This window comes from Alteromonas mediterranea DE, assembly GCF_000020585.3.
GTDB classification, from domain to species: Bacteria; Pseudomonadota; Gammaproteobacteria; order Enterobacterales; family Alteromonadaceae; genus Alteromonas; species Alteromonas mediterranea.
On record NC_011138.3, the window covers coordinates 2,765,412 to 3,226,784 of the forward strand.

Genomic DNA, 461,373 nt, shown 5'->3' on the forward strand with positions numbered 1-461,373 from the left:
ATAAGACGTGCGCCCGCTAAACTGTCTCGAGTTGACCATAACCATTTAATGTCAATTCGCAGCATCATTTGAAAGGATTACGGTGAGCGCACAAAGCCAAAACCCCGATAGTATTTACACGCAACAAGTAAAACAACTCATCAATATGATATATCCTCAAGAGTCTGGCTATGGCTCTGTGTTCGAGGATGCACGCCATTACTTTTCTCTTACGCCTGCGCTTGAACAACATATCGAAGACTTAAAAGCCCAATTAAAAAAAATTGAGGGGAATAAAAATAGAGAAGTCTTAGCTGAACAGCTTACCAAACAAATAAAAAATAGCTCAGAGAAACTTGAAGAAGAGCGTTTAGCAAGGTTAGAGCGTCTGGGCGCTGTAAGCACTAAAATCATTGAGCTTTGCGAAGGTGATAACTGGCAAGAAACACAGCAGCTAAGTGCGAAACTTCTGGGCACAATTATGTTGCTAACGCGAGGTCCTGAGGGTAATTTTGCTCGTGTTCATATGCGCTTCAAACCTCTCTACAAAGCCGTTTTAACATTGCGATTAGTCGATAGACTCTTAGAGCACGATACTATCGCCCACAAGTACCTCTCAAAATATCGCGAGGCCTCTTCTCGCTTTCGCGGAAACCGTTACTGGCACGACAAATGGAAAGTAGAGCTGGGCCGTCCTCTTATCACTGCCGCGCTATTACAGGATATCGGCTTACAAAGCCCTGCCGCATTAACCATTTTAAAAGGTGAAAATGGCACGCTTGATGAATTCCGCTTACTTGAAGAATCACAGCGAAAGGACCTACTCAAGCTCAACTATCATTTTACGCTCAAATACATCGTTGATGGATTAGGCCTCCCCAGCTACGTAGGAAATAACAAAGAAGAGAGAGATAGGTTTGTTCTCACGCATAAAGAAGCGAATAATTTTCTACAAAGCATAGTTAAAGATGCGTTTGTTTCGAAAACGGGACTAGGCGAAATAGTCAAAATCCCTCAGATTTACGTTTCTATTGTACTGTCTACCAAATCCGATTACTCGCGAATGAGTTTGCCTAAAGGTTATTTGCTTATTGAGCAGTTGGCGAAGAAAGGTGCATTGAACAAACAATTGGCGCAAGACTTTATAGACCTGGTGGGCTATTTTCCTCAAGGCTTTGGCGTTACTTTTATACCAGAAAACGAAAAGGGCCAAGAAAAAGACCAATACGAGTGTGCCATTGTTATTGGCCTAAACCCTAAACATCCGGCGGAGCCACTATGTAAAGTGGTAACAAGAAACCAAAAATATGTCACCAGTGGTGAACAAGAAGTCATCCCGAAAAGCAGAAACCTGTACTTCCCCGCTAATAGAAAGAAGCTGATGCGTATAGGTAAAGACAGGCTCGGCGAAATAATGAGCCAACTTTCAAATAATTTCACGCCAGATGCAGTAGATGATTTAGTGCCAAGCTTCTGGGAACCTTTCGACTTTTTTGGCTATAAAAAACATCAAAATTTATGGGTTAAAAACAAATATCGAGTAGGGTGAGGCTTGCGCCTCATCCCTCTCACAGAACCGTACGTACGGGCCTCGTATACGGCTCCTGCATACTTCATATCACTTGCTAAGTGACACAATGCTAATTTGCAATCTAGTATCGTGCGCCCTATGGACATCGTTCATTTTCTAACATTGTGGTAACTTTCATTGCAGGGTTTGGCGTTCTAGCACTGAGGCAATCTACCAAATTTGACTACAATTACTTCCCATATACGGCCTGTCTCACCAGACATCACTATTCCTAGCGCACCGATTCGACTTGTCCCGCTGATCAGGCGGCTTGTGTATCAATGATAAAAAAACTCACAACTCATCAGAGTCTTAAAGTCTGCTTCCCCCCTTCGCAATCCATTTAAGCTTTTGGCTAAAATGGATCCTATCAAACACAATGCTGATAGTCGGCTTGGTTTTACCCTCCACACCATTACTGGCTTTCATCGGCCTAGCCTTACTCACTACTACGGGTTCATCTGCCACCTCACACTCGCAACATTCTTGGATCACTCCTTGAACGATACGTCCAACCATTTGATTGGATCCAATGCCAGGCTTCCCCAGTTACTGCACTGGCTCCCTGTTAGAAATTCCACCCTCAAACACAAAACAGGTCTGACTGAGTATCGGGCTTCGCGCTATTTTGCACGCTTACCCACCTGCCTTGCCGAATCAGGTTCACTTTCATTGTGTACCTCTAACTTCCTATGGCTTCCTTCGGACCCTGTCGTTGGCCAACAACGCCCTTGCCATTCGGATTATCTTCCCCTCAGTCAGGGTGATTCAGGTTTCTTTCAACCTGACGGGTTTGCCAGCTTCGCTGGGCAAACAAAAAGGCAAGTAGCTTTAATAGCTACCTGCCTGTACCCAACATTTAGTCAGGCTTCGCTCGCGCTATTCACCGTCTTTTTTGACATTGTTCGAGTTCGCAGCGCTCGTACTACTTTTCTCAGTTGAGGTGGTTGACGAGGCGCTAGTGCTTTTAGGGGCAGCCTTAGAACCCGACGTTTTAGGCGCTGTAGTTTTAGCCGTAGTCTTATTCGCTGACGTTTTTGTAGTTGTGCTTTTACTCGTCGTCGAACTTGCTTTACTTGATGCCGTCGACTTTGAAGTAGCTGGCTTCGTTGAGGTTGAGGCTGGTTTTGACGCCGCTTTCGTTGTAGCAGCAGATGTTTTGCGAGCGCGGGGAGTGTTCGCCGCTACGCTTGCTTTCGCTGTCGCAGGCTTAGCAACCGTCTCTTTTGCCTTTACTTGTTTTGCCGCTTCTTTTGCTGCAAGAAGGGCAACTTGCTCTACAAGCAAGTCAACCTTTGCATTTAATGCTTCTAACTGCTGCTCTTTTTGCTGGCGCTTCTGTCCACCGGAGAACATCGAAAAAAGCGGTGTTGAACTTACCAATTTTTGCGCTGAATCCACAATCGCAAAGGGATTAAGCGTTTGTCTTAGCTCGCTTTCAACTTCAAGCCCTTTGGTCTGCATCGCATTAATAGTTTCGTGCGTGTCATCAATTCTTTGACTGACCATTCCTGCGACTTGATCTAACTTGGCCGACAATAAATCAGTACCTGCGTATAGCCAACCGAATAATGGAGAAGACTTGATGGGCGTTGCCGCAATGCCGTTGCGCGCAGTAGAATTACTGTCTAGCGCAGACACTGACTTTGAATTAGGAGTATTTTTGTTGCTCATAACGCCTCCAACGTGGAGATTTACTAAGCATGCCAGCACCACGCTTGTGAACAAAAGCGATACTGTCACTCATATGCAATTAGGCAAATAACGGCCTTTCTTAACCTAGCTAAATGACTAAGTGCGTCATGGGCACCTAACCGGTGCCCATAAGGAACATGGAATTACTTGTTAGCCGCTAATTTTGCTACTGCCTCTGTCAAAGCGTCAATCTTAGCTGAGAGTTCTTCAATGCGCTGATCCGCTGGCTCTGAGTCAAGGCCTAGCTTTTTGCGTACGTCAGCCACGCGATTTTCAACATCGTTAGTGGTCGATTTCACTTTGGTTTTCGCGTCTTCTTCAAGAGACTCGCCCTTGGTTACCAGCTCATCGAACATTTTGTTCGCTTCTTCGCTTAACTTTTCGTAACGACCCTGTGCTTCTTCAACACTTTTACCGTATGCGCCAAGGCCTGCTAGCCAAATTTTACGGGCCATATCTTCGGCTTCGTTAATTTTGCCTTTGATTGTGTCTGTAGTCGTCATGTTCAGCTCCTATGAATGCTAATTGAAAGTGTTTTTCAACACCATGACTAAACTTTACGCCTTACAATTAGAATCCGCATACTAAAAACACACAAAAATAAAAAAGCCCGAATAAGCATTTTGCTTACTCGGGCAATTAGTTAAATATTGCTTAACGCATTTGAACCGTTTTTAGAGCGGTACGCCCGCTAGGTATAGCACAAATGCATATTCAAGGGCCGTGGACTCGAAACGTTTAAATCGTCCGGAAGCCCCGCCGTGTCCTGCTTCCATATCTGTTTTAAAGAGTAAAAGGTTATCGTCTGTTTTGTACTCTCTCAGCTTCGCGACCCATTTCATTGGCTCGAAATATTGCACTTGCGAATCGTGCAACCCTGTAGTTACCAGCATATGTGGATAATCTTTGGCTTCTACTTGGTCGTAAGGCGAGTACGAAAGCATATAGTCAAACTCAGCTTTATTCTCTGGGTTGCCCCATTCGGTATATTCGCCTGTGGTTAAAGGAATAGAAGCATCGCTCATGGTCGTTACCACATCAACGAAAGGAACATGTGCACTTACCCCAAGGTAAAGTTCAGGTGCCATGTTTACCACCGCGCCCATAAGCAAGCCACCGGCGCTTCCCCCCATAGCAAACACGCGAGTCTTATCGGCATATTGCTGTTCCACCAGTCCTTTGGTTACGTCAATATAGTCAGTAAACGTGTTCATTTTTTCAAACATCTTGCCGTCTTCATACCACTGGCGACCTAGCATTTGCCCACCGCGAATATGCGCTATAGCAACCACGAAACCTCTGTCTATCAACGACAGCCAACTACTTCTAAAGGTTGGGTCGATAGTCGCGCCGTAAGATCCGTACGCATACTGATAAAGTGGGTTAGTACCATCTTTTTTAAATTTATCTTTTCGGTAAACCAAAGACACGGGTACTTCTGCGCCATCTCGGGCTTCTATCATTACTCGCTCTGATGCGTAAGCCGATGAGTCGAAGGTGTCAGAAACTCGGGTTTGTTTCATTATCTCACTTTCTAACGTATCTAAATTAACATCGATAATGGAGCCAGGCGTCGTTAGTGAACTGTAGAAAATCCTCAGCTTATTCGTGTCCATCTGCGGGTTCGCGTTAAAATATGCACCGTAAATTGGATCTTGTGTGGGAATGACCTTTTCTTCACCTGACGTAAGGTTGTGTACCACCATACGTAGCATGCCGTTTTCTTTTTCTTTAACCACTAAGTGATTTTTAAACACCTCTATGTTTTGCAGAAAAACATTGGAACGGTGCGCCACCACCTCTTGCCATGTTGATACATCGCTAAAGCCATCGAGCGGCGCTTTCATAATTCTGAAGTTCTTTGCGTCGATATTCGTTAATACGTAGTACCCGTCTTCTGCTTTAGCGACACTGTATTCCTGCCCGTCTTTTAACGGAAAGAAGACTTCTGTCGATGCTGTCGGGTCATTCGCGTCGACTAAAGTTACACCGGTTTTATCGGTGTTATTGTGATGAATGTAAATAACGCGGCTGTCTTTACTTTTACTGATGTAGGTATAAAACGTCGGGTCGCTTTCTTCGTAAATCAAGGTATCGTCGCTTTGCGCAGTACCTAGTTTATGGCGATAAACTTGATACCCTAACAGGGTTTGCGGGTCTTTTTTAACGTAAAAAAGGTGGGTGTTATCGTTAGCCCAAACCACCCTTCCTGACGTACCTTCCAATACATCATTTAATTTGTCACCGCTTTCGAGATCTTTAACGAAAATAGTATAAATACGCCGACTTAATGTATCTTCAGAATATGCGAGCAATTTATTATCGCTGCTTATCGCATAGCTTCCGATGCTAAAATAATCATGCCCTTCAGACATGATATTTGCATCTAATAAGACCGAAGGTTCAGCCTCAAGGGTTGGCTTTCTTAAATAGATAGGGTATTCGTTTTCGCCCGAATAGCGGGTGTAATACCAATAGCCGTTATCGAAAACGGGCACGGTTGAATCGTCTTTCTCTATTCTAGATACCAATTCTTCATATAGCGCCTCGCGATTGCCTTTAAGCGGAGCTAGAACAGTCTCCACATAGCTGTTTTCTTCATCCAAATGCGCCAATATTTCTTTATCAGTGCGAGAGTCATCTCGCATCCAGTAGTAATTGTCATTGCGGGTGACGCTGTGGGCCGTCAATTCATGAAGCACTTTTTTCGCTACAGGAGCGCGAGTTTGAGTATTAAGCATAACGGCTGAAAGGCTACTCTCTTCTACTTGTTGAGAAACTTCTGTTTTATTTTCTACGCTACAGCCTGATATCAATCCGCCTGCAGCAAGTGCTATCCATAGATATTTCATTCTTATTCCTTTGTATGCACTGTTCAATAAAGGTTCGCTTACTGCCTGTGTTTATTCAAAGAACACAAGAGCTTAAAACGGTAATGCGCGATTAAAACAAATGAAAACGGTTCGCGCTAAATTATCGAGTATATATAAACTGGGGGAAGGGTCTAGTGATTCTTAAGCGCTCATTAGCTTAAGAAAAGTAACGTTGCTAGAAAGATAGGTGGTGCTGTATTTTTAAGATGGGGGTATCTCCTAATTACAGAACTACCGCATAAAAGGCATAAAAAAGCGCCGCTTGGCTATACAATTCAAAGCGACGCATTTATTAAAATATCGGGGCAAATAATAAACCGGTGGATTAAAGCTTTATCAGCTAGTTAATTCGCTTTAAACCGGCTTTAGCGCTTTAACCTAGCACGCTAGTCTACCAAGTCTTTTGGCATCTCGTCGCGAATAGAAAGCCATACTTTACCACTCTCGATACCGTAGTTTCTTACGACAACCGGCACTTTCTCATACTCGCCTTTCTCTGCCACGTCGAGCAAATCAGCATAGTATTTATTGGCTACATCTCGTGCTTGCTGATGCGAGAAAAAGTACCCGCCTATTCGCGAGTAAAGTCCGCGAAAGCCATTCATCATCAAAACGAAGACGTTGTTGTTAGAAGCAAGCGCCAAATCATGAGACATTTGATAATCGAACTGGGCAAACGCCATTCCTTCTTGCTCAACATTTTTGTATCGAGCAATAATTTCCGCCGACTCTTGAGGGTTATTACGAATAGCACCTCTAATGAACACTGCACTTAAGTTAGTGCGTGCTGCCAACAAATTATCTACGAGTTCAGGGATACCTTCTTGGTCTAGTCTAGCTAGCGTTTCTAAGATGTTTAACCCGCAGGTTTCCCAAAAATTATTTACTTTAGTTGGCTTACCGTGCTGAATGGTTAACCAACCATCCCTAGCTAAACGCTGAAGCACTTCACGTAAAGTGGTTCGCGTTACACCAATTAACTCAGAAAGCTCTCTTTCTGCAGGCAAAATGGTGCCAGGTGGAAATCTTCCACTCCAAATTGACTCAACAATATATTCTTCGGCGAATCCGGCTGGACTCTGTGCCTTATAAATCATAACTAATCGCCTGCACGTTATTGTTATTTTGTAACTGATTGTACCAGATGCTCTTTTATTATCACAATGAATTATATCTAGTCCACTAAAGGTTTTAACAACTCGTTAAAATTAAAGTGTTAATTCGAGAGCCTCCATATAAGGCTTTGTATATTTAATGTTCGAAATTCTAGACATTTTCAAATTCAATGATAAATATCATCAAAAAAGTGATAAATATTCAGTGACTTTCACATGGTGGGGTCTGTGAATTGCTTTCTCAAGACGTTAATATCATGTACGCTTAAATTCCGACTATAATGACAGCAACAAAACCACGGTTAAGCGAATTAAAACGCACTACACCAGCAGTTTATGTATGCAATAACCGGAACTACACAGTGTAAAGATGCGCAAAAATGCGTGCTTTGTTGTAAAAGGAACAGGAACTCATGCAAACCTCAATGATCGCGGCGATCTATAAGAACTTCCTGGGACATGCGCCCGACTGGTATAAAAAAACCATTATTGCCTTTCTCATTGTTAACCCCTTCATCTTTATGGTGGACCCATACATTGCTGGTTGGACTCTGGTTATCCAGTTTATTTTTACCTTGGCGATGGCACTAAAATGTTACCCACTCCAGCCAGGGGGGCTTCTTTTGATAGAAGCCATGTTTATCGGTATGACCTCCCCCGGTCACATGATGCACGAAATTGAAGTTAATCTTGAAGTACTGCTACTGCTAGTGTTTATGGTGGCCGGTATTTACTTCATGAAAGACTTGTTGATGTTTTTATTTACCAAACTGGTGATAAAAGTGCGCAACAAGTTAATTCTGTCTCTTTCTTTTATTTTTGCTTCTGCATTTTTATCAGCCTTCTTAGACGCGCTAACCGTGGTGGCAGTGATTATCAGTGTAGGCTTGGGTTTCTATTCGATTTATCACAAAGTCGCTTCAGGAAAAGAGTTTCATTCTGACCACGACCATACCAGCGATGACGAGTTGGGAAGTCACGACTTAGAAGACTTCAGGGCTTTCTTAAGAAACCTGATGATGCACTCTGCAGTGGGTACTGCATTAGGCGGCGTAATGACCATGGTGGGCGAACCACAAAACCTCATCATTGCCGATAAAGCTGGCTGGGACTTCGTTGAATTCTTTATTCGAATGGCTCCGGTAACATTGCCTGTATTTGTCTTTGGTTTGCTAACCACCGTTGTACTGGAAAAAACAGGCACCTTCTCTTACGGCGCTAAGTTGCCATCTGCAGTAAGGCAAATATTGGTTGATTACAACGACCACATGGATAAAGGTCGCAGTAAGCGCGAAACCGCAAAACTGGTGGTGCAAGCACTTATCGGTATCTGGCTAATTGTAGGCTTGGCGACGCACATGGCGTCTGTGGGCTTAATTGGTTTGTCTGTTATTGTACTTGCTACGTCGATGAGCGGTGTTATAGAAGAACACGCACTAGGCAAAGCTTTCGAAGAAGCCTTGCCCTTCACCGCTCTGCTTTGTGTTTTCTTTGGCGTAGTGGCGGTAATTATCGACCAGGGCCTTTTCCAGCCCGTAATCCATTGGGTACTGTCGTTTGAAGGCGAAACGCAAATGGTTATGTTCTATCTTGCTAACGGAGTGCTTTCGATGGTGAGTGACAACGTGTTTGTGGGCTCTGTTTATATCACTGAAGTGACCGCAGCGCTTGAAGCTGGCCAAATTACCCGTGACCAATACGACATGCTAGCCGTAGCGATTAACACAGGCACCAACTTGCCAAGTGTTGCAACACCTAACGGTCAAGCGGCGTTCTTATTCCTGCTGACGTCTGCAATTGCACCGCTACTGCGTTTATCCTACGGGCGCATGGTAATGATGGCATTGCCTTATACCATTGTGCTTACAATTGTAGGTTTAGTCGCAACATATATTGGCCTTGCTGATGCCACACAGGTTTTATATGACATGCATCTTATTGAGCACCACACTGCTGTCGAAGCCGGTGCTCAAGCAGTAGGTCACTAGTCTATGCGCGCTCTTGTTCACACTATTAGCCAATGGGCAGAGCACAAGTCTTCGTGGCTTGTGCTTTTTGCCACATCCTTGGCACTTGAAATTGCTGCTTTGTACTTTCAATATGGTATGGGGCTAAAGCCCTGTATCATGTGTATCTATCAGCGCACTGCTATGTATGGCATTGTGCTTTCTGCACTTTTAGTCGTAATAAAAAACAACGGCTTTACTCGAATGCTCGGGTTTGCTGGATGGGCTGTATCGGCGGGCTGGGGCTTTTTAATTGCTAAAGAGCACGTAGGCATTCTTAATGCCGCAAATCCGTTCTTTGCTAGCTGCGAAATAGTCCCTAATTTCCCGTCATGGCTTCAGCTACACGAATGGCTACCGGCCGTGTTTGCCGCTGAAGGCGACTGTCTAGCAGATTCATGGCAGTTTTTGTCTATGGGAATGGCAGAGTGGATGCAAATTATCTTTGCGGCTTACTTTGCTGTATTTGCCATTGTATTTGCATGCCGATTGTTGGATAAGAAACCCTTTTGATCGACTTATCCATTCTGCCCTCTCGCCTTCCTCCCATACATACTGAGCAAGGCCCTATTAGCATTCAGCGCATCGCAGAGAAACACTGCTATGCGCTTTGTGAGGCTGGGCAACAGTCCATTCACCACGTAAAGCCATGGTTTGGCTCATCAGTGTGCCCTGTTACCCCGGCTTTATCGAAGCAATGTATTGCCGACATGGAAAAAGCACGGGAAACTGGTTACGGCCTAACCTACCTGCTTATTCACGATGAAAAGTGCCTGGGTATGGGTATCATCAACCATATCCATCATACCCATCTAACGGCTAATTTAGGCTACTGGTTGCGCCCCGATGCTTGCGGTAAAGGCTTAGCCAGCGCTATCTGTGAAGCATTAAAAAAACTCGCGTTTACACAGATGAACCTAAACCGACTAGAGTGTTTTGTTGAGCCAAATAACAAAGCAAGTTTACGTGTAGTTGAGCGTATTGGTGGCATAAAAGAAGGGCTCTGCCGTAAGCGAGTATTCGGCAGAGACGCACTGTTGTACGCCATTACTAACGAGAGTTAAGTTAACATACTACTCGTGTAGTGCTCACCTACTATTTAAACGTATACATAAGCCCTGTAAAAGCATAGGCCGAATTGTCGGGATAGGCCCCCGTCTCTAGCGCGTTGCCTTTAGCGAGGTACGCACCACCTAGGCTGAACTGAAGCTGTGAAGAAACCTGATATTGCCAACGAAACTCTACTTGGTGTCCTAAGAAGTCTTCTTCACCTTCTGGCACTTGATGAAGCCACAGCGCTTTGTAACCCACCATAATGTTATGGATATCACTTATTTTAGTGACACTTCTTAGCCCTGGTGCCAAGATATTGCTTCTTGGGAACGTCTGATAAACGTCCGTAGGACCAAAGTCAAACCGACGTAAACCGTAGAGCGAGTCAAACGCATTTATGGTCCCATCATCACTGTTACTATCACCACTTGCCGCTTCAACTTCAGCTCTTAAGAAAGTACTTTTATTCAGCTGTTTGCCTACATGGCTATGTATCATCCACGCCTTCACGTTTCTGTCTGTGACATCAGAGGCTGACGCAGTCTGCCTGGCGTGACCTGTTTGCACCATAGCTTCGATGTTGTATTTCCAACTATTGAAGAAACGTTGGGTGCGGTCGACAGATAAAGTAATAATATCTCGGTTTTTCGTGGCGAGTTCGGCTGAATCCGACTCTTTTAACCAGTAGCTATGTACTGTCCAGGCTTTATCTTCAGACACCGCATAGAGACCAAAAAGCTTTCGATTGCTAAAACTCTTATCTAACGCCCGTTTATTGTCATCAATAGATGCTGAATCTGAAGGAAAACGAGCGACTGGAAACAGGTAAAAGCCACGAAGTTGCCAACCTGTTAAACGCGCGTCAACTAGCGCACCTTCAAAGCTACTGGTTGCGTTTCTAAAGCGCGTATGTCCTATCAGACGGCGACTACCGTGATCCAGCGTCACACGCCCTACCGTAACGCTATCTATGTATTCACTAACATCATGATAAGAGATATATAGTTGAACGGGTTCGAGGGTATTAACCTGTGAAGATTTGAGTGTAGGGTCGTTGTCATCGAGGTAGGCTCGGGAGTCTTCGATTTCTGCTACCGCCCGCCAGTTTCCATAAGCGGCGTCGCCTTTCAACCTTATACGGGTTGAAATACGTTCATTGGTTTGCGTGCGAACATTGTCGCTTGTCGGAAAAATAGGGTTATTTAATGTTTCGTAGCGTACTCTTAGCGAGCCACTGTAATTGAACGCTAAACTCTCTGCGTACACAGGTGCAGCTACGCTTGTAATAGCTATTAACGCGCCCAATGCGCTAATGCTTAACTTCCCCATCAAGAACCCTTATCTACATTGATTCAAAAAACAAAGCGGAAGTATAGACTAAGCGCATGAGCAGCACTCATGCTCTTTAGTCTAAGATAAACAACAATCTATACTGGTGTGTTTAAAGCAGTAGAAAAGGGCTAGCGACTTTCAATCGAGGTCTTCGAGCGGCCAAATCGCGATATAGTCTTCAAAGTGGTTAAGATCCACATCCGACTCAAACACGGTTTTATTGCGCACTGACATGCCCTTTGCGTGCATCACGTGCTTTTTCCCCTTGTTAAGCAAAGGGTGCCAAGACGGAAGTCCCCGCCCCTCGTAAAGTCGTCGATAAGCACAGCTATTTGGCATAAAGAAGATATCTTTAAGGTTGTCTTTGGTTAGCTTTACACAGTCAGGCACAAGCTCTGTACGCCTTGCATATTGGGTACATTCACATTTTTTGGTATTTAAATACGTGCACACAATATTGGTGTAGTGAATTTTTTCATTGTCATTAATGTGATCAGTAACTTCGTATTCTTCTACTGCGTCATCATCTATAAACTTCTGCAGGCAGCATTTGCCGCAGCCATCACAGAGCAACTCCCATTCCTTTTGCGTCATCTCCTCAAGAGACTTGGTTTCCCAAAATGCCACGGTCATTGTGCCACTACCTCGGTATATACACTTACTTGATTGCCGAGCGAGGCGAAAACCCTATCTGAAGGAGATAATTTGCCTACGCCCTTAGGCGTCCCGGTTAATATTACGTCGCCGCTATCTAAGGTAAATGTAGAAGACATATGCGCAATAAGCGTTACGATTTTGTGTAACATCAATGCTGTATGGCCTTGCTGTCTCACCTCACCATTAATGGTAAGGGTAAAACGTAAATCATCGAGGTTACCTACCGAACTTAAGGGTAAAAAGCCTGACAAAGGCGCACTGTTGTCAAAAGATTTGGCTCGCTCCCACGGCTGCCCTTGCTTTTTGAGTGTTGCCTGTACTTCGCGAAGGGTGAGATCTAGCCCTAGTCCTATTCCCCACATGGCTGACTTTACCTCATCTTCGCTGGCATTTTTTAAACAAGATTTAAGCAGTACCGATACTTCAAGCTCATTATGGCATTCACCTTTATCGGTGGGCACCGCAATGGGCTCATGCATGTGGCACATCGCTGCCTTTGGCTTCATAAAGAGTAAAGGTGCTTCAGATACCGTAGCGTTCATTTCTTGAATGTGATCAAGATAGTTACGACCAATGCAAACCACTTTGTTCACCGGCAACGCAATCTCATTGCCTTGCGTATCAATATGACGGTATGCCATTAGTAACCTCGCTTTATTCGTTCAGAAAGATAGCCAACCGACACCCCAAAATACGACGAGCGGTTCCACTTCATTAACGTATGAAAATTGTTATACACCAAGTAAATACGCCCATTCTCACCGTCGGGCATGATAAGCGACGCCTTAATATCAACATTGGGTAGTTCGCTGCCGTCAAAACGCGTTACACCGTTTGATTTCCAAAAAGAAAGGGGCTTCATATTCGCTTTAGATAAACCAGACACCGGCACATCTTGCGTTAGTTTTACTTGCCTACCCCACGTGCCTTCGCTATTCCACCCTTCAGATGCGAGGTAATTCGCAATTGATGCAAATACGTCAGCCTTGGTTCCCCAGATATCTTTTCTTCCATCACCATCATAGTCCACAGCGTAATTTAGAAACGAAACCGGCATAAATTGGGTTTGGCCCATCGCACCTGCCCACGAACCTTTTAGTTCATTAACGCTGGTATGCCCCTTTGCTAAAATCTGGAGTGCAGCAAAGAAGTTGTCTTTAAACAGCTTTTCCCTTCGCCCTTCATAAGCTAGCGAAGCGAGCGCAGAAAGCACACTATAGTTGCCTTGAATTTTGCCAAAGTTCGACTCATTCCCCCATAGCGCCACAATGAATCTGGATTGCACGCCGTATCGCTGCGCAATTTCTTCAAGCAACGCTTTATGGTCTTTGTACTGTGCTACTGCCTGCTTAACTTTCCAGTCGGGCACTCGTGTAGCGAGGTAGTCATCTAGCGTTATCTTTTTTTCGGGCTGATTTTTATCAGACTTCACAACCGTGGGCCTAAAAGCGATGTCGGCAAACGCGGCGTCGAGAAGTGGTCTATCAATGCCTTTCGATAACGCTTCTTCCTTTAACTGTGCCACATAAGCATTAAAACCACGTTCCGTTAATTCAGAGTTAGTCGCGGCCTCTATTGAAGCGGAAAGCAACAGAGTTAGCGTGATAAAAATCAATGGGACTTTACTTGCTATCAAGCGCTTACTTGAGCACTTTGCTGTAATACAAGCGCGCTTGCATAAACGATTTACAACATTAAACAACATGGTACTTCTTAGAATTTCTTATCAGGCGTTTTAGAAAGGCCAAGCGACTCGCGGTGCGTTTCAAGCAAGTTCTCTTCCTTTGGAGGCATCTGCAAGTAAAATCCTTTCTCGGTAAGTTCATCAATTAACTTTTGCTTATCGACTAAACCTAAACGCTCACGCTTATCGAGTGCAAGAATCGTCACTAGCTCTGGACGACCAAACATTTCCATCAAAGGTTCGGGGACATCTGCAAAATTGTCTTTTTTGGGCAAGTATAAGTACATGCCCTCTTTTTTTCGCGTTTTATAAACAGCGCATAACATAATTTAATTACTCTATTCGTTGTTAGCTAAAAGCAGGTAAATATTTGCCCACCTAGCGTTATTGTGTCGGTTCGTCGCCAAGTAAACGTGCTACATGTGGGCGAAACAAAGGCGCTCTCCACGTGGAGAGTAAATCGGGTTTCAAGCCCTGTACCCGCGTCTCATCTACAGGGAACCAATACCACTTCAACAGCTGATTAAGTTGCTTTTTAGACGCAATAACATCTGTGGTTACGCCGTTATCTTTGGCAATTTGTTCGCTTATGGTTTTAAGTTCAGCAAGGTACTTTTTATATTTCGCTATATCGATAAGCCGCTGTACGATTGGCAGTCTAAGTTTTTCCGGCGTCTGCGCATATCTTGCTCTTGCCTCTTCAATCAGCGTTACGATAGTGTCGCCATAACGCCTAACCGACTGATGATTTACGCCATTTATCCGTGATAAGCCAGACTTGTCGTCTATCAGTCGCTGCGCAGCCTCAAATAAATGTCCTTCTTTGAATACAAAGTTCAGCGCTAGGTCTTTCTTTCTCGCCGTGTTTAATCGCCATGCCGCCAGCGCTTGCAATACGGTGAGCTGTTCACTGTTTAAACGCCAGCTATTCTTAATGCTTAAGTAAGCAAAATCTTCTGGCATTTGCGCACGCTTTTTCTCAACCAAAAGCGCCACTTCTTCATATATCCAGTGCACTTTTCCTAGCGCCTGAACGTTGGACGCCAGCTGCTGATAACAGGGTAAAAGGTAAAGAACGTCGTTCGCCGCATAGCTCAGTTGAGCTTCCCGGAGCGGCCGTGCTAGCCAATCCGTTCGCGACTCGCCTTTGTCTAAGCTGATCTCGCAAAGTAGCTCCACTAACTTGGCATAGCCCAGAGAGGGGCCCATATCCAAGATACTACCGGCAATTTGCGTATCGAACACAGGCGTTGGCACCGTATCAAAGGCGGTAAGAAATGCCTCAAGATCTTCAGAACACGAATGCAGTACTTTAACGACTTCGGTATTTTCCAACAACGCAACAAATGGCTGCATGTTATCGATAGCGAGGGGGTCTATAAGTACTAGCTGGTGTCCATCGTATAGCTGAATAAGGCCAAGATGGGGAGTAAGGGTTTTAGTCCTCACAAATTCAGTATCAAGGGCGACTGCCTCTTGACGTTGTGCGGCTTCGCACACTTTTTCTAGATGTTCAAATGTTGTAATTAATTGATATTGCATATTTTTGCACAGTAATAAAAAAGCCGGCTAACGCCGGCTTTCAAAAACTATTTCAAAGAAACTAGTCTCGAAGCTCCCGACGCAGAATTTTACCTACATTGGTTTTTGGTAAGTCGTCTTTGAAAACAACTTGCTTAGGCACTTTGTAACCCGTTAAGTGGTTACGGCAGTGCGCGATAACGTCTTTCTCAGTCAGCGCGTCGTTGTTTTTAACCACAAACAACTTCACAACCTCGCCGCTAACCTCATGAGGAACCCCAACCGCAGCCGCTTCAACGATGTGATCGTGCATAGCAGCGACTTCTTCGATTTCGTTAGGGAACACGTTAAAGCCTGAGACTAGGATCATATCCTTTTTACGGTCAACAATATAGAAGTAACCTTCATCATCTACGGTAGCAATATCGCCAGTGGCTAGCCAACCCTCTTTTAGAATATCTTCTGTCGCTTCAGGGCGGTTCAAATATCCCTTCATCACCTGCGGGCCTTTAACCCACATTTCGCCTGGCTCACCTTTTTCAACTGGATTGCCATCGTCGTCTAATAACTTAATGTCAGTAGAAGGTACCGGCATACCAATTGCGCCTTTATAGGCTTCAATTTGAGGTGGGTTTACCGCTACCACAGGCGAACATTCAGTAAGGCCATAACCCTCTAACAACACCGTGCCCGTAACCTTTTCCCACTTTTCGGCAACAGGTTGCTGTACCGCCATGCCGCCACCTAGACCAAATTTGAACTTGCTAAAATCAAGCTCGTCAAACCCTGGTGTATTCAAAAGACCATTAAACAAGGTGTTTACGCCAGGCAAAATGGTGAACGGGTATTTGCTTAGTTCGTTTACAAACGCCGGCATGTCTCGCGGGTTAGTAATAAGCAAGTTGCGACAACCGTATTTAACGAACATCAGGCAGTTAGCCAGTAACGCAAAGATGTGGTAAAGCGGTAGTGCTGTTACAACAAAATCTTCACCTTCTTCAATTACGGTTTCTAAAATACCCGAGACCTGCTCTAGGTTTGCCACCATATTGCGGTGTGTTAGCATTGCGCCTTTCGATACGCCCGTTGTCCCACCTGTATATTGCAAGAACGCGATATCGCCGCTATCAATCTCAGGTCGCGTGTATTTAAGCGACTGACCTTTTTTAACTGCCGACATGAAAGAAGTAGTTTCAGGCAAGGTGAAGGAAGGCACCATCTTTTTGACGTATTTAACTACTGCATTAACAATCCAGCGCTTCGGTGCAGGCAACATGTCGCCCAGTGCGGTCAAAAAGACTTCTTGAAGGTTTGTATCTGCAATCACTTCTTCAAGAGTACATGCAAAGTTTTCAACAATTACAATGGCTTTAGCATTGGCGTCGTTAAGTTGATGCTTTAGTTCTCTGGCCGTGTAGAGCGGGTTTACATTCACCACCACCATACCTGCGCGCAAAATACCAAACATGGCGACAGGATATTGGAGAAGGTTAGGCATCATAATTGCCACCGCATCACCGCGCTTAAGCCCGCTTGCTTGTAAGTAAGCAGCAAATTGAGCTGAAAGCGTATCTAGCTCCTCAAACGAAATTGAATGCCCCATGTTAATGAAGGCTTCTTTATTTTTAAACTTCTTTACCGACTGCTCGAAAATGTCTACTACAGATGCGTAACGATCGGCATCAATTTCTGCGGAAACGCGAGGGTCGTAATGCTTAAGCCAGGTTTTTTCCACCAAAACCTCCTCTACTTTATTCTTATACTATTTTATGAGCACATGGAAAGGCGCACTCATACAACTGGTCTGATAACTTGCGAATAGTATAGGATGTGTAAAAAAAAATAAACGGTACAATTTACAATTGCTCAACAAATTGACGTATTAACACCCCTATATCGTCAGTATTTTCCATGTGAATATGGTGACCGCCTACAAATTGCTCATATTGTGCATTTAAAAACCACATCTTTCGTTTAGGGAAAAGGGTTTCGAGGTTTTTAAAACTGTTAGATGCACCAATAAAAAGTATAGGGCATACAATAGCACGCATAAGCGCTTCTGCCTGCTTTTCTGTAAGTCTTAGCATCGATTTTGTGCGAAGTTTTGGGTCGCTAGACCAAAAGCAATGCCCACCCGCATCTTGGGTAAGGTTGCGGGATAAGATTGAGCGCGCGTGCGCTTCGGGAATATCTGAAATTTTACATCGGGCTTTTACGGCGTCTTCAAGTTCAACAACCCGCAACTTATTACGTGATTTTGCATGACGACTGAGTATTGCATCTCGCATTTGAGCCACAGTGGTATCTTCGTCCTCAGTTAGCGGTCCACACGCATCTATACTGATTACGGCACTAACTTTTTCAGGAAATAGAGCAGCAAACAAACTCGCTAAAATGCCGCCAAGAGAATGGCCTAATAAAATTACCTCGTCCCAACCTTGAGATTCAATTAGCGCATAGAGGTCTTGCAAATAGTCAGCTTGATTGTAGTGAGCCCCTGCAGTGCGATGACCAGAGCGACCATGCCCAGCAAGGTCGATAGCAACAAAGCGGTGAGTTTGCAGGTAAGGTGCTAACAACCTTAAGCTTTCAGCGTTATCTAAATAACCGTGCAAACCAATAACAACGCTACCGCTTCCTTGGTTATCTAATGCGGCTAAGTTAAGATTTCCAATGTTAAATTCTGTCTCAATCATAACGTTCCCTTTGGCAACTTATTGCCAGCTTTAGTCCATACCTGCCTTTAAAATAGAAAAAGGCGGCAATAATATGCCGCCTGTAAGCAATATTGTTTACTTCTGTTTGTCTTTTCGAAGCGGCTGACTCGTCGACTTAGTACTGCTTTTACTTGCACCGCTGTTGCGAGTAGGAAGTTTGGCTTTACTAGGTCCATTCTCGTAGCGAATTACCCGTGTACGATTAAAGTGAGGGTACATCCACGGCCCGTTAAACCGATAGAAAGGCGAATACCAGCCCGTATGGTAGTTAAAGAAATAAGTGTTTACATCGTAAACTTGCTGCTTTCTCCACATGTGGTAATCGTCGGCGATAATCGTCGGATAAATATAAGGTTGTTCGCCCACCATACCCGCTGTTGGCGCCGTTATAGTACCGAGGAACGTTGCCGAACGGCCTTCTTCAAAGACAATAGGATCGACAAAGCCGTCAATTTGAACCTTAAAGCGTCCAGAGGTCTCGCCATTTGTTCCCGGCTTACCGTAGTGATTTAGCGGAAAATGAGCAAGTTCGATAAGCGTTTGGTTCGGCTTGTTCTCAACCCCCACAATTAAACCGCCCCAGCGCGCTTTTTGGCCTTGAGCACTGGCGCCTGATGTGACAGCTTTGGAATAGCTCACTAATTGTGTGCCTTCTGGTACATCAATACTATCAGGTACAATGGTACAGCCTGCGAATAAAAAGACTGCTAGTAAAACAAAATAACGAGACATTAAAGCGCTCCTCTGAACCCTAGAAAAATGCTGCATTTATATGGCAATCAGCCAAAACATACCATGGGTATAACGATAAAGACCAACGTAATTTCTTTAATAAACTTACACGCACTTTGTCGTATCTCTTTAAGCTGAAAAGAAAAAACAGACTTTAGTAACCTAAACATTAGCACTTATACGAAACGACAACCACTGTCGTTCAAGTACAATGTGTACATAAATTGGCGTAGTTACCTTTAGAGATATCTTAAGTGAGTTTGTTCAATAAAAGCGCCGGGGTTTAACGGATTGTTAGAATTTTCGAAGAGATTAAGTGTAGTTGCCTAACCAAACGTGAAGATACAGGTTACCGAACGTTCGCCAGACTTTTATTTAGCAATGGCTAAGCGTAGATATCTACCCCGAACATAGACTGAATAGACTCGCGCTGCTGTTGCTTTTCAAAACTGGTGTAAGAAGCTATAGCATTTTGCGAATAGGTATTGCCCTCTTCGCGAATAAATTGTTGGTAAGCCTGAGCGTTATTTGTACCTTTTTCATCAGGCGCGACAACAATCGCCCTAGCAGACGCTTCATTTTGCCCTTTACTTTGTTGTTCAGGGTCTTTGTTAATTTTAGCAACACGGCCTTGCGATGGCTCGGAAGACGGTAACGCGAAATTATTATTAATAATCATACAATTTCAGTGAGGCAAAAATCGTACCACTGGTTTTTTATACGAATCTGGCCATGGGCGGGCTGGAGGCTAGGCTATCGCCCGCCGTTTCCACCACGCCCGCTGTCATTTTACTCTCTGCCCGGCAGCTTTTTCCACGTAACTTTATCACGCAAGTAAACGGGCTCTACATTGACGGCTTCAGATACATTGCCATTCTCACTTGCTGTCACCGCTAACGTAAGCATGTACTGCGCGTTTGGTAGCGTCACTTCTTGCGACATTGCTACAGCGCTATTCGAACGCCATTCGGTAAGCTTATCGTATGCTGCCCACCCGGTACCGGCTGTAATGACGCTAACGCCGTGCCCAAGTGAATTAAGTTGTTCAATAGCCACCGCTGGAGGACACACCTGCTCATCAAGACGCAGAGTTACCCCCTTGTCTGTTTGCGAATAAACGGCGAAATACACTTCGTCCATACGGGCGTCAGAGGCCACAGCGATTAGCGCATCTTTGTCCATGCTTTTCGTCGCAGCTTCACAAGCCATGGCTTCTAGCGTACTAACGCCAGCAACCTTTAGACCTGTACCTAAAGCTAAACCTTGAATCATGCCTGTCGCAATGCGAACACCGGTAAAACTGCCGGGACCTCGTCCAAAAGCCAGCAACTCTATGTCGCTCAGGCCGACATTAGCTTCTTTCAACACGTCATCGACCATAGGAAGTAAACGTTGGCTATGTTGCTGTGGGCATATTTCAAAACGGGTAATTACACGCTCGTTATATTGCAGCGCAACCGAACACGCTTCGGTTGCAGTGTCTATCGCTAAAATATTCATGTATTTCTCTTGTGTTGTATAACCTAAGTTCAAGCATTGTGTTTCAACACACGTAACACTCAAGCCTAGGGCTTTAACTTAGGCTTCATCAATGCCGGCTAAAAATTTTTCTACTTCGTCTAAACTTCTGGTGCGCTTCATGTCAGGCAGACTGCCAACAAAGGTTTTCGCGTAGGGCTTGGTAACCAAACGGTTATCACAAATAACCAGTACGCCCTTATCTGACGGGTCTCGAATTAAGCGCCCTGCTCCCTGCTTTAGCGTAATAACAGCCTGAGGGATCTGTATAACACCAAACGGGTTTGCGCCACGCTTTTTAACGTCTTCCATACGGGCCTGAAGCAGCGGGTCGTCCGGTGATGCAAAGGGCAATTTATCAATCATGACACAAACAAGGTCATTACCGCGTACGTCTACCCCTTCCCAGAATGCCCCCGTGCCCATTAACACCGCTTTTTCATCAGCAAGATAGGCATCCAACAGTGCTTGTTTTGTTGTAGTACCTTGTACTAGCAGCGGGTTGTCTACCTCATCCTCCAGCTTTTGTGCAATTTCTCTAAGCATCGCATGGCTGGTAAACAGTAAGAAGCAGCGACCACGACTTGCTTTAATCAACCGCTTGGCCGTTTCGAGAAGCGTTTCCCGCATGGCATAACTATTGGGCTCTGGTAAATAACGAGGCACACAAAGCATGGCTTGTTCGGGGTAGTTAAATGGGCTGTCTAACCCTAAGGTTTCAGCATCCTCTAACCCCATTCGACGCTGGAAGTGATCAAATCCACCATTGACCATTAGCGTTGCCGAGGTAAAAATCCACCCGCGAGGGGGAGATGACACAAACCGTCTAAATTTGGCCGCTATCGACAATGGCGTGAGGTGCATGATCAAATGACGTTGCGTAGTTTCATACCATAAGCTGACATTTTCTTGCTTATTGTCACTGAGCGCGTCTAGCTGCTCTCTTGCAGCCACAACCCGTTCATACATATTGTCTAAATCTTTATCGCGCCCGATATGCAGCTTACACACCTCGTGCAGCACGCCAAGGGCTTCAGCAAGTTTACCTACCTGCATACGCACATCATCTCGGTCTAATGCCTCTGCCCAGTTGCCGCGCTCTGCGGTATCGGGAAACAGCAACCGTAAGTCAGAAGCAATCATTCTGCACTTGTCGGCGGCTTTATCTAGTTGACCCGCATCTTTCAATACGGTCCTAAACAACAAGGTGATGTCTTTCGCGATATCGTGAATTTGCCGTGTTGAAAGCGATTCACCAAAATAGTCGCTGGCAATATCTGGAATTTGGTGCGCTTCATCAAAGATGATGGCATCGGCCTCGGGAATAAGTTCTCCAAAACCGGTATCTTTTAGCGCCATATCGGCAAAGAAAAGGTGGTGGTTAACCACGATAATGTCGGCATCCAGCGCCTTTCTGCGCGCTTTAACCAAATAGCAGTCTTCGTAGTCAGGGCAGTCCCGGCCTAAACAATTATCCACGGTAGACGTCACTAACGGCAGTACTCGGGCATCTTCTGGCAGCGTTTTTAACTCGCCCATATCCCCGGTCTTCGTGGTGCTCGACCAACGCTTAACTTCTGAAAGCTGCCCCAACACGTCTTTTTCAACCAGCGTAGAATTGCCGCCGTGCTGCGCAAGCCGGTGAAGACAAAGGTAATTGGCGCGGCCTTTTAACAGTGCGGTTTTACGCTTACTGCCAAGCGCTTTTTTAACGAGGGGGAGATCGCGATGAAAGAGCTGTTCTTGAAGGTTTTTCGTGCCGGTCGAGACAATCGCTTTGCCATCGCTCAATAAAGCAGGCGCCAAATACGCAAACGTCTTTCCCGTACCTGTACCTGCTTCAACAATTAAACTGCCCGTGGTTTCAATGGCATGCTTAACGGCTTTAGCCATTTCAGTTTGTGCTTCGCGAGGCACAAAGCCTTTAATAGCACTGGCAAGAAGGCCATCTGAAGAAAATACATTGTTTATTGTGGGCATGGTTTAAGCGCTGTCATTACTTTTCTATTCTAAGCCGCGCATTATGCCAAAAAGCCTATTGAATGCCCATTAAAGGTTTTCACTTTACATTGAGGTGGTCTGCTTAACCGCGCATTTTCTAAAACGCGAAAAAACACACGCGCTTAACAGGTTCGTTGGGCCTCATCAGCAAAAAAGCATTCAGCTTTCGATAAGCGTTAGCGTTTGATTTTTTGTTAACAACTACCGGGTAACTTTTTCACAACATGCTATAGAACTCACAAAGTTGTTTCTTCACACTCCACCACAAAAAACCGCTAAGCAATTGTTATACATTGAATTAGTGCACATGGTACGCGCCGTGAATAGCCTATTATGAACGCTTTCCTCCGTTTTAACGCAGTATGGAGGCCACAAACAAGGAGTAAGATATGAAAAAGTTAACGATTGCTACATTGATAACTACAGCCCTTTCTGCTGGCGCTTTTGCGGGTGAAGAACTTGATAAAATAGACACAACATTTGCAGATTTAGATAATGACGATAATGGGTACATCTCTCGCGAAGAGGCTGACGACGATGAAATATCTGATCATTTCGCAAAAATAGACGCTAACTCAGACATGCAGCTTTCTGTAAAAGAATTCAACACCCATGTTAAGAAGCATCCGCAGCATTTCGACGATGAAGTTGTTGCTTCTGCACAGTCAATGAAAGCGAGTATGAGAAGCCAAGGTACGATGGAAACCGATGTTAACGTTGACACAGATGTAGATGAAGTGGTTGCTGCCACGAAAGACAAGAGACTCACGCATGAGCTTCGCGCTAAGAGTGAATTAAAAGCGAATGGCGAACTGATGGAGAAAAACGTTGACGTTGCCGCTGACAATGCAGTGACTGCCGACAAAACAGTAATTGCCGTAAATCAATTCGAAATGATGGATGCAAACAGTGACGGTGAACTGACGAAAGCGGAAGCATCTCGTAGTGGTGTAACGCGCAACTTCGACAAGATTGATGCGAATGACGATGAGCTCATCACCCGTACTGAATACTCTCAATACCAAGCTGAGACGAAGGATAGTTCAGATGAGTAGTTAAAAAGAGCAATGAGTTGTTGGAATAGGCCGCCACTGCGGCTTATTCCGCATCCATAAACTATTACTTGTCATTTCAATATTCACCGATTCGAACTACAGAAGTTTATAACGACTTCGACACAAAACGTTTAAGGAATATATATGTTAGCGTCCACAGGAATGAAAAGTTGGCTTGCTTATAAGACGTTGAGAAAGCTAAATACACGAAGCGTCTCGTCTCCCTCAAGCCAAGATAGTCTCATTGCTTCAAGCACATTGAGTAAAGTGACAACGCCACCGTCAGTAGCAGCCGCAACAGGCGCGGCTTATACGCTATCAAAACTAACGAACACGCCGAAACTTCAGCGTTTTTTGTTGAAATCCACCCTGTCAGCTTCAGCCGCAGGGCTGTTAAACGCAGGCCTTAAAAGGCTAATTGGCCGAAAGCGCCCACGCGCTGATTCAGGGACGGAATTCAAAGGCCCAGCGCTAAAAGATAAATTTAACGCGATGCCCTCAGGCCATGCCTCTGCCGTAGCGGCGGTAGCAGGCAGTATACCTCGCTCGTCAGGCCCATTGCTATTGGCGTCAGCCGCAGGCTTAGCTGCCACCGCGGTAATAGGAAAGTCGAGGACTAAACGAGACGCGCACCATTTGTCAGATGTTTTAGTCGGGAGCTGCTTGGGCTTTGGTGTAGCCTATGCCGTTTCCAAGTTGGAAAAGCCTGTGGAAAACGAGGTTAAGCGGCTTACTGAAACACATTAACAATGGGTTTCATCGCTAGCGCTGTATTCATGTATTGGTTTATTACTGTGCCCTATCTATTGGTGGGGCAATGCTACGCGAACCAGATTACATGCGCCTTATCGAGCAAAATGCTTAGCGTTCAAAAAACTCATCAACTAAATCCGCCAGTGCTTCTTCTAACGACTCTTCAAAGGTCTCTTTATCAATATCAAACCGTGCAAGGTATTTTTCAGCATTTTCTTGAGACACCATCGTGTTTTTCATCTGGTATTCAAGCTCGGGTAATGACTTATCGTACCGGGGTTTAATAGTCCAGCGTAAACAGTGGCCATGATGGGCTTTGAGTTTTTGCTTAGCAAAGACACAAAACTCTTCTACATAGTCGGCACCTTGTGGGCCAAGACAACCCGGCTCAATACGATACATAACCAGTAATTTTTTATAAAGCGGAAGCCGATTTTCCATTTTATCTCTGCATAAATTAAAGGCTTAAGTATCGGAAATATTTGCTGAATTTGCCACCTTTTAGTATCTGACGTTAACATTTCTTTACCTATCGGCCGAAGGCTTTAGCTTCTTTCTGATACAAAAAAAGAAAGAAGCCCAAGGAAAATGCGCGTGATTGTATAAAGGAAAGCGAGGAAGCGTAGCGCGTAGGTTCCGCGCTAAGACTCAGGGGTTGCTTCGATGACATCGACAATTTCGCTATTTCCGCTTAATCGTGCGAGATCAATTAAATAGCCCTTCTCTAGTTTGTCCAAAGACTTGCCGTTAAGCCTTGCCTTTACTTCAGCCACATCGCCATTGGCTATTGAGGTTTTTAGCGCGGCAAAATTACCTAATGAGCGGTCTGTTTCATGTTCATCCGTTGTGTTAGCTGCCATGGTTTCTCCTTAAATAGAACTTGTTAAATGAAGCAAGATTGTATTGCTTTGTTTTTTGTAGTTCTGTTTGGCGCTTCTCGATCAAACTTCCGTTCGCCCTGTGGTGAAGTCGACTTGCTTAGGCGACCCAAATGTCAAACTGCCAAGGCCCTAATTCAAGTGTTGTTTGCGACGAAAACTTGCACGTAGCGCTGCCTTTCCAATAACAATATTCGCCTTCAAACAATGGCTCTTCGAAGGTGACATTGACCGCCTCTTGTGAAAAATTAATAATAACGAACACTTTTTCATGCTCGTTATGGCGCACGAAGCTGAACACCTTATCCATTTTGGAGTTAGGAACTTGGGTCATTCTTGCACCAAATTCTCCGTTTCCTAATACACTTTTAGATTTTTTGAGCGCGACTAATTCGCGGTACAAGTCGCCAGTTTCATGGTCTTGCCATTCGATGGGGTCGCGCTCAAAAAAGGCGAGCCGTTTGTTTTCTCCCGCTTCTTGGCCATTGTGGATTAGGGGCATGCCCTCTCCTATGACTGAAAGCGCGATACAGGCATCTAATGCTTCACCAAACTGTTCGTGCTGTGTACCGTCCCACGCATTCTTGTCGTGATTACTTACGAAAGTCATTCTGTAGGCTGATTGAGGCCAGCTGCGCTCGTTCCAAGAGTAGTACTTGCGCAACCTGTCTAGAGAGCATCGGCCATGGGCAAGTTCATGCAAGGTTTCATTCCAGCTCCATGCGTAGGTCATATTGAAGGCATGCTCGTGAAGGTCGCGGTTTTCCCATTCTGCAAGCATAAACACCGGTCTAATTGCATTTAAAGTAGATACGGCCTGTTGCCAAAAGTCATTAGGCACATAACCCGCTACATCACATCGAAAGCCATCAATATCAAACTTTTCTACCCAATAACACAAGGCATTGATCATGTATTTGCGCAAACCGATTTGTTCAAAGTCGAACTCGATGATATCACTCCAGTCCCACCAGGGTGACGGGCGAAAGTCGCCCTTATAATCTTTGGCATACCACTCGGGATGCTCTGACGCTAATGGGTTGTCCCACGCACTGTGATTTGGCACCCAATCAATAATCACTTTTAGCGATAAGCGGTGCGCTTCATCCACTAACGCGCGAAAATCCTGTTCACTGCCAAATTCAGGGTTAATACCTAGGTAATCTTTCACCGCATACGGGCTGCCAAGCTCACCTTTTCGATTTTGCTCACCGATTGGATGAATGGGCATTAACCAAACAATATCTGCACCGAGAGACTTAATATGCGCTAACCCTTTCCTCACCCCCTCGAAGTTTCCTTCTTTTGAAAACTGCCGGGTGTTCACTTGATAAATCACGGCGTGGGATGACCACTCAGGCTGCATGACTTTGTAGCGCTGCTGGGGTTGAGGATTGATGTCCATACTATCTTTCCTTCTATATATTAATTAGCTCTTTTTAACGCCTTGCCTACCGAGAAATCATCTTCAGATAAAGGCAACGCTCGCTTAAAAGATAGGTAAACTGGTTATACCTAACATTAGTACCCATATACCGAAAAAAAGTTTTAGGCGCTGTACAGAAAATGCTAACACCACATATTTAGCAATCATGCCGCCAACAATAGCGCCCGCACCGGCAAATAACACCACCTGCCACACAATGGACTCGCCAATGAACGCGTGGTAAGGCAGCGCACTCCATACCGTGAACGCTGACAAGATGACCGCGATAGCAATGGACATAGTTACGTTAAAGCCCCGAATAATGAGGTATACCGCAACTAACTCACCCACGCCAACAGAAAGCCACGCGGTAATAACGCCACCTAAAAACCCAATAAACGGCAACCCTAGCAGGTCTTTACTTTGCAGATCTTTTTCAAAGTGCGTGCGTTTCATTAACGGAACCGAGGCAAATATGGCCAAGGCTAACACAATAGAAAAGCTGCCAAACGCAATGTGAAGGTTATTTGCGCCTCCCCATAAGTGCTCAAGTAGCAGGTTACTTTGGGAGGAATATTGCGCAAACCCTACTCCACATATAGAAGTGGGGATAGTAAGCATAAGTGCGCTTGGTAATGCCTTCCAATAATTGTCATGGCTATGTTGCTTTTTGTAATAGTGGGCCCACGTCAATGCGCCTGCTGTCATGCCGCAGCATTGAATAGCAAAACTGGTGGCAACCACGCTTTGGGGCGAAAAGGACAAATAATTAAAAAAGGGGACAAACACCACGCCGCCGCCCGCTCCTGTGGCGTTGGCAAATATGGCCCCTATCACACCTAACCCGCTAAAAAGTCCAAATTCTTTTATAAGCTGGAACGGCGTGGGCTGAGACAGTAATAAGCCTAACCATACGCACAAAAGTAAAGCCACTATAAACTTAACTGCATTTTGTTTTTTAAAAGAGATCACACTTTTCCTACGAATCATCATCACACATTGACAATTTTTGAATGCTTAACACTCGACAACGTCTAGCATGTGTACAAAATTCGAACTATTGTTAAAAATCTGCGTAAAAGCTTTTGCTTACTCGCTTAACCTACACAACATTTCGAAAAACATGGTTGAAGTATCTACATTTGAGCAACAGGTGCAACTGCATCTTTCGCCGAATCGCTCAGCAACATGGCAACAAACCAAATACCTTATAGCGGTATTTGCACTCTTTATCAGCACTATCGCTATTGCATGGGCAATTGTTGGTGCTTGGGTCATATTGCCTTTTGCAGGTGCAGAGGTCGGTCTTCTGGCTTTCATCATGTACATGGTGTCGAAAGCCACCTACCAATGGCAAACTCTATTAATATCCCAACAAAGTATCACCGTGTACTGCTCAAACGGAGTGCAGTTGTGCTTTCCTCGTTACGATACCTCGCTATATTTTTTTGAAGACCTTAGCAAGAAGCGTTTGCCGCGCTTAGTGCTACAAAGTCATCTTCAGCAGTTTGAAGTGGGCGCATTTTTAAATTCAAGTGACAAGAAGCAGGTGCACGAACGTTTAAAACAAGCGGGCGTGTTAATATGTACAAACAAGTGGTGGTAAACACCGGCTCATTTATTCTCACCTTATGTGTAATTTATTAATTTACGCGCCCATGTATGACACAAAATTAATGATCAATACGTCGGATTTCGACTAATTAGATATAGAGCGCACGCAACGTTAGCAGCGACACTAAGAGGGCAACCCCATGAATTTATACATCGAGTCATTAGAAGGTGGTAATTATCTTGCTTCAACGGGAATGGGCGCTACGCGAACATTAGTCCGAGATAAAAAATCTCAACCCAAAACCTTTCACTGCCTCAACGAAATTAGAGAGCATTTTTATTCGAAGTCGTTTGAACACGTTTGGCTACGTCAAAGTACGCCCTATGAAGAGATGGTTGGACAGACCGATCATCCGGGAGCATTAGAGCTTGAAATTGAGCGGTAACTTTATTTAGTTGTCCGCGGGTAATAATTTAAATACACGACTTAGCATACTTTTTGCGTAATAAGCATGTAATTAAAAAAACATCGGGGTTTTATTGAATTTTAAACGGTGAAAGCGGTCTTTCATCATAGAATAGGAAACACCGGCATGCTTAGGAGAATTGCATGAAAATAAGTAAGTTAGCTATTAAATCAGTATTTTTAGCCGCGGTATTAGCGCTAACCGCATGCGCGTCAATGGGAGATGGTACTGTCGCTGAAAAGCAACAAGCTATTCTCGATATGCAGGAGAATGCCTTAGCTCGCCTTTACACTGAAAAACCTGATACTCGCTCTCAAATAAGAGATGCGGCGGGTTACGCCGTGTTTACCAATGCTAATATTAACGTCTTTTTCGTGGCGGCAGGCACGGGGTACGGCGTAGTAAACAACAATGTAACTGGCGAAAAAACCTATATGAACATGGCTGAAGGTGGTGTTGGACTTGGTTTAGGCGCAAAAGACTACCGTGTTGTCATGGTGTTCCATACGCAAAAAGCAATGAAGTATTTCATTGAAAATGGCTGGACCGTAGGCGGTAATGCAGACGTTGCTGCAAAAGCGGGGAATAAAGGGGCCTCTGCTGAAGGTGAAGGGTATTTAGGAAACGTAACTGTTTATACCATGACCGAAAGCGGCCTAACGCTTCAGGCTACGGTAAAGGGTACCAAGTTTTGGGTTGATAAGACGCTAAATTAGGCTGCAGTGAACGCGCCCGCAACATTTGCGCTTATGATTTTCGCAATGGGCCTGGTCAGCGCAAGTAACTTTATATTCCTTGTGAGTTTCGTGTTATAGCCAATATCGAATACACCTACACCCGGAGAAAGTATAGAGCGTGATGATACAGACGTAAGGGCAGTTTCTTCGCCCCTCACTGTCCAACGCGACCAAATTTCTCCCGTTTCAGAAAGTCGGTAAGTGGTATTAAGGGTAAATAAATGTTTAGGTTGCTGAACTAACGGCAGGCCCTCGTTAGCCCCCGTTTTTTGCTCTGAGCGAGTGTAACTGTAGGCGCCGTTAAACGACCAGTTTCCTATATTGTATCTGGCAGCAAGCTCTGCACCGTAAGACTCAACCTCATCTATGTTAATGTTGTAGCGGTCAGTGTCATCTAAGCAAACGTCCAATTCGCATGTAGCTATCGCAATCTTATCGTCAAAGTCGTTGTGAAACGCGGTGATACTATATTCAAAACCATCGTCACCTGAGAAGTAGAGTGCAATTTCTTTGTTCACCGTGGTTTCCGGCGATAAAGCTGGATTGCCGTAAATGTTCCCGCCCCGGCTTTCTTGTACCCATCCTTCAGCCATTTCACGCAACTCAGGCGTGCGATAGCCCGTTGATACTCCGCCTTTTAACACCCAATTATCGTTAATATTGTAAACCGCATAAGCACGGGGACTTACCTGAGAGCTAAATTGCTCGTTATCATCAAGTCGAAGCCCGAGAGTAAACGCAAGTTTATCCGTAAGTCGCCATTCATCTTCGCCGTACACCGACCACTGGCTGTTTTCAATATTTGTTGCATCGCCACTGTTTGTATCGAAGTCATCGAGCGACTCTTCTAAAAACTCAGCGCCAAGGGTAACCATATGGCTTTCATTGAGTATTAAAGACCATTGGGTGTTCGCAACAAGGTTATCGATAGTGATATTCCGCCCTACATTCTCAACCGATTCTTGCTGCACATAACTTCGAGAGGTCAAGTCTTTATACTTACCTTCGTGGGTCAACGCATAGGAATGACGCTCGCTCTCTGTTTCTGACAACGAGTTGCGCTCTGGTAGCGATTTACCCGGTGTTGAGGTACGCGTCTGGTCTTGAAGAATATATTCAAAAGTCAGGGTGTCTGTGGTGTTTGGGGTTAAGTGAAACGCGGTTCGCATATTGCGCAATTCTTTTTCTGCATAACCGCGCTCAATATCATCTTCTTCACGCTTTTGGTACAAACCACTGGCAGTAATGCTCAATAGGTTTTCAATTAACGGGCCCGAAAACGCAAGTTGAATTTGGCTATCGGCGCCACTATCGGAGTTTTCTTGAATTTTGATTTCAGCGCGTAAATTGCCACTCCATTTCCTGTAGTTTTTACGCGTAATAATATTAATTACGCCGCCCATGGCATCTGAACCATAAAGGGTAGACATAGGGCCACGCACAATTTCAATTCGCTCAATACTATCAAGAGGCGGTAACCAGTCTTGTTCATATCCCCCACTACCATTTGGCTGTGACTCTCGCCCGGTCTGCTTTTTGCCGTCTACCAAAATAGTGGTGTACTGAGCGGGTAGACCGCGAACACTGATGTCTTGTCGGTAGCCACCGCCTGTCACCGTAACGCCCGGTACATCGCGAAGCGCGTCGGTAATATCTTTGTACGCGCGCTGCGCTAGTTGTTTTCTAACAATCACACTCACCGACGCAGGTGCTTGAGACAAGAGTTGCTCGAAGCCCGAAGCAGTGACGGTGATATTTTCAATCTTATCTTGACCCGTAGCTTGCGCTAATGCCTAACTCGCCTTGAGCATCTAACATAATGCTGTATATAAATAGGCAGCGATAAAAAGTCCGCCCGCACCCTTAAGGCCCGTGGTAAGGAAGGAGCAAACTAAACATCTACATCGATGTGTTTAAGAAACCCCTTATCGTTGTCTTGGTCTTTGTTTTTTTCTTTCGTGTTGTTATTCGTGCTTTCTACAATCTCAGTTCGCTTTATATCTGGCAACTGATCATGGTCGTCTTCAGACACATGCTCTGTTTTTTTTGTCTTTTGCACTTTTTTCACGCGCTCATCGACTTCCACCGGTACTTTCGTATTGCGAGGTAAAATAGGAAACAGTAAGTCATTACTCATGCACCCTCCTAAAGATAGTAGTTTGCTCTATTAATTTTATCGGCCTTTTTGTGCCGGTCTTTACAGATCAAAACGAGTTCATAACGAATAGTTTTATTATATATATATTAATTTAGAGTTAATGTACCAAAAGAGTTCATTTTTGCCTTGCAAATCCATGTCCAAACCGCTAATGTTTCAGCCGTTCGAAATTAGGATTTAAATTTTTCAAAATGATTAACTGCGCGGCGAAACACCACCATCACCACAAAGCATAACCTTTCAGGTTCGTGCTGGAAGGTCTATGTATCCTTCCGGTGGCGCAGATAGCAAAATTCTCGACCCTCGGAAGGAAACTTCCGGGGGTTTTTCGTTTTAGGCGCAATCAAAAAGTCAAAACACAACGTGTAAGGAACGTTTCAATGAGTAACAGCAACAGACTTCGAATTGCCGTACAGAAATCAGGCCGCTTAAGCGATGACAGCATCGCGCTATTAAAAGCTATCGGCATCAAACTGAACATTCGCGATCGCCTGCTGATTGCGCATTCGACGAACCAGCCTATCGACTTACTGCGCGTACGTGATGATGACATTCCCGGCCTTGTTATGGACGGCGTGGTAGACTTAGGTTTCATTGGCGAAAATGAGCTTGAAGAAAAAATGCTAGAGCGTAAAGCGGCAGGCAAGCCTTTTGAGTATGAAGTATTGCGCCGCCTAGACTACGGCGGCTGTCGCTTATCAATCGCCGTACCTAACGAGATGGACTACGACGGCATCCAGTCGCTAGAAGGTAAAAAAGTAGCAACTACCTACCCATACCTGCTTGAGCGCTACTTTAAAGAACAGGGCATTAATGCGAAAGCTGTGATGCTGCAAGGTTCTGTAGAAGTCGCCCCCCGCGCTGGCGTGGCTGACGCTATCTGTGATCTTGTATCTACAGGCGCTACCCTTGAAGCAAATGGCCTTGTAGAAAAAGACGTTATTTTCCGCAGTAAAGCAGTGTTAATAAAGCGTGCGGATGGCGAGCTAAGCGATGAAAAAGAAACGCTGGTTAACCGCCTTATGCCGCGTGTTGACGGCGTACTTTTAGCAAAAGAAAGCAAGTACATTATGCTTCACGCCCCTAAAGCTTACTTAGAGCAAGTGAAGAGCCTTCTTCCGGGTGCTGAAAATCCGACGGTGCTTCCTCTTGCTGGTAATGAAGAGCAAGTTGCTATCCACGTTGTTTCTACAGAAACCTTATTCTGGGAAACCATGGAAAAGCTTAAAGCCCTAGGTTGTAGCTCTATTCTTGTAATGCCAATCGAAAAAATGATGGGCTAAAAGGCAGGCAATTATGATTACTTGGTCATCTCTTTCAGTAAATGAGAAAAAACAGGCGTTAGCACGCCCGGCTATGGCCAATAGCCAACAGTTAAAGCAAACGGTGGGCGAGATCATCGCCCGCGTAGAGGCAGAAGGCGATACAGCAGTACTCGACTACACCCGTAGATTCGACTGCCCTGACTTAACTAACCTTGTACTTTCACAAGAGAGCATCGATATTCTGGCAGCGAAAGTCACGCCAGAGGTTGCAAGTGCTATCGATACCGCGTTTGATAACATTAAGACCTTTCACGAAGCGCAAAAGCCCAGTGACATAGCGCTTACCACAACGCCGGGTGTGAAGTGCGAGCTACGCTTTACCGCGCTTGATACGGTAGGCCTTTATATTCCAGGAGGCAGCGCACCGCTTCCATCAACGGTACTAATGTTAGGCGTGCCTGCATTGGTTGCGGGTTGCGAAAACAAACTGCTGTGTACGCCCCCAAATAAAGCGCAGCTAATTGCTCCTGAAATTGCTTATGCAGCAAGAAAGTGCGGTATCGACAAGATATACTTATGCGGTGGTGCGCAGGCAGTAGCCGCTATGGCACTAGGCACTGATACTATCCCGCAGGTGGATAAAATTTTTGGCCCCGGCAACAGCTTTGTGACCGAAGCCAAGCAACAGGTAAGCCAGCGGGCTGATGGCGCGGCCATTGATATGCCAGCAGGCCCATCAGAGGTGTTGGTACTTGCAGATGAATTCGCAAACCCTGAATTCGTGGCAGCAGACCTGCTTTCTCAAGCCGAACACGGCCCAGATTCCCAGGCTATTTTAGTTTCGAACAGTGCGACGCTGATTGAAGAAGCAAAAGCCGCGGTTGAGCGTCAATTAGCCACGCTATCTCGTGCTGAAATTGCTCGCCCTGCTATGGAAAATGCCCGCTATATTTTGGCTGATAGTATCGAGCAAGCCATTGAAGCTAGCAATGCATACGCGGCTGAACACTTGATTGTACAAATTGAAAATGCCCGTGACTATTTGCCGAAAATTAAATACGCAGGCTCTATTTTCTTAGGCCCATGGTCGCCGGAATCTGCCGGTGATTACGCGTCAGGTACTAACCACGTGCTGCCCACTTACGGGTATGCAAAAAATTACTCTAGCCTTGGGCTCTTAGACTTTATGCGTCGCTATACCATTCAAGAGCTAAGTGAAGACGGCATGCGCAATTTAGGCCCAGCTATTATGGCCTTAGCTGCAGCAGAAGGATTAGACGCCCACGAACAGGCTGTTGCCCTTCGTATGCAGGCACTTAAGCAAGGAGACGCCTAATGTCGGCGCTTATCGATAATTTAATAAACGACAACCTAGTACCGCTTAAGCCATATGAATCAGCGCGTCGTTTGTTTTCAGGCGGTCAAGACTGGCTTAATGCTAACGAGTCACCCTATGCGAACGAATACAGCGTGGACAGTAGCAATTTTAATCGCTACCCGTCTTGTCAGCCTGAAGCGGTTGTGAGTGGTTACGCAGATTATGCAGGCCTTGATAAGTCTCAGTTAATTGTGACACGAGGCGCTGATGAAGGTATTGAATTGCTTATCCGTACTTTCTGCACGCCCGGCAAAGACAACATTCTTATTTGCCCCCCTACCTACGGCATGTACGCCATTAGCGCAGAAACCTGCGATGTAGGTATAAAGAAAGTACCGCTTAACGATGATTTCAGCCTAAATGTGAATGCGGTTTGCGCTGAAGATGACGTAAACGTTATTTTCATTTGCGCGCCGAATAACCCAACTGGGACTCCGGTAGCCCGCGAAGACATCAAAACCGTGCTCAGTCATTTTGCTGATAAAGCCCTTGTGGTAGTAGATGAAGCTTACATTGAATTTGATGCTGAAAATACATGGGCAAATGAGATTAACAATTACCCGAATTTAGTGGTGCTTCGTACTTTGTCAAAGGCCTTTGCGCTAGCCGGCCTTCGCTGTGGTTTCACCCTTGCCCAGGCACCAATAATTCAGGCGCTACTAAAAGTCATTGCCCCCTACCCGATTCCAGAGCCAGTTGCACAAATAGCAGCGAAAGCGCTATCGGCTGAATCACTGACGTTATTAGAACTTCAGGTCGCTACGCTTAACCGCGAAAAAGAAACGCTAGCCGAAGCGCTTCAAGCGCTAGACGGTATAGAGCTGGTAGGAGATAGAAAGGCGAATTTTGTTTTATTCCGCTATGAAAAAGCACCGGCTTTAATGCAGTATTTAGTAAGTCAGGGCATGCTTATTCGCGATCAGTCTAAACAGCTTAATTTACACAACTGTTTACGGGTTAGCATTGGTACTGAAGAGCAGAATCAACGCTTAATACAGTTAATTAACGAATTTAAAAATAATGAGGACGCGGCATGAGTCAGCAAGCCATTTTATTTATCGACCGCGACGGAACACTTGTTGAAGAGCCGCCAATTGATAAGCAGTTAGACAGCTTAGAAAAACTGGTTTTTGAGCCTAACGTTATTCCCGTGTTGCTAAAGCTTAAAGCCAGCGACTTCAAGCTGGTAATGGTGAGTAACCAAGACGGCTTAGGCACAGACAGCTTTCCGCAGGAAGACTTCGATAAGCCACACAATGCCATGATGGCTATCTTTGAAAGCCAAGGTGTAACCTTTGACGACGTACTTATTTGCCCACACTTTGATGAAGACAACTGTACGTGTCGCAAGCCAAAGCTGGGCTTGGTGCAAGAGTACTTGCAGAAAGGTAAAGTCGACTTTACCCGTTCATTTGTAATTGGCGACAGAATTACCGACGTTCAGCTTGCTGAAAACATGGGCATTCGCAGCTTTCAATACAATCGCGAAAGTTTAAACTGGAATGATATTCAGAAAAGCCTGTTAGCATCGTCACGCATTGCCGAGGTCGTGCGCACGACCTCTGAGACCGACATTAAAGTGCGTGTTGATTTAGACTCGCAAGCCAAGTCGACCATTCAAACTGGCATGGGCTTTTTTGATCACATGCTAGATCAGATTGCTACCCACGGCGGGTTTGAACTTAACCTAACCACAAACGGCGATTTACACATTGACGACCACCACAGTGTGGAAGACACCGCCCTAGCATTAGGTGAAGCGCTTAAAAAAGCACTAGGCGACAAGCGCGGTATTGGCCGCTTTGGTTTTGCCCTGCCGATGGATGAGTGCCGTGCTGAATGTATCATGGATATTTCAAACCGCCCTCACCTTAAATTCGACGCTGAATTCAGTCGTGATCAAGTGGGTGAAATGGCTACTGAAATGGTGCCACACTTTTTCTATTCACTGGCGCAAAGTATGGGGCTATCGCTTCACCTTTCCACTAGCGAAGGGAACGCTCACCACCAAGTAGAAAGCTTGTTTAAAGTATTTGGGCGCGCGCTTCGTCAGGCGATTACTCGCCAAGGTGATGCGCTACCAAGCAGTAAAGGAGCCCTGTAATGTCAGTGGTAAACACCAGCCAGCGACAAAAAATAGTAATTGTAAATACTGGCTGCGCGAACATCTCATCGGTACGCTTTGCCCTTGAACGTTTAGGCGTTGAAGTTGATGTATCAGATGATGTGAAGGTCATTAAAAGCGCAGACAAAGTGTTCTTACCTGGCGTAGGCACTGCGGCTGCGGCTATGGCTAGCATTAAGCAAAAAGCCTTGGCTGATACACTACAGACGCTAACTCAGCCCGTGCTAGGTGTATGCTTAGGCATGCAGCTAATGGTAGAAACCAGTGCTGAAGGTGGTTTTCAAGGAACAGGCAACATCGACTGTTTGAACCTTATGCCAGGTCATGTGGCGCGCATGGAGTCAAAAGGTGTTCGCTTGCCTCATATGGGTTGGAACACAGTCGCTCATAAAGAAGAAAGTTTATTTAAGGGCATCCCACAAGATACCTACTTTTATTTTGTACATAGCTTTGCTGTGCCGGAGTACGAGCATACGCTAGCTAGCTGCACCTATGGCAAAACGTTTTCTGCGGCGATTAATAAAAACAACTTTTACGGGGTGCAATTCCACCCAGAACGCTCTGGCGAAGCCGGAGCCCAACTACTGACTAATTTTGTGAATCTATAATGATTATTCCAGCGATAGATCTTATTGACGGACACGTAGTACGCTTATATCAAGGTGACTACGAGCAAAAAACCCAATACGAACTGGACCCTGTAGAAGTGGTTCACGACTATGCCGACCAAGGCGCAACCTGGCTACACATTGTTGACCTTACTGGCGCTAAAGACACCAGCAAACGTCAGCTAGAGTTGATTAAATCCATGGTGGATACCAAGCGCATGCAGTTTCAAGCCGGCGGCGGTATTCGCAGTGAAGAAGAAGTTGCGCAGCTGCTTGAAACCGGTGTGAGCCGCGTAGTAATTGGCTCGCTAGCGGTAAAACAGCCAGAACTTGTAAAGTCTTGGGTAGAGAAATATGGCCCTGAGCGCATTGTGCTGGCCCTTGATATCAATATTAACGAAAGCGGTGAAAAGCTTATTGCGACGCACGGCTGGCAGGAAAACTCAGGCGTAGCCCTTGAAGGCTTGCTTGAAGACTTCGCTACAGTGGGCGCAAAGCATGTGCTATGTACTGACATTAGCCGCGACGGTACGCTACAAGGCGCGAACACAGAGTTATACCAAGAGATGGCGGCACGTTTTCCTAATGTAAGCTGGCAAGCTTCTGGTGGTATTGGCAGCATTAACGACATCGAAGCACTTAAGCCCACTAACGTTGGTGGCGTAATTTTAGGTCGCGCCTTACTTGAAGGTAAGTTTACCGTGAAGGAGGCTATCGCATGCTGGCAAAGCGCATAATTCCCTGTTTAGATGTACGCGACGGTAAAGTCGTTAAAGGCGTTCAATTTAGAAACCATGAAATTATTGGTGACATCGTGCCTCTTGCCGAGCAATACGCGAAAGCGGGGGCCGACGAGTTGGTATTTTACGATATCACTGCAAGCTCTGACGCCCGCGTGGTAGACAAAAGCTGGGTGAGCCGTATTGCACAGGTCATTGATATACCGTTTTGCGTAGCGGGCGGTATTAAGAGCATTGAAGACGCTGGGCGCATTTTGGAAATGGGCGCAGATAAAATCTCGATTAACTCCCCTGCCCTTAATAACCCCGAGCTTATTAATCAGCTTCATGATGTGTACGGTCAGCAGTGCGTAGTAATTGGTATCGATAGCTTCTACAACGAAGCGACTGATCAATACGAAGTGTACAAATTTACCGGTGATGAGGCCCGCACACAGAAAAGCCAGTGGCAAACCATCGACTGGATAAAAGAAGTGCAGTCACGGGGCGCAGGTGAAATTGTGCTTAACTGCATGAATCAAGATGGCGTGCGCAAAGGCTATGACGTAAAGCAGCTGAAAGCCGTGCGTGACGTATGTGAAGTACCGCTAATCGCCTCGGGCGGCGCTGGCGAAATCGCCCATTTTACTGATGTGTTTCAGCAAGCCGATGTAGATGGGGCGCTAGCCGCTTCAGTATTTCACAAAGGCATCATCAACATTGATGAGCTAAAAGCAGAATTAACCAGCAATGGCGTTGCCATGCGTAAGCGTCACGGTTTAACGGCGCAAGCGGAAGGAGTAAACCCGTGATCATTACTAATGAGAACAGCAATAAATTAGCGTGGGACAAAATGGATAACCTGCTACCTGCTATTGTGCAAGATGCACTATCTGGCAAGGTATTGATGCAAGGTTACATGGACCAAGACGCGCTGACCAAAACCTTTGAAACTGGCAAAGTGACGTTTTTCAGCCGCTCGAAGCAGCGCCTTTGGACCAAGGGTGAAACATCAGGTAACACGCTAGATTTAGTAAGCGTAGCCTGCGATTGTGACCAAGACTCACTATTAGTCCTTGCCACCCCCAACGGCCCTACTTGCCACACCGGTGCAGAAAGCTGTTGGTTTGACGGTAATACACCTGCATTTACTTTCCTTGCAGACCTAGAACGTGTATTGGCGGCTCGTAAAGATGCTGACCCGAAAAGCAGCTACACCGCTAGCCTTTACAATAAGGGCATTAAGCGCATAGCGCAAAAAGTGGGTGAAGAAGGCGTAGAAACCGCACTTGCGGCTACAGTTCACGACAAAGAAGAGCTTAAAAACGAAGTCGCTGACTTGTTGTACCACTTAACCGTATTGCTTCAAGCCAGCGATATGTCGCTAAACGATGCACTTAATGTGTTGCGCGAGCGTCATAAATAAATCGCTAAATGAGTAAGCCGTGTTAGAAAATGCCCTTATTGCTTCTTTGTGTAAGGGCATTTTTCATTTACTGCTCTGTTTTATCGTTCTACTTACCGCTCTATTTACCGTTCTATCTCTCGCACAACTTGCCCATAGGCTAATAACGCGAATAACCCTGTTCCGCCTACAATATTACCCATCAAGGTTGCACCAATTAAAGCGACAGTTTCAGCAACACTAATATGCCCTTGAAGCACGAGTAAAAAGAGCTCTGTTGAACCGGCAATTACGTGGGTAAAATTACCGATGGCGATAAGGTATGTGAAAATGACAATCATCAACACTTGAGAATGTTTCACCGATGGCTTCATCCACACAATAGCGGCAATAATAAAACCTGAGGTTATGCCATAAGAAAACGCTTCTGAAACGCTGAATTCGGCGTAGTGTTGAGAAATGGCCGTCATTCCTTCCACCAGCTCGGGAGGTACAGCTTGCAAAGTATAACTGAATACCGCAGCCAAAAATGTACCTACCATGTTAGCGGCAAACACAATCAGCCATAATCTTGCTATACAAAACGACATATTCACGGAAGGCTTGCTAAGAAGCGGTAAGATGACCGATAAGGTATTTTCAGTAAATAGCTGAAGCCGCCCCACTATTACTAAAACGAAACCTACGGTATAGCCCAAATTTTCTATTACGAACTGGTATTGGGAGTCTTTAAATAAGTGATGCAAGATCCCTTCAGCTAAAATGGAAAGCGATATGCCGATACCTGCCGCTACGCCTGACCACCATAAAGACATCATGGGTCGCTGAAGCTCTTCTAATCCCTCGCGATGCACAATGGCATAAAGAGAAACTGAATTTAAGCTTTGGTTGTCCCTTACATCTTGTTCTTCGGTATGGCTCAATGCCACGTCCTTTTCTCTTTTTTTTGATTGCTGCGATTTTTCAGCCATCAATGCCTCCAGCATAGTCCAGTAGGCTCACGCCCTACATTAAATCAGTATAAACTGGTACGTGTGGCGCCCTACATTTCGGTCACATTCACCTGCATTGCCTTTGCGTATTAAAATCAATACCAAGGTACAAGACACGAAACCTTAAATTAAAAAACAATGCGTTTTTGCTCGTGTATCATCCGCGGTCGTAATTATCAGGATTTGTTTTTTACTTATCCGATTACAACTTTGGTAAACATCGAACGCTTTACCATTTTAAGTATTAGCGGTAAGCGCACTTTCTTACATCACTTGTCCACTCACAAACCACGTTGTTTCTGTATGAAAAAAAGCCACTCACTATCTTCTAAGCTTATGTCTGTTGTCGGCATGCTTTTTGTTTTAATCGCTCTGGTATTCATTGGTGTCAGCTATGCTTTGCTTGACCGCACAGAAAGCGAAATAGGACAGCATGTTAATACCGAAGTCGTCAGTCAAATACAGAAAACAGTATCTGCAAAAGCGTCTCAATATGCGGCGCAAACGGAAGCCTTAATAAACAGTGCCCATTTTCTACCTTACACGTTGGCGAGCCAGTTAAGCGCGAGTATTGAAGCGAGCGACGATCTATCGCTAAGTCGCGAACAAACGCAACGTCTAGTGAAAAGTGTGTTGAATACCGGCACAACGTCTAGCATGTACGCTCAGTTCGAAACTAACTTATTTGATGGAAACGCTGAAGCCAACAAAACCGGTAAGATACATTCAACGCCCGGGACAGGAAGCTTTGAAGTTTATTTTATTCGCGGTAATAACGGCTTGGCGGAGCAGATCCCGATTACTGACCCAGAGTTAAAACACGACACAAGGTTAGATGAGTTTGGGTTTCGAGCAGCAGAATGGTATTTGTGCAATAAGGAAACCCGTAAGCCGTGCGTATCTAACCCCTATCAATACGAAATTCGCGAGGGCTATACGGAATTAATGACCAGCTTGACCGTACCGGTTATAGCCAATAATCAATTTCGTGGCGTGCTAGGTACTGACCTTAACCTGCCAATTATTCAAAAGCGTGCAGAAAACCTTAAAGCGTCGCTTTACAACGGTAATGCAGAAGTTTATGTAATAAGCCAAAATGGCTTAGTGGTTGCCGCTACTAACGCGACAAGCAAACTCGCTCGTCCTTTTTCCGAGGTATTTGCTGACAAAGCCAAATCTGAAACATTGCTAAGTGCCAATAAACAAGCAGGGCTTCTTGAAAACGACGGGATGCTCTATGTATCAGAAGATATTGATTTAGACTTAGCTGGTGTGAAGTGGAAAATGATTGTCGGTGTCAGTAAAGCCCATGCCATGGCCCCTGTCACATCTCTTGAAACCATGATTTCGACTGCCGTGACTTCGCTATTAACGACTCAATTTATTGTTGCTGTGGTGTGCACGGTAATTGCGCTTGTTTTGGTCTTTTTATTTACGAAAAGTATTATTCAACCTGTGCGACAGGTGGCAGCGCGAATGGAAGAACTCGCTGGCCAAGGTGGTGACCTTACTCAAGATATTCACGTTCATTCTCACGCAGAGCTCATTCAACTAAGCGAAGCGTTTAATCACTTCAAAGAAAGCGTGCGTGAAATGTTAGATCAAGCCAAGCAATCGTGTTCACACGTCATTGAGCAAAGCGGAGAAACACAGGCGCACACGCAGAGCACTAATGAACTAATACAAGTTCAACAAGCGGAAATAGACAGCGTGGTGACCGCCATAACGGAAATGTCGCAAACTGCACAGGAAGTGGCAAGGACGGCTGCAGATGCGGCCAATAATGCAGACAACGCTACCGATTCGGTAAAACAGACAGAAACGGAAATCTCTGAAGCAACACGCTCGGTGGTTGACCTATCGCAAGAAATGCAAAACGCGTCAACAGCAGTGCAAGCCGTTTCTCAGCGTAGTGCAGATATTAAAAAGATACTCGACGTTATTGGTGCTATTGCGGATCAAACCAACCTATTGGCACTCAACGCGGCCATTGAGGCGGCTCGGGCAGGAGACAACGGTCGCGGGTTTAGCGTGGTTGCTGACGAAGTACGCTCTCTCGCCTCTAAAACGGCAGAGTCTGTAGAGGAAATTGGCAATGTAATAACGGCCCTTCAAGGCGAAGTTGACCATACGGTAGAGACTATCTACTCAGGTAGCCAAAAAGCCAATGATGCATCTCATCGCTCGCAGTCTGCACTCGATAAAATGCAAACTACCGTACTTCAAATCGGTGAAATTAGCGAACGCATGACACAAATGGCTGCAGCTGCAGAAGAGCAAAGCCAGGTTAGCGAGGAGTTAAACAGAAACATGGTGGTGATTGGTAACGCCACGTCTGAAGTTGCAACCAACTCAGAAGCATCAGCGGCTAGCTCAAAGGCTATAAACAACGCAGTCAGTAAATTAGCAGCGCTTCTTGCAAAACTCAAAACGCATCAATAGCACACAACATTGCTACTACGGCCCGTATGAACACTTTTCATACGGGCCTTTTTATTAATAGCAGCCTTGTTTTAGTCAGTTCAGTTGGTTTTACGGGTTAAGCAATACTGGCGTGCCAAGGCCCAGCGCTTCTAAGCGTTTAAACTGTGTCGCTTTATCCCCTACAACTAGGTAAATCATTTTACCTGGGTGTACGTAAGCGTTGTACAGGCGCTTTACGTCGTCTACTGTTAGCGCTTTTACTTCTGCCTGCTGCTGTAGTACGTAGTCGTTAGGTAACCCAATATCACTTATTTCATCTACCATATTCAACTTTGCCCCGAGTGTCTCAAAGGCACGCGCACCAGATTTCAATGTGAATCCTTTCGTAACCTCAAGATCTTCACTTGAATACCCGTTGCCGTATGAAAGCAAAATATCTTGTATAGCCTGTGTCGCTTCTAAAGTTACATTCGAACGCACTGCACTTTTTATAATAAATTCACCGGTATACTGGTCGCTTGAAAACGATGAACGAATACCATAGGTGTAGCCCTTGTTCTCACGCAGTTCTTGCATCAGTTGTGAAGCGAAGCCGCCGCCTCCTAAACGGTAATTCATCACGCTGGCCAGATAGGCATCACTGTGCGTCGCTTTAGGGCCTGCATGGCCAAAATACAAAACAGACTGCTTGGCATCCGGTACGTCATAGAAAAATAATTGAGACGTTTCAGGTAAAGATGGCTCTGAAACGATGGGAAGCGATACCTTTTTCGGTACCCAAGCACTATTTAGCGTAACTAATGCCTGTTTAACGTCTGACGGCTCGATATCGCCCACCACATGAAACTTAGCTACAGATGGGGAAATATTGTTCCTGTAAAAAGCCTTAACGTCATCGAGGCTGATGGCCGTGACACTTTCCTTTTCACCCAGCGGGGTCTGCGCGAACGGATGTGCGTTACCGTAAAGCAGCGCTTTAAATTCTGCCGCAGCAATGGCATTTGGGTTGGCCTTAATTTGCTCAATTTGATTAATTACATCGTCTTTGGCAAGTGCAAACTCTGCTTCATCAAAGCGAGGCGAGAGCAATACTTCAGTAACAAGCGCCATTAGCGCATCGTAATGCTTAGACAGTACCGAGCCGCTAATTGTTACTGCCGTTTCCGATGCATTCGTTTGAAGAGTGGCGCCTAAAAGCTGTATTTCCTGTTCTAACTGCTTTGGTGTTTTCGTTGCCGTTCCCTTAAGTAAAAGTTCTGCTAATAAGTTAGCTGTGCCTGCTTTTCCTGCTGGGTCGAGCAGCATTCCACCATCGAGTTTTATTTCAAAAGCCACTAACGGCACTTCGTCATTTGAAATACCGGCTATATCAATGCCAGATGACAAGGTGCTTTGCCATACTTGTGGCGGCGTAACCTCTATACTCGCTCCATAAGCAGGCTCTTTTGCTCTATCAAAGGAGGAAGGCGTACGCTCATAGTCAGCAGCAATTGATGCATCAAACGCCTCTTCTGCACCTTCAACGATTAATTCTTCAACCACGTTAGCTTTTGTTGACCCGGCAAGAACAAGTTCCTTATTGCCTTTAGGTACAAAACTAGAGGCGACATAAGGCTTGTCTTTAAGATAGGTGCGATATACACGCATTACATCGTCTTGTGAAACACCTAGAATTTTTTTGACGTCTTGGCTGATAAAAGCCGCGTTTCCCGCAAAAATTTCGTACTGTGCAAGCTGAAAGCCTTTTCCTAACACACTAGAAAGCCCTTGATAGAATTCGGTTTCCTGCCCCGCTTTAATGCGCGCAAGGTCTTCAGGTGCAATACCCTCTTTCTCAAAACGCGCAAATGCTTCTTCAATGCCTGCATATACTGCATTTAAATCAACGCCATTAAATGCCATGACCTGAAGCTGTAGCTGCCCCGCTAATTCTGCATCGTAACCATAAAGATAAAGGTTACTGGTGAGTTTTTTCTCATCAATAAGTACTTTGTTTAACGGCGCGTTTTTACCTTCGCTTAGATATTGAGAAAGCACCTGAAGCGCGTAGTAGTCGTCGTGGTACTGGGGAACCGTGGGCCAAACCATGGTAAGCATAGGTGCTTGAGCAAAGTTATCGATATGGAAGCGTTTGACTGTTTCATCTAACTTTGCTGGCTGGGTTGCAAGTTTAGGAATTGTTTCTCCCGCCGGTATTTCAGCGAAATACTTTTTAACCCAAGACTTTGTTTGTGCAACATCGATATCCCCCGCGATGGTTAACACCACATTATTTGGTACATACCATGTATTGAAAAACGCTTTAACATCGGCAAGCGTTGCATTTTGAAGGTCGTCTAACGACCCTATTACCTGCCAACTGTATGGATGCCCGGCTGGGTACAAGTTTTTGTCGATGACATACTGGTTGTGTCCGTAGGCGCGATTATCTACGCGTTGACGTTTTTCGTTTTTCACCACCTGCTTTTCTTTCGCTAGCACGGGGTCTGTTACCGTATTAATAAAGAAGCCTAATTTGTCAGCTTCAGCCCAAATCATTTTTTCCAACGCATCGATAGGTACAGTTTGATAATAATTAGTGCTGTCTCGGCTTGTTGAGCCATTCGCCCCTGAACCTCCAATACGGGCACTGAGCTTATCAAGCCCGCCTTTACCTAAGTTTTCAGATTCTAAGAAAAGGAGATGTTCAAACAGATGCGCAAACCCCGTGCGGCCCTCTTTCTCCCTTGCTGAGCCCACGTGTGCAGTCAGTGCCACCGCGGCGACAGGGTCAGACCTATCTACGTGTAGCAACACGGTTAGCCCGTTTTCTAGCGTAAAGCGTTCATACTCTACATTGAACGAGGACGCGCGCTTGTTAACGGTTTGAGACGCTGATAGTGAGGCTGCTTGTGTGTTGAGGGCAGGCTTGCCGCTGTTAGTGCAACCTATGGAGATTGCACTTAACGCCATAACAGCAACGGCATTACACATTCGCGTTCGTTTGAATGTTTTGAGCATGGTTCTTAATCTTCGCTAATTAAAAGACGTAACAAGTACCACAAGCACACAGTGAGCGCTACGGCATTCCCTATCCCTCATCATTTGTTTTGCACTAATAGCATTTGAAGCGTTGGCAGAAACCTCTCAAATTAGCAATTTAAGTACATGATTTTTAATATATTTATAAGTAAGTACAACAAGCGAAAACGAAACTTTTTGTAGTGGACCCGACCACTTTTCGACACAGTTAGTTACATTTTCCCCATCGCAATGTTGAACGAACTGATTAGATTTATATCTGCACCTGTTACAAGAGATTGTCAAAGGGCACTGGCGACCTTTACATGCGTTCATTTTCCCGGCAGTGAAACGCTGGTCAGATCTGTAAAAATAGCCGCTGTTGAGCGGCGGATAAAAATGTAGAGGTACTACACGATAACTTAAATATTACAATTCATACGACTGTACAAGCGTGTATATCCCACACTCCCTTCTATCCATAACCCCCACAAAATACACTAAGCCATTGATTATATGAAATTTTAACTTCTTATTAATTACTCAAACAAAAAGAATATCATACGATTAAGTAAGAGACGGTTTACACACTTTGTAACCAAGTGTCACATATTTCGCATATTCCCCTATTGCAACTTTAGTATGAGGAGTGCTATTGATAAATCTGCAACAAATAGTGTTGCCGAAACACACAACAAGTAAAATGGATAATAAGGAAATAACAATGAAACAAGGTCGTAAAGTAAGTGCTATAGCAGTGGGATTAGCGCTTGCAGGAATTACCTCACTAAGCCCAGTGCATGCACAACAAGCTGACGAAGAAGCAGCGAACCTTGAACGAATTGCAGTAACGGGCTCTCGCATTAAACGCACAGATATGGAAGGTCCCTCTCCTATTCAGTCAATTGACGCCACAATGATTGAAGGCATGGGCTATGAAAACCTTCAGCAACTATTAGAAAGAATGCCCGCTACCGGGGCAGGTACTTTCTCAACACGTAACAATAGCCAAGACTCAACCGCTAACGGCGCAGCAGCTGTATCGCTTCGAGGTATGGGGCCAGATGCAACGCTAGTGCTTATTAACGGTCGCCGAGTAGCAATCAGCGCGTTTGCAGAAAGTATCACTAACTCATTTGTTGATATTAACTCTATCCCGGTATCAGCCATTGAGCGCATTGATATTCTAAAGGACGGCGCCTCGGCTATTTATGGCTCAGATGCGGTTGCGGGTGTAGTAAACGTAGTACTTAAAAAAGATTATGAAGGTCTAGAGATCAATGCAGGCTACGGCGGCACAACAGGCCCTAGTTACGATGAAACCACAGCAAGCATTTTGTGGGGTTCGCAAAGCGAGAAAAGCAGTGCCACTGTTATTATCGACTATTTCAATAACAGCACCCTAGGAGCTGACGAAATGGGTCGCTTCGGTACAGCAAACCAATCGCCTTACGGCGGCATGGATTTTCGCTCATCACGTGGGTACCCGGGTTATTTTTATGTTGATGGCGTAAAAACTATCGACCCAGACTGCCCGGAAGATAGCGCCACTGCGTCTGGTAGTTGTTTATTCGACTACGGCCCGTTTGGTTTAACGATTCCAGCCTCTGAGCGCGTAGGCTTTATCGGTCAATTCGACTATAAAATTGGCGATGAAACTACCGCGTTTATGGAAGTTGCTATGCAGCACAATACGTCTGAAGCAGGCGGTGCAGCAACGCCCCTTGACGAAGACGCAGGCTTGACAGTTCCGGGCACTCACCCTGATAACCCTTTCGGACAAGACATTGAAATAGGTCGCTACCGCCCTGTGGATGCTGGCGCTCGCCGTTGGGATATTGAGTCAGACACCCTTCGATTAGTCGCAGGTTTACGCGGTACGTTTAACGACTACGACTGGGAAGCGTCGGTTCAAAAAGGCCGCAGCCGTTCAGAGCAAAGCGGTGACCAATCGCAAGGTTGGGTTCGCGTTGATTGGCTACAAGAGCAAATTGATCTTGGCAACTACAATCCCTTTGGCGGCGTAACTAATCCTCAAAGCGTAATTGACGAAATTACGACCAGCCTAGTGCGTCGTGGTGAATCGCGCATGACCAGTGTTGATGCGCATATCACGGGCGAAGCGTTTGATTTTGGCGATGATGTCGTCATGATGGCGGCGGGTGTTGAATACCGTGAAGAGCAAGTGTCTGACGTTCCAGACGTTCAGTTCCAACGCGGTCTGATCTTTGGTACTGAGTCAGTATCAGCTTCAGCAGAACGCGATCAGTACGCAGCATATTTAGAGCTTTCAATTCCTTTGGCTGAAGAGCTAGAGCTACAGCTTGCAGGCCGTTACGACCACTACAGCGACTTTGGCAGCACGACTAACCCTAAAATTGCGTTACGTTGGGCACCAAGCGATGAAGTTACGGTTCGCGGTTCATGGGCCCAAGGCTTTAGAGCGCCTTCGCTTGCACAAGTGGGTTTAGGCCCATCACAGAAAAGCGTATTCTTTGTTGATCAATACCGCTGTCAAGCAACAGGTCAAGACTGTGAATCATTGGATTACAACATCGAGTTTGCGGGTAACCCTAATCTAGATGCAGAAGAATCAGAGTCATGGAACGTGGGCGTGATCTATGCGCCTATTCAAGAACTGGGCCTAAGCATCGACGTGTGGAGTATTACTCAAGATAACAAAATTGACGAACAGCAATTTGGTTTGGTTTACGACGCTGAGTGTAATAACCAGGACAGCACAATCTGTGTACGTCTAGACCCACAACAGGGTGAGTCGCTAGGTGTTATCCAGAAGATATTTAACACTTACCAAAACGTATCGTCACAAAAAGCCTCAGGTGTTGATTTCAGCGCTAATTACAGCATGGAACTACAAGAGTACGGCAACGTACGCTTCAACCTAGATTGGTCTTACATGAACGAGTTTGAAAAAGACGGTCTAGAGTATACGGGCGAATACGGTTACCCAGAGCACCGCTGGTTGTTTGGTACAACGTGGTCGAAAGGCGCGTTTGATGCCAATTTAAACATCAGCTTTATTGGGGAGTTTGAAGACACCCCTGATATCGACTTCGACGGTGTATTAGATTTTGAAGAAAATACCTCTAGAACCGTGGATTCTCAAATGCTGGTAGACCTTCAGTTTGGTTACAACTACAGCGATAACCTTCGCCTAGTGATTGGTTCTAACAACTTGCTAGATGAAGAGCCGCCGTTTGCAATCGGTAACGGCGATAGCGACCTTTATGGTTATGTTGGCAGCGTACACAACCCGCGTGGCCGCTTTGTTTACTCTAAACTAACTTACCGCTTCTAAAAGTAGCTAAAACGACAAAGCCCTCAATGCATTTAATATGCATCGAGGGCTTTTTATTTGTGTTGTTGAATGAATGTTTAAAAAAACAGATATTCAAAAAGGTACCTCTTTGCTGACGAAAACACTATATCTATAAAAATTAGAAAAAAGACCTGTTCTCTATACCTGATTATCGAATATTGCTAACTATGCGTTTGTATGAAAAATTACTCGAACCACCGACTATTTAGCGTTAACCATAAAAAATGCCAGCTAAGCCGGCATTATCTCTTTATAAGCTTTCACTTCAACGACCTTGAGTTTACATGCCAAAGTGGATAAGTATTAAATTACCGACCGCAGCACAAAGCATTGCCAAAAAGGTAAGAATCATGCCCGTAAAGCGCTGCCAGCTAACGCCAGAGTGGCGACCTAGCCCGTAAGCATGCAAAGCACGTCCAAACAGTAACGCGCTGCCTAGGGCATGTACGGCCCAAATTTGGCCGGTGTTTGCTTCGAAACACGCGATCATAATAAGCGTAATAGGTACGTATTCGCTAAAATTGCCATGGGCTCTAGCTAAGCGACTGAGATCTTCATGACCACCATCGCCAATGCCCACTTGGTGTCGACGTCTGGCACCAATGACTAAAAACGATAAATACAGGTAGCAAATACCCAGTAAGCTGGCGTAAAACGCCGTGATTGGCAAAACCATGGTCTACTCCACATGTTATAGTTATATCGCGTTGCGTTAATCTGCGCATGTCTTCTCATAGCATCAAAAGACATTAAACGTTATCCGCTAATAAGTTACAAGCAACAAAAAAGGCCGCACAAGCGACCTTTTATAAACGTTGTTAGTGATTAACCTAAACGCTCTGCAAGTTCAGCACTTACTTCTTCAACTGGGCGAGTACCATCTAGCTTGTGGTATTCACAGTTTCCGGCTTCGGCTTCAGCACTGTAATAATTTACTAACGGCTTTGTTTGCTCGTGATAAATCGCTAAGCGCTTGCGTACCGTTTCTTCTTTGTCGTCATCACGCACGATGAGGTCGTCACCCGTCTCGTTGTCTTTACCTTCCACTTTCGGCGGGTTGTAAACCACATGATATACGCGACCAGAGGCGGGGTGTACGCGACGGCCACCCATACGCTCAACAATAACGTCATCCGGCACATCGAACTCAATACAATGATCAACAGAAACACCTGCTTCTTTCATTGCATCAGCTTGTGGAATAGTACGAGGGAAGCCATCTAGCAAGAAACCGTCTTTACAGTCGTCTTGTGCGATACGCTCTTTTACTAGGCCAATAATGATTTCATCAGACACTAGCTTGCCTTCGTCCATTACACGCTTAGCTTCAAGACCTAACTCTGTGCCTGCTTTAATTGCAGCACGAAGCATATCGCCCGTTGAAATTTGTGGAATGCCATATTTGCCCATTAAGAACTGAGCTTGTGTGCCCTTACCCGCGCCAGGAGCGCCGAGAAGAATGATTCGCATGAGTGCGTTCTCCGCTTATGATTTTTGAACTTTTTACTTCGGGCACTTTACACATTCAGCACTAGAGTGACAAGTGTAAGGCGTACCCAAAAGTTAATCTTAAGACTAATGGCGAATATATGTTCAGCTTATAGGCGCTTTTGCTTTTTTATACCTATAGCTGAAGTTCACCCCTTACTTATTCATCGTCGCTCAGAATAAAAGAACGCGCCTGAATTTGATTAACTCGAATGATTAAACCACTAAAATATAGCATAACGAAAACAGTAAACTTACTTTTGTTAGCCTTATAAATAGAAAAACGGGCATTACGCCCGTTTTTATTGATTAAACTGTGGGTTTAACCGGTTATTTTGCCAACTTCATTAACAATGTGTTCAAGTTCTGAACAAAGGTAGAAGGGTCTTTCAGACTGCCTTGTTCTGACAGTGATGCCTGGTCAAATAACACGCCAACCCACTGATTGAACAACTCTTCATCTTGGGTATCTGCTAGCAATTTAACTAAGCTGTGCTCAGGGTTAAGTTCAAAGTGATACTTCACGTCTGGCACAGTCTGACCCGCAGCTTGCATAAGCTTCATCATCTGCGTTGTCATGCCGTTATCATCGGCAACAATAACCGCAGGAGAATCTGTTAGGCGGTGCGTGAACTTCACGTCAACTACCTTATCACCTAGCGCAGCTTTCGCTCTTTCAAGTACGCCTTCTACTTCTTTTTCTGCTTCTTCTTGCGCTTTCTTAGACTCTTCGTCCTCTAAGTCGCCTAAATCTAGGTTTCCTTTCGCAATTGAAACAAATTGCTTCTCGTTAAATTCAGTCAGGTGAGACATTAACCATTCGTCAATGCGCTCGCCCATTAGCAGTACTTCAATTCCTTTCTTGCGGAAAATTTCAAGGTGCGGGCTAGATTTAGCGGCCTGCAGACTGTCTGCAGTTACATAGTAAATCTTGTCCTGACCCTCTTTCATCCGCTCGATGTAATCGGCGAGTGAAACGGTTTGAGCGTCAGACTCATCGTGGGTCGATGAGAAGCGCAGTAGGCCCGCAATTTTTTCGCGATTACTAAAGTCTTCTGCTGGACCTTCCTTAAGCACGTTACCAAACTCGTTCCAGAACGACTGATACTTGTCGCTGTCGTTCTTCGCCATTTTCTCAAGCATTTGTAGCACACGCTTAGTGCAACCTTGACGCAGCGCTTGCGTGATCTTGTTATCTTGAAGGATTTCACGAGACACGTTAAGCGGAAGGTCGTTGCTGTCTAGTAAACCTTTTACAAAGCGTAGATAGGTTGGCATGAACTGCTCTGCGTCATCCATAATGAAAACGCGCTGAACGTAAAGCTTAAGACCGTGGTTTTGATCGCGGTTCCACATGTCAAATGGCGCTTTAGAAGGGATATACAATAAGCTCGTGTACTCGGTTTTACCTTCTACTTTATTATGTGCCCATGCTAGCGGGTCTGCAAAGTCGTGAGAAATATGCTTGTAAAACTCATTGTACTCTTCATCAGTAATCTCTGACTTCTCACGAGTCCATAGTGCGGTAGCCTTGTTAACCACTTCCCACTCGCCAGGCTGCGCTTCAATTTTCTCGCCATCTGGGCCTTCACTTTCAGGCACCTCATCTTTCCACATTTGTACAGGAATGCTGATGTGGTCTGAGTACTTGCTTACAATAGAGCGCAGACGCCATGTATCGGCAAATTCTTTTTCATCCTCGCGTAGATGAAGCGTAATCTCGGTACCGCGAGTAGGCTTGTTGATTTCAGCAATAGTGAATTCACCTTCACCGTCTGAAATCCATTCTACGCCAGCCGCTGCGTCAGCGCCCGCCGCACGGGTGCGCACGGTCACTTTATCTGCAACGATAAACGCTGAGTAGAAACCTACACCGAACTGACCGATAAGCTGCGAGTCTTTCGCACTATCGCCAGAAAGTTTGCTAAAGAAGTCTTTAGTGCCCGATTTTGCAATGGTACCAAGGTTGGCAATGACTTCATCGCGAGTCATACCAATACCGTTGTCTGTAATGGTCACTGTGTTAGCTTCTTTATCTACGCTTAACTTAACGCATAGGTCGCCATCATTTTCGTACAGGCTATCGTTTTCTAGCGCGCGAAAGCGAAGCTTATCTGCTGCATCTGCCGCATTTGACACGAGTTCACGTAGAAAAATTTCTTTGTTTGAATACAAAGAGTGAATCATCAGATGAAGAAGCTGTTTTACTTCTGTTTGAAAACCGTGAGTTTCTTTGTGGGCTGCTTCAGCCATAATCCAATATCTCCTCGTTGAATGGATCACGTTAACTGATAAACAGGTAAGGACGCTCAGCGCATTTTTCAACGTTTAGAACGAAAATTTATTTTATATGAGAGCGTTTTTTTGAAGGTAACGAGGCGGCGCAGAAATAATACACCGCAATTAAGGGCTTGATACGTTACTGTTACTGAGGTGCTAATTACGCGAAAACCATGCGCAACAAATTATAATTTGCGACGGCCTGAAAATGCATGAGTAAGGGTGTTGCCATCGATATACTCTAACTCCCCCCCAACAGGCACACCGTGGGCTATACGAGAGGCATCCACGTTGTGACTGGCGCACAACTGGGCAATATAATGCGCCGTGGCTTCTCCCTCAACCGTTGGGTTTGTAGCAAGAATGACCTCGTTAATGCCACCCGCGCTAAGGCGCCCTTCAAGTTCAGTTAATCCTATTTCTTCAGGCCCCACGCCATCGATAGGCGATAGATGCCCCATCAGCACGAAATACTGGCCTTTGTAGCTCAACGTTTGCTCGATAGCTAACACATCTTGAGGGCTTTCCACGATACACAATAAGCCACTAGCCTCTCTCTCTGGGTGACGGCATATTTCGCAAAGCTCATCTTCGGTAAACGTTCTACAGCGCTTACAGTGATGTATGTGCTCCATGGCATTGTGCAAAACGTTACTGAGGTCGATAGCACCTGTACGGTTTCGTTCCAAAAGGTGGAACGCCATTCTCTGGGCGCTTTTATTCCCAACGCCAGGGAGGCAGGTTAGTGCCTGGATTAATTCTGATAGTAACGGGCTAAACTTCATATTTTCTACTGCTTAGGTACTTCTTGGACGCTTTGTGGGCTTTCGCGGTATTTAATCACGTTCCGCTTTGCTTGGTCGAGTTTAACTTCGTAAATATTACCACCAAATAGCCCTTTGTACTCTTCATCGGTGAACACCAGAGTATTGTCATCATAGAATGTTACCGCTTCTTTTTGCGTCACCACACCAAGGTCTATGCGTGATACATAGCCACTGAAGAAATTATCACCCTCAAAGTTCTCAAATAACCATAAACTGGTTGAGTCAAGAAGTACCAGCTTAGTTCTATCTGGGCTTATTGCCGCTGAGGTTATCCAACATAACTTTTCTAGCGTGGTACAGGTTTTGAATTCCCCGATGAGCTGGGCATCGAAGTTAGCGGCGTGATCACCAACTTTATAAAGCTTGGTAATGCCGTCAAAGGGCTGTGTTCTGTTTTTCGTGAACAAATAAAGGTTGCGTTTATATTCAACAAACGCCTCTAAATCGTAATTTTTATCTTCAGGTTTAACTTTCCCATCACCCATTTCGGGGTAAGTAAACTTAATAATCTCCGCTTCCGTGGTGTCGGTTTTAATATCGATTGGGTTTTCTATTTTGTAAATAGTAAGCCAGCGGCGCTTGTTGTCGTTATTACCAAAGTCACCGAGAAAAAAGTGGCCAAAACTATTTTGCGTCATGTCCTCCCAATCCACATTTTTAGCATTTGTCACAGTCACTTTTCTTTCAATCGTGCCGTCTTTGTTAAGCATGTATAAGACGGGGCCGTCGCCACTGTCGTTTATTGCCCAAAGTCTTTTGTATTTGTCGAATTCAATACCGGAAATCTCTTTAAGCTTTGGGTCGACCGTCACTGTTTTCATTCTGAACAGTTCGTGAATACTCATGAAAAATAGCACGGCGGCAACGGGAAGTAGTATGACCGTGGTGATAACTAAGCCTTTCCTTAGCACTACAAAAGCCTCTAGATAATAATTGAGTTAACGTTTTCCCTGCGCTCAAAAATAGTGTTAGTTGAAAAGTAAGCTAGGGATAGGAAGTAAATAATATAACGAACCATGTGATAATAAAGACCATTTTCACACGAAGCGCATTTTAGTGCGATAGGTAAGTTTTTGATGACGTAAAATAGTACTTGAAGCAGCCTCTTCATTCCTCCTCGTCGTGTTATCTAACATTAACAAGCGGTGAAGCATGCTCTGCTTGCAGGTATTCCATTAATCCGACCAAGTTCACAGGCCTTGTAAAGTAGTACCCTTGCATAGCTTTGGCACCAATCTTTTTGGCGAACGACACCTGTTCAATGGTCTCTAAGCCTTCTAAAGTGCAAGGCATACCGAGTTTCACACACATTGACACTACATTCTCGATGATAAGCGCTCTGCGTTTTTCTTGTTCACTTTGCAGTGGAAAACCGGGCAGTAGTGAGCGATCAATTTTGATAGCGTCATACGTTTCGTCAGCTAACTCTGATATGCAAGAAAAACCTGTACCAAAGTCATCGATGGAAACGATGACGCCAAGAGCCTTAATCTTTATAAGCACGTCTCTTGCCTTTGCACTTTGAAGCGTGGATTCAGTGATTTCTATGACTATGCGTCCAGGGTCTATATTATGGAAAGCAAAACGTTCAGCAAACAGCTCTACAACACCATCATTCTGTAACTGTACCGCTGACATATTTAGATTGAATTTTACGTTTAAAAAACCCCATCCGCTTAATGCTTTGAGTGCAAAACAGACCTCGTCTAGCATTAGTAACCCAATATCGTGAATATGCTTTGTGCGTTCAGCTATAGGAATAAACTTGTCAGGGCTAATTGGACCATGGCTGGGTATGTGCCAGCGAGCTAACGCCTCCACGGCTAATACTTCACCTTTCGAATCTATTATAGGCTGAAAGTAGGCTGTGATTTGTTTATTTTGAATTGCGCTTTTAAGCCCTTGTTGAATAAATAACCTATACTCGATATTTTTCGAAAGATCATCGCTGAATGTGACAACACCATTTTTACCGCCTTGTTTTGCTGAAAACATAGCAATATCTGCATTTTTTAGTAGTTCTGTTGGCGACATACTTTCTGTAGATGAAGCAAGGCCGATACTTGCAGTAATTTGAAAGTCACCTGATGTTGTCTTAAAGATTTTTTTCAATGATAAAGATAACCGCGATGTCATTTTTTTCAAAAGCTTGTGGCAGGTAGTGCTTGTCACGACTACAAACTCGTCGCCCCCAAACCTTATAACAGTGTCATCACCTCTCAACGCAGCCTTAAATCGACTTGCGCATGCTCTCAATATCTCGTCTCCCACCTCATGTCCATGGGTATCATTTATAAGCTTGAATTCGTCGATATCTATAAAAATAATTGAGCAGGGCTCACATGATTCATTATAAGTCTCGACAATACTGTTCAAAAGGTTCCGGTTCCCAGCACCCGTAAGAGCGTCGGTAAAAGCTAAGTACTTAAGTTGACTTTCCGATGACTTGAGCTCTGAAACGTCAGTGAGAATGGCTACGAAATTTGTTTCACCATCATCAAGCTCGAATGAGGTTACCGACATGGTTAAATGAAACCTTCGTCCTTCGCTTACAATAGTGAGCTCAGTCCTTAAACCGTCTATTAGATAGTCCGGGCGAGGATCGTGTTTTCGCGCTTTAGGAAAAACACTGTTAATGTGAGTAGATATTAGATGTTTAACTTTGGTGCCAAGCATATCGCATAAGGATTGGTTGGCTTTAATTATGAGCCCTACAGCATCACAGACTAAAACACCTTCTTTAATTTCACTGACTATCTTATCTGCAACGCTTAGGTTCGACTGAGTACTTTGTAGTATTGATATATCTTGTATAGCGCCAATTTGTACATAGTCGTCGCCCCACCCTACGTCGGAAAGGACAACCTGAAACCATTTAGTCGGTTGCCCATCAACTTTTAGCTGCAGCGTTGTAAGGTAATTCGACTTCAAATGTATCGCCTGTTTTAATTCAGACTTCTTTTCCTCGGGAAACAGCGCAAGGAATTTGGATACGGGCATTTTACGTGGAAAATCAAAAAGGTTTTCTACACTCTCGATAACGACAGACTGAGCAGAAGTATCGACTTCTAACACGCCTAACTTCGCAATTTTTGAGGCCATTGCGAAACGTCTATTAGAGGAGGCAAGCGCTTTTTCGGTTTTTTTTCTTTCCAGCGCAACTTGAATAGTAGTGGTGAGCGAAAGCATGCCGTACGGTTTTACAAGATATCCATACGGGGAAATTGCGAGCGCATTAGAAATTGTCGTGTCATCACAGTAAGAGGTACTAAATACCACGGGCACTTTATACCTTTCTGTGATGTTTTTTGCTATTTCAATACCAGAATTTGAACCGCCCAAATCGATGTCCATCAAAATGAGATCGGGAACACGTTTCTCGACTAAAGAGTACAATTCACTTTCCGTCTTTGCTATACCTAACACCTCCATATCTGCTTCGGTCAGCGCATTTTTAACGTTCATCGCTTCGATTAAATTGTCTTCAACAACAAGTATTAGGGGGCGAGTGATATCAGTCACGGGTTTACACCTTGAAACCAAAAGCTTCGATAGAGCGCTTTAGCAAAGTTGTGTCGACAGGTTTCGTTAATATATCGACTTCAGATAGCTCGTCTGGCAGCTCTATTGCCGCTCCGTAACCAGTAATGAAAAGAAACGGTATTGATAATTTCTGTATTTCAATACCTAACTGAAAAGTATTTTCATTCCCCAGGTGAACGTCTAAAAACATCATCGAAGGTTTAACTTTCGCCAATGCCGCTCTGGCTGAATTAATGTCGCCAAAGATATCTATCTTATCAATGCCCAATTGTTTGAGGTGTTTTTTAAGGTCTAGCGATATAAGCAGGTTGTCTTCAACTATAAAGGCGCTTGTGAGAATTTTTTCAGTGTTAGCTGTACTGACAGCTTGAGGCTTGTCGCCACGAGTTGCATGCTGAGTGCTTGTTTGGCTAGTACCAAACTCTATGTATTTACGAGGAATGAGAAATTCCGCATTGAGTCCGGCAATTTGAGTACTCAATGACGCCTTTCCTTTTAGTTCATGGGGAATAACTGATTTTATAACCGTCATTCCAAACCCTTCATCGCCTACGCCATGTAAGGGCGGACCACCTAGCTCTTCCCATTTAATAGTGCAGCCTTTTTCATCTAAGCCCCAAGTTATCGCCACTTTGCCATCATTACTTGTGGCGCTCAAGGCTCCATATTTGGCTGCATTCGTGATCATCTCGTGGAAGACTAATACGATGGGGGTAACGGCATAGGGCACTAGGTATATATCAGGCCCTTCTATTTTAAAAGACGACTCTCTGATCATATAAGCCTTAAGCTCGTTATGAAGTAGATCCTTGAATCTTACGCTGTTGTATGAGGCATGCGTTAGCTGGTCATGGCCAAGAGCAAGCGCTGAAATTCTTGACGATAAAGAGGTAATAAATTCGTCAATATCTTTCTTATTTTGCGATGTCTGTCCAATAATCGCGCTTACTAAATTCAAGATATTGCGAACTCGGTGATTCAATTCACCAATGAGTAACTCGAGTCTTTTTTTCGCCTCACGTTGCAATTGCTCTTTTTCGTGCAAATGGCGAATTGTTAATTCCATCACTCCTAGTCTAATAGATTTAGCACGTTCAATATCGAGCGTGGTCCAAGGAGTAGAGGTTGACTCATTGGTCTCTACCCATTTCTCAAAACTCGCCCGTGGAGTAAGTACCTCTTCACCGTCCTTCAATTTAACACGCTTTGACGGATTGCCCGCCCACGACACTTGGTTGACCACTGAGTTTCTAAAAAGAAAAATATAGTCCATTGGCTGACTAGAGATTTTAAGTGCTAAAACCCCTGCCACATGTGTATCTGCTAACGAGTCATCAATGTCTGCCAAATTGTCAAATTGGTGGATTTCCTCATCTGGAAGGTCGGCTAGTATTGCTGTGAGCCGTTTGATTTTCTGAGAGCTAAATGCGGCACCCGACTTAGTATATTCACTGCTAAAAATACAGCCGATACCGTCGATATCTATAAGCGTCTTAAGCAATGAAAGTTGCTCTACAATGGCATTATTTAACGACCTGCCCAAAGAAAGGTTGCTAAGTACGCGGGTAAAAGTAGCATTCGCTTTTTCACTAACCCTTATGTGTTCATTAACAAGCCTTCTCGATAATTCTAGTGAAAACATTTCTCCGAAAAGCTCTAACTGTGCGACTAACCGGCCAGGGATGACTTTTTTACAGTTGTGATGGCAAGCAATTAGCCCCCACAATTCGCCTTCAACAATAAGCGATATCGACATAGAAGCGCCAACTTTCATATTCTTAAGATATTGAATATGCACTTCGGACACTGCCCTTAGACGTGAAAGAGAAAGGTCGATAGTATCTGTATCTTCTTTACCTTTCCCTATGATGCTGTAGGTTTCACCATTGACATCAGATATCGTTCTAATAAGATTTTTCTTATAGAGTTGTCTTGCTTGGCGAGGGATATCAGAGGCCGGATAACGCAACCCCAGAAAAGGTGTCATATCGCTAGAAGTTGACTCAGCAATAACCTCGCCTGAACCGTCTGCTAAAAATTGATAGAGCATTACCCTGTCATGGCCCGTCGCTGTTCTTACACTTTCAACCAAACCTTGATAAAGGTCATCAAGCTCAGAAAACATTGACATTTGAGCCATAAGTGCAGTGATAACGCCCTCGTATTTGCCAGCACTTTCTAGCTTTTCGAATTCAAGAATTAAATGCTCGGCACTTTGATGAATACACAAGTCGAACTTGTCTTCGCAGTGGGGTATTGAAATTGAATGAAGGTAGGTTGCTTTACTAAGGATCACCGCCTGACTCTGCGCGCCTCGTATAGCATGCACAAGCTTACGGTCAAGTAATTCCCATAGACTTTGGCCGATTAGGTTATCACGAGTCACATTGGCAAAATGCTCTAGGTTTTCCGATAAATGAGTAACCACACCCGCTTTATCAACAATAACCATGAAACCCTGATTTTGTATCTTACCTAAAAGATGAATCGGTTCTTTATCGCATTGGTTCACTAATGATGAGAGTTCGCTAGCTTTGTAGTGCATTATATTTGTTCCAACCACTTTATTTAGACGACTCTATCAAGAGTCTAAAGGCTATCAAGTTTCAGAAAACACCCTACAGAAAACCTTAAAGATAAAAGCAATATAAATATAGACTAGGAATTGGTTAACCTAAACCGTTCATGCGTATTTATTAATATTAGTGTAAATATAAGCAAACGCGTGTATTTAAACTGAAAAGCCTGAATAACGAGATGTAAAAGCCGTTGCTCGAGTCTGTGCTGGCGAAGCGGATTTAGCGTCGAGTGAAGAAATATGGTCGATTAGGTGAATTAGATATGATGAGCAAATGTTAAAAAGCTCCGGTATAGAACCAGAGCTTTATAAGAACTTACCACTTGCTGATGCTTTGAAGCCCAGCGCGTGTGAATATTTAATGTCTAAAAACCCGGCATTTTGAAGCCAGGGGGAAGTGGCATTCCGCCAGTGACATCACCCATCTTCTCTTTGCTGGTCTCTTGAACACGACGAACAGCATCGTTGAACGCTGCCGCAACCAAGTCTTCAACCATATCTTTATCGTCGTCCATCAACGACTCGTCGATATTAACGCGACGAACATTGTGGTTACACGTCATCGTTACTTTAACCATGCCCGCGCCAGCTTCACCAGTAACTTCTAGATTCGCTAAGTCGTCTTGTACTTTCTGCATGCGCTCTTGCATTTGCTGCGCCTGCTTCATGATATTGCCCATTCCACCTTTAAACATAATGTTTGTCTCGCTTCGTTTTGGTGTTAATAATTATGCTATCGCGCTTTAACCGTATCGGTTAGCACTGACCCATCGAAAGTCGATAGCAATGCTTGAATCGTCTCATCGGTTTTAATAACCGAGTGCGCATGCGCGTGTCGCATGGCATGAATTTCTTGCTGTAATGCAAACGGCGTGGATGACGGTTCACCCAACGTAATACTAACTTCTACGTTTTCACCCAGGCCGTGATGAATTGCATCAACTAACTGCTTTTTAGCACTGTCTTTTAATAAATGCGTCTGACTATGGTGAATTTCAAGGGACACGTGATTGCCATTTCGCGAAAATGCTGCATGTAATACCAACTGCTTAAGCAAGCCTGCTACCGGCATTTGCTCAACCAAGTTGCTCCAGTCATCAATTTGACTGGCGTGAGTCAGCTTACTTCCATCGGAAAGATAAGCTTGTAAACTACCCTCATAAGTTGTACTTAAGGGCGTATCAAAATCTAATGCGTCCCTAGTAAATGAACGTTCACCGGCATTTTCACCACGCTCATAAAAGCCGTGTTCCTTGCTCTCGAGTTCATTGGCGCGAGGAACAGGCGTAAGTGACGGCTCAACTGAATGTCCGTCTTGAACTGACTTCCCTGTATCCCAAGGCGGAGCATCTTCTACGTGCGGGTTAGGGTTATAATTTGCGTCACTCTCATCATTTGAAAAAGGCATATCCTCTTCAAAATCATCTAGGGCAAAGGCATCATGACCGGAATCATTGTTATCTGCAAAGTCAGCATTTGTGCTTGCCTGTTCACTACCACCAAGTAATTGTGTATCGCTACCGTCGTTAAGCGTATTGGCACTCTGATGGTCAGTTATACTGTCTTGGCTTTGTTCGGACTCTGGAGCGGCTTCAAGCGTAGGACTGTTAATGGGTTCAGGACTGTTACTTAGCTCAGGGCTGTTACTTAGCTCAGGGCTGTTAATCGGCTCAGGGCTGTTAATCGGCTCAGGGCTGTTCTTTTCATCAGCCACTGTGCTAGCAGAGTCCGTTTTACTTCTAGTAAACCGCGCTTGTATTTCACTAGCGCTTTGCGTTTTAGCATTAGCCGCACTATTACTTTTTGCGTCAGCATCTTGCGCTTTTTTTTGTTTGAGTTTTTGGCGCAATGCCAGCATATCGGCGGTAGAGGTTAACTGTTCTTCTGCTGACGGCGATGGCTCAACTATACGCTCGCTTTCGGGCGTGTCCAATTCGTAATGGCCACTCTCATCCTGTAGAGGTGGCATGTCATCCATATAAGCGTCTAGCGGTGGTTCATCAAAATATTGAGCAACAGGGCTTGCTTCTTCGTCTTCAACTGATGCATTGCTCTGAGGCTCTTGTGCCTCAGATGCACTGGCGCTGGAAAGATTCGCTTCAAACGCTATATCAGTTTCAGCGGCCGTATTTGTTTGCGTATTAGAAACCGCGGTGGGCTCTTCTTCGTTCGCTACGGTTTCAGCGGGAGCTGATGACGGAAGATCCGTCGACGCATCAGCTATAGGACTCTGTGGCGGTGTCTTAGGTGAAGTAGGTTCATGCTCTGGCTGCGCTTCAATTGGCGCTTCGCCTTGGTCTATCGTTGCAGAAGTTTCGCTTAAAGGCGGTTCCTCCTGCTTACTAACGTTTCCCGGGCCACCACTGGGAGAAGCATGGTTTACAGGTAAATTATGCTCACTCCTCCCGTTTTCTATCTCGTCTACGGTTTCAGCTATTGGCGCGTTTGGTGCAAAGGCCATCATACGCATTAGCGTCATTTCAAACGCGCTTTTACCATCGGCAGCAAAAGGTAAATCTTTTCTGCCTTGCAATGCAATTTGATAAAGTAGCTGTACTTGTTCTGCAGAAATAGTTTTGGCTAATTGAAATATCGCTTTTGCCGACGTGGTTTCAAGCTTGCAGGCTTCTGGCACCCATTGCGTCAACGCAATTTGGTGAAGCAAGCTCGCCAACTCACTATGCACATTGTCATAATCAGGTGCTTGTTCAGCAATGTCGTTAACCAACTGCAAAACCTCGGCAGGGCTTTTATTCACCACCGCATGAATTACTTTCAAAAGCTGGTTTTTGTCCATCAGGCCAAGCATGTCGGTAACAACCGACGCCATTACTTGATTCCCACCCTGAGCAATTGCTTGGTCGGTTAAACTCAGCGCATCACGCATACTGCCCTGTGCCGCCCTAGCCAGCAAAGCCAAAGCAGGCGCCTCAAAAGCAAGCTGCTCTTGCTGAAGTATATGAGTAAGCTGACCGACTATTTGCTCTCGCGACATCGCTTTCAGGTTAAACTGCAAGCATCGCGATAAAATGGTGATGGGGAGTTTTTGTGGATCTGTTGTCGCCAACAAGAACTTTACATGCGGAGGCGGCTCTTCTAGCGTTTTTAACAGCGCATTAAAGCTATGTTTAGAAAGCATGTGTACCTCATCGATAAGGTACACTTTGTAGCGCCCGCGGGTTGGCTTGTATTGTACGTTATCAAGAAGCTCTCGAGTGTCTTCCACTTTGGTTCTTGATGCCGCGTCAATTTCAAGCAAGTCAACGTAATTACCCTGCTCTATTTCTTTACAGGTATTGCATTGACCGCAAGGGTTTGCCCCTTGCCCTTCCTCACAGTTAAGGCTTTTTGAAAAAATACGAGCAATGGTCGTTTTACCAACACCACGCGTACCTGTAAAAAGATAAGCATGGTGTAAACGGTCGTTATCGAGCGCATTTGAAATAGCAGACACTACGTGCTCTTGACCTACAAGTTCACTGAACTTGCCTGGTCGCCACTTCCTTGCCAGTACCTGATAACTCATTATTACGTATTTCGCCCTTGTTGCTGTTTTTGCTTATTGACGTTTATTCGCCTTCAAACTCGCAAATAGAATAACTTTCTATATCAAGCGCTGAAAGCTTTTGTTTACCGCCTAAATCAGGAAGGTTAATAACAAAACCTGCATGATTGATCTCGCCACCTAACGAGCGAATTAACTTGGCAGAGGCAGCGATAGTTCCGCCCGTTGCAAGCAAGTCGTCGATAAGAAGTACTTTATCACCCAGTTCTATGGCGTCTTTATGGATTTCCAATGTATCCATACCATATTCCAGTTCGTAGCTTTCGCTTACTACTTCACGGGGAAGTTTATTGGGTTTTCTTACTGGTACAAAACCAATGCCCATTTCGATGGCCAATGGCGCACCAAAAAGGAACCCGCGTGCTTCGGTACCTGCGATCTTGGTAAAACCCATGCCCTGATACTTTTCTACAAGTAAGGAGATACAGCTACTGAATGCTTTGTGATCTTCTAAAACGCTGGTCACATCTCTAAATAAAATACCTGGCTTTGGATAGTCAGGTACGGTTTTCACTACTGATTTAATATATTCTGCAGTCACAATTATGCCTTGAATGTCTGCGTTATAACCAGAAGGTGAACCAGCCGGCGATGATATGCATCAACGGGAACGCGATTAGAGTTACTAGCGATGCTAGAAAGTACCACTTGTTATAGACTTCTTTGAAATCTGAATTGTTAGCCATTTGCACTACCTAAACAATTTTTGTGAACAAAAAAATGGTGCTAAATGTTAATCGAAAGCAAGCGTGATTGACAGCGCTAATATGATCGATCGCTCACTTTCACACCAGATCCTAGCGAAAGTTTAATGTAAAGCAGGAAAATTTTGCTTATCAGCTAGAAAACGGGAAGTAGTATACCTTTATTTAGCATGTCTGTGAGTGTCTCATTCATACCATTTTCAAGCACGTTTGAAGGTATTTGCGGAAGTTGCTGGGATAACGCGTTAGCTAATTGGTCTGTTTTCATTCCCTGTTCATTTTGTTCCAGTGTATTGACTAAAATAGCGGTGACCGGATTAACATGGGCAAATTGCACGTTACAGTTACGGTCTCTATAAACGACATAAAATTGTTGTTCTTGAGCCGGTTGCTCGGGAATGTAATCTTCACCAATAAGGTGAACCTCAAAATGGTACGCTGCTAGCGAGGCATAAGGCGAAACCCTGACAGCTGTAACAACGTCGTCTTGATTATAAAAATCGGCGTTTTTTTGATTTTTCCTTATGCTGACATCAAGCTCTAACCATTCGTAATGAGCAAGTTCTGCAGCAAAAGTAGGTAAAGCAATATCAAAGCTAGGCTCGGTTGAAAGATACTCAACAAACTCTTTACTGATTTCCGCGAAATACGGCGAACGACACTCGTGCTCAATAAAAAATTGACGCACAATGCCCTCCCATCCTTTCTCGCCATACAGCTTTAATACGATAGATTTTAAAACCGGAAACCCGGTACTAACGAAATTGTCGATATTATTAAAAAATAATGACTGATAGATCTTCATCCGCCGGGTAAGCTCTGCATCGCTGCTGTTAAATGTGCGAGGGTCTTTGATCGCATTTACGAATGTATTTTGCGTTGTCAGAAATGATCGCGTCACGCTACACTCCCTTTCGCATCTGCTATACGTGCGGCTTCACACCTTGATTGAATTTGCTTAATCTTTTTCACTTCTGTCAGCAACGCGCTTAGGGGCGGAATGTTAAAATCACGCTCTAGCAACGTCGGAAATACACCATGGGTAAGGTAAGCATACTCCAATAGTTCCCAAACTGGCTCAATGACATCTGCCCCGTGTGTATCAACCTTTAAATCTTCAGCTTCATCATAATGACCAGCAATATGACCATATACAATCTTGTCTGACGGCAAACCCTTTATAAATGTCTTTGCATCGTATTTGTGGTTAATGCTGTTCACGTAAACATTGTTTACATCGAGAAGCATCTGACACCCAGACTCTTTTAAGATACTCGAAGTAAATTCTAGCTCGTCCATTTCTTGGCCAGGCGCAATGTAATAAGAGACATTTTCTAACACTAACGGTCGTTCAATAATATCTTGAACTTGGATAATACGAGATACAACGTGATTAATAGCGTCCTCAGTAAAGGGAATTGGCATTAAATCGTACATGTGACCGTTACCAGAGCAAAAACTTAAGTGCTCACTGTAAAGGTCGATATTATTCGCATCTAAGAAGCGCTTAACGGTTTTTACAAACTCCACATCTAGTTTGTCGCTACTTCCTATAGATAAAGACAAGCCATGGGTAGTGAAAGGTGCCTGTGACGAAGCTTGTTTAAATTGTTCTTGATACCTGCCGCCAAGCGGGATCCAGTTCTCTGGTGCAACTTCCCAGAAATCAACCTCAGATGGCAACGTAGGTAACAACTCTTTTAGCATTTCTCGACGAAACCCAAGACCTGCGCCATAGATGTTTTTCATATCTTCCCCTTAAACCGCGTGGGATTGCAAAATAGCAACATACGTTATTAGACAAAAATGGCCATCATTCGACAGCCATTTTTTGCTAAGCGTAACTCGTACAGCGTTACATCATTCTATTTCGCGCTGCACGATGTTATTTGAGTGGCAATTACATGCTACCGCATTTACCTTCGCCACACTTACCTTCTTTGCCAGCTTTCTTATCGCCGCCACATTTGCCTTCGCCACACTTACCTTCTTTATCGGCTTTTTTGTCGCCGCCACATTTACCTTCGCCGCACTTACCTTCTTTATCGGCTTTCTTGTCGCCGCCACATTTGCCTTCGCCGCACTTACCTTCTTTTTCGGCTTTTTTGTCACCGCCGCACTTTCCTTCGCCGCACTTGCCTTCTTTTTCGGCTTTTTTGTCACCGCCGCACTTTCCTTCGCCGCACTTGCCTTCTTTTTCAGCTTTATCGCCGCCACATTTACCTTCTGCTGCGAACTGACTATAGCCCGACTCTAGTGCTTGCATACCAAATGGATTAGCGTCTGCTACTGCAACTGTTGACGCCAAAGATCCAATTACAACTGCACCTAATGCTGTTGCTACTGATGATTTTTTGATTTGTTTCATTGATGTACCCTCAATAATTTTAGTCATGTTTGACGTACGGTAAGCACGTGTACTTAAAGAGACCCTGCTGGATTAAAGGATATTTCATAAAATATTAATTTTTTTACAGCTATATTTTATCACATTGATATAAATGGGTTTTACATTAGCAATAATGCATTTCCGTATGTTAATTTACATTTTATTAAAAAAGTAAAGTACAGTGGTAGCGAAAAGTACAGGGTCGTAATAGTGAAGCAGCAATTTTATTTAGGCCAATGGCGTGTTGATGTTTCAAGCAACACGTTATCTCAAGGCAAAACGAAAAAGAGCATTGAGCCTAAAGCAATGGATGTTTTATTGTTACTGTGCCAACAAAAGGGACTTGTTGTCTCCGCCGATGAAATAGTCGCCCAATGTTGGCCGAACGCGCCTATCGGCGACAACCCGGTACATAAAGCAATTACTAACCTTCGCCGTGCGTTAGGCGATAAAGCGGCAGCCCCCTCCTACATTGAAACAATCAGAAAACGTGGTTACCGCGTTGTTGCAGAAGTACAGTTTATTGATGATGAGCAATCAAAAGCCGTCGAAGGCAAATGGGTAGATACCTCCCCCTTTGTTGGGTTGAGCGCGTTTTCTTCTAATGAAAGTCAGGTATTCTTTGGAAGAGACGCCCTGGTCCGCGATTTAATTTCTAAAGCCGCTGAGCTTTTCAATCGCCAGCGGCCATTTATGCTAGTGCTGGGGCCAAGCGGCTCTGGGAAAAGTTCGCTTATTCACGCAGGTTTCTTGCCCAAACTGTTGAGTAAAAAAGGCATAAACGGTATTTATGCCTCTGATCATCTTAGTTTTGATTTAGCTGATATTAATATCGATACCAGTGCATTTACTATCGTTGAAGAAATAGCCATTCGTATGCTTGATTGGGGCAACAACGAAACGGGGCTATTTGATGGGTTCAGTGCTTCAATACTTGCGGAAAAGCTGCTTTCCTCCCCCCAGCAAATAATCGACAGAGTCAAAAGCTGGCTTGACGTGTATGAACCTAATACCACCAACTCTTACTCTTGTTTCGTTATCGTAATTGACAGGTTAGAAGTATTTCTCGCTGATACAACGATAGATGAAAAAGATAAACGCACTATTTTTAATCTTCTCGAAGCGCTTAGCGAGAGCAACCTATTTTTGGTTGTACTGATAAGTAGAAACGATTTCTACCCCCAGATATCAACGTTTGATATTTTAATGAAAAACAAAGGGCGCGGCGCTCACATAGATGTTTCCCCTCCTTCTGTAAGCGAACTTGGTCAAGTCATAAAACTGCCCGCTATCGCCGCCGACCTATCGTGGGAGAAAGATGAAGCAACAAACGCTACATTAGACGATATCATTTTAGGCGATGCTGCATTAGCGCCAAACTGCCTGCCATTGCTACAGTACACACTACAAGAACTCTATTGGCAGCGCGAAGGTAAAGTACTAAAGAACAAGACATACCAAGCATTGGGTAAAATTGATGGCGCCATCGGATTCAAGGCAGAATCAACATTTATAAAAATGCCCCACGCCGTTCAAAACGCATTGAGCTCAATACTCCCGCTTATCATCAATTTGTCTGGTAGCAACACCATTACCAGTAAAACAGCCCCGTGGGAAAGTTTAGACAACGAAAATGAACGCTGCTTTGTTGAGCTTATGGTGGAACAGAGATTGTTCGTATCTTTCTTAAATCAAGGACGCGCCTGCTTCAAAGTGGCTCACGAAGCAGTATTGAGTAAGTGGGAGCGGGTACAGCAATGGATAATGGAGCATCAAAGCGCGCTATCAGCTAAAGCGGCACTTAATCAACAGACCCAACTATGGATAGAAAATAGTTTTGCAGAGGCTTACCTCATTCCAGCAGGAAAACCGCTTCTAGACGCTAGTGCACTTTTAACTGCAAACTATATTCGCTTAACCAACGAAGAAAAAAAGCTTATAAAACACAGCCAGCGAAAGGTAAGAACGCGAAACCTATTTAAAGGGTTAACCGCCGCGCTATTAGCTACATTAGCGGTGTTATCGTTTGCCGCAATGCTGCACAGTCAACAGTCTCAAGCGTTAGCTGAACGAAAGCGGTTAGAAGCCGAAAATCTAATGGGATTCATGATCGGCGACTTCGCGGATACCTTACGACGGGTTAAGCGAATGGATTTACTCGAGGGCGTCAGTCAGCATGCTTTAAAATATGTAGCTGAAGCACAGGAAAATAGCGCTGGCTGGCTTAATAGCACGTCTCCAAAACCGAGTTTTGAGCTTCGATTTCAACACGCGCTTTCGCTGCAGGCTATGGCAGAAGTACGTTTTTACCGTGACGATACTGAACAAGCCTTAATGCTATATGAAGAGGCCGATACACGTTTATTAGAACTTCTCGAAGAAGCGGAACAGCACTTCGAATTGTTAAAAGCGGCAGGCGCAAACGCATTTTGGATTGGCCATATACACAATACGCATAACAACGATGTTGACTCTGCGCAGTCTTATTTTGAGCGATACCTCAAACATAGCGAAACCATGCTTTTTGTTAAACCAAGTGACAGTACAGCAAAACTTGAAGTTGCTTATGCTAAAAGCTCATTGGGGAGTTTAGCCTACGACAGGTATCAATTTGAGCAGGCATCCTCGCTTTTTAAAGCATCTCTGGCACTTAAAAAAGAGGTATCTGAAGGCACTGAAAATAGTGAAGACGCTAAGCTGTACGCGACCAATTCTCTGTCATGGATAGCGTCTGCTAACATACACTTAGGCAAATACAAAGATGCCTACACCATCTTTAGCCAAGCAGAGACAGTGTTAGATGAGATAGGACAATCTGATTCTGCCAATGGCTCAATTATCGAAAATCACGTTGCGATTTTAATTCAAAAGGCCAACTTAGAGAAGTTCTTAGGCCTTAAACAAGCCTATGAGCAAAGCATATTTCAAGCGTACGCCTCGATTTTACGCGCCCTTGCACAAGACCCTGAAAATAGCGCTTGGCAGAAAGACAAAGCGACCGTTGAGTCTTATTTGATACAGAGTGAATTACCTTTGAAAGCGTCAGTTGACATTGATGCGCTACTTAGCCAATCGATATCACTGGACATCCCATGGGTAACTAATAGAGTAGCGGAAACCTTACAAATGGATGGTCACTGGCAAAAGGCCAAACCGTCAATCGACTATTTTATTACTTCATTTTCTGACGACGGAATAAGCAACGACATAACTAATTTAGAAAATGCGATAGTAACGCTAAAAAGCTTACTTCTTATTCATAGGCAAAAAAACGAATCTAACGATAAGCAACTCGCTTTAACCTACTGCCAAAAAGCCGCTCAGCGAGCAAACGAACTTATTCGGATGTCAAAACATCCAGATATCATATTAGCGTTTAATTATACAAAACGCTGTCGTCAGATAGATGAGAACCCAAAGATGTCTGTAGATAAATATATCTCACAGCTAACACCAATAAAATACTCTCAATTACAAAAAGGAAATTAAAAATGGCGGGACAAGTTCCGGTTTACGAATTTAACGTATCTGTCGAGAATGAAAAAAGCTCTCCAACTTATGTAATTACAACCAAAGATGGTAAGCCATCATCAGGTAGCGTAAGCGTCAACGAACCCAATACAACCATTATCTACACACTAAATGAGGACTCTGCTCACTTACAGTTTGTAGGGCCGGATATTAGTGGTGATGTTGGCAATAACATCAGTTTTAGTATCGCTAACAATGGTAGTAGCTTGATCCTCGTGGATTCAGACGCAACGATTGGTAATATTTGCATTAAGCTTGTTACGGCACCTCGCGGAATGGTCTACACTAGTTCAGACCCTGAAGTCATTAACAAAAATAAAACTTGAACACCCCTTGTTTCTCTAGGCCTTCAGTAAGCATACGTGTTAGGACCTAGAGGTAACAAATTTGATCTCTCCCCTGCGCTTTTGCTTGATAAAGAAGGGTATCCGCTGCGTTTAACAGTGACTCTTTACTTTCATAGCGGTGATTTTCATTAGTCGCTACGCCCATACTAACAGTAAGCCTACTATTCGATGAGAAAACAAAGTGCCTTGAACTTAATTGCGCCAAATGCCTTTTAATCCTTATTGCTAAAAGTTGCGCCGTTTGGGCAGAACAATTCGGCAGTACTATTGCAAACTCTTCACCACCATAACGAGCCGCAAGCGTATCTCGATTTGGCATGCTTAAGTCAAGTAGATCACCTATTCGTTTTAGACAACGGTCTCCAGCAATATGCCCATACTCATCGTTGAACAACTTAAAGTGATCTATATCAATAAGAATAAGACTTATCGGTAAATTATTACTATTGCATAGAATCCACTGACGAGTTAGGTAATCTGAAAACTTATGGCGATTTGCTAGGCCAGTCAAAAAGTCAGTTTCCGCTTTTTTCTTTAACGTTGCATACTCGGCTTTATGTAGCGTCAAGTCTCGTAAGATACAAATGAATAAAGAGTTGTTGGCAGAAAGCTCTTCCGGAAGAGAGGAAATTGAAATCTCAACACTGACATTATGGTACGGTTTATTTTGTTGTTTGATAACAACTTCAAATGGCGGTGACTCTATAGTTTCGCTCTCAGAACTATCTAAACACTGAATCACGTGGCTTTGCACTTTGCCTGTGTCATCAGAAAAAAAGCTCAGCAAGTTTTCACTTAGTAATACTTCACGTGTCTGACCTATTAGCGCGGACGCATTTGCGTTCACCATCTCAATTGTGCCATTGGCGTTTACTACTATAACCGCTTCGTTTATAAAATTAATCATCCTGCCCAATGAGCTGTCTTTGTAGAAATTGAATAATTTAAGGGGAGAATTTACGGTTTTATTTTTGCTTAACATAGATGACTGCATTCCAAGCTGCCTCCAATAGGCGTTGATTTGCATATAAGACTAACGGCATCTACACATTTATACCTTCCGAACACCTTCTATTGTAAGCTTATGTTTATAATGTGTTTTTTTGCTTTAGGAAGTCTATCGAAAGCTCTGCCCACGGCAATTTTTTAACACTACAGTATCCTCACGATTATGGGATCAGAGTACATTAAGCAAAAAAACACGCCGTTAGTCGGGTTTAGTGGTGCAAAATCGTGACGCTCTTTGTCGCGCTGCTTTTACTATAGTAGCGCGCAAGGAGGACACACAGTAAGTAGCGGGGTCAGAGTACATTTCTCTGATTTAACGGCACTGGGGATAAGGGTATAACTATGTTCTGATATTTAAAGCAATAAAGTACTCTGGCCCCAATTTATTCTTTCTGCCAAACGCAAAAAACCCGCCGTTAGGCGGGTTCTTCTTAATGGTGGCAGCCATAGCGATACGGTACCACCTGACTCCATTCCGAACTCAGAAGTGAAACGTATTAGCGCCGATGGTAGTGTGGGGTTTCCCCATGTGAGAGTAGGACACTGCCAGGTCGGAAAAACTTTTAGTGCAGAATCACGATGCTTTTTGTCGTGACTTCTGCGCAAGGAGGACTAACAGTACTCTTTAGAGTCTATTTAATCATCGTTGCTTAATAACTAACAAATCGGAAAGTTTAATATTAATTCAATCAGTGAGTAACTTACTTTTTACTCTATCTTGCTTTTAGCTTGTCTTTGCTTACAACGCCAACTTCTCTTCGAAGCCTTTTAGGCGTTTTTTAAGTGACGAAGCGTATACGGTGGATGCCTTGGCAGTTAGAGGCGATGAAGGACGTGTAAGTCTGCGAAAAGCTGTGGTGAGCCGACAAAATGCATTTGAGCCACAGATGTCCGAATGGGGAAACCCACCTGTTTACAGGTATCGTTACGTGAATACATAGCGTAACGAGGCGAACGAGGGGAACTGAAACATCTAAGTACCCTTAGGAAAAGAAATCAAACGAGATTCCCCTAGTAGCGGCGAGCGAACGGGGAACAGCCCTTAAGCTGTTTAGTGTGTAGTGGAATCCTTTGGGAAGAGGAGCGATACAGGGTGATAGCCCCGTACACAAAGCGTGCTTTACAGTGAAATCGAGTAGGTCGGGACACGTGTTATCTTGACTGAATATGGGGGGACCATCCTCCAAGGCTAAATACTCCTAACTGACCGATAGTGAACCAGTACCGTGAGGGAAAGGCGAAAAGAACCCCTGTGAGGGGAGTGAAATAGAACCTGAAACCGTATACGTACAAGCAGTGGGAGCCACTTCGTGTGGTGACTGCGTACCTTTTGTATAATGGGTCAGCGACTTATATTTAGTAGCAAGGTTAAGCGAATAGCGGAGCCGTAGCGAAAGCGAGTGTTAACTGCGCGTTTAGTTGCTAGGTATAGACCCGAAACCCGGTGATCTAGCCATGAGCAGGTTGAAGGTTGAGTAACATCAACTGGAGGACCGAACCCACTAACGTTGAAAAGTTAGGGGATGACTTGTGGCTGGGGGTGAAAGGCCAATCAAACCGGGAGATAGCTGGTTCTCCCCGAAATCTATTTAGGTAGAGCCTCGGACGAATTCCATTGGGGGTAGAGCACTGTTAAGGCTAGGGGGTCATCCCGACTTACCAACCCTTTGCAAACTCCGAATACCAATGAGAACTATCCGGGAGACACACGGCGGGTGCTAACGTCCGTCGTGGAGAGGGAAACAACCCAGACCGCCAGCTAAGGTCCCAAAATATTGCTAAGTGGGAAACGATGTGGGAAGGCACAGACAGCTAGGAGGTTGGCTTAGAAGCAGCCACCCTTTAAAGAAAGCGTAATAGCTCACTAGTCGAGTCGGCCTGCGCGGAAGATGTAACGGGGCTAAGCATATACCGAAGCTGCGGCAGCATGTTTTACATGCTGGGTAGGGGAGCGTTGTGTAAGTGGATGAAGGTGAGTTGTAAAGCTTGCTGGACATATCACAAGTGCGAATGCTGACATGAGTAACGATAATGGGAGTGAAAAACTCCCACGCCGGAAGACCAAGGTTTCCTGTCCCATGCTAATCAGGGCAGGGTAAGTCGGCCCCTAAGGCGAGGCAGAAATGCGTAGTCGATGGGAAACGGATTAATATTTCCGTACTTATATAATCAGTGATGGAGGGACGGAGAAGGCTAGGCAAGCTTGGCGTTGGTTGTCCAAGTGAAAGTGTGTAGGCTAGTGACTTAGGTAAATCCGGGTCGCTCTTTAAAAGAGAATGCCGAGACACGAGACGAGCTCCCAAGGGAGTGAAGTTGTTGATGCCCTGCTTCCAGGAAAAGCTTCTAAACTTATGATTATATGAACCGTACCCCAAACCGACACAGGTGGTCAGGTAGAGAATACTAAGGCGCTTGAGAGAACTCGGGTGAAGGAACTCGGCAAAATTGTACCGTAACTTCGGGAGAAGGTACGCCTCTGTTTGTGAACACTTTACGTGGTAAGCAAATGGAGGCCGCAGTGACCAGGTGGCTGGGACTGTTTATTAAAAACACAGCACTCTGCAAACTCGTAAGAGGACGTATAGGGTGTGACACCTGCCCGGTGCCGGAAGGTTAATTGATGGGGTTAGTCCTCGGACGAAGCTCTTGATCGAAGCCCCGGTAAACGGCGGCCGTAACTATAACGGTCCTAAGGTAGCGAAATTCCTTGTCGGGTAAGTTCCGACCTGCACGAATGGTGTAACCATGGCCACGCTGTCTCCACCCGAGACTCAGTGAAATTGAAATCGCAGTGAAGATGCTGTGTACCCGCACCTAGACGGAAAGACCCCGTGAACCTTTACTACAGCTTGGCACTGAACATTGAACCTACATGTGTAGGATAGGTGGGAGGCTTTGAAGCACAGTCGCTAGATTGTGTGGAGCCGTCCTTGAAATACCACCCTTGTATGTTTGATGTTCTAACATTGGCCCCTTATCGGGGTTGTGGACAGTGTCTGGTGGGTAGTTTGACTGGGGCGGTCTCCTCCCAAATAGTAACGGAGGAGCACGAAGGTTAGCTAATCACGGTCGGACATCGTGAGGTTAGTGCAATGGCATAAGCTAGCTTAACTGCGAGACAGACACGTCGAGCAGGTACGAAAGTAGGTCATAGTGATCCGGTGGTTCTGTATGGAAGGGCCATCGCTCAACGGATAAAAGGTACTCCGGGGATAACAGGCTGATACCGCCCAAGAGTTCATATCGACGGCGGTGTTTGGCACCTCGATGTCGGCTCATCACATCCTGGGGCTGAAGTCGGTCCCAAGGGTATGGCTGTTCGCCATTTAAAGTGGTACGCGAGCTGGGTTTAGAACGTCGTGAGACAGTTCGGTCCCTATCTGGTGTGGGCGTTGGATGATTGATGGGAGCTGCTCCTAGTACGAGAGGACCGGAGTGGACGAACCGCTGGTGTTCGGGTTGTCATGCCAATGGCATTGCCCGGTAGCTATGTTCGGAACGGATAACCGCTGAAAGCATCTAAGCGGGAAGCCGGCCCAAAGATGAGATGGTTAAGCCTCTCGGGCAATTAGTACAGGTTAGCTTAACGCCTTACAACGCTTCCACACCCTGCCTATCAACGTCATCGTCTATAACAACCCTTCCAGACCTTAAAGGTCAGGGATGACCATACAACCCTAAAAAGCCTTGAGTATCGGCCTCATGTCCGCCTTTTGAATTCGGACAAGGGTAATGTTGCATGCATGACAAGCTAATCGGAAGAATTGCCTTGCTATCAATCAATGTTGATAACAAGCAATTCAAGTCAAGTAGAGTAAAAAGTACGTCTTTCGACTTCTCAGTTACTCAATTTTGATTGATTACTATTAATATCAGCTTTCCAAATTGTTAAAGAACTATCGTGCAAAATCATGACGCTTTTTGTCATGACTTTTGCGCAAGGAGGACCTACATTACTCTTTAAAGTATCGTAAATGCTCCCTCAGGGTAAAAAACCCTAATCAATGCTTACTGAAACAGTAAATATTCATTAGGATTTCGGGTCCAACGTGACACAAAAATCAGCTTTCTACCATAGCTTTCGATTACCGCTAACTTTAGCGAGTAGAAAAACCGTCAGTAAGCTCTGCTTCCGGTTAAGCAGCTTTTCACGACCACTTGCAATGCAAGTAAGAAGGAAAATGGTAGGCTTGGGCAGACTTGAACTGCCGACCTCACCCTTATCAGGGGTGCGCTCTAACCAGCTGAGCTACAAGCCTAGGGTATCAAGCAAATGGTGGAGCTAAGCAGGATCGAACTGCTGACCTCCTGAATGCAAATCAGGCGCTCTCCCAGCTGAGCTATAGCCCCATAAACTTGTGTCGTTCTTCATTTTTAAACAAGACTATCTGTGTAGGCACTGCATCAAGTGCGTCTTTCGACGTAATGGTAAGGAGAGTTTGATCATGGCTCAGATTGAACGCTGGCGGCAGGCCTAACACATGCAAGTCGAACGGTAACAGGATTAGCTTGCTAATCGCTGACGAGTGGCGGACGGGTGAGTAATGCTTGGGAACTTGCCTTTGCGAGGGGGATAACAGTTGGAAACGACTGCTAATACCGCATAACGTCTACGGACCAAACGGGGCTTAGGCTCCGGCGCAAAGAGAGGCCCAAGTGAGATTAGCTAGTTGGTAAGGTAAAGGCTTACCAAGGCAACGATCTCTAGCTGTTCTGAGAGGAAGATCAGCCACACTGGAACTGAGACACGGTCCAGACTCCTACGGGAGGCAGCAGTGGGGAATATTGCACAATGGGGGAAACCCTGATGCAGCCATGCCGCGTGTGTGAAGAAGGCCTTCGGGTTGTAAAGCACTTTCAGTTGTGAGGAAAAGTTAGTAGTTAATACCTGCTAGCCATGACGTTAACAACAGAAGAAGCACCGGCTAACTCCGTGCCAGCAGCCGCGGTAATACGGAGGGTGCGAGCGTTAATCGGAATTACTGGGCGTAAAGCGCACGCAGGCGGTTTGTTAAGCTAGATGTGAAAGCCCCGGGCTCAACCTGGGATGGTCATTTAGAACTGGCAGACTAGAGTCTTGGAGAGGGGAGTGGAATTCCAGGTGTAGCGGTGAAATGCGTAGATATCTGGAGGAACATCAGTGGCGAAGGCGACTCCCTGGCCAAAGACTGACGCTCATGTGCGAAAGTGTGGGTAGCGAACAGGATTAGATACCCTGGTAGTCCACACCGTAAACGCTGTCTACTAGCTGTTTGTGACTTTAAGTCGTGAGTAGCGAAGCTAACGCGATAAGTAGACCGCCTGGGGAGTACGGCCGCAAGGTTAAAACTCAAATGAATTGACGGGGGCCCGCACAAGCGGTGGAGCATGTGGTTTAATTCGATGCAACGCGAAGAACCTTACCTACACTTGACATGCAGAGAACTTTCCAGAGATGGATTGGTGCCTTCGGGAACTCTGACACAGGTGCTGCATGGCTGTCGTCAGCTCGTGTCGTGAGATGTTGGGTTAAGTCCCGCAACGAGCGCAACCCTTGTCCTTAGTTGCCAGCATTCAGTTGGGCACTCTAAGGAGACTGCCGGTGACAAACCGGAGGAAGGTGGGGACGACGTCAAGTCATCATGGCCCTTACGTGTAGGGCTACACACGTGCTACAATGGCATTTACAGAGGGAAGCGAGACAGTGATGTGGAGCGGACCCCTTAAAGAATGTCGTAGTCCGGATTGGAGTCTGCAACTCGACTCCATGAAGTCGGAATCGCTAGTAATCGCAGGTCAGAATACTGCGGTGAATACGTTCCCGGGCCTTGTACACACCGCCCGTCACACCATGGGAGTGGGATGCAAAAGAAGTAGTTAGTCTAACCTTCGGGAGGACGATTACCACTTTGTGTTTCATGACTGGGGTGAAGTCGTAACAAGGTAACCCTAGGGGAACCTGGGGTTGGATCACCTTCAATTGTGAAATATGAATCGTCGTTGTGACACTCTTAACGAGTGCCCACACAGATTGTCTTGTCTAAATTGTTAAAGAACATCGTGCAGAATCATGACGCTTTTTGTCGTGACTTCTGCGCAAGGAGGACCAACATTACTCTCAGTTGATTCGTTTTCCTTGCTCACCGCGAAGCGCTTTGCTTCTTAGTGGCTCACCCTGTTCGAGTGAGGTGCGCATTATACGCTGGAAGTTTTCGTTGTCAACACTTTTTGAAAATTTATTTTCTGAAGCGCTTCTTCTAAACTCCCGTCTTTACTGGCCTATAAAGGTAGTAGAGACTTACCTCAGGAGGGTTGCTGTTTTGCTTTTCCCCCGAAGCGGATGCGCATTTTAGGGAAATGAGCGCTCACGTCAACTACTTTTTTAAATAAACATAAAAAAAGCGACCTTTCGGTCGCTTTTTAATCTAAACGTGTATTTAACCAGCGCTTTTATCAAAACTGCTACAATTTCGCTGAGTAAATCTAGAGTCACACTAACTATTGCTGCCTACCTTTTACAAGGTTATCTTCAGATAGAGTGCAAAGACTACTTATTTTCTTGATGCTCATCTTCCCGCTTAGCATCACCTTTAAAATCCGCGTCTTCTTCGTGATCGCCTACTACATCATCTAACGTTACTTTATCAACGGTTCTAAATGTATTAATTGGACCTGCCAGCGCATAAAGTGCAAATACTAAGAAAAGTACCAGTGCTGGCTCGGTTGCAACAACGACAAATATGAGAAGCACCAGCAATAGACCTACAAAAGGAACTTTGCCATGCCAGTTAACTTCTTTAAAGGAGTTATATTTGAAGTTACTCACCATAAGGAGGCCAGCTAGGCCTGTAACTGCTGCAACTAATAAGCCGTAGTCAGTACCAACCGCATCGTATTCTACGCCAACCCATACAAGCCCGGAAACAACTGCCGCAGCAGCTGGGCTAGCAAGACCTTGGAAGAAACGTTTGTCAGCTATTCCCACCTGCGTATTAAAGCGTGCAAGACGAAGTGCTGCGCCCGCCACATAGACGAAAGCGGCTAACCAGCCCAATTTACCAAGCTCTGTTAACCCCCAGTTATAAGCCACGAGTGCTGGCGCCATACCAAATGAAACCATGTCGGCCATAGAGTCATATTCAGCACCAAAGTCACTTTGCGTATTTGTCATTCGTGCTACACGACCATCGAGGCCATCAAAAATCATAGCTACAAATATAGCAACAGCGGCAGCTTCGAAGCGGCCGTTCATAGACGACACAACAGCGAAGAAACCTGAAAACAAACCTGCTGTTGTTAATAAATTGGGAAGTAAGTATATCCCTTTACGTTTTTGTTCAGACATATGTCCTCGTACTTCTACATATAATAAGGCTAATTATTTCACAGATATCCAGTAACGCATAGCAAAGTAAAAAGGCAGCGTGCTTCCTTACTAAAAATCCTTGAATAAGCTCAATTAGAAAAATCATTGAATATATTCAATATGCGCGCCTTCCCCAACTAAGCTTGCCTCCAGGCATTTCTATCTGCGGTGTGTTTTAGATATCGATTTCACAAACACTAATAACTAGGTATACGGCAACATACCTTAAATAGGTCACCGTTCATATATCATACAAGTCCATGTTGAAATTAGGTACTCACTAAGTGTGCGCCAATAGAAAGGTGCAACGCTATCTTAGTATGTACTAGAAGCGAAAAGCGCTTCTTTTATAGGAAAGCAATTATGCTATTACTTCCAAAACACTTTTCTTTGCAAACTGTGCTTTTACTTTCCACGGCATTGCTATCTTCGATTATCGTTAATCCAGCATCTGCTACATACTACAATAACCACAACTATTCTTACTGCGGCTCATCAAGTAACAATAGCGACCAAAGCAAAGTATGTAACTCCCCCCTTGGCGAGCATACTTATGACCTAGTAAGTGATGGTGTGTATAACAGTATTGAAACCACTAAATCATCGGTGAGTGTTAATGGCGTTAATATATCAATGTCTGCGTTCTCGGATACAAATAATGTCACTGGCGAGACCGTCGTTGGTGCCGAGTTGGAAAAAATATCTGATAAATGGGCTTATGGCGTTACCAACAATGATGAAGCTTGGTATAACGGTAGCTCTGACCATGCTATTGATAACCTCAACTACTATTACGAGGGTAGTAAAAATGCCTATTATAGTGGAATGACCAATGTCGAACGAGACTATGATTTTGTATTGCTATCGTTTGACTCTGCGGTAACACTGACTGGCGCCAGCTTTTCTTGGCTTTACAGCAGTAACGATAGCCAAGTATCTGTAGCGGCATTAAGCGATACTTCGAAATTGACCTCGGGTATTAATACTTGGGGTGATATCGTAGCCGATGCATTAACGTCAGCGTCGTTTGATATAGAAAACTGCGAATATTTAGACCACCGCGCAGACTTTACGTTCACTGAGTCGGCCCAGTATTGGTTGGTGGGTGCATACAACACTGTATTTGGTAAAACAACTGACGGAAGAATAGGTAACGACGCGTTTAAACTTGCGAATATCGGTTTCTCTATCTCAGAAACAGCGGGTACACCAGATACCACCGAAGTGTCTGAACCTGGAACTATCGGCCTACTCATGGCCTGCTCACTCTTCGTCATATGGCGCCGCAAAAAACTTGTTTAATGAAATTAGACTTTAGATCACTGACAGGTGGTACGACCTGTCAGTTTTTTTTACTACCTAGCAAGACCAGCGAAAAAAAACACCAAATAACAACAACTTAATTCTGGCACAAATTATGCCCAAGAAAGATTATCTGTAGTAGTAGTTGTTGTATGTAAAAATGAAAAAATTAATTCCTCTGTTTGTTTTATTTGCGCTACATGTTAGTTCCCTGAAAGCCGAAGATACGCTTGTTAAAGAGTATTCATATGACCTTATGTCACATAGCTCTTCAGACGTATTAAACCCTTTAGGGATTGATATAGACGGTGTGAATGTAACGCTATCCGCATGGGCGGATACTGCAACTTCATCACAGACTGATGTTCAATGGCAATGTCGGCGATGGGCATGTTATCCAAGGCAAGTCACAGTCACTCATGATCTTGACACTGTAGAATCTGCAACAGCACAACTTGTCAACGGCTGGGGATATGGAATAAGAAATGACCTGGAGTCTAGAGGCAGTCATCAAACCATCGATAACTATGGTGAAAGTATAAACGGAACGTTTGTAGATTCCTTCGAATATCTGCTATTTTCTTTTGACTCAGAAGTAAACATCTCTCAAATCGATTTCGGATGGCACGCAGGTTATGATCAACAAGTGTCTGTTGTATCAATCGCTAATTCGGCTGAGATAGAATCTGCCTCGTGGAGTTCTATTGTTTCAAACCAAACAACGCTTAACGCTATCTCTGCTTCTTTCAACATCGTTGGAAGCCAAAATAATGGGTCTGCAAATCTACAATCGTTAAGTAATACATATTCTAATTATTGGCTAGTGGGCGCTTACAATAAGACCTTCGGAGACATTGGTGGGCACGACTATAATGATGCTTTCAAAATATCATCAATTCAATTTGAAAGTAAGCTAACCCCACCACCTAGACAAGTAAGTGAACCTGGTGCTTTAGCTTTAATGAGCTTAGGTTTAGGTCTTGTTCTTTATAGACGTAAGCGTCGCGTTTAATTGTTTAAAAACGCTTAGAAAACACGTATCTTTAGAAGGTGGCTTAGGCCACCTTTTTTTATGCTATTTTAAAGCCAGTGGCTAGGCTAAATATCGAAGGTTTATATGGATTTTTTTAATAATAAAAAGCGTGTTGTGCATCGCGCTATTATCTCTGCAGTTGCCTCATCGTTAATCGTATTCAACAGTTTTGCTACTACATCAGAAGACTATGAGAAGGCCCTCACCGCATTTAATCAAAACGAGTACGATGAAGCCTATATTCACCTTAAAAATAGCTTACAAAAAGACCCAGAAAACTTGGCTGCAAAGATATTAATGGGCGAAATATTGCTTATTAATGGCTACTTAACTGCAGCCGAAATGGAGTTTGTAGAAGCGCTGGAAATGGGTGCTGATATCAATCTCCTTGCAGAACCCCTAGGCAACACCTGGCTGTTTCTTAACAGGTACCAAGAAATTGTAGATTTCTCTGATTTAAACAAGCTCTCTGGTGAAGCAGAGCGCGAGTGGCTGATGATTCGTGCAACAGCGTGCATCAGACTAGAAGACGAACAATGTGCATTGCGCGACTACAACACTATTGTGTCACGTACGCCTAACTTTGTGCCAGCCATAAATGGGTTAGCTTCCATTGCCCTTCAAAATGAAGATTTACCGAAAGCGACCTCCCTTGTCGACAAGGCTATGTCACTAGAGCCTGAGAACGCCATAACATGGCGCTTGAAAGGGCAACTTTCGTACCGACAGGGTGATACTGACGCAGCAACGGCACACTTACAAAAAGCGCTGACATTTAACCGCGACGACCCTATAGCGCTGCGAAATCTAGTGGACTTGTATTTAGAAGCGAAAGACTATGATACGGCCAAGCTATTCGTTGATGAAATTATTGAAGACACGCCAAACGATCCTTTGGCCATTTTACTTAATAGCTGGTTGCAAAGCAGAGACAACCAACAAGCTATCGACAACGAAAAGCTTAAAGAGCTTAACGACTTTATGGCGCAGCTCGACCCTGAGCTTATAACCTCGCAGCCTATGCTGCTTTATATAAGCGGTCTAACCAACTTCTTCAACAACAACATGGAGACTGCAGCAAAAGATTTTAGCGCTTATCTGCAACAAGAGCCGGAAGATTTGCAGGCGGTATTAATGCTGAGCCAAGTTTATATGGCTACACAGCAGGATAAGCAAGCGCTTGCGCTGCTTGAGCGTCATCAAGATGCACTAATGGAAGACCCTGACTCAGCATTGCTATTAGGTGATTTGTTTATTCGTCAAAACAAAGCATTTAAAGCTGAGCGCCTTTTGCAAAACCTTGAATACAAGTACCCGAATGAAAACAAGCTTCAGCTATTTAAAATCAAATTAATGGCTGCAAGGGGTAAGCAAGCCGAAGCCTTGAGTATTCTTGAGAAGAACCTACCTGCTTACAAAGATAACGCAGGCTTTCTTTTCACTTATTCATTGATGAATTTACAAGCACAGCAGTTTGAAAACGCACTAAAAGGTGCCAACCTGCTTAGCGAACTGTTTCCCGACGAAGCTGAAGTGTACAACCTAAAAGCGGGCATTTTGATTAGACAGGGTCAATTGGCGGAAGCTAAAGCCAATATCGAAAAAGCGCTCGCGCAGAACCCTACCCTCTTTCCGGCTAAATTCAATTTGGCCGCGACAGAAAGTCGCTTAGGAAACGTGGATACGTCTAATCAGTTAATAGAAGAACTTCTTGAGCTGTCACCGCAGCATAATGAAACCTTAATGCTGAAAGCGTTCAACTTGACCAAAGCGGGTAATGTAGATGAAGCGAAGCAAATTTACCTTGATATATTAACGCTTAATCCTTCGAATATCGGAGCGAGAGAGCGCGTTTCATCTTTATATCAGCAACAAGGCGATACAAAGAATGCACTGTATCATTTAGACCTGCTTATTAAAGATGACTTTGACAATGCTGACTACCTTCTTCGTAAAGCAGCGCTTCAGTTAGGGAATAACCAGCGTGCTGATGCCGAGAAAACACTGAGCATTGCAAGAAATTTCATAAACGACGATGCAGGTAAGTTAATTGCCTATGCCGACCAAGCTCGTAGCATTGGCAACGATGAAGACGCTTTAGATGCTATGGCACGTGCTTATGAAATAGCGAATTCAAGTACTTTTGTTACGTTGCGCTACACTAGTCTGCTATTAGACCTACAAAACAACGACAAAGCACAGTCTTTACTAACGAGCATTCCTAAAGACCAGCAGCAAAACCCGGTCTATCATTTCTTGAAAGGTCGTTTAGAAGCAAATAAGGGCAAAAATGATCGTGCAATCGCGGCTTTCGAAAAAGCACTGGACGTAGACTCTACGTTTGCTCAAGCGTTTATTGCTATATACAACTATGCACTGAACGAACAGTTCGTCGATGTATTTTTGAATACTGCTCGCAAACTCATTGCTGAAAATGAGAATAACCTGCTAGCAAAAAATCTGTTGGCTCAGTACTTATTCTTTATTCAAGAATTTGACGAATCGATAGCGCTTTATAAAGCGCTTATTGAGGAGCCGAACCTTCTCAACCCCGCCGAAGCCTATAACCGTTTGGCTATCATGCATATTGAAACGTCGCTGGTTACGGCAAAAAACTATGCCCGACAAGCTTACGAATTGCAGCCTAATTCAGCCAAAATACTGGATACTTACGGGCATATTAAAGCGCTGCAAGGAGATTACGAAGGCAGTCTTAAAATGCTTCGAGATGCCTTTGCCAGGGATGCTAACGACCCAAATATTCGCTACCACCTAGGCTATACCCTCGCTAAACTAAATAGAATTGAGGAAGCGAAGAAAGAGCTAGAGTATGCAGTAAATGTAGAGCGCCCTTTCTTTAGGCGTCCACAAGCTAGAGCATTATTAGAGAGCCTATAGGGCTCTCTTTATCTCTTGCTAAACACAGCATGAACAATTGCGTTTATGCTTCTCCATCTTACCAATGCCTGGGTTAAAGGTATTGGTAGGATCTAGCTCTCTGTAAAACTGCTGCAGAGTGTCCTCCGCTTCATATAGATGCCCAACATTATGCTCTGCGGGGTACTTAGCGCCTCTGCTATCTAGTAACGCCAACATGTCCGCTTTTACTTTTTTAGCGTCGCTGCCCTTTTTAAGTATGTAATCTTGATGGAAAACATGACAAAAGAAATGGCCGTAATAAAGGGGCTTTTCTACATGCATAGCGATATGCGCTGGCAGCTTTTCTACCCAGAACTCATCGTTACGCCTTAAAGCAATATCTAAGGCTAATATGTCCCCCACCTGCTTATGGTGTAAAGTTTGATAACGCACCGCTGCGCCCGCGGCGGCAAATCGTAGTAAAAACGCCTTGGCGGCCTCTTCGTCGCTACACTCAATATACCCACCGTCTAATTGCTCTTGCGTAAACAGCTTTGATAGCAGTGCTTTTGCCTCTTCAATACCACCATCGCTCATTTTAAGGATTAAGTGATGCTCGTACTTGTTGCGGAAAGTTCTCAAACTTTGCGGTATCTGGTCAGGAAAGAACTTACTGCCAAACTGCATTACCCTGTCACTAAAATAAGGTGGTAGTAGTGGTAGCTTATTCAGCACGCCATCCACCCGCCCTTTTAACGCGAACATTTTGGGTAACGAATCTGTGCCTAAACGCTGAACGCTCAAAATAGTATCTTTACCGTAGATATCAGCAATATCGAACATTTCTCTATGAAGATATTCTCCGACTTCTGGCACGTTGTCGAACTGCGACAGAATTTCTCGTCGAATGCGCGTAAGTACGGCAGCATCGTTTGTTCCAATATAAAACGTCTGCTCTTTTGTAGGTACTTCAAAGGTATCAAGGCGTACCGCAAACACGGCAATTTTCCCGGCACAGCCACTTGCTTCATAAAGACGTGTGGGGTCAGCATTAAAACGGCTTGGAGTATCGGCGTTTACGTCGCGAACTATGTGCACATAATCACTCGCTGACGCTTTTTTTTCCGTAGTAGGTAGCGTTGTAGGAAAATTGCCCGACGACAAATTTCCAATGATTTCTTCAGGCGTTTCGCCTAAGTCTATGCCTAGATGATTAACAAGCGTGAGTTCGCCGTTCTGGTCTACGTGGGCAAACAACGATAACTCTGTATACGCGGGCCCCCTCTTTACTAGTGCTCCCCCTGAGTTATTGGCAACACCACCAACGATAGATGCCCCTAAACACGAAGAGCCAATTACGGAATGCGGCGCACGCCCCAGTGGTTTTAATACCTTTTCAAGCTTAAATAACGTTGCTCCAGGAAAACTTAAAACCTGCTTTCCTTTGTTTAGCAACACGATGTCATCCATGGCTAAAGTATTAATAACCACTACTGGCCTGTCGTAATCCTCACCGCTTGGCGTAGAGCCTTCTGTTAACCCCGTTTTCGCGGCCTGCATGATGATAATACAATTATACTCAACGCAAACTTTAAGTGCTTCCCAATACTGCATTAGCGTATGCGGAAAAAGGACGGCTAATGCCTCACCTTCACCAGAGCGCCACCCTTTGCGATAGTGTTCTGTTTGGCGCTGCCCCACAGCAATATTACTTTCCCCGAGCACGCGTTTAAATGCGTTAATAATTGGGGCTGATTGCATGCTTAACTCCTAAAACTCATCACAAGATTTTTTCTCCCTGTAAACTAAAGGAAAAGGTTATACCAAAACAATAAAAAAGGCACTGGAGTGAAGTGCCTTTGTAATGATTAATACGTCTTCTTTTAGTTGCTAACTATAAAGAGCCCGCTCTCGTCTGCATCTATTCGAACGGTCGATTCGGGTATCAGCTCACCAGCAAGCAGCTGATGGGCGAGCGGATTTTCCACCTGCACTTGAATAGCGCGCTTAAGCGGTCGAGCGCCAAATACAGGGTCAAAGCCCGCGTCCGCCAATTTATCCATAGCCGCGGCAGACAGAGTAAGCTTATATCCTTTTTCTGCGAGCCTAGCGCGAAGCGAGGCAAGCTGAATTTTAGCAATAGATTTTATTTGCTCCTTCCCTAATGGATGGAATACCACAATATCATCGACGCGGTTGATGAACTCCGGTCTGAAGTGTTGCCCTACAACACTCATTACCGACGCTTTCATATCGTCATACTGACTTTCGTTGTGCTTATCTTGAATGATATCTGAACCTAAGTTGGACGTCATGATCACAACGGTATTTTTAAAATCTACAGTACGTCCTTGTCCGTCAGTCAACCGGCCGTCATCTAGTACTTGAAGCAGAATATTGAATACATCTGGATGTGCCTTTTCAACCTCATCCAACAAAATGACCGAGTATGGTTTGCGACGCACCGCTTCGGTTAAGTAGCCACCTTCCTCGTAGCCAACATAGCCAGGAGGTGCACCCACTAAGCGTGCTACCGAGTGTTTTTCCATAAATTCTGACATATCGATACGCACCATGGCATCTTCAGTATCGAACATAAAGCCTGCCAAGGCTTTGCAGAGCTCAGTTTTGCCCACGCCAGTTGGCCCTAAAAATAAGAATGAGCCAATAGGTCGATTTGGATCCGCAAGCCCAGCACGTGAACGGCGAATTGCGTTTGAAACCGCTTCAACCGCTTCTTCTTGTCCAACAACCCGTTTGTGAAGTACGTCTTCCATACGCAACAGCTTCTCACGCTCACCCTCAAGCATTCGCGCTACAGGTATACCCGTCCATCGCGAAAGCACATCTGCAATTTCAACGTCCGTCACTTTATTTTTGAGTAACGTCGTCTCGCGAGTTTCGTTTTCAGCCGCTTGCTCTAACTTTGCTTCAAGCTCTGGAATACGGCCGTACTGAAGTTCCGACATGCGATTCAAATCAGATGCACGTCGCGCTATTTCCAAGTCAAGTTTAGCCTGCTCAAGCTCCCCTTTAATGGTTTGAGTGCCCTGCATGGCGTCTTTTTCATCCAGCCACACTTTCTCAAGCTCTGCGTACTTGGTTTCCGCTTGCTCACGCTCTAACTCAATCATCTCAAGTCGCTTATGACTCGCATCATCTGTTTCTTTGGCCAGAGCTTGCTCTTCCAATTTTAGCTGGATGATACGACGCCCAAGACGATCCATCTCTTCGGGCTTGGAGTCTATTTGCAATCGAATGCTAGACGCAGCCTCGTCTATAAGATCAATGGCTTTGTCTGGCAATTGGCGGTCGCTAATATAACGATGCGACAAACTTGCCGCTGCAACGATAGCGGGATCAGTAATATCTACCGAGTGATGGAGCTCATAGCGCTCTTTTAAGCCACGCAGAATAGCAATAGTGTCTTCAACGCTTGGTTCTTCAACTAATACCTTTTGGAAACGACGTTCAAGTGCTGCGTCTTTTTCAATGTACTGACGATATTCATCCAGTGTTGTAGCACCAACGCAGTGAAGTTCACCACGGGCTAACGCAGGTTTAAGCATATTACCTGCATCCATCGCTCCATCGCCCTTCCCTGCACCTACCATGGTGTGCAGTTCGTCAACGAATAAGATCACGCGGCCTTCTTCTTTAGCCAGCTCATTAAGCACTGCTTTAAGGCGTTCTTCAAACTCACCGCGATATTTAGCTCCCGCCACTAACGCGCCCATATCAAGGGCAAGAACACGCTTGTTCTTTAAGCCCTCAGGCACTTCGCCATTAATGATGCGCTGAGCCAACCCTTCAACAATAGCCGTTTTACCCACACCCGGCTCACCAATGAGTACTGGGTTGTTTTTGGTTCGACGCTGCAGTACTTGAACAGTTCGGCGAATCTCATCGTCTCGACCAATGACCGGGTCGAGCTTGCCTTGTTCTGCTCGCTCGGTTAAATCTGTCGTGTATTTTTCAAGCGCTTGACGTACATCTTCAGCATTAGGATCCGTGACCTTCTGGCCACCACGCATGTCGTCTATTGCGCTTTCAATAGCTTCTTTAGTGATATTCAGGCTTTTGAGGATTTCCCCCAAGCGCCCTTTATCTTGTAGCGCCGCTAGAACAAAGATTTCTGAAGTGATGTATTCGTCTTTTCGCTGCTGCGCTATCTTGTCACAAAGATTTAGCAAAATGCCGCTGTCTTTACTTAATTGAACATCTCCCCCAATGCCTTCAATACGAGGTAGGCGCTCAATAGCTTGGCTCAGTGCTGAGCGTAGCGCATTTACATTGATGTTTGCTTGGTCAAGCAAAGGGCGTACTGACCCGCCTTGCTGATTTAGCATGGCAGTCATTAAATGGACAGGTTCAATGTATTGATGATCTCGCCCCAATGCGAGTGATTGAGCATCGGATATTGCGAGCTGAAATTTACTGGTAAATCTATCTAGTCTCATAATTTCAACCTAATTAATGAACAACTATACCTGCGGTAACACGCCGCAATTACGAACATTTTAACTCTCGCTGAGTGGGTAATGATCTATGCGGAATGGTATTCTTTATGTTCTAGTTATGTAGGCTGCTCAATTGCGATTCAAGTATGAGATTAAAAAGTTAGCCAAAAAGATAACAAATAATGTATGAAGTTTGATCTAGCGCAACTGTGTGATCAGACTAAAACTGCCGCCTTTTTTCGAAACAATTTAAAGCAGGCCTATTACGCTAACTATACGCCCAGTCGTGCGCTTGTTTTGATGCGTAGCTCTTCGATGGGAGTAAAAACGCTGTTCGTCAGTGTAAGTACACAAGTTACTTTGTGTAATACTCTCAACGCCAGCTTGCTGCAATTGCACCTGTGCCACTAGAGGTAGATCTAATAAGTACTTCCCTCTATTAGAGCTATTGGCAATGGCACCGTCTATATGGCGAAACTTACTCGCCAACTGTACATCAACTTCGTAGCAGGGCCCGCTGATTGCAGGACCAACCCAAGCGATGAGTTTTTTTGCATCGCTGCCAAAGTGTGAAACTGCACTTCCGATAATGTTAGTATCGAGACCTTTCCAACCAGCATGTACTGCCGCCACTTCTTGACCGCTTTCATCACACAATAAAATGGGCACGCAGTCTGCGGTCATCACCGCACAAAAATGCGATGTTGAAGAAGAATACGACGCATCAGCGGTGGTATCTGCGCTCGGCAATGACACCACGCGGTTGCTGTGCACTTGCTCCAACCATGTGATCTTTTCACTATGTGGAATTAGGCTTCTATTGGCTTTCACTAGTAGGAGGTCGTCCCCCACGTGGGCGCCAACGTTCAAACCTGCAAAATCACCTATGCTTGTACCTCCCATTCTTGTCGTTGTGTATGCAACAACATTTGCGGGACATGACCACGCTGGCGTAATCAAATCCAGCGTGGATGAAATAGGTGAATTCGCAGCTGACAATGTCATAAGTTCGCCTTACTCATTAAAGCATATCTTGTGGATTGTCCGCGGTGTCCTTTTTCACGGCTTTAAGCAAGTCCTGCATATCTTGAGGTAGGGGAGCTTTCCACGTCATCCACTCTTCAGTTTCAGGGTGAAACAGCGAGAGCTGTGCGGCGTGCAACGCCTGACGTTGGAATCCGCGAAGCGCAGCGATAAATTCTTCTGACGCCCCTTTAGGAAGACGAGGACGCCCGCCATAAACTTGGTCGCCAAGCAAAGGATGCTTAATGTGGGCCATGTGTACGCGGATTTGGTGCGTACGGCCAGTTTCAAGCTTCAAACGCAGGTGCGTGTATGCGCGAAATTTTTCGATAACACGAAAATGAGTGACCGCTGGTTTGCCCATTTCACGTACTGCCATATGCGTACGTTTTGTTGCGTGTCTACCAATAGGCGCATCTACAATACCACCAGCGACCATCGTACCTAAGGCAACGGCTTCGTATTCACGACTCATTTCCCGACGTTGAAGTTGGTCAACAAGATGCGTTTGAGCAGGAATTGTTTTTGCTACTACCATTAACCCCGTCGTGTCTTTGTCAAGGCGATGGACAATGCCCGCACGTGGAACTTTGTCTATCTCTGGACAATGATTTAACAAGGCATTTAGCACGGTACCGCTTGGGTTTCCTGCACCTGGATGCACAACCAAATCTGCAGGTTTGTTTATGACTAGGATGTGTTCATCTTCATAAACAATGTTTAACGCGATGTCTTGCGCTTCGCTCGTTACTTGTACATCCATTTCGGCCTGTACAGTAACAAGTTCATCCATTTGCATTTTGTGGCGAGGCACGGTGATTACTTCACCGTTTACAGCAACATTCCCATCTTGGATCCAAGTTTTTAACTTAGAACGAGAATATTCAGGGAACAAATCAGCCAAAACCTGATCTAACCGTAAACCAAAATGCGCAGCTTCCGTTGAAGCTTCTAATTGTATTGTGTTCGGCGACTGTGTCATAACACCATTGATTACGTCTAAAAAAGGGTATTATAACAAGTATTCACGCTGTACACTGCCTTGTTTACGTTTTTGTATGGTTTTTCTCATCGTTAGTACGTTAGAATGCAATTAAAGTGTTGTTGTTTAACACATGGGCTTAGACAGCGAAGTATTAAAACTGTTTAGCAGGAAAATAGAATTATTATGAAATCATTTCGTCTACTGGCACCCGTTTTACTTGGTGCTATGGTATCTGTCGCAGGATGTAGCTCTTCGGATAAAGAAGAGAAAGCCGTTTTAGCTAACATGGGTGCACAGCAACTGTATGACAGAGCGAAGCAAAGCATGGAAGTCGGGAACTTTAGTGCTGCCGCGCAAACCCTCAGCGCATTAGACTCGCGCTACCCGTTTGGTCCTCTATCGCACCAAGTACAGCTAGACCTTATCTATAGCTACTATAAATCGGGTAAGAACGAAGAAACTCTCGCCACTATCGATAGATTTATTCGCTTGAATCCAAACCATTCAGATGTTGACTACGCTTACTATATGCGTGGCTTAACTAACATGGAATCTGATAGCAATCTTTTCCAAGAGCTAATGAATATCGATCGTACGGACAGAGATCCATCGAAGTCTCGCCAAGCGTTTGAAGATTTTCGCAGATTGATTCAGCAGTACCCAGATAGCAAGTACGCCGCTGACGCTAAACAGCGTATGGTACACATTAAAGATCGTTTGGCTCGATATGAAATAGCAATTGCTCGCTTCTATATGAGACGCCAAGCGTACGTTGCCGCCGCTAATCGCGGCCGTTACGTGATTGAACATTTCCCCAATACTACACAGGTTCAACAGGCGCTTGAAATCATGGTTTCAAGTTACGAACAATTGGGGCTTAAAGAGTTGCGTGATAATGCGATGAAGACGTTAAAGCTTAACTACCCTGATAGCGAATTTATTAGTTAAGCAGAGTTGCTAACACCAGAAACTAAAAAACGCACCTAGGTGCGTTTTTTGTTGTTTGGTATTAACTATTCATTTTACCTTATCGAGGCTACGTTTATGTAAGCCCGCACGGATAACCTACTCTATCTGAAAAACAGGTGGCTAAAGGGGTTTAACAATCTCGCCAAACCAGACGTAAAATGGAGTGGCTGGTCGACGATACTAAAAACAAGACACCCGTCTTTGTCTTCAGACTTTGGCGTGTGAGTTTTCTCTCCATCCATGAAAATAAAATCCCCAGTATCGTAGCGATTTAAGCCGTCACTGAATTCTCCGTCGATAACTAGCGTGTATTCGGTGCCGCGGTGGGTATGTTCTGGTACGCTTCCGCCCCGCCCCATAAAAATGAAGTTCGCAACGCCTTGGTTACCTAAATCTACGGGCGCTTGCCATAGCTTTCCAACTAGACTCGACCAATTTCCCGTCTTATCGATATAGCGATGTAACGTTCTGGGTAGCGTAAAGACTCTTCCGTCTAGCTCTATCGCATTCGTAGCCTTGCGCTGACTGATGTTCGCTTCTTGATTGCGTGGTGAAGCAACAGCGTTGTTAGCTTTGATTGCTTTTGATTCGATTTGCGGTGCTGTAGGAAGTTGAGTAATCTGAGAGAGCATCTCATCTAATTGAAACGATACCTCTAACTTGTCACCTACACCTGCGCCAGATACGAGATCCTTAGCAAGACGTTCTGTTTCGACCTCAACAAAACGCTGACACTTCTCGCACATATCGCAATGTGCTGAGACCATCAATGATATTGCGGGTGACAATGTGCCCTCAACAAAGTCTGACAGCTGTCGGGCACTTGGGTGAAACCTAATCATTATCGTTTAACATGACCTTTAATCGTTGAAGCGCTAAGCGAGTTCTTGACTTTACTGTACCTAAGGGAATAGAAAGTTCGTCAGCGACTTCTTGCTGAGATTTGCCATCAATATAGATAGCTTCTACCACCGCCTTTTGTTTAACCGGAAGTGATTCAAACATATAGCCAATTTGCTCTAGAGTTACTTGCTCGTCAAGTGGCGCCTCATTCACATCTGCCGTCTGCTCACATAACACAGGCCACAGGTCGTCAGAGCACACGTCCTCTTTTCTATTTTGAAGCTTGCGTAACATGTCAAACCGTATGTTACGTGCAATAGTGAAAATCCACGTAGAAGGCGAGCCTTTCTCAGCATTAAACAAATGCGCTTTTTGCCAAACGTTTGACATGGTGTCTTGTACAAGCTCCATTGCTAGTGCTTCGTTCCCCATCTGCTTAAGGGCATAAGAGCGCAAACGTGGGGCAAAATAGTTGAACACTCGAGCAAATGAACGCTTGCATCGAGCATCTGCAACCGCGACTAGGTAATCAGACATTTCAGTAGCACACTCTTTAGGTTTGATTGTGCTGTTACTTTGTTCCAAAGGAATTCCAACTAACATAAGATTCGTCCGCTTTTCCGTTTTGGTTGTGACATTCTACGGCTTAATGACTTAAAACGTTCGCGAAATTCGCAAATATTGGATTACGATTTTGTAATGAAACTCTTCATTCATTTTGAGCTATGCAATCAAGGCAGAGAGATAGTTAAGTAAACTTGTACACTCTCGCTGTTCAAGAAAATGCTGCTTTTGCGAGCCATCAACAGGAAGCAACTCTAACCAGCGGTTTAACACCCAATTAGGGCAATCAAACTTCGGTGTTTCATAGAGCGCTGCTAGCTCTTCGTAATTTCCAAATATTTCTTTAAGTCGCTCATCCATAGGCGCTATTTGTTGAGGGGCTAAGTCACACTGCCAAGGCGGTAATGCTTCGCAGTTTCCTGTGCGAAGACCGTCTTTTTCAACTTCGATGCTATTTACCTCAACTAAGTGAGAACCAGCAACCTTTATGCCAAGCAACCCATCATCGAGCATATCGAAGTCTACAACCTGCGCGTACGTCCCTATTTTATGGATATGCTGATTCTTATCCTTGTCGCCATTTGCATTTAGCATACACATCACAAAGCCTTTATTTTCGGCACATGCCTGCTTAACCATGCGTACATATCGCGGCTCAAAAATTCGCAGCGCCATTCTGCCTTCGGGTAGAAGGTGGGCGGACAAAGGAAACAATGGAAAACGTTCTACACTCATATTTATCACATCCGAAAACACGAAATTCATTACGCAAGTGAGTACAAATAGGATCGAATGGGAAATATTTTCACAGGCAGGTTGTAAAACATGATCTTATCAACGGAAACTACTGTAAGTTAATTCCTTACTAGCAATATTATTAAACATTAGATCAGCCACTTGCGATTAGATTAAAAGTTAATCTCATTTAAGACCTAAACACTGTTAACGAATTTGCCTGTGGTCATTCATCAGTAATTTAGCGAGAGGAAGGGGTATGGACGTTATTTCCCGCTTTTGTAAGATTTACACGGATATATGTCAGATATCGCCAGACGACTTAGAAAGCGTCTATGGAAAAGATATCGTTTTCATCGATCCTATCACTACGCACCAAGGTATCGGCGAAGTCAAAAGTTACTTTTCTAATTTGTTGACGCAAGCGCAAAGCTGTAAGTTTGATATCGCTGACGTTTTTGTCTGTTCAAAAGAAAAAGACAGCAGGTCCAAAGTAACCCACGTTGTGAACTGGACGATGAGGCTGACGCTTAAAAATAACAGTAAGCATATAACCCTAGACGGCACGACCCAACTCGGCGTGGTTAACGACACCATCATTTATCACAAAGATTATTACGACTTGGGCGAAATGGTTTATGAGCACGTACCCATCTTAGGTTTTGTAATTAAAAAGATTAAAGGGAAGCTGGCATCGTGAAATCAATTCTTATTACTGGAGCAACCTCAGGTATTGGCAAAGCATTAGCCACCCACGCCGCTAATCAAGGTTACCGCGTTATTGCGTGCGGTCGCAATGAAGAGACGTTAAATGAGCTGAGTCGCTACAGCAACATCGAGGCTTGTCAATTTGATGTAACCGACCTAGAGGATGCTCGCCGCGCATTAGCAACGGTAAAGTTTGATATTGCCGTGCTGAACGCAGGTACGTGTGAGTATGTTGATATCGATAGCTTCGAGCCCGACATGTTCCGCCGCGTTTTCGAGCCAAACTTTTTCGGCGTGGTTCATTGTGTAGATGCTCTGTTACCCCGGTTTAAGAAAGGCGATAAGCTGGTCATAGTGGATAGCATGGCAAGACTACTTCCATTTACTAAAACGCAAGCATACGGTTCAAGTAAAGCGGCGCTGCATTACTTTACCAAGTCACTTGAAGTCGACCTTCATGAGAAAGGCGTTAAAGTGCAGGCCGTGTCTCCTGGATTCGTTGAAACCCCATTAACTGACAAAAATGACTTTGAAATGCCAATGAAAATTAGTGCAGAAGAAGCCGCAGAAGCTATGCTTAAAGGAATAGAAAGCAATAAGCAGTCGGTATTCTTCCCTCGGGCGTTTGGCTTTATTCTTCGTCTAATGCACGTACTGCCTACCCCGCTACAAAAGCGCTTATCGCTGGCGATGAGAGAAAAACAATAAGAGACAATAGAATGACAAATAGAGTTGCCGTTATAGGTACAGGAATTTCAGGGCTTACCTGCGCTCACCTTTTAAATAAACAGCATAACATCACCGTTTACGAAGCCAATGACTATATTGGAGGCCATACAGCTACGAAAACAATTATTGATGAGGGTGAAGAACACAATATCGATACGGGTTTTATCGTTTTTAACGACTGGACCTACCCTAATTTCATAAAGCTGATGACACAGCTTAATGTACCGTACCAGCCCACAGAAATGAGTTTCTCTGTGATGAGCAAAAAGGCCAACCTTGAGTACAACGGCAATAATTTAAACAGCTTGTTTGCGCAACGGCGCAACATTTTGAGGCCGAAGTTTTGGCGCATTGTTAAAGACATCCTTACATTTAATAAAGCGTGTAAGGCCATGGTTGCAGAAAAGCGCGACACTTCATCCCTTACCCTTGAAGACATTATCAAAGAATTAGGCCTTAGCGATGACTTTGCACGCTATTACATTTTACCTATGTGCGCGGCTATTTGGTCTAGCAGCTTGGAGCAAACCCGTAAGTTTCCGCTGACTTTTTTCTTACAGTTTTTCAATAACCACGGCTTGCTCAATATTACCGACCGCCCGCAGTGGTACACAATAAAAGGTGGGTCTAGCCAGTACATCCCTCCTTTGATAGCGCCCTTCAAATCGAAAATAAAATTATCATCGGCCGTGGTATCTGTTGCAAAGATGACAGATTCATGGGAAGTCACCGACGCTAACGGTGAACGTTTAAGCTATGACCACGTTGTCTTCGCGTGCCACAGTGATCAGGCATTAAAGATGCTTGAGGCCCCTTCAGCACTTCATAAAGAGATACTCGGCAGTATTCCTTACGCGGATAACGATGTCGTTATGCACAAAGACGTTTCTCAGCTTCCTAAAAGAAAGCTTGCATGGGCTAGCTGGAATTACCGGCTAAAAGAAGATGCAACAGAAGAGCAACGCCCGGCATCTGTGACCTACGACATGAACATTCTTCAGCGGTTAGAAGCTAAAAACACCTACTGTGTAACACTGAATAATACGCCAGAAATTGACCGCGCCAGTATATTGGGGAGCTATCAATACGCCCACCCGCAGTTCAGCGCCAGCATGGTTAAGGCTCAGCAAAGAAGAAACGAAATTTGCGGTGTCGATAACCTTCATTTTTGCGGGGCTTATTGGTACAACGGCTTTCATGAAGACGGTGTAAAAAGCGCGCTTGATGTTTGCGAACGCTTTGGTGAAACCTTGTGATTGAAAGCGCAATTTATAAGGGTAAAGTTTACCATCAGCGTTTTATGCCCACTCAGCACAAGTTCGACTACGATATCTATTTGTTTTGGCTAAAGCTAGAGCGCGGCGAACTCGAAACCTTATCAAGTACGCTTAAGCACTTTTCAGCAAAAAAGAAAGCCAGAGTTCGTTTTAAGCGTGAGGACTATTTAGGCGACCCATCAATACCCCTGAACCAAGCAGTGCTTGACAGGATGAGTAAGCTAAATGGCGGGACGCGCCTTGAAGGCGACGTATTCATGCTTGGACAGCTTCGCATGTGGGGGCTATATTTCAGCCCCGTCAATTTCTATTACTTGCGCAATAAAGAAGGTACGTTCACTCATTTATTAGCCGAGGTAAGCAACACGCCATGGAACGAGCGACACCATTATCTGGTAAATCTTGCAACACAGGACGATACCCCTAAAGCTTTCCACGTTTCCCCGTTTAACCCAATGGACATGACTTACCAATGGTCAATCTCCCAACCCTCAACGAGACTTTCTCTTGCGATGGACTGCGTAAGAGAGGACAAAGAATTTAGCGCTGGCATTAACTTAACAAAATTTACTTTAGATAATGCGAATCTATCTACAGCACTTAAACGTATACCCAGTATGACACTAAAAACTATGGCCGGAATTTATTGGCATGCGCTTAAATTGCTGCTTAAACGAACGCCGCTGTATACACACCCAAAAAAAAGTCAGGAACAATAACAATGTCTTTCGGTGAATCTGTACTCATGACCACTTCAGAGGTCTCTTTTGTAGATAAAGCATGTAGAAGCTTATTCTTACAATGCTTAAAGCAACTGCCTTTTGGTAGCTTAACTATTCAAGAAAATGGCGACGATATCGCCAAGTTTGGCACAGAAAATGACGATTTACGGGCAACGGTAAATATTAAAGATGTTAAGGCCTACCGTCGTCTTCTGCTTGGAGGCAGTGTTGGCGCAGGCGAAGCCTACATGGATGACTTATGGGACAGCGATGACGTAACGGCAGTAGTGAGAATTTTTGCCAGAAACTTGCCTACTCTTGATGAGTGGGAGAATAAATTTAAGTGGCTCACCATGCCTGTTAATAAGCTTCAACATTTTGCTCGTCGAAACACCACGGACCAAGCTAAAAGAAATATTGAAGCCCACTACGATTTAGGCAATAAGCTATATACCCGTTTTTTAGACCCTACCATGATGTATTCGTCGGCGATTTACCCCGACCCAAATGCATCATTAAATGAAGCGCAAAATTATAAGCTAAAAGCCATTTGCGATAAATTGCAGTTAAATGAGAGCGACCATCTTGTCGAAATCGGCACTGGGTGGGGCGGCCTTGCCGTTTATGCTGCTAAGCATTATGGATGTAAGGTTACCACCACTACCATATCAGAAGAGCAGCATGCCTGGGCAAAGAACTGGATTGCGAAAGAGGGGCTGGAAGACAAGGTTACTCTGCTCAAAAAAGATTACCGTTTGTTGGAAGGAAAATACGACAAACTTGTGTCTATCGAAATGATAGAGGCCGTGGGTAAACAATACTTAGGTAACTTCTTTGAAAAGTGTTCATCGCTTTTAAAAGACGATGGTCTGATGCTCCTTCAGTCCATCACTATTGATGACAGACGCTACGATAGCTACGCAGACAGCGTAGATTTCATTCAAAAATACATATTCCCCGGCGGTTTTTTACCATCTCAGCATCAATTAAATGCGCATCTTAAAAAGTATACCAATATGATGATTCGCGACCTTCACGACATTGGCGTTGACTACGCGAAAACGCTAAATCATTGGTATGAGGCGTTTATATCAGCCAAAGACGAATTATTAAACGACGGCTACGATGAGCGCTTTATGCGTATGTGGACCTACTATCTAAAATACTGTGAAGGCGGTTTTTTAGAAAGAACGATTAGCACGGTTCAGCTTGTCATTTCTAAGCCACACTGTAGAGAAGAACTCGTTCGGGTTTAGTGCAGTTGCTTGTTTAGTACAGCAAAACAATAAAGCGGCGCTGAATTCAGCGCCGCTTTTGTTTATATTTAACCATTATTCATAACGAGTAACGACACCACGCACTAACGCCTACTCATCCACCACTGATATCGGTTTAGATATCATTGGCTTACCCTGATTAATGTTTATTTCAACCCGACGATTTTTCGCCCTGTCGGCGGATGTGGTTGCGTTTTCCACAATAGGCGCAGTATCGGCTTTTCCTACTACCGACATGCGGCTTTCATCAAAGCCGGGGGCTGTACGCATGGCTTCTGCGACAGCAACTGCACGTTGTGAAGATAAGTCCCAGTTTGAGCGATATAGCTCATTGGCAATATGCTGACCATCGCTGTGCCCTGAAATTTCAATTTCTCCCGGCACATCAGCGAGTAGCGTACCGATTTTTCTTAAAACGGGCTGAAACTGCGGCTGTAAGAAAGCTGAGCCCGCTGAAAACGAACCGTTCTCTCGAATTCGAATAGTAAGCTGCTGACCTAGTGACTCCATTTCAACTGAGCCATCTAAAATTTGTTTTTCTAACTGTTGCGCCACTTTCTTCATCAATTCAGCCATTTGCGACTGATCAGTGCTCTGTTCTGCCGAAGAGGACGACTGGGTTGCGGTTTGTTGCGATTGACCGCCCCGCTGTTCGCCGCGCTGCTTCTGACGACCGCCCGCTGAGTCCTCATTTCCGGCCTGGAACTCTAGCATCTGTTGTGTCATTTCATTGGTTTGCTGCTGAATAGATTCAATAGGCGTAGGATCAGGTTTGCCCGGACGGAACTCCATAGCAATAACGCTTGTTCCCTTGGGAATATCCTTTACTTCAATTTTGTTCTGTACGCCGAAAGCGAACTTCATTGAGCCCGCTATCTGTTTAAACTTAAGTACGTCCATTTCAGAAAATGAGAGCAGAAGTACGAAAAAGCACATAAGCAATGACATCAAGTCAGCGAAGGTTCCCATCCAAGCTGGCAGCCCCTCGGGGGGGCATTTTGGGCATTCTTCTTCAGCCATTACTCTTCCTCTGCGCTTCCGCGTTTACTCGCCGCAAGGTAATTCTTTAGTACTCCCTCTATCACCCGAGGGTTCTGACCATCTGCGATACCGACTATTCCGTCAAGAACAAGGCTCTGGTTTAGCTTTTCCTCGCCGGCGCGCACTGACAATTTAAATGCAATTGGCAAACATATAACATTGGCAAAGAAAGCACCGTAAAGCGTGGTAAGTAGTGCAACCGCCATCGCGGGCCCAATTGCTTTTGGGTCATCCATATTAGAGAGCATGGCTACCAAGCCGATCAGTGTACCAATCATTCCCATTGCCGGTGCAATATCACCCATGCCTTTGAAAAATGAAGCACCAAAATCATGGCGTTCGGAAGTCATTGAAATATCTTTAGCGAGAGTCTCTCTGACTACTTCAATATCATGGCCGTCGACCAGCATATCGACGCCTTTTTGCATAAATTCGTTTGAAATTTCCGCCTCTTCTAGCGCAAGGAAGCCACCTTTTCGCGCGGCATCTGCCATTTCAACAATTTTCTCAATAAGCTCTTCAGGCGATTCAATTTTGAACATGAAGGCCTTGCCTGCAATTTTACCTGCGCCAAAAAACTGACCTAACGTAAATTGTGACAAAACAACGAATAAGGTCCCCCCGAATACGATAAGTATTGACTGGACGTCGATGAACATGCCCAAGCTGCCGCCTAAGATCATAGCCATAACTATGAAACCAATGGCGCCCAACATACCTATGACGGTTGCTAAATCCACTCACTCTTCCCCATTTATGCGCAGTCAGTGCTGTTGATGTACAATATTCTATCGGCAATAGATAGAAATACTAAAACGACATTATTGAAAAATATCACATTTATTTGTTTTTTATGAAGTGTAGGTGGCGTTAAATACGCTAGCTACACCTTCTATAACCCTATTTCATTATCGAGTTTATATGCCTAAAGCGTTTATTCTAGCGTTACGTTAGCACGCTAAAGAAAAAAGACACCTAGCAGTAGCATGGAATATAGCACAAAATGGTTAAATACTGCTTTTTGTACTGCATGAAAAAAAAGCGATATACCGGTGATATGGGCGATATAGAGACAAACCATTTGACCCCTGTGCGACCCTCGGTTAATGTGCGCGGTATACGTATTTTGGCCATTAAAATGAGTGTTTTTATGACGACAGAAAAAGTATCCGCGTCTTTCGAAGAAACGTTATCAGAGTTAGAAGCCATCGTTAACGAAATGGAAAACGGTGATCTGCCGCTAAATAAAGCACTAGAAAAGTTCGAACGAGGCATCGCCCTCTCTCGTCAAGGTCAACAATCTCTTGAAAACGCCGAACAAAAAGTAAAGATATTGCTTAGTGAACAAGGCGAAGACACCCTTCACACTCTACCTGAAAGTGAACAACCCTAATTTGTTCATTTTTACATTACAGGCAACCTATGAATTTTTCTGCTTTGCATCAGCAAGTTAAACAGCAAACTGATGCATCTCTTCTTACTCTGATTGATGAACTACCGGATTACGCACCGCGCCTGAAAGACGCTATGCGTCACGCGCTGCTTGCTGGTGGCAAACGCATGCGTCCGCTGCTAGTGCAAGTTGTAGGAAATACGCTAGACGTCCCTAAAACGGACCAAATGGCTATTAGTATGGCCATTGAATGCGTACATGCCTATTCTCTCGTTCATGACGATTTACCGGCCATGGATGATGATGACTTGCGTCGCGGTATGCCTACCTGTCACATCGCCTTCGATGAAGCAACAGCGATATTGGCAGGTGATGCATTACAAGCACTTGCATTTACCGTATTAGCCGATGCACCGTTGAGCACCTACGCTGAAGCCAAACGCCCTCAGCTATTATCTGTGTTAGCTAAAAGTGCCGGCTATGTGGGCATGTGTGGCGGTCAAGCCATCGATTTGGCCAGTACTGGCGAAAGTATTTCTCTTGATGAATTAAAACGGCTGCACAAGTTGAAAACCGGGGCTTTACTGCGCGCCTGTGTTGAAATGGTGGCTATAGTAAGTGAAGATTTATTGCCAGAGGCAAAAGTTGATTTGATGGCTTACGCTGCAGATATCGGGTTGGCGTTTCAAGTTCAAGATGACATCTTGGATGTGGTTGGCAGCAGCGAAAAATTAGGGAAACCCGCAGGGTCTGACGAAGCGTTAGGGAAAAATACATTTCCGGCCAAACTTGGTATGGAAGGCGCCAAGCGTGAATTAGAAATGCTTCATGATAATGCACTTCAAGCATTGGCGCGTTTGCCCTACAATACAGACAGTTTAATTGCGTTTAGCGAGCTTTTGGTAAAACGCGACCATTAGCCACGCGCCATGTTGAAAAAGATAATAAGTACATGAGTTTAGATCTCCAACATTACCCAACGCTTGCGCTTGCGCAAACACCTGATAAGTTGAGGCAGCTGCCTCAAGACAAATTACGCGAGCTCGCCGATGAATTACGTGAGTACTTACTTAATAGCGTAAGTCAAACCAGCGGGCACTTTGCCTCAGGTTTAGGCACAGTAGAGCTTACTGTCGCACTGCACTATGTATACAACACCCCCTTTGACCGTTTGTTGTGGGACGTGGGCCATCAAGCCTATCCACACAAAATTTTGACCGGCCGTGCTGAGCGCATGAGTACCATTCGCCAGAAAAACGGTTTACATCCGTTTCCGTGGCCGCCGGAAAGTGAATACGACACCTTTGCTGTTGGCCACTCGTCTACATCGATTAGCGCTGCGCTCGGCATGGCGGTAGCCGCAGAAAAGGAAGGTAAAGACAGAAAAGTGGTATCGGTCATTGGCGATGGCGCGATGACAGCGGGTATGGCGTTTGAAGCACTTAACCATGCAGGCGATATCAAAAAAGATATGGTGGTGGTGCTCAACGACAACGAAATGTCTATCTCTGAGAACGTAGGTGCACTGAATAGCCACCTAGCGCGTTTGCTGACAGGAAACTTTTTCAACTCCATTCGCGATGGCGGTAAAAAACTGCTTAGTAACGTACCGCCTATTAAAGAGTTTGCCAGCCGTGCAGAAGAGCACCTTAAAGGCATGGTCGTGCCTGGTACTATCTTCGAAGAGCTGGGCTTTAACTATATAGGTCCTATTGACGGTCACGACGTCAATGCTGTTGTAGATACCCTTCGCAACATGCGTAACTTCGATGGCCCGCAGCTGTTACACGTGGTCACCAAAAAAGGTAAAGGCTACGCCGTTGCAGAAGAAGACCCGATAAAATTTCACGCAGTGCCAAAATTCAACCCAGCAGACAATGCACTGCCTAAGTCTAAGCCTTCTGCACCCACCTACTCGGCTATTTTTGGCCAGTGGCTGTGTGATATGGCAGCACAAGACCCTAAGCTTATGGCGGTGACGCCTGCTATGCGTGAAGGCTCAGGCATGGTTGAGTTTTCTCAGCGTTTTCCTGAACAATACTTCGATGTTGCCATTGCCGAACAGCATGCAGTGACCTTTGGCGCCGGTCTTGCCAAAGACGGTATGAATGCGGTTGTTGCGATTTATTCATCGTTCCTTCAGCGCGCTTACGATCAGCTTATCCACGATGTGGCAATTCAAGACTTACCGGTATTATTTGCCATAGACAGAGCCGGCATAGTTGGCGCCGATGGCCCTACTCACCAAGGCGCGTTTGATATTGCTTTCCTTCGCTGTATTCCAAACATGGTCGTGATGGCACCTTCAGACGAAAACGAATGTCGTCAAATGCTCTACACTGGTCACAAGCTTCAAAAGCCAGCGGCGGTACGGTACCCTCGCGGGGCAGGCATGGGGGTTACGCCAGATGAAGCCATGACAGCGCTTGAGATTGGTAAATCACGTACCTGTCGAGAAACCGCGAAAGATAAATCTGAAAGCGTTGCTATTTTGAACTTCGGCTGTTTATTGCCCTATGCACTTGAAGCAGCAGTGGCTATTGACGCTACGGTTATCGACATGCGCTTTATCAAGCCATTGGATGGCGACGCTGTTTTAAAAGCAGCCAACGAACACAGCGCACTTATAACCTTAGAAGACGGCTGTATTATGGGCGGTGCTGGCAGCGCTGTACTAGAGCATTTACAGCAAAACGGTGTATTAAAAGCTGTGAAAATGCTTGGCTTACCGGACAGCTTTATCCTGCAAGGTACACAACAGGAAATGTACAAAGAGCACGGCTTAGATGCTGAAGGTATTATTGCTGCGGCAAAATCGCTAATAGGATAACAGCGTTAGAGCCACATCAATTAAACACGAAAAAGCCCGCAAACATGCGGGCTTTTTGTGAGAAATTCTCGGATATATCTTCTTTGCTTACTACACGTCTTAGGCGCTAAACCTTAAGCTTTATGTTAACACCTTAAAACAAGGCTAAAGCTGCTGGCCAGAACGCCATCAGTAAATGCAAACAGCCGCATGCCATGGCACCAGCCAGTAAATCGTCTAGCATTATGCCTGTACCACCGTGTAAGCGCTTATCAATAATGCCTATCGGCCAAGGCTTTAAAATATCGAAAAGCCTAAATAGAATAAAACCAACCAGCAAGGATGATGCGGTAATTGGTACAAATAGAAACGTGACGAACATGCCCGCTATTTCATCCCACACGATAGAGCCATGGTCGTGGACCTGCATATCGTCAGCCGTCTTACCGCAAAGGTAAATGCCCACAACTGAGAATATTAGCGTAAGCGCGATAAATGAAACAATGGATACTTGGCTACAGGCGATAAGCAAAGGCAATGCAGCTAGAGAGCCAAACGTCCCAGGCATAAAAGGAATTAGCCCGCTACCAAAGCCCAACGCTAGAAAATGGACCGGATTTTTCATACTCACTCTAGCGCGAAATTCAGCCTGCATGTAAATTCCTTTGTCTCACGTCTAATTAATCGGTTGTACTTAAAAGCTATGCTCGTAACCCGCCGCAGCGACAGGCGTATACTTCTCATTACTTTTAAGTAATGAGAGTTTGCCATTGTGACCGGTTAATTGCCCGATACACGTTGCTTTTACGTTTGTACTTGCCAAAGACGTTTCCAGGCTGCCGTGTTGCTCTTCGCTTACCGTAAAAATCAACTCGTAATCATCTCCAGCAGATAGCGCATATTCGATAGCCTGTTCAGGCGACACGGCGCTAGTTAACGCCCGAGAAAGTGGCAAGCGCTCTACATGAACATTTGCGCCACAATTAGACGCTTTTAAAATATGACCTAAATCTGATATCAAGCCATCAGATATATCGATACATGATGTGGCAATGCGACGAATAGCAGTACCCACTGCAACTCGGGGAGTTGGAAAGTAATGACGATTAATTAACACGTCTTTTGCTTCGCCTGAGACACTTAGCTTATTTTGTAGAATATCTAAGCCAGCACCAGCGTCGCCTAACGTACCGGTAACATAAAGCCAGTCACCCGGCTTTGCACCGCTTCGCGTCAGCTCTGAACCCGGTGGTATAAAGCCTTGCGCGGTAATCGTCATTGCCATAGGGCCTTTTACCGTATCACCGCCGATTAACTGCACCGAATAATATTGGGTAAGCTCATAAAGGCCCGCAACAAAATCATCAAGCCAAGCTTCATCTACTTCTGGAAGCGACAGTGACAGGCTTATCCATGCGGGCTCCGCCCCCATTGCAGCCAAATCACTTAAGTTAACCGCTACTGTTTTGTATGCCACAGATTTCGCTGGCGCATCTTTTAAAAAATGCACGCCTGCAACAAGGGTATCAGTAGTAACGGCGAGTTGTTGGTTTTCAGGAACCGTTGTTACTGCACAGTCATCACCAATACCTATAACAACGTCTTTGCGTTTGTGGCCGCAGTTTGAAAAATAGCGGCCGATAAGATCAAATTCTTTCACAGTAATTTTTAAACCCTTTCAGCGGCAATCCATGCCGCCATGGTAAGGTTAGTCGCGCTCATCTTTGCGCAACGTGCGCACTGCTTTATCCAGTGCACCATTAATGAATTTATGGCTCTCTTCGGCACCGAATGCCTTAGCGAGCTCAATCGCTTCATTAATAATTACGCGATAAGGTACATCAATGCGCTCAGTCAGTTCCAGCGTCGCAATGCGCAAGATCGCTTTTTCTATCGCGTCTAGCTCTTCAGGCAGACGGCCAAGATAAGGTTTAATCGTCGCATCAAGCTTACTTGCGTTATGCGCAACTCCGCGCAGCAAGGCTTGAAAATACGCCATGTCTACCTTTTGCATGTCGTTACTGGTGGCTAGCGCCAGTTCAACCTGCTGTATATCGTTGTGACTCATTTGCCATGAATACACGCCTTGCAAGGCGAGTTCACGGGCTTTACGACGAGCTGAAACTTTCACTTAATGTTTACCTTAAAGCTTTTCAACAGCATCGATAACGTTAACCATTTCAAGCGCGCCCAGTGCAGCTTCTGCACCTTTATTGCCCGCTTTAGTACCTGAACGCTCGATTGCTTGTTCAATTGAATCTGTTGTGATTACGCCAAATGAAACCGGAATACCGTATTCAAGTGATACTTGCGCAAGACCTTTATTGCTCTCACCTGCTACAAAATCAAAGTGTGGCGTGCCACCACGAATAACCGCACCTAGTGCGATAATGGCGTCAAATGACTTTTTCTCGGCTAATTTTTTAGCCACTACAGGTAACTCGTAAGCACCAGGAACGCGTACTAACGTGATATCGTCATCACTTACTTCACCGTGACGCTCTAGGGTGTCTAATGCACCTTCTAGTAAGCTTTCTACTACAAAGCTATTAAAGCGTGATACTACGATAGCAAACTTCTTACCGGTTGCTCTGATATTACCTTCAACTACCTGCATGGTTTCATTCCTCGAGAAAAAACGGCGCGAAGTATACCACAACTGCGCCCAAACTAAATCGATTGTTTCTTTAACTTCAACTATTCGTAAACGGCCACTTTATGCTTAGCCAAATGTGGGGAGGGAATGCTGGTCGCAAACCCTCCACCGCATGGATGCGGTGGCGGAGCGTACAGGGATGTATTCACCGCGTGTTTGCGACGAGCATTCCCTCTCCACTTTCGCTGTGCTCTACACCCAAGCACTAGTCGTGCACGTACTCGACCACTTCTAGGCCGTAACCTGAAAGCGCATGATATTTAATTGGCTTGCTAAGAAGACGCATTTTGTGAACGCCCATAGACGCAAGAATTTGGCTACCCACACCAATTGTGCGCGACGATCCCTGCCAATCAGCGCCAGCAGGTTGTTCGCCTCTATCTTCGGCTGCAAAGCGGCGTACCTGGCTTTCGATGTGCTCTTCTTTACCTAATAGCACTAACACTCCACCTTCTTCTGAGATTTTGCGCATGCCGTCTGCTAATGTCATTGAGCGATGAATACCGCGGGTAGAGCCAAGAAGATCACTAAACGTATTGTGAAGGTGTACACGCACAAGCGTCGCTTCATCTTCTTTTATCTCACCTTTCTTAAGGGCAAAGTGAAGCTGGTTATCAATACTGTCTTTAAAGGTATGTAACTCAAAGTCACCATACTCGGTCGGCATGTTGCACTGCGCCACTTTTTGAATCGTCGTTTCGTTTAGGTTACGGTATTCAATTAGATCGGCAATAGTACCAATTTTAAGGTTGTGTTTAGCTGCAAACTTTTCCAACTCTGGGCGACGGGCCATAGTGCCGTCTTCATTAAGAATTTCTACAATAACGCCCGCCGGTTCTAAACCCGCTAAACGGGGTAAATCAACGCCAGCTTCGGTATGACCCGCACGGTTTAATACACCGCCATCTTTAGCAATAAGTGGAAAAATATGACCCGGCTGTACGATGTCTGTGGCTTTCGCCTCTTTCGCTACAGCAGCTTTAATTGTCGTGGCGCGGTCTGCCGCTGAAATGCCCGTGGTTACACCCGTTGCCGCCTCGATAGAAACAGTAAAGTTCGTAGAGAACTGGGCTTCGTTTTTATCTACCATTAACGGAAGATTTAGCGCACGACAACGCTCTTGCGTCATAGGCAAACATACCAAGCCCCGTGCGTGAGTAACCATAAAGTTTATGGCTTCAGGCGTCACATGCTCTGCCGCCATGATGAGGTCACCTTCATTCTCTCGGTCCTCATCATCCATTAAGATAACCATTTTACCTTGGCGGATATCTTCAATTATTTCTTGTGTAGTGTTAAATGCCATGTTGTGTGCTTCTTGTAGGGTTATTTTCTTAAAAATCCGTTCTCGGCAAGAAATGCCATATCGATGCCTTTGCTCTGTGGCTCGGCGGCTTTATCGCCCAGCATTAATCGCTCTAAGTAGCGCGCAATAACATCAACTTCTAAATTAACTGCAGTACCTACTTTATAGCTTCCCATTATCGTTTCTTGTAACGTATGGGGAATGATCCAAAGCATGAACTCAGCGCCATTCACCTCGTTAACGGTAAGACTGATTCCATCAACCGTAATGCTGCCTTTATGAGCAATATATTTGGCAATCGCTTCGGGCGCTTTAACCCAGAATTCTACATAGTCTGAATGTTTAATGATTTGCGTAACTTCACCAACGCCGTCCACGTGACCAGACACAATGTGACCGCCAAAGCGATCGGTTGGGCGCATGGCTTTTTCTAAATTAACCGTTGAGCCAGCGCTGTAATGTGCAAAGCCAGTTAATTTAATCGTCTCTGCCGACACATCTGCACAGTAATAATCAGCCCCCATATCAGTGACTGTTAAACAAACACCGTTGGTAGCGATACTGTCGCCTAGCGCTACATCAGACATATCAAGCGTAGGTGAAGACACCGTTAGACGAATATCATTGCCACGGTTATCGAGCTTTTTAATCGTGCCTAACGCTTGAATAATTCCAGTAAACATAAAGTTCCTCTTTAGTCGCGTTAGCGACAGGTGTTGCTAACGTCGGGCCGGAAGATAAGCTTAATATCGTTACCCACCTGACGATTTTCAATAAGTGAAAGTGAAATAGATTGATTTAAAGCGGTAAACGCTGGCAAATTGACCATACTTACCCCTTTATCACCTAATAGCTTAGGCGCTTGGTAACAAATAAGCTCGTCCACCAGCCCTTCTTGCAAGAGTGCACCTGCAAGGCCTGGCCCCGCTTCTACCCATACTTCGTTAAATTGCTTATCGCCTAATGCCAACATTAGTGCGTGTAAGTCAAGCTTACCGTCTTTTTCATCAAGCTGAAGGTAATGCTGGCTTGCCGTATCTGGGTGAGCCTGAGACGTAGCAGTAAAGGTCATATTGCCGTCATTAAAGAGCGCATAGTCCCGACTAAGCGTGCTTTTACTGTCTACCACAACCCGAGCAGGCTGGCGAACATGTTCAAGGGGATAATCGTCAAACTGCGCCTCTTTCTCGCGTACTAAAAGGCTAGGATNGTCGGCCTTCACTGTACCCGACCCCGTTAACACCACACAGCTTTGTGCGCGATAGTGCTGTACATCTCGTCTGGCTTCTGGAGTGGTAATCCATTGGCTCACACCGTTTTGCAAGGCTATTTTTCCGTCAACACTTATGCCCAACTTTACGCGAACAAAGGGTTTACCGGTTAGCATACGCTTTATAAAACCGGGATTAAGCGCAGCGGCTTCTGCAGCCATTACCTCGCTCACCACTTCAATACCCGCTTCTTGCAACATACTTATACCGTTGCCGCATACGTTCGGGTTAGGGTCAGTCATAGCAATGACAACTCGCGCAACCTGCGCTTCAACAAGGGCTTTAGCGCAAGGCGGCGTACGCCCAAAATGACTGCAGGGCTCTAGGGTAACGTAAGCGGTTGCACCTTTGGCACCTTCAGAACGTGCATGAGCTGCTTGTCTAAGTGCGTGTACTTCGGCATGAGGTGTGCCCGCTTGGATGTGATAACCTTGGCCTAACAACTGACTGTCTTCGTCAACAATCACGCAGCCAACGCGGGGGTTGGGCGAGGTAGTAAAGCGCCCTTTTTTGGCAAGTTGAATGGCCTTTGCCATCCAATAATAATCGTTTTTAACCGTATCGTGGTTCACTTGGATTCCTGTTGTAGCCCTAAGTGTTTAAGGTTTATCGAACCTAATCCCCTAGTCGTGCAATCTCTTCTCCAAATTCACGAATGTCTTCGAAGGAACGATAAACTGAAGCGAACCGAACATAGGCGACTTTGTCGAGTTCTTTGAGGGCTTTCATTATTAGGTTGCCAAGTAGTTCGCTGCTTACTTCTCGTTCACCGGTTGCGCGCAACTGTGATTTAAGCGAAAGGATACATTGTTCTACTTTTTCGGTACTAACAGGGCGCTTTTCAAGCGCGCGCTGTAGCCCAGCACGAAGTTTATCTTCGTTGAATGGTTCACGCGAGCCATCGCGTTTAATAACGCGGGGCATCACAAGCTCTGCACTTTCAAATGTAGTAAAGCGCTCGTGACACACCATACATTCGCGTCGTCTTCGCACCTGTTGCCCTTCTGCAACTAAACGAGAATCAATGACTTTTGTTTCTTGTTCGGAACAAAACGGGCAAAACATGAATAATCCTTACATATTGCGTACTTAGGCCTTTCAAACTCAACCTAGACTAGTTAGTCCAGCATTAGTACCAAAGTACGCAATAAAACACAAACCTATTTAATTACTTATAAACAGGGAATTGTGCGCAAAGGGCAACCACTTCGCTTTGAACGCGCTTAATAACAGACTCATCGCCCATGTTATCAAGGATGTCGCAAATCCACGTAGCAACTTGCTTAGCTTGTTCTTCTTTAAAACCACGACGCGTAATCGCTGGGCTACCAATGCGAAGACCGCTTGTTACAAACGGTGAGCGCGGGTCGTTTGGTACCGAGTTCTTGTTTACCGTGATATTTGCTGCACCTAGTGCGGCGTCAGCATCTTTACCCGTAATATCTTTGTCGATTAGGTCTAAAAGGAACAGGTGGTTGTCAGTACCGCCAGATACGATATTGTAGCCACGTTCTTGCATGACAGACACCATCGCTTTTGCGTTTGCAACCACTTGCTGCTGATACGCTTTAAACTCTGGCTGCAGTGCTTCTTTGAACGCTACCGCTTTAGCCGCGATAACATGACAAAGTGGGCCACCTTGGTTGCCAGGGAATACCGAACTGTTAAGCTTTTTGTAAATCGCTTCGTCGCCACATGAAGAAAGGATTAGACCACTACGAGGGCCCGCAAGCGTTTTGTGTGTGGTGGTCGTTACCACGTGTGCGTGTGGAAGTGGGTTTGGATAAACACCAGCGGCAACAAGACCGGCAACGTGCGCCATATCTACAAGCAAATATGCACCAACGCTATCTGCGATTTCGCGGAATTTCGCCCAATCAACAATGCCTGAATACGCAGAGAAACCACCGATAATCATTTTCGGCTTGTGCTCTTTCGCTAGTGCTTCAACCTGTGCGTAATCAATTTCGCCCGTTTCTTTATCTAAACCGTACTGTACCGCGTTGTACGTTTTACCAGAGAAGTTTACGTGTGAACCGTGAGTAAGGTGTCCACCTTCAGAAAGGCTCATACCTAGTACGGTGTCGCCCGCATCAAGTAGCGCCATAAATACGGCCGAGTTTGCTTGAGAACCCGCGTGCGGCTGAACGTTTGCGTAATCTGCACCAAATAGTTCTTTTGCACGGTCGATAGCAAGTTGCTCAACAACGTCTACGTGCTCACAGCCACCGTAGTAGCGCTTTCCTGGGTAGCCTTCAGCGTATTTATTAGTAAGCTGTGAACCCTGTGCTTCCATAACACGTGGGCTACAGTAGTTCTCAGAGGCAATTAGCTCAATGTGATGTTCTTGACGCTCAACCTCGTTGGCCATTGCATTGGCTAATTCAGGATCGAAGTCAGCTATATTCATTTCGCGAGAAAACATGGGGGCTCCTTAACTGCGGTTTTTATATGGCATTACGCACTGATTGCTCAAATTCGAGCCATATTCTAGTCATTTTCGGGTGCTTGTATACCGCTTTATGACCAAATTAATATAAATGGCGCAGGTTTAACGAAATACCTGCGCCAGCGGGAGATCAGACCTGTTTTTCAAGGGCTTTAACCCGGTCAAATAAACTGCCAATTTTAGCAAGGCGAACCGTATTCTTACGCCAATCACGATTTGTTTGTGCTGGCTGTCCCGAAGAATAAACACCGGGCTCTTTGATATCCTGAACAATCATGGTGTAGCCTGTTACCTGAACATTGTCACAAATACTGATGTGGCCGTTAATTCCTACACCACCACCAATGATGACGTGTTTACCAATATGACAACTCCCGGCAATGCCTGTCGCACCACAAATACACGAATGGTCGCCAATGATACAGTTATGACCAATTTGCACTTGGTTATCAATAATAACGTTGGTGCCTAAGATCGTATCTTCCATTGCGCCGCGGTCAATACTGCTGCTTGCGCCGATTTGGCTGTCGTCGCCAATGCAAACCGATCCGGTTTGAGGAATCGGGATCCACACGCCTTTATCGTTGGCATAACCAAAACCTGCAGCACCAATAACCGTTTGACTGTGAATAGTGACACGCTTTCCAATAACTACATCGTGATAAATAGTCACGTTAGGGTGGATGGTACACCCTTCTCCAATATGCGTTCCCTTCCGGATAACCGTATTCGCACCGACCGTCACTCTGTCGCCTAATACAACGTTTTCTTCAATAATAACGTTATGTCCAAGGGAGACATCACTGCCAATGCGGGCAGAGGGCGCAACCACAGCTGTTTCAGCAATCCCCGACGCCACAGCAGGTGTGGTATCGAATAATTGAGCTATGAGTGCAAAAGCCGCGTGAGGATTAGCCACAATAAGCGCGGCTACGGGGCTATCGCCTTTAAGACTCTCGTGCAAAATTACCGCGCCAGCCTTGGTGTCTTTCAACTGAGGCTTATATTTGGGGTTGGTAAGAAATGAAATTTGATGCGATGCTGCGCCTGATAGCGTACCTACTGCAGATATGATGATACTTCCGTCACCCTGCACTTCCCCACCAACGTGTTTCGCTAACTCGTCCAAACTGTATGTGCGTTTATTCATAGCGGTCATTTTAATTACCTGTTCGGATATATGAATAGTGTTTGAGTGTTAATACTCATTTTTATGGACGCTAAGTTTACATTAAATTGCCCTTTCAACCGACGCATAAATCATTCTTTTTGACATAAGCGCTTAAAATATCGCCAAGCACTAATTCAGCTAGCGTAAGTGACTGGCACAAACTACCCTGTTACGAGTAGAATATGGCCCCAGTTAGGACGTGTTGAACTTTAATGAATGCTTAGATGCGGTAAAGTTCAACACGCCTTAAACACATTTTATTTTTCACCGCTTATTCAGCGAGGATAGAGCATGGCTCAATACGTTTACAGTATGCATCGTGTGGGGAAAATCGTCCCACCTAACAGACACATTCTTAAAGATATTTCACTTAGCTTTTTCCCTGGTGCCAAAATTGGTGTGCTAGGTCTTAACGGCGCGGGTAAATCAACGCTACTTCGCATTATGGCCGGCGTTGACACTGAAATTGAAGGTGAAGCGCGACCTCAGCCTGGGCTAAAAGTGGGCTACCTTCCTCAAGAGCCTCAGCTTGATGAAAGTAAGGATGTGCGCGGCAACATCGAAGAAGCGGTAGCCGATGTGAAACACGCATTGACTCGTCTTGATGAAGTATACGCAGCTTATGCCGAAGCAGACGCCGACTTCGACGCCTTAGCAAAAGAACAAGGCGAGCTGGAAGCCGTTATTCAAGCGAAAGACGGTCACAACCTAGAAAACGCACTAGAGCGTGCCGCTGATGCCCTTCGCCTTCCAGCTTGGGATGCTGATGTAAGCAAATTATCGGGTGGTGAACGCCGCCGTGTCGCGCTTTGTCGATTGCTGCTAGAAAAGCCGGAAATGTTGCTTCTTGACGAACCGACTAACCACTTAGATGCCGAATCAGTAGCGTGGCTAGAGCGCTTCCTTCACGACTATGAAGGTACCGTGGTAGCCATTACCCACGATAGATACTTCCTTGATAATGTGGCAGGTTGGATCTTAGAACTTGACCGTGGCGAAGGCATTCCATGGGAAGGCAACTATTCTTCTTGGTTGGAACAAAAAGAAAACCGACTAGAGCAAGAAGAGCGCACCGAAACCGCCCGCATGAAAAGCATGAAACAGGAACTTGAATGGGTACGCTCGAATCCGAAAGGTCGTCATGCTAAAAGTAAGGCACGTATGGCCCGCTTTGAAGAGCTATCTACCAGCGATTACCAAAAGCGTAACGAAACCAATGAGCTATTCATTCCACCGGGTGAGCGTTTAGGTGACAAGGTTATTGAAGTAAGCAACCTTAAAAAGTCCTATGGCGATCGCGTACTTATCGATGACTTGACGTTCAAAGTACCAAAAGGGGCGATTGTAGGTATCGTTGGTCCTAACGGTGCGGGTAAATCTACCCTATTTAGAATGCTTACCGGCGCCGAGCAACCTGATTCAGGTACTATCGATTTAGGCGATACGGTGCAAATTGCTGCGGTAGAGCAGTTCCGTGACCACATGAATGAAGATAACACCGTATGGAAAGAAATTTCTGACGAGCAAGACATCATTCGCATTGGTAACTTTGAAATAAACAGCCGCGCCTACTGCAGCCGTTTTAATTTTAAAGGCACCGACCAGCAAAAGTTTATTAAAGACTTGTCAGGTGGTGAGCGCAACCGTGTACACCTTGCGAAACTGCTTAAAGCTGGCGGCAACGTGTTGCTGCTAGATGAACCAACTAACGACCTAGACGTTGAGACACTTCGCGCGCTGGAAAACGCGTTATTAGAGTTTCCGGGCTGCGCTATGGTTATCTCGCACGATCGTTGGTTCCTTGACCGTGTGGCGACACACATAATGGATTATCGCGACGAAGGTAACATTAACTTCTTCGAAGGTAATTATTCAGACTACGAGAGCTGGTTAAAGCAAGAGTTTGGACAGGATGTGGTTGAGCCTCACCGTTTGAAATACAAGCGTATGGCTAAGTAATAAGAAACACAAAGATAATAAAAAATAGGATTACCCTATTTTGACCCACAATAAAAAGGGCTCTCATCTACGATGAGGGCCCTTTTTATTTGTCGGCTTTTGATTGCGAACGACAGCAATTTAGCCAATACTGACAACGTAGATGCAAACTAGGTACTTAAAAATGACGGATAAGCGCCAATTCCAAAGGGTTACCTTAAACGTAAGGGGCACCCTTGCCCATAACGACATGGTTATCGACGTGGTAGTCAGTGACGTGTCGCTGCAAGGAATAAAACTGTTTGCCAGCGAAACAGCGCTCACCCACCTGCCCTTTGACAGCCACGAGCCCTACACAGCTATGTTTCAAGCAAATGAAGATAGCCCTGTCATTACGCTTCATATTTCTCAGCTTTACCGCCATGCCGATAGCAGAAAAGAAGGGGTGTCGTTAGGTTGTAAGGTTGAAAGCATGGACCTAGAAAGCGTTAGCGCGCTTCGCCGCTTAATTACCTTAAATAGTGAAGACGCAAGTATTGAAGAAAAAGACCTTAATGCACTGGTTGATGCTGTTTACCGCGCATCCCACTAACACGTTCACGTAATATCGTGTTAGCAGGACGAAGAGTGCTGGAATAGGCTCTAGGCCAAGCCCTCTATTCTAGCGCATCTAAGGCTTCTGATAGACGGGCTACAGGCACAACTTTCATACCATTTATGGCTTGCTTAGGAGCATTCGCTTTAGGCACAACAGCGCGTTTAAAGCCGTGTTTCGCGGCTTCAATAATGCGCTCTGTCCCGTTTGGAACAGGGCGAATTTCACCGGCTAAGCCCACCTCACCAAATACAATTAAATCGCGCGGTAAAGAGCGGTTTCGAAAGCTAGAAATCATGGCCAGAAGCAGCGCAAGGTCAGCGCTGGTCTCGGAAACGCGCACGCCCCCTACTACATTGACAAATACATCCTGGTCATTCATTTGCACATTGCCATGGCGATGAAGCACCGCCAGCAGCATGGATAATCGGTTTTGATCAAGGCCAACTGCAATTCGCCTAGGGTTAGACATTTGTGAGTAATCCACCAAGGCTTGTATTTCCACCAGCAATGGGCGCGTACCTTCCCAAATTACCATGACACTAGAACCCGGCGTATCGTTATCGCCACGGCTTAGAAAGATTGCAGACGGGTTACTCACTTCTTTAAGGCCTTTTTCCGTCATGGCAAATACCCCAAGCTCGTTGACTGCACCAAAGCGGTTTTTGTGGCTTCGCAACGTACGGTAGCGGCCGTCACTCTCCCCTTCCAACATCATTGAGCTGTCGATACAGTGTTCGAGTACTTTAGGGCCCGCGAGGTTGCCGTCTTTGGTTACGTGACCAACGATAAACATGGCAATATGGTTTTGCTTGGCAAAGCGGGTTAAATAAGCCGCACTCTCTCTAACTTGAGATACACTACCAGGCGCCGACTGAACATCAGAAACATGCATAACCTGAATGGAGTCGATAACCATAATTTTAGGCTTTTGGGTAAGCGCTAAATCGCAAATGGTTTCAACGTTTGTTTCTGCCAGCATCATCAACTTATCGTCAGGAAGGCTTAACCGCTTCGCCCGCATGGCCACTTGTTGCAACGATTCTTCCCCTGTTACATAGAGGGCGCTTTCGCTTTTCGCCATTTGACACATTACTTGCAAAAGCAACGTACTTTTACCTGCGCCTGGTGAGCCGCCTATCAACATAGCAGCGCCGGGGACAATACCGCCACCCAACACCCTATCGAGTTCTTTAAAAGTGGACGAAAAACGAGGAAGAGATTCAAGATCAATGGCGTTCAACGTTTCAATTTTAGCCGCCGTTTGTCCAGCATAGCCCGACGTAGTTTGACGCGTAGCGCTTTTTGCACTTGCTACAACAAACTCGCTTATGGTATTCCACGCTTTACATTCTGAACACTGCCCTTGCCAGCGAGGAAACTCTGCCCCACAGTCAGAACATACATAAGCAGTTTTACGTTTTGCCATATTCCAGTTTTATCCAAAGTCCAAAAAGAGTATTCTAACACTTAAAAAGAGTGAGTTAAGCACAATCCAACGTTCAGTTTTTGCGCACAATAGATCCAACAAAAGTATAAGGGTTCAGCGCATTAATGAGTTTTGCTGATTTGCCGATAACAACTAAAATAATGATACTTAACAACAAAGTTGCGCATTCATGAGTCAAGATTTAAAGCAGTACGCTGATATTATTGAACAGCTAAAGCCTATGGTGAACGAACCCGAGTTCAACCAGGTGTTGCTTCAAACTGCTGCAGACGTCCCTAAGGAAAAACGCTTTCTAATAAAAATGGAAGTAAAGCGTCTAGCCAAACCCTGTATGCGTACTATCGATTTGCGCGGTCATGTAGACGGTAAATGCAAAAAATATGTCCATGAAGGGCGAAGTCATTATATGGACGACTTAGCGGTTGATAAATTTGAAGAGCAGATACGCGTGTTTGGCCGCTACACTTATGGCGTGTATGAGGCGGTACAAAATACGGAAAACAATTTCCGCTTAATACGCGAAAAAGAACTTGCTCAAGAGCGGGCACACAAAGAAAATCCTACGGCCAAGAAGCGCTCTGCCGTGTTAGAGCAATTCAAAGTGCCAACGGTGAACCTTCTCGATTATCGACAGCGCAATACAGAGCGAATGAATTTCGCAGTGGCCGTAGAAGTTTTTAATAACGCCGGCCAAGCAATGCGCGGGCTGAGTGTTGATATTTCCCTCGAAGGTTTACAGATAAAACTCGCAAAAGACGCTTTTTTTAAAACCGGGGAAACCCTTTTTATCTTTTTTAGGGGTCTTGAAAACGAATTTGCCATGGATAAAAAAAATGGCATAGCGTACAAACTCGTTAAAATAATAACGAAAAACGATGTGAACTATCTTGCGCTACAGCGGGATAAAGATTGCCCCAGCCCAGCATTTGACAAGTTTTTAGAAAGCTTTATACACGGCAACAAACGTCGTTATAAAGTGAACATGAGCAATACAATAGAAGCGATAACCAGCAAAACCTGCGAACAATACTTCTCACCAAGAAGCCCAACGCTTCCTGTCTATATCGATGTTATTAACAAAACATTAGTACCCCGCTTTGCGATGGTAAACGAGGTAAATAGAGAAACAGTACAGTATTGGCAAGACGAAGAAGAAAACTGTCGGCTAAACTTTTTGCTAACACAAGAGCGACTTATGCGGCTTTTAAATAAGTCTGATGAAGTGCGCGAAATTTTTGTATTCAGCTTCACCCACCTACACAGTGATAAAGTATACTTTTACTCGGCGTCTTTCGAGGAGTTGTTGCAAAAAGACATTCTGCTTAAGGTCTTCTTAGGCTTTGGCTCAAAAAAGGCCAGTTGGAGAGTGTTCAAAATCACGCTTACCGACATGGTGCCGGAGCAAGCTCATATTCCCCTTTCCATACCTGACTCTGTGGGTAGCAAAGTCAAAAAGCTTAATACACCGCCATCGGCGCGACTCATGTCTAAGCTTAAAAACCTCAGGTATTTAGCTCACGTTACCGATGTGACGTCGGTAACCGGTCAAGAAACCTATAACGAGTTTACCTTCAATCGCGAAAACCTTTCTCATTTGCGAGTCTTTGGGCACCCTCGAAACCGAGCGCCCTCTAATATTCATTTAGTACGTTTTAAATATGAAGAACAACGTATTGAAAGCCGCTATCAGCTAAGAACGCAAATCGAAGCTCGCTTCAATAATGAGGATGCGGTTCACAAAGGCGTAAGTGAAGATATTTCTGTACACGGTTTGGGTCTGCGCGTTGAATTAAATAAAGAGTATAAAGGAAGCCTGGAAGGCAGAATTGAAGTGGCTTTTCCCCGGCTGCAAGAAATTGCTAATGCATTTGATGTTATGCACCTTCAATATGAAATTATCTACCATAACGTTGAGAAAAACATCTTACACCTGAAGACCATGCCAGGTGAGGAAGGAAAGAGCGCCCGCGCCTTCTTTGAAGAGCTAATCAAAAAGAATAAAGCTAACTTAAAAGTTGATAATGACGAAGAAGAAGTACCCGGTATCGGCCAGGCACTGCGCTGTATCAACGCAAGAAACGCGACCTCTTTGTCTTTTTTGATGAGCAAAGAAGGGGTTCGCTATACGCCTCAAGCGTGTATCGTTGGCAAGCAAGACGAGAGGATCACCACCCTCACCACGCAATATGCTGAGCAAGGCAAAGTTAATCTAGAGTTCCTCTTCAGAGACAGAAAACAGGATTCGCCTTTCGTTCAAAGCGGCATTAAAGCCGTAAAGCTTGAAAATATGCCGCTGCGCCAAGAGCTCTTTATTTCCTTTGATGCATCGCAAAAAGAACCGCGTATGGCAATTATCCCTCGTTACTCAGATAAATTTGAAAGTAATGAGCAGCGAAGAGCTTTTATTCGAGAAGCGATGGTTCGAGGCCAGTTTATAGCTATTCATGTGATGCTGACGACCACGGGTAAACCTGATATGAGCATGCTGCAAACTGAAATCAACTACGTGACTATGTATGCCATGCACAGAGCGCGAGAGCTTGAGAAAAAGATGTGGAGTATTGCCGCATGTTCACACCTTGTCGATGTGACTGACGAAGTGCTAATTCGTTATGGCTTCACCATGGAAGACATCACCGCTAATAAAACGTTAAAAAGCGCTGTAGCGCAGAACGTTGTATCAAGAATGACTTAAACACACCACCTATGCGCTACCCGTTTAGCGCATAGCACTTTTTCACGAACAAGCGTGCTAACTTCTTAAAAACGGCTAGCACAACCTCCCGCCTTCCTATTTATCAAGAAAATAAAGCATGCTGTGCAAACTGCCAATACGAATTGCGACATCGGCTTTTTCGTTAACCAAAGGCTTGCCGTGACAAGCGACACCCAGGGCCGATTCAGCCATCATCACCAAATCGTTTGCCCCGTCTCCCATTGCCACGGTCTGACTCGTTGGAATTTGCCACTTTTCGGCAAGCTGCTTAACCGTGCGCGCCTTAACATCGGCGTTCACTATTTCACCTTCAACTTTACCGGTAAGTAGGTTTTCGCTAACCGCTAATGTATTTGATATGGCAAAGTCTAATCCTAACCTTGCTTTTAAATGATCGGCAAAAAAGGTAAAACCACCGGAGGCAATAGCCAATTTCCAATTGTGCTGTTTAAGGTAAGCGAGCAAGCTTTGTATACCCGGCATGATTGGGAGGCTATCGCGAATTTTTTTAAGGTGTGCTACGGGCACGCCTTCCAAACACGCTACGCGGTGAGTCAAACTGTCGTTAAAGGCTATTTCACCGCGCATGGCCTTGGCGGTAACTTCTGCAACTTGCTCACCCAGGCCCGCCAATTTTGCAATTTCGTCAATACACTCTATGGCAATAACGGTACTGTCCATATCCATCACTAACAGACCTGGCTGAGACAGCGACGGACGAGAAGCCTGTAAACCGATATCAAAGTTGAAGGCAGATGACACATCACCAAGTAGCGGGTTTATATTTTCAAGCTGTGCGCTATTAAGCGTGCCACGAACCTCAATAACATCATCGCCAAGACATTGGTGTAGATGGTGAAAAGCCGCCCCTGTCGGTGAAAACACATCCTTTATTTTATTGAGCACACCGTCCAAAAGGTAAGGGGTAATGGCTTGACCTGTTACCGTAAGCGTGTGTGTATAGGCCTTGCTATTGTGTTCAGTATTAATGTGTTGTGATAGCTGGGCAGCACTATGCTGTTCGTCATTGTTAATATTTGGGAAAAGCGTGTTTTTCATAGCGAAGAAGACACTGAGATAGTTGGCAAATGGTGGCCTAATGCTAACCAATTAGGCTAACTAATAAAATATCCTCTTTTAAATTATTTAGAATTAACCTACTGTTAGGCAAACCTAAAGAATTTATGGAAATACGAATTGGTAAACGTGCTTAACAAAGCCACTACACAAACAAAGAATGACTCTCATTCATTGTATACGGCTCTGAAAAGACTCTTTCACACATTAGTTGTCAGCACGGTTTTTGCGTTAATCGTTGTATTGTTATTGTTGGTTCAGCAATACCAAAATGATTGGCTTACCGTTCAAACCCGTTCCACTGGCGAGAGCATTGCGCGCCAGTACGCCAAGCTTTTACAACCCGCCTTTTTTACTCAAGACCGCCCCATGCTAGGACAAAACCAAAAGGCTGAATCAGAAAGTGCACTAACACAAAGGCAGTATATTGAAAGCGTTGCGACTGTATTGAAAAACGAACCGCACATCCTCGCCCTATCTGTATTTGATAAAGACGGCAGGTATATCGCACCATTACCCCAAATAGACAGTATTGTCGCGATAAGCCAATCGCAAAATGTTACGCCACTTACCTATGTCGAGGCGATTAATGATGACGAGGGTAATTTATTGGGGTACGTGAACATTCATATGAATACACAGGCCGTGTTAGAAAGCCCCCTTACACTTCGGTATCAGCTTGCGCTTATCGCGTGTATTTTAGTGTTTCTCGCTCTGATGCTTGGCATTTACCTAACCCGCGCGTTTTACAAATCTCGACCTTGGTTTATACACGTCATCGAGTCTAAAAAGAAACAGATGAAGCTCACTCAATAAGTGCTATTTAGCTCTCGCTAAACATGACTTTGCTCTATGCCAAATAGACGAAAATAGTTCGCTGTGGTAGTGGCTATTACTTCGCTAGATGCAACGCTGAAAGTCGAGCTAATCGCCTCTACCACATCATTTAGGTAGTAGGGTTCGTTAGGTTCGCCCTGCCGGCCGCACATGGGCATATCCGGCGAGTCAGTTTCAAGCAGAATGTTATCGAAGTGATGCTCTAATAAATAGCCTAAGGTTTCCCGTGTTTTTTTCGCGCGCTCATAGGTAATAGTGCCGCCTATTCCTAAATAAAAGCCTCGCTCTATATACCTTTTTGCTACTTCCACACTGCCCGAGAAGGCGTGGATCACCCCTTCTCCTTGATACCTTGCCTGCTTAAACGCCTCCAGTAACAGATGATGGCTTTTTCGATGATGCACAATTACGGGTAAAGTACAGCGCTCGGCAACGTTTAAATGGGCATTAAATACCTGCTGCTGCAGTTTAAGAGGCACCTTGATATGCCCATCGATACCGGTCTCACCAATGGCTTTTACTGACGGGTGGCGCATTGCTGCGGCATTTTCAAGTTCAGAAAGCTGACCTTTTACAAGTTGCTCTTGCGATAATGAAGCAATACCGTTTTTTAAGTCGCACTCGTTAGATGAAAGAAAGTAAGGATGAAGCCCAAGGGCAGTATCAATGGGAAGGAGATGTTGATACTCACTACTAAGCGCCTGTAGCGTTTGCCACGAATGAGGATTGATACTCGGCGCCATGAGGCGAGTGAGCCCCGCAGCTTTTGCCCTTTCTAAGGCTGTATTGAGGTCTTTTTTCGATGCGAGCAAATCAAGGTGGCAGTGGCTGTCTATCATGCGCAGGCGCCTCTGTATCGACTATTCAAGATGAAAACAGCGCTTATCGCTGAACCGCAGAACGCTTTCGGCTAGGGCATCAAGCGCTGTGTTGACCACCTGCCATCTTCGGCTTTGTTGTATTCCAAACGGTCGTGAAGTCTATCTTCCCCGCCTTGCCAAAACTCAATTTGATGGGGAACAATTCGAAAGCCTCCCCAAAAGTCAGGTACAGGTAGCGCTTTGTTAGCAAACTTGTCTTTCAACTGCTTAAACTGCGTGAGAAGTAGCGCTCTACTCCCAATGGGTTTACTTTGTTTAGATGCGTAAGCCGCGAGCTGACTGTCTTTCGGACGAGAGAAGAAATACGCTGCATTTTCAGAAACAGACAGTTTCTCTACACTGCCGCAAACACGCACCTGGCGCTCCATAAAAAACCATGGAAAGTGGCACGAGACTTTAGGGTTAACAGATAGCTCCTGCGCTTTTCGACTACCTAGATTGGTAAAAAACACAAAGCCTTTGTCGCTAACATCTTTTAATAAAACGATTCGCTGAGAAGGTTGGCCGGTGCTGTCTACCGTGGCAACAGTCATCGCTGTAGGGTCGGGAATACCCGCATCGATAGCGTCTTTTAACCATTGGTCAAACAAAGAAAAAGGGCTAGATGTGATATCTGACTCACTCAAACTACCTTTTGAGTATTGTCTACGCATATCTGAAATTGCCATACGACGCTCCTACAACGAAAATTAATTACCGTGTAACGCCTCTCGCTCCCTGCCTAGGGTGCCTAGCGGCGTTAATACGCTTATACCGAGCGGGTAAAAAGCTAGAAGTTACTGTCGTCGCCATAGCCAAGAGAACGCAGTGCCCGCTCATCGTCGGCCCAGCCTTGCTTAACCTTAACCCATAGTTCTAGGAAGACCTTGTTATCGAACAAGTTTTCCATATCTTTACGGGCTTGCTCGCCAATGGTTTTCAAGTGTTTACCACCCTTGCCAATTACCATTCGCTTTTGGGTTTCTCGCTCTACCAAAATAAGGCCATTAATACGGTAAACACCGTTATCAGCCATTTTGAACTGCTCAATTTCCACTGTGGTAGAGTAAGGCAATTCATCACCGGTGAAACGCATTAATTTTTCACGAATGATTTCAGCAGCCATAAAGCGGCTTGAGCGGTCGGTGATGTAGTCTTCTGGAAAGAAGAACTCACTTTTCGGCAATGATTCAGCAACGAGTTCTCTAATACCGTCTACCATTTTTCCCTGTTTGGCACTAATAGGAACAATGTGCTCAAACGGGTGCTTTTCACCTAACTTTTGCAGATGAACCATAAAGTTTTCTTTGTCTTCCACCTTATCCATTTTATTTACGATAAGGTAGCAAGGAAGGTTTGCTTGTTTAACTTTACTTAACACCATTTCATCTTCGGCGTTAAAACGATCACCTTCGACAACAAACAATACCAGGCCCACTTCTGCGAGAGAGCTCGACGCGGCGCGGTTCATGTAGCGATTTATCGCTCGCTTCTCGTCTTGGTGAAGCCCGGGCGTATCAACATAAATCGCTTGATAGTCGCCGTCGGTGTCGATACCTAAAATACGGTGACGTGTGGTCTGAGGCTTACGAGAGGTAATACTTACCTTTTGCCCCAGTAAGCGGTTAAGTAGTGTAGATTTTCCTACATTAGGGCGCCCTACAATGGCGACTAAACCACAGCGTGTTTGAATATCGGGCATTTCTGGCAAATTCGACTCATCATGCGTTGTCATCAAGCTTCTCCAATGTTAGACGAGCAGCTTCTTGTTCTGCCTTACGACGACTATTGCCAGACGCCACAACCGCGTCTGGTAGACTTTCTACTTTACAGCACACTTCAAATGTCTGTGCGTGATCTTTGCCTGAAATAGACAGCACCTCATAGGTTGGCAGCGCCTGTTTGCGCCCTTGTAAGAACTCTTGCAGGCGCGTCTTACTGTCTTTTGGGTGTGCATTAGGATCTAATTGATTAATGCGACTTTCCCATAGCCTGTCGATAACGCCTCGTACTTCGTCCATTCCTGAATCGAGGTAGATAGCACCTAAGATAGCTTCAACGGCGTCAGCCAAAATAGAACTTCTGCGGTGACCGCCACTTTTCAGTTCACCAGGACCTAAGTTGAGCAACTCGCCCACACTGGCTTCTTTGGCCAACTCTGCCAGCGTATCACCTTTAACCAAGGTCGAACGCATTCTGGTGAGCTTGCCTTCTGGCACAGTAGGAAAGCGCTTAAATAAAGTCTCGCCTATAATCATGCCCAAAATGGCATCACCTAAAAACTCTAAGCGCTCGTTGTGCTGCTTAGCGGCACTTCGGTGAGTAAGCGCTTGTTCTAACAACGCTTCATTGTTAAATGTGTAGCCTATCGCCTTGTATAAGCGAAGATATTTATCAATTCCCTGCATTAATGAATGCCACCTGCTCGCTCAAATCGAACACCTGTAGGTACCCATGTTGGAAGGAAGTCTGATGGGCTGCGCTCGAATTCAAATGAAATCCAAATCGCCACCGCTTTTCCTACCAGATTGGCATCAGGAACAAAGCCCCAAAAACGGCTATCGCGACTGTTGTCACGGTTATCGCCAAGTACGAAATACTGCCCATCTGGTACTATCCACTCATTGGCGCGTGTGCCGGGTTGGGTATAAAAATTAACCGGAGAAATTTCGCGAACTGGATGACGCAAGATATCGTGCTCCACAGTGCCTAAATCCTCGGTGTAACGCATAAGCTGCGCCATGTCTTGCACAAATTCGCCACGTTCTTGAAAGCTTAGTGGTACCGCCTTAAGTTTCGGGCAGTTATTGCCCGTCTCGCACTTAGGCTTTATATAAACCTGTTTATTTTGATAAACCACGGTGTCACCCGGTAGCCCTATAACGCGCTTGATATAGTCAATTGAAGGCTCTTCTGGGTATTTAAATACCACTACGTCACCGCGCTCTGGCACGCCAGTTTCAATAAGCTTACTTCTGAAGACCGGGTCTTTCACACCATAAGCAAACTTTTCCACCAAGATAAAGTCACCCACCAGTAGGGTTGGCATCATAGAGCCTGAAGGAATTTGAAACGGTTCGTACAAAAACGAACGCAACACTAATACAAACGCGATAACCGGGAAGATTTGTTGCGAAGTATCAACTAAATATGGCAGCTGTGGATCTTCTCCGTAGCCCGCGCCTTCTGCGGTCGCCGCAGCCTGTAAACGGGCTTTTCGCTTTGGCGCAAACACGAGGCTATCTACTAGCCAAATCAAACCTGTTATTAAGGTGAGTGCCACCAAAATCAAGGAGAAGTAGTTCGCCATTATTTGCCCACCTTCAATACTGCAAGGAATGCATCTTGTGGCAACTCAACATTACCCACTTGCTTCATTCGCTTTTTACCTTCTTTCTGCTTTTGAAGTAGCTTTTTCTTACGACTAACGTCACCACCATAACACTTGGCGATTACGTTTTTACGCAGCTGCTTAACCGTACTTCTTGCAACGACGTGATTACCAATCGCAGCCTGAATAGCGATATCGAACATTTGGCGAGGAATCAATTCACGTAATTTTTCTACCAACTCACGACCACGGCCCTGAGAATTTTCTCTGTGCGTAATAACCGCTAGCGCATCTACGCGTTCGCCGTTTATAAGAATATCAACGCGCACCATGTCAGACGTTTGGAAACGCTTAAAGTTATAATCAAGGGAAGCGAAACCACGGCTGGTAGACTTCAAACGGTCGAAGAAATCGAGAACAACTTCAGCCATTGGTAGCTCGTAAGTTACCGCGACTTGCTTACCGTGGTACGTCATGTTGGTTTGCATACCGCGCTTTTCAACACATAGAGTAATTACGTTACCTAAATACTCTTGTGGTACGAGAATATTGGCTTCAACCATAGGTTCACGAATTTCAGCAATATCGTTAACCGGCGGTAATTTCGCCGGGCTATCTACGGTAAGTGTCTCGCCCTTTGTCGTTTCGACTTCGTAAATTACCGTAGGTGCAGTAGTAATAAGACCTAGGTCATATTCACGCTCTAAACGCTCTTGAATGATTTCCATGTGCAGCATGCCAAGGAAGCCGATACGGAAACCAAAACCCAAGGCGGCTGAACTTTCTGGCTCGTAGAATAATGACGCGTCGTTCAGGCTTAACTTAGCAAGGGCATCACGGAAGTCTTCGTAATCATCTGAACTAATTGGGAATATACCCGCATAAACCTGTGGCTTAACCTTTTTGAAACCAGGAAGCATGGCGTCAGCAGGCTCGCGCGCAAGCGTGATAGTATCCCCCACGGGCGCACCTTGAATATCTTTGATGCCGGCAATGATAAAACCAACTTCACCTGCCCTTAATATGCCAGTATCAAGAGGCTTAGGCGTAAACACACCGATTTTGTCCACTTGGTGAGTTTGGCCATTCGACATAATTTGAATTTTATCTTTCTTGTTCAATTGGCCTTCGACAATACGTACTAATGATACAACGCCCTGATAGTTGTCGAACCACGAGTCGATAATTAGCGCTTTAAGTGGCGCTTCTCGATCGCCTTCTGGCGGTGGAATCTTATTGACGATAACTTCAAGGACATCTTCAATACCAATTCCGGTTTTCGCCGAGCAGCGCACGGCGTCAAGAGCATCTATACCAACAATGTCTTCAATCTCTTCGGCCACGCGGTCTGGTTCGGCCTGTGGCAGGTCAATTTTGTTCAACACTGGAACCACTTCCATGTCCATTTCAATAGCCGTGTAGCAGTTAGCCAGTGTCTGGGCTTCTACGCCTTGCCCCGCGTCGACGACCAAAAGCGCACCTTCGCAGGCTGCAAGTGAGCGAGAAACTTCGTAAGTGAAGTCAACGTGTCCCGGAGTATCGATGAAGTTAAGCTGATAAGTTTCACCATCACGCGCTTCGTAGTTCAGCGTAACGCTTTGCGCTTTGATAGTAATACCGCGCTCTTTTTCCAGGTCCATAGAGTCGAGAACCTGTTCAGCCATCTCACGGTCTGTAAGCCCTCCACAGTGCTGGATGAGACGATCTGACAGCGTAGACTTACCGTGGTCAATGTGGGCGATAATACTGAAGTTACGAATGTGCGATTGTTGCATAATGCTGGAAATTACCTGCAGAAAAATTCATTAAACAAAAAATGCTGCTCACCTTAAATTAGGGGTTATACGCAGCGCGTGCGGATTTTACCCATTTCTCATGCGAAAAGCGAATTAGCGTATAGGAAAATTGCTACCCCGCAGTAAACCGATACTAAAGCGATGGCAATCAAGGCTGGCGGCAGTAGACTTTTTGTCCTAGATATCAGCAGTACTTAGCAACACAGGTTGGTACTTTGCACCTTCAATACGGCGCAACTTGTAAGCAATAAGCCGGTAAACTGCATAGGTAATGACCGCGCTTGGGACCATCGCCCATAATTCGTGTACAACGCCGCTTTGACTCAATAAGGTCTCAGCCCCTGCATACGCTGCAATGAACGCAACTAAGGGCAGTAAATAAAGCCATGCTGAGGCACTTAAAATACCCGCTTCAGGTATACCTACGGTGACCTTCTGACCTATGCGAACCGGCATCGGCGTACGCAGCGTTAGCTGTTGAGTTTTCGGGGCGATAGCACGAGAAATAACGCCCGTACCGCAATCGCTTTGCGCTTCACAGGCATTACACGTTGATTTAATTGCCGCTTCAACGGTGACGCTGTCGCCGTCAATCGCAACCACCGTAGCTGTTTCTCTAATCATTACTTAACATACTAGTTATTTACAGGCCTTAAGGATGTCGCAATCGCGTTAGCCGTTTGAAGTGGTATTTCACCAACCACTGTCACTTGCGCTTTTCCATCTGTTAAGGTCAAAAATGTACTAACTTCATTGCGCAGTGCCAATGTCTCACCTAACGCATCGTCGGCGGGCTGAACATATACAGACACATCCACCAACCCATCTGAGAAAAGTTTATACTCTACCACTTGCCCGGTTAAGGCTAGTCGTCTTGTATCTTGCTTTATCTCTCGCATTCCCGCGGGTAAATAAGTGACGTCCCACTTGTGCGCTCGCGCGGGTGCAGTACTTAACGCCATTGGGGCCGGTAACGACGCCGCGTTTATCCGTGAAAAGTACTCCGCTGGCGTAGGCGATATAGCAAACGCTGTTACTTGGATTTGTTCTAACAATGCTCCCTGTAAATCGAGCATGTTTAACTTGAGCAGCATTCCCGATGACTCATCAAGCCAAAGTTGATAACCAAAACGGGTATTATCGCGGCTGACAATTCTTATTTGCTGCGCTGAGCGCCCGGCTACACGCGCTCTACCTACGGCGACAAACTCATAAGCTTCTGCAAGCTGCTCGGGGTGATAAAGCAGGGCGCTGGGAATAGGCCCATTGATATGTTTAGAGCGCAAGCTATATGGCTGAACATCCGGCTCGAAAACGCTAACCACATCGTTGATGCGAATAAGCTCCCGACCAGGGCCATTTTGAAGGTTTAATTGCTCTAACTCAGAGCCATCTTCCATAACGCCATGACGCCAAAGGTAAGGAACCGTTTCCTTACCGGCAATTGTTTGAACAAACGATACTTGGAAATTGGCATTAGTAATTATATTTTGAAGCTCGGCTAACCACTGGCTTGCTGACTGGGGCTGGGTCTCAGCAGAAGCTGTAACGTCACGGGTTTCATTTACCTGAAAGTTATGCGGTGCGTCTTGCGTAGGGTCGACTTCGGCTTTATCACTCACCGCAGGAGATTGAGAAGAGGTTCTAGGTACCTGAGAAACAGCAGAAGAACTCTGGGCGTGTGTTGTTTGAACAACCGCACCCGAAATGAAAAAAAGTGCAACGATAGAACTACAGCGCATTTTTCCCGCCTTAAAACAAACATACCAGCAGTATATGCTGGTATGGTTAAAATATGAAATCGCATCTATGTCACAAACCCAAAAACGACTGTGCGCTTCTGTTCACTCTTACAGCACGCTACATCATTTTTAAAGCGCGCTAAGTGCCTGATGCGTCACACCCTAGGTGCATTAACTCACCTTAGTGATGATGAATTAAGGACGTTGCGGTCCGCTAGTATCACCTTCACTTTCGTCTTCTTGCGCTTGCTTGAGCTTTATTTGCTGTTCATGGTCAGCAATAAGCGCATTTATTTTACGCTTTTTCTCAAGCACTTCATTCATGTCGTTACGCGGCAACGTACGAGTTTGCTCTAAACTAACAGGCGCTAAACCACCTTGAGGCGCAATAGTTGGCGCAGTCATAAATGGTTCTGTAGGGGCATCCTGATTGGTGTACTGAACACCGAAGATTACCGCTACGGCTACCGAGGCAGCGACTGCAAGTTGGCCAGATTGTTTCGCAAAAGGAACAACACTACCAATCACTGGGATTGGTTGCCAACGCGAACGCTTCGGCGCAACAATGGCTGGCTCGTTTTCAAGTGCGGCTGCTACGCTTGCTGTAATATCCAGCTGAGGAGCAACACTTGCTTCTTTTCGCATTGCACCGCGATACACATGGTAACGTTGCCATTTGGCCTGAAGCGCTTCATCTTGCTTAATTACATCGATGATATCATTGCCTTCTATCTCACCATCCATGAATGCGGACAATTTTTCTTGCTGTTGCGTCATATATTCATTTCCAGATCAATGTGATCGTTAACTACCCTAACACAGCTGTTAGTCATCGTAGAAAAAAGAAAGTTCACCTTTTTTTGATTTTATTTCTTTTTAATTCTCTAACAGCGGCTGAATAACTTTATCTATCGCTTCGCGAGCCCTAAAAATACGTGATCTCACAGTGCCAACAGGACACGACATTACGTTTGCGATTTCTTCATAACTCAACCCTTCAATTTCGCGCAATGTTATCGCCATGCGCAAATCATCGGGCAATTTCTCTACCACTTTAAAAAGGGTTTCTTCAATTTCTTCAGATAACAAGCTTCTTTCTGGCGTAGACTGCTCTTTTAACGCATCACTGCCTTCGTAAAANTCAGCTTCGTCGGCATCGACATCACTGGCCGNTGGCTTGCGACCTTGAGATACAAGATAGTTCTTGGCGCTATTTACCGCAATGCGATATAGCCAAGTATAAAATGCACTGTCACCACGAAAATTAGGTAAGGCACGGTATGCTTTAATAAACGCTTCTTGCGTTACATCAGCAACGTCACCGGTGTTTTTCACATAGCGAGAAACGAGATGCATAACTTTGTGTTGGTAACGTGTTACCAACAAGTTGAACGCATTTTTATCGCCCCGCTGTACTTTTTCGACCAGTTGTTGGTCGGTTATCTGCTCGCTCATTCGAGCCATTACTCCCTACTTCAACTACACAATAGCTCTAACAAGCATGTGTATAGACGCGTTCTTTTTACAAAAGTTCGGTAAAACCATTAAATATTTTAAAAAATGCTCAACTGTGCGCTTAAGAATGTTTGTGTTTTGCCTCTCATCCTTTAGACTTGCCGAACCTTTGCTCGTTTGAATTGATATAAAAATACATGAAATCTGTATCGTCTTCACTAACTTCCACATCAAATGCAATAGAACACCGTTGTGACGTATTGATTATTGGGAGTGGCGCGGCAGGATTAAGCTTAGCATTAAAGCTTGCCGACCATTGTCAGGTAATTGTACTTAGTAAGAGTGACCGCAACGAGGGCTCTACCCGTTATGCGCAAGGTGGCATTGCGGCGGTATTTGACGAGCAAGACTCAATAGACGCCCACGTTACCGACACATTAGCCGCAGGTGCAGGCCTTTGTGAAGAACCAGCTGTACGTTTTACTGCCGAGCGGGCGAAGTCTTCGCTTGAATGGCTAATTGGCTACGGCGTGCCATTTGATACAGAAAAAAGTGAGTCTGGCGAAGAGCGCTTCCACCTTACCCGTGAAGGGGGACATAGCCACAGACGTATCCTTCATGCAGCCGATGCAACAGGTGAAGCACTTCAAATCACCCTTAATGATGCCGTCTCTACCCATCCCAATATTCATGTGTTCGAGCGCTACAATGCCATTGACCTTATTCCCTCTAAAGAAGAGAAGAATAGCATTGTGGGCGCCTATGTATGGAATAGACAACAAGAGCATGTAGAAGTAATTCGTGCGCCATTTGTTGCATTGGCGACGGGTGGCGGGAGCAAAGTATACCAATATACGTCAAATCCTGACGTTTCCAGCGGTGATGGTATCGCGATGGCGTGGCGTTCGGGTTGTCGCGTAGCGAATATGGAATTCAATCAGTTCCACCCTACTTGCTTATACCACCCGCAAGCGCGAAACTTTCTTATTACCGAAGCGCTGCGCGGCGAAGGCGCAAATTTGTGTCATGCAGACGGCACACGCTTTATGCACAAGTTCGACGAGCGAGGTGATTTGGCACCGCGTGACGTAGTCGCCCGAGCGATTGACTATGAAATGAAGCGACTAGGCGCCGATTGCATGTACTTAGACATCAGTCACAAACCTGCCGACTTTATCGTGAAGCACTTTCCGAATATCTATCGCAAATGCCGCTCCTTAGGTATTGATATTACGCGGGAACCCATCCCCGTTGTGCCTGCAGCTCACTATAGCTGCGGTGGTGTTATTACTGATTTTAACGCTAAGACTGATTTAAACAATGTATACGCGATTGGTGAAGTGGCTTATACAGGTTTGCACGGCGCAAACAGGATGGCGTCGAACTCATTGCTTGAATGTGTAGTATTTGCTAGCGCTGCCGCTGAAGACATTATAAAAAAATTACCTAGCGCAGACTGTGAAGAGTCGATTGCGCCTTGGGACGAAAGCCAGGTATCTAACTCTGACGAAGAAGTTATCATTCAGCATAACTGGCACGAATTGCGTCTTTTTATGTGGGACTATGTGGGTATTGTTCGTACCGACAAACGGCTTGAACGGGCGATGCGCCGTATAAAGCTGCTCGAACAAGAAATTGCCGAATATTATGCACACTTTAGAGTGAGCAATAATTTGCTCGAATTACGTAACTTAGTAACGGTTGCCGAGCTCATCGTTCGTTGCGCTATGGCAAGAAAAGAAAGCCGCGGGCTGCACTTTAACCTTGACCACCCTGAGCAGATAAACAATCCAACGCCTACTATTCTCATTCCGAGAAAGCAGCTTTCAGGTGCCGATGTGGGTTCGTTAATTACCCACGACAGCTTTTGTGATGCTGACTAGCACAACCAAGGAATGCGCCTTGGTGATATTGCATTTAATACGCTTTCGGTAAACGCCAACAGGAGTAGATGACCTACTCCTTGGTAGTAAATGCGAGGCTGGCAGATAAATGCACTACGTTGTCATTACCGTCTGTAACATCAAGGAACACACTGGCTTCTGTTTTGCAGTGCTGCTGAATATGTAATTCATTTGGCAAGAAAACGGGCTTCTTAAAGCGACAGCTTACCTCGCTCACCGTTAACGCCTCGGCATTGTCTTGGTGGCTAACAAATGCGGAAACCGCCTGCGACAATGTCCACATGCCATGGGCAATTGCCTGTTTAAAACCGAACGCTTTTGCCGAAATAGTAGATAAGTGAATGGGATTATAGTCACCTGATAGTTTGGCATAGCGACGACCAGTGTTGGCATGTGCACAAATTTCACCAATCAACACTCTGTCGTGCATATCGCAATCATCATGCATGTCGCTTTTTACAGCAAGCGGCGCTACGTGAACCGCTTTTACTTTCACCAAATAACTACTTATAGCACGATAGACAAGTTGGCCCGATTGAAGCGCTTCTAGCATGACGTCCACTTCCCACCCGCGACTGTGCGGCCTAACATCGTAAAAGCGCACTCGACACTCAAAGGGCTCACTTAGATTACAGTGCTCCACCACCGTCACCTTGTTGGCAGCATGAATGAGACCGAGCAGTGGAAAAGGGCTTTGCTTATCAAGCAAGCACTGCATCTGCAAAGGTAATGATAACATTTGCAAATAAAGTGGATGAGGATGCTGACTCACCGGCCAGTCAACTTCTTGGCAAAACGCGCCATAATGGGCGTTATCTATCGTTAATGTTTTCGTATAGATGCGCTGCGGCAGCGTAGGCGGTTTGAATTGCATTAACTGCCGAGCATCAACACGTTTGAATAACGCTTTAGTGTACTCACGAAACATCTATTTAATTCCTTGAATGCGTTGCTTTTCTAGCCAAAATTATGGCTCGTGCAAGGCGTCGATAGTCTGCCTCACAGCACTCACCTTTTAAAACCCAAGCTAAGTGGTTATGGTCTCTTTCAAACCATTTCCGTTTGTGGCGCAGTACGTTAATGCACAATCCCCACGCAAAGAGCTGTGAAGCATGGTGAATTTTCATAGCGGTACCCGCTTCTTTTGCCTCACGCAAAGTATGACTTAGCAAGTGGTTCTGCGTATAGAAACAACTGCGATTATTTGCCGCGTTATCATCGCCAACCACTCGAATAACGCCATCGCTTGAAAGCGAAAGTGCGTATTGAACAGGTAAGACATTGCGGCTAAGCACATCATAAAGACGCCAAGAAAACCACGATACTATTGCTATAGATACAAAGGTTAACGTGACCGGGAAGTTTATCCACGTCCAAAGATATTGGGGGAGACTCAACATGGCAGCGTAAAAGCACATCGCCACACACGCCTCCCCCATTAGGGGCCTTAACTTATAACCGCTGATTTTAATTCTATGCTTTAACACGGTTCACAATGGTTGCTACCATCGCAGCGAACTCAGGGTCTTCACACTTTTGATGCCCCATTATCCAAGCAAAGAGATCGGGGTCGTCACTGGTCAGTAGCCGTTCAAATGTTTCTTGTTCTTCGTAGCTAAGAGAGTCAAACGCTTCTTCAACGAAAGGCAGTAATAGTACATCTAATTCCAGCATACCTCTGCGGCATGCCCATTTTAAGCGGGCTAATCTTTTTGGTTCAAACATATGTCTTTCTTACCGTTTTTTATTCGATATCAATAATACCATGCCCTGTATAGCGGGATCACTGCTCTTTTGGTCTGATAAAGAAACTAAATAGAACTTAATCTACGTATAATCGTGCACTTTACCCTTGAATAATGATGGTTTTGCCATACCTTGACTAAATACAGTTAAACGAATAAGTGGTGAACATGACCTCTATTGCATCATTACTCGAGCTTCCCGACGAATTCATGGTTGATCTTTCAGATACCATGGTAATTTCATTGGAAGGCGAACAAGCCGACAGCTATTTGCACGGCCAAATCACGGTGAATATCAATAAGCTTGATGATAAGTCGGCGCGGCACTTCGCACACTGTGATAACAAAGGTAAAACCTGGTCTACGGGTTATGTCACACGCCATTTAAGCAAATTGCTACTGGTGGCTAATAATGATGCGGGCAATCACTCATTAGCACAACTCAATAAATATGGGGTTTTCTCCAAAGTAGATATTTTAGATGATACGCCAAACTACAGTGCTTATTTCCTGTCGCTAACAGCGGCGAAGAATAGCGGTGTAACGTCTACCCTTTCAAAAATGTTTGATGTGACAGACTTAGAAGCGCTGCTAGATACCCAACACGGTGATAACCACGCGCTTCAAAAGATAGAGAGTGAAAGCGGTCTACTGTTTACAGCGAACACTGCCCAAGAGGGTTTTGTATTGCTTCTAAACAAAGGCGCGCAGCAACTGGTTGAAGAAGTGAACACCCAATCAATTCCTTGCTATCCCGCCGTTGTATTTAACGCCATTCAGATTAAAAGTGTCCACGCCATGCTTCGAAAAGAAGCAGTAGGTGAATACATTCCACAAATGATTAATGTGCAAGCGCTTAACGGCATCGACTTTGACAAAGGCTGCTATATGGGCCAAGAAGTTGTTGCCCGTACTCGCTTTCTTGGCAAAAACAAGCGCGCCGCGTTCAGCTTCAAATTAGAAGGTAAAGTTGACGTCACCCCTGGCGATGCCCTTGAAAAGCAGTTAGGCGAGAACTGGCGGGTTGCAGGTAAAATAATCGATGTGGCTATATTGGACAACGAAACGTGGTTCATTGCTGTGCTCAGTAATGATACAACGTCTGAAGATTTACACAGACTGGCTGAAAATGACGCTATTACCTGTTACCCTAACGCCTTGCCGTACAGTATTGAGCAACAAGCTAGCAATATTGTGAAAAAACGTCGCTAAGCAGTATTTTTACTGCATTTCATTCATTGCCCTATTTTCAATGATAGTTTTGGAATAGGGCCGATATAGGATTTGTTATGACAATTACTTCTGACAGCGTTGTAACGCTACACTACACCGTATCTACCGAAGACGGCACAACGCTAGACTCTTCAGAAGGGAAATCTCCGCTAGTTGTGTTATTAGGTCGCCGTTTCTTAATTGAAGGGCTTGAAGACGCGCTAATCGGTAAAACAAAAGAAGATAGCTTCAACGTTTCTGTTGACCCAGAAAAGGCCTACGGTGAACGTGTTGATGAGCTAGTTCAAACAGTACCTCGCTCTATGTTTGAAGGTATGGATGTGGAAGTTGGTATGTCTTTTCGTGCAACCACACCTCAGGGCGAGCAATCTGTCATTATCATTGAAACCACAGACGAAGAAGTGGTTGTTGATGGTAATCACCCACTAGCAGGTATTCCGCTTACATTTGATGTAACCGTTGTTGATGTGCGTGAAGCTACGAAAGAAGAACTAGAGCATGGCCATGTTCACGGTGAAGGTGGCTGCGGTCACGACCACTAATTGCGCCTTTTCACCAAAATCGAATAAGGTGATTTTTCAAAACTAAAAAGGGAGCGTTCTGCTCCCTTTTTTAATGGAAAATGCTAACCGGTTAGTGTTTTAGATAGCATCTTCGTTCTGCTCGCCAGTTCGAATGCGTACCGCACTCTCTACACTGTAAACGAAAATTTTCCCATCGCCAATTTTGCCTGTTTTAGCCGATGACTGAATGGCTTCAACCGCTTGTTCAACGCGATCGTCATCCAGTACTAATTCAATTTTAATCTTTGGAAGGAAGTCAACTTGGTACTCGGCACCGCGATAAAGCTCAGTATGGCCTTTCTGACGACCAAAACCTTTCACTTCTGACACAGTCATCCCTGCGATACCTACTTCAGCTAGCGCTTCCCTAACATCGTCCATTTTGAACGGTTTAATGATAGCTTCAATTTTTTTCATGACTACAACTCATCGTAAATTGTTGGAATTGGCACACGTTTATGTTGTGTGCGCTCATAAATATAGAGCAATTTCTCTTCCACTTCTGCAGAAACGTGTTTGCCTTCTAAGAAATCATCGATTTGATCGTAAGACATCCCTAGCGCTTGCTCATCGGCTTTTTGCGGAGAAAGGCTTTCCAAATCGGCCGTAGGCGCTTTTGTAATAACGTTGTGGGGTGCACCTAAATGGGCAGCGACTGCTCGCACTTGGCGCTTACTCAACCCAAACAGAGGTGCCAGATCACACGCACCATCTCCGTATTTGGTGTAAAAGCCTGTAATATTTTCAGCAGAATGATCAGTGCCTAGCACCAAACCGTCTACCATGCCTGCAATTTCGTACTGAATAACCATACGAGTGCGCGCCTTAACATTGCCTTTTACAAAGTCTTGCTTTGCTTCACTTTCAGGAAGAAGGTTAGCATCTGATAAAGCCTGTGATGTGGACGCATGAATAGCATCAGCACCTGGCTTTACGTTTACTGCAATGGAATGGGTGGGCTGAATAAAGTCGATAGACTTTTGCGCATCTTCTTCGTCAGCTTGTGTATCGTAAGGCAAACGAACCGCAATAAACTGATAGGTTTCGTGATGCTCTTCATTCAATTCATCTACTGCCAATTGGGCTAAACGGCCCAGCGTACATGAATCAATACCCCCACTGATACCAAGTACCAGAGAATTTAAGCCTGAAGTAAGCAACTGCTTTTTGATAAACGAGACTCGACGTGCAACTTCATATTCCACGTCAATTTCAGGCAGCACTTTCATTTCATCAATAACTGCTTGTTTTTGCATTATAATATCCACGTATTTTTGAGGCGTCCTGGAACTCGATTCTACGACAATATCACTACAGATGTTAGTGGTATCCTCGTATCAATTAGGAATACCTTGACCTTCCTCAGCCACAGTCAGGTCAGCTTATCGTTTTTTTAATGTTGAAACATCGGTACTCTCCGTGGAAGGCCATTAACCATAAGGCGTATGGTCAAATATGCGATAACACGGTAAAACATACCTTTGCCGTTGCGTTTTAGTTTACCCTAAAATAACGAGGAGTAGCGCACATTTATCCCGCTGTACCATTACATTGAAGATAGAAAGCGTTAGCCTAGCGCTCGTTCTCTTAGGTGAGTGTTAACACAGAGCTAAATTGCGCGCGTACTATCGCAGTTTATAAATAAGGTCGACCCATAGCTTATAAAACGTATTACGTACTGTATTTACGAGTAAACCATTGAAAATTAGCGTTCAAATTATGACAACACAGAGGCAAATAAAAAGACCTCACCCAGCATTAACCCAAGCAGGACTTACCCTGCTAGAAATGCTGGTCGCGGTAGCAGTACTTGCCATTATTCTTACCACGGTTGCGCCGGGCATTCAGAATATAATCATCAAAAATAGAATCACTGCTGACTTGAACAACTTAAGTGCCGTTGCTCAGCGTGCTAGGTTCACCGCAGTAGACGAACAAACCAGCGTGACCCTTTGTCCAACAACTAATTACACGGCCTGCACCAATAATTGGAAAAATGCCAAAATGGTATTTGTTGACGCTAACGGAAATGGCAGCCGAGATAATAGCGAGGCGCTTATTATCGCAAGTGACCCACTTAATACTGCAAATGCGGTTTACGGCATCACGGGGAGCTTAGTATTTGACGAACAAGGGGGGATAAATAGAGCGGCGACGATTACCCTATGTCCTAGCGATAACAATGCGGATTATGCATCTGCTCTTTTACTTTCCCTTTATGGAAGAATTTCAGTGGCTGTAGATAGCAACGGAGATGATATAAAAGAAGACCTTGCTGGTGATGATTTAGCCTGCAGCTAACCCGTTTGTATTTATTCTATTTACACCTTTTTTTCGTGGCTTTTTTCGTCGCCTTAACAGTTACTATTTTATCGACTAGGCTGTGCGTAAAAGTAAAGTCTCATCATTTACCAACAGCTTTTAGGTGACAGCGCCGTTTCACTAATTTTTATTGTTCGACAGCTATCGTTTGCATCCTTAAACAAAAAAGTGGCAACAACCTCATATCCGCTACCTTGATGATTAATTTGACTAAAACTGACGTTTTGAACGTCAGCTTGTGGTAGTGCACTTAACGGGAGGTAAAGACCCGTTTCAAGCCAACTTCTCGATTGCATTGCCTGTATAGAGAGTAAGTAGGCCTTAACTTTATTCGTTTGGCTTAACTGCCAACTTGAATTAACGGCCGATGAAGCGGCAACACTCAAAATCCCCACTATCGCCATTGTTATCAGCGCCTCCACAAGCGTGAAACCTATTATAAGATAGCGCTTGCCACCCTTTTTGTAATTCCCTTCCATGGTACAGCTTTCTCTTAATCAATTATTCGATACATTGAGCCTATCAACTTACTCCCAACGCTTTAACTGGACTTACGCATGGCTTTTCACCTATCAAATGGGAAAGTAAAACAGACTCACGCACTTAACATGGTTATGGGGTTTACTCTGTTGGAGGTACTCATTGCGGTTTTACTTTTAAGCATATTGTCTATGATAGCCGCCCCCTCTTTTCAGCGATGGCAAGAGCGCCATGCTTTCAAGCATTTTGCTACCCATTTTGCGAACTTAGCAAGACATGCACGCATTTACGCGCTCACTCATAAAAAGCCTTTTTACCTCATTGCAAAAGTGGAAAATACGCACTGCGTAATAATAAGTGATGACGAAAACTGTACCTGCTCGACACACCAAAGTTGCGCAGTCAATGACGCTGCTTATTGGGAGCCTCCTACGCAATGGAGCACTCAACTTGCTACCTTAAACGGTACAGACAAAACTGTTGCTTTCAATCAGCATGGTACGCTGAACTTTGGTAGCAACACCACCTTCACACTAAATAGTCAGCACTTTAACGGGAAAGTGACAATTAACGCGCTGGGGCGAGTGAAACTATGCAGCGTGCAAAGCGTTGTTGGTGTTGCGTCATGTTAAAACAACGACAAAGCTCGAACAGTGCGAGTGGCTTCAGCATTACCGAACTTATGGTGGCGTGTGCTTTATCAGGCTTGCTGATCGCCGCTGTTAGCACGTATGCGGCTCAGTCTCACATTGACTTAGCTTCGCTACAACACGCCACCAGCATAGAAGAAGACATGCGTGCCGTGCAAAGTACTATCTCACGACATTTAAGCCGGGCGGGCTTCATCCAACATACCAATGTACTTACGCCGTTCATTTCACTTCAAAACAATAATAATGGCTTGTCGAACGTTGCAATTAGTCAGCGTGTGGGCGAGCCATCTAATAGCTGTATAACCTTTTCTTACGACAAAAGTGGTGATGGCTTAATCTCTGTGTCCCAAGGAGAGTTTTTTGGCTACCGCCTTCACGATAAGGCAATAGAATACCGAGTGGGCGGAAAAACATGCCTGCAAGGCGGATGGTTTGATTTGACCGACCCTCAAACGGTTAAAGTTACACAGTTTAGTGCGAACTTACTACACCAAAGCAGTTGGGGAGCAGCCTATGAGATTGTTATAGCGTTAAAGAGCGCCATTAACCCAGTCGTGGAGAGTGAAGAAAAATTTGTAATTGAGGTAGCCAATGACGGTTAGAAAAGGCACAGGGTTCTTAGCTGTTAGCTCAAGCCGCACTCACTTGCAACAAGGTATGGCCGTACTCACCATTGTGGCCATACTGCTTAGCGCAATTACTTTCGCTACCTTAAGCACGTCTCAAAAGGTCCAGCAATACTACGCGATAGAAAAAGTAAGACAGCACACTGAAAACTCACAAGTCATGCTTAAACAGCATATTAGAGGTATAGCAAGTGCGCTACGTACACAAAGCGTGTCCAGTGTGTTAAATACAATAAACAACACTAACTTCTTGACGACAATACAGGTTGACGAACTAGAGGGTGCGCAGCACCAGCCCCTTACTCACTATGAAATAAGCGTATCTCACGATACAGAAAACATTAAGTACAAGGCAAAGTTTCTTCGCTACCCTGCTCTTTTAAGAATTCCAACGCCAGCCCAACAATTTTCGTGGGACAGTGAGTTAACCCAATGGTTATTCAATCGTGACGTGACAGCGCTGAGCGCTGACTTTTTTCCCAGTAGCATAACAGCCACCCAGTGCCACAATATAGTGCCTGCAAGTATATACTGGATCGATGGCAACTGCGTTTTAGATAGTAGCGCTCTGTCTCATAGCTCAAATTCACAGCCCACGTTACTGTTCGTTGTAAATGGTGATGTGAGCCTTAGCGCGAATACGCACTTTTATGGGCTTATTGTCATGCTTTCAACAACATCTTCTAGCTATACGCTAAACGTGAGCGCTTCAGCAACTGTTACTGGTGCTTATGTCTCTAACGCCCCTATTTACAGCAATATTAATGGCGTTATAGCTCCCGCACCTGCCCTGCTAAAAACGCTGCAGGCACACACCGCTTTGGCAAAAATTATTCCCATTCCAGGAACTTGGTATGACATTGATTAAAAAACGACACGTAACGGAAGGCCTGATAGGGTCCCCCCACTGCCAGTACGATTTAAATAGGGTAAGGACACGGTATTTTGCTCACAGAGGCGGGACGCTAGTAGAGGTACTAGTTGCGCTGGTTATTTTCATGAGTACCAGCACTTATTTACTGTCCAGCAAAATCGACGCGTTACGGCTTTGGCAGGCTACCCTTGATAAACGAGAGAATCAAACCCTGGCGACGAACGCGGCGCGACTAGCCTACACACAAGATAATGTAGAGCAGCATTGGGGCGATATTGCGATATTTGGTATACCTACACCCCGATTAAATGGACCCTAGAGAAAAAGGGGGGCTACGAAGGTCGACTCTGAGAGCGTTAACAAGACCAGCAATATTCGCTGGATTCTAGGCTACCATTGTTGTTCTTATCCCAGCCTTTTCTCCCATCGCTGAAATAAAACAGCGCGCCGTCTGTGGCTTGGGCCGAACCCGACACCGGCGTGGCTTTAAGTTCATAGGCAGTAGCACTAGCTGCAACAATAGACAGTGTATAACGCTTATTCGCTTGTGGTTCGGAAGACGGAGAGTAGGATGCAAAAATAGCGGGCGCCCCTGTGTTTGCTCCCCCACTTGCTGCGCCTTCATAGCTAAATGAGCCATTGTGGTGGCGCTCCATTGCCGAAGCAAAGCCCAATAAGTCTGCCTGCCCAGTACCGCGATACCCATCTGCGATAACTCCTTGGTATGAGGGGTAGGCTATCGCGGCGATAATACCGACAATAGCCACAACGATCATGAGTTCTATAAGTGAAAAACCCTGTTGAGATACTTTCGTTTTCATGATTACTCTCTTTCCGTTTCAGAATGCCAACTGCCGCGCTGAATGCGTTCGAAACGGCCATAGATATTTTCAGCTAAACATTCAAATGCATTGACGCAATCAACATCATTGCCGTCTTCATCCACTTCTATTACTGCAGACACGCACTCGGTACCTAAACATACTACGGGGCTTACAATATCTTCGATTAGGATTTTCGTTTCTGGCGCTATACCCGTTTGTTTTAAATCAGCGGAGCGATCCTCTCCATTCACTTCACCATCGTTGTTGACATCGGTTACTGCATTACCGTTAAACATACTGACGAGATACGCGCGGCTGTTGCCAGTAGGCGGTGCACAGGCACTGGTACTACTCTCAGCAGGTACGTAGGTGGTAAAGAACACCTTGTAATCAATAATGAGCGGTGAAGACAGCACTTTCTCACCGTTGATTGTTAGATTTAGATACCAACCGGCTTTATTCGCGAAGGTTTGAGAAGCAAGTGCTCGCTCACTCTCATCGTTACTATTTAGAGCATGACTGGTGGCGTTATACATATCTGATTCAGTTACTGTACTCATGTAAGTGTAATCACCGTTCGTATCGCGGTTGAATACGCCACTGTCTTTGAGCATATAGAAATTATCTTCTACTACCGTATCTAAAGGAGATGCACGCCATCCGCTGCCTAGCGCTATGCCATAATATAACTCATCGCCCAATGCGACTTCCGTGACATCAGGGCCATAATAGAAACGGCGGTTTGTTTCTTCTGTATCACCACCAAAATCAGCAAGACGTTCCCCTTTGATAAAGTCTGCCCCAGACTCACCATTGTAGATGTCCAAGCGGAATAATTGTCCGCCTGTATCGGAAACATACATGTGGTCAGCGAACCCATCATTGTCCCTGTCGATGACAGAAATACGCCCTGGCACACTGTACGTCATATTACTAAGGTTCAAGTCTGCATCTTCGTTACTCGCATGCCACAGTAAGCTTCCGGTATCTGCATCGAACATAAACACGGCGTTGCCCATCACATCACTCGCTCTTACAGAGCGATCATCCTGCGCGTCGTCGTAACCACCACCTATAATCATGACGTTTTTAACCTGCCCCCCCATATTTACTTTAGTAATAGTAGGTCTAGACCAGGTTTGCCCTAGTTTCGCAAGGGTACCTGCCCCCCCTTCTATTTTGAATTTAAGCTTCGGAGAATCTTTTTGTGTAACGTCAAATACATAGTAATTACGACCGCCTCGACGCATACCTACGTAAAGGTATTTTTTATCATCGACGGTTCGTAAAATCATGTCGCCATCTAGGCCATATTCATGCTCTAACGTGGGTGTGTCCTTATAAAAATGGTGCAAATTCTGCAGTAACTCTTTTGGCATGATGGCAAAATTCTCTTCCCCGCTTGAAGTATCGAAAGAATGCAGCATCCCCTGGTTAGTTGCGACGAAAATAGCGGAGTCGTTGGAGCCATAATTAACAATAATAGGCTGAGAGTGGATAGGATCTCCCATTTGTGTTCGGTAGTCACTGGTACTGCCATCACCATTGCTGTCTTTTACATCTACGCCTCTCGCCCACTTTAAAATGGCATCTCTCAAGTCGTCCGCATCGGTTTCACCTTGAATAGCTAGATCAGCGTTGGTGATGCTTGTGTTGTCTTCATGCAGCGCGTTTGCACTACTTGCAATGGTGCCAGCTCCGTCAAAGACATAGATATTTCTGTTTGCTCCCAAACGGCTAGATGCGCCGCCTTCACTTACTTCACTACCATCAGCCAGCGTTGACCAGTAGCTATGTGCGTTTTCTGTAAAGAACCCTGTTTCGCTGTCTACGGCATTTAAGCTATTTTTGTCGAGAATTTTATCGCCGCTTAAGCGGTAGCGTTTTAAATTACCCGGCCACATTGCGCCCTCGCTTGGCTTAAATAAAGCAAAGTAAAGCTCATCTCTGTGTGTAAGACGGTTAAGTTGGTTTACCGCCACGCCAGGCGAAACAAAGGTAGCATTAACGTCTTTTACTGAACGTAAAATAGTGTTGAAGGCCTCTAAAAGGTCAGTACTGTTGTCTGCTTGATAAAAACCACCGCCGCTTTGCAGCGCCAGTTGGTTTAGGAAGTTATTTGCGGTGTTATTAGCCGCAAACCCTATTGTATGGGTAATAACCCTGGGACCAATTACGGATGTCGAGGTATCGCTAATATTTCTAACCAGATCCAAGCCACACTTTTCTCCACCATTTCCCGTACAGCTTTGACCCAGTAAGGTTTGGATTTTCGAAACGCTATGATTGTTATTGGCTTCACCGTCAGATAGCAGCACAATATGATTATTGGTTTGGCACTGTAAGTCAGACACCGGAGATATGTAAGTTGCAGGCGTAGGGATTTGTTCGGTGATACAGTCACTGTCAGATAGGTTATCTTCGGTACACCCCCACGGTAAAATAGAATCAGCCCCTAAATAAGAACTGCGATGGCTCACTCGCGTGCTTCGCCTTACAGACCAATTCACGTCGTTTTCGCCACGCTTTCGCCCATAGTCAACGCTTCTACCACCATAATAATTGGCCGCTTCCAATAGCGTATCCACAATTGGAGTAAAGCCATTTGCACTTAATTCATCTATTTTACTGACTAGATGTTCACGCACGGTAGCCGATGCACCTGGGGTAGCAGCTCCATTAAATTTAACGATAAGCTTTGGCGCCTTTGATGGCGAGTTGTAAGTGTGAGCACCGCGGTAAGAAACAAAGTTATCCATCACGAACGCCATATCATTACCAGATTGCCAACCAGAGCGGTCGACTATTTGCTTCACAATGCCACTTATGTCGGGCGTTCTATAGACGTAATTGTTATAAAAGTCGGGCATTGACCAAGTGATACCAGAGGTCTTAGGAAGGTTTCGTAGCCGGTAGCGTCGGTTCGGGTGAAAGTCTGATGCATCATCGTCAGCCACCCCGCGAATGCGCATACTCGGGTTGCCATACGTTCGGGTAGAGTAGGCAGTAAACTCTAAATAAGCGTCGGTTATAACTGCGCCCTGTGGAATATTTACATTTCTAAAACGTACGCCAATATAGTCGTTGTAAGACGAATTAAAAGACAGTTCGCCCCCCGTATTTGGGTAGCCATTTACATCTTCTTCGGAATTATCTTTCGCATCAGCAACCTGATAGATCCCCTCGCCCTGCACGCACCCTGATGCTGTAGAATCGTCGTACGATACAACTAACTGTGGCGCACCACTTTGTCCCACATCACTCGCCCTTACTTCACGTGCACTGGCCGGGTCTGCGCTTGTACCTTCAATTAAAATATTGATGTTTTTGCCACCACACCACGCTGATAAATCCACCACCTCTTGAATAACTGCACTTATATCAGGCGTGGTTATTACTTCGCCCGACGCAGGAAAGCTGTTGTCGGTTAACCACTCAATATTAGCTGCGGTTTTACTGCGTTCGCTAAGATTGTTGCTAGACGATGAAAAAGCACTACTTGATGCTGAGGCTTCAGCTGATATCACCAGCGATGTGCCAGCCACATTGAATCTTTCAGACGTAAACCGAATGCTCGCATTTAAAATCGTCGCGCCCTGAGGGATATTTAATTCAGTAAAACGCAGTCCAGATGTTACCGTTTTGGTGCCGCTGCTTAAGATTAAATCATTACTATCTGTGGTAACACTTCCATTTATTTCGTGGGCATCGTGATTGTCGTCATTGGTGGAAATGATAATTTCAGGCCGTACCGACTCATCGATATTGCGAACAGGGTATAGAATAGGGCCGCCGTGGTCAGAAAAGCGCATGAGCCCGGCATTGATATTCGTTGCTGAACTCAACGCCTCTTTGAGGGCATTTTGGACGCGAAGCATTCTTGTTTGGCTAGTGTTATCGTAATTACCCATACTGCCCGACGAGTCCATAATAAACAGTACGTTAGGATTGTAGGTTACCGCGTTACTGGCGTTTCCAAGGTAAATGTCTAGGTCATCACCAAAAGCGGAAAAACCGATACAGCTAAACAGCGAAATGGAAGCAAGGTAAGTTGTTAGTTTTTTCATTGTGATACCTATTGTGAAGCCGGGCCAAACACTGATGCAGCTAAACTATTAGCTACCACTGAGGATTTACCCGAAACTTTCCCACAGCCTCTTATAATAAATACGTGACAGTTAACGTTACTTCCCCCGATAACGTTACTAGACCCTCTGCACGCCTGCTCGCGTATAAATGCCGTTCGAGACCAACTTTTAGATGACGCTTCACTTTGATAAGTACCGTCAGTGATATGCCGGTCTCCAATCGAAAGTCCCCCTTCTGTCATATACCTATCTGTCCATTCTCCTTCGTCAAAACAGCTCATGGTATCTACAGTTGGGTCAAAAATATTACCTTGCCTTGCTTCAGATAGCGGGTCTGTCTTTGTTGCATCGGTTAAGAGGGTTTCATCTTCCGACTCAAAAAATACCCCCGCAATAGCCGCTTCAGCCGCATCGAACGCTAACCCGCTTTGCTGCATAGACACTGCCATTTTAGATTGTGACAAACTACTAGTAACCGCGCTTACACCTAAAACAGTAATAGAGAGTAATACAAGCAGTGCAAACACCATCACTAGCCCCTGCTGTTTCATTGTGAACTCCTGACAAAATTTTTCATATTTCGAAGTGCCAGCGTCTTTGAGAAAACCTGGTAGTAATGCGCCGTGTCCATGGTTTTAGACGCTTCGTTTAACAGTGCAAACTTTTGCGCGTTAGTTTGCCTAACTTCATTTTGATAACTTTTAATCATGAGGGCCCATCGCAGTGACACAACTTGTTGATTAAGTGATCTTAAACCCGTTATCTCATCGGCGGTTACGTAAGAGATGGCTTGCCCTTGAGATGTGCTGATACTGTCGGAAATGCCAAATTGCACTTGAAAGCTTTCTACGTTATCGAGAAGGGTGACAGTAACTGGTGAAACCGACTGCGGCTTTAAGCCCCGCAAAACACGTCCATCGTATCCGGTACACTTGAGCGTACTGCCGCTTACAAAGTAGTGATTAACCACATGAAATTCGCTGCCTAAAGCGTAACCGTGTTGGTTTCCCGTGCAATCCTCTTGACCTAGCAGGCTCACTACAAGTTTATCGCTGCCGCCGCTAGACGTTTGCACGCTGCCTAAGGTAGCGTTGTTAACAAAATCACCAGCAACAGCAATAGGATGATTTTCAACGTAGGCAGCTTCGGCCACTATATCAACTGAGGTGTCTACATTCGCGGTAATCTGGTCATAGCGGCCTACTTCGTAAAATTCAGCGGAAAGGCGTCCCATGATAAAGCGCCCCGACTCTTGTACTTGAGCGACAGCTTGGTTCAGTTTGTTAGTAACACTGCTACTAACAAGTACTTGAATAATTGCACCAGAAATAACTAAACCTAAGGTTAAGGTAATCATGAGCTCGACTAATGAAAAGCCCCGCTGACTCATGTGTTTCACACCTCTCATAGTGTTATGTCCTTAAACACACAAGCGTTACTATCACCATCGTTGGGGTTACAACGTGAGTTGAGCGTATATATTTGATTTCCTGATGAGGCAACTGGCCAGGTTAGCAATATTTCTACCCTAGAACCTGCACTACAGCTATAAATGTCAGCGTTATTGGTGTCATCACAGGAGACCGACACCTTCGTTTGAGGGTTGGTTTGCACTGCCGAGCAAGATAGGGCCCAGCCATCGTAAGCGGCCATTTGGATTTCGCTGCAGGTTTGCCCTTCGCAATTGGGAATATCAGCGGGTCTCGATAGACAGCAGCCGTGATAGGGATGAGAAGCATTCGAACAGCTTAGACCTGAAAAGTTATAAGTCGTATTTGAAAAGTAGGCGTTATTCGCTACCATGCCATCGCCTACCGTAGCAGGCCGCGCTGCAGCTCTTAAACGTTCAGCAACCTGCGCAGCAACCATTTCAGCTTGCGTACGACTAATGGCATCCTTGTTAGCGAATGAACCAGTAAATTGTAATGCAGCAACGCCAAGCAAGCCTACCGCCAGGATAAATAGCGTGATTAAGATCTCTATCAGACCTACACCCGTTTGTGCGCGAATACCACTTCCTTTTGCTCGCTTCATTATCACCTTTTCAGCTTTCATTACCTTTGCCATATACCTAGTGTTTCGCTTGGTGTTATCACCAATTTAGTATAGTAAGACAAAAGCGTACTATGCTGGGTATCGTTGGTTATCAAAACGTATAATTTTAACAATCCTTTCTCATCGATTGGATTAGCGTGCCATTACCTAGCTTCTATGTCGTTTCACATCTGCATTACACGTTTAATGCCCTTCAATGCGGAAGATCACGGTACTTAAACAGAGGGATTCATAGTTTACTATGACCAGGCTCATCACGGAAAACGCCATCTACGTTACGTTTTAGTCACTTATGATAATACCTAAGGTATTATTATCTATCCGCAAGTGATTGAAATACCAGTAGACAAAAGCATAAAAAAACACCGCAACGAAGTGCGGTGTTTTTTTAAGTTCAAATAGGCTTTATGGGGTATCAGACTACTTGTTTAACCCTTAATTCTTTCGGTACAGCAAACTCTACGTTTTCTTCACGCCCTGAACGCTCAGAAGCTGAAACAGCCCCCCACGCTTTAAGCTTGTTTACCACACCCTGCACCAATACTTCGGGGGCAGATGCGCCAGCGGTAACGCCAATATGTTCAATACCTTCTAGCCACTCTTGCTGTATACAGTCGGCATCAGCGATTAAGTAAGCCTTCGCACCAATTTTTTCCGCTAACTCTCGAAGGCGGTTGGAATTAGAGCTGTTCTGTGCGCCAACCACTAACAGTACCTGACAGTCTTGCGCTAAATCGCGCACCGCGTCTTGGCGATTCTGCGTGGCATAGCAAATATCATCTTTTCTCGGGCCATTGATTTTTGGAAACTTAGCGCGAAGGGCGTCGATAACATCGGCAGTATCATCAACAGATAACGTAGTTTGGCTGCAATAATAAAGGTTCGTTGGGTCTTTAACTTCCAATGTTGCCACATCAGCCTCAGACTCTACTAAATAAATACCGCCTTCGTCATTACTGTATTGGCCCATAGTCCCCTCTACTTCGGGGTGACCGGCGTGACCAATTAAGATACATTCAGTACCTGTTTTACTAGCGCGGGTTACTTCCATATGCACTTTTGTGACTAATGGACAGGTTGCGTCAAACACCTTAAGGCCGCGATTTTCCGCTTCCTTTCTAACCGCTTGCGACACGCCGTGGGCAGAGAAAATCACAATGCTATCGTCTGGCACTTCATGAAGCTCATCCACAAACAGCGCGCCGCGCTCACGTAATCCGTCTACTACGAATTTATTGTGCACAACTTCGTGGCGCACATAGATGGGCGGCTCAAACATTTCAAGCGCCCGTTCTACAATAGTGATAGCTCTGTCTACGCCCGCACAGAAACCACGAGGGTTAGCTAAATGTATCTGCATAACTAGTTTCCACCTTGAGCTGAAGCGCCAGGTTTAACATCAATAATTTCAACATCAAAAATAACGGTTTGGCCCGCTAACGGGTGGTTAAAATCAACCGTTACAGAGTCGCCCGCTGCACTTCGAATGATACCTGGAATTTCGGTGCCATCAGGCTGAGAAAAAGCTAAAATCATACCTTCCTCAACGTTTAAATCAGCGCCAAAACGACTTCTATCCATGTAGTGAATATTATTAGGATCGGGTTGACCAAACGCGTCTTGAGGGCCTAACGTGAAAGCCTTTTTGTCGCCTTTCGCAAGACCAAGTAGACACGCCTCAAAATTTGGCGTTAGGCTACCGTCACCCATCACCATTTTGGCGGGTTTATTGTTTACGCGCGTACTATCAGCGGCAGAACCATCTTCTAGCTTCAAATCAAAGTGAAGAATGACTTCGCTGTCAGCGCCAATTACTAATGAGTCTGTCATAACCTATCCAAATACTACTTAATGGTTTCGCTACTATTTGCAGAGCCTGCTTTTGACTCCGCACCGTTTTCTTCACTTTTCTTGTCGCCATTTTTAAACATGTCGATAATAAGTAAAGCCGCGCCTATAAATATTGCGCTGTCGGCAATGTTAAATGCTGGCCAGTGGTAATTATTTACGTAGAAATCTAAAAAGTCGATGACATAGCCATGAACTAGACGGTCGTAAACGTTACCTAGTGCTCCACCTAAAATAAAGGCAAAGGCAACCGGCAGCATTTTTTGCGAGCGAGGTGACTGCTTAAGCCACCACAAAATCACTACACTTACCACAACAGCAATGGCAGTGAAGAACCAACGCTGCCAGCCACCCGCATTTTCTAGAAAGCTAAATGCGGCACCGTAGTTATGAACATACGTGAAGTTAAAAAACGGTAACACTTGAATCGACTGATAAAGCGACATAGTGTCGATGACCGTATATTTGCTCCATTGGTCTAGGATAAACGCTAACGCGCTTATCCATAGAAATCGCAATCCAGTTTCGCGAAAAAGCTTAAGCATAATGACGCGTTTCCCCGTCACCATCAATGTTCGTCACACAGCGGCCACACAGTTCTTCGTGTCCTTCGTGTGAACCAACATCTTCGCGATGATGCCAGCAACGTACGCATTTTTCGCCGTTTGCCTTATTTACAGTTAACCACAAACCGTCGACGCTTGTCGCTTTAGCACCAATTGGCGCGCTATCTACTTTAGTCAGCGTTACGCCTGATGTAATAAGCACAAAGCGAAGCTCGTCTTCTAGTTTGTTCAATACGTCGTGTAGCGACTCTGTTGCATAGAGCTCAATACTCGCTTCCAGAGAGCCACCTAGCTCACCATCTTTACGTGCCTGTTCCATCGCCTGGTTTGCCGCGTCTTTTACGCTTAGTACTTGATGCCAAAGGTTATCGTTAAATGTCTCACTTTGGGTGAAACCGTTAAGACCTTCATACCAGGTTTCAGTAAACACAAACTCGCTGCGCTCACCCGGTAACGTTTCCCAGATTTCCTGTGCAGTGAAGCTCATTACCGGCGCCATCCAGCGAACAAGCGCTTCAACAATATGGTACATCGCCGTTTGACAAGAGCGCCGTGCAAGACCATCAGCTTTAGCGGTGTATTGACGATCTTTAATAACGTCTAAATAGAATGAGCCCAGCTCAATTGAGCAGAAGTGCATAAGCTTTTGCGACACAACGAGCAAATCGTACTTTTCGTATGCTTCAATCAGCTCTTCTTGTAGCGCCTTGGCACGGGCAACAATCCAGCGATCCAGTGCTACCATCTCGTTTTCTGCTACCGCATCTTCAACGTTGAAGCCATTGAGGTTTGCAAGAAGGAATCGTGACGTGTTGCGTACACGGCGATACGCATCTGCGGCCCGCTTTAGAATTTCATCCGATACCGCTATTTCACCGCGGTAATCAGTCGACGCAACCCATAAACGAAGAATATCAGCACCTAGTTTGTTGGTAACTTCCTGAGGGGCTACAACGTTACCTACCGATTTCGACATTTTTCTGCCGTGCGCATCTACCGTAAAGCCGTGGGTTAACACTTCTTTATATGGCGCGTGACCGTGCATGGCGGTTGACGACATCAATGATGACATGAACCAGCCACGGTGTTGGTCTGAACCTTCAAGGTATAAGTCAGCAGAAGCCGGAATGTCATCGCGGCGGTCTACGACAAAGTAGTGTGTTACGCCTGAGTCAAACCACACATCTAAGGTGTCGGTAACTTTGTCGTAGTTATCTAAATCACTGCCTAGTAGCTCGGCGTCATCTAAATCCCACCACGCTTGAATACCTTTAGATTCTACTTCAAGCGCCACTTTTTCCATTAACGCTGAAGACTCTGGGTGAATTTCGCCGGTAAGTTTATGAACGTACAAAGGAATGGGGACACCCCACGTACGTTGGCGTGAAATACACCAATCAGGACGACCTTCGACCATTTTTTCAATGCGGTTTTGGCCCCAGTCTGGGATCCATTTCGTTTGTTTGATTTGTTCAAGAGATTCAGCGCGTAGCCCTTTCTTGTCCATGCTGATAAACCACTGAGGGGTAGCGCGGAAAATAATAGGCGTTTTGTGGCGCCAGCAGTGTGGGTAGCTGTGCTCGTATTTTACGTTTAATACAAGGTTACCCTTTTCTTTCACCGTCTCAATAATTTCATCGTTAGCTTTAAATACAAACTTGCCTGCGAATAACGGGGTGTTTTCAAGGTACACACCATTGTTACCTACCGGATTATAAACTTCGATATCGTATTGCTTGCCAACGTTGAAGTCGTCAACACCGTGGGCAGGTGCGGTGTGTACACAGCCAGTACCTGATTCAGTGGTGACGTGGTCGCCTAGAATCAGTGGTACTTCAAGGTCTAAGAACGGGTGATTAACTTTAAGCTTATCAAGTGCTTCACCGGTACAGGTTGCCACTTCACGGAAATCTTCTACGCCGTAACGGTTCATACAACTTTCAAGCAGGTCTTGCGCTACTACCAACCATTCGTTTGATGGCTGCACTTCAACAATTGCGTAGGTAAGTTCAGGGTGTAAGCTAATTGCACGGTTTGCAGGTAGCGTCCACGGCGTGGTAGTCCAAATAACAACGCCAGCTTTGTGAGCGGTTAAATCAGCTTCAGACACGCCAAACGCTTCTGCAATAGCCGCCACATCAGCCACTGGGAACTTAACGTCGATTGCCGGTGATACTTTATCTTTGTATTCAACTTCTGCCTCAGCAAGTGCAGAGCCGCAATCAGTACACCAATGTACTGGCTTAAAGCCTTTCTCTAAGTGACCAGAGTCAACAATTTTACCTAGCGCTCGAATAATATCGGCTTCAGACTTGAAGTCCATGGTTTTGTAAGGGTTATCCCACTCACCAAATACGCCTAAGCGTTTGAAGTCAGCCATTTGACCGTCAATTTGCTTTTGTGCATATTCGCGACACTTTTGGCGAAATTCAGCCGCAGTAACTTTCTTACCTGGCTTACCTACTTTCTTTTCTACCATCAATTCGATTGGCAGACCGTGACAGTCCCACCCTGGAACGTACGGAGAATCGAAGTCGGAAAGGTTTTTCGACTTTACAATAATGTCTTTAAGAATTTTGTTAACCGCGTGACCAATGTGAATATCGCCATTAGCATAAGGAGGACCATCGTGAAGAATAAATGGCTTTTTGCCTTTTTTCGCTTCACGAATTTTGCTGTATACCCCTTTTTCCTGCCAGTCTTTAAGCATTTTCGGCTCGCGCTGAGCAAGGTTACCGCGCATCGGAAACGCAGTTTCTGGGAGGTTCAGTGTGGCTTTGTAATCACTCATAAAATTGTATTATCCGGTTACCTTAGTTTTCACCCAATGCGGTAGCGCATTGTAAAGGCGATATTCATTTTGCGATGTTTATTTGCAATATTGCGTTGTTCTGGCAGAGGCAAGAGCAACTTAACGTGTTTTAGCACAGTGATGATGTTGAGCGGCTACTTCAATAAGAGACGAAGCTCTGTTTGAAAAATGAACCCAATACGCGCCATTACGGTCTGCGACTTTATCACGTTTAACTATGCTAATAACAGACGGGCTTTCGCCGCATCTGCTTGAATTTGGTCTTTTAATGCCTCAAACGAAGCAAATTTAATTTCATCTCTAATTTTTGCCATCGGAAAGACAGTAATTGGTTTTCCATATAAGTCAGATGACAAATCGAAAATATGTACTTCCAGCTGATTTCTGACACCGTTTAGCGTCGGGCGAGTGCCAATGTTGGCAACCCCATTAAAGTGTTTTCCATCCACATCAACGCGCACCGCGAATACTCCGTGAATTGGCGTTTTTTGACGCTTTAACATTACATTAGCCGTTGGAAACCCAATAGTACGACCCTTTTTCTCGCCGTGAACTACCCTGCCATGAATAGCAAAGGGGCGGCCTAACATTTCTGTTGCCAGCCCAAAGTCGCCGTCAGCGAGCGCCTCGCGCACCGCTGTCGAGCTTATACGGTGAGCATGCATGGTAAAGCTATGGGTACTCACAACGTCGAAACCGTATTGTTCGCCAGCAGCTTGAAGCATTTTAAAGTCGCCTTTGCGACCATGCCCAAAGCGGAAATCGTCACCTACAACTAAAAATTTTACGCCCAGTTTGTCCACCAGCAAATCGTGAACAAAGGTGTCCGCACTTTGTTGAGCAAACTGAGCGTTAAATCGAACCGCCAGTAGCCTATCCACGCCCTGCTGTCGCAATAATTCATATTTTTCACGAAGTGGACTGATGCGCGCGGGCGCTTTATCAGGCATGAACACTTCTTCAGGCTGTGGTTCAAACACCATAACGGTGGCAGGAAGCGAAAGCGACTTTGCCTTTTCAAGCACATTGGCCAGTACAGCTTGATGACCACGGTGTACGCCGTCGAACTTGCCAATAGTGAGCACGCACCCTTTGTGATGCGGTTTTACATTGTNNAGCCCGCGGATAAATTCCACTGTTAGCCACTACCTTTTTAACTGCTAGAAAATCAAAGCTCGCGATTATAGCCGACCCCGAGCACAATACCAAGCACGCGCGCGCTATTCGCGCGGCCAGCTTGAAGGGCTATTCCCCGCCACTCCTAAAGTGCCGCGGGCGCATCCCCAGCCCCACCATCGTTATCATAAACAACAACACCGAGAGTCCAATGGTTATCCCTACCTCTACCATTTGTGCAGAAAGGGATAAATCAAAGAAGGCTAAGCCTTGGTCTCTGTAATAAATAAGCGCCCCCATCGCGGTGCTTGCAACAATAACGCGTGCTATAAATAACACCGACGTGCGACTTAGCGCAAACACCCCTTGGCGATGTAACGTAATGTAAAGCAGTACAGCATTGAGTGTAGCCGACATACTGGTAGCGATAGCCAAGCCTACGTATCCAAAAGGTATGGCCAAAACCACATTGAACACCATATTCGCTACCATGCACCAAATGCCAAATTTTACCGGTGTTTTGGTGTCTTGACGGGAGTAAAAACCAGGCGCTAAGACTTTTACCAACATGAAGCTAAGTAAACCAAAAGAGTAAGCCGTTAGCGAATAGGACGCCATGATGGCAGTCTCTGCAGTGAATGCACCACGCTGAAAAATAACCGTTAAAATAGGGCGTGCCATTACGCCTAAGCCTACAGCTGCCGGTATGCCTAATAGGCACACCATACGAAATGCCCAATCAATATTGGCTGCGAAAGCTTTGGGGTTTTTGCTTACATGGTTTCGCGACAACGTTGGTAGGATTACCGTTGCAATGGCAATACCAAACAAGCCTAATGGAAACTCTAGTAGCCGGTCTGAATAGTACAACCAGCTTATGGACCCCGTAACAAGAAAGCTGGCAATAAAGGTATCAAATAATAAATTGATTTGACCAACCGACACGCCAAATAGCGCTGGGATCATTAACGTGCGTACCTTTACAACATTTTCATCATGCCAGCCCCATTTGGGCTTTACCAAAAGCCCCGCTTTAAATAAAAACGGAAGTTGAAAAAGGAACTGCACGATACCACCGATAAATACCCCCCACGCTAAGGCGTAAGCAGGCTGTTCTAAAGTAGGCGCTAACAGTATTGCGCTGGTGATAATACATACGTTAAGGAGAACTGGCGTAAAGGCGGCAACGGCAAATTTATTCAGTGTATTTAAAATTGCCCCGGCCAGTCCGGTTAGTGAGATAAACGCTAAATAAGGAAAGGTAATTTTCAGCATGGTCGAGGCCAAGACAAACTTATCCCCTCCCGCGTCACCCTCAAGCCACGCCACAAACCACCCTGTGCCGAACAGGGCCGCAAGGACGGGCGAGGCAATAACACCTATAATAGACACCACGAATACAATAGCGCCCAAAGTGCCACTTATTTTAGCCACGAATTCGCGAAGCTGTTTTTTATCGTCGTTTTCGTGAACCTCGGTTAATACCGGAATAAACGCTTGTGCAAATGCGCCTTCAGCGAAAAGACGACGCAGAAAATTGGGGATTTTATTGGCAAAGAAAAATACGTCTGCTGCTGCCCCATCGCCCATTAAGCGAGCAACGACAACGTCGCGCACTAAACCTAACACGCGAGAGACCAAGGTCATAACGCTAACTATAAGACCTGATTTAATTAACTTCCGTGACACGCCACATTTCCACTAGATAGATAAAAGACAAGGCATTTTTTTTGCAAAAGCCATCGCTGTAAAAGTATTGCCCTGCTACCCCGCCCCTAGGACGCTGCTACCGAGCAGACCAAAGGGAACGAGGTCTAACGCCTCTATTAAGCGAGCCATAATAGCGAAAGGCCATGACTGGTGAAACGATTTATTCAAAATAGTTGTGCATCTTTGTGAAGTTTCTTGCTATAATCCGCGCCCGATATGGGGTGCTGTATAACTGCATATCTAACGTTTTTAATGTTTGCAAAGGATATCTATTAAGATATACCTGTAAAATGTCGCAAAGAATGTGCAACGTGTTGAGCATACTTTGTGTTCAATAGCTTGCGCGTTTTAACGCGAAACGATTTAAGTTTTAAACCGTTTGACATTTGGGCGTTTGATAGGCACAATCCGCACCCTCGTTTTTGACATGAATTTATTTTGGGAGTTACACCTTGGCTAACATTAAGTCTGCTAAGAAGCGTGCAATCCAAGCCGAAAAGCGTCGCCAGCATAACGCTAGCCGTCGTTCGATGACTCGTACAAGCATCAAGAAAGTAATCGCTGCAATTGCTAGCGGTGACAAAGAAGCTGCACAAGCTGCACTTTCTGCTGCTACTCCAGTACTTGACAGAATGGCTACTAAAGGCTTGATTCACAAGAACAAAGCTGCTCGTCATAAGAGCCGTCTAGCTGCACAAATCAAAGCACTAGGCTAATCTTAAAGATTAGTAGTTAAAAAAGCGCCCTACGGCGCTTTTTTTGTACCTGTAATCAAATAAAGGTTTATTTATTGTTTTAGAATAAACTTTAGACTTACAAGTATAAAGCCCGCCATTAGGCGAGCTCTACCACAAGGTAAAAGGTCTTTCCGCTGTGTTCGCACTTTAAGCTATACGCTATCAGCTCATCTTCCTTATTGAGCTTGCCGGAGCGATACGCATGATCCAGTGAAGAATTGCCCAAGGCCAGCTTGGCACAAAAGCGTTCGCCTTCTCTTTATTAATTGCATTGACCATAGCGCGACAGCCCACATCGGTATCAACAATAAACGGCACCTTTTCAACTTTTTCATTTATTTCGCTGCGAATAAAGCCAGGATGAATGCAGGTGACGTTAATCGGCGTATTCATTACATCCATTCGAATACCTTCAGTCATAGACGTTAGTCCTGCCNTTTGTAGCNTGCGTAAACGGTCATAGCACGTCTAAANCCCGCGGACAGCGCTTATAGATGAAATCGTTACTAGATGACCACTATTTTGTGCTCTAAAGATGGCCATAGCCGCCTCGCATTGCGCGAGCGCCGACACAAAGTTAGTTACCGCGGTTTGCTTATTGGCGTTAAAATACCCTGTACCAATTGAGGCTCCCTTCCCCATCCCTGCATTCACGATGACTCTATCGAGTGTTCCCATGTCTGCTTTGAATGCGTCGAACACTTCAAAAACCGCATCGTGATCATTTACATCAAGCGAGCGAATATACACGTCAATGTTTGGGTTAACTGAAAGTAATTCTTCTTTCAGTTTTTCTAAGTTCTCAAAGCGTCTTGCGCATAGCGCTAAGTTACATCCTTGTTTGGCAAACTCAATCGCCATTCCCTTGCCTAAGCCGGAACTCGCGCCCGTGATCAGAATATTGCGTCTTGTTGTCATTATCGTTTTCCTGATGCTTTAATGGCCTTATTACAACGCCGCATTAAGTAATGAATGAAGATCCAAAAATTTTTAAAAGCTGGATTATTGGTTTGCTTGTGGTGATAGCGATAGTAAATTTGCTGGGCAATGCCGGCTAGGCGGAAAAGCCCGTAAACCTCATAAAAGGTAAAATCATCTACATCTATCTCCATTTCTTTACAATAATACGCCACCACTTGCTTACGACTTAGCATGCCGGGTAAATGCGTGGGCTGCCTACGGGTAGACTGGGCTAAAAAGTCGTCGTCGGCTTGTACCCAATAGGCCAGGGTGTTACCCAAGTCCATAAGTGGGTCGCCCAAGGTTGCTAGCTCCCAATCCAACACGCCCATAATTTGTGTATAGTTATCAGGCTTTAACACCACATTATCGAACCGGAAATCGTTGTGAGTAATACATATGCGTTCTTGGTCAGGCATGTTGTTCTCTAGCCAACGCATAATCTTTTTACCCGAGGGTACATTCCAGGTTTTTGCTTTACTATAGCGCTCGCTCCATCCGCTTATTTGACGCTCTATGTACCCTGCACCTTTCCCCAAGTGCTCAAGCCCCGCTTTTTTATAATCAACTTTATGAAGTTCAATTAAACTATCAAGTACATTAGTGCAAAGCTGCTTGGTTTGCTGATCTGTTGTCTCTAAACCTCTGGGTAAGTTCTTTCTGGGAATCACGCCAGTAAACTTTTCCATTACGTAGAACTCAGTGCCTAATATGCTTTCATCTTCACAAAGCCCAAGCATCTCTGGCACATAACGGTAGACGGGTTTTAGCGCATGCTGCAACCGGTATTCCCGGCCCATATCGTGAGCCCCTTTCGCCTTTGTACCCGCCGGAGCCCTGCGCAAGATTAGCGAGAATTGTTGGTAATTGTCTTGGCTACTCTCTTGGTTGTCACCTTGGTAGTCTAAGCAGTATGTCCAATTGGAAGCGCCACCGGAATACTGGGTTACTTTAGGCAGAGTATTGCTACTTCGAATAGCGACAGACAACGATGGATCGGTTGCGCTAATATTATCTTTAAGCCAGCTGTGTACGGCACTGACGTCTAGTTCTTCGCCCTCGCGCACGCTGTCTGCTTTATCTACGACGTGTTGTTGCATATGTCATTCTTCTTTTAATTATATTTTAAAACACTTATTCCCAACGAAGCTATTTAAGCGCCTATTTAAAAGCCTTATAAGAACCGGCTTCTGCTTTTACCCTGTTTTTGCGCAAGTTCAAATGAGCATGCCCAAAGAGTTCGGCGATAGTGTGTAGGGCAAAAAGATGTTAATTTAAAAATTAGTTCTGCTTTTCCATTGACCGTTTCATCGTCTTGGTTTGATTGAGCATATTGCTTATATAACGCTGGGTGGGTAACAGCTTTTTCAGCAGGAAAGCGCGTTTACCTAATTTGTGAGTAAGAATTAGGAACTGCTTTTTACTAACTTGTTGGTAAATGGACTCGGCTACGTCTTCCTTCGTCATATCAGCCTTGGCAAAAAACTTATTGATCATCTTGTGCGAGGCCAGATTATTGCTTCGCATCGACTCATCGAGATTCGTTTTAAAGAAGCTGGGACAAACCACACTAACATTAATATTGTCGGGGGCTAGCTCCAACTTCATGGTTTCTGAAAACGATACCACAGCGGCTTTCACCGCGTTGTAACTTCCCATGTAAGGAATAGGCGTTAACCCCGCTTGCGATGCGATATTAATAAAGTAGCCACCGCCTTGTTTGCGCATTATCGGTAAGAGTGCACGACTTACTCTTACCATACCGAGTACGTTAATATCGAAAACCCATTGCCACTGGTCTATGGTTTCATCTAAGAGGCTACCGCCAGTAGCAACGCCAGCATTATTAAACACAGTGTCAATGCCGCCCCAGCGCGCTTCAATAGTTTGAGCCAGCGTCTCAACATCACTATCAGAGGTGATATCACAATACACATAGAAGGCTTTTGCACCTTGTGTAGTAAGCGTATTTACTGTTTCATCGCCCCTTTCTTGATTGATGTCAGCAATGCAAATTTCTATACCCCCTTCTTTACCTTTCCACTTTTCCGCCCACTTAAAAGCAATGGCCTGGCCTAAGCCGGTGGCGCCACCGGTAATCAATACGCGCATGGTATGTTTCCTACTTGTTCTGGTTTCATTATTCTTATTCAGTTGTTCTTTTTTTTCACTGTACTTGGCGCATGTAAACAGAGCGCCTTATCAGTCCAGTCATACCGACTCTGTCTTGTGTAAAGCTCCTAATTCTTGACCGTTTCGCATTGTTCGCTTTGCCCACACGGCTAATAAGGCGGGGCCAATATACATAGCGATACCATAAACGCCTGGCGCAATTGCATAGTCAGGCGCATCTAAAAAGGTTATGCATATCAGCATAGCAAGGGCAGCATTTTGAACTCCTATCTCAATTGCCAAGGTAAGTGAGTCTTTGAACACCAGTTTTGATGACTTAGCTAATAAAAGCCCTAGCAACACCGAAGNAAGATTAAGCGTTACGCAAACCAAAAACGCGCTTTCAAGCGACGACGCTAAGCTATGTCTTTCAGAAAGCAATACGCCAACGATCATGAGCAACATAAAGTACATGGAAAACTGTCGAAAGAAGTTCTCAGTCTTCATTGCAAACGGCGTATTAAAGCGACGAATTGTCATTCCAATAATAACCGGTAAGATTGAAACGCCAACCAGGCCAGTCACGGTTTGAAATATAGAAAACTCGGGGGCATTTTCTTTTACAAAGTAATCGATAGTAAATTGAATAATAAATGGCGTGGTGAACACGCAAGCAATGGTTGAAATTGCGGTTAGGCTAACTGAAAGGGCTAGGTTGGCTTTTGCAATATGGCTGATTAAATTACTGGTGGTACCGCCAGGACACGCAGCTAAAACCATTACGCCAACAGCAATATAGTCGGGCACTCCAAACGCAATACATAAACCTAAAGCTAGCAAAGGCAACAAGATAATTTGACCTATAAAGCCGGTTACGACCGCCTTAGGCGCTTTAATCAATCGGGCAAAGTCAGCAAGGGTTAGGGTTAGCCCCATGCCAAACATCACAAATGCCAACGCTAGAGGTAACAACACCTCGGTAAGTACAGATGCCTGCATGCACACGCCCCTTACAAAAGAAACCTAACATATTAACAACATTTGAGCCAGTGTACGCTGCTTAATAATAAATAAAAATGATGCCTTATTATGGAAACCCATAAATATTATGCATGGAAAACTAGATCTCAATTTGTTCGTTGTGCTACGTGCAGTCTATGATCACGACAGCATTACCAAAGCCACCACTGCACTACATAATACTCAGCCCGCAATAAGCCTTGCATTTGAAGTGTCTCCCCTCCCCGTGCATTTGTATTGGCACAAACACGCCGATGACGATTTGGTGAATTTATGGATGCGAGAAAAGCTTCTAGAAGTGGCAAACAGGATGGGGTTGTAGCCCTGCTCTGTAACACAATGGTCAAGCAAGCGTCACGGTAGTGTCAATTTGCGGACCTATAGTGTCGGTCCAAGGCATCGCTTTGGGAAACCGCTATGAAAAAAACACACTATCGCACGCTTTGGCTTTCAGACATCCATTTGGGAAATCGCGACTGTAAAGCTGAGTACTTACTTTCCTTTCTAAATAGCATCACGGTAGATACATTGTATTTGGTGGGCGACATTGTCGATATGTGGCAAATGACGAAACAATTTCGCTGGCCAAAGGCGCACAATCAAGTCATGCACAAATTGATGCAAATGAGCCAGCAAGGTACACGCGTAGTGTATTTACCTGGCAATCATGATGAACCAATTCAGTCTTACTCAGGCATGGCCTTTGGTGATATTGAAATAGAACGAGAGCTGGTGCACACCACAGCGCAAGGAAAACGCTACTTGGTTTTACACGGCGATCAGTTCGATGGCGACGTTACCATGGGTAGATTTCACGCGTGGATTGGCGATAAAGGCTACGACCTTCTGCTGTTTTTAAATCGTGAATTTAACCGTTTTAGAGCTTGGCGAAAACGAGAGTATTGGTCTTTGGCTGGCTATATTAAAAAACACATTAAAGGCGCAAATGAAGCCATTGCTCGATATCGTGAAGCCTGCTGTAAACGCGCCGATGAAATGGGGCTTGATGGCGTTGTGTGCGGCCATATCCATCACCCTGAAAGCACAATGGAAAATGGTATTCATTACATCAATGATGGCGACTGGGTTGAGAACTGCAGTGCATTAGCGGAAGACGAAAACGGCGAGCTTTCACTAATTCATTACCTTGAGGTTGTCGAGTCAGCCAGCGTCACGTCGATCACAGTAAAAGACTCTTCGTCTAAAGCGGCATAGCAGAGCAGTGTTTACCGCATTGTTAGCTTGAATACTGGCGCAAAAGAAAACAGGGGCTGGTGACGCAATTACAATTTATTAACACTGTCAAATAACTGCCATTAAACTGTGTAAAAAGCGTCACATTGTATTGCTATTGTTCGCCAAAACCGAAAGAGAAAAAGGTTCTATGTTTACTGTAAATGAAGTACTGAACAAGCATTACCCTCAGGTAGCGAACAACCCCATTCTTTTTAAATCGCTATCTTTCGTATTGAGACACTTGCTCCATGAGCGTGAAATTACGGAGTTCGGTGAGACCTACCCTCATTATGAAGATATTGATTTTGTGGAGCAGGTTCTCGAGTACTTTAATATCAGCTATTCGACTCGCGACGTGGAAAAAGAACGGATTCCGAGTGAAGGGCGCGTGGTTATTATTGCTAATCACCCGATAGGCTCTCTCGATGCGTTGGCGTTGATAAAGCTTGTAAGTGAAGTACGTCACGATTTAAAAGTTGTGGCAAATGAAATGCTGATGGCCATTGAACCGCTGCACGACATGCTATTGCCAGTGAACAATATGCAAGGGGGCACACCCAAACAGCACTTATCGGCTATTCAGGCTCATTTAAACGGCGATGGTGCCATACTTATTTTTCCAGCTGGTGAAGTCTCGCGGCTGCGACCCCAGGGCGTGCGCGATACACGCTGGCACACAGGTTTTTTACGTATAGCAAGGCAAGCCAAAGCGCCGGTTTTACCGGTTTATATTGATGCCAAAAACAGCCACCTTTTTTATGGGGTGTCTATGGTATATAAACCCCTTGCTACCGCACTCTTGGTCAAAGAGATGTTTAAGCAACGCAAAAAGCACCTGCCTATGCGTATTGGAGAGCTCATTCCTTTCGAGTCTTATCAACAAACAAACATCCCGCTAAAAGAGCAAGTGAAGCTTTTTAAACGTCACTTGTACCGTATTGGCAGCAACAAAAAAGGCGTTTTCGAAACACAAGCATCAATCGCTATGCCTGAAGATAGAAAAGAACTTTCACGTGCAATACGTGAATGTGAGCACCTAGGTACCACGGGGGACGGTAAATCTATTTACTTGTATCAACATAAAAGCTGCTCACCAATTATGCGAGAAATTGGTCGCTTACGAGAAGTCGCGTTCAGAGCCGTCGGCGAAGGCACAAATAAGCGCAGAGACATCGATCATTATGACTCTCACTACTATCATTTAGTACTTTGGGATGAGAGTGATTTAGAAATTGTTGGTGCCTATCGCTTCGGGGATGCAGAACTACTGACCGCCCCAGACCACCCTACCGGCTTGTACTCGGCCACCCTATTTAATTACAGCAAAAATAACGATAAACTTTTTAAGGAAGGCTTAGAATTAGGGCGAAGCTTTGTTCAGCCTCGCTACTGGGGCAAACGCAGTTTAGATTACTTGTGGTTTGGTATTGGCGCATTTTTAAGTCGTTATCCCAAATATCGTTATCTATTTGGTGCAGTGTCACTTAGTAATGCCTATCCAGAACCAGCTAAAGACCTATTGGTACAATTTTACTCCACGTATTTTCCTGCAAAGTTTGGTGAAGCGACCTGTAAACGCCCTTATCAAATGGCTAACGATGCGCTGCACCAATTTACCGGCCATGACTATAAAGCTGAGTTTACACAGTTAAAACACCTATTGGCGAATATGGGTGTTAATGTTCCTACCCTTTATAAACAGTACTCAGAAGTAGCTAAGGACGGCGGCGTTGCGTTTTTAGGCTTTAACGTTGACCCGGATTTCAACGATTGCATTGATGGCCTAGTAGTAGTTGATATGCAGACCTTAACTGATAAAAAGCGCAAGCGCTATTTGAATGATATCCAATTAAAAGCGTCAGCCTAATGCAATAGACATGCGCGTGACAGTAAAGTGAATAAAAAGATAGGAGCGGTTAATTCCGCTCCTTTTTACGCTTTATTGATGCCGCAGTTCAAAACTAATACGCCAAGCCGCGCTTAGTTTTATTAGCTTTTATTTGCTTAAGCTAAGCAGGATATCAGTGTAGATATCTTCAAGAGTGAGTAAGTCTGACAGGTGAATATGTTCGTTTACCTGGTGAATTGTGGCATTCGGCACCCCCACCTCTACAACTTGCGTTTTTTCGCTGGCGTAGAATCGCCCGTCAGAAGTGCCACCCGAAGTACTGATTACGGGATAACGCCCTGTTGCCGCTTTAATAGCTTTTTCTACGCTAGTAATAAGACAACGTTTGGCGTTGTTATGTGGCTTACTTAAATAGGCTTCGCAAGGCCTCGAAAAACTAACTAATGCAGACATATCTACCGAACTGATGATTTGGCGAAGTAATTCAGCCAAACTACCTTGGTTGTATTGCCATGAGTAGCGTACGTTAAACTCTATTCTTACCGCACTAGGCACGATATTATCGGTAAAGCTTCCCGTGTCCATATGCGTTATTTGAAGCGTGGTACCTGGAAAGTCATCACTTCCCTCTTCGAAGGGATAGTGGGTGAGCGCATTAACGATATTGCTGGCTTTGTGGATAGCATTAACAGCCGTTTTGGGGTATGCAACGTGACCTTGTTTACCCGCAACAGTAATTGTGCCTGAGAGCGACCCTCTGCGCCCTACTTTAATAGTATCACCGGTTTGAGTAGTCGCCGAAGGCTCACCGACCAAGCACATATCAAGTTGAACATTACGTTTGGTCAAATACTCGTTTATCCATTTAGAGCCCCATTCAGCCTCTCCCTCTTCGTCACTGGTGATAAGCCACCAGTACGTCACCTCACGTTCATCTAGCGAAGCAATTGCCCGTTCGGTTGCTGCTAGCATGGCTGAAATTCCAGTCTTCATATCCGCAGCCCCTCGGCCATATAATTTATTTTGGCTTACAACAGGGCTGAAGGGAGGCGACTTCCATTTCTCAAGAGGGCCTGGCGGTACCACATCAGTATGACCACTAAACGCGAAATGTAACGGGCCACCCCCCCATTTGGCAATGAGGTTTTTAACACCATTAATCGTGTGACGCTCACAGACAAACCCGAGCTTTTCAAGCTTATACATGAGGTAACTTTGACACCCTGCGTCAACGGGCGTTATGGACTCTCTCGCCATCAAAACTTCGGCAAAATGAAGGCTACGGGCCGGTGCAGCGGTTATTGAAGGCTGAATAGACATTCGTAAATCACCTAAATGAAACTTGGGTTTATTAGACGAATTTAAGGTGACACGTTTATAACAGTTTTGAGAAGATGCAATGACAGGTACGATTGAATTTCTATACAACCACAATCACTTAGGCGTAACTAGCGCTGAACATTGAAGTATAAAGCCCTACAAGCTTTAGTATTTGTTTAACGTGCAACAGCTTGTTATAAATAGAAGAGTTGAAATAGACCTTCACTGTAAAAAAAGGCGCGGCCGTGTTAAAAATAATTGTCTTAATACCTCTAATTCTGTCTCTACTTTGGTTTGGCTACCTGCAAACCAAAAACTATACCCTTGAACAGGGCAAGCAAGGTTTTCTCTATATCTTTGTACTATCGGGGGTTATTGCAGCGTTTTATACCCTAATGCTATTTTTAACCCATTAGCAACAAGCCATAATGTAATCGAAAAAGCGAAACCTCCTCCTTTATCAAGATGACCGCGCGGGGCCTTGAAAGCATCAACCACGTAGGCGCTTCACCAAGCCCATAAAAAAGGCCAGTATCTTAAACAATACTGGCCTTTAACGTTTCTTGGTGTTATCCACACTCGTTAGTTAAGTGTGGGATAAGACTTTACAGTGCTTCAGAGATTGTTACTTCAGCGTTCGCGCGTAGTGCGTCGATGTACTGTTGATAAACTCGCTGTCCTTGCACCTGTGCTAAGCGTTGCTTCAGGCTTTCACCTAACTCGCTTTCAAGCGCTGGCGCAGGGTTTACGCCTTCTAGCATAACAACAGCAACGTCGCCATTTACGGTAGTCGCTACGTCAACCTGATCATCCCCTTCAAGGGCTAATGAGAACAGTGTGTCTACTAGTGCACGCGCTAGCGTACCGCCCGCTCGTTGCACGTTAGCAGCCGTTTCCCACTCGACCGATTTCGCTGCCAGTTCATCTTCAACGCTTTCGCCTGCACGAACTTTCTGCGCGACATCAAACGCCCAAGATTCAGCAGCTTCTTTCGATTTCTCAGCTTTCACTGATGCTTCAATACCTTCACGCACTTCATCTAGAGACTGGGTACGCTGAGGCTGGTGCTCGACAACACGTGCTACTACTACGGTCTCATCATCTAACTCAATAATGTCGCTATTAAGTCCTTCTTCAACAAGCTCTGAAGAGAAAGCAACGTCTAATAACCCGGGAGAACTTAATTCAGCAGGCGCAGTATTTCGACTGAAAAGCACTGACTCTTGAATAGGTAAATCAACTGCATTAGCCGCGTCGTCAAGCGTATCGGGAACCTCAAACGCTATTTCCGCCAACGTATTTTGAAGTTCAAAGTACTTTTCCATAGCGGCATCATAAAGAAGTGTATCGCGAATTTCGCCCGCAACTTCATCGAAGGATTTCACCTGCGCTTCTTTTACTTCAGTAAGCTTAATAATGTGGTAACCGAACTCGGTTTCAACGACGTCAGACACATCACCGACATTTTCTAAACTAAATGCGGCTTCATCGAACGCGGGGTCCATCATTTCAGGCGTTATAAAATCTAGGTCACCGCCATTTTCAGCAGAAAATGTATCGTCTGAGTTCGCTTCTGCTAACGCCGCAAAGTCAGCACCGCTATCAATCTCGGCTTTTAGCGATTCGGCTTTTGCTTTTGCTGCATCTGTGTCATCCCCTGCCTCTATAAGAATATGCGAAACACGGCGCTGCTCTTCGGTACCATAACTCCCAAGGTTGTTATCGTAATACGTACGCACTGAATCTTCATCTACAGAAACGCGGCCTTTAAGGTCTTCTACGCTAAGCTTAACGTAAGCAAGTTTAACCTGCTCCTCTGTATCAAACGACGCGATGTTATTGTTATAAAACGCTTCAATGTCCGCGTCTGTCACTTCAATAGAATCTGCAAACTCATCTGAGCTTACAAGCACATACTTGGCATTGCGTGTTTGGCGCTGAAGCGCATTGGCTTGTTCAACTTCACCATCAAGCGCAAATGATGAATTAGTTAGCGCAGCCGCCAGCTGATTCTGTGTCATTTGAGTGCGAAGGTAATCACGGAAATCTGCTACTTGGAACCCATTTTGACGAAGAATAGCTTGAAAGCGTTCATTGTCGAATTGACCACCAAACTGAAACTCTGGCATTTGAACGATGGTTTCGCGAATTTGCTCATCGCTTACGCGCAATCCCATGTTAGTGGCTTGTTGCTGAATAAGCTTTTCAGCGATAAGTCTGTCCAACACATTTTTTCTAAAATCCGCGAGGTACTGTTCACTAGAGAAAAGCTGCGCAATGCTTTCGCCGTATTGTGATTCCATTTGTGCACGTTGATTTTGATATGCACGCTCTAGTTCTTGTGCCGAAATCTCTTCGCCGTTTACGGTGGCTACTGCGGTAGTACCATTTGATGTAAGGTAACTACCCACACCTGCGAATACGAAACTCAAAACGATAAGCGCAATAATCGCCATCGCCCATGGGCCTTGAGAACCTTCTCTGATTCTTTCTAGCATGATTGTTCTTCAACTCCGTTGCTTACTACAGTTACCAGTAACCCTTCGTTTTGTCGGGTACCCAGTAAAATAAGCGCTGATTATAACCCAATGCCGCTGAATATAAACGCCAAAACGCACTATTTATGCTGTCTTTCGTTTAACCGCAACGGCGCGAGAACAAGTACAAAACTTGGCAAGCCATTGAGATATAAATTTGCTGTTTAATAATGGGCTCAGTGACAAGACTCTGCCCCCAATATTCAATTCTTTGTTTCACAAATAAAAAAGGCGATGGACTAGCCATCGCCTTTTTCTATAATTTTTTTGCTTAGTTACAAGCGTCTTTCAGTGCTTTACCAGCTTTGAAAGATGGAACTTTCGCTGCTGAAATCTGAATAGTCTCACCAGTTTGTGGGTTGCGGCCACTGCGAGCTGAACGTTCGCGAACTGAGAAAGTACCAAAGCCTACTAGTGCTACTTGGTCGCCGTCTTTAAGCGCAGCAGTTACTGAGTCAGTGAATGCGTCAAGAGCGCGGCCAGCGGCTGCTTTAGAAATGTCTGCACCAGCAGCGATTTGGTCGATAAGTTGAGACTTGTTCACAATTATGATCCCCTTCGATTGTTATTATACTGTTTGTCCAAAACGATTTTGCTTGAACGTTATAGCAAGCTTGTTTGTTAACATCAAGCTTCAGTCACAAATAATTAACTTTTTATATGAATCGCTGCAATCCCTTTTGTGGCAAGGCTTCAAGCGAATACCAGTTAAAGGTAACACAACTTTTGCGACTTGAAAGCCCTATTTTTAAAAAAATGGGCTTTTCTTTCGCTCAATGCATACTTTTTAGTCAATTATTGCAAGTTTATAAAAAAATATGGCTACACGCCTTTAAAATTAAAGGCTTGCAGCCAATATGACGAGTTACTTTTTAACCACTTCGAAGCTTTCGACGGGTTCCTGAAGTGCAATATCAAGAACATCATCAATCCATTTAACGGGGTGAATTGATAAATCTTTCTTCACATTATCTGGAATTTCTTCCAGATCTCGCTCATTGTCTTTTGGAATTACTACGGTTTTTATGCCACCACGATGGGCCGCAAGTAATTTCTCTTTTAGGCCACCTATGGCTAACACTTCACCCCGTAGCGTAATCTCACCGGTCATGGCAACATCGCACTTCACTGGATTACCCGTTAACGAAGAAACCAAAGCCGTACACATGGCGATACCCGCACTCGGGCCATCTTTAGGCGTTGCTCCCTCCGGTACGTGAACGTGAATATCACGCTTTTCGTAGAAGTCGTCGTTGATACGAAGCTTTTCTGCACGGCTTCGTACTACTGTCATAGCAGCCTTAATTGACTCCTGCATCACATCACCTAACGACCCCGTAGAGGTCATTTTGCCCTTACCAGGCACCGATGTTGTTTCAATGGTCAGTAAGTCACCGCCCACTTGAGTCCATGCAAGACCCGTAACCTGACCGATTTGATTGTCTTTGTCCGCTTTTCCGTAATCAAAACGCTGTACACCAAGGTAATCTTTTAGATTGTCTTGCGTTACAACTACTTTATCTTTGCTCTTCTTAAGCAAGATATCTTTCACGGCCTTGCGACAGACTTTAGACACTTCGCGTTCTAAACTACGCACACCTGCTTCTCGGGTGTAGTAGCGAATCATACCAATAACAGCAGAGTCAGTAATTTCTAGCTCTTTTGCTTTAAGCCCGTTACGCTCCATTTGCTTACCAATTAAGTGGTTCTTCGCAATGTTTAGCTTCTCGTCTTCGGTGTAACCAGAGAGACGAATCACTTCCATACGATCAAGTAGCGGCCCAGGAATGTTCATACTATTTGAAGTGGCGACGAACATAACGTCAGACAAGTCGTAATCCACTTCTAAGTAGTGATCGCTGAAACTGTTGTTTTGTTCAGGGTCTAGTACTTCAAGTAGTGCCGAAGCTGGGTCACCGCGCATATCCGAAGACATCTTGTCGATTTCATCTAACAAGAACAGCGGATTTTTTACGCCAACCTTTGCCATTTTCTGCACCAGTTTACCCGGCAAAGAGCCAATATAAGTACGTCTATGACCGCGAATCTCAGCTTCATCGCGCACGCCACCTAGGGCCATACGTACATATTTGCGTCCAGTCGCTTTAGCAATAGATTGCCCTAACGAGGTTTTACCTACACCTGGAGGACCTACAAGGCACAGAATTGGGCCTTTAAGCTTTTTAACACGCTGTTGAACTGCGAGGTATTCAAGAATACGCTCTTTTACCTTTTCAAGACCGTAGTGATCTTCATTAAGCACGCCTTCTGCACGAGAAAGATCTTTCTTAACCGGCGAACGCTTGTTCCAAGGCACGTTGGTCAGCCATTCGATGTAACTACGAAGTACGGTAGCTTCCGCCGACATGGGCGACATCATCTTAAGCTTTTGAAGCTCTGCTTTCGCTTTGTCTTCCGCTTCTTTTGGCATCTTCGCGTCGGTAATTTTTTTAGACAGCGCTTCGAACTCATCTGGCGCGTCATCTAACTCACCGAGTTCTTTTTGAATCGCCTTCATTTGTTCATTCAAATAATATTCGCGCTGGCTTTTTTCCATTTGCTTCTTAACGCGGGTTCGAATTTTCTTTTCGACCTGCAGCAAATCAATCTCACCTTCCATCAGTGCCATGAGGTATTCTAAACGCTCATTTACGCCCTGCATCTCAAGCACTTTTTGTTTTTCGGTAAGTTTCAGCGGCATGTGCGCTGCCATGGTGTCAGCTAAACGCGCTGCATCTTCAATACCATTAAGCGAAGTCAGTACTTCTGGCGGTATTTTCTTATTAAGCTTAACGTAGCCTTCAAACTGCGAAACCGCCGAGCGAATTAACACTTCTTGCTCGCTTTCATCAATGCCTTCGTCTTCTAACTTATCGACATTAGCAACAAAGAAAGGATCGGACTGCTTATAGCTTTCTATTTCGCCACGCACGCTTCCTTCAACCAGTACCTTAACCGTACCGTCAGGCAGCTTTAATAACTGCAAAATAGTAGCAATAGTCCCTACGGTATAAATATCGTCGGCTTCAGGCTCATCTACGCCGGCATCTTTTTGTGCTACTAAGAAGATTTGTTTGTCATTATCCATCGCCGCTTCTAGGCAACGGATTGATTTCTCACGCCCAACAAATAGGGGTATGACCATATGCGGGTAAACAACTACGTCCCGCAAGGCAAGCACAGGAATTTCAATGCGATTTTCACGCTCAACTGTCATACTTGTTCTCAATTAGTTTGAAATGTCATTTTTATATGGGGATGCAAGAGCAAAGTTCAATCGAAACTTATTAAAGTGCGTTAATTCCTTAACCTTACCTTCCCTGCTCTAGGGCCTGTTGACCTTAGTATAACCATTATCGATTTTCTCGCGTATAGCAATACCTAACTGGAAAATCTAGTAGAAAGGATAGACTACGCGCCCACGACCGTTCAAATTTCAACCAAATCTGGCAGGGAGCATCGAAATTTCAATTCTTTTTGCGAGCATAAACAATAAAATCAGGCTAGGTAAACATGAACAAAAAGTAAGTTTTATCTATTAGGCCGAGGAAGCACGCGATCAAAAAAGGTCCCGAAGGACCTTTTAAAAACAATATAAAAAACGCGCTCAATTATTCAGAGGCAGCTTTCTTTTCGTTGCTATCGTAAATCAAAATGGGTTTTGACTCACCGCGAATAACCGTCTCATCAATAACAACTTTACTCACGTCATCCATTGATGGAAGGTCATACATAGTGTCAAGTAGCACTGCCTCAACGATTGAGCGAAGACCACGAGCACCCGTTTNACGCTCCATTGCTTNCTTAGCAATCGCGTTTAGTGCGTCATCTCTAAACTCAAGCTCTACATCTNCCATCGAGAACAATGCACCATATTGCTTGGTAATTGCGTTCTTAGGCTCACGTAGAATTTGAATTAGTGCGTCTTCATTTAACTCTTCAAGGCTGGTTACAACAGGTAAACGGCCAATGAACTCTGGTATCAAGCCATATTTAACCAAATCTTCGGGCTCAACCTGCTTAAAGAGTTCGCTGATTTGTTTGCTGTTGTCTTTCGACTTGACCGTAGCGCCAAAACCGATGCCTGTGTCTTTTTGTGCGCGTTGCTCGATAACTTTATCAAGCCCTGCAAATGCACCACCACAGATAAATAGGATCTTAGAGGTATCAACCTGCAAAAACTCCTGCTGTGGATGCTTACGGCCGCCTTGCGGAGGCACTGAGGCCACGGTACCTTCAATTAGCTTAAGTAGCGCCTGCTGCACACCTTCACCCGATACATCTCGAGTAATAGAAGGATTGTCAGACTTACGAGAAATCTTGTCGATTTCATCGATGTAGACAATACCCCTTTGGGCTTTTTCTACATCGTAGTCGCACTTCTGAAGCAGCTTCTGAATAATGTTCTCAACATCTTCACCTACATAACCCGCTTCGGTAAGCGTGGTGGCGTCAGCCATAGTAAATGGAACGTCAAGTAAACGCGCTAAGGTTTCAGCAAGCAGCGTTTTACCGCTGCCTGTTGGGCCTATAAGCAAAATATTACTTTTGCCTAATTCAACGCCTTCGTGAACATCGCCATTGCGCAAACGCTTGTAGTGGTTGTAAACCGCTACTGATAGTACCTTCTTCGCGTGTTCTTGCCCAATTACGTAATCGTCAAGATGTGCATGAATTTCGGTTGGTTTGGGTAAAGCGTCCTGCTTTTGCTTAGGCGCGATTTCCTTAATTTCTTCGCGAATGATATCGTTACATAACTCAACACACTCGTCGCAAATAAATACCGACGGGCCTGCTATTAACTTTCTTACTTCGTGTTGGCTTTTGCCACAAAACGAACAGTACAGTAGCTTATTATCACCGTCACCGCTTTGCTTATCACTCATTACTTTTGCCTCTGCCTTGCCCGAGCCGAAACCAAAACGTGCGTTGCACTGGCTCAGGTCTACTATAACTATACTACTTAGTTGCAGCTACGTCAGATCGATTTGCTAAAACTTGGTCAACAAGGCCATATTCTTTTGCCTCAGTTGCGCTCAAGAAATTATCACGGTCTGTATCGCGCGCGACTTTTTCATAGTCTTGACCAGTATGGTCTGCCAATAGGCGATTCAATTTCTCTTTAATAGACAGAATTTCTTTCGCATGTATTTCAAAGTCAGACGCCTGACCTTGGAATCCACCAAGTGGTTGGTGAATCATTACGCGCGAGTTAGGTAGACAATAACGCTTACCTTTTGCTCCTGCAGATAGTAGAAATGCACCCATACTGGCAGCTTGGCCCATACATACCGTGCTCACATCTGGCTTGATAAATCTCATCGTATCATAAATTGCCATACCAGCAGTTACTGAACCGCCTGGTGAGTTGATGTATAGGAAAATGTCTTTCTCTGGGTTTTCAGCTTCTAAGAACAACATTTGAGCAACGATGAGGTNGGCCATGTGATCTTCAACTTGCCCTACTAAGAAAATAACGTTTTCTTTTAATAGTCGCGAATAAATGTCGTATGAGCGCTCACCTTTAGAGGTTTGCTCAACAACCATAGGAACAAGTGCATTCATTGGGTCAAACGGGGTATTAGTCATAGCTACCTTGATTATCTAGCGTTAAAAACAAAAATGCTCGGAAGGCTCCGAGCATTTAAGCAGTTGCTGACAAGTATTGTCAATCAGACAGTAAAAAATTACGCCTGTTTGTTCATAACCTCGTCAAAAGCTTTAGTTACTTCGGTAACTTTTGCTTGCTCAAGAACCCACTCAATAGCTTGCTCTTCTAGTGCAACGTTTTGCATTTGCTGCATAAGCTCTTGGTTATTGTTGTAGTAATCAACAACTTCTTGAGGATCTTCATACGCTGAAGCAGCAGTTTCGATCATCTCGTTAACTTTAGCTTCGTCTGCTTTAAGTTCGTTCTCTTTGATCACTTCACCTAGAAGTAGACCAATAGATACGCGGCGCTTAGCGTTGTCAGTGAACAACTCAGCCGGTAGATCTGGAAGGTTCTGACCACCGCCTTGCTGGCTGAAACGTTGCTTAGCTTGCTCGCGAAGTGCGTTAACTTCTTGGTCGATAAGCGCTTGAGGAATATCAATCTCGTTAGCGTCTACCAATTTAGAGATAACGTCTTCTTTAACTTGTGCTTTAAGCGTTTGGTCTAGTTCACGCTGCATGTTCTTGCGAACTTCTGCTTTAAGCGCATCTACACCGCCTTCTTCAACACCGAATAGTTTAGCAAACTCTTCGTCAACTTTTGGAAGATCTAAACCTTCAACTTTCTTAACGGTAGCTTGGAAAACCGCGTCTTTACCTTTTAGGTTTTCAGCGTGGTAATCTTCTGGGAAAGTAACTTCGATAGTTACTTCTTCACCTGCTTTCGCGCCAACTAGTGGCTTTTCGAAACCAGGGATCATGCGATCTTTACCAAGCTCTAGCGCGAAGTCTTCAGCTTTACCACCTTCGAACTCTTCACCGTCAATAGAACCAACAAAGTCGATAATTACTTTATCGTCTTTCTTCGCTTTACGCTTAACTTCTTTCCAAGTGGCGTGCTGCTTCTGAAGTGTTTCCATCATGTTATCAAGATCTTCGTCAGTAATTTCCACTACTGGCTTTTCGATTTCGATATCGCTAACACCTTTCACTTCTACTTCTGGGTAAACTTCAAAAGATGCTGTAAATTCTAGGTCCTGACCGTCTTCGTCTTTAGTCAGCTCAAACTTAGGCATACCTGCAGGCTGAATTTTTTCTTGAATGACCGCTTGGTAGAAGTTTTGCTGCATAACATCGCCAGCAACTTCTTGGCGAACTGCCTGGCCGAAACGCTTCTTGATTACGCTCACAGGTACTTTACCTGGACGGAAGCCGTTGATGCGTTGCGTTTTTGCCAACTGCTGTAGGCGTGACTTAACTGCTGAATCAACCGTGTCAGATGGAACGGTGATTGTAAGACGGCGTTCTAAACCCTGGGTCGTCTCGACTGAAACTTGCATTATGTTACCTCAACTATACGCCTCTACAGGCGTTTTGTTCTCAATCCCCTCTCCCGTCATGCATTATTTGCACATCACTCCGGGGTAGAGGTCGTTATTCGACGTTTGAAAATTCATGATTAGGACACAATTATCGTGTCAATGTGCTAACCCGAATCAAACATACTGGTTAAAAAAAGACGCGGTAGTATACAGCCGCACACCACAAGAGTCGAGAGGCAAACACAAGTTTGTAACACGCAATTGAACGCAATTTAAACAAACAGCGAAGCTAAGCGTAAAAATATGCAAAGAAACGGGGGAAATCGTATAAGTACTAAGGAGAATAGCGTGTGTAGATGTAAGATAATGGTCGGTGAGACAGGATTTGAACCTGCGACCCCTTGTACCCAAAACAAGTGCGCTACCAAGCTGCGCCACTCACCGACAGAGATATCTTTAAAGATAAGTTTTTAATAAAGCTTGAAAANATGGTGCGGAAGGAGAGACTTGAACTCTCACGCCGTGAAGCACTGGAACCTAAATCCAGCGTGTCTACCAATTCCACCACTTCCGCGAAAAAGTGGGGTGGACGATGGGACTTGAACCCACGACAACCGGAATCACAATCCGGGGCTCTACCAACTGAGCTACGCCCACCATAGGGTGTGTTTGCAACTTACACTTTGCAACTTACACGCTTTATCTTAGCAGTGTAAAATAAAAAATTCAGCCTTGCTGTCAGGACCTACCTGACTCGCATGGCGCGCCCGGCAGGATTCGAACCTGCGACCCACGGCTTAGAAGGCCGTTGCTCTATCCAGCTGAGCTACGGGCGCTTGGCGAATCTTCGCTGCAAAAATGGTCGGTGAGACAGGATTTGAACCTGCGACCCCTTGTACCCAAAACAAGTGCGCTACCAAGCTGCGCCACTCACCGACTGTTGTACCGACCTGAAGCGCTAGCCTCTGTGCCGTTACGGGGTGCGAATATTACTGACATCCCCCCACCTCGTCAAACACTTTTTTAAATAAAATAATCAACCGCTCACAAAGCACGCATTCTCACGTTTTTTTGAACAATAGCGCCTTAATTCGGGCCTTCTTTGAAATGATTTTTCTGTTAATGAAGAGGATGTAGACCCCCTTGTAACCGTGAATTAATTTATTTGATATACAAAGATGTGTAATCGTAGGGGCAAAACCGTGTTAAATGAATTTTTCACTTACCATAACGCTTATGCTAACGCGTAATAACCTCCAATAATTGCTAGAGTATTAGCCCTGTTTTATGAAACAATATAGCCCACTTGTTGACCACTCAACCATATAAGAATCGTACAAGACTATGACCGCTCATCTTATTGACGGCAAATTAATTGCCAAACAAGTTCGCCAACACGTTACTTCCTACGTTGACTCGTTAACTCAAGCAGGTAAAAGACAGCCAGGCCTTGCGGTTGTCTTAGTGGGTAGCGATGCCGCCTCACAAGTGTATGTATCTAACAAGAGAAAAGCTTGTGATGAAGTAGGTTTCGTCTCTCGTTCATTCGACCTTCCTTCTGATACGACTGAAGAGACACTGCTTAACTTAGTGGATCAGCTTAACGAAGATAAAGAAATAGACGGAATTTTAGTGCAGCTTCCGCTTCCCGCAGGTTTAAATGCGGAAAAGGTGCTAGAACGTATCCATCCGCATAAAGATGTAGACGGGTTCCACCCTTATAATATTGGTCGCCTTGCACAGCGTATCCCCGCATTACGCCCGTGTACGCCTAAAGGCATCATGACAATGATAGAGTCGACTAAGCGCCCTGTGAAAGGTTTGGACGCGGTTATTGTAGGCGCTTCAAATATTGTAGGCCGCCCAATGAGCCTTGAGCTATTGTTAGCAGGCTGCACAGTGACCACTTGCCACAAGTTCACTCAAGACTTAAAAAGCCATGTTCAACGTGCGGACTTGCTGGTTGTTGCTGTAGGTAAGCCGAATTTCATTCCAGGAGACTGGGTGAAGCCTGGTGCTATTGTTATTGATGTCGGCATTAACCGGGTTAACGATGGCTCTTTGGTGGGAGATGTAGACTTTGATAAAGCGAAGGAACGGGCCGGTTGGATCACGCCGGTTCCTGGCGGTGTAGGGCCAATGACCGTAGCGAGCCTTATTGAAAATACGTTAGAAGCGTATGTTAAGTATCACTCTTAATAGTCCATCTTCATTTTACATCAATAAGCAACCTTAATAGCGTAACAAACAAAGGCAGAGAGTGATGTCTGCCTTTTTGATAAGCCCACGCTACAACACAACATACAACCCTACTTATTTTATTCCTACTATGGCTAATTTAACTTCCCCCTTACTCGAACAGCACGTTATTGATGCAACGCTAAAATGGGTTGATGATATTGTTATAGAGCACAATTTCTGCCCCTTCGCCCGCTATGTAAGAACACCAAGCGGTATTCGATGCGTAGTTATAGGCGGTGATGTGGGCGACGTTATCCAATCGCTCTATGATGAAGTCAGGCATTTAGAAGAGAACGAAGACACTGCTACTACGCTAATTGCACTTACTCACACAACCCTTGGGGACTTCGACGAATACCTTGATGTCTTAGCCATCGCGGATAATATGCTTCATGACTGGGGCTATAGCGGAACCTATCAACTCGCGAGTTTCCACCCTGATTATATATTTGATGGCAGTGAGGCGAGTGACGCTGAAAACTTTACTAATCGCTCTCCCTATCCCCTTCTACACCTTATTCGCGAAGCCGATATTACGCGCTATATGAAAAAAGAAGAAGATGCAGAGAAGATTTTCAGTCACAACATTGAAAAAGCACAGTCACTTGGCTGCCCATACTTCGAAAAAGTGCTTAAAGAAATTAAAAAAGACAAGCCCGCCGAGTAAGGCAAGAATAGCGAAGCGTTTGATTAGAGATAGGTTAATCTGATAACACTACACTACTATTTAGCACCGTTTTAACCGTTACTCAGGCAGGCTTAAAGCATTGGATTACTCCAGGGAATCCAAACAAACCCACTAACGACACAAATAGTCGGCGTTTAATTTGGACCAAGTTTTCACTTGAAGGGCTACCTTACCTTCAATATATGAGAGTAATATGACAAATAATATTTTCTTTAACTGCGTTAGGAACAAAGCGTGACCGCCCCTTCTTCTTTCGACATAGCCAGTATTGCCACTATCGCCACCCCGTTCAAACAAAAATTCGCCATTCCTAGGCAGCCAAACCTAGCAAAAGCACAAGGTGTTATTACGTTCGGGGAAGGGTTTAACGACATCAATATGCTAAAAGGAATAGAGCACTACAGTCATTTATGGCTTTTGTTCATTTTTCACCAAAATCTAGAGCGTGGCTGGAAAAGTACCGTAAAAGCCCCTCGGTTAGGTGGTAATGCAACAATGGGCGTACTAGCAAGCAGAAGTACGCATAGACCTAACGGCATTGGAATGTCGGTCGTAGTTAATAAGGGCATTACCAGCAGAAACGGGCAAACGCAGCTTTGTGTTGAAGGCGTAGACCTTGTAGACGGCACGCCGCTCATCGATGTTAAGCCTTATATTTCATATGCCGATAGTGTTGATAACGCAAAAGACAAGCTAGACGACATTAACCCTATCCCCCACCGGGATGTTTTTTTCGCTCCTAGTCTCTCGTCTATGCTGGCGAAAATAGAAACGAAACATAGCGATTTTTCAGCCCTAGTAACTGCAGTTCTCGCCCAAGACCCCCGCCCTGCGTATAAACAACATCTTGATAATGATGAAAAAATCTATCGCGTCACGCTATATGATATCGATGTGGGGTTCACTATTAAAAATGCTGCGGTGTGCGTGACTGAGCTTGTTCAACTAGGATAAATCACCGATAAGTGGTAACCGTCTGTGGCGTAATTGCTCACAGTTAATTAGAATACGCCAAAATAAGTGATGCCACGCCCTTCTTACTAACGTTTTGTGACATAAAAAGTTGAGCGTATTGCCTTCACACTCACTATTTATATTATAAATTTAACAGGAAACCTGCTTTACATGCGCACTAGTCAATATTTGCTTGCCACGCAGAAAGAAACACCTGCAGACGCAGAGGTTATTAGCCACCAGCTTATGCTTAGAGCTGGCATGATCAGAAAGCTAGCTTCAGGTCTTTACACTTGGCTACCTTCTGGTCTTCGTGTACTAAACAAAGTAGCCAATATTGTTCGCGAAGAAATGAACAAAGCAGGTGCTATTGAGGTGCTAATGCCCGTTGTTCAGCCCGCGGATTTGTGGGAAGAATCTGGCCGTTGGGAAGAATACGGCCCTGAACTACTTCGCGTTAAAGACCGCCACCAGCGAGATTTCGTGCTAGGTCCAACCCATGAAGAGGTGATCACGGCGCTTGTACGCAATGAAATTAGCAGCTACAAGCAGCTTCCTTTGAATCTGTATCAGGTTCAAACCAAATTCCGAGACGAAGTTCGCCCTCGTTTCGGTATTATGCGCGGTCGCGAATTTACAATGAAAGACGCCTACAGCTTTCACTTGGAAGATAGCTGCTTAGAAGAGACCTACCAGAAAATGTACGACGCCTACTGTGCGATTTTCTCTCGCATGGGGCTCGATTTCAGAGCGGTTATTGCTGACTCTGGCTCTATTGGTGGTAACCACTCGCACGAATTCCACGTACTTGCTGAATCAGGTGAAGATGCTATCGCGTTTTCAAGCGACAGCGATTACGCCGCTAATGTTGAAATGGCTGCGGCTGTTGCGCCTGAAAAAGCAGTGCCTTCCGGCGCCGATGTTGAAACCAAAGATGCCAAAGGCAAAGACTTTAATGCGATTTTAAAGAGTGTCGATGCCAACGCTACTAACGCCGTTAAAGTCGTATTAGTAAAAGGGGCTAATGAACTCAATGATAAAGGCGAAGACGTTGTTTGTGATAAATGGGTAGCGCTCGTACTACGTGCAGACCATGAGCTAAACGACATTAAAGCTGAAAAAATAGACGGCGTTGCGATTCCTCTTGTTGAAGCGTCATTTGAACAAGCAAAAGATGTGCTTGGTGTATCGCCTTTCTTTGCAGATGCAACTAACCTGCCCGTACCTGCTTACGTTGACGCAAGTGCAGCAGCCCTTGCTGATTTCACAACAGGTGCTGGCGCAGGCGGAAAAGTTAACGTCAACGTTAACTGGCCAGATGGTATCAATACCGTTGATATCCGCAATGTCGTTGCCGGCGACGCATCACCTGATGGCCAAGGTACGCTCGATATCAAACGCGGTATTGAAGTAGGTCATATCTTCCAGCTTGGTAGAAAATATTCAGAAGCAATGAACTGCGGTGTATTGAGCGAAACAGGCAAGCACCAAACCCTTACTATGGGCTGTTACGGTATTGGTGTATCGCGTATTGTGGCGGCGGCCATTGAGCAAAATCACGATAAATTTGGCATAAAGTGGCCAGATCCTATCGCACCGTTTAAAATTGCATTAATACCAATGAATATGCATAAGTCTCACCGTATCAAAGAAGCAGCCGAAGCCCTTTATGAAGAGCTTGTTGCATTAGGCATAGAAGTGCTATTTGACGATAGAAAAGAGCGCCCGGGTGTTATGTTCAATGATATGGAATTAATTGGCATACCTCATAGTATTGTTATTGGTGAAAGAAACCTAGATAATCAACAGGTTGAGTATAAAAATAGACGTACTGGCGAGAAGCAGTTATTAGACCTCAGCGCAGCAAAAGAATTTGTAGCCGCACTCTAACATCTGAACTTGCCCATAAGTTAAGTATAAAGAGGGCGTATGCGGTTAACATTCTATGGCGTTAGAGGGTCTATACCCACTCCGGGAGCAGCTTTCGTCCGCTATGGTGGCAATACAGCATGCGTTCATATCGAGCTTGAGGACGGTACCGATATCGTCCTCGACTCTGGAACGGGTATTCGCCTTCTTGGTGAGCACTTAGCGAAAAAGAACACCCCTATCCATCTTTTGCTGAGCCATAATCATTGGGACCACATACAAGGTTTCCCCTTCTTTCCTCCCATATATCAAGCCGAACGCGAAATAAATATCTATCCAGGACAAACTCTGTTTGAAGAACCGGACCAAATTTTAAAACAAATGGAAGGATCGTTATTTCCCGTACCAAGAAGTGCGCTCAGAGCAAACATCTCGCTTATTGAAATACCGAAAGCGGACAACACCTTTGCAATAGGAAGCGCAAAGATCACGCGACTTGCAATGAATCATCCGGGAAGCGGCAGCGCCTATTGCATAAACGCTGATGGTGTGAAGGTTGCTTACATTACAGATAATGAGCTTTACCCTCCTTATAAGAAAGAAACCGACTTTATTGATTTTGCTAAATTTGCTGAGAATGCAGACTTACTTATTCACGATGCACAGTATATGCTGTCTGATATGCCTGCTAAAAACGGGTGGGGCCACTCTGTGGCTGAGGAGGCGGTTAAACTGGCTATGGCGTCCAATGCAAAAAAATTAGCACTATACAGTCATGATCCAGAACGCACAGATGACGATATAGATGATGTTGTAAAACATTGTAATGAATATGTCACAGTGGCAGAGTCTAATTTACACGTATTTGCTTCCTCAGAAGGCCTCACACTGGACTTCAGTTAAGCATAAAAATAACCCCATGTTACGGAGAATTAAAGGTGTCAGTGTTAAAGCCTTTCGTATTTTTGGCAGCGTTTGCTGCTAGCACAAGTGTGTGTGGACAAGAAACATCCTCAGATGTTGTTAGCACTCAACCTCAAATCGTTGATAGCAGCGAGCAACAAATAAGCAATCAAAACGAAACCAACGATCCCTCTCAAGATGAAGAAGGTATCGAAGTCATTGACATTATAAAGCGTGATACCACCTCAGAAAGCGCGTTAGATGACCGTTTAGAAGGTGATAAAGAAGCGCTGGATAACGTGTTTGCTATTACGCAACATCGACAAAATTACCTGCTTCCCATTACTTACGTTTCCAACCCCAATACCACTGGAAACGAAGACTTGACGGACGAAAACGTCGATAATAAAGAAGCAAAATTCCAAGTCAGTGCCAAACTCCCCCTTTACTTAGAAGATACAGGATTCGACGGGGTGTATTTTGGCTTTACGCTGACATCATTTTGGCAGCTGTATAATAGCGAGGCATCTAAGCCGTTTCGCGAGACCAACTACGAGCCAGAAATTTTTTGGCAGGAAACCGCTGATTATTCCGTACTGGGGTATAAATTTAATACATTTCAAGTAGGCTTCAATCACATGTCTAATGGTCAAAGCGGCCTACAATCAAGAAGCTGGAACCGCTTATTTGCCTCTATTGTATTCAGTGATAACGACGACATTTATTACCTAAAAACCTGGTATCGTATTCCTGAAGACGAAAAAGAAGATCCATTAGATCCTACGGGCGATGATAACCCTGATATAGAGGACTATTACGGGCGAATGGAGTTCGGATATGGTAGAAAAATTGGAGCATTCAAAGTACTCGCCCTACTTAGAAACAATTTAGATTTCGATGAAAACCGAGGCAGTATTCAACTAGATTTGACTTACCCCATTTCTGATAGGTACGAAATCTTACTGCAATATTTCAACGGCTATGGTGATTCACTTATCGACTATAACCGGTCGCAAGAGCGCATTGGTTTGGGTTTCCAGCTGCTTTTCTTATAGGCCGACACCCCTCTCCCTATGAAGTAAATCAAGCGCGCTACGCTTACATGTTTAGCGCGCTTTTTATTTAGCTACTCGCTTTTTACAGCGCCTAACTTATTACCCTCGCGGCGCGATATAGCTGAATATGTACATCCACCAGCGCTGCAATATCTCGCTGATACCCTCCACCAATAACGGCTGCAATAGGCACTCCTAATTGTTCGGCCAGCGCGAATACGATTTTGTCTCTTTCGTACACCCCTTCGGTGGAGATATGTAAATGCCCTAAATCGTCATTCACGTGCACATCAACACCGGCATCATAAATAATAGCGTCGGGCTGAAATTGCCTTTTTGCTAGTGCCAGCGCTTGTTCAAGTGTTTGTAGGTACTCATCATCTTCGGTACCTTTGGCAAGCCCAATATCGATGTCTGATTGCTGCTTTCTATAAGGAAAGTTCTTTTCTCCATGTATAGACAAGGTAAAGATATCTCTATCATTTTCAGCAAGCTTTGCCGTTCCATCGCCTTGGTGCACGTCTAAATCAACGATAAGTACATTATCAATAGCGGACGATTTTTGCATGGTTTTCGCCGCAAGATATAAATCGTTAAATAAACAAAACCCTGAGCCGAAATCAGCAAAAGCATGATGATACCCACCGGTTAAGTTAAGCGCTTTGCCGTGCTGTAATGCTAATGAGGCAGTTAAGCATGTGCCAGCAACCGCGGTTCGGGTGCGCTCGATGAGCTGCTGTGACCACGGAAAACCAATGCGCCGCATGGCTTTCTTATCTAAATTGCCGGATGTGAGCGCCTCTACATATTAACGGTCGTAGTTGTCTGTCAACACAGAGAAATCTAAAGGCGACGGAGTAATAAAACGCGCCTTGTCTATTCCTCGCCTTATTAATTCATCTCGAATACCCACATATTTCTCTATGGGAAAGCGATGCCGTTCGGGAAGGTCTAGCTGACTATATATGGGGTGAAAGACTAATGGCGTTGTCATCAATATCGGTACACTCTTCACTTCACGTACTGGTTTTAAGTATTTGCGGCTTGGCAATGAAAAAAGGAGCATGGCTGCTCCTTTTTCAATAAATAGCGTTTGATACTGACAAAGGGACGCTAGCGGGTCAAACTGTTCACCACTTTTTCTACGTTTTCTGACATACTTTTCATAGAGTGAGACATATCGTCGCGCTGTGCGAGCTGGTGATACTTCTCTGAAGAGTTAACTACATTGCTTATTATCATCTCAACTTGATGCAATACGGCCTCTTGTTCATCTGCAGCCTCGTTAAGTGCAACCACTACACTCGCAGTCTCTTGAATATCGTTTACCACGTTATTTAACGTTTTAAGCGCTGTAGCGGCCTCCGCTGCGTTAGTATCAGATAACTGCTTGCCTGATGACATAGCCGCAACAGCCCCTTTTGCTTCGGCTTCAAAGCTGCTTAATATATCGTTAATTTCTTTCGTCGATTGCTGCGTTTTAGCGGCGAGGGCACGCACCTCATCAGCGACCACCGCAAAACCTCGCCCGTGCTCCCCTGCTCTCGCGGCTTCAATTGCTGCGTTAAGCGCTAAAAGGTTGGTTTGGTCCGCTATTTCATTAATGACATTCACAACTTTTAAAATATTCGTACTGCGGGTTTGTAAATCTGAAACAATGTCGCTTGATTCAGTCACCGTTTTAGCTAATTGTTTAAACCCGGCATTGGCGCTTTCGAATGTGGCATAACAGCTTGCCACATTTTTTTCAGAATTATTGGTTGCTACCGCTACCTGATCGGTTATCGCCACCAAGTTTTGTACGATTTCTTTAAGCTTGTCAGTACTACTATCTAAAGAGCGGGAGGCGTCGCGTTGGTCATTAGCGCCTTCCATAATCGACTGACTGACATTCCCAAGGGTACCAAACGCTTTATCAATTTCTCTCTCTGCCTGCTGGAGCTGCGCAACAGACTCTTTTAGCTTGTACTGTAAAGCCCGTGCAGAGTTCGCCAGCATACCAAGCTCATGATCGCTTGTATAAGTAAGCGCATAGTCATAATGACTGTTCGCTAGGTTTGATATACATGCAGCAACCTCTTTAGTAGGCTTAATGACCTGCGAACGCAAGCGGGCGATGACATAAACTACAGACAATACAGACAATACGATTGCTGCCAGTATTATCACCCAAAGCATACTTCGCGTATTCGCTTTAAGTGCAGCAATTGCACTGGCTGAATCCGACGCTATATCTGAGGCAATGCCGCTTAAAAGCTTCGCCGGCTCTCTATCAATACCACGAACATAACTATCGCCTACTTTTGGATCAAACCCCGAATCGACAAATGCGTTATAACCTTCGCGGTATTTTTCAGCCATGACGGCGTGAGCCTGTTGAAACTGCCTAATGTTCGATTTAACGCTATCGTTGATAACCGCACTTGATAACATTTTGTCGAATTGGCGAGTAATATCCGCTTCACGTTGTTTGAAGCGCTCCCAATATTTTACTCTATCCTCTTTTTTATGGCCGCGAAGCAGTACGTTTTTCCATTCCTGAACCTGGGTTTTGAATGTACTTAGCGTGGTATTTACGTCACGCTCTGACTGTACTAGAGTATTTTCTAGTTCATCAAAAGCATTAAGCAGTGAAAACGATTTTAAAATAGACGCACCGTTTAACAATACGAGGATAAAGAAGCTGGCTAGAACGGGCGTCATAACCAAACGGCTGATGCTAGTGTAGTTGAACACGGCTTAACCTTTAGTATAAATTCAAAGAAGGACGTCGCCATTAAATGATATTTTTATGACGGTATGGTTACAAAAAAGGTATGGATACGTACACTTTAGTACCTATTTCTATACGCTTGAGCGGGGAATATACTGGTAGAGCCACACAACTTTTTAGTTTCCGTAAAAAGCGTAAAAGTCGAATGAACTCTAATAAGACTAGCCAGTTTTGTTTGGCTATAAAAGCAAATAGATAGTGTTATAAATATTAACCAAGATATGCCGACTTAACAAAACACTGCAGGCTAATCATTCATAACGTAAAGCTCATTTATTCGGTAATAAAAGTGTACAGCTCGCGATAACCTTTAAGTGATACTGGATAAATGATCTGTTCATCTTCTATAAAAAATGCAAACATCATAGTTTGCCCGCCCTTCATTTGTTCAGATAACCCTCTAGGTATGAGAGACTTAACCTCACAAACGCTTTCATCACATTGGTTAATTGGAGCTTTGATTACTTTTTCACTATCAACTTTAACCGCAACACCTTTTGACTTATCTGCTTTAGGGCTAAAACGAAATACTAAATGCGGTGAAGGATCCTTGCTTTGATAACCTATCATAACACCCAATACAACATTATTTGGAGCGCTCCCCTTCTGAACCATTTGGTGAGCTATACATTGCTTATGACTATCAATACCGGTTTTACAAACAACTTGCCAAGAACCAAATCTAATAGGTTCTTCCACACTTGTCTCTGCATTTAGAGACAAACAATAAAGTGACACTGTTAGTGTTAAAAAACCTTGGATACAACTTTTCAAGCTGTATCCAAGTTTAATATTTTTCGTATATTTATCCATTACTATGAACTTATTTATTCATAAACGAAATAGAAGCTTTCTTACGGATACTACGCATCATTATTAGAGATATACCTAGTAACCCTAAAGATGATGGAGCCGGCACATCAACTAGATCATCCGTATCAATCGTTATAGCAATCTGACTTATATCCACATCCCCTGCCTCAACGAACGTCAAGCCTGTTATAAATGCTGCAGGATCACTCGGGTCTAGCATTTCTTCTACTTCTATACCCTTTACTTGAAACTGGGAAACTCCGTCGGGTTCAAAGTCAAAAGCTATGTTAGCAAGTGCCTCTCCTAAGAATAGATTGTAGTCAGAGCCATCCCAGCCGTATACATCAAATATACCATCTCCGATTTCTGGCAAGATTACGCTAGCGACGTTTGGACCACTATTTACAACATAGTCATAGCCGACTGCAACTATAGGATCTATAAATATAGGAAATGATGGTTCCGTCACTGTAAACGAAAAGTCAAAGGAATCTGGTGTGTCATCCTCTTCAGGCAATAAAGGATTCTCAGGAGACCCCAATTCATTGCAAGAAGGGTTACATTCGCCTGCTGCATCATCTAAAAATAAAGTTGCGTTAAGAATAGTGTCTGAAGAATTGGTCACAGCAAAACCAATTGTATATTCACCATCTTGACTAAGTTCTTCTGCAAAAGAGAAAACTCCAGAAATGCCATCTGAACCCGTTGCTAGCCCTGGACCAGTAGTGCTCGCTAAAGTTTCAATCTGAGTTGTTCCATCGGGAGCAATCAATACAGCAAAGGAAGGGTCAGTAAAAGGAATATAGTCACGGGCCGCATAATTCCATGACATATCAATAGTGTCACCGGCACTGGCTACAAAGCTTTGAGAAATAGCTGAACCATTAGTTAAAGAACTATTTCCAAATGGGGTCTGAGTAGCGTTGAAACTTCCACTAGCAATGCCGAAAAAACTTTCTATCTCGGAAACACTCGCACCAAAAGAGTCCATGAATGCCATACTTGATTCGTTTGGGGAGATTAAATAGTTAGTACCATTATTTGTTACAACAGTTGTAGGACCTGCTGCTACAACTTGACCGATCGTATCCCAACCACTTAAATCACCAGTTTCGAAGCCTTGGTTTATCAAGGATATTGGAGCAGCCATTGCACTACCTGTTCCAAGCACCACAGAGGTAATGAGTATACTCTTCGCTAAGCATCTATGAGTCTTGAGAAATTTTTTCATTTTGTCATCCTTTGAAATCGGAATTTAATAGCAGATAGCTATTAACCAAATCCCTTTGTTAAGTAATTTATTGAAAAAGAATAAGCAAAAAAAATACCAACCCAAAAAAACCATTAAATACAAAGCCTTACAAAAAAATACAATGAGACTTTACTTTTGTTTGTAAATTTATTGGACACATTTTGACTTTTGTTACTATTCAGAGCCATATGAAACAAGCCAGATATTGAATCAATATTCAAAAAAAGAGCCCGAAAGCTCTTTTTTGTTTATTGCATTAAAGCAGGTTATTCCCACTCAATGGTAGCAGGCGGTTTACCTGAAATATCATAGACCACACGGCTGATGCCGTCGATTTCATTGATAATCCGGTTCGACACTTTACCTAAGAAATCATATGGAAGGTGTGCCCAATGCGCTGTCATAAAGTCGATGGTTTCTACCGCACGTAAACTTACTACCCAGTCGTATTTGCGGGCATCACCCATTACGCCAACTGAGCGCACGGGTAAGAATACCGTGAACGCTTGACTTACTTTCTGGTAAAGATCGGCGGCATACAATTCTTCGATAAAGATAGCATCGGCACGACGAAGTAAATCGCAATACTCTTTCTTTATCTCGCCTAACACACGTACGCCTAGTCCCGGACCAGGAAACGGGTGACGGTAAAGCATGTCGTATGGCAAGCCTAGTTCTAAGCCAATTTTACGTACTTCGTCTTTGAATAGCTCACGCAGTGGCTCAACTAGCCCTAGTTCCATATCTTCTGGAAGGCCGCCTACGTTATGGTGAGACTTAATTACGTGTGCTTTACCTGTTGCAGAGCCCGCTGACTCGATCACGTCTGGGTAGATAGTACCCTGTGCTAGCCACTTGGCATTTTCTAACTTACTCGCCTCTTCATCGAATACGCGAACAAACTCGTTACCGATGGCTTTACGCTTAAGCTCTGGGTCTTCAATGCCTTTAAGGCGGTCTAAGAAACGCCCTTCTGCATCGACACGGATAATGTTTAACCCAAAGTGGTCGCCAAACATTTCCATTACCTGGTCAGCTTCATTTAGGCGTAACAGGCCGTTATCTACAAATACACAGGTGAGGTTTTTGCCTATAGCACGGTGAAGCAGCATGGCAGTAACTGAAGAGTCTACGCCACCTGAAAGACCAAGAATAACTCTCTCATCACCTACTTTTTCTTTAATGCGCTCAATGGCATCTTCTATTATCGCTCCTGCCGTCCACAGCTTTTCACACTTACAAATATCCATTACGAATTGGGTAAGTAAGCGCATACCTTGGCGGGTGTGAGTCACTTCTGGGTGGAATTGAACACCGTAGAATTGCTTCTCTTCGTTATACATTGCAGCGTGAGGGCATGACGCCGTTTGCGCAATAGTTTCAAAGCCTTCAGGAATAGCGGCCACTTTGTCCCCATGACTCATCCATACATCAAGCAGGGCTGCGCCGTTATCACCAATGGCATCTTCAATTTTATCAAGTAGCGGGCTTGGTTTAATCACTTCAACCTGCGCGTAGCCAAACTCGCGCTTATCAGAACCTAATACACCACCGCCTAATTGGTGAGCCATTGTTTGCATGCCGTAGCACACGCCTAATACAGGCACACCAGCTTCAAATACATAATCTGGCGCTCGCGGAGAGCCTTCTTCTGTGACCGACTCAGGCCCACCAGATAAAATGATACCTTGCGGATTGAATTCGCGAATTTGCTCTTCCGTGACATCCCAAGCCCATAGCTCACAGTAAACACCAATTTCGCGAACGCGACGTGCAATTAACTGCGTGTATTGCGAGCCAAAATCCAAAATGAGTATGCGTTGGTCGTGGATATTTGTGGTCATGTTTTGTTTTTACCCGTTAAATAAAAGAACAAAGGCTGGTGTAGTACCAGCCTCGCAGTCGTCGGTCGCCTTAACCTAAACGGTAATTTGGCGCTTCTTTGGTTATGCTTACATCGTGTACGTGACTCTCGCCCATTCCGGCAGACGTAACGCGCACGAATTGCGCTTTGGTGTTCATCTCTTCAATAGTAGCACAGCCAGTTAAGCCCATAGCTGAACGTAAACCGCCCATTTGCTGATGAATAATGTTCGCAATCGGCCCTTTATAGGCGACGCGACCTTCGATACCTTCTGGTACCAATTTTTCAGCGTTGTTAGACTCTTGGAAGTAACGATCTGATGAACCATGGCTTTGGTTCATTGCACCTAGCGAGCCCATACCGCGGTACGACTTGTAGTAGCGGCCTTGGAACAGCTCTACTTCACCTGGTGATTCTTCGGTGCCCGCTAGCATACTGCCAACCATTACACAGCTTGCGCCGGCAGCCAGTGCCTTGGCAATATCACCAGAGAAACGAATACCGCCGTCAGCAATAACGGGAATATCGGTATCTTTAAGTGCTTCAACAGCATCAGATACCGCAGTAATTTGAGGTACACCGCACCCGGTTACGATACGGGTAGTACAAATTGAACCAGGGCCAATACCTACTTTAACCGCATCTACGCCCGCATCAGCTAGTGCTTTTGCGCCGTCGCCCGTTGCAACGTTACCCGCAATAATTTGGATGTCTGGGAAATCTGCGCGTACTTTCTTAACGCGGTCAATAACGCCCTGTGAGTGGCCGTGTGAAGTATCGATAAGCAGAACGTCAACGCCAGCGTCAACCAATAGTGCAATACGCTCATCAGTACCTGGCCCTACACTCACTGCAGCGCCAACACGAAGGCGGCCTAATTCATCTTTACATGCATTAGGTTTATTTTCAGCTTTTTGAAAGTCTTTAACGGTGATGAGGCCGGTTAGCTTGAATGCATCATCAACCACGAGAATTTTTTCAATACGGTGTTCGTGCATAAGGTCTAACACCACGTCAGAGCTTGCACCCTCTTTAACCGTAACCAAATCATCTTTGCCGGTCATCACATTGCTAATAGGTAGCTCTAAGCGCTTTTCAAAGCGAAGGTCTCGACCAGTAACAATACCAATAAGGTTATTGTCTTTATCTGTTACAGGGAAACCCGAGTAACCAAGGCGTTTAGAAAGGGAAATAACGTCACCGATAGTCGCATCTTTATCTACCGTTACCGGGTCAGATACCACACCGCTTTCATATTTTTTAACTTCGCGTACGTGTTTAGCTTGCTCTTCTGGCTTCATGTTCTTGTGAATGAAACCAATACCACCCTCTTGTGCTAGCGCGATTGCTAGGCGGGCTTCAGAAACCGTGTCCATGGCAGCTGACACCATTGGGATATTAAGCGTTACATTACGCGTAAGGCGCGTTTGTAAGTTTGCAGTGTGAGGGAGGACGGTCGAGTGGCCGGGAACCAGCAACACATCGTCGAACGTCAGGGCTTCTTGGATGATACGTAGCATGCAACAACACCTATTCAGTTGAGGGTTAATTGCGGCGCAATTGTAGTGTTTTTTGTTTTTCAGGTAAACTCTAAATGTATTAAACCTTGTGATTTTTTTTATGTTTACAAATTCGCCATCTACCTCTCGACAAATTTTAACAGTTACTAAGCTAAATCGCCTCGCCAGAACCGTACTAGAGGGCGAAATTGGTCTTATTTGGCTATCTGCAGAAATATCAAACTTTGTGGCCGCCGCTTCAGGGCATTGGTACTTCACCCTGAAAGACAATAAAGCGCAAGTTCGCGCCGCCATGTTTAAAGGCGCTAATCGCAATGTACGCCTTCGCCCAAAAGAAGGCGATAAAATTTTAGTGCGCGCTTCGGTAGGACTATATGAAGCCCGCGGTGACTATCAACTTGTTGTTGAGCACATGGAAAGCGACGGTGAAGGTGCGCTTAAGCAAGCGTTTGAAGCATTAAAATTCAAGCTTAATAATGAAGGGCTATTTGATGCAACGAATAAGCGGCCACTGCCTGAACGTATAAATCGCATTGGAGTGATCACTTCATCAAGCGGCGCAGCGCTTCACGATGTCTTAAGCGTATTGAAACGCAGAAGCCCGCAAACTGAGGTTATTGTTTACCCATCTATGGTACAGGGTGAAGCCGCACCGCTTCAGCTAATTAATGCGCTGCGTAAAGCTAACCAACGTTCAGAGGTCGACGTGCTTCTACTCACCAGAGGCGGAGGCTCGCTGGAAGATTTATGGTGCTTTAACGATGAAAGCTTGGCCAGAGAAATAGCCGCCAGCACCCTTCCCATCGTGAGCGCCGTTGGCCACGAAGTAGACTTTACCATTAGCGACTTTGTGGCTGATGTACGCTCTCCCACCCCATCTGCTGCGGCAGAAATTTTAAGTCAAGACTCTACAGCGCTCTATCAAACCATAAACCAGCAGAAGCAGCGTTTGGCCCGCGCGATGAACCATTGTATTCAGGCGAATAAGCAACAACTGACCCTTAAAAAGCAGCGCTTAGATGCTCTGCACCCGCAAAGTCGTATACAGTCTCAGTGGCAAACCTTAGACAGGTTACAGCTGCGCTTAGTACACGCAATGCAAAGGGATATGTCCACTGCGGAAAAGCGCGTTCATGCGCTTAACTACCGATTAAATCAACAATCGCCTGCGGCGCGTGTAGCCCGAGCGAAAGACAAACTTAGTTACGCAAACGCTAAGTTGATCGCTACTATGACTGCCTTGCTCAAAAACAAGAAAAGTGAACTCGGTGGTTCCGTAACACTCTTACAATCTGTAAGCCCGCTCTCTACGTTGGCTCGAGGCTACAGCATTACCCTTACTGATAGCACTACGGTTAATAACGTTAGCAAGGTTAATGTAGGCGATGAGATAAAAACACGAGTGACTGATGGCGAAATAACCAGTACAGTGACAAATATTCAACGGCAATAGGTAGCCTTTAGTTTTATGCCCGTTAAGGTAAACCCGAATTCTTTTTTCACATTACACCGACGGGCGCTTTTTGCAGCACCCGTTATACAGGGGTTTGTGCTGCTTTTTACCCTGTATTTTTCCCTCTCACTTTTACCCAGTTTGGCCTGGGGAGCCGAAGTTAACCTACCGGTATCCGTTTTCTCTACCTATCCCAGCGACGCCCTGCAACAATCCTGTCAAACCCAACGCCAAATAGATGTTGAAACTAAAACGGTCACTTCTTTTAAACCTCAACATGAAAGTATTGATGGCTACGTCAATGAAAGTGCCTTATTTGCTAACAACGAATTATGTATCGAAGATGCCATATCCCCCGATGCCTTTATTGAGCAAATAATAAAATCTGGCGTTTTTACTAACCTTCGCCCTTTTGGCGAGGGTAACGATTACGAATTGCTTATAGCAAATGTCGGCCCAGCACCAAGGACTACACATGATAATTTAATGCCAAAAGACGCTAAACAATATGCTGAATTTACAATACAGTGGCGCGGCATTGAAATAGACTCAGCGTCGTTTAGTGCGTCATTAAATAACGATACTAATAAAATAAAAAGTAAAAGGCAGGGTTCACAAGAAGGTATAGCTAACGCCCAACAACAAGCCCCACAAACACTTGTTTCAAAATGGCTTGACTATGCAGAGCGTACGGGGCTATTCACAAGCCAATATTTATTTACCGCGCTAGAGGCAAGCAATTATGAAAGCGCGTTACAGGTACCTAGTGCGGTGGGTGAATTTACCAAATTAGCTACTCAGCTTTACGCTGACCCCTTTAGCGGCGCGATAACCCGTTATACGCATCCGGCATACGAAGATGCATTAATTGACGTTACCGTTTACCCCTTTTTAGAACAACTTACTCTCGACGAAAATGAGTTGCTGCCAAAGCAGTTAGAGGAAGACCTAAAGCGAGCCAAGAGTAACGCACAAATACAAAAACTCACCTTGTCCCAAGTAAAGCCCGCTGCTCGCTACGAGGTTAATAATCAAATTTTTGGATGGCGATTGGGCCTTAGCGCTACTTCTGAAACATCGCCATCTATCTATGCCACCACCTACGTTTTTCGACGACAAGATAAAATTATTAAAGTATCTACCACTTTCCCGCCCGACTATTCCGACAATATAGTGGATAAGCTCATTGTAAAAATAGAAGTACCAGAAGAATCTAAAATGATGAAAAACGTGCGCGCACTGCTGTTGCAGCGGCCTCAACAGTAAGTACATTTGCCATTGGGTAGCTTACATTGATATTCAGGCAATTAACCGAGGTCGCTATTTCGCGGAAAGACGCTTGATAAAAGAGGTTTTAGGCGTTGCTTTTGGCTTCACATTATCGCTAAGTACATAAGTTTTTAACTGTTGTTTTGGTTTGTATCTGTCATACCAGTTATACACCTGGTTTTTTTGAAGTGATGAGGTGTGGTTATATGATTTCACTACTGACACAGTAACTCCCTAATGCTGCTTGCCAATGTCATTTATAAATGATGTTTATTGCTGTTTAGCAAGCCCTCGCCGTAGACAGAAGAACATGCGTAGCAACTAGGTAGAGCAAAAAGAACACCAGTATTCAATTAATTACGCATATTTCTACGCATGCGCTTTTCTATTGATAGCGCGCCCGGTACACGTCGTAAACATAAGTAATGAAGCCTCTCTTGCCTCGACTCGGCCCACCCATTCCTGCAAGGTTTACACGCGCCATGTAATTCGATACATCAAGACTTCGTGCCCTATATATCCTGCACGTACTGCTTAGGAGGCTGGAATAAGCGAAATACCCATCAAAGGCAAAAAGGTTTAGATTATGTGGCGGCGTAAGCGAGTTTTACTCACAATATAGCGAGGGGCGGCAGCTTAAAAGCACGCAAATAAAGGAAGGGGTTGCTACCTAGATACAACTAGGTAGCTATTTAAATCGACGCTTACTTTTTCTCTTTGTAGTAAGACATCATACGACGGCGCTTGCGCTGCTGCGCCAAAGTAAGGTTGTTCTTTTTACCTTCAAAAGGGTTGTTACCCTCTCTGAACTCAATCTTGATAGGCGTGCCCATTATTTCTAACGCTTTTCTGAAGTAGTTCATTAAGAAGCGTTTATACGAGCTCGGTAAATCATCTACCTGATTACCATGAATAACGATAACAGGTGGGTTGTACCCGCCTGCATGTGCGTATTTCATTTTCACCCTGCGACCGCGCACAAGTGGCGGTTGGTGGTCATCTTGCGCCATTTCCATAATTTGAGTAAGCAGCGCAGTATTAATACGCTTCGTCGCGCTCATGTAAGCTTCTTGTACCGACTCAAATAAGTTTCCAACGCCTGAACCGTGCAAAGCAGAAATAAAGTGAATACGCGCGAAGTCTATAAAGCCTAGACGACGGTCCATCTCGCGCTTTATATCATCTTTAATATCGGTACTTAACCCATCCCACTTATTTACCGCCACCACCAGTGAGCGTCCAGAATTGAGTACAAAACCCAATAAACTCAAATCTTGATCGGTGATGCCTTCTCTTGCATCGATAACCAGCAGCACGACGTTGGCTTCTTCGATAGCCTGTAGCGTTTTTACAATCGAGAATTTTTCTACCGCTTCGCTGATTTTTTTACGCTTTCTAACACCTGCGGTGTCAATCAAAATATATTCTCGTTCGTCCCTTTCCATTGGGATGTAAACGCTGTCGCGTGTGGTACCAGGCATGTCGTAAACGACCACCCGCTCTTCACCAAGAATACGGTTTGTTAACGTAGACTTACCCACATTTGGCTTACCCACAATAGCCAGTTTAATAGGCAACTCTTGTAAGCGCTGACGCTGACTTTCTGCATCTTCCTCTTCTTCAGGCGCTTCGTCGATGATCTCCATATCAGGGAAGTCTGACTCAAGGGGTTTTAGCGCATCTTGCAGTAACTGGCTAACACCGCGACCATGTGCCGCAGCAATTTGCTTTATTGCACCAAGTCCGAGGGAGTAAAACTCTGCACTTTCACTGTCACCGTCAATACCGTCAACTTTGTTAGCAACGACAAAGATCTGTTTATTAATACGGCGTAAGTGATCGGCAATACCTTGATCTGCAGGAAGTAAACCCGCTCGTGCGTCAACCAAAAACAGTACGACGTCTGCTTCTTCTATGGCTAAAAGCGACTGCTGTGCCATTTCTGCATCAATGCCCTCTTCGTCGCCTGTAATACCGCCGGTATCCACTACAATAAACTGACGCTTTTCAAATTTCGCTTGGCCGTATTTACGGTCACGAGTTAGCCCCGGATAGTCAGCAACAAGTGCGTCACGGGTATTTGTAAGGCGATTAAACAAGGTTGACTTACCTACATTCGGGCGGCCAACCAAAGCAACAACGGGTAACATTTATCAGATCCTAAGGGTCATGAAAGCTAAAAAAGCACAAGCCACACACCAAATACAACTAACTTGGTTTTGAGATTGCGTCTCTAAATACGTGGTGTTTTACAAGAGGCTTTTGAGAATGGCCGCATTATACCTTGTTCACTACCTAATACCAATGCAGTTCGCTGCGAGTTTAATCGTGAGCTTTTCGAGAATGCCTAGGGGTTATTTAATCGGTTGATGGGTTTTCGCCCGCCAAAAGAAAAGGCGCTTCAAGTATGCCTTGAAGCGCCTTCGCTAAGCTTATTTACTGTAGCGTATCTACATCGATTAGTTAGGTACTTGTACCGATGCCACTACACCATTTCGCGTAACAGCAACAACACTGTCGTCAACTTTTAGCGGTGCTGCGAAAATAGCGTCGTCTTCGTCATCGCCACCCACATCCAGTCGCGCTACCACTTCGCCAGTTTCTTGCTCAATCCAATGCAAGAAGCCCCAGTTGTCGCCAACCACAATGTGATCGCCAACCGGTGTAGCCGCAGTTAATGAGCGCTTCTTGAGCAAACCCTGAGACCATAGCTCTACGCCATTTCGTCTATCCAGCGCGTATACATTTGAGTTGTTATCAACAACAAAAATCTTATTGCCGTCGATGTTCAAGTTACGAAACGATGCGTATTCACGCTTCCAAATAACCCGGCCCGAGCGCAATTCAACGGCTGCTAGCGTGCCGTTATACGAAACCGTGTAAACTGTTCCACCAAATAAAACAGGTGTTGTATCAATATCGACAATACGCTCAAGTTCTGTTGCACCTGATGGTGTTGCTATAACCGTTTCCCACGCCAACACACCGGTTTCGATAAGGTTTACCTGAATTTTTCCGATGGGTGTTCCAACTATGACACCACCGTTTGAGGCGATAGGACCTGAAATACCACGAAGTGTTAACGGGGGCGTGTCACCTTCATGTCTCCACACCTCTTCGCCAGTACGGGTATTGAAGCCAAAAAGGCTACCTGCACCTGTGTTTACCACAAGGATACCCTCATCGGCAGCTGGCGCCGCTAAGATTTCACCTGGCACGGTTGCATCCCACGCCAGTTCGCCGGTTTCTGCGTCCATCGCGGCGATATAGCCATTTTCAGTACCAATAAATACGTGTCTATCTGCTACTGAAATACCACCGATCCGTGCTGTTTCACCGCTGCGCCATAATTTGGTTACTGCGCTCATCATGCTTTCAGAGCGAAATTGCGCGAAATCTTTTTCCCACAACACTTTACCCGTTTCCGGCTCCATCGCCACTACTGCGCCGTGACGGTCTGCTGCGTAGAGCTTATTATAAGCATAGACAGGACGAAGGCGAGAAAAGTAATGATCAACACCATCACCAATATCACGCTCCCAAGCTAGCGTTGGAGAGAATTTGGCTTCAATTGGTTTTAAACGACGAATTTCGATTTCTTCTTCGTCAGCAAACCAGTCTGAAATTGTAGAGCAGCCAGACATTGTGATAGACACTGCTAATGCCATACCTATCGTGCGAGCAAATCGACCTTTACGGCCACACGTGTTGTGAAACAAATTGCGTACCTCTTTATTTTTTATACCAGCCCAAAGGCTAACGCTTACTGAGATGCTGAAACCGATAAGTTATCTAGCTTCATTTGTAAAAGCGGGTTATTGGCATTTTTTTCTAACGCATTTGAATAAGCTAAACGAGCATCATCAAACTTACCTTGTTTTTGATACACATCGCCTTTTAATTCAGAAATCTCTGCTGAAAATGCGTCGTTAGTTACGTTGCTAAGCGTAGACAACGCCGCGTCCAGCTGGTTCATTTCAATTTGCACTCGAGACAAACGAAGTGACGCAAGTACCTTAAGCTCGTCATTTTCAGCAAAGGTGACTACGCTATTTAAATGAGACGCAGCGGCATCTAAATCGCCGGCGTCTACTGCTTGTTTCGCGGCAAGAAGACCGGCAATGCTGGCATAGCCACTGTCTTTGTTTTCTTCAATGAACGCATTCACTTTAGCATCGCTACCTTCGCTTCCGAAGGTTTCAACCGCATTTTGATAAGCAACTGATGCTGCTTCTTTGCTCTCAATTTGTGTTTCTGAATAGTAGCGCCAGCCCCAAAGGCCGCCTAAACCTAGCGCTGCGCCCACAATGATGGCAGTACCGTGCTCTTTCCAAAAACGCTTTATCGCTTCTACTTGTTGTTCTTCTGTTGCGAACTGTTCCATGATGTCCTCTTCTTATTTTGCGCTCAGCATCTCAGCAACCTTATCCGCTAAGGTGTCAAAGCTTACTGTAACTTGTTCTTGACCGTCGCGTAGTGGTTTTACACCCACTTCACGAGACTGCATTTCGTCACTACCTAACAACAGCGCCAAACGTGCACCGGTTTTGTCTGCACGCTTCAATTGCTTTTTAAAGTTGCCGCCACCGCAGTGCATCATAATGCGGATATTAGGCAGCGCGTTACGAAGCGCTTCTGACACTTCTATGGCATAAGGCTGGGCATCGTCACCCATAGCTGTCACGTAAACATCGGCAAAGCTTGTATCTTGGCCTTCTTCGGTTAGCGTAGTCAGTAACAGTACCAAACGTTCAATACCCATGGCAAAACCAACCGCTGGAGTCGCTTTACCACCTAACTGTTCGACTAGACCATCATAACGACCGCCAGCACACACTGTGCCCTGCGCACCCAAGCTATCGGTTACCCATTCAAACACTGTTCTGTTGTAGTAGTCTAACCCACGCACTAAGCGCGGGTTAATTTCAAATTCGATACCGGCTTGTGTAAGTCGCGCACACAATGTGTCGAAATGTGCCTTAGACTCATCATCTAAGTGGTCGATAAGGGCCGGCGCGTCTGCAATGGCAGCCTGAACATCTGGGTTCTTCGAATCAAGCACGCGAAGCGGGTTGGTTTCAAGGCGACGCAGCGAATCTTCATCAAGCTGGTCAGCTCTTTCCTTTAAAAACGCCACAAGAGTATCGCGGTACGCCGCACGTGCCTCGTTCGAGCCTAGCGTGTTGATTTGTAGTTTTACATGCTGCTCTATGCCAAAGGATTTCCAGAAGCGTGCACTAAGGAGGATCACTTCTAAATCTATGTCAGGTCCATCCATGCCATAGGTTTCAACGCCAAATTGGTGAAACTGGCGATAGCGACCTTTTTGTGGGCGCTCGTGGCGAAACATTGGGCCCATGTACCATAGTCGCTGTTGCTGGTTATACAGTAACCCATGCTCGTTACCCGCACGCACGCAACTTGCTGTACCCTCTGGACGCAGCGTCAAGCTATCGCCATTTCTATCTTCAAAGGTATACATTTCCTTTTCAACGATATCGGTAACTTCACCAATAGAGCGCTTAAATAGATCGGTGCTTTCAACGATGGGGGTGCGTATTTCCTGGTAGCCATAACTCGCCACAACCTGACGAAGTACAGATTCTACCTTTTGCCATGTGCCGGAAATCTCCGGTAGGCAGTCATTCATGCCTCGAATTGCCTGAATAGTCTTAGCCACGTGAAATTCTCATACTGCTAAATAGTGAAAAGCCCCGCATTATAGGGGCTTTGGGAGTAAACAACAACGAACAAAAAGGTCTCTTAGTCTTTCACCGAAACCTGAATTTTATTTTGCTCGCTTAGGCGCGCTGCTTTAGCACGGATTTTCGCTTCTAGCTTGTCAACGAGATCGTCATTTGGAAGGCGCTCTTTAACCCGTTTCCCGTCTTCGTATAAGCCGCTCATATTGCGTGCGCCGGTAAGCCCTAAGTCTGATACTTCAGCTTCCCCAGGGCCGTTAACCACACACCCGATAATGGAAACATCCATTGGGGTTAGAATATCTTCTAGCCTCTGCTCTAACGCGTTTACCGTGCCGATAACGTCAAACTCTTGTCTTGAGCAGCTAGGGCATGCAATAAAGTTGATACCGCGAGAGCGAATGCGCAGCGACTTTAAGATATCGAAGCCAACTTTGATTTCTTCTACCGGGTCAGCAGCAAGTGAAACACGTACTGTATCACCTATGCCTTCGGCCAGAAGCATACCCAAACCGACGGCGCTTTTAACCGCCCCAGCTCGTTGCCCACCGGCTTCGGTAATACCTAAATGAAGGGGTTGGTCGATTTTTTGTGCCAATAAGCGATAGGCGCCAACAGCCAAAAATACATCAGAAGCTTTAACACTGACTTTGAACTGGTCAAAATTGAGCTTATCTAGAATATCTACATGGCGCATGGCTGACTCAACCAGCGCTTCTGGCGTGGGCTCACCATACTTTTCTTGTAAGTCTTTCTCTAGCGATCCGCCATTAACACCAATCCGAATAGGAATATTTTTGTCTTTCGCGCAGTCAACCACAGAGCGAACGCGCTCCATATTGCCAATGTTGCCCGGGTTTATGCGCAAGCAGTCTACGCCGTACTCTGCCACTTTCAGGGCTATGCGATAGTCAAAGTGAATATCGGCGACCAAGGGTACGCTTACCTGCTTCTTTATTTCCTTGAATGCTTCTGCCGCTTCCATGGTAGGTACAGATACACGAACTATCTCACCACCGACAGCTACAATTCGGTTTATCTGATCTACTGTCGCTGCCACATCTGTGGTGCGAGTATTTGTCATGGATTGAACAGCAATGGGAGCACCATCGCCAATGGGAACATTACCTACATTAATACGCGTAGACTTTCTGCGTTTAATAGGGCTTTCTGCAAACATCTAATTACCTATAAAGGAAGTGCGAACCGAGCTGTTTTACCATTTTGGTATGAAGAAATATCAACAGACTCGCCGTTAACTGATATGCGCACATTATCCGGTGCACCGAGCGTAACTTCAACAGGAGGTACGCCTTGAATTTCCATAACGCGTCCTTTTTGCTTAACCCCATAGGCTATTGCTTCACCAGACGCGTCTTTAATATTTACCCAGCAATCATCGTCAAAGGTAAAAGTCATTGAGATAGGTGCTGCACTACTTTGTGTATTGATTTTCAGGCTAGACTGTTGAACTTCATTGTCGCCGCTAACTAGCGCCGTTAGATTATTGCTATCATCGACGGTTGTATCTGGGGCCGAGATAGCCCCATCGTTTAAACTACCGTCTTGAGCAAAGTCATCATCTTGTGGGCCGGTGTCTTCGCCAGATTGCGACTCGCCCACTTCAGCGCTACGCGACGTTAACGTGTCATTACCTAAGGTTGATGCTTGCGAGGCAGTATTGTCTGATGAAATACGCTTTTCGGCCTGTGAACTACTCGTTCCACGTTCGGTTGATGAAATAGGCGTATTAGCAGTCTCACGCTTAACCGCTTCGGTAAGGGGTAACTCGGCAACAGACTCGTCATTAGGTTGTTGATACCACCAGACCACTACACCGGCTATAATAAGAAGCAGAATAATGTAAGTAACCATCATCCATCTGTCATCGTGTGTCTGTTTTGCGACACGCTTTGAAAAACTTTGTAGCTTTTCAGAAGACGGAACAGATGTTTGGTTGTGAAACCGCTCAAACGCTTCAATAACCTCATGAGAATTCATGCCTAATTGCTTAGCATAATTTCTTACGTATCCCTTCGTAAACGTAACCGACGATCTCTCATCAATAACGTCACTTTCTAAATCATTGATTTGAAATGATTTTAGAAATAATTTATCGGCAATGTCTTGTTGGGACAAACCTAGCGTTTCACGGCGCGCTTTTAGCATTGCCCCCGGGCTTGGCGTATTTTCTTGTTGTTGCGAAGTTACTTCTTGATTCGCTTTTTCTTCTGACACCATTAAACCTTATTCCTCCTGCATATTCGGTGGTACTAACCAAAGCGTCTGACCAGCAATAATAGCGCCAGTATTTTCTAGGTTATTCCACTTTAGCAGTGTTGCCATTTTGATATTGTGCAATAAAGAAATACGATATAAGTTTTCACCTTCTTTTACTACATGGAATTTGTCACTTTGCTCAGATAATTCAATATTTTGCTTTTGTTCGTTATCTGAAGGGGATGTTGAAGTTGTAGTTTGCTCATCGTCATTTGGCTCAACACGCTGGCTTTGCTCCCCCGCATCATCAAGTTCTGCCTCTGAAGTGGTTGATTGCTCTGCCTTTTCGCCCTGTTTTTGCTTTTCCACTTGAGCGCCTGCCTGCTGGCTTTCTACTTCGTTTACAGGCGAAGACTTAACAGTTCTAACGACCCTATTTTGCAAACTATCTCGTTGAACAAGGTAGCGTTTCGTCAGTTCACTTTCGGGAAACACCGAAACCATCATTTCGCCATAGTCGCTAGCCGCTTCGAGATCCCCTTGGCCTTTGGCAACTTCATACGCTAACCATAAATAGTCAGGTGTGATTTTTGCGACGCGCTCGTATTTACTCAATGAAGACTCAGCAAGGCCCCACTGCTCAGACACAGCGTAGAGCTCGCTTAATAGAAAGAGGGTTTTTCCTCGGGCTGGTTGGTGTTTCAAGGCGTCTTGAAGGTAGCCTATCGCCTCATCCACTTTTCCTTGGCTTTGTGCACATAGCGCAAGGTTTTCGTAAGTTTGCGCTGCATTTGCATAAAGGCGGTTGTTGATAGCATCAAAGAAATAAGCTTTAGCTTTATCGTATTCCCCGTTTTGACACTTAAACGTACCATAGCTGTTTGCAATGTCACCATTCTCAGGCGCTAAGTCTATCGCTGATTTGTAGAACTCTTCGGCACGGCGGTTGTCGCCTACTAGTTGATAGTAGTAGGCCATGGCGAACTGAACATCGGCAGAGCGAGGGTCAAAGCCAGTGCTTTGTCTAAATTCTTTTTCGCTTGCGTGTAGTTGTTGTTTTGAAGGTAGGTAAGACCAAGGGACGTTCNCGTTTTAGCGGCTTCCTCATGATCGAAGTTACCCCCGTGTANNTAANANCANANNGACNGTCAAAGCCAGTGCTTTGTCTAAATTCTTTTTCGCTTGCGTGTAGTTGTTGTTTTGAAGGTAGGTAAGACCAAGGGACGTTCTCGTTTTAGCGGCTTCCTCATGATCGAAGTTACCCCCGTATAAATCAGACTGACTGTTGCTTACACAGCCAGTCACCATTATAACGGCACTCAATAAACTAACCCGAAGTGAAGTACGCAATCCCGCAACCATAGTCTTACCCTATTATCTTAATGATTATTGGGCCATTTTTACCGAAATCGCTTCGCCCTTCACCTGTTTTTTTAACAATCTTTTCGTTCTATCAACTACATCGCCTACTAATTGACCGCACGCAGCATCAATATCATCGCCGCGGGTCTTGCGAACAACCGTGGTAAACCCGTATTCCATAAGCACTTTCGAGAATCTATCGATACGGGAGTTACTCGAGCAGGTGTATGGTGACCCCGGGTATGGGTTGAACGGTATTAAATTAATTTTACTCGGCGTATCTTTTAATACTTTCGCCAGCTGGTGCGCTTGTTCAGTACTGTCGTTGATATTTGAAAGCATCACGTACTCAACCGTTACACGGCCCTGGTTTGCCTTTGATTTCGCTAGATAACGACGTACGCCTGCTAAGAATGCTTCTATATTGTATTTCTTATTAACCGGCACGATTTCGTTGCGTAGTTCATCCGTTGGCGCGTGAAGCGATATCGCAAGGGCTACATCTATTTGGTCGCCCAGCATATCAAGCGCTGGCACCACGCCAGAGGTACTTAACGTTACGCGACGTTTAGACAAACCAAACCCAAAATCATCTAGCATGATATCCATAGCCGGTACAACGTTTTTAAGGTTAAGTAATGGCTCACCCATGCCCATCATTACCACGTTGGTGATGGGGCGTTTACTTGAGTCTTTCGACAGACCAAGGAATGTAGCAACACGCCATACCTGACCAATAATTTCGCTGACGCTGAGGTTTCGGTTAAAACCCTGCTGCGCTGTCGAGCAGAACGTACACTCTAGTGCACAACCTACTTGTGATGAGACACACAAGGTTGCGCGATCGGTTTCGGGGATCCAAACCGATTCCACTTCCTGTCCACCTTCGAGGGTCAATGCGAACTTGATAGTACCGTCACTGGCTTCTTGAAAATACGCAATTTCAGGTGCTTTAATTTCACAGTTCTCAATAAGCATGGCACGAAGGTTTTTATTGAGGTTACTCATTTCCTCGAAATCGCTAACACCGTGCTGGTAAATCCATTTCATTACCTGATCGGCACGAAACGGCTTCTCGCCCATTTCCTTGAAGAAATTGCGCAAGCCTTCGCGATTTAGGTTTAATAAGTTAGTTTTTGCCATGAATAAGATGACCCTTTTACCTTCGAGGGTTCCCCCTCTTACTGCTGAAATTGATGTAATAACCAACGTTCTGACTACCTAATGAGCAGAGGACGTGTACTGATTAAAATTTGCGCGGATTCTACCACAGATGAGAAATGAGAAAAAGTCGATTTAGCGCAGAGTATGGTTAAGATTGCCGTGCCAGCGAGGTTGCTTCCACTTGGCAAATAGATGATATCCCCAAGCACCTTAGTTAGTGATTTTCGTTGTTACTTTCAAGCGCGGCTGAGAAAAAAGCGAATAGGTGAAGAGAAGATGAGGGTAAGCGACGATTTAATTAGGCTGTAAGAAACCGTTGCAAACGCCGAAAACATCGAGTTAGGGTGAGGCGTCACCGCCTCATCCCTCTCACAGAACCGTACATACGGGCCTCGTATACGGCTCATGTACCTAGTTATTTAGCGTAATTGCTAAACACATATCCCGTTGCAACATTCTCCAAGTTCATTAGCCCGATTTCATCAAACCAACTGTTTGGCATTGCGTAGCTTGCTAAGGGACTGCGTGCACTGCACCAACTCGTCATGTTGATATGAGCAAACTGACCTTTATAACCGTGCTGTCTTAGCCAGCGATGGAGGCGGCTCGCCTTTTTCCATAACTTGAGTTGGATGCTGCGCAAGCGGCGTCTTAGCCAGCTTGCTATTTGCTTAAATGCCCTGCTCGCATTGGCTATCTTGAAGTAATAACTGAACCCTCTTAGCAGTGGGTTTAATGCATTGATAACTGATTGCAGTGGCATTCCGCCATTGCGTTTCGTCACCTGCTTGAGCTTCGCCTTAAACGCGGTGAGTTTCTTGGGCTGGATGCGGGTATATTTCGTCCCAATTTCAACACCAAGGAACTTCACACCATCATCACTGTGAGTGATGTGTGTTTTCTCCGTGTTTACACTTAGCTTTAGCTTTTCTTCTAAGATGTGTGTGGCTTGCACTTTGGCATTCTCTGCCGCTGCACGACTGCTACACAGGATAAGGATGTCATCAGCATAGCGCACTATGCGGTGCCCACGTTGTTTCATTTCCTCATCGAACGCATCCAGATAGATGTTCGCTATGAGCGGGCTTATTACCCCGCCTTGCGGACTGCCTGTCTCTGTCTGCTGCCAATGCCCATCAACCATTACCCCACTTTGTAGGAACTGAGCAATGAGACTCAGCACGCTACCATCACGAACCCGTCTTTTAATGCTCTTAATGATAAGCGTATGGTCCAGCTTATCGAAGCACTTCGACAGGTCCATGTCCACTACATGCTGACGCCTATATCGACGGATAAACATGGTGGCTTTGTTGATGGCATCGTGACAGCTCCGCTTCGGTCTATAACCAAAGCTGGATGGATGGAACTGCTCTTCGAAGATGGGTGTAAGGAGGTCATTCAAGCATTGTTGAACCACTCTATCCCTAACTGTTGGGATACCCAATAGACGCTCACCGCCCCCGTCTTTCGGGATAATGACCCGCCTTACCGGTTGCGGTTGATAGCGTTTGGTTTTGAGTTCAAGAAGAAGCTGCGATAGTTCATTATCCAGATTTGAGGCAAACGCGCTCAGGCTCTGCCCATCTATTCCGGCCGCGCCTTTCGCTTTGAATACCTTTTTAAATCCCTTGAACAGTCTGGCTTTATTAAGCAAGTGACCGTACAAACTATAATAAACCCGCACGCTTCTCCTCGAAGATGGTGTGCTGTGTGGGGGCCGATGACTTCTTTTCGTGTTGGTCTATTTCACATGGTGGTAGAGCGTGCTAGCCCAATGGCAATCTACTCAACGTTCCCACATTACTCCCATGTACCGTTTCGTAGCCAGTCCGTCGCTTCCGCGAAAAACCAAGTACGAAGACGTCGATAGCTAATCGATTCGTGTACCACTAAAAAAAAAACACCTGCTCATCACAGACTTACTATGTACTTCCGCCCTTCGCCATCCTTATCCGCTTTTGGCTGATAACGATGCCACCAAACACTGCTGATGGTCAGCTCGGTTTTACCCTCCACACCATTACTGGCTTTCACAGGCCGAACTTTACTCACTACTACGGCTTCATCTGCCACCTCACACCGATTAACATCTTGAGTCTCCCCTTGAACGTTAACCACTTACTCTAAGTAAGTTTAGGTGCCAGGCTTCCCCAGTTACTGCACTGACGCCCTGTTAGAAATCCCACCCTCAAGCACAAAACAGGACTGACCGAGTATCGGGCTTCACGCTATTTTGCACGCTTACCCCCCTGTCTTGCCGAATCAGGTTCACTTGCGTTGTGTACCTCTAACTTCCTATGGCTTCCTTCGGACCCTGCCGTTGGCCAACAACGCCCTTGCCATTCGGATTATCTTCCCCTCAGTCAGGGTGATTCAGGTTTCTTTCAACCTGACGGGTTTGCCAGCTTCGCTGGGCAAACAAAAAAACGAGGCGCTAAGGCCTCGTTTTTTCCTACCAGCGTATTCTTAGCGAGTACGTGGGCAGATTTCTTCTTCAGAGAAGAAGTAAGCAATTTCGCGTGCTGCTGACTCAGGCGCGTCAGAACCGTGAACTGCGTTTTCGTCGATTGACGCAGCGTAGTCTGAACGTAATGTACCTGAAGCTGCATCAGCTGGGTTAGTTGCGCCCATGATTTCACGGTTAGCTAGAACAGCGTTTTCGCCTTCTAGTACTTGAACCATAACTGGACCAGACGTCATGAAGTCAACAAGTGCGCCGAAGAAAGGACGCTCTTTGTGTTCTGCATAAAAGCCTTCTGCTTGCTCTTTGCTCATGTGGATCATCTTAGATGCCACAATGCGAAGACCTGCAGATTCGAAACGGTTGTAAATTGCACCGATAACGTTTTTAGCTACCGCATCAGGCTTGATAATCGAAAAAGTACGCTCAAGAGCCATGTTATCTCTCCAAACAAATAATAGTGTATGTATCTTAAAATTTTGGCCGCGAATTATAGGCAATAAATAGCAGCTTGACCAGAGCCTTTATCAAATCAGGCTTAACGTATTGTTTTTACTTGCAAATGTAATATCAGAATAGCGCACTAGCTATGACAATATGATGACAACGTATACATTATTTTGCGAAGGCAGATGTTCAGTTGCAACACAACCTGCCCTATCAACTCAGCGACGACCGAATAAAACGATGTCGGAAAAGCGATGAGCCACCAAATACTAAGCGTTAGCTTTGGCTAGTTCTTGGATTTTACCCACAATAGCACGCAAGCCATTACCCCGCGTTGGGGTAATATGACGCTCCAGATCTAACGCTTCGAAGTACCCATCGATATCAAACGCTACGATATCTGCTGGGGTTTTATCGTTGTAGGCGGCAAGCACTAATGCTAATAAACCTTGAACGATAACCGCGTCGCTATCTACGTCAAAGGTAATTTTGTTCCCGTCATAGGACTCGATTAACCATACACTGCTTTGACAGCCTTTCACTAGGCGCTCAGGGGTTTTCGCGTCTTCGGGTAAACCTGGAATAGATTTGCCTAAGTCAATGATGTACTGATATCGCTGTTCCCAATCGTCGAAGAACGCTAAATCATCAATAATCTCTTCACTACTTGGTAATTGCATTTCTATTTCCGCTTTTAAAATCTGTAATAAGGTTAAACGACAAGGCGATAAACGATGGCTAGTGTGCTTAGAAGAAAAGGCCCGCTTCAAGCTGCGCTTCTTCACTCATCATGTCTCGTGACCATGCTGGGTCGAACACTAGCTCAACATTGACGTTTTTCACATGGGGCACCATGGCTACACGATACTCCACGTCACCGACCAGAACCGGTCCCATGCCACAACCCGGTGCGGTAAGCGTCATATCAATATTGACGTCACCGGATCCTTGATCAATTTCGACTTTATATATAAGCCCCAATGAAACCAGATTAATTGGAATTTCGGGGTCAAAAATAGTCTCTAAGGCATCCCACACTTGCTGTTCGCTGATGTTACCATCTTCTGGCGCATCAAAGGTCAATGTCATCGCTTTGCGACCGATAGCGCCCGCGTCAGTACCGTCAATGCGGTACATATTACCGCGCCACGTTACCGTGTAGTTACCACCGAGCTCTTGGGTGATATTCACAAACTCGCCTTCAGGGATAACAGTTGGGTTACCCGCTGGCACCAAACGCGCTTTACAATCGCGCTCGGTGGTCACCATTTTTTGTTTCATAAACGACTTAGTACTCTTTAATTCTACAACTGAAGTGCTTTTGCGCGGCAATTAACCTACGTTAAAACTCTCGCCACACCCACATTCATCAACAACATTTGGGTTGTTGTACTTGATAATGCCGTTTACGCCTTCCATAACATAGTCAATCTCGGTGTTACGCAAAAGATCGGTTGCATCTGCGGCAACCGCTACATTAACAAGGGGAGAAATTTCAATAATTTCATCATCTGCTTGGGCGCTGTCAGCGAAATCAAGCACGTAAGCATAGCCCGTACAGCCGCTTACTTTTGTTGATAAACGAATTAACTGACCAGGCTTGTCTTTAAGCTTACTTTCGAAATGCTTAACGGCACTGTCAGTTAGCGTAATGAGTTTTGTACTAGGTACAAACGTTTCAACACTCATAATGCCTCCTTAGGCCAACATCATTTTTGCTTTTTTAAGCGCAGCAAATAAGCTGTCTACTTCTTCAAGCGTATTGTAAATTGAAAACGACGCACGAGCGGTACCCGGTATGCCGAATCGCTTCATCAGTGGTTGCGCACAGTTATCACCTGTGCGAATAGCCACGCCTTGTCTATCTAAAATAAAGCCCACATCGGCTGGATGCGCACCTTCAAGCAAAAAGCTTAACACGCCAACCTTGTTTGGTGCTGTACCAATAATGCGCATCCCTTCAAAGGCTTCAGCCTGCTCGGTGGCATAGGCCAGCAGCTTTTGCTCATGTTCGTGTAATGCGTTTACATCAAGGGCGCTAAACCAGTCAACTGCCGCCCCCATTCCGATAGCGCCGGCGATATTTGGTGTACCGGCTTCTAAGCGGTTAGGTAAAGAGCCCCACGTGGCTTCATGATAGGTGACATCCTTGATCATCTCGCCACCAACCTGCCATACTGGCCAGGTTTCTAGGACCTCTTTTTTACCCCACAAGCAGCCAATGCCTGTTGGGCCAAAAAGCTTATGCCCTGAAAATGCGTAAAAGTCGCAGCCGATGTCTTGTACGTCTACACCGCCATGGGCTATACCCTGCGCACCATCAACCAAAACCCAGGCCCCTACTGCTTTGGCTTTTTGCGTTAGCAGTTTAATTGGGTTTACCGTTCCCAAGGCATTTGACACGTGCGGGAAGGCGACCATTTTGGTGTTACTTGAAAGCAGTCTATCAAAGGCTTCTACATCAAGCTCACCAGTATCGAAAATAGGTACAATGTTGAGCGTAGCGCCAGCGCGACGACAGGCCTGTTGCCACGTAACCAAGTTAGCATGGTGCTCAAGCTCGGTGACCATCACTTCATCACCTTCACCGAGAAGCTGACCTAGGCCATTGGCCACGATGTTAATGGCCTCAGTGGTACCCGACGTCCAAATAACTTCTTCGCGGGCGTTGGCATTAATGAAACTCGCGACGCTGCTACGTGCATTTTCATATCGACGGGTGGCTTCATCAGACAAGTGATGAGCACCGCGATGCACGTTCGCGTTCGTGCCCGTATAAAAGTCTACCAACGCGTCTATTACCGCTTGCGGTTTTTGCGTGGTCGCTGCGTTATCTAGGTAGACTAGCGGTTTGCCGTCTACCGTCTTTGATAAAATAGGAAACTGGGCACGAAGTGCTGCAACGTCTAGGCTCATTTCACCTCCATTTGGGCGAAGCGTTCACTTAACAGTGGCGCAAGCCATTCACGGATTGCCCCATTTGGTACATCGTTTATCAGCTCTTGAATGAAACCGAAGTTAAGCATAACAAGTGCTTTACTACGCGGAATGCCGCGAGTCAGCATGTAGTACAAGGCTTCTTCTTCAATTTCAGCTACCGTTGCACCGTGGGCACACTTTACGTCATCGGCGTAAATTTCAAGCTCAGGCTTGGTATTAATTACGCCGCGGCGTGACAATAACAAGTTGCGGTTGTTCAGTTCAGCCAGCGTTTTCTGTGCGTCGCGGTGAATATGAATACGACCGTTAAACACAGCGCGCGCTTTATCACCCACAATACCGCGCGCATTTTCCTCGGTAGTACCGTTAGGCATAGCGTGCTCAATGGTAGAGTGCAGGTCGAACAACTCGCCTTCTGCCAACAAATAAACAGCGTTCATTTTCGCGTCAGCAAACTCGCCCGCATGGTGAATGTCTACGTCTAAGCGCGACAGTTCGCTGCCATAACCCACCATGGTGCTATTGAGCGTGGTGCGGTTGTGTAGCTTGAAGTGGCTACCGCCTAGTTGCTTTGCTTTGCCAGTAAACATAGCGAAACGATAGTGCTCTAGATGAGCATCATCCGCCAAATCGTATTCAGCAAACGCCGTGGTTAAGCTTTCAGTATCACCAAAGCCTTGCTCGATAACAGTGGCGCTTGCGCCTTCTGCTACTTTTACTACCACGCGCGTGTGGGCATCTACATTTTGCGACGCCATGTTCACAATGCGCACTGGTGTGTCGATTTTCACGCCTGCTTCAACATTAATAAAAATACCATGTTGGCATAGCGCATCGTTTACCAAACCAAACATATGACGGCTAGGCTTAACTTTGCCATACACGCTGCTAATCGCCTGTTGCGTAGCAGCATCATCACTGTTTAGTGACGTAATACTCATGCCAACTGGCACATCAAGCGTATTAACCTGTGTAACCAGCACGCCATCGACAAAAATAAGATCGATAGCATTTAAATTATCAATAGCCGGTACTGGCAAGTTGTCAGCTTGCACTGCTTGCTTTGCTTCACGCTTTTCAATTGGCGTAAGCGGCGTAAAGCGCCAGCTTTCGTTTCTGCGCGCTGGCCAGCCGTCGGCTTTTAGTTGTGCTAAGGCCTGTTGACGCACGGGCGATAGATAATCGTCGCGCTGTGCTGTATCAATGACCTGTTCTAGCCATTGACTCATGCCTCGGCCTCCTCATACGCTTTACCTAGGAAAGCGTAACCACTCTTTTCAACTTCTAGTGCCAGTGACGCATCACCACTTTTTACAATTTTACCGTCGGCAAGAATGTGTACAAAGTCAGGCTTGATGTAGTCGAGAAGACGCTGGTAGTGGGTAACAACAATGAAGCTACGCTCACCGTCGCGCTGGCTGTTTACGCCATCGGCAACCACTTGTAGTGCATCAACGTCAAGGCCAGAGTCTGATTCGTCCAGAATACAAAGCTTTGGCTCAAGCAAAATCATTTGCATGATTTCGTTACGTTTTTTCTCACCACCAGAGAAGCCTTCGTTAACGCCACGCTTTAAGAAATCCAGGGGAAGTTGAACTTGCTTACAGGCTTCTTTCGCTTTTTTAAGAAACTCAGCAGCCGTCAGTGGCGCTTCGCCGCGCTCTTCACGCATGGCGTTAACCGACTCTTTCATAAATTCCATGTTGCTTACGCCAGGAATTTCAACTGGGTACTGAAACGCTAAAAACAGGCCTTCTCGAGCGCGCTCTTCAACGTCAAGCTCAAGTAAGTCTTTACCGTTAAGCGTGGCTTCACCATCACTCACTTCGTAGCCATCACGGCCAGATAGTACGTAACCTAGTGTACTTTTACCGGCACCGTTGGGGCCCATGATAGCGTGTACTTCACCAGGTTTAACTTCAAGGTTAAGACCTTTAATGATGTTTTTCTCTTCCACGCTGGCATGTAAATTCTTGATACTAAGCATTGATTACCCCACTGAACCTTCAAGACTAATTTCGAGCAGTTTGCCGGCTTCTACGGCAAATTCCATTGGTAGCTCTTTGAATACTTCTTTACAGAAACCGTTAACAATCATAGAAACGGCTTTCTCTGTGTCTAAGCCACGTTGCTGACACAAAAATAATTGTTCGTCGCTCACCTTCGATGTTGTCGCTTCGTGCTCAACAATGGCTGAAGGATTGCGGCTTTCGATATACGGGAACGTGTGTGCACCACACTTGTCGCCAATCAGCAGCGAGTCGCACTCGGTAAAGTTACGTGCACCGTCTGCCCGCGGGCCCATTTGAACCAGTCCACGATAGGCATTGTTACTATTCCCTGCTGAGATACCTTTAGAGATGATGGTCGACTTGGTGTTTTTACCCACGTGAATCATCTTAGTACCGGTATCTGCCTGCTGACGACCACGTGTTAGGGCTACTGAGTAGAACTCACCTACGCTATTGTCGCCTTTAAGTACACAGCTTGGGTACTTCCACGTTACCGCAGAGCCCGTTTCAACCTGCGTCCAAGAGATTTTAGCGTTCGTGTGTGCAACACCGCGCTTGGTCACGAAGTTGTAAATACCGCCTTTACCGTTTTCATCGCCCGGGTACCAGTTTTGTACCGTCGAGTATTTGATTTGCGCATCGTCCATCGCGACCAGTTCAACCACAGCGGCATGCAGCTGGTTTTCATCGCGCTGAGGCGCGGTACAGCCTTCTAGGTAGCTCACGTAGCTGCCTTCATCGGCAACAATAAGCGTACGTTCGAACTGACCGGTATTCATTTCGTTAATACGGAAATAGGTTGATAGCTCCATAGGGCAGCGGGTGCCTTTTGGAATATAAACGAATGAACCGTCAGTAAATACTGCACTGTTTAGTGCCGCAAAGTAGTTGTCCGTGCGAGGAACCACAGAACCGATATATTTTTTCACAAGGTCTGGGTACTTCTGAACCGCTTCAGAAATCGGGCAAAAAATTACCCCTGCATCTTCCAGCTTTTCGCGGAATGTCGTCACAACGGAAACCGAGTCGAATACCGCATCTACAGCTACACCCGCCAGCATTTCTTGCTCATGAAGCGGAATACCAAGCTTTTCGTAGGTACGCAGTAACTCTGGGTCCACCTCGTCTAGCGACTGAGGCTTGTCTTTCATACTCTTTGGTGCCGAGTAGTAAGAAATGGACTGATAGTCGATTTTTGGATAATCCACATGCGCCCAGTCTGGCTCTTCCATTTCAAGCCATGCACGGTACGACTTCAAGCGCCATTCAAGCATCCATTCAGGCTCGTTTTTCATTGCTGATATGCGGCGGATAACCGACTCGTCCAGGCCGCTTTCAAACGTTTCTGACTCGATTTCTGAATAGAAACCTGCATCGTACTTTCTTTCTAACGCCTGTTCGATCTGTTCACTCATGTTGGGATCTCACTTGTTTGCCTGCATTTGCTGCCACTAAATTCGTTACTTAACTGGCAAATAAATTACCCCACGGTCTTGGTAATTTATCGCATAACCTCTGCTCAACCTGAACGCGGCTCGTTGTAAAAACGTTGCGTAGCGCAGTTGAAGCTGCCAGTTACATTGAGGACAGCCTAAAATTTTGGTGCCGTAGTATATAATACCCGACTATTTCACTCAAATATTCAGCCACTAATTTACGGCGGTAAATACTTATTTAACGGAGCCTACGGCTTCGTCACCGCCGTATGGCCATTAATTTTTGTTCATCGTCTTCGCTTTGGCTCAGATTCGTAGAAGATTTAAGCCGTTACGGCTTCACGTAATCGTGTAGTTACGTCTACTACTTTCTTTACTACGTAATCTATGTCGTCTTGGGTTGTAAAACGCCCAACACTAAAACGGATACCGGCGTGCGCTAATTCATTACTTCGCCCAATAGCCTTTAACACATAAGAGGGTTCAAGGCTTGCCGATGTACATGCTGAGCCCGATGACACAGCAATATCGTTCAGTCCCATCATCAAGCTTTCACCGTCAACACCGGCGAAACTGACGTTTAAGATGCCAGGGATTCGCTGAGTGGCATGGCCATTTAGATAAACGCCGTCAAGCTGCTGTAAACCTTGCCAAAGCGACTCCCTCAGTGAGAGTATGCGAGCGCTGTCATCTTTCATTTTCGACGCGGCTAACGCGAGTGCTTCCCCCATCCCTACAATTTGGTGAGTGGCCAGCGTCCCAGAGCGCATACCGCGTTCATGCCCGCCACCGTGAATTTGTGCAACCAAATTAATTTTAGGGCGGCGACGCACATACAAAGCTCCCATTCCCTTCGGCCCGTAAATCTTATGCGCCGAGATAGAAAGCAAGTCGATAGGCACTTGGGCTAAATCGATAGCAATCTTGCCTACACTTTGTGCACCATCCACGTGAAAGAGCACTCCATGTTCACGGCAAAGCTCGCCAATAGCTTGCATATCTTGAATTACACCAAGCTCGTTGTTGACATGCATGACCGACACTAAAATGGTGTCGTCGCGCATGGCGCCTTTCAAATCATTAATATCAAGTAAGCCGTCTTGCTTTACGCTTAAATAAGTCACCTCAAAGCCATGGCTTTCGAGGTACTCACAGGTATCTAACACCGCTTTATGCTCGGTGTTCACCGTGATGATATGTCTTCCTTTTTCCTGATATCCTTGTGCTACGCCTTTAATCGCAAGGTTGTTTGATTCCGTTGCACCTGAGGTAAACACGACCTCTCTAGGGTCGCAATTAAGTACGTCGCTAATTTGATTTCTGGCAACGTCGACGGCCTCTTCTGCCATCCAGCCGAAACGGTAACTGCGAGAAGCAGGATTGCCGAAGTTGCCATCTAGGGTTAGGCACTTCGACATCGCATCAGCGACGTGAGGGTCGACCGGCGTTGTTGCCGCGTAATCTAAGTAAATGGGTGTTGATAAAGCCATGCGATGCTCAAAACCTATTTAAAGTTGAATACTTACTTCAATATCTTTGGTGATATGACGAAGTGATGCATTGCCGTCTTGACGACCCGCTACTTCTTGTACATCCCGCTTTGCCATTAATTCACCTAAGGTAATTGAATTTAAAAACGCCGCAATGCGGTCACTTAAATCTTGCCACAGACTATGGGTTAGACAACGATCACCGCCTTGGCAATCGGCCTGCCCTTGGCAGCGCGTCGCATCGATAGACTCATCTACTGCGCGGATCACCTCACCTATGGCTATCTCGCTCGCTTCTCGACCCAATAGGTAGCCGCCGCCGGGGCCGCGAACACTGTCGACTAACTGCTCTTTGCGCAAGCGAGAAAACAGCTGCTCAAGATAAGATAAAGAGATTTCTTGTCGTTCTGAAATGTCGGCAAGAGGCACTGGACCACGCTTTGAATGCAAAGCGACATCAAGCATTGCGGTAACCGCATAGCGCCCTTTAGAAGTGAGTTTCATTGGATTCTCCCGCCGTTATATAATGGCGAAATTCTCACATACCTGACTAAAATGGTCAAGTATAAAACCCAGTAAATTAGTCAAGTATTATTGATTTAATCAATCGCTTTTTTTTATGAAAATACCTTGGGCGTGTGCGACCTTGTCAGGCCCTTTTTTCATGACGTTTTTCAAATTTCAACGCTGGGTCGTCAACACGTCCCTTTCTGAAAATTTTCACGTCTTCGGCATAATTAAATGACATCGACCAAGGATAACGCGTACCCTGCCGGGGTAACTTATCGAGTGAACGCTGAATATAACCCGCGCCAAAGTTAAGCAGTGGTTGTGTTTCCATATCCGGTTCTGCAATAGGGGTGCACTGCGTAAAGCCTCGTTTATTCATATGATTAAGCAAACGGGTAAAATGCTCACATAGAAGGCCAATTTTTAGTGTCCAAGAAGATGCCGTATAGCCCACCGCAATGGCAAAATTAGGGACGCCACTGAGTAACATCCCCTTATAGGTGATGCACTCAGGTAGTTTAACAGCCTCGCCATCTATTTTAGGAATTAACCCCCCTAGCGGAAGAAGGTTCAAACCCGTGGCCGTTACAATAATATCGGCCTCTATATGCTTACCTGAATCAAGCTTAATGCCTGTTTCGGTAAACGTAGCAATAGTATCCGTTTCAATGGACGCCTTTTCTTTAGAAATAGACTCGAATAAATCACCGCCCGGGACGGCACAAAGTCGCTGTTCCCACGGATTATAAGGCGGGTTGAAGTGCGTATCGACAGGGTACCCCTCGGGCAGCATCTTAACGTTTAGGCTGCGTATTATCTTTCGAGCTCGCTTCGGGAAGCGCTGACAAAATGCGTATACCCAGCGCTGTTTCGCGATGTTAAAGCGCCTGGCGGCATTAAATGCAATATTGTCGTTAAACCACGCACGTAAATACTTTGCGACAGGATCCTCTACGGGTACAGGCAATACGTAAGACGGCGTTCTTTGGAGCATAGTAACGTGTGCAGCAGTTTGAGCCAGTGCTGGCACCAAAGTAACTGCCGTTGCTCCGCTGCCTATGACCACCACGCGCTTACCCTGATATTCTAGGTCTTCTGGCCAGTGCTGAGGGTGGACAATTTTACCTTTAAACGCCGACTGTCCCTTAAAATCAGGCGTATAGCCTTTGTCGTAACGGTAATAGCCTGAGGCATTAAACACCCACCTCGTAGCGACCTGCTCGGTGTGCTCGCTCTGTTCTGATTTTAACGTGACAAGCCAATACTGCTTGTCACCTTGCCAATCGATATCAATAACGCGTGTGCGAAATCGTATATTCTCTTTTATGCCGTTCTCGTTTACCGTTTCCTCGACATAAGCTTTTATCGAGCGGCCATCTGCAATGGCCTTTTTCTCTTTCCAAGGCTTGAAGTCGTAGCCAAAGGTGAATAAATCAGAGTCGGAGCGAATGCCTGGGTATTTAAATAAGTCCCATGTTCCACCGAGGTCGGCACGCGCTTCTATAATAGTGTATGACAAGTCAGGGCATTTCTTTTGAATATGGTACGCACAGCCAACACCCGAGATACCGGCCCCTACGATTAAAACGTCTAGAAATGGCAACGTGTTTTGCATAACCGCCCTGAAACGTGACAACTAACATTTTGATTTCAATGTATGTTGGAGTTACGGGGGAGTCAACACGTACGTTAACAATTTGTAAAACACACCTTAATCCAGACGTGGAACTAAGGCGTTAAATTGCCGGGTCGAAAGACGAATGCGCTTTCTCTCGTTCATGGGCCTCCGTCAAGTCAAAGCCCGTATCCGCGAAATCTTCAGCACTGATGTTGTGTAAATTATCGGTACACACATCACCACCTAATGACTGAATGACCTTGCACATTTCCTCAACTTTGGTATCCATTTGATGCATGTGCTCAAGCATTACTCCCATGGCATTGGCCACAGGATCTGGGTTATCGGGCGCTACAGCGTACGCATCAAAACCGTATTTTTGCGCTATTTTGTCACGCTGGGGGTTAACCGTCGCTTTCCCATCATCCTGCTTTGAGATAATAATACGACCGGGGATACCCACCGCAGTGGCGCCGTCTGGAATATCTTTCACCACTACGGAATTTGAGCCGACTTTGGCATTTTCACCAATGATAATAGGCCCTAACACTTTAGCGCCAGCGCCTACTACCGCCCCTTTTTTAAGGGTTGGATGACGTTTACCGGCTTTCCAGCTAGTACCACCAAGCGTAACGCCATGATATAGCGTAACATCGTCACCAATCTCTGCGGTTTCGCCAATGACCACGCCCATACCATGGTCTATAAATACCCGCCTGCCCAGTGTTGCTCCAGGGTGAATTTCTATGCCCGTCAGCCAGCGACTAAAGGTTGATAACGTGCGTGCCAACCACTTCCATTCAGCCTTCCACAACTTGTGGCTTACGCGGTGTAGCCATACTGCATGTAGACCGGGGTAATTAGTTAGCACTTCAAAGGTATTTCTTGCCGCTGGGTCGCGATGGAAAACCCCTTTAATGTCATCTTTGATACGGGCGAACATAATGCTTACTCTTGCTCTTCTTTCGACGTGTTTTCGTTAACCGGCGCTTCAGTTGAGTCACTTTGACTTACACTTGCTGACTTAACCGATTTATCGATAGACGCCAAAATACCGCGCAAGATATTCAACTCTTGCGACTCTGGGCGTGCTCGATTGAACAAACGACGAAGCTTAGTCATAACCACACCAGGGTGACTCTTGCGTATAAACGATGTCCCCTCTAGTGTCGTTTCAAGGTGCGCGTAAAAACGCTCTAAATCTTCGTTTAATGGGTACGTTTCCTCTACGCTTGGGTAGGTTTCACGATTTAGGAAGGCCATGCGAATTTCATAACATAAGGTTTGAACCGCAGCAGCTAGGTTAAGCGAGCTGTATTCAGGGTTCGCCGGAATACACATGTGGAAATGACACTGCTGTAATTCTTCATTTGTTAAGCCACTATTTTCACGGCCAAACACCAATGCGACCGGGTACTTCTCTACTTCTTGAACTAGCTTTTCACCGCAATCACGAGGGCCAAGCATAGGCCAAGAATGCGTACGAGAACGGGCTGATGTGCCTACAACTAAACCACAGTCTTTTACCGCTTCTTCCAGCGTACCTACAATTTTTGCGTTCGCGAGTACATCACCCGCGCCTGCAGCAAGCGCGCTTGCTTGGCCATCAGGTTCGTTCACTGGGTCAACAAGATAAAGGCTACTGAGCCCCATGGTCTTCATCGCTCGTGCGGTGGAGCCAATGTTCCCAGTGTGAGAGGTGTTAACCAAAATGATGCGAATATTTTCGAGCATGCCTGCGATACCTACGTACTTTCAAAAAAGGATGATACTGATATGTTAAGCATCATCTAATGAACTTCAATTAGGGCAAGTTTATCACAGCGGCAGTATAGATGGCTATTCACTCACAACGGCATGCTACCTGTTCGATTGCTTATGTAGTTTGCTTTTTTTCGACGTTTCTCATAACGAAAGACCGCGGCACTATCTATGTTGTCAGCCCCATTGCTAGGCATCGCCGTTTAAAGTGGCAAAAAGCTATTCTACTTCGCCTTGCGTTCACCCTTGAATTCATTTGCATCGTGCGTGGATTCTGGTAGACTCCGCCCGTTTTCGAAAATAACTAGCTATTTTTTATACAGCTAGTTCGTTTCATTGGTCTTTTACAATTGGTGGTTTATCTATGCATCCTATGCTGAATATTGCGGTGCGCGCTGCGCGTGCGGCTGGAACAGTTATTGTTCGCGGTTTTGAAAAATATAACGAAGTAGCAACAGAGTCGAAAGGTTTGAACGACTTTGTTACTCAAGTTGATAAAGAAGCAGAACAAGCAATTATCTATAAAATTCAGCAGTCTTACCCAGAACATTGCTTCTTAGGTGAAGAGTCTGGCGAAGTTAACGGCACAGAGACAGACTATCAGTGGATCATCGACCCACTAGATGGCACCACTAACTTTGTAAAAGGCATCCCCCACTTTGCGGTTTCTATCGCACTTCTTCATAAAGGTCGTTTGGACCAAGCTGTTGTATTTGACCCAATTCGCAGCGAACTATTTACTGCTAGCCGTGGTCAAGGTGCACAGCTTAACGGTTACCGTATTCGCGCTTCTAAGCCTCGTGATTTAACAGAAACCATTATTGCTACTGGCCTTCCGTTCAAAAACAAAGCTGCATTCGGTGAATACGCACTTAGTCTGAACAAAATATTCCACGAAGTGGGCGACATTCGCCGTGCAGGCAGTGCAGCACTAGACCTTGCTTATGTTGCAGCTGGTCGTCACGACGGTTACTGGGAACGCGGCATCAAATCTTGGGACATCGCAGCGGGTGAACTTATTGTTCGCGAAGCAGGCGGCTTGGTTACAGACTTTAAAGGTAATAACGACCCACTACACAAGGGCGAAATTGTTGCCGGTAGTGCAAAGGTAGTTCAAGGCTTGGTAAAACACCTTAAGTAAAAATGTGGGCTGGCTGGGGTCGAAACAGATGCTTTTTCTTAGCAACTTTTTTTAACCTACGCCACAGCGTACGTAAAACGAACAAATAAACGATAAGGCGCGAATTATTTTAATTCGCGCCTTTTTGCTTTTTGTACCTCATTGCGAACGCAAACATGCCAAAACTGCGCTTTTGTATACTCCCTCCCTTCCCTATATTAAGCCTACTAGCCTCAATGCTAAGGGCAACGTACAAACGGTTATGATCATTTGGGCCGTTTTACCTGACAGCCAATGGGATGCCGGCGCTTTTTTACCTAAAAACAAGCCTGTCACGGCACTATATTTACACAGCAGTAATAGTAGGAAACAAAGCAACATACTCACGACGGCAGATAACGCCATTGCCGTAGGCGCAGACAGTGCTGTATTCGTAATAAAATAGCTGACGCCAATTATCACGCTTTGATGAATTACATAGAGAGGAAAAACATATCCATTCGCTTTAACTACCGCGGGATTCGCCGTTACGAAGACTTTGTCTGCCAGTGCCAAAATTGCAAATACGCTGAATACTTTAGCTAAGTAATACGACCATAATGCAATGGTTTTTATCGGCAGGTTATCAGGTTGGTATCCTACTACTTTAAACCCCACTTCATAAGACAGAGTAAGTATAATGGCGAACGCAATCAGCGCCCCGCGCCTATCGCGTAGCCACCCCCAAAATTGCACTTGACCACCAAAAAAGTAGCCCCAAACTGAACACGCAAAGCCGTAAATATCACGCTGTAAGTCACTTTCCTCTATTTGTGATGCAAAAAGCGAAATAGAAACAAGTAACAACAACCATACACTATTGAAATTGCCTAAACTGTTGCGTACCCACTTAAGAGGCAGATGAAAAATAACCAACAATAACGTGAACCGCCAAAGAGAACGAAGAAACCACAAATGGTTTACGTCGACGTGATGCCATATGCCAGCACTAAAACCATTAAAATAGTCATTCGCACCAAAATAAAATTGAATGAAAAAATAGCCTACAGAGGTATCGATTGCGCCTTTTTGCGTCATTTCAACAAATAACTGAATAGGAACTATGCAATAAATACCTGTTAATAGGGGAAGTAATATCGCATTGCTTCTTCGGGTTAACAAAAAAGCCAGTCCGTATTTTTGCTGCATAAAATACAGCGACGTGCCCGCGATAAACCACAGCAGCCCCATTCTCCACGGTGAACTTATCAATAAAATGTGTTGCAGCCAAAACCACTGTGTTTCTTGCTTAAAATGAAAGTTCCACTCGGGCACCCAAACCATACCAAGATGAAAAAAGAACAAAACAATGACGGCGAATACTCTAAGATAATCAAGCACTATTATTCGTGAATTTTCTGACGTTAAACGTGTGTGGTATTTTGTGTTCATCTTGTCCCTTATTGAGGCGAAAAGCGCCTTCAATTTTTAGCAACGTGAGTATAAACAAACTACCAACCAAGCTATTGAAAGTGTTGAAAAAAGTGACAAGCGGTGGAATTAAGTGACGGAAGGACAAGTGTTCGCATGATTAATAAAGCGTGGTTTCAAGCGCATCAAAGCTCAATATCCCTTTCCCTTCTGGGCCTGTATTTTTTAGTCAATGGATTTATCAATAGCACCACGGTACTCATGGAAGCCATGCGCACGCCACCGCTACCTTTTGCCCAATGGGAACCTTTTGCTTGGGAGTATACCAGTGCCGTTGGCAGCTTCTGCGTGGTGATAGCACTGGCAAAGATACTCAACCATTTTCCTTGGCAATGGGAACGGTTTACTTTTAGCATTGCGTTATATAGTGCTGTGGGTCTGTGCTTTGCAGCCACACATATTATATTTATGATTGTTAGTAGAGAAATTATTTACGCATTAGTGGGTGGCAATTACCAATTCGCCACTTCTGCAGAACAATGGTTCTTTGAACTCATTTATGAAATGCGAAAAGATTTATGGTCTTTCATCTTTTTTGTAGTAATGATTTGGTGTTATCGCTATGTGGTAGCACAATGGTTAGGTAACGCCAGCAATATCGGGCTTGAGTCAGCTAAATTAGACCAGCGCAATACACAAAATGCTCCAGATGAAAAAGCCTTCAAGCATGAACTATTATTGATTAAAAAAAATGGCCATGAGTTTCTAATTAATAAGCAAGATATCAACTGGTTGGCCTCTTCGGGCAATTATGTCAACTTACACATTGACGATAAGGTTTACCCCATGCGTACTACGCTAACCTCATTTCTAGATGAAAATGCTTACTTGCCTTTTGCACGGGTCCACCGCTCTTTTGCTGTAAACCTTAATGATGTTGAAAGTGTAAAGGTCGGGGACAGCGGCGATGGCGTAATTACATTAAAAAATGGCCATACTGTTAAGATGTCACGAAGGTATAAGCTGGCTATTGATAAATAAACACTGTTTGCGACTATTGAAAAGCAGTGTGATTCACACCTACAAAAAAGCCGCAACACTGTGCGGCTTTTTATTCATTTAACGTAATTAGCGCTGCTCGCCATAGCCTGCTTAAGGCATTGGATCTAAGTCAGCGCCTTCTTTCTCTACCTGCGGTGGCATTAGGTCTTCTTTACTTATACCTAATGCTAGGGCAACCGAACTTGCGATATACACCGATGAGTAAGTACCTACTACTACACCGAATAACAACGCAGTGGCGAAACCGTGAATAAGCGCACCACCTTTATAGAACAAGGCAACCAATACTAACACCGTGGTTAGTGAGGTGATGATAGTACGATTAAGGGTCTGCGTTAGAGAGATATTGATAATCTCGACCGGCTCGCCTTTACGAATTTTGCGGAAGTTTTCACGGATACGGTCTGATACAACAATGGTATCGTTAAGTGAATAACCAATAACCGCGAGTACAGCTGCAAGCACCGTAAGGTCAAATTCAATTTGAAGTACCGAGAATAGACCTAGCGTAAGGATCACGTCATGGGCAAGTGCCGAAACGGAACCCAGTGCAAAGCGCCATTCAAAACGCATCGCCACGTAAACCAAGATACATAACAGTGCCACCAGCATTGCTAGCCCGCCCTGCTCTGTCAGTTCTTCACCGACATTAGGTCCAACAAACTCAATACGGCGCATATCCACCGAGGTGCCATCTGCACGCAGTGCCGCAAGAACCTGCTCACCAATGGTTACGGCTTTTACGCCATCACGCGGTGCAATGCGAATAAGCACGTCTTGACTGCTACCGAAGTTTTGCACTATCGCATCTTCAAAGTTCGATTCGTTAAGCTGCACGCGAATAGCTTCTAGGTCAGCCGAGTCTTCGTAGCCCACTTCAATAAGCGTACCGCCAGTGAAATCCAGCCCCCAGTTAAGACTGTTTACCCCTAATGACACAAACGAGCCAAGGATTAAGACTGTAGATAACACCATCGCTGGAATGCGAAGGCGCATGAAATTAACGGTTTCGGATAATTTTAATAACTGCATTTTACGCTCCTTAAATCGCTAATTTCTCTACACGTTTGCCGCCCCATACTGCGTTAACAATAACGCGAGTAACCAAAATAGCGGTAAACATTGAAGTTGCGATACCAATCATTAGCGTAATAGAGAAGCCTTTAATTGGGCCGGTACCAACTGCGAACAGAATTAAACCAGCAATGAAAGTAGTGATATTCGCATCCAAAATGGTTGAGAATGCACTGTCGTACCCGTGGTGAATAGCTTGCTGCGGACTGCGCCCTTCGCGAAGCTCTTCACGAATACGCTCAAAGATTAGCACGTTAGCATCTACCGCCATACCAACGGTAAGTACAATACCCGCCATACCTGGAAGCGTTAAGGTTGCGCCCGGGATCATCGACATGATGCCTACAATCATTACCAGGTTAGTGATAAGCGCGATGTTCGCTACCACACCAAACGCTTTGTAGTAAATCAACATGAAAACAAGCACAGCCGCAAGGCCATAGATAATAGCCTGCATACCTAGCTCGATGTTTTCTTTACCCAAGCTTGGGCCTACGGTGCGCTCTTCAACAATTTGAATTGGCGCAATAAGTGCACCCGCGCGAAGTAGTAACGCTAAATCACGAGCTTCTTTTGGAGAATCAAGACCGGTAATTTGGAACTTACTACCAAGCTGCGCACGAATGGTGGCAACTGAGATAACTTGCTCATGCTTTTCGAACACAAGTTTACCGTCGTCATTTCGCTCTCCGGTAGATTTGTACTCGATAAACACCGTTGCCATTGGCTTACCAATGTTGCCGCGGGTTGAGCGAGACATTTTGTTACCGCCTTCAGAGTCTAGCGAGATATTTACATTTGGAAGACCATATTCATCAACACCGCTATTAGCATCAATAATGTGGCTACCAGTAAGCATAATACGCTTTTCAAGTAACTGTGGAATACCTTGCTGATCTTCAATCACCTGAGAACCAGGAGGAACACGGCCGTTCAATGCATCGCGAATATCGTTTTTCTGATCAACCATGCGGAATTCTAGGGTCGCCGTCGCGTTTAGAATTTCTTTTGCACGAGCGGTATCTTGAATACCGGGGAGCTGAACAACAATACGGTCAGCGCCTTGTTTTTGAACAAGAGGCTCAGCAACACCAAGCTGGTTAACACGGTTACGAATGATAGTGATGTTTTGCTTAACCGCGTTGTCGCGAATTTCTTGAAGCTTACTCTCCGCGAAAATAGCGCGAAGGGTTAAGTCATCAATTTGGTTAAACGTTAGGTCACGACTTTGGTTGCGCAGGAAGAACTCCGCTTTATCTAACGTATCTTCATCGCGGAAGGTAATGTCGATATGGTCGTCTACTTGTTTAACACCACGGTAACGAATACCCTCTTCACGCAGAGAGGTGCGAAAGCCGCTTTCAGCATCTTCCAGTGACTTAGTGATAACTTCCGTCATGTCCACTTCCATCAAGAAGTGCACACCACCGCGAAGGTCAAGACCAAGTTTCATCGGTGCGCCACCTAACCCTTCTAGCCATTCCGGCGTGTCTGGGGCAAGGTTCATTGCCACGTAGTAGTCGTCACCAAGCGTCTTTTCTAAAGTTTCGCGGGTTACTAGCTGTGTATCTGAATCAGAAACGCGAACCAAAATTTGGTCGTTCTCAAACTCAACACGCTTCGGCGAGATGTTTTTTTCGTTTAGCGCGGCCTTTACTTGCTCTACCGTGGCGTTAGTTACCACAGCATCACGACCTGCTGAGATTTGTACGGCATGATCTTCGCCGTAAATGTTAGGAAGTGCGTAAAGTGCACACATTGCAACCACAATGAGTGCACTCAGTACCTTCCAGATAGAGTTTTTGTTTAGCACTGGATAATCCTTTCGTGCCAGTACCGGGTAGCATCCCGGCCCCGGCGGTTGTTACTTACAGTGACTTCATTGTGCCTTTAGGCAGCACAGCAGTTACTGAAGACTTCTGAACAACAATGTTGTTTGAATCGTTAAGTGCAACTTCGATGAAATCTTTTTCTTCCGACACTTTAGTAATTTTACCTACTAAACCACCTTGTGTTAGCACTTCATCACCTTTGCCAAGTGAAGACACGAGGTTTTTATGCTCTTTTACGCGCTTAGCCTGCGGGCGATAAAGCAAGAAGTAAAAAATTAGACCAAATACAGCAAGCATGATAATCATTTCCATGCCACCACCTTGCTGAGCACCGCCAGCAGATTGCGCGTAAGCGTTCGAGATAAATAGGCTCATAAAATTCCCCAAATATTATCGTTGTTATAGTGCCGGAACCGGCAACCCTTTTTGTTCATAAAATTCTTGTACAAATTCGTCAAGCGTACCTGCGTCAATCGCATCGCGAAGACCCTGCATAACACGCTGATAGTAACGAAGGTTATGGATGGTGTTTAAACGCGCACCCAAAATCTCGTTACATTTGTCCAAATGATGTAAATAAGAGCGAGAATAATTTTTACAAGTGTAGCAATCACAATTCTCGTCTAATGGTGAGGTGTCGTTCCTGTGTTTCGCATTGCGAATTTTCACCACGCCTTCAGTCACAAAAAGGTGACCATTTCGCGCATTACGCGTAGGCATAACACAGTCAAACATATCGATACCGCGACGCACAGACTCTACCAAATCTTCCGGCTTGCCCACGCCCATTAAGTAGCGCGGCTTGTCTTCAGGGATTTTTGGCGCCGTATGATCGATAATGCGGATCATGTCTTCTTTTGGCTCGCCCACTGACAGGCCACCAATGGCATAGCCGTCAAAACCAATGGCTTCAAGGCCAGCAAGCGACACATCGCGCAACCCTTCGTACATACCGCCTTGAATAATACCAAACAGAGCCGCGGGGTTATCGCCGTGGGCTTCTTTACTGCGTTTGGCCCAACGCAACGACATTTCCATAGAAACGCGCGCTTCTTGCTCAGTGGCAGGATACGGCGTGCACTCGTCAAAAATCATCACGATGTCAGAACCCAAGTCGCGCTGAACTTCCATCGACTTTTCTGGCGTAAGAAGGATCTTCTCGCCGTTGATTGGCGAACGGAAAGTTACACCTTCTTCGGTAATTTTACGCAAATCGCCAAGGCTAAATACCTGGAAACCGCCCGAATCAGTAAGAATAGGCTTATCCCAATTCATGAAATCGTGCAGGTCGCCATGCTGGCGAATAATCCCCGTACCTGGGCGCAGCATTAGGTGAAAGGTGTTACCAAGACAGATGTGAGCACCACTGTCTTTTAACTCTTCAGGGGTCATTCCCTTAACGGTACCGTACGTACCTACCGGCATGAACGCTGGGGTCTCAACAACACCGCGTTCAAACACCAAACGACCGCGTCGTGCTCGGCCTTCGGTTTTTAACAACTCAAATTGCATGTGAAAGCATTCCCACTTTGGTGCGCTTTTGCGCTGGGTATAAAAATAAATTGGCGGCGATTATACCAGTAATTTGGCTGAGATCATGCCCCGTATCTATGTTTATCTGTAACTGGGCTAGAACCGCGCCTGCTATAGCCTGTTTTTGCCTGCTTTTTGCGTAAAATAAGGCTATATTAAACGGCCAAACCTCAATGGGTTTGTTGCGATTTCGAAACGAGTTAACCGAAATCGCAACGGTTTTTTAACGTCGTAGCGTAAAACACATGACGAGGTGTTTTTAGCAAACCGCTACCATTTTAAGCGCGCTCAATAAACATAGCATCGCCATAGCTAAAGAATCGGTATTCTTTCGCTATCGCTTCTTGATAGGCATTCATCACGTTTTCTTTACCTGCAAATGCGCTAATCAACATCATTAACGTAGATTCCGGTAAATGGAAGTTAGTAAACATAGCGTCCACAACTTTAAATTCAAAACCAGGGTAAATAAAGATTTCGGTATCTTCATTAAAGGGCGCGATAATCTGTTCATCGCCCCGCTCTGCACTCGCTTTCGCCGCCGACTCTAGTGAGCGTACCGAAGTGGTCCCTACTGCAATTACCCTTTTGCCATTTGCTTTTGTATTTAACACGGCATCAACCACATCTTGAGGCACTTCGGCGAATTCAGCGTGCATTTTATGCTCTTGAATATTATCAACACGAACGGGCTGAAACGTGCCCGCGCCTACATGCAAGGTAACGAAGGCTAGGTTAACCCCCTTTTCTTTTAACGCGTTTAAAATACTGTCGTCAAAATGTAACCCTGCGGTAGGTGCCGCTACAGCACCAGGCTTTTCGTTGTACACCGTTTGGTAACGCTCTTTATCCGAGTTTTCATCCGGACGGTCGATATAAGGCGGTAACGGCATATGACCGTGGGCTTCCAGCAGCGTTAATACGGTTTCATCGTGGTCAAACTGCAGTATAAACAGTGCGTCGTCTCGACCGGTAACAGTTACATTCACTTTTTCTTCTAGAATGAGCTTAGTACCCGGTTTCGGCGCTTTGCTTGCGCGCACATGGGCAAGTGCGGTGGTGTCAGATGTAATGCGCTCAATGAGCACCTCCACTTGACCGCCGGTTTCTTTTTTACCTAAAAGGCGCGCAGGTATAACACGGGTGTTATTAAAAACCAGTAAATCACCCGGCTCTACAAATTTAAGCATGTCTGCAAACATGGTATGTTCAACCTTGCCGTTTTTACCGTCTAAATGTAGCAAACGACTGGCAGTGCGCTGTTGCGTTGGATATTTGGCAATAAGGTTTTCGGGTAGAACAAAGCTAAAATCAGATAATTTCATAAATACGACAATGTTGAGGTCTTACTGTTAGACAAAAGTACTAGATTAAGTTTCTTTTAAGTTACTACTAAAGGTTAAGAAACCCTACACAAACTCAAGATACCCTGCATTAAATAAAAATTTAATTTAATAATTTCAAACACTTGAGTTGACATGTATATTTTTAGATAACTACTTATCGAACAACATACGGACAAATTCATTTATTCGATAGCACTTAATTACTTAATCGCTTAAGATACGCCCAGATAGTGATGATGTTCTCCCATAAACATTCCTTATCATTCATACCCAGCACTTGCTGGGTATTTTTTTATCTGCACGTTTTAAACCTTGCTGCGCGCTATTTTTATAGTACGGTTTCCCTTTCGTACTTTTCAAACCACAGCCAAATTTCAAAGTAACGGTATTTTACGCGTTTTGGCGCTCAAGATCAGTTAAGATTTCTTCTAAAAGCGCGGCATCTATTGGGCGTGCTTTTAATACGTACAGTATTTGAAGCAATAAATCCGCTCCCATAATACCTTTGTTCACCTTATTGCGCAGGTTGTCAGCGCTCTGCTCTACACCAATTTCTTGCAACCTTTGGCTTAAGGCTTGATATTTCACACCGCGCACAGACATTTCTGATTTGACCACCCGTGCAACCGTTTGTCGCCACCCATTTTTAGTGTTCACACAACCCCCAAAACCATAAAAATGTGACATATATTTTACAAAAAAACATTTTTTTACACTTAAAGAACGCATTTGATATTGACGATTATGGCACACTAGGTCTACACTGCAAGTCAAGATATTGGCGAAAGTGAAAATAGTCGTTACAGTACAGCCAGTGTTATTCACCTTACAGCGCCTTGTCTCATTGTTAAGAGGCGCACAAAGGTAAACACGACTGACACGACATTCACTTTCGAAATTATCGCTTCAATAATTAAAGGAGATAGGTATGAGCTGGGAACTAGAAAGCATCGAAGCCCTGTTTAAAGAGCACGATGACTTTGTGGTAACACGTGAAGAGGGCTGCTTGCAGATTGCCAATCAAGATGGTATCGATGCGTGGCTTGCCATAAGCGGAGAACAGATTTTAGTTGAAAGTCTTTTATTTTCAGCGTCTGAAGTAAAAGATAAGCCGGCGTTAGACCATGAAATACTCTCAACTCATATGGTCTTCCCTCTTACCACAGTAGGCATCTCGACGATTAGTGGCGAAGAGTATTACACGGCTTTTGGTGCATTAAGCGCCCAATCGAAAGCCGAAAGTATTGTTATTGAAGTGGAAACTCTGTTTCAGAATGTAGCATCATTCCTAGATGCCTACGAAACACACCTAATTTAAAATTTACTTCTAAGGAGAAGCGAATGTCAGTGTGGAAAAAATTAATTACTGCAGTAAAAGGTGGTGCTACCGAAGCTGCGCAGTCTGTTGCAGACAGTCAGGCTATTCGAATTCTGGAACAAGAAATCAGAGAAGCCAAAGAAGAATTGCGCAAATCAGATCATGCACGCACACAAATTTTGGCGAAATGTAAACTTTCTCAACAGAAAGTAGACAGCTTTAATTCGTCGATTGCTGAGTACGAAGAACACGCCCGTAAAGCGATTGATAACGATCGACAGCTGGCCCTAGATTGTGCGCAAAAAGTCTCTGAGCTAAAAGAAGAACGTGAACAAGAGCAAACCTATCTTGACCAGTTCAAGCAATCAGAAAAGCAGCTTGCCAGCAATATCCAACAGGCTAAAGCAAACTTGCGTCGCCTTGAACAGCAGGTTGATATGGTTAAAGCAACCGAAAGCGTGCAAAAAGCACAAGTTGCCGTATCTTCACGCCACATGGGCGCAAATAGTAAGATGAAAACAGCAACAGAGTCGCTGTCTCGTATTCAAGATAAGCAAAAGATGCGCAACGCAGAGCTACAAGCGGCAGAAGAGCTTGCTAGCGAAGAATCGAGTAGCGACCTTGAAAAGCGCCTAGCAGAAGCGGGGATCAAAGGGGGTAAAACCTCTGCCGACGACGAACTAGCGCGAATTCTTGGCAAGTAAGTAAAACACATGGGAGCCCAGTGCTCCCATTTTTAATGCTTGTTACAAAATTATCTTCAAATATAGCGGTATAGCAGCAAGCTTACCTAGACAAATCAAGCACTTCAAGGCAGAGTAAGGGCACGCATAACAAGGGCTGTTTCTTTTATGTCTCCATGGATAAAACTGCGAAAAATCATGCTGCAATATTTTGCAGAGTCACGCTGGTATACCATTGTCGGTGCCACCGCTTTTTACGCAGTAACAAGCTATTGGCTGCTTTACGCTGCCAATGAACACGACCTCATTGCACATACTGACTTTGTTTACTGGCTTGCCGTTACTGCTTCAACAGTGGGTTATGGCGATCTATCGCCCGTTACCCCTGCCGGAAAACTTGTCGTAGCGCTTTACGTTATTCCGCTAGGGTTAAGTATTTTCGCCATGGTGATTGGTCGAATTGCAGCTTGGGTTTCACTTCAATGGAAAAAAGGGTTTATGGGTATGAATAGCTTAATGCTTGACGGTCACATCTTAGTAATAGGATGGAACGAGCAGCGCACCATGCTGCTGCTTGATTTAATTCTGCAAGAGCGTGACGCCATGCCTGAACGCCCCGATATTGTACTGTGCGTAAAAGCGGATATCACCAACCCACTACCCGGTGTAATAGAGTTTGTAAAAGTCGACTCGTTTAACAAAGACGAAGACATGGATCGCGCTTGTGTAGCAACAGCGAGAACCATTCTTATTGATAACCCCCAAGACGACGTCACCATGACTACAGCGCTGTACTGCACGAAGCGTAATCCAGACGCGCACCAAGTGGCTTATTTTGATGACGACAGCTTAGTTAGCCTACTTCAGGATCATTGTCCAAAAGTCGAATGCACGCCAAGCGTCGCCATAGAGATGCTGGTTAAGGCCGCATTTGACCCAGGCTCAAGCATGCTTCATCACGATTTATTGAGCATTGATGAGGGGCAAGCACAATTTTCTGTAAAGATTCCACAGACTAGCCCAACAATTTCCGTCGCCAAGCTATTTGTTAACTTGAAACGCAAACACGACGCCATATTTATTGGTTACGCCCCTAACGGCATGGTAAAAGAGATGGTAGTTAATCCGTCGCTAGATGCTACGTTAAACCCAGGCGATACCCTTTTCTATATTGCAGAGCGGCGTATAAATGCCATTAACTGGTCGTCTTTAGACGCGGACTAAAAGGCACAAACAATGTTTAGTAAGCTATTTAAAAAGTCAGAACCCAAGAAACCTAAAACGCCAGAAATTATGGGCCTCTATTTAGGGGGGTCATTTGAATTGGATCATTTAAAGCTCTCGTTATTAGAACCAGAACTTACCATTGAGGGAGCAGCCCGTTCTCAACTTATTCAGGCGGTTGGTGAAGCGCCTTTAGATACGGGCGGCACCCTGTTGCGCTTTTACACCGACGATGATGGCTTTTTACAAGTAGTGACTGACGGCGGCCTGTCAGAAAACCACATTACTGATGTGAAGCTGTGGCATTTTTACGAGACCCAAACCATTGGCAATACCGCACAATGGAATGCGTGTTTAAAAAACGTGATTAGTCAGCCTACCTACGAGCTTGACGGTAAGGTGTTTACCCGGGTGTGGGATTCAGTAGGTGACGAATCTCCGCCAGTTGCGGTAACCGAAACTACCTATGAAGAAGATGGTGATGTAAGTAAAACAGACCAGTTTATGATGTTGTACGAACGTCCTATAGGAAACAATAGGGTTGAGACTCTGCTCGTTGTTGGTGAAGAAAAGCAAGTGGGCAATAATTTAGACAGATGCTTAGTGATTTCTACAGGGTTTGATGTTGAACCTGCAGATATCACGATAAACGGTTAATTAAAAAGGAATAACTATGGATACCATCATGCAATCTTTGGCTGGCCTAGATAACTTTGCACTTTATTTTGGCTTATCGATTGTCTTTCTTTTCATTTTTAAGTTGGTGTACGCACTTGTTACCCCTCATGATGAGTGGAAGCTGGTGAAAGAAGAGAAAAACGTTGCGGCGGCTATCGGTTTCGGCGGCGCGATTATTGGCTTTGCTATTGCGCTAGGCAGTGCAGCGTCAAACTCTGTTGCCATTATTGATTTTGCCATTTGGGCCCTGGTTGCTGTTATTGCCCAGTCGTTAGCGTTTGCGCTGTTGCGTTTTAGCTTTATGCCAAAAATCGCCGAACGCATTAACAATAATGAAGTTTCTGCTGGCGTAATGCTTGCCAGTATGTCGATTGCCGTAGGCTTATTAAATGCCGCTTGCATGACCTACTAAGGGGGCAGCGATGACCGATAAAAGCAAAATTGAAATTCAGGTAACCGACCGCGAGCGCGCGGCGAAGCCAACGATGAAGCGCACCAAACACATCAACCTTAATACCATGCGCAAAGGGTTTAGCGTAAAACCATTGGCCTTAGGTGTAGCCAGCGTGATATTAAGTGGCTGTGGCGCTGAAAAAGAAGACGCCACCATTTACACGTCGCTAGAAGACTGTAAACAAGATTATCCCGATGCTGTTGAGCGCTGTGAAGCCGCGTATCAAACTGCCGTGGATGAGGCGATGCGCACAAGTCCTCGCTTTAACTCCGAATACGACTGTGAGCACGAATTTGGTCCCAACCAGTGCCAACAAGTGAACAATAACAGTGGCAGCTTCTTCATGCCGTTTATGGCGGGATATATGGTGAGCTCATTGCTTTCGCCAAATCGCTACTACTCACAGCCTTTGTATACCTCTTATTCGTACAATTCACCGTTTCGTTCACGTTGGATAACGGCCGATGGGTATGTATTTGACGGTGACATTCGCAAGCGCAACTACCGTGTAAACAAAGATGTTTACAAGCCTAAACCCACGGTTAATAGAACGATGAAACGAGGCGGCTTTGGCAGCAGCGTACGAGCAAAATCTTCATGGGGAAGCAGCAGCCGTAAAGGCGGCTGGGGCGGCTAAATATGTTTAGAATGCCTTGTCAGCCACGCAAAGGCTGGCAGCAGCTGGCCAATGAATTCGGTTTTCACTTTCACACCATGTATGGCGAGCCCTACTGGGATGAAACGGCTTATTATCAATTCACGCTAGCACAAATTGAAAACGACATTGAAGACCCCACCGCCGAGTTACACCAGATGTGCTTGGCAGTAACCGAAGATGTGGTTAACAGTGAAGCATTACTTCGTCGATTTCGCATTCCCGAGAAGCATTGGGATTTGGTTAGACATAGCTGGCTTGACCGCGACACAAGTCTGTATTCACGCTTAGATCTCGTTTATAACGGAAAGGGCCCTGCCAAACTACTGGAAAATAATGCAGATACGCCCACCAGCTTGTATGAATCGGGGTTCTGGCAGTGGCTATGGCTTTCGCAAAATGTAGATGGCGGTAAGCTCCCTTTGCACGCCGACCAATTCAATAGTTTGCAAGAAAAGTTGGTTCATCGCTTTCGTGAAATTGCGCTTCACTATGGCATTAACCAGATGCACATGGCGTGCTGTGAGGACACAGTGGAAGACCGAGGCACGGTGCAATACCTTCAAGATTGCGCGAAAGAAGCGGGGCTTCAGGCAGACTTTGTGTTTATTGAAGATATCGGGCTTGCCGATACGGGCGTGTTCACCGACCTAAAAGACGCCCCAATAACAGACTGTTTTAAGCTTTACCCATGGGAATTTATGCTGCGGGAAGAGTTTGGTGACGTATTGGAAGACGCGCAAGTCAATTGGATTGAGCCGCCGTGGAAGTCGATAATTTCAAACAAAGCATTGCTGCCCCAGCTTTGGAAAAAATTTGAAGGACACCCTAACCTTCTACCGGCCTTTTTTTCAGATGAAGTAAGCAATAATGGCTTGTCGGGGAAGTGGATTAAAAAACCGCTGTTTTCCAGGGAAGGGGCAAACGTGTCTATTATTGAAGATGGTGTCGAAAACCTACTTAGTGACGGCCCTTATGGTGAGGAAGGGTTTATTGTCCAAGCATTTGAACCATTGCCGGTTTTCGAGGGTAACCATACACTTATTGGTAGTTGGTTAGTGGACGATATGCCAGCAGGCATCTCTGTAAGAGAAGACGCGTCTGCCATCACACAAGATTTATCCCGCTACCTTCCCCATATCATTCTTTAATTGACGTGAAGGGTTATTAAATGAAGTCGCTTTCATTTCAAATTCGAGTTTTACTGACCTTAGGCGCACTGCTTATTGTGATTGAAGTGGCCAACCTGCTTACCGGTAATAGCCTCAACCAATTCGGTGTTGTACCTCGCACGCTATCCCACCTGCCCTATATTTTTACGGCGCCTTTTTTACACGGTACGCCAACGCATTTAATGGCGAACTTGGTCCCGTTGCTGTTGTTTATGTGGCTTACTATGCAATGGGGACGACGCACATTTTTAATTGCCACGTTAAGCGCGTTGCTTGTAGGTGGCGTAGGCGTGTGGCTTTTTGGACGAAGCGCAACGCATATAGGCGCTAGCGGCATGGTTTACGGCTACTTTGGCTTTCTGGTTTTAGCCGGATTTCGCAGCAATAAAATACGCTATTTGCTTATTTCCTTAGTGGTGGCCGCGCTTTATGGTGGGATGCTGGTGGGTGTGCTGCCAACTTCAAAATTTATTTCCTTTGAATATCATCTGTTTGGCTTTCTAGGCGGCTTATTTGCCGCATGGCACTGGGCACGCTAATTAGTTTACGTATAATTGGCCTTAAGATAAGACGTTAAAAAAAGTTATGTCAGCAGTACAACAACCTACACAGAAGAACCAGGGCTTTTTCGGCAACTTAGCGTTTAACATTGTTATTCCTGTCGTGCTAATGAGCTATGCAAGTTCAGAAGATTACTTAGGCCCAGCCTGGAGTATAGTCGCAGCCCTTAGCTTCCCAATAGGCTATGGTTTGTGGGATTTAAAAGAGTCCGGCAAAGTTAACGGCTTTTCCGTTTTGGGTATTATCAGCGTACTACTAACCGGCGGGTTTAGTTTGCTCAAGCTTCCGGCTGAATATATCGCCATCAAAGAGGCCGCTATTCCGGGCCTTATCGGTATTGCCGTCCTCGCTACGCAGTACTCTAATAAGCCGTTAGTGAAAATGCTTATTTTGAACGACCAGATAATAAACTGGCCGCACTTGAATCAGGTACTTGACGCTAAAGGGAAACAACCCGAATTCAAAAAGAAAATTGCAGTAAGCTCGTATATCGTAGCGAGCTCATTTTTCCTTTCATCAGCACTTAACTATATTTTGGCAAAAATGATCCTGGTCAGTGAGCCGGGTACCACGGCCTACACCGAAGAACTTGGTCGCATGACCGCGTTAAGCTACCCCGTCATTGTTATTCCCAGCATGATTTTGCTTGTTGCAGCGCTTTGGTATTTATTCGCCCAAATCAAAAAAATTACGGGTGAAGAACTCGATAACTTCATAAACCAGTAAATTCAAATAATGATAAGGGGCGGTAAGCCCCTTTTTTATTGCCAATAGAAAAACTACCTCGCCGTTTTAACCGAAATACTTTTACACTACGTATACTGATACTGAAAAATACTAAACACGCTAAATAAAGACTACGACACGACTACGACCCAAAACTATAACGACAAAGCCTACGTATGCTAATTATAAAAGAGCTCAAAAAATCATTTTCAGACGCCGGAACACCATTGCTTAATAACCTTTCTCTTAACACACGAAAGGGCGAGTCGATTAGCATTCAGGGGGCATCAGGCTGCGGAAAATCCACATTACTTTCATTAATAGCAGGTTTCGAGAAGCCAGATAGCGGCGACATTTTGGTTAATAACTTGTCGATTGTGAATAGCGGCAGCAACCTCAAAAAAATTGATAATTTTCGCAAAGAAAACCTTGGTATTGTCTTTCAGAGCTTTAACCTGTTCGATTGTTTCAACGCGTGGGACAACATTGCCTTTACCGCAAGGCTTAAAGGAAACGTTGATAAAGACTACCAGCTAGCGCTTATGAAGCAGCTCGGTATTTTATCTCTTGCTCAACACCCCATAAGTAGCTTATCTGGGGGCGAACAGCAACGGTGCGCTATTGCACGAGCGCTGGTTCACCGCCCAGCCCTTGTCCTTGCCGACGAGCCCACCGGTAATCTTGATGAAGCCACCAGCGATACAGTATCTGACTTGCTCTTTGAAACCTGTAGACACACTAACACCACGCTTGTAGTGGTTACACACAGTAATGAAGTAGCGGTAAAAGCCGATCGTGCGCTGCAGTTACATCAAGGCGTGCTTGAACGCGCTAACATTGACAATGCCACACTAACCACAGCTCGTTAGTGCCTACTCTTGCTACACGTAAGCTTACCGAGATAGTAAGACGCCAAAGGAGAAAATGTTGCGTACGTTGCTTCTAACCACATCGGCCCTGTTTGCCATGGCGAGAAAGCGGCCTTGGGAGCCACTGCTTATTATGTTTGCAATACTGTTAGCAAACGCTGGGCTTATCACCGTATTACTTATAAACGAAGGCGCCACCCAGGGAGAATTATTACAGCGCGAGCAAGGGATACTTTCTAACAACATCGTTGTACCTGCTGATAAGGCTACCCACTTCAGCAAAGAACAATACGCGCTAATTCGACAAAGTGGCTTTACTCAACTTATTGCATTTGCCGAACGAAACATCGTTTTAACCTGCGAAGACAATGAAAAAAGCCCGGTAATGCTCAAACTCATTGGCGTAGACACGCAGCCCTTTTTAGGCAGCACTTTTAAAGGTTTACCCCAACGTGAAGTAAGTCGCCTTCAAAGTATGGCTTCACAAGCGGCTTCAACGTCACCACAGGTAAACAGTAAAACCCGTGTATTTAGATCAGGACGCTCACCTTCGTTTCCCGTCAATGGGCTTATTCACCCTGCGACCAGCACGAAGCTTTCTTGTCACAAGGTGTTAAGGGAAGTGGATAACCCCCCGCTATGGCCGGCATCGGTTACCGCGGTAACGACAAGCGCTGCGCCCCACAATACCCTTTTAATTGCTATTGCTGATTTTTACAAAGGGGAAGTACACATAGCCAACGATGCAGCGAATCACGCTTATCATGAGGAACCAACGTCAATGCAGGTGCCGCTTGCGGGGTTCATCTCGTTCGTTTCCCTTACCGAAGAAGATATCCGTCATTTAGAAGCGCTCCTTGGCACAAGAGTGTCTGTGGCCGGCGGCGATGCAATCAACGAAACGGGCTCGCTGCCAGAGAGCTTTAGGCTAAACCTGTGGGCCATGAGCGCACTTATGGGCGTGGTAGCCCTGTTTATTGTACTTAATGCGCTCAATTTAATGTACCGCACTCGCCTGCCCAATATCATTCGGCTGCGTCAGCTTGGCGTCTCTACCGCGACACTAATCAGCGCCCTATATGTAGAACTTTTTTTATATTGCATAGTGAGCACCCCGTTAGGCATTTTCGTCGGCTTTCAAGCCGCCTCTTTCTTGTCGCCCGTTATAAGTGGCACCTTTGCGTCGCTGTTCAGTGCGGTGTTCGTGAACCCAGATGTAAACTTACTTGCTTTGTTTACCCTCGCCCTTACCGTAACCTTTTCATCGTTAGTCCTGTTTGCGTTAGTTCCCATTAAAACACTTTCTAATGCATTAACCTTAAAACGGGTAAAAGAAGGGAAAAGCCTACCTTTGGTTGTGGTGCTTGCGGCGTCTGTAACGGCTGTCGTGTTTTTAATCCTTATTGAAAAGCTTATTGCTTCGACCGCAACAGCGCTGCTGTTCGTTGCGTTACTGCTGTTATTTAGCTGCGCACTGGTATTACTTTGGCTGCCAATACTATCTAAAGGCTTGGCGAGCATGGCTCCCAAAAAGTGGCCGGTATTTTATTATGTTATTGCAAACATGCACTTGCTTTCGGGCAAAACCCGGTTAGCCGTGTGTGCTTTTTTCATTGCGTTAACGGCCAACATTGGCATGAACACCATGACCGACAGTTTCAGAAACGCAACTGAGCAGTGGTTAACTCAAAGACTTTATTCTCCCTACTACCTGTACACCGATTTACCGCTGTCGAAGGTCACACTCCCGCCATCCCTTTCTTCAACACCGCTACTTAAAGCGCAAGGTGAAGTGTTAGGCGTTTACCCTAATAGCTCGAAAACAATAGCTGCCAATACGCCTGCTTCGGCGGTATCAATAAGCAGTTATCCGGTGCATCAAACGGGTAAAAACGCCCTAGTACTTGATGCACTCGCCGAGCCGAGCCTAGATGCTGCGTGGAGTAAATTTGTGACAGGGAAAGGGGTATTTATCAACCAGCAACTGGCTTTTGCCCACGGTATTGAATTAGTCAATACGCTACGTATTGAAAACATTAGGCTGCGCAATTCTCCTTCCTCTGCGAGCTTTGCGCAAACCTCCTCCAAACCGGGCGCTTTGGAGGAGGTTTCCGACATTTTATCTACCACACCAACGTGGAAGGTCTTGGGTATCTATCCTGATTACGGCAATTTGAACGGCCAAATATTAGTGCCCCTCCCCTACTTTTCCCAAGACAACGACGTTATCAAAAACGCGCTATTTTCTGGAGTAATGGCCCTGTACCCCGCCAACCAAGACACCGGTAATAGCGCTTTATTTAATGGCATGGCCGGGCAAAATACTACACCTAACACAAAAGTTGACGATGCATTAAGCGCGCTGACGGCAAAGGAAGGGGAATACACACTTTATGCAAAGCAAGAGCTGCTGGATATTTCCATGCAAACTTTCGACCGTACCTTTGTATTAACTGATGGCCTTAATATTACTACTTTACTCGTTGCTGGCATTGCATTTGCTGTTTCTCTTACCGTACTTACCTTAGGAAGTGCTGCCGAGCTATCTGTATTAAGGGCGCTTGGCGTAAGCCAGTTCAAAGTAAAGTTAGCGCTTTTTATGCAATACATGTTGCTGTGTTTGCTTTCGGCACTACTCGCTATTCCTTTCGGTATTTATCTGGCGTATGTGTTTATTAACTTGGTAAATAGGTATGCATTTAATTGGGTGTACCCGCTTGCTATAAACACTCAGGTACTGTTCGCAAGCGTAGGAGTATCTCTACTTATTGTATCGCTCGTGCTTTTGCTTCCCTTAGGAAAACTAAGGCCCAAAATTGATCTTAGACAGGAAGCGCAGCTATGACACAAGGTAGACCTGCTAACAAAATGCTTAGTGCGCTTTGTTTAAAACCGCTTACACGCTTTTCATTCTCGCTGTTAGTGTTATTTGCCGCGTGCTGTTTGCTTAACGCCTGCGATAGCGCACCTGTTGATGGCAATGCGGCATTGAGAGACATCAGAGGTGAAGAAAGCAGCGCGCCAAACCGTTTTTTTGGCGATATAAAGTCAAGCGAGGTATTCGCTACCGTTGAGCGCGATAATTATCTATCCTTACCTTCTGACCACGAAAGCCATCCCGATTTTCAGTTAGAATGGTGGTACCTAACCTTTGTGCTAACAAGCGATACAGGTGAAGAGTTAGGCCTTCAATATACGCTTTTTCGCTTTAATACCGATAGTAGGGGCGATCAGCAACACGCCAAAAGCCATTGGGCGAATACCCAACAGTGGATGGGACATGCATCGCTGCATACAAAAAACAGACATTATTTCGAAGAGCGTTTTGCTGCCGGCAACGTGGGTAATGCTTACGTAAAAAGGCAGCCCTTTACAGCTGTCGTTGACGATTGGCAATGGAAAAGCACTGCGACTAATAACAGTAAAGAAGCCGCGAGTGAAAGTAATGGGATGTTCCCCTCTTCGTTATTATTTACGTTTGGCAATGAAAAGAAAAACGCAAAGAGCAGCGTAGTGGCAATGAATGCAGCGCTACCAACAGCAACATCACCTTCATCACAATACACCTTAGATAATAACGTGGTTAGCGTGTCACTAAACTTAAGTGCTACAGGCCCGTTTATAAAACATGGCGATAACGGCTACAGCAAGAAAACAGAAGACGGGCGCTTGCGCTCGTATTATTACAGCCAGCCTTTTATTCAGGCGAATGGCACCGTAAACATCGAAGGTAAAACGCTAAAGGTAAGCGGTAAAGGCTGGTTTGATCACGAGTGGACGAGCCATTTAGCCAATAGCCAAGCAATGGGGTGGGATTGGTTTTCACTGCACCTAGACGATGGCAGTAAACTCATGGCTTTTCGCATGCATGCAAGCACTGGGCGCAGCAAAAACGAAAAAAACGAGGTTTACACGACCGCCAGCTATATTACTACAGAGGGTATAAAAGAAACCATCGACCAAGCGAGCATATCTATAACACCGGTGAAATACGAAACGATTAAATCTGGTGAAACTAACCGAACAGTCCCAACCGCTTGGCAAATACGCATACCAAAAAAGAACATCAACGCAACTGTTGCCGCATTTAAGAAAAACCAGTGGAACGACAGCCTTTTCCCCTACTATGAAGGGCGCGTTAAAATAAGTGGTTCACACTCAGGCAGCGGCTTTATGGAGCTAACGGGCTACTAATACTGCACGTTACTCCACCATTTAACGCCCCGCTCCGTTTCGCCCCCACTAATAAATAGACCAGTTTATTCGCTCACTGAGCGAGGTTAATGCCGCTACACCAAGTTGTGAATTGCCCACACTATTAAGTGCCGGTGAGAAAACGCAAATTGAAAAACGGCCCGGCACAACGGCAACAATACCGCCGCCCACACCACTTTTACCCGGCAGGCCTACCTTAAAGGCGAAGCTACCTGCTTCGTCGTACATGCCGCTGGTTGCTAAAAGCGCGTTAACTTGTTTCGTTTGGTAAGGCGTTAATACCTGCTCATTAGCACAAGTTGAGAAGCCGCCGTTGGCTAGGAAACTAGTGGAGCGGGCTAAATCTTCACAGCTCATTTCTAACGCACAATTATGGAAATAGTTACGAAGTACGTCTTCAACCTCGTTCTCAAAGTTACCGTAAGCTTTCATCAAATACGCCATGGCTGCGTTACGAGAACGGTGCTCAAATTCCGATTCTGCTACTTCTTTGTTCACCACAATTTCGCCGTTACAGCTTAAGCGCCTAACGAAGTCTCTCATGGCAATATGCGGCGAGGCAAAACGAGACTGTACCATATCACTTACTACCAACGCGCCGGCGTTGATAAAGGGGTTACGAGGAAGACCATGTTCGTACTCTAACTGCACTAATGAGTTAAAAGGTAAACCGGATGGCTCGCACCCTACCCTATCCCACATAGTTTCCCCATAGTGGTTAATGGATAACACCAAATTAAACACCTTTGAAATACTCTGAATTGAGAAAGGCACGCTGGCATCGCCAATAGAGGTTATATGACCTTGGGTATCACAAATTGAAATGCCAAACTGCCTCGGGTTTACCGTAGCCAGGGCGGGTATGTAATCTGCAACCTTGCCCATACCCAACATAGGTTCAACTTCATCGTATATATCTTGAAGTAACGACAGCATTTCGCTTTTCATGTTTTCCTTTTACCTTATTTCCCAACAGATAAAAATAAAGCGCCAGCTTTAAAAAACATTGGCGCTTTATTCAATCGATTACAGCTTAGTGCACTTTGTTTTAAGCGCGATGCCCTATTAGCACTTCAGCAAAACGCTAAACTGACCGTTAATTACAGCGCCAGTCTTCTTTAAAGTCACAAAGCTCGTCGTCATCTTCATCTGAAGTAAGCTCAATGTTAGTTGATACTTTCTTTGACGGAAAAGCGATTTTTGCGGGTTGTTTTTTATCAATAAAGCTAAAAATTTTCTTCGCAATATCTGTGTTGTCAATTTGCCCCATAAACGACTGATAACCCGCGCCAAAGGCAAACACTTCAACATCTACGCCTGTGTGACCGCCTGTGGTCCAGCCTGTGTTTGTCTTGGTGTCAAGAAACGTTTTAACAGCACTCAAGCGCGTTTTGTCGTCCTGGTTCGATATGCTATTTAACGTAGCTAACTCTTGTTCGGTTAGTGACAGGCCTAATTTAGCGGCGACGAATTCGCCAGGGTTTTCTTCGTTTGCCATTTCAAGTGCAATTGTCATTACCGATGCAGAAAGCGATTTAAGGTGCTCCGGGCTCCAGCGATAGTCGCCATTCGCGCCAATGGTCAAACCGCCGGTACTATGATCAGCCGTCAATACCACCAAGGTGTCTGGGTTCGCTTCTACATAGTCACGCAAATACTCCATGGTAATAGCAAGATCATGCATTTCAGCCATAGCAGAAGCAATATCGTTAGCGTGTCCTGCCCAGTCTACTTGGCTTGCTTCAACTAATAGGAAGAAGCCGTTATCATTTTCTAAATGTTTAATGGCATTTTTTGTTAGATACTTAAGACGGTTCTTACGCTTATCGTCGAGAACAGCGGGCAACGCCACTGGGGCAAATAAGCCCAAAACATTACTACCGGCAGGCACAGAAGCTAGGCGATTATATGAATCAGCATATTCATAGCCTGCGTCGATAAACTGAGCCAAAATATCGCGATCTTCTCTCTCAAAATAAGACGTACCACCACCTAACATTACATCTGCGACAAACTCACCGTTTACGCGCACATCAAAAAAGTCGTCAGCAATCTCATTATAGTTTTTGCGGCTTTCATTATGAGCAATATACGAAGCCGGCGTGGCATGAACAATTTGAGACGTTACTGCAAGACCCGTTCGCATGCTCTTGCTTTTCGCATAGTACATAACCGAATTAACAGGTTGTTTGTTTACATCTACGCCTATAGCGCCATTATATGATTTCACACCCGAAGCCAGTGCTGTTGCTGCTGCAGCCGAATCGGTAACATAACCAGACACTTGAGCCGGATACGTGGATGCATTTCCGACTAAAATGTCATCAAACACTACGGGCTCTATGTTTGGTGTAGTTGGGTCGTCAACATAGTTTCGATATGCCGTTGTGTAGGCCGGGCCCATACCATCTGCCACAACCATAATGATATTCTTTGGCACGCCCTGTAGCTGGGCGCGATTGTGATTGGCTGGCTGGTGTGCGGATTCAGTGATACCACAACCCGCTAGAACGGCGATAGACGCACAGCTTAGAATGGATGTGCGAACAAATTGTTTAATCATTTAAACTTCCCTGAGTAAGTAAAGGCATCTAGATGTGTTGATGAAGTCTAGATGCAAAAAACGACACTATCGCGAATAATTTTGTGATGTTTGTTTAGCGATAAGGCGTATTAGTGTAGATCAGGCAAGCGCTATGCTCAAAGCTTTTGGATAAAATAAACACGGGACAGGGCGACCAGCCGGCCCCCTTGGTAACGTGTACTATGACGTGGACGTTATAATATTTATTTCGTAGATGAAGATAGGTACTCGCGCATGCGTTGCTGAGCCACGTCAACAAGCATATCTGGCTGAAATTTCGATATAAATCTATTACAACCGACTTTTTCAACCATTGCATCGTTGAAGCTTCCGCTTAGGGAGGTATTTAGGGCTATAAACAAATCGGCCATTCTTGGGTCATTACGCACTTCAGAGGTCAATCGATACCCGTCCATTTCAGGCATCTCGGCGTCAGTGAACATTAAAAGTATTTCGTCTGTTGGGTTTATCCCTTCATCAGCCCACTTTTTCAACAGTGATAGAGCTTCTGCACCATTTTTGCGTTCAATGATGGTGACGCCAAGCTGTTCTAATGTGTCTCTAATTTGTTTTCTCGCCGTACTTGAGTCGTCGACAATAAGTACCTTTTTCCCTAAAAAGTGATTGACGATGTCCTTATCAAGGACTTCTTCAGAGATAGAAGTGTCGTAATCTATGATTTCAGCGAGCACTTTCTCTACATCGATGATCTCCACCAGCTCTTGTTTACCCTCAACATTCACCTGAGTTATGGCGGTTAAATAGTTTGCTTTCCCTATGCCGGAGGGAGGAGGCTGAATTGTTCCCCAGGACGTGTTCACAATGTTTTTAACGTTGCCAATTATAAACCCCTGAACGCTTCTATTATATTCAGTAATGATCACATTCTTAGCGGTGTCTTCGGTGGCTCCCCCTCGAATTTTTATAGCCTGACGTAAATCAATAATGGGTATTGAGCTGCCGCGATAGTTCATCACGCCTTTAAGGTTCTGGTGAGATCCAGGCATGATATTGAGCTTAGGCACATTGATAACCTCTTTAATTTTAAAGACGTTCATTGCAAATATGTGCCGCGTTCCAAGTTGAAACATCAAAAGTTCAAGCCGGTTTTCTCCAACAAGCTTGGTTCTTTGGTCAACCGACGACAATACACTGCTACTCATAAAATTCACTTTTTACTTTATAATCAAAAAGCTAGATACACATAGGCCTTCAGCTACCCAGCAAGATTTTTTGCACTTAACCCTACCTCGCCCAATTTGGCAAAGCTATTACTCTTTCAGCTAATAGACAGACTACATAAACAACAGTGCGTGGCACGCTCGCACTTACAACTGACTTACACCACTGCCACCTGCCACCTGCCACCACTGCACATTCACGAAATAAATGACCGCAATGCAAAATATATATTTCTATTATTCCAAACCACGCACTAGGATGAAATGGAATCAACGGGAACGCCCTACAGCGTAAACACAAACAACGTTAAGTATTTTAATTATAGTCGGGAGAGACGCTCATGTCGCAATATCAACAAGACATTGATAACTTCGCCACCTTAAAGGCAGCACAGAAAGGAACGTGGGAAGGTATAAACCCAGAGTTCGCTGCTCGCATGAAAGTTCAAAATCGTTTCAAAACTGGCTTAGACATTGCCCGTTATACTGCAGGCATCATGCGTAAAGACATGGCTGAATACGACGCAGATTCGTCTCAGTACACACAGTCACTAGGCTGCTGGCATGGCTTTGTAGGCCAGCAAAAAATGCTTTCAGTTAAAAAGCACCAAGGTACAACCAGCAAAAGCTACCTTTACCTATCTGGTTGGATGGTAGCGGCGCTTCGCTCTGAATTTGGTCCGCTACCTGACCAATCAATGCACGAAAAAACGTCAGTTTCTGCCCTTATCGAAGAGCTTTACACCTTCCTTCGCCAGGCAGATGCCCGTGAATTAGGCGACCTTTTCCACAAACTAGACGACGCGAAGAAAAACGGCGGCGATGTAGCGGCTATCCAAGCTGAAATCGACAACTACGAAACTCACGTAGTACCAATTATTGCGGATATCGACGCAGGTTTTGGTAACGAAGAAGCAACTTATCTACTTGCAAAACAAATGATTGAAGCAGGTGCATGCTGTATCCAAATCGAAAACCAAGTGTCAGATGCGAAGCAATGTGGTCACCAAGACGGTAAAGTAACCGTGCCACACGAAGACTTCCTCGCAAAAATCAACGCTGTACGCTATGCATTCCTTGAACTCGGTGTTGACGACGGCGTTATTGTTGCACGTACTGACTCACTAGGTGCTGGTCTGACTCAAAAGATCCCAGTGTCTACCTCTGAAGGCGACCTGGCTGCACAATACAACGCATTCCTTAAAACCACAGAGGTTGCTGGCGCAGACGACCTATCTGAAGGCGACTTAGTATTAAAGCAAGGTGGCAAGCTTGTTAAGCCAGAGCGTTTGCCAAACGGTTTGTTCCGCTTTAAAGACAACACAGGTTTTGACCGCGTAGTACTTGACTGTGTTACGTCGCTCAAGCACGGTGCTGACCTACTTTGGATTGAGACTGAAAAGCCTCACGTTGGTCAAATTGCTGAAATGGTTAACGCTATTCGCGAGCAAGTACCAAACGCTAAGCTGGTATACAACAACTCTCCATCGTTTAACTGGACACTTAACTTCCGTCAGCAAGTATTTGATGCTTGGACAGAAGAAGGTAAAGATGTGTCGGGTTACGACCGTGCGAAGCTTATGTCAGCAGATTACGATGATAGCGAACTTGCAGCAGAAGCTGATGAGAAGATTAAGAGCTTCCAAGCTGACGCAGCACGTGAAGCCGGTATCTTCCACCACCTTATCACGCTACCTACTTACCACACTGCAGCACTGTCTACTGACAACCTTGCGAAAGGCTACTTCGGTGAAGAAGGTATGCTTGCTTATGTACGCGGTGTTCAGCGTCAAGAAATTCGCCAAGGCCTTGCGTGTGTTAAACACCAAGCGATGGCAGGTTCTGACCTAGGTGATACGCACAAAGAGTACTTCTCTGGTGAAGGTGCACTTAAAGCGTCTGGTGAAGATAACACCATGAATCAGTTTGACGTATAACGCGAACCAGCAATGAGTTAAACGGAAAGCATCCCAACCTTTCCTACAGGGCACCTTCGGGTGCCCTTTTTTACGCCTTTTATTCAGCCTATTTATATCAACTTGAAAAAGTAAACAAATGCATCTTTTTAAGAAACGCATAAACGACTGACATAACAGCCAAAATTCAATAGCTTATAGCTATATAAAAGCCTATATTAAGACTAAATGCTTATCTGACATTCAAATAGAAACCCTTTATAATAGACCTGTTTAATTAGGTTTCAAAAGAGCATTAGAATAATGAATATAGCGAAGGTCGACCTGAATTTATTAGTGTACTTAGATGTGCTGTTGCGCGAAGGCAGTGTGACAAAAGCCGCAAATCAGCTAAGTATTACACAGCCTGCAATGAGCAACGGTCTAAAACGCCTTCGCGACCTCTTCAAAGACCCTTTACTCGTTCGCACTAGCGACGGAATGACCCCCACTAAGCGCGCCCTCGAACTGCAGCCAATTATTCGCGACGTGCTTAGCCGGCTAGAAAGCTCTATTCAGCCGGAAACTGACTTCGACCCGCTGACCAGCGACAGAACCTTCCGCATTATGACCAGTGATTATGCAGAAAGTACGCTGCTGCTTGAGTTAGTGGGAAGGCTTGCTGACTTGGCCCCAAACATCACGCTAGATCTTATTACTCCCAGCGACGTAACGTTCCACGATGTAGAACAAGGGAAAGTGGATATGGCGATTAACCGCTTCGAGGAACTTCCCTTGTCATTTCACCAAAAAGTGATTTGGTACGACACATTCAGTTGTGTAATGAGTGCCGACCACCCACTTGTTGAAAAATGTAACCTTGAAGGCTACTTAAGCGCTCAACACATTTGGGTAAGTAAAACAGGGTTTGGTGTGGGCGTGGGTATTGACCCCAATGAAGTACAAAAACTGGGGTGGGTTGATGCCGAGTTAACTAAAATTGGAAAGCAACGTGCTATTCGTGTGTTTACACGCCACTATCACGCAGCCCTTCAAATTGCGAAAAAGCAAAAACTTATTGCAACTTTGCCAAGTAAAGCGGCCCGTTTATTTAAACACGACCCTGATGTGGTAATTAAAGAGCCACCTTTTGATATACCGCCTATAGCCCTAAAAATGGCGTGGAGTGCTCTACTTCACCACGACGCAGGCCACATTTGGTTACGCCGATTGATAAGCGATGTGGCCAGCGAAATGAACGCGGGCTAAACATTCATAAAATATATGGCAAAAATACAAACCATAAATTAAAAAACTATCTCTATACACACTACACTGGGTTATCAGACAAATGTATAGAGGTAGTTATGCAAGGATATATTACAAAGGGCCGACTACAGGTTGCCGAACAACTCGATAACTTTATCAACGAACAGGCACTTCCTGGCACTGGCGTCGACCAAGAGGCTTTTTGGCAAGGCGCTGAAGCTCTCTTCGAAAAATTCATACCTCAAAATCGCGCGCTACTAGAAAAGCGAGAGCAACTTCAGCGCGCTATTGATGACTACCACAAAGCTGGGAACCCGGTAGGTGGTAGCGAATACACAGACTTCCTTAAAAACATTGGGTATCTCGTTGAGCAGCCTGCGAACGTTACCGCCGACACACAAAACGTAGATGCAGAAATTGCTACTATGGCGGGGCCGCAGCTTGTAGTACCTATTAATAATGCTCGCTATGCACTTAACGCGGTAAACGCTCGCTGGGGAAGCCTGTATGATGCATTGTACGGCACTGACGTTATAAGCGATGAAGGCGGCGCAGAAGCAGGGAAAAGTTATAACCCTGTTCGTGGCGCTAAAGTAGTAGCGAAAGCGAAAACCTACCTAGATAACATGATACCGCTAGCGAAAGGCAGCCACGCAGACGTTACACAGTATAAAATTGATACGGGTAAACTGGCTATCACGCTTACCGATGGCGATGAAACCACCCTAGCGAATACTGAACAATGGCAAGGACACCAAGGCGATATCAGTGCCCCATCAAGCCTGCTTTTTGCGCACAATGGCCTGCACTTTGAAATTCAAATTGACCCTACTCACCCGATTGGCGAGAGTGATCCAGCGAACGTAAAAGACGTGCTGGTTGAAGCCGCTCTGACTACCATTATGGACTGCGAAGATTCCGTTGCCGCTGTTGACGCTGAAGACAAAACCTTGGTGTACAGCAACTGGTTAGGTTTGATGAAAGGCACGCTCAGCATTGAAATGACAAAAGGCGGTAAGCAACTTGTTCGCGCCATGCATGACGATAGAAGGTATCAGCCCTCTAAACACGCTGCAAAGAATCAGTTAAAAGACGGAGAACTTGTTCTTTCTGGCCGAAGCCTAATGTTCGTTCGAAACGTCGGTCACCTTATGACCAACGACGCCATGCTTTTTGACGGTGAAGAAGTACCAGAAGGGATCATGGATGGTTTAATCACTTCCCTTATCGCAAAGCATGACCTTTTAGGTAATAGTAAATTTAAAAACAGCCGCGAAGGCAGTATTTATATTGTTAAACCTAAAATGCATGGGCCTGAAGAAGTGGCGTTCTCTAATGCGCTATTTGGTGCTATCGAGCCTATCATCGACGTTCCCACCAACACCCTTAAAATGGGTATTATGGATGAAGAACGTCGTACGAGTGTTAATCTACAAGCGTGTATCGCTGAAGCAACCTCGCGGGTTGTGTTCATCAACACAGGCTTTTTGGACAGAACGGGTGATGAGATACATACCTCAATGCTTGCCGCGCCGTTCGCAGAAAAAGCCGCCCTTAAAGCTATGCCATGGATTAAAGCTTACGAAACCGCAAACGTTGCCGTAGGTCTTCGCTGTGGCCTTTCTGGTAAAGCGCAAATTGGTAAAGGCATGTGGCCGATACCTGATGAAATGCAAAATATGATGGATGCTAAAATTGGTCACCCGAAGGCTGGGGCAAATACGGCATGGGTGCCCTCTCCTACTGCAGCGACACTGCACGCGCTTCATTATCACGACGTGAATGTGTTTGACGTTCAAAAGTCGCTAGATGCGAGTTTTGATGGGTTAAGCGATATACTCACTATTCCTTTGTTAGAAGATGCCTCAACGCTTACACGTGAAAGTATAAAGCGTGAAATCGACAATAACGTTCAGGGCATTTTAGGCTACGTTGTACGCTGGGTTCACCAAGGTGTAGGCTGCTCTAAAGTTCCAGACATCAACAATGTTGGCCTTATGGAAGATCGCGCGACCTTACGTATTTCATCGCAGCATATCGCAAACTGGTTAGAGCACGGCATTGTAAGTGTAGATCAGGTAAAAGAATCTTTGGCACGCATGGCGGTACTGGTAGATGAGCAAAACGCAGGTGACCCTGAATATATCCCTATGACGCCTGATTTAGATAGCTCAATCGGCTTCTTAGCTGCAAGCGACCTCATCTTCAAAGGTAAAGAGCAGCCTAGCGGTTACACCGAACCTTTGTTGCACGCCCGTCGACGCGAGATGAAGGCGAAGCTGGCAGGTAATTAGGTTTAGCCTTTTAAACTTAAATTTCTGATACCACACAAATCAAGCTCACCCGCTGTTTAAATAGGGGTGGGCTTTTTTATTAATCAAATTTTTTAGAACTCGCGCTGTGACAATTAACACATTCCAAATAGCGTTATTCACACAATGTAGCGAAACAGTAACACCTTAGACTAAAGAGATGAACGAAAAGCCCTTCGCTATTTTGCCGTTATAAAGCCTGTCAACTAAGCTTCTATTAAAAGGCGACGTGGTTGTGCTCAATGAAAAATTAAACTGCATACGCTTTAGCCTTAATAAAACGGAGTATGCATATGCAGGTAGCCTCGGCAGCGATACCCAATAACCTAGCAACCTCAGACTTAACGCAAATCGTTCCTATTTTTTCAGGGGGCGGCACACGTTTAAGCGCTCACATAGGCATTATAAAAGCCCTGCATGATATGAAAATTGGCTTTGATACGCTTGTAGGCGTATCAGGCGGTTCCATTATTGCCTCGCTCTATGCTAAAGGTTATAGCGTGGAACAAATGCGAGAGCTGGCGCTTGTCACCGACTTTAAGCAATTTACTGAATTCTCACTTGTAAGATTATTACGTGAAGGCGGGCTCTCCTCAGGTGATGTATTTCAAAACTGGATAGATGAACAGCTTGAAGGCGCGGTATTTGCCGACATGCCGCTCGATTTAAACATACTCGCCACAGATGTAAACGGCGGCGGCCCGGTTTTATTCAACAAGCACGCTACGCCTGACATGAAGGTATCAGAGGCGGTGCGCTACTCCATGTCTATCCCGCTAATATTTTCATTCAAACCCTTTAAAGAGTATTTGCTTGTAGACGGTGCGATATTGTCTGAAGATGCGCTGTTTGAAGATTGGCGAGGCGATGGCACGCCATCAGTATGCTTCAGACTGCAAAGCACCGAACAAAAACGCAAGGCCATTAAAAAGAACTTACTTCAACTGCCCCAATACGTCAGCATGCTTATTCGCACGTTTATGACGGCAATATCCAGGGAGTACGTCAATGCGAAGTATTGGCACAATACGGTGGTGGTGAATACCGGGGAGATTTCCGCGGTAGATTTTTCGCTTACACCTGAAATTAAGAACACACTTTTTGAGCTCGGTTATGCAACCACGAAAGAGTTCTTGCCCAAAAAGTGTGCGGGATTTATGAGAAGCAGTGCACTTTAACGGTTTCAGAAAGTAATTATAAGTCGCTAGCGCTTACACTTTATAAAAGTCGCGATACCAGTCGACAAACGCTTTTACGCCTGTTTCAACATCGGTAGATGGCTGGTACCCAGTATCTTCAACGAGCGACGACACATCAGCATAGGTGTCAGGCACATCGCCTGGCTGCATAGGAAAAAGTTCTTTCTTCGCCTCAATGCCCAATGCACTCTCAAGGGTTTCAATAAACTTCAAAAGGTGCACTGGTGTTTGCGCACCAATATTGTATACCTTATAGGGCGCCTTACTCGTACTTGGATCTGGATTGCTGCCGTCCCAATTCTCGTTAGGTTTAGCCACATTATCCAATGAGCGAATTACGCCTTCAACGATATCATCTATATAAGTGAAGTCACGACGGTGGTTACCATAGTTGTAAACCTGTATTGTTTTACCTTCCAAAATAGCCTTAGTGAACTTGAAAAGCGCCATGTCTGGACGGCCCCAAGGCCCGTAAACAGTGAAAAAGCGCAGCCCCGTTGTAGGCAAGTCATACAGGTGACTATAAGTATGGGCCATTAGCTCGTTAGCTTTTTTAGAAGCCGCATACAAGCTAACTTGATGATCTACGTTGTGCTGCTCTGAAAACGGCATAGTTTCATTCGCACCGTAGACTGAGCTAGATGACGCGTACACCAAATGCTCGACGTTATTATGGCGACACCCTTCTAGAATATTCACAAAGCCAACAATATTTGAGTCGACGTAAGCGTTAGGATTTTCAAGTGAATAACGCACACCAGCTTGAGCAGCTAAATGCACCACTCTATCAAATTTGTGCTCTTCAAAAAGCGCAGCCATTTTGTCGCGCTCTTCTACCCCCATCTCGATAAATGAAAATAAATCAGCAGCAGTAGATGATTTAATCTCGTCTAGACGAGCATGCTTTAAATTCACATCGTAATAATCGTTAATGTTGTCAATTCCGACAACTTGGTCACCACGATTGATAAGGTATTGCGATACAGCCGCTCCTATGAAACCAGCGGCTCCGGTGACTAAGATTTTCATGAAAATATATACTTAAGCGCTCACATACAGTTATGCTACTACTATACATTAAATCTAAATAATGGAAAGTTGCATGAGCACGGCACTTATTGAATCTGTGTTAAGTTCAAAATCAGTGTTAATTACGCATACTGACGATATTTTAACTTACCACCAATCTCCAGAAGGTTTTACCTCTCAAGTCAAGGGCGTGATTAAAATAGGTGATAGTTCAGACGTTAAGGCTGTCATTGAACTTGCGAATAAATGTAGCGGCAGCAACGAGGCATTCGTTATCTACCCTATTAGCACTGGAAATAATTGGGGGTATGGCAGCAGTGTTCCACCCAGTGATGAAAGGGATCAATACCTACTCGATTTATCGCAGCTCAATAAAATACTGTACTTCAACGAAAAAACAGGTCTGTGTACAGTCCAACCAGGTGTTACGCAGAAAATACTGTACGATTTTCTAAACGAGCACGCATCCGATTATATGGTTCCCGTTACTGGCGCAGGCCCAACGTGCAGTGTTCTTGCTAATGCACTTGAGCGTGGTTATGGCATCACGCCTGTGGCAGACCACTTTTCCGCAGTAACCTCCATTAAAGGTTTTCTACCCACAGGAGAATACTATCAGTCCAGTGTTGCAGATATGGACATGACATCTGAGCAGCTAGCCGACAAGTCATTTAAGTGGAAACATGGCCCTTACCTGGATGGAATTTTCACGCAATCGGCGAATTTAGTTGTTACTGAAGCCACTATTTCACTTGAAAAAGCGGGCGACGGTTTCACCTCGTTTTACATGCAATTCTTTGATCAATCTTCATTTACTACCGCCTATGAAGTGGTATCCGAAATATTCGATAAAGTTGGGCGCAATGTAGGGAGTATGAACCTAATGGACAAAAGAAGGGTGTCCGCCATGATGGCCGATAATCCGAATGGCCCAGGTTCACATCAAATCATGACTGACCAACAAGTAGAAAAAATAAGTAAGCAACAAGAGATACCGGAGTGGACAGTAATAGGGACAGTTTATGGTGCGAAAAACGTGGCCAAGGCCGTGAAAGCAGAAATAAAGAAGATTGCGAAAAATAGAGCATCGAGACTTTTCTTCTCAAATGACCTACTTATTGAGTTTGGAAAGCTTGTTACCAAACTGGCACCAAAGTCTTTGCTGCAAGCGCCACGACATCAGTTGGCCACGTTAGAAGAAGGCATGGCAATTATGAAAGGCATACCTAATCAAGTTGCCCTACCTCTTGCTTATTGGCGTAATTCGGCAACAACGCCGAACAAAACAAACCAACTTAATCCGGCAAGAGATGGGTGCGGCCTTTTATGGTACGCACCTTTAATACCGACAAAACCAGCCTCGATGTTAAGTTTTATCGCGATGGTTAGAGAGACGTGCCAACAGTTCAACATTGAACCTATGATAACGTTCACTAACTTCAATCTATATTGTACTGACAGTACTATCCCAATAGTTTTTGATATCAACAACGAAAAGGCAAAAGAAGATGCAAAAGCGTGCCTTGCATCACTTTACGAGCAAGGCCTAAAACTTGGCTTTGTTCCGTATAGGTTGAATATAGAGCAACAAGAAAATCTTGATACGTCAAAAGCATTCTGGTCAACATCGAACAAAATTGCACATGCGCTAGACCCTAACAATATTCTTGGGCCAGGGCGCTACGCAAAGGGACGCTAACTTTTTCGCAAGGTCATTGATAGCTTTTTAAGCATGTGCGGCACAAGTACGTGAACGGGCATTTTCATTAGATGCCCCCGCATATATGCCAAAAATCGACTGAGACGAAGTAATTTGCTGTCGCAAACGCGTGTATCCGGCACTAAAGCGCGTTTCATAACGAACAGCGTAAACCCTCGACGAGCCCTATGAAAAAGGCTGAGTTGGCTTTGCAACTGATGTTTTGTTTCAATTGGGCAGCGCAACAAGAAGTAGAACTCTGCCAAACATATTACATCGAATAAAAGTGAAGACAAGTTCATGGCTTTTGCGGTTTTAACTATTACTTCCCAAAAATGATGTGATGCATTGTCATTACAAAGACAAGTAAAATCATACAGGTCACGGAGTGATGAACTTACATCCTCGTTCCAGTAAAGATGCACACATGTGTGCAACGCCTGCATATGTTTATTGAGAACAAGTTTCTGTTGCGAAGATGCAACGATGTTCTGTCTTAATATTGACTCATCAGGGGCTTTTCCACTCACTGGCAAATATAAATTGTGGTGAATATCTAACGTGGTGCCCGATAGAGGATCGAACATTGGTGGAATTTCGTGAGCAAACTCCCGATAGTATTTTTCATCGTAGTTAGCTAGCGATTTTATTTGCCACCCCAACGAGAGGAGTCTTTTTTCTGTCTTCTGGATCTCGCTTGAGCTAACGAGGATGTCAATATCAGACATGGTTCGACCTTCCAAAGAAACGGCATTTTCAATATTGTATGCCGCGCCTTTAAGAAAAACGGGGGTTATCCCTATCTCCTCTAAAAGAAGGTTGATTCTGTCTATTTCAGTTCCAACCTGGCATCGCTGCCGATCAGAATAGTTCACGTTTGAAGTTACATGCCACTGAATGCTTTCAGGCAATCTATCTACCATGTTTTTGCGTTTAATTTTGTGAGCGAAGATGCTCAATAAATTCGCAGCACGAAGAAAAACAAACAGTTCAGACAGGGTTTTCGGTGATAGCGATGATAGCAAAGTTACATCATTAAATATTATGAGAAAGTATCTTGCTTTAGCAAAGGCATTCACAGAAGCAACTCCGTTAACGCCGCTTCTGCGCTATTGATATCAGAGTAATCCATAGAAAAAAATTCAACTTTATCAGCAAGGTCGGCTAATGCTTCAAACCCTTTTTCGGCCAAAACATGGTAATTAAAAGCATTTCTTATTATCTGAATTGTGCCTTCAGCTGAAGCGACTTCCTGTAAGGTGGTTGCCTTGCCGCCAACGTATTTAGGAAACACCACTGCACCTATGGGCGTATCTTTGAGAAACTTAAAAGATGAGGGCGTATGCACACGTTTATGCGCAACCGTCCCTTTTTGGGTGTCGTAAAACTTCTCTGTGAAAACGCTATCACTAAAACTTGATTTTACAATATCGATAGCATCATTTTTCAAACAAACAGGTCTATTGATTGGTTTAACATGAAGGTTTTCAAGTTCAATTATCGCCATCTCATCTGAAAAAACTGTCCATCCCATTTCCGACAATAAGGCGCTTAACGTACTTTTTCCTGAACCGGGCAATGCAGGAAATAAGATTGCTTTCCCATTTTTAACCAGTACTGCCGAATGAATTACAAGCCTTGAATATTCATGAGCAGCAATACACCAATTCATGCCCCATTCGAGCATTGGGTAACTTTGACTACGAGGGAGAGGAAAAAACGGCGTTTGTTTATCGCAATAGAAACTTATCTGTGGAGAGATGAACTTTCTTAGTAAATTAGGAGGCTTGACCGCAATATCAAAATCATAGCGTTCCGTCTCTGTGCTTGTATGACAATACATCTGACGCACTGAATGACTTACTGCCGCACACTCGTTGTACAGTCTGAATACGTAAGGCCCTGTATTAATATATAAGAACTTCAAACTCTTTCAATAATATTGAGGTCGGATGCCTTTTTAAAACTTAACGTTTTAAAATTCAGTGCCGATTCAAAAAACGCCTGTTCATGAGACTCTTCCAACAGCTTTTCTGCCATGGCAGCATCATTATATTCAAACGCCATGGTGTCTCCTGAGCGCGTATCGAAGACAAGGAGATAGTTGCTAGACCTCAAAAGCCTAACCTTGACTGAGCTGCTGAACTTGAACATAACAAATAAGGCTGATCCTACGATGCGCTATCAGCCTATTTTCGGTTACCCTTGCCGTTACCCTTGCCGTTACCGTTGCCAGGAGCCTCACCTGACGCATTATCTTCGGTCATGCCGAATGGCGTGGTACGGTTGTACTCGTCGTGTTCAGGTTGGGATAATGTGTACTCGCTAGACGAACCACTTTCAAAATTATAACTAAAGCTAACCGTTTGGGTTCCACCAAGGCTCTCTGGTGAAGCCAGCGCGATACGAGACTCACTGAACAAATAAATCGCGATGTTATTTACAAGCTCATTTGCTTTTTGAATTCGATCTGACGCACTAGCACTGTGGTGAACAACTGACGGATAAAAGCCAAAATACGTATTAAGCCAAACCGCCGCCAAGTTGTAATCCATACCACCAGGCTTATCTAAAGCGTCAAACAGGGGAACGCCGCCGTTTACATAAGAAACATCATCATCGAGTATGCGTTTATCTATTTTCATCGAGTTTGATTTGATAACCGACTCAAGGTGGCTTTCATAGGCCACCCAAAGAATAGAACCTGGTTCAGCGGCTGGCATCTCAGGGTAATCTACTTTCTGAAGCGCAGTAAACATTGCTTTTAGTCTCTGCCCATTCATAGAACCATCTAACGCGTCTTTCCATGTTCCCGGTGAGCGGCCACCAAAAATAGGTGTTGCTTCGCACTTTTGTTCGGGGTTCACTCGAGACACATTGCCAGACATAGCCCCCGACACTGAACATGCGCCCCAAACAGACTTACCTGGAACTGACAAAGCAGCAGAACCCACGGCAGCTTTAACAATAAATTGTCTCCGTGAATTTGTACGCTGAATTGTTTTGTCTTCTTTAGTGCGTTTATGACTCATTTTATCCTCGAAAATAAATTACTCTAGCAACACATCCGTAGCCACAATCACTTTGAATATGCAAGAAACAAACCAAGAAAAACTCCCTTTTAATTCAAAGAGATAAAATCAACACACTCTCATCATGTAAAAAAATAGGACACTTATCAAGTATGCATAAATCTATCTAAAAATAAAATTCACACAGCTTGAAAGCAAAGGATATCAAAAAAACAACGAATTGATAGACATTTGTATCTCAAATTTTAATCTCACAGGCTATCAAACTTCACCTTCAAGCCCTAGTTTGTTGAAATTACCATGTAAACTACTTACTGTTGGAGCTTTATCTATTTACAATCCGGCGGCATTATTTTGAAAGCTCTCGTAATTGAACTAATTTCCCCGCTACAAACGAGCCTTTTGCTTGTGTTAATGGCCGCCATGGCACAGCTTATTATAAAAAATAAGAAATTAGCGTCTAAGCTTGCTTGTGCGTCGTTAATATGGATTCTTATCTGGTCTCAACCATATGCTGTTGACTTACTACTTTATCCACTTGAAAGGAGTCAAAAAGTAAAAAGGCTTCAATACAAAAACCAACGCACACCAGACTATATTTTCGTACTAGCTTGTTATTACAACACTGAAGGGGACTTACCGAATATTAGTAGGTGGCCAGATTGTTCTCTTCAAAGGCTCGTTCAGACCGTGATGCTATATGAACAAACAAAGAGTAAAATAATAGTTACTGGTGGGCGTTTTTTAGAGAATCAAGACATCAGTTATAGCCAAAAAGCCAAATCATTTTTAATTTCTCTAGGTGTTCCAGAAGATAAAATAATTACGACTGATAAAGGCACTGATACTCATGGGGAGATTAGCTCAATCAGTCAACTCGTTACAAATAGAAAGTTATTGGTAGTAACAAGCGCCACTCACGTTCTACGTGTTTCTAACGAGTTAGATAACGTAACCGCAAGTGTCGCTTTTTTCGCCGTAGATTACCATAGCGGAGGTGAGTTGACTCCATACCTAAGAATGCCTTCTCTATCTGCATTGGTAGCGACACGAGCTGCAATTTACGAATATTTAGCGCTCGTCAAACAGCTCTTTACACAATAATTACCTACTTTTTAAACTAATGGTTAAAAACAAAAAAGTTTAAAACACCGACTTTTTTGCTAAACTCTTTTAATATTCAAATTTATGTGCATATTATGCCAAATTTACGAAACGCGAAGTTGCTAAATACCATCACTAAGCTTGTTGGTAAAAACAATAAAATAGGCAAGCTGTTGTCTGGATATGAAAAATTAAAAGAAGCCAACTATATTTCTTCTCATTTCTCTTCGTATCTAGTCCCTGTTATAGCGAGCTCTGATGCGTTAAGAAATGAGGTTTTTAAGATCCGCCACGGCGTCTACTGTGAAGAATTAGGTTTTGAGCCTGTCAAAGAAAGTGGGTTAGAATTAGACGACTTTGACGCATTCTCCTTTCACTGTTTAATAAAACACTGCCGTTCATCGGCTTATGCAGGTACTGTCAGAATAGTACGCCCCACTGAAGCTAATCAGCAGCTTCCCATCGAAAAATATTGTTTAAATTCTATTACTGATAAAGATTTGAACCCATCAAATTTTGATAGAAAAGACATTTGCGAAGTTTCTCGTTTAGCGGTACCTAAGGAATTTAGACGACGCCAAATGGATAATCATAAAGGGGCTGGTGTTGGTATCATTAATAGAGCAACTTATTCTGAGACAGAGTTACGCTGCTTTCCATTCATTGCCGTAGGCTTATATTTCGCGGCCGCAGCATTGGCTTTAGAAAACGAAATAAAGCATGCTTATGTGATGATGGAACCTAGACTGGCCCGAAGCATGGGGTTTGTTGGAATAAAATTCAAACAAATCGGGCCTGTCGTAGACTACCACGGTAAGCGTGCGCCATATTATATAAATCAAGATTTACTTCATACTAAGCTTTCGCCTAGCTTTCTGAAAATGCTTAAAGATATAAGGGAAAACATAGCATCTCAGTAACTGTGTTGACATGGCTTAATTTGCGACCTCGCTCACAACACCTACGACTTTGAGCTAGCATGTCCGCAAAGGCCCCTGTAATTTACCATCAAATCTATGCCGGGCCTCACTGGTAACAGGTTTATTCCTTTTACTTTATTAGAACGTAAGCGTCCGATAATCCCACCTAAAGCTCTGGAGACTGTGATGGTAACAGTTGCTCGATATTGGTGTCAGGATTGCTGAGTTCATTGAGGCAAGACATCACGTGCTCGAACATAACAAGATGGTTGGCTTTTGCGGTTTCGACGATGCTATAGAGCACTGCACTCGTATATGCGCGTGAGGCAGTTTGGCTAAACAGCCAGTTTTTCCTGCCTATAACGAACGGTTTTATCGCGCGCTCAACGCGATTATTTTCAATACTTCGTTGGCAGTAGAGCGTATAACGCAAATTCCTTTCCAATAACAGCCATTGCAGCTGTCGTTCACTAGAAAGCAGTCGTTGCAATTCCGTTTCGACAGGTCACTTAAACCGATGCTTCTGTCGAGTAGCGCTTATACCAGAGAGCGAAGCCCGCTTTATCCCAATAGAGTATTTTGACCTTGTCGCGCTTTTTGTTGCAGAAGACCAACAGTGCATCGCGAAACGAATTAAGGTTCATATCCTGCTTAACAAAGGCAATAAAGCCGTTAATGGATTTGCAGAAGGCGACGACATCCATGTATAGATAAATATCAGCAGGCTCAACGAACATCTTCATTCGCCCAATGCTTTCTTTACAGCCGCAACCCTGTGAGGGTTAATATTGGTTGAAACGCTAAATTGTGCGTTTCCGAGTTGCAGGAGAAGTTTGCCCCCTATTGCTTCGGTGGACATAATTTCACCTAAACAAACTTGCTGCTTATTCGCGGTAGCCGAATATCACAAGGCCTAGTGCAGTAAGTTTGAGCATCAACCTACTGCTGGCGGAAAAAACTCCACCGCAGTGCGTCCACTTTATTTCTATTACCCGAATAGGTTAGGTTAGGCCAATCATGTATGTCTCTTCGTCGATGTTATTGCATGGTCATTCTTCTTGGCAAAAAAGAACACAATGCCGTAGCTAACTTACGAATTGAATGTGGGGATTACTGGACGCTGGGATTACCAGGCGCTCACTCAAAAGATAACAACTTTAGATTTCTACTGACAAAAAAACGCCCAACTCCGTTGGGCGTTTAATACACTTTCATCTTTCGCACTGTCTGCAGTGCTTTACATTACTTACGCTTACGTGACAATCCACCAACAGCAAATAACGCAAGTCCCATAAGACCGATTGTCGCAGGAGAGCTCACTGACGTGATTGATGCAGTTGCAGTTTGAGAATAGTTTAAGTTATTAATTTGAGTTTCAGAGGTGAAGAAGAAATCATATAAATCACTACCAAAGTTAATTGCTTCAACTACCTCAGGAATTCCACCCACAACATTAAGACCTGCAGAAGCAAAACCTGCTCTGAAAGGGTCAGCTGGATCATCTGGTATGAAGTCAAAGAAATCAAACTCGAATGAAGCCCATAAATCACCGTTCTGAGTCGCTGCAAATCTCTGGTAAGAGGTCGTAGTTGCACCACCTCCAAATATTAGAGGGCCTGACTGATTAAACGGATTGAGTGACGGTGAATTATCGTAATAGACGTTCAACCAGCCATTAGAAAAATCAAAACTACCGTTTTGCTGAGGTACCAAGCCACCAAACTCAAAAGTTAATTCGCACTCAAGAAGGCCATCAACGCAGAATGAAGGAAAAGCGTTTGTTCTGCCTTCAGAAAACACAGTGAAAACACCTAGACCGGTAAGTACACCTTGCCCCGGTGTTACACCGTTGTTAGAACTTTCGTTGATTACAAAAACTTCGTTCACGTTATCGTAGCCATACGCGCCTGTTGTGAACCATTGCTGGTAACTCACCTGTGCCGACATACCAGCGTTACCATTGTTATCAGTGGTATCCCACTGAATGCCACCTGCGCTAACAGTGTCGGCTGAAACAGTATTTAGGGCGCCCATGCTCATTAGAGCAAGTGCAGATAATGCATTTTTTACGTTTTTCATCTTCGTATCCGTCTGTAATTAGGGTTACCACACAACTTGGTCAAAGCAATCCATGTACCAAAAAAATAAAAACCAACATTTTCAAAAACTTAACAAACACTGGCTACTACCAAAGGTTTTTACTGTAAAACAAGCTGACACTAATCTATGACTTCCCAACTGCTCTTGAATCTACTGTTCTCTGATGATTGAAAAGCTTGCTTAAGTTTCGATGCAGATGCCCTATCTCCCTGAGCAAGATAGATTTCAGCAAGATGGACTGCTGCTGCTTCGTAGCGAGGCTGACTTTCGAGTAGCAACTTAAATGTACTTACTGCGCGATCAACTTGACCAGCTTTGTATTCAGCCCAACCTTTTGTATCTAAGTAGGCAGGATTCTGGCGAATATTATAAGCATTTTCTGCGAGCTCTATTGCCTCAGTAAACTTCTCTTTTTCAATCAATATGTTTGCTTTGTTATTAAGTGCAATATGTGATTCTGGGAAGTTATAGACAATCTGGTCATAGTAGGCTAGTGCTCTATCTAAAAAACCTACCGAAGCGGCATACTCTGCAAGTATATGTAGATCTTTTTCGTTATTAGAATCTATAAAAACACTCTCGAGAGCATTTAGTCCTGTCAGAGGTTCTGATTCTTTATTAAGTTGCGCTACTAACAGAGCTGTAGGGACACTTGGATTGATAAGTAATGCCTGCTCTAATTGTGATTTAGCAGATTTAACGTCACCACTACGAAGACTTACAAGCCCTTCGAAGTGAGTTACTAACCATTTCGGCACATCGTTATTTTTTAATGAATTTATGGCAACTTCAGCTCTTTCAAGAGCTCCCAGGTTAATAAGACTTTCAAGCTTTGCAATCTTAAAGCTCACTTCGTCAGGAAACGTATTAAGAGCGCTCTCGCTAGCGCTTAATGCTTCTTGATTAAAAGAGTTTCTCAAGTAAAACGCAATGATATCAGCAAATATCTTGGGGTTTTCACCGACGTCCTCCTGAGTCAATAACTTGTTTGTGTAGCTGAGTATTTCTGCTTTTTCACCTATCTCGATTAGCGTATTCAGCCAAAGGCGGTTTTCTATATAAGACAATGCAACTTCGTTACTTTGTGCAATTTGAAATGCACGGTTAGGCTCACCTTTGTAAATGTAAAGATACATTAGCCCAGCGTCATAAAGAGCTGGAGAGTCACTCTTCGCCTTCCATCTCCTTAACGCACTCTCTGTGTCTAGATTATTGTTCTCTTCAAGCATTTGTAATAATTGAAGTACACTAGCTGAATTTTGATTCAACTCCACAAGCCTTTGTGCAGCATCAGTTGCTAGGTCAATCTGCCCTGCTCCATATGCACTTAACATTTTTAAATTCAGCAAGTCAGAGTTTTCGTTGTCTTCAATTTTTTCAATTTCATCAAGCGCTTTTTGATATTGTTTATTATTCACTTGAACAGTCGAGTAAAGTAGAGACAAAATTTCGCTTTCTTCTGGTGGAACGTTAGTTCTATTTTCCTCTGTCAAAGCGATTGCTTGTTCATATTGGCCATCCTTGATTAGCTTTTTCAGTTTCACTGCTAAGAGTTGAAGAGAAGGGCCACCAAGATTTTCTAGGCGTTTAATATCAAGCTCGAAACTATCTAAATTTTCATTATCAATATTGTGAGCAATCAATTTGTATAGGAGCGATGCATTTGCAGGATTTCGAGAATGGACCTCTTTTATCAACTCGCCTGCCTCTTGATTTTTTCCAACCTGGCTCAGGTATTCACTGGTATTGGCAATAAAGGCAACGTTGTCTGCATTAGAAAAATCAGCCGCTTTCATAAGTTCGATGGATTCGTCGACATAACCTAGTTCAATGCTGACCCCTGATAAAAGCCGCATTGTATAGGCATTCTGTGGATTTTTAGCATAGGCTTTTTTAAGATATTCATATGCGGTTTCGTTTCTACCGAGTTTAAAAGCAGCAGTTCCTGCGATTATGAAGTTATCTTCTATAGATAACCCTTTATCAATAGCTTCTTCAGCAGCTTTTAATGCACTCTCATTCTCATTTTTTCTAAGATAAATTTCGGCGGAAATTTTATCCAACCATGGAGAACGAGCTTCAGAAGATACTGAATTAATTATGTTGAACGCTTTGTCATACTCACCGTTTAAAGCGAAAGCATGTGCTGAAGTGATCTGTACAATCGCAATATTAGGCCAAATGTCTAAGAGTTCTGTCATATGCGCAACAGCTTTTTCATTTTCTCCTGATTTCATAGCGAGTTGTGCTTTTAAGTCGGTCAATAATGGGAAAAGAAAGAAAGGTGCTTCAACTTTCTCGATATAGCTCTTTGATTTCGCGAAGTTTTTATTTACATAGTTGGATACTGCTAAGAAGAGGTCAGACTTTGTGTTAGATAATGCTCTTTTTACTCGAGCAGTTTCAGCTTGTGCTCTACTACCATTTTTTATCGCAGCTACATACGCAACAATAGCTGCTTCGTCGTGTTTCTTGGCTTCAGTGCTGCGTTGATAAAACAGTATCGCGTCCTCGTACCTTCCAATAAAAAGGTAACTCATCAAAAGCATCCCTATACTTTCGCTATCTTTCAAAGAGACAGATTCCTCTACAAGCTCAAGCTCTTTTATCACGCCTGATAAATTGCCAATATTAAAATAAACTTTTGCAAGTTTTTCTCGCGAAGCCATATCTGTGGGCTCAGATAAGACTATGCTTCTAAGTTGTATTAGCGCATCATCATACTTCTCGCTTTCAGAAGCAGCGTCGGCTATCGCTAAACGCTCTTCTTTACTCACCTCACCACACCCACTTAGAACCATTGATGATGATAAAATTACGGCGCACATCAGCTTGCTATTTGAAGTACCATAGCGATTACTTATGATTTTACTCACTTGAACTCCCCTATTCCAATGTGACTTTGTCTGTTTGAAATTGTTATTAATATATTCTTTGTCCTCTTTTAAAACTTTATCATTAGTCTAGTAAGTTTGCTTTCAATTTATGAGTGCTTAACTGCTTTTGATGTGGCACACTAAATTTTGTTTGAAGTCATGCTACTGATTTCACTGGGTTATCTCTTCGACGCTTAATTTTCTAGCAACTATCAACCTAGTATTAATCGCGCCTGAGTTAATTACTCTCTATATACATGACAGTTTACATTGAATAGGTATTTTAACTTGGTTCACGCAAAGGTCGTTAATGGTTGCAGCCATATAGAGTTCTGTCAGTATATTGAACAGTTAAGCGGACAGTTCAAGCCACGCAACCTCTTTATAAACTCAGCGTGGCTAAATTCTTGGGCGACATCCACTCCCCTCCCAACACTTGTTCTTTTTTTCAACGATGAAGGCTTAATAGGACTAGTTTTCGTTGGCTCAGTTCTAAAAAAGAATGGACCATTTAGGTGGCACCATGCTTTAGTTAATCAATCAGGTATACCTGAGCATGATCAAGTCTGGGTAGAATACAATCGAATTTTTTGCGCTGCAGAAAATGAACAAAAGTGCATCACAGCATTGATAGAAGTGCTTAACCAAGAAGAAATAGACGAATTAACAGTTTCACTCGCGCCAACAGTATCTGGTTGGATTAAAGCGACTGAAAAAAACTGGTACACAGAAGTAGAAAACTGTTTTGGAGCGAAAGTTAGCTTAACGTCAATATCTGATGAATTGAGTTACCTATCAAAAAACACCCGCTATCAAGTAAGAAAATCAGCTAAATTATTACAAGAGAACTTTGGTAAACTACTCGTTAGAAAAGCACGCTCTGCTCAAGAAAAATTAGATTATTTTGACTTGCTTTCAAATCTTCACATCGAAAAATGGTGCAATAGTGAGTTCGGAAGCGGCTTTAATAACCAGATTTTTAGAAAGCATCTTTTGACTTTGATTTTAGACTATCCAGACAATGCAGAGTTAATTGCTGTTTATGCTGGAAGCATACTAATTGGTGTGAGTCTCAACTTAATTGATGAACATCACGTCGGGTTTTATTGTTCTGGCATAAACTACAACATACCTAATAAAAAGATTAAACCCGGTTACATTCTCCACACTCAAATGATTAAGCATTATAAAAGTCTGGGTAAGCACGAATATGACTTTTTGGCCGGGTATGCGCAATATAAACAGTCCCTTTCAACGGAAGTTTATAACCTAAAAACACTACGACTAACCAAACGCAATTTGCGTGGTACGCTTATTCATTTGCTCCGAAGCTTGAAACAGTTATTTTTTAAACTTAAACAAAAAACGAAGACATGAATTCACTACCATTTAAGATAACTAATACGTCAGCTTTTTCTGGCTTAGGGTCGTTCAAACAAGGTATTCCGGTTACAAAAGGTTTTTTCACTGCAAATGAGCTTCTAGCTGTTTTCGACGAACAACAGCAACTCTCAGATGTGTATATTTCGGTAGAGAAGCTTTGGGAGGATGGCTCAGTAAAATGGCTTCTTGTAGCGGGAATAGTTCACCTTCAAGCGAACGGTTCGGCAACATTTTGTGTGCGCCCTGTTAAGCCTGATGTACGTGAAGAAGAATTAGTGGTTTCAGAGTCTTCTAACATATTAACAATTAAGACAAGCCTAGAGCCTGTTTGTCGAGTATCTCTTCAACAGCCTGCTAAGATAGAACTTCCTCTGCGCGCAAATATATCAATGCACTTTAATGGCCAAGCAATTGACCAAGCTGGTTTAAAACATAAAGAGTATGAGTACTTATCAAATGGGCTTTCTCATGAGGCAGTAAAAACATCTCAATTATTTGACGTTGTGAACGAAAACCAAAAGATAACTATATTTCAAGAGCTTCACATATTTCTTAGCTCTGGTACCGTGCTGTGTACTTTAACGGTAACCAACCCCTCAGCTGCAGAGCATCCCAACGGTACATGGGACTTGGGCGACCCGAATTCGATAGCGGTATCTGAATTAGGCTTAACAATTCAGTTGATAAAGGGCGAAGCGACGATCTGCGCTTCAGAACTGGAAGGGGCACAACACCCTACAACCATTTTTCAAGCTTCCAGTGGCGGTGAGCAATGGAAAAACAGAATCCACGTTGATCACTCCAACGACGTTACATTGCCTTTTAAGGGGTTTGAAGCACTTGCCAACGACAAATGCTTATTGAAAGGGTGTACTATTCAACCAATGTTAATCTGCAAAGCAGAAGCCAAGAATGATTTGGTGATAGAAGTGGCTGACTTTTGGCAACATTTTCCGTCATCACTTATTGTAGAAGGCAAAACCGCCCAATACAGCTTGCTTGGTTCTGCATTAGCGCCTACTCAGGAATTGCAGCCAGGAGAACAGCTTACTAGACAGTTTTCAATTGGCTACGAATCGATTTTAGAATTCGACGTTGAGATAGCGCAATCTTTGACAAGTTCTCATCAATTTTTTCCATTATTCTCTGCGCCTCGAGATAATAACCCGTTTGATTCATTAATAAGAAAAGCCGTTGACGGCAACAATAGTTTTTTTGAAAAAAGAAAACGAGCAGATGTTTATGGGTGGCGTAATTACGGTGAACTATACGCCGACCACGAGCGGGGAAACATTCCACACGATGAGAGTTTTGTGTCGCACTACAATAATCAGTACGACCCCATTTCAGGAATGCTCTGCCAGTGGTTTTGCAGTGGAAACATAAAATGGAAAAGACTTGCCGATAACCTAGCAAAGCACGTCGCTAACATTGATGTTTATCATACTTCATTAGATAAACCAGAATACTCGGGTGGCTTGTTTTGGCACACTGATCACTATGTTCAAGCATACACAGCTACACACAGAACCTATTCATCATTACAGCCAAACGATGTATACCAAGATCACGCTGGCGGCGGTGGACCCGGCGGACAACACTGCTACACCAACGGACTTTTGCTTCACTATTACTTAACAGGTAGTGAAGTATCAAAATCAGCTATGCTGTCTATCTGCAATTGGATAGAGCTTTATTACGAAGGCGACGGCACAGTTATTGGTACTTTGCTTGCGCTCAAGAATGCTGGAAACATAGGCCTCAAAAATATACTTACGGGCGCCTATCCTTTAGACAGAGGCACAGCTAACTATTTACAAGCTTTGATGGATCGATTCGACCTGCAGGGCAACACTGAGGATCTAGCCAAATGCGCAACAATAATAGCTAACACTGTATCGCCTGAAGACGATATCACTCAAAGAGATTTGCAAAATGTTGAGCTGACCTGGTTTTACACGGTTTTCTTACAAGCGTTGTGCCGTTTTATCTATATCAAAGAACAGCGTTTGGAAAGCGATTTTGACTACAGCTATGCGGTACAATCACTATGCCACTATGTCAAATGGATGATAGATAATGAATACGTTTATCTAGAAAAACCAGATATACTCGAGTTTCCAAACGATACATGGACGGGTCAAGATTTACGCAAACTCTGCATATTGAGTTTTGCAAAAGCGTATTTGAATTGCAGTGAAGATATAGATAACAAGTTGAGTACTCTCACAAAAGGAATTCACGAAAGACTGTCACTAAGTACTGAGACAGATTCAACACGAGTACTATGTCTAATGATGCAAAATGCCCATTACGACGTTTATTCAGAGCTTCCTCAGCCAATGGAGCAGGTAAAGTTCAACATGAAAGAGCACAGGAAAAGCGCGTTTACTGCATTGTTATTTTATACAATCAAGAACTTTTCTTTCAGCAAAGAGAGAAGCCAATTGGCAAAACGTTTCCCACAACTTCAAAAATGGATAGGAAAACCGTGACGGTTAAAGTAAGTTTTATTATCCCGCACAAAGGGCGAGAAGAAATGTTGATACAAACGCTTCAGAGCGTGGGTATGCAAACACTTTCCGAAGATGAATATGAAGTTATAGTGGTAAGCCAAAACAAGACATTTTCAAATGCGCTTTATGAGCTAAAGAAGCAAATTCCTTTAACTCTCATGTTAAATGATAGTAAGCACACTATATCGCATTCACGTAATCTAGGTGCATCAGCGGCACAAGGTGAATACCTCGCTTTCTTGGATGCAGACGTAGCACTTGAGCCCAAATGGGCACAGGCCATGGCGGAGTTGTTGGAAGAAAACGAAGATATAGTGTTATGCAGTGCTATGCAGAAATGCTCCGAATCAGCGCCACCGCTGGAAAAGATTAGAACCGCCCTAAGCAATGCTGAACTAGATCAAACAGTGACCTTTTTACCCGGTCGAAACCTCTTTTTATCGAAAACAACATTCCATTCTGTCGGCGGGTTCCCAGAGCACTTGCAAACCTGTGAAGACTACTACTTTACGCAAAAAGTGGCTGAAACAGGTCGCTTACTTTATACCTCTGCGTCCAATTATGTGCATTTAGGAGAAGACAAAGCCTTTTTGCCCATGTTCAAAAAAGAAATTTGGCGAGGACAGTCAAACTTAGCATCAATAAAAGGCCGGTCCATTCCCTTGCGAGAACTTCCCAGCTTCTTTATACCTTTTGCTGTTACACTGGGCGTCGCATTTTTATTAGTAGCGCTGCTGTACTCGAACATGAGTTTAGTTATTATGGCAAGCGTACTAACTATATTGCCCTTGGCAGTGTATACGGGTAGATTGAAAAAGCTCACCGGTGGCAGTGTGAACATGTATTACTGCCTGCTTTTTTATTGCTTGTATTTTCCCGCTCGGGTTCTCGGCACTTTATTAGGAATTAAAGGTGCGCTAGCTACACCTACACACAGATAATTACAATGAAAGTATTACAGTTTATTTGTTCAACGGGCTTCTATGGAGCTGAAAGATGGATCTTGGCACTAAGTAAACATATGCCCCAAGATGTAGAGAATCATTTAGTGGTGACGCTAGAGCCTGGAACCGAAGATTTAGAGCTTTTAAAGCAGTTTTCTTCGTTGGGCCAAACCCACCAGATAGCAATGCGCAATCGTTTTGACTTAGGCGCTATTTCAAAGCTTGCAGAACTTATTAGGCGCCATGGTATTGATGTGATTCATACCCACGGGTACAAATCAGATATTTTGGGCGTATTAGCAGCAAGAAAAGCGGGGATCCCTTGCGTTGTAACGCCCCATGGCTTTGAAAATGCTGCGGATATCAAGTTACGGACCTTTATCTGGCTAGGCTGCCAATCAATGCGATTAGCAGACAAAGTTGTGCCGCTATCAAAACAGCTTATGGAAGACGTAAAGAAATTTGGCATTAAACCGCCGAAGCTTGAGTATATTCAAAACGGTGTCGACCTATCCGAGGTTGACGCTGTAAGAGAAACTAAAGTCGTCAAACCTGCGGGTGAGAAAAAGCGCATAGGCTTTGTGGGTCAAATGATTAGCCGAAAGAATATCAAAGCAATACTGGATTGTTTTGACGTGCTTTACGCTCAACGACAAGATATCGAACTAATACTGCTCGGAGACGGTGATAGCAGGCAAGAATTGGAAGCATATAGCGAAACCTTATCAAGCGTAAACGCTATTCAATTCTTAGGGTTCCGTGACGATAGGCTCGAATTACTCAAAGATTTTGACTTATTCGTTATGACATCAACGCTGGAAGGCATTCCTCGCTGTCTGATGGAAGCGTGCGCAATGGAAATTCCAGTATCGGCGTACGACATCGCAGGCATAGACCAGTTGATTACGCATAAAAAAACGGGGTTACTGGCATCTTTACATGATTTTGAACAGCTGCAAAAGGACTGGATAACGCTATTAGACGATAACGACTATGCAACACGTCTAGCGCGGGTATCACGTCAATTTGTTGAAGATAGTTTTTCAGCGAAAAGAATGGCCAGCGAGTACTATTCACTCTTCAAAAAAATGTTAACTGAGTAAGCAATGGATAAGCAGGACGTTTTATTTGTACTGAGTGTAGATACGGAAGAAGAGTGGGAATGGAGTAACGACTTCCCAGAGACAGACTGCTCAGTGAAAAACATAGAAAAGCTGCCTGCTTTTCAGGAATTTTGTGAGTCATTGGGTATTAAACCCACTTATTTTGTCGATTATGCGGTTGCCAACGACACGTTTAGTTCTGACGTATTGCGAACGTTTGCGTCGAAGAAAAGAGCGGAAATTGGTGCCCACCTTCATCCTTGGTGTAACCCGCCATTTTTCGGTAAAACAGACGAGGCAAAATCTCACGTTGTCAATTTGCCAAAAGACCACGTTAAAGCGAAGCTGGATCATCTGATTGAACGCCTGATCACTAATATAGGCCAGGCGCCGATGTCGTTTCGGAGTGGGCGGTGGGGAATTAATGGCTCTACCCTTGAATTGCTCGTAGAGCGCGGTTTTAAGGTAGATAGTAGCGTTTATCCATTTTACGAAAACACCTATTTTAGTTGCAAAAACCGAGATAGCACGCCCTACTGGCCAAGCTTTGAAAACGCCGATGTGGAAGGGGCACAACGCAATTTGATGGAGCTTCCCATTACAGCAGGCTTCAATCGTTCTCATTTTAAGTATGCCGACAATATCCACACGTTTTTAGCGAAAAGTCCATTGAGGCTGGCTAAGCCTGTTGGGTTGTTATGGCACACGAATATACTTCGCAAGCTCTATTTAAGTCCGGAATTAACCGACAGTACTTCAATGAAGATGCTTGTGAATATATGTTTAGAAAAACAATACCCAGTAATTCATATGTATTTACATAGCTCAAGCTTACTAGATGGCGTAACAGGGCTGCTGCAAGTTGATAATGCCTACCAGCGTATTTGCGGGCGTATGTCAGAAGTCATAAAACACTTACATGCTAAAGCCAACGTGAGATTTTGCACAATATCAGAGGCGTCAGCTTTGCTGAAGCATAAGATTAATACGCATTTTAGTGACTAGGACTGGGTACAAACGTGAACGTAGACACAACACTAAAATTAGTTCCACTTAACGAGCGAAATGTATCAGACTGGAACCGGTACGTTTCTTCTCACCCCTTCGCAACGCCTTACCACAATGCAGCATGGCAGCGCGTATCCGAAAACGTATATGGGATGCAATGCGAAGGCATGCTCGCCATTAACGAACAAGACGGTCGTATTGTGGGTGTCGTTCCAGCGGTAAAATTAACATCGTGGATACTAGGTGAAAGGCTATGCGCCCTTCCTTATTGTGATGTAGGTTTTCCTTTGGCTGACTCGCCTGATATTGAAGCCTATTTACTCGCTCATTTAAAAGAAAAGCACGTTAACGCGAAGTACTTTGAAGTTCGGAGTTGTCATGCGCAACAAACCGCAGACAATAGCTTTCTAGCGGGTAAAAAAGTGCAAATGCGCTTACCGTTACCTGACAGTAGCGACATTTTGCTTAAATCGTTTAAATCGAAATTGCGCAGCCAAATAAAAAAAGCCGATAAGAATGGATTAACGTCTAAAGGCGGTAACTCTCCTGAACTTGTAAGTGATTTTTACACAGTGTACGTGACAAATATGCGTGATCTCGGTTCACCTGCACATAGTTTAGAATGGTTTTTAAACATAGCGCGTGGCTACAATACTGCTTGCTATATTAGTGTGGTTTACCACGACGACGCGCCAATAGGCGCAGGCATTGTGCTTAAGAATAACAACAAAGCATCTATACCGTGGGCGTCAACAGTGCGCGAATTTAATAAGTTAGCGCCTAATATGAAGCTTTATTGGAATGTACTGGCGCATTGCGCAGACAATGGTATTCGCGAATTTGACTTTGGACGCAGCACGTTCAATGAAGGTACATTTAAATTCAAAAAGCAATGGGGCGCAGAGCCTTATCTTCTCGATTGGTATCACTATCCGCGAAGCAATGTTGTAAATCAACAAGAAGCGGCTTCTAATAATGGAATGAAAGAATCGATAAAAGCGATGGCAGAACGAGTGTGGTGCAAGCTGCCACTTCCTCTCACTGTTGAGATAGGTAAAAGAATAAGACCGCATATTAGCTTATAGGGAAACAATATTGTGTGTGGAATAGCAGGGTTCAGTTTACTTAACCACCCCGAGGGCAATGAGGCATCTTTGGTAAAAATGGGTAACGCCATCTACCACCGAGGACCCGATGCAGGCGGCACTTATATCGACGATAGCGTAGGCCTTTGCCATAGACGTCTTAGCATCATTGACTTGTCCGAAGCCGGCAATCAACCTATGTTTTCCGGCTGTGGTAATTACGTCATTGTGTTTAACGGCGAAATATACAACTTCCTTGAGTTACGAGAAACGCTAGAACAAGAAGGCGTGGTCTTCAATTCTCACTCAGATACCGAAGTTATCCTGGCCCTGTATAAAAAAGAAGGCGTAGAGTGTATCCATCGTTTGAACGGGATGTTTGCATTCGCTTTGTGGGACAAACAACAAGGTCAGCTATTTATTGCCCGTGATCGCTTAGGCAAAAAGCCGCTTTACTACTTTAGTAAAGATGGCCGGTTTGCGTTTGCCTCTGAAATCAAAGCGCTCCTAACCTTAGAGAACATTCCGCGTAAAATTAGGCTGGATGCCGTTTACGATTTTTTCGCATACCAGTATGTCCCCGACCCCAAGAGTATATTTGAAGACATTCACAAACTGCCGCCAGCGCATTACATGTTAGTAACCAAAGATGGCATTAAACAGCGTCAGTACTGGGATTTGAGCTTTACCCATACTTCTAGTGATTCAATAGAAGACAATAAGGACAAACTGCTCTCTTTGCTTAACGAGACAACTCGTCAACGCATGATAAGTGATGTTCCACTCGGTGCATTCTTGAGCGGCGGTGTGGATAGCTCTGGTGTAGTTGCCCTAATGGCCAACAATAGCGACAAGCCAGTTAAGACCTGTACCATTGGCTTTGATAACAAAAAATACAACGAAGCAGAATTTGCAAAAGAAATTGCGCAAAAATACAACACCGAACACCATGAATTTACAGTCCATCAAAATGTTGCTGATCGGCTTGAAGAAATAGCACAATACTTTGATGAGCCCTTCGCCGACCCCTCGCTGGTGCCCACATTTTTTGTATCTGAATTAGCCCGTAAAGAAGTTACAGTTGCCATTGCAGGTGATGGTGGTGATGAAATGTTTGCTGGTTATGAAAAATACGCCATTGATGACATTGAAAAAAAGTTAAGGGATAAGTTTCCAAAAAAAGTTCGGGAAAAACTTTTTCCACCTTTAGCTAAGTTAGCTGGCACAATCCCTTTAAACATAGCAAAAAGAGCCAAATCGCTGTTAAATAGCTTAAGCCAGTCACCTGCCATGGGCTTTTACATCACGAACAGCCAAATGACCGACGAAACCTGGAGCAAACTTGTTAAACCCGACGTAGCGCGAGCGCTCGGAAATTATCATCCTAGTCGTATTACTCTTGATAAATATGAGGAGGCGGATGGTCCAGACCACTTAAGCAAGCTGCTTTACACTGATATTAAAACCTACTTAACTGGTGGAATTTTAGTTAAAGTAGACAGAATGAGTATGGCTAATCACTTGGAAGTTAGGGCTCCATTACTCGACTACCAAATTGCAGAATTCGCTGCTTCTATTCCTTCAGAACAAAAGTTTAACGAAGGAATAAAAAAGCGCATTTTGAAAGAAGCGCTCGTTCCGTTTATTCCAACCGACCTCCTTCACAGAAAAAAAATGGGCTTTTCTGTTCCACTAGCACAGTGGTTTAGGGGGGAGTTAAAACTGCTCTCAGAAAAATTCATAGTTAATGCAGATTATGGGGTTTTTGAATACTTGGAAAAAAGTGAAGTTATGAAGCTTTGGCACGAACATCAGTCTAGCAAACACGACCATGGTAGTATTCTATGGAGCATACTCATGTTTCAAATGTGGTTTAATCGCTATATACCTCAATCGGAGAGCATCCAATGAAGGTATTACACGTTACATATGATATGCGTATCGGCGGCACTGAGATGGTTATTAAAAATATTATCGAGGGTAATACCGACCCAGATGTTACGATGTCGATATTTTGTATTGAAAAGCCGTTGGGCCCTTGGGGCGAAGATTTACAAAATAAAGCCATTGCTATCCATACTCTATCGCGAAAAGAGGGTTTCGATTTCTCAGTTATCCGCTCTTTAAGAGAAACCATAAAAGCTAATAAAATTGATATTGTACATTGTCATCAGTACACCCCGTGGGTCTACGGTGCTTTAGCAGCAATTGGAACGTCGGCCAAAACAATATTTACAGAGCATGGCCGCTTTTACCCTGACAGCTCTAGCTGGAAACGCCGTGTCGTTAACCCATTTCTTGTCCAGCTTACAAGTGATATCACTGCTATATCGGAAGCTACAAAACAAGCTCTCTGCAAATATGAGTTTATACCCGAGAAAAATATTCGCGTGATCTACAATGGCATCAAAGCACTTACCTCATCACCTTCTCGCTCCTCCAAAGTACGCCTTTCTCTGAACATTACTGAGAGCCATATTGTTTTTGGTACAATTGCAAGGCTCGATCCAATCAAGAACCATCGAATGATGATAGAAGCCTTTAAAAAAGTTAATTTGGAGTTCCCTGACACCAAATTACTTATCGTAGGTGACGGCGAGGAAAGAGGAAATATTGAATCGCAAATTAAGCAGCTATCTTTAGAAAAAGACGTAATCCTTACTGGCTACATTAAGAACCCTAGCGACCACCTTGAATGCATCGATGTTTTTCTATTGTCATCTTTTAGCGAAGGGACATCGATGACATTACTTGAAGCGATGAGTTTTTCAAAGCCTTGTATAGTGACTGATGCTGGCGGAAACCGCGAGATAATAAAAAATAAAGAGAATGGCTTTGTATCAGAGAATGACAATGAGTTTCAATTTAGTCAGGCAATGAAATGCCTACTAGAATCTCCACATTTAATTAAACGTTTTGGAGAGAATGGAAAACTTCGCTTTTGCGAAAATTTCGTCTCCGGCACTATGGTTGAAAACTATAAACAGCTTTACAAGAAAACACTCAATAGATGAAAAAATTAATCAAGTCAATAATTGTCAATATTTTAATAAAGACGCTAGAAGACAGAGCTGTTCTTCAATCTATTCGTTCAAACGGCCCCAAGCGCGTGAGAACTTCAATACCTTTTGACAATAAACCCTCACCTTACCTTATTCAGAAACCTTCTAAACACTTAAAGGGGGAAGGTGTTATCTTTATAACTAGTCGTTTTCGGAGTGGATCAACGTTACTTTGGAATTTGTTTCGTAATATTGAAGGCTGTACGAGCTATTATGAACCTTTCAATGAGCGTAAATGGTTCGATGAAGAGACAAGAGGGAATCACGTTGATAAAACTCATGTTGGTGTTGACGATTATTGGCACGAGTATAAAGAGCTATCAGACCTTTCAAAGTTCTATGACGAAAAATGGATTCACAAACAAATTTACATGGATGAAAAGTCATATAATCCAAACATGGAGCATTTCATAGACTGCATTATTGAAAATACGAAAGGAACACCAGTTATGCAGTTTAATCGCATCGACCTTCGATTACCTTGGATCAAAAAGCACTACCCAAAAGCTAAAATAATTCACCTATACCGAAACCCAAGAGATGTCTGGGCTTCTTTTTTAACAAACAAGAAAGTAATGACTGCTTCGAATATCGAATCAACCTACGAAGATGCGTTCTACCTAGACGTTTGGTGTGAAGACCTCGCCGACTTTTACCCTTTTCTAGACCCAGCAGTAACTCGTCATCCTTACCAAAGGTTTTATTATCTATGGAAGCTTTCATACTTGTTTGGTACTGAATGGGCCGACCATTCCGTGTCTTTTGAAGACTTGGCTTATTCCCCGCATGACTGCATCCAAAGCATGTTCAATAATTTAGGTCTAAATGGCGATATCAACGAGCTCTCGAAAGTTATTCAGCCCCCGCCCCAACATAAGTGGAAAGAATTTGCTAAAGATGAATGGTTTTTGGAACATGAAAACCATTGCGAATCGAACTTATCGTTATTTTTTAGTCAAAAAAACTCTGGTAAAGAATAATGAAAGATAAATTAATCGAGATGATAAAGTACGACTACAACAAGGCCAAAGTTGTTTTTTTACCGCTTATTTATTTGGCAAATTCATATTATGTTAAGCAAAGGCCTAGTAAGTATTTATCATTTTTATCCACGGTTTTTAGACTGAATTGGCCCGGAACTTTTAACTTTTGCGTTAGAAAGGTTAGAACAAACTTTTTAGTAGGAAAAGAAAACTCGTTACCCAAAGAGGTTCTTGAGGATTTTTTAAGCAACATCCAAAATATTGAACGATATAAGAGGTTTCTTGATGAACCACAAGCAATGATGCCATCAATAATTACAGTGATAGCCCCTGCGAATGCAAGCTCTAAAGGCGTAATAATTATTGCTTACAGCTATTATTTTTTAATTTTTCTCAAATCGTTTGATTTCCAAGAGGTAGCAAAAAAATACCATATCGTATTAGAACCAAGCTGGAATGGGCTTTGTGAAGAGGCAATCTTAGCTTTTGCCCATTTAACCTCTCCTGTCTTCGTTATGGCTTACGAGCAAAGAGATTATAAATTTCTACAATCGATAAACGCCAATATTGTCCCTGTTAAGTTGAGTGCTAACTGGTGGATAAACCCTAAGATGTTTGGGGCTAATTGTACGGTAGAGCGTGATATCGATGTAATAATGATAGCTGCATGGGCAAAGTTTAAAAGGCACCAAGAGTTTTTCAAGGCGCTCAAAAAAATTAAGGCAAAAGGGAATAAGCTCAAGGTTGTATTAGTCGGGTATCCAAACGATTTAGAGATAGAAGATATCAAGCGGCAAGCTGAAGAATATGGCGTTCTAGATTGGTTGGAGTTCCATCAGTGGATCTCGCCCTCAGAAGTATCTTCGCTTTTATCCCGCTCAAAAGTAAATGTTCTCTGGTCTCGTTTTGAGGGTTTAAACCGCGCCATTATCGAAGGAATGTGTTGCAATACTCCGTGTATTGTTAGGTCGGGTTTCAATTTTGGTATGCAGTACCCATATATTAATGAAAACACTGGCAAGTATTCTAGCGAAACATCATTGAGCGAAGATATTCTAAATACAATAAACAACTACAAACTTTATGAACCAAGAAAATTTATTGAACAAAACCATAACTGCTTCATTGCGGCGCGTATTTTAGCCGACACTATCAGTCAGTATGACAAAGACTTCGAAAGGGAGAACTTGGTTACCAAAACGAGTGAACTTAACGGTATGCAATACATATGCGAGCAAGACGAAAAACGTATGAAGGCTGACTATAACTATCTAACAAGCCTGATAAAAAATAAAGTGTAAGCGTTTAATGAAAATTATATTTATAGCAAACTCTGAGAAAATGGGTGGTGGAAATAAATCCTTAATATCTATATGTAGATCGCTAAGAGAGCGCGGCGATATTCCAATTGTGTTCGTTCCGGCTGAAGGCAGACTTTCGATGGAGTTAACAAAGTTGAAAATTAGATACCAAATAATACAAACTCGATTTTATGATAAGCCATCAGCACGTATAGCTTGGATGTTTGCAAAAATATTGCTTTTGCTTGTCAAGGAAAGGCCAAACCTAATCCATGCAAACGATGTTTACTGCTATAAATATTTTTCATTAGCAGCAAAGCTGCTAAATATACCTATACTATGTCATTTTAGGCACTTTATTAGTGGAAACATAGGCGAGTATTTATTAGATGTTCCTCCTACGTTATGCCTGTTTAATAGTGAATACAACCTCAAACGAACTCTTGCACTGAATCCCACCTTATTTGACGAGTCGCGTTCGATGGTCTTGTATAACTTTTTCCACGAAAAAGAATACTATCCACATAATGATGAATCTTCGTTCAGAGAGCTTTTCAACATTAAAAGCGACGTTTTTCTGATGTTGGTTATTGGAAATATCAATCCAGGTAAAGGTCATTTGGACCTTGTAGCAGCAGCTCGAAGCTTGCAGCTAACCGGTTTTTTTGCGAGCTATCCCAACGTTAAATTTGTCATAGTCGGCGAAGACGTCACCAATTCAGGCATCGCTACAGAAATGCAAGAGCAGATTGAAAAAGCTAAATTAGCCGAATACTTTATTTTCACGGGTTTTGTAACTAACACAAAACCGGCATTTGCTGCATCAAATGCTGTTCTTATTCCTAGTATTGAAGAGCCATTTGGACGTGTTGCGGTAGAGGCTGTATTGGCACGCAAGCCTGTTGTTGCCAGAAACAATAGCGGGTTATCCGAGATATTGTCACCATTAAATGCCCCTGTGTTAACGGACGATGACAGTATAGAAAGTCTGACTCGAGCCATAGCGCTTAGAGTGAAAAAAGAAGCAAAAGAGAGTTTGCTAGAGAAGGATGCGCAAACAATCTCTCTGCGCTTCTCTGAAGAAAACCAGTTTAATCGCTTGGTCAATTCAGCTTATCTACCTCATGCAAGGTAACCTTTGACTTAATCTCCGTTACTAAAGGACGTATCACCCTATTCCAATCGTACTTCTTGGCTTCTTCTAGCGTCTGCTTCCTTTTCTCAATCCAATGTTCGTGGGTATATTTGTCGGATAGCTCTTTGAGAGTACTAGTAAGTGAACGTGAAGAATTAATATCAAAGAGTTGTCCAATATTGTCATTCTCTTTAATCATTTCTGAAAAGTAAGGCAGTCGACTTGCAACAACAGGTGTACCAACAGTCCAAGAAGCTAACAACGCTCCACTTGTTGTTATGTCTTTATACGGCAACAGCGAGATATCAGAAATAGCTAAAAACTCGTTAAATTCAGTGTCTGTTAGGTTTTTACTCACTAACCTTACCCTATCACCTAAACCGTAGTTAGTTATCCGTTCGGCCAGTAAGGCTAAATATGCTTTGTCTTTACAGCGCCCAGCAATCAAGAGTTGCGCATTCTCGACATTTCTTAAAGACTCTAGTGCCAATTCGTGTCCACGGTTTGGTCGAATTTCGCCAACTAAGCCAATACATATTTGCTTTTCCTTAATACCAAACCTTTTCTTTAATTTCGTGTTGTCTTCGACCGGTATAAAAGTTTTATTGAAGTTTCCATGATAAACAATGCACACCTTAGCTCTCGTCATCATTGAACTTTCTATCCACTTTTTAGACCACTCACTGTGGCATGCAACAATGTCAGAATAAAAACAGAATAGGCGAACACCAACCCAATCAGCCCAAGTGACTCTGCCGTGAGGCTTGTGGTTATGTACGGTCCAAACGATCACTTTGCCCAATCGCTTCGCTCTTTTCATGAACCGTAACATGCCAATTATGGACTTTAGTTGCTGAAAAAGCGTACCACCTTCCCAAAAGCGCTCTATCCAATGAAAGTGAATGACACTTTCTTTGGAAGCCATAAGTGCTTTGTCAGTAAATTCATGACCAATCTTTACCTCAAAACCGTTTTTTTCAAGCGCTTGAGCCATTGCTTTTTGGTATGCATGCCAATTAGTCGCGGGGTAAAAGCCTATTAGAGGGCGATTCACAATCAACCTTTCCTTGCTACTTTTAATATAAGAGGTTTACTCAATTGTAAGACTTCACCCCATAAAGGGTGCTTAGTCGACCATACTCCTACCAACCAAGTAATCACCAGAATCGGTCCCATTAGAACTAAACTTAAATAAGCCGGAAGTGCTCGATAATCCAATATAAAATCCCCGACAGTGGCAACGCCAAAGCACATTGCGGTTAACATGACATTTTTAAACATCGCTTTCGAAAAAGTAAAAATCGAAAGTCCAGTCGCGAAATAGACTGCTATTGAACCCACAACAAAATCAGCAAAGCCAACGAAGGCCATCGCCCATGCCACATACTTGAGACCATAAGGGTAAGCGAAATATACAAGGGTTAGTGTTAGCGTAAACAGAACTAATTGCTTAAGCAGCATAACTCTTTCTTTGTGAACCGCCATCAGCAGTTGTGGAGAAAAATTATGAACAAGCCGTAAAATGGCCCAAATTGATAGGATAGCGGCTAAGGGAACCGTGTCTAACCACTGCTCTCCAAATAGCAGCATAATAATTGGGTAACTCATGACACCAGCGGCAGCAAGAATTGGCCAGCAAACCCCACCCATTAAAAGGCTCGCTCGAATATACGCCTCTTTCATATTACCACCATCTCTGTTGACCCCAGACAAATAAGGTAATACCACGGGCCATACGCCAGAGGATATGAGAGTAGTGATAAACTGATAAAACCCCACACCTCGAGAGAAAAACGCAACTTGTGCGGTGGTTCCAAGCTTACCGATCACTAGATCTGGCGCATTTGCATCAAACCTAGCAAGAAGGTTAGTCATTGACGAGTAAAAGCCAAATTTGAAAATAGGTTTTAAGCCCTTAAAACTAGGAATAAACCTAGCAGCAGAAGGGCGAAAGATATAAACGAGAATTGCTTCTACCAATGAACCGAACAGAAGGCCCCATGCTAGCCCCAAAATACCCAACCCCATTAAAACTAAAACAAGAGAGGCAAGAAAACGACTGACTTCTGTCAAGATATTTACTTTGACAAGCTTGTCAAATTGCAAGTTTCTCGAAAGCAAAGAGGTGGTTACACTTGTGAAAGGTGCAAATATAAAATTGAGTGACAATATGTAAAAAACGGGAGCAACTCGCGGCTCGTCAAAAAACAATGATAAATAATTAGAAGATGCAGCAAGAGAAAGGCCCAAACCCCAAGAGAAAATAATAGATAGCCCTACTCCACTTCGTACCTTAGCTTCTGTTAGTTCTTTTTCTCTAATCAAGTAGCTTGTTGTCCCCATGAGTTTTAACTCTGAAGCTATTAACACCACCGCTCCTGCGATGGCATAAACCCCAAGCTCGTCCGGAGTTAATAAACGAGCCATAATGATTACGTTTACAAAGCCAATTATCTTTAAAAGATATTGAGATATAGCAGATAGTATTACCGAATTACGAACGTTCAATTAGCCAATTCCAATTTATCAGCAACTTTATCACAAGGTAAAAGATAGCTTAGTGCGTTTTTATTAATCTTCACTGATTTGTTAATGAATTCTAGTGCTGCGCTGCCCATTTCGTCAGTTAATACTCTGTTTTCTAATAATGCTATACAGGTTTTCCCAAAACCATGCTCTTCGATGGAAAAAATAAACATGCCTTTCCCATTAGCGTGCTCAATACCCTCTGCGCCTTCATGCGACGTCACCAGCGGTTTGCCGTACGTCAAAGACTCTACCGACTTTATCTTTAAGCCTGAACCAGTCAAACAAGGGTTAATACAAAATGCACACGAGTCATAATATTCAGCTAGCGAATCAACCCTGCCTAAAAAGCTAATGCCGGGTATTTTTCTTACCTCTATTTCTGTGTATATGGCACCGGCAATATGCAGCTCTGCATTGGGTATAGCGCTTCGAATATTGTCCCAATGACTCTCAATGAAGCACTCTAAGCCCTCTTTATTGTGTTGATTCTGTGAACCAATAAACCCGATAACATGCGGATTGTCAGTTAAATAAACTTTGCGTCTCGCGGGCTCAAGTATGTCCAACGTCACTACCTTAGTATTAACCCCTTCTAGACAAGATGAAAATAGTTTCGCTTCATTTCTTTGAATCGCCAGTGCGTAGTCGAAGCGCTTGAGAAGGAATCTTTCTTGGTCGTCTGTCAATTCCCACCACAAGCCGTGGCCATTGCGCTCTCTTATACGTTTATTTCTGTTTGCAAACCTATCATGAGTATCTACAATTCTGACGATATTTTCTTCGAGTCCCTCAACCAGCTTAGATAACAAGACATACTCACAAATAACGGCTGTAGGTTTTACTTTTTCTACAATACTTTTAAATTCTTCGCTAAGACTTCTAGTAACGTATGCATCTTCGAATATTTTATCTTTTATAAAAGCAAACTTTTTAAGAGGTGTTTTACGTTTGAAGAAATTCAATAAGCGCTGATACCAAGTACCTTCAAATATCTGGCCATTATTCAGCTCGTAGTATCGTGGACCATAGTGCTCAACCATTGCGTCTCCATTCCTCCTATCGCTAATTTCACGAATAGGATGAAGTATAAAGTGAACTTCGCAACCCAATGATTCTAATATACTTACTAATTGTCTCACTCGCTCAGAGTTACCAGACATTGCTTTGTGCGATACTACTGGGCTAACCACTATTACCCTTGTCATTTTGACATCAATCCCTTTTTATCAATGGTATTTCTTTTTAAGAAGTAAACATTATAAGACGCTGCAACAAATAGTATTAACCAACCTAATATTTCTGCTCTAAACCTGTTCATGAATGTCATAGACACCGCAAAACACATGAGTGAACACTGCAGAGCATACATTTTAAAGTACGCGTCTATGTTTCCCTCTTCTATTAATGATTTTCTAATTTTTCTAAGGGTAAAGTAGGCCGAGGAGAGCAAAAAAATAAATAGAATAAAGCCCGTGTAGCCTTGCTCTGTTAATACTTCTAACCACGTAGAGTGGACGGACCTGTTTCTAGATTGGCCGGTATCGACATTAGATGGTACATATACGTGCGAAACAGCGTCGAAGCCTCTTGCTCCTAAACCTAAAGGATGATCTTTAGAAACTTCCACAGCGGCAGACCAAAATGTGAGCCGTGTTTTACCTGTTTCTTTCTGAGCAGTTTTTTCTTCAGATTTAATGGTCTTCATGCGTTCAATAAAACCATAATCAACTATGTATGCTGCACCGCAAAGCCCTAAGATAGCTATCCATGCTACCGTTGCTTTTTGCCTTGGCCTTTGAAACGAAGAAAAAAAGAGCTTCCACATAAAGTAGCTTACGCTTATTGCTACCGCTAAAAAGGACGCTCTACTGTTAATAAGTACTATTGCATTGGCAGTAAACACACCTGCGATTGCAAAAAATGCTTTTTCTTTTATAGTGCGAGACACCCAAAAATAATACAGGTTAATAACAATCGCTGGAGCCAACGCTGCTGCTAATCCATTTGCTTCAGGCGCATCAACAGTGCCAACCCCCTCAACTCTGTCTCCTGCATTTCTTCCTGTTTGAAACACAATAAAACTACTAAACCAAGCCCCAAACAGATAACCCCAAATGGCAATATTTAAGTGCTTTGCGTTAGAAATAAGTAAGAAGGCTAGCAATAAAATAATGAACATCTTGGTGTATGCGTCGAGCAACTGCGAATGATGCCACGGTGCAATTGCCTGCGTGTACGTAAACCAAGTGACCAACAAAAGTAGCAATTGCCATTTAAACGTCGGCACTTTATAGAACCTATTGTTTTTTACTGTGCGAAAGTTAACAGCAACTAACAAAAACATAAATGCAACCGACATGAAGGAATATGGCAGGTTCGGGACCATATATCCCCACCAGCGATTCGCTGGATGAATAAAATATATCGCCTGATAGAGAACAAACGCGTACACGGGGGCACGTGCAAAAGACATGACAACACACCCGATGTGAGTCATGGCAAACAACAATATTTGAAGCATTTACTGAACGCCTAGAACTTGATTTAAAGTTGGTCTAACTTATATACCAACATTAGAGGTGCGTTTTCGTATTTACTCTGTTTGTAGTCTCTATGAGCATACAACACGAACAAACGATTTGTTTTACTGTGAAAATCTGCACCAATTATTTTCCAATGCTTAGACGACTTGTCAAAATAGCCATATTCATAGGGTCTATGTGCATATGGCGCCATCCCATCTTCTTTTGTCTTATTTAATTCATTAACTTTCCATGACCAAAAATAGTTGTAGTTATCTTTCGCTTTTTTACTACACGGACCACCGCAAACATTGCCGTTATCTTGCTTGGCTTTATAACCTATTCCTCCTTTGTGCCCACCGGAGTTTCCTAATACAAAATAAGAATTGCTTCTAGGGATAATAAAACCGTAAATGCCTTCAGAAACTTCGGTCCATAAATCATTCTCACCCGAGTCATTATATCTATCAGGATGCAGTGGGTGCTTTAAAGAGAAGTCCAGTAGAGGAGTGGTAGGTAAAAAGCCTTTGTTTACGTCACCGGTTAAAGCTGTAAATGGATAAAATAGAAAAGCAGTTGGTCCAATACTTAGTCTAGAATTGATCGAGACATTACTTGCGTAACCTGTTAGATAATCACTTTGCCAGCGAGCTCGCCATGGCTCTGGTACTGGGCTAACCCACCCAGCGGCATGTGCACTACCTTTTAACGAATAGAGTCCGCTCAACTTAGTTTTCTCTAAATTCTTAGCATCTCGAATTATAAAGCTTGTCAGTTTTTCATTAGCATTTGCATCATATTTTTCGACAGCATTCACCCACAGCTGCCCGTCAACATACTCTAAGCCTGTAATCTTATCTAATTTGATTTTCTGTTTATTTTTCAACCTCTTTAAATGCGCTTTATACGGCTGGAGAATTTTTGCCATCTTTAATTTATCTAAATTTTTAGACTTGATGATTTTCGGTACTGACATTTCAGCGATCGCTTGATGATGTGCATGCCCCACTACAAAAAATGACTTTGCATCATCAGTTAACGTGAACGTACCTTCTGAGTATGCAATTCTAGAGTCACCTGATTCAGTCAGGGGCAAACGGAATGCACCTTCAAACTTTATTCCCTCGTGTCTAAACAAAGGTAAGGCTGAAAAATCACTATTTCGCTCAACGTCTGAAGCGTACAAAACATTAGAAAATAGGGTAATTACACAGCAGAATAAAATTCTTTTATTAGGCTTTAAACGCATATAGTTGATAATCATTTTTGTCACTTTTTAAAATTTTAAATCAATGAGAAACTAGTGCGAACTGCTTATTTAGTAAAGCAGATGCAAAAACGTAAGGTTAAACGCATTTTTAGCTTCTTTTTAGAATATAAACTGGCCTTCCGTTCCCTTCTTCAAACGCTTTAATGACGTTAAAGTTATTGAATAGCCAGTCATATTCTTCAGCCGCATCTATATGAGGCCCACCATTTTCAATGTCGCGCTTAAGTCGCAAATGGAGATCTGACAGTATTACTACCGAAATATCATGTTCTTTAAGTGATACAACGAAGCTCTTTAAACTATCCTCCATGCACTCAAAAATCTTTTTATCAGGTATAACTCGAGATGAACTAGTTATTTCGATTTTTGATACCCCTAGCTTGCAATCTCGTTGGTACAGGTTGAACCTTGGATTGAGCAAAGGAGGAGTATATACGTCCACCAATACATTAATGTTTTGCGCTAAGTTATTCATTATCCAAGACTCGGCAGAAAACACATTGAAGTTATTTGTAACTCTGTCTTTGTAGAGTTTGTAAGATTCAACAGCCGAGCTTGACGATATCAAAAACAAAAGTAAAAGTGCTATCCATTTAAGTGGGGCACTAAATTTGTTCTTACTGGCAATATAGACCGTGTAAAGAATGAAGATTGAAAATAGAGGAAGTAAAGGAATAATCCATCTTTCCCACCATAAGTTTAAGGCACTCAAGAACGCTAAATATGTAAGGAAAAATAACGGAATTACCGCATATCGTTCCTTCGAGAACAACATTGTTAACATTCCCACTATACCAAGCAAAACACCTACTAGGGTGTAATTTTTATAGAGTGGGACAGTAAAGTATTTAGCAAACGAACTAAAAAATCCGAAAGAAGTTGAGGACAAATGTTCTGTTCGAGCCTCTTTCGTAACGTCATCCCAAACCCCTGTAAAATCTAAAAAGAAATACGGCGAAATCATAAATGAAAAAAGAAGTACCAACATCCCCCACCTAAAGAGTGCCCTTGCCGCTGACACCAAATCAGCCGCTATGACGCAGTAGGTATACACTATCGGAACGACAAGAATTACTGAAGGGTATTTTGAAAACACCGAAACTGAGAATGCCAGCGCTAGAAGCGTTGATTGTGTTGCATTTATCTGCCTTTTTTGAATCATCAAGATACATAGGTGCAGCGAGACCATGACCGAAAGAGTTTGTATTGGGTCCATTCGCCCAACTGCGCTGTAATAAAAAATGAGATGGGTAATGGCGGTTAGAAACGCGCCAAATAGACTCAATAACTTATGCTTTGATATGTTGTAAAAGAGAACAAATGTGTAAAGAACCACCAATGAAGTAAAAACAGAAGAAATACTCCTGCCTATAATAAACAATAAATCGCCATTCCCTGTCCAATAAAGCTGGCTAAATTCCTGGGGACTTGAGAAAACACCTAGGAGCGTGCCCAGAAAAGCTACCAAGCCAAACCCAATAGCTTGAATTGTAATGAATGTTGAGCCTGGTGCACCGAACCATTGAGGGTGAAAATATGGCTGTGAGAACATCTCCAGAGAGGCTCGAATGAAAATGTGTTCATCGGGGTCTAAATAGAAAGGCAGCCCCCAAGGAATCATTGACGAATAGATTATTAAGAAGAGTAAACTCAAAAAAACTGCGTAAACAATGGGCGAACGCTTTTTAACCAACATTTTTACTATAGTTCCCTATCAGCTTTTTTTCTTTAAACACCCAATATTTAAGCAAAACAAAACTAATAGCAGGGGTAACAACTGCAATTCCAATTAATGCATAATATGGATGTAAATTGAGAAGGCTAACAACGAAAAATACCCATATGCTATTAAGCCCCAAACCCAACATACTGGAAAAAAGAAACTTAGATACTGTTTGCTTCGTGGCTGCCTCTCTATTTTTGAAAGTGAAGTGTTTTTGTCCAAAAAAAGAAAAAATTACGGCAACAAAATATCCTGCAAAATTTGCAATAAATGGCCAGCTCTCGTTTATTGCCACTATGCAAAAGTAAACAGAAGAATGAACTGCAGTCGCGATTCCACCTACCAATAGAAATCTAGCTAACTGAGTAATAAAACTAGTCTTTATCATTTTTGGTGTTTAGACCTATAGTATTCATGACATGGTACAGAGGGCGTTGCTTTACTTCTACAAATATTCGAGAAAGATATTCACCTATAACGCCGAGACAGAGCAGTATAAGCCCACTCATCAATAGCAAAACCACCATAAGAGAAGCATATCCGGGAGTTTCAACACCGTAAACCAATGTTTTTACGACTAGAAAAATGCCATACAAAAATGCGCCTAATGCTACAGATGCACCTACGTATGACCATATCTTTAGGGGTAGCGACGTAAAAGAAATAATTCCCTCTAGTGCTAGTTTGTAAAGTTTCCAATAATTCCATTTAGTTTCTCCGGCGGCTCTTGGCTTACGTACGTACTCTATTGTCACTTGTTTGAAGCCTAACGAAGAAAAAGCCCCTTCATAAACCTAGAACGCTCACCATATTTTTTGAGAGCCTCTAGTACTTTTCTGTCTAGAAGTCGAAAGTCTCCAACATTAACCGGGATATGAATGTCTGATATAGAATCTATGAGTTTGTAGAACATCGAAGAAGTCCAACGCTTCATAAGCGAGTCTGAACTGCGATCAATGCGTTTAGCAAGCACTACATCGAAGCCTTCTCGCCACTTACTAATCATATCGAGTATTAACTCAGGAGGGTCTTGCAAGTCGCAATCTATTGGAACAATCGCTCTACCATTACAATGGTCAAGCCCTGCTGTCAGCGCTATCTCTTTTCCGAAATTCCTTGAAAGATTGACTACTTTAATTCTTTCATCTTCTAATGCGTAGCGTTTTAAAACTTCATATGTATTATCGGTACTTCCGTCATTTACACATACTATTTCATACGACACATTTGCAATGGAAAAAACACGTCTAATTTCTTGTACAAATATCCCTATTACAGCTTCCTCATTATACATAGGTGCAACAATTGAAATTTCAGTTCCAGCATTGTGATCTCTTCTTCCAAGTTCTTCCATAGTGTTCTCTTTGTGCTTGACGCTATTAATCTCAGCATTTTCATTGCGTATAAAGCATTAATCACTGGCTTGGATAGATTCGCTCTTTTTTCTAAGCTGTTGGCAAGCAAGTTTTTTCTGCTGTTTCCGTTCTTTCATAAACGATGCAATTTTGTCATTATTTAAGCTGGCTAAATATTTGTTGTCAGTTTCTGAATAGTGGTAATTATGATGGTCATATATTGGACCATCTTCTATATAGTACCGATCAGTAGTCGCAAGTTTGAGTTGGTAAACAACACCAATACAAGAAATTAGGAGCATTACGACGGCTGAACGTAATTTGAGGTCAGCAGCTAATAGAGTGACATAAACATATAACATCGCAATACCGAATGGGCTCCACAATTCTGCAACATATCTATGTGTAATTGTCGGGTAAGAAAGTTGGAATAGTGCACCACTTGAAATAAAGCATAAACCAAGTATGAATAACTTGTTTGCAGGGCTTTTTAGTCCCTTTAAAATATTTATGAAGCCACCACATAAACACAACAGTGGGAAAGCCCATAATAAGTACAAAGGGACCATGGGAGCTTCCCACCTTCCATAGCCTGTTTGCAACCATCTGGTTAAACTCCAATGTGTCGCCCAATCTCCCGTGATATAGATATAAGCATTAGCAATTATTCTAAAGAATCGATAAAAGTCACCTTTTGGTACTATATTACAGACTCTGTCAGTAAACCCCTCTAAAAAATAGTAGCCATAATTGCCTCCCATAAATGCAACTGCGTTGCCGTACTTTACGTAATTGAGAGCTAGAATAGATACCCCACCACAGAAGAGAACAAGAATAGAAAGCCAATAACGGGAAAAACAATAAAATACAGTGCTAACGTATTTCTTTTTTGCGTTGCCGACCTGCTTAAACGCTACTACTAACATTAGCAGACCCGTCACGAGATACAGAGATAGCGCCATTGGCATGCGTGTATGCACTGCCAAAGCAGCTAAAACAGCATAAGGAAGTAATTTAGCCGCGCCAGTTGGACGACCTTCTAAGAATTTATCTTTGAGAAGCCGTGCAAGAAAAATATTGAAAATACATAATGACGCGGCATAAGGCTCGTGATAGATAGTTCCATTTTGAGATATTATAAAGGTAGCAGAACCTAACCAAAGCACAATAGTGGTTGTTAGCCACAAAAGTAACTTAGGACCGTCTGTATACTTCTCATTAGAGAAAAGCTTTCTGTTTACTTCTGTTTGTAGGAATGCAAGACCAACTAGAGTAAAAAGTATAACAAAAAACAACGAAGTAGGCGTATGGGATAAGTCGACAAAGGGATACAGAACAACTCTTGCTAGAGCGGGCAACAATCCATAATACATGTACGCCTTTCCATTAAAATACCCTCCTTCTTTACCAATAGCCTCGGCCGGAATGTCTAATCGCCCATCAATCATTGCCAAGAAATAATAATTATAGGCTTTCCAAAGAAACTGCGGCGCAAAAAGGTTAAATGTCCAATTTGTGCATAAACCAACCAAAACAAGAGCACAGAATGCGGGGACCAAAAAGCGCAACGCCATGGCTTTCGAAAGTCCAATAGAGACAGGCATTAATACTCCTTTATAATGAAAATTTTAGCGAACTAAAACAACTAATCTGGGCACACTTTCCCCAAACCCTAACAGTAAGTATACTTAAGCATTGAAGCAACAATTTCAATTAAAATTGTTAAACTAGAATTCACTGTTAACTGTCATAAAATCATTTACCGCAAACGTTCAGTCGTTAATAATTAAATCTGTGGATGCTTTATCTCGAAAAAACAACTAATACTTCATAAATGGGATTGATAATGGCTATGAGATTTAGGAAAGATATTCAAGGATTGAGAGCGTTAGCCGTTTTACTCGTTATCGTTTTCCACTCCAATATAGGTAACCGTTCACCAGGGCCCTATTGACAGTTAGTAATATTTATTTTCAATGATCGTGGGGATCCTATTGATTGATCCCGCCAGTCTGTCAGAGTGGTTTCATGCCACGTAAAAAGCAGCCCACAAAGCCACCTGTCGCTACTAATCTCGATGATGCCAATGAGCTCATTAGTACACTCTGGGACAGGCTAAATGACCTCGAAGACCGACTGAATCAAAACAGTCGTAATTCATCGCGCCCGCCATCGTCTAATGGGCCGGGGGCGTCCTCTTCTGCGCCAGCTAAAAAGCCGACAGGCCGTAAGCGCGGTGCGCAATCCGGCCATAAAGGCAGTAAGCGGATGCTGGCCGATACCGTTGATGAGACGCGCACCTATTATCCCGACGATACTTGTGCTTGCGGTGGTACTATTACTATCAGTGATTCACCGTATCGCCGCCATCAGGTTTTTGATATTCCTTCTCAGGCTTTCTCTGTGGTTGAACATCAGTTACATCAGGGTCAGTGTTGTCAGTGCAGCAAAACGGTAAAAGCAACGCTACCTGACAACGTGAATCAGGGACAGATGGGCAATAACCTGCTGGCATATGTGGCAATGCAGTCCGGTCAGTTTCACCAGAGTATCAGTAAAATCCAGCAACAGCTCGAACAGAACTTCGGCTTATCGTTCAGTCGCGGTGCTATCTCTGAAGCGCAGGGCCGGGTTAGTTCAGTACTGACGCCAGCGTATCAGGATATCAAAGAGATGATGCGCACTGAGGCGGTGGTACACTGCGATGAAACCCGTCATCAGCGTGGTAACGAAAACCGCTGGATGTGGCAGGTATGCACAGCAGAATTATCATGCTTTATGACGCACTTCTCACGTGGCGCCTGGGCGGCAAAGAAACTACTCGGCGATAATCCGGAAAACATTGTTGTTACTGACCAGTATGCCGGTTATCACTACATCGATTCAGACCACCGTCAATTGTGCTGGGCGCATATCTTAAGAAACATGAATGCGCTGGCGGAAAGCTGGGGTACGAACAAGACTTATGGAACGACGTTAGTCAGGCTCATTCGCATACTGTTCCGGCTGCAACACCGGTATGAGAGTAACGCACTAAGTGAAAAGCGATACCTGGACCGGATGGAAAAACTACGCATCGCCTGGCGAGAGCAACTTGAACTGGCATCAAGACGCTGTGTGACTCCCCGCTATCAGAACCGGTGTAAGCTACTGCTAAAACACGATGACATGTGCTGGGTATTCCTCAGTCACGATGGCGTCCCTCTCACTAACAATGAAGCCGAGCGTTCATTGCGAAGCTATGTGCTGTGGCGAAAAGGCAGCTATGGTGTGTGGTCTCACCGAGGGGAACTGTTCAGACAACGTATACTCACCATCGTCGAAACCTGCCGGAAACAAAAGCTGAATCCACTGAATTGGCTCCGCGCCATTCTCGAAGCGACGCTGAACAAAACGTCCTATCCTCTGCTCGACGACTTCAAAGCTGCCTGTCAATAGGGCCTTGGTGAACGGTTACCAATATAGAGACTTTTAGTGGTGGCTATGTGGGAGTCGACGTATTCTTTGTAATATCGGGATACCTAATAACAGGACTGCTGTTGAAGGAGTTAAAAGACACCCAAGGCATCCAATTCAAATCATTCTACAGTAAAAGAATTAAACGGATACTTCCCCTGTCATTGGTAGTGACTGTTAGCACTCTTTTCGTATTTAGTTTAGTTTTATCACCGCTCGAAACTAAAGAGCTTAGCAAGACTGGGCTGATAGCTTCTGTTTTTTCTAGTAATTTATGGTTTTCCTATCTAGCAACGAGCTATTTCGGCAGCGAAAATCACTTAAACCCACTCTTGCACACATGGTCACTTGGCGTAGAAGAGCAATTCTACTTACTATGGCCAGCTGTTTTATTTTTATTTTTTCAAGCATTTGGTTTTAGGAAAGTTAAACTTTTGATTATTATATTGATCATAATTTCAATATTCATCTTCCTAACGCAATTCTCAAACAACGTACCCCAAGCATTCTTTTCTCCACATACCAGAGCATGGCAGTTCGGCTTCGGAGCACTTATTCATTTTTTGCCCCAATTGAAACCGGATTATCGTTATACCCCATCTGCCGGAGTTGGTGCTGGGTTAACGCTTATAGTGTTGACAAGCCTTCTAATAGGGCCGGAGTTTAACTCTTTTGCAGCTTACGCTATTCCTCCTACACTGGGTGCAATGATGGTAATTTATTTCGGTGAAAAAAATAACGCCTTTTCAACTATACTCGCATGCAGACCTCTAGTATTTATCGGCAAAATTTCGTTCTCCCTATATCTATGGCACTGGCCAGTATTGGTTTTTTTCCAGTTTAGCAATCACTCTCTATCAAGCAGCAACCTTTTTCTCGCGTATACAATTATTGCCCTTCTATCAATAGGCTCGTTTTATTTCATTGAAGAAACGTTCCGCCATAGTTCAATAATCAAACAAGAACGAACCGCCCTAATAGCAGGGATTTCAATTATTGCCGCAGGCTGCTTTGCTGTAAGCGATCATTTTAGACTGTCTTTTCCCTGCGGTGCTACTCCGTAAAATAGCCTCCGTAGATTTTACTAACGGAGACTTTACTGATGGCAACAAAAAGACGTACACGTGAGCAATGGCAAAGATTGGTTGACAAGCAAGCAGCAAGCGAGCTGACAGTCAGTGAATTTTGTGCACAGCATGCGTTAACAGTATCAAATTTTTATCTGTGGCGTAAAAAGCTGAGCGATGATAGTCAACCGTTTGCGCAGCAGGATAACTGGCTTGCTTTTGATATGCCAGCGAGCGGAAACCAGAGTATAGATTCAGCGTGGGAGATAGAACTGGTATTACCCGGTGGTGTGGTGCTGCGGATGAACCGAGCCGTCTGATGTTACCCTTATCTAATGGGCGTATTTGGTTGTACACCGGCAATGCCGATATGCGCAAACAGTTTGATGGGTTGGCAGCGCTGGTACAGAGCAAGTTGGGCATGCAGGCGCATTGTGGTGACTGGTTTGTGTTTATCAATAAACGCCGCACCCAGCTAAAGGTATTGTATTACCATCAGGGCGGTTATTGTTTGTGGAGCAAACGTCTAGAAAGAGGTACCTTCGCCAAAGTCACTGACGGCACAGCAAAAACACCATTAAACAGCGCTCAGTTACAGTGTTTGATTGATGGGATTTACTGGCAAAAAGACAAACAAAACAGGCGATTTAATTAACTGATTTTGTTATAATTTAGCCCATGAAAACACGCTCTATTAGTCACCTTTCACCGTCTGAAATTGAGGCTGCCTTTGCTCATCAAGCCGATGAAATTGCGCAACTCAAGCAGCAACTCGACTGGCTTAAACGTCAGTTGTTCGGGCGTAAGTCTGAAAAGGTGTTAGCGGATAATCCGGCGCAGAGCAGTTTGTTTGATGAGGGGGAAACCCTCACCTTACCGGCAGAAACAAAACCGGTGAAGGCACATACTCGTTCCTCACAAAAGCAACGTCGCGACTCGGATTTGAATGATGAAGGCCTGCGTTTTGATGAGACAGTGCCGCAACAGATTATTGATATACCTGCGCCAGAATTACAGGGGGCGGATGCCGACCAGTATGAATTAGTGGATACCAAAGAAACCTGTCGCTTAGCACAACAGCCTGGCAGTTATGTGGTATTGAGATTCCGTCGACAGGTCGTGCGTCATAAAACCACGCAAACCATTAAGGAGACGCCTGCCCCCACCAATGTGCTGGAAGGCTGTTACTGCGATGTCTCACTGCTCGCCGGACTGATGGTTGATAAAGCGGTGTATCACTTACCGCTTCACCGCCAACATCAACGGATGCTGGATAGCGGTATTACCCTTAGCCGGGCCACCTTAATCAACTGGATACAAAAAGGCATTGAGCTGCTTCGACCCATCGCCAAAGCCCAGTGGCAACACATTCTGCAAAGTAAAATACTGGCCATGGATGAAGTGCCCATTAAAGCAGGTCGCACTAAAGGCGCTGGCCGAAAACCCGGACACATGAAACAAACCTACTTCTGGCCCCTGTACGGTGACAGTGATGAAGTGGCGTTTACTTGGAGTAACAGCCGGGGTATGTTGCATGCCCAAGCACAGTTACAGGACTACGGGTACATCATGAAACGTTTAGCTATTCGACCATCAGCAAAACCTTATATTGACCGTCAAAAATTTCCCTATGGATTTCGCAAATCAGGTGACTTTAGCATTGCAGAAGCAGATCTTCTTACTCAATACGGTAAAACGTTACTGCAATTAGAAACGGGTGAACTTACACCACAAAACGACGATGAAGCGCATTTTGTTGACTTCATTAGCGGCAAGGTTGAAGCAAGTAACAACCTAGAAAAGGCGTGGGCGAAGTATGTCCGGTTAGCAAGAGGCAAGAAGCACTTTTATACGCTTCACAGCAGCGCGAGTAATCAATCGGATTATGACGACGACTTTTCCGACGATGAATTCGATGTAGCATAATAAACAATTAGACCTAGCCGATATCCATGCTTACCGGCAACAACACAGCGAGCCACTCGTTACCGACTTCTTCCGGTGGGTCTATCAACAGCGACAACGCACTGATTTACTGCCCAAATCTCCCTTCGCCAAGGCACTCCATTATGCGCATGAGCGAGAAAGCCAACTCAAAGTGTTCCTGGGTAACCCCGCCTTACCCATGGATACCAATCATCTTGAGCGGGCACTGCGTGTTATTCCCATGGGGAGAAAAAACTATTTGTTCTGCTGGTCTGAACTTGGCGCTGAACAACTGGGCATACTGCAAAGCCTGATGGTGACTTGCCGCCTGCAAGGCGTTAATCCCTACCATTATCTGGTGGATGTATTACAACGCGTGGCATTACATCCGGCCAGGGACGTAATCGACCTCACGCCGCGGCTCTGGAAACAAAAATACAATCAAAACAGGTTAGTCAGCGATGTCAAAATACTCACTTCCCAACACTAAAATCTCAGCCACAATTATGGAGTTCGGTAAAGGAGTGTTAAATGCACTCCCTGCTGATTACAGCCAGGCAGAAATGGAAGATGCTATGCTGACGATAATAACCGTGTGGAATGCCATCGTACTGGACACTTGGCACAACACAGACAAAAATGAAAAAATGGTGCTTGATGCACTCTCTCAAGCGCCTAAAGAAGGACAACTTCAAGTAAAACGATTGATAAAAAGAAAGAAGACCAAGTTTAGCGATGATATCCGCGCGGTTGGAGATCACTGGATAAGAGAAGAGCAAGGGGACTTTATCTTCGGCTGTGAAGCACGGTTAGATATAGAACGCACCTCCTTAAACGAAGATAGCCTCAAACACTAAACGAATCACAACGGTCTATATTGATCGCTTACGCTTTGCTTCATTTGGTTTCTATGCATTTTCTAAATTTGAATTGAATTCACCAGCTCAGCGGAAAATTGAAAGTGTCCAGTTTGGAGGGGTTAACACAGGCAACTGTATTTCAAAAATAGAAGAAACTGAGCTAATCGTTTGTGAGAAAGGCGATGTTAAAAGTGAGCGTACTCTCGTGCTTTTCGGCGATTCTAAAGCGCAACAATGGATCCCTGAGCTATCAGATATTGCTGCCACCAGAGGTTGGAAGTTACTAACTGTTGTGAAAGCCGGCTGCCCACCCGTATTAATGGATGTTTATTTGAGCTTTTTGGGGCGCGAATATAAGGAATGCGCTAGTTGGAAAGTAGAAGCGTTAAAACACATAGAACTTGAATCTCCAGATGTTATCGTAATGACTCATTTTGGTGGTTACGCTCCTATGATAAATGGGAACAAAGTTAAAGGTAGTTATGATGTTTGGCAGAAAGGCATCAATAATCTATTTGAACGATTCTCTACGTTTGCTCCTACAGTATTATATCTCCCCGATAACCCTATGTTTCCAGTTGATATTCCAACTTGTTTATCGAGGAAAGTAGGAGGAGATATAGACATTCAGCCTGACGCATGTGGTTTCTCTCTTTCTGACATGAATAGCCACCACAATGTAAAAAAGGCGATAAACAACTTACTTTTTGACAATGTTGTCGTAATGGATTTGATAGACAATTATTGCCCCAACAACTTTTGCCCGGCCGTTAGCAATGGGGAAATCAGGTACTCAGATCACCATCATTTAAGCAAGCAATATATGAAAGAAATATCGCCGATCATGGATGACAAGTTGGTAAAGATTTTTTCAAACTTGCAACAATGAAAAGATTCATGAGAAAGTGACAAGGACTGTATGAACAAGCACAAAACACCCAAGTTACCAATTATGCTGGGGCTTCATTGATTTTAGTAGAAAGACAAAACTTTCAAGATATCATTTCTTTAAAATTTTCTTAGTTAAACTAGTTTTGACTGAAAGGGTGAAGCCGACGATTATTAGTTTTAGAAAACTTACGCCAAATAATTTGGTCAGGTACTCAAAAGTTTGCAAGACACTTTTGATGTCAAAGCTTCTTGTCAACCCCATTAGATGACGAACGCTATATTCAGCCACAACGTTAAAAGCAGTTTCTTTCAATTTTTGATGCTTAAGGTTTCTCAACCTCGTGATAATTGCGTGTCGAGTTATTATTCTGTTTTTTATCTTATTGAAATTAGTAAGGCCACTGTTTTGGCCTTGTGAGTGAATACGAAATGCCCCTGCACTAAAATTATCAATATACTTGCATGGGCCATAAAAACCAATTAAGTGCCATGTTATAGTGTCGCCATTCTTAGCACTATTAAATTCACTGGGGAAACACTTATCAAAACCTATGTTTTTAAAGACGGTAAAACTTGGAAATACCGTTGAACGACCAATGATCAAGTCCTCTGAGGTGAGGTCTTGTGCATCAACAAAACGATTTTCATTAATCACTCTACTATTGTTATCAATCACCACAGCATTATGAAAACACATTGCATAATCAGGATTTGAACGTAAGAAGCCAACTAGATTTTGAAGTTTATCATCTCTTGTCCAGTAATCATCACAATCTAATGGCGCGATATAGGAGCCCTGCGCTTTATTCATCGCGACCATCCGCGCCCTTACTCCCTTTCTATACCCATTCTCGCTTTCAAATATTGGCTTTATTATATTTGGATATATTGATTGATACTTTCTGATGATCTCTTGAGTGTTGTCAGTTGATGCGTCGTCGCGGATTATAATTTCAAAGGCAAAATCAGTTTCTTGCATCAACATGCTTTTCAGGGCAAATTCAATATACAGTTCTTGGTTGAAGCTAATCGCACAACATGAAACCACAATATTATTTGGTTCAGTCCAAGTGGACATGATCTGCTCTTCAGTCCTTAAAGGAAGTGAATCGAAGTCTGTAATTGCGTTTATTATTTTACGATTAGTAGCTTGCATTGTTTTTCCGTATATATTTTCTTATCAAAGGTACAATGAATGATAAAATATCACTTACTTTTGTTAAGATGAGGAATTTTAATTTGATTCTTGTTTTTTTTCAGAAATTTGGCTAGTTTCTCTTCTACGTTTTCCTCTGTGAGCTTAATTGCTAGGAAGTTTGGCGAGTCACCGAAGAACTCTCTAACTTCCTTGTTATAAACCTCATAGTTATTAATATAAACATCTTTATCATATACATTACTTTCCTTAACTCCATAAACTACCTGAGCAACCTGCCACAGGTAGCCTTTTCGCCAGTAAACAAAGTTCTTAAGATCATCCGCAGTTACTGGATTTCCTTTGTTAATAATTTTTCTGTGAAAACGAACTAATGATTCGTACCACTCTTCAGAGCTATCTCGTTCAAGTAATATGTAATATGCATTGGGGTACTTGGAAAATATCTTTTTATACGTTCCGGGCCAACTAAAAGGAGCATCTTGAAAAACTTCTGCTGAGTCACAATATGCTAAAATGTTATCGAAATACCCTTTTGCGTAATCGTCTATAAACATTTCTGCTTTTTTCTGATCTCCTGTAAGGTACCCTAAATCCCTTAGGCACTTTTCTATTGATGTTGTACCTGTTTTATTTCGCCCAATTATAAATATCTTCTTATCAAAACCTAATTTTTGCTTTATTTTAAATTTTAAAAGCTTTAACTTTATAAAAAACTTTTCTTTCATAATCTTGGCGCTCTTGATTTTGTAATTCCATTTTTTAAAATTCGTATATTTGATGATAGTTCAATTGTAAACAGTTTTATCGCCTTTGTTTTGAAAATAAAATTCAAAAGTAAAAATGAATATAAGAAAATTAAACTTGAAATGAAATGCTTTGCTAATAGAGCTAATGTGAAATAATGTTGAAATAGTAAAGCGGTAAAGGCTGAAAAGCTTGCGATTAGTAACTGTATTAGGATTGGTTTGTAAAATTGATACGGGGCCATTCTTATTTCTCGAGATGCAAATGCAACTGAGATGGAGGTGTTAAGTATAGCTACAGCTACTAACCCATATAAATAGCCCATCAACCCCCAATAAAAACCTATGAATAAGTTAATGACAAAAATCGACTTTTTTATCATAGCCATGCGTAAAAAGGCTTTAGAGTTTCCTCTCCCGCTTAAAATATTTACTAAAAGCGCGTTAATTGGGTAAGAAAAAGCACTCAGTAAGAGTACTTCCAAAAGTGGCACCGATGCCGCCCATTTTGATCCATATAACAAGATAATGAGCGGTTCAGCATTAATATAGAGCCCACCTATCAGAAGAAAAACTAGCAAAGATAGCAAGTTTGTTACTTTTAAAACTAAACTTTTTAATCTAACAGTGTCATTCTGTATTTTACTGAAAACAGGAAACAATACCGACATTAAGCTTGCAGACGAATATTGAACAACAAGTAAATTAACAGACTTAGCTCGCTGAAAAAAGCCAAGCTCAGCGGAATTAAAAAGTTTACCAATGACCAGATAGTCAATGCGTTCGGTAATAGCATTTAACATTGCTACTAAAAACATTCGAAACCCAAACTTCCAAAGCTGCTTGAGTGCTTTAAGAGAAAAGCCGAGCTTTGGTCTCCAACCTGAAAAATACCATAATAAAGCGGCTTTAAATGTACTTTGAAGAATGATTTGTACTACCAAGCTCCAAACACCGAAGCCATATACCGCACAGATTACCCCTGATATTCCACTAGCAAAAGACGAGCTGAACTCTATTTTAGACAATAGCTTATAATTTAGCTCTCTCTTAAGCTTTGTATACTGTACGGTACTGAGGCCGTTTAAAATAAAAAGAACGCTTACAACTTGCAGAAGAGGAACCAAGCTTCCTATTTGATAAAATTGTGCAATTGAATTGGCAGCCAAGAATAATAACGATGCCAAAACTAACGCAAAGCACAGATTTAATAAAAAAACAGATGAATAATGAATTTCGAGCAATTTTTTACGTTGAATTAATGCGGTAGAAAGGCCCACATCTGCGAAAATTTGTGTAATACCTACCACAACCATTACAATTGCTATGACTCCAAAGTCACTAGGTGATAACATCCTTGCCAACAAGATGGTAACAATAAAACTAGAAGCCTGGGTAAGTACTCTCCCCAAAAAGTCCCAAATAAGAGCAATAAGCCCTTTTTTCCTTAAATCACTCAATTTTTTCTGCTTTAAAATGGTTTTGATGAAAGTTAGTTATTAGCATAATGATCAAAGCTATCAATTTGACTTGATTATTTTTTTCGATTTTTTTTCATGGCATGTAACTTTTTTGGTTTAGCTCGGGCTGCGCTAAAACTAAAATAAATATTCTCTACATCCCAAACTGATAGCCAATGTACGATACTCTGCGGAATAGAAAAGTTCTTCAGCTCCAAGTTCCATAACGTCAACAACGTTTGCATGTTATCAGAGTCTGCGGCCAGTAATGTTATAAATAATTATTTAGTAACGAAGTTCATATACGCTTCATCCGCTGATTGACTACTTTTTTCACGAGACTTTTAAGAATTGACTTAAACCAGCCGAATTACACTCGTTGCTTACTTCTTCGATAATATTTGTTGATAGGTTATTTAAATAGTTATTATCAATATACTGCTTTTTTTTAAATACAGAATAAGTACCTGCAATTTCTTTCTGAATAGATTGAGAAATAAAATCTTTTGTCTGCATCGTGAAATCTAGCTCTAAAAAATCGAAAGTTTCTCTAACGACAGTTTCTGTATTCGAAAGTAAATCTGTGTAGAAAACTAGTTTGAATTTACTGGAAAAATTTTTTTCTAATTTTTTAAACAAGAGTGCAGTCTCTTTCCAGCGTTCAAATCCGAAGTATTCTTCGGCTTTGTTCATGTTTTTCAAATTCGCATGTTTCCACTCGCTATCAAATGTCCACCCGAGGTCTGTTCTAAATTCCCGTGGCGCATTTTTCCAACTACTCAGCACTGATAGTGGGTTTCGTATCAGTCCAATTACCCTTTGTGCTGGGTTTTGTTCTAATAAATTTTCTAAAATATAGTGATATCTAACTTCTTTATAAGCAATGTGAGAAATAGTACTTTTTTGAAAAGAAGGTTTTATACCTGAGCGCCGGTCGTCCAGCTGCGTAACAAATTTATCATCTGTTTCTTTTATATTGTTGTAAAAGTTCTGTATTTCGACCATGGAACTATTGGCGTTGAGCGCGCCTTTGAACTGGTATGAAAAGAGGGGTTGAAACGCATATGATACAGAAGGTGAGCTGTTTAGTATTTCGCCAAGCCATGAGGAACCAGAACGCGGAACTGAATGAATAGCAATATGTTTCATAAACATTTACCTACGAAATAATATATTTTTTCATTAACGCCTTTACTGCGCTTTTATCGTTCCACATCAATATGTCGATTATTGACAAATGGCTAACAAAGTCATTTTTACCTTGGTAGTAACTGAAATTTTCCATTTCCAAAAATGATAGCTCAATCCCTTTTTCTGCAAATTCATCTTTCGAATATAGTGATTGGCCATTCTTCATATTGCAGTACTTATCTGCTTTTAGTATTTTACATATAGAATAAAGCTTATCTTTAGCCGATGCGTCCCTATTGTAATGCAAGTCACTCGAAAAGCTAGAGTTAAACTCCAGCCCGAGATATTTAAAAACTGATCCAACTGAGTCGCTACATAACTTTGGTACGTGTGTTTCACTGCTGTTTAAAATTTCACACACAATAGGAATTACAGCTTCAAAATAAGGTGCTCGTCGATAGCTTTGTTCAATTGTCTTAACTACTTTTTTGCGATTATTGGAAAAATGCAATTCATTAATTTTTCGATTGCTAGAAGATTTTTCAACCGGAATGGTGAATAACTGTCTTCGCCCATTAGCTAAGATATTATTTCGGTTTATGTATCCACCTTTAATAAAGTTAACATCATCGTAAAAAATAAATTTATTTACATGATATGCAAGTTGATAGTACCCCAAATATGGAAAAAGATATGGTTGCATAACTGCAAGCATCATAATGATAACCGCTTTATAAGGGATAAAAGTTTGCTCAAGACAGTTTGTAGCACTTATAAAGCTCCAGATTTCTTAATGTTCTCAATAACTGTGATCACGTCTTCTTTGGCCATATCAATATGCAAAGGCAAGCAAAGAATACCGTCAACAACTTCATCAGAATTTGGCGTGCCATAACTGATACAGTCGGTAAAAACAGAGTTTAAGGCGGGTGAAAAATAGGCTCTACTTTGAATGTTATTATCCGCTAGTTTGTTTATTAGTTGTTTTGCTTTCTCGCTACTTCTCATTTTAATGGGCATATACGCACCATTTAGAGTGGCTTTGCTATGCCACTCAGGCAACTCAACAATGTCTTTTAATCCAGAACGATAAAGCTCAAAAAGTGCAGCTCTATGTTCCAAAACGTTATCCATTCGCTCTAAATTAACCAAACCAACAGCAGCATGATATTCACTTAATTTACCATTAATCCCAGTTTCAACTATGCCGTTACCTGGATCAATACCAAAATTAATCATATGTCTGGCTTTGTCATAATGTGACTTTTCCCGAAACACTACTGCACCTCCTTCTACCGTGTTGAAGACCTTAGTAGCATGGAAGCTTAATGCACTAGCATCGCCATAATTTAGCACCGACTTATCACTAACTTTTACGCCAAACGTGTGCGCTGCGTCGTAAATAACTCTGACATTATTTTTGTTACTCAAAGTCTCGAATTGATCAACATCGCAAGGATTGCCATAGACATGAGTCGCAAGAATTGCATTTAGCGATGAATATTGTTTTATTGCAGAATTTGCCGCGTCAGGGCACAAGTTGTAGCTTTTTCGCTCTATATCAGTAAACGAGAGCGTATCTTTTTGCCAACGAAATGCACCAGCAGTTGCAACAAAGCTGAAAGGCGTTGTTACTATATTGTCTACACCTAAGGCACGACCGGCTAGCTGCAGTGCAATAGTGCCATTTGCGACTAAAAGTAAATTTTGTACACCTAAATATTCTTCTAGTTTTTCCGTCAGTTCGTTGTGTAAAGGGCCGAAATTAGTGAACCAACCCCGCTGATTTATTTTTTCGAGATACCGATGTAGTTTCTTTAAATCTGGCTTTAAAGGGCTGTTAAGTGCAATCATTTGACCTACTAATCTCACTGAACTTAGTCAGTTATTAAAGAATAAAATTTAACTTTATTGTGCCTACTTTATTGCCGTTATTCCAATGTTTTTCGCCTCAACTAGGCGTTTTAGCGGTAGATAAGAAGTAAGTTAGTTCACTTTTTTCAAAGCACCTTTATTAACTCAGTAGCTTTTTGGTTATAAACGCTTCCCTAGCAAAAAGCTGGCTAGCCGCACTGCTTGGTAAAAAATGAAATCGAGATTACTTACAGCTATTCCGGTTAAATTGCCAAATTGTCTTTTGTAGTCTCTTAACATGACTAAATACTTTATGTAAAAAACTAAGTGGTATCGACGGCTAACTCGCCGACGTTTCGCTAAGTTTTTTATCATTTTTTTGAAATTAACTAGGCTCCGAAGGTGGCTTTCTTGCGTTTTCATGTCTGTTATTTGAGCAAGGCCATGTTTGTCATTCCAATACGCTACATCTTCATAAACGTACTTACACTTTTTATTGCATATCAATTCTATATGTAACTGCGTGTCTTGGAACTTGTGTAACGTTTCGTCAAATCGTATCTCTTCAAAAACGTGTCTTCTAATTAACGATGAATTGGTATGTAAATACCTAATTGCCTCGGGTGTCTTTATTATACCTTGTTCATCAAGATATTTTTTATCCATTGTACGGGCCGGCTCGGATAGCTTGACTATTCTGCCGAATACCGCAGAAAGACTGCTGTCGGCACAAAGTTGTTCAAACAATGTTTGCAGCTTATTCTCGTGGTAATAATCGTCGTCATCTAAAAAACAGATAAACTCACCTTGGCTCAAACGCACCCCCGTATTTCGCGATATTGCCCCACCTGAGGCTTTGTTATTTCTATGGTATTTTACTTCAACATGTTCTGGGGCATCTTCGATAACAGGGGGCGCCGTAGAGTGGTCATCCACAACAATAAGTTCAATATTTGAGTATGTCTGATGAAATACACTCTGAACTGCTTTATTAAATAGAGCTTGTCTGTCGCGAGTTGGAACGATTACAGAAATAACTGGCTGAATGCTTTTGTTCATGATTACTTTTATATCGTCCGTGGCTATATCATCCCAGCAAACGCTGAGAAACTGATGCTAACAATGATTCATCCACTTTTCGCCAATTACCTTCGATAAATATATCACGCTTCAATTTAGTTATATATTTTTCCGCGTCTTGCAGTGGTTCTTTTTCTACTTTATCAAGTGCAGAGAAGGGATAACAATTTGGTGCATTTTTATATAAGGCTGCACCACATACAACAACCTTTTTGCCACGTTCGATCGCTTGTAGACCGACACTAGAGTTTATAGTGACAACAAACTCGGCGCGATCTATAAGCGCATTTAAATCACATTTTGAAAATAAAGAAACATGCTCACCAACGAAAGAAGAATAGTCGACAGGCTCTGTTTCGAAGGGATGTTGTTTCAACATAATATGGTAGCCGAGCTTTTTTAGTTTAGGAACTACTGTACTCAAAAAGTCATAAGTATCTTTGAAGTCACTATACAAGATGGTTTGTGTGTCAGAGTTTACTTGCAAAGGTATGAATATAAATTTCCCTATTTTATCGAATTCGATATTTTCGAATTGTTGCTCGCTAAAACTCCGTTTTGCTTTTTTCACTGCCAAGTTATATCGAATCATTGAAAACAAATAGTTGCGATAGTCTTCGTCAAATAGCCGCTTTAAATAATAATGGAACTTATTGAAGGGGGTTTCGGTGAGCGTAAATTCTGTTGTCGTTACCTTTGCATCCGCCTGAGGATAGACAAAGTCATACAACTGATTAGCGGGTAAATCGACAAAGCTTCCCTCGCTGTTAACGCCACATTTATTCATTTGAAACGTGTTTTCAAAATAGCCGTTTTCACAATAAAACGCGTCTATGTTGAGTGCTTGGCAAACGGTTTTCTCTACATTCCCCAGCCCATTCCAAACAATCATCTTGTCGATGGGCGATAAGCGTAAATGCTCAATGGCTCTACTGTATAACTTATTTTTAGCCGCAATTAGCTTTATCTCTTGCACGTCATTCAAACGATAAAGCCGTGAGAGATACCGAATAATATCAGCGCTTTTATCGAAGGGTTCTTCTAGGTGGGCGACGTTGTTAATCGATGGATATAGCTCGTAGGAACATCCATGTTTGTCTAGTCTTGAACGCAAAAAAGGATCTGGATTTAAAAATACGACATTATGACCTAAACCGTCTAGGTATTTAGCTAGATTAATAAAAAACGTAAGGAAAGTACTGGCAAAATTGGGAATACCTATTCTCAACGCGAGCTGTTCATTTGCATTGTCTTGTTTCATATTATTTGTTATCCATTTTGGCACGAATAAAGCCAGAAGCGTAAAACGGCAATAAAAATATCAGCGCAACGTAATCCCATCCAGCCAGTCCGCCGCCATTACTTGGCTCGGGTTTACCTCCGCGTAGCGCTCTCGAGTAACCACCGTAATACATTCGCTTTGAAATCCATTTAAAGTTTACTCTTTCCGGCATAACTTGGTGGTAAACAGCGGCTTTTCCAACGTAAATAACACTTAACCCTTTTTCTCTGGCATCAGTACAAAGTTTTGTTTCTTCACCACCTAACAGCTTGCCATTCTGTCGACCCAAGCCTTCGTCAAAATAAGCTAATTTAGCTAACTTTGCTTTATTAATGGCAAAATTTGCGCCAATGACTTTTTTAACATTAATTGTATCATCACCAAGATCTAGCATCGAATATTGGTCAAGAACAACTTGGCTTCGTTGAAGCAAGCCCGGCTTTTTATGCCATTTGGGAATTATTTTCCCACCCGCTATTGCGGCCTTATTTTGGCGCATTGCAACGAATAGTTCATACGCCCAATTTGGATCCGCAACGGCATCGGTGTCAATATACAAAAGCAATACCGTCTGACACATTCTAATTGCTTCATTGCGCGCAAACGATAGACTCTTCGCCGGAATGACATGGTAATCCAGCACTATGACGCTAGATGAATTGTTGACACAAAATGACCTAACCTCTTCATTATCTTGCTGGTCCAAAACTAATACATGAGCGCTTATATTGGCTTGTTGCGAGAGCGATGTTAGCGTTTCCAAAAACAGCCAGTTGGGCTCTGCGTAACGCGTAAGTGTGATAGTTACCTCGGGTGCAAAGCTCATTTTGAAACTCCTAGAAAAGATATTCTCTCAATAGAGGTATGCTAGCTAATGAATATTCTATAATTTCGGCTTTATATGTCTGTCTTGACAGTAAAATCAAGCATTTATCGAGCCTTATGAAATGGTTAAAAACGCGGATGACCACTGGGATTTTGTTTCACGCTACACCCTTCAAAGACTTCAAAAAACGACTGACAGTGTTGTGTACTAGATAGTTGTCTTTAGCAAAAGCGCAGGCAGTATCGATTATGTCTGTACTTTCGTTATCTAGTGCTCTCTTAATTTTATCGCTAAGTGAGATAGCGTTTCCTGGTTCAGCTAACCAACCTGTCTTGCCATCAATGACGGCATCGGGAATGCCGCCGCTATTTGTACCTACCACTTTGCAACCTGCCAGCATCGCCTCAACAAAAGTTAGTCCTTGTGCCTCTACCCAGCCGTCGTCAGCACGCTTCGATGGGCCAACAAAAATGTCGGCGGCTGCGTAGTAATGGTATATTTCACTACTGTTTACCCAGCCTACAAACGTTACTGAGTTTTCTATATTAAGCTCAGCTGTTAAATCTTTATATTGTTGTTCTTGGTGACCACGACCTACAATAGCCAAATGCACTGAATAGCCATTGTCTAACAGCATCTTTGTGGCTTCAATGAGCTCTTTAACTCCCTTTTCTTCATTAACTCTTCCAACAAATAGCAGCAAATATTCTGTTTGTTTAGGGAGTAACTGTGCACGCAATGCCGAAACTTCAACGCGCTTTAACTCGGGTATAGCTAAAATACCCGTTGGCATTAGCACTAAATTATTCACGGTCTGGGGTGAGAGCTCTTCAGCTTTGGCCTTCGTCACTGAACTATTCACTGTCACTAAATCTGAGCGTCTAAGAGTGAATGTTTTAAACTCTCTAAGAAGGAGGCTGTCTAGCGCAAGTACGTCGCCACCATGAATAGTGCCTACATGTTTGGTTCTTGTAATTTTGCTTACTAGAGCACATACAAAGCCCTGTGGAATTAACCAGTGAGAATTTATCCAAGTTGGCCTCCAAATTAATGTCTGAAGTAGGGTAAAGAAAAATTCGCTTACCACTAAAACAGGTAGCTTGAACTTATTAAGCCAGCTTTTTTGCAAATTCCCCAACGCCCCACCTTGGTAGCATATCGTCTGACCTGATTCAGGAATCCAATATCGAAAACGACGTATTTCCACACCGTCCATTTCGTCTTTGCATTTAGCGCCTTTAAAGTGCGGTGCAACGACGCGAACTCGCGCCCCTTGATTCACTAATTCGCGAGCAAAGTTGTGCACGAATGGCGTAGTGCTATCGCCAGGCCAGCGCGGATAGTTAGACGTTACGATTAAAATCTTCATTCAAAATGTATCGTTTCTCGCACTCTCGCGTTCTTTATTTTCATCAAGCATCTGCAATTCCATTCTGCGCACTTTTTCTAACGTTTGTTCAATAAGTTGGCGATTGAAGTTTATCAGGTCGGCAAGTATGGCAATCAAGAAGGTAATAATACCCAGTAGAGTTAGTACACCGCCAAGTATTAATGATTGCAAATGGCCATTACCATCCCCCATCATGTAAAAAATTAAAAACCTAACGATAGGTATTAAACCTATTAGCGTAATTAGCGCACCCAGTAATACAAATACCCGCAAAGGCTGGTACATAGTATACATACGTACAATGGTGGTTAGCTGTCGCTCAATAAACTTGGGAATGCTTGTAAAAAGCCTAGACTCGCGAGTTTTAGCGTTAGTCTCAACGGGTACATGCGTTACCGCCATGTGTTTTTTACCCGATTGAATTAGGGCTTCAATGGTGTAGCTAAATGGGCTAATAATGTTTAGCTGTAGCGCTGCTTCTCTGCTGTAAGCGCGAAAACCACTTACCGCGTCTGGAACTTGTACGCCCGACACCTTTTTAACCACATAACTACCAAGGCGCTGAAGTAATTTCTTTAAGGGTGAGAAATGGTTTATGTCCTGCGTTTTCCTGTCGCCGACAACCACATCAGCCTTTTCTTCCAAAATAGGCTTTATGAGTTTTGGAATATCCCAGCCTGCATATTGGTTGTCACCGTCGGTGTTTACAATAATATCAGCACCTAGCTTTAAACATTCATCAATACCTTTTCTGAAAGTACGTGCTAGCCCACGGTTATTTTTGTTGCGAATGATATGGTCTACACCAAGGGATTTCGCCACCTCAATTGTTCGGTCTGTCGATCCATCATCAATAATCATGATCTCAACCGTATCTACACCCTCTATCTCTCGCGGAATATCGTTGAACGTTTCAGGTAGTGTATGCTCTTCGTTGTAACAAGGAATTTGTACAATCAGCTTCACGAGTATCCTTCTCCATAACTAATAAATGGGCTTTCTAGCTAGTGTGACAATTAACTCTTTACTGAGCAAGCTCAAAATAGCAATAACCTTAAAGGTTTGTAATTGAGCCGTTCAACTTTATTAAAGCTTCAATCCTGATAGTCCAGCATGTAGACTTAGTTTTTACCTCGATAAGCAGAGTGTTAGGTCTTGAGCAAACGGATTTTAGTAATTAGTCAACGCGTTCCCTACCCTCCGAATAAAGGAGAAAAGATAAGGACGTTTCATCAGATTCAGAGTTTGATAAGGAAGGGCTATGAAGTTGATGTAAGTTGCTCTTTAGAGGGAGCACAAGATCAGCAGCATTTGAAGGAACTCGGTAAAAAGATAAATGGTAACACCCAAGGTTTTTTATACGGGGAACCTAAATGGTGGCGCCTGCTTAAAGGGTTAGTAAGCGCTAAATCACTATCTGAAGTCAATTTTTTTAATAGGCGGCTGCAAGAGTCGCTTGTTCAGCAAGTTGCCGAGTACCGTTATTGTGCCGTGTTATTCACTGCTTCAAGTCTTTATCCTTACGCATTAGCATTACAAAAAAGTGGCGCTACTCACTGTTCAACGCCACCCGCTATTCTCATTGATTTTATGGATGTAGATTCAGACAAATGGCAACAGTATGCAACCCAAAGTCAGTGGCCAATGCGCGTGCTATATAAGCGAGAAGCGCACTTAGTAAGGCAGCTCGAAAAAAAGTGTATTGATATCGCCGACAAGGTATTTTTAATTGCCAAAGCTGAAATTGCGATGCTCAATAAAACGGTGACGACCTCATCGAAGGTTGTAGAACTAGGTAATGGGCTCGACGCAGATTTCTTCATGCCCAATACCGGTGTAGATAAGCAAAAAATAGTTAAAAACAATGTACTTTTCACCGGCGTCATGGATTATAAACCTAACATAGATGCGGTTATTTGGTTTGCCAAAGAGATATGGCCAACTGTACTGTCTCGCTTTCCTGATGCAACATTTACCATTGCCGGCATGAACCCCATAGAAACAGTAAAAAAACTGGCGGAACATCCAAGTATTGAGGTAACAGGCTTTGTTGATGACATTATGCCTTACTTTCACAGAGCAAGCGCTTTCGTCGCCCCATTTCAAATTGCTCGCGGTGTGCAAAATAAGGTATTGCAGGCAATGTCTTGTGGTTTGCCCGTTATTACTACCCCGATGGGCGCAGAGGGTATACTTTGTAAAAATGAAGAGAATGTACTTATTGCACGTCATGCTGACGAGTTTGCCGCTGCGCTTATCAATTCGCTAAGTTCTTCGGCCTTAGCCGAGCTATTATCCTTAAACGCCAGAAAAACTATATTAGAACACTACTCGTGGGAAAGTAAGATGGCGCCGTTTTTCAACGCCCTTACCGAAAACAGGCACCAACAATGAAATCTGTACTGAAAAAGTGTATTCACCTTATCGCTATCATCGCCGTAAGCCCGCTGATTGTTCTTTACTTCGTGCTGAATATAGTCTCGTCTGACAATTGCTTTGCTGCATTCAGCCAATTTTTAAGCCTGTTCCCAGGCAAGTCAGGTAACTTCCTACGAGGTGCGTTTTATCGAATAACGCTGACGGGTTTTTCTCAAGATTCCTATATTGGGTTTGCTACTTTACTTAGCCAAAAAAATACCGTGATTAAGCAAGGCGTTTATATTGGCCCTCAGTGCAATATTGGTGCATGCGTAATAGAAAAAGACTGTTTATTGGGCAGTGGCGTGCACATTTTAAGTGGAAAGCAACAACACAATTTTGACGATTTAGATAAACCTATTAGAGAACAAGGCGGCCATTTTCAACCGATTACCCTTGGTGAAGACACGTGGGCTGGAAACGGTGCTATTATTATGGCTAACGTAGGAAAAAAATGTGTTGTGGCAGCGGGCGCAGTAGTCACAAAAGACATTCCTGATTTCGCCATTGTTGCGGGAAACCCTGCAACTATCATAAAAATGAGGAAATGATCATGCGTCTCGTTACTTTTGCTTTGCTAAGTTTGATACACGTTCACGCACTGGCAGCGATCACCGTTGACAGTATTGATGCACTGGCAAGAGCAATTACACGCCCTAATTCGCACATTATTGTTGAGCCTGGCGTTTACAAGCTTAACTATCGGCTACAAATAAAAGCAGACAACGTGACTATTGCCGGCGCATCTGGCTCGCCTGAAGACGTTGTTTTTAGAGGCAATGGAATGCGCCCAGCATCGGAAAATGGTGGCGACGAAATTCTCATTGATGTGCACGCTGATGATTTTACCCTTACAGGGGTAACCTTAGAGCAAAGTGCTAACCACCTAATACAGATAAGAGCCGAACTGGGCGCTGACAATTTCACGTTAACGAACAGCATACTTCGCGACAGTTACGAGCAGCTTCTTAAAGTAAGCGCCAGCCCTAACCCAGACTCGCCTTATTCGCACAACGGTAAAATCAGCAATTCCCGCTTTTCATACTCGGCAACGGTAGGCCCCAATTATTATATTGGTGGAATAGATGCACATCGCGCTAAAAACTGGGTAGTGGAAAACAACCATTTCGAGAACATCGCCAGCCCCTCAGAGCACATTGCCGAACACGCTATTCACTTTTGGCGCAACTCTCACAATACAATAGTGCGAAATAATACGATTATTAACAGCGACCGAGGCATAGGATTTGGTTTAGGAAACGTTGATAACGAGCATATTGGGGGAATTATTGAAAACAACATTATTTTTCACAATAACAAAGGGCACCCTTACAAAGATGCAGGAATAGTGCTAGAAAGCGCTAAGGGTACTAAAGTACTTAGTAATACAGTACTGCTTCACTCAGGCTATCCTAATGCCATTGAATACCGGTTTGGTTTCACTCACAGCGTAGAAATAAGAAACAACGTAGTATTAGGTGCTATTAAACAACGAAATGGCGCTTCGGGCACCGTTGCAGAAAATGCGCAACTAACACTTAGCGACGAAAAGCGCTCAATGTGGTCCACGCTTCTTGGAAAATAAAAATAAGCGGGCCGCGATAGTCTTTGTGAGACAGCTTTATCACATAAAGTAGTATGCAGGGTAAATATGTAGCGCCAAACACCAAGCCGACAACCAACAATTTCAGTGGCGCCGACGCTATGCCCAACATACCGCCAAGTTTAAATGCTACCTCTGCGGAAAATAAACTAATGGCGAAAAAGGCCATTAGATTAATCATTACGCCGTACAGCATTTTCCATTGATTGCTAAACAAAACCCCCATTGCACTACCCGTTAGAAAAAAGCCCGCCGCTATACGCACTTCTATGAGTAATAAAATATCAGTATGAGCCGCAAGCGATGTGAGTAGCGCAGATGCAATAAACAACAAAGAGAACACATCGAAATAGAACAGAAAACTCACTTTACCGCGTGCAATCAGGCCCTGCTCAGTTACTTGTAAAATAACCCAATAAAAGAACAAAAAAATAAGCGAAGGCAGATACTCGGCTGCCATATCCCACTGCGGCCCAAGTAACGTTAAAACAACCACATCGGCAAAATATGCGACAAATATGGCTATGGGAGAAGCAATAAGTAGTGCAACGCAGTAGCTAAGCGCAACGTTTTCTAATAAGGCCTGACGTTTCAATTTTTCATTTCTAAACGAGGCAATAAGAGGTTCAATGGCAGGCCCCAATAAAAACCTTCCGGGTAACATAGCCACATCTCGTGCCATGTAATAATGCCCTGTTATCGTTGGAGAAAAAAACTTAGCAACAAGCAACGTATCAAGTTGAGAACGCAAATAACCGGCAATTTGTTTTCCTATGAGCCATTTTGAAAACGCCCACTGTTCGGCCACATTTGCAAGCGTAAGCACCGGACGTTGCTGCGATAACGCATGGCTGATCACCATTAATGTAAATGCCCCGCCTATATCAGCAACAACAAACGCCCAAACGCTTTCGAAAAGTAATGCAGAGGAAACAAGAAGAACGGTAGCGACAACCCGCTCAGCAAATGTGGCCAAGGTTAATAAGCCATATTTAAGGTGTCTTTTAAGCTTAAGGAAGTAGACAGAACACAGTGCTTTTAGTGGAAGCACCAAAGTAGCCACTTGTAATGGCGTTGTTAGCGAAGGCTGTTCAAAGAAACGGGCGGCAAATGGCGCGAGACAGACAAGCAACAAGCAGCAACATATCTTAATGGCTAAATTTAATGTCCACGCGCTTTGAATATCTAAAAACGAAACACGCTTTTTCTGCAATATGTAAGTTTCACTGGCTACATCGCCTAATACATCAACAAAGTAAAGCGTAATAGAAAGAATGGCCGCCAAGGCAAAGACATCAGGAGTGAGAACACGCGCAACAACTAAAGTACTTAGCAAGCCCAATAGCTTGCTAATTACCTGAGCAGCACTTGAAAACGCAGAACTGACCAGCGTTTTCTTAGTTAGCGAAGCGGTCAAACAGCGCCCTTGCTTTTGCTACATGAACATCCCAGGAAAACGTGCTCTTAACAAACTCGCTGGGCGACATAGTCAAACTTGGAAGCTTCTGCATAACCATAGAGAAACCGTCTACAATAGCGCTAGGCGAACTACAATCTATAACGAACCCCGTTTCTCCAACGCGCATGGTTTCTTTTGTTCCACCAGAATTACCCGCTACCACATACTTTCCGCAAGCCTGAGCCTCTAGTAGCACCATGCCGAAGCCTTCTATATCTCCTCCAATGGTCCTGTTAGGTAATATAAATACATCACACTGCTGATACATAGCTGCCATTTTGTCGTCGTCGGCATCGGTAACCACTTGTACATGGTCAGATAAACCCAGCGCGCTAATCTGCTCTCTCAGTTCCTGCTCAAGTTCGCCCCGCCCTATCACTGTGTAATGTAGCGTCGGAAAACGCTTTAATAATTCTGGCATAGCCTGAATAAAATAATCTTGCCCCTTTCGACGCTGCAGACGCCCTACCGTAATAACTGAAAACTTATCTTCCCAGCCAAATGCTTTTCGGATCTGTTCGTCTCGCGAAACAGGTTGGAAGTGTTCAGCATCAAACCCCGGATGCAAGACCACACATTTTTCAGCGTCAGCAAAATTCAAATGTTGTACCAGTGCTTTGCTGTTTTCGCTATTACAAATAAGGGTGTGGCTACGTTTGCATACTTGCTTTACCAGCAGGCTGTGTTCGCGGCTAACCGCAGCAACTTCTACATCTTCTCCATGTACATAACACACAACCTTAACCTTTGTTAGTTTTGAGGCAAGCCAAGCGATAACGCCTTCATGTATAACCCGCCCGCAGTGTATCTCTTTAATATTGTGCTTTTTTATAAGCTTAATAATCCGAATAACACTTACAGCGTAAAATTTGAGACCAGCAACACTTTTAATACCCCACTCGGCGCTTTGTAACGGCAGCCTTTCAATAACCATGCCGTTGGCGGGAGGCGTAATGTGTTGGGTGGCATTGTTCGTTGCTACAACAACCTGGGAGCCTGGTAATCTGGAATATAACTCCCAAAACCAGCGGCCACTTCCGCCCTCTACCGGAGGAAAGTTCTCAGTAAGCACTAACGTTTTATTCATAATTCTCGGTAATTTGCAATGTAGACATATCTAATGTGTAGGGCACTGCCATTATAAGTAGTTGCCCCCCATCATATTGACGCGTCATTTTTAAGTAAGTGACATATAATTTTGCTTTTATCGTAGACGTTAGTACTTTCCCATTTACTTCATACCATCTTGCTACCTTTATTTTCTTTTCATGAGGCGACGTTAGGTACAATACAGGTACTTTATGAGCCACCTCATCTGAGACTAAAATCTCAGTGTCTGTGCGTACTAGAGACCATTCTTTTTCTACATAAAGAAGATTTAGGCCACTGACTAGTTCACTGTCAAAGCGATGGAATTCAGCTTGTACTAATACGGCTTGGCATTGGCTATCAAGTATATATTGCTGCCTTACCTGTTTATCGGCATTTTCAATTTTTGGTTGCCAATATAGCGGTTCATCATCACACGCTTTAAGGTTCGCAATGTCTTTCGTATTAAAGGCACGGGTAGTATTTTCAGTTTTATAAAATGAATAAGACCAAGACCATACACCAAAAATAATCAATACAAGATAAACTAACGCCACTTTTTTAGTATTTAACTGTATGTTGCCACGCTGCATCTGACTAAGGTGTTCATTCTCCACGCCCTTATCACGAAGTAACTCACCAATACCTAACAGGCACATAATCACAAAGGCAAAGAAAAACCAGCCATAAATAAGGTGATCCGCACCGGCCGCATACTCCATATCAGTTTTGTGTGCGATGTAAATAATGCCGAAGACTCTGATAATATTTGCGACTACAGGTAAAAACACTGAAATTGTAACAAAAACAACTTTTTTGGTAGGTGACACAAAGCTTAAATAAGAAAAGAGCGAGCCTATTACAATACTTACTATGAAGAAGCTAACGCCAGAACATGCTTCAGCAACTAAAAAACGCCCTGCTGGGATCTCAATATACAAGCCATTTCTATAAAGTGGGACGCCCACCATTTTTAGCAACGTTACCGAGCCGTCGGCCGTTATTTCCTGTAGAAACGGAATTAATTGCTCTCCAACGGGGATTGCAAACAGCAAAAATACGAGGGGAAACAAAATACTTTTAGCAGCATTGTGTCCAATGATTGTCCATATCAGTACAGGCAAAAGCGTAAACGTTGCAATGTGCATGAAAAGCTGAATATCGCCAACGCGTCCGACAACATAGAGAACACATAAAGGAACAATGGCAAACAGTGGGAGTAACGTAGGCTTTATATTGTTAGAAAACAGCGAGTCTCGTTTTAAATAGATAAGATAGGCAGTGGTAGGCAAAACGAAAAAGCAGTGATTAAAAATTTCATTTCCCCACCATATATCAATAGCCGTGACAACGCCTTGCCAGAAAAAAGCCAACCACAGCAACAGCATTGAAAGTAGTACTATGCCAAATTCCTTGCCCATTCTCTTATCCATTAGTTATACCACTACACGGTTCTAATATCGTAAGCCGAGCTCATTGTTGTCCAGTTGTAGTCTTCCAACAGGCGAACGATTTTCGACTCCATTTTTTTAAGATTTACAAAATGTCGGAATTTGGACTTAAGTTGTGCCCCTTTCACTTGAGGGTGTTGCTGGTCTATTTCCCACGGGTGGAAATAAAAATTGTATGGCGCTGATTCAGAAGCAAAGAACGTGTCTATACGTTTCTTCGAGTACCAGTAAGGATAAAGACGGAAAAAACCACCTCCCCCTATACCAACATTTTTCCCAGATTTCCTTATTGTAGGAATGGGCAGCTCCCAAAGCCCCTCTATGCGTTGGTATTTAAACCGAGGCCAATCAGGCACACCGTACAAATCATGTTCAATTGGGTAGGTGCTAGACGAATATAAGAACCCCGCTTCTTTTACTATCTCGAAAGCCCACTCGTTGTCACTGTTAATGGAAAAGCTTGGGGCGCGATAACCATTTATTGCAACTCCGCCTATATCTTCCAGAATCTGCTTACTTTCGCTGACATCCTTTCGAAACTCTTCGGGCGACATGGTTGTCACCCTTCTGTGGGCAAGACCGTGACTTGCCAACTCATGGCCTTCGTTAACAATTCGCTTTATTAAAGATGGACATTTTTGTGCTACCCACGCCAATGTAAAAAACGTGGCTTTTACTTCATGTTCTGCGAATAGGTCTAGTAGTCGGTTTGTGTTGTGATCAACCCTTAAAGGCGCTTTATCCCACTCTTTCTGAGTGTAAACATTTTCAAAGGCTGACACTTGGAAGTAGTCTTCTACATCCACGGTCATAGCATTGAGACGACCCTTCGCCTTCATAATTATCGTCCTTTGCCGAATAACACAACTTCCACTGTGCGAATTAAAATAAGTATATCGAGTAGCAAGCTCTGATGTTTAACGTAGTACAAGTCAAATTTAAGCTTTTCCATAGAATCTTCTACACTGGCTCCGTAGGGATAATTTAACTGTGCCCACCCGGCCAAACCCGGCTTAACATTGTGTCGTTGATTGTAATAAGGCACTTCTCTGACAAGCTGCTCAACAAACTGTGGCCTTTCTGGACGAGGACCAATGAATGCCATTTCACCTTTAAAAACATTCAGCAATTGGGGGAGCTCGTCTATTCGGTATTTTCTCATAATGTGCCCGATACGCGTCACACGGTCGTCATTTTTACTGGCCCATTTTGCACCGTTTTTTTCTGCATCTGGTTTCATACTGCGAAACTTGATAATTTTAAATAATTTACCATTAAGCCCTACACGCTCTTGTTTATAAAAAACAGATACGCCAGTTCGCCTTCCATCGTCACAATAAATAATAAAGGCAGTGAAAAGCATAATAGGCCATACAAGCAAAAATATAATGAGCGCAAGGACGCAATTGAATGTGTAATCAAGCGCATCACGCAAGTAATTCTGACTTTGAAAACCGTTAGAGTAAATCACCCAACTAGGGTACATTAAGTTCACGACGATTTGCCCTGTTTCTCGCTCCATAAAGTCAAGAAGTTCAGTAACCTCTATTCCCCGCAATCTGCATTCGAATAGGGCTTCCACAGGCAATGTCCCTCTCCTCTGGTCACAGGCTATGACAATCTCTTCTATATCATTGTCTGAGATAAACTTTTGAAAATTGCCGTCCACCATGAGATGAATGATTTTTTCTTTCCTTATTCCATTCTCTCTGTTGTCACCAGGTATAGGAACGAATCCCACTAATTCAAAGCCAATTCTATCGACGTCGCGTCGCATACGTTTTTCAATAATTGATGCACGCTCACCTGCACCTATTACCAAGATTCGAACTTTGCCAAGCCCAAGTAGACCTAACCGATTGGTAAAGTACCTAAACACCACCAACGTGATAATTATTAAACACACCGATGCCGGCAAGAAATAAGAGTCCATAACCAGCTCGTTAAAAAGTGCTCGAGTAAGTACCTCTACTAAAAAATAGCTGAGTCCGACGCTTACGAAAATACGACGAATAATACCTCTAAACGTTTCTCTCAATTTTGCCTCATAAAGACCTACAGATAATGAGCAAAGTAAAATTGAAACCGTCAACATACCTACATTAATAATCAATTTCTCGACAGACACACTTGCCGATAATCCGACCTGAGTGAGAATAAAATGAGAAATGTACCCCATGTAGGCTATGAGCAACGCTTCGGTTATTACAAGTATGTTCGATCGTTTATTCTGATTGCGCTTACTTACTGCCACCCCTGGCCCCCTAAAACTTCAGCGTTTGTCCCATCATAAATGGATTTATTACAATAGACTAGAATTGTTNTTANCATTATAGTNNNATTTACCGTAGGGTAAACGACAAAGCCATAATTCAACCATAATGAGTGTAGGATGATCTCTTATGTTCTGTTTTAAAAAACGAATAGCTAGCTGCGTAATACTTCCACTATTTTGCTTGTACGGATGCAGTAACACTGGGGTCTTGCCTGAAGCAACCACCCGCGCATCTTTGACTACAGACGTCAACGATTACCAATACTTGATAGGTCCAGGAGATAGATTAAACATTTTTGTTTGGCGCAACCCCGAGTTATCAGCACAGGTTGTAGTTCGCCCCGATGGGAAAGTTACCACCTCACTCGTTGAAGATTTAGATGTGGCAGGAAGAACACCCACAATGCTTGCTAGAGAAATTGAAGACGTTTTATCAACGTTTGTAAACTCTCCTCGCGTAACAGTAAGTGTGGGTAATTTTTCAGGGCCGTTAAGCGAACAGGTTCGTGTTATAGGTGAAGCAGCTCAACCGCGAGCGGTTAATTACACTGAGCATATGACGTTACTCGACCTTATGATATCCGTTGGAGGTCTCACAAACTTTGCCGATGGTAATGATGCAAAACTTATCCGCGTAATAAATGGCGAAAAGAAAGTTTTCGAATTGAATATCGACGACTTAATTCGCGATGGTGATATAAAGGAAAACGTCGATATGCTTCCTGGCGATATTGTAATTATTCCGGAAGCGTGGTTTTAAGGATTAGATGTAGTAGTAATGCAAGAATTACAATCACTCTTTATATTAGGATCTGATTACCTTAAAGGGATTTGGATCAAAAAACGCTATGTCATTATTTGCAGTTGGCTTATCTGCCCAGCTGGTTTTTTATACGTCGCTAATCAGCCTGATTATTATGCGTCTAGCGCAACCGTTCATGTCGACACTCGCTCTATGTTACAACCCTTGCTCCGCGGGTTAGCCATCCAGACCAACAAGGCTCAGGAGATTAGGTTGATGGCAAAAACATTTTTCACACCTGAAAATGTCGCGAAAATCGCAAGAAATTCAGATCTTGACTTAACCACAAAATCCGATGCGCAATTTGATTCCCTTGTTAATAGACTGAAAAATCAGATTCAGCTAAGAAGCACCTCTAGGGATAATATTTATAGGATCTCTTACAATAACAGAAATCCGGCAGTGGCGCACCGTGTCGTGCAGGAAACTCTTAACCTTTTTGTAGAGGGAGCTCTCGGGGACAATAGACGAAATTCCGATAATGCAGAGCGATTTATTGACAATGAAATTGCGGAATATGAAAACCGTCTCATGGAGTCTGAACAGCGGCTTGCGGATTTCAAAAGGAATTACGCTGATATATTGCCTGTTCAGGGGTCTTTCTACTCTCGTTTAGCGAACGAGAAAAGTCGGCTTTCTACAATAGAGCTAGAAATAAAGCAAACAAAGAAAAAGCTAGAAGCCTTTTCCAAGCAACTCGCTAATGCAAAAACTCAGCTTTCAAGTGGCAATTCGGAAAACTCCGGCCTGTCTACGCGCTACGACTCTAGAATTCGAAGTCTAGAGCAAAAACTTGATGAACTTTCTTTAAGATTCACCGAGCAGCACCCCGATGTAATTGAAACTAAAGCGCTAATTGAAGCACTAGAGACGCGTCGTTCGGAAGAAATTAAAGCATTAGTTCGGGAGTCAGGCGAAGAGCCAGTGCAACTAAATGCACTCAGTAGAGACCTGAGCTTAGAGATGTCGAAACTAGAAAGCCAACTTGCTTCGCAATTAGTTCAGCGAGACGATATTGCTTCACGTATTTTAGAGCTCCAGTCTAAAATAGATCTTGTGCCACAGATAGAAGCGGAATCGACAGCGCTTAATCGTGACTATGGTATTCTAAAATCCAAATACAACTCACTTTTGGCACGTAAAGAGTCTGCGGAACTAGCGAAAAGAGCAGAGTTAAGCGGCGAAGATATACAATTCAAAATTTTACAACCCCCAAAATTACCTACTAAACCTGCTGGACCCAAACGAATTATTCAATATGTAATGGTCTTGTTTTTGGGATTTGCTTCTGGCTTGGGCGTAGCGTTTTTAATTAGTCAATTATCTCCAGTTCTGTTTCGAGCTTCGCAACTCAAATCGGTTACCGATTGCCCTGTGTTAGGTGTGGTAGGCCACTTGGAAATAGACAAAGTAAAAGGACGCAACCGTATAAAAGTACTTGTTTTTTCTGTGTCAACGGGCCTTATACTTTTGATGTTTGCTACGGTTGTTGCGATTGACATAACAAATAAGTCGTTCTTACAGGGGTTATTTTAGTGAAGAACACAATAGAAAAAGCGCTACAAAAGCAAGCCGCACAAAAACAAACGGACCCAAAAAATAATTCTCCAGAGCCTGAGGTGAATGAAGTACCTGAACTCAATCAAAAGGTAGATTTGGCAAAAAAGGAAGGTTCAGAGCCATCTGGTATCAAGCAAAAACACAAATTCAAGCTCAATTTTGAACAGCTTGAAGAAAGAGGCTTTGTATCAACGACAGGTCAACGAAAGCAAATTAATGAAGAGTATCGAGAGATAAAACGAAAGCTATTGGCAAACGCGTTCGGCCCAATCTCAAAGACGCTGAGTAATAGTAATGTCATTATGGTGACCAGCGGTCGCCCTTCGGAAGGCAAAACATTCACTGCAGCAAACCTGGCGTTGAGTATCGCATCTGAGCAGGACAAAACCGTACTTCTAGTGGACGCAGATGTGCTCAAGCCCAATGTGCTGCGAACTCTTGGCCTCGAGAGACGTAAAGGATTAATGGAGTATTTGATGGGCGAAGTCGAAGAAGTTTCAGATGTTCTTTACCCTACAAATATAGATACACTTAAAATTATACCTGCAGGTAAATACGATCATAGAACCACTGAACTATTAGCTAGCCAAAGGATGCACGATACGGTTGATGAATTTGCCAACCGTTATAAAGACCGCGTAGTGATTATTGATACGCCACCACTTATTGGCATCACCGAGTCGGCAGTGCTTGCTAATTTCGCTGGGCAAGCGGTGGTTGTTGTGGAGGAAGGCCGTTCGAAGTTAAATGATATAAAATTTTCAATTGAAAGGTTAAACCCTGAGATGGCTGTTGGTTTCGTTGTTAATAAGTCCATCGACAGTAGTTCGCTAAATGGATATTATGGATATTACTATGCCGAACGAAATGATTAGAAAGCATAAAATATCTGCGTGCCATGCATCTTTTTTTATTTTAATTTCGTTAGCGAGCATACCTGTTGCTTCTGCATCAGAGACAAGAATAACGTCAAACATTACTGCAGACGCTATATACAGGGAAAGTGAAGACAATGAGATTCGCTCGGATGAAACCGTCGGTCAGTTAAATCCAACCCTGTCGATTAGCTATCAAAGCGCCCGTATAAATGCGTCGATTAATGCTCGTGCGACCTATCTTGAGCGGGATAACAGTGAAGCATTGAATACTCAGCGCAATACCTATGGTAGTTATAACTATAGCTCTCGGGCGGAAATAATTGAAAACTTGCTTTTTCTTAGTGTAGATGGCGGTTTTACTTACAGAGATGGAAATGCGTTAAACTTTTTAACATCTGACTTTATCAACAATTCCGACTCTCTTGTGAAGACCAGGACTAATAGTGTCGCCGCATCGATGCAAACACAAAAAAACCGAAAGTTTGTAGCTAATGGTACAGCGCGCTACTCACTTACCGAAACAGATCAATCTGAGCAAGGAACTGATAGGCTGGAAGACAATAACTATTCCCTATCAGGCAATGCTCAAAGTAACGCTACAGAATATGGATTTATTTGGAATGTTTCAGGTAGTTACATAGAAACTGAACGCGGTGAAAGTTCGCAGAGCGATTTTATGACGCGAAATTACGTTGCCAATGCAGAGATCAATGTTATCGATGATTTTGGCGTCTTCGTTACAACACTTCATGATGCATATCAATACGAAAGTGAAAGTAACGGCGTGACTACTCAGGAATTTTACAGTTTTGGTGCAGGTATTACTTACCGTCAAAATAACCAAAGGTTTTTGCGTGTAGCAATTAATAGACAAATTGATCCAGATATAAATGTAGAACTCGCCGATGACGAAGATATCAATGAGGATGATTATTTTCTAAGTAGCGAACTTCGCTGGGCTCTGTCTACAAGAAGTAATGTAAGCGCAAATTATACCCGTCGCTCAACAGGAAAAACGGGGCAATTTTCTCTAAATTATAATACTCGGCGATTAAGGGCTCGAATAAACTATAATGATTCAGTCACTAGCTACTCTAGGCTGATATCTTCACCTGAGAGCTTAGGGTTGTTTGTCTGTCAACAAGGAAGTTCAGACATTTCATCGTGCTTTCAACCTGCAAGTTTAGATTACGATTTAAAGGCAGGAGAACAGTTTGTCGATTTTCTCGCTCCGAACTATGAAATATCAGAGGCTGTAATAAACAGAGAGTCTTTAATAGGGCAGGTCGGGCTACAAGGTCGTGTAACAAACTTGTCATTCAACACTCGATATTCACTTGACTCTTCAGTGGATACTGGCCGTCAAACTCGAACAATGTCGTATGGAACAAGCTTATCCCACCGCCTAGGAGTAAGAACAAAACTTAACCTTTCTCTTACCTATGCAAAAGTTGAAAATAACTTAAAGAGTACTGTTGGACTTGACGGAGAGAGCGAAAACATCAACGGCTCCATAGTCTTTCAACATACTTTTCGCTCCCCGTTATCGGCCAATTTTGGTTTCTATTATATAGAGCGTGATAATAATATCTTGATTGAAGAGGCAATAGGGCTAAAAGAGCGACGCGTACAGCTATCTTTCACATATACGTTTGCGAATAGAAACGGAGCGCGCAACGCTAACAGCCAAAATAACAACTAAACAACGATAGGGTTTAAACACAACCTTCTATGTAATTGACTATTTCTTTGGGAGTTAATATTGCGCAACATTGCTAACTTTGAGTGCCGAGCAGCTTTTATTTACTGATCTTTCTTATCATCACCCTTAAGCCGCACATACGTCTTAAACTTCTTCTTCATAAGTTTATCCACGTACTGCGTCATTTTTACTTTCTGCGAAATAGCGTCGTCTAGCGCGTCTACGAGTTCTGCCAGCATATCCAAGTAGTATTTGGTATCGCGAATAACATTGCCTTTCGGTGTCATGATAGTTTGGCTCTCAGGATGATCGGCAAAGCCCATATGCTCGGTAACTTCCGCGCCGGTTTTATCAGGCTCGAACATTTCGGCTTTCACTTCTTCGATAACTTCGTTTACCGCATCGGCGTCGAAGCTCTCAAGCTCTTCAAGAAAACCATAAAGCATCACCCTATCCATAAGGGTATTAATTTTACGAGGTATACCGCGAGAGAACATGTGTATGCGTTCTAACGCTTCGTCGCTAAACAATGCCGACCCGTTCCACCCTGCATGATGTAAGCGGTACTCGATATATTCTTTACACTCTTCTAATGAAAGCGGTGCCAAATGACAAGACGCCACGATACGCTGCCTAAACTGTTCCATATTTGGCGCACGTAATATAGGCTGAAGCTCTTCCTGCCCTAGCAAGAAACTTTGAATAAGCGGCTTACCGTTAAGCTGAAAGTTGCTCAACATTCTAAGCTCTTCAATTGTTTCTAGGGGAAGGTTTTGTGCCTCATCCACAAGCAGTAAAGCGCGGCGCCCTGCTTTGTTAAGGTCGTATAAAAATAGCTCAAGCGCTTTTAAAATATCGGCTTTAGAACGCCCTTCCGTAGGAATATCAAATTTAGACGCCACCATTTTCACCAGCTCATCGGGCGAGAGCTTCGGCGTTACAATTTGCGCAGCAGCAATATCGTCTTCAATTTCTTCAAGTAAACTGTTGGCTACGGTGGTTTTTCCCGTACCAATTCCACCAGTAATAACAATAAACCCCTCAGCCTGAGAAAGGCCATACTGCAAGTAGGACATGGCGCGCTTATGCCACTTACTGGCGAAGAAAAATTCAGGATCTGGGGTTAACTGAAACGGTTTCGAGTTTAGTCCATAATAACTTTCGTACATGCAATTTACCGTTATTCCATTAAAGAATGTGCGTTCAAATAAACAAACGTAATATTGGTTTGTATCAGCGCGCTGTTTTTGACCTATGTTGATTACACACATGGTAACCAACAACGCGCCGTTCTCGAAGTATTATCTCCGCTAATGTTTAAACGAAGCGCTAGCGCAGTTTATTTTGAGTAATTCGCTCAATAATACCTGTTGTAGACACGCCGTCTTCAAACGTGAGTACTTTGACTTGGCCACCGTTTTCCATGACTTCAGTGCCTCCCGCTATCTCTTCAATTGTATAATCGCCGCCTTTTACTAACACGTCTGGCAGTAAACGGGCTATAACACGCTGGGGGGTATCTTCCTCAAACGGAACCACCCAGTCTACGGCGCTCAAGCCTGCAAGCACTGCCATGCGGCGGTTAACATTATTTACCGGTCGGCCCGGACCTTTTAACTTCGTTACCGACTCATCGGTATTTACCGCAACAATTAGTCGGTCACCAAGTTGCGCCGCTTATTCTAGATAGGCAACGTGACCAGAGTGCAAAATATCAAAACACCCGTTGGTCATCACCACACGCTCACCTCGCGCTTTCGTTGCCTTAAGGGCAATTTCTAGTTGGTCTTCTGTCATTACACCGCCATCAAGATGCACAGACTGCTCACCTAACGCCAAAGCCAGTTCAGTATTAGTGACGGCAGATGTGCCCAGCTTTCCAACCACTACACTTGCCGCTAAGTTAGCAAGCACGCAAGCCGCCTGAAGGGGCAAGTTACATGCAATCGCCACTGCCAACGTCGATACCACCGTATCGCCAGCGCCTGTAACATCGTAAACCTCTTTCGCCTTTGCTGGCAGGTGAAACTCGGTGTTATCGCCGTCAAATAAGGTCATGCCATCTTCTGAACGAGTAACCAACAGCGCGCTTAAATCTAACGTTTCTTTTAACGACAGTGCTTTTTCTACTAATACCTGCTCACTTTCTATTTCACCTACAATACCGCGAAGCTCATCCAAATTAGGAGTAACTAATGTGGCGCCAGCGTACTTACCAAAGTCGCTGCCTTTGGGGTCTACCACCACGCGCTTATTTTTGCTTCGCGCTTTTTCAATGAGTACTTCAGGGTTGCTCAGACAACCTTTTGCATAGTCACTTAGAATAACGACATCCGCATCATCTAAGGCTAACTCGTATGCGTGCTCCAGTTCTGATTTATCAGTGTGAGCAAAGCTTTTTTCAAAATCTAAACGCAGTAGCTGCTGATTCCTGCTCATGACACGAAGTTTGGTGATGGTATCGAAGCCATCTACTGTAAAAACTGACAATCAATATCGTGAGTTTGCAAACGCTCTTTAAGAATTTTTGCATTCTCGTCATCGCCACACATCCCCAGCAAGGTTACGTTTGCGCCCAATGTTGCTGCATTCACCGCAACATTCGCCGCTCCTCCAGCCCTATCTTCAGAACCACTAACGTTTACCACAGGTACTGGCGCTTCTGGTGAGATTCGCCCAGCGCCACCGCTCCAGTAACGGTCTAACATCAGGTCGCCAACAATAAGCACCTTCGCTTTAGTAAAATCTGGTAATATCATGCTGAGAATAACTTTTTAGATATTGAAAACATTGGCACAGAGTATAACAGCCAAGGCAGGCAGTACACACCAAGGAAGCATAAATACCCAATGGTACCTCTATTTAATAGAGAACAAACTTGGGCAACTTTATACAGGAATAACTACAGAACCAAAACGCCGTATAGCGCAGCACAGAGGTGAATTAAAAGGCGGTGCGAAAGCGCTTAAAGGTAAATCGCCCTTGGTGTTTAGGGCGGTATTTGAGGTCGCAAACAAGTCTGAAGCGTCAAAACTTGAATACGCTGTGAAGAAAATGAGCCGCCTTCAAAAAGATAACATTATCAATAAAGGCCAGCTCAATGAATTGCCGTGTATAAAGTCGCAATTTGACGTGTGAGTCTCTACCCGCCCAATACGCCATTTATGATCATGGCATTACCAATGCTAAGCGTAAACCCTAGAGCTGCCACCCCTACATTGTGCTGCTGATCAACTTCTTGGCGGAAGTTCATACCAAACAAAATAATTTTTTTGCTGGCTAACACCAGTATATGAAGTGCGATTGCGAGTCCAACGCTAACAATAAGCCAACCAGTTACATTGCTCACATACCCAGATGGGTTATAAACCAGTAGATTTTTAGCCGCCGACACGATCATTGCGGTGCCAAGCAAGTTGCCCGTATGTTCGATAGCAAGCGCTAACTGCCCTTTTTCAAGCGCCCCTTGGAAAGAGTCATTTTGGTTATCTCTTGCATATCTGAATTCTAAAATACGGGTCATCACAAGCAGCATGGTAAGCACTACGGTAAAACCGGTAACAATCGCAATAAGTGCATTCATATCGCTACCGTCTACCCATACCATGATGTTACGTAAAACAATGGCACTGGCGACTAAACTGGCAGCATCGACAAGCGCAACGCTTACGCTGCGTTCAGCTATCATTGCGTGAGTATCAACTTTGTTTAATACAAGTTTATCGTGGGCGAAACGGCCAAATTTCACCAGCAAAATTCCCACGACCCCGAATGTCACCATGCCGATAGCGGCTTCTTTATAGCCTTGCCCAATATGCCGCCCCACTACGGAACTTAGTACAATGCACAGTGAAAGCATGCCTCCTGCAACACTAATACCAAAGGCAAAGTTGTCCTTAACACCCAACTCTTCTGTTACTGAAAACTGCCTAAATGCACCAGTAAGCCACTTCATAATCATTAGAAGCAGTAACGCTATTGCCACATCCATGGCAAGGTAAATTAATAGCTCTCGGGTTAGCGGTACTAGTTTTACTAAGGCTTCCACGTTATCTTTGCTCCTTGAACACACAAAGCTCCATGCTGATTATTTGTATTGCGTTAGTGCTGCAAAAACAGCGGCATCCAAATAAACAGCTTCCATCTATTACAAACTTGTACAAAGATGACAACGAACTTGTTCAGATTTATTTTAATAAGGGCCTGATAACATTGCGCTTGTGGTTAAAAACCTCAACGCTATCAAACCTTGAACTCTTGCGTTTTAAAATGGGTATATAAACCAATTCAACGCGGGTTTATCTTAAAAACGAGAGTATCATCAAAAGACGCGAGTATTATGCCAACAGACAACGAAAATAGCATGACAAACGTAGAACAAGCAGAAAAGTACTGGCAGCAGTTCTTAACAGCACCTGCACTTACCGACGACGACAAAGCCATAGCAAAGCAACATCATGACGTGCTGTTAACCGCGTTTGCCCGTTCTTCTTTCCTAGCTGAAACAATTATACAAAAGCCTTCGTTTGTTTCCCGTACTGTTGAGCAAACAGTTGAGCAAACAGTTGAACAAACAACCGAACAAGATAGCGATGAGCAGTTGCAAAAAAATGTCGACAAAGAAGCCTCCTCTCCTTGGGTGGCGATGTATCGCTCTGCGCTCGATATAACGCTTGAAACTGTAAAAACTGAAGATGACCTTTTAAAAGCATTACGTGAATACAGAAATCAAGAAATGGCCCGCGTTACCTTTCTTGATGTGTTAAACAAACAGGATATCAGCACATCATTAGAACGGGTTTCAGCGTTGGCAGATGTGTTACTTACGGGCGCATACCACTGGATTTATCAACATTTGGCCATTCGCTATGGCACGCCACAAAACAACGGCGAAGATATGCACATGTATATTTTAGGCATGGGCAAACTAGGCGGAAAGGAACTGAATTTCTCATCAGACATCGACTTAATTTTTAGCTACCCTGAAAAAGGTGAAACCCAAGGCGGTCGAAAGAGCATAGAGCACCAACAGTTTTTCACTAAACTAGCGCAAAAGCTTATTCAAGCGCTGAACAAAATTACTAACGATGGACAGGTTTACCGGGTTGATATGCGCCTTCGCCCGTTTGGAGATTCAGGCCCACTGGTAATGCACTTCGCTGCACTTGAAGACTACTACCAGGACCAAGGGCGCCACTGGGAACGCTTTGCTATGGTAAAGGCCCGGGTGATCAACGACGACAACTCTGAAGATGTAAAATGGCTAAATAGTATTTTACACCCCTTCACCTTCAGGCGTTACCTCGACTTCACCACCCTTGATGCCCTTCGCAATATGAAAAAGTTGATAGCGACCGAGATTCGCCGACGCCGTCTTAACAATAATATCAAGCTGGGTGCTGGCGGCATTCGTGAAGTGGAGTTTTTTGCCCAAAGTTTCCAACTGATTCATGGCGGTAGAGAGCCAGCTCTACAAAGTAAGTCTTTACTGCGCACGTTAGACGCGCTGACTGAGCTAGATATTGTGGAAAAGGATGTAACAGAACAGCTGAAACACGACTACCTTTTCCTTAGAAAAGTAGAGCACACCCTTCAGCAGTGCCAAGACCGGCAAACTCAAACCTTGCCAGATAGCGCATGGCAGCAAGCCGCCTTGATTGAGGTAATGGGTTTTGATTCCTATAGCACTTTTTTAAACCAGCTAGATGCAACCATGGCGCGCATTCACGGTCACTTCAATGAACTTGTGGAGGAATCACAAGACAGCCATTCCGACGAAGATCAGCTTTTTATTGCATGCCAAGACGCTTGGCGGCTTTCTTTGCAAGAGGAAGAATTTGCAGAGACCTTTAGCGAGCATTTATCTAGCAAGGACATTACAGGCGTTTATCCAATTCTTGTCGCGTTTAAAGACAAACAGCGTAACTATCGAATCGGTCAAAAAGGAGAAGATACATTAAACAAACTGCTTCCCGAGATTTTGTACGTGCTGATAAATCAACATCCCAATCACATCTCGCAGGTCTTAAAGCGTTTACTGGGCGTGATTGAAGCCATCACTGGGCGTACCACTTATCTCGACCTTTTACTCGAAAACCCAGATGTACTTAAGCAGCTGGTTAAGCTTTGCGAGCGCAGTGACTGGATTGCGCAAGAAATCAAACGCTTCCCGTTGCTGCTTGATGAATTGTTGACGCCTTTGTATTTAGGTCAACAAAATACCGATATTCATACCAGCAAAAAGGAATACCAGCTTGAACTGCGCGAAACCATGCTGCGCATAGAGCAAGATGACGTTGAAATGCTTATGGACGGGCTGCGCCAGTTTAAGCTCTGCCAGCAACTGCGTATTGCAGCCAGTGATATAAGCGAGTCGCTCCCGGTAAATAATGTCAGCGATAAGCTTACCGTTCTGGCTGAAGTGATACTTGAACACGTAGTAAATGCTGCGTGGATGCAAATGCGCCAACGCTATGGTGTGCCGTCACACCTTGAAGGTAACGACAAAGGCTTTGCGGTCATAGGGTATGGCAAGCTTGGTGGTTATGAACTCGGGTATGGCTCGGACTTAGATCTGGTCTTTTTACACAACGCCCCTCGGGGTATTAGCACCGACGGTAATAAGTCACTTGAAGCGCAGCAGTTTTATATCAAATTAGCGCAGCGCATCATGCATTTACTCAACACGAAAACCCTGTTTGGCCAACTTTATGAAACCGATTTGCGCCTGCGCCCCTCCGGCAACGCCGGTTTGCTTTGTTGCCATATAGATGGCTTTGAGAAGTACCAAACCGAAGAAGCGTGGACGTGGGAGCACCAGGCACTAGTTAGAGCAAGAGCAATATGCGGCGATGTTGGATTGCTAAAAGATTTTACTCGAGTTCGACATACAATATTGAGCCAAGTAAGAGACTCAAAATCACTGGCGACAGACGTATGCAAAATGCGCTTAAAAATGCGCGAACACCTGCTTTCTAAAAACAATGACAAAGTCGACTTAAAGCAATGTGTAGGCGGTATTACCGACATTGAATTTATGGCGCAGTATTTAGTGTTGGCCAACGCGCAGTCGGCAGATAGCATGACGACCTACCCGGACAACCTTCGCATTTTTGATACTGCGGTTAAAGCCCGTATTATCGACCCATCTACGGCGAGTAAGCTGCAAAAAGCGTATTTAAAACTGCGAGAGCAATATCATCATTTAACCCTTGCAGACACTAAATACGCCGACCAAAGCGAAGAGTTAGACGCTATACGTGAGCAGGTTAGACAGCATTGGGACACTCTCTTTGGCACATGCAGCGAATAAAGCTATTAGTCGTATGAAAGCCGGTTTTGGGGCGAGGAAGGAAGCAAGAGTGTAAGGGAACAATAATGAAGGAAAACAAGCCGCTATCGCCTTAAGCGATAGCGGTGTGAATTCAGTACCAAAATCAAACCGGCTAGCGTACTTGAGCCTTCCCCTTAGCCAGTAACCAAACGACACTTAGTAGAGAGGAACTCGGTTTCTTCTGCGGTGACAACAAGTGAGCGTTGCCCCGCACATAAGTAAGCTTTTACTTCGCCTTCAAAGCTGCTATCAATGGCGCTGGCAATTTTCGCTAGCGACCCTGACACCGTATTATCTAGTTGAAACTGATGCTTGATAACAAAGTCTTGCTCTAAATTCCATATCACCTGCATCCCTTCTGCCTGGGCATACTGTGAGATTGCCTCGCGAAGTGTATTGCCCTCTTTGAACGTGCGGTATTTATGTTCGCCCGTCCAGTTTTTTTCAACAGGGCGTGTTTGGCTCGACATGTTCGCCAATTTGCTATCTAAATTTGGGTCGACGCCTGCAACATCAATGACAAAATCACCTTGCTCGTCTTCTTGAGGATCGGTGGCCGACATTCTAAAGTCGCGATAGAACTCGCTGAGCCCTTTAGATACCGACTTTTCCTCTTTTTGCGATTCAGGAGCAGGGGCTTGTTCTTGGTTTTGTATCATGTAAATAAGCACACCAGCAGCAATGACAAGCACAACCGCAATACCAATTTGTTTCGCCCAAAATGACGAACTTGAATAACTTGTCTGTCCCATAACCTACCAAAATGCCGCATCAAAAACAGGAACGCAGTAAAAAAAGTGATAACCACGTCTTTATGTTGTTCTTGTTATTCTAGTCTACCTATACCCGATAAGCCCATTATTCTATTTATCTAATTTTGCAACAATTGCAAAGTGCTGTCTTTCAGCCTTTGTACGTAAAACCATTATTTATAACGATTTATAAAGGGACTCAGGATTATCTGCTGGCCTAGTTTTAAAACGCTTGTGCATCCATAAGTAGCTCTCAGGTTGCTCTTTCACTGCGGCATCAACATGCTTATTGAGCAGCGTTAATGCTTCAGTATCTTCCATTTCACCTAGCTCAGAGAGCGGTGGATAGATTTTTATTTTGTACCCGCGTTTTGTGTACTGTGAGGTAATAATCATTGGCTCTGAATGGCTACGCCTAATGAACATTAACGTTGCCGTTGTTGTGGCGGTGTCTTTTACACCGCCAAAAGGTACAAATATGCTTTGTTTAGGGCCGTAATCCTGGTCGGGTAAATACAAACACAGCTCTTTATCATCTAACGCAGCAAGCAGCGCCTTGGCGTTGCGCTTATCTATCATGTATTTGTTAGAACGGTTACGTCCGTGATACTGAAGGTAATCAACCAACGGGTTATTGTGCTTCCTGTAAAAAGCGATACTTGGATGATAAAAACCAATGCCTCTGCAGGCGAACTCCAAATTCATATTATGCAGCGCCATACCGAAAACACCCTTCCCACTAGCCAATGCCGCTTCCACGTGCTCGGAGCCCTCAATCTCGATGGCGCGCTTTACTCGCCAGCTAGGCCACCACCAGCCCATGGCAGTTTCAAATAATGCCATACCGGTACGGCGTATGTTTTCTTTATACAAAGCGTTAATATCGCTTTCGTTAAGCGACGGATTCCAAAGGGCAAGATTTCGCTTCGCGACTTTTGCTCGTTTAGGCACAATAAGCGCAATAAGCTTTCCTGTGCCTCCACCAATAGCGCGGATCACAGGTAGAGGTAACCATGTAATCATATAAAGTATGAATACACCTAGCCATACGGGCCAAAACTTAGGGCCCAGAAATGACAGTTTAAACTTAGGAGCTTTGATTGCCGCTGCCAATGTCTATATCCTTTGAACTGAATTGGGCGGCATTGTAGCAGAAGCTTTTTTCGGGGGCTAATAACGCCAGACAAGCGCCAATACGCTTGCGATAAACTCAGGCGCAAACTAAAAGCGGTGTATTAACGCAAGTGGCATTGACGCTCCCCACTTGCGTCAGTCAAAGACAGTCACTGTGGCGTTTAATATTCTTTATCTATCTCTTTTAACTTTTTCTCGAAAGACTCATATTTATCTTTCGAGTCATAATCAAAGTGATATTGATTATGAAAGCCAAACTGCAGTTTCACATTTACGTCTTCAATAAATAGCGTATAGCCGTCATGGTCAGTAAACGCGGTAATACCGTTAAGTTTATACTGCTCGTTTTCTTTCGCGCCATGCTGGCGAATCTTGTCGAAAACCTGAAGTAGGAACTTGCTGTCTAATTCGTTTTTCATTGTAAATCCGTTGTTATGAATTTACCTATTTTTACATGGAATAATAGGTTTTGGATTTGTTTGACGTACTTTGTATTTATGCCTGTTTCCCGCTAATAAGAGTAAGCAATCACATTTGCGCTATCCCCTTGAACACTGATAAGAACACGCCGCCATCTGCGAATTACTATCGAAAAATTAGCCGCATTTGATCTCTATTCAAGGCATAGCGTCCGCATTAAAAGTTATATCTAAAGCCTAAATTTACGATGTGTGCAGAAAAGTCGTCTTTACCACCGAAGTAAGTATATTCAACCCGCACCATCGACTTCATTCCTACATAGTAGTCGAAACCTAACCCAGCTAAACCCGCCACAATAGTATCATCGTAGCCGCACGCCAACGCTTCAGTACCACAGGCAGAACTATTTATCGACACCTGCTCAATATCTACACTTGCAACACCCAGCTTGTAATAGAGCTCGCCTTTCGGGCTACTTGCTTTCCCTAATAGGGCTAAATACGGCCCCTTGCTCGATAACGATTGTTCGTCGGTATCTGCATCAATAAGCGAAATGTAGCCGCCCTCGACATACCACTGACGGTGGAAGCGATACCCTAGCGCAGCGGAATAGCTCACATCGGCTTCACTATCTATTTGTGTATCAACATTTCCATAGCCAATATTCGCCACAGCATAGCCGTTAACGTTGGCTGACACTAAACCAGAACAGAATGCGCCTGCTATTGCTGCACTGCCGATGAAAAGTTTTGCGAATATTTTTGAAAAGCTGCGCATGTTTGTTACATCTCCTTGTTTAAGAACGCTAACTATAAAAGACAACAGCAACAATTTAAATGTAAAGAAGCGTAATCGTTTGGTTTAAAACACATCAAAAACACCAGTTAGCGTCTCTGCTGAACCCGATCTCAGAAGGCTTTTAACTATTAAATATCAGCAATGTTAATCAATTGTTTATCAAATCCGTACGTATAAAATAGCTGGCTTACCATTAAGACCATGAAATAATTAACTATTTTACAAAATTTGATCTTTTTAAAATTAGGCGTATTATAAACCCACACAACTGGTCAGATGAGCGGATGAGTTATTATGAGTATCAGAACTAGCTTAAAAAAAGTATTACCCCCAATTTCAGTCACAGAACAAGAAGCCCTAGACGCGGGTGACGTGTGGATTGAATCTTCTATTTATCAGGGTAAGCCTGACATGCAGGCGTTACGCGATATCCCTCAGGCAAAACTGAGCGCAGATGAACAAGCATTCATGGATGGTCCAGTAGCTGAGCTACTGAACATGATCGATGACTTCGAACTAGGTAACGGCAAGCACATTCCTCAGGAAGTGTTAGATTTTCTAGGTAAGAACCGTTTCTTCTCTATGATCATTCCAAAGAAATTTGGTGGTCTTGAGTTCAGCCCGTATGCAAATTCGACAATCGTTGCAACAATCGCAGCGAAAAGCGGCGCAATCGCTGTAACGGTTATGGTGCCTAATTCATTAGGTCCGGGCGAGCTTCTAATGCATTACGGTACGTCAGAGCAACAAGACTACTGGTTACCACGTCTTGCTGATGGCCGCGACATTCCGTGCTTTGCACTAACAAGCCCAGAGGCAGGTTCAGACGCAGGTGCTATCCCTGACGCGGCAATCGTGACTAAAGGCGAGTTTAACGGTGAAGAAGTACTTGGTCTTCGCGTAAGCTGGGACAAGCGCTATATCACGCTTGCTCCGATTGCAACCGTACTTGGCCTTGCATTTAAAGTATTCGATCCAGACCAACTTCTTGGCGACAAGCTAGAGCTAGGCATTACTTGTGCCCTTCTACCTAAGTCTCACCCAGGTGTTGAGCTAGGTAACCGCCACGACCCAATGGGTGTGCGTTTCTACAACGGTACGACTCGTGGTCAAGACGTGTTCATTCCAATGGACTTTATCATTGGTGGTCAGAAGAACATCGGTCGTGGCTGGCAGATGCTGGTTAGCTGCCTAGGTGCAGGTCGTGGTATTTCACTTCCAGCAATGGGTGTAGCTACCGCACAGGCTGCGTTTAAAGGCACGGTTGAGTATTCATTCGTACGTGAGCAGTTTGGCCTTCCCATTGGTCGCTTCGAAGGTATACAAGAGAAAATGGCTGACATTGCAGGTAAGACATTCTTACTTGAAGCAATGCGTGTACTAACAACTGAAGGCTTAGGCCTAGGCGTTAAGCCATCTGTTGTTACGGCTATTGCCAAATACCACATGACTGAACTTGGTCGTGACGTGATGAACTCGGCAATGGATATCCAAGCAGGTAAAGCGATTCAGCGCGGCCCTCAAAATACGTTGGCCGGCGGTTACTCTGCACTTCCAATTGCGATTACGGTAGAAGGTGCAAACATTCTAACCCGTAACCTTATGATCTTCGGTCAAGGTGCAATGCGTTGTCACCCTTACCTGAAAGATATGGTTGACCTAATCCACAGCAACGAGAGTTCTGCGGATGCTGAGTTCAACAAGGTACTTCGTAAAACGGTTGGCTTTAGTGTTAAAAATGCGTTCCGCAGCCTAGGTAAAGGCTACCTTCCTTTCCTACGCGAGAGTGAGTCTGCACTACCTGAAGTACGCAAGTACGAAAAGCGTGTAAACAGCATCTCAGCGAAGCTAGCACCACTGGCTGACTTGTCGCTTGCAGTACTAGGCGGTGATCTTAAGAAAGCCGAGCTTTTATCTGCACGTCTAGGTGACGTAATGAGCTACCTATACGGTGCAATGGCCGCGATTCGTTTCTACGAGCAGCGTATTGAAGATAGAAAACTTGCACTACCGTACTTCGAGTACGCTATGCAATGGTCTTTACAACAAGCTGATCAGGCAATTGTTAACTTCATCAACAATTTCCCGAACACGGCGACACGTGGTCTAATGCGCCTACTTACCAACACTTACACCAACAGTGTTGCAGGTATTAGCGACGACCTAGTACGTGAGCTTTCAATTGCATCTATGCAAGATAACAGCGTGAAAGACCAGCTTACGCACCTTGTTCGCGCATGCCCTGGAGACGGTAACGACATTAATGAGCAAGCGTTTAAAGCGAAGCACGCGGTTGCGCATCTTCTTGGTAAAGTGCAAAAAGCACTGCGCAAAGAGCCTGTTGTGCCGTTCATCTCATTTGAACATACGCTTAATAAGCTTCAAGAAAAAGGCGTGGTTACCGCTGATGAGGCGGCTAAGCTTCACGACTACAACGAAAAGCGCAAGTTAGCGGTTCGCGTTGACGAATACACGTTTGATATGGAACTTGTTCCAGCATCACAAACGCTTAAAGCGATTGACGGCGGTCAAAGCGCGGCATAAACGCCGAGTTAAGACCAAGCGTTACATACCTGTAAAGCCCTATCCTTCGATGGGGCTTTTTTATTTACAAGAAGTAACCCCCTCTTTATATTGTATAGTTTCTGCTCTACCATTAGGCTATCGAAATATTCTTATTCCAAGGTTTAGGTAGTGGAGACAACACTCACAACTCTCAAAAAAGGTGTTTTACACTTAATTTTTCTTTTACCACTCTCTCCCCTATCACATGCAGAAGTCGTTGCTGAGCCCGACAAGCAAAGCCATGAGGTAAGTCAAAAGGAAAAATACGTTGTAGGACATCTCAATCATCCCCGGGTTAATAGTTTTTATAAGCCGCTTATCGACAAAGCTTATCGTGATATTGGTATTGAGATAGTGTTTGAAACTGTAGGGGGTGAAAGAGGCCTCCATCTACTAAACGAAGGCATGACAGATGCGGATGTCATTCGCTATGATGTTGTGAGTCAAGCGGATAACAATATTGTGATTGTACCGCCGGCACTCTCTCACGGAGCATCGTTTCTTTTATGTATTCGCGGGGCAGAATGTAATAAAGACATCATTCAAAACCCTGATAAGGCCATTGCTGCAACCACCCGCTTTTTTATTAATATGCGCGCCAAACCGGGCGAGTTGAATGCGAATATCTTTGAGTTCGATGACTTTAATCACGGCGTTTTTCAAGGTAGTTGTCGCCTGAGCTGTTAAGCTGCTTCTTTTTTATTCTCCGGATTTAGCTCTACGCTTCCGATCTTATCCCAGTTTCTGGTTTCACCAGACCAACGACTTGGATTTCTCACTTTTGCCTCGGCATATAACTCAGTGCGCTTTGCCAGTATCTGTTGGTCTTCACCTTTGTGTCGCTGCTCTGGGGTAACGAATCTTATGCGGCTATGGCGATGTTCGGTGTTATACCAGCGGACAAAATCTCGCACCCAGGCTCGCGCTTCCTCCAGCGACTTAAAGCCTTCACTCGGCCATCTATGGCAGTATTTGACTGTGCGGAACAGAGATTCTGAGTAAGGGTTGTCATTACTGACACCGGGACGGCTACGTGAGCCGATAACGCCCATTTCAATCATCTTAGCTTGCATGGTCAGGCTCTTCATCGGACTGCCATTATCAGAATGTAAGATTATCTCGTCATTCACGCATTTCTCAGACCATAGCGTGCGTTCCAAGAGGTTAGCGGCATGATCACCAGACTCGCAATCATACACTTCCCATCCCACAACTTTACGGCTAAAAATATCCATTATCATGTACAGATAAAAGAACCGACCAATGACCGTAGAGGGGCAGTACGATATATCCCAGGTCCACACTTCACAGGGTCCCGTAGCCGTAAATCCATCAGGTTTTGCCTGTGTACCTTTGGGTTTTGCTTTGCCTCTGTGGCTAAGCTGATTATTGGCTTTCAATATACGGTAAAAGCTGGATTCCGAACCCAGATAAACTCCCTCATCGGCCAACATGGGCACAATCTGACTGGGCGGCAGACTGGCAAACCGCTCTTCATGCAGATATCCAAAATGGCTTGTTGTTCTATCTCAGTTAGCTTATTTGCAGGCGTCGGCCTGCTCGCCTCCGGGCGCTTATCTGCACAAATTCCATCCGCGTCCCGCCATCGTTGTAACGTGCGCAGGGATAAGCCGATGATGCCACAGGCTTTGTGCTTTCTGGCCCCCGCACTAACGGCTTCATCAATCAGTGAAATATAGTATTGCCTATCTGAGAACGTGGTTAGTTGTCCTCGTCTTCCCCCCAGTAGGCATTTAACTTTTTTCTAAGCACCAGAAGCGCAGCAGTTTCGGCTAACGCTGCGTCTTTGCGTTTTAACTCTCTTTCCAGCTCTTTAATGCGTTTCTTATCCGCTTTACGTTCCTGGGCCTGCTGTTTACGCTTATCCGCCTCGGATTGATTACCGGAGATACAGCTATGTTTCCATTGCTGGATTTGCTCCGGGAAAAGGCCCTTTTTCCGGCAGTATTCACTTACCTCAACTTCCGACATGGCAGCAGTCTCTATCACCGCAGAAAACTTCTGCTCTGCGGTCCAATTCTCTGGCGTATTACTTTTAGTCAAACTGAAATCGGCCTCTGTATACTTGTCCCGCCAACCATACAACGTAGACAGGCTAATACCTTCTCTTTGCGCAAACTGGCGTAATGATAAACCGCTTTCAATCAACTTACTAACCACTGCCTTTTTATGTTCTTCTGGATAATGTCTCACTCATGCCTAACTTCCGCACCCTGTCTAATACTATGAAAAACTGAGGCGACAACTATCCTGACACAGGGGGATCATGTCATTGGTTTATTACTCAATGGTCGCTTTGATTATGCCATTATGCCCAGTGACTTCTCTGAAAAAGCGATTTTTGAACAGTCAGGCATTGAGTATATTCCGCTTGTTAAACACGAATTAGTACACGTAATCAACAAAAAGCACGCCCATTTAGTCGATGACTTGTCGGCATCTATAGCCAAGCAGCTTGCATTATTAGACACTGAATAAACTGAATAAAGTATCGAGTAGGGTGAGGCATCACCGCCTCATCCCTCTCACAGAACCGTACATACGGACCTCGTATACGGCTCATGTACATAGTTATTTAGCGTAATTGCTAAACACATATCCCGTTGCAACATTCTCCAAGTTCATTAGCCCGATTTCATCAAACCAACTGTTTGGCATTGCGTAGCTTGCTAAGGGACTGCGTGCACTGCACCAACTCGTCATGTTGATATGAGCAAACTGACCTTTATAACCGTGCTGTCTTAGCCAGCGATGGAGGCGGCTCGCCTTTTTCCATAACTTGAGTTGAATGCTGCGCAAGCGGCGTCTTAGCCAGCTTGCTATTTGCTTAAATGCCCTGCTCGCATTGGCTATCTTGAAGTAATAACTGAACCCTCTTAGCAGTGGGTTTAGTGCATTGATAACTGATTGCAGCGGCATTCCGCCATTGCGTTTCGTCATCTGCTTGAGCTTCGCCTTAAACGCGGTGAGTTTCTTGGGCTGGATGCGGGTATATTTCGTCCCAATTTCAACACCAAGGAACTTCACACCATCATCACTGTGAGTGATGTGTGTTTTATCCGTGTTTACACTTAGCTTTAGTTTCTCTTCTAAGATATGTGTGGCTTGCGCTTTGGCATTCTCTGCCGCTGCACGACTGCTACACAAAATCAGGATGTCATCAGCATAGCGCACTATGCGGTGCCCTCGCTCTTTCATTTCCTTATCGAACGCATCCAGATAGATGTTCGCTATGAGCGGGCTTATTACCCCACCTTGCGGACTGCCTGTCTCTGTCTGCTGCCAATGCCCATCAACCATTACCCCACTTTCTAAGAACTGAGTAATTAACTTCAACACGCTGCCATCACGCACCCGCCTTTTGATGCTCTTAATGATAAGCGTATGGTCCAGCTTATCGAAGCACTTCGACAGGTCCATATCCACCACGTGTCGCCGTCCGTATCGACGGATGAACATGGTGGCTTTATTAATGGCATCGTGACAGCTCCGCTTCGGTCTATAACCAAAGCTTGATGGATGGAACTGCTCTTCGAAGATGGGTGTAAGGAGGTCATTCAAGCATTGTTGAACCACTCTATCCCTAACTGTTGGGATACCCAATAGACGCTCACCGCCCCCGTCTTTCGGGATAATGACCCGCCTTACCGGTTGCGGTTGATAGCGTTTGGTTTTGAGTTCNAGAAGAAGCTGCGATAGTTCATTATCCAGATTTGAGGCAAACGCGCTCAGGCTCTGCCCATCTATTCCGGCCGCACCTTTCGCTTTGAATACCTTTTTAAACCCCTTGAACAGCCTCGCTTTATTAAGCAGGTGACCGTACAAACTATAATAAACCCGCATACTTCCTCTCGAAGATGGTGTGCTGTGTGGGGGTCAATATTATCCTTTCGTGCTGGTCTATTTCACGTGGCTGTTAAGCGTGCTAGCCCAATGGCAATCTACTCAACGTTCACCACATTACTCCCATGTACCGTTTCGTAGTCAGTCCGTCGCTTCCACAACGAACCAAGTACGAAGACGTCGATAGCTAATCGATTCGTGTACCACTAAAAAAAAATATCTACTCATCACAGACTTACTATGTACTTCCGCCCTTCGCCATCCCTATCAGCTTTTGGCTAATAGTGACGCCATCAAACACAATGCTGATGGTCAGCTCGGTTTTACCCTCCACACCATTACTGGCTTTCACAGGCCGAACTTTACTCACTACTACGGCTTCATCTGCCACCTCACACCGATTAACATCTTGAGTCTCCCCTTGAACGTTAACCACTTACTCTAAGTAAGTTTAGGTGCCAGGCTTCCCCAGTTACTGCACTGACGCCCTGTTAGAAATCCCACCCTCAAGCACAAAACAGGACTGACCGAGTATCGGGCTTCACGCTATTTTGCACGCTTACCCTCCTGTCTTGCCGAATCAGGTTCACTTGCGTTGTGTACCTCTAACTTCCTATGGCTTCCTTCGGACCCTGCCGTTGGCCAACAACGCCCTTGCCATTCGGATTATCTTCCCCTCAGTCAGGGTGATTCAGGTTTCTTTCAACCTGACGGGTTTGCCAGCTTCGCTGGGCAAACAAAAAAATGCCCACATAGAATGTGGGCATTTTTAATCTCTGCGTATCAGCGCGTCTTTACGCTGAATCACTCGATATTAGTCGAACATGTACTTAAGTGATAGTACTGTTGTACGGCCGTTTAGAGGGCGAGCACGAACATAACTACCTACTTCCGCTGAACCTTCTTCTGACTCAGTGATGATAAATTCATCAGTTGCATTGTTCATGTTAAGTGAAACCGAGAACTGATCATTAACCCAATAAGTAGCAAACAGGTTTACAAGGGTATAGCCTTCTTGTTTAAGGTCGTTGTTATCCTGTACATAGTACTCTGTAGAGCCTTGTAGTGATGCACCAACAGACCATGTGTCAGTTACGTACTCAGGTGTGATTGTCCAAATCCAGTCGGCTTGACGGCGAGGCGTGTTCCCTTCTAGCGCTGGGTTATTCACATCGTCGCTAATTTCAGCATCGGTCCACGTAAGGTTACCTGACATTACGAAGTTATCCGTTGCATTCCAACGACCTTCAAATTCAAGACCAGTCGCTTCGTACTCACGCATGAACGTAAGGCCGCTGGTTACTTCTGCTTGGGTATCTTCTGTAACCGTATCGAATAACGTAGCGTTAATCATTAGGTCTGACGTACCGTACTTGTAGCCAATTTCAAACTGTTTGGTTGTGTCGTAACCCGACGTTGTGCTGGTAAGACTACCGTCAGCATTCAACGTACCGCCAATTTGAAGTAGACGGTCAGCGATTGCACGGCCACCTTTTGAGTAACGAGCAAAGAATGTTTGGCTATCGCTTAGCAAGTAAGAGCCACCAATAGAGTAAGACGTATTGTTAGCACTGTAATCTACGATTTGTGATGCTGCGCCAGCGCGGTTAAGGTTAATCACGCCGCCACTGATAAAGCCACTGTTCGTTGCCGATGCATCTTCAATTTGCTCAATAACCCCGTTACCGTTTAAGTCAAAGTCCGCATTACCACCACAGCATGAACTAATTAGCTCACCCGAGGCTTCTGTTGTATCGTGACGTACCGACGCATCAATCAAGATGTTATCAGACAGCTCGAAACCAACGTTCATGTAAGGGGCTTTCGTTACGTAATTTAAATCCCATTCCCAAGAAAGGAAACTTGCAGACAGTAAACCATCTGACACAAGCTCAACGCCATCTGCGTCAGTGATAGTTAGAAGCTGTGAATTGTCACCATCAAGGGTTTGGATAAATGTCTGCCAGCTAGACCAGCTTGTCGCGATATCTTGGTTTGAGTAGTAATAACCCACAGTTAGGTCGATACCGTTATCAAACTCTTTACGCAAGCTAAAGTCGTTAATCATGTTACCTAAGTCATTGATGCGCGTATCAAACTGTAAGTTTGTGAACGCCTGACCTGTGTAAGTCTCACCTGCGCCTGGGCCGTTAGCAAGTACAACGCTGGTGCTATCACAGTTAAGCGCGTTTCCATCGCCATCTGTTGCACCACTACAAAGCGCTGAAGCGAAGTTTGATACGTCACCTGGGCCTGCTGGGAAACCGTCGGTGAATGGCGCGATAAAGCCACCCGAGATATCTGAAATACGGAACTTGTTTAACAAGAACAGGTTTTCAGCTACTTCTAAATCAACCTCTACGCCAAATGAGTTTACTTTTGACTCGATGCCGTCACGAACATCACGGTTCTCAGGGTTGCCATAGCTGTCAAAAGTAGAAATATTTGTGTTGTATGCAGAGTTTAGTGCTTGTGAGCTTGCATCATACCCTGGCACAGGGCCGTACTCGCCGTCACCTTTTACTAGCACAGGTGAAGGTAAGTATGTTGACACTTTGTCATCAAGGTTTTTATAGAAGAAACGGATATGCCCGTTATCTAACATCTTAGTGATGTTGAATTTAATCTGGCCACCTTGATCACCGTTATATCCCGTCTCACGAGGGCCTTCGCCGCCGCGGGCAAAACCAGCGATGTGATAGTAAAGATCGTCGTTGATTTCACCGCCGTAGCGAAAATCTAAGCGAAACTCTTCGTAATCAACACCGAATGAAGTACCGATAGCACCGCCGCCAACTTCACCAGTATTACTGATTAAGTTGATAACACCACCTGGTGAGTTACTCGCAAACGTAGATGCAGAACCACCGCGCACTGCTTCTACGTTAGCTACCGACCAGTCGTAACGTAAAAAGTTGTCAGCATTACCGAAGTTGATGTCACCGTACTCTAAAACAGGCAAGCCATCTTCGTGAATTTGCAAGAATTTAGAACCACCTGTCGCTAGCGGAATACCACGGATGGTGATGTTTGCATTACCGCCACCACCAGATGACTCTGCGCGGATACCAGGAAGCGCACGGAATACTTCAGCAGTAGAGCGAGGAGCAAGCTTTAAAATATCTTCTTCGTCAAATGCGCTAACCGATACACTAGCTTCCTGCATAGTCGCACCGCCTGGCGCTGCAGTTACCACGATTTGCTCAAATTTTTCTTTAGATTTGGCTTCAGAATCTGCTGTCGCAGCGTCTTGAGCGATAACTGACCCAGAAAGCGCAGTACAAACGGCAAGTGTCAGTGCGTTGAGTGTGTGATGTTTTTTCATATTTTCTCCGGCAATGTGTTGGAGTTGTTAAATCCTAAGTAGCCGCTTCCCCTAACTACTAGGGTTGGTGGCAACACAAACATACTTAATCGATTAAGAATCTATAACAAAAAAACAACATTGTAAACATCCTGTGAAAAACTTTTATTGTATTAATTGATTTAGCGCTACTCTGCGGTAACAAAAATAAAAGTAAAATGCTTGTTTAGTAAAGAGTAATACGATGCTAGCGGCTTCTTCATTATCGATTAAGAAGAATTAATGATGGCAAATAAACGCGTGCTAATTTCGATAAACCAATTTGAACTATGGTCCCATACACATTCAAACACAGAAAACGTACTATATTTAGCCTATGCTAAATGACAGGTAGGCACTCAAAGGTCACGTGTTTGCGCTAGCGAGAGTTCTGAAGTAAATAAAATGGAACAACAACAAAATGTGCGAAGGTTACACTGGTTGAACACTAATCAAGAATCAATCCCTAAGGTTGAAATAGAACGCGACACCACAGACATGTTAATAGGCAACAGTTTCGTCGGTTTGTTGATGACTATATTTGCCTTTTCTGGCCTTGTCTTTTTCTTTGAAAGTGAATCTCCCGCTGCGTTTCACCAAAAGTTCCAGCTATGGGTAATTATGGTAGGCGTTTGCCTTGCGCGGTTAATAGATTCGATTTATTGGCGAATAAACCTAGCAGGCAGGGCTTACCGCCCACGTCCAGCGTTAATACGATTTGCTGCTGGCTTATATGTCACCGGCAGCTTGTGGGCGATTTACTCTGTTAGCTTTTACAACGCCATGTCTACCACTGAACTGGCGGCAACTATGGTGGTACTGGCTGCTATGGCGGGTGGCGCCGGGACCGTTCTTTCACCTAATAAAAACTTGGTCGGCTTTTATTCTACCGCCCTACTCGTGCCTATGTCTTTATGCGCTCTTCTCGATGAAAGCGAGAAGTTTTTTATTTTAGGGGTTCTTGGGCTGGTCTTTTGGTTTGGCATCTTTACCAGCGCATTTCGCTACCACAAGTTTTTTATTAACACGTTGCACCTCAAAGCTAAAAACAATAGTTTAGTGGAGCAAATGAAAGTTGAACGTAGTGAAACCGAAAAAGTTAATCAGTTACTTATTGCCTCTAATCAAAAACTCGATGCCTCAAATATAAACCTTGAAGCAGAGGTGGAGCGCAGAACGGCGGAGCTTTACCGACTTTCAAACAGAGATCCCCTCACTGACTTACTTAACAGAAATGGTTTTTTAAAGCACTTAAATAAACTTATCGATACCACTCGCGCACTGGAAAACTCGCTAGCCGTTCTTTTTATTGATTTAGACGGTTTTAAACAGGTAAATGACAGCCTAGGTCACAAAATAGGTGATATCGTGCTAGCAGAAATTGCCAAACGGCTGCGTAACTATACCGAAGACAATCACTTAGGACGTTGGGGCGGTGACGAATTTGTTGCTGTCATTCCCTACGCCAACGTAGACACGGCAAAAGCCGTTGCACATGCCATGCGAAGCGGCGTTACCGTTCCTATTGTTGCAAACGACAATCAAATAACGCTAGATGCCACCATTGGTATTGCCATGTTCCCCGACCATGGAGATACCGCCTTAGCATTAATACAGCAAGCCGATCTCACTATGTATGACCAAAAGCGAAAGCACCGTGGGTCAATAGGCGTGTTTAGTGAAGCCTTGCACAAAGAGATAAAAATAGAGCAGCGTTTATGTGAGCGCCTTCGCTCTGCGATAGATAAAGGAGAGCTTGCGGTTCATTATCAGCCTATTATTGACGTTAGCACTAACGCGCTATCGTCGGTTGAGGCACTGTTACGGTGGACATGTGACAACGAGAAAATTCCTCCCACCGTTTTTATACCACTTGCTGAACGAAGCGGCTTGATGCCAGAGATTGGTGCGTGGGTATTGAACAGAGCACTTATCGACTTATCTCACTGGCAGCTTAATCAAGAGCTAGCAATATCGCTTAATGTATCGGTCGCACAGCTGCTCGACGACAGTTTTTTCAAATCACTAGACAATGTCCTCTTATCTACGAAAGTATCACCAGAGCGACTGCATTTAGAGGTAACTGAAAGTGTATTTGCCATCGATAAGAATGTCGTGAGCAGAAGAGTAAGCGACCTTGTTAAGCGCAATGTAAAGATATCTATTGACGATTTTGGTACTGGGTATTCTTCGTTAAGCCGACTTCAGTCGATACCATTTGACTTTATAAAAATAGATCGCTCTTTTGTACAGAATAGCTCTGAAGAGAGTGATACCATAATACGGGCTACACTTTTAATGGCAAAAGAGTTTGGCTGTAAAACTATAGCAGAGGGCATAGAAACCGACGAGCAAAGGCAGCACCTCGCTCGCCTCGGTACCGACTATTTGCAAGGTTTTTACTTCGCCAAACCTATGAATGCTCACGATTTTATTTCTTGGTATAACGAAAACTACTAACCACCATGGCGCAACTTTATTTTTACTACTCTGCGATGAACGCGGGGAAATCGACATCGCTTCTTCAATCAGCATACAACTATCGCGAACGCGGTATGCACTCTATCATATACACTGCAGCGCTAGACGACCGTTACGGTGTGGGAAAAGTCACCTCTCGAATTGGGCTTCAGGCCGACGCCAAGCTGTATTCGAAAGACGACGACCTGTTCACGTCAATTCGACTAGACTGTGAAAAGCGTAAACCGGATTGTGTGTTTATAGATGAAGCACAGTTTTTAACAAAGGCGCAAGTCAGGCAGCTCGTAGAAGCAGTCGATGAATTGGACGTTCCAGTACTTGCTTACGGCCTGAGAACTGACTTTTTAGGGGAAACCTTTGAAGGCAGCCATTACCTGCTTGCTTGGGCTGACAAACTGTTCGAATTGAAAACCGTTTGTCACTGCGGCCGAAAAGCTAACTTTGTAGTCAGGTTAGATGAAAATGGTAATGCAGTTAAAAATGGCGACCAAGTTCAAATTGGCGGTAATGACACGTACGAGTCTATGTGCAGAAAACATTTTAAAGCGCTAGTTTGGGATGAGTAAACATACATTTAAGTAAGCATACTTATTTTAAATCTTCTTTCGTAGGCTAATAACCTTTTAGCCTACGTCATCTAAATTTCTTTCAACTTAGCACCAATTGTTGATAGTCCCAAAAGCGACGTAATAGGGCTGGTACTTTAACAAACCTTTCACAACACCCCATTTAGTTTTCTTATAAAAGCGCGCGACACAGACCTGACTTAAGGCATTAAGGAATACTTGCGCCACGTGCAAACACCGACTACTGTTAAATTGCTGTAAATAATAAACTTTTGGTTAACATACTCAGCAAGGACACACACATGACGCACTCTGACACATTCAAACCAGCGTTAATTGCGCTTTCCATCACAGCAGCTTTGCATAGCGGCGCCGTAAGCGCACAAGAGACATCCGAAGATGCAGAGGTGGAAGTTATTCAAGTTTCCGGTATTCGAGGCTCGTTGATGCGAGCGCAGGCTGTAAAAATGGATAATGACTCGATAGTAGAGGCCATATCAGCCGAAGATATCGGTAAATTACCCGACTCATCTATTGCAGAATCACTTGCTCGCTTGCCAGGCTTATCCGGTGAACGTGTTGGCGGCAGAACGTCAGGTATTTCGGTTCGCGGATTCAAGGAAGATTTTACGGGTACCTCTCTTAATGGGCGAGAGCTAATCGGTATAGGTGATAATCGCGGCGTTGAATATGACCTTTATCCTGCCGAAATCATGACCGGCGCAACCATCTATAAAACGTCAGATGCATCGCTTATCGTCCAAGGTATTGGTGGTACTGTAGATTTGCAAACCGTGCGTCCATTAGCTGCACAAGAAACCCTTACCGTTACCGGCGTATACGAGCTTGGTGGTAATGATTCAGATAACCCTGAATTTGATAACAGTGGCAACCGCTTCGCTCTGTCTTTTGTTGAAAAGTTTGCCGATGACACCGTTGGCCTAGCCCTCGCCATAGCGTCGACAGAGTCACCCAGAAATGAAAGAAAATACGGCGTATGGGGTTACGGTGAAAACGATGACGGTCAAATACTTCCCTTTGGGCTCGACACCCAGGCCATAAGCCGCGTGCTTGAACGAGATACCATTTCAGCCATACTCCAATGGCGACCGACAGATAGATTAGATATCGTGTTTGATGCACTCGATATCGATTATTCAGACTCAGGTGTTATCCGCGGGTTTATCGACCCCTTTGCAGCGGCGAACGTAAGTGGTAGTGGCGTTAATAGCACAGGCACACAAATTAACGCCAACCCGGTTTTGCGTACTGACCCTGCGCAAAAAGACGGTGAACTTCAAACTTTTGGCTTGAATATTAGATATGATGTTAACGACGACTGGTCAGTTTCGCTTGATGTAGCCGATAGTGAATCAAGCAAACGAGATTTGCGCGGGGAATCTTATGCGGGTTTAGCACGCTCTGGCGCGCTTACCAACGACGAACTGGGTTCGCGCCAATTTCAAATGAGTGCCGATGGCATTTATTTTACTGATAGCAGTGGCCTTGATGCATTTTCAGATCCCGCACTATTGCAGTTAGCGGGGCCACAAGTATGGGGTGGCGGAATGGCAAATATTGCCGACCAGTTTGCCACCGATGTTTTACAGGCAAACGGTCAGCCTTACAGTTACTTCAACGCACAAGATGGCTTCTTAAATTTTGCTGACTTTGAAGAAGAGTTAACTACGGCACGCTTTGAAGCTGTAGGCTATGTTGACTGGGGTATCTTCAATACACTTACCGCGGGCGTTAACTACAGCGACCGAAGCAAAGCAAAAGATAATAAAGGCTTTTTTGCAACCGCGTCGTCTTACCCATTCTCCGAGGCCATTCCATCTCAATATCTATACAACGGTTTAGCCGACCTTACATGGGCAGGTATGGGGTACGTTGTCGCTTACGACGGCTTTGCCCCTTATAACGACGGCGAATACACCTTAAATGATGCGGGCCTTCTAGAGCCAGACCGATTAGGTGATAGCTACACCATTGACGAAGAAGTGACCACGCTTTACGCCCAGCTCGATTTCGAAACAGAGGTCCAGGGCTTCAATGTCAAAGGTAATGTGGGCGCCCAATATGTTCAAACAGACCAAAGTTCAACCGGCTTCATCGGTATCGTTGGCGACAACTTTGCGGTGTGTGACGACGATGGTAACCAAGTTGTTGATGCAGACTGCATCATTACTGACGGAGACGACTACTCTCACTTTTTACCAAGCCTTAACGTTAGCGTCGAGCTTAACGAAAATCGCTACTTGCGATTCGGTGCTTCAAAAACCATTAGCCGCGCCCGTATCGATCAGATGAAAGCGTCGGGCTTTGTGAAATTCGACCAAAATATTGAACTTATTGCCACACCTAATACTGAAGCGGCGGTAGAAGCGTATGGATCGCCTTGGTCTAAATTCTCAGGAAACCCAACCCTTCGCCCATTAGAGGCAAATAATTTCGATATATCGTTTGAAAACTATTTTGACGGCGAAGGCTATGTGTCCGTTGCGCTCTTCTATAAAGATTTAGTTAATTGGACCCGCGACGGCAACCAACTTATTGATTTTACGAACGATGTAACGAATGACGGCGCAAACTATTTCATTCCAGGCTTTCACGATAGGATTATTGACGTAGCGGGCAACTACGGCCCTGAGGATACGCCATACGAGGTAGGAGACTTAGTTACGCCTCCTGATCAAGGCTTTTACTCGTTCTTCGAAGATGGCCTTGAAGGTGAAATGAAAGGGATTGAGCTAACTGCCAATATTCCTTTGCGAATGCTCGCCGACGCATTAGATGGATTTGGCATTGCAGCATCTGCCACGATTTTAGACGCAGAACTTGAAGACGGCACCGCTATTCCAGGTCAATCTGACAATACTTACAGTATTACCGCGTATTACGAAATGAAGGGTTTTGAATTCAGGGTTGCAGCAACCGATCGTTCTGAATTTTTAACGTATCAGCGTGGCGGCTCTAATAAAATTGAAGCGGCTACCCGTGACGCCGTAACGCAGGTAGATGCGCAAATCAGTTATGACTTTGCTGACAGCGGCATGGAATACTTAGCAGGCTTAAGAGTCTCACTACAAGGGGTGAATCTTACCGACGAAAAAGAAGAAACCATTGATGGTAATGGCATCGTTACGTTGCGCCGAGAGTTTGGCCCTTCTTATATGCTCAATTTAAACTACGCATTCTATTAGGAGTTACAGAAATACGTGGTGCCGTTACTATGCCAAGACATAGTAGCGGCCCTCAACTATTGAGACAGTGATTCTCAATTTTTCTATTTTGAAGCGTCTATACTGACGCCACCAGCACCTAATCAACCTACCCCATTAAAAGCACGAGGCGATCGCTTTGAAGAGAAAACATCGCTACCTTCTTTAATCGCTGTGAACTAAAAGCAATCTGCAACATATATGACGCTAGAGACTTATACCGTTTCACCAGTTCTTAATTCAAACGGCAATGTAGTTTTAGCCTCGAGGTTTTCAAGCAGCGCTTTTGTTGCTTGAACGCCTTTTTCAGAGCTTGATTGGCACACAGTAGTAAGGCTTGGTCTAGCGCGCTCAGCTTCCTCTATACCATCGAAGCCAGTAATCTTAAGTTCTTGTGGCACTTTTATGCCCATTTCAAGCGCCATATGCAGGAGCTCTAAGGCAATAATGTCACTCATGCACAGCACTACATTAGGACGTGGTGAACTCATCAACACCTCTTTGGCTGCTTGTCTAGCAAAGTGGCGATCACTTTCCGGCAGATGCCAGATACGATCATTGCTCACGTTGACGTTTTTTTCTTCTGCGGCCTTTAAGTAACCATCTAGACGGCGGTGTGCAATCGAGCTTTCAACATCAATAAGCGGGCTATCGTAAATACGGCAAGTCGAAGGTGAATCAATGAGGCGCAGACCAAGAATGGCAATACTATCGCCTTCGTTTAGCGCGTGGTGCGCGACGCGATATGCAGCTTCTTCATTGTCGATATTAATTGATGGCTTTTTCTCTAAATCAAAATCCACTGTGACGACAGGCTTTGTTAACGCGGCTAACTCTTTTACCAAATTGGAATTGCGTGGCTGACCATAGCAGATAAAGCCATCAACAAAGTCTACAACATCAAGGATGCTGTCTGAGTCTCCGGCATATAAGAGTAAGTGTTTATTGTTCTCTTGTAGCGCAGAAGATACGCCTTTGATAAACGTACTCGCTACGGGGTCACTTACCATATAAGAAATACTGTCAGCGAGCACCAAAGCCACTATGTTTGACGTGCCTTTTCTAAGGATTTGCGCCGCTTTATTCGGCCCGCTGTATCCTATTTTTTGACACCGCGCTAATATTTCTTCGCGCTTCGCTTTCGATAATTGATCGGGGCGATTAAAAGCATTTGAGATTGTTGCTGTCGAGACGCCCAGCTGCTCGGCAACATCTTTAAGGGTCAGTTTTGTTTTATTCATTATTATTAGCTCTCTTAACGAACTTAATACCCTTACTTATAAAAAAAGGGTAGAAAGCATACGCTGCGACTACCCTTCACTATAACACTATCTTAAACGTTTAACTTACAATTTTTAACGTCCTAGTAGTAGGTTGTGTAACGAAATACTGTACAGCTTAATATTTAGAAAAAATCGCCATTAGCGCGTTCCAAAAATCTTATCACCAGCATCACCTAACCCCGGCAAAATGTAGCCTTTTTCGTTCAAGCGTTCGTCTACGGCTGCCGTGAAAATATCAACATCAGGGTGAGCATCAACAACCGCTTTAATTCCTTCGGGAGCGGCTACAAGAAAAAGCCCCATTATTTTGGTACACCCTTTTTTCTTAAGTAAGTCTATGGTCGCAATTAAGGTGCCACCTGTAGCAAGCATAGGGTCAACAATAAGCGCCGTACGTTCATCAATGTTTTTAACCACCTTGTCGAAGTAAGCCACCGGCTGAAGCGTTTCTTCATCGCGATAAAGCCCAACAACGCTGATTTTTGCATTGGGGATAAGCTCAAGTACACCTTCAAGCATACCTAGGCCGGCACGAAGAATGGGCACAACCGTAATTTTTTTACCTTTGATCTGCCGCACTTCCACATCGTCGCCAGACCAGCTTTTAATGGTTGCCCGTTCGGTAGGTAGTGTTCGCGTTGCTTCATAGGTAAGAAGGTTTCCTACTTCAGATGCGAGTTCGCGAAAGTCCTTACTACTAATATTACCATGTCGCATAAGCCCGAGTTTATGGGCAATGAGCGGGTGAGTTATTTCGTGAACGGCCATGTGAGACTCCTTTTAATCGATTTAGCTATATTTTACCCAAGGTATATTTTAGTTAAAGCGATTAGTCGTGAAAATATGTTTATTCAATGCGTTAAAAACGTCTGAACGGTGCTAGACAGCTAAAATAATTGCTTTACCCTAAGACTAGGCTATAGGCAATTGCGTGTCATTTTTCGTAGTGCCTAATGAGAGCTTGTATTCGTCCCCCCTATATTTTGAAGTCTCAAGCACCGGGGAAACGCTACAAGACCAAGTGATAGAGCCAAAGGAAGTACATGACTCTTATCACGGCCGAAGCAATTCGTAACTCACATCCATCATTCTTAATTTCAAAAGGAATTGTTTATGCAATCTTTCGCTAAACGTTTTCGTGTTTTTGCTGTTATTGCGGTAAGTTTTTTTGCCCATAATGCGTTTGCACAATGGGAACAAATCACCCCTGATAACGAAGTCGCTGTATCCATTCCCGGTGTCGGGGAAAAAACAGTCTATCCATCGTGCTCCCTACCCGCGTTGGCCGGGCCCGAAGGTCTCGTCCCCAATCCATTTTCATTTTATTTTGAACAAGGTGAAAGTGACAACTTACTTATTTACTTTAACGGTGGGGGCGCATGTTGGGATAGCGCAACTTGCTTAGCCTCCATGCAGTTAGAGTTCGATAACGACCCTATGTCAAGAGCAGCATACAACCCCTCAGCCGTAATAGAAAATACCCCGTTTATTTCTGGCGGCATTTTTGAAGATTCGGAAGAAAACCCCTTTCAAACGTGGTCGAAGGTCTTTATCCCATACTGTACTGGTGACTTACACCTTGGCTCGAAAGATACAAATTATGTCGATGAGCTCGGTATCGTCACTGGGGTCCCCGGCTCACAGGTAACATTAAAACATCGCGGGCACGACAACGCATTAGTTGTAATGCAATGGATAAAAGACAAAATGCGTAGCGCTCAGCTTAGCCCGAACAAGGTCTTGTTAAGCGGAAGCAGTGCAGGCGGCTACGGCGCTACCTTCAACTTCCCTTACTTTCAATCGTTATTTGGCCGCACCAAGGTTGCACTTTTCGCAGATGCATCACTTGGCGTTATTTCAAAAGGCTTCGTGCAAACCGTGTTGAATTACCAAGGACCTTGGGGAATTGAAGATACGCTACCTAGGAATTTTCAGTCTTTAATTGGAAACTTCAATCACCTTACGCTTAATAAGCAGGTTATGTTGCGCTTAGCTTACCGTTATCCTTGGAACCGTTTTGCGCAATATTCTACGGGTACAGATATCGTTCAAATTCAATTTTCAAAAATTTCTGACCAAGTTGCTAAAGGTAACCTAGACCCAACTACATGGGGGGTGACCGAAAATGACTTGGGCTACATTCTAGGTTGGCAACTACAAGCTCACGCGTCCGTCCATGCCTTATCAGCATTTACGTGGAACTATCAATTCTACGTCGGTGCTGGCACATGCCACATGGTGTTAAATGACTTTTGTGAAGACAACGCGTTTCCAACGTCATCGCCCAGCCCTTTTTATAATGAACACAGTGCGCGAGGCATATCATTTAAAGAATGGCTACATACATTCGCAACATCTCGACGGTTTAAAGAAAATAGCGCGGCTTACTACCACTAACCTAACTTCACTACCGCTACCCTACTTGTAGGGTAGCGCCATCAGGCATGGTTACCTCAATCTTCATATTACCGCCCACAGCAGCCAAATAGGCGGCCGCGCGCTGAAGAGAGACGTCTTGAATACGCTTTGATTCTAACTTGCTTACGCCCGATGCGGTTACCGACAACGCCATCGCTACGACTTCTTGTTTAACTCTATGCTGCTTTCTAATGTCACCTAATGTGATTTCTTTCATTGTTTCTTACCGAGAATTACGGGCATTAAAAAAGCCCAGATGGTGATACCTTCTGGGCTTTTGCAAAACGTTCTACCTGCTGTGCCCAGAAGCCAATACTGCCCCTGAACACCGATGGTCAGGTGCAATCAGTAATTAAAATTATAAAAATAAACCGTTGTAACGTTTTGCATAATAATTCTCTTTTCACGATGCGCTTGTCGGTCCGGCCCTATGCCGTGACTAAGCGTTTTAGGATGTCTATACGATATATCGGCGCTGAACTTGCCTATTTACCGCGTACATTTATCCTTAACCATAGCATGTCCATAAGCAATAGCAATGACTTTCCAAAAAGGAAAGTGCCTATATGCTTGTGTTATTGAACCTTTAGCATAAGAGCTAAATCCTTTACTTATCATCAAGATACTCGTCTTCCCTTACCTGTTTTACTCGCGCGAGAAAATCTGGGACTAATGCACTCCCCTCCTCGGGTGACCATGGGGCGAAGCCCTTATCATCGGTAACCTCATAGGGTCCCTGCTTAACTTCCATAAAGACAACAGGGCTATGGCAGGTGGTTGCATGCCACACGTTTGGCGGAATTTCCACGCCGCTGGTTTCACCATTCGCACATAAGCTAATTCTTTGCTCGCAACGCCCCTGTTCGTCGAAAAAAATAAGGTCGAGTTCACCATCGAGTACCATAAAAAATTCCCACTTATGCGGCTGAGTATGTCGGTGTGGCCTTACATATGAATCGGGCATCATCGCGATAAAGAGTCGCTGAACGGGATCTTGATAGTTATTGTGTACATTTAAATGAGCGCGACGACGGGAACTTCTGTCAGCCTGGGCTTTTAGGTTTTCAAACAGCGTTTTATCAAACCGCTTTATCCCCATTCGTTCAACAGCGCTTTGCTTTGAAGTAACGTCTTCATTATTGGCCAACATTTCCTCCCGAAAACTTGTAATAAGCGATAGGCGGGCTGCGAGCTTAGCTTCCCAGCCTTCTATAAAAACCTATCGCTTAAGTTACTGTTGCAATAGCAAAGTTACAAGCTTAGAGGCTAGCTATTTCGACCCATCCTCCTTGAATGAACTTCACCTTCTTATCTTGGTGGCAAAATACAGGAATTTTCCAGCCCGCTTGCTCACTTTTGTTAAGACGGCTGTCTGGCCACGTATAGGCGGCTTGCGAAGACAGTTTCACCCACTTAGAACTGCCATTTAAAGGCGCTCGGCCAAGCTGTTGCCAACCTTTACTCTGTGTATTCACTTCTACTCCGTTCGGGCTGAAACGAATCATTGGCACGTCGTACTCATCAAGTACCACCATATGATGATCGCCACTGTAACTCACTCTAATAGCGCTTTCAGCGCCTGGAATAACCATAGCTGATAGGTCTGCTATCGGTGCAGAGTCGCGGTCAACCGTAACCAAAACCCGTTCATTAGGTGGCGCCAACGATTTGAAGTATCCAACAATATCACTACGTTCACCGTTTACCGCTAACGCAATCTTCCAATGATCCGAGTGTTCGTCAGTCTTTTCTAAGCGTTTGTCATACCAGCCGTAATAGTTTTTATCGCTCACTAATGTCCACTTAGACTCTAGCTTTCCGTCTGTTACCCATTCAGGCAAAGGTCTCGGACCTGCGGTTTGCACCTTAAACCACATGGGGTGATCCCAATTAGCATATACGCCAGCCTTGGTGATACGAATAAAGGGTTCATTATCATCCCCGAGCACTTCTACCTTTCCTTCACCCGTAAACTGCACGAGTATTTCGTTGCCTAAAGGCGAGCTTTGAACTTGGGATAAAATGGATGTGTCGTTTGTTATTTCCTTATCAATTACCGGAAGCCACTCTCCGGCAACAGCAGAAGCGCCATGGGCAAAAGCATTAGCCGATAAAACGCTAGCAACGCTTGTTAACGCGATAAAAGCAATAATACGTGTATACATATTAACCTCCCCTATTGGCACATTGCCGAAAGTTCACCCATTACTGTGATGGCTTTAGAAGCTGACGGTACCAAGTTCCCCTCCTCGTCGCGTGCATTAACAAACAACATATAATCACCCGGCGGCACTACCGCTTGTTGTGAAGGCATTTCAAGCACTATGCTGTTGGTGTTGTGGCGCACGATAGGCAATATAACGCTGCGCTGGTCACCGTCGATAAGGTGGGTAATGTTAGTTCTTCTTATTAACACCGCCGACTCTATCTTGGCGTTCATTGCCGCCGATACTTCGTCAACGTTTTTTAACCCAATACGGAAGCGTTCGCCCACCGAAACTGTTTTGTTCTTTTTACCAATTGCAGGGCGCTCGCCAAACATATAAGCAGGTTTGTAAATTTCAAAGGAAGGATCTCTGCCGTCGTTCGGTGAGAAGCCTGGCAAGGTAACACTATACGCATACGCGGTGTTAATCGGAGCATGCCCCCCAATTAACACGCTTCCGTCGGGAAGAAGCGCTGCAGAGTTGTGGTACGTACGCGGCCTATTTTGTTCTGCGACCTGCTTAAAGGTTTCCGTTTCTGGGTCAAATATCTCAGCTTTTAGTATGGGCTTACCTGAACCAGGTAACACAACCTCATCTCTATCAGCACCGGATACAACGAGCACCTCTCCAGTCGGCAACAATACGCCCGTACCGTACCAACGTCCTTGCGTAAGGCTGCCTGTAGAACGTGAATCATAAAGCATTTTTTCGCCGTCAATCGTGACCGAGTCTATACGCGCCAAGTTAGTGCCTACATATAACCCTGGGCTAGTAGCAGCCACACCGGTCAACACTCCCCCCGCGGTAAGAAACTCGGCTTTACTGTACTTTCCTTCGCTGTCTGGCGTTAGCGGCAGCATCATTGAGAACGTAGAACCTCTAAAGCCAGCGCCCAATAGCGATTGTACATCGGCCAATCGATAGGGGTCGTCGATAACAGGTGCCAATGCATCAAACGGGTTAGCAATAAACTCTTCAGTGAGCCCCGTAAGTAAGCCATTAAGTGAGGTGTCTGATTGCGTATTGGTAACGTTTAGGAAACTTGCCAAGTCGCTTATACCCGCTTCATTAAGGTGGGGAGGTAGTCCAGCGAAGCCTAAATCTGCCCACGTCTTTGAAGAGGGATCATATGCCGCAACAATATTCCATAAGGCTTGGTCATAACTTTGCCCAAAAGGATTAAACGCTTGCCCGCCACCATTGTAAAACACGTGCCCGTTTGGCAATAGATGAAGCCTTGGGTATAGCGGTAGTGAACGCTCTGCTAGCGGCCCGTTGTCAGTCCATTCTCCGCACGAGGTATCGTAGGTTTCAGTCACCGTTACGTTTCTACCTGAAGTCTCAGGCCGCGTTAAATAAACGGGCTTCACGAGTTTAGTTACACCACTGGCTACCAATACATTGCCGTTAGCCAGAGACAAGGCGCTGGGATACCAACGTCCAAAGTTCATGTCCCCAGTTTTGCGCCAGCTGTTATCTTCTGGATTAAAAATGCGGCTGTTTTTAAGGCCTTCTAATTCAGATAAACCAAAATTAATTGGCTCTCCTAGTAAGCTGGTATTAACCCCAGGTTCATGGTAGTAATCTGTACCGCCCACTGCCATAAGTTCACCGTTAGGTAAGCCTACTAGGTCTGCGCAAAATAACGCACCATCGTTATTAGTTCGGTCATCGTCGGTATTCAAGTCTACTGGCAAACTCGTACCTAACAGGCCGGTAATATCCCCAATAATGGTTTCTGAATCATTACCATCTGGGTTTGCGCCTGCATCTACCGGCGAGGGAGCAATCCAACTCGCATTGTCATTTTTCATGGTAAGAACGCGAGTTTGGTCGTTGATTATTGCTGAACCAATTTCTAGCAGTGCGTTGTATTCAACATTTTCGGTACCTTCTAACGGATTGAAATAGAGCACACGACCATCGTTTAAAAGCGCAAGACTCCCTGCGGCAGGTTTACACTTCAGTACACCATCCTCGTTCTCCTCACATTTCCCATTGTCAGGGTAATTGTTTATCGGGTTGGTTATATTGGTGTTGTTTTGGTCGGGAAATTCGCCCGATACAAGTGGCTCTTCAAACGGGTCCGTAAAAACCCCTTTTTGTTTGCAGACTTCAATGTTTGAGCATTCGGGCGTCACAATGGGTACTTTGCCCTTGTTGCGATCGGCAATGGCAAATTGTGAGGCGATACTTAAAGAGAGTAAGGTGAGTGTAGGTAAAAATAACGGACGTTTTTGCATGATGGCATCCTATTCTTGTTGAGTGTACGCACTGCTAACTTAAGGGCGGCGCCCTAAAAAATGTTAACAGCACGTTAACAAGACGTATAAGAAAGATGCTTAGATGCAAAAATTAAAAGTTTTTTTAATTTCTTATTTTTTACGCATTCTGCGGCTTTGTTCTTGGCGCTTTTCCTCGCGCTTTTCTTTTCTATCTTTTTTGTCAGGCGTTAGAGAGCCAGTTTTGAACTTCTCTTTTCTTTTTGCTTTTGCCTCGGCTTTTTTAGCGGCAGCCTTAGCCATTTCTTCTTTTTCACAAATTAGCATTTCTGGCGTTTCTAAGGTGACCCGACCAAGCTTACCAGACTGCAACTCCTTAAGAAGGATCTCACAGATTTTATGTAAATTAACCCGTCCCCCCGAAGCGATAGCACCACGCGTTTTTGCCGCTGCTTCTAAAAACTCAATTTCAGTTGAAGGAAGCTCGTCTAGCTTGAAACGCTCTTTCATTACTTCTGGGTAGGCTTTAATTAGATAGTCGGCAGCAAAAAAGCCAACATCGTCATATTCCATAGCAGTATTTTTTACCGCGCCAGATGAAGCTAATCGATATATAGAGTTCGGGTTTTCTAGTTTAGGCCACAGTACCCCTGGGGTATCGAATAAAATAATGCCGCTGCCTAAATTGATGCGTTGCTGACTTTTCGTTACGGCGGGTTCATTACCTGTTTTCGCAATTATTCGATCTGCAAGGATATTAATCAGTGTGGACTTTCCTACGTTTGGAATACCCGTGATCATTGCTTTTATCGCTTTTGGCTGGCCTTCTTTATAGGAACAAATACTGCGAATCAACTGCATGAGTTGCTTGCTATTACCCGGGTTGTCACTCGATGTGGTTATGGTTTTAACCCCCCGTTCTTTTTCGAGGCTTTCTTGCCATAGGGCGGTTAATTCTGGGTCTGCCAAGTCGTATTTATTAAGAATTTTGATACACGGCTTGTCGCCCCGAATTTTGGCAATCTCGGGGTTTTCGCTCGAATAAGGAATTCGCGCATCTAATACTTCAATAAGAATATCAACTTGATTAAGTGACTCTTTTATTTCTTTAAGGGCTTTGTGCATGTGCCCAGGGAACCATTGTAATGCCATGGTTAATTCCTATCGTAAACGTGTAGTAGGCGCTGAACTTAGCGCCTTAGCTCGTAAGCGCAAATATTAACGGCGCTGGCTAAGTTTAATGAGTCAATGTTACCACTTCCAGAAATGGTAAAGACTGTTGCGTTTAATTGCCTTAATGATTCACTAGGTACACCTCGCGCTTCATTGCCAAACAGGTAGCACTGAAAGTCTTTAAAACCTTTGGTTTTGATATTAGCCCCATTCATGTCTAAAAAAGCAAAGCGCTCAAAGCGTTCGCTTAGCGTATCTAACGGAACGTTAAGCTCCATATTTACATGAAAGATAGCGCCCATGCTGGACCGCACCACTTTAGAATTAAAGGGATCTACGCTATTGGGACTAAGCAATAACGTGAAATTATCAAACCAAGCTAGGGTTCTTAAAATAGTGCCTAAGTTACCTGGGTCTTGCACTTCATAAAGATAAATATACTTGCTCTGTGAAGACTTCGCTTGTTCGCTGATAGCAGTTTTAAAATCTGAAGTGCTTGTTGTGGTTTTAGGCAACGGTACCCGAGCAATGATTCCCTGAGGCGATGTTGTGTCGCTGAGTTGCTGCATTTGCTGAGAAGATACGATCTGTACCTTGATATTAGCACGGGAAATATCGCTATTTTGGCCTATCCAATACTCATATTCAGTCGTCGCGTAAAGCGTAATGTCGTTAAAAAAGCCGTGGTCGTCATCACTCACTTTAAGCAACTCCAAAACTAAGTGCTCCCCCTCCACCAAATAGAAGCCAAACTGGTTTCTATATTTCTTCTGATGAAGCTTCTTCACATCACTTAGTTTCATTATCACAACCCTTTTCTTAACTTTCGGCGCAAGTGTAAGGTATGCAGCGAAAAACGCAAAGCAGCAAGTCGTTTTAGTAGCGTAAAAAGGGACAGGCTTTTGAATAGATATAGGAAAAAAAGAATTACTTCGCTTGCTCTGGTTAAAATTAGTTATCCCCATAATGAGCAACAAAGCACTATCATAATAAATATCAATTACCTACAATCACTGCTAGAAAGTTGCACCGAATGCAGTGTGACGTACATTGAAGTTTTGACTTCCCCTACTTAGAAAGTAACAGGACATACCATGGCGTTTAATTTAGCGATTAATAACGATATTGCAGTCATTACGTTTGATGACGGAAAAGTTAATGCAGTTGGCTTTACCCTTATTGAGCAATTCAACAATGCCCTTGATGAAGCAGAAAAAAACGCGAAAGCCGTTGTACTGCATGGCGGTGAAGGCAAGTTCTGCGGCGGGTTCGACTTATCAGTTATGAAATCTGGGGACAAAGAAAAACAACACGAGCTTGTATCGAAAGGGGCTGATTTAATTGTACGCCTCTATAGCTTTCCACTACCGGTTATTGTTGCTGCAGAAGGCCACAGTATCGCAATGGGCGCTATTATGCTTATGGCGTCAGACTTGCGCATAGGTAAAGATGCGGATACGAAATACGGCCTTAACGAGACGGCTATCGGTATGGTACTACCGCCTTTTGGTATGGAACTCGCCAAAGCAAGGCTTGCTAACACGAGCCAAACCGAAGCGCTACTTTTCTCTCGTATTTATCAAGGTAACGAAGCGGTGAAAGCGGGCTTTTTAGATGCAGCTGTGCCACAAGAGAAAGTGTTAGCAACGGCTATGAGATACGCGGAACAACTTAAAATGCTGCCTTCCCAAGCATTCGCAGCATCTAAACTTCAGCTGCGAAAAGAAACCTTAGAAAAGATGAAAGGCTAACGTAAGAAGCAACTACGGATTAAATAGAAGGCCATTAAATAGCAAGGTGAGCATAGGCCCCCAGCATTCGAAATGCGCGTTAACGTTGATAATGTTAACGCGCATCTGACTATCTTACCTCGTGCTATCTAATAGGGCCTGAACGGCGCTCAATTTCTTCTTTAAGTGTATTCCTGAAGCCTAGTTCAAAGCTCAGCTCCGCTAATACAAACAATGGCCCAATGGCTAACCCCATAATGTCATCGACAAAAGCAGGCTTTTTGCCTTCGTAATGATGACCGATAAACTGTAATATCCAGCCCACTACAAATATGCTCAATGAGATAGCCAGCCATGTACCTACGCCATACTGTGCAATAGGCTGAGCAAAATAGACCATGGCGCCAGTGATAAGCGCCATTATAAGGCCAAGCTTTACATCTAATTTAATGTAAAACGCACTACTGATAAGCCAAACAAACAGTGCCGGGCTCGCGTTAATCGTACCAATTAGCGGAAGGTGTACCGCAATGGCTGGCTTGCTCAGTAAGCAAAACACTGAATAAACAATAAGTGGTATACCAATATAATGGGTATATATATTTCGTTGGTCTCTGTGGTGCTTTGCGTATTCACTTAAATGTTGTTCTAAATTTTTCATACTGTATCTACGACAAGTTATCTCGAAATACCAGTTTACTCTGTACGTTAACGAACAAACTGTCGTCTTCACGACAGTAGTAACGCAAAGGTGAACTTAGTCATACTATTTCACTCATAGTGCTATTAACAAAAGATGATTGGGAGTATTTATGACCTACAGGACGTATCTTGGGGCGTTAACTGGCGCCGCACTTTTCTCTTTAGCAGCCTGCAGCACGTCACCCGATATTGATGGTTCACCTTCATCAGATTTAGGTGCGCAATCAACCCCGAGTGAGCTGACGACCTTTACCGATAGTCACTGGCAAGTGGAAAGCATTAAACAAGGCGGTATTATTGATTACAGCAATATTACTATGAACATCAGTAACAACCGTATAAGCGGTAGCACAGGATGTAACCGATACACGGGTACCATCAATGTAGAAAGTGAAAGCGACGAGCGATTTACTTTAACCACTGACAATATCGCACTAAGCAGAAAGATGTGCGCCCCAGCATTAATGAAACAAGAGCAGCAATTTATTGATGCACTTACAGAGACCGCTTTTTACGCTATCGATAAAAATACATTACTTACCCTATTTAACAGCAATAAAGTAGAAACGGTCAAAGCCATTATCACCTCGGGGTCACTGTCCTCTATGCAGCCGACACCTAATGGACCGCAAGCGACCAACCTCCAGCAACGCCCCGTAAGTGAAAAACAGGATCGAGTTAACACGCCACAGCCCAGTGCAAAGGTTTATGACTGCGAAACCCCCAGCGCGAATACTACCTCACTGAAAGTTAACAGCTTAGGTCCAGACACTCTGGCATTAACACTTAACAATACACATCATATTGTGCAGCTTTCGCGCGCGGCATCTGGCGCGAAATATACGAATAACAAAAACGTCGTTTTTTGGAATAAAGGCGATGAAGCGACACTCTCGGTCAATTCAGGTAACTATTACTGCAGCCTAATTAAGTAGACGTACACGCTACGTAATCGGCAATTTGCCCTAAGGCGAGTGAGCGTATCCATTCTTACTCGCCTTCTCCCTTCCTTCGAACTTGAACAACGCTTTTTTTGCGTTATGACTTGAAGCTGTTTTATTCCGTGTTCCTTCAAGCATATACCCTAACTATCACAGCGCTCGCGTAACATAATTAGTTTCAGCTAAACATTTTCCTTTAGGTCATGAGCCTAAATACCCACTCAGTGATAAAAAATGCCGACACTAGACACTTTTTAATGTTTGCGATTTTTTACTTATGTAGCAGTTATTTAGTTGATTAACACTCACTTAAAATGAATGTATTCCCCCCCTCCTTCACTAAGACAAAGTTGAAATAATAGTTAGAGCACTATACAATTTATTTTTATTGAACGACCAATTAAAATAAAATCACTGTTAAGAACGAAGCGTTTCAGCGCTTAAAATAGACGGTTCGAGGCACAGCAGGCTTGGAAAGTAACGGTGATTTTAATGAAGCGTGAAGCACTTGATATAAACGTTATCTCTTGAGAAAGAGAAAAATAGTTTCAACACTATTCATCGTATTGAAACTATAGTTATGTATTTATTTGCACATTTTTAGCTTCAACAATTTGGCGAGAATCTTCAGCACCTTTTTAACGTAGGAGTTTATGCATGTCATTACCGACTTATCAGAATTTTATTCACGGCAAGCCGATGGCAAACAAAAGCAAAGAAGCCTTTGCAGTAACCAACCCCGCAACCGGTGAAGTAATTTACCACGTAGAAGTGGCTGATGAGTTCATTCAACAAGAAGCAATAAAAAGCGCAAAAGAAGGCTTTGCGGTTTGGTCTGCAATGATGCCAATTGAAAGAACCCGCATTTTAAATAAAGCGGTGGCGCTGCTTCGAGAACGTAATGACGAACTAGCAAAATTTGAAGTGCTTGATACGGGTAAGCCGATTCAAGAAGCTGACTGCGTAGATATTGAAACCGGTGCTGATGTTATTGAATATTACGCAGGTCTTGCCCCTACTCAACTGGGTACGCAGCAGCCTGTTGGCGGTGATTTTTTCTATACCCGTAAAGAGGCGCTTGGCGTTTGTGCAGGTATTGGCGCGTGGAATTACCCTATTCAGATCGCATGCTGGAAATCAGGCCCTGCACTTGCTGCCGGTAATGCGTTTATCTTCAAACCTTCTGAAGAAACGCCGATGGGCGCACTTAAACTTGCCGAGATCTTTATCGAAGCCGGCGTACCTGCTGGTGTATTTAATGTGGTTCAAGGTGCCGCTGAAGTGGGCCAATGGCTTACAAGTAGCGCTGACATTGAGAAGGTGTCATTTACCGGTGAAGTGGGTACCGGCAAAAAGGTAATGCAAAGCGCAGCTGCGTCTAACCTTAAAGACGTCACTATGGAACTTGGCGGTAAATCACCGCTCGTCGTATTTGAAGATGCGGATGTTAGTCAAGCAGTAAGCGCGGCAATGCTTGGTAATTTCTATACCCAAGGTGAAATCTGCACAAACTGTACACGCGTTTTTGTACAGCGTTCTGTCTATCAAGCCTTTATCGACGAGCTAAAAACCCGCACGGAAAATAACATTGTAATGGGCGATCCGCTCGACCCTAACGTAAACCTAGGCGCTCTTATTTCTAAAAAGCACCAAGAGCTTGTACTTGGCTACATTGCTAAAGGTAAGGAAGAAGGCGCTACCCTTCTAACGGGTGGCAACGCAGCCTCTCCTGCGTCAGCTCCGAACGGTTTCTTTGTTGAACCCACTATCTTCACAGACTGCACCGACGATATGACTATCGTGAAAGAAGAAATCTTTGGCCCGGTAATGAGCGTGCTAGTTTTTGATGACGAAGATGAAGTTATTGCCCGAGCTAACGACACTGAGTTAGGTCTAGCGGCTGGTGTATTCAGTAAAGACATTCAGCGCGCGCACCGCGTTATTCACCAGCTTGAAGCTGGTATCTGCTGGATTAATGCTTATGGAAACTCACCCGCGGAAATGCCTGTAGGCGGTTATAAGCAGTCAGGTATTGGCCGCGAGAACGGGGTTGAAACGCTTAATAGCTACACGCAAACCAAGTCGGTTTACGTTGGCATGAGCGAAATAGAGAGCCCGTTTTAAGGCGCGTCCTAAGGAGTGAATATGCAAACGTTTGATTACATTATTGTAGGTGCAGGTTCTGCCGGCTGTGTATTAGCGAACCGCTTGTCGGAAAACCCTAAACACAAGGTGCTGCTGCTTGAAACCGGTGGCTCTGATAAAAGCATTTTTATCAAAATGCCAACAGCGCTGTCTATTCCTATGAATACCGACAAGTACGCGTGGCAGTTTAATACCGAGAAAGAACCTTATCTAAACAATCGCGAAATGCACTGTCCTCGCGGAAAGGTGTTAGGTGGCTCTTCTTCTATCAATGGCATGGTGTATGTGCGCGGACATGCAAAAGACTTTGATGAATGGGAAGCCCACGGCGCAGAAGGCTGGAATTACCAAGCCTGTCTCCCGTATTTTCAAAAAGCTGAAACCTGGTACAAAGGCAATGATGCTTACCGTGGCGGCAATGGCGAACTGGGCGTCAATAACGGTAATGAAATGAAGAACCCGCTTTACACGGCCTTCATTAAAGCCGGCGAACAAGCAGGCTATGACATTACAAGCGACTACAACGCCAAGCAACAAGAGGGCTTTGGCCCTATGCACATGACCGTTAAAGATGGCGTGCGCAGTTCTGCGAGTCGCGAATACCTAGACCCTGTTAAACACCGTAAGAATTTGACCATCGTAACAGGCGCACTGGTAACTAAAGTTGTGCTAGAAGACAAAGTGGCTAAAGGCGTTGAGTATGTGGTTAACGGTAAAACCGAAACGGCACGTACGTCTAACGAAGTTATTTTAAGCGCGGGCTCAATTGGCTCACCACATATCCTTCAATTGTCAGGTATTGGTGATAGCGAAGCCTTAGCCAAAGCGGGAATTGACGTAAAACATCACCTGCCGGGCGTGGGTCAGAATTTGCAAGATCACTTGGAGTTTTACTTCCAATATAAATGCAAACAACCGATTACGCTAAACCGCAAACTAGGTCTTATTTCAAAGGGCCTTATTGGTGCCCGTTGGTTGCTAAACCGCTCTGGTTTAGGAGCAACAAATCATTTCGAATCGTGCGCTTTTATCCGTTCTAAGGCCGATGTGGAATGGCCTGACATTCAATACCACTTCTTGCCTGCGGCCATTCGCTATGACGGAAAGTCAGCGTTTGACGGCGATGGCTTCCAAGTTCACGTAGGGCATAACAAGCCTAAAAGTCGAGGCAGCGTCACTATTCAGTCAGCCGACCCAACGGTGCCGCCTAAGATTTTGTTCAACTACCTACAGCACCAAGATGATATTGAAGGGTTTAGAGCATGCGTAAGACTTACAAGAGAAATTATCGCTCAGTCAGCATTCGACGACTTCAGAGACGGCGAAATACAGCCTGGCGAACACATTCAGACGGATGAAGAAATAGACGCCTTTGTACGTGAAGCTGTTGAAAGCGCCTACCACCCATCGTGTTCTTGCAAAATGGGCGAAGACGACATGGCGGTCGTGAACTCACAAACGAAAGTTCACGGCATTAAAGGCCTGCGAGTGGTCGATTCATCTATTTTCCCAACTATTCCAAACGGCAACTTGAATGCGCCAACCATTATGGTGGCAGAAAAAGCTGCGGATATGATTTTGGGTAAGCCGGCGCTGCCATCACAGGACGTACCTGTGTCTATTCACCCGAATTGGCAAACCGAACAGCGCTAATTATTTCATTCTATTTTGCACCAATGCGCTTGTAGTTACTTCAAGCGCATCATCCACAGTGCCTATATGTCGCCTTTATATGGCTGATGCATAGCTGGGTGGGCTGTTTAATAACTAAAAAAGGAAAAAACATGTTACATTTTTATCAATACTGGGAGGGTGATAATGACAGTATGGCTTAGTGCAGGCATTATTTTTACCCTACTTTCTGTCGCGTACATTTTGTTTAAATGGGGCAACATGAAAGTGGTTGGCGTAACGCCAGTTAGAACCTTTACCTTTATTGCTATTCTTTTCACCTCAGGTTTAGACGTGGGCCTTATCATGTTCCCGCTAACCGAATTTGCAGGTTATGCTGACATAAGCGCAAGTCCTGAATATGCATTCACCAACCCACTCGCTATCGAGTTCGGCTTTTGGGGTTTCTTAATTTGGGGGTTCTACTTTCTTACTTGCTTTTATTTCTGCGTAATCGAACCCAAGGTTAAATTCTTTGAAAACCCTGTTGTTAAGCTAGTTAACAACGTTGTGATCATTGGCACCTGTGCTTTCACGGCATTTTTGTTGCTCTCGAACCTACCTTGGTATCTGCCCTCTGTCGGTGACGGTGAATCTATCGTACCCGCCTTTTACCTGATTGTTTTCGCGGCCATTGCGTTTGCGGTTTACTCAAGTACAAGCATTAAGTATGTACGTATTTTAAGCCTAACCACAACGTGGGTGTTTATTGCCTTAATTGTTGGCATGTGGGCCGGCGCATTCATATTTGGCGAAAGCAAAATGATGGCGTATTTCACCAATCTAGGTCTTATTGGTGGCTACTTTGCTAACATTGATAACTTTGTATTGCCTATCAATGAATATCATGCATTTTATCTGTTCTGGTGGTTTAGTTGGAGCATAATGATCGGCCAATTTACATCTCGATTTGTAGGCGGCCTTAGAACCTATCAAGTGTTACTGGCAATGATGGTCATTCCGTCTATTCCTATCGCAGCTTGGTTCTCTGTGCTTTACCATTATCACAGCGCAGGGATCCCAACGGAAGGTATCACTAATTTAGCGATGGTTTTTGTCGGCGTTGTGTTTGTAATCAACTCTCTTGATTCATTAATAAGGCTTTACACAGATAACCTCAACATATCGGTTGAACGTATAGGCAAGACCAATTACATCGCCTTGAATATCGTTGCACTGTCGCTGCTAACGTTATTATTCAAATTAGATTTCTTGCAAATCCAGTGGGTTGGCGCGCTAGTTATTGCCATATTCTTTAGCTGCTTTGCTTTCATTCTAAGTCAGAAGTTTAAATCGGTAACGGCGATTAAAACCTCGCCGAAAGAAAACAAAATCGACTTTACGAAAATAGAAAATCTTAACTAATTAACGCAATTTATCGCTTCCCACTTTTTGTTCCCATTGGCTCAGTAATGAGCCAACGGGGCAAGTCTTGCCTATCGGAAGACATCTAAAGGGTGTTAATTGAGAAGCGAATACAAACAATGATAAAAACAGGTGTTTAACAATGAAAAAACCGTATGCGTCTTTAACATCTTCTTGTGTATTCACTGCTGCTATTGCGGCAACACTTTATTCATCAGCATCTTTCGCAGATTGGAGCGCGAACATCTCAGCGGTTTCTGACTATACCTTTAACGGAGTCAGCCAGACCCAAAATGATCCAGCGCTACAGGGCGGCGTTGATAAAGCATTCGAAAACGGAACTTACGCTGGCACGTGGGCATCTAACGTAGATTTTGGTGGCGACACCAACCTTGAATGGGACTTTTACGTAGGTAGCTATCAAATGGTTACCGACACCGTTAGCATCGACTACGGTATTGCCTACTACTCGTATCACGGTGGTGACAATTCAAGCGACGGTAACTACCCGGAAGTTTATACTAAATTTGGTTACGCTAACGATTACGGAAGTTCAGAGCTTAACTTTTGGTACACATGGGACTACTTTGGCACTGGCGCTAAACACGCTATCGCAATGGTTGCCCATACCTTCGAACTCGCCCCGAACCACTATTTACGCGCAAGTTTCGACGTGTCGAACTCGCTAGACAGCGACAAGTGGATTTGGCAAGACGATGAAACCTCGTTTTATCATTACCGCTTAGCTTATCAAACGAGTTACGAAGGGTTTGATTTCGAAATCGCGGCTGAAAATACTAACTTAGATTACGATACTGCTGATGAGCGTATTGTATTTGGTGTATCTAAAACGTTTAGCTTTTAAAGCCTGCTTTTAAGCACTATTTTCTAATATAGAAAACAAGGGCTAAGCATAAAGTTAACGCGTGCGCATGCCGTTATTAATGCGCACGCTTTTTATGGCTTTTCTTGTTGAATTATGCCGCTAAATAGTCGTTAAAACGACCACGCGATAAAGCGACTCACCTTACTGCCCTGCCCCATATCAATGACTTCACATTCACGTGCGCCGTAGTAATTAATGCTCGTTTTAAGTGGCTTTAAATGCGCGCTTTTCGATACCAAGCAGGTAAACCATTCAACATTGTCTTTTACGTTAACACTTTCTTTAATCATGCGTTGAATAAACGCAAGCTCGCCGCCTTCACACCACAGTTCGTTCGCTTGACCCGCAAAGTTTAGGTTGGCCTGTTTCGCGACATTTTCTGTAACCTTGTTATGCCCTTTTGATTTCGCGCTATGAGCGAACCCCTTTGGTGATTTTGCCGGTAGTTTGCCACCACGCTTGTGCTTATTACGGGCTAAATTTGATGTTTTTCGATGAGTGCCGAGTAACGCATCTTCTGCAGACTTATGAAAAGGTGGGTTACACATAGTAAAAGTGAAATGCTCGTTATCCTTAATAATACCCTCAAAAATATGTGCACTATCGGCTTGTTTTCGCACGCTAAATTTATTGGTTAGCCTTTTATTTTTGCTCGCTATTCGCGTAGCACTTTTAACCGCTTGGCCGTCTACATCACTGCCCACAAATTCCCAGTCATACGAGGCCACTCCAATAATGGGGTAAATTGCATTGGCACCCACGCCCACGTCTAGACCCCGAACAGCGTCTCGCTTTTCATCAGATTGATATAATAAATCGGCAATGCCGTGAATATAGTCGGCTCTACCTGGAACAGGCGGACACAAATATCCTTCCGGCATGTCCCAATATTCAAGCTTATAGTAGTGGAAAAGCAGCGCAGCGTTGAGCGCTTTTACCGCGTTGGGATTGGTAAAATCGATACTCGTTTTGCCACTTTTTGCGCGCACTAAGAAAGGTTTAAGTGCGGGATACGACTGGCACAGCGCATCCATGGGATAGCCGTTCTTGTGAAGATTTCTTGGGTGCATGAAGCGCTACTTTTTATTGGAAATTAGAAATTGAGACTGCACGTTATCATCGAGCAACTGGGCGCCACTGCCCCGGGCTGCCACTTTATCGTCGTTATTGTATAGCCTGCAGCGTTCTAATGACAAACACCCACAGCCAATACACCCCTCTAACGACGTTTTCAAACTAGTCAGCGCCGCTATTTTTGCTTCAAGAGGTTAAGGTAGTTTCATCAAGATAGCCACTCAATTGATTTATATATACAAAGCATAATTTACGTGTTAACGATATAAATAATAGACAGAAAATAGAAAAGTTATGAAAAAAATCAACGGAATGCATATGAACAAAGTTATATTTATTCTACTCACCCTCTTCAGTTTCAGTGCACTAGCTAACTCAGTTCTCTCAATGAAAGAACGTAGCGCATTAATTGACACTATTCTTGAGCAACGTTTCAGTGATGTACTCCCTGAAATTATGGAGCGTGAAGGCATCGACATGTGGGTGCTGATGTCACGAGAGTACAATGAAGATCCTGTTTTAAAGACCATGCTGCCCTCTACATGGCTAGCTGCTAGGCGCCATACCATGTTAGTCATTTATAATCCTGGGGATGGTCGCCCCCTTGAAAAGTTAGCAGTAGCTCGATACGCCGTAGGTTCACTATTTGAAAAGGCGTGGGACAAAGAAGCCCAACCTGATCAATGGCAAGCGTTGAAGCACATTATAGAATCGCGAAACCCAACGAAAATTGCCATCAATACTTCCGATGCTTTTGCCCTTGCAGACGGTATGACATCAACCGAATACAATAGGTTTATGGCCACACTATCTGATCAATTCAAACGTCGAGTGGTAAGCGGTGAAATGCTTGCTATTGGTTGGCTAGAGACGCGTAGTGAGTTAGAGATGAAGCACTACCCTGCTCTTGCGCAAATTGGCCATTCGCTTATCGCCACGGCATTTTCTAATGAAGTCATTACCCCTAATGTCACTACAACCGATGACGTGGTTTGGTGGCTTCGCGATCAAACTCGCGCACTAGGCTTAACCAACTGGTTCCACCCTACTGTTTCTATCCAACGTAAAGACAGCGAAGTTTTTGATCAAATCAGTGCGTTTAGTAAGCGCCCTGGCGAAAATATTATTCGACCTGGTGATTTAATTCACGTTGATTTTGGCATTACTTACCTTCGGCTTAACACTGATCAACAACAGCATGCTTACGTGCTAAAGCCCGGAGAAAAAGACGCACCAGCGTCACTCAAAAATGCGCTCAAAGCCGGTAACCAGTTGCAAGACATACTAACCAGTAATTTTAAAGTAGGAAGAACAGGTAACACTATTTTAAATATGTCGCGACAGCAGGCTATAGAACAGGGTATCACGCCCGCTATTTACACTCACCCGCTTGGTTTTCATGGGCATGCAGCTGGCCCAACTATAGGAATGTGGGATGCACAAGAAGGAGTGCCTATTAAAGGTGATTACCCAATGTTTGCACAAACGGCGTACTCTATAGAACTTAATGCAGCGAGTTTTATTGAGAAGTGGAACAAAAAGATAAGAATTATGCTGGAAGAAGATGCGTTTTTTGACGGTAAGTCAGTGACGTATTTAGATAATAGGCAGACTGAGTTTCACTTAATTCATTCGGGAGAAGCGCAATAACTATACGTGAGGCGTTGAGTTTATTTTGAAATATAAGCGCTAACGTGTGGCAAGAATAGCCAGTACGGGAAAAGAGACTGAGAGATAAAATTTGTAAAGTGTCAGGCCTTTCGCCTTTTAAGCGAAAGGCCATGAAACTGTACATAGAATTAGCAGTAGGTTGCTACCCTTTTCGCAGGCTTATTCAGCTGCAGTGCGAACAACCACGTTTTCCGCTTTGTATTCACGAACAAAGTCAGAAATTGCTTTGTGGTTACAGATAATGTTTTCACCTTCCAAATCAAACTTTGCTAGTGCCGCTTCTTTACCTACAGACAGCGCTTCTAAACATGCTTGCGAAGCTACATCTTTGTTTTTAGCAACAAGAGCAACAGTTTTAGCGTTGTCAGAGGCTTTGTTGTTTTTGTACATGTAAGCGAACGTGCGAAGTGACTCGCCGTTACAGCGAACTGATGCACTAAACTCTTCCGCATTAAAACCTTTTGAGCGAATAAGGCGCAATGCAGGACCAAAACCATCTTTAGCTGCAGTCAAACACGCTTGTGTTTCAATATTATCGTTAATTGGCTTAAGTGCGATGTCTTTTGCGAAAGACTGAGTTGCAGCAACAGATAGCGTTAAAGCAATAGCGAAAGTAGACAGTTTCATTTTTTGAATTCCTATTTTGTAACTAAATTAGATATCACCTAAGTGATGTGTACATTATGAACAATACTTTCAAAAAATAAAGCAATTTTCGTAATTAAATTACAGAAAAAACAAAATAAACAGACAGATCACGCCGAAACTGAAAGTTATTTACAAAAAATAACAAGTTTTGTATAAACATTTACATATAAGTCTTTTTCGTTACAGCTTTGGCTATTTATAAGTTGGGTATAATGCTGGCAGATGCGGTTGAGCGGTAGATACAAAAACGCGCTGGCAAGAGAGCTCAGCGCGTCTGAAACAAAAAATCTATTGGAAGACTCTTTGAGCAATAATGCAGAGTCTTGTTCACAGAACTATGAAATTAAATCATGCATCCAATTGATGGAAGGTAGTTGCTGCTCAGGTTGGTAAAACAGTCTATTTAACCTACCCAGTAAATTTACCGACCGACTTGGATCGTGTGCTTTCATTCTGTGCGCACTTTCAGTACGCATAAATTCCCAAGGCTGTAAATTTAAATCATCAACCTCTTGCTGTTCTACACCAAGAGACTTCAGGGTAGAGAGGATACGCTCAGTCTTACTCTCTGCGATGGGAATAATCTGGTTACCGTACAGCTCGTCTAATGGCGCATTAACCGCTTCTAACGTATGATTGATTGCAGACCACACATCGTCGTGATCAAACGCCCATCCACGCGGTGCGTAGTAACCTTCTATTTCCCACTCAAATTCCGCGTTACTTACTGCAATAGAGCTTTCTGCTTCGGGCGAATAGGCTAAATCCGGCTTAGCCCCAATATTGTATGCATCAACACTCATAGCAACACAAACAATGAGATCACCGCAATATTGAGGGTTGGTATACAGGGCTTCAAACGCAGCCCGTTTAACGCCCATCCAACCGTGAACTTTAGAGGGCTGCTCTACAAAGTGACGTACGTCATCTGGCAGGTCTTCACCGTAAAGATCGATGAGTAAGGGCAACGGGTTTTGATCCGGTGCTTCATCTGGCATCCATACTTCGTATTCTTGACGGTTATCGGCCTTTCCCCGGCTTTTTATGCCATAAGATAAATTTACTGGTCTACAGATACTGCGATCTTCATCTACTTTGTGAAAATATTCAGAGCGCATACGCTTAATAAAAGGGGCATCTAAACCCGCAAGCGCGGCTGTCGGGTACCGATAACCAATTTCGCTGTGCTCAACCATATGTAAAGTGGGAATAGCTTGCGTCAGCTTTCTTTTCAAACCCGACAATGTATTCACTTTTGGTAGAACGATACTGCGCTCTGGCTCTATGGTTAACCTGCTGCCATCTTCAGTAATAAACTTTGGCGTTTTGTGAAACTCATAACCGTTAAACCCCATTGTTTTTACCGCTGCATTTCTATATTGCGATAGTTCACTAAAAAGCGCGGTGTGATTGCGAATATGTTTAAATAACGGTCTTGATGCGGTCATATTTACTTCCAGTTCGGCTACTTCCATTTTAATTCAGGGGTCTATTGACCTAATTCTTTGATAAAAAGCGATGCCATATTTCTGCGCCTACATCGTCATAGTGTTTTACCAAATCTCGATAGCGCTTACGCAAAGCGACATCCACCAGTGGCGATGGTAATAAAGGGTCGAATACCAGTCGATATAACGCGCTATCACCTACGACATATGACTCTTTGGTGGCTTCTTCAAGGGGTAAGCTATGCAGATGCTTCAGCGACTGTTCAATTTCCTCGCATCCGTTGCGATAAAGCCCTTCAAGATCATCCTGACGCCACAACTCCATTGCCTTGTTATGCATTTTGTCTTCAAAGTCAGTGGCACTAAAAACCATGACTTTCTTGGACAACCCTAGTGTCTGAAGTTTTCCTCTTACCCCTTTCGCACCATCAAGAATGTTGTTCGGTCTAATATACATGTCGCTTACTAGCTTTCTCATTCCCACTAGCTTTAGCGCACGTTCGTTAGTTCTTTGCTGCTTCTTATCACTTTTTGGTAGCGTATTGGTCTGCGCAACCACCCAATCGTTACCCCACGACATAAGGCTGTCTTCGGCGTTGCGCCATTGACTAATTTCTTTAGCAAACTGCTTACCGTTTTCCCCAAGCGCGTAATAACCACGCTCAACTAAGGTGATCAGCTGCATAGACTGTAAACGCGTTAGCGTAACGCGAATGTTATTTTCAGAAATGCCAAATAACGCGCCTACCCTCACTGCAGAAGCAGCATTCATTTGTATATTTTCTCGCGAACCGAGAAGTTTCAACAGTAGCTTTCTCGCCACTGGCTTTTTCACTATTGCTTGTTGCACCGTATAACTACTTCTTCATGTGGCTTAATTACGTGTCTGTGTTTCTGTCAACGTTAAAAACCATCATTATACAAAGGGTTGTCGAGCACAAACATTACATAATTTGACTAATTAAAACATTCAGTGTAATGATCTTAATATTGTTATTTTTGGCACCACATTATGACCTCACTTAACCGCTTTGATACACATACTGTAGACAACCAGCCGTCTATTCTAAATTCATACAACTTGTGGCGCGATGACAAACTACTAAAGACATACGTTACTCAGCAATTACCCGAGAAGCAGCATTGGATTGCAGAACTCTTAGGATGCTTTGGCGCGCTTGCAGGCAATGAACTCATGGAGCATGGCGAGCTCGCTAATAAAAATAAACCCGAGCTTCGTACCTTTGATCGCTACGGCAGGCGTATTGATCACGTTGACTTTCATCCAAGCTATCACGCGCTAATGCAAAGTGCGATGAAACACAACGTACACAACTATTCATGGCAAAATGAACAACAAGATGGCGCACATACCCTTCGCGCGGTGTTAATGTACATGCACTATCAAGCCGAATCTGGTACGTCTTGCCCCCTTACCATGACACATGCTGCTGTGCCGGCAATGCGCTATGGTAAGTCGCTTCCCTCTTACTGGTTAGATAAACTCATTAACGGTGTTTATGACCCTCGCTCCCTGCCCGCAAGTCAAAAAAACGGGGTTACTATCGGTATGGGAATGACCGAAAAACAAGGCGGTTCAGACGTAAGGCGCAACACCACTACTGCGACAAAGCAGCGCGATGGCAGCTATAGTATCGTAGGTCATAAGTTCTTCTTCTCTGCCCCCATGTGTGATGCCCACCTCATTCTTGCCCAAGCCGAAGGCGGGCTTAGCTGCTTCCTGCTGCCCAGAATACTCGAAAATGGTGAACTGAATAACGTGCGAATTCAACGTTTGAAAGACAAGCTAGGCGACTGGAGCAATGCATCCTCTGAAGTAGAGTTTCAAGAAGCCACGGCATACTTAATTGGTGAAGAAGGCCGTGGCGTACCGGTGATCATCGATATGGTGTCGTTAACCCGTTTAGACTGCATGATTGGTTCATCAGCGCTAATGCGGCAATCACTGGTACACGCATTACACCACGTAAGTCATCGCGACGCGTTCGGCAAAACCTTAGTCAACCAGCCCTTAATGCAAAACGTTCTAACAGACCTTACCATCGAGTGCGCTGCCGCTACTGCGCTCACTATGCGCGTTGCAAAAGCAGTCGACAACGCATCACGTAATAGCTATGAAGCAGCATTAGCAAGGCTGGCCACGGCGATTGGAAAATACTGGATTTGTAAACGCACGCCTATGTTTGTGAACGAAGCTCAGGAGTGTTTAGGCGGTATTGGTTACGTTGAAGAAAACCCCATGCCCCGATACTACCGTCAGGCACCGCTTAACTCAATTTGGGAAGGCAGTGGAAACGTGCAATGCTTAGACGTACTTCGCGCACTCGCTAAAGAGCCCAATGTAAAAGAAGCGTTGTTTAACGAACTTAAAACGCAAACCGGCAAAAATAAACATTACGATATTCACCTTAGTAAACTATTAGACGAGTTATCAAATACGCAGAATATGGAAACGCGCAGCCGTTATTTAACTGAGCAAATGGCGCTAGCGCTCCAAGCATGCACGTTACTTGCTACATGCACCTTTCTTGCTAAAGGAAACGTCCATAACGACATTGCTCACACATTCTGTGAATCACGGCTCGGCAATGCGTGCGGTTTCGCTTTAGGTACACTCCCCGATACGACACCGTTTGAAAAAATTATCGCGCTGGGGCAGGTTTCTTCTAGCTAAACCCTATCTTGAAATAGCTTTGAGATTATATGTGTAATGATTGAATTATTTCGTTCAGCTCGATTATCAGCGCGCTAAATTTAACGGGTTTGAACTGAAGCTTTTAGACATATTTAACCGTCATTGATAACGTCACCTGCCCAGCCATTTCATATAGAATTATTTTTCAATTTGCGCTCTATATAGAATTAACTACAATGAGGATATGGTCGGTCACGCGTTAGGTGTTCTATGCAAGCGCAATCTTCAACAACAGACAAAGGGCAGTTTGCCCATGTTGCTAATGCAATTCACAACTTGTTCGAAAAGTGGCAGTTAAACCAAAAGCAGCGTATGCAGCTACTTGGCTTTACATCAACATCCATGCTGCACAGATTTGAGAACGAGCCAGAAAAGGTATCTGTGCGCCCTGATTTGGAAACGCGGATAGGTTTGCTACTAAATATTCATCAAGCCTTGAGGACGCTGTTTAGCAACCCTGACAACGTGTATGGATATCTGTCGATGGTCAATAACAATCCCCCTTTTAACGGTCAAAAACCAATTGAAATTGCCTGTCGCGATTTTATGGGCTTAGTTCGTGTACATGACACCCTCGATGGCATGCGTGGAGGAATGTGGTAGTGCGTTGGCACCGATTGATTAACAGCAAATACCCTACGATTGATATTTTCGACGATATTGCTTCGCCAGAAGCCTTTGACGCGATTTACGCCATGCAAGCGAAGGTGAACCCACGCTTACGGCTACTCAATACAGGGGAAGGTGCGATCAGTACCAGCGAGATACTCATAGGCGCTCAGCAAGTGCACTCAGCCATTGCGCCGTTCGTGCATATACCTGTAACGCCTTCTCGATTTAGTACAGGCGGATTCGGTGTGCTTTACGGTGCAAGTACTGTCCATGCTGGGTTAGATGAAGTGCGCCACCATATTGTGAAGCACCTGTCTCAAGTGAATGGCTTTGCTTTTGAAAACATTCAGCTAAGGGAATATGTGTTTAATTACGCTGCCCCGTTAGAGGATGTGACGGGTGTGCAAGAATATCACCTGCCTGATGACTACAGCGCTCCGCAGGCGTATGGCGCAATAATGTGGGCGGCTACACGCGACAAGGTGATTAAAGGACTGACAAAAAAAGATACGGTCGGTGTAAGATATCGATCGGTACGAAGTGCCAATGCAGAGTGTATTGCACTATTCTCGCCAAAGTTCATTGAAGACATGAAGCAATCGCGTCACTACGATATGAACTTCAACCCTAAAACTAAAATGCTCTCGCCCGAGAATGAAATTAAGGTCGCTTGATGTTACTAATCACGCCACGTACTTTATAAAGAATGTAACAAGCAATGAGAGTAATAAGCAGCTCCGCATTCGTGGATTAGTGCGCTGATGAAGTGCATTGGATATCTGCAATTCACAAATGTTTATCACAAAAGAAAACGGCCTTTTAAAACGGGTTAACCGAATACCCTTTTTGCGCCAAACGCGCATGTGCTGTCATGGCAGATAAATCCATTTTCACCCCATCAATCAATGCACTTTTTTCAACGCCATGGGCTGCGGCAGACTGCCCACACACTATCACTTCAACGCCTTGCTCCATCAAAGCACTTAGCAGTATTTCGTTGCAGAAATGCTATCAACATTTCCAAATCTTATTTCGATAGTAAGGCCTATGCGATCCAAAACCTGGGAAAAACACGTTAAAGATACAACGAGTCGAACTTTGCTTTGTTAAGCATGTCTTCAATAAAGCAGTATTTTACAGTGGGTATATTATGTATAGCAGCACTTCGAAAAATGTGATGAGCAGAATAACGCATCAACTGAGCAAAATTAAAACAACCCTATTAGCGTTAATGTGCGTCGCTATCGTAAGCGCCTGCAGTAGTAATAAGCCTCAGATAAATGTTGATGAAAACCAAAACTTTGCTGACATCAAAACGTTTTACATTCAGCCTCCGTTGAACCCCATTAACGCAACGCTTGCCAACCATCTATCAACGGCTATCACTGAGAACCTCATCGCAAAGGGTCTTAAACCGGCGTCTGAAGAAGACGCCGATATCGCTGTGGGATACGTGCCTTCCACAAGCACGAAAGAAGACGGCACTACGCTAAATTTAGGGTTAGGTACTGGTAGCTATGGCCGCTCTGGCGGTATTTCACTAGGCAGCATTTTCAGCATTCCCGTGGGAGAGCAAACGTCGCTTCAGCAAGGGCTGCAAATTGATATGGTAAAAGACGGAAAGTTTATTTATAGCGCAGCTGGAAGCACTGAACTAGATGGGAAAGACAGTATCAGTATACAAAATAGTCTGAACGAACTTGTTAGTGAGTTACTCAACCCTTACCCAAATACAACGCTAAATACCCAATAGGTTGAGCCGGCCCTTTCGCTATTTTGAGCCTTTTTTTAAGACTTTTAAAATCAAAAATGCGTGGGAATTAAAACACCCCCTTCGTTGAGTTTTGTCAATGAAGGGGGCATTTATTTTAAGCATTTTACCTACAATGTTATCGAGAAGCGGCGGCTAATTAGCTGTGCTTACGCTGCTTTTTTCCACGCTTCCCTTTCATTTCATCAAATTTTTCTAGCTGTTCATCGGTAAGGATATCAGCAACTTTTGCACGAATCTCCGCGCGTTTTAGAAAGCGCGCTTTTACTTGCTGCGCTTTTTCCTCGGCAATGGCATTCACTTTATCCTGATAGTCTGCATCATCTGGATTTAGGCCAGCCAAAAGGTTTCTATTTTTACGCATGCCCTCTTCACGCATTTCCGATTTTTTAGCTCGGCGTTCCGCTTTAAGCTCTTCCTTTAACGTTTGAAATTGTGCTATTTGCTCGTCGGTAAGGGCAAGTACTTTTTCCATTTTATGCAGCGGAAAAACGCTCCCGCCTCTGCGCTCATCAGAATGCTTACCGCCTGCATAGGCAGTCGTTGCGATACATGCACTTAATAAAACACCGGTAATTAATTTTTTCATCTTAATCTTCCTACTTGTTTTGTCATGATAATGCATGACGTTAAAAATAATGTTGTCTCATCAACGAAATGAAGTATGCGTGAATCAATCGATAAGTAGGGTTAAGCTAGTGTAAAGTTCGGTAAAGTTGAAAAAAACACCCAGCGTAAAAGGGTAAGCTTAAATCATGGAAAATGAAAAAATTAACGTATTACTTGTCGACGACGATGTCGACCTTTGTGCGCTGCTAAGCGAATTCTTAGAAGGCGATGGTTTTAGTGTGCATGCTATTCACAGCGGCGAAGAGGCCGTCAACACGCTGCTAAACAGTAATCAGTACGACACCGTAGTGCTAGACATTATGATGCCAGGTATGTCGGGGCTTGATGTGCTTAGAGCCGTTAGAGCTGAAAAGCAAACGCCCATTCTTATGTTAACCGGGCGGGGTGATGATATTGATCGCATTGTCGGCTTAGAAATGGGTGCAGACGATTACTTACCTAAGCCGTGTAACCCAAGAGAACTTGGCGCGCGCATTCGCGCAATAATACGCAGAACACAACAGCTTAAAGCGCCCGCGACTGTGATAACCGAACTACATGGCATCTCACTAGATATTGGCGCGCGAACAGCCTCGGTAAAGGGAAGGCCTATTACTTTGACTGGCGCAGAATTTAACGCACTTTGCTTGTTGATGGAGCGTGCAGGGCAAACCATTTCGAAACAGGAAATGACGCAAGAGGTGCTAAGCCGTCCGCTGGAAGCCTATGACAGAGCCATGGATGTACACATCAGTAGAATTCGACAAAAGCTATCTGCTGTGGGTGTGAATAGTGTGATTAAGTCTATTCGCAAAGTAGGCTATCAGATGTTGACCTCACCTCAGTCACAAAAATAATAAGGTACGTGATATGGCTGCAGGCACTACGTGGAAAAACATAAAAAACGGGCTCGGATTCAAGCGCTTATTTTGGCGTATTTTCCTTACTTTCTGGATTGCTAGCCTCGCGGTAATGGCCACTACAGGCTACGTATTAATAAACGAATATACCTCCACCGAGTACAATCAACGCTTTTTTAACGACGTTACCGCCCAAGCTGAAAGAATTGTGTGGCGTTACGAGCATGAAGTGCTTGTTGACGGCAAGGCCAAAAGAAAGATAAAAGAGTGGATACGGCAGCGAGAAAACCGCGGTGGCCAGCTTATTCCCATGCTAGTTTACAATGCTAAAGGTGAATCTATTTATCATTATAGAATGAATAAGGTGCCCTCTGAGCAGCGTATTGAACAGCATGTTTATGGGCCTTCAAATACTCGCTATACGGTATTGGTTCGCCAACCGCAGGCACCTCGTATGTATAAACAAGTGCTGTACCGTTTTCAATCCATACAATTTGTTTTAATTTTTGTGGCATGTGCCCTTGTCAGTGCCCTACTCAGTTGGACTATCGTTAAACCAATAACGTATTTAGGGGCATTTAGTCGCCGCTACGCCAATGACCAAACCATCGCGCCGTTACCTACCCCTTTGCTTGCTCGCGGTGACGAGCTTGGTGACTTAGCGACAGATATAAACTTTATGGTGGGTAAAACCCATGAAGCGGCGAGCGCCCAGCAAAGGCTTCTTCACGATGTCTCTCACGAATTGCGCGCCCCGCTGGCTCGTTTACAGGCTTCTGCAGCACTGATAGAACAAAATCAACCTGACAATCGCCATGTAAAGCAAATTCATAATGACTGCCATCGTATAGACCAGCTCATCCAACAGATATTAAATTTTTCAACATTGGAAAACGCCCAACCCGAGGAACAAGTTTGCGATATAGCAGCCTTGTGTGAGCGGATTTTGGATGACATGGCAATAAACTATCCTGGCATTCCAACGGTTTTGACACCGCCGAAAGGCACGCAAAAACAACGATTGATTCGCTGTTACCCCGAAGCTATCCATCAAGCGCTGGATAATATTATTGGCAACGCCTGTAAGTACTCAGATAAAAGGCAGCCTGTGAGTGTGGCTATTGAGTCGACTAGCGCAGCTATGCTCATTAAGGTTACGGATAAAGGCCCCGGCGTTGATGAAAAGGAAATCGAGAAGTTGATGCAACCTTTTTACCGGGCAGGAAACCAAATGCATACTGAAGGCTTTGGTTTGGGACTTAGCATTGCGTTAAAAGCGATTAAAAAACATGGCGGTAGCCTAACTATGCAAAGCCCTAGTGAAGGCGGTTTGTGCGTAGAGGTGTCGCTACCTAGGCATGGTAAAAAAACGGCTAAAAGCCGATAAACTTTCACTCTGTGAAGACGAAATGTAAGGAAGTCGACGTAAAATAACGCTATGCTTGACGTAATGATGAAGTGCAGATTTAAATAATGGCAGCGCAACAGCCGCTTTCCGTTCAGCAAAACCTCACTATTCGCTTGTTGCGGGTACTGAGATACAACAAAGCGCGTATTGAGCGTGCCCTTACACTCATGCCTGAAAAGCACAGACCTCTTTTTCACGTGCTTCCTTTTCTGGTGCACGTCAATCACGAGTCGCTTCCCGGCTTTGTCGCGCCCCTCTCAACGGGCGAAAGTGTACCTTTTGGGATCAGTAATTATTCCTTTAGGACTGATATAGAAAAAGCCCTTTTACGATGCTTCCCTTCAGAAAGCCATTTGTTTGCAGACATAAAGCAGATATGGCCGCGACAACGCGCCGTCGATGCTTTGGTACTTATGGGCAGTGTAGGCACTATCGCTCAAACCGATGATTCCGATTTTGATTTCTGGGTATGCATAGACGGAAAACAATTCACTTCCACCGCACTTTCGCTATTGCAACAAAAGCTTACCGCTATAGAAAAGTGGGCCGACCAAACCTTTGGTATAGAAGTGCATTTCTTTTTGTCTGAAATAGACAAAGTAAAACAAAACGACTTTGGCGTTGCCGAAGGAGAAAGTGCGGGTTCCGCCCAAGCGTTATTTCTCAAAGCCGAGTTTTATAACACCAATATCGTGGTGGCAGGTAAAGCCCCCTTTTGGTGGCTAACCCCAGAAAAAACATCAGAAAAACAGTATCAAGCCATATACAACAGCCTTGAAAAAGGTGGTTCACCAGATCTAGATTGGTTTATGGATTTAGGCCATTTAGAAAAGTTAGATGCCAGCGAGCTTTTTGGGGCAGCTATCTGGCAGTTAGGAAAAGCGATGGACTCGCCGTTTAAGTCGGTGCTAAAAATGGCAAAGTTAGAGGTTTACCTTGCTAATATCGCCGAGGGACAACCACTGTGCAACCTGCTTAAAAAGCATGTACACCGAGGCGCTGAAGCACCGGGGCATGTGGCAGACATCGACCCCTACTCGCTTATGTTTGATGAGCTAATTACCCACTACAGTGAGCATGGGCAAGCCGAAGACATTGCCGTACTAAGAGAGTGTTTGTATTTGAAATGCGGCTGTGCCCTTAGTCAACCGCTGATGGAAGATGAGAAACCCAACTTCAAACGCAGAATTATGGCGTCTTATGCCAGACAATGGGGATGGAATCGAAAGCAGCTTAGTCATTTTGATAATCAGCAAGAATGGAATTTCAGCGAGCGAGTGCAATTAAGTCGTCGCATTCATCGTTTCTTATTGAAATGCTACCGTCGTATTTCCAAAGAGCTTAGTCACCACCAGCAAGTCATGGATGAAAAAGACATGACGGTATTGGGCAGACGTTTAAGCACGTACTATGCGAAAAAAGCCGATAAAATTGAATTCCTTCGCCGTGCGTTTGACGAAAGCCTTTATTGTGAAAAGGTCACTATTGCCATGCGCCAGCTCAAAAACGGTGAGGAAGTATGGTCGGCCTATGCAGGAGATTTATTGAGTAAGTCGGGTATCATCGACGAGTCGCAAAAAATTACGCAGGCATCAAGCGCTATCGCACTCATGGTGTGGTGTGTATCAAGCAAAATCATCGATACACACAGTAAAGTTTACCTCGACTACAACTACGGCGAAGTCAGCGAACTTGATTTAAACGACTTACTTAAGCACTTATGCAAGTATTTTCCACCGGTAAAGGTTTCAGCACTTCCGCGAAATAACCTGCTCGCTCCAGAACGGATCACCGCCTGCTTTGCAATTGTAAACTTTCCTACACTACGGCAAAAAGCCACAGTAGAGGACGTATCTGTTATCTACAGCACGTCTTGGGGCGAAACATTTCTAAAAAGCGGCAGTGAAGTACTTGATACACTATGGTACGACTTGCAAGAAGTCTCGCCAGCCCCACCTTGCTACGTTATGGTGCCAAGAGGTAATCAACAGGCTCGTATTTTAGGTGAATTTTTAGAGGCCCATGAACTTAACTTCACCGTTTTATACTAGCTCTCTCCCACTTTCTGTATATCCCGTCTAAAAAATACGCAATAAAACTTGCACTTTAGAATTACAAGTATAATCTAAAGTCATAGACTACAAATGTAATCCATTAATTAGACATTATTATTATGAATAAATCGACGGACAAACCTGAAATTTCTAATGCGGAATTTGAAGTACTCGACGTGTTATGGGAAGACCATCCTGCCACATCGAATGAAGTTATCGCACGCCTTAACAATAAAAAAAGCTGGCATGAAAAAACCGTAAAAACACTGTTAGGAAGGCTGGTTAAAAAAGAGGTACTGGGGTTTGAAAAGCAACACCGCCAATATCTATACCACCCCTTAATAGCGCGAGAAGATTACACGAAGAAAGAAACCACAAGCTTCGTTAGTCGACTTTTCAAAGGAAAAATAGCCCCAATGGTAGCGGGCTTCGCCAACCAAAACTCACTTTCACAGCAAGATGTGGACGAGCTCAAGGCCCTAATAAAAAAGTGGGAACAGAACAATGATTGATTGGATTATTGCTCAACAGGGCATGCTTTCTGTAACACTTACACTGCTTATAATTACAGAGCATTTTTTACACAGAAGCTCGGCGCATCACTTACGTATAAATTATGGATATTGGTCCCCGTTTGCTTGCTGCTTAACAACATCCCTATGTCGATAGTAGCAATTCCATCGAATGACTTCAGCCGATATGTGGTAGGGATCACCCCTACTTTGACCACTCGCGACGCCGCGCCTTTGTTCATAACCTGGGGGATAGGGGTATGCGTTATTACGGCCTATATTTTGGTGCACCACCTAACGACATGGGCGTCTATTGGCAAACGTCGTGCTGTACACACTAACGCGTATTATTCTAGTAAAGCCACCACGCCTATGCTTTTCGGCTTTATCGCGCCCAATTAGCGATACGCCCTAGGATATAAAAGGTACAAAAGAGGTGAGTAGCAATAGGTAACGTTAGCTAAAACAGCCACTTTTATGCCGTGTTACAAAGTAGAATACTAAAAGGAGCAATCGCTCCTTTTAGTGTTTTGTCTAATTGACTTATCCACTCGGCCCACATCATTTCTTTTCGCGAAAATGTAAAGCGCCTTTACATTTTCTCTACAGTATTTGCGGTACTACTGCGTTAGAATGTAAGTATTTACATACGCTCTAGCTATTAATTAATGGAATGCCTGAATAGCCTTGATTCAAATTTTTTCGAGGTGAATTTACATTTCGCTATTCCCGCAGCCTCAAAAAGGATATTCAATATGAAACGCTTTATTTTAGCCCCTGCTCTGCTTACATTGACTTGCTTTACCCATTCAGCCCACGCCAATATCAGTGAGCTAAAGGGCCTTCTAGGCGATAAAAAAGCTGATACAACTGTTACCACCAGCAGCCTTACACAAATGGCAACAAGTGCGGCATCTAACATCGACTTAGCCAGCTTAGTCAGCGCTGTTTCTGGTAATCTGAATGTATCTAACGAGCAATCGCAGGGCGGCATTGCGTCGGTAATGAACTACGTACAAAGCAACTTATCTAACGGTGAATACTCGCAGCTAGCGAAAAACATCCCTGGCTTAGACGGCTTGCTTGATGACGTACCCGCGCTGTCTGACAGTTCGGCGCCAAACTCAAGCTCTTCGCTATCTGGGTTACTAAACAAAGCCTCGGAGTATAGCTCTACCGTTAAGTCGGTCAATGACTTAAAACAGCAGTTTGAAGCCCTTGGTTTATCAACTGATATGATTGCGAGCTTTGTTTCAATAATAAGTACTTACCTAAATGTAAACGCCGATAGTGAAACCCAAGCCTTATTTAAGTCTGGCCTAGATAATTTGCTAACGGCTCTGTAATCTAACCATTCTTGTTTTGCAGATGAGGCTTTTCTCCGTTGTTGAGACTAGCCTTTGCCTCTCTTATTAACCCAATAAAGCAATATAAACGCCTATGCAAAATGCAATATCTCGGTTTGCTGCTAAGCCTAAATGGTTTCGAGTGTCTACTTACCTTGTGCTTGTTTACTTCACTTACGCGCTGCTGTTAGGCGTTCTAGCCCCTGCTATATTGAAAACCAAACTTCCCCAAATAGTTGAGGAACAAACAGGGAGAAAAGCCAGCGTAGCAGATATTGCTATTAACCCGTTTTTACTAAAAGTAGACGTTCGTAACTTCACTATTTACGCCTCAGCTCACAGTGGGGTTCTCTCTGAAAGCCAGATTGAGAAAGAAACTACCAATACACAGCCCGATAGCCGTTTTTTCAGCGTGGGGCATATGTCATTAGACGTAGGTTTTTGGCATTCAGTATTTACGCTAACGCCAGCAGTTGAGAAGCTCTCCATTGATGCGCCATTTGTTACTGTTGCTCGCCTCAATAACACCAATACTACCCAAACATTCAACTTTTCCGATATCCTCGAGCACGTAGCACAACAGACACCTGAAACCGACGGCGCGCCATCCGAAAGCGAAAATGGCCAAATTCCGCATATCACATTAGGTGAATTTTCACTGACTCATGGCCACGTGATTATCGAAGATAGGGTAACGGACACCCTACTTAATTACCCAGAACTTGAAGTTGCATTGCAAGATTTAGACACCCATGCGGTACTTAAAGACACAGCTCAATCTACGTCTTTGCAAAGCGCGAATGATGCAGCCTCGAAAGGGTCGACATCTGCTTTTAATCAGTATCAATTTACATTGGTAACGGCCGAAAAAGGTAAAATATCCATTGATGGCGAATTTCAGTTATCTCCCTTAAAATTGACCACCTCAGTGGATATCGATGATATTGCCCTTGTACCGCTCTGGTCCCTCGGTAAACACCTAATAGCTGCTAATTTAGCCGATGGCACGGTGAGCGTTAGCCTACATGCTGAAATTTTTGAAGAAAAAGACGCTTTCCAGTTTCTACTGCAACATGGCGAATTCGAAATTAATAACCTGCTGTTTAAGCGCTCCCCTATTAGTAACAGCAAAGGTGGCAAAGACATTCTTTCCATACCTTCTTTTGCCGTTCATAACATCAATGTAGATGCGCTGCAGCAACAGGTAAATATTGAACGCGTGTCGCTTGATGCACCGCATATTTCAGCGGTATACGATAAGTCAGGCATTGATTTACAACGGTTATTTACACCGAAAAACGTACCAGGTGTAAACGCCAACACGAATACCGCAGCAGATAATTCATCGCTTACCGCTAGCCAGCCCGCAAGCCTATCGGCAAAGGAAGACAGTGGTGTTCAAACAGCCGATGAGCCATTAGCGCAAGCGGCAAAAAGCGCACCCAGCGCTGAAGTAGATGCTGAAAGCACGGCTCAAAATACAAGCGAGCGAAATGAGTGGCAGGTAGTACTACAGCAGTTTGTATTTAACGGTGGCACCCTGGATATTGAAGAACGCGGTGTAAGTGCCGGTACGTTTCTTAGAGTCAGTAATATCAATATTGAAACCGGAAGCATTACGACAGACTTTACGGCGCCCATTTCCTATAGCACGAATTTTCAGGTTTCTGCTGATCCCGAGCGTTTCAGCTCAGTCCCACAGGGCGCGTTTTCAAGCGCTGGCAGTGTAACGATCGCCAAGCAAGTTATAAAGGGCAGCGCAGCCCTTGACGCGCTAGTACTTAGTCAGTTTCAGCAATACGTCTCGCCGTACGCCAAAGTCACGCTAGAAAGTGGCGCTGTTAATCTCGACGTAACGTTTGAAGGCTCTGCCGCTGGCGACCTTAATGTAAATGCGAGCACACGGGTGGAAGGTTTAAGCATACTCGACACCGCTCAAACGCCCTTATTGCAATGGGAAGCACTGAGCGTAGAAGATATAAAGCTTGACCGTAACGCCAATCAATTGCGCGTAGAGACAGTTCATCTTACAGCCCCTTTTGCTAGATTAATCATTGATGAAGCGAAGCAGGCCAACATAAGTAAACTTTTTGCTGCAAGTGAACAGGACGTTGTTAAGAATGAAAGCACTAATAGGGAAGGAAACGATAATTTAGCGGCTCAAGACGCTGCAAATAGTAATGGTGAAGCAAAAAGTAAAAGTGCGACATCGTCGACAAGCGAAGCCGCTTCCTCTGAATTAGCTATTGCAGTTGGCGGTGTTTCTATCGAAAACGGTAGGGCGTATTTTGCCGATCACTCATTAACCCCTAAATTTGCGTCGGCAATAGAAAGCCTAAACGGTAAAATATCGGGCATAGATTCTCGCTCGAACGACCCCGCCAGCGTTGATATTACCGGTAAAATAGACAACTATGCGCCAGTGAAACTTGCTGGCACAATTCACCCGTTGAAGCAGGATTTGGACCTTGACCTGAATTTTTCAGTAAAAGGGGCTGAACTCACATCGGTTAATCCCTACTCTGGTACCTACATGGGCTACTACATTGACAAGGGGCTATTATCGTTAGCAGTGCAATACAAGCTCAACGGTGACCAGCTAGATGGCCAAAATCATGTGATTATCGACCAGCTTACATTGGGGAAAAAGTCTAATTCAGATCAAGCATTAAGTCTGCCATTAGGCCTTGCTATCGCGCTGTTAGAAGACAGAAACGGCGTTATCGATTTAGGTTTGGATGTTTCAGGGGATGTAGACAGCCCAGACTTTAGCTTTGGTTCTATCATACTAAACGCAATTGGCAATATTATTACTAAAGCGGTAACCGCCCCCTTCTCACTACTTGCTAACCTTGTGGGTAGCGATGATGAATTAGACAGTGCGGAGTTTGCGTTTGGCGCCTCAACCCTTTCTCCAGCAGTGAAAGAAAAACTTGATACCCTTGCTAAAGCGCTTAACAAGCGCCCTGGCCTGCGCGTAAACATTGAAGGTACGGTCAATGCCGTATCTGATGCAAGCGCGCTGGCACAACGCCAGTTAAACAATACACTGTTGATAAGAAGCGGGCTCGTTGATCCATCCAGCACTTCGAGCACTGCAGATATGCCCGCGAACGGTGCTGTTAATAGTTCGCAGGCTAGCCTCATAACCGGCAGCAGCATTCCGCTGGATGGCCCATTAGCCGACGCGCTATTAGCTTATTATGTCGACGTTTTTACGCCAGACCTTAACCAAGAGTACACCAACATGGTGGTACAACTATACCCAGAATTGGCAAGCGAAAGCCAAGAGCCAAGTCAGGTAAGCACTAAAGATAATCAAAGTGTAATCAAAGGAGATGACGTAAAACGCGCGTTAAGCATCGCGCGTTACAACAAACTACGCAATAGCATCGATATCCCAGAAAGTGAACTTATTCTGCTGGCCGATGCGCGCAGTAAAGCGGTAAAAAGTTACTTGGCCAACGACGCTGAAATTGAAGCGAATCGCTTGTTCTTGCTTAATACTCAGCACGACTTACATACTGAATTTAGCGGTGTGGAGTTATCCTTAGAGGCAAAGTAGCCATCGCGTCATTACCACTTTCGTGTAAGGTGTAAACCATTACCATCGATAAAACAAAACAGGCAGCATATTACTATGCTGCCTGTTTTCGTTGTGTTTGATAGTTTTTTAACAGAAGTTTAGCCAGCCCTGAATGCGCGCTAAACGTTTCTGTATTTATCTGTCCGGCTTTTATTTCTTCAAATGCGGCGCACACGTTTGTGCCACTTTTGATGCATCAAATATTTCAATCCAGTAGCCGTCGGGATCTTTAATAAAGGCAATACCTTTCATAGACCCCTCGTTGAGCCCTTTTTGAAAAGGCACGTCGAGCGCTTCGAAGCGGGCGCACGCTGCGTCGGCATCAGGTACGTGAAAACCAATGTGCCCAAAGCCTTTTGGCTCAGAATTGCCGTTGTGGTAGCTAACTGTTTCTGGCGTATCGCCCCAGTTATGGGTTAATTCCAGCATTGCCGGGCGGCCAAATGTTTGTTGCGTGCGCTTTTCAACGTCATCAGAAATATCAGAAAAGTCATCACCTGCCGCAAGAAAATACAAGCTGAACTTCATTTCCTCAAAATCTAGGCGCTTGATAAGCGTCATGCCCATAACTCGTGTGTAAAAGTCTAGCGAGCGTTTAGGGTCAGCTATACGCAGCATAGTTTGATTAAACACGAACCCTTGGGTAGCGGTGTCTATCTCTTCACACAAACCATCCGCTTGTTCAAAATGGCGACTCATATTCTCTCCTTTACTTAAGTTCAATTTACTCACTTTTACGCTTGATGTTTTTCACAAAATCCACCACTTTTGTCACGTACTCATCGGTGTCAAAAATGGGTTTACTATGCCGTTTCCCCTTTACTAAATGAAGACCGCCTAACACAGCACTTCGTTCACCGCTTTTTAGAGGGCAGCGTTCCCCATACAGAGGTATTTGCTTGTTTGCTGCTTTCTCGTACTGCGTTGGTATGACGGCTATTCAACTCGCCTTTCTCAGTTTTTGGCGAATGGGTTGTTCCCTTCTTCTTAGCAGGTTTTATCTCATTCGGTTTACCGCTAGATGGCTTTCTATCATCTGGCTTTGCGTTTCGGTGCGAGACGGTTGAATCTGGGCGATGTTTCTTCACCATGCCTTGAAGGAGGTTTCTTACAACCTGATCGCCAGCAGGTTTAAAGTTACGATGGTCAGGCTTTCTAAAAAATGCAGATAACTCACTTTTGCTTATTCTAAAGTCAGCGAGTTGTAGTGCGTGAATCATATCTTCGTCTTTGTAGCTCATCGCAATACGAATTTTACGCATGACTTCGTTGTTGCTTAACCGTTCTTTTGGCCCCAAGACTTTCGGCTCCTGCCCTTCTTGGCGACCGCGATTCTTAATAATTAAACCGTCTAAGAACAGCCCAATAATTTTGTCGCGACACGGCAAGTAGCCTTCTTCACCTTCTCGCTTCATAACGGCATGCAAATAGTCTATTTCCATGTCGTAGTTAGCTAATTTGAAAATACTGATAGCGGCGGTATCGTTGATGGCAAGTGCATAACGAAGGCGACGTAAAACATCGTTGTGAATCATGTAAGTAGGCCTGAAATATGAAGTGGCGCTTAAAAGCGTAGAGCAAAATACTCAATTTCACTATTTTACACCACTTACACGCTAGCATCTATTAGCGCGCAAGCGGGTTTCAGAAGACTTAATTTTCACAGCCTAAACCGAAACCACTTTCCCCCCGTAGTGATGATAAATCTCTTGTTAAGCTCATTTCAAAGGAGTACCGAAATTGAGCTCAATGGTAGAAGGACATATCCATGGCTACACTCAGACTTAACGGGAAAGACGTTTCTCTTCCCGAAGACCCCAGAACTACGCTTCTTGATTTTCTTCATCAACACCTATCACTTTTTGGCACCAAGAAAGGCTGCGATCACGGCCAGTGTGGAGCCTGCACAGTTATCGTTGACGGCGAGCGGGTAAACGCCTGCTTAGTCTTCGCTTTCCAGCTTGAAGATTGCGAGGTAACCACCATTGAAGGCATTGCAAATGACGACGCGCTTCATCCTCTTCAACAGGCATTTATTGAACGCGACGCTTTTCAATGCGGCTACTGTACATCTGGGCAGCTTTGTTCGGGCGTATCATTACTCAATGAGCTAAAAAGTGGTGACCCTAGCGCGGTCACCTACAGCAACCGCGCCTCACTCAAAGAAGACATTAGTGAGCGCATGAGCGGTAACTTATGCCGCTGTGGCGCCTACCCCAATATCGTAGATGCAATCACTGATGTGATTGCTTTGGAGCGTCAATAATGCAGCCTTTTGACCTACACCATTATGACCACTCTACGCCACTGAACTCGCTTCCACTTACTGACACGACGCGTTTTTTAGCCGGTGGGACCAATCTCATCGACTTAATGAAGCTTCAGGTTGAGACACCCAACACGCTAATTAGCCTAGCGAAATGGAAAGAAGCAAACGCCATTACGCAAGATGAAGCGCACTATCATATTGGTGCTATGGTAAGTAATTCTGCACTGGCAAAATTTTCCCACGACGAGCCTTCATTGTCTTTGCTAGCCCAAGCGCTTTTAAGTGGCGCAACCGTTCAACTTCGAAACCGTGCCACCACCGCAGGCAACTTGCTTCAACGTACGCGCTGTTATTACTTCTACGACACCACTAAAGCGTGTAACAAAAGAGAGCCGGGGTCTGGGTGCAGCGCACTTAATAGTATGAACCGTATTCACGCTATTTTTGGTACAAGCGAGCACTGCATCGCAACACACCCTTCAGATATGGCGGTTGCGATGATAGCCCTTGATGCCAAAGTGAACGTAAAAAATGCAAATAATGATACCCGTCAAATAGCGTTACGTGAGTTTTACCGAGAGCCTGGCGACACCCCGCAGATAGAAACCGTGTTAGCGAACGATGAGTTAATTACTCATATCTCTATTCCAAAGTCTCGCCACGGCACCCAGTATTATCATAAGGTGCGCGACCGCTCTTCCTATGCATTTGCGCTGGTGTCAGTGGCTGCGGGCTTAACCTTGAAAGAAGGGCGTGTTGACACACTTTCTCTTGCCTTTGGCGGCGTAGGTACTAAGCCATGGTACCCACAAAGCGCCATTCGTGTACTCGAAGGCGCAGAGCTTTCTCAAGAAGTTATTGCGCAAGCCGCAGAAGCAGAGCTGTCTCATGCGAAAGTTTACGGCAGCAATAACTTTAAAACCACGTTACTACGCAATACCTTGGTACGCGTACTAACTTCAATAGCAGCTCATCAGGAGAAACACCCAAAACACGAAGGAGCGTTATATGACCACGCATAATCAACCTGTTATCGGTAAAGCTGTTAATCGCGTAGATGGGCCTTTGAAGGTCACCGGCAGAGCTCGTTATGCGGCTGAACACATGAGTGAGCGTAATCCGTTGATAGGCTGGCCTGTGTCAAGTGATACCGCGGTAGGGGAAATAACGAATATCGATACCACTGAAGCCGAACGTGCAGACGGTGTGAGTGCGGTAATTACCTATAAAAATGCAGGGCCGCTTAAGCCTTTCAGTAAGCCCGCCGACGAAAGCCGGTTTACGCAAAGTCGAGCGGTGCTACACGAGCCACACATCCGACATTTTGGTGCTCCTGTGGCACTGGTTATTGCCAATACGCTAGAACAAGCGCGCTATGCAGCGAGCTTAGTCACATTTACCGTTAAAGGGAACGCCCCCGATTTACTGACATCGTTTGATGATGCACAACAAAAGCCAGCGTCTCTTGATGGCGGTTTTGAGCCCGATGTTACCAGCGGTGACAAGCCCCACGATGATGATATTCGCAGTGAAATAGAGAGTGTTTACACCACGCCCTCGCAAATCTCCGCAGCCATGGAGCCTCATGCCACGGTCGCCGATTTTAAAGATGGGAAATTAGAAGTTTATTGCAGTGTGCAAATTATCGCGTCAGCCGTAGAAGCGTTAGCCATTACTCTAGAAATGGCGCCGGAGGATATCGTGGTGCAAAGCCCTTATGTGGGGGGCGGCTTTGGCTCAAAACTAGGTTTACACTACGATGCCATACTGGCGTGTATTGGTGCTCGACACGTGAAACAGCCCGTTAAAGTTGCGTTGAGTAGACGCCAGGTATTTTACAATACCCCTCATCGAGGCCATAGCATCCAGCATATTTCGCTGTCTTCAAACGCAAACCGTGAGCTTACCAATATCACTCACAAAAGCGCTATGCCGAAAGCGAAAGGGTATGAATTTGCTGAAGCAACAGGCGCAGGCGCGCGGGTGACTTACAAATCGCAATACATCGAAAGCACACATAGAGTAAAGGATGTTGACTTACCGCTTATCGATTCAACCCGCTCTCCTGGCGATGCCATAGGCTCGCTTGCGTTTGAATCCGCTATCGATGAGTTAGCCCATAAAGCAAATATTGACCCCCTTACTTTTCGTATAAAGAACTTACCCGTTGTGCACCCAATGAAAGGCAGCCCCTTTACTACACATAATTTAGGGGAATGCCTACGCCAAGGCGCGGAAAAATTTGGTTGGCAGCATAAACCCTCACCGTCTGAAGGCAAAGTCATTGGGCACGGCGTAGCAAGTGCTATGCGAATGAACGTGCTAGTAGAAAGCTCTGCCGACGTTGAAATTAACGCCGAAGGGCAAGTGATCGTTCGCTCAGACATGACTGACATTGGTACCGGCACCTACACCATTTTGGCTCAAATCGCTGCAGAAATGCTCTCTACACCGGTGGAAAACATTATTGTAAAGTTAGGAGACAGCCGCTTTCCTGCATCTTGTGGCTCGGGCGGTTCATTTGGCGCGGCCAGCACAGGCTCTGCGGTGAAAAAAGCCTGTGAAGCGCTAACGCAAAAAATTATGGCGACTTTACCGGGCGAATATAAAAACGCGCGGCTGCGCATGGAACAAGGCGAATTTATTGTTACTAATGCGCCAGATAATAGTACAGCTTCTTCAGCTAAATCGGCCTTGCTGTTGGATGTTGTTGATAAAAGCGCCTTCCCTCTCTCTGCAACAGGAAGCGTTTCGCAAGACGACACTAGCGAGAAAGAGCAGTACTCATGCGGCGCACATTTCGCAGAGGTAGAAGTAGACACACTTACCGGTGAAGTGCGCTTGCTTAGACAGTACGGCATGTTCAGCGCGGGACAAATCTTGAATCTTAAAACCGCGTCTTCTCAAATTAAAGGAGGAATGGTGTGGGGCGCAGGCTATTCACTGACTGAAGGTATTCACCACCACACCGATTCGGCAAGTTTCGTTAATCCAGACTTTGGCGAATACCATATTGCCGTGAACCGCGACATTGCAGAAGTCAACTTAGACTTTCTTGAAGAGCCTGACTATGCCGCGTCCCCCGTTGGGGCTAAAGGTATCGGAGAGCTTGGCATAACCGGTGCAGGCGCCGCCATTGCCAATGCAATCTATGATGCCTGCAAAGTGCGAGTTAGGGACTTCCCTATAACCATGGATAAGGTGATGCTGGGCATCAGCGACCCTCAACAGTAATGATAAATAGAGGCGGCTTTCTAAAGGCCGTCTCTTCGCTCATCATTACCAAACCGACCAATCTCGTAAACGGCGCGTTAGGGTGTTTTTACTGCACCCGCCGAATACCGTATAGTATCGAGTGTTTTTACCTATTCGTTTTAAGTGTTGTTTAATGTCGGTTACCCTTCGTAAATACAGTCGAAGTATTCATTTATGGCTGTCGCTTGTTATTTTTATTCCGGTGATCATCGTTATCGCCAGCGGCCTATTGCTGCAAGTAAAAAAAGAGTTCGACTGGATCCAACCACCCACACAAAAGGCACAAAATAGCGCGCCAACCCTAGCATTCGATGACGTATTAGCAACAGTTAAACAAGTCCCCCAAACAAACTTGAAGACATGGGAGGATATTGACCGTTTAGACGTACGCCCTGGCAAAGGCATTATCAAGGTAAGAGGAAAGAACCACTGGGAAGTGCAGTTAAACGCGCAAACGGGGGAAGTGCTTCAAGTGGCCTATCGCCGGACAGATACCATAGAAGCTATTCACGACGGCAGCTGGTTTTTTGAAGGCGCTAAGCTTTGGTTTTTTCTACCCGCGGCCATTTTACTGTTTGTACTCTGGGTAACCGGGTTGGTTATGCTGATAACAACGTTGAAAAGCAAATACCGAAAGCAAAAATATCAGCAAAAAAATCGCCAACGACGTTAGTCGTTAAAGCAAATAGGTTAATGCAAGCTGTATGCTTTTACCTTGGGCAAAAGGGGCTTTATCATCGGTACTGGTATAGTACAGCTGATCGGTTAAATTTTCCCAACTGGCCTGTAACACAATACGCTCGTTCATACGCCAGCTACCGCCCACATTCAACGTAATAACGTCATCAAGGGGTCGCTCTCCCTCTGCGACATCTGATTTACTAGCGCGATAAACCACCGTGGTAAAAAAGCGCGCACTGCCCAATGTCATACCAACATTAAACCGATGATTATCGGCAGGTATATCAGCAATAGCATTACCTAACTCATCGCGCCCATTTACCCATGCGCCACTTAATGTCGCATCAATGTTGTTAACTTTCGACTGCCAACTAAGCTGATAGCTTAGCCCTTTAATGGTGGCACTATCCAAATTCGCATATTGTAAAACGTCGTCAGCTATCGCTTGCCTTTCTATGTAATTATCAATTTGCTGATAAAATACGTCGATAGCGCCCTGCAGCTGTTCGCTGTTGTAAGCAAAAGTAGCTTGTGAGTTTAGGGCGCTCTCGGTTTGCAGCTTTGTACTGCCTATTACTGTGCCACGGGGCGTTTCCCCCGCGAAAAAGCGCTCGGTTAATGACGGGTTTCTAAATGCGCTAGATACATACAAGCTTGTTGCCCAACGCTTTGCTAATTGATAGTTTACTCCGATATAACCGCTTAAATTTGTGGCGGTGACGTTTTCATTGGTACCGGTATTATCAGATTGTCGCTGCCAATCCACCCGCGCACCTAGCGCCAATGCGGTGCTATTCCATTGACGTGAGGCATCTACAATACCGGCAGCATTTATTTCATTTGCATTCAGTGTACTTACTTCATAAGCAAGTGCAGGCGCCCTTTCCTCTAAAAGGGCAATAGAATCAGGCCCATGGCCCTGTTCAACCGGGATAGCGGTTAAGCTAAATTCTTTTTCGTCTGCTTCTACGCCTTCGCGCCCTGACACCTGTAACTGCCAGTTAAACCACCAATCTTGCCAATTGCCCTTGGTCTTAATATCAAAGCCATAATCAAGCGCCTTGTTTTCGCTATCGTTAATACGGCTTTGCGGGCGCAACACCGACGTCTCTAAATAAGACTGATGCCACCAGATGCTTCCTGTGTAGTTATCCGCTCCAACCGTCAACTTGCCTAGCCAGTGCGTGTTATCTGGATAAGTAGAAATTCGATTTAAAGGGTAATCGCTGCTCGATTTACCAATATTATTGTTGTCAGAATAGAGGGTCCACGCTTCTTTTATAAACCCGCTTTCAGGGCGATGTCGCAAGAAAAGCCCGGCCTGTTCAAATTGATCAAATAACAGAGCGCCGTTAGCATCTTCTCCCTTATTAGCATTGCGATAGGCTATATTCCAATCTGTATTCCCGACACTGTCTTTGTAGCTAAGGGTTTTCATTTGCTGGTTGCTACTGTACCCCACATTAAGATAAGGGTTCTCGGTGGCATCTAGCTGCAAATTAACCGCGCCTCCTAGTGCACCTGACCCCAAATACGTAGAAGCTGCGCCAGGCAATACAGAAACCGACGTTATAAATTCAGGTGGAACAAAGCCAATGCTAGAACCTGCTCGCCTATCGCTGACAATAGGCACACCATCAAGCAGCGTTTGAATACGCCAACGAGAGTACCCCCTAATACTAATACTTTGTATCTGACCGCCCTGCCCGTTGAGGGATACGGAAGGCGCTTGCAACAAAAGTTCGTTGGTGTGTAGCGGCGTCACCAGGTGACTTTTATCAAATTGATACTGAGGAAATATACGGGATAGGGATTCATCGTAATAAGGCCGCGTTGCGGTTACGGTGTAACGCTCTAACTGACTGATATCTGCATGTTGCGCGAAGCTTAAAGGCGAAACAAAAGAAAAGAATAAACCCGCACATAGCCCTGAAAACGTCACGGTGTTTTTAGCGTTTTTACCTCGTGTAGAGATAAAGTAGAAACACAGAAAAAGAAAAAAAGGCGAGGAATAAGAAGACAAAAGCACACTCATTAAACTGACAAGTTAGGGATAAAACTAAGACTTAAAATTAAAATGTAAAAGCCAGGGCACGACAATTTCATTACCGCCGCGCCTTTCGCTGGCTTATAAAAAGGTAAGATGACATTGCGCATGAGGTAACCCCATGCGCTTTGCCCGTTTCGCTATTTATTAATAACAGGTAGACCAGAAGTCCACGGACCGCCAGCTTCAACTACGGCTTGTTGGAGTGCAGGCACGGCAGTGCTTTGCAATGTGCCAATACGCGCAACCGCACTGTCTAAGCTATCGTTTGCGTAACCCAGCTGATCTTTATGCTGCGCTGTAGGACCGTAGGAAGAGCCTAGTGCCGAACGAGCATATCGTAAACGGCTCATGATATTAGCGGGCTTTATACCCATTCTATCGCGAGACTTAAGGCCGTAGAATTGTCTGTTTACGGCATGTATCTCTTCTTGAATTGCAGCAAACTGCGCCTCAAGCTTTGCAATATCGCTTGGGGTACGATCAATGGCTGTGCGCAGCAACGCCATTGTATCTTTCAGATGTTTTAGCACTGTTGTGGCTGAAATCGCACGTTTTTGTGCATCACTAACCGCACTTCCATAGACTTCCATTTCTTGTGGTGTTGCACCTTCAAGTGCACCTTCAACAATAGCAGCCAATTCGAATGAAACCGGCTCAGAAAGCGGCGTTACCTCAGTACCCACGCGTTTAAACAAGGTAGCGGTATAGCTGCCTGGCAGTGCCATCAGACCATTATTTTTACTGTCTTTTTCCGTTAACGGGTTAGTAGATGCATACTTCATATCCCACGTTAGGCGATGTAGCCCTTTTTTGGTCTTGCCATCAACGCGTTTAATAATGTCGCCTTCGCTATCACGCACTTCAATATAAACCGCAGGTTCCGCTTCTTGATTTTCCGCTTCAACCGCTTCCCAACTCGGGTATTTAGGGTACTTTTTATCTTCTACTGCTTTTTTATCTGCTTCTTGGCGCTTTTCTTTGGCTGTTAGCAAACTGTCTTTAAGGTAATAGGTGAAGGTTGCACCATGCTCTGGGTTCTTCGCTACAAAGCGATCGTCGCCGTCAGAGTCGGTGTGATTATCATCTAGCTGGAACCATTTTACTGGGCGGCTTGGCCCGAACAAAATCGCGTCTTGCTGCATCGACTTTTCGGTTAATGAACGAAGCGGTGCGTAGTCATCAAGAATGTAGATCCCGCGACCGAAGGTACCAGCAACCAGGTCATTTTCACGACGCTGAATTTTTACGTCTCGTGTTGAAATTGTTGGCATACCGCCATCAAGCTCAACCCATTTCTTGCCGCCATTCACCGAGAAGAACACGCCAAATTCGGTGCCAATAAATAACAGATCTTTGTTTACGTGGTCTTGCACAATGCGCCAAACCAAATGCTTTTCAGGCAAGTCTTCAGCAAGCGATGTCCAACTTTTACCAAGGTTTGTCGACTTAATCAGGTACGGCTTGTAGTCACCATATTTATGATTATCTAATGCGACGTAAACCGTATTAGGGTCGTATAAATCGGCGCGGATATCATTGACGTACGAGTTCGCAGGAATCCCTCGAATATCGTCTAACTCAATCTTTTTCCAAGATTTACCGCCGTTAGTGGTCACTTGAATAATGCCGTCGTCAGTCCCTGCCCACAATATATTTTCATCTACCGGGCTTTCTGCGAAGTTAGCGATGGTATGAAATTCCGTCATTGCGTACAGGTCCCAGCCAGCTTCCACTGACCACGTACGTCCCATTAATGGCGAATGCATGCGATTGCCGTTTTTCGTTAAATCGCCTGATACCGCCCTCCAGCTGTCTCCGCGATCATCGCTTCGCCATACTCGCTGAGACGCAAAGTAAATACGCGCAGGGTCGTGGGCCGAAACATTAATAGGCGCGTCCCAGTTATAACGCTCTGCGGGATCGCCAGGTAGCGGCTGCGGTTTAATGTAAACCCCTTCGCGGGTTTTCATGTCTACACGGGTCAAGTTACCTTGTTGCCACTGCGAGTACACAATATCCGGGTTGCCTGGTTCTGTTGCCGGTCCGTGACCGTCACCACCAAGCGTAAGGAACCAATCTTTGTTCTTAATCCCCTCTTCTCGCATTGTTCGCGAAGGGCCACCTTGGGTAGAGTTATCTTGCGCACCGGCATAAATTTTATAAAAAGGCGTAGAATCATCGGGCGCCACTTTATAGAACTGCGTTAACGGTAAGTTAGCCATAAAGCGCCAGTTCGCCATTCTGTCGTGCGACATATAAATTCCCCCATCAGAACCCATTAACACGAAGTCTGGGTCGGTGGGGTGAAATGCCATGGCATGATCGTCAACGTGCTTGCGCTTGGTGTTAATGGGTGTCCAAGTTTTACCGCCGTCGTCTGACACTTTGCTGTAGTTACTCGCTATATACACCCGATCAAACTGGTGTTGGTCTGCGAAAATCTCTTGGTAGTAGTGCGGACCGGTTCCCCCACCTACTTCATCCGACATCTTGGTCCAGCTGGCACCTTGGTCGGCAGAGCGATAAAAACCTCCACCGCGGTTGTCGGTTTCAATAGTGGCATAGATAACATCGGGGTTCATAGGCGATATTGCCATTCCGATTTTTCCCATATTGCCTTCTGGCAAGCCGGTTTTAAGTTCGGTCCAGGTTTCGCCACCATCGTTTGATGTATGAATACCTGCCCCTTCGTTTGTCCCCACATAAGCACCAATAGAGCGCTGACGCGCCCAGGTTGCTGCGTAAAGCTTATCAGGGTTGCGAGGGTCGATAAGCAGTGAGGTTACGCCTGTCCACTTATCAGCAGGGGTAAGGACCTGCTTCCATGTTTCGCCACCGTCGGTAGTTTTGTATAGGCCGCGCTCGCCACCACCACTCCATAGAGGGCCTTGGGCTGATACCCAAACGATATCGGGATTGGTAGGATGAATAATAATGTCTGAAACGTGCTCGGATTTAGACAGCCCCATATTTTTCCAGGTTTGACCGCCGTCTACTGACTTGTAAACGCCGTCACCGAAGCTGATATGCCGGCCACCGTTATTTTCGCCGGTACCAACCCAAATGATATTTGAATTGCTTGGCGCAATAGTAACGTCACCAATGGAATAGACCGGCTGGTCGTCAAAAATAGGCGTCCAGGTTGTACCTGCGTTAGTCGTTTTCCATACGCCGCCCGAACCAACGGCGGTATACCATGTGGATGGGTTATTCTGATCGATTGCAATATCAGCAATACGCCCCGACATATACGCAGGCCCAATGTTTCTGAGCTCCATTGCTTTAAACGTTGAGCTGCTAAATATTTCGTCTTTGTCGTTTTTATCTGCGTAGGTGGGCGAGCACGACAGTGCTATTGATACAGCAACTGCCGCTTTAAGAAGCTTTTTCATTATTATTATCCAGTGTGTTTAAAGGGCATCACGCCCTTACAAGTTTGTTGTTAACAACTTTATAGCATTACTTATAAACACTGGATAATTCAATGCACTCCACGACCAAACTACGATTATGAAGGTTAAAAAATCTTCCAGATGGTATTAGCGTATTATTGATGCGTAAAATCCAAAGGGCGCAATCAAATCACTGTGCTTGAGCGCGCCGTTTATTCTGGACACTAAAAGAGTTGGCTATTTTTAAATAACCTGGCGGCTTTAAAACGTTACCATGTCGTCATCAATAAGGTGCCCGACAACAGCGCTATTTTCAGCATCGATAAACCCGTTATCAATAGCGTTGAAGCGCTCTGTTGTTACTTTGCGGTAATTTGGGTGCGTAAAAATATAGGTTTGCTTTGATTTAAGGGCTTCGATTACGCGTTCGGCTAGCATAGCTGCCGGGATCCCAGACTCAACCGCCATGGTAGCCGCTTGCGCCCCCGCTTTAAGCTTTTCTTTATCAATGCGATTTTCTTGAGCGACGGCGTACTTTTGTTGACGATTTCGATAAGACTCATGGATTCGCGTTTTCACAAAGGCTGGGCACAGTACAGAGGTGTGAATATTGAAAGGTTTAAGCTCAGCAATCCAGCTTTCTGTCATTGAAACCACAGCGGCTTTAGACGCGCAATACGCCCCTGCGTAGGGCATTCCCATCATTCCAGCCATTGAAGCCACATTTAACACCCAACCGCCTTCACCATGCTCTTGAATGGCTGGAACGCTAGCCTGCGCACCGTAAAGCACACCCATTACGTTAACATCCATTACCCAGCGCCACGTTTCGTGCTCTGAGTCTTCGACTTTCCCCGGGGTGCCGCCCACACCAGCATTATTGATGACCATGTGAACTTTGCCGAACTTATCTTTCGCATTAGCAACAATGTCTTCCCACTGGGAATAGTCTGTCACGTCCAACGCGCAGGTAAGAATATTATAGCCTTTTTCACGCAGGGCACTTCCCGACTGCATTAGCGCAGCGTTGTCGATATCCCCCATCACTATATTCATGCCCTGTTCGGCTAACGCCTCTGCCAAAGCCAAACCGATGCCGCCAGCCGCGCCCGATATAATTGCCGTTTTACCATTGAACTCGTTCGACATGTTATTCTCCTGTTATTGTTGTGCCGCAGTGTTCACCGTTCTGTGTTCTAAAGGCATACCTTGCGCGACACACGACTATTCGTCGCATCCCGCACAGTGAAAAAAGCGGACTATTTGTAATAAACAGATTAGGAGGGTTCAAACGAGGAATATACTTTATTTAGCTAATTTCTATGACTTCACGAAATTGATGGCGGGCATAGTGAGGGGGGCTGCAAGGGGCAAGGGGCAAGGGGCAAGGGGCAAGGGGCAAGGGGCAAGTGTAAGCCCCTTTAATAATCTAACGTATGTAAAAACTGTCTTTGTTGGTTGCAAAAAAAGTTAAAACAACGGGCGAACCGGCATGTTAGTTCGCTGGCATAACATACATTTCTCGTACACACGCCGAGCTATCAGCGTTTAAAGCAAATAGCACAGTATTGGCAATATCTTCAGGCTGCAGCTTGTCTTCCTTAGGCTCGTCGAAGAATGGGGTATTTACCATGCCCGGGCAAATTGTCGTACACCTACCGCCCCACTCCCGCATTTCTTCTGCCAAGTTTTGACCAAATCCGTAAGCGAACCACTTGCTAGCGCCGTAAACCGAGCCTTTAAGCGCGATACGGCCAGCTACTGAACTGGTAATGATGAAATGGCCTTTGCTGTTGCGAAGATAGGGTAAACCTGCCTTGGCGGTGTAAAGTAAGCCATTAACATTCGCGCCTAACATTCCATCCCAATCATCTACCTCGCCTTTTTCAATACCGGCTGCTTTGGCGCCGCGCCCTGCGTTGGCGAAGATGCCGTCAACTTGGCCGTAGTGACTGTTTACCTTTTTAAAGGCGTCTTCTAATTCACTAAAAACGCTTACGTCTGTTTTAACGGCATAGGCATTGTCTTTGCCTAACTCGTCCACAAGCGTCGCTAATTTATCTTCACTTCTAGCCATTAGCGCAACCTTGAAACCTTCATCAACGAGCTGTTTTGCCGTTGCCTTGCCTATTCCGCTAGATGCCCCTGTGATCACGATAACTTTCTGACCTGACGTTGAACTCGTCATACCTTCTCCTTCACTCGTAAGTCGTTGCTATTTAGTTGATTGCCCCTTGATGACGTGTAACGTCAAAACAAGAGGCAATAAATTCGTTTATACCTACCTAAGACAGATACGTTTCTACCTGCCCATTAAGATTGAAACAGGCTAGCGTTTACCCTGTTAGGCAACTAACTCGCTAATTTTGGCAACAAATGCGGGGATATCGTTGGGGTTACGGCTTGTCACCAGTTTTTCGTGATTTACCACTTCTTCATCTACCCAGGTCGCCCCTGCATTCTGTAAATCGGTTTTAATACTTGGAAACGATGTAAGCGTGGCGCCGTCGGCTAGTCCCGACTCAACCAATAGCCATGGGCCGTGACAAATTGCGCCAATAGCTTTAATACTGTCGGTGCCATTGGCTTTGCTGATAAAGGCTACCGCATCGTTGTTAGTTCGAAGCACATCAGGGTTAATCTGCCCGCCTGGTAGTACAAGGGCATCGTAGTCTTCAAGGTTAGCTGACGATACTTGTAAATCGACATCTACCTCTTTACCCCAATTGTCTTCATCCCAGGCTTTAATCGTCGTTTGGTCCTCAATGGAAAGAATGTCTACCTTAGCGCCTTGCTCGGTGAACAAGGTTTTAGGTTCAACAAGCTCACTTTGCTCAAAACCGTTTGTTGCTAAAATGGCTATCTTCTTACCCTGTAGATTTTGCGTATTGCTCATCTATATCACTCCTTTTTTAAAGCATTGAATTACACAGGTAAACCACGCTATTTAACCAAAGGCTTTATAGTGGTATACCACTTTGTACCTCGTCGTTTCTACGTCTTCACTAATCCTACGTAGCAACTAATCCTGTGTCATAACTAAGTTGCAAAACTAAGTTGCAAATTACAAACCAGCGCGCAATAAACAACATAACCCTATGATTAAATTAATCATTTCAAGAAGCCGCGTTATCACCCAACCCTATTAAGCACTCACATTTGCAGATAAACATGAATGATTTACAGGGCGAAGTAAGCCGACTAGTACGATTTTATGTATGAAGAACTACAAGGGCTACGAAGCGTAAAAGAACGATTAGAGGATTTATGAGCAAGGAAAAATTTAACCACGCAAAATCAGCATTTGAGATTTCGCTGAAAAGTTGGTGGAGCATTTTAAAGCGCATTTTTAGTAGCGTTCAAAAGGACAACATCCCCCTGATTGCTGCTGGTGTCGCGTTTTATTGCCTATTAGCTATCTTTCCCTTGTTAGGTGCCACGATAGCCCTTTATGGGCTGATGGTATCGCCACAAGAACTGCAAAGTCATATGACGTTTCTTGTAAATGTAGTGCCCACTGACAGCCGATATATTATTGAAGAGCAATTGACCAACTTGATCGAGAAGTCTAACTCCACCTTGGGGTGGGGCTTTTTATTCACCCTTGTGCTATCTCTATGGAGTAGCAGTAAAGGGGCCAATGCGCTTATTAAAGCGTGTAACATTACCTATGGTGAATCGGAAGGCAGGGGCTTTTTTAAAGGCATACTGGCTCGCGTTACCTGCACTGTTTTCATGATTTTGACCGTTATCGTCGCCCTAGCTTGCATTACAATTTTACCCGAGTCTATTCAGTGGCTGTCGGGAAATACCGTTAGCGCGAAAGAGGCTATGTGGGTTACTTGGCCTGTTATGCTAGGCTTATTTAACATAGCCTTGTCGGCACTTTATCGATATGCGCCACATCGCCGCGAAGCGCAATGGCGATGGGTAACGCCCGGTTCCATTTTTGCCACTGTACTATGGGTGGTCGCATCCTATGGTTTTTCGATATACCTAAACGAGTTTGGAAGCTATAACAAAACCTATGGTTCTGTAGGTGGAATTATTATTTTGCTAATGTGGCTTTACCTAAGTGCCTACATTATTCTTATTGGTGCCGAGGTTAACTCGGCAATAGAGCTTCAAACTACGGCAGACAGTACTAAAGGTGAAGAAAAACCTATGGGTGAAAGAAATGCCTTCGTAGCCGACCATACCCCCGATGACGTAAAACATTGACGCTATCAACTCATAGGTTTTAAAGGCTTAGAACGAGCGTGCCATTTGTAACTAGTATAAAACTATACCTATATTCAGTTACCCATCATTCTTGATTTGTATACCTTTATATTACCCAATGTCGGGTAACCCAATAAAAGGAATTATACAATGCAAAATGCATTTATACAGATAGCGAAGTATCTTGCTTATATGCTTACTATTATCGTAGCCATTGTATGTATTCAAAATACGCTTTCGTCTGTTTTCAAACTAGATGGATACACTGAAATTGTGTTGACGGCATCGGTGGTTTTCTTAGTGACATTTATTTGCACCTGCTGTGCGAAAAAGCTTAATGTCTTTCCCAGTTAAAAGCCCCTTGTATTTTTCTGTTCCAGCAAAAAAGGGCTTTGAGTTTTTATCACCGTTATTTAGCATTGTGAAAGTTTGTAAAGGCGACGAACAAGTTAAACCGAAGCACAGGGAAAAGCACATAAAATAGAAGATTGCCGTATGCGCAATCAACATACCTGTCAAAAAGCACCGCACTCACCTACAGCGAAAATCGTTTTTTACTGGTACTATACCGCAAAGTATTGCTATGCCACTGTTGCCATAGCAACTCAAGGCTAACAACAGGCCTTATCAAAACGAAGCAGGAACATCATGGCTCTCAAAGCAACCATTTTCAAAGCAGACATATCGATAACCGATATGGACCGCAACTATTACAGCGACCACAACCTGACGATTGCGCGCCACCCGTCTGAAAACGATGCGCGCATGATGCTGCGCATTATTGCTTTTATTGTAAATGCCCATGAGCGTTTGCAGTTTACTAAAGGTTTATCTGACGATGATGTGCCTGACCTTTGGCAGAAAAACTTTAGCGACGAAATAGAGCTGTGGATAGAACTAGGTCAACCTTCTGAACAACGCATTAAAAAAGGCTGTAACCAAAGTCAGCAAATGATGATTTATTCATACGCGGACAACAGCTTTGAAGCTTGGTGGAGTAAAGAGCAAAACAAATTACAAACAAGAAAAAACTTGTCGGTGTTTACTTTACCTGAATCGTTATCCATTACTCTGGCTAACGCCGTACAGCGCTCGATGCAAATTCAGGTTACCATTCAAGACGGACAAATGTGGCTTACCATTGAAGGGGCTGATGTTACTGAAAGTGTTGAAGTTGCCATTGAGAAAAGGATGTAATGAAAAAGCTCTCTGCCGTACAACTTAAACAGCAAGCACTGGTGTTTGATATTGCTAACCGTCTAGAAGCACAAGCAAGAGATGAGTTTGAAGGTATGCAGCAGTGCTGGTTTGACGTTCAATACCATCAGTTTCCTGGGTCTTTATTGTTGCGCTTCCAGTTTAAAAACGAAGAAGCGTTAGCATTAGCAGAGCCCGAGCTAAAAAAATGGCAGCAACAGCTAAGCGCAGCGTTACTTAAAAAAGGCGTAGTGTTAAAAGACAGGCGAAGGCATTTAATCTTTACAATTGAAGGACCTAAAGATTAGCCACCCTCACCCCTTTTTTTGCACACAAAGTCTAGTTACATTTTGTATAGTAATTAGGCTAGACTGAAAACGTCGAATATTTGGCTAGTCTAATATTAATAACAACGGCAAGCAGTGCGCACTATTGCGCCGAATATTTGAATTACCCATGTTGATCGGCTTTAAACAAGCCACTATCCCAGCAAAAGGAGCTTCACAATGAAAACACAAGCAATGGCGTTAGCACTACTACTGTCTTTAATGGGCTGTACTGAATCTAGCGAAGAAACGAAAAGCGAAGTAAGTAAAGAGATGGAAAAGGCAGGCGAAGCGACATCTGACGCTTATGAAGACACAAAAGAAAGCGCAGCCGATTCTTGGGATGAAACCAAAGACGCAACCTCTGACGCTTATGAAGATGGCAAAGAGATGGTTTCTGACGCCTACGAAGATGGCAAAGAAATGGCATCTGACGCCTACGAAGATGGTAAAGAAATGGCATCTGACGCCTATGACGCGAGTGCCGAAAAGGCGGGCGAATTTAAAGACGCCGCAGCGAAAAAAGCCTATGAAGCATGCGTAAAAATGAAAGAACAAATGGGCGGCGATGTGAGCGAGTGTGAAAATTAATAACGTCTGTTATTGCTCATAAAGCGTCAAAGCGAACCTTAGGGTTCGCTTTTTTGTAGCTTGGTTAAAAAGTTGCTATAACCTACTCACACCCAGCCAATATCACCGAACTAGAGGTGATGGTTAACGGTGCAACGCGTAATAGCGTATTAATACCTAAAATATTATTGCCTTTAGGAAGCACAGCGACTTCCACTGGGCCGACTTCACAAGTATTGCCTATACGAACAGAGTTCAGTTGGTATTGTGATACCTTTAAGATTTTTCCATTTGCCATTCTTGCCGCCGAAGTTCGGGTAGCGAGTAACGTATGATTTCGGGTAAGTGCGTCAAACGTGGCTTGATTGAGCGTTAATAAACTCGAACCGGTATCAAGTAGAAAGGAAGCGTTAACTTGCGACTCAAGGGTTGCTTCTAAATACAAGGTGCCGCCTTTGCTTTGAGATAGCGGGATGCTTTGCTCGATTGCTGATGCCGGTGCAGCGAGCCCTAAAAGGCAAGATAGCGATGTTAAAAGTGACGCCTTCGCCGCTTTTTTTACTATTCTTTTCATCTTACATGCACCACGCATTAGCTTTTACTGATTGAAATAGAACAGCAAGATGAAGACCAATCGCTAATTGCTTGATTTATTTAGCGCTCTGTACACGTCACAAGTCAAAAGCACTTAAATAGTGCAAAACCTAAGCCCGCTTCGCACCAAAGGTGATCGCAGCGAGACTATTTGACGCACTTACTCTTAACACGCCTGATTACACATTTCCTATATCACCCGTTACCTGATAGCAAATAACTATCGCCAATCTCTATTGTTTGAAACGATTTCGTTCATATAATAGACAAAAGTAGTAATATCAATATGAGGACACGATATGAAATTACGCTATTTAGTGAGTTCTTTATTTACCGCGGTTACACTTAGCTTTACTGCCAACGCGGCACAGGCTATGCCAGCTTCGACCAGCGATACTATCGAAGTGCAAGTCGTGGATTATTCAGGAAAACCGCCTTTTAAACGCAAAGTTGTCAGCATGAGTGTTAACGATGTCGCGCAGCTTGAATCGGTGGGTGAAGAAGCCATTGAGTATGTTGAGGTTAAGGAAGTCATTATGCGCGGTAAACCACCTTATCGCAGAGTAACGACTATGATGCCTGTCTATGACATTGCTCAACTTGAAGTACTAGAAGAACAAAACGAAAAACAAAAGCGTGGTACTCGCCCCCCATTTAAACGCAACTAATAGGCGTTACCTACATCGATAAACTGCACCAAAGCGATCCATTTTGCCTGAATGGGTCGCTTTTTAGTTTACGCGATATAGTTCAAACTCCTTCGTTTTGCGCGCTTTTATTTTGAATACAGCCCTACAAACGATAAAGTGACCTAAAACGGCAGAAAAAAGAGAAAATAGATGCAGCCTCACGACCACTCACCGCTTAACGACTTTATCGAATACTCTGAACAAAGCATGCTTGCTCGAAGCGCTGAGTTTTTAAACGCTATGCAGCGCCGACATAGCATTCGTCTTTTCAGTGACAGACCGGTTGATAAAGCCATTATCGAAAACTGTATTTTAACGGCGGGCACTGCGCCTAGTGGTGCCAACCACCAGCCTTGGCATTTTTCTGCCATCCATTCAGCTCCTGTAAAAAAACAAATACGGGAACAAGCTGAAGCTCATGAACGGGGGTTTTATGATGGGCGCGCTGGGCAGCAGTGGTTAGACGATCTCAAACCTTTGGGCACCGATGCCAGCAAACCTTATCTGGAAACTGCGCCTTGGCTAATTGCTGTTTTCAGCCAGAAATTCGGGGAAACAGAAGCAGGAGATAGAAGTCAAAACTACTATGTCCATGAATCAGTCGGTATTGCAGTGGGCATGCTTATCACCTCGTTGCACAACGCAGGTCTAGCCACCCTGACGCATACGCCAAAGCCAATGAACTTTTTAACCGAAGTGTGCCAGCGCCCTGACAATGAGCGAGCCTATATGCTAATTGTTGCCGGTTACCCCGCTCACGATGCCACCGTTCCTAATCATGCGAAGCAAAAGAAGTCACTCAACGAAATAGCTAGTTTTCTTTGATTTTTATAAACGCTTATAGGCGTAGCTTTTTGTTCGTCCTAGCATCGCAGACTTTAAGGGCATGATTAATACAACACTACAACATTTGTTAAATAAGCAAGGTTAGTTCGCTATCATCATAGACATGAAATACGCAGCACTTATAATGCGCCCTCGTTTTTAGGAGCTCGTATTTTCATGTCATCCCGCCACGCCTTTTCGCCACAGCTACCTTTCTTGTTGCTGAGTTTACTTACTGGCTTAACATCATCGTTCGTCACGCCGCTCATGAGCTACTTTTTAATTGACGAGATTAACGTTGAACCCATTTACATCAGTGTATACATGGTGTCGGTTACGCTTTCAGGGCTGGTGATAAGCCAATATTTGGGACACTTGGCCGACAAAGGTTTTAACGCTAATCGCCTCTACGGACTCACCATGATTTGCGTTGGCATAGCCATGGTAGCGTTTATCTTTAGTAACCAGTTTTGGCACGTATTTCTTGCCGGAGTGTTGTTTATGTCGGTAGGCGCGGGGGCGGTTTCGCAAATGCTAACGGTTTCAGGGCTATGGGCCAAAAACCAAGATATAGATTTAGCAGCGTTTAACTCAAAAGTACGCGCGGCCATATCCTTAGCCTGGGTAGTAGGCCCGCCAATGGCGTTTACATTAGTGGCTAGTTTTGGCTTTGCCGCCTCATTCTATGTGGCTATTGCGTGCGTAGTCACCGCTACGCTTTTCGTGGTTAAGGTGGTACCGCCTCAACAAGCCTGCCAACATTCGCAAAACACCACACTAAAGGGGTCGCTTTCACTGCCTTTTTGGCTTGTAGGGCTGGCAGTGCTTGCTGGAATGGCCGGTAATGTTATGTATTTATCCTCAATGCCATTATACGTAATGCAAGAGCTAGGTTTGCCTGAAAATTTACCCGGCCTTATGATGGGCGTGGTCGCAGCGCTTGAAATTCCTACTATGCTAATTGCCGCTAAGCTCGCACGACGCTTTCCACCTGCTGGTGTTATGGCTGTTGCCTTTCTATTTGGCTGCTGCTTTTATATTGGCGTGTATTTCTCTCAATCAAGCTGGGAATTATTATCGCTTCAAATATTAAATGCACTTTTTTACGGTTTATACGCTGGCATAGGCTTAACGCTTCTGCAGCAACAGGCACCTAATTTAACGGGCTTCACCTCAGCTTTTTATTCGAACGCCACCCGCGTGGGTATGATGCTTGGCACTATTGGCGCAGGCACAGTGGCGCAATTTTATAGCTTTAGAGCTGCCACAATAGGCTCGCTATGTATTGCCATATTTGGTTTGAGTGTATTGTTAGTGTTTATGTTTTTAAAGCGAAGGGCGAGCTGAAGCGTAGCGTAGCCTCGCCTCATTGATTGGGTTACACGCAAAACCCAATCAAAATGCGATACTGCTTAATACAAAAAGGGCCCGGTGGCCTTTAATGTACCTTTAAACCGCAGTTTGTACATCAAAGATCAACGAGCCCTTCTTCTTTAATTCTTTTAATTGAAGTATGAAGCTTCAAAGTTGAGTCGTTAGTCGCCTTTATTGGGCACAATCAGATATTTAGTACCCGTCTTTTTCGCATTGTATAGCGCTACGTTTTCAGGCTGTAGCGCTTCTTCAAGGCTTAACTCTTTGCTGTAGGATGACGCAAAGGTAGTGTTAATCTCCGTAGCCACTTTTTGATAAAGCTCGCCCACGCGTTTCTTATCAAGCTTGCCTAAGAAGCGCATTAACAACCAACCGCCAATACCCCACGTCATGCCGTAAGCGCGGTTTAAAATAGTCGGTGAGAAATCTAAACCACCATAGATATACACTTGTTTATTGCTGTCAGAACCATAGGTGTTGAAGCCTGTTGCATCTTTACTACCCGACGCTTCCATCATGGTAAGGATATCGCTAACTAGCTCACCGCCACCAATGGCGTCGAACGCAAGTGTAGCGCCAGTGCTGTCTATGGCCTGGTAAAGTTCAGCTTTGAAATTATCGCTACTGGAATTAAGCACAATTTTCGCACCAATACCTTTAAGTAGGTCTACCTGCTCTTGACTACGAACGATATTTACTAGTTCTACGCCTTGCTCTAAACAAATTTTATTTAGCATTTGCCCAAGGTTAGACGCAGCTGCAGTGTGAACCAAGGCTTTATGCCCTTCCATACGCATGGTTTCAACCATACCCAATGCTGTTAGCGGGTTAACAAACGAAGACGCCGCCTGCTGAGGTGTAGTGCTATCCATATGAGGTAAACACGCCTGCACGGGCACGCACGCGAACTCTGTATAAGCTGCGCCGGTAAGAATAGACACGGTTTTTCCCATTAAAGCTTGCGCTTCAGGGCTGTCGCCTGCGGCAACCACGGTACCGGCGCCTTCATTCCCAATAGGTAAAGTTTGGTCAAGACGAGACTTAATACGGCTCAACAAAGGCTTGTGTACCGGTGCAACCAATGCATTTTTATCAGCATCGAAAGTGGCTTTATCAAGGCTTGCTGGACCAAACATAGGCCACATATCTGACGGGTTTATTGGAGAGGCTTCCATGCGCACAATCACCTCATGGGCCTTCGGCTCTGGAACATCTACCTCTTTTAGCGATACCTGAAGCTCACCTTCTGATGTAATTAGCGTAAATAGTTGTTTAGATTTATTCATATCTACTCTTGTGCCCTAAAAATTAAACGCTCTACGTACTGTTAAGCTAACACGCCCCCACTATCAGCAGTATTTATATTTCGAATACATATGCGTTTCGATGGTTTATACACCCGATTATTTAGATGAGTTACACTACAAAGCGTGTATCGACTTGTAATAGCGAATAAAAAATGAAAAGACATGGTATCTACCTCTTTCTAGGACTCATCGGAATAAGCAATATGGCGTTTGGTAAAGCTGCACCTTTGGTCTCAATTCCTACCCACGACGCGTTTTTTAATTCTATAAAAGCGTACTGCGGTAAAGCGTTTCAAGGGAAGGTGAGTAAAGATAATGTAGGTAATACCTTCGGTGATGCAGAACTTGTTATGCACATACGAAAGTGCACAGACTCAGAAATTCAGATACCTTTTCACGTGGGTGACGACGCATCCCGCACTTGGATATTAACAAAGACTGGCGCTGGTCTTATGTTAAAACACGACCACAGAAATAAAGACGGCAGTTTTCACTCCTCTACCATGTACGGCGGGCATACTGTAGATGAAGGATATGCCCAAGTTCAGTCATTCCCCGCGGACGCCTACTCGAAAGCATTATTTATAGAATCTGGGATTGCAGCATCCACCGATAACGTGTGGCAAATGATGATTTACCCCAACCGCTTTAGCTATCGATTGATTCGCCCTGCGCGCGAAGTACAAGTTGATTTCGATCTAGATAACACATTCCCAGTTCCCAGTACGCCCTGGGGCTACAAAGATTAATTGAGGCTGAAACTGGACACAGGTATCGTTGCGTTTATTACCACAACACTATATAACAAGTTTTAAATTGCCTAATATATCTTGTCCCAACATACGACTAGATAGAAATAGTTAGACTTAAATCATCACCTACTTGGATAAAAAGAATGTCTTCTGCCCCCAATATTTTACAACAGCTTTTTGGTTTCTCAGCGTTTCGCGAGGGGCAAAAAGAGGCGGTGGATTCTCTACTTAGTGGGCATTCAACGTTAGCGATCTTTCCGACTGGTTCGGGCAAATCTTTGTGTTACCAGTTCGTTGCTACGCAGCTGCCACATTTAACTCTGGTGGTTTCTCCATTACTGGCGCTGATGAAAGATCAGCTAGAATTTTTGCATAGCAAAGGCATTGCGGCGGCTAGCATCGATTCCACCTTAACACCTGAGCAAAACAAGCAGGTGATGAACGACGTGCGTTCAGGGCAGTGTAAAATTTTAATGGTGTCAGTGGAGCGTTTTAAAAACGAACGGTTCCGACAATTCATCGAGTCCGTTCAGGTAAGTATGTTGGTGGTCGATGAAGCGCACTGTATCTCTGAGTGGGGCCATAACTTTCGCCCCGACTACTTAAAACTTCCTGCCTACCAAAAAGAGTTGAATATCCCACTTGTATTACTACTTACAGCAACGGCCACTAAAAAAGTAAAAGAAGATATGGCGGCACGCTTTGCTATTGCGCCAACTAGCATTATTCAAACGGGATTTTATCGCCCCAACCTGAATTTATTTGTTCGCCCCGTACTTGAACCTAACAAAAATCAAGCGCTGATAGACGAAATTCAAAAACAACAAGGTGCTGGGATTGTTTACGTTACATTACAAAATAGCGCAGAGGATGTAGCGCGCTTTTTGCAGCAGCAAGGGTTTGCTGCGAAGGCCTACCATGCAGGCCTTAACAGTGAGGTAAGGCAAGGTATCCAACAAGATTTCATGAGCAACAAGATTCAAGTCGTTGTAGCTACTATTGCCTTTGGCATGGGTATAGATAAATCTGATATCCGCTTTGTTATCCATTACGATCTACCTAAATCTATTGAAAACTACAGCCAAGAAATCGGCAGAGGTGGGCGCGATGGCGAAGCGGCAAATTGCACCGTATTAGCGAACCTCGACGGATTAGTCACCATAGAAAACTTCGTTTACGGCGACACACCCGATAAAAGCGCAATAGAACGGGTTATCGACGACATCAAGCTGCAAGCCCCAGCTGAACAAAATAGAGCCAAGCAAGTTACACCAAAGCAAGATAGAGCACAGCAATATACAACTAATCAAAATGACTCGCTCATCAATGCAGAAAACAAGGTTTACCAATGGGAAACCCAAATAAATAGCTTATCGAGCGCCAGTAATATTCGCCAGCTTCCTCTTAAAACCTTACTTGTTCAGCTTGAACTCGCAAACGTTATTCGCCCGTTATTCGCCTATTTCGCAGAATACAAATTCCGCTTTATTTCAGATAAAGCCACCATACTCGGCTTGTTTTCAGAAGAGCGAGCGCGCTTTTTAGATGCGGTATTCACTCATTCAAACATGAAGAAAGTGTGGGGCGTGGTCGATTTCGACAGTATTTATCAGCACTATGGCGCAGAACGTTCTAGAGTAGTGGCGGCCTTAGAATACTTGCACGAGCACAATCATATAGAGCTTGCATCACGTTTAATTACCGATGTATACCGTGTTAACAACGAATTACTGCAAGACGGCGATTTGGCAAACAAACTAGCGCACTATTTTTCTGAAAACGAACGTAAAGAAGTCGAGCGCATCGCCGCACTTGTCAGCTTTTTCGAACAAGACACTTGCTTAAGCCACAACTTGTCAGCGTATTTTGATGATACTCAAGCACCGAAAGCGTGTGGGCATTGCAGTGTGTGCCAAGGTAAAGTGGCCAAGCTTAACTATTCATCACCAATCCCAATACCGGATAGAGAGCAGATATCTGAAGCTATGACAGCGCTAGAAGCGCATTTAAGCGGTAAGTTTGAAGGCCCAATCACCCCTTCTATTTATTGTCGCTTCCTAACTGGCATGACTATGCCTTTGTTTAGTCGCTTAAAAATAAGACAAGTTAAAGGGTTTGGTAGCTTGGAACACTGCCGGTATGCAGATGTTTTACAAGAAGTGAACGCAGTTTCATGCCAATGACTGGCAGGACTGACTGTTGACTGGTCGATAACGAGCCAGTATTGAATTGAGCTAGCGCCTTTTTGCTAAAAGAGGTCAGATTGCACTAGCTATCTGGCTTACTGTCTGCCGGTTGCATGAACTATGTTTATCGCCCGTTTAGCAAATTGTTTCATAAGCCTAACGCCTGATCACGCCATATTGTCAATTTGCTTTAAGATACTGCCAAAAGCACGGCTTCCTACGCTCTGAATCTGCTTATCAAAGTAAAGGCTTCCCAAAAGAAAAATGGTAATGTGCCCTTGCGAGCGCCAGGTAACGTGTGTTTTCCCATCTTTGTCTTTAAGCGTAATCTCACCTAATTGATGGTTGTATGGTAATGGCTTGGACTTCACGACTTTATAGCCTAGTTTATAAGGCGGCTCGTAAGCAACGATTTCTTCGTGAAGGTTCGAGCCCCCTGAAATAATCTCACGTACCGCCCCCAGTCCATTGGTTTCATGTTTACCTTTAATCAGTAAATTTGACCGCTCAATAGCTTTGAACTGTGCATAGTTAGCATGATCACTCAAAATGGCAAAAACCTTTTCGATAGGTTTGTTTATGGTTCGTTCTACATGAATTGAAAACACGCGCTATTCCTTTTTTATACATTTTTATTAGCGATATTTTTCGATAATAGCCTAAACGCAATCAAACGTTTACTTAATAAAACTTATCCTTCATTAGCCAACCTGTGAATATAGCAATACCCTTAATTCTATTTTATAGTAGGAAAAACAACAGTGTCGAAAACGGTATAGGAAGTATGGGCACCACTAAAAAGGGATCGCTTATTGTGGTCGGCACAGGTATCAGTGTTGCAGGGCAAATGACCGTTGCCGCAAGAAGCCACATTGAGAATGCCGACATCGTCTTCATGGGTATCATGAATAAAATCGGCGAACATGTGGTAACCAAACTTAACTCTAATAGCGTCTCGCTAGACGACCTTTATGAAGAAGGAAAATCTCGCGCCCTCACCTATTCTCAAATGGCCGACCGAATTGTGCAATCAGTGGTAGAAGGTAACAAGGTTTGCGTTGCTTTTTATGGTCACCCAGGCGTATTTGTCACGCCTTCACATGAAGCTATTCGCCGAGTACAAGAGCTAGGTTTAGAGGCGCAAATGTTGCCTGGCGTTTCCGCCGAAGACTGCTTAATTGCCGATTTGGGCATAGACCCTTCTCGCTATGGCTGCCAGTCATACGAGGCCACCCAATTTCTGTTCCGCGACTACCGCATAGACCCGCACATGACGCAAATTATCTGGCAAATAGGGTTAGCAGGAGAAGCAACGTTAAGCGTGCTAGATGCCAATCACAGCCAATCAGGTCTGGCTATGCTGGCAGATATACTGGCCGAGCATTATCCAAGTGATCACGAGCTCATTATTTATGAAGCAGCGACGCTTCCTCTTTGCGAACCAAAGATAGAAAAAGTCATGCTTCGTGAGCTCGAATTCGCAAAACCCACCTTGGTGTCGACGCTCGTTGTTCCATCGAAGGGAATGCCAGCATACCGACAAGACCGCTTAGCGAAGCTAGGGCTAACAGAACAACAAGTTACTAACTATAGAAACCCAACCCTAAATTAAAAAAGGATAATAAGAAATGGCAAAATCTATACAAGATTTTTTGGTTGAATTAGACACCAACAGCAAGCTAATGGAAGCTTACAAAAGCGACCCTGTGGCAACCGCAAAGAAGTACGGATTACCTGCCGATGAAGTAAAGATTATTGCGGATAAAAACTGGGACGAGCTTTCTAAGCGCTTTGACGACACCAGTAAAACCATTCGCGTTATTAGCTACTAACTAATAGCAACAGAAAAATGAAACGTATTGCCTTGTGTATTGTTAGTGTCATTACCTTATCAATGACACTACCTGCTCGCGCTTTCGAAGAGCCGCAAGACAAGGTTTCACCTCCCACACTTCAACTTGACGGACTTAAAGCACGCATTCAGGAAAACGACCCAAACGTTCAAACTACGTTCGCAGAATTAAATGCATTTTTTGCAGCTCACCCTAATGATGATGGGCATGCACGCTTTTTAAACATCAAGTCCTACTTTCATATTCTAAAGCAAGACTATGTTTCGGCCTACGAAGCATTACTTGAAGCGCGTAAATACGCGACGTCAGGAAAAAACTTGCTAGACATTGCAGAGTCGTATCGCCTAGAAGGGTTGATCCTAGATTTGTCTGGCGAGCATGCCAGTGCATTAGAAGCAATGCATCGGGCTTTAGATATCTACAACGAAGCCGGAAGTGACCGCGTTTTATTGGTTTATAGCGCCATGGGTAACGTCTACATGTCGCTTAAAGACTATGAACTTATGCTTACGTTCGGGCATCAGTATTTGTCTGCAGCCCAGCGTTTTAATAGCAAAGAAGGTGAAGGAACCGCATACTTTTTCCAAGGGTACGCGCAGCGGGCACTCGGTAAATACCAAGATGCTAAAGTTAGCCTGCTATTAGCGGAAAGCCTGCTTCGCGAAGCTGATTATCCTTTTATTGGCATTGTACATAGCGCCATGGCCGAGCTTCACATCGCGCAAGGTAATTTGAGTGAAGCCCTTAAAAAACTCAATCAAGCAGCAGAAGCTGACCGCCAGGTAGGATTCCGGTACAACGAAGGGTCGCACCTTCTTCACTTGGTAGACATTTACCAGCAACAAGGCGAAGTAGAACTTGCTATTACCGAACTTGAAGCCGGGCTTAAAAAAGACATTATTAAAAATGATAAAGCTTTGGTTATCGATGTTTTAAACAAACTTATTCCGCTTTACGAGGAAAAAGGCGATATAGCGGCCGCTCTAGAATACTCGAAACAGTATCAACAAGTATTTAAGCAAAGCTTTAACGAGCAGCAGTCAAGACTGATGGCGCTGCACCGCGTGCGTTTAGCCATTTCTGAAAAAGAAGAAACCATCAAGCTTTTAGAGAAAGACAACCAACTAAAAGAAGAGCGCAATCTTATTCAACAAAAAAAGAATACTCAGCAACTCTATTTTATTGGCTTTGTGATCCTTTCATTAGGGCTGGTAGTTGGTCTATTAGTTAGTGCTCGGCAGCAACGAAAAACTCTCGACACCCTCACTCAAGATTTGCGCAAAGCAACCAAAGCAAAGTCTGATTTCTTGGCCCGTATGAGCCATGAAATTCGCACGCCGTTAAACGCAATTATTGGTCTTACTAAGCTATCCCAGCGCGCCGCTGAAGACAAAGAACAACAAACTAATTTGATACAAATTGAGGGCGCGTCGCAGACACTGCTAAGTATAATTAACGACATTCTCGACTTCTCGAAGATTGAAGCGGGAAAACTGGATATCGAATCGACGCAGTTCAATTTAGACGCGCTGGTAAACCAAACCATTAGGCTGCATCTTGCCCGTGCACAAGAAAAACATATTGAGCTTATACAACATATTTCACGAGATGTGCCGCTTAACTTAATCGGCGACCCACTGCGCATTCAGCAGGTGCTTAACAACCTATTAAGCAATGCCCTTAAATTCACCGAAGATGGGCTTATCTCAGTGAGCGTGCGATGCGAGCAAGTCTCAGAAGACATTCAGCTTGAGTTTGAAGTGAAGGATTCGGGCGTTGGACTAAGTAGCGCGCATCAAGCGTTACTGTTCCAACCATTTAATCAAGGCGATGAAACAATTTCTAGGCGTTACGGTGGTACAGGTTTAGGTTTAGCAATTTGCAAACAGTTAACGGCGTTAATGGGCGGTGAGATTTGGGTAGAGAGCCAGTTAGGAAAAGGGTCTATTTTCCACTTTACGGTGAAAGTACAGCAGGACGCATCTCAGCAGATTATATCCCCTTCTACACAGCTTTCTGCGCTGAAGGTACTTATAGCTGACGATATTGAAGCATCGCGAGATGCTATTTCAGAAGCCCTTTCTATGGCTAACATTCAAGCTGACATTGCCACTGGAGGCAAAGACGCGGTTGTTAAAATGCGCTCAGCATTAGCGACATCTACGCCCTATGACGTGCTTATTTTAGATTGGAGTATGCCTGATATTGATGGTCTTGAAGTAACGGCCATTATGAATCAAGAGTTTTCAATTAAGCAGCCAAAAGTAATTATGCTTTATGCGTTTGAATCGCCACGCATGCGAGAGCAAGCTAACCAACTAGGCATTCGCAACTTTATTAAGAAACCATTTAGCACCAGTGAGTTAGTAGATAAACTGCAAGAGCTATGTCTTAACGTAAAAACTAAAGCCTTGCCTAAAGACAAACCAACAGTGCCTAACTTAAAAGGCACTCGCATTCTTTTTGCAGAAGACAATGCACTTAACCAAAAAGTAACCCTTGGACTGTTAAGCGACACCCATGCCACTATTGAAGTGGCCAATAATGGTTTGGAAGCAATAAGCATACTGCGTAAAGACAGCGCATTCGACGTGGTGTTGATGGACATTCAAATGCCGGTAATGGATGGGTTAACTGCAGCCAAACACATCAGAGAAGAGCTGAAGTTAACTTTACCTATCATCGCCACAACCGCGCATGCCATGCAACAAGACATTGATAAAAGCCTAGCGGCTGGCATGGATGGTCATATTAACAAACCTGTCGACCCTAATCGCTTTTTTGATGTACTTGTTGAGGTATTGGATAAAAGGCAGTCTTCGGCTACCTCAGAAGTAACTAACGACAAGCTTATAGCGACTGGTTCACTTACGTTAATAGACAAATCAAAAGCCCTAGAAACCTTACTTGGTGATGAAACGCTTTATAACGACTTGCTTAACGATTTTGTGGCTTTAGAAGGTGAGCTTAGTGCGCTCAAACAAGCTATTGATAGCCATGGCTACCCTTCCATCGCAAAGATAGCGCATATATTCACAACGGCGCTTCGATATATCGGCGCATTTCCGCTTGCAGAATTAGCAAGCACGATAGAGATAACCATAAAGCGCAACGAGCACGAAGCAGACGAAGAATTCAATGACAAGTTGGAAATGCTACACAACGCCTTGGTTGATTTGAGTGCAAAGGTTGAGGGAGTGAAGGGTTAAGCAGCGAAGCCTACAGGTTGGTATAAGCTTCACTGTTCACGAATGTGTCAAACGGCTACCTGTTACCCTTCACTAGCCTCTTGCGACGCATACTCATTTTTCATAAGCCATGCGTAAGCCGTGGTAAAGGCTGTTTCTTGGAACTGCTTTAACCCAGTTTCAGAGAACGGCACAGCTAATGGGTTTCTGCGTAGCGATTCTTTGATGTCTGTAGGGCTAAATACAATAACCTCTAACCCATCAATCAATTCGATAGCTGCTTCTAGTTTGAAGCCGATTGCACTTCCTGCAAATTTACCTTTGCTTTGACGCTGACGAATGATCACAGCATCAATTTTATAATCTTCGACAAGCTTAGCGAAGGTGCTTTGAAAGCTTTTTAGCCCCTTGGCACTGGTATCGGCCAGTGTTAATCGGCGCGTACGGCAGTCGGGCAAATGAAACAAACCGTCAGCTAGCGACACCAAACTAATAATTGCTTCGTTACCTTTTAAATCTATACCACAGACTTTCATATTTATTCCTAATTACGTTTGCCTGCTATTATAACCCGTTTCGCGACTGTTATTCACTTGCGAGCGCTTTTCTTTACTTACCATCCATCATGCGTTACCGCACCAGCGGGCCCTGCAAGACTAACTTAGCACTGACCTGATAGTTTCTTTAGACAGCGGCTTTACAAAGTGTTTGTCGAACCCAGCAGATTTAGAATCCTCGATATATTTGCCTGACCCCCACCCGCTTTGAGAGTAAAACTTAACGCTGTCTGCTTCTGGTAGGGCTTTAAGCATTTTAACTAGCTCATAACCATCAATATCTGGCATGCCGATATCAAGGAATACACAGTTTGGCTTAAAGGCTTTAAATTTCTCTACCGCTTCTGTCGGAGAGGTAATTCCCAAAGCAGTAACCCCCATCGACTCAGCTAACAAGCAATAAGCATCGATAAGATCGGCGTTGTCATCCACAAACATCACTTTACTTTTATTTGGTACAACAGATTCCATTTCTTTGTTGTCAGACTGCTCAAAAGCTGTTTTGGAGATAGGTAGCCTAACTTCAAAAGTACTTCCTTGACCGACGCCCTCGCTCATTACAGATACTTCGCCATGATGTAATGCCACCAGCTTACTCACCAATGTTAGCCCAATACCAAGCCCGCCTTTGGTATGTGTAGAATGCGCTTCAATTTGGGTGAACATGTTGAACACATCTTTTAGCCTATCTTCAGGGATGCCCATGCCGTTATCTTTAACAGAAACAACAATCATTACTCCGTCTTTTCTGATATCTACAACAATCTTCCCCGACTCTTTTGTATACTTAGTCGCGTTATGAATAATGTTAGAGAAAATCTGGCTTAAGCGCGCTTTATCTCCGTAAACGGTCACATCTTCATCAAGACAATTTACGGTTATATCGTGCTTCTTGGCTTTCACTTGCTGCTCAACAATTTCAAGCGAGTCAGAAAGGACGTCTTGAATGCTCAATCTTTCAAATTCAAGCTTAACCTTGCCGCGGGTAATACGAGATACATCCATTAAGTCGTTGATGAGTTTAGACATGTATTCCGCTTGTCGATTAATAATTGCCGTTACTCTTTTACGCGTTTTATCATCATCGACCGTTTCTAAAATGCTTGCCCCCGACATGATTGGGCCCAATGGGTTTCGTAATTCATGAGCCAAGGTAGCAAGGAATTCATTTCTGTAATTATCTTGTTTTTCGAGTTCTTGGATGCTTATATGCATACGCTCTTGCACATCAAGAGCATATACCAAAAACATTCTATTTAGCCGATTGGCGGTATCAACATCTGCTTTATCAAAAGGTGTTGAACGCCCCTCAATTTTTCGAGTATGGATAGTAAAAGACGAACGAGGTTTAAGGCGCTCAGATTTTGGTGCTTCTTCTGACTTTTCATCTTCAGCGCCAATCCACTTTTGAATGCGATGGGTTTCTTTTCTAAACCAAGCGGTAAAGTACTGCTTTTTTTCAAACAGTGGAATGATCATAATACCCGCAATACCATGCTCTCGTGCTTCCGGGTAATCATCATAAAGTGAATCGTTTGTGTAAGGAAAACCGCCTTCACTACTGGCCTTAGAAAAGATGTCTTTAATAAGGTCTATCGGTAAGGTAGAGCCAAGCGTAATGGTTTCGTACTGTGAATAGTAAACAAACCCTGAACTATTGAGCGCATCTAAAAAAGCCCGTTCGCCGCTTTTAACCACGCGACTAATAGGGTTAGCTGGGCCAATTTTGTCTAGCATGGCATCAACAGCTTCATCGGTGACAAACTTCTTCTGTTTCGCAATTTCTTCTTCTTTAGCCAACAAATGCCAGCTAAACAATTGGCTTAAATTCTCGCACTGTAGCCTTACATCTTGAGGAATATAGCAGGCCTCACGATGATGACAGGAAATGAGCCCGTATAACTTACCATCGGTGACTAACGAAATGGAAAATGAAGCCCGCAAACCTTGGTTTCTAATATATTGCAGGTGAATAGGCGAGAACGTGCGCAGAAGCGAACGAGTCAAATCTAACCGCTTTCGTCCCGACTCCTCCACAGAAGGCACTAACCTAGCTGGGGGCAACTCAGTATCAGGAGTTAGCCTTACCCAGTTTGTTTTGTACAACTCCCTGGCCTGCTTTGGTATATCTGAGGCGGGGAAATACAAATCTTTGTAAGACTCCATATCTTCAGCTTTGGCTTCTGCTATAACCTTCCCCGAGTAGTCTTCATTAAATTTATAAAGTACGACTCTATCCATATTGGTGAGATACCTAATGGTTGACACCATCTCTTGCGCCATCTCACCGAGAGATGTCATTTCTTTGAAGCGTGGCGCAATAGACATTGAATAAAGCTTAATGAATTGCTCTGCGCTGTAGGCATCTCTAAATTCTGTAGCAGGCTCAAGCTCGACCACATAATGATGACCTGAATCGTAAACAACCGCTAAATAATCTTTGGCTTCGCCTTCCTTTAAAAGTGCTTTATTTAGAATCAACTTAATAGGTAGGCGTATTTTGCTTTTTGATACTCTATCGAAGGTTTCTTCAAGAAAAGCGCGCTCGTTAGTATCAGAGGAAAGAATATCCAAGAAGTTTTTTCCAACGATCCCCTCTGCAAATATCGTTTCGCAGTTTTCACTGACAATTGAGATATTCAGGTCGTCGTAGCTAAACGCAATTAGAAAACCGTAACTTTGTACACTTTCGGGAATGTGTATCGGCTCGTCTTCACAACGTTCAAAGTTAAAGTTTTGAGGAGATTGATTCATAGAGTTCCTAAAGTTTGTATCCGTCCGTTATACGCGCGCATGAATCGAAAACTATCACATCAATATGCCAAATAATAATGCGCTTACGTTTTACTGGCTTAATTTAATTAAACGCCCGCCTTCCTTATCTTCAAGCACATAGATATTGCCCATGCTATCTTGCTCGACTTCACGCACTCGCTTGCCCCACTCATAACGCTCAGCTTCTTCAACCTTCCAATTACCTTCATCATCTTTATTGAAGGCAACACGAATCAGCGCTTTTGAAGACAAACCACCGATAAAGCCGTTACCTTTCCAGCTGTTAAACTTATCGCCTTTATAGATGATAAAACCGGCAGGGCTAATAGCAGGTACCCACGCTAATTCAGGTGATTTAAAAATAGGGATATCTTCGTGATTTGGGATTTTTACGCCTGAATAATGGTCTCCCTGCGACACGGAGGGATAACCGTAGTTGCGACCTTTTTCGATAAGGTTAAGTTCGTCGCCATGGCGCGGCCCCATTTCGTGAACCCATAAATTACCTTGCTCATCAAAGTCGATGCCTAAAGGGTTGCGGTGACCTAATGTCCAAATTTGTTCGGTTACGCTGCCTTGACCATAAAACGGATTATCTTCTGGCACACTTCCATCTTCGTTCAAGCGCACAACTTTACCCAAATTCATTGCCATGTTTTGGGCTGGCGTAAATTTCTGGCGTTCGCCAGAGGTAATAAACAAATAGCCGTCAGGCGAAAACGCCATGCGGTGTGAATAGTGACCGTTCCCGGTCACCTTTGGCGACTGGCGCCATATAAGCGTTCTATCAGATAATGTCGCGCCACTATCGGTAACACTAAGCGTAGCGCGCTCTATGGCTGCACCGCTAAATGCATCGTCTTTCTCATCCCGTTCAATGTACGAAATATAAATGGTGTTGTTCGACGCAAAGTCTGGGTGAATAATAACGTCACCTAAACCGCCCTGCCCGCGTGCAGTAACACTTGGCACATTGCTTACAGCAAAACGCTTTTGCTGATTTTTATCAAGCAACCAAAGTGTACCGGCTTTTTCCGTTACCAAACTGTGCCCATCAGGCAAAAAAGCCATCGCCCACGGATTGTCGAAGGTCGACTGCACACTCCCCATCACAGACGAACCATTACTGCCTGTCATTTTAATTTGTTCAGTTGAGTTTGACTGGGCAAAGGTGAAAAATGAGGTAGCAAAAAGCGTAACCAATAATGCGGCTTTTCGGCTCATGCTGGTTTTGTGCGTATTTAATGTTTGCATCTACGTTCTAACCTTTTAGAGAATTTGCGTACTACTGGTTACACGTTGAGGCTTTAATGTCACGTCAACGGGCGGCGCAAAGGGTTTCAGTTAGCATTGGTTACGTAGATTTAATAAGTAAGGTTTATATTGGCGCCTTGGTTTTGCTATTCCTTTTTTTGAATAGTGTGTACTTCCCTAAACTTTCTTTAATGACGTCATACTTTACTTAAGCCCCGCCTATGTTATATTCGAATTAGTTTTAGCAACGAAGATAAGGAGGTGATCATATGTCTAGAGTTAAGGTATTTGAACAGGCAGCTATGAGTGAGGGTCGTTCTAGCTAACCCCTTTTACGTAATTGCTCTAGAAGGCTGTTTGATTCAGCCCGGCTCGGAAAGCCGCATCACGTTGCTGAATGCGGCTTTTTTCTTTTTAACTGGCCATTTATCTGGCTATTTTTTGACAGGCAAGAGCGACTATGACAGCGTAGGATAAACAAACAAGACTTTGACTCTGCCATTGCGATTTTTAAGAAAAATATAGCTCGCTTCCCTAACAAATCTGATGCCTACGACAGCCTAGCAGACGGCTATGAAGCTAACGGCGAATTAGGCATGGCGCTTGAAATGAGAGAAAAAGCGCTAGCAATGAGCTATAAAGAAAATGTTGAAAATGGTGCTTTTAAAACGCGGTTGGCTAACTTGCGAAAGAAGATTGCGGAAGGTGAAGAATCAAAAGAAGCTAACCTTTTAAAAACTGGACTAACTGAACGCATTCGAATTGAAGGGCAAGAGGTTGATTACCAATCTTTAGAGCAAAGACAAGCGCATTATGACGTACCTGGTGTGTCTGTCGCGTTTATGAGAAATGGGCAACTAGCTTGGACCATGCAAAGCGGCGTTAAAGATTTGACCACTGAATTGGCTGTTGATGAAAACACGGTGTTCCAAGCAGGCAGTATTTCTAAACCCGCATTTGCCGCAGTATTGATGAAATATCGCCAAGATAACTCGCTAGATTTAGACGCAGATGTTAATACCTTACTCACCAGCTGGCAGTTGCCTGAACATGAATGGACTGGGCAAGATGTTGTTTCATTGCGCAGATTATTAAGCCACACGGCGGGTACCACAGTACATGGCTTTCCTGGTTACGCGGCGGGCGAACCCGTGCCTACTTTGCAGCAGGTGCTAGAAGGTGCATTTCCCGCCAACACCGATGCCGTTGTTGTTGATATTCAACCAGGTACGCAAATGCGTTATTCAGGTGGCGGCACAACGCTTGCTCAACTTACCTTGCAAGACGAAGCTAACGAGCCCCTGCCGACTATGTCGCAACGGCTTTTGTTTAAACCATTAGGCATGACGCGTTCTGGCTTCGACCAGCCCATATCGAAAAAACTATCTAACAATATGGCTACCCCGTACGACGGTGACGGTGCGCCAATTAAAGGTGGTGCGCATACTTACGCTACGCTTGCAGCTGCTGGCATGTGGAGTACCCCTTCAGACATGCTGAAAATGGCAAGCGGCGTTCGTAGCGCGTATTTAGGGCAGAAAACCGACTGGATTTCGCAAGCCAGCGCGCAGGAGATGTTAACCAACAATACGCCAAGCATTGAGCCGCCTAATGTTGGTATCGGCTTTTTTATCAACATGAGTGACAACGGTGAAATTCTAGGCTTTGGTCACGGTGGCGCAGATGCTGGGTTTATGTCGCAGCTATACCTTGAACTAGATACCGGCAACGGCTACGCCATTATGACGAACGGCAATAACGGCAGGCAGTTGATAAGCGAGCTAGAAATACGCCTAAAAGAAGCGCTAAGCGTAGGTTACTCGGAAGCTGAGGTTAGGAAGTTAGTACCCATAAGCCCAAAGGAACTGAGTAAATACATTGGAACCTACGTGGTAACTAACCCTGTGAGTGTTGATGTGGTGCTAGAAAAAACAGCCAATGGATTTGTGCTTAATGCCTTACCTTATGTTGAAAATGAAGAGTATTTTCATGAAGGTGAAGGGCTATTTTTTGCCAAGAATGGCAGTAGTGTTCGGTTTGAGATGGATGAAAAGAACGGGCTGGTTGAGGCACTTGTGATGGATGGGAATATTCGGGGTGTTAGGGACTAGTAAGCGGTAAAGCTAAGTGTTCTCAGAATGTGAGTTTTTTACCGCACTGGTATAAATAGAGTAATTCTACTTGGTCGGAATGCGGCGAATATTCCCGATCAATTTTTGAAACCCTTCATTTAATAGTCAAGCCCTTTCAATGAAGTAGAGTTTAAACTCGACCGTAAGTGTAAAACTATTTAACCCGCTTCTCACTCTAATATCATCGAATTCGATGGCATTAGAATAAGCGCTAAAGCCTTAAAATAACAATTCATTAAAAAATTATAAATGATGAGACACTAAAACCTATAAATAAGGATTGTTAACTGTTCAGTATCACGAGCAATAGTTGGCATGCAGGTTTGTGTCAGAACGAGTAAGTTATCATTATGATTATTCAAACAACCTACGACTATTTCAATATTATTCGTAGGTTGTTAACTCTCTAAAATTCAAGCTTTACCTACTTATTCATTCGCTTTGCTCTTACCCATCGAAAAATTGTAAACGCTACAGCTGCGCATAACGCCCAAAATAGTATGTGGTAAAAATTATGATGGGCGCCTTCCCCTAAAAACGTATCAGTATGCGCATTCGCAGTATTCGCAAAAAAGAAAAAAGCGCTAAGTAATATGCAATGTAATCTCATGATTTAATTCCTCAATATTAATGTTAAGTCTTACAAGCTCAGCATGCCTTCCTTTTCGATAAACGAAATTATGTCTGCAAGGCCCTGCTGAGTTTTCATGTTGCTAAATATAAACGGTTTGTCTCCACGCATTTTTTTGGTGTCTGCATCCATTACCTCTAGCGATGCACCGACTAGGTTGGCTACGTCTATCTTATTAATGATTAATAAATCCGATTTTGTAATACCCGGCCCACCTTTTCGTGGAATTTTATCGCCTGCAGAAACATCAATAACATAAATGGTTAGGTCAGAAAGTTCAGGGCTGAAAGTAGCACTAAGGTTATCTCCACCGCTTTCTACTAATACAAAATCGAGATCATTATGACGTGCCTGTAACTCATCTATAGCCGCTAGATTCATTGAGGCATCTTCGCGAATAGCCGTGTGTGGACAGCCACCCGTCTCAACCCCTATTATTCGATCCGCGGCCAATGCGTCATTTTTCGTTAAAAATTCGGCATCTTCTCTGGTGTAAATATCATTCGTAACAACCGCCATGTTGTACTTGTCTCGTAACGAAAGACAAAGCTGACGAAGAAGGGCTGTTTTACCTGAACCAACTGGTCCTCCCACACCTATACGCAAAACTTGTTTTTTCATAATTTGTGTATCTCTTCTGGTTTATCTTTTTAATTTAATTTCGTTTCGGGCTTACGACCTGAACAACCGTGAATATTGACTTTCATGCCACGCGCTTGCCATCGCTAAGTGGGGTAGGCTATTACCTATATCGTTGTCACTCACATGATTTGCTCGAGTAATTAGCGCTTCGCAATTATTGCTTAACCTAAACAAAAGGTTCTGCGCTTGAGTCTGCCCCAGCGGCACTAGCTTAGTCGCAGCGGCGACTTGGTTATCTATATAAGTCCAGCAGTAGCCACTTTGGGCAGATAAAAGGTCTAAATTGAAAGTGAAAGCGCACAACGAATATGCGCTTACGAAACTACAATCTAATCCGTCAAGAAGGTCAGAATAGGGAGTGATATTGAAATCATCTAGTTGATTCATTAGGCGTATTAACGCCTTCCCCATAGCTAAATCAGACAGCAATAACTCATGACTCTCTCTACACGCGACAATATGCTCATTCCAATAGATAAATGCCTTCGTATCACCGGCGTTAAGCGCCTGATACAGACGATTGATTATAGGAAGATCGGTCTGAGCGATAGACTCTGCCAAATTCACTTCTATCCAGCTTTCAGTACTCGCGCTGTCGGTAAGCCAACCATTTTCAGTGGCGAACTCTAAGCCTTGTGAAAATGAAAAACCGCCCACCGGTAGATTAGCGCTGCATAACTGTAATAGTCGCTGAAGTTGTAATGGACTAGTTTGAGGAGCCAGCTTCATTTAATCCTCATGAGAGTGGCTATGACCATGATTGTGGCCTGATTTTCCATAAGCTCCACTCTCAGGCTCAAACACAGCAGGTGTTTTATTGATACTTAACCCGTAGTTTTCAGCAAGCTCTTCTAAAACATGATCGGGCTTAAAGCGTACCCACCGCTCACCAATTTGTAATGATGTATGGCGATTGCCCAAGTGATAACAAATTTTCGAGAAGCTCAGCCAATCATCTGCAATGGCGGTAGCCACATCTTCGGCTTTGCCTTTTACAACAATAAATTTACCGCATTCAGTTTTCAGTATTTCTCCAACAAGAAGTGGGTGTCCTCGTTCTAAAAATACGCCAATATCTATGCCCGTGTCTGTGGTACTTTTAATCCGCGCTTTCTTTCGGGTGTCATGGTCAAGGGTAATAGAATCATCAATATTCCCATGAATATGCGATAGACGTGTGTAAGCTAGTAACATTTATTTATTCCTTTAAAACAGACAGTACAGCTGTGCCAGTGGCAGTGTCGTTACTGGTTCACATGTGAGTAACTCCCCGTTCGCACGCACCTCATAGGTTTGAGCATCCACTTCAATAGTAGGTTGCCAACTATTATGGATCATGTCGTCTTTGCCTATGTTACGTGTATTTTTGCAAGCGCTTACCATACGTGTCAAACCAATTTTATCTGGTACCCCAGCATCTAAAGAAGCTTGAGACATAAATGTCATTGAAGTATTGGCAGGCGCCTGCCCATGTGCACCAAACATAGGTCTGTAGTAGACGGGTTGAGGCGTGGGTATTGACGCATTCGCATCGCCCATGGGGGCTGCCGCAATAAACCCTGACTTAATTATCATCGCGGGCTTGATACCGAAAAATGCAGGTTTCCAAAGCACTAAATCTGCGAGCTTCCCTATTTCGATAGAACCAACTTCATGGCTAATGCCGTGGCTAATTGCCGGATTAATTGTATATTTCGCAACATAACGCTTTAAACGAAAGTTATCATTTCGTTCAGTATCCGGCGCTAGGGGGCCACGTTGCTGCTTCATTTTATGTGCAGTTTGCCAAGTACGAGTAATCATTTCACCAACACGCCCCATCGCTTGGGAATCTGAGGCAATCATACTGATAGCACCCAAGTCATGCATGATATCTTCAGCCGCAATGCTTTCTTTTCGGATACGAGAGTCTGCAAACGCGATATCTTCTGGTATAGCCGGGTCTAAGTGATGGCAAACCATTAACATATCAAGATGTTCATCTATGGTATTGATTGTGTAAGGGCGCGTAGGATTAGTGGAAGAAGGTAATACGTTTGACTCGCCACAGGCGCGGATAATATCGGGAGAATGACCGCCACCTGCCCCCTCCGTGTGATAAGTATGTATGGTGCGCCCTTTAAACGCACCTAACGTATCTTCAACAAAACCAGACTCATTGAGTGTATCGGTATGAATTGCTATTTGAACGTCATACCGCTCCGCTACTGATAAACAATTATCGATAGAAGCTGGGGTAGTCCCCCAATCTTCATGCAGTTTTAAGCCACATACGCCTGCTTCAATTTGCTCTTCTAACGCAATAGGTAAACTCGTATTCCCCTTTCCTAAGAAGCCAAAATTCATAGGAAAATCATTAGTAGCTTGAAGCATTTTATGAGTATTCCAAGGTCCTGGGGTACAAGTGGTAGCGTTACTACCTGTAGCAGGCCCCGTTCCACCACCAATCATCGTAGTCACACCCGACATTAGCGCTTCGTCTATTTGTTGTGGGCATATAAAATGAATGTGCGCATCTATACCACCGGCCGTAACTATCTGACCTTCACCTGCAATTATTTCTGTGCCGGGTCCGATTTCAATATCAATATTGTCTTGAACATCTGGGTTACCAGCTTTACCAATAATAGCAATACGGCCATCTTTGATACCAATATCAGCTTTAATAATTCCCCAATGGTCCAGAATAACTACGTTCGTGATTACAAGGTCTGGCGTATCAAAACAGCTTGCTTGGCTTTGCCCCATACCGTCCCGAATTACTTTTCCACCACCAAATTTCACTTCTTCACCATACTCGGTAAAGTCTTTTTCCACTTCAAGCCATAAGTCCGTATCCCCTAAGCGAACGCGATCGCCAATTGTGGGCCCAAACATATGTGCATATGAATGTTTATCGATAGTTGCCATTAGCTCAATACCCCTTGTACTTTACCTTGAAATCCAATGACCGTACGGCTGCCTTGATAAGGGATCAAAGTTACCTCGCGCTCTTGCCCCGGCTCAAATCGGATAGCAGTACTTGAGGTAATGTCTAAACGGTAGCCTTTGGTGGCTTCCCGATCGAACTTAAGCGCATTGTTCACTTCATAAAAATGATAATGAGAACCTACTTGTATTGGACGATCGCCCGCGTTAGCCACTTTAATCTTAATACGAGGTCTACCCACATTCAGCTCGCGATCGCCTGAGTCTGTTTTTATTTCTCCGGGAATCATTTACCTATGCTCCTGTTAAATATTTAGACTTTTAAATAATAGGGTTGTGAATAGTGACGAGCTTTGTGCCATCTGGAAATGTGGCCTCTACCTGAACTTCTGGAATAAGCTCACTTACTCCTTCCATTACTTGCTCTTTGGTGAGTAGAGTGCGGCCATAGTCCATCATTTCTGCAACGGTTTTACCGTCTCGCGCGCCCTCAATTATTTCCATCGATATATAGGCCATTGCTTCAGGGTAATTAAGTTTAACGCCCCGCTTTAGTCGCCTTTCAGCTAACAAAGCCGCAGTAAAGATTAATAACTTATCTCGCTCTCTGGGTAATAAATCCATTCTAAGCTACCTTTTCATTCTATTTTTAAGTAAGCCAAATACGAGGAACATTAGCTTCTTTTTGGATGTAAATTGGCCTGATTGTTTTCCAAATACTGGTGAATATGGCTTTGCACTCTTCAGCATGGTCGCCTAGGTATCGCACTACTAATAGGTCTCTTATGTAAGTCACGCTCACTTTCTGGCTAGGTTTGTCGATGCCATCTGTATGTGCAATTTGTTCTCTTAAGCGATCTACCAACTGACTTTTCTCATTTACATTTATGCGTACTTTCGGCGCATGGGCCAACATAGTGGCAAAAACGGAGTGGTTATTGAGCCCCGCTACGTGTGCACAAACATTGTTATTTGGTGTCAGATTAATTCGGTCATGAAAATTAAGTTTACCGTCGATAAACACTCGATTTAGCTGAGTAAACCGGCCTTTCTTAAATGGCTGACCAGCAGCGGGTAACCCTAAGCAACTTATATCCCAGCCAATATAATGTGCTTGTGAACTCAACTTTAAGTCCAACTGGTTAATTGCGTCTGCGCCTTCATAAACGATAGTTTCGAGTGGAAAGTTTTCACAAATACCCTTGCCCAACACCTTAATGTTGCTTATTTGTGTTTGCTTACTGTCGCCGATTGCTAAATTGGTTCTTGCTCGGTAAAAACGATTGGCGCCTGGCGTTGTAATAAGCGCATGCGCTGAATCTTGAATACAAACTTCAATGTTGAGTTCATCACCCGAAACAATGCCTGCAGGAGGGTGAAGCAAGTAAACATGCGCACAATCTTTACCTTCAGGATAAAATGCCTTTTGCACATTTAAAGGCCCGCGACGGCTAGTTTTAACTAGCTGAGACACATTGCTTTTTATGGCAAATTCTAAGAATAAGCTAGCCAACCACTTATTTTTGAGACCTTTGAATGCACTGGCCTTATTTACAGAACTTGATGCACCCGATAATTTTTCATACGCAAACTCTTGTTTCATATCATCCATTTCAATACATAAGCTATACGGCTAAATACTTACTAACAAGTTCGTCGTTTAAATCCGGCATATCACCTGTAGCAATTACCTGACCTTTTTCCATCAATGCAAAAGTTTCACCCACCGCTCTTGCGAAGGGAAGCTTTTGCTCTACTAACACAATGGTTAGCCCTTGCTCTTTATTTAGCTTTAACAACACATCCCTAATGAGCTGGACAATATTTGGTTGGATACCTTCGTTAGGTTCATCCAATATCAAAATATCAGGGTTTAACACCAACGCTCGAGCTATCGCTAACTGTTGTTGTTGTCCGCCCGACAAGTCCCCCCCTCGTCTGTGCAACATTTCCTTTAACACAGGGAAGAGTTCAAATATATGCTCAGGTATGGTCTTACTAGTTTGCCTTTTGCAGTTTAAACTTATCTTCAAATTTTCTTCAACGGTTAGCTGAGGAAAAATATGACGCCCCTGGGGTACATAGCCTACACCTATCTCTGGTCGCGACTCTACCGAGGCTTTAGACATATCTTTATTGTTAATCGTGAGCTTGCCACCGCTTATTGGCAACAGCCCCATAATGACGTTTAGCAACGTAGTTTTGCCAACACCATTTCGGCCCATAATTACAGTTCGAGAACCCTTTTCTATTTTCAGGTTCGCATCCCAAAGAATTTGAGTACCGCTATATTGTTGATCAATATTCTGTAGTTCTATCATAATGTTAATGCCTTCGCATAGGTTTGATAATGCTTAATGATCAGTTTCTTCGCCTAAATATACTCGAATAACTTCTGGGTTCGACTGGATATCATTCATGGTACCTTCCGCAAGTACAGAGCCTTGATGCAGCACAGTAACTTGGCGAGCAATTGAGCGAACAAACGCCATATCATGCTCGACTACCACCACTGAGCGTTCGCCCGCTAATGATGTTAGAAGTTCAGCGGTGCGTTCCGTTTCTTGCCCCGTCATGCCTGCTACTGGCTCATCAACTAATAGCAATTTGGGATCGGCAGCCAATAACATACCTATTTCAAGCCATTGCTTTTGCCCATGGGACAATCGGCCTGCGGGATAATAGGCTTCATTTACTAACCCTATAGTTCGCAGGATGTTATCAATGCTGTCTTTTTGCTCTGGGGAAAGTTTATGAAACAAAGATGCCCAAATACCTTTGTCACCAGCCAAACTCAACTCTATATTCTCAAATACACTTAAGGCTTCAAACACGGTAGGCTTTTGAAATTTACGCCCAATACCTGCCAACGCGATTTCAGACTCATCCATACCAAGTAAGTCTATATTCTGTCCGAAATTAACTTTGCCCGAATCAGGCCGCGTCTTCCCTGTAATAACATCCATTAACGTGGTTTTGCCCGCACCGTTCGCCCCTATCAGGCATCGTAATTCACCTTTGTTGATATAGAGGTTCAAGTTGTTAAGCGCCTTAAAACCATCAAAACTTAGGTTTACATCTTCAACGTATAGAATTACACCATGGCGCGTATCTGGGTGCTTGCCAACTAGCTGCGGAGCTTTATTAGCAAATTGAGGACTCTTAGTAGTTTGAGTAGTCATCATTCTAATTCCTTTTTACTACCTACATGGTAGGGTGCTTCTTCTTTTGACGTTGTAGGCCCACTATTAAACATTGATAGTTTGTCGAAGATATTAGGTAGCAAACCGGCTATACCCTTTGGAAGTAACAGCGTGACCAATACAAATAGGCCTCCGAGAGCGAAAAGCCAAGCTTCTGGCATAATAGCGGTGAATCGGGTTTTCGCGTAACTCACTACAATAGCTCCGATGATCGCACCATAAAGAGTGCAGCGTCCGCCAATCGCAACCCACACCACCATTTCTATTGAGTTGAGCGGAGAAAACTCACCAGGATTTATAATGCCAACTTGCGGAACATAAAGGGCACCAGCTAAACCGGCTAGCATTGCAGATACAACGAATATCCATACTTTATAATGCTCTGGCTTATATCCTACGAAACGAACGCGGCTTTCTGCATCTCGCGTAGCGGTAATAACTCTTCCCATTTTTGAAGAAACTATAAAGTGACTAATGGCGTAACCAACTGCTAATGCAATAGCTGTAGCAACAAATAACGCAAGTTTGGTACTGGGGTTTTGCAAAGAGAAACTAAATATTTCTTTAAAATCGGTTAGTCCATTATTGCCACCAAATCCCATTTCATTTCTAAAAAAGGCCAACATCAACGCGTATGTCATTGCTTGAGTCATAATAGATAGATACACCCCACTTACTCGCGATCTAAATGCCAGTGTTCCAAAAATAAAGGCAAGCAACCCAGGCCCTAGAAACACCATCACAACCATCCAAATTGCACTGCTACTTCCCGCCCAAAACCAAGGAATTTCCGTCCAATTTAGAAAAACCATGAAATCTGGAAGGTCGGGATTACCATAAACACCTCTGTCACCAATTTGGCGCATAAGATACATGCCCATGGCGTACCCACCGAGTGTAAAAAAGGCTCCGTGCCCTAAGCTAAGCACGCCACAGTAACCCCATACTAGGTCTACGGCTAAGGCCAAAAGTGCATAGCACAAATACTTTCCTAAAAGACTTACTGTGTAGTCACTAACGTGTAACAAAGCACCGTCAGCGAAAACCAGATTACAAAAAGTTACGTAAGCCGTTGATAGAAATAAGACGCTCACCACTACATGAAGGTTGCTTAGCGCTTTAAACTTCTCTTGAAAAACGTTTGATAAAATAGTCATTAGTCTGCGCTCCTACCCTTTTGTGGGAATAAGCCTTTCGGACGTTTTTGGATAAACAATACCAAGCCTACCAGCACGATAATATTTGCCAGCACAGACCCCGTAATAGGTTCAAGAAATTTATTAATTGTACCGAGTGACATAGCCGCAACTAACGTTCCCCACAAGTTGCCTACTCCACCAAATACAACGACTAAAAATGAATCGATAATGTAGGCCTGACCTAGGTTTGGTCCGACGTTGGTCAATTGACTAAGCACTACACCCGCTACACCCGCAATACCCGAACCTAAACCAAAGGTAGCAGCATCTACCCAGTCACTTTTTATACTAAGCGCGCGTGCCATGTCCCTGTTTTGTGATACAGCGCGAACGTGCAAACCTAATGATGATTTTTTAAGGATTAACATCAGTGTAAAAAACACAACGAGCGAAAATATAATGATGTATAGCCGATTGTAGGTTAACGAAAAGACGGGATTTATAACCCAAGATCCCGTCATCCATTCAGGCGCCTGCACCTGTCTATTAAGTGGAGAAAAAACCGTACGCACTAATTGCTGAAGTATTAAAGATACGCCGAACGTAGCTAATAATGTCTCTAACGGGCGCCCTTTTAAGAAGCGAATTACGCCTCGCTCAATTAATACCCCCACAAACCCCGAAACTAAAAAGGCAGCGGGAATAGCCATTAATAGCGAATATTCGATAAGGGACGGAAAAGTAATTTGTATGACATATGTAGTATAAGCGCCCAGCATAATCATTTCGCCGTGCGCCATGTTAATTACACCCATCACGCCAAAAGTAATTGCTAAGCCAATTGCAGCTAACAATAATACTGAGCCTAAACTTAATCCAAAAAATACATTTTCAATAAATCCGTAGCGGCTGCGCTTTGCGTCTATATTTTTAATGACTTCATTGAGCGCCGCAGCTAGTTCTGCTTCTTGCGCATTGCGCTGACTTTGTGGCAATTCCCTTAATATATTTGCCATGGTATTTCGCACTTCAGGCTGCAGACTACTTTCTAAATCACTAACAGCAACTAGTTTGGCTTGATGCTCACCCGTTTTTAGCTGGTTTAATGAAAGCACCACATTCATTAATTCTGACACTTCTGGGTCTTCTTCTTTATCAAGCCGTAGCGTGATAGCGTCTAACCCCATCGTGGACGGATTGTCGAGTAACTGCTTTACGGCTTGTAGACGTACATCCTTATTAGGGGAATTTAAGTCTAGTACAGCGATAGCACTTCGGATTAAACCCCGCAGTCGGTTGTTTGTGCGTACCTTTCTAATTTTCGACTTTTTAACCGATGCGAGTTCTGAGTCATGCAATACATCAGTTAGTTCGTACTCTTTACCTACCTTTATAGCGGCAACAAGCAGCCTATTTGATTTGATATAGTACAAGTCACCGTTCAACACTAGTGACAATATTTCTCGGGTTTTTGGGTGAAGAACTTGGCTAATTTCTGTTACCAAAGATTCCATTTGGTTCAACTTCGCGCTTGGCAATTTAGCTGCGAGTGAATAAAGTGCAGCGTCATTCTCATTGCTAGGTTGAACGGTCTGAACATCTGCTGTTTGTGCATATACAGGTGCTTTACACAAGCATATTAAGCAGATGAATAACCAACTAACCCACCGGGTGTGCGTTCGAATCATCTTATATTCCTCTTATACAAAGCTTAATGCACAACGTTTAAGCCGCTTCTAGATGCTCTTGTACTAACAGTGGTAAATACACTCTATTTAAAGTACGTTTGGGATTCAGGCTCTTAACGTCATGGAGGCTGGCTACTTGTATGTCAGTAGCCAGGTTTACCCATTCTTTAAACCTTCTAACCCGAGCATTTACCTGTCGTCACATCAAAATTTCCGCAACGAAGTGGTGCAGTCCAGTCCGACATGAGGTTTTTTGAACTCGGTAGAAAGTCTGACCACGCATCACCAATCACTGTATCTGGTGTTTCCCAAACCACTTCAAATTGACCATCTTCTTGAATTTCGCCAATTAGCACGGGCTTCGATAGGTGATGGTTTGCATTCATAACTGCAATGCTTCCTGTGAGATTTGGCACTGCGATACCGATCATCGCTTGCTCTACTTCGTCTACATCTGTAGTGCCTGCTTTTTCTACCGCTTTTGCCCACATTTTGAAGCCAATATAAGTTGCTTCCATTGGGTCATTCGTTACACGTTCATCATCACCAATGTAGCGTTGCCAACCTTCGATAAATTCATCATTTTCATCTGATTCAACACTTTGGAAGTAATTCCAAGCAGCAAGATGTCCAACAAGAGGCGCTGCATCAAAGCCCGAAAGCTCTTCTTCACCTACAGAGAATGCCACCACTGGAATATCTTCTGCAGAAATGCCTTGGTTGCCTAATTCTTTGTAAAATGGAATGTTCGCATCGCCGTTAATTGTAGAAACCACAGCAGTCTTCTTGCCTGTTGAGCCGAACTTTTTGATCTCAGAAACAATACCTTGCCAGTCAGAATGACCAAATGGGGTGTAGTTAATAAGAATGTCTTCGTCTTTAACGCCTTTCGCATTCAGATACTCTTTTAATATCTTGTTTGTCGTGCGTGGGTATACATAATCAGTTCCTGCTAGAACCCAACGAGTAGCACCGATATCATTCATTAAATAATCTACCGCTGGTATAGCTTGCTGGTTAGGCGCTGCGCCTGTGTAGAACACATTCTTCGAAGACTCTTCCCCTTCGTATTGCACAGGGTAGAACAACAAGCCGTTGAGCTCTTCAATTACGGGCAATACGGATTTTCTTGACACTGACGTCCAGCAACCGAAAATCACATCGACCTTTTCCTGTGCCAGTAACTCCCGAGTTTTTTCTGCAAACAGCGGCCAGTTTGACGCGGGGTCAACTACCACAGCTTCTAGCTTTTTACCCAGGATACCGCCCGCTTTATTCTGTTCTTCAATCATCATCAACACTGTGTCTTTCAATGTTGTTTCTGATATTGCCATGGTGCCCGACAGCGAATGTAGTACACCTACTTTAATAGTATCTGCCGCTAACACGATTTGAGAGCAAAATGTACTAACTATAATTGTGCTGGCGAGGGCGATCTTTTTAAATTTCATTTGAGTATTCCTTTTATCAATGTGATTGAATTAGCTTAGAAAGTAACTAGTGCTTCAAGGGCCATAAGGTCTACATCTACCCCATTTTGTTCACCCATTCGGTATTCAAATACCACCCATAGGTTTTTGGTAAAGGTATAGCTTGGTGCAATCGTGATAGCGCTGCCATCTTCTACTTCTGCGCCACTTGCATCATCGATTGCATAGTCGTGATAACGTAAAGTAATAGCAAAATCGTTCATTGCGTAATTGCCCATGATTAAGTAACCAGAGGCTTCTGAATCGATGCCATAGCGATAGGCATAAGCTGGAGCGTTTTCTGAAGTGTTATATTCAACGGCAAGGGTGAGAGAGCCTTCTATATACGCGGCCCACAAATTTACCAGTGTGGTAGTTTCATCTGTTCCGTCGAGCTTGTCGCTTGAATAAAAAGCTTTTGCAATTGTGGCTTCAGTGGGCGTAACTGCTAACATTGCTTCAAACGCAGGATGATCTGTATCCCTGTTCTCACCTTCTAAGTCCCCTAAATCGTTAACCAATGACAAGGCAACTTGGTAGCCATTTCCCTTGTAAAAACCTGAAACTCCCTGCTGATAACCACCGTAAAAGTATGCGGCATAGCCAGTTCCTGAGTACTGATAGAGACCCGTTGGTTCTTCCGTTTCCCAACCTGTATAACTAAGAAAACGTCCTGCTTTTACACTAAAATTTTCTGATACTGCGTAGGAAATAAAAGCTTGTTCAATGTCGACTTCCTCTCCAGTTCCGTTGTCTTGGTATTCCAAGTCAACTTGCGCTGAAAACTTACTGTCAAAACTATAAAGAAAATCTATTTCGAATTGATCTAAACCGGATGACTGTTCGGTGCCAACTCCTTCAACGTCAACTGACGACCACGACATATCAATAAAGCCAGTAACCGAAAGACTGTCAGTTAATTTAAATTTATCGTCCGCGTGCGCCGTACCTGTGAGACTCAAAGCGATAAATCCAACGGCCGCGGCTGGTTTTAATGTTTGGGCTAGTTTCATTTGCATTCCTTTATTAAAGTAATCAGCACATGGTCAGTGAGCTCTATTTATTGTGTTTATTTCCAACACGTTCATTATGAGTTTTGAATGCAATGAAAAGAATGCGCAAAAGCACGCAACCACCTACGTATAAATACGCATGGTTAAGTGGTTTAACTTATGTAAGATGGGAAGATCTAAACAACGAAAGTTCGTTGATAAATAATGTATTTCTTTGTAATAACTCAAAAAAACGTAGCACTTTAAAATGCAATCTAATCAAAAAATAATTCCGACCCGACGCAGTTACAATAAACTTGTTGCGAATGAAATGATGGAAGATTTCGCTTTGCGTTTTACCGCGAAGAAAGCTCGAAAGTGGTCTTTGAATAAGGTTGCAGGAACTGCCCTCGGGATTGTTTCTTTTCTCGTACTAGAAGCTATTGGTGGTGCCGCCACAATTAATTTTGGGTTCATTAACGTGGCATGGGCGATATTGTCTGTGGTGCTTGTTGTATTTTTGACCGGCACGCCTATCAGTTACTACGCGGCAAAATACGGCGTTGATATCGACCTATTAACCAGAGGGGCCGGATTTGGTTACATAGGCTCAACTATAACCTCACTGATTTACGCCTCTTTTACGTTCATTTTTTTCGCACTTGAAGCCGCTATCATGGCGATGGCCTTGCACATCCTATTTGGCATATCTTTAGCAATCGGGTATGTGATTAGTGCATTGCTAGTACTTCCATTAGTTACGCATGGGATTAGTTATATAAGCCGATTCCAGGTTTGGTCTCAGCCTATTTGGGTAATACTTCAATTAGTGCCTCTCCTTTTCGTGTTTCAACACCCTGACAGCAACTTCAAAGACTGGATTGCTTTTACTGGAATTGGCGAAAATGAAACCGAGGCACGCAATTTCAACTTACTTTTATTCGGAAGTGCATCCGCTATATTGCTTTCCCTAGTTGCGCAAATTGGTGAGCAGGTAGACTTTCTGAGATTTTTACCGGAAAGACCCAAAGCTGGCAGGTTTAAATGGTGGTTAGCTTTGATAGCTGCTGGCCCTGGATGGATTTTTTTTGGCGCATTAAAATTATTTTTAGGGTCTTTTCTAGCGTACTTTGCACTTACTCAAGGTGTGGATATTGACTTGGCAGATGACCCGGCACACATGTATAACCTAGCTTTTAGCTTAGTTTTTGATAACCCAACTATAAGCCTTATCGTTGCCTGTAGCTTTGTGGTTATTTCTCAGTTAAAAATTAACGTCGCCAATGCGTATGCAGGCTCGTTAGCATGGTCTAACTTTTTCTCTCGTGTAACTCGCACTCATCCCGGTCGAGTGATATGGACCGTGTTCAATGTAGTCATCGCACTATTGCTAATGGAGTTAGGTATATACCAAACGATAGAGACCATGTTATCCGTTTATTCTGTATTGGTATTGTCATGGCTAAGTTCTGTTGTAGCTGACTTAATAATAAATAAGCCGCTAGGCATTAGCCCCAAGCACATTGAATTTAAACGTTCTCACTTATACGACATTAATCCTGTGGGAATTGGCGCAATGTTCATATCTTCTTTCATCGGTATAACGGGCCATTACGGCTGGTATGGTGAAACAATTCAAGCTCTTGCCTCTTACCTTGCCTTTTTCTTACCTTTTATCTTAGTTCCTGTCATTGGAAAACTCACCGGTGGTAAATACTATTTGGTTGATAATAAAGTAGCTATTACACAAACCAGCTGTGTATGTTGCATTTGTGAAAATGAATTTGAGCAAGAGGATATTACTTTTTGTCCAGCATATAGTGGGGTCATCTGCTCGCTGTGCTGTTCATTAGATGTGAAGTGTGGAGATATCTGTAGGCCAGAAGCTACGCTCTTTGCACAGTCACAGATATTTTTTCATCGTTTTTTAAGTATCGACCTTCTTAAAGCCTTAACGACCCCTATGTCACAGTTTATAGCGCTAACATTTGCGCTAAGTTGTGTTAGCGCCAGTATTCTATATTTAGTTTACCTTCAAGTACCTTCTACCTCAGGTGCAAATGTCCTTTTTGCAGATATGCTAATTAAGATATTTTTCTTGCTCTCTATCATTGTTGGCATACTAAGTTGGCTATTTGTTTTAGCAAGAAACGCTAACAAAATAGCCCTTAAAGAACTTCGTTCCCAAGCGTCAGCTTTGGCCGATGAAATAGGAGCCCACGAAGTAACGTCCATTGCGCTTGAAAAAGCAAAGAATGCTGCTGAGGCTGCAAATGAAGCCAAGAGCCGATATTTAGCGGGACTAAGCCATGAGCTGCGAACGCCATTAAATGTGATGCTAGGTTATTCACAGCTATTAGGTAAAGATGTTAGTTTAAGTGAAAAACAACGAGACACTATGGGCATCATGCGAAGAAATGGGGAGCATCTTGCCAATTTGATTGAAGGACTGTTGGAAATATCAAAAATAGAAGCTGGCCGCCTAACACTTCACCGAGATGAATTTAATATTAGAGCTATATTGAAACAACTCATCGATATGTTTGAATTGCAGGCAAGTAACAAAGGTCTCAATTTTCACACTAACATCAGTACAAAGCTTCCCGATGTAGTGGTTGGTGATAAGCAAAGACTTAGGCAAATATTGATTAATTTGATCTCTAACGCCATCAAATATACAGAGGCCGGTCATGTTAAATTCGATGTTCAGTATAGAAATGAAGTCGCGATTTTTGTCGTTGTAGATACAGGCTCAGGTATAAGCGAAGCGCATAAAGAAACTATTTTTCAGCCCTTTGAGCAAATTAGAAACACCCATACACAGGCGATTGGTGGCACTGGGTTAGGATTAACGATATCTCGCTCTTTAACCGAATTAATGGGCGGTGAACTTAGCTTCAAAAGTTTACTAGGGAAAGGTTCAACCTTTACTTTGCGCTTAATGCTTCCACGCATTACTCAAAATCAAACCACGCCGGAAAATCATAGCCAACATGTTTGCGCATACTCAGGCACGCGTAAAACTATACTGGTGATAGACAATGAGCCTCATCAACAGCAGTTGCTTAAAGATGTATTAACTCCACTTGGTTTTATTGTGTTGCTAGCGGAAAATGAGAAAAAAACGTTTTCTCAATTAGAAAGTCACCACATCGACTTAATTACACTAGATGTAAAACTGTCTAACGCAAGTGGATGGGATCTGCTGTCCACACTACGGATGGATAATTGGTTAATGCCCGTACTCATGGTATCGGCAAACGCTCGTGAGTTAGAGCAATATACGGCTCACACAAAATTGCATAACGGGTATATTTCAAAGCCGTTCAATTTGGACAATTTATTCAATCAGATTGGGCAGTTGTTAGCACTTAATTGGGAATATTCTCCCGATAAAACCGAAAGCATAACGCAGATAGAAAAGCAGCAACGAACGCCCGTTACATCTGACCACTACAGGGAATTGATCACACTAGCTGAAATTGGGTATTTATCTGGGTTTAATAGCAAACTAACGGAAATAGAAACCCATCATTATTTTTCCCCTGATGTAGAATCAAATATAAAGCAACATATTTCCCAATGTAACTTTCCAGAAATAATCAGATATTTAGGTGAGTGTATTCATGAATAATATCAGTGATGTCGTGCTAGTTGTCGATGACTCCCCCGAGTCTTTGGGGATGCTAAATGTTGCGTTAAATACCCAAGGCTTTACTGCTCTGGTAGCGTTAAATGGAGTACAAGCATTAGCCATTGTAGAGAAAGTAAAACCTGATGTAATACTTTTGGATGCCGTTATGCCCGAGATGGACGGCTTTGAAACCTGCAAGAAGCTGAAAGAAGCACTCCCCAATACACCTATAATTTTTATGACAGGCCTTACCGAAATCGATGATGTGGTTAAAGGTTTCGACGCTGGCGGTATCGATTACGTAACAAAGCCCATTGCCCCCGATGAGGTCATCGCTCGAATTAAAACTCATATTCAAACTGCAAAGATAGCCTTGAGCGCCCAAAGTGCACTAGATAGCACAGGTAGTAACACTTTTTGTGTAAGCTCAGAAGGCCGGTTATCCTGGGCTACGCCTAACGTTCATCAATTTATCGAAAAGATATGTGGTGAGGATACTAGCCCTTGGGCAAGCATTTCGAAAGAACTGGCTCCATGGCTTCAAAGTGAAAATTTAGAAGAATCGTCGATATTAACAATACATAGTTTCTCATCGCCACTGCAAATAAAGTATCTAGGTGTACAAGCACCGCACCATCTATTTAAAATAGTAGAGCCACCCACCAGTAAAACCCACCTTTGCTTGCAGGAAAAGTTACCGATTACTAAGCGAGAGTCTGAAGTGCTGTATTGGATTTCTTTTGGTAAAACGAGTTGGGAAATATCTCAAATTCTCGACATGAGCCCACGTACCGCAAATAAACACCTTGAGCAGATTTATAAAAAGCTGGGCGTTGATAACAAAACATCGGCCGCAGCAATCGCGCTTAGGCTACTAGAGCGTTCGTGATTTAGTATCCATAGGCTTTAACCCATATTCTGTAGCCCTCCTTTCTAACTAAACGCCGTAAACGTAGAACCATTAAAACCTACAGCCAAAGAAACACCAAAACCTATAAGTTGAAAGACATTAAAACCTATAAGTGATATAACACTAAAACCTATAAACAATGATTGATAGCTGGTCACTATTATGAGTAATAGTTGGAGCGAACATGAATGACATATCACAAAAATTAGCAGATTCGCTCGAGCAGTTACAACAACTTCAAGAGTCAGGGGCTGTTGCCGTCCAGTCAAGGCAACTTAGCAGAGTACATCGAGAGCGGCTATTGAAGCATGGGTTTATTCGCGAGGTCATTCGGGGTTGGTACATACCGGCGATGCCAGATGAAAAGCCGGGCGACAGTACATCTTGGTATACTTCTTTCTGGGGCTTTTGCGGCGCTTATTTGTCACAGCGATTCGACAATGCCTGGTGCCTCTCACCTGAACAATCAATTAGCCTGCACATCGGCGATAGAACCGTACCTCAGCAATTACTCGTGCGCTCGCCTAAAGGCAATAATAAACCTACTGCCTTTTTACACAACACCTCCATTTTTGATGTCAGGTTGAACATGCCAGCCACAGAATACATTGAAAACTTGGAAGGGCTAAATGTCTATAGCTTAGCGGCTGCACTTGTTTACTCTTCGGCGAACCAGTTTCAAAATGCGCCTATCCAAATACGTACTGCCTTATCGATGGTGACAGATGCATCCGACGTACTATCCGTTTTACTTGCAGGTAATCACAGCGTGATTGCTGGCCGTTTAGTGGGCGCCTTTAGAAATATCGGCCGGGATCTGATTGCTGACAATATCTTAAAGGGCATGCAAGCGGCCGATTTTAAAGTGCAGGAAGAAGATCCATTTGCAGAAAAAGTGCAGGTAAACTTTGGTCGTCGTGATGTGTCGCCCTATGTTAATCGAATGAGGTTAAAGTGGGCACAAATGCGTGAAAGTGTTATCGCTCACTTCCCTGAACAAATACAACAAAGCGTCGACATCGAAACCTATATGGCCGAAGTGGAAGACAAATACGTTACAGACGCATACCACTCACTGTCTATTGAAGGCTATCGTGTGACTCACGAATTGATTGAACTGGTTCGCTCTGGTAATTGGCAAGCTGAAGGTTCTGACGAGAGTAAAAGGCATTTAGATGCCATGGCCGCTAAAGGCTACTGGAATGCATTTCAGGAAGTTAAAAAAGCCGTGTTAGCGGTATTAGAGGGTAAGAACGCTGGCGATGTATTGGAACAGACACACAGCGATTGGTATCTGGCTTTATTTGGCCCAAGTGTGGCTGCTGGTATTATTAAGCAGTCGGATTTGGCTGGTTACCGGACAGGACCAGTCTATATTCGTCAATCTATGCATACTCCACCAGGTAGAGAAGCGGTTCGCGATATGATGCCGATACTCTTCGACTTGCTCGCAGAGGAGAAAAATTCAGCCGTCAGAGTGGTACTGGGGCACTTCATTTTCGTCTACATCCATCCTTACTTTGATGGCAATGGCAGAATGGGAAGATTTGTTATGAATTTAATGATGGCATCGGGTGGCTATCCCTGGACAATTGTACCCGTCGAACGACGAGACGAATATATGCAAGCGTTGGAAGCTGCCAGCGTCAACCAAGATATCGTGCCCTTTACAAAGTTCTTGGCATCGTTAGTTTAATCAGTCTTAGTTTAGGGGAAGTGGGCATCGGGGGGCTGTCTGTGATTCGGTCATTAGATGAACAGCTCCCCCATTGTTTTGCATCGTTAGTATTCGGAGTTGTAGTCGCCAATCTCACCAGAGGACTAGTTCTGCAACCACATTTTGTGAATAAAGCAGTGCGAATATACCAAATATTTATACGCAATCAGAGACAAAATATGACCCTCTTGTTTAGTGCTTTTTCGAACAGTGAAGGTGGTTCATCCCCGTGGGCACGGGGAACACTCTCAATCAGGAAATCTTTGATGAACTCTAAACGGTTCATCCCCGTGGGCACGGGGAACACGACCCGCCACCAACATCTACACGCTGGCCTGACGGTTCATCCCCGTGGGCACGGGGAACACCGATTTCGGCTCCTTTTTATAGCGAACCATATCCGGTTCATCCCCGTGGGCACGGGGAACACTCAGGTTGAAGTAACAACATAACACTGTTGCGCGGTTCATCCCCGTGGGCACGGGGAACACCTTTCAATGGCACGAAGAGTCTCACCTGTACGCGGTTCATCCCCGTGGGCACGGGGAACACGCAAAAAGAAAGGCCCGCAAGAGGAAATGCTACGGTTCATCCCCGTGGGCACGGGGAACACACACATACGTGATATTCGCGTTTAATCACTGCCGGTTCATCCCCGTGGGCACGGGGAACACGCATCATCTTCAATGGTCCAGTAGTCTGAACACGGTTCATCCCCGTGGGCACGGGGAACACCCCTTTGTACACTCGCTGAGGCATCCATTGATCGGTTCATCCCCGTGGGCACGGGGAACACGGCCTTTCACGCCTCTAACTCCTTCCATAACGCGGTTCATCCCCGTGGGCACGGGGAACACTTAGCTATCAAAGCCTGGCTACAACTAAATAACGGTTCATCCCCGTGGGCACGGGGAACACACCGTCTTGGTATGGTTTAAATATACGCCTCCCGGTTCATCCCCGTGGGCACGGGGAACACATATTCACGTAATTGAGCCGCTTGTTTCTAATCGGTTCATCCCCGTGGGCACGGGGAACACAATAGAGAGAGGCCCCGAAGGATCTCCCGATGCGGTTCATCCCCGTGGGCACGGGGAACACTGTGTGGCGCTTACTGGTTTGCGCCGGTTTCGCGGTTCATCCCCGTGGGCACGGGGAACACTTGTTAACGGTTAACTCGCCTTCTACTTCGCGCGGTTCATCCCCGTGGGCACGGGGAACACGCTTGAATACCATGATGATGAAACGGCGATCACGGTTCATCCCCGTGGGCACGGGGAACACCTAAAATCTGCTGCAGAACTCTTTTGGCGCGCCGGTTCATCCCCGTGGGCACGGGGAACACTAACTATTACGAAGCGCTGGAGTTTGCTAAAACGGTTCATCCCCGTGGGCACGGGGAACACGAAGACATTGTAAAGTCCATTCAGTTGCCAGGCGGTTCATCCCCGTGGGCACGGGGAACACTAATAGACCTGGCTAAAACTATCTGCTGGTTGCGGTTCATCCCCGTGGGCACGGGGAACACGCTTGAAAAATATGATTCAAGTGGTTCATTATCGGTTCATCCCCGTGGGCACGGGGAACACTCCTGAACCACCCACCTCAATAGAGCCCGACGCGGTTCATCCCCGTGGGCACGGGGAACACCTGGTCCTGCCATTTACGTGTCTGGAGTTTTCCGGTTCATCCCCGTGGGCACGGGGAACACCACTTAGGACAAAAGAAGCGGCTTCAGATAACCGGTTCATCCCCGTGGGCACGGGGAACACTCACACGATTGGTCGCAACCACCATTCAAGCCCGGTTCATCCCCGTGGGCACGGGGAACACCCAGACTCACGTAGGTCTGAGTTGATTGGACGCGGTTCATCCCCGTGGGCACGGGGAACACGCCCGGCTTTATAACGGCTCTGGCGTTTATAACGGTTCATCCCCGTGGGCACGGGGAACACTTTGGAAGAAAACCGCTAAGGTACTCGATGAACGGTTCATCCCCGTGGGCACGGGGAACACCCAGAACGCGGCAGCATTGAACACTTAAAAACCGGTTCATCCCCGTGGGCACGGGGAACACTAAGTGATTTAAGGATAAGGCGTGACGGAACGCGGTTCATCCCCGTGGGCACGGGGAACACAATGGCGTGAAACTACTAACAGTGGCATTACGCGGTTCATCCCCGTGGGCACGGGGAACACAACTTCCAAGCCTGACCCTGCTGACAATTCAACGGTTCATCCCCGTGGGCACGGGGAACACCGGTGCCTGGACCACGCTTCAAGTATCTCATGCGGTTCATCCCCGTGGGCACGGGGAACACTGAAGAAGTCGTTCGTTCTCCTGCTGGTTGCGCGGTTCATCCCCGTGGGCACGGGGAACACTTAAAAGTACGTTAAATGCCATATTTGGTCCGCGGTTCATCCCCGTGGGCACGGGGAACACTGGCATACTATTGAATATACCTCGTTTAATCTCGGTTCATCCCCGTGGGCACGGGGAACACCTGTTGAATATTCTAAAGCTAATTTATACGAGCGGTTCATCCCCGTGGGCACGGGGAACACCCGCCGAAGCCCATTCCGTCAATCTGTTTTGACGGTTCATCCCCGTGGGCACGGGGAACACGCTGGTTTTAACAATGTCGTCAAGGTCATGGCCGGTTCATCCCCGTGGGCACGGGGAACACTGCATGCGTTACGTTGAACCATTGCATTTCTGCGGTTCATCCCCGTGGGCACGGGGAACACCGGTCGGTATGGCAGGTCGTCCACTTCCTGAGCGGTTCATCCCCGTGGGCACGGGGAACACTTCGTAAATGGTAACGGGGCCATTCATCCAGCCGGTTCATCCCCGTGGGCACGGGGAACACACGTAGCGACTGTTGGGTTCGGTGGCGGTCAACGGTTCATCCCCGTGGGCACGGGGAACACTAGCAAATGTTCATTTAAACCACCCTCTAACACGGTTCATCCCCGTGGGCACGGGGAACACCACTTTGAACTCAGTACCATCAACAGACCAGCCGGTTCATCCCCGTGGGCACGGGGAACACAGCGTCAGCGGTCAATCCAACCTGTGGCGCAACGGTTCATCCCCGTGGGCACGGGGAACACTTCTTTAATTTTGCGCGATAAATTGCGAGACCCGGTTCATCCCCGTGGGCACGGGGAACACTTACCAACATACCTACTAAGCAACCCCATAGCCGGTTCATCCCCGTGGGCACGGGGAACACGCGGCGCTCATTAAATTGGGTGCCAATCTTTACGGTTCATCCCCGTGGGCACGGGGAACACGCCCTCCTGCCATCTCTAGAGACATAGAAGCTCGGTTCATCCCCGTGGGCACGGGGAACACCAGATGCTATTGCTGCCACTGCAGGGGGAAGGCGGTTCATCCCCGTGGGCACGGGGAACACACCTGGGGGCTTACCTTGAAGTTGATCTTTCACGGTTCATCCCCGTGGGCACGGGGAACACCCATTTGTTTTGGTGCCACTTTTCACGCAATTCGGTTCATCCCCGTGGGCACGGGGAACACGAGATTGAAGCGAGTGAAGCGGGATTCCAGCGCGGTTCATCCCCGTGGGCACGGGGAACACTCTAATTATAGACAGTTGATCTATAAAAGAAAAAATAAAAGTTAAAATTCTACCAACTTTTTAAAGAACAGAATTATGAATTTTGGTCAGAATCAATAGGTAAAAATCGGACCAATCTTAGTCCATCAACGTCAATAGGTTCTCGTCTATTTTCACCGAAAGTCTGAAATTCAAAGCCAGATTCATTATTGGTTGCCCATGCCATTACTGCATTTCCTTCATCAGCCAACTCGGTTATCTGATACCAAATCATTTCGCGAACTCGCCTTGAAACATTCCCAACGTATACACCAGCTCTAACTTCTAATAACCAAACAGCAAGCCGTCCTCTCAATCTAGGGGGCACAGCTTCTGTCACCACAGTTAACATTGTCATTATACTTATCCCGTTCTGTGCCCTTCGTTTCCGATATTCTTAGGCTCTGGTATAACCGGTGGTTGACTATCCCTAGGGGGCTCAGGAGGAGTTATCTCTCCAGCACTCAAGACGTCTTCAATTAAAGGAATAAGGCGGTTTAATAGTTTGGTTTCTCGGAAAATATTGCGGCAAGCAACGCGCACTTCTCTATCAGGACTGCGAGGCCGTTTCGAGGCTATTTTGAATGCTTCTGGTACTACGGATTCGAATTTTACTATATCAGCCATGTCATAAACGAATGACAATGGCTTACCTGAATGAATAAACCCAATCGCAGGGGCGTACCCTGCGGCTAATATTGCTGCTTCGGTTACGCCATATAAACAAGACGTGGCTGCGCTAATGCATTGATTAACGACATCGCCTTTATCCCAATCTTTGGGGTCGTACTTTCGGCCTCGCCATTCAACACTATACTGCTTAGCAAGCAGTTCATAGGTTTTACGCACGCGTGCTCCTTCAATACCGCGCAGTTGATCTACACTTCGTCTTTCTGGGGCAGGTTCTCCAAATCGTAGCTCAAACATTTTACGAACCACTTTCAATCGCAAGTTCTCATCAAGTGCCAGTTTGGCTTGATACAACAATTTGTCTGACCGTGCGCCACCGGGTTGACCTGCGGCATACAGCCTCACCCCAGCTTCACCGACCCAAATTAACAGAGTACCAACTTGCGCTGCCAGTTTTATCGCAGCATGAGATACCCGAGTGCCAGGCTCAAGCATTATGCATACAACCGAACCCACGGGAATGTGCATGCGCTCGCCATTGACCTCATCGATTACCACAAACGCACCATCTTTGACGTCGATTCGCCCCATCCCAACGAAAATCATAGAATTGCGATCTTTAATAGGAATAGGTTTAAGTGGAATAAATGCCATATTTACTCCTTTAATAATGGATTTTTGGAGGTATTTGCTGCAATCAGGACCTGCATTTGCTGAATGGCTAATTGGTTCAGTTTTACAATCCTCTCTGATTGCTTAATGCCCTGCTGAATAAAATAGGCATTCATGGATTCCATATTAGCTGAACAAACAAGTTGATGAATGTTGGCGTGATCGCGCATATTGCCGCTGAGCTGAGGGTTTTTATCGCGCCATTGCTTAGCCGTAACACCAAAAAGTGCAACATTTAGCAGATCTGCTTCGGTGGCGTATACACAGGCTATTTGTTGGTTATTTAGCGTTTCCGGAATGAGGTGCTCTTTTACCGCATCGGTATGGATCAGGTAATTCACTTTTGCGAGATTACGTCGAATATCCCAGCCAAGTTGTTCGAACTCTTGTTCTTTTAAACGTTGGAACTCTTTAATCAAATAGAGTTTAAACTCAACAGAAATCCAGCTGGCAAACTCAAAAGCAATATCTTTTTGTGCGTAGGTACCTCCATAGCGACCGGCCTTTGAAATGAGTCCAATCGCATTGGTTTTCTCTATCCACTGTTTGGGCGTTAGTGTGAAACTATTCAACCCTCCTTCTTTTTTAAAGTCATCGAATTGGATGACTTTAAAAAGAGATTTATTGAGTTGCTCCCAAATACCTAAAAACTCGATGGTATTTCTGTTCCGCAACCAATTACCGATTATCACACCGGTTCGGTCTTTATTTTTGAACCGGGCAATATCTGTAATACAAATATACTCCACGCCTTCCTGGGTCATGGTTCCGATTGTTTGTTCAAGAGCTTGCAGTTTGGGTTTCATAAACGTCCCTGTTTAGTTTTTTACGCTCGTTTAATCATCATTAATCCGCAGCCCATTCCTTTGGCTCTGCCAAATCCCTTGGCGTATTGATTAATGAATTTTAGTGGGTCTTGAACTGTTAACATGCCCTGATAATCAACGCTTGAAAACTGTATCTGATGACGTTTTTTCTGAACCTTGTGCTGGGTATAGCCATCAATGGACGGTTGGAAATCCAGAGTAATCCCCCATTCATCCAACCTTTTCTCGTTATTTAACCAATTAATCGCAGCCTGTTCCATATGCATCTTGAGCGTTTGTGCATCCGGTAATTCGTCTTTAACGTTATACTTCGCCTGCATCATCACATCATGGCGGCGCTGCTTTCCATCCTCACCTTTTACACAAACGGTAGGATTAACTCTCAGCTTGAATGACAGCCGTTGCCCTTTTTTTAATTTAGGCTCAAATACTTTGGTTACACACGAAAAGATAGGTAGGCTTGCTTGCGGTTCAGTTTTGGATAAAACATAAAATTCCGGCATGCCCGTTATACCCATTTCTTCCCGATACAGAAAAGATCTTTCTGTAACATTTGAAAATAACTGCCATATTAACTGGTGTGATGCGTAAACTCCGTTGCGTTGAAGCTTTGCTAATTCTTGGGCTGTTTGCGGGCTCGATACCATTGTGACTTTTGATAAAAACATTATTTAGCCTCCCGCAATGTTAATTGATGCATAGTTCGCTTTTTAAACTGCCAGCGTCCACGATGCACAGGCTCATCCCAAGGTTGGTAAGACTGGGTGAGTTCATCGTCGAATTCCGTCGCATTGCCCTCCCAAAAATAAGTTACGAAGCCGTTAGCACCAAACCAATATTTGTCTGATTGTTCTGAAACAACGGGGGGAAAATCGGTATCTAAGGCTTGCTGCAACGTCTCAGTTTCAATAGTCTTTGGTGAAAGAGGTAAACTAAGAGGACAAGATTTACGCCCTAAGTAGAGGGGAAATACTGGTTTTTCCAACGCGGCCTTTATGGCTGAAAGAGCTACTTGGGGGTTAGCCCTTAACCAAACAGCCACTACCCAAACCCCATCACAGCGGTAATCCCGGCTGGATAATACCGTATTTAATTTTGCTTCACTTAGCTCGCTTTTACGAGTTAAATGGGTCACGCCTCTTTTTTCTGACGGCACCTGGGCGGTATGATAATCTCGCAATATGGAGCTGGGTACACATTGCTTCACGCCAAACGAAACACTTTGCTGTAGCGCTTCGAGTTTTTCAGCATTATCTGTGGTAATTCCCAATGCAGCACCGAGCAAGCCTAATAATGCTGAACGCGTGGGAGCAATGGCCGTGGCTCTATCTCCTCCCACTGCTGGCACGCCCCAACTCGCCATTGGACCGTAGAGCCGAAAGACTAAATATTCTTTCATTGTTACGCTCCAATTACTTTGCAACGAAATCTAATAGTTCGTTTAACGTACCTTCACCTTTCACAGCGTTAATTGTGTAACGCGCATCCGCACACTTGCCGTAAACCGCATCAAAATTCGCCGCTTGTTTTTCTATTGCAGTAATCGCCGCATCAGCCATATCGTCGTCATGAACCGGCCTAAGATATGCTACTGACAATGACCGTGGTTGTTGTTCACCAACTTCAGCCATGACATAACTGGCATACGCGCGTGATGCGAAACTGTTTTGCTTGCCTTTGGGAGAGACTTTTACCGCAGCTTCGGTCAATGCTTTTATGGCGTTGTCGGCCAAGGCTTCGTTACCACCAAGGTTTTCGACTAGTTGAGATTTGTTAATGCAGATGTAGCTATAAAACAACGCCGCCGCAAAGTTTGCTTCACCAATGTGGGCTGAGCCAGCATCTGTTTTACCATCGTTCAAATCGTCAACGGCGGTAAAATAATCATCTTCTACCAGCACTTTATGAACGCTGATTGAATGGGCAACCTGACACGCCGCTTCGACATTAAACTCAGGGCTGGATGCCAACATTCTGCCGAATAGGGCGATGTCGACAGACGTCCGGTCTGCTTTTAACAATTTCAATTCTTCAGAGCTTGGATCTCGCTGTTCATTGCAAAGTAGCTCTGCCAGTGCCAAAACAGCTAGTTTTTCAGCTGTACTGATATGTGCAAGTTGCTCAATTTCTAAAGGCTTGTCTTTTTTAACTTTGCCAAAAACTCCGGCAATAGCTGAAGCCCAGGTCGTTGCTTGCTTCTCTTTTACGCCGCCAGCAATCATGATGTTAAATACCTCTTCACCGAGCTTTTTGGTGCGAACGCCTATTTCACCGGACATGGCTTCTTCAAATAACTCAGAAACGCGCCAGTTTCTCTTTAAACTTTGTGAGCTCACACGTAATCGATCAAACCCGCCCATTTTAGCTGTTTTGGGTCGTCCGAGATCGTCACGGTTTAAGTTTGAGGGTGCGTATGAAGTCAGTAAGTGAAGTTGAATAAATTTGCTCATTTGATTAATCCTTTTTTCATAAAATAGTTGTTTAGGCGTATATGTTTAATTTGCCTGGTAGTAATCCATTGCCCAACGTACCGCAATGCGTTTGTCAGCTTCTCGGGGATAATTTGACGTTAGTTCCTGGTACCAACAACAGGTATCTTTGGCTAACTGCGTTACTGATGCTTTGCCTTTTAGTTGTTTTAAAATTCGCCTAATTCGACGTAAAAACTCTTCTGGCGCTTGCGCCTGTTGCAATTGAGCGAAACGCAATTCACTCACCACAGGTTTATCCCCATCGCCCTTTCTCCCGGCTAATTTAGCAAAGCTTTCAGTATGGTTGTCTGACACAGAAACAAGAGCGCCGGCAACCGCTGCCCAACAAAGCATGTTTTCGCTAACTTGCTTGTCACTGCCTTCAGTTATATCACTACTTAACGATAACCAAAGCGCTCTGAATCCTTGTGAGAGCAACACCGCATCAATAGATTCAGCTCTTTTTAATTCGGCTTTCCATGCAGTGGGAGCAGCCTGGATCCCCTCTTTTTTCAATTCACTCGCGCTAGCATACATAGATTTCCACCAGCGAAGTGCCGTTGATACCCCGCGTTGAAGTAGCTCTTTATTCATTAGTTGGCCTCCTTATTCGGCTCAATTTGGTGCTCCGTTTCAAATTTTTTGAATGATTTTGAATACAGCCCTTTTAACAGGTTTTTTCTTGCTCCAATTCGCTTCTCCATAGTGCGTTCAGAACCCAGTTCAGATAGCGCATATTCATCGAATAAAGACAACGCAACATTCCTAAGAGTGGACAGCCACTGTTTTGCTTCCATTGAGGTTAAGTACAGGGAATCACTACTCATCAACTGCTGCACGGCCGCGAAGAACGCAGATTGAGTTTGTTGCCAAAAGGCGGTTTCAATAAAACTAAAATCCCCTTTTGCATCACCGGGTTTATCAAACCACGCCGATTTTATCTGGCTGCGACAATGCCAAAGGGCATCATTAGCGATAGTCTGAAGTTGTTTAATGTAGTCAAGAATGTGTTGTTGCTTAGCCGATGGAACCTGAAAAAGCGGCATGGTTTCTGAGTACCAACCACGTGCTTTCATGTTGTCCATGTCGTAGCCAAAAACCCATAGTCTGGCTTGTGCCGTTACATCCTCTAAAATGTCATCGTTGACCAGATGATTAAAAGAACGAACTACACTTGCACACATCTGCTGGGTTTTGCCGCCATCGGGTGAGCCCGTCAGTGTGAGTACGTCCCAGATCTTATAGGTAATGCCGCCAGGTTGACCTTTTATAGACAAATCTTCCTGGTCCGGCTTTTTTAAGTCACGCTTATACGGTGTAAGGGGGTGTGACCACGAGCCAGCATAATTGGCACCATAATTCTGAGTCTTATAGAGTTTCACCAGCTGGCTACAAGACTTTCCGGTAAGACTGCATTCGCCAGCAACATCTTCGACTATCAGTCTTATGCGTCTTGGCATCGACCAGAACATATGTAGCGGGTGCACATCTTTCTGATAAGTTTCGCTCCCCTTCTTTGCACTGACTCGAGTTTTACCTAACCATGGGAACACAGTGTCACTGTGTAAATCTGGGGCGGAGTAACGTTCATCATTAGGCGCAACGTTTAACCACAGTTTTTGCCAGAGCGGGGAGTTTTCATTTTGTGGCATTACCAAGGTAGTAAGCGGGCCACCACCACGAAGTCCGGTACGATGTCCCTGCCCACCAGCAGGAGCATTTATCTGGAGAGTAAAAAGCGCCAAAACCGCCATAGGCAAAGACATAACTTCACCAATCCCTCTTTTAACAAAGTGATCGGTATTCAGCTTTAAGCCATTTCCACCTGGCGCTTCGATGAGTAACCCCGAAACTGAGGTTGGCTTTGCCTCATCCAAACTATCAAAGTCTTGCATGAAAAGCGGGCCATCACCTGTGGCATTGAATGCATGTTCTGCTTTGGAAAAAGCTGGCCGAAGGGCATCTTCTGTTGGTGGTTCAAGATAGTTATCTTTCCATTCGAACTCATCATCAGGCGCGAAACAGGTTTGCAATAGCCCAATCGCAAACTGATAGGCTGCGCCCTGAAAATCAGCCCTTGGTAGTGCAAAGTCGATGACTTCTGGTTTTGCAATGGCGGTTATCGGCAACGTTTTTTCAGCGATGCTTCCATCTGGTTGTTGCACGTTAAACAACAGCCAAGGCTCTTTGAGTAGGTTCATAACTCTTCCTTGATGATTTTTTGATAAAAACCAGAGACTGGAGAGTAACCAAAGCGTTCATCCTGTTCTGGTATCCAACATTGTTTGAATTTAAGCACTGGGTATTTCGCGATCAATTTATCCAATTGCTCCTGATATTTTTCCGGCACTGGGCTTAAATTGTCTGCGTACTTATTTTTTGCGAGTTTCAGCGTACTTAACTGTATTGCATGCTGTTTATGCTCGCACCAAAAAGTTAACCGTTCCTGCGCATCTACTTTTAATAGCACAATCTGCACTTCTTCCCGCTCACTGAGCCGGGTATTAATTTCAACCTCATCTTCTTCCCAGCGCCCACGGTTTGTTATTTGATATCCCGTTTCCCAGTTGAGCTTTCTGGCAAATGCCTGATTTTCTCTCGCTCTTTCATCGCCCATAACCCTTTGCTCCTGGGCAATTAAGCTGGCCGGAATTTGCTCTCTCCCTTCATCGCTATACACCGCTTCGATTAACTGTCTGGCATTCTCGGGCATGCGCATGGTGCCTAATTTCAGCAACTCTCTCATTCCCAGCCATAGTCTGCCGGCCGATGGGTATACATAGCTGGTATTTCTGAAGTCTTGTCTTACCCAGTCTTCACCCGGCTTATCGGACCAATGTGGTGCATGCACAATTAATTCGGGTTGACCCCGCTGATCTGGTTTACCCGGTGTAAACTTACCCTGCTTATCTCGGGAATGCCGGTGCAATCGTCCGGCTCGCTGAATCAAATCATCAATTGGGCAAATATCAGAAATCATTAGATCACAGTCCGCATCCAAACTTTCCTGAAAAACCTGAGTCGCTATTAGGACCTTACCGGCTCGAGAGCCTGCATCAGCGTGCTTTCCGAATACATTTAAAACTTTTGCTTCGATAAGATTTCTATCATTTAGGGTGAACCGGCTATGAAATAAAATACAATCATCGGGGTTACTCATTTGAGTAGATAAAGTTGAATATGCTGCTAAAGCATCATCAACAGAATTTCGCACCCAAACTACGCAGACTCCACTTTCTATGGTGTTGATAATGCGCTCAATACAACTCGCTTCATCATGGAGAAAGGTCACCGTTACAGCTCTACTCACTGCTTCCCGACTTGGCATCGTATGTTCTTGAACTGGATTTTTTGTTCCGGGCGCAACGTGAGTGGCAAGAGGAAAATCAGAGAAACTGGTTTTCTTGGGTAAGATCACTTCGCTCCCTGTTGCCACTTGCCATATTTCTACCAGCTTCTTACGCTGTTTGAGGGGTAATGTGGCCGTTAATAAAATAACGCTACCGCCTTGATGTAAATGCAGTTTTAGTAATCCTTCCAGCAGTTCAAACATGTATTCGTCTGCTGCATGGACCTCATCGAAAACCAGCACCTTATTGTGTAACCCTAAAAGCCTTAGTGATTGATGTCTTTTGGGTAGCACCGCCAGTAGTGCCTGATCGATAGTGCCGACACCTACCGGCGCAAGCAGCGCTTTTTTTCGAGAGTCGGCTAGCCATCTATGACATTCTGCGAGTGCGGTTTTGTCTTCTGCGTTGTAATCAGAGTTATCTTTGCCTGAGGTAATAACCGTTTGCTGAAAGAGCGGGTTCATCTCTCGAGCGCCATGAGCCAACACAATACTGGGCTTTTTTGCCACTGATTCATACATACTAAGGTAATGTTCGGTCACCCGTTTATACATAGCATTGGACGTAGCCATTGTGGGTAACCCAAAATAGAAGCCGCTCGCCACACCTTTTTCCATAAGCCGGTGAGCTAATGTGAGCGCTGCTTCTGTTTTACCCGCCCCTGTCACGTCTTCGAGTATGAATAGCTGTGGAGTATCTGTGATCTCTACTTTCTCAGCCCAACTCTGTAAAGGTGTTGGACTAAAGCCAAAGCTATTCTCAACCGAAAGGAATGGCGCAACGTTGAATGACCGAATGAGTTGCTTGCTTTCAAGTGCCCTCTTGGCTTGCTTTTTGGCCGTTTGCCAATAAATGTCTAACGGCATTTCGTCTGAAACATAAGGAAAGTCGGCTTGATCTGAGCCTATCCAGTCACACAGCACTGCTATACCTGCAATGTGCCAGCTGACTTGCTTTAGTTTTACAAGCCAGTCTGAGTCATTTTGGATCATGACCTCGGTAAACTCTGGTTGAAACAGTGTGATTAGATCTAAAGTAAATGCTTCTGAAGCACTAAGATTTTGGCTTTCCGTAAATCCTTCAATTCCCGGTTCATCAAGCTCTACCGGCACACCATGATGCCCCAACATACAATCCATGATGATATTTAAGGGCTTTGTTAAATACTTTAGCTGTCTTCTATTTAATCCGTGGCCTTCTGTACATCGTTCACAGATTTGTTGGCGCAGTTTTCGCCAAAACCAGGTACCCAGCCTATCATGGCGATAATGCGAACCGTCGTAGCTCTTTCGACTATTGGTCAAGATGAGTTTTGTTGAATCGCTTGAATACAAAGCCTGAAAGGCAGAAGCAAATTTCCCCAGATCATGCATCGCCATAAAAAAGCTCATCAGGGATTTAAATTGATCTCGAGGTATTGCCAAATAATCGCTTAATTCACCAGCAAGCTTGGTATCAGTGTCAAGCCACTCATAACACACAGCCGCCACATCCAAACAATGGTAAGGCAAGAGGTGATAATCTGCGCCCGACTGCTCACTGTCTTTTTTAGCTTTACCCCAATATCTAAAATAAGGAGGTAGTTCCTTATCCATGCTATTCCTTCATATTCGGAAAATACTGTTTAAGTACATTTCCATATTTCTACCTCATCTACAATAAGGTAAATAAAACCAGTAAATTAAGTTTACCGATTGTGTGGGCTTACATCGGCTAGTTACCGAATAGCCATTCTTTTACGTCGCTTTCGTTTACCAGTACAAGCTGCTGCTGTTGAGGTGTTTTCGCTAGAAACTCGGTTCTTACGCGCATTTCTTGAATCAAGTATTGGGCTAATGCGGGCTTTATCTTAATCAGTAATTCGCCGTTCTTCATCTGATAGTCTTGCTCAATAACAGCGCTTTGCGCTTTTGAGAACCTTGGATCGGGCTGTATTCGCAAAAAGATTTCTGTATTCCAACCTGGATCATCTTTTTCAAAAAATGTGGCTTGATCCATTAACAACGGTGTGCCGCGGAAACGGCTTAATACAAAATCACGAAATTCAGAGCGATACTCACAATACCCTCTCAAGTGCCAACGTAAACCAGTTTTAACGAGAGAATGAGGCTGAATTACTCGATCTTCAAACGAAGACGTGTTCAGTGACAAGTATTCAACGTCAACGCGCCTCCGTTGTTTAATTGCACCTATGAGCCCTCGCATTACCTGGGGGCTTACTCGCCTTGAAGGGATCTTCAATTCAGTCGATATTGAAGATTGATTTGAGCTACTCGTTTTAGCGCGATAGCCGTTTAGCCAATCTAAATACTCGGCAACATCAGTAGATATAAATTGGGCGTTGAATTCAGTCTGTGTTTGATGCGCTTTCACACTACGGTTGTAGATTAGCTGTGAGGGATAAAGGGAATTGTAAGCTGATAAATATTTCTTGGCCTGTGTAGCACTTATAAAAAATGCATCAATAAGATCTTTACTATTTACTTTTCCTTGCCAATACGCAAGCAGTTCAATTAGCCAAAAATACTTCGATTCCGCTTTGTCTTCCATGATAGTGATCAGTCAAAAATTGCCGTCCTTACTTAATACGCTAACATTAATTTGCAACTTTAGTTACTTTTTTGAAAAAAAAGACGAACCAACCAGTTCGCCTTATAATTCAAATTAGTGTTAGCAGCTGAGCTACTAGAGCTACACCAACCTACTCCTCAACATAACTCTCGATGCTAGGGCATGAACAGATCAGGTTGCGGTCGCCGTAAACGTCATCAATACGGTTAACCGTTGGCCAGAACTTGTTTCTGTGTACTTCTGGTGCTGGGTACGCCGCTAGCATGCGGTCGTAGCTGCGGTTCCAGTCGCTGTCACAGATGTCAGCTAGCGTGTGTGGTGCGTTGTGTAGCGGGTTATCAGTCGCATCCCACTCGCCGCTTTCTACTTTCTCAATTTCTTGGCGAATGCTAACCATCGCGTCAATGAAACGGTCTAGTTCATACTTCGCTTCCGACTCGGTGGGCTCAATCATAAGCGTACCCGCTACTGGGAAGCTCATGGTTGGCGCGTGGAAACCGTAGTCGTTTAAGCGCTTCGCAATGTCTAGCTCGGTTACACCGCTTGCTTCTTTAAGCGGGCGAAGGTCAATAATACATTCGTGCGCTACGCGGCCATTGTTGCCTTTGTAAAGCACTGGGAAGTGCCCTTCTAGCTTCTTCGCCACATAGTTAGCGTTAAGAATAGCTACTTCGGTTGCACGGCGAAGGCCAGCGCTGCCCATCATCTTGATGTACATGTAGCTAATAGGCAGAATAGATGCACTGCCCCATGGCGCTGCCGATACCGCACCACAGTCTTTACCTGCCGTTTCTACGTTAACAACCGTGTGGTTTGGTAGGAATGGAGCAAGGTGCGATTTAACACCAATTGGTCCCATACCTGGGCCACCGCCACCGTGTGGAATACAGAAGGTTTTGTGCAGGTTAAGGTGCGACACGTCTGAACCAATGAAGCCAGGTGACGTAATGCCCACCTGCGCGTTCATGTTCGCGCCGTCCATGTAAACCTGACCGCCGTGCTCGTGAACGATGTCACAAATCTCGCGTACGGTTTCTTCATATACACCGTGGGTAGACGGGTACGTGATCATGGCGCACGATAGGTTTTCACCTACTTCTTCTGCTTTTTTGCGAAGGTCGTCAAGGTCTACGTTACCGTTAGCGTCACAAGCTACTACTACCACTTTAAGGCTAACCATTTGCGCAGACGCTGGGTTAGTACCGTGGGCCGAGCTTGGAATTAGGCACACGTTTCTGTGACCTTCGCCACGGCTTTCGTGGTAACGCTGAATAGCCAATAGGCCAGCGTATTCACCTTGTGCACCTGAGTTAGGCTGCATAGAAAGCGCGTCGTAGCCCGTTACGTTAATGAGCCACTCGGCTAGCTCGGCAATCATTTCTTGATAGCCTACTGCTTGGTCTAGTGGAGCAAACGGGTGAAGCTGACCGAATTCAGCCCATGTTACTGGGATCATTTCAGCCGTTGCGTTTAGCTTCATGGTGCACGAACCCAATGAAATCATTGAGTGGTTAAGCGCCAAGTCTTTGTTTTCAAGGCTCTTGATGTAACGAAGCATCTCTGTTTCAGAGTGATACTTATTAAACACTTCGTGCGTTAGGAAGTCACTTGTACGTACTAAACCTTCAGGAATAGATTTCACGTCTTGCGTGGTTACTTCTGCGTCTAGGCCTTCCACAGTTAGGCCGTGATCTTCACCAAGCAGTACGTCGAATAGCGCAACAATGTCTTCACGTGTGGTGGTTTCGTCTAGCGACACACCTACCGCACCTTCAAGGTCAGCACGTAGGTTCATGCCTTTTGCGTAGGCTTTTGCTAGTACGTCTTCTTTGTTGTCTACCATTACGGTTAGCGTGTCGAAGTACGTGCTGTGCTTTAGAGCTACACCTTTCTGGTTCAAACCAGTAGCAAGAATGTCGGCGAAGCGGTGAATGCGCTCGGCAATAGTTTTAAGGCCTTGAGGGCCGTGGTACACCGCGTAGAAGCTTGCCATGTTGGCTAACAGCACCTGCGCTGTACAAATGTTCGAGTTCGCTTTTTCGCGGCGAATGTGTTGTTCACGAGTTTGTAGCGCCATACGAAGTGCTGGGCGACCACGGGAGTCTTTACTTACACCAATAATACGGCCAGGTAATGAACGCTTGTAGCTGTCGCGTGTAGCAAAGAATGCCGCATGTGGGCCACCATAGCCCATAGGTACACCAAAGCGCTGTGCACTACCAAGTGCAACGTCTGCACCTAGCTCGCCAGGAGACTTAAGCATTACCAAGCTCATAAGGTCAGCGGCTACTGCCACAATGCCTTTTTTCGCTTGTACTGCAGCAATGATGTCGCTGATGTCTTTCACTTCACCGGTAGAGGTTGGGTATTGAAGTAGCGCACCGAATACGTCGTGTTCTGCTGCTTCTTCTGCCGCACCTTTGATGATTTCAAAACCGAACATTTCAGCGCGAGTTTCTACCACGTCAACCGTTTGCGGGTGAACGTCGTTTGCAATGAAGAACGCATTCGCTTTTTTGTTCTTAGATACGCGCTTAGCAAGGCCCATGGCTTCTGCTGCCGCTGTACCTTCATCAAGTAATGACGCAGATGCTAGCTCTAGGCCAGTTAGGTCAATGGTCACTTGTTGGAAGTTAAGAATGGCTTCCAAACGACCTTGCGCAATTTCTGGCTGGTAAGGCGTGTACGCTGTGTACCAACCTGGATTTTCTAGCACGTTGCGAAGAATAACGTTTGGTACGTGGGTATCGTAGTAACCCATACCAATGAAAGAACGGTTAATTTTGTTCTTTTGCGCAACGGCTTTAAGTTCACTTAATGCTTCAACTTCTGTCGCCCCTTCACCACATTTTAGTGGCTCTGGTAGCGCAATACCTGCCGGTACAGTTTGCTCAATTAAATCGTCTAGTGAGCTTGCACCAATAGCAGACAGCATTTCTTCAATTTCGCCTTTACCCGGGCCAATGTGACGGCGGATAAAAGTATCTTTTTGCTCTAGTTGAGCCAATGTAGGGGAAGTATTCGACATAACGTTGTTAAGCACTCGTAATGGTTGCCGCAAGGGCGCGTTAAATCTTTAAGTTAAAAAGGGGCTGAATTATCTTCATGCCCCTTTTCAAATTATGGTTCTTTTAAAACTGCGTAACGAATTACTCTTCGTCGATGCTGTTTTCGTAGCCTTCAGCGTCTAGTAGACCTTCTACTTCAGCCGCGTCGTCAGCTTTAATTTTGAATAGCCAACCGTCGCCGTATGGGTCTGAGTTAACTAGTTCTGGTGAATCTTCTAGGTCTTCGTTTACTTCAACCACTTCACCTGAAATTGGCGCGTATACGTCAGACGCCGCTTTTACCGATTCAGCAACACAAATATCGTCGCCAGTGCTTACCGCATCGCCAACATCTGGCAATTCAACGAAAACCATGTCGCCAAGTAAGCCTTGTGCGTGCTCGGAAATACCTACAGTGAAAACACCGTCACCTTCAGGGCGAACCCATTCGTGCGTAGCGGCATAGCGTAAATCAGTTGGGATGTTGCTCATAATCGTTCCTGTTAATCTTTGTAAACTTAAGAAGTAATTTTATAAAACACTTTTTCCATTGCGAACAAAGGAGGGCTTAACCACTTTTACTGTAACCCACTTTTTGCGCATTTCCACTTCTACTGTTTCACCAACATCACGTGGTACTCGTGCCATCGCAATTGAGTGACCTAAAGTTGGAGAGAACGTACCTGAAGTGATAACGCCTTCGCCGCTTTCTGTTTTCACTTTAAGACCGTGACGCAGCACGCCTTTTTCGGTCATCACCAAGCCTACTAGCTTGTCGGTACCTGCTTCGCGCTGCGCTTCTAGTGCTTTACGCCCTACGAAGTCACGTTCGGCCGGTTCCCATGTAATTGTCCAGCCCATGTTGGCGGCTAATGGCGATACGGTTTCATCCATATCTTGGCCGTACAGGTTCATACCTGCTTCTAGGCGAAGGGTGTCGCGTGCTCCTAGGCCGCATGGCTTAACGCCCGCGTCTAGTAGTGCTTGCCAGAAGCTTTCCGCTTGTTCAGCTGGCACCATAATTTCGTAGCCTGCTTCACCGGTGTAACCTGTGGTGGCGATGAACAAGTCTTCTGCTTGTACGCCAAAGAATGGCTTCATGCCCGCTACCGCTTCTTTTTGCGCTGCGCTAAACAAGGTCGCTGCTTTTTCTTTTGCGTTAGGGCCTT

383 protein-coding genes, 7 tRNA genes, 3 rRNA genes, 11 pseudogenes, 1 CRISPR repeat array and 1 other annotated feature (2 of these 406 running past the window's edge) are annotated in these 461,373 nt (G+C 44.4%); of the genes and pseudogenes, 157 read left to right on the plus strand and 247 right to left on the minus strand.

Annotated elements, in window-relative coordinates; all coding sequences use genetic code 11:
• Both MADE_RS12265 and MADE_RS12270 read left to right on the plus strand, forming a co-directional pair.
• Window positions 1-4, plus strand: the final stretch of a protein-coding gene (locus tag MADE_RS12265) for a DUF3336 domain-containing protein (RefSeq protein WP_012518882.1). 1,457 nt of this gene lie to the left of the window's left edge; 4 of the gene's 1,461 nt are visible here — the last part of the coding sequence; its start codon lies off the left edge, out of view; its stop codon occupies window positions 2-4.
• 78 nt (window positions 5-82) lie between these two features.
• Complete coding sequence (locus tag MADE_RS12270; RefSeq protein WP_012518883.1) at window positions 83-1,528, plus strand: hypothetical protein; 1,446 nt, start codon at window positions 83-85, stop codon at window positions 1,526-1,528.
• A gap of 333 nt (window positions 1,529-1,861) precedes the next feature.
• Here the strand turns inward: MADE_RS12270 and MADE_RS12275 are convergent, their stop codons facing one another.
• The 5 genes from MADE_RS12275 to fadR form a co-directional block, all read right to left on the minus strand.
• Window positions 1,862-2,068, minus strand: coding sequence for a hypothetical protein (locus MADE_RS12275; protein WP_012517740.1), 207 nt, complete (start codon window positions 2,066-2,068; stop codon window positions 1,862-1,864).
• Between the two features lie 360 nt (window positions 2,069-2,428).
• Window positions 2,429-3,223, minus strand: coding sequence for a hypothetical protein (locus tag MADE_RS12280; RefSeq protein WP_023559762.1), 795 nt, complete (start codon window positions 3,221-3,223; stop codon window positions 2,429-2,431).
• A gap of 164 nt (window positions 3,224-3,387) precedes the next feature.
• Window positions 3,388-3,747 carry a phasin-related domain-containing protein gene (locus MADE_RS12285; protein WP_012518884.1) on the minus strand — a complete coding sequence of 120 codons (360 nt, stop codon included), beginning with the start codon at window positions 3,745-3,747 and terminating at the stop codon, window positions 3,388-3,390.
• A gap of 171 nt (window positions 3,748-3,918) precedes the next feature.
• Complete coding sequence (locus tag MADE_RS12290) at window positions 3,919-6,096, minus strand: S9 family peptidase (RefSeq protein ID WP_023559763.1); 2,178 nt, start codon at window positions 6,094-6,096, stop codon at window positions 3,919-3,921.
• Window positions 6,097-6,503: 407 nt separating this feature from the next.
• Window positions 6,504-7,214, minus strand: a complete 711-nt coding sequence (gene fadR / locus MADE_RS12295; protein WP_012518886.1) for a fatty acid metabolism transcriptional regulator FadR — start codon at window positions 7,212-7,214, stop codon at window positions 6,504-6,506.
• Between the two features lie 431 nt (window positions 7,215-7,645).
• On the opposite strand from fadR, the gene nhaB reads away from it, so the two are divergent.
• Genes nhaB through MADE_RS12310 form a run of 3 tightly spaced genes read left to right on the plus strand, consistent with a single transcriptional unit; the run spans window position 7,646 to window position 10,302 of the window.
• Window positions 7,646-9,220, plus strand: a complete 1,575-nt coding sequence (nhaB, locus tag MADE_RS12300; protein ID WP_012518887.1) for a sodium/proton antiporter NhaB — start codon at window positions 7,646-7,648, stop codon at window positions 9,218-9,220.
• Between the two features lie 3 nt (window positions 9,221-9,223).
• The gene (gene dsbB / locus MADE_RS12305; protein ID WP_012518888.1) at window positions 9,224-9,751 is read left to right on the plus strand and encodes a disulfide bond formation protein DsbB; all 528 of its coding nucleotides are present in this window, start codon (window positions 9,224-9,226) and stop codon (window positions 9,749-9,751) included.
• Entirely contained in the window at window positions 9,748-10,302 is a 555-nt protein-coding gene (locus MADE_RS12310) for a GNAT family N-acetyltransferase (protein WP_012518889.1), read from the plus strand. The genes dsbB and MADE_RS12310 overlap by 4 nt, the downstream gene beginning before the upstream one ends.
• 31 nt (window positions 10,303-10,333) lie before the next feature.
• Here MADE_RS12310 and MADE_RS12315 read toward each other — a convergent pair whose 3' ends face one another.
• From MADE_RS12315 to MADE_RS12370, 12 genes are all read right to left on the minus strand, one after another.
• Window positions 10,334-11,620, minus strand: a complete 1,287-nt coding sequence (locus MADE_RS12315) for an alginate export family protein (protein WP_012518890.1) — start codon at window positions 11,618-11,620, stop codon at window positions 10,334-10,336.
• A gap of 141 nt (window positions 11,621-11,761) precedes the next feature.
• Window positions 11,762-12,256 (minus strand): YcgN family cysteine cluster protein, encoded by a 495-nt coding sequence (locus MADE_RS12320; protein ID WP_012518891.1) that lies wholly within the window; start codon window positions 12,254-12,256, stop codon window positions 11,762-11,764.
• Window positions 12,253-12,921, minus strand: coding sequence for a fumarylacetoacetate hydrolase family protein (locus tag MADE_RS12325; RefSeq protein WP_012518892.1), 669 nt, complete (start codon window positions 12,919-12,921; stop codon window positions 12,253-12,255). Before MADE_RS12325 ends, MADE_RS12320 begins: the two co-directional genes overlap by 4 nt.
• Window positions 12,921-13,985 (minus strand): lytic murein transglycosylase, encoded by a 1,065-nt coding sequence (locus MADE_RS12330; protein ID WP_023559764.1) that lies wholly within the window; start codon window positions 13,983-13,985, stop codon window positions 12,921-12,923. The genes MADE_RS12325 and MADE_RS12330 overlap by 1 nt, the downstream gene beginning before the upstream one ends.
• Window positions 13,986-13,993: 8 nt before the next feature.
• Window positions 13,994-14,290, minus strand: coding sequence for a YcgL domain-containing protein (locus MADE_RS12335; RefSeq protein WP_012518894.1), 297 nt, complete (start codon window positions 14,288-14,290; stop codon window positions 13,994-13,996).
• Window positions 14,291-14,348: 58 nt separating this feature from the next.
• Entirely contained in the window at window positions 14,349-15,506 is a 1,158-nt protein-coding gene (gene rnd / locus MADE_RS12340; RefSeq protein ID WP_012518895.1) for a ribonuclease D, read from the minus strand.
• A gap of 61 nt (window positions 15,507-15,567) precedes the next feature.
• Complete coding sequence (gene fadD / locus MADE_RS12345) at window positions 15,568-17,220, minus strand: long-chain-fatty-acid--CoA ligase FadD (protein WP_012518896.1); 1,653 nt, start codon at window positions 17,218-17,220, stop codon at window positions 15,568-15,570.
• A 121-nt stretch (window positions 17,221-17,341) separates the two neighbouring features.
• Window positions 17,342-18,181 (minus strand): alpha/beta fold hydrolase, encoded by an 840-nt coding sequence (locus MADE_RS12350; protein WP_012518897.1) that lies wholly within the window; start codon window positions 18,179-18,181, stop codon window positions 17,342-17,344.
• Between the two features lie 96 nt (window positions 18,182-18,277).
• Window positions 18,278-18,934, minus strand: coding sequence for a Slp family lipoprotein (locus tag MADE_RS12355; RefSeq protein ID WP_012518898.1), 657 nt, complete (start codon window positions 18,932-18,934; stop codon window positions 18,278-18,280).
• A gap of 385 nt (window positions 18,935-19,319) precedes the next feature.
• The gene (locus tag MADE_RS12360; protein ID WP_012518899.1) at window positions 19,320-19,613 is read right to left on the minus strand and encodes a hypothetical protein; all 294 of its coding nucleotides are present in this window, start codon (window positions 19,611-19,613) and stop codon (window positions 19,320-19,322) included.
• Between the two features lie 110 nt (window positions 19,614-19,723).
• A complete protein-coding gene (gene tsaB, locus MADE_RS12365; RefSeq protein WP_012518900.1) occupies window positions 19,724-20,434 on the minus strand; it encodes a tRNA (adenosine(37)-N6)-threonylcarbamoyltransferase complex dimerization subunit type 1 TsaB in 711 nt (236 codons plus the stop codon).
• Between the two features lie 78 nt (window positions 20,435-20,512).
• Window positions 20,513-22,432, minus strand: a complete 1,920-nt coding sequence (locus MADE_RS12370) for a DNA repair helicase YoaA (RefSeq protein ID WP_012518901.1) — start codon at window positions 22,430-22,432, stop codon at window positions 20,513-20,515.
• Between the two features lie 410 nt (window positions 22,433-22,842).
• On the opposite strand from MADE_RS12370, the gene MADE_RS12375 reads away from it, so the two are divergent.
• Window positions 22,843-23,508: an EF-hand domain-containing protein gene (locus MADE_RS12375; protein WP_012518902.1), complete on the plus strand. Its 666-nt coding sequence runs from the start codon at window positions 22,843-22,845 to the stop codon at window positions 23,506-23,508.
• Between the two features lie 144 nt (window positions 23,509-23,652).
• Window positions 23,653-24,255, plus strand: a complete 603-nt coding sequence (locus MADE_RS12380) for a phosphatase PAP2 family protein (protein WP_012518903.1) — start codon at window positions 23,653-23,655, stop codon at window positions 24,253-24,255.
• Between the two features lie 114 nt (window positions 24,256-24,369).
• Here the strand turns inward: MADE_RS12380 and MADE_RS12385 are convergent, their stop codons facing one another.
• The 4 genes from MADE_RS12385 to MADE_RS12400 form a co-directional block, all read right to left on the minus strand.
• Window positions 24,370-24,702, minus strand: coding sequence for a hypothetical protein (locus tag MADE_RS12385; RefSeq protein WP_012518904.1), 333 nt, complete (start codon window positions 24,700-24,702; stop codon window positions 24,370-24,372).
• 200 nt (window positions 24,703-24,902) lie between these two features.
• Window positions 24,903-25,121: a hypothetical protein gene (locus tag MADE_RS12390; protein WP_012518905.1), complete on the minus strand. Its 219-nt coding sequence runs from the start codon at window positions 25,119-25,121 to the stop codon at window positions 24,903-24,905.
• Between the two features lie 118 nt (window positions 25,122-25,239).
• Complete coding sequence (locus tag MADE_RS12395; protein WP_012518906.1) at window positions 25,240-26,544, minus strand: alpha-amylase family glycosyl hydrolase; 1,305 nt, start codon at window positions 26,542-26,544, stop codon at window positions 25,240-25,242.
• A gap of 84 nt (window positions 26,545-26,628) precedes the next feature.
• A complete protein-coding gene (locus tag MADE_RS12400; protein ID WP_012518907.1) occupies window positions 26,629-27,537 on the minus strand; it encodes a sulfite exporter TauE/SafE family protein in 909 nt (302 codons plus the stop codon).
• A gap of 67 nt (window positions 27,538-27,604) precedes the next feature.
• Here MADE_RS12400 and MADE_RS12405 point away from each other — a divergent pair, with 67 nt between their 5' ends.
• The 3 genes from MADE_RS12405 (at window position 27,605) to MADE_RS12415 (ending at window position 29,302) form a co-directional block, all read left to right on the plus strand.
• A complete protein-coding gene (locus tag MADE_RS12405) occupies window positions 27,605-28,171 on the plus strand; it encodes a DUF2244 domain-containing protein (protein ID WP_012518908.1) in 567 nt (188 codons plus the stop codon).
• 148 nt (window positions 28,172-28,319) lie between these two features.
• A complete protein-coding gene (locus MADE_RS12410; RefSeq protein WP_012518909.1) occupies window positions 28,320-28,565 on the plus strand; it encodes a DUF6482 family protein in 246 nt (81 codons plus the stop codon).
• A gap of 164 nt (window positions 28,566-28,729) precedes the next feature.
• Window positions 28,730-29,302 carry a lipid-binding SYLF domain-containing protein gene (locus MADE_RS12415; protein WP_012518910.1) on the plus strand — a complete coding sequence of 191 codons (573 nt, stop codon included), beginning with the start codon at window positions 28,730-28,732 and terminating at the stop codon, window positions 29,300-29,302.
• Here the strand turns inward: MADE_RS12415 and MADE_RS12420 are convergent.
• Both MADE_RS12420 and MADE_RS12425 read right to left on the minus strand, forming a co-directional pair.
• On the minus strand, window positions 29,299-31,044 hold the full coding sequence (locus MADE_RS12420) for a TonB-dependent receptor domain-containing protein (protein WP_023559765.1): 1,746 nt from the start codon (window positions 31,042-31,044) through the stop codon (window positions 29,299-29,301). The genes MADE_RS12415 and MADE_RS12420 overlap by 4 nt on opposite strands.
• A gap of 170 nt (window positions 31,045-31,214) precedes the next feature.
• Window positions 31,215-31,460 carry a hypothetical protein gene (locus MADE_RS12425; protein ID WP_012518912.1) on the minus strand — a complete coding sequence of 82 codons (246 nt, stop codon included), beginning with the start codon at window positions 31,458-31,460 and terminating at the stop codon, window positions 31,215-31,217.
• A 232-nt stretch (window positions 31,461-31,692) separates the two neighbouring features.
• Window positions 31,693-31,810, plus strand: a sequence feature (His leader region).
• 51 nt (window positions 31,811-31,861) lie between these two features.
• On the opposite strand from MADE_RS12425, the gene hisG reads away from it, so the two are divergent.
• From hisG to hisIE, 8 genes are read left to right on the plus strand one after another with little or no spacing between them, the layout of a single operon-like run.
• A complete protein-coding gene (gene hisG / locus MADE_RS12430; RefSeq protein WP_012518913.1) occupies window positions 31,862-32,764 on the plus strand; it encodes an ATP phosphoribosyltransferase in 903 nt (300 codons plus the stop codon).
• 13 nt (window positions 32,765-32,777) lie between these two features.
• Window positions 32,778-34,082 (plus strand): histidinol dehydrogenase, encoded by a 1,305-nt coding sequence (hisD, locus tag MADE_RS12435; RefSeq protein WP_012518914.1) that lies wholly within the window; start codon window positions 32,778-32,780, stop codon window positions 34,080-34,082.
• Window positions 34,082-35,161: a histidinol-phosphate transaminase gene (gene hisC / locus MADE_RS12440; RefSeq protein WP_012518915.1), complete on the plus strand. Its 1,080-nt coding sequence runs from the start codon at window positions 34,082-34,084 to the stop codon at window positions 35,159-35,161. The genes hisD and hisC overlap by 1 nt, the downstream gene beginning before the upstream one ends.
• A complete protein-coding gene (hisB, locus tag MADE_RS12445; RefSeq protein WP_012518916.1) occupies window positions 35,158-36,228 on the plus strand; it encodes a bifunctional histidinol-phosphatase/imidazoleglycerol-phosphate dehydratase HisB in 1,071 nt (356 codons plus the stop codon). The genes hisC and hisB overlap by 4 nt, the downstream gene beginning before the upstream one ends.
• Complete coding sequence (gene hisH / locus MADE_RS12450) at window positions 36,228-36,857, plus strand: imidazole glycerol phosphate synthase subunit HisH (RefSeq protein ID WP_012518917.1); 630 nt, start codon at window positions 36,228-36,230, stop codon at window positions 36,855-36,857. Before hisB ends, hisH begins: the two co-directional genes overlap by 1 nt.
• On the plus strand, window positions 36,857-37,594 hold the full coding sequence (gene hisA / locus MADE_RS12455; RefSeq protein WP_012518918.1) for a 1-(5-phosphoribosyl)-5-[(5-phosphoribosylamino)methylideneamino]imidazole-4-carboxamide isomerase: 738 nt from the start codon (window positions 36,857-36,859) through the stop codon (window positions 37,592-37,594). The genes hisH and hisA overlap by 1 nt, the downstream gene beginning before the upstream one ends.
• Complete coding sequence (hisF, locus tag MADE_RS12460; RefSeq protein ID WP_012518919.1) at window positions 37,576-38,388, plus strand: imidazole glycerol phosphate synthase subunit HisF; 813 nt, start codon at window positions 37,576-37,578, stop codon at window positions 38,386-38,388. Before hisA ends, hisF begins: the two co-directional genes overlap by 19 nt.
• Entirely contained in the window at window positions 38,385-39,002 is a 618-nt protein-coding gene (hisIE, locus tag MADE_RS12465; RefSeq protein ID WP_012519070.1) for a bifunctional phosphoribosyl-AMP cyclohydrolase/phosphoribosyl-ATP diphosphatase HisIE, read from the plus strand. The genes hisF and hisIE overlap by 4 nt, the downstream gene beginning before the upstream one ends.
• Window positions 39,003-39,106: 104 nt before the next feature.
• On the opposite strand, the gene MADE_RS12470 is transcribed toward hisIE, so the two are convergent.
• Window positions 39,107-39,952 carry a formate/nitrite transporter family protein gene (locus MADE_RS12470; protein WP_012519071.1) on the minus strand — a complete coding sequence of 282 codons (846 nt, stop codon included), beginning with the start codon at window positions 39,950-39,952 and terminating at the stop codon, window positions 39,107-39,109.
• 324 nt (window positions 39,953-40,276) lie between these two features.
• Between MADE_RS12470 and MADE_RS12475 the strand changes: the two genes are divergently transcribed.
• Window positions 40,277-42,415 carry a methyl-accepting chemotaxis protein gene (locus tag MADE_RS12475; RefSeq protein ID WP_012519072.1) on the plus strand — a complete coding sequence of 713 codons (2,139 nt, stop codon included), beginning with the start codon at window positions 40,277-40,279 and terminating at the stop codon, window positions 42,413-42,415.
• 90 nt (window positions 42,416-42,505) lie between these two features.
• Here the strand turns inward: MADE_RS12475 and MADE_RS12480 are convergent, their stop codons facing one another.
• On the minus strand, window positions 42,506-45,397 hold the full coding sequence (locus tag MADE_RS12480) for a M16 family metallopeptidase (protein ID WP_023559766.1): 2,892 nt from the start codon (window positions 45,395-45,397) through the stop codon (window positions 42,506-42,508).
• A 724-nt stretch (window positions 45,398-46,121) separates the two neighbouring features.
• Between MADE_RS12480 and MADE_RS12485 the strand changes: the two genes are divergently transcribed.
• Window positions 46,122-48,716 (plus strand): TonB-dependent receptor, encoded by a 2,595-nt coding sequence (locus MADE_RS12485; protein WP_012519074.1) that lies wholly within the window; start codon window positions 46,122-46,124, stop codon window positions 48,714-48,716.
• A 301-nt stretch (window positions 48,717-49,017) separates the two neighbouring features.
• Here MADE_RS12485 and MADE_RS12490 read toward each other — a convergent pair whose 3' ends face one another.
• From MADE_RS12490 to MADE_RS12550, 14 genes are all read right to left on the minus strand, one after another.
• A complete protein-coding gene (locus MADE_RS12490) occupies window positions 49,018-49,413 on the minus strand; it encodes an MAPEG family protein (protein ID WP_012519075.1) in 396 nt (131 codons plus the stop codon).
• Window positions 49,414-49,562: 149 nt separating this feature from the next.
• Window positions 49,563-50,207 carry an adenylate kinase gene (gene adk / locus MADE_RS12495; RefSeq protein ID WP_012519076.1) on the minus strand — a complete coding sequence of 215 codons (645 nt, stop codon included), beginning with the start codon at window positions 50,205-50,207 and terminating at the stop codon, window positions 49,563-49,565.
• Between the two features lie 348 nt (window positions 50,208-50,555).
• Window positions 50,556-52,478 carry a molecular chaperone HtpG gene (gene htpG / locus MADE_RS12500; protein WP_012519077.1) on the minus strand — a complete coding sequence of 641 codons (1,923 nt, stop codon included), beginning with the start codon at window positions 52,476-52,478 and terminating at the stop codon, window positions 50,556-50,558.
• Window positions 52,479-52,690: 212 nt separating this feature from the next.
• Window positions 52,691-53,290: a recombination mediator RecR gene (recR, locus tag MADE_RS12505; protein ID WP_012519078.1), complete on the minus strand. Its 600-nt coding sequence runs from the start codon at window positions 53,288-53,290 to the stop codon at window positions 52,691-52,693.
• Between the two features lie 5 nt (window positions 53,291-53,295).
• Window positions 53,296-54,243 carry a hypothetical protein gene (locus MADE_RS12510; RefSeq protein ID WP_012519079.1) on the minus strand — a complete coding sequence of 316 codons (948 nt, stop codon included), beginning with the start codon at window positions 54,241-54,243 and terminating at the stop codon, window positions 53,296-53,298.
• A gap of 214 nt (window positions 54,244-54,457) precedes the next feature.
• Complete coding sequence (locus MADE_RS12515) at window positions 54,458-56,854, minus strand: EAL domain-containing protein (RefSeq protein ID WP_012519080.1); 2,397 nt, start codon at window positions 56,852-56,854, stop codon at window positions 54,458-54,460.
• A gap of 4 nt (window positions 56,855-56,858) precedes the next feature.
• Window positions 56,859-59,420: an HWE histidine kinase domain-containing protein gene (locus MADE_RS12520; RefSeq protein ID WP_012519081.1), complete on the minus strand. Its 2,562-nt coding sequence runs from the start codon at window positions 59,418-59,420 to the stop codon at window positions 56,859-56,861.
• A 398-nt stretch (window positions 59,421-59,818) separates the two neighbouring features.
• Window positions 59,819-60,148: a YbaB/EbfC family nucleoid-associated protein gene (locus MADE_RS12525; protein ID WP_012519082.1), complete on the minus strand. Its 330-nt coding sequence runs from the start codon at window positions 60,146-60,148 to the stop codon at window positions 59,819-59,821.
• Between the two features lie 38 nt (window positions 60,149-60,186).
• Window positions 60,187-62,979 carry a DNA polymerase III subunit gamma/tau gene (dnaX, locus tag MADE_RS12530; RefSeq protein ID WP_012519083.1) on the minus strand — a complete coding sequence of 931 codons (2,793 nt, stop codon included), beginning with the start codon at window positions 62,977-62,979 and terminating at the stop codon, window positions 60,187-60,189.
• Window positions 62,980-63,022: 43 nt separating this feature from the next.
• Window positions 63,023-63,559 (minus strand): adenine phosphoribosyltransferase, encoded by a 537-nt coding sequence (gene apt, locus MADE_RS12535; protein WP_012519084.1) that lies wholly within the window; start codon window positions 63,557-63,559, stop codon window positions 63,023-63,025.
• A 22-nt stretch (window positions 63,560-63,581) separates the two neighbouring features.
• Window positions 63,582-63,704 (minus strand): hypothetical protein, encoded by a 123-nt coding sequence (locus MADE_RS21085; RefSeq protein ID WP_257720278.1) that lies wholly within the window; start codon window positions 63,702-63,704, stop codon window positions 63,582-63,584.
• Window positions 63,705-63,858: 154 nt separating this feature from the next.
• Window positions 63,859-64,623, minus strand: a complete 765-nt coding sequence (locus MADE_RS12540; RefSeq protein WP_023559768.1) for an HvfC family RiPP maturation protein — start codon at window positions 64,621-64,623, stop codon at window positions 63,859-63,861.
• Window positions 64,620-65,471 carry an HvfB family MNIO-type RiPP peptide maturase gene (locus MADE_RS12545; protein WP_012519086.1) on the minus strand — a complete coding sequence of 284 codons (852 nt, stop codon included), beginning with the start codon at window positions 65,469-65,471 and terminating at the stop codon, window positions 64,620-64,622. The genes MADE_RS12540 and MADE_RS12545 overlap by 4 nt, the downstream gene beginning before the upstream one ends.
• A gap of 151 nt (window positions 65,472-65,622) precedes the next feature.
• A complete protein-coding gene (locus tag MADE_RS12550) occupies window positions 65,623-66,090 on the minus strand; it encodes an HvfA family oxazolone/thioamide-modified RiPP metallophore (RefSeq protein ID WP_012519087.1) in 468 nt (155 codons plus the stop codon).
• 231 nt (window positions 66,091-66,321) lie between these two features.
• On the opposite strand from MADE_RS12550, the gene MADE_RS12555 reads away from it, so the two are divergent.
• Both MADE_RS12555 and MADE_RS12560 read left to right on the plus strand, forming a co-directional pair.
• Window positions 66,322-69,600, plus strand: a complete 3,279-nt coding sequence (locus tag MADE_RS12555; RefSeq protein ID WP_012519088.1) for an nSTAND1 domain-containing NTPase — start codon at window positions 66,322-66,324, stop codon at window positions 69,598-69,600.
• Between the two features lie 2 nt (window positions 69,601-69,602).
• The gene (locus MADE_RS12560) at window positions 69,603-69,968 is read left to right on the plus strand and encodes a DP-EP family protein (RefSeq protein ID WP_012519089.1); all 366 of its coding nucleotides are present in this window, start codon (window positions 69,603-69,605) and stop codon (window positions 69,966-69,968) included.
• Window positions 69,969-70,014: 46 nt separating this feature from the next.
• On the opposite strand, the gene MADE_RS12565 is transcribed toward MADE_RS12560, so the two are convergent.
• On the minus strand, window positions 70,015-70,983 hold the full coding sequence (locus MADE_RS12565) for a sensor domain-containing diguanylate cyclase (protein ID WP_012519090.1): 969 nt from the start codon (window positions 70,981-70,983) through the stop codon (window positions 70,015-70,017).
• A gap of 450 nt (window positions 70,984-71,433) precedes the next feature.
• On the opposite strand from MADE_RS12565, the gene rrf reads away from it, so the two are divergent.
• Together rrf and MADE_RS12575 are read left to right on the plus strand one after the other, a co-directional pair.
• Window positions 71,434-71,549 (plus strand): 5S ribosomal RNA (gene rrf, locus MADE_RS12570).
• A gap of 225 nt (window positions 71,550-71,774) precedes the next feature.
• Window positions 71,775-74,655 (plus strand): 23S ribosomal RNA (locus MADE_RS12575).
• Between the two features lie 524 nt (window positions 74,656-75,179).
• On the opposite strand, the gene MADE_RS12580 is transcribed toward MADE_RS12575, so the two are convergent.
• A tRNA-Ile gene (locus MADE_RS12580) sits at window positions 75,180-75,256 on the minus strand.
• 15 nt (window positions 75,257-75,271) lie between these two features.
• Window positions 75,272-75,347: transfer RNA gene (locus tag MADE_RS12585), tRNA-Ala, on the minus strand.
• 77 nt (window positions 75,348-75,424) lie between these two features.
• Between MADE_RS12585 and MADE_RS12590 the strand changes: the two genes are divergently transcribed.
• Window positions 75,425-76,957 (plus strand): 16S ribosomal RNA (locus tag MADE_RS12590).
• 566 nt (window positions 76,958-77,523) lie between these two features.
• Here MADE_RS12590 and pssA read toward each other — a convergent pair.
• Complete coding sequence (pssA, locus tag MADE_RS12595) at window positions 77,524-78,321, minus strand: CDP-diacylglycerol--serine O-phosphatidyltransferase (protein WP_015067605.1); 798 nt, start codon at window positions 78,319-78,321, stop codon at window positions 77,524-77,526.
• A gap of 384 nt (window positions 78,322-78,705) precedes the next feature.
• Here pssA and xdp1 (MADE_RS12600) point away from each other — a divergent pair, with 384 nt between their 5' ends.
• The 3 genes from xdp1 (MADE_RS12600) (at window position 78,706) to prsT (ending at window position 83,575) form a co-directional block, all read left to right on the plus strand.
• Window positions 78,706-79,644: an exosortase-dependent surface protein XDP1 gene (gene xdp1 / locus MADE_RS12600; protein ID WP_023559770.1), complete on the plus strand. Its 939-nt coding sequence runs from the start codon at window positions 78,706-78,708 to the stop codon at window positions 79,642-79,644.
• 160 nt (window positions 79,645-79,804) lie between these two features.
• Window positions 79,805-80,656 (plus strand): exosortase-dependent surface protein XDP1, encoded by an 852-nt coding sequence (gene xdp1 / locus MADE_RS12605; protein ID WP_023559771.1) that lies wholly within the window; start codon window positions 79,805-79,807, stop codon window positions 80,654-80,656.
• Window positions 80,657-80,761: 105 nt separating this feature from the next.
• On the plus strand, window positions 80,762-83,575 hold the full coding sequence (gene prsT / locus MADE_RS12610; protein ID WP_023559772.1) for an XrtA/PEP-CTERM system TPR-repeat protein PrsT: 2,814 nt from the start codon (window positions 80,762-80,764) through the stop codon (window positions 83,573-83,575).
• 18 nt (window positions 83,576-83,593) lie between these two features.
• Here the strand turns inward: prsT and dld are convergent, their stop codons facing one another.
• From dld to rluD, 4 genes are all read right to left on the minus strand, one after another.
• A complete protein-coding gene (dld, locus tag MADE_RS12615; protein ID WP_020743913.1) occupies window positions 83,594-85,297 on the minus strand; it encodes a D-lactate dehydrogenase in 1,704 nt (567 codons plus the stop codon).
• A gap of 122 nt (window positions 85,298-85,419) precedes the next feature.
• On the minus strand, window positions 85,420-87,996 hold the full coding sequence (gene clpB, locus MADE_RS12620) for an ATP-dependent chaperone ClpB (protein ID WP_023559773.1): 2,577 nt from the start codon (window positions 87,994-87,996) through the stop codon (window positions 85,420-85,422).
• A gap of 249 nt (window positions 87,997-88,245) precedes the next feature.
• Window positions 88,246-89,001: a peptidoglycan editing factor PgeF gene (gene pgeF, locus MADE_RS12625; RefSeq protein ID WP_014950069.1), complete on the minus strand. Its 756-nt coding sequence runs from the start codon at window positions 88,999-89,001 to the stop codon at window positions 88,246-88,248.
• A 16-nt stretch (window positions 89,002-89,017) separates the two neighbouring features.
• Window positions 89,018-90,001, minus strand: coding sequence for a 23S rRNA pseudouridine(1911/1915/1917) synthase RluD (gene rluD / locus MADE_RS12630; RefSeq protein ID WP_014950071.1), 984 nt, complete (start codon window positions 89,999-90,001; stop codon window positions 89,018-89,020).
• A 186-nt stretch (window positions 90,002-90,187) separates the two neighbouring features.
• Between rluD and MADE_RS12635 the strand changes: the two genes are divergently transcribed.
• Window positions 90,188-90,952, plus strand: a complete 765-nt coding sequence (locus MADE_RS12635; RefSeq protein ID WP_012518924.1) for an outer membrane protein assembly factor BamD — start codon at window positions 90,188-90,190, stop codon at window positions 90,950-90,952.
• 122 nt (window positions 90,953-91,074) lie between these two features.
• Here MADE_RS12635 and MADE_RS12640 read toward each other — a convergent pair whose 3' ends face one another.
• The 3 genes from MADE_RS12640 to MADE_RS12650 all read right to left on the minus strand — a co-directional run bounded on the left by MADE_RS12640 (window position 91,075) and on the right by MADE_RS12650 (window position 93,115).
• Window positions 91,075-91,815 (minus strand): ChrR family anti-sigma-E factor, encoded by a 741-nt coding sequence (locus MADE_RS12640; RefSeq protein ID WP_020743915.1) that lies wholly within the window; start codon window positions 91,813-91,815, stop codon window positions 91,075-91,077.
• Entirely contained in the window at window positions 91,808-92,419 is a 612-nt protein-coding gene (locus MADE_RS12645; RefSeq protein WP_020743916.1) for a sigma-70 family RNA polymerase sigma factor, read from the minus strand. The genes MADE_RS12640 and MADE_RS12645 overlap by 8 nt, the downstream gene beginning before the upstream one ends.
• Before the next feature lie 120 nt (window positions 92,420-92,539).
• Window positions 92,540-93,115 carry an LON peptidase substrate-binding domain-containing protein gene (locus tag MADE_RS12650; protein WP_023559774.1) on the minus strand — a complete coding sequence of 192 codons (576 nt, stop codon included), beginning with the start codon at window positions 93,113-93,115 and terminating at the stop codon, window positions 92,540-92,542.
• 259 nt (window positions 93,116-93,374) lie between these two features.
• On the opposite strand from MADE_RS12650, the gene MADE_RS12655 reads away from it, so the two are divergent.
• The 5 genes from MADE_RS12655 to MADE_RS12675 are packed head-to-tail and all read left to right on the plus strand — an operon-like array spanning window position 93,375 to window position 97,807.
• Window positions 93,375-93,815, plus strand: coding sequence for a nuclear transport factor 2 family protein (locus tag MADE_RS12655; protein ID WP_012518928.1), 441 nt, complete (start codon window positions 93,375-93,377; stop codon window positions 93,813-93,815).
• Window positions 93,812-94,531, plus strand: a complete 720-nt coding sequence (locus MADE_RS12660) for an SDR family NAD(P)-dependent oxidoreductase (RefSeq protein ID WP_012518929.1) — start codon at window positions 93,812-93,814, stop codon at window positions 94,529-94,531. The genes MADE_RS12655 and MADE_RS12660 overlap by 4 nt, the downstream gene beginning before the upstream one ends.
• Before the next feature lie 11 nt (window positions 94,532-94,542).
• Window positions 94,543-95,808, plus strand: a complete 1,266-nt coding sequence (locus MADE_RS12665) for an NAD(P)/FAD-dependent oxidoreductase (protein ID WP_012518930.1) — start codon at window positions 94,543-94,545, stop codon at window positions 95,806-95,808.
• Complete coding sequence (locus tag MADE_RS12670; RefSeq protein ID WP_020746230.1) at window positions 95,805-96,548, plus strand: DUF1365 domain-containing protein; 744 nt, start codon at window positions 95,805-95,807, stop codon at window positions 96,546-96,548. Before MADE_RS12665 ends, MADE_RS12670 begins: the two co-directional genes overlap by 4 nt.
• Before the next feature lie 2 nt (window positions 96,549-96,550).
• The gene (locus MADE_RS12675) at window positions 96,551-97,807 is read left to right on the plus strand and encodes an SAM-dependent methyltransferase (protein WP_023559775.1); all 1,257 of its coding nucleotides are present in this window, start codon (window positions 96,551-96,553) and stop codon (window positions 97,805-97,807) included.
• A gap of 111 nt (window positions 97,808-97,918) precedes the next feature.
• Here the strand turns inward: MADE_RS12675 and MADE_RS12680 are convergent, their stop codons facing one another.
• Together MADE_RS12680 and pomA are read right to left on the minus strand one after the other, a co-directional pair.
• Window positions 97,919-98,848, minus strand: a complete 930-nt coding sequence (locus tag MADE_RS12680; RefSeq protein WP_012518933.1) for a flagellar motor protein MotB — start codon at window positions 98,846-98,848, stop codon at window positions 97,919-97,921.
• Window positions 98,848-99,609, minus strand: coding sequence for a flagellar motor protein PomA (gene pomA, locus MADE_RS12685; protein WP_012518934.1), 762 nt, complete (start codon window positions 99,607-99,609; stop codon window positions 98,848-98,850). Before pomA ends, MADE_RS12680 begins: the two co-directional genes overlap by 1 nt.
• A 410-nt stretch (window positions 99,610-100,019) precedes the next feature.
• Between pomA and xseB the strand changes: the two genes are divergently transcribed.
• From xseB to dxs, 3 genes are read left to right on the plus strand one after another with little or no spacing between them, the layout of a single operon-like run.
• On the plus strand, window positions 100,020-100,262 hold the full coding sequence (xseB, locus tag MADE_RS12690; RefSeq protein WP_041703373.1) for an exodeoxyribonuclease VII small subunit: 243 nt from the start codon (window positions 100,020-100,022) through the stop codon (window positions 100,260-100,262).
• Between the two features lie 29 nt (window positions 100,263-100,291).
• Window positions 100,292-101,182, plus strand: coding sequence for a farnesyl diphosphate synthase (locus MADE_RS12695; protein WP_012518936.1), 891 nt, complete (start codon window positions 100,292-100,294; stop codon window positions 101,180-101,182).
• A gap of 32 nt (window positions 101,183-101,214) precedes the next feature.
• Window positions 101,215-103,092, plus strand: coding sequence for a 1-deoxy-D-xylulose-5-phosphate synthase (gene dxs, locus MADE_RS12700; protein ID WP_012518937.1), 1,878 nt, complete (start codon window positions 101,215-101,217; stop codon window positions 103,090-103,092).
• Between the two features lie 133 nt (window positions 103,093-103,225).
• Here dxs and MADE_RS12705 read toward each other — a convergent pair whose 3' ends face one another.
• The 10 genes from MADE_RS12705 to lpxD all read right to left on the minus strand — a co-directional run bounded on the left by MADE_RS12705 (window position 103,226) and on the right by lpxD (window position 111,912).
• Complete coding sequence (locus MADE_RS12705; RefSeq protein WP_023559776.1) at window positions 103,226-103,726, minus strand: phosphatidylglycerophosphatase A family protein; 501 nt, start codon at window positions 103,724-103,726, stop codon at window positions 103,226-103,228.
• Window positions 103,727-103,765: 39 nt separating this feature from the next.
• Window positions 103,766-104,731, minus strand: coding sequence for a thiamine-phosphate kinase (thiL, locus tag MADE_RS12710; protein WP_023559777.1), 966 nt, complete (start codon window positions 104,729-104,731; stop codon window positions 103,766-103,768).
• 48 nt (window positions 104,732-104,779) lie between these two features.
• Entirely contained in the window at window positions 104,780-105,202 is a 423-nt protein-coding gene (nusB, locus tag MADE_RS12715; protein WP_012518940.1) for a transcription antitermination factor NusB, read from the minus strand.
• A 12-nt stretch (window positions 105,203-105,214) separates the two neighbouring features.
• On the minus strand, window positions 105,215-105,688 hold the full coding sequence (ribH, locus tag MADE_RS12720) for a 6,7-dimethyl-8-ribityllumazine synthase (protein ID WP_012518941.1): 474 nt from the start codon (window positions 105,686-105,688) through the stop codon (window positions 105,215-105,217).
• Window positions 105,689-105,932: 244 nt separating this feature from the next.
• Window positions 105,933-107,033: a bifunctional 3,4-dihydroxy-2-butanone-4-phosphate synthase/GTP cyclohydrolase II gene (gene ribBA, locus MADE_RS12725; RefSeq protein ID WP_012518942.1), complete on the minus strand. Its 1,101-nt coding sequence runs from the start codon at window positions 107,031-107,033 to the stop codon at window positions 105,933-105,935.
• 20 nt (window positions 107,034-107,053) lie between these two features.
• Window positions 107,054-107,716, minus strand: coding sequence for a riboflavin synthase (locus MADE_RS12730; protein ID WP_012518943.1), 663 nt, complete (start codon window positions 107,714-107,716; stop codon window positions 107,054-107,056).
• Between the two features lie 20 nt (window positions 107,717-107,736).
• Window positions 107,737-108,876: a bifunctional diaminohydroxyphosphoribosylaminopyrimidine deaminase/5-amino-6-(5-phosphoribosylamino)uracil reductase RibD gene (gene ribD, locus MADE_RS12735; protein WP_023559778.1), complete on the minus strand. Its 1,140-nt coding sequence runs from the start codon at window positions 108,874-108,876 to the stop codon at window positions 107,737-107,739.
• A 43-nt stretch (window positions 108,877-108,919) separates the two neighbouring features.
• On the minus strand, window positions 108,920-109,369 hold the full coding sequence (gene nrdR, locus MADE_RS12740) for a transcriptional regulator NrdR (protein WP_012517538.1): 450 nt from the start codon (window positions 109,367-109,369) through the stop codon (window positions 108,920-108,922).
• 103 nt (window positions 109,370-109,472) lie between these two features.
• Window positions 109,473-110,729, minus strand: coding sequence for a serine hydroxymethyltransferase (gene glyA / locus MADE_RS12745; RefSeq protein WP_012517537.1), 1,257 nt, complete (start codon window positions 110,727-110,729; stop codon window positions 109,473-109,475).
• A gap of 154 nt (window positions 110,730-110,883) precedes the next feature.
• Window positions 110,884-111,912 (minus strand): UDP-3-O-(3-hydroxymyristoyl)glucosamine N-acyltransferase, encoded by a 1,029-nt coding sequence (gene lpxD, locus MADE_RS12750; RefSeq protein ID WP_012517536.1) that lies wholly within the window; start codon window positions 111,910-111,912, stop codon window positions 110,884-110,886.
• A gap of 303 nt (window positions 111,913-112,215) precedes the next feature.
• On the opposite strand from lpxD, the gene ettA reads away from it, so the two are divergent.
• A complete protein-coding gene (ettA, locus tag MADE_RS12755) occupies window positions 112,216-113,883 on the plus strand; it encodes an energy-dependent translational throttle protein EttA (RefSeq protein ID WP_012517535.1) in 1,668 nt (555 codons plus the stop codon).
• Between the two features lie 163 nt (window positions 113,884-114,046).
• Window positions 114,047-114,454, plus strand: coding sequence for a PilZ domain-containing protein (locus tag MADE_RS12760; protein WP_012517534.1), 408 nt, complete (start codon window positions 114,047-114,049; stop codon window positions 114,452-114,454).
• 64 nt (window positions 114,455-114,518) lie between these two features.
• Here MADE_RS12760 and radA read toward each other — a convergent pair whose 3' ends face one another.
• A complete protein-coding gene (gene radA / locus MADE_RS12765) occupies window positions 114,519-115,886 on the minus strand; it encodes a DNA repair protein RadA (protein WP_012517533.1) in 1,368 nt (455 codons plus the stop codon).
• Between the two features lie 190 nt (window positions 115,887-116,076).
• On the opposite strand from radA, the gene MADE_RS12770 reads away from it, so the two are divergent.
• The gene (locus MADE_RS12770) at window positions 116,077-118,602 is read left to right on the plus strand and encodes a PilZ domain-containing protein (protein ID WP_012517532.1); all 2,526 of its coding nucleotides are present in this window, start codon (window positions 116,077-116,079) and stop codon (window positions 118,600-118,602) included.
• Between the two features lie 96 nt (window positions 118,603-118,698).
• Here MADE_RS12770 and serB read toward each other — a convergent pair whose 3' ends face one another.
• Window positions 118,699-119,682, minus strand: a complete 984-nt coding sequence (serB, locus tag MADE_RS12775; RefSeq protein ID WP_012517531.1) for a phosphoserine phosphatase SerB — start codon at window positions 119,680-119,682, stop codon at window positions 118,699-118,701.
• Between the two features lie 147 nt (window positions 119,683-119,829).
• On the opposite strand from serB, the gene MADE_RS12780 reads away from it, so the two are divergent.
• Window positions 119,830-120,516, plus strand: coding sequence for a hypothetical protein (locus tag MADE_RS12780; protein WP_232362942.1), 687 nt, complete (start codon window positions 119,830-119,832; stop codon window positions 120,514-120,516).
• A 17-nt stretch (window positions 120,517-120,533) separates the two neighbouring features.
• Here the strand turns inward: MADE_RS12780 and MADE_RS12785 are convergent, their stop codons facing one another.
• From MADE_RS12785 to rpoE, 10 genes are all read right to left on the minus strand, one after another.
• Window positions 120,534-121,376 (minus strand): TatD family hydrolase, encoded by an 843-nt coding sequence (locus tag MADE_RS12785; RefSeq protein WP_012517529.1) that lies wholly within the window; start codon window positions 121,374-121,376, stop codon window positions 120,534-120,536.
• 71 nt (window positions 121,377-121,447) lie between these two features.
• Window positions 121,448-122,086 (minus strand): pyridoxamine 5'-phosphate oxidase, encoded by a 639-nt coding sequence (gene pdxH, locus MADE_RS12790; RefSeq protein WP_012517528.1) that lies wholly within the window; start codon window positions 122,084-122,086, stop codon window positions 121,448-121,450.
• Between the two features lie 101 nt (window positions 122,087-122,187).
• Complete coding sequence (era, locus tag MADE_RS12795; RefSeq protein ID WP_012517527.1) at window positions 122,188-123,099, minus strand: GTPase Era; 912 nt, start codon at window positions 123,097-123,099, stop codon at window positions 122,188-122,190.
• A gap of 19 nt (window positions 123,100-123,118) precedes the next feature.
• Window positions 123,119-123,805, minus strand: coding sequence for a ribonuclease III (gene rnc / locus MADE_RS12800; protein WP_012517526.1), 687 nt, complete (start codon window positions 123,803-123,805; stop codon window positions 123,119-123,121).
• The gene (gene lepB / locus MADE_RS12805; protein ID WP_012517525.1) at window positions 123,805-124,707 is read right to left on the minus strand and encodes a signal peptidase I; all 903 of its coding nucleotides are present in this window, start codon (window positions 124,705-124,707) and stop codon (window positions 123,805-123,807) included. Before lepB ends, rnc begins: the two co-directional genes overlap by 1 nt.
• A complete protein-coding gene (lepA, locus tag MADE_RS12810) occupies window positions 124,707-126,503 on the minus strand; it encodes a translation elongation factor 4 (RefSeq protein ID WP_012517524.1) in 1,797 nt (598 codons plus the stop codon). The genes lepB and lepA overlap by 1 nt, the downstream gene beginning before the upstream one ends.
• 198 nt (window positions 126,504-126,701) lie before the next feature.
• Entirely contained in the window at window positions 126,702-127,148 is a 447-nt protein-coding gene (locus MADE_RS12815) for a SoxR reducing system RseC family protein (protein ID WP_012517523.1), read from the minus strand.
• 11 nt (window positions 127,149-127,159) lie between these two features.
• On the minus strand, window positions 127,160-128,266 hold the full coding sequence (locus MADE_RS12820; RefSeq protein WP_023559780.1) for a MucB/RseB C-terminal domain-containing protein: 1,107 nt from the start codon (window positions 128,264-128,266) through the stop codon (window positions 127,160-127,162).
• A gap of 195 nt (window positions 128,267-128,461) precedes the next feature.
• Window positions 128,462-129,043, minus strand: coding sequence for a sigma-E factor negative regulatory protein (locus tag MADE_RS12825; protein WP_012517521.1), 582 nt, complete (start codon window positions 129,041-129,043; stop codon window positions 128,462-128,464).
• A 99-nt stretch (window positions 129,044-129,142) separates the two neighbouring features.
• Window positions 129,143-129,721: an RNA polymerase sigma factor RpoE gene (gene rpoE, locus MADE_RS12830; protein ID WP_023559781.1), complete on the minus strand. Its 579-nt coding sequence runs from the start codon at window positions 129,719-129,721 to the stop codon at window positions 129,143-129,145.
• Between the two features lie 197 nt (window positions 129,722-129,918).
• Here rpoE and nadB point away from each other — a divergent pair, with 197 nt between their 5' ends.
• Window positions 129,919-131,604, plus strand: a complete 1,686-nt coding sequence (gene nadB, locus MADE_RS12835; RefSeq protein WP_015067611.1) for an L-aspartate oxidase — start codon at window positions 129,919-129,921, stop codon at window positions 131,602-131,604.
• A 73-nt stretch (window positions 131,605-131,677) separates the two neighbouring features.
• On the opposite strand, the gene MADE_RS12840 is transcribed toward nadB, so the two are convergent.
• The 3 genes from MADE_RS12840 to MADE_RS12850 are packed head-to-tail and all read right to left on the minus strand — an operon-like array spanning window position 131,678 to window position 133,350.
• Window positions 131,678-132,553 carry a MaoC family dehydratase gene (locus MADE_RS12840; RefSeq protein WP_012517517.1) on the minus strand — a complete coding sequence of 292 codons (876 nt, stop codon included), beginning with the start codon at window positions 132,551-132,553 and terminating at the stop codon, window positions 131,678-131,680.
• A 4-nt stretch (window positions 132,554-132,557) separates the two neighbouring features.
• Window positions 132,558-133,043, minus strand: coding sequence for a hypothetical protein (locus MADE_RS12845; RefSeq protein WP_012518958.1), 486 nt, complete (start codon window positions 133,041-133,043; stop codon window positions 132,558-132,560).
• A 55-nt stretch (window positions 133,044-133,098) separates the two neighbouring features.
• Window positions 133,099-133,350: an FAD assembly factor SdhE gene (locus tag MADE_RS12850; RefSeq protein WP_012517515.1), complete on the minus strand. Its 252-nt coding sequence runs from the start codon at window positions 133,348-133,350 to the stop codon at window positions 133,099-133,101.
• Between the two features lie 188 nt (window positions 133,351-133,538).
• On the opposite strand from MADE_RS12850, the gene ygfZ reads away from it, so the two are divergent.
• Window positions 133,539-134,582 (plus strand): CAF17-like 4Fe-4S cluster assembly/insertion protein YgfZ, encoded by a 1,044-nt coding sequence (ygfZ, locus tag MADE_RS12855; RefSeq protein WP_023559782.1) that lies wholly within the window; start codon window positions 133,539-133,541, stop codon window positions 134,580-134,582.
• A gap of 77 nt (window positions 134,583-134,659) precedes the next feature.
• Window positions 134,660-135,145 (plus strand): FKBP-type peptidyl-prolyl cis-trans isomerase, encoded by a 486-nt coding sequence (locus tag MADE_RS12860; protein ID WP_012517512.1) that lies wholly within the window; start codon window positions 134,660-134,662, stop codon window positions 135,143-135,145.
• Between the two features lie 99 nt (window positions 135,146-135,244).
• Here MADE_RS12860 and MADE_RS12865 read toward each other — a convergent pair whose 3' ends face one another.
• Both MADE_RS12865 and nadE read right to left on the minus strand, forming a co-directional pair.
• A complete protein-coding gene (locus MADE_RS12865) occupies window positions 135,245-135,583 on the minus strand; it encodes a P-II family nitrogen regulator (RefSeq protein ID WP_012517511.1) in 339 nt (112 codons plus the stop codon).
• Window positions 135,584-135,585: 2 nt separating this feature from the next.
• A complete protein-coding gene (gene nadE, locus MADE_RS12870; protein WP_012517510.1) occupies window positions 135,586-136,422 on the minus strand; it encodes an ammonia-dependent NAD(+) synthetase in 837 nt (278 codons plus the stop codon).
• A gap of 463 nt (window positions 136,423-136,885) precedes the next feature.
• Here nadE and MADE_RS12875 point away from each other — a divergent pair, with 463 nt between their 5' ends.
• The gene (locus MADE_RS12875) at window positions 136,886-137,467 is read left to right on the plus strand and encodes a GspH/FimT family pseudopilin (protein WP_232362967.1); all 582 of its coding nucleotides are present in this window, start codon (window positions 136,886-136,888) and stop codon (window positions 137,465-137,467) included.
• 107 nt (window positions 137,468-137,574) lie between these two features.
• Here MADE_RS12875 and MADE_RS12880 read toward each other — a convergent pair whose 3' ends face one another.
• The gene (locus tag MADE_RS12880) at window positions 137,575-137,967 is read right to left on the minus strand and encodes a type IV pilin protein (RefSeq protein ID WP_012518960.1); all 393 of its coding nucleotides are present in this window, start codon (window positions 137,965-137,967) and stop codon (window positions 137,575-137,577) included.
• A gap of 78 nt (window positions 137,968-138,045) precedes the next feature.
• Here MADE_RS12880 and MADE_RS12885 point away from each other — a divergent pair, with 78 nt between their 5' ends.
• Genes MADE_RS12885 through MADE_RS12900 form a run of 4 tightly spaced genes read left to right on the plus strand, consistent with a single transcriptional unit; the run spans window position 138,046 to window position 140,440 of the window.
• Entirely contained in the window at window positions 138,046-138,600 is a 555-nt protein-coding gene (locus MADE_RS12885; RefSeq protein ID WP_012517507.1) for a prepilin-type N-terminal cleavage/methylation domain-containing protein, read from the plus strand.
• Window positions 138,594-139,223, plus strand: coding sequence for a prepilin-type N-terminal cleavage/methylation domain-containing protein (locus MADE_RS12890; protein ID WP_012517506.1), 630 nt, complete (start codon window positions 138,594-138,596; stop codon window positions 139,221-139,223). The genes MADE_RS12885 and MADE_RS12890 overlap by 7 nt, the downstream gene beginning before the upstream one ends.
• Window positions 139,213-140,115 (plus strand): hypothetical protein, encoded by a 903-nt coding sequence (locus MADE_RS12895; protein ID WP_012517505.1) that lies wholly within the window; start codon window positions 139,213-139,215, stop codon window positions 140,113-140,115. The genes MADE_RS12890 and MADE_RS12895 overlap by 11 nt, the downstream gene beginning before the upstream one ends.
• Window positions 140,102-140,440 (plus strand): type II secretion system protein, encoded by a 339-nt coding sequence (locus MADE_RS12900; protein ID WP_012517504.1) that lies wholly within the window; start codon window positions 140,102-140,104, stop codon window positions 140,438-140,440. Before MADE_RS12895 ends, MADE_RS12900 begins: the two co-directional genes overlap by 14 nt.
• A gap of 37 nt (window positions 140,441-140,477) precedes the next feature.
• Here MADE_RS12900 and MADE_RS12905 read toward each other — a convergent pair whose 3' ends face one another.
• From MADE_RS12905 to murJ, 11 genes are all read right to left on the minus strand, one after another.
• Window positions 140,478-140,942, minus strand: a complete 465-nt coding sequence (locus tag MADE_RS12905) for a type IV pilin protein (RefSeq protein ID WP_012517503.1) — start codon at window positions 140,940-140,942, stop codon at window positions 140,478-140,480.
• Between the two features lie 2 nt (window positions 140,943-140,944).
• The gene (locus MADE_RS12910; RefSeq protein WP_012517502.1) at window positions 140,945-145,012 is read right to left on the minus strand and encodes a PilC/PilY family type IV pilus protein; all 4,068 of its coding nucleotides are present in this window, start codon (window positions 145,010-145,012) and stop codon (window positions 140,945-140,947) included.
• A gap of 8 nt (window positions 145,013-145,020) precedes the next feature.
• Window positions 145,021-145,584: a PilX N-terminal domain-containing pilus assembly protein gene (locus MADE_RS12915; RefSeq protein WP_012517501.1), complete on the minus strand. Its 564-nt coding sequence runs from the start codon at window positions 145,582-145,584 to the stop codon at window positions 145,021-145,023.
• Window positions 145,581-146,441 (minus strand): PilW family protein, encoded by an 861-nt coding sequence (locus tag MADE_RS12920; protein WP_020743936.1) that lies wholly within the window; start codon window positions 146,439-146,441, stop codon window positions 145,581-145,583. The genes MADE_RS12915 and MADE_RS12920 overlap by 4 nt, the downstream gene beginning before the upstream one ends.
• Complete coding sequence (gene pilV / locus MADE_RS12925; RefSeq protein WP_012517499.1) at window positions 146,438-147,088, minus strand: type IV pilus modification protein PilV; 651 nt, start codon at window positions 147,086-147,088, stop codon at window positions 146,438-146,440. The genes MADE_RS12920 and pilV overlap by 4 nt, the downstream gene beginning before the upstream one ends.
• A 415-nt stretch (window positions 147,089-147,503) precedes the next feature.
• The gene (gene ispH / locus MADE_RS12930) at window positions 147,504-148,448 is read right to left on the minus strand and encodes a 4-hydroxy-3-methylbut-2-enyl diphosphate reductase (protein ID WP_012517498.1); all 945 of its coding nucleotides are present in this window, start codon (window positions 148,446-148,448) and stop codon (window positions 147,504-147,506) included.
• A gap of 2 nt (window positions 148,449-148,450) precedes the next feature.
• Window positions 148,451-148,918, minus strand: a complete 468-nt coding sequence (gene fkpB / locus MADE_RS12935) for an FKBP-type peptidyl-prolyl cis-trans isomerase (protein ID WP_012517497.1) — start codon at window positions 148,916-148,918, stop codon at window positions 148,451-148,453.
• Between the two features lie 14 nt (window positions 148,919-148,932).
• The gene (gene lspA, locus MADE_RS12940) at window positions 148,933-149,481 is read right to left on the minus strand and encodes a signal peptidase II (RefSeq protein ID WP_012517496.1); all 549 of its coding nucleotides are present in this window, start codon (window positions 149,479-149,481) and stop codon (window positions 148,933-148,935) included.
• Window positions 149,474-152,293 carry an isoleucine--tRNA ligase gene (gene ileS / locus MADE_RS12945; RefSeq protein WP_012517495.1) on the minus strand — a complete coding sequence of 940 codons (2,820 nt, stop codon included), beginning with the start codon at window positions 152,291-152,293 and terminating at the stop codon, window positions 149,474-149,476. Before ileS ends, lspA begins: the two co-directional genes overlap by 8 nt.
• Window positions 152,294-152,529: 236 nt before the next feature.
• Window positions 152,530-153,450, minus strand: coding sequence for a bifunctional riboflavin kinase/FAD synthetase (gene ribF, locus MADE_RS12950; protein WP_023559783.1), 921 nt, complete (start codon window positions 153,448-153,450; stop codon window positions 152,530-152,532).
• A 109-nt stretch (window positions 153,451-153,559) separates the two neighbouring features.
• Window positions 153,560-155,119: a murein biosynthesis integral membrane protein MurJ gene (gene murJ, locus MADE_RS12955; RefSeq protein ID WP_020743938.1), complete on the minus strand. Its 1,560-nt coding sequence runs from the start codon at window positions 155,117-155,119 to the stop codon at window positions 153,560-153,562.
• 473 nt (window positions 155,120-155,592) lie between these two features.
• On the opposite strand from murJ, the gene rpsT reads away from it, so the two are divergent.
• Window positions 155,593-155,856 carry a 30S ribosomal protein S20 gene (rpsT, locus tag MADE_RS12960; RefSeq protein WP_012518968.1) on the plus strand — a complete coding sequence of 88 codons (264 nt, stop codon included), beginning with the start codon at window positions 155,593-155,595 and terminating at the stop codon, window positions 155,854-155,856.
• 183 nt (window positions 155,857-156,039) lie between these two features.
• Here the strand turns inward: rpsT and MADE_RS12965 are convergent.
• From MADE_RS12965 to MADE_RS12980, 4 genes and pseudogenes are all read right to left on the minus strand, one after another.
• Window positions 156,040-156,795 (minus strand): annotated as a pseudogene (locus MADE_RS12965) (SDR family oxidoreductase).
• Window positions 156,795-157,937: a phosphotransferase family protein gene (locus MADE_RS12970; protein WP_012518482.1), complete on the minus strand. Its 1,143-nt coding sequence runs from the start codon at window positions 157,935-157,937 to the stop codon at window positions 156,795-156,797. The pseudogene MADE_RS12965 and the gene MADE_RS12970 overlap by 1 nt, the downstream one beginning before the upstream one ends.
• Before the next feature lie 181 nt (window positions 157,938-158,118).
• Complete coding sequence (locus MADE_RS12975) at window positions 158,119-158,949, minus strand: SDR family oxidoreductase (RefSeq protein WP_012518481.1); 831 nt, start codon at window positions 158,947-158,949, stop codon at window positions 158,119-158,121.
• A 99-nt stretch (window positions 158,950-159,048) separates the two neighbouring features.
• Window positions 159,049-159,948: a bile acid:sodium symporter family protein gene (locus tag MADE_RS12980; protein ID WP_023559784.1), complete on the minus strand. Its 900-nt coding sequence runs from the start codon at window positions 159,946-159,948 to the stop codon at window positions 159,049-159,051.
• 109 nt (window positions 159,949-160,057) lie between these two features.
• Between MADE_RS12980 and MADE_RS21220 the strand changes: the two are divergent.
• The 4 genes and pseudogenes from MADE_RS21220 to olsF form a co-directional block, all read left to right on the plus strand.
• Window positions 160,058-160,174, plus strand: a pseudogene (locus tag MADE_RS21220) (helix-turn-helix domain-containing protein); the annotation flags it as partial.
• A pseudogene (locus tag MADE_RS21125) lies at window positions 160,166-160,291 on the plus strand (LysR family transcriptional regulator); the annotation flags it as partial. The pseudogenes MADE_RS21220 and MADE_RS21125, both read left to right, overlap by 9 nt.
• 95 nt (window positions 160,292-160,386) lie before the next feature.
• The gene (locus MADE_RS12990; protein WP_012518582.1) at window positions 160,387-161,184 is read left to right on the plus strand and encodes a UDP-2,3-diacylglucosamine diphosphatase; all 798 of its coding nucleotides are present in this window, start codon (window positions 160,387-160,389) and stop codon (window positions 161,182-161,184) included.
• A 169-nt stretch (window positions 161,185-161,353) separates the two neighbouring features.
• Entirely contained in the window at window positions 161,354-163,072 is a 1,719-nt protein-coding gene (olsF, locus tag MADE_RS12995) for a bifunctional ornithine lipid synthase OlsF (protein WP_041912907.1), read from the plus strand.
• Window positions 163,073-163,201: 129 nt separating this feature from the next.
• On the opposite strand, the gene dapE is transcribed toward olsF, so the two are convergent.
• Complete coding sequence (dapE, locus tag MADE_RS13000) at window positions 163,202-164,374, minus strand: succinyl-diaminopimelate desuccinylase (protein ID WP_012518580.1); 1,173 nt, start codon at window positions 164,372-164,374, stop codon at window positions 163,202-163,204.
• A 245-nt stretch (window positions 164,375-164,619) separates the two neighbouring features.
• On the opposite strand from dapE, the gene MADE_RS20695 reads away from it, so the two are divergent.
• The gene (locus tag MADE_RS20695) at window positions 164,620-164,790 is read left to right on the plus strand and encodes a hypothetical protein (protein WP_012518976.1); all 171 of its coding nucleotides are present in this window, start codon (window positions 164,620-164,622) and stop codon (window positions 164,788-164,790) included.
• Between the two features lie 189 nt (window positions 164,791-164,979).
• Here MADE_RS20695 and MADE_RS13010 read toward each other — a convergent pair whose 3' ends face one another.
• The 11 genes from MADE_RS13010 to MADE_RS13060 all read right to left on the minus strand — a co-directional run bounded on the left by MADE_RS13010 (window position 164,980) and on the right by MADE_RS13060 (window position 174,821).
• Window positions 164,980-166,872: a SurA N-terminal domain-containing protein gene (locus tag MADE_RS13010; protein WP_023559785.1), complete on the minus strand. Its 1,893-nt coding sequence runs from the start codon at window positions 166,870-166,872 to the stop codon at window positions 164,980-164,982.
• Window positions 166,873-167,182: 310 nt separating this feature from the next.
• Window positions 167,183-167,455, minus strand: a complete 273-nt coding sequence (gene hupB / locus MADE_RS13015) for a nucleoid-associated protein HU-beta (protein WP_012518978.1) — start codon at window positions 167,453-167,455, stop codon at window positions 167,183-167,185.
• A 321-nt stretch (window positions 167,456-167,776) separates the two neighbouring features.
• A complete protein-coding gene (gene lon, locus MADE_RS13020) occupies window positions 167,777-170,128 on the minus strand; it encodes an endopeptidase La (protein WP_020743944.1) in 2,352 nt (783 codons plus the stop codon).
• A 394-nt stretch (window positions 170,129-170,522) separates the two neighbouring features.
• Window positions 170,523-171,797 carry an ATP-dependent protease ATP-binding subunit ClpX gene (gene clpX / locus MADE_RS13025; RefSeq protein ID WP_023559787.1) on the minus strand — a complete coding sequence of 425 codons (1,275 nt, stop codon included), beginning with the start codon at window positions 171,795-171,797 and terminating at the stop codon, window positions 170,523-170,525.
• Window positions 171,798-171,870: 73 nt separating this feature from the next.
• Window positions 171,871-172,500, minus strand: coding sequence for an ATP-dependent Clp endopeptidase proteolytic subunit ClpP (gene clpP / locus MADE_RS13030; protein WP_023559788.1), 630 nt, complete (start codon window positions 172,498-172,500; stop codon window positions 171,871-171,873).
• Between the two features lie 98 nt (window positions 172,501-172,598).
• On the minus strand, window positions 172,599-173,903 hold the full coding sequence (gene tig / locus MADE_RS13035) for a trigger factor (RefSeq protein ID WP_012518983.1): 1,305 nt from the start codon (window positions 173,901-173,903) through the stop codon (window positions 172,599-172,601).
• A gap of 349 nt (window positions 173,904-174,252) precedes the next feature.
• Window positions 174,253-174,329 (minus strand) — tRNA-Pro (locus MADE_RS13040).
• Between the two features lie 45 nt (window positions 174,330-174,374).
• A tRNA-Leu gene (locus MADE_RS13045) sits at window positions 174,375-174,459 on the minus strand.
• Between the two features lie 7 nt (window positions 174,460-174,466).
• Window positions 174,467-174,542 (minus strand) — tRNA-His (locus MADE_RS13050).
• A gap of 102 nt (window positions 174,543-174,644) precedes the next feature.
• Window positions 174,645-174,721: transfer RNA gene (locus MADE_RS13055), tRNA-Arg, on the minus strand.
• A 23-nt stretch (window positions 174,722-174,744) separates the two neighbouring features.
• Window positions 174,745-174,821: transfer RNA gene (locus tag MADE_RS13060), tRNA-Pro, on the minus strand.
• Between the two features lie 408 nt (window positions 174,822-175,229).
• Here MADE_RS13060 and folD point away from each other — a divergent pair.
• The 6 genes from folD to MADE_RS13090 all read left to right on the plus strand — a co-directional run bounded on the left by folD (window position 175,230) and on the right by MADE_RS13090 (window position 181,595).
• Window positions 175,230-176,084: a bifunctional methylenetetrahydrofolate dehydrogenase/methenyltetrahydrofolate cyclohydrolase FolD gene (gene folD, locus MADE_RS13065; protein WP_012517562.1), complete on the plus strand. Its 855-nt coding sequence runs from the start codon at window positions 175,230-175,232 to the stop codon at window positions 176,082-176,084.
• 64 nt (window positions 176,085-176,148) lie between these two features.
• Window positions 176,149-176,793 carry a DUF1415 domain-containing protein gene (locus tag MADE_RS13070; RefSeq protein ID WP_012517561.1) on the plus strand — a complete coding sequence of 215 codons (645 nt, stop codon included), beginning with the start codon at window positions 176,149-176,151 and terminating at the stop codon, window positions 176,791-176,793.
• A gap of 255 nt (window positions 176,794-177,048) precedes the next feature.
• Window positions 177,049-177,768 carry a tRNA (N6-threonylcarbamoyladenosine(37)-N6)-methyltransferase TrmO gene (gene tsaA / locus MADE_RS13075; RefSeq protein ID WP_012517560.1) on the plus strand — a complete coding sequence of 240 codons (720 nt, stop codon included), beginning with the start codon at window positions 177,049-177,051 and terminating at the stop codon, window positions 177,766-177,768.
• 171 nt (window positions 177,769-177,939) lie between these two features.
• The gene (locus tag MADE_RS13080; RefSeq protein ID WP_012517559.1) at window positions 177,940-179,658 is read left to right on the plus strand and encodes a proline--tRNA ligase; all 1,719 of its coding nucleotides are present in this window, start codon (window positions 177,940-177,942) and stop codon (window positions 179,656-179,658) included.
• 39 nt (window positions 179,659-179,697) lie between these two features.
• Entirely contained in the window at window positions 179,698-180,540 is an 843-nt protein-coding gene (locus MADE_RS13085; RefSeq protein ID WP_012517558.1) for an MBL fold metallo-hydrolase, read from the plus strand.
• 35 nt (window positions 180,541-180,575) lie between these two features.
• Entirely contained in the window at window positions 180,576-181,595 is a 1,020-nt protein-coding gene (locus MADE_RS13090; protein ID WP_012517557.1) for a phospholipase A, read from the plus strand.
• Window positions 181,596-181,686: 91 nt separating this feature from the next.
• Here MADE_RS13090 and MADE_RS13095 read toward each other — a convergent pair.
• The 6 genes and pseudogenes from MADE_RS13095 to guaB all read right to left on the minus strand — a co-directional run bounded on the left by MADE_RS13095 (window position 181,687) and on the right by guaB (window position 189,817).
• Window positions 181,687-182,589, minus strand: a pseudogene (locus MADE_RS13095) (histone deacetylase family protein).
• Window positions 182,590-182,708: 119 nt separating this feature from the next.
• On the minus strand, window positions 182,709-184,331 hold the full coding sequence (locus MADE_RS13100; protein ID WP_012517555.1) for a methyl-accepting chemotaxis protein: 1,623 nt from the start codon (window positions 184,329-184,331) through the stop codon (window positions 182,709-182,711).
• Between the two features lie 310 nt (window positions 184,332-184,641).
• On the minus strand, window positions 184,642-185,181 hold the full coding sequence (locus tag MADE_RS20000; RefSeq protein ID WP_012517554.1) for an invasion associated locus B family protein: 540 nt from the start codon (window positions 185,179-185,181) through the stop codon (window positions 184,642-184,644).
• 10 nt (window positions 185,182-185,191) lie between these two features.
• Complete coding sequence (locus MADE_RS20005) at window positions 185,192-186,412, minus strand: Nidogen, extracellular region (RefSeq protein WP_020746073.1); 1,221 nt, start codon at window positions 186,410-186,412, stop codon at window positions 185,192-185,194.
• A 287-nt stretch (window positions 186,413-186,699) separates the two neighbouring features.
• A complete protein-coding gene (gene guaA, locus MADE_RS13115) occupies window positions 186,700-188,277 on the minus strand; it encodes a glutamine-hydrolyzing GMP synthase (RefSeq protein ID WP_012517552.1) in 1,578 nt (525 codons plus the stop codon).
• A gap of 70 nt (window positions 188,278-188,347) precedes the next feature.
• Window positions 188,348-189,817: an IMP dehydrogenase gene (gene guaB, locus MADE_RS13120; RefSeq protein WP_012517551.1), complete on the minus strand. Its 1,470-nt coding sequence runs from the start codon at window positions 189,815-189,817 to the stop codon at window positions 188,348-188,350.
• Between the two features lie 100 nt (window positions 189,818-189,917).
• Between guaB and xseA the strand changes: the two genes are divergently transcribed.
• Window positions 189,918-191,270, plus strand: coding sequence for an exodeoxyribonuclease VII large subunit (gene xseA, locus MADE_RS13125; protein ID WP_023559789.1), 1,353 nt, complete (start codon window positions 189,918-189,920; stop codon window positions 191,268-191,270).
• Window positions 191,271-191,285: 15 nt separating this feature from the next.
• A complete protein-coding gene (locus MADE_RS13130; protein WP_012517549.1) occupies window positions 191,286-192,536 on the plus strand; it encodes a hypothetical protein in 1,251 nt (416 codons plus the stop codon).
• Window positions 192,537-193,243: 707 nt separating this feature from the next.
• On the opposite strand, the gene der is transcribed toward MADE_RS13130, so the two are convergent.
• The 24 genes and pseudogenes from der to trmJ all read right to left on the minus strand — a co-directional run bounded on the left by der (window position 193,244) and on the right by trmJ (window position 217,638).
• Window positions 193,244-194,689 (minus strand): ribosome biogenesis GTPase Der, encoded by a 1,446-nt coding sequence (der, locus tag MADE_RS13140; protein ID WP_012517547.1) that lies wholly within the window; start codon window positions 194,687-194,689, stop codon window positions 193,244-193,246.
• Between the two features lie 309 nt (window positions 194,690-194,998).
• Window positions 194,999-196,258: an outer membrane protein assembly factor BamB gene (gene bamB / locus MADE_RS13145; RefSeq protein ID WP_012517546.1), complete on the minus strand. Its 1,260-nt coding sequence runs from the start codon at window positions 196,256-196,258 to the stop codon at window positions 194,999-195,001.
• Between the two features lie 44 nt (window positions 196,259-196,302).
• Window positions 196,303-196,923: a YfgM family protein gene (locus MADE_RS13150; protein WP_012517545.1), complete on the minus strand. Its 621-nt coding sequence runs from the start codon at window positions 196,921-196,923 to the stop codon at window positions 196,303-196,305.
• Between the two features lie 12 nt (window positions 196,924-196,935).
• Window positions 196,936-198,219, minus strand: coding sequence for a histidine--tRNA ligase (gene hisS, locus MADE_RS13155; RefSeq protein WP_012517544.1), 1,284 nt, complete (start codon window positions 198,217-198,219; stop codon window positions 196,936-196,938).
• A gap of 83 nt (window positions 198,220-198,302) precedes the next feature.
• Window positions 198,303-199,421 (minus strand): flavodoxin-dependent (E)-4-hydroxy-3-methylbut-2-enyl-diphosphate synthase, encoded by a 1,119-nt coding sequence (gene ispG, locus MADE_RS13160; protein WP_012517543.1) that lies wholly within the window; start codon window positions 199,419-199,421, stop codon window positions 198,303-198,305.
• An 8-nt stretch (window positions 199,422-199,429) separates the two neighbouring features.
• Window positions 199,430-200,482 (minus strand): RodZ domain-containing protein, encoded by a 1,053-nt coding sequence (locus tag MADE_RS13165; protein ID WP_012517542.1) that lies wholly within the window; start codon window positions 200,480-200,482, stop codon window positions 199,430-199,432.
• A gap of 6 nt (window positions 200,483-200,488) precedes the next feature.
• Window positions 200,489-201,588 (minus strand): annotated as a pseudogene (gene pilW, locus MADE_RS13170) (type IV pilus biogenesis/stability protein PilW); the annotation flags it as partial.
• Between the two features lie 28 nt (window positions 201,589-201,616).
• Window positions 201,617-201,823, minus strand: a pseudogene (locus MADE_RS21225) (type IV pilus biogenesis/stability protein PilW); the annotation flags it as partial.
• Between the two features lie 24 nt (window positions 201,824-201,847).
• Window positions 201,848-202,966, minus strand: coding sequence for a dual-specificity RNA methyltransferase RlmN (gene rlmN / locus MADE_RS13175; RefSeq protein ID WP_012518999.1), 1,119 nt, complete (start codon window positions 202,964-202,966; stop codon window positions 201,848-201,850).
• A gap of 436 nt (window positions 202,967-203,402) precedes the next feature.
• The gene (gene ltrA, locus MADE_RS13180) at window positions 203,403-204,674 is read right to left on the minus strand and encodes a group II intron reverse transcriptase/maturase (protein WP_023559790.1); all 1,272 of its coding nucleotides are present in this window, start codon (window positions 204,672-204,674) and stop codon (window positions 203,403-203,405) included.
• 227 nt (window positions 204,675-204,901) lie between these two features.
• Entirely contained in the window at window positions 204,902-205,108 is a 207-nt protein-coding gene (locus MADE_RS20700; protein WP_014977850.1) for a hypothetical protein, read from the minus strand.
• A 348-nt stretch (window positions 205,109-205,456) separates the two neighbouring features.
• Window positions 205,457-205,888: a nucleoside-diphosphate kinase gene (gene ndk, locus MADE_RS13190; protein WP_020743948.1), complete on the minus strand. Its 432-nt coding sequence runs from the start codon at window positions 205,886-205,888 to the stop codon at window positions 205,457-205,459.
• Window positions 205,889-206,167: 279 nt separating this feature from the next.
• Entirely contained in the window at window positions 206,168-206,578 is a 411-nt protein-coding gene (locus tag MADE_RS13195; protein WP_012519001.1) for a SufE family protein, read from the minus strand.
• Between the two features lie 67 nt (window positions 206,579-206,645).
• On the minus strand, window positions 206,646-207,179 hold the full coding sequence (gene sufT, locus MADE_RS13200) for a putative Fe-S cluster assembly protein SufT (RefSeq protein WP_012519002.1): 534 nt from the start codon (window positions 207,177-207,179) through the stop codon (window positions 206,646-206,648).
• 51 nt (window positions 207,180-207,230) lie between these two features.
• Window positions 207,231-207,587: a HesB/IscA family protein gene (locus MADE_RS13205; RefSeq protein WP_012519003.1), complete on the minus strand. Its 357-nt coding sequence runs from the start codon at window positions 207,585-207,587 to the stop codon at window positions 207,231-207,233.
• Between the two features lie 9 nt (window positions 207,588-207,596).
• Window positions 207,597-208,814 (minus strand): aminotransferase class V-fold PLP-dependent enzyme, encoded by a 1,218-nt coding sequence (locus MADE_RS13210; protein WP_012519004.1) that lies wholly within the window; start codon window positions 208,812-208,814, stop codon window positions 207,597-207,599.
• A complete protein-coding gene (sufD, locus tag MADE_RS13215) occupies window positions 208,811-210,067 on the minus strand; it encodes a Fe-S cluster assembly protein SufD (RefSeq protein ID WP_012519005.1) in 1,257 nt (418 codons plus the stop codon). The genes MADE_RS13210 and sufD overlap by 4 nt, the downstream gene beginning before the upstream one ends.
• Window positions 210,064-210,825 (minus strand): Fe-S cluster assembly ATPase SufC, encoded by a 762-nt coding sequence (sufC, locus tag MADE_RS13220; RefSeq protein ID WP_015067617.1) that lies wholly within the window; start codon window positions 210,823-210,825, stop codon window positions 210,064-210,066. The genes sufD and sufC overlap by 4 nt, the downstream gene beginning before the upstream one ends.
• Before the next feature lie 3 nt (window positions 210,826-210,828).
• A complete protein-coding gene (sufB, locus tag MADE_RS13225; RefSeq protein ID WP_012519007.1) occupies window positions 210,829-212,265 on the minus strand; it encodes a Fe-S cluster assembly protein SufB in 1,437 nt (478 codons plus the stop codon).
• Between the two features lie 344 nt (window positions 212,266-212,609).
• Entirely contained in the window at window positions 212,610-213,776 is a 1,167-nt protein-coding gene (locus MADE_RS13230; RefSeq protein ID WP_012519008.1) for an IscS subfamily cysteine desulfurase, read from the minus strand.
• 18 nt (window positions 213,777-213,794) lie between these two features.
• Complete coding sequence (gene iscR, locus MADE_RS13235; protein WP_012519009.1) at window positions 213,795-214,280, minus strand: Fe-S cluster assembly transcriptional regulator IscR; 486 nt, start codon at window positions 214,278-214,280, stop codon at window positions 213,795-213,797.
• 145 nt (window positions 214,281-214,425) lie between these two features.
• Entirely contained in the window at window positions 214,426-215,901 is a 1,476-nt protein-coding gene (locus MADE_RS13240) for a flavin-containing monooxygenase (RefSeq protein ID WP_012519010.1), read from the minus strand.
• A 121-nt stretch (window positions 215,902-216,022) separates the two neighbouring features.
• A complete protein-coding gene (gene cysE, locus MADE_RS13245; RefSeq protein WP_012519011.1) occupies window positions 216,023-216,847 on the minus strand; it encodes a serine O-acetyltransferase in 825 nt (274 codons plus the stop codon).
• Between the two features lie 5 nt (window positions 216,848-216,852).
• On the minus strand, window positions 216,853-217,638 hold the full coding sequence (trmJ, locus tag MADE_RS13250) for a tRNA (cytosine(32)/uridine(32)-2'-O)-methyltransferase TrmJ (protein WP_012519012.1): 786 nt from the start codon (window positions 217,636-217,638) through the stop codon (window positions 216,853-216,855).
• Between the two features lie 391 nt (window positions 217,639-218,029).
• On the opposite strand from trmJ, the gene suhB reads away from it, so the two are divergent.
• The gene (suhB, locus tag MADE_RS13255; protein ID WP_012519013.1) at window positions 218,030-218,806 is read left to right on the plus strand and encodes an inositol-1-monophosphatase; all 777 of its coding nucleotides are present in this window, start codon (window positions 218,030-218,032) and stop codon (window positions 218,804-218,806) included.
• Between the two features lie 192 nt (window positions 218,807-218,998).
• Here suhB and MADE_RS13260 read toward each other — a convergent pair whose 3' ends face one another.
• Window positions 218,999-220,216, minus strand: a complete 1,218-nt coding sequence (locus MADE_RS13260; RefSeq protein WP_012519014.1) for an acyltransferase family protein — start codon at window positions 220,214-220,216, stop codon at window positions 218,999-219,001.
• Between the two features lie 135 nt (window positions 220,217-220,351).
• Here MADE_RS13260 and MADE_RS13265 point away from each other — a divergent pair, with 135 nt between their 5' ends.
• Window positions 220,352-221,236, plus strand: coding sequence for a LytTR family DNA-binding domain-containing protein (locus MADE_RS13265; RefSeq protein ID WP_012519015.1), 885 nt, complete (start codon window positions 220,352-220,354; stop codon window positions 221,234-221,236).
• A gap of 111 nt (window positions 221,237-221,347) precedes the next feature.
• Here the strand turns inward: MADE_RS13265 and secF are convergent, their stop codons facing one another.
• The 6 genes from secF to MADE_RS13295 form a co-directional block, all read right to left on the minus strand.
• Window positions 221,348-222,289 (minus strand): protein translocase subunit SecF, encoded by a 942-nt coding sequence (gene secF / locus MADE_RS13270; RefSeq protein WP_012519016.1) that lies wholly within the window; start codon window positions 222,287-222,289, stop codon window positions 221,348-221,350.
• 10 nt (window positions 222,290-222,299) lie between these two features.
• Window positions 222,300-224,144 carry a protein translocase subunit SecD gene (gene secD / locus MADE_RS13275; RefSeq protein WP_015067622.1) on the minus strand — a complete coding sequence of 615 codons (1,845 nt, stop codon included), beginning with the start codon at window positions 224,142-224,144 and terminating at the stop codon, window positions 222,300-222,302.
• Window positions 224,145-224,199: 55 nt separating this feature from the next.
• Window positions 224,200-224,538 (minus strand): preprotein translocase subunit YajC, encoded by a 339-nt coding sequence (gene yajC, locus MADE_RS13280; RefSeq protein WP_012519018.1) that lies wholly within the window; start codon window positions 224,536-224,538, stop codon window positions 224,200-224,202.
• Between the two features lie 24 nt (window positions 224,539-224,562).
• Window positions 224,563-225,675: a tRNA guanosine(34) transglycosylase Tgt gene (gene tgt / locus MADE_RS13285; protein WP_014950189.1), complete on the minus strand. Its 1,113-nt coding sequence runs from the start codon at window positions 225,673-225,675 to the stop codon at window positions 224,563-224,565.
• Window positions 225,676-225,974: 299 nt separating this feature from the next.
• Window positions 225,975-227,021: a tRNA preQ1(34) S-adenosylmethionine ribosyltransferase-isomerase QueA gene (queA, locus tag MADE_RS13290; RefSeq protein ID WP_012519020.1), complete on the minus strand. Its 1,047-nt coding sequence runs from the start codon at window positions 227,019-227,021 to the stop codon at window positions 225,975-225,977.
• Window positions 227,022-227,432: 411 nt separating this feature from the next.
• Window positions 227,433-227,729: a DUF6471 domain-containing protein gene (locus tag MADE_RS13295; protein WP_051343514.1), complete on the minus strand. Its 297-nt coding sequence runs from the start codon at window positions 227,727-227,729 to the stop codon at window positions 227,433-227,435.
• A gap of 241 nt (window positions 227,730-227,970) precedes the next feature.
• On the opposite strand from MADE_RS13295, the gene MADE_RS13300 reads away from it, so the two are divergent.
• From MADE_RS13300 to MADE_RS13355, 12 genes are all read left to right on the plus strand, one after another.
• Window positions 227,971-228,360 carry a DUF2170 family protein gene (locus tag MADE_RS13300; RefSeq protein WP_012519022.1) on the plus strand — a complete coding sequence of 130 codons (390 nt, stop codon included), beginning with the start codon at window positions 227,971-227,973 and terminating at the stop codon, window positions 228,358-228,360.
• Window positions 228,361-228,383: 23 nt separating this feature from the next.
• Window positions 228,384-229,064 (plus strand): PspA/IM30 family protein, encoded by a 681-nt coding sequence (locus tag MADE_RS13305; RefSeq protein WP_012519023.1) that lies wholly within the window; start codon window positions 228,384-228,386, stop codon window positions 229,062-229,064.
• Window positions 229,065-229,211: 147 nt separating this feature from the next.
• Complete coding sequence (locus MADE_RS13310; RefSeq protein WP_012519024.1) at window positions 229,212-230,267, plus strand: potassium channel family protein; 1,056 nt, start codon at window positions 229,212-229,214, stop codon at window positions 230,265-230,267.
• Window positions 230,268-230,279: 12 nt separating this feature from the next.
• Window positions 230,280-230,924: a YjfK family protein gene (locus tag MADE_RS13315; RefSeq protein WP_012519025.1), complete on the plus strand. Its 645-nt coding sequence runs from the start codon at window positions 230,280-230,282 to the stop codon at window positions 230,922-230,924.
• Window positions 230,925-230,940: 16 nt separating this feature from the next.
• Window positions 230,941-231,357: a DUF350 domain-containing protein gene (locus MADE_RS13320; protein WP_012519026.1), complete on the plus strand. Its 417-nt coding sequence runs from the start codon at window positions 230,941-230,943 to the stop codon at window positions 231,355-231,357.
• 10 nt (window positions 231,358-231,367) lie between these two features.
• Entirely contained in the window at window positions 231,368-232,036 is a 669-nt protein-coding gene (locus MADE_RS13325; protein ID WP_012519027.1) for a DUF1190 family protein, read from the plus strand.
• A 2-nt stretch (window positions 232,037-232,038) separates the two neighbouring features.
• Window positions 232,039-233,205: a glutathionylspermidine synthase family protein gene (locus MADE_RS13330; protein ID WP_012519028.1), complete on the plus strand. Its 1,167-nt coding sequence runs from the start codon at window positions 232,039-232,041 to the stop codon at window positions 233,203-233,205.
• Between the two features lie 20 nt (window positions 233,206-233,225).
• A complete protein-coding gene (locus MADE_RS13335; RefSeq protein ID WP_012519029.1) occupies window positions 233,226-233,765 on the plus strand; it encodes a rhomboid family intramembrane serine protease in 540 nt (179 codons plus the stop codon).
• A 46-nt stretch (window positions 233,766-233,811) separates the two neighbouring features.
• Window positions 233,812-234,513, plus strand: coding sequence for a VC0807 family protein (locus MADE_RS13340; RefSeq protein WP_012519030.1), 702 nt, complete (start codon window positions 233,812-233,814; stop codon window positions 234,511-234,513).
• Window positions 234,514-234,689: 176 nt separating this feature from the next.
• Window positions 234,690-235,382: an ABC transporter ATP-binding protein gene (locus MADE_RS13345; protein WP_012519031.1), complete on the plus strand. Its 693-nt coding sequence runs from the start codon at window positions 234,690-234,692 to the stop codon at window positions 235,380-235,382.
• Between the two features lie 55 nt (window positions 235,383-235,437).
• On the plus strand, window positions 235,438-238,227 hold the full coding sequence (locus tag MADE_RS13350; protein ID WP_012519032.1) for an FtsX-like permease family protein: 2,790 nt from the start codon (window positions 235,438-235,440) through the stop codon (window positions 238,225-238,227).
• Entirely contained in the window at window positions 238,224-239,576 is a 1,353-nt protein-coding gene (locus MADE_RS13355) for a lipocalin-like domain-containing protein (protein WP_012519033.1), read from the plus strand. The genes MADE_RS13350 and MADE_RS13355 overlap by 4 nt, the downstream gene beginning before the upstream one ends.
• Window positions 239,577-239,624: 48 nt before the next feature.
• Here the strand turns inward: MADE_RS13355 and glsB are convergent, their stop codons facing one another.
• The 3 genes from glsB to MADE_RS13370 form a co-directional block, all read right to left on the minus strand.
• The gene (glsB, locus tag MADE_RS13360; protein WP_015067632.1) at window positions 239,625-240,533 is read right to left on the minus strand and encodes a glutaminase B; all 909 of its coding nucleotides are present in this window, start codon (window positions 240,531-240,533) and stop codon (window positions 239,625-239,627) included.
• A 160-nt stretch (window positions 240,534-240,693) separates the two neighbouring features.
• The gene (locus tag MADE_RS13365) at window positions 240,694-242,160 is read right to left on the minus strand and encodes an alkaline phosphatase (protein ID WP_012519035.1); all 1,467 of its coding nucleotides are present in this window, start codon (window positions 242,158-242,160) and stop codon (window positions 240,694-240,696) included.
• A gap of 224 nt (window positions 242,161-242,384) precedes the next feature.
• On the minus strand, window positions 242,385-243,344 hold the full coding sequence (locus MADE_RS13370) for a chemotaxis protein CheV (RefSeq protein ID WP_012519036.1): 960 nt from the start codon (window positions 243,342-243,344) through the stop codon (window positions 242,385-242,387).
• A 359-nt stretch (window positions 243,345-243,703) separates the two neighbouring features.
• Between MADE_RS13370 and MADE_RS13375 the strand changes: the two genes are divergently transcribed.
• From MADE_RS13375 to MADE_RS13390, 4 genes are all read left to right on the plus strand, one after another.
• On the plus strand, window positions 243,704-245,299 hold the full coding sequence (locus MADE_RS13375) for an isocitrate lyase (protein WP_012519037.1): 1,596 nt from the start codon (window positions 243,704-243,706) through the stop codon (window positions 245,297-245,299).
• 282 nt (window positions 245,300-245,581) lie between these two features.
• Window positions 245,582-246,526, plus strand: a complete 945-nt coding sequence (locus tag MADE_RS13380) for a LysR family transcriptional regulator (RefSeq protein WP_012519038.1) — start codon at window positions 245,582-245,584, stop codon at window positions 246,524-246,526.
• A gap of 98 nt (window positions 246,527-246,624) precedes the next feature.
• Window positions 246,625-248,820: a malate synthase G gene (locus MADE_RS13385; protein ID WP_012519039.1), complete on the plus strand. Its 2,196-nt coding sequence runs from the start codon at window positions 246,625-246,627 to the stop codon at window positions 248,818-248,820.
• A 311-nt stretch (window positions 248,821-249,131) separates the two neighbouring features.
• Window positions 249,132-250,016, plus strand: a complete 885-nt coding sequence (locus MADE_RS13390) for a patatin-like phospholipase family protein (RefSeq protein WP_012519040.1) — start codon at window positions 249,132-249,134, stop codon at window positions 250,014-250,016.
• Window positions 250,017-250,049: 33 nt separating this feature from the next.
• On the opposite strand, the gene MADE_RS13395 is transcribed toward MADE_RS13390, so the two are convergent.
• Window positions 250,050-251,066, minus strand: coding sequence for an NAD-dependent epimerase (locus MADE_RS13395; RefSeq protein WP_012519041.1), 1,017 nt, complete (start codon window positions 251,064-251,066; stop codon window positions 250,050-250,052).
• Between the two features lie 73 nt (window positions 251,067-251,139).
• On the opposite strand from MADE_RS13395, the gene MADE_RS13400 reads away from it, so the two are divergent.
• Complete coding sequence (locus MADE_RS13400; protein ID WP_023559793.1) at window positions 251,140-252,765, plus strand: FAD-binding oxidoreductase; 1,626 nt, start codon at window positions 251,140-251,142, stop codon at window positions 252,763-252,765.
• Here MADE_RS13400 and MADE_RS13405 read toward each other — a convergent pair.
• The 4 genes from MADE_RS13405 to MADE_RS13415 form a co-directional block, all read right to left on the minus strand.
• The gene (locus MADE_RS13405) at window positions 252,762-253,844 is read right to left on the minus strand and encodes a nucleotidyltransferase family protein (protein WP_023559794.1); all 1,083 of its coding nucleotides are present in this window, start codon (window positions 253,842-253,844) and stop codon (window positions 252,762-252,764) included. The genes MADE_RS13400 and MADE_RS13405 overlap by 4 nt on opposite strands.
• On the minus strand, window positions 253,841-254,692 hold the full coding sequence (locus tag MADE_RS13410; protein WP_080663236.1) for an HprK-related kinase A: 852 nt from the start codon (window positions 254,690-254,692) through the stop codon (window positions 253,841-253,843). Before MADE_RS13410 ends, MADE_RS13405 begins: the two co-directional genes overlap by 4 nt.
• A complete protein-coding gene (locus MADE_RS20595) occupies window positions 254,689-254,832 on the minus strand; it encodes a hypothetical protein (RefSeq protein ID WP_012519045.1) in 144 nt (47 codons plus the stop codon). The genes MADE_RS13410 and MADE_RS20595 overlap by 4 nt, the downstream gene beginning before the upstream one ends.
• Window positions 254,833-254,954: 122 nt before the next feature.
• Entirely contained in the window at window positions 254,955-255,797 is an 843-nt protein-coding gene (locus MADE_RS13415; protein WP_012519046.1) for a hypothetical protein, read from the minus strand.
• A 414-nt stretch (window positions 255,798-256,211) separates the two neighbouring features.
• On the opposite strand from MADE_RS13415, the gene MADE_RS13420 reads away from it, so the two are divergent.
• Together MADE_RS13420 and MADE_RS13425 are read left to right on the plus strand one after the other, a co-directional pair.
• Window positions 256,212-256,901, plus strand: a complete 690-nt coding sequence (locus MADE_RS13420; RefSeq protein ID WP_012519047.1) for a YdcF family protein — start codon at window positions 256,212-256,214, stop codon at window positions 256,899-256,901.
• Window positions 256,902-256,996: 95 nt separating this feature from the next.
• A complete protein-coding gene (locus MADE_RS13425) occupies window positions 256,997-257,821 on the plus strand; it encodes a PEP-CTERM/exosortase system-associated acyltransferase (RefSeq protein ID WP_012519048.1) in 825 nt (274 codons plus the stop codon).
• A gap of 166 nt (window positions 257,822-257,987) precedes the next feature.
• Here the strand turns inward: MADE_RS13425 and MADE_RS20010 are convergent.
• From MADE_RS20010 to MADE_RS13445, 4 genes and pseudogenes are all read right to left on the minus strand, one after another.
• A pseudogene (locus MADE_RS20010) lies at window positions 257,988-258,278 on the minus strand (IS66 family transposase); the annotation flags it as partial.
• 52 nt (window positions 258,279-258,330) lie between these two features.
• Entirely contained in the window at window positions 258,331-258,564 is a 234-nt protein-coding gene (gene tnpB, locus MADE_RS13430; RefSeq protein ID WP_012519050.1) for an IS66 family insertion sequence element accessory protein TnpB, read from the minus strand.
• 499 nt (window positions 258,565-259,063) lie between these two features.
• Window positions 259,064-259,900 carry a hypothetical protein gene (locus MADE_RS13440; RefSeq protein ID WP_012519052.1) on the minus strand — a complete coding sequence of 279 codons (837 nt, stop codon included), beginning with the start codon at window positions 259,898-259,900 and terminating at the stop codon, window positions 259,064-259,066.
• Between the two features lie 140 nt (window positions 259,901-260,040).
• Window positions 260,041-262,797: a tetratricopeptide repeat protein gene (locus MADE_RS13445; RefSeq protein WP_012519053.1), complete on the minus strand. Its 2,757-nt coding sequence runs from the start codon at window positions 262,795-262,797 to the stop codon at window positions 260,041-260,043.
• Window positions 262,798-263,085: 288 nt separating this feature from the next.
• On the opposite strand from MADE_RS13445, the gene MADE_RS13450 reads away from it, so the two are divergent.
• From MADE_RS13450 to MADE_RS13500, 11 genes are all read left to right on the plus strand, one after another.
• The gene (locus MADE_RS13450; protein WP_012519054.1) at window positions 263,086-264,174 is read left to right on the plus strand and encodes a GNAT family N-acetyltransferase; all 1,089 of its coding nucleotides are present in this window, start codon (window positions 263,086-263,088) and stop codon (window positions 264,172-264,174) included.
• On the plus strand, window positions 264,171-266,675 hold the full coding sequence (locus MADE_RS13455; RefSeq protein WP_012519055.1) for a hypothetical protein: 2,505 nt from the start codon (window positions 264,171-264,173) through the stop codon (window positions 266,673-266,675). Before MADE_RS13450 ends, MADE_RS13455 begins: the two co-directional genes overlap by 4 nt.
• Window positions 266,672-267,637 (plus strand): glycosyltransferase family 2 protein, encoded by a 966-nt coding sequence (locus tag MADE_RS13460; protein ID WP_012519056.1) that lies wholly within the window; start codon window positions 266,672-266,674, stop codon window positions 267,635-267,637. The genes MADE_RS13455 and MADE_RS13460 overlap by 4 nt, the downstream gene beginning before the upstream one ends.
• A 5-nt stretch (window positions 267,638-267,642) precedes the next feature.
• Window positions 267,643-268,743: a glycosyltransferase gene (locus MADE_RS13465; protein WP_012519057.1), complete on the plus strand. Its 1,101-nt coding sequence runs from the start codon at window positions 267,643-267,645 to the stop codon at window positions 268,741-268,743.
• Window positions 268,744-268,746: 3 nt separating this feature from the next.
• Window positions 268,747-269,748: a polysaccharide deacetylase family protein gene (locus tag MADE_RS13470; protein ID WP_012519058.1), complete on the plus strand. Its 1,002-nt coding sequence runs from the start codon at window positions 268,747-268,749 to the stop codon at window positions 269,746-269,748.
• Window positions 269,749-269,762: 14 nt separating this feature from the next.
• Complete coding sequence (locus tag MADE_RS13475; protein WP_012519059.1) at window positions 269,763-270,836, plus strand: GNAT family N-acetyltransferase; 1,074 nt, start codon at window positions 269,763-269,765, stop codon at window positions 270,834-270,836.
• Between the two features lie 12 nt (window positions 270,837-270,848).
• On the plus strand, window positions 270,849-272,747 hold the full coding sequence (asnB, locus tag MADE_RS13480; protein ID WP_012519060.1) for an asparagine synthase (glutamine-hydrolyzing): 1,899 nt from the start codon (window positions 270,849-270,851) through the stop codon (window positions 272,745-272,747).
• Window positions 272,744-273,850: a glycosyltransferase gene (locus MADE_RS13485; RefSeq protein WP_012519061.1), complete on the plus strand. Its 1,107-nt coding sequence runs from the start codon at window positions 272,744-272,746 to the stop codon at window positions 273,848-273,850. The genes asnB and MADE_RS13485 overlap by 4 nt, the downstream gene beginning before the upstream one ends.
• A gap of 227 nt (window positions 273,851-274,077) precedes the next feature.
• The gene (locus MADE_RS13490) at window positions 274,078-274,878 is read left to right on the plus strand and encodes a sulfotransferase (RefSeq protein WP_232363063.1); all 801 of its coding nucleotides are present in this window, start codon (window positions 274,078-274,080) and stop codon (window positions 274,876-274,878) included.
• Window positions 274,878-276,182 carry a glycosyltransferase gene (locus MADE_RS13495; RefSeq protein WP_012519063.1) on the plus strand — a complete coding sequence of 435 codons (1,305 nt, stop codon included), beginning with the start codon at window positions 274,878-274,880 and terminating at the stop codon, window positions 276,180-276,182. Before MADE_RS13490 ends, MADE_RS13495 begins: the two co-directional genes overlap by 1 nt.
• A gap of 7 nt (window positions 276,183-276,189) precedes the next feature.
• A complete protein-coding gene (locus MADE_RS13500) occupies window positions 276,190-277,317 on the plus strand; it encodes a glycosyltransferase family 4 protein (RefSeq protein WP_012519064.1) in 1,128 nt (375 codons plus the stop codon).
• On the opposite strand, the gene MADE_RS13505 is transcribed toward MADE_RS13500, so the two are convergent.
• The 9 genes from MADE_RS13505 to MADE_RS13545 all read right to left on the minus strand — a co-directional run bounded on the left by MADE_RS13505 (window position 277,286) and on the right by MADE_RS13545 (window position 288,320).
• Window positions 277,286-278,371: a glycosyltransferase family 4 protein gene (locus tag MADE_RS13505; RefSeq protein WP_012519065.1), complete on the minus strand. Its 1,086-nt coding sequence runs from the start codon at window positions 278,369-278,371 to the stop codon at window positions 277,286-277,288. The genes MADE_RS13500 and MADE_RS13505 overlap by 32 nt on opposite strands.
• Window positions 278,372-278,373: 2 nt before the next feature.
• Window positions 278,374-279,825 carry a lipopolysaccharide biosynthesis protein gene (locus tag MADE_RS13510; RefSeq protein WP_012519066.1) on the minus strand — a complete coding sequence of 484 codons (1,452 nt, stop codon included), beginning with the start codon at window positions 279,823-279,825 and terminating at the stop codon, window positions 278,374-278,376.
• Window positions 279,822-281,051, minus strand: a complete 1,230-nt coding sequence (locus tag MADE_RS13515; protein WP_080663239.1) for a glycosyltransferase — start codon at window positions 281,049-281,051, stop codon at window positions 279,822-279,824. Before MADE_RS13515 ends, MADE_RS13510 begins: the two co-directional genes overlap by 4 nt.
• The gene (locus MADE_RS13520) at window positions 281,048-282,025 is read right to left on the minus strand and encodes an O-antigen ligase family protein (RefSeq protein WP_158318451.1); all 978 of its coding nucleotides are present in this window, start codon (window positions 282,023-282,025) and stop codon (window positions 281,048-281,050) included. The genes MADE_RS13515 and MADE_RS13520 overlap by 4 nt, the downstream gene beginning before the upstream one ends.
• 365 nt (window positions 282,026-282,390) lie before the next feature.
• Window positions 282,391-283,632 (minus strand): hypothetical protein, encoded by a 1,242-nt coding sequence (locus MADE_RS13525; protein ID WP_012519069.1) that lies wholly within the window; start codon window positions 283,630-283,632, stop codon window positions 282,391-282,393.
• Window positions 283,633-283,726: 94 nt separating this feature from the next.
• Complete coding sequence (locus MADE_RS13530; protein WP_023559797.1) at window positions 283,727-285,334, minus strand: glycosyltransferase family 39 protein; 1,608 nt, start codon at window positions 285,332-285,334, stop codon at window positions 283,727-283,729.
• Window positions 285,324-285,749 carry a GtrA family protein gene (locus MADE_RS13535; protein ID WP_023559798.1) on the minus strand — a complete coding sequence of 142 codons (426 nt, stop codon included), beginning with the start codon at window positions 285,747-285,749 and terminating at the stop codon, window positions 285,324-285,326. Before MADE_RS13535 ends, MADE_RS13530 begins: the two co-directional genes overlap by 11 nt.
• A 378-nt stretch (window positions 285,750-286,127) precedes the next feature.
• Window positions 286,128-286,715, minus strand: a complete 588-nt coding sequence (locus MADE_RS20940) for a glycosyltransferase family 2 protein (RefSeq protein ID WP_012518753.1) — start codon at window positions 286,713-286,715, stop codon at window positions 286,128-286,130.
• A gap of 57 nt (window positions 286,716-286,772) precedes the next feature.
• Entirely contained in the window at window positions 286,773-288,320 is a 1,548-nt protein-coding gene (locus MADE_RS13545; protein WP_012518754.1) for a hypothetical protein, read from the minus strand.
• 424 nt (window positions 288,321-288,744) lie between these two features.
• On the opposite strand from MADE_RS13545, the gene MADE_RS13550 reads away from it, so the two are divergent.
• From MADE_RS13550 to MADE_RS13580, 7 genes and pseudogenes are all read left to right on the plus strand, one after another.
• The gene (locus MADE_RS13550; RefSeq protein WP_012518755.1) at window positions 288,745-290,154 is read left to right on the plus strand and encodes an IS66-like element ISAma4 family transposase; all 1,410 of its coding nucleotides are present in this window, start codon (window positions 288,745-288,747) and stop codon (window positions 290,152-290,154) included.
• Window positions 290,155-290,201: 47 nt separating this feature from the next.
• On the plus strand, window positions 290,202-291,236 hold the full coding sequence (locus MADE_RS13555; RefSeq protein WP_012518756.1) for an acyltransferase family protein: 1,035 nt from the start codon (window positions 290,202-290,204) through the stop codon (window positions 291,234-291,236).
• 38 nt (window positions 291,237-291,274) lie between these two features.
• Window positions 291,275-291,559: an IS66 family insertion sequence element accessory protein TnpA gene (tnpA, locus tag MADE_RS13560; protein ID WP_012516875.1), complete on the plus strand. Its 285-nt coding sequence runs from the start codon at window positions 291,275-291,277 to the stop codon at window positions 291,557-291,559.
• Window positions 291,559-291,894: an IS66 family insertion sequence element accessory protein TnpB gene (gene tnpB / locus MADE_RS13565; protein WP_012518757.1), complete on the plus strand. Its 336-nt coding sequence runs from the start codon at window positions 291,559-291,561 to the stop codon at window positions 291,892-291,894. Before tnpA ends, tnpB (MADE_RS13565) begins: the two co-directional genes overlap by 1 nt.
• 23 nt (window positions 291,895-291,917) lie before the next feature.
• Window positions 291,918-293,655 (plus strand): annotated as a pseudogene (locus MADE_RS13570) (IS66 family transposase).
• Window positions 293,627-294,022 (plus strand): hypothetical protein, encoded by a 396-nt coding sequence (locus MADE_RS13575; protein ID WP_023559544.1) that lies wholly within the window; start codon window positions 293,627-293,629, stop codon window positions 294,020-294,022. The pseudogene MADE_RS13570 and the gene MADE_RS13575 overlap by 29 nt, the downstream one beginning before the upstream one ends.
• A 73-nt stretch (window positions 294,023-294,095) precedes the next feature.
• Window positions 294,096-294,914, plus strand: a complete 819-nt coding sequence (locus tag MADE_RS13580; RefSeq protein ID WP_023559800.1) for an SGNH hydrolase domain-containing protein — start codon at window positions 294,096-294,098, stop codon at window positions 294,912-294,914.
• A gap of 111 nt (window positions 294,915-295,025) precedes the next feature.
• On the opposite strand, the gene MADE_RS13585 is transcribed toward MADE_RS13580, so the two are convergent.
• From MADE_RS13585 to MADE_RS13635, 11 genes are all read right to left on the minus strand, one after another.
• Window positions 295,026-296,072: a glycosyltransferase family 2 protein gene (locus tag MADE_RS13585; protein WP_023559801.1), complete on the minus strand. Its 1,047-nt coding sequence runs from the start codon at window positions 296,070-296,072 to the stop codon at window positions 295,026-295,028.
• Window positions 296,073-296,122: 50 nt separating this feature from the next.
• Window positions 296,123-296,800, minus strand: coding sequence for a sulfotransferase (locus MADE_RS13590; RefSeq protein ID WP_023559802.1), 678 nt, complete (start codon window positions 296,798-296,800; stop codon window positions 296,123-296,125).
• A complete protein-coding gene (locus MADE_RS13595; RefSeq protein WP_023559803.1) occupies window positions 296,797-298,278 on the minus strand; it encodes a lipopolysaccharide biosynthesis protein in 1,482 nt (493 codons plus the stop codon). The genes MADE_RS13590 and MADE_RS13595 overlap by 4 nt, the downstream gene beginning before the upstream one ends.
• Before the next feature lie 333 nt (window positions 298,279-298,611).
• On the minus strand, window positions 298,612-299,427 hold the full coding sequence (locus MADE_RS13600) for a sulfotransferase domain-containing protein (RefSeq protein ID WP_158318453.1): 816 nt from the start codon (window positions 299,425-299,427) through the stop codon (window positions 298,612-298,614).
• Between the two features lie 10 nt (window positions 299,428-299,437).
• Window positions 299,438-300,127, minus strand: a complete 690-nt coding sequence (locus MADE_RS13605; RefSeq protein WP_023559805.1) for a WbqC family protein — start codon at window positions 300,125-300,127, stop codon at window positions 299,438-299,440.
• A gap of 53 nt (window positions 300,128-300,180) precedes the next feature.
• Window positions 300,181-301,263 carry a DegT/DnrJ/EryC1/StrS family aminotransferase gene (locus MADE_RS13610; RefSeq protein WP_023559806.1) on the minus strand — a complete coding sequence of 361 codons (1,083 nt, stop codon included), beginning with the start codon at window positions 301,261-301,263 and terminating at the stop codon, window positions 300,181-300,183.
• 180 nt (window positions 301,264-301,443) lie between these two features.
• Window positions 301,444-302,322 (minus strand): glycosyltransferase family 2 protein, encoded by an 879-nt coding sequence (locus MADE_RS13615; RefSeq protein WP_012517988.1) that lies wholly within the window; start codon window positions 302,320-302,322, stop codon window positions 301,444-301,446.
• Between the two features lie 28 nt (window positions 302,323-302,350).
• The gene (locus tag MADE_RS13620) at window positions 302,351-303,604 is read right to left on the minus strand and encodes a capsular polysaccharide export protein, LipB/KpsS family (RefSeq protein WP_012517987.1); all 1,254 of its coding nucleotides are present in this window, start codon (window positions 303,602-303,604) and stop codon (window positions 302,351-302,353) included.
• Window position 303,605: 1 nt separating this feature from the next.
• Window positions 303,606-304,451 carry a glycosyltransferase family 2 protein gene (locus MADE_RS13625; protein WP_012517986.1) on the minus strand — a complete coding sequence of 282 codons (846 nt, stop codon included), beginning with the start codon at window positions 304,449-304,451 and terminating at the stop codon, window positions 303,606-303,608.
• A gap of 157 nt (window positions 304,452-304,608) precedes the next feature.
• Window positions 304,609-305,820: a glycosyltransferase gene (locus MADE_RS13630; RefSeq protein WP_012517985.1), complete on the minus strand. Its 1,212-nt coding sequence runs from the start codon at window positions 305,818-305,820 to the stop codon at window positions 304,609-304,611.
• Window positions 305,821-306,807: a glycosyltransferase family 2 protein gene (locus tag MADE_RS13635; RefSeq protein ID WP_012517984.1), complete on the minus strand. Its 987-nt coding sequence runs from the start codon at window positions 306,805-306,807 to the stop codon at window positions 305,821-305,823.
• A 189-nt stretch (window positions 306,808-306,996) separates the two neighbouring features.
• Between MADE_RS13635 and MADE_RS13640 the strand changes: the two genes are divergently transcribed.
• Genes MADE_RS13640 through MADE_RS13650 form a run of 3 tightly spaced genes read left to right on the plus strand, consistent with a single transcriptional unit; the run spans window position 306,997 to window position 309,844 of the window.
• On the plus strand, window positions 306,997-308,235 hold the full coding sequence (locus MADE_RS13640) for a TIGR03087 family PEP-CTERM/XrtA system glycosyltransferase (protein WP_041912775.1): 1,239 nt from the start codon (window positions 306,997-306,999) through the stop codon (window positions 308,233-308,235).
• Window positions 308,232-308,810 carry an acyltransferase gene (locus tag MADE_RS13645; protein ID WP_012517982.1) on the plus strand — a complete coding sequence of 193 codons (579 nt, stop codon included), beginning with the start codon at window positions 308,232-308,234 and terminating at the stop codon, window positions 308,808-308,810. Before MADE_RS13640 ends, MADE_RS13645 begins: the two co-directional genes overlap by 4 nt.
• 2 nt (window positions 308,811-308,812) lie before the next feature.
• Window positions 308,813-309,844 (plus strand): right-handed parallel beta-helix repeat-containing protein, encoded by a 1,032-nt coding sequence (locus MADE_RS13650; RefSeq protein ID WP_012517981.1) that lies wholly within the window; start codon window positions 308,813-308,815, stop codon window positions 309,842-309,844.
• Here the strand turns inward: MADE_RS13650 and MADE_RS13655 are convergent.
• The 5 genes from MADE_RS13655 to MADE_RS13675 are packed head-to-tail and all read right to left on the minus strand — an operon-like array spanning window position 309,798 to window position 316,115.
• Window positions 309,798-311,279 (minus strand): oligosaccharide flippase family protein, encoded by a 1,482-nt coding sequence (locus MADE_RS13655; RefSeq protein ID WP_012517980.1) that lies wholly within the window; start codon window positions 311,277-311,279, stop codon window positions 309,798-309,800. The genes MADE_RS13650 and MADE_RS13655 overlap by 47 nt on opposite strands.
• The gene (locus tag MADE_RS13660) at window positions 311,260-312,408 is read right to left on the minus strand and encodes a glycosyltransferase family 4 protein (RefSeq protein ID WP_012517979.1); all 1,149 of its coding nucleotides are present in this window, start codon (window positions 312,406-312,408) and stop codon (window positions 311,260-311,262) included. Before MADE_RS13660 ends, MADE_RS13655 begins: the two co-directional genes overlap by 20 nt.
• Window positions 312,401-313,843 carry an exosortase A gene (gene xrtA, locus MADE_RS13665; protein WP_080663243.1) on the minus strand — a complete coding sequence of 481 codons (1,443 nt, stop codon included), beginning with the start codon at window positions 313,841-313,843 and terminating at the stop codon, window positions 312,401-312,403. Before xrtA ends, MADE_RS13660 begins: the two co-directional genes overlap by 8 nt.
• Before the next feature lie 11 nt (window positions 313,844-313,854).
• Window positions 313,855-314,700 (minus strand): XrtA system polysaccharide deacetylase, encoded by an 846-nt coding sequence (locus MADE_RS13670; RefSeq protein WP_023559807.1) that lies wholly within the window; start codon window positions 314,698-314,700, stop codon window positions 313,855-313,857.
• Window positions 314,701-314,702: 2 nt separating this feature from the next.
• The gene (locus MADE_RS13675; protein WP_012517976.1) at window positions 314,703-316,115 is read right to left on the minus strand and encodes a TIGR03013 family XrtA/PEP-CTERM system glycosyltransferase; all 1,413 of its coding nucleotides are present in this window, start codon (window positions 316,113-316,115) and stop codon (window positions 314,703-314,705) included.
• Window positions 316,116-316,263: 148 nt separating this feature from the next.
• Here MADE_RS13675 and MADE_RS13680 point away from each other — a divergent pair, with 148 nt between their 5' ends.
• Genes MADE_RS13680 through MADE_RS13695 form a run of 4 tightly spaced genes read left to right on the plus strand, consistent with a single transcriptional unit; the run spans window position 316,264 to window position 321,078 of the window.
• Window positions 316,264-316,896 carry an XrtA/PEP-CTERM system exopolysaccharide export protein gene (locus MADE_RS13680; RefSeq protein ID WP_012517975.1) on the plus strand — a complete coding sequence of 211 codons (633 nt, stop codon included), beginning with the start codon at window positions 316,264-316,266 and terminating at the stop codon, window positions 316,894-316,896.
• Between the two features lie 18 nt (window positions 316,897-316,914).
• The gene (locus tag MADE_RS13685) at window positions 316,915-318,474 is read left to right on the plus strand and encodes an XrtA system polysaccharide chain length determinant (RefSeq protein ID WP_012517974.1); all 1,560 of its coding nucleotides are present in this window, start codon (window positions 316,915-316,917) and stop codon (window positions 318,472-318,474) included.
• Window positions 318,474-319,373 carry an XrtA-associated tyrosine autokinase gene (locus MADE_RS13690; RefSeq protein ID WP_012517973.1) on the plus strand — a complete coding sequence of 300 codons (900 nt, stop codon included), beginning with the start codon at window positions 318,474-318,476 and terminating at the stop codon, window positions 319,371-319,373. Before MADE_RS13685 ends, MADE_RS13690 begins: the two co-directional genes overlap by 1 nt.
• On the plus strand, window positions 319,333-321,078 hold the full coding sequence (locus MADE_RS13695; RefSeq protein ID WP_012517972.1) for a porin family protein: 1,746 nt from the start codon (window positions 319,333-319,335) through the stop codon (window positions 321,076-321,078). Before MADE_RS13690 ends, MADE_RS13695 begins: the two co-directional genes overlap by 41 nt.
• Before the next feature lie 101 nt (window positions 321,079-321,179).
• On the opposite strand, the gene MADE_RS13700 is transcribed toward MADE_RS13695, so the two are convergent.
• Window positions 321,180-322,247, minus strand: coding sequence for an XrtA/PEP-CTERM system-associated ATPase (locus MADE_RS13700; protein ID WP_012517971.1), 1,068 nt, complete (start codon window positions 322,245-322,247; stop codon window positions 321,180-321,182).
• A gap of 160 nt (window positions 322,248-322,407) precedes the next feature.
• A pseudogene (hldE, locus tag MADE_RS13705) lies at window positions 322,408-323,837 on the minus strand (bifunctional D-glycero-beta-D-manno-heptose-7-phosphate kinase/D-glycero-beta-D-manno-heptose 1-phosphate adenylyltransferase HldE).
• Window positions 323,838-323,868: 31 nt separating this feature from the next.
• Between hldE and MADE_RS13710 the strand changes: the two are divergent.
• A complete protein-coding gene (locus MADE_RS13710) occupies window positions 323,869-324,216 on the plus strand; it encodes a GIY-YIG nuclease family protein (RefSeq protein WP_015067677.1) in 348 nt (115 codons plus the stop codon).
• A gap of 4 nt (window positions 324,217-324,220) precedes the next feature.
• Here MADE_RS13710 and MADE_RS13715 read toward each other — a convergent pair whose 3' ends face one another.
• A complete protein-coding gene (locus MADE_RS13715; protein WP_012517966.1) occupies window positions 324,221-325,126 on the minus strand; it encodes a DUF350 domain-containing protein in 906 nt (301 codons plus the stop codon).
• 291 nt (window positions 325,127-325,417) lie between these two features.
• Between MADE_RS13715 and glnE the strand changes: the two genes are divergently transcribed.
• Window positions 325,418-328,390 carry a bifunctional [glutamate--ammonia ligase]-adenylyl-L-tyrosine phosphorylase/[glutamate--ammonia-ligase] adenylyltransferase gene (glnE, locus tag MADE_RS13725; RefSeq protein WP_012517964.1) on the plus strand — a complete coding sequence of 991 codons (2,973 nt, stop codon included), beginning with the start codon at window positions 325,418-325,420 and terminating at the stop codon, window positions 328,388-328,390.
• A 155-nt stretch (window positions 328,391-328,545) separates the two neighbouring features.
• Here the strand turns inward: glnE and MADE_RS13730 are convergent, their stop codons facing one another.
• The 4 genes from MADE_RS13730 to MADE_RS13745 form a co-directional block, all read right to left on the minus strand.
• Window positions 328,546-329,163 carry a TcpQ domain-containing protein gene (locus MADE_RS13730; RefSeq protein ID WP_012517963.1) on the minus strand — a complete coding sequence of 206 codons (618 nt, stop codon included), beginning with the start codon at window positions 329,161-329,163 and terminating at the stop codon, window positions 328,546-328,548.
• A 177-nt stretch (window positions 329,164-329,340) separates the two neighbouring features.
• A complete protein-coding gene (gene lpxL, locus MADE_RS13735) occupies window positions 329,341-330,276 on the minus strand; it encodes an LpxL/LpxP family Kdo(2)-lipid IV(A) lauroyl/palmitoleoyl acyltransferase (RefSeq protein ID WP_012517962.1) in 936 nt (311 codons plus the stop codon).
• Window positions 330,277-330,458: 182 nt separating this feature from the next.
• Window positions 330,459-330,716 (minus strand): DUF3081 family protein, encoded by a 258-nt coding sequence (locus tag MADE_RS13740; protein ID WP_012517961.1) that lies wholly within the window; start codon window positions 330,714-330,716, stop codon window positions 330,459-330,461.
• A gap of 217 nt (window positions 330,717-330,933) precedes the next feature.
• Window positions 330,934-331,494 carry an outer membrane beta-barrel protein gene (locus MADE_RS13745; RefSeq protein WP_020744007.1) on the minus strand — a complete coding sequence of 187 codons (561 nt, stop codon included), beginning with the start codon at window positions 331,492-331,494 and terminating at the stop codon, window positions 330,934-330,936.
• Between the two features lie 315 nt (window positions 331,495-331,809).
• Between MADE_RS13745 and MADE_RS13750 the strand changes: the two genes are divergently transcribed.
• Complete coding sequence (locus MADE_RS13750) at window positions 331,810-334,059, plus strand: acyl-CoA dehydrogenase (RefSeq protein ID WP_012517959.1); 2,250 nt, start codon at window positions 331,810-331,812, stop codon at window positions 334,057-334,059.
• 150 nt (window positions 334,060-334,209) lie between these two features.
• A complete protein-coding gene (locus MADE_RS13755) occupies window positions 334,210-334,767 on the plus strand; it encodes a hypothetical protein (RefSeq protein WP_012517958.1) in 558 nt (185 codons plus the stop codon).
• On the opposite strand, the pseudogene MADE_RS20305 reads toward MADE_RS13755, so the two are convergent.
• Window positions 334,764-336,294 (minus strand): annotated as a pseudogene (locus tag MADE_RS20305) (IS3 family transposase). The gene MADE_RS13755 and the pseudogene MADE_RS20305 overlap by 4 nt on opposite strands.
• 117 nt (window positions 336,295-336,411) lie before the next feature.
• On the opposite strand from MADE_RS20305, the gene MADE_RS20310 reads away from it, so the two are divergent.
• Entirely contained in the window at window positions 336,412-336,579 is a 168-nt protein-coding gene (locus MADE_RS20310) for a hypothetical protein (protein WP_012517956.1), read from the plus strand.
• Window positions 336,580-336,672: 93 nt separating this feature from the next.
• Here the strand turns inward: MADE_RS20310 and ltrA (MADE_RS13770) are convergent, their stop codons facing one another.
• The 3 genes from ltrA (MADE_RS13770) to MADE_RS13780 form a co-directional block, all read right to left on the minus strand.
• Window positions 336,673-337,944 (minus strand): group II intron reverse transcriptase/maturase, encoded by a 1,272-nt coding sequence (gene ltrA, locus MADE_RS13770; RefSeq protein ID WP_012516968.1) that lies wholly within the window; start codon window positions 337,942-337,944, stop codon window positions 336,673-336,675.
• A 238-nt stretch (window positions 337,945-338,182) separates the two neighbouring features.
• Window positions 338,183-338,380 (minus strand): hypothetical protein, encoded by a 198-nt coding sequence (locus MADE_RS13775; RefSeq protein WP_012516929.1) that lies wholly within the window; start codon window positions 338,378-338,380, stop codon window positions 338,183-338,185.
• A 378-nt stretch (window positions 338,381-338,758) separates the two neighbouring features.
• The gene (locus MADE_RS13780) at window positions 338,759-341,269 is read right to left on the minus strand and encodes a TonB-dependent receptor (RefSeq protein WP_012517954.1); all 2,511 of its coding nucleotides are present in this window, start codon (window positions 341,267-341,269) and stop codon (window positions 338,759-338,761) included.
• A 423-nt stretch (window positions 341,270-341,692) separates the two neighbouring features.
• Between MADE_RS13780 and MADE_RS13785 the strand changes: the two genes are divergently transcribed.
• The 3 genes from MADE_RS13785 to MADE_RS13795 all read left to right on the plus strand — a co-directional run bounded on the left by MADE_RS13785 (window position 341,693) and on the right by MADE_RS13795 (window position 347,540).
• Complete coding sequence (locus MADE_RS13785; protein WP_012517953.1) at window positions 341,693-343,747, plus strand: putative bifunctional diguanylate cyclase/phosphodiesterase; 2,055 nt, start codon at window positions 341,693-341,695, stop codon at window positions 343,745-343,747.
• 5 nt (window positions 343,748-343,752) lie between these two features.
• On the plus strand, window positions 343,753-344,334 hold the full coding sequence (locus MADE_RS13790; RefSeq protein ID WP_015067686.1) for a thymidine kinase: 582 nt from the start codon (window positions 343,753-343,755) through the stop codon (window positions 344,332-344,334).
• Window positions 344,335-344,636: 302 nt separating this feature from the next.
• Window positions 344,637-347,540, plus strand: coding sequence for a TonB-dependent receptor (locus MADE_RS13795; protein WP_023559809.1), 2,904 nt, complete (start codon window positions 344,637-344,639; stop codon window positions 347,538-347,540).
• Window positions 347,541-347,773: 233 nt separating this feature from the next.
• Here MADE_RS13795 and MADE_RS13800 read toward each other — a convergent pair whose 3' ends face one another.
• Both MADE_RS13800 and upp read right to left on the minus strand, forming a co-directional pair.
• On the minus strand, window positions 347,774-348,799 hold the full coding sequence (locus MADE_RS13800; RefSeq protein WP_020744011.1) for a LacI family DNA-binding transcriptional regulator: 1,026 nt from the start codon (window positions 348,797-348,799) through the stop codon (window positions 347,774-347,776).
• Window positions 348,800-348,979: 180 nt separating this feature from the next.
• On the minus strand, window positions 348,980-349,609 hold the full coding sequence (upp, locus tag MADE_RS13805) for a uracil phosphoribosyltransferase (RefSeq protein ID WP_015067689.1): 630 nt from the start codon (window positions 349,607-349,609) through the stop codon (window positions 348,980-348,982).
• A 345-nt stretch (window positions 349,610-349,954) separates the two neighbouring features.
• On the opposite strand from upp, the gene MADE_RS13810 reads away from it, so the two are divergent.
• The gene (locus MADE_RS13810; protein ID WP_023559810.1) at window positions 349,955-351,238 is read left to right on the plus strand and encodes a pectin acetylesterase-family hydrolase; all 1,284 of its coding nucleotides are present in this window, start codon (window positions 349,955-349,957) and stop codon (window positions 351,236-351,238) included.
• A gap of 16 nt (window positions 351,239-351,254) precedes the next feature.
• Here the strand turns inward: MADE_RS13810 and MADE_RS13815 are convergent, their stop codons facing one another.
• The 6 genes from MADE_RS13815 to MADE_RS13840 all read right to left on the minus strand — a co-directional run bounded on the left by MADE_RS13815 (window position 351,255) and on the right by MADE_RS13840 (window position 357,664).
• Complete coding sequence (locus MADE_RS13815) at window positions 351,255-351,476, minus strand: helix-turn-helix domain-containing protein (protein ID WP_014950268.1); 222 nt, start codon at window positions 351,474-351,476, stop codon at window positions 351,255-351,257.
• A gap of 390 nt (window positions 351,477-351,866) precedes the next feature.
• A complete protein-coding gene (locus tag MADE_RS13820) occupies window positions 351,867-352,409 on the minus strand; it encodes a WbuC family cupin fold metalloprotein (protein ID WP_023559811.1) in 543 nt (180 codons plus the stop codon).
• A 109-nt stretch (window positions 352,410-352,518) separates the two neighbouring features.
• On the minus strand, window positions 352,519-353,424 hold the full coding sequence (locus MADE_RS13825) for a hypothetical protein (protein ID WP_023559812.1): 906 nt from the start codon (window positions 353,422-353,424) through the stop codon (window positions 352,519-352,521).
• Window positions 353,425-353,435: 11 nt separating this feature from the next.
• Entirely contained in the window at window positions 353,436-355,709 is a 2,274-nt protein-coding gene (locus tag MADE_RS13830; protein WP_023559813.1) for a galactose oxidase early set domain-containing protein, read from the minus strand.
• A gap of 132 nt (window positions 355,710-355,841) precedes the next feature.
• Window positions 355,842-356,840: a ribosome biogenesis GTPase YlqF gene (gene ylqF / locus MADE_RS13835; RefSeq protein WP_015067695.1), complete on the minus strand. Its 999-nt coding sequence runs from the start codon at window positions 356,838-356,840 to the stop codon at window positions 355,842-355,844.
• A gap of 38 nt (window positions 356,841-356,878) precedes the next feature.
• The gene (locus tag MADE_RS13840) at window positions 356,879-357,664 is read right to left on the minus strand and encodes a TrmH family RNA methyltransferase (RefSeq protein ID WP_023559814.1); all 786 of its coding nucleotides are present in this window, start codon (window positions 357,662-357,664) and stop codon (window positions 356,879-356,881) included.
• A 291-nt stretch (window positions 357,665-357,955) separates the two neighbouring features.
• Here MADE_RS13840 and MADE_RS13845 point away from each other — a divergent pair, with 291 nt between their 5' ends.
• Window positions 357,956-358,612 carry a crotonase/enoyl-CoA hydratase family protein gene (locus MADE_RS13845; protein WP_020744017.1) on the plus strand — a complete coding sequence of 219 codons (657 nt, stop codon included), beginning with the start codon at window positions 357,956-357,958 and terminating at the stop codon, window positions 358,610-358,612.
• Between the two features lie 124 nt (window positions 358,613-358,736).
• Here MADE_RS13845 and MADE_RS13850 read toward each other — a convergent pair whose 3' ends face one another.
• Window positions 358,737-359,252 carry an Mpo1 family 2-hydroxy fatty acid dioxygenase gene (locus tag MADE_RS13850; protein ID WP_020744018.1) on the minus strand — a complete coding sequence of 172 codons (516 nt, stop codon included), beginning with the start codon at window positions 359,250-359,252 and terminating at the stop codon, window positions 358,737-358,739.
• Between the two features lie 151 nt (window positions 359,253-359,403).
• On the opposite strand from MADE_RS13850, the gene MADE_RS13855 reads away from it, so the two are divergent.
• The 5 genes from MADE_RS13855 (at window position 359,404) to MADE_RS13875 (ending at window position 366,280) form a co-directional block, all read left to right on the plus strand.
• On the plus strand, window positions 359,404-360,228 hold the full coding sequence (locus MADE_RS13855) for an META domain-containing protein (protein ID WP_020744019.1): 825 nt from the start codon (window positions 359,404-359,406) through the stop codon (window positions 360,226-360,228).
• A 663-nt stretch (window positions 360,229-360,891) separates the two neighbouring features.
• Window positions 360,892-362,358, plus strand: a complete 1,467-nt coding sequence (gene betB, locus MADE_RS13860; RefSeq protein WP_020744020.1) for a betaine-aldehyde dehydrogenase — start codon at window positions 360,892-360,894, stop codon at window positions 362,356-362,358.
• 21 nt (window positions 362,359-362,379) lie between these two features.
• On the plus strand, window positions 362,380-364,032 hold the full coding sequence (gene betA, locus MADE_RS13865) for a choline dehydrogenase (RefSeq protein ID WP_015067701.1): 1,653 nt from the start codon (window positions 362,380-362,382) through the stop codon (window positions 364,030-364,032).
• 165 nt (window positions 364,033-364,197) lie between these two features.
• Window positions 364,198-365,415 (plus strand): quaternary ammonium permease, encoded by a 1,218-nt coding sequence (locus MADE_RS13870; protein ID WP_020744022.1) that lies wholly within the window; start codon window positions 364,198-364,200, stop codon window positions 365,413-365,415.
• 142 nt (window positions 365,416-365,557) lie between these two features.
• Entirely contained in the window at window positions 365,558-366,280 is a 723-nt protein-coding gene (locus tag MADE_RS13875) for a TorF family putative porin (RefSeq protein WP_015067703.1), read from the plus strand.
• 131 nt (window positions 366,281-366,411) lie between these two features.
• Here the strand turns inward: MADE_RS13875 and rlmF are convergent, their stop codons facing one another.
• On the minus strand, window positions 366,412-367,371 hold the full coding sequence (rlmF, locus tag MADE_RS13880; RefSeq protein ID WP_023559815.1) for a 23S rRNA (adenine(1618)-N(6))-methyltransferase RlmF: 960 nt from the start codon (window positions 367,369-367,371) through the stop codon (window positions 366,412-366,414).
• A 6-nt stretch (window positions 367,372-367,377) separates the two neighbouring features.
• Window positions 367,378-367,566: pseudogene (locus tag MADE_RS21230) on the minus strand (redox-sensitive transcriptional activator SoxR); the annotation flags it as partial.
• A 121-nt stretch (window positions 367,567-367,687) separates the two neighbouring features.
• Between MADE_RS21230 and MADE_RS13885 the strand changes: the two are divergent.
• Entirely contained in the window at window positions 367,688-369,025 is a 1,338-nt protein-coding gene (locus MADE_RS13885; protein WP_411918791.1) for a M24 family metallopeptidase, read from the plus strand.
• A gap of 180 nt (window positions 369,026-369,205) precedes the next feature.
• Here MADE_RS13885 and MADE_RS13890 read toward each other — a convergent pair whose 3' ends face one another.
• From MADE_RS13890 to MADE_RS13900, 3 genes are all read right to left on the minus strand, one after another.
• Window positions 369,206-369,673 (minus strand): hypothetical protein, encoded by a 468-nt coding sequence (locus tag MADE_RS13890; RefSeq protein WP_023559817.1) that lies wholly within the window; start codon window positions 369,671-369,673, stop codon window positions 369,206-369,208.
• Between the two features lie 356 nt (window positions 369,674-370,029).
• Entirely contained in the window at window positions 370,030-371,142 is a 1,113-nt protein-coding gene (locus tag MADE_RS13895) for a hypothetical protein (protein ID WP_041703442.1), read from the minus strand.
• Window positions 371,143-371,191: 49 nt separating this feature from the next.
• Entirely contained in the window at window positions 371,192-371,992 is an 801-nt protein-coding gene (locus tag MADE_RS13900; protein ID WP_012519231.1) for a PaaX family transcriptional regulator, read from the minus strand.
• Between the two features lie 162 nt (window positions 371,993-372,154).
• Between MADE_RS13900 and MADE_RS13905 the strand changes: the two genes are divergently transcribed.
• From MADE_RS13905 to MADE_RS13915, 3 genes are all read left to right on the plus strand, one after another.
• The gene (locus MADE_RS13905) at window positions 372,155-373,837 is read left to right on the plus strand and encodes an isovaleryl-CoA dehydrogenase (protein WP_012519232.1); all 1,683 of its coding nucleotides are present in this window, start codon (window positions 372,155-372,157) and stop codon (window positions 373,835-373,837) included.
• A 231-nt stretch (window positions 373,838-374,068) separates the two neighbouring features.
• The gene (locus MADE_RS13910) at window positions 374,069-374,461 is read left to right on the plus strand and encodes an MbcA/ParS/Xre antitoxin family protein (RefSeq protein ID WP_023559818.1); all 393 of its coding nucleotides are present in this window, start codon (window positions 374,069-374,071) and stop codon (window positions 374,459-374,461) included.
• Entirely contained in the window at window positions 374,461-375,144 is a 684-nt protein-coding gene (locus MADE_RS13915; protein ID WP_023559819.1) for an RES family NAD+ phosphorylase, read from the plus strand. Before MADE_RS13910 ends, MADE_RS13915 begins: the two co-directional genes overlap by 1 nt.
• Before the next feature lie 145 nt (window positions 375,145-375,289).
• Here MADE_RS13915 and MADE_RS20325 read toward each other — a convergent pair whose 3' ends face one another.
• Window positions 375,290-375,445, minus strand: coding sequence for a DsrE family protein (locus MADE_RS20325; protein ID WP_012519235.1), 156 nt, complete (start codon window positions 375,443-375,445; stop codon window positions 375,290-375,292).
• A 175-nt stretch (window positions 375,446-375,620) separates the two neighbouring features.
• On the opposite strand from MADE_RS20325, the gene MADE_RS13920 reads away from it, so the two are divergent.
• Entirely contained in the window at window positions 375,621-376,223 is a 603-nt protein-coding gene (locus MADE_RS13920) for a DUF4136 domain-containing protein (RefSeq protein ID WP_012519236.1), read from the plus strand.
• A gap of 157 nt (window positions 376,224-376,380) precedes the next feature.
• Here MADE_RS13920 and MADE_RS13925 read toward each other — a convergent pair whose 3' ends face one another.
• Window positions 376,381-376,830 carry a Spy/CpxP family protein refolding chaperone gene (locus MADE_RS13925; protein ID WP_012519237.1) on the minus strand — a complete coding sequence of 150 codons (450 nt, stop codon included), beginning with the start codon at window positions 376,828-376,830 and terminating at the stop codon, window positions 376,381-376,383.
• Window positions 376,831-376,996: 166 nt separating this feature from the next.
• Here MADE_RS13925 and MADE_RS13930 point away from each other — a divergent pair, with 166 nt between their 5' ends.
• The 7 genes from MADE_RS13930 to MADE_RS13960 all read left to right on the plus strand — a co-directional run bounded on the left by MADE_RS13930 (window position 376,997) and on the right by MADE_RS13960 (window position 386,595).
• Window positions 376,997-377,707, plus strand: a complete 711-nt coding sequence (locus MADE_RS13930; protein WP_012519238.1) for a response regulator transcription factor — start codon at window positions 376,997-376,999, stop codon at window positions 377,705-377,707.
• A 13-nt stretch (window positions 377,708-377,720) separates the two neighbouring features.
• Complete coding sequence (locus tag MADE_RS13935) at window positions 377,721-379,097, plus strand: sensor histidine kinase (protein ID WP_012519239.1); 1,377 nt, start codon at window positions 377,721-377,723, stop codon at window positions 379,095-379,097.
• Window positions 379,098-379,183: 86 nt separating this feature from the next.
• Window positions 379,184-381,169, plus strand: a complete 1,986-nt coding sequence (locus MADE_RS13940; RefSeq protein ID WP_012519240.1) for a class I adenylate cyclase — start codon at window positions 379,184-379,186, stop codon at window positions 381,167-381,169.
• Window positions 381,170-381,291: 122 nt separating this feature from the next.
• Window positions 381,292-381,684 carry a BlaI/MecI/CopY family transcriptional regulator gene (locus tag MADE_RS13945; RefSeq protein WP_012519241.1) on the plus strand — a complete coding sequence of 131 codons (393 nt, stop codon included), beginning with the start codon at window positions 381,292-381,294 and terminating at the stop codon, window positions 381,682-381,684.
• Between the two features lie 147 nt (window positions 381,685-381,831).
• A complete protein-coding gene (locus MADE_RS20765) occupies window positions 381,832-382,086 on the plus strand; it encodes a hypothetical protein (RefSeq protein ID WP_174377453.1) in 255 nt (84 codons plus the stop codon).
• Window positions 382,087-382,439: 353 nt separating this feature from the next.
• The gene (locus MADE_RS13955; protein ID WP_012519243.1) at window positions 382,440-383,030 is read left to right on the plus strand and encodes a DUF2780 domain-containing protein; all 591 of its coding nucleotides are present in this window, start codon (window positions 382,440-382,442) and stop codon (window positions 383,028-383,030) included.
• Window positions 383,031-383,124: 94 nt separating this feature from the next.
• On the plus strand, window positions 383,125-386,595 hold the full coding sequence (locus MADE_RS13960) for a DUF748 domain-containing protein (RefSeq protein WP_012519244.1): 3,471 nt from the start codon (window positions 383,125-383,127) through the stop codon (window positions 386,593-386,595).
• Window positions 386,596-386,766: 171 nt separating this feature from the next.
• On the opposite strand, the gene gloA is transcribed toward MADE_RS13960, so the two are convergent.
• Together gloA and MADE_RS13970 are read right to left on the minus strand one after the other, a co-directional pair.
• A complete protein-coding gene (gene gloA / locus MADE_RS13965) occupies window positions 386,767-387,315 on the minus strand; it encodes a lactoylglutathione lyase (protein ID WP_012519246.1) in 549 nt (182 codons plus the stop codon).
• A 155-nt stretch (window positions 387,316-387,470) separates the two neighbouring features.
• Window positions 387,471-388,151, minus strand: a complete 681-nt coding sequence (locus MADE_RS13970; protein WP_012519248.1) for a YehS family protein — start codon at window positions 388,149-388,151, stop codon at window positions 387,471-387,473.
• A 233-nt stretch (window positions 388,152-388,384) separates the two neighbouring features.
• Here MADE_RS13970 and MADE_RS13975 point away from each other — a divergent pair, with 233 nt between their 5' ends.
• From MADE_RS13975 to MADE_RS13990, 4 genes are all read left to right on the plus strand, one after another.
• Entirely contained in the window at window positions 388,385-388,882 is a 498-nt protein-coding gene (locus MADE_RS13975) for a (2Fe-2S)-binding protein (RefSeq protein WP_012519249.1), read from the plus strand.
• On the plus strand, window positions 388,882-389,907 hold the full coding sequence (locus tag MADE_RS13980; RefSeq protein ID WP_012519250.1) for an FAD binding domain-containing protein: 1,026 nt from the start codon (window positions 388,882-388,884) through the stop codon (window positions 389,905-389,907). The genes MADE_RS13975 and MADE_RS13980 overlap by 1 nt, the downstream gene beginning before the upstream one ends.
• A complete protein-coding gene (locus MADE_RS13985) occupies window positions 389,894-392,119 on the plus strand; it encodes a xanthine dehydrogenase family protein molybdopterin-binding subunit (RefSeq protein WP_012519251.1) in 2,226 nt (741 codons plus the stop codon). The genes MADE_RS13980 and MADE_RS13985 overlap by 14 nt, the downstream gene beginning before the upstream one ends.
• A gap of 154 nt (window positions 392,120-392,273) precedes the next feature.
• Window positions 392,274-392,813 carry a PepSY domain-containing protein gene (locus tag MADE_RS13990; protein ID WP_012519252.1) on the plus strand — a complete coding sequence of 180 codons (540 nt, stop codon included), beginning with the start codon at window positions 392,274-392,276 and terminating at the stop codon, window positions 392,811-392,813.
• A 3-nt stretch (window positions 392,814-392,816) separates the two neighbouring features.
• Here the strand turns inward: MADE_RS13990 and MADE_RS13995 are convergent, their stop codons facing one another.
• The 5 genes from MADE_RS13995 to MADE_RS14015 form a co-directional block, all read right to left on the minus strand.
• Window positions 392,817-394,850, minus strand: coding sequence for a TonB-dependent receptor (locus MADE_RS13995; protein ID WP_232363124.1), 2,034 nt, complete (start codon window positions 394,848-394,850; stop codon window positions 392,817-392,819).
• A 158-nt stretch (window positions 394,851-395,008) separates the two neighbouring features.
• Window positions 395,009-398,263, minus strand: coding sequence for a WD40/YVTN/BNR-like repeat-containing protein (locus MADE_RS14000; protein WP_012519254.1), 3,255 nt, complete (start codon window positions 398,261-398,263; stop codon window positions 395,009-395,011).
• Window positions 398,264-398,524: 261 nt separating this feature from the next.
• Entirely contained in the window at window positions 398,525-399,412 is an 888-nt protein-coding gene (locus MADE_RS14005) for an SDR family NAD(P)-dependent oxidoreductase (protein ID WP_012519255.1), read from the minus strand.
• A 346-nt stretch (window positions 399,413-399,758) separates the two neighbouring features.
• On the minus strand, window positions 399,759-400,451 hold the full coding sequence (locus tag MADE_RS14010) for an SDR family oxidoreductase (protein WP_012519256.1): 693 nt from the start codon (window positions 400,449-400,451) through the stop codon (window positions 399,759-399,761).
• A 156-nt stretch (window positions 400,452-400,607) separates the two neighbouring features.
• Window positions 400,608-401,159: a type 1 glutamine amidotransferase domain-containing protein gene (locus MADE_RS14015; RefSeq protein ID WP_012519257.1), complete on the minus strand. Its 552-nt coding sequence runs from the start codon at window positions 401,157-401,159 to the stop codon at window positions 400,608-400,610.
• A gap of 371 nt (window positions 401,160-401,530) precedes the next feature.
• Between MADE_RS14015 and MADE_RS14020 the strand changes: the two genes are divergently transcribed.
• The 5 genes from MADE_RS14020 to MADE_RS14040 all read left to right on the plus strand — a co-directional run bounded on the left by MADE_RS14020 (window position 401,531) and on the right by MADE_RS14040 (window position 404,598).
• Window positions 401,531-402,484 (plus strand): YihY/virulence factor BrkB family protein, encoded by a 954-nt coding sequence (locus MADE_RS14020; protein WP_012519258.1) that lies wholly within the window; start codon window positions 401,531-401,533, stop codon window positions 402,482-402,484.
• Between the two features lie 150 nt (window positions 402,485-402,634).
• Entirely contained in the window at window positions 402,635-402,838 is a 204-nt protein-coding gene (locus MADE_RS14025) for a hypothetical protein (RefSeq protein WP_012519259.1), read from the plus strand.
• Between the two features lie 294 nt (window positions 402,839-403,132).
• Window positions 403,133-403,681 carry a YaeQ family protein gene (locus tag MADE_RS14030; protein WP_012519260.1) on the plus strand — a complete coding sequence of 183 codons (549 nt, stop codon included), beginning with the start codon at window positions 403,133-403,135 and terminating at the stop codon, window positions 403,679-403,681.
• The gene (locus MADE_RS14035; protein ID WP_012519261.1) at window positions 403,681-403,989 is read left to right on the plus strand and encodes a hypothetical protein; all 309 of its coding nucleotides are present in this window, start codon (window positions 403,681-403,683) and stop codon (window positions 403,987-403,989) included. Before MADE_RS14030 ends, MADE_RS14035 begins: the two co-directional genes overlap by 1 nt.
• 198 nt (window positions 403,990-404,187) lie before the next feature.
• Entirely contained in the window at window positions 404,188-404,598 is a 411-nt protein-coding gene (locus MADE_RS14040) for a hypothetical protein (protein WP_012519262.1), read from the plus strand.
• A gap of 82 nt (window positions 404,599-404,680) precedes the next feature.
• On the opposite strand, the gene MADE_RS14045 is transcribed toward MADE_RS14040, so the two are convergent.
• Window positions 404,681-405,151 carry a retropepsin-like aspartic protease gene (locus tag MADE_RS14045; RefSeq protein WP_012519263.1) on the minus strand — a complete coding sequence of 157 codons (471 nt, stop codon included), beginning with the start codon at window positions 405,149-405,151 and terminating at the stop codon, window positions 404,681-404,683.
• Window positions 405,152-405,470: 319 nt separating this feature from the next.
• Here MADE_RS14045 and MADE_RS14050 point away from each other — a divergent pair, with 319 nt between their 5' ends.
• The 3 genes from MADE_RS14050 (at window position 405,471) to MADE_RS14060 (ending at window position 408,032) form a co-directional block, all read left to right on the plus strand.
• Entirely contained in the window at window positions 405,471-405,839 is a 369-nt protein-coding gene (locus MADE_RS14050; RefSeq protein ID WP_012519264.1) for a hypothetical protein, read from the plus strand.
• 171 nt (window positions 405,840-406,010) lie between these two features.
• Window positions 406,011-406,685: a nitroreductase family protein gene (locus MADE_RS14055; protein WP_012519265.1), complete on the plus strand. Its 675-nt coding sequence runs from the start codon at window positions 406,011-406,013 to the stop codon at window positions 406,683-406,685.
• Between the two features lie 177 nt (window positions 406,686-406,862).
• On the plus strand, window positions 406,863-408,032 hold the full coding sequence (locus tag MADE_RS14060; protein WP_012519266.1) for a sugar efflux transporter: 1,170 nt from the start codon (window positions 406,863-406,865) through the stop codon (window positions 408,030-408,032).
• Between the two features lie 188 nt (window positions 408,033-408,220).
• Here MADE_RS14060 and MADE_RS14065 read toward each other — a convergent pair whose 3' ends face one another.
• Window positions 408,221-409,345: a zinc-binding dehydrogenase gene (locus tag MADE_RS14065; protein ID WP_012519267.1), complete on the minus strand. Its 1,125-nt coding sequence runs from the start codon at window positions 409,343-409,345 to the stop codon at window positions 408,221-408,223.
• 224 nt (window positions 409,346-409,569) lie between these two features.
• Here MADE_RS14065 and MADE_RS14070 point away from each other — a divergent pair, with 224 nt between their 5' ends.
• Together MADE_RS14070 and MADE_RS14075 are read left to right on the plus strand one after the other, a co-directional pair.
• A complete protein-coding gene (locus tag MADE_RS14070; protein WP_012519268.1) occupies window positions 409,570-410,115 on the plus strand; it encodes a hypothetical protein in 546 nt (181 codons plus the stop codon).
• 146 nt (window positions 410,116-410,261) lie between these two features.
• Window positions 410,262-412,301 carry a RecQ family ATP-dependent DNA helicase gene (locus tag MADE_RS14075; protein WP_012519269.1) on the plus strand — a complete coding sequence of 680 codons (2,040 nt, stop codon included), beginning with the start codon at window positions 410,262-410,264 and terminating at the stop codon, window positions 412,299-412,301.
• 170 nt (window positions 412,302-412,471) lie between these two features.
• Here MADE_RS14075 and MADE_RS14080 read toward each other — a convergent pair whose 3' ends face one another.
• A complete protein-coding gene (locus MADE_RS14080; protein WP_012519270.1) occupies window positions 412,472-412,912 on the minus strand; it encodes an SRPBCC family protein in 441 nt (146 codons plus the stop codon).
• Window positions 412,913-413,088: 176 nt separating this feature from the next.
• Here MADE_RS14080 and MADE_RS14085 point away from each other — a divergent pair, with 176 nt between their 5' ends.
• The 3 genes from MADE_RS14085 to MADE_RS14095 are packed head-to-tail and all read left to right on the plus strand — an operon-like array spanning window position 413,089 to window position 417,366.
• On the plus strand, window positions 413,089-413,916 hold the full coding sequence (locus tag MADE_RS14085) for an SAM-dependent methyltransferase (RefSeq protein WP_012519271.1): 828 nt from the start codon (window positions 413,089-413,091) through the stop codon (window positions 413,914-413,916).
• Window positions 413,917-413,932: 16 nt separating this feature from the next.
• On the plus strand, window positions 413,933-414,136 hold the full coding sequence (locus MADE_RS14090; RefSeq protein ID WP_012519272.1) for a hypothetical protein: 204 nt from the start codon (window positions 413,933-413,935) through the stop codon (window positions 414,134-414,136).
• Window positions 414,137-414,153: 17 nt separating this feature from the next.
• Window positions 414,154-417,366, plus strand: a complete 3,213-nt coding sequence (locus MADE_RS14095; RefSeq protein WP_012519273.1) for a tetratricopeptide repeat-containing hybrid sensor histidine kinase/response regulator — start codon at window positions 414,154-414,156, stop codon at window positions 417,364-417,366.
• Window positions 417,367-417,428: 62 nt separating this feature from the next.
• Here the strand turns inward: MADE_RS14095 and MADE_RS14100 are convergent, their stop codons facing one another.
• The 3 genes from MADE_RS14100 to MADE_RS14110 form a co-directional block, all read right to left on the minus strand.
• Window positions 417,429-417,881, minus strand: coding sequence for a DUF3010 family protein (locus tag MADE_RS14100; protein WP_012519274.1), 453 nt, complete (start codon window positions 417,879-417,881; stop codon window positions 417,429-417,431).
• A gap of 120 nt (window positions 417,882-418,001) precedes the next feature.
• A complete protein-coding gene (locus tag MADE_RS14105; RefSeq protein WP_012519275.1) occupies window positions 418,002-420,656 on the minus strand; it encodes an ATP-binding protein in 2,655 nt (884 codons plus the stop codon).
• A 90-nt stretch (window positions 420,657-420,746) separates the two neighbouring features.
• Complete coding sequence (locus MADE_RS14110) at window positions 420,747-421,931, minus strand: PQQ-dependent sugar dehydrogenase (RefSeq protein WP_012519276.1); 1,185 nt, start codon at window positions 421,929-421,931, stop codon at window positions 420,747-420,749.
• Between the two features lie 596 nt (window positions 421,932-422,527).
• Here MADE_RS14110 and MADE_RS14115 point away from each other — a divergent pair.
• Entirely contained in the window at window positions 422,528-424,042 is a 1,515-nt protein-coding gene (locus tag MADE_RS14115; RefSeq protein ID WP_012519277.1) for a serine hydrolase, read from the plus strand.
• A gap of 661 nt (window positions 424,043-424,703) precedes the next feature.
• Here MADE_RS14115 and ureG read toward each other — a convergent pair.
• From ureG to MADE_RS14180, 13 genes are all read right to left on the minus strand, one after another.
• Window positions 424,704-425,315, minus strand: a complete 612-nt coding sequence (gene ureG, locus MADE_RS14120; protein WP_012519279.1) for an urease accessory protein UreG — start codon at window positions 425,313-425,315, stop codon at window positions 424,704-424,706.
• 51 nt (window positions 425,316-425,366) lie between these two features.
• The gene (locus MADE_RS14125; RefSeq protein ID WP_020744077.1) at window positions 425,367-426,065 is read right to left on the minus strand and encodes an urease accessory protein UreF; all 699 of its coding nucleotides are present in this window, start codon (window positions 426,063-426,065) and stop codon (window positions 425,367-425,369) included.
• Window positions 426,066-426,530: an urease accessory protein UreE gene (gene ureE, locus MADE_RS14130; protein WP_012519281.1), complete on the minus strand. Its 465-nt coding sequence runs from the start codon at window positions 426,528-426,530 to the stop codon at window positions 426,066-426,068.
• Window positions 426,531-426,542: 12 nt separating this feature from the next.
• A complete protein-coding gene (ureC, locus tag MADE_RS14135) occupies window positions 426,543-428,246 on the minus strand; it encodes an urease subunit alpha (RefSeq protein ID WP_012519282.1) in 1,704 nt (567 codons plus the stop codon).
• Window positions 428,246-428,554: an urease subunit beta gene (locus MADE_RS14140; protein WP_012519283.1), complete on the minus strand. Its 309-nt coding sequence runs from the start codon at window positions 428,552-428,554 to the stop codon at window positions 428,246-428,248. Before MADE_RS14140 ends, ureC begins: the two co-directional genes overlap by 1 nt.
• Window positions 428,555-428,585: 31 nt before the next feature.
• Window positions 428,586-428,888, minus strand: coding sequence for an urease subunit gamma (locus MADE_RS14145; RefSeq protein WP_012519284.1), 303 nt, complete (start codon window positions 428,886-428,888; stop codon window positions 428,586-428,588).
• A 25-nt stretch (window positions 428,889-428,913) separates the two neighbouring features.
• On the minus strand, window positions 428,914-429,867 hold the full coding sequence (locus MADE_RS14150; RefSeq protein ID WP_012519285.1) for an urease accessory protein UreD: 954 nt from the start codon (window positions 429,865-429,867) through the stop codon (window positions 428,914-428,916).
• A gap of 22 nt (window positions 429,868-429,889) precedes the next feature.
• Window positions 429,890-430,585 carry an urea ABC transporter ATP-binding subunit UrtE gene (urtE, locus tag MADE_RS14155; protein ID WP_012519286.1) on the minus strand — a complete coding sequence of 232 codons (696 nt, stop codon included), beginning with the start codon at window positions 430,583-430,585 and terminating at the stop codon, window positions 429,890-429,892.
• Window positions 430,586-430,618: 33 nt separating this feature from the next.
• The gene (urtD, locus tag MADE_RS14160) at window positions 430,619-431,446 is read right to left on the minus strand and encodes an urea ABC transporter ATP-binding protein UrtD (protein ID WP_012519287.1); all 828 of its coding nucleotides are present in this window, start codon (window positions 431,444-431,446) and stop codon (window positions 430,619-430,621) included.
• On the minus strand, window positions 431,446-432,624 hold the full coding sequence (urtC, locus tag MADE_RS14165) for an urea ABC transporter permease subunit UrtC (RefSeq protein WP_012519288.1): 1,179 nt from the start codon (window positions 432,622-432,624) through the stop codon (window positions 431,446-431,448). Before urtC ends, urtD begins: the two co-directional genes overlap by 1 nt.
• Window positions 432,624-434,294 carry an urea ABC transporter permease subunit UrtB gene (gene urtB, locus MADE_RS14170; protein ID WP_012519289.1) on the minus strand — a complete coding sequence of 557 codons (1,671 nt, stop codon included), beginning with the start codon at window positions 434,292-434,294 and terminating at the stop codon, window positions 432,624-432,626. The genes urtC and urtB overlap by 1 nt, the downstream gene beginning before the upstream one ends.
• A 176-nt stretch (window positions 434,295-434,470) precedes the next feature.
• Window positions 434,471-435,745, minus strand: a complete 1,275-nt coding sequence (gene urtA / locus MADE_RS14175) for an urea ABC transporter substrate-binding protein (RefSeq protein ID WP_020744081.1) — start codon at window positions 435,743-435,745, stop codon at window positions 434,471-434,473.
• A gap of 35 nt (window positions 435,746-435,780) precedes the next feature.
• Window positions 435,781-436,776 carry an outer membrane beta-barrel protein gene (locus MADE_RS14180; RefSeq protein WP_012519291.1) on the minus strand — a complete coding sequence of 332 codons (996 nt, stop codon included), beginning with the start codon at window positions 436,774-436,776 and terminating at the stop codon, window positions 435,781-435,783.
• A 247-nt stretch (window positions 436,777-437,023) separates the two neighbouring features.
• On the opposite strand from MADE_RS14180, the gene MADE_RS14185 reads away from it, so the two are divergent.
• The 3 genes from MADE_RS14185 (at window position 437,024) to MADE_RS14195 (ending at window position 442,995) form a co-directional block, all read left to right on the plus strand.
• The gene (locus tag MADE_RS14185; protein WP_012519292.1) at window positions 437,024-440,389 is read left to right on the plus strand and encodes a hybrid sensor histidine kinase/response regulator; all 3,366 of its coding nucleotides are present in this window, start codon (window positions 437,024-437,026) and stop codon (window positions 440,387-440,389) included.
• Window positions 440,382-441,278, plus strand: a complete 897-nt coding sequence (locus MADE_RS14190; protein WP_012519293.1) for a response regulator transcription factor — start codon at window positions 440,382-440,384, stop codon at window positions 441,276-441,278. The genes MADE_RS14185 and MADE_RS14190 overlap by 8 nt, the downstream gene beginning before the upstream one ends.
• A 205-nt stretch (window positions 441,279-441,483) precedes the next feature.
• Window positions 441,484-442,995 carry a Fic family protein gene (locus MADE_RS14195; RefSeq protein ID WP_012519294.1) on the plus strand — a complete coding sequence of 504 codons (1,512 nt, stop codon included), beginning with the start codon at window positions 441,484-441,486 and terminating at the stop codon, window positions 442,993-442,995.
• A gap of 238 nt (window positions 442,996-443,233) precedes the next feature.
• Window positions 443,234-446,618: a CRISPR direct-repeat array (repeat unit 29 nt; unit sequence CGGTTCATCCCCGTGGGCACGGGGAACAC).
• Window positions 446,619-446,691: 73 nt separating this feature from the next.
• Here the strand turns inward: MADE_RS14195 and cas2e are convergent.
• From cas2e to gcvT, 13 genes are all read right to left on the minus strand, one after another.
• A complete protein-coding gene (gene cas2e / locus MADE_RS14200; protein WP_012519301.1) occupies window positions 446,692-446,994 on the minus strand; it encodes a type I-E CRISPR-associated endoribonuclease Cas2e in 303 nt (100 codons plus the stop codon).
• A gap of 5 nt (window positions 446,995-446,999) precedes the next feature.
• Window positions 447,000-447,920 carry a type I-E CRISPR-associated endonuclease Cas1e gene (gene cas1e, locus MADE_RS14205; protein WP_012519302.1) on the minus strand — a complete coding sequence of 307 codons (921 nt, stop codon included), beginning with the start codon at window positions 447,918-447,920 and terminating at the stop codon, window positions 447,000-447,002.
• 2 nt (window positions 447,921-447,922) lie between these two features.
• A complete protein-coding gene (locus MADE_RS14210) occupies window positions 447,923-448,744 on the minus strand; it encodes a KilA-N domain-containing protein (RefSeq protein WP_012519303.1) in 822 nt (273 codons plus the stop codon).
• Between the two features lie 20 nt (window positions 448,745-448,764).
• Window positions 448,765-449,433: a type I-E CRISPR-associated protein Cas6/Cse3/CasE gene (gene cas6e, locus MADE_RS14215; RefSeq protein ID WP_012519304.1), complete on the minus strand. Its 669-nt coding sequence runs from the start codon at window positions 449,431-449,433 to the stop codon at window positions 448,765-448,767.
• A complete protein-coding gene (gene cas5e / locus MADE_RS14220; RefSeq protein ID WP_012519305.1) occupies window positions 449,433-450,164 on the minus strand; it encodes a type I-E CRISPR-associated protein Cas5/CasD in 732 nt (243 codons plus the stop codon). Before cas5e ends, cas6e begins: the two co-directional genes overlap by 1 nt.
• 13 nt (window positions 450,165-450,177) lie before the next feature.
• A complete protein-coding gene (gene cas7e, locus MADE_RS14225) occupies window positions 450,178-451,215 on the minus strand; it encodes a type I-E CRISPR-associated protein Cas7/Cse4/CasC (protein WP_012519306.1) in 1,038 nt (345 codons plus the stop codon).
• Between the two features lie 45 nt (window positions 451,216-451,260).
• Window positions 451,261-451,830, minus strand: coding sequence for a type I-E CRISPR-associated protein Cse2/CasB (gene casB / locus MADE_RS14230; RefSeq protein WP_012519307.1), 570 nt, complete (start codon window positions 451,828-451,830; stop codon window positions 451,261-451,263).
• Window positions 451,830-453,437: a type I-E CRISPR-associated protein Cse1/CasA gene (gene casA, locus MADE_RS14235; RefSeq protein WP_012519308.1), complete on the minus strand. Its 1,608-nt coding sequence runs from the start codon at window positions 453,435-453,437 to the stop codon at window positions 451,830-451,832. Before casA ends, casB begins: the two co-directional genes overlap by 1 nt.
• On the minus strand, window positions 453,434-456,181 hold the full coding sequence (locus MADE_RS14240) for a CRISPR-associated helicase/endonuclease Cas3 (protein ID WP_012519309.1): 2,748 nt from the start codon (window positions 456,179-456,181) through the stop codon (window positions 453,434-453,436). The genes casA and MADE_RS14240 overlap by 4 nt, the downstream gene beginning before the upstream one ends.
• A gap of 118 nt (window positions 456,182-456,299) precedes the next feature.
• A complete protein-coding gene (locus MADE_RS14245) occupies window positions 456,300-457,136 on the minus strand; it encodes a BrxR family helix-turn-helix transcriptional regulator (protein WP_012519310.1) in 837 nt (278 codons plus the stop codon).
• A 151-nt stretch (window positions 457,137-457,287) separates the two neighbouring features.
• Window positions 457,288-460,185 (minus strand): aminomethyl-transferring glycine dehydrogenase, encoded by a 2,898-nt coding sequence (gene gcvP / locus MADE_RS14250; protein ID WP_041912934.1) that lies wholly within the window; start codon window positions 460,183-460,185, stop codon window positions 457,288-457,290.
• 121 nt (window positions 460,186-460,306) lie between these two features.
• Window positions 460,307-460,696, minus strand: coding sequence for a glycine cleavage system protein GcvH (gene gcvH, locus MADE_RS14255; protein WP_012519312.1), 390 nt, complete (start codon window positions 460,694-460,696; stop codon window positions 460,307-460,309).
• Between the two features lie 39 nt (window positions 460,697-460,735).
• A protein-coding gene (gene gcvT / locus MADE_RS14260) for a glycine cleavage system aminomethyltransferase GcvT (RefSeq protein WP_012519313.1) crosses the window boundary here: on the minus strand, window positions 460,736-461,373 show its 3' portion. It continues 442 nt past the right edge of the window; 638 of the gene's 1,080 nt are visible here — the last part of the coding sequence; its start codon lies off the right edge, out of view; its stop codon occupies window positions 460,736-460,738.

Excerpts from the sequence above, each read along its gene's own strand:
- MADE_RS12275 (WP_012517740.1), bottom strand. The coding sequence starts at position 2,068 with ATGGTTGGACGTATCGTTCAAGGAGTGATCCAAGAATGTTGCGAGTGT.
- MADE_RS12280 (WP_023559762.1), bottom strand. The coding sequence starts at position 3,223 with ATGAGCAACAAAAATACTCCTAATTCAAAGTCAGTGTCTGCGCTAGAC.
- MADE_RS12285 (WP_012518884.1), bottom strand. The coding sequence starts at position 3,747 with ATGACGACTACAGACACAATCAAAGGCAAAATTAACGAAGCCGAAGAT.
- MADE_RS12290 (WP_023559763.1), bottom strand. The coding sequence starts at position 6,096 with ATGAAATATCTATGGATAGCACTTGCTGCAGGCGGATTGATATCAGGC.
- fadR (WP_012518886.1), bottom strand. The coding sequence starts at position 7,214 with ATGATTTATAAGGCACAGAGTCCAGCCGGATTCGCCGAAGAATATATT.
- nhaB (WP_012518887.1), top strand. The coding sequence starts at position 7,646 with ATGCAAACCTCAATGATCGCGGCGATCTATAAGAACTTCCTGGGACAT.
- dsbB (WP_012518888.1), top strand. The coding sequence starts at position 9,224 with ATGCGCGCTCTTGTTCACACTATTAGCCAATGGGCAGAGCACAAGTCT.
- MADE_RS12315 (WP_012518890.1), bottom strand. The coding sequence starts at position 11,620 with ATGGGGAAGTTAAGCATTAGCGCATTGGGCGCGTTAATAGCTATTACA.
- MADE_RS12320 (WP_012518891.1), bottom strand. The coding sequence starts at position 12,256 with ATGACCGTGGCATTTTGGGAAACCAAGTCTCTTGAGGAGATGACGCAA.
- MADE_RS12325 (WP_012518892.1), bottom strand. The coding sequence starts at position 12,921 with ATGGCATACCGTCATATTGATACGCAAGGCAATGAGATTGCGTTGCCG.
- MADE_RS12330 (WP_023559764.1), bottom strand. The coding sequence starts at position 13,985 with ATGTTGTTTAATGTTGTAAATCGTTTATGCAAGCGCGCTTGTATTACA.
- MADE_RS12335 (WP_012518894.1), bottom strand. The coding sequence starts at position 14,290 with ATGTTATGCGCTGTTTATAAAACGCGAAAAAAAGAGGGCATGTACTTA.
- rnd (WP_012518895.1), bottom strand. The coding sequence starts at position 15,506 with ATGCAATATCAATTAATTACAACATTTGAACATCTAGAAAAAGTGTGC.
- MADE_RS12350 (WP_012518897.1), bottom strand. The coding sequence starts at position 18,181 with ATGATTGAGACAGAATTTAACATTGGAAATCTTAACTTAGCCGCATTA.
- MADE_RS12355 (WP_012518898.1), bottom strand. The coding sequence starts at position 18,934 with ATGTCTCGTTATTTTGTTTTACTAGCAGTCTTTTTATTCGCAGGCTGT.
- MADE_RS12360 (WP_012518899.1), bottom strand. The coding sequence starts at position 19,613 with ATGATTATTAATAATAATTTCGCGTTACCGTCTTCCGAGCCATCGCAA.
- tsaB (WP_012518900.1), bottom strand. The coding sequence starts at position 20,434 with ATGAATATTTTAGCGATAGACACTGCAACCGAAGCGTGTTCGGTTGCG.
- MADE_RS12370 (WP_012518901.1), bottom strand. The coding sequence starts at position 22,432 with ATGCCCACAATAAACAATGTATTTTCTTCAGATGGCCTTCTTGCCAGT.
- MADE_RS12375 (WP_012518902.1), top strand. The coding sequence starts at position 22,843 with ATGAAAAAGTTAACGATTGCTACATTGATAACTACAGCCCTTTCTGCT.
- MADE_RS12380 (WP_012518903.1), top strand. The coding sequence starts at position 23,653 with ATGTTAGCGTCCACAGGAATGAAAAGTTGGCTTGCTTATAAGACGTTG.
- MADE_RS12385 (WP_012518904.1), bottom strand. The coding sequence starts at position 24,702 with ATGGAAAATCGGCTTCCGCTTTATAAAAAATTACTGGTTATGTATCGT.
- MADE_RS12390 (WP_012518905.1), bottom strand. The coding sequence starts at position 25,121 with ATGGCAGCTAACACAACGGATGAACATGAAACAGACCGCTCATTAGGT.
- MADE_RS12395 (WP_012518906.1), bottom strand. The coding sequence starts at position 26,544 with ATGGACATCAATCCTCAACCCCAGCAGCGCTACAAAGTCATGCAGCCT.
- MADE_RS12405 (WP_012518908.1), top strand. The coding sequence starts at position 27,605 with ATGTGTACAAAATTCGAACTATTGTTAAAAATCTGCGTAAAAGCTTTT.
- MADE_RS12410 (WP_012518909.1), top strand. The coding sequence starts at position 28,320 with ATGAATTTATACATCGAGTCATTAGAAGGTGGTAATTATCTTGCTTCA.
- MADE_RS12415 (WP_012518910.1), top strand. The coding sequence starts at position 28,730 with ATGAAAATAAGTAAGTTAGCTATTAAATCAGTATTTTTAGCCGCGGTA.
- MADE_RS12425 (WP_012518912.1), bottom strand. The coding sequence starts at position 31,460 with ATGAGTAATGACTTACTGTTTCCTATTTTACCTCGCAATACGAAAGTA.
- hisG (WP_012518913.1), top strand. The coding sequence starts at position 31,862 with ATGAGTAACAGCAACAGACTTCGAATTGCCGTACAGAAATCAGGCCGC.
- hisD (WP_012518914.1), top strand. The coding sequence starts at position 32,778 with ATGATTACTTGGTCATCTCTTTCAGTAAATGAGAAAAAACAGGCGTTA.
- hisC (WP_012518915.1), top strand. The coding sequence starts at position 34,082 with ATGTCGGCGCTTATCGATAATTTAATAAACGACAACCTAGTACCGCTT.
- hisB (WP_012518916.1), top strand. The coding sequence starts at position 35,158 with ATGAGTCAGCAAGCCATTTTATTTATCGACCGCGACGGAACACTTGTT.
- hisH (WP_012518917.1), top strand. The coding sequence starts at position 36,228 with ATGTCAGTGGTAAACACCAGCCAGCGACAAAAAATAGTAATTGTAAAT.
- hisA (WP_012518918.1), top strand. The coding sequence starts at position 36,857 with ATGATTATTCCAGCGATAGATCTTATTGACGGACACGTAGTACGCTTA.
- hisF (WP_012518919.1), top strand. The coding sequence starts at position 37,576 with ATGCTGGCAAAGCGCATAATTCCCTGTTTAGATGTACGCGACGGTAAA.
- MADE_RS12470 (WP_012519071.1), bottom strand. The coding sequence starts at position 39,952 with ATGGCTGAAAAATCGCAGCAATCAAAAAAAAGAGAAAAGGACGTGGCA.
- MADE_RS12475 (WP_012519072.1), top strand. The coding sequence starts at position 40,277 with ATGAAAAAAAGCCACTCACTATCTTCTAAGCTTATGTCTGTTGTCGGC.
- MADE_RS12480 (WP_023559766.1), bottom strand. The coding sequence starts at position 45,397 with ATGCTCAAAACATTCAAACGAACGCGAATGTGTAATGCCGTTGCTGTT.
- MADE_RS12485 (WP_012519074.1), top strand. The coding sequence starts at position 46,122 with ATGAAACAAGGTCGTAAAGTAAGTGCTATAGCAGTGGGATTAGCGCTT.
- MADE_RS12490 (WP_012519075.1), bottom strand. The coding sequence starts at position 49,413 with ATGGTTTTGCCAATCACGGCGTTTTACGCCAGCTTACTGGGTATTTGC.
- adk (WP_012519076.1), bottom strand. The coding sequence starts at position 50,207 with ATGCGAATCATTCTTCTCGGCGCTCCTGGCGCGGGTAAGGGCACACAA.
- htpG (WP_012519077.1), bottom strand. The coding sequence starts at position 52,478 with ATGGCTGAAGCAGCCCACAAAGAAACTCACGGTTTTCAAACAGAAGTA.
- recR (WP_012519078.1), bottom strand. The coding sequence starts at position 53,290 with ATGAAGTTTAGCCCGTTACTATCAGAATTAATCCAGGCACTAACCTGC.
- MADE_RS12520 (WP_012519081.1), bottom strand. The coding sequence starts at position 59,420 with ATGCACTACAAAGCTAGCGAACTCTCATCATTAGTGAACCAATGCGAT.
- MADE_RS12525 (WP_012519082.1), bottom strand. The coding sequence starts at position 60,148 with ATGTTTAAAGGTGGAATGGGCAATATCATGAAGCAGGCGCAGCAAATG.
- dnaX (WP_012519083.1), bottom strand. The coding sequence starts at position 62,979 with ATGAGTTATCAGGTACTGGCAAGGAAGTGGCGACCAGGCAAGTTCAGT.
- MADE_RS21085 (WP_257720278.1), bottom strand. The coding sequence starts at position 63,704 with ATGGCTAACAATTCAGATTTCAAAGAAGTCTATAACAAGTGGTACTTT.
- MADE_RS12545 (WP_012519086.1), bottom strand. The coding sequence starts at position 65,471 with ATGAAAAACATCTATGGCGCAGGTCTTGGGTTTCGTCGAGAAATGCTA.
- MADE_RS12550 (WP_012519087.1), bottom strand. The coding sequence starts at position 66,090 with ATGAAACAAATCAAAAAATCATCAGTAGCAACAGCATTAGGTGCAGTT.
- MADE_RS12560 (WP_012519089.1), top strand. The coding sequence starts at position 69,603 with ATGGCGGGACAAGTTCCGGTTTACGAATTTAACGTATCTGTCGAGAAT.
- MADE_RS12565 (WP_012519090.1), bottom strand. The coding sequence starts at position 70,983 with ATGCAGTCATCTATGTTAAGCAAAAATAAAACCGTAAATTCTCCCCTT.
- pssA (WP_015067605.1), bottom strand. The coding sequence starts at position 78,321 with ATGTCTGAACAAAAACGTAAAGGGATATACTTACTTCCCAATTTATTA.
- xdp1 (WP_023559770.1), top strand. The coding sequence starts at position 78,706 with ATGCTATTACTTCCAAAACACTTTTCTTTGCAAACTGTGCTTTTACTT.
- xdp1 (WP_023559771.1), top strand. The coding sequence starts at position 79,805 with ATGAAAAAATTAATTCCTCTGTTTGTTTTATTTGCGCTACATGTTAGT.
- prsT (WP_023559772.1), top strand. The coding sequence starts at position 80,762 with ATGGATTTTTTTAATAATAAAAAGCGTGTTGTGCATCGCGCTATTATC.
- dld (WP_020743913.1), bottom strand. The coding sequence starts at position 85,297 with ATGCAATCAGCCCCAATTATTAACGCATTTAAACGCGTGCTCGGGGAA.
- clpB (WP_023559773.1), bottom strand. The coding sequence starts at position 87,996 with ATGAGACTAGATAGATTTACCAGTAAATTTCAGCTCGCAATATCCGAT.
- pgeF (WP_014950069.1), bottom strand. The coding sequence starts at position 89,001 with ATGACATTGTCAGCTGCGAATTCACCTATTTCATCCACGCTGGATTTG.
- rluD (WP_014950071.1), bottom strand. The coding sequence starts at position 90,001 with ATGACACAGTCGCCGAACACAATACAATTAGAAGCTTCAACGGAAGCT.
- MADE_RS12635 (WP_012518924.1), top strand. The coding sequence starts at position 90,188 with ATGAAATCATTTCGTCTACTGGCACCCGTTTTACTTGGTGCTATGGTA.
- MADE_RS12640 (WP_020743915.1), bottom strand. The coding sequence starts at position 91,815 with ATGATTAGGTTTCACCCAAGTGCCCGACAGCTGTCAGACTTTGTTGAG.
- MADE_RS12645 (WP_020743916.1), bottom strand. The coding sequence starts at position 92,419 with ATGTTAGTTGGAATTCCTTTGGAACAAAGTAACAGCACAATCAAACCT.
- MADE_RS12650 (WP_023559774.1), bottom strand. The coding sequence starts at position 93,115 with ATGAGTGTAGAACGTTTTCCATTGTTTCCTTTGTCCGCCCACCTTCTA.
- MADE_RS12655 (WP_012518928.1), top strand. The coding sequence starts at position 93,375 with ATGGACGTTATTTCCCGCTTTTGTAAGATTTACACGGATATATGTCAG.
- MADE_RS12665 (WP_012518930.1), top strand. The coding sequence starts at position 94,543 with ATGACAAATAGAGTTGCCGTTATAGGTACAGGAATTTCAGGGCTTACC.
- MADE_RS12675 (WP_023559775.1), top strand. The coding sequence starts at position 96,551 with ATGTCTTTCGGTGAATCTGTACTCATGACCACTTCAGAGGTCTCTTTT.
- MADE_RS12680 (WP_012518933.1), bottom strand. The coding sequence starts at position 98,848 with ATGGCTGAAGAAGAATGCCCAAAATGCCCCCCCGAGGGGCTGCCAGCT.
- xseB (WP_041703373.1), top strand. The coding sequence starts at position 100,020 with ATGACGACAGAAAAAGTATCCGCGTCTTTCGAAGAAACGTTATCAGAG.
- MADE_RS12695 (WP_012518936.1), top strand. The coding sequence starts at position 100,292 with ATGAATTTTTCTGCTTTGCATCAGCAAGTTAAACAGCAAACTGATGCA.
- dxs (WP_012518937.1), top strand. The coding sequence starts at position 101,215 with ATGAGTTTAGATCTCCAACATTACCCAACGCTTGCGCTTGCGCAAACA.
- MADE_RS12705 (WP_023559776.1), bottom strand. The coding sequence starts at position 103,726 with ATGCAGGCTGAATTTCGCGCTAGAGTGAGTATGAAAAATCCGGTCCAT.
- ribH (WP_012518941.1), bottom strand. The coding sequence starts at position 105,688 with ATGCAGGTAGTTGAAGGTAATATCAGAGCAACCGGTAAGAAGTTTGCT.
- ribBA (WP_012518942.1), bottom strand. The coding sequence starts at position 107,033 with ATGGCATTTAACACTACACAAGAAATAATTGAAGATATCCGCCAAGGT.
- MADE_RS12730 (WP_012518943.1), bottom strand. The coding sequence starts at position 107,716 with ATGTTTACTGGAATTATTCAAGCGTTAGGCACGATTAAAAAGCTCGAT.
- nrdR (WP_012517538.1), bottom strand. The coding sequence starts at position 109,369 with ATGTTTTGCCCGTTTTGTTCCGAACAAGAAACAAAAGTCATTGATTCT.
- glyA (WP_012517537.1), bottom strand. The coding sequence starts at position 110,729 with ATGTTTTCTCGCGAAATGAATATAGCTGACTTCGATCCTGAATTAGCC.
- lpxD (WP_012517536.1), bottom strand. The coding sequence starts at position 111,912 with ATGACCGCTATGAATAAACGCACATACAGTTTGGACGAGTTAGCGAAA.
- ettA (WP_012517535.1), top strand. The coding sequence starts at position 112,216 with ATGGCTCAATACGTTTACAGTATGCATCGTGTGGGGAAAATCGTCCCA.
- MADE_RS12760 (WP_012517534.1), top strand. The coding sequence starts at position 114,047 with ATGACGGATAAGCGCCAATTCCAAAGGGTTACCTTAAACGTAAGGGGC.
- radA (WP_012517533.1), bottom strand. The coding sequence starts at position 115,886 with ATGGCAAAACGTAAAACTGCTTATGTATGTTCTGACTGTGGGGCAGAG.
- MADE_RS12770 (WP_012517532.1), top strand. The coding sequence starts at position 116,077 with ATGAGTCAAGATTTAAAGCAGTACGCTGATATTATTGAACAGCTAAAG.
- serB (WP_012517531.1), bottom strand. The coding sequence starts at position 119,682 with ATGAAAAACACGCTTTTCCCAAATATTAACAATGACGAACAGCATAGT.
- MADE_RS12785 (WP_012517529.1), bottom strand. The coding sequence starts at position 121,376 with ATGATAGACAGCCACTGCCACCTTGATTTGCTCGCATCGAAAAAAGAC.
- pdxH (WP_012517528.1), bottom strand. The coding sequence starts at position 122,086 with ATGGCAATTTCAGATATGCGTAGACAATACTCAAAAGGTAGTTTGAGT.
- era (WP_012517527.1), bottom strand. The coding sequence starts at position 123,099 with ATGCCCGATATTCAAACACGCTGTGGTTTAGTCGCCATTGTAGGGCGC.
- rnc (WP_012517526.1), bottom strand. The coding sequence starts at position 123,805 with ATGCAGGGAATTGATAAATATCTTCGCTTATACAAGGCGATAGGCTAC.
- lepB (WP_012517525.1), bottom strand. The coding sequence starts at position 124,707 with ATGGCGAACTACTTCTCCTTGATTTTGGTGGCACTCACCTTAATAACA.
- lepA (WP_012517524.1), bottom strand. The coding sequence starts at position 126,503 with ATGCAACAATCGCACATTCGTAACTTCAGTATTATCGCCCACATTGAC.
- MADE_RS12815 (WP_012517523.1), bottom strand. The coding sequence starts at position 127,148 with ATGATTAGAGAAACAGCTACGGTGGTTGCGATTGACGGCGACAGCGTC.
- MADE_RS12820 (WP_023559780.1), bottom strand. The coding sequence starts at position 128,266 with ATGCGCTGTAGTTCTATCGTTGCACTTTTTTTCATTTCGGGTGCGGTT.
- MADE_RS12825 (WP_012517521.1), bottom strand. The coding sequence starts at position 129,043 with ATGACGCAACAGCAAGAAAAATTGTCCGCATTCATGGATGGTGAGATA.
- nadB (WP_015067611.1), top strand. The coding sequence starts at position 129,919 with ATGAAATCTGTATCGTCTTCACTAACTTCCACATCAAATGCAATAGAA.
- MADE_RS12840 (WP_012517517.1), bottom strand. The coding sequence starts at position 132,553 with ATGTTTCGTGAGTACACTAAAGCGTTATTCAAACGTGTTGATGCTCGG.
- MADE_RS12845 (WP_012518958.1), bottom strand. The coding sequence starts at position 133,043 with ATGTGCTTTTACGCTGCCATGTTGAGTCTCCCCCAATATCTTTGGACG.
- MADE_RS12850 (WP_012517515.1), bottom strand. The coding sequence starts at position 133,350 with ATGTTTGAACCAAAAAGATTAGCCCGCTTAAAATGGGCATGCCGCAGA.
- ygfZ (WP_023559782.1), top strand. The coding sequence starts at position 133,539 with ATGACCTCTATTGCATCATTACTCGAGCTTCCCGACGAATTCATGGTT.
- MADE_RS12860 (WP_012517512.1), top strand. The coding sequence starts at position 134,660 with ATGACAATTACTTCTGACAGCGTTGTAACGCTACACTACACCGTATCT.
- MADE_RS12865 (WP_012517511.1), bottom strand. The coding sequence starts at position 135,583 with ATGAAAAAAATTGAAGCTATCATTAAACCGTTCAAAATGGACGATGTT.
- nadE (WP_012517510.1), bottom strand. The coding sequence starts at position 136,422 with ATGCAAAAACAAGCAGTTATTGATGAAATGAAAGTGCTGCCTGAAATT.
- MADE_RS12875 (WP_232362967.1), top strand. The coding sequence starts at position 136,886 with ATGACAACACAGAGGCAAATAAAAAGACCTCACCCAGCATTAACCCAA.
- MADE_RS12880 (WP_012518960.1), bottom strand. The coding sequence starts at position 137,967 with ATGGAAGGGAATTACAAAAAGGGTGGCAAGCGCTATCTTATAATAGGT.
- MADE_RS12885 (WP_012517507.1), top strand. The coding sequence starts at position 138,046 with ATGGCTTTTCACCTATCAAATGGGAAAGTAAAACAGACTCACGCACTT.
- MADE_RS12890 (WP_012517506.1), top strand. The coding sequence starts at position 138,594 with ATGTTAAAACAACGACAAAGCTCGAACAGTGCGAGTGGCTTCAGCATT.
- MADE_RS12895 (WP_012517505.1), top strand. The coding sequence starts at position 139,213 with ATGACGGTTAGAAAAGGCACAGGGTTCTTAGCTGTTAGCTCAAGCCGC.
- MADE_RS12900 (WP_012517504.1), top strand. The coding sequence starts at position 140,102 with ATGACATTGATTAAAAAACGACACGTAACGGAAGGCCTGATAGGGTCC.
- MADE_RS12905 (WP_012517503.1), bottom strand. The coding sequence starts at position 140,942 with ATGAAAACGAAAGTATCTCAACAGGGTTTTTCACTTATAGAACTCATG.
- MADE_RS12910 (WP_012517502.1), bottom strand. The coding sequence starts at position 145,012 with ATGAAAAAACTAACAACTTACCTTGCTTCCATTTCGCTGTTTAGCTGT.
- MADE_RS12915 (WP_012517501.1), bottom strand. The coding sequence starts at position 145,584 with ATGAAACAGCAGGGGCTAGTGATGGTGTTTGCACTGCTTGTATTACTC.
- MADE_RS12920 (WP_020743936.1), bottom strand. The coding sequence starts at position 146,441 with ATGAGAGGTGTGAAACACATGAGTCAGCGGGGCTTTTCATTAGTCGAG.
- pilV (WP_012517499.1), bottom strand. The coding sequence starts at position 147,088 with ATGAAAGCTGAAAAGGTGATAATGAAGCGAGCAAAAGGAAGTGGTATT.
- ispH (WP_012517498.1), bottom strand. The coding sequence starts at position 148,448 with ATGCAGATACATTTAGCTAACCCTCGTGGTTTCTGTGCGGGCGTAGAC.
- fkpB (WP_012517497.1), bottom strand. The coding sequence starts at position 148,918 with ATGACAGACTCATTAGTAATTGGCGCTGACAGCGAAGTCATTCTTCAC.
- lspA (WP_012517496.1), bottom strand. The coding sequence starts at position 149,481 with ATGCTTAAGCTTTTTCGCGAAACTGGATTGCGATTTCTATGGATAAGC.
- ileS (WP_012517495.1), bottom strand. The coding sequence starts at position 152,293 with ATGAGTGATTACAAAGCCACACTGAACCTCCCAGAAACTGCGTTTCCG.
- MADE_RS12970 (WP_012518482.1), bottom strand. The coding sequence starts at position 157,937 with ATGCAACAACACGTCGTAGATAAAGCAGACAGCGTGCGCGAGGGCGAA.
- MADE_RS12975 (WP_012518481.1), bottom strand. The coding sequence starts at position 158,949 with ATGCGCGTATTGATTACCGGTGGCGCCACCGGCTTAGGCCAGGCCATT.
- MADE_RS12990 (WP_012518582.1), top strand. The coding sequence starts at position 160,387 with ATGAAAAAAACACACTATCGCACGCTTTGGCTTTCAGACATCCATTTG.
- olsF (WP_041912907.1), top strand. The coding sequence starts at position 161,354 with ATGTTTACTGTAAATGAAGTACTGAACAAGCATTACCCTCAGGTAGCG.
- dapE (WP_012518580.1), bottom strand. The coding sequence starts at position 164,374 with ATGTCTATTCAGCCTTCAATAACCGCTGCACCGGCCCGTAGCCTTCAT.
- MADE_RS13010 (WP_023559785.1), bottom strand. The coding sequence starts at position 166,872 with ATGCTAGAAAGAATCAGAGAAGGTTCTCAAGGCCCATGGGCGATGGCG.
- lon (WP_020743944.1), bottom strand. The coding sequence starts at position 170,128 with ATGACAGTTGAGCGTGAAAATCGCATTGAAATTCCTGTGCTTGCCTTG.
- tig (WP_012518983.1), bottom strand. The coding sequence starts at position 173,903 with ATGCAAGTTTCAGTCGAGACGACCCAGGGTTTAGAACGCCGTCTTACA.
- folD (WP_012517562.1), top strand. The coding sequence starts at position 175,230 with ATGACCGCTCATCTTATTGACGGCAAATTAATTGCCAAACAAGTTCGC.
- MADE_RS13070 (WP_012517561.1), top strand. The coding sequence starts at position 176,149 with ATGTCTGCCTTTTTGATAAGCCCACGCTACAACACAACATACAACCCT.
- MADE_RS13080 (WP_012517559.1), top strand. The coding sequence starts at position 177,940 with ATGCGCACTAGTCAATATTTGCTTGCCACGCAGAAAGAAACACCTGCA.
- MADE_RS13085 (WP_012517558.1), top strand. The coding sequence starts at position 179,698 with ATGCGGTTAACATTCTATGGCGTTAGAGGGTCTATACCCACTCCGGGA.
- MADE_RS20000 (WP_012517554.1), bottom strand. The coding sequence starts at position 185,181 with ATGGATAAATATACGAAAAATATTAAACTTGGATACAGCTTGAAAAGT.
- MADE_RS20005 (WP_020746073.1), bottom strand. The coding sequence starts at position 186,412 with ATGAAAAAATTTCTCAAGACTCATAGATGCTTAGCGAAGAGTATACTC.
- guaA (WP_012517552.1), bottom strand. The coding sequence starts at position 188,277 with ATGACCACAAATATCCACGACCAACGCATACTCATTTTGGATTTTGGC.
- guaB (WP_012517551.1), bottom strand. The coding sequence starts at position 189,817 with ATGCTACGTATCATCCAAGAAGCCCTGACGTTCGACGATGTGTTGCTG.
- xseA (WP_023559789.1), top strand. The coding sequence starts at position 189,918 with ATGTTTACAAATTCGCCATCTACCTCTCGACAAATTTTAACAGTTACT.
- MADE_RS13130 (WP_012517549.1), top strand. The coding sequence starts at position 191,286 with ATGCCCGTTAAGGTAAACCCGAATTCTTTTTTCACATTACACCGACGG.
- der (WP_012517547.1), bottom strand. The coding sequence starts at position 194,689 with ATGTTACCCGTTGTTGCTTTGGTTGGCCGCCCGAATGTAGGTAAGTCA.
- MADE_RS13150 (WP_012517545.1), bottom strand. The coding sequence starts at position 196,923 with ATGGAACAGTTCGCAACAGAAGAACAACAAGTAGAAGCGATAAAGCGT.
- ispG (WP_012517543.1), bottom strand. The coding sequence starts at position 199,421 with ATGTTTGCAGAAAGCCCTATTAAACGCAGAAAGTCTACGCGTATTAAT.
- MADE_RS13165 (WP_012517542.1), bottom strand. The coding sequence starts at position 200,482 with ATGGTGTCAGAAGAAAAAGCGAATCAAGAAGTAACTTCGCAACAACAA.
- rlmN (WP_012518999.1), bottom strand. The coding sequence starts at position 202,966 with ATGGCAAAAACTAACTTATTAAACCTAAATCGCGAAGGCTTGCGCAAT.
- ndk (WP_020743948.1), bottom strand. The coding sequence starts at position 205,888 with ATGGCTCTTGAGCGTACTTTTTCGATTATCAAGCCTGATGCGGTAGCT.
- MADE_RS13195 (WP_012519001.1), bottom strand. The coding sequence starts at position 206,578 with ATGCAATTACCAAGTAGTGAAGAGATTATTGATGATTTAGCGTTCTTC.
- sufT (WP_012519002.1), bottom strand. The coding sequence starts at position 207,179 with ATGAAACAAAAAATGGTGACCACCGAGCGCGATTGTAAAGCGCGTTTG.
- MADE_RS13205 (WP_012519003.1), bottom strand. The coding sequence starts at position 207,587 with ATGAGTGTTGAAACGTTTGTACCTAGTACAAAACTCATTACGCTAACT.
- MADE_RS13210 (WP_012519004.1), bottom strand. The coding sequence starts at position 208,814 with ATGAGCCTAGACGTTGCAGCACTTCGTGCCCAGTTTCCTATTTTATCA.
- sufD (WP_012519005.1), bottom strand. The coding sequence starts at position 210,067 with ATGAGTCAATGGCTAGAACAGGTCATTGATACAGCACAGCGCGACGAT.
- sufC (WP_015067617.1), bottom strand. The coding sequence starts at position 210,825 with ATGCTTAGTATCAAGAATTTACATGCCAGCGTGGAAGAGAAAAACATC.
- sufB (WP_012519007.1), bottom strand. The coding sequence starts at position 212,265 with ATGAGTGAACAGATCGAACAGGCGTTAGAAAGAAAGTACGATGCAGGT.
- MADE_RS13230 (WP_012519008.1), bottom strand. The coding sequence starts at position 213,776 with ATGGCTTTATCAACACCCATTTACTTAGATTACGCGGCAACAACGCCG.
- iscR (WP_012519009.1), bottom strand. The coding sequence starts at position 214,280 with ATGAAACTCACTTCTAAAGGGCGCTATGCGGTTACCGCAATGCTTGAT.
- MADE_RS13240 (WP_012519010.1), bottom strand. The coding sequence starts at position 215,901 with ATGCAAAACACGTTGCCATTTCTAGACGTTTTAATCGTAGGGGCCGGT.
- cysE (WP_012519011.1), bottom strand. The coding sequence starts at position 216,847 with ATGTTCGCCCGTATCAAAGATGACATTAAAGGGGTTTTCCATCGCGAC.
- trmJ (WP_012519012.1), bottom strand. The coding sequence starts at position 217,638 with ATGCTCGAAAATATTCGCATCATTTTGGTTAACACCTCTCACACTGGG.
- suhB (WP_012519013.1), top strand. The coding sequence starts at position 218,030 with ATGCATCCTATGCTGAATATTGCGGTGCGCGCTGCGCGTGCGGCTGGA.
- MADE_RS13260 (WP_012519014.1), bottom strand. The coding sequence starts at position 220,216 with ATGAACACAAAATACCACACACGTTTAACGTCAGAAAATTCACGAATA.
- MADE_RS13265 (WP_012519015.1), top strand. The coding sequence starts at position 220,352 with ATGATTAATAAAGCGTGGTTTCAAGCGCATCAAAGCTCAATATCCCTT.
- secF (WP_012519016.1), bottom strand. The coding sequence starts at position 222,289 with ATGCAGTTATTAAAATTATCCGAAACCGTTAATTTCATGCGCCTTCGC.
- yajC (WP_012519018.1), bottom strand. The coding sequence starts at position 224,538 with ATGAGCCTATTTATCTCGAACGCTTACGCGCAATCTGCTGGCGGTGCT.
- tgt (WP_014950189.1), bottom strand. The coding sequence starts at position 225,675 with ATGCAATTTGAGTTGTTAAAAACCGAAGGCCGAGCACGACGCGGTCGT.
- queA (WP_012519020.1), bottom strand. The coding sequence starts at position 227,021 with ATGAAATTATCTGATTTTAGCTTTGTTCTACCCGAAAACCTTATTGCC.
- MADE_RS13295 (WP_051343514.1), bottom strand. The coding sequence starts at position 227,729 with ATGTCACATTTTTATGGTTTTGGGGGTTGTGTGAACACTAAAAATGGG.
- MADE_RS13300 (WP_012519022.1), top strand. The coding sequence starts at position 227,971 with ATGAGCTGGGAACTAGAAAGCATCGAAGCCCTGTTTAAAGAGCACGAT.
- MADE_RS13305 (WP_012519023.1), top strand. The coding sequence starts at position 228,384 with ATGTCAGTGTGGAAAAAATTAATTACTGCAGTAAAAGGTGGTGCTACC.
- MADE_RS13310 (WP_012519024.1), top strand. The coding sequence starts at position 229,212 with ATGTCTCCATGGATAAAACTGCGAAAAATCATGCTGCAATATTTTGCA.
- MADE_RS13315 (WP_012519025.1), top strand. The coding sequence starts at position 230,280 with ATGTTTAGTAAGCTATTTAAAAAGTCAGAACCCAAGAAACCTAAAACG.
- MADE_RS13320 (WP_012519026.1), top strand. The coding sequence starts at position 230,941 with ATGGATACCATCATGCAATCTTTGGCTGGCCTAGATAACTTTGCACTT.
- MADE_RS13325 (WP_012519027.1), top strand. The coding sequence starts at position 231,368 with ATGACCGATAAAAGCAAAATTGAAATTCAGGTAACCGACCGCGAGCGC.
- MADE_RS13330 (WP_012519028.1), top strand. The coding sequence starts at position 232,039 with ATGTTTAGAATGCCTTGTCAGCCACGCAAAGGCTGGCAGCAGCTGGCC.
- MADE_RS13335 (WP_012519029.1), top strand. The coding sequence starts at position 233,226 with ATGAAGTCGCTTTCATTTCAAATTCGAGTTTTACTGACCTTAGGCGCA.
- MADE_RS13340 (WP_012519030.1), top strand. The coding sequence starts at position 233,812 with ATGTCAGCAGTACAACAACCTACACAGAAGAACCAGGGCTTTTTCGGC.
- MADE_RS13345 (WP_012519031.1), top strand. The coding sequence starts at position 234,690 with ATGCTAATTATAAAAGAGCTCAAAAAATCATTTTCAGACGCCGGAACA.
- MADE_RS13350 (WP_012519032.1), top strand. The coding sequence starts at position 235,438 with ATGTTGCGTACGTTGCTTCTAACCACATCGGCCCTGTTTGCCATGGCG.
- MADE_RS13355 (WP_012519033.1), top strand. The coding sequence starts at position 238,224 with ATGACACAAGGTAGACCTGCTAACAAAATGCTTAGTGCGCTTTGTTTA.
- glsB (WP_015067632.1), bottom strand. The coding sequence starts at position 240,533 with ATGCTGTCGTTACTTCAAGATATATACGATGAAGTTGAACCTATGTTG.
- MADE_RS13365 (WP_012519035.1), bottom strand. The coding sequence starts at position 242,160 with ATGATTAAACAATTTGTTCGCACATCCATTCTAAGCTGTGCGTCTATC.
- MADE_RS13370 (WP_012519036.1), bottom strand. The coding sequence starts at position 243,344 with ATGAGTAGCAGTGTATTGTCGTCGGTTGACCAAAGAACCAAGCTTGTT.
- MADE_RS13375 (WP_012519037.1), top strand. The coding sequence starts at position 243,704 with ATGTCGCAATATCAACAAGACATTGATAACTTCGCCACCTTAAAGGCA.
- MADE_RS13380 (WP_012519038.1), top strand. The coding sequence starts at position 245,582 with ATGAATATAGCGAAGGTCGACCTGAATTTATTAGTGTACTTAGATGTG.
- MADE_RS13385 (WP_012519039.1), top strand. The coding sequence starts at position 246,625 with ATGCAAGGATATATTACAAAGGGCCGACTACAGGTTGCCGAACAACTC.
- MADE_RS13390 (WP_012519040.1), top strand. The coding sequence starts at position 249,132 with ATGCAGGTAGCCTCGGCAGCGATACCCAATAACCTAGCAACCTCAGAC.
- MADE_RS13395 (WP_012519041.1), bottom strand. The coding sequence starts at position 251,066 with ATGAAAATCTTAGTCACCGGAGCCGCTGGTTTCATAGGAGCGGCTGTA.
- MADE_RS13400 (WP_023559793.1), top strand. The coding sequence starts at position 251,140 with ATGAGCACGGCACTTATTGAATCTGTGTTAAGTTCAAAATCAGTGTTA.
- MADE_RS20595 (WP_012519045.1), bottom strand. The coding sequence starts at position 254,832 with ATGGCGTTTGAATATAATGATGCTGCCATGGCAGAAAAGCTGTTGGAA.
- MADE_RS13415 (WP_012519046.1), bottom strand. The coding sequence starts at position 255,797 with ATGAGTCATAAACGCACTAAAGAAGACAAAACAATTCAGCGTACAAAT.
- MADE_RS13420 (WP_012519047.1), top strand. The coding sequence starts at position 256,212 with ATGGCCGCCATGGCACAGCTTATTATAAAAAATAAGAAATTAGCGTCT.
- MADE_RS13425 (WP_012519048.1), top strand. The coding sequence starts at position 256,997 with ATGCCAAATTTACGAAACGCGAAGTTGCTAAATACCATCACTAAGCTT.
- tnpB (WP_012519050.1), bottom strand. The coding sequence starts at position 258,564 with ATGAAGATGTTCGTTGAGCCTGCTGATATTTATCTATACATGGATGTC.
- MADE_RS13440 (WP_012519052.1), bottom strand. The coding sequence starts at position 259,900 with ATGAAAAACGTAAAAAATGCATTATCTGCACTTGCTCTAATGAGCATG.
- MADE_RS13455 (WP_012519055.1), top strand. The coding sequence starts at position 264,171 with ATGAATTCACTACCATTTAAGATAACTAATACGTCAGCTTTTTCTGGC.
- MADE_RS13465 (WP_012519057.1), top strand. The coding sequence starts at position 267,643 with ATGAAAGTATTACAGTTTATTTGTTCAACGGGCTTCTATGGAGCTGAA.
- MADE_RS13470 (WP_012519058.1), top strand. The coding sequence starts at position 268,747 with ATGGATAAGCAGGACGTTTTATTTGTACTGAGTGTAGATACGGAAGAA.
- MADE_RS13485 (WP_012519061.1), top strand. The coding sequence starts at position 272,744 with ATGAAGGTATTACACGTTACATATGATATGCGTATCGGCGGCACTGAG.
- MADE_RS13495 (WP_012519063.1), top strand. The coding sequence starts at position 274,878 with ATGAAAGATAAATTAATCGAGATGATAAAGTACGACTACAACAAGGCC.
- MADE_RS13500 (WP_012519064.1), top strand. The coding sequence starts at position 276,190 with ATGAAAATTATATTTATAGCAAACTCTGAGAAAATGGGTGGTGGAAAT.
- MADE_RS13515 (WP_080663239.1), bottom strand. The coding sequence starts at position 281,051 with ATGACAAGGGTAATAGTGGTTAGCCCAGTAGTATCGCACAAAGCAATG.
- MADE_RS13520 (WP_158318451.1), bottom strand. The coding sequence starts at position 282,025 with ATGTTCATTATTTTATTGCTAGCCTTCTTACTTATTTCTAACGCAAAG.
- MADE_RS13525 (WP_012519069.1), bottom strand. The coding sequence starts at position 283,632 with ATGATTATCAACTATATGCGTTTAAAGCCTAATAAAAGAATTTTATTC.
- MADE_RS13530 (WP_023559797.1), bottom strand. The coding sequence starts at position 285,334 with ATGTTGGTTAAAAAGCGTTCGCCCATTGTTTACGCAGTTTTTTTGAGT.
- MADE_RS13535 (WP_023559798.1), bottom strand. The coding sequence starts at position 285,749 with ATGATAAAGACTAGTTTTATTACTCAGTTAGCTAGATTTCTATTGGTA.
- MADE_RS20940 (WP_012518753.1), bottom strand. The coding sequence starts at position 286,715 with ATGGAAGAACTTGGAAGAAGAGATCACAATGCTGGAACTGAAATTTCA.
- MADE_RS13545 (WP_012518754.1), bottom strand. The coding sequence starts at position 288,320 with ATGCCTGTCTCTATTGGACTTTCGAAAGCCATGGCGTTGCGCTTTTTG.
- MADE_RS13550 (WP_012518755.1), top strand. The coding sequence starts at position 288,745 with ATGCCACGTAAAAAGCAGCCCACAAAGCCACCTGTCGCTACTAATCTC.
- tnpA (WP_012516875.1), top strand. The coding sequence starts at position 291,275 with ATGGCAACAAAAAGACGTACACGTGAGCAATGGCAAAGATTGGTTGAC.
- tnpB (WP_012518757.1), top strand. The coding sequence starts at position 291,559 with ATGTTACCCTTATCTAATGGGCGTATTTGGTTGTACACCGGCAATGCC.
- MADE_RS13575 (WP_023559544.1), top strand. The coding sequence starts at position 293,627 with ATGTCAAAATACTCACTTCCCAACACTAAAATCTCAGCCACAATTATG.
- MADE_RS13585 (WP_023559801.1), bottom strand. The coding sequence starts at position 296,072 with ATGCAAGCTACTAATCGTAAAATAATAAACGCAATTACAGACTTCGAT.
- MADE_RS13590 (WP_023559802.1), bottom strand. The coding sequence starts at position 296,800 with ATGAAAGAAAAGTTTTTTATAAAGTTAAAGCTTTTAAAATTTAAAATA.
- MADE_RS13600 (WP_158318453.1), bottom strand. The coding sequence starts at position 299,427 with ATGAAACATATTGCTATTCATTCAGTTCCGCGTTCTGGTTCCTCATGG.
- MADE_RS13605 (WP_023559805.1), bottom strand. The coding sequence starts at position 300,127 with ATGATGCTTGCAGTTATGCAACCATATCTTTTTCCATATTTGGGGTAC.
- MADE_RS13610 (WP_023559806.1), bottom strand. The coding sequence starts at position 301,263 with ATGATTGCACTTAACAGCCCTTTAAAGCCAGATTTAAAGAAACTACAT.
- MADE_RS13615 (WP_012517988.1), bottom strand. The coding sequence starts at position 302,322 with ATGAACAAAAGCATTCAGCCAGTTATTTCTGTAATCGTTCCAACTCGC.
- MADE_RS13620 (WP_012517987.1), bottom strand. The coding sequence starts at position 303,604 with ATGAAACAAGACAATGCAAATGAACAGCTCGCGTTGAGAATAGGTATT.
- MADE_RS13625 (WP_012517986.1), bottom strand. The coding sequence starts at position 304,451 with ATGAGCTTTGCACCCGAGGTAACTATCACACTTACGCGTTACGCAGAG.
- MADE_RS13630 (WP_012517985.1), bottom strand. The coding sequence starts at position 305,820 with ATGAAGATTTTAATCGTAACGTCTAACTATCCGCGCTGGCCTGGCGAT.
- MADE_RS13645 (WP_012517982.1), top strand. The coding sequence starts at position 308,232 with ATGAAATCTGTACTGAAAAAGTGTATTCACCTTATCGCTATCATCGCC.
- MADE_RS13650 (WP_012517981.1), top strand. The coding sequence starts at position 308,813 with ATGCGTCTCGTTACTTTTGCTTTGCTAAGTTTGATACACGTTCACGCA.
- MADE_RS13660 (WP_012517979.1), bottom strand. The coding sequence starts at position 312,408 with ATGAATAAAACGTTAGTGCTTACTGAGAACTTTCCTCCGGTAGAGGGC.
- xrtA (WP_080663243.1), bottom strand. The coding sequence starts at position 313,843 with ATGGATAAGAGAATGGGCAAGGAATTTGGCATAGTACTACTTTCAATG.
- MADE_RS13670 (WP_023559807.1), bottom strand. The coding sequence starts at position 314,700 with ATGAAGGCGAAGGGTCGTCTCAATGCTATGACCGTGGATGTAGAAGAC.
- MADE_RS13680 (WP_012517975.1), top strand. The coding sequence starts at position 316,264 with ATGTTCTGTTTTAAAAAACGAATAGCTAGCTGCGTAATACTTCCACTA.
- MADE_RS13685 (WP_012517974.1), top strand. The coding sequence starts at position 316,915 with ATGCAAGAATTACAATCACTCTTTATATTAGGATCTGATTACCTTAAA.
- MADE_RS13695 (WP_012517972.1), top strand. The coding sequence starts at position 319,333 with ATGGATATTATGGATATTACTATGCCGAACGAAATGATTAGAAAGCAT.
- MADE_RS13700 (WP_012517971.1), bottom strand. The coding sequence starts at position 322,247 with ATGTACGAAAGTTATTATGGACTAAACTCGAAACCGTTTCAGTTAACC.
- glnE (WP_012517964.1), top strand. The coding sequence starts at position 325,418 with ATGCCAACAGACAACGAAAATAGCATGACAAACGTAGAACAAGCAGAA.
- MADE_RS13730 (WP_012517963.1), bottom strand. The coding sequence starts at position 329,163 with ATGGGACAGACAAGTTATTCAAGTTCGTCATTTTGGGCGAAACAAATT.
- MADE_RS13740 (WP_012517961.1), bottom strand. The coding sequence starts at position 330,716 with ATGAAAAACGAATTAGACAGCAAGTTCCTACTTCAGGTTTTCGACAAG.
- MADE_RS13745 (WP_020744007.1), bottom strand. The coding sequence starts at position 331,494 with ATGCGCAGCTTTTCAAAAATATTCGCAAAACTTTTCATCGGCAGTGCA.
- MADE_RS13750 (WP_012517959.1), top strand. The coding sequence starts at position 331,810 with ATGAGTATCAGAACTAGCTTAAAAAAAGTATTACCCCCAATTTCAGTC.
- MADE_RS20310 (WP_012517956.1), top strand. The coding sequence starts at position 336,412 with ATGCCCAGTGACTTCTCTGAAAAAGCGATTTTTGAACAGTCAGGCATT.
- MADE_RS13780 (WP_012517954.1), bottom strand. The coding sequence starts at position 341,269 with ATGAAAAAACATCACACACTCAACGCACTGACACTTGCCGTTTGTACT.
- MADE_RS13785 (WP_012517953.1), top strand. The coding sequence starts at position 341,693 with ATGGAACAACAACAAAATGTGCGAAGGTTACACTGGTTGAACACTAAT.
- MADE_RS13790 (WP_015067686.1), top strand. The coding sequence starts at position 343,753 with ATGGCGCAACTTTATTTTTACTACTCTGCGATGAACGCGGGGAAATCG.
- MADE_RS13795 (WP_023559809.1), top strand. The coding sequence starts at position 344,637 with ATGACGCACTCTGACACATTCAAACCAGCGTTAATTGCGCTTTCCATC.
- MADE_RS13800 (WP_020744011.1), bottom strand. The coding sequence starts at position 348,799 with ATGAATAAAACAAAACTGACCCTTAAAGATGTTGCCGAGCAGCTGGGC.
- upp (WP_015067689.1), bottom strand. The coding sequence starts at position 349,609 with ATGGCCGTTCACGAAATAACTCACCCGCTCATTGCCCATAAACTCGGG.
- MADE_RS13810 (WP_023559810.1), top strand. The coding sequence starts at position 349,955 with ATGCAATCTTTCGCTAAACGTTTTCGTGTTTTTGCTGTTATTGCGGTA.
- MADE_RS13815 (WP_014950268.1), bottom strand. The coding sequence starts at position 351,476 with ATGAAAGAAATCACATTAGGTGACATTAGAAAGCAGCATAGAGTTAAA.
- MADE_RS13820 (WP_023559811.1), bottom strand. The coding sequence starts at position 352,409 with ATGTTGGCCAATAATGAAGACGTTACTTCAAAGCAAAGCGCTGTTGAA.
- MADE_RS13825 (WP_023559812.1), bottom strand. The coding sequence starts at position 353,424 with ATGTATACACGTATTATTGCTTTTATCGCGTTAACAAGCGTTGCTAGC.
- MADE_RS13830 (WP_023559813.1), bottom strand. The coding sequence starts at position 355,709 with ATGCAAAAACGTCCGTTATTTTTACCTACACTCACCTTACTCTCTTTA.
- ylqF (WP_015067695.1), bottom strand. The coding sequence starts at position 356,840 with ATGGCATTACAATGGTTCCCTGGGCACATGCACAAAGCCCTTAAAGAA.
- MADE_RS13840 (WP_023559814.1), bottom strand. The coding sequence starts at position 357,664 with ATGAAACTAAGTGATGTGAAGAAGCTTCATCAGAAGAAATATAGAAAC.
- MADE_RS13845 (WP_020744017.1), top strand. The coding sequence starts at position 357,956 with ATGGCGTTTAATTTAGCGATTAATAACGATATTGCAGTCATTACGTTT.
- MADE_RS13850 (WP_020744018.1), bottom strand. The coding sequence starts at position 359,252 with ATGAAAAATTTAGAACAACATTTAAGTGAATACGCAAAGCACCACAGA.
- MADE_RS13855 (WP_020744019.1), top strand. The coding sequence starts at position 359,404 with ATGACCTACAGGACGTATCTTGGGGCGTTAACTGGCGCCGCACTTTTC.
- betB (WP_020744020.1), top strand. The coding sequence starts at position 360,892 with ATGTCATTACCGACTTATCAGAATTTTATTCACGGCAAGCCGATGGCA.
- betA (WP_015067701.1), top strand. The coding sequence starts at position 362,380 with ATGCAAACGTTTGATTACATTATTGTAGGTGCAGGTTCTGCCGGCTGT.
- MADE_RS13870 (WP_020744022.1), top strand. The coding sequence starts at position 364,198 with ATGACAGTATGGCTTAGTGCAGGCATTATTTTTACCCTACTTTCTGTC.
- MADE_RS13875 (WP_015067703.1), top strand. The coding sequence starts at position 365,558 with ATGAAAAAACCGTATGCGTCTTTAACATCTTCTTGTGTATTCACTGCT.
- rlmF (WP_023559815.1), bottom strand. The coding sequence starts at position 367,371 with ATGCACCCAAGAAATCTTCACAAGAACGGCTATCCCATGGATGCGCTG.
- MADE_RS13885 (WP_411918791.1), top strand. The coding sequence starts at position 367,688 with ATGCATATGAACAAAGTTATATTTATTCTACTCACCCTCTTCAGTTTC.
- MADE_RS13890 (WP_023559817.1), bottom strand. The coding sequence starts at position 369,673 with ATGAAACTGTCTACTTTCGCTATTGCTTTAACGCTATCTGTTGCTGCA.
- MADE_RS13895 (WP_041703442.1), bottom strand. The coding sequence starts at position 371,142 with ATGACCGCATCAAGACCGTTATTTAAACATATTCGCAATCACACCGCG.
- MADE_RS13905 (WP_012519232.1), top strand. The coding sequence starts at position 372,155 with ATGACCTCACTTAACCGCTTTGATACACATACTGTAGACAACCAGCCG.
- MADE_RS13910 (WP_023559818.1), top strand. The coding sequence starts at position 374,069 with ATGCAAGCGCAATCTTCAACAACAGACAAAGGGCAGTTTGCCCATGTT.
- MADE_RS20325 (WP_012519235.1), bottom strand. The coding sequence starts at position 375,445 with ATGGAGCAAGGCGTTGAAGTGATAGTGTGTGGGCAGTCTGCCGCAGCC.
- MADE_RS13920 (WP_012519236.1), top strand. The coding sequence starts at position 375,621 with ATGTATAGCAGCACTTCGAAAAATGTGATGAGCAGAATAACGCATCAA.
- MADE_RS13925 (WP_012519237.1), bottom strand. The coding sequence starts at position 376,830 with ATGAAAAAATTAATTACCGGTGTTTTATTAAGTGCATGTATCGCAACG.
- MADE_RS13930 (WP_012519238.1), top strand. The coding sequence starts at position 376,997 with ATGGAAAATGAAAAAATTAACGTATTACTTGTCGACGACGATGTCGAC.
- MADE_RS13935 (WP_012519239.1), top strand. The coding sequence starts at position 377,721 with ATGGCTGCAGGCACTACGTGGAAAAACATAAAAAACGGGCTCGGATTC.
- MADE_RS13940 (WP_012519240.1), top strand. The coding sequence starts at position 379,184 with ATGGCAGCGCAACAGCCGCTTTCCGTTCAGCAAAACCTCACTATTCGC.
- MADE_RS13945 (WP_012519241.1), top strand. The coding sequence starts at position 381,292 with ATGAATAAATCGACGGACAAACCTGAAATTTCTAATGCGGAATTTGAA.
- MADE_RS20765 (WP_174377453.1), top strand. The coding sequence starts at position 381,832 with ATGTCGATAGTAGCAATTCCATCGAATGACTTCAGCCGATATGTGGTA.
- MADE_RS13955 (WP_012519243.1), top strand. The coding sequence starts at position 382,440 with ATGAAACGCTTTATTTTAGCCCCTGCTCTGCTTACATTGACTTGCTTT.
- MADE_RS13960 (WP_012519244.1), top strand. The coding sequence starts at position 383,125 with ATGCAAAATGCAATATCTCGGTTTGCTGCTAAGCCTAAATGGTTTCGA.
- gloA (WP_012519246.1), bottom strand. The coding sequence starts at position 387,315 with ATGAGTCGCCATTTTGAACAAGCGGATGGTTTGTGTGAAGAGATAGAC.
- MADE_RS13970 (WP_012519248.1), bottom strand. The coding sequence starts at position 388,151 with ATGATTCACAACGATGTTTTACGTCGCCTTCGTTATGCACTTGCCATC.
- MADE_RS13975 (WP_012519249.1), top strand. The coding sequence starts at position 388,385 with ATGGCTACACTCAGACTTAACGGGAAAGACGTTTCTCTTCCCGAAGAC.
- MADE_RS13980 (WP_012519250.1), top strand. The coding sequence starts at position 388,882 with ATGCAGCCTTTTGACCTACACCATTATGACCACTCTACGCCACTGAAC.
- MADE_RS13985 (WP_012519251.1), top strand. The coding sequence starts at position 389,894 with ATGACCACGCATAATCAACCTGTTATCGGTAAAGCTGTTAATCGCGTA.
- MADE_RS13990 (WP_012519252.1), top strand. The coding sequence starts at position 392,274 with ATGTCGGTTACCCTTCGTAAATACAGTCGAAGTATTCATTTATGGCTG.
- MADE_RS14000 (WP_012519254.1), bottom strand. The coding sequence starts at position 398,263 with ATGAAAAAGCTTCTTAAAGCGGCAGTTGCTGTATCAATAGCACTGTCG.
- MADE_RS14005 (WP_012519255.1), bottom strand. The coding sequence starts at position 399,412 with ATGTCGAACGAGTTCAATGGTAAAACGGCAATTATATCGGGCGCGGCT.
- MADE_RS14010 (WP_012519256.1), bottom strand. The coding sequence starts at position 400,451 with ATGACGAGTTCAACGTCAGGTCAGAAAGTTATCGTGATCACAGGGGCA.
- MADE_RS14015 (WP_012519257.1), bottom strand. The coding sequence starts at position 401,159 with ATGAGCAATACGCAAAATCTACAGGGTAAGAAGATAGCCATTTTAGCA.
- MADE_RS14020 (WP_012519258.1), top strand. The coding sequence starts at position 401,531 with ATGAGCAAGGAAAAATTTAACCACGCAAAATCAGCATTTGAGATTTCG.
- MADE_RS14025 (WP_012519259.1), top strand. The coding sequence starts at position 402,635 with ATGCAAAATGCATTTATACAGATAGCGAAGTATCTTGCTTATATGCTT.
- MADE_RS14030 (WP_012519260.1), top strand. The coding sequence starts at position 403,133 with ATGGCTCTCAAAGCAACCATTTTCAAAGCAGACATATCGATAACCGAT.
- MADE_RS14035 (WP_012519261.1), top strand. The coding sequence starts at position 403,681 with ATGAAAAAGCTCTCTGCCGTACAACTTAAACAGCAAGCACTGGTGTTT.
- MADE_RS14040 (WP_012519262.1), top strand. The coding sequence starts at position 404,188 with ATGAAAACACAAGCAATGGCGTTAGCACTACTACTGTCTTTAATGGGC.
- MADE_RS14045 (WP_012519263.1), bottom strand. The coding sequence starts at position 405,151 with ATGAAAAGAATAGTAAAAAAAGCGGCGAAGGCGTCACTTTTAACATCG.
- MADE_RS14050 (WP_012519264.1), top strand. The coding sequence starts at position 405,471 with ATGAAATTACGCTATTTAGTGAGTTCTTTATTTACCGCGGTTACACTT.
- MADE_RS14055 (WP_012519265.1), top strand. The coding sequence starts at position 406,011 with ATGCAGCCTCACGACCACTCACCGCTTAACGACTTTATCGAATACTCT.
- MADE_RS14060 (WP_012519266.1), top strand. The coding sequence starts at position 406,863 with ATGTCATCCCGCCACGCCTTTTCGCCACAGCTACCTTTCTTGTTGCTG.
- MADE_RS14065 (WP_012519267.1), bottom strand. The coding sequence starts at position 409,345 with ATGAATAAATCTAAACAACTATTTACGCTAATTACATCAGAAGGTGAG.
- MADE_RS14070 (WP_012519268.1), top strand. The coding sequence starts at position 409,570 with ATGGCGTTTGGTAAAGCTGCACCTTTGGTCTCAATTCCTACCCACGAC.
- MADE_RS14075 (WP_012519269.1), top strand. The coding sequence starts at position 410,262 with ATGTCTTCTGCCCCCAATATTTTACAACAGCTTTTTGGTTTCTCAGCG.
- MADE_RS14085 (WP_012519271.1), top strand. The coding sequence starts at position 413,089 with ATGGGCACCACTAAAAAGGGATCGCTTATTGTGGTCGGCACAGGTATC.
- MADE_RS14090 (WP_012519272.1), top strand. The coding sequence starts at position 413,933 with ATGGCAAAATCTATACAAGATTTTTTGGTTGAATTAGACACCAACAGC.
- MADE_RS14095 (WP_012519273.1), top strand. The coding sequence starts at position 414,154 with ATGAAACGTATTGCCTTGTGTATTGTTAGTGTCATTACCTTATCAATG.
- MADE_RS14100 (WP_012519274.1), bottom strand. The coding sequence starts at position 417,881 with ATGAAAGTCTGTGGTATAGATTTAAAAGGTAACGAAGCAATTATTAGT.
- MADE_RS14105 (WP_012519275.1), bottom strand. The coding sequence starts at position 420,656 with ATGAATCAATCTCCTCAAAACTTTAACTTTGAACGTTGTGAAGACGAG.
- MADE_RS14110 (WP_012519276.1), bottom strand. The coding sequence starts at position 421,931 with ATGCAAACATTAAATACGCACAAAACCAGCATGAGCCGAAAAGCCGCA.
- MADE_RS14115 (WP_012519277.1), top strand. The coding sequence starts at position 422,528 with ATGGCGCTTGAAATGAGAGAAAAAGCGCTAGCAATGAGCTATAAAGAA.
- ureG (WP_012519279.1), bottom strand. The coding sequence starts at position 425,315 with ATGAAAAAACAAGTTTTGCGTATAGGTGTGGGAGGACCAGTTGGTTCA.
- MADE_RS14125 (WP_020744077.1), bottom strand. The coding sequence starts at position 426,065 with ATGAAGCTGGCTCCTCAAACTAGTCCATTACAACTTCAGCGACTATTA.
- ureE (WP_012519281.1), bottom strand. The coding sequence starts at position 426,530 with ATGTTACTAGCTTACACACGTCTATCGCATATTCATGGGAATATTGAT.
- ureC (WP_012519282.1), bottom strand. The coding sequence starts at position 428,246 with ATGGCAACTATCGATAAACATTCATATGCACATATGTTTGGGCCCACA.
- MADE_RS14140 (WP_012519283.1), bottom strand. The coding sequence starts at position 428,554 with ATGATTCCCGGAGAAATAAAAACAGACTCAGGCGATCGCGAGCTGAAT.
- MADE_RS14145 (WP_012519284.1), bottom strand. The coding sequence starts at position 428,888 with ATGGATTTATTACCCAGAGAGCGAGATAAGTTATTAATCTTTACTGCG.
- MADE_RS14150 (WP_012519285.1), bottom strand. The coding sequence starts at position 429,867 with ATGAAACAAGAGTTTGCGTATGAAAAATTATCGGGTGCATCAAGTTCT.
- urtE (WP_012519286.1), bottom strand. The coding sequence starts at position 430,585 with ATGATAGAACTACAGAATATTGATCAACAATATAGCGGTACTCAAATT.
- urtD (WP_012519287.1), bottom strand. The coding sequence starts at position 431,446 with ATGACTACTCAAACTACTAAGAGTCCTCAATTTGCTAATAAAGCTCCG.
- urtC (WP_012519288.1), bottom strand. The coding sequence starts at position 432,624 with ATGACTATTTTATCAAACGTTTTTCAAGAGAAGTTTAAAGCGCTAAGC.
- urtB (WP_012519289.1), bottom strand. The coding sequence starts at position 434,294 with ATGATTCGAACGCACACCCGGTGGGTTAGTTGGTTATTCATCTGCTTA.
- urtA (WP_020744081.1), bottom strand. The coding sequence starts at position 435,745 with ATGAAATTTAAAAAGATCGCCCTCGCCAGCACAATTATAGTTAGTACA.
- MADE_RS14180 (WP_012519291.1), bottom strand. The coding sequence starts at position 436,776 with ATGAAACTAGCCCAAACATTAAAACCAGCCGCGGCCGTTGGATTTATC.
- MADE_RS14185 (WP_012519292.1), top strand. The coding sequence starts at position 437,024 with ATGCAATCTAATCAAAAAATAATTCCGACCCGACGCAGTTACAATAAA.
- MADE_RS14190 (WP_012519293.1), top strand. The coding sequence starts at position 440,382 with ATGAATAATATCAGTGATGTCGTGCTAGTTGTCGATGACTCCCCCGAG.
- MADE_RS14195 (WP_012519294.1), top strand. The coding sequence starts at position 441,484 with ATGAATGACATATCACAAAAATTAGCAGATTCGCTCGAGCAGTTACAA.
- cas2e (WP_012519301.1), bottom strand. The coding sequence starts at position 446,994 with ATGACAATGTTAACTGTGGTGACAGAAGCTGTGCCCCCTAGATTGAGA.
- cas1e (WP_012519302.1), bottom strand. The coding sequence starts at position 447,920 with ATGGCATTTATTCCACTTAAACCTATTCCTATTAAAGATCGCAATTCT.
- MADE_RS14210 (WP_012519303.1), bottom strand. The coding sequence starts at position 448,744 with ATGAAACCCAAACTGCAAGCTCTTGAACAAACAATCGGAACCATGACC.
- cas6e (WP_012519304.1), bottom strand. The coding sequence starts at position 449,433 with ATGTTTTTATCAAAAGTCACAATGGTATCGAGCCCGCAAACAGCCCAA.
- cas5e (WP_012519305.1), bottom strand. The coding sequence starts at position 450,164 with ATGAAAGAATATTTAGTCTTTCGGCTCTACGGTCCAATGGCGAGTTGG.
- cas7e (WP_012519306.1), bottom strand. The coding sequence starts at position 451,215 with ATGAGCAAATTTATTCAACTTCACTTACTGACTTCATACGCACCCTCA.
- casB (WP_012519307.1), bottom strand. The coding sequence starts at position 451,830 with ATGAATAAAGAGCTACTTCAACGCGGGGTATCAACGGCACTTCGCTGG.
- casA (WP_012519308.1), bottom strand. The coding sequence starts at position 453,437 with ATGAACCTACTCAAAGAGCCTTGGCTGTTGTTTAACGTGCAACAACCA.
- MADE_RS14240 (WP_012519309.1), bottom strand. The coding sequence starts at position 456,181 with ATGGATAAGGAACTACCTCCTTATTTTAGATATTGGGGTAAAGCTAAA.
- MADE_RS14245 (WP_012519310.1), bottom strand. The coding sequence starts at position 457,136 with ATGGAAGACAAAGCGGAATCGAAGTATTTTTGGCTAATTGAACTGCTT.
- gcvP (WP_041912934.1), bottom strand. The coding sequence starts at position 460,185 with ATGTCGAATACTTCCCCTACATTGGCTCAACTAGAGCAAAAAGATACT.
- gcvH (WP_012519312.1), bottom strand. The coding sequence starts at position 460,696 with ATGAGCAACATCCCAACTGATTTACGCTATGCCGCTACGCACGAATGG.